General features: G+C 39.2%; 396 protein-coding genes, 6 tRNA genes, 6 rRNA genes, 6 pseudogenes and 1 riboswitch (2 of these 415 only partly in view). Of the genes and pseudogenes, 196 read left to right on the forward strand and 218 right to left on the reverse strand.

The genetic code is table 11. The features are described from left to right. Positions 1-314, forward strand: the 3' portion of a protein-coding gene (locus F1325_RS16910; RefSeq protein WP_109373236.1) for a hypothetical protein. The gene continues 118 nt to the left of window position 1, outside the view; only the last 314 of its 432 coding nucleotides appear in the window; its start codon lies beyond the left edge, outside the window; its stop codon occupies positions 312-314. A 6-nt stretch (positions 315-320) separates the two neighbouring features. On the opposite strand, the gene soxR is transcribed toward F1325_RS16910, so the two are convergent. Further along, a complete protein-coding gene (gene soxR, locus F1325_RS16915; protein ID WP_109373235.1) occupies positions 321-770 on the reverse strand; it encodes a redox-sensitive transcriptional activator SoxR in 450 nt (149 codons plus the stop codon). A gap of 209 nt (positions 771-979) precedes the next feature. Between soxR and F1325_RS16920 the strand changes: the two genes are divergently transcribed. Further along, positions 980-2,080, forward strand: coding sequence for an efflux RND transporter periplasmic adaptor subunit (locus F1325_RS16920; RefSeq protein ID WP_160230748.1), 1,101 nt, complete (start codon positions 980-982; stop codon positions 2,078-2,080). A 12-nt stretch (positions 2,081-2,092) separates the two neighbouring features. Beyond that, the gene (locus tag F1325_RS16925) at positions 2,093-5,170 is read left to right on the forward strand and encodes a MexW/MexI family multidrug efflux RND transporter permease subunit (RefSeq protein WP_160230749.1); all 3,078 of its coding nucleotides are present in this window, start codon (positions 2,093-2,095) and stop codon (positions 5,168-5,170) included. 88 nt (positions 5,171-5,258) lie between these two features. Here the strand turns inward: F1325_RS16925 and F1325_RS16930 are convergent, their stop codons facing one another. From F1325_RS16930 to yddG, 20 genes are all read right to left on the reverse strand, one after another. Further along, positions 5,259-6,668 (reverse strand): protein-tyrosine phosphatase family protein, encoded by a 1,410-nt coding sequence (locus F1325_RS16930; protein ID WP_244313531.1) that lies wholly within the window; start codon positions 6,666-6,668, stop codon positions 5,259-5,261. A gap of 172 nt (positions 6,669-6,840) precedes the next feature. Next, positions 6,841-7,167, reverse strand: coding sequence for a DMT family transporter (locus tag F1325_RS16935; protein WP_004245856.1), 327 nt, complete (start codon positions 7,165-7,167; stop codon positions 6,841-6,843). Between the two features lie 67 nt (positions 7,168-7,234). Further along, on the reverse strand, positions 7,235-7,651 hold the full coding sequence (locus F1325_RS16940) for a DMT family transporter (protein WP_109373232.1): 417 nt from the start codon (positions 7,649-7,651) through the stop codon (positions 7,235-7,237). 35 nt (positions 7,652-7,686) lie between these two features. Beyond that, positions 7,687-8,391, reverse strand: coding sequence for a hypothetical protein (locus F1325_RS16945; protein ID WP_109373231.1), 705 nt, complete (start codon positions 8,389-8,391; stop codon positions 7,687-7,689). A 17-nt stretch (positions 8,392-8,408) separates the two neighbouring features. After that, positions 8,409-9,053 (reverse strand): phosphate propanoyltransferase, encoded by a 645-nt coding sequence (locus F1325_RS16950; RefSeq protein ID WP_109373230.1) that lies wholly within the window; start codon positions 9,051-9,053, stop codon positions 8,409-8,411. Then, positions 9,053-9,568: a BMC domain-containing protein gene (locus tag F1325_RS16955; protein WP_109373229.1), complete on the reverse strand. Its 516-nt coding sequence runs from the start codon at positions 9,566-9,568 to the stop codon at positions 9,053-9,055. The genes F1325_RS16950 and F1325_RS16955 overlap by 1 nt, the downstream gene beginning before the upstream one ends. 13 nt (positions 9,569-9,581) lie before the next feature. Further along, the gene (gene cutD, locus F1325_RS16960; protein WP_160230750.1) at positions 9,582-10,532 is read right to left on the reverse strand and encodes a choline TMA-lyase-activating enzyme; all 951 of its coding nucleotides are present in this window, start codon (positions 10,530-10,532) and stop codon (positions 9,582-9,584) included. Between the two features lie 100 nt (positions 10,533-10,632). Further along, positions 10,633-14,061: a choline trimethylamine-lyase gene (gene cutC / locus F1325_RS16965; protein ID WP_160230751.1), complete on the reverse strand. Its 3,429-nt coding sequence runs from the start codon at positions 14,059-14,061 to the stop codon at positions 10,633-10,635. A gap of 56 nt (positions 14,062-14,117) precedes the next feature. After that, complete coding sequence (locus F1325_RS16970; protein ID WP_109373226.1) at positions 14,118-15,266, reverse strand: 1-propanol dehydrogenase PduQ; 1,149 nt, start codon at positions 15,264-15,266, stop codon at positions 14,118-14,120. 7 nt (positions 15,267-15,273) lie between these two features. Continuing rightward, on the reverse strand, positions 15,274-15,537 hold the full coding sequence (locus tag F1325_RS16975; RefSeq protein WP_064721253.1) for a EutN/CcmL family microcompartment protein: 264 nt from the start codon (positions 15,535-15,537) through the stop codon (positions 15,274-15,276). A 26-nt stretch (positions 15,538-15,563) separates the two neighbouring features. Beyond that, entirely contained in the window at positions 15,564-17,231 is a 1,668-nt protein-coding gene (locus F1325_RS16980) for an acetaldehyde dehydrogenase (acetylating) (RefSeq protein ID WP_109373225.1), read from the reverse strand. 73 nt (positions 17,232-17,304) lie between these two features. Next, on the reverse strand, positions 17,305-17,583 hold the full coding sequence (locus tag F1325_RS16985; protein ID WP_006536328.1) for a BMC domain-containing protein: 279 nt from the start codon (positions 17,581-17,583) through the stop codon (positions 17,305-17,307). A 14-nt stretch (positions 17,584-17,597) separates the two neighbouring features. After that, the gene (locus F1325_RS16990; RefSeq protein ID WP_006536329.1) at positions 17,598-17,882 is read right to left on the reverse strand and encodes a BMC domain-containing protein; all 285 of its coding nucleotides are present in this window, start codon (positions 17,880-17,882) and stop codon (positions 17,598-17,600) included. A 20-nt stretch (positions 17,883-17,902) separates the two neighbouring features. Next, on the reverse strand, positions 17,903-18,181 hold the full coding sequence (locus F1325_RS16995) for a BMC domain-containing protein (protein WP_004249182.1): 279 nt from the start codon (positions 18,179-18,181) through the stop codon (positions 17,903-17,905). Positions 18,182-18,844: 663 nt separating this feature from the next. Next, positions 18,845-19,363 (reverse strand): FidL-like protein, encoded by a 519-nt coding sequence (locus F1325_RS17000; RefSeq protein WP_006536331.1) that lies wholly within the window; start codon positions 19,361-19,363, stop codon positions 18,845-18,847. Continuing rightward, a complete protein-coding gene (locus tag F1325_RS17005; protein WP_109373224.1) occupies positions 19,363-20,223 on the reverse strand; it encodes a transcriptional regulator in 861 nt (286 codons plus the stop codon). Before F1325_RS17005 ends, F1325_RS17000 begins: the two co-directional genes overlap by 1 nt. A 26-nt stretch (positions 20,224-20,249) precedes the next feature. Further along, positions 20,250-20,837, reverse strand: coding sequence for a TetR/AcrR family transcriptional regulator (locus F1325_RS17010; protein ID WP_109373223.1), 588 nt, complete (start codon positions 20,835-20,837; stop codon positions 20,250-20,252). 260 nt (positions 20,838-21,097) lie between these two features. After that, complete coding sequence (locus F1325_RS17015) at positions 21,098-21,712, reverse strand: hypothetical protein (RefSeq protein ID WP_109373222.1); 615 nt, start codon at positions 21,710-21,712, stop codon at positions 21,098-21,100. A gap of 112 nt (positions 21,713-21,824) precedes the next feature. Further along, complete coding sequence (locus F1325_RS17020; protein ID WP_160230752.1) at positions 21,825-23,099, reverse strand: bifunctional O-acetylhomoserine aminocarboxypropyltransferase/cysteine synthase; 1,275 nt, start codon at positions 23,097-23,099, stop codon at positions 21,825-21,827. A gap of 207 nt (positions 23,100-23,306) precedes the next feature. Then, a complete protein-coding gene (gene yddG / locus F1325_RS17025) occupies positions 23,307-24,221 on the reverse strand; it encodes an aromatic amino acid DMT transporter YddG (protein ID WP_160230753.1) in 915 nt (304 codons plus the stop codon). A gap of 875 nt (positions 24,222-25,096) precedes the next feature. Here yddG and F1325_RS17030 point away from each other — a divergent pair. The 6 genes from F1325_RS17030 to F1325_RS17055 all read left to right on the forward strand — a co-directional run bounded on the left by F1325_RS17030 (position 25,097) and on the right by F1325_RS17055 (position 30,891). After that, entirely contained in the window at positions 25,097-25,636 is a 540-nt protein-coding gene (locus F1325_RS17030) for a fimbrial protein (protein WP_109373220.1), read from the forward strand. A 98-nt stretch (positions 25,637-25,734) separates the two neighbouring features. After that, complete coding sequence (locus tag F1325_RS17035; RefSeq protein WP_160230754.1) at positions 25,735-26,415, forward strand: fimbrial biogenesis chaperone; 681 nt, start codon at positions 25,735-25,737, stop codon at positions 26,413-26,415. Between the two features lie 36 nt (positions 26,416-26,451). Next, a complete protein-coding gene (locus F1325_RS17040; protein ID WP_160230755.1) occupies positions 26,452-28,971 on the forward strand; it encodes a fimbria/pilus outer membrane usher protein in 2,520 nt (839 codons plus the stop codon). Continuing rightward, positions 28,971-29,489, forward strand: coding sequence for a fimbrial protein (locus F1325_RS17045; RefSeq protein WP_109373217.1), 519 nt, complete (start codon positions 28,971-28,973; stop codon positions 29,487-29,489). The genes F1325_RS17040 and F1325_RS17045 overlap by 1 nt, the downstream gene beginning before the upstream one ends. Then, positions 29,489-30,562 (forward strand): fimbrial protein, encoded by a 1,074-nt coding sequence (locus tag F1325_RS17050; RefSeq protein WP_160230756.1) that lies wholly within the window; start codon positions 29,489-29,491, stop codon positions 30,560-30,562. Before F1325_RS17045 ends, F1325_RS17050 begins: the two co-directional genes overlap by 1 nt. A gap of 26 nt (positions 30,563-30,588) precedes the next feature. Further along, positions 30,589-30,891 (forward strand): helix-turn-helix domain-containing protein, encoded by a 303-nt coding sequence (locus tag F1325_RS17055; protein ID WP_023583055.1) that lies wholly within the window; start codon positions 30,589-30,591, stop codon positions 30,889-30,891. Positions 30,892-31,040: 149 nt separating this feature from the next. Here the strand turns inward: F1325_RS17055 and potD are convergent, their stop codons facing one another. The 6 genes from potD to F1325_RS19595 form a co-directional block, all read right to left on the reverse strand. Further along, positions 31,041-32,084, reverse strand: a complete 1,044-nt coding sequence (potD, locus tag F1325_RS17060) for a spermidine/putrescine ABC transporter substrate-binding protein PotD (RefSeq protein WP_109373215.1) — start codon at positions 32,082-32,084, stop codon at positions 31,041-31,043. Positions 32,085-32,196: 112 nt separating this feature from the next. Then, positions 32,197-32,976 carry a spermidine/putrescine ABC transporter permease PotC gene (gene potC, locus F1325_RS17065; RefSeq protein WP_036934543.1) on the reverse strand — a complete coding sequence of 260 codons (780 nt, stop codon included), beginning with the start codon at positions 32,974-32,976 and terminating at the stop codon, positions 32,197-32,199. Then, positions 32,973-33,833, reverse strand: coding sequence for a spermidine/putrescine ABC transporter permease PotB (gene potB / locus F1325_RS17070; protein ID WP_109373214.1), 861 nt, complete (start codon positions 33,831-33,833; stop codon positions 32,973-32,975). Before potB ends, potC begins: the two co-directional genes overlap by 4 nt. Next, a complete protein-coding gene (gene potA, locus F1325_RS17075; RefSeq protein WP_098941766.1) occupies positions 33,817-34,932 on the reverse strand; it encodes a spermidine/putrescine ABC transporter ATP-binding protein PotA in 1,116 nt (371 codons plus the stop codon). Before potA ends, potB begins: the two co-directional genes overlap by 17 nt. Before the next feature lie 546 nt (positions 34,933-35,478). Continuing rightward, on the reverse strand, positions 35,479-36,765 hold the full coding sequence (locus tag F1325_RS17080) for a S8 family peptidase (protein WP_109373213.1): 1,287 nt from the start codon (positions 36,763-36,765) through the stop codon (positions 35,479-35,481). A 161-nt stretch (positions 36,766-36,926) separates the two neighbouring features. Further along, positions 36,927-37,031 (reverse strand): CbrC family protein, encoded by a 105-nt coding sequence (locus F1325_RS19595; protein WP_109373310.1) that lies wholly within the window; start codon positions 37,029-37,031, stop codon positions 36,927-36,929. Positions 37,032-37,235: 204 nt separating this feature from the next. On the opposite strand from F1325_RS19595, the gene dusA reads away from it, so the two are divergent. Next, complete coding sequence (gene dusA, locus F1325_RS17090; RefSeq protein WP_160230757.1) at positions 37,236-38,270, forward strand: tRNA dihydrouridine(20/20a) synthase DusA; 1,035 nt, start codon at positions 37,236-37,238, stop codon at positions 38,268-38,270. A 46-nt stretch (positions 38,271-38,316) separates the two neighbouring features. On the opposite strand, the gene F1325_RS17095 is transcribed toward dusA, so the two are convergent. Both F1325_RS17095 and F1325_RS17100 read right to left on the reverse strand, forming a co-directional pair. Continuing rightward, positions 38,317-38,631 carry a hypothetical protein gene (locus F1325_RS17095; RefSeq protein WP_167514946.1) on the reverse strand — a complete coding sequence of 105 codons (315 nt, stop codon included), beginning with the start codon at positions 38,629-38,631 and terminating at the stop codon, positions 38,317-38,319. A gap of 190 nt (positions 38,632-38,821) precedes the next feature. Beyond that, a complete protein-coding gene (locus F1325_RS17100; protein ID WP_109373165.1) occupies positions 38,822-39,805 on the reverse strand; it encodes a quinone oxidoreductase in 984 nt (327 codons plus the stop codon). Positions 39,806-39,960: 155 nt separating this feature from the next. Between F1325_RS17100 and dnaB the strand changes: the two genes are divergently transcribed. Genes dnaB through F1325_RS17115 form a run of 3 tightly spaced genes read left to right on the forward strand, consistent with a single transcriptional unit; the run spans position 39,961 to position 43,752 of the window. Further along, entirely contained in the window at positions 39,961-41,370 is a 1,410-nt protein-coding gene (gene dnaB / locus F1325_RS17105) for a replicative DNA helicase (RefSeq protein WP_023583065.1), read from the forward strand. Positions 41,371-41,410: 40 nt separating this feature from the next. Next, complete coding sequence (gene alr / locus F1325_RS17110) at positions 41,411-42,502, forward strand: alanine racemase (RefSeq protein ID WP_160230758.1); 1,092 nt, start codon at positions 41,411-41,413, stop codon at positions 42,500-42,502. A gap of 53 nt (positions 42,503-42,555) precedes the next feature. Continuing rightward, entirely contained in the window at positions 42,556-43,752 is a 1,197-nt protein-coding gene (locus tag F1325_RS17115) for an aromatic amino acid transaminase (RefSeq protein ID WP_109373162.1), read from the forward strand. A 106-nt stretch (positions 43,753-43,858) separates the two neighbouring features. On the opposite strand, the gene F1325_RS17120 is transcribed toward F1325_RS17115, so the two are convergent. The 3 genes from F1325_RS17120 to uvrA form a co-directional block, all read right to left on the reverse strand. Beyond that, the gene (locus tag F1325_RS17120; protein WP_109373161.1) at positions 43,859-45,208 is read right to left on the reverse strand and encodes a serine dehydratase subunit alpha family protein; all 1,350 of its coding nucleotides are present in this window, start codon (positions 45,206-45,208) and stop codon (positions 43,859-43,861) included. Between the two features lie 64 nt (positions 45,209-45,272). Continuing rightward, on the reverse strand, positions 45,273-46,604 hold the full coding sequence (locus tag F1325_RS17125; RefSeq protein ID WP_109373160.1) for an amino acid permease: 1,332 nt from the start codon (positions 46,602-46,604) through the stop codon (positions 45,273-45,275). Between the two features lie 668 nt (positions 46,605-47,272). Beyond that, positions 47,273-50,107 carry an excinuclease ABC subunit UvrA gene (gene uvrA, locus F1325_RS17130; protein WP_109373159.1) on the reverse strand — a complete coding sequence of 945 codons (2,835 nt, stop codon included), beginning with the start codon at positions 50,105-50,107 and terminating at the stop codon, positions 47,273-47,275. Between the two features lie 252 nt (positions 50,108-50,359). Between uvrA and ssb1 the strand changes: the two genes are divergently transcribed. Both ssb1 and zur read left to right on the forward strand, forming a co-directional pair. After that, positions 50,360-50,887 (forward strand): single-stranded DNA-binding protein SSB1, encoded by a 528-nt coding sequence (gene ssb1 / locus F1325_RS17135; protein ID WP_088494417.1) that lies wholly within the window; start codon positions 50,360-50,362, stop codon positions 50,885-50,887. 191 nt (positions 50,888-51,078) lie between these two features. Further along, positions 51,079-51,609: a zinc uptake transcriptional repressor Zur gene (gene zur / locus F1325_RS17140; protein WP_109373158.1), complete on the forward strand. Its 531-nt coding sequence runs from the start codon at positions 51,079-51,081 to the stop codon at positions 51,607-51,609. 46 nt (positions 51,610-51,655) lie between these two features. Here the strand turns inward: zur and F1325_RS19600 are convergent, their stop codons facing one another. The 4 genes from F1325_RS19600 to F1325_RS17160 form a co-directional block, all read right to left on the reverse strand. After that, complete coding sequence (locus F1325_RS19600; protein WP_348271746.1) at positions 51,656-51,763, reverse strand: type II toxin-antitoxin system RelE family toxin; 108 nt, start codon at positions 51,761-51,763, stop codon at positions 51,656-51,658. Positions 51,764-51,840: 77 nt separating this feature from the next. Continuing rightward, entirely contained in the window at positions 51,841-52,095 is a 255-nt protein-coding gene (locus F1325_RS17150; protein ID WP_023583073.1) for a type II toxin-antitoxin system RelB/DinJ family antitoxin, read from the reverse strand. A gap of 161 nt (positions 52,096-52,256) precedes the next feature. Further along, positions 52,257-52,868 (reverse strand): transcriptional repressor LexA, encoded by a 612-nt coding sequence (gene lexA, locus F1325_RS17155; protein ID WP_160230759.1) that lies wholly within the window; start codon positions 52,866-52,868, stop codon positions 52,257-52,259. Between the two features lie 127 nt (positions 52,869-52,995). After that, positions 52,996-53,367, reverse strand: a complete 372-nt coding sequence (locus F1325_RS17160) for a diacylglycerol kinase (RefSeq protein WP_006536373.1) — start codon at positions 53,365-53,367, stop codon at positions 52,996-52,998. Positions 53,368-53,497: 130 nt separating this feature from the next. On the opposite strand from F1325_RS17160, the gene plsB reads away from it, so the two are divergent. Then, positions 53,498-55,981 (forward strand): glycerol-3-phosphate 1-O-acyltransferase PlsB, encoded by a 2,484-nt coding sequence (gene plsB / locus F1325_RS17165; RefSeq protein ID WP_160230760.1) that lies wholly within the window; start codon positions 53,498-53,500, stop codon positions 55,979-55,981. Positions 55,982-56,102: 121 nt separating this feature from the next. Further along, a protein-coding gene (locus F1325_RS17170; RefSeq protein WP_160229872.1) for an IS3 family transposase occupies positions 56,103-57,313 on the forward strand; the annotation gives its coding sequence in 2 pieces (ribosomal slippage) (positions 56,103-56,445 and positions 56,445-57,313; 1,212 coding nt in all). 68 nt (positions 57,314-57,381) lie between these two features. Here the strand turns inward: F1325_RS17170 and ubiA are convergent. From ubiA to pgi, 3 genes are all read right to left on the reverse strand, one after another. After that, entirely contained in the window at positions 57,382-58,236 is an 855-nt protein-coding gene (gene ubiA, locus F1325_RS17175) for a 4-hydroxybenzoate octaprenyltransferase (protein WP_100159029.1), read from the reverse strand. Between the two features lie 28 nt (positions 58,237-58,264). Further along, on the reverse strand, positions 58,265-58,774 hold the full coding sequence (gene ubiC, locus F1325_RS17180) for a chorismate lyase (protein ID WP_109373155.1): 510 nt from the start codon (positions 58,772-58,774) through the stop codon (positions 58,265-58,267). Between the two features lie 221 nt (positions 58,775-58,995). Next, complete coding sequence (pgi, locus tag F1325_RS17185) at positions 58,996-60,642, reverse strand: glucose-6-phosphate isomerase (protein WP_109373154.1); 1,647 nt, start codon at positions 60,640-60,642, stop codon at positions 58,996-58,998. Positions 60,643-60,907: 265 nt separating this feature from the next. Here pgi and lysC point away from each other — a divergent pair, with 265 nt between their 5' ends. Together lysC and F1325_RS17195 are read left to right on the forward strand one after the other, a co-directional pair. Next, positions 60,908-62,287 carry a lysine-sensitive aspartokinase 3 gene (gene lysC / locus F1325_RS17190; protein ID WP_160230761.1) on the forward strand — a complete coding sequence of 460 codons (1,380 nt, stop codon included), beginning with the start codon at positions 60,908-60,910 and terminating at the stop codon, positions 62,285-62,287. A 133-nt stretch (positions 62,288-62,420) separates the two neighbouring features. Beyond that, positions 62,421-63,200: a hypothetical protein gene (locus F1325_RS17195; protein ID WP_109373152.1), complete on the forward strand. Its 780-nt coding sequence runs from the start codon at positions 62,421-62,423 to the stop codon at positions 63,198-63,200. Positions 63,201-63,245: 45 nt separating this feature from the next. On the opposite strand, the gene F1325_RS17200 is transcribed toward F1325_RS17195, so the two are convergent. After that, positions 63,246-63,824, reverse strand: coding sequence for a hypothetical protein (locus tag F1325_RS17200; RefSeq protein ID WP_244185049.1), 579 nt, complete (start codon positions 63,822-63,824; stop codon positions 63,246-63,248). A 133-nt stretch (positions 63,825-63,957) separates the two neighbouring features. Continuing rightward, positions 63,958-67,635, reverse strand: coding sequence for a methionine synthase (metH, locus tag F1325_RS17205; protein WP_160230762.1), 3,678 nt, complete (start codon positions 67,633-67,635; stop codon positions 63,958-63,960). A 255-nt stretch (positions 67,636-67,890) separates the two neighbouring features. On the opposite strand from metH, the gene iclR reads away from it, so the two are divergent. From iclR to F1325_RS17220, 3 genes are all read left to right on the forward strand, one after another. Then, positions 67,891-68,727, forward strand: a complete 837-nt coding sequence (iclR, locus tag F1325_RS17210; RefSeq protein ID WP_075673076.1) for a glyoxylate bypass operon transcriptional repressor IclR — start codon at positions 67,891-67,893, stop codon at positions 68,725-68,727. A 308-nt stretch (positions 68,728-69,035) separates the two neighbouring features. Next, complete coding sequence (gene edd, locus F1325_RS17215; RefSeq protein ID WP_109373149.1) at positions 69,036-70,892, forward strand: phosphogluconate dehydratase; 1,857 nt, start codon at positions 69,036-69,038, stop codon at positions 70,890-70,892. Positions 70,893-70,969: 77 nt separating this feature from the next. Beyond that, entirely contained in the window at positions 70,970-71,611 is a 642-nt protein-coding gene (locus tag F1325_RS17220) for a bifunctional 4-hydroxy-2-oxoglutarate aldolase/2-dehydro-3-deoxy-phosphogluconate aldolase (protein ID WP_109373148.1), read from the forward strand. Positions 71,612-71,700: 89 nt separating this feature from the next. Here F1325_RS17220 and aceK read toward each other — a convergent pair whose 3' ends face one another. The 3 genes from aceK to aceB all read right to left on the reverse strand — a co-directional run bounded on the left by aceK (position 71,701) and on the right by aceB (position 76,467). Further along, positions 71,701-73,410 carry a bifunctional isocitrate dehydrogenase kinase/phosphatase gene (aceK, locus tag F1325_RS17225; protein ID WP_406588826.1) on the reverse strand — a complete coding sequence of 570 codons (1,710 nt, stop codon included), beginning with the start codon at positions 73,408-73,410 and terminating at the stop codon, positions 71,701-71,703. An 87-nt stretch (positions 73,411-73,497) separates the two neighbouring features. After that, on the reverse strand, positions 73,498-74,805 hold the full coding sequence (gene aceA / locus F1325_RS17230) for an isocitrate lyase (protein ID WP_109373146.1): 1,308 nt from the start codon (positions 74,803-74,805) through the stop codon (positions 73,498-73,500). A 69-nt stretch (positions 74,806-74,874) separates the two neighbouring features. Next, positions 74,875-76,467 (reverse strand): malate synthase A, encoded by a 1,593-nt coding sequence (gene aceB, locus F1325_RS17235; protein WP_109373145.1) that lies wholly within the window; start codon positions 76,465-76,467, stop codon positions 74,875-74,877. Positions 76,468-76,806: 339 nt separating this feature from the next. Here aceB and metA point away from each other — a divergent pair, with 339 nt between their 5' ends. Beyond that, the gene (gene metA, locus F1325_RS17240; RefSeq protein WP_109373144.1) at positions 76,807-77,736 is read left to right on the forward strand and encodes a homoserine O-acetyltransferase MetA; all 930 of its coding nucleotides are present in this window, start codon (positions 76,807-76,809) and stop codon (positions 77,734-77,736) included. Between the two features lie 55 nt (positions 77,737-77,791). Here the strand turns inward: metA and F1325_RS17245 are convergent, their stop codons facing one another. Beyond that, complete coding sequence (locus F1325_RS17245; RefSeq protein ID WP_109373143.1) at positions 77,792-78,895, reverse strand: glycerol dehydrogenase; 1,104 nt, start codon at positions 78,893-78,895, stop codon at positions 77,792-77,794. Positions 78,896-79,217: 322 nt separating this feature from the next. Between F1325_RS17245 and idi the strand changes: the two genes are divergently transcribed. Then, a complete protein-coding gene (gene idi, locus F1325_RS17250; protein WP_109373142.1) occupies positions 79,218-79,754 on the forward strand; it encodes an isopentenyl-diphosphate Delta-isomerase in 537 nt (178 codons plus the stop codon). 116 nt (positions 79,755-79,870) lie between these two features. Here idi and rrf (F1325_RS17255) read toward each other — a convergent pair. The 5 genes from rrf (F1325_RS17255) to F1325_RS17275 form a co-directional block, all read right to left on the reverse strand. Beyond that, positions 79,871-79,986: ribosomal RNA gene (rrf, locus tag F1325_RS17255) — 5S ribosomal RNA — on the reverse strand. Between the two features lie 118 nt (positions 79,987-80,104). Further along, a 23S ribosomal RNA gene (locus F1325_RS17260) occupies positions 80,105-83,008 on the reverse strand. 338 nt (positions 83,009-83,346) lie between these two features. Further along, positions 83,347-83,422: transfer RNA gene (locus F1325_RS17265), tRNA-Ala, on the reverse strand. Positions 83,423-83,557: 135 nt separating this feature from the next. Beyond that, positions 83,558-83,634: transfer RNA gene (locus F1325_RS17270), tRNA-Ile, on the reverse strand. Between the two features lie 71 nt (positions 83,635-83,705). After that, positions 83,706-85,248, reverse strand: a 16S ribosomal RNA gene (locus F1325_RS17275). The 16S, 23S and 5S rRNA genes sit together here with 2 tRNA genes alongside, the layout of an rRNA operon. A gap of 617 nt (positions 85,249-85,865) precedes the next feature. Between F1325_RS17275 and purH the strand changes: the two genes are divergently transcribed. Further along, positions 85,866-87,455 carry a bifunctional phosphoribosylaminoimidazolecarboxamide formyltransferase/IMP cyclohydrolase gene (gene purH, locus F1325_RS17280; RefSeq protein ID WP_109374355.1) on the forward strand — a complete coding sequence of 530 codons (1,590 nt, stop codon included), beginning with the start codon at positions 85,866-85,868 and terminating at the stop codon, positions 87,453-87,455. Between the two features lie 12 nt (positions 87,456-87,467). Next, complete coding sequence (gene purD, locus F1325_RS17285) at positions 87,468-88,757, forward strand: phosphoribosylamine--glycine ligase (protein WP_109374354.1); 1,290 nt, start codon at positions 87,468-87,470, stop codon at positions 88,755-88,757. Between the two features lie 24 nt (positions 88,758-88,781). Here purD and F1325_RS17290 read toward each other — a convergent pair whose 3' ends face one another. The 6 genes from F1325_RS17290 to nudC all read right to left on the reverse strand — a co-directional run bounded on the left by F1325_RS17290 (position 88,782) and on the right by nudC (position 93,225). Then, on the reverse strand, positions 88,782-89,444 hold the full coding sequence (locus F1325_RS17290) for a DUF1481 domain-containing protein (RefSeq protein ID WP_244313532.1): 663 nt from the start codon (positions 89,442-89,444) through the stop codon (positions 88,782-88,784). 44 nt (positions 89,445-89,488) lie between these two features. Continuing rightward, complete coding sequence (locus F1325_RS17295) at positions 89,489-89,761, reverse strand: HU family DNA-binding protein (protein ID WP_004246922.1); 273 nt, start codon at positions 89,759-89,761, stop codon at positions 89,489-89,491. A 190-nt stretch (positions 89,762-89,951) separates the two neighbouring features. Further along, the gene (locus tag F1325_RS17300) at positions 89,952-90,542 is read right to left on the reverse strand and encodes a YjaG family protein (protein WP_023583105.1); all 591 of its coding nucleotides are present in this window, start codon (positions 90,540-90,542) and stop codon (positions 89,952-89,954) included. Between the two features lie 74 nt (positions 90,543-90,616). Then, positions 90,617-91,285 (reverse strand): deoxyribonuclease V, encoded by a 669-nt coding sequence (gene nfi, locus F1325_RS17305; protein WP_109374352.1) that lies wholly within the window; start codon positions 91,283-91,285, stop codon positions 90,617-90,619. Beyond that, positions 91,278-92,351 (reverse strand): uroporphyrinogen decarboxylase, encoded by a 1,074-nt coding sequence (gene hemE, locus F1325_RS17310; protein WP_109374351.1) that lies wholly within the window; start codon positions 92,349-92,351, stop codon positions 91,278-91,280. Before hemE ends, nfi begins: the two co-directional genes overlap by 8 nt. An 88-nt stretch (positions 92,352-92,439) precedes the next feature. Continuing rightward, positions 92,440-93,225, reverse strand: a complete 786-nt coding sequence (gene nudC / locus F1325_RS17315; RefSeq protein ID WP_109374356.1) for an NAD(+) diphosphatase — start codon at positions 93,223-93,225, stop codon at positions 92,440-92,442. Between the two features lie 250 nt (positions 93,226-93,475). After that, positions 93,476-93,598, forward strand: a riboswitch (TPP riboswitch). Positions 93,599-93,739: 141 nt separating this feature from the next. Between nudC and thiC the strand changes: the two genes are divergently transcribed. The 6 genes from thiC to thiH are packed head-to-tail and all read left to right on the forward strand — an operon-like array spanning position 93,740 to position 99,162. Then, positions 93,740-95,692, forward strand: a complete 1,953-nt coding sequence (gene thiC / locus F1325_RS17320; protein ID WP_109374350.1) for a phosphomethylpyrimidine synthase ThiC — start codon at positions 93,740-93,742, stop codon at positions 95,690-95,692. Further along, positions 95,676-96,323: a thiamine phosphate synthase gene (gene thiE / locus F1325_RS17325; protein WP_109374349.1), complete on the forward strand. Its 648-nt coding sequence runs from the start codon at positions 95,676-95,678 to the stop codon at positions 96,321-96,323. Before thiC ends, thiE begins: the two co-directional genes overlap by 17 nt. Beyond that, on the forward strand, positions 96,317-97,066 hold the full coding sequence (locus F1325_RS17330) for a HesA/MoeB/ThiF family protein (protein ID WP_109374348.1): 750 nt from the start codon (positions 96,317-96,319) through the stop codon (positions 97,064-97,066). Before thiE ends, F1325_RS17330 begins: the two co-directional genes overlap by 7 nt. Continuing rightward, positions 97,063-97,263 carry a sulfur carrier protein ThiS gene (gene thiS, locus F1325_RS17335; RefSeq protein ID WP_109374347.1) on the forward strand — a complete coding sequence of 67 codons (201 nt, stop codon included), beginning with the start codon at positions 97,063-97,065 and terminating at the stop codon, positions 97,261-97,263. Before F1325_RS17330 ends, thiS begins: the two co-directional genes overlap by 4 nt. Before the next feature lies 1 nt (position 97,264). After that, entirely contained in the window at positions 97,265-98,044 is a 780-nt protein-coding gene (locus F1325_RS17340) for a thiazole synthase (RefSeq protein ID WP_160230764.1), read from the forward strand. Next, a complete protein-coding gene (thiH, locus tag F1325_RS17345) occupies positions 98,044-99,162 on the forward strand; it encodes a 2-iminoacetate synthase ThiH (protein WP_109374345.1) in 1,119 nt (372 codons plus the stop codon). The genes F1325_RS17340 and thiH overlap by 1 nt, the downstream gene beginning before the upstream one ends. Positions 99,163-99,350: 188 nt before the next feature. On the opposite strand, the gene F1325_RS17350 is transcribed toward thiH, so the two are convergent. The 18 genes from F1325_RS17350 to F1325_RS17435 all read right to left on the reverse strand — a co-directional run bounded on the left by F1325_RS17350 (position 99,351) and on the right by F1325_RS17435 (position 120,702). Next, on the reverse strand, positions 99,351-100,292 hold the full coding sequence (locus F1325_RS17350; protein WP_109374344.1) for an Rpn family recombination-promoting nuclease/putative transposase: 942 nt from the start codon (positions 100,290-100,292) through the stop codon (positions 99,351-99,353). 190 nt (positions 100,293-100,482) lie between these two features. Then, on the reverse strand, positions 100,483-101,838 hold the full coding sequence (locus tag F1325_RS17355) for a polysaccharide deacetylase family protein (protein ID WP_160230891.1): 1,356 nt from the start codon (positions 101,836-101,838) through the stop codon (positions 100,483-100,485). A gap of 79 nt (positions 101,839-101,917) precedes the next feature. Then, the gene (gene rpoC / locus F1325_RS17360; RefSeq protein ID WP_109374342.1) at positions 101,918-106,144 is read right to left on the reverse strand and encodes a DNA-directed RNA polymerase subunit beta'; all 4,227 of its coding nucleotides are present in this window, start codon (positions 106,142-106,144) and stop codon (positions 101,918-101,920) included. 122 nt (positions 106,145-106,266) lie between these two features. Continuing rightward, positions 106,267-110,295 (reverse strand): DNA-directed RNA polymerase subunit beta, encoded by a 4,029-nt coding sequence (gene rpoB, locus F1325_RS17365; protein ID WP_109374341.1) that lies wholly within the window; start codon positions 110,293-110,295, stop codon positions 106,267-106,269. A 349-nt stretch (positions 110,296-110,644) separates the two neighbouring features. Beyond that, a complete protein-coding gene (rplL, locus tag F1325_RS17370) occupies positions 110,645-111,010 on the reverse strand; it encodes a 50S ribosomal protein L7/L12 (protein WP_023583093.1) in 366 nt (121 codons plus the stop codon). A gap of 63 nt (positions 111,011-111,073) precedes the next feature. After that, the gene (gene rplJ, locus F1325_RS17375) at positions 111,074-111,571 is read right to left on the reverse strand and encodes a 50S ribosomal protein L10 (protein ID WP_006534706.1); all 498 of its coding nucleotides are present in this window, start codon (positions 111,569-111,571) and stop codon (positions 111,074-111,076) included. Between the two features lie 326 nt (positions 111,572-111,897). Beyond that, a complete protein-coding gene (gene rplA, locus F1325_RS17380) occupies positions 111,898-112,599 on the reverse strand; it encodes a 50S ribosomal protein L1 (RefSeq protein WP_023583092.1) in 702 nt (233 codons plus the stop codon). Between the two features lie 4 nt (positions 112,600-112,603). Beyond that, entirely contained in the window at positions 112,604-113,032 is a 429-nt protein-coding gene (gene rplK, locus F1325_RS17385; protein WP_006534703.1) for a 50S ribosomal protein L11, read from the reverse strand. Between the two features lie 146 nt (positions 113,033-113,178). Then, entirely contained in the window at positions 113,179-113,724 is a 546-nt protein-coding gene (gene nusG / locus F1325_RS17390) for a transcription termination/antitermination protein NusG (RefSeq protein WP_004246900.1), read from the reverse strand. A 7-nt stretch (positions 113,725-113,731) separates the two neighbouring features. After that, positions 113,732-114,109 carry a preprotein translocase subunit SecE gene (gene secE / locus F1325_RS17395; RefSeq protein ID WP_023583091.1) on the reverse strand — a complete coding sequence of 126 codons (378 nt, stop codon included), beginning with the start codon at positions 114,107-114,109 and terminating at the stop codon, positions 113,732-113,734. Positions 114,110-114,382: 273 nt separating this feature from the next. Next, positions 114,383-115,567 (reverse strand): elongation factor Tu, encoded by a 1,185-nt coding sequence (gene tuf, locus F1325_RS17400; RefSeq protein WP_160229880.1) that lies wholly within the window; start codon positions 115,565-115,567, stop codon positions 114,383-114,385. A gap of 67 nt (positions 115,568-115,634) precedes the next feature. Then, entirely contained in the window at positions 115,635-117,749 is a 2,115-nt protein-coding gene (gene fusA, locus F1325_RS17405) for an elongation factor G (protein ID WP_109374255.1), read from the reverse strand. Between the two features lie 78 nt (positions 117,750-117,827). Continuing rightward, entirely contained in the window at positions 117,828-118,298 is a 471-nt protein-coding gene (gene rpsG / locus F1325_RS17410; protein WP_004246897.1) for a 30S ribosomal protein S7, read from the reverse strand. Between the two features lie 99 nt (positions 118,299-118,397). Further along, positions 118,398-118,772 (reverse strand): 30S ribosomal protein S12, encoded by a 375-nt coding sequence (rpsL, locus tag F1325_RS17415; RefSeq protein WP_004236497.1) that lies wholly within the window; start codon positions 118,770-118,772, stop codon positions 118,398-118,400. A 127-nt stretch (positions 118,773-118,899) separates the two neighbouring features. Beyond that, complete coding sequence (tusB, locus tag F1325_RS17420) at positions 118,900-119,193, reverse strand: sulfurtransferase complex subunit TusB (protein ID WP_160230765.1); 294 nt, start codon at positions 119,191-119,193, stop codon at positions 118,900-118,902. A gap of 31 nt (positions 119,194-119,224) precedes the next feature. Next, entirely contained in the window at positions 119,225-119,593 is a 369-nt protein-coding gene (tusC, locus tag F1325_RS17425; protein WP_109374253.1) for a sulfurtransferase complex subunit TusC, read from the reverse strand. Then, positions 119,593-119,988 carry a sulfurtransferase complex subunit TusD gene (gene tusD / locus F1325_RS17430; protein WP_109374252.1) on the reverse strand — a complete coding sequence of 132 codons (396 nt, stop codon included), beginning with the start codon at positions 119,986-119,988 and terminating at the stop codon, positions 119,593-119,595. The genes tusC and tusD overlap by 1 nt, the downstream gene beginning before the upstream one ends. A gap of 9 nt (positions 119,989-119,997) precedes the next feature. Then, positions 119,998-120,702, reverse strand: a complete 705-nt coding sequence (locus F1325_RS17435; protein WP_109374251.1) for a helix-turn-helix transcriptional regulator — start codon at positions 120,700-120,702, stop codon at positions 119,998-120,000. Positions 120,703-121,049: 347 nt separating this feature from the next. On the opposite strand from F1325_RS17435, the gene F1325_RS17440 reads away from it, so the two are divergent. Continuing rightward, the gene (locus F1325_RS17440; RefSeq protein ID WP_160230766.1) at positions 121,050-121,208 is read left to right on the forward strand and encodes a hypothetical protein; all 159 of its coding nucleotides are present in this window, start codon (positions 121,050-121,052) and stop codon (positions 121,206-121,208) included. Positions 121,209-121,274: 66 nt separating this feature from the next. Continuing rightward, positions 121,275-122,156 (forward strand): DMT family transporter, encoded by an 882-nt coding sequence (locus tag F1325_RS17445; RefSeq protein WP_109374250.1) that lies wholly within the window; start codon positions 121,275-121,277, stop codon positions 122,154-122,156. 103 nt (positions 122,157-122,259) lie between these two features. Here F1325_RS17445 and fkpA read toward each other — a convergent pair whose 3' ends face one another. After that, complete coding sequence (gene fkpA / locus F1325_RS17450) at positions 122,260-123,015, reverse strand: FKBP-type peptidyl-prolyl cis-trans isomerase (RefSeq protein ID WP_109374249.1); 756 nt, start codon at positions 123,013-123,015, stop codon at positions 122,260-122,262. 333 nt (positions 123,016-123,348) lie between these two features. Here fkpA and F1325_RS17455 point away from each other — a divergent pair, with 333 nt between their 5' ends. Further along, positions 123,349-123,567 carry a SlyX family protein gene (locus tag F1325_RS17455; RefSeq protein ID WP_023583298.1) on the forward strand — a complete coding sequence of 73 codons (219 nt, stop codon included), beginning with the start codon at positions 123,349-123,351 and terminating at the stop codon, positions 123,565-123,567. Between the two features lie 59 nt (positions 123,568-123,626). Here the strand turns inward: F1325_RS17455 and F1325_RS17460 are convergent. From F1325_RS17460 to kefG, 5 genes are all read right to left on the reverse strand, one after another. Continuing rightward, positions 123,627-124,837, reverse strand: a protein-coding gene (locus F1325_RS17460) for an IS3 family transposase (RefSeq protein WP_160229872.1) whose coding sequence is annotated in 2 segments (ribosomal slippage) — positions 123,627-124,495 and positions 124,495-124,837 — 1,212 coding nt in all. Because the reading frame shifts where the segments join, the coding sequence is not laid out codon by codon here. Positions 124,838-124,944: 107 nt separating this feature from the next. Further along, positions 124,945-125,589 carry a peptidylprolyl isomerase gene (gene slyD, locus F1325_RS17465; protein ID WP_098941721.1) on the reverse strand — a complete coding sequence of 215 codons (645 nt, stop codon included), beginning with the start codon at positions 125,587-125,589 and terminating at the stop codon, positions 124,945-124,947. A gap of 88 nt (positions 125,590-125,677) precedes the next feature. Next, entirely contained in the window at positions 125,678-125,881 is a 204-nt protein-coding gene (locus tag F1325_RS17470) for a YheV family putative zinc ribbon protein (RefSeq protein ID WP_109374248.1), read from the reverse strand. 13 nt (positions 125,882-125,894) lie between these two features. Next, positions 125,895-127,748, reverse strand: coding sequence for a glutathione-regulated potassium-efflux system protein KefB (kefB, locus tag F1325_RS17475; protein ID WP_100159728.1), 1,854 nt, complete (start codon positions 127,746-127,748; stop codon positions 125,895-125,897). Next, positions 127,748-128,299 (reverse strand): glutathione-regulated potassium-efflux system ancillary protein KefG, encoded by a 552-nt coding sequence (gene kefG, locus F1325_RS17480; RefSeq protein ID WP_109374247.1) that lies wholly within the window; start codon positions 128,297-128,299, stop codon positions 127,748-127,750. Before kefG ends, kefB begins: the two co-directional genes overlap by 1 nt. A 121-nt stretch (positions 128,300-128,420) precedes the next feature. On the opposite strand from kefG, the gene F1325_RS17485 reads away from it, so the two are divergent. From F1325_RS17485 to F1325_RS17495, 3 genes are all read left to right on the forward strand, one after another. Continuing rightward, positions 128,421-130,355 (forward strand): ABC transporter ATP-binding protein, encoded by a 1,935-nt coding sequence (locus F1325_RS17485; protein WP_160230767.1) that lies wholly within the window; start codon positions 128,421-128,423, stop codon positions 130,353-130,355. A 331-nt stretch (positions 130,356-130,686) separates the two neighbouring features. After that, positions 130,687-132,375, forward strand: coding sequence for a methyl-accepting chemotaxis protein (locus F1325_RS17490; protein ID WP_109374245.1), 1,689 nt, complete (start codon positions 130,687-130,689; stop codon positions 132,373-132,375). Between the two features lie 540 nt (positions 132,376-132,915). Continuing rightward, the gene (locus F1325_RS17495) at positions 132,916-134,667 is read left to right on the forward strand and encodes a methyl-accepting chemotaxis protein (protein WP_160230768.1); all 1,752 of its coding nucleotides are present in this window, start codon (positions 132,916-132,918) and stop codon (positions 134,665-134,667) included. A gap of 99 nt (positions 134,668-134,766) precedes the next feature. Here F1325_RS17495 and F1325_RS17500 read toward each other — a convergent pair whose 3' ends face one another. The 3 genes from F1325_RS17500 to F1325_RS17510 form a co-directional block, all read right to left on the reverse strand. Next, a complete protein-coding gene (locus F1325_RS17500; protein ID WP_160230769.1) occupies positions 134,767-136,311 on the reverse strand; it encodes a methyl-accepting chemotaxis protein in 1,545 nt (514 codons plus the stop codon). A 149-nt stretch (positions 136,312-136,460) separates the two neighbouring features. Then, on the reverse strand, positions 136,461-137,321 hold the full coding sequence (locus F1325_RS17505) for an SIS domain-containing protein (RefSeq protein WP_160230770.1): 861 nt from the start codon (positions 137,319-137,321) through the stop codon (positions 136,461-136,463). Positions 137,322-138,040: 719 nt separating this feature from the next. Beyond that, positions 138,041-138,646, reverse strand: coding sequence for a LysE family translocator (locus tag F1325_RS17510; RefSeq protein ID WP_160230771.1), 606 nt, complete (start codon positions 138,644-138,646; stop codon positions 138,041-138,043). Between the two features lie 99 nt (positions 138,647-138,745). On the opposite strand from F1325_RS17510, the gene F1325_RS17515 reads away from it, so the two are divergent. The 3 genes from F1325_RS17515 (at position 138,746) to F1325_RS17525 (ending at position 140,879) form a co-directional block, all read left to right on the forward strand. Next, positions 138,746-139,726 carry a hydrolase gene (locus F1325_RS17515; RefSeq protein ID WP_109374240.1) on the forward strand — a complete coding sequence of 327 codons (981 nt, stop codon included), beginning with the start codon at positions 138,746-138,748 and terminating at the stop codon, positions 139,724-139,726. Then, positions 139,723-139,944 carry a YheU family protein gene (locus F1325_RS17520; protein WP_023583288.1) on the forward strand — a complete coding sequence of 74 codons (222 nt, stop codon included), beginning with the start codon at positions 139,723-139,725 and terminating at the stop codon, positions 139,942-139,944. The genes F1325_RS17515 and F1325_RS17520 overlap by 4 nt, the downstream gene beginning before the upstream one ends. 65 nt (positions 139,945-140,009) lie before the next feature. Further along, positions 140,010-140,879, forward strand: coding sequence for a phosphoribulokinase (locus F1325_RS17525; RefSeq protein ID WP_109374239.1), 870 nt, complete (start codon positions 140,010-140,012; stop codon positions 140,877-140,879). Positions 140,880-140,968: 89 nt separating this feature from the next. Here F1325_RS17525 and F1325_RS17530 read toward each other — a convergent pair whose 3' ends face one another. Further along, entirely contained in the window at positions 140,969-141,376 is a 408-nt protein-coding gene (locus F1325_RS17530) for an OsmC family protein (RefSeq protein WP_023583286.1), read from the reverse strand. 312 nt (positions 141,377-141,688) lie between these two features. On the opposite strand from F1325_RS17530, the gene crp reads away from it, so the two are divergent. Further along, on the forward strand, positions 141,689-142,321 hold the full coding sequence (gene crp, locus F1325_RS17535) for a cAMP-activated global transcriptional regulator CRP (protein ID WP_004246872.1): 633 nt from the start codon (positions 141,689-141,691) through the stop codon (positions 142,319-142,321). Positions 142,322-142,418: 97 nt separating this feature from the next. Here crp and argD read toward each other — a convergent pair whose 3' ends face one another. The 3 genes from argD to ppiA all read right to left on the reverse strand — a co-directional run bounded on the left by argD (position 142,419) and on the right by ppiA (position 145,269). Beyond that, complete coding sequence (gene argD, locus F1325_RS17540) at positions 142,419-143,633, reverse strand: bifunctional acetylornithine/succinyldiaminopimelate transaminase (RefSeq protein ID WP_160230772.1); 1,215 nt, start codon at positions 143,631-143,633, stop codon at positions 142,419-142,421. 117 nt (positions 143,634-143,750) lie between these two features. Continuing rightward, entirely contained in the window at positions 143,751-144,326 is a 576-nt protein-coding gene (locus F1325_RS17545; RefSeq protein ID WP_100159719.1) for an aminodeoxychorismate synthase component II, read from the reverse strand. Between the two features lie 373 nt (positions 144,327-144,699). Then, positions 144,700-145,269, reverse strand: coding sequence for a peptidylprolyl isomerase A (ppiA, locus tag F1325_RS17550; protein WP_069369599.1), 570 nt, complete (start codon positions 145,267-145,269; stop codon positions 144,700-144,702). A gap of 270 nt (positions 145,270-145,539) precedes the next feature. Between ppiA and yihA the strand changes: the two genes are divergently transcribed. The 3 genes from yihA to F1325_RS17565 all read left to right on the forward strand — a co-directional run bounded on the left by yihA (position 145,540) and on the right by F1325_RS17565 (position 147,804). Beyond that, positions 145,540-146,172, forward strand: coding sequence for a ribosome biogenesis GTP-binding protein YihA/YsxC (gene yihA, locus F1325_RS17555; RefSeq protein WP_160230773.1), 633 nt, complete (start codon positions 145,540-145,542; stop codon positions 146,170-146,172). A gap of 485 nt (positions 146,173-146,657) precedes the next feature. Further along, positions 146,658-147,176 carry a peptide deformylase gene (def, locus tag F1325_RS17560; RefSeq protein ID WP_109374236.1) on the forward strand — a complete coding sequence of 173 codons (519 nt, stop codon included), beginning with the start codon at positions 146,658-146,660 and terminating at the stop codon, positions 147,174-147,176. Positions 147,177-147,345: 169 nt separating this feature from the next. Then, a complete protein-coding gene (locus F1325_RS17565; protein WP_109374235.1) occupies positions 147,346-147,804 on the forward strand; it encodes a hypothetical protein in 459 nt (152 codons plus the stop codon). Between the two features lie 53 nt (positions 147,805-147,857). Here F1325_RS17565 and polA read toward each other — a convergent pair whose 3' ends face one another. The 4 genes from polA to F1325_RS17585 form a co-directional block, all read right to left on the reverse strand. Beyond that, positions 147,858-150,656 carry a DNA polymerase I gene (polA, locus tag F1325_RS17570; protein WP_160230774.1) on the reverse strand — a complete coding sequence of 933 codons (2,799 nt, stop codon included), beginning with the start codon at positions 150,654-150,656 and terminating at the stop codon, positions 147,858-147,860. Between the two features lie 637 nt (positions 150,657-151,293). Beyond that, on the reverse strand, positions 151,294-151,917 hold the full coding sequence (gene dsbA / locus F1325_RS17575; protein ID WP_109374234.1) for a thiol:disulfide interchange protein DsbA: 624 nt from the start codon (positions 151,915-151,917) through the stop codon (positions 151,294-151,296). 20 nt (positions 151,918-151,937) lie between these two features. Further along, positions 151,938-152,933: a serine/threonine protein kinase gene (locus F1325_RS17580; RefSeq protein WP_109374233.1), complete on the reverse strand. Its 996-nt coding sequence runs from the start codon at positions 152,931-152,933 to the stop codon at positions 151,938-151,940. Positions 152,934-152,947: 14 nt separating this feature from the next. Next, a complete protein-coding gene (locus tag F1325_RS17585; protein ID WP_023583277.1) occupies positions 152,948-153,217 on the reverse strand; it encodes a YihD family protein in 270 nt (89 codons plus the stop codon). A gap of 220 nt (positions 153,218-153,437) precedes the next feature. On the opposite strand from F1325_RS17585, the gene mobA reads away from it, so the two are divergent. Together mobA and mobB are read left to right on the forward strand one after the other, a co-directional pair. After that, complete coding sequence (gene mobA / locus F1325_RS17590) at positions 153,438-154,022, forward strand: molybdenum cofactor guanylyltransferase MobA (RefSeq protein ID WP_109374232.1); 585 nt, start codon at positions 153,438-153,440, stop codon at positions 154,020-154,022. Positions 154,023-154,033: 11 nt separating this feature from the next. Next, the gene (mobB, locus tag F1325_RS17595; protein WP_109374231.1) at positions 154,034-154,552 is read left to right on the forward strand and encodes a molybdopterin-guanine dinucleotide biosynthesis protein MobB; all 519 of its coding nucleotides are present in this window, start codon (positions 154,034-154,036) and stop codon (positions 154,550-154,552) included. A gap of 64 nt (positions 154,553-154,616) precedes the next feature. On the opposite strand, the gene F1325_RS17600 is transcribed toward mobB, so the two are convergent. Beyond that, the gene (locus tag F1325_RS17600; protein ID WP_109374230.1) at positions 154,617-156,275 is read right to left on the reverse strand and encodes an alpha-glucosidase; all 1,659 of its coding nucleotides are present in this window, start codon (positions 156,273-156,275) and stop codon (positions 154,617-154,619) included. Positions 156,276-156,491: 216 nt separating this feature from the next. Here F1325_RS17600 and F1325_RS17605 point away from each other — a divergent pair, with 216 nt between their 5' ends. Next, positions 156,492-157,472, forward strand: a complete 981-nt coding sequence (locus F1325_RS17605; protein ID WP_109374229.1) for a LacI family DNA-binding transcriptional regulator — start codon at positions 156,492-156,494, stop codon at positions 157,470-157,472. A 63-nt stretch (positions 157,473-157,535) separates the two neighbouring features. Here the strand turns inward: F1325_RS17605 and fic are convergent, their stop codons facing one another. The 5 genes from fic to F1325_RS17630 all read right to left on the reverse strand — a co-directional run bounded on the left by fic (position 157,536) and on the right by F1325_RS17630 (position 163,743). After that, positions 157,536-158,612, reverse strand: coding sequence for a protein adenylyltransferase Fic (gene fic / locus F1325_RS17610; protein WP_160230775.1), 1,077 nt, complete (start codon positions 158,610-158,612; stop codon positions 157,536-157,538). Between the two features lie 206 nt (positions 158,613-158,818). After that, positions 158,819-159,313 carry a RidA family protein gene (locus F1325_RS17615; protein WP_006534642.1) on the reverse strand — a complete coding sequence of 165 codons (495 nt, stop codon included), beginning with the start codon at positions 159,311-159,313 and terminating at the stop codon, positions 158,819-158,821. A gap of 45 nt (positions 159,314-159,358) precedes the next feature. Then, positions 159,359-160,780 carry an NAD(P)/FAD-dependent oxidoreductase gene (locus F1325_RS17620; protein WP_160230776.1) on the reverse strand — a complete coding sequence of 474 codons (1,422 nt, stop codon included), beginning with the start codon at positions 160,778-160,780 and terminating at the stop codon, positions 159,359-159,361. Positions 160,781-161,400: 620 nt separating this feature from the next. Then, entirely contained in the window at positions 161,401-162,756 is a 1,356-nt protein-coding gene (gene gorA, locus F1325_RS17625; RefSeq protein ID WP_099075969.1) for a glutathione-disulfide reductase, read from the reverse strand. A gap of 144 nt (positions 162,757-162,900) precedes the next feature. Next, positions 162,901-163,743, reverse strand: a complete 843-nt coding sequence (locus tag F1325_RS17630) for a 23S rRNA (adenine(2030)-N(6))-methyltransferase RlmJ (protein WP_109374314.1) — start codon at positions 163,741-163,743, stop codon at positions 162,901-162,903. Between the two features lie 180 nt (positions 163,744-163,923). Between F1325_RS17630 and F1325_RS17635 the strand changes: the two genes are divergently transcribed. From F1325_RS17635 to F1325_RS17650, 4 genes are all read left to right on the forward strand, one after another. Next, on the forward strand, positions 163,924-164,313 hold the full coding sequence (locus tag F1325_RS17635; RefSeq protein ID WP_109374315.1) for a DUF1090 domain-containing protein: 390 nt from the start codon (positions 163,924-163,926) through the stop codon (positions 164,311-164,313). A 330-nt stretch (positions 164,314-164,643) separates the two neighbouring features. Then, positions 164,644-165,663, forward strand: coding sequence for an inner membrane protein YhjD (yhjD, locus tag F1325_RS17640; protein ID WP_160230777.1), 1,020 nt, complete (start codon positions 164,644-164,646; stop codon positions 165,661-165,663). Between the two features lie 69 nt (positions 165,664-165,732). Continuing rightward, positions 165,733-165,942 (forward strand): 2-hydroxymuconate tautomerase family protein, encoded by a 210-nt coding sequence (locus tag F1325_RS17645; RefSeq protein WP_006534633.1) that lies wholly within the window; start codon positions 165,733-165,735, stop codon positions 165,940-165,942. A gap of 80 nt (positions 165,943-166,022) precedes the next feature. Next, a complete protein-coding gene (locus F1325_RS17650) occupies positions 166,023-167,033 on the forward strand; it encodes a serine hydrolase domain-containing protein (protein WP_109374317.1) in 1,011 nt (336 codons plus the stop codon). Positions 167,034-167,125: 92 nt separating this feature from the next. Here the strand turns inward: F1325_RS17650 and F1325_RS17655 are convergent, their stop codons facing one another. The 8 genes from F1325_RS17655 to F1325_RS17690 all read right to left on the reverse strand — a co-directional run bounded on the left by F1325_RS17655 (position 167,126) and on the right by F1325_RS17690 (position 176,643). Next, positions 167,126-168,649 (reverse strand): insulinase family protein, encoded by a 1,524-nt coding sequence (locus tag F1325_RS17655; RefSeq protein ID WP_244313534.1) that lies wholly within the window; start codon positions 168,647-168,649, stop codon positions 167,126-167,128. Positions 168,650-168,834: 185 nt separating this feature from the next. Beyond that, complete coding sequence (locus tag F1325_RS17660) at positions 168,835-169,545, reverse strand: HAMP domain-containing protein (protein ID WP_109374318.1); 711 nt, start codon at positions 169,543-169,545, stop codon at positions 168,835-168,837. A gap of 528 nt (positions 169,546-170,073) precedes the next feature. Beyond that, positions 170,074-171,075 (reverse strand): dipeptide ABC transporter ATP-binding subunit DppF, encoded by a 1,002-nt coding sequence (dppF, locus tag F1325_RS17665; RefSeq protein ID WP_109374319.1) that lies wholly within the window; start codon positions 171,073-171,075, stop codon positions 170,074-170,076. Next, positions 171,068-172,051 (reverse strand): dipeptide ABC transporter ATP-binding protein, encoded by a 984-nt coding sequence (dppD, locus tag F1325_RS17670; protein WP_109374320.1) that lies wholly within the window; start codon positions 172,049-172,051, stop codon positions 171,068-171,070. Before dppD ends, dppF begins: the two co-directional genes overlap by 8 nt. Before the next feature lie 12 nt (positions 172,052-172,063). Beyond that, positions 172,064-172,966, reverse strand: coding sequence for a dipeptide ABC transporter permease DppC (gene dppC, locus F1325_RS17675; RefSeq protein ID WP_160230778.1), 903 nt, complete (start codon positions 172,964-172,966; stop codon positions 172,064-172,066). A 10-nt stretch (positions 172,967-172,976) separates the two neighbouring features. Beyond that, a complete protein-coding gene (dppB, locus tag F1325_RS17680; RefSeq protein ID WP_109374322.1) occupies positions 172,977-173,996 on the reverse strand; it encodes a dipeptide ABC transporter permease DppB in 1,020 nt (339 codons plus the stop codon). A gap of 167 nt (positions 173,997-174,163) precedes the next feature. Next, positions 174,164-175,771 carry a dipeptide ABC transporter periplasmic-binding protein DppA gene (dppA, locus tag F1325_RS17685; protein WP_160230892.1) on the reverse strand — a complete coding sequence of 536 codons (1,608 nt, stop codon included), beginning with the start codon at positions 175,769-175,771 and terminating at the stop codon, positions 174,164-174,166. Between the two features lie 795 nt (positions 175,772-176,566). Then, a tRNA-Pro gene (locus tag F1325_RS17690) sits at positions 176,567-176,643 on the reverse strand. 299 nt (positions 176,644-176,942) lie between these two features. Here F1325_RS17690 and F1325_RS17695 point away from each other — a divergent pair. Continuing rightward, a complete protein-coding gene (locus tag F1325_RS17695; RefSeq protein ID WP_109374324.1) occupies positions 176,943-177,248 on the forward strand; it encodes a DUF5339 family protein in 306 nt (101 codons plus the stop codon). Positions 177,249-177,310: 62 nt separating this feature from the next. Here the strand turns inward: F1325_RS17695 and F1325_RS17700 are convergent, their stop codons facing one another. Further along, positions 177,311-177,646 carry a YceK/YidQ family lipoprotein gene (locus F1325_RS17700; RefSeq protein WP_109374325.1) on the reverse strand — a complete coding sequence of 112 codons (336 nt, stop codon included), beginning with the start codon at positions 177,644-177,646 and terminating at the stop codon, positions 177,311-177,313. A 390-nt stretch (positions 177,647-178,036) separates the two neighbouring features. Between F1325_RS17700 and F1325_RS17705 the strand changes: the two genes are divergently transcribed. After that, a complete protein-coding gene (locus F1325_RS17705; protein ID WP_109374326.1) occupies positions 178,037-179,695 on the forward strand; it encodes a putative transporter in 1,659 nt (552 codons plus the stop codon). 265 nt (positions 179,696-179,960) lie between these two features. Here F1325_RS17705 and F1325_RS17710 read toward each other — a convergent pair whose 3' ends face one another. Next, on the reverse strand, positions 179,961-181,220 hold the full coding sequence (locus F1325_RS17710; protein WP_109374327.1) for a valine--pyruvate transaminase: 1,260 nt from the start codon (positions 181,218-181,220) through the stop codon (positions 179,961-179,963). A 170-nt stretch (positions 181,221-181,390) separates the two neighbouring features. Further along, positions 181,391-181,975 (reverse strand): DNA-3-methyladenine glycosylase I, encoded by a 585-nt coding sequence (locus F1325_RS17715; RefSeq protein ID WP_109374328.1) that lies wholly within the window; start codon positions 181,973-181,975, stop codon positions 181,391-181,393. Between the two features lie 237 nt (positions 181,976-182,212). Here F1325_RS17715 and glyQ point away from each other — a divergent pair, with 237 nt between their 5' ends. After that, a complete protein-coding gene (glyQ, locus tag F1325_RS17720; RefSeq protein ID WP_004246832.1) occupies positions 182,213-183,118 on the forward strand; it encodes a glycine--tRNA ligase subunit alpha in 906 nt (301 codons plus the stop codon). A 9-nt stretch (positions 183,119-183,127) separates the two neighbouring features. Continuing rightward, positions 183,128-185,200, forward strand: a complete 2,073-nt coding sequence (glyS, locus tag F1325_RS17725) for a glycine--tRNA ligase subunit beta (RefSeq protein ID WP_160230779.1) — start codon at positions 183,128-183,130, stop codon at positions 185,198-185,200. Between the two features lie 56 nt (positions 185,201-185,256). Here the strand turns inward: glyS and F1325_RS17730 are convergent, their stop codons facing one another. The 3 genes from F1325_RS17730 to F1325_RS17740 all read right to left on the reverse strand — a co-directional run bounded on the left by F1325_RS17730 (position 185,257) and on the right by F1325_RS17740 (position 188,077). Further along, a complete protein-coding gene (locus tag F1325_RS17730; RefSeq protein WP_109374330.1) occupies positions 185,257-185,697 on the reverse strand; it encodes a hypothetical protein in 441 nt (146 codons plus the stop codon). Beyond that, positions 185,687-186,574 (reverse strand): endonuclease/exonuclease/phosphatase family protein, encoded by an 888-nt coding sequence (locus F1325_RS17735; protein ID WP_109374331.1) that lies wholly within the window; start codon positions 186,572-186,574, stop codon positions 185,687-185,689. Before F1325_RS17735 ends, F1325_RS17730 begins: the two co-directional genes overlap by 11 nt. Before the next feature lie 216 nt (positions 186,575-186,790). Beyond that, complete coding sequence (locus tag F1325_RS17740; protein WP_109374332.1) at positions 186,791-188,077, reverse strand: DUF3748 domain-containing protein; 1,287 nt, start codon at positions 188,075-188,077, stop codon at positions 186,791-186,793. 136 nt (positions 188,078-188,213) lie between these two features. On the opposite strand from F1325_RS17740, the gene F1325_RS17745 reads away from it, so the two are divergent. The 6 genes from F1325_RS17745 (at position 188,214) to recG (ending at position 195,062) form a co-directional block, all read left to right on the forward strand. Beyond that, a complete protein-coding gene (locus tag F1325_RS17745; RefSeq protein ID WP_088494339.1) occupies positions 188,214-188,831 on the forward strand; it encodes a trimeric intracellular cation channel family protein in 618 nt (205 codons plus the stop codon). 304 nt (positions 188,832-189,135) lie between these two features. After that, a complete protein-coding gene (gene gmk / locus F1325_RS17750; protein WP_006534608.1) occupies positions 189,136-189,759 on the forward strand; it encodes a guanylate kinase in 624 nt (207 codons plus the stop codon). Positions 189,760-189,813: 54 nt separating this feature from the next. Beyond that, complete coding sequence (rpoZ, locus tag F1325_RS17755) at positions 189,814-190,089, forward strand: DNA-directed RNA polymerase subunit omega (protein ID WP_006534607.1); 276 nt, start codon at positions 189,814-189,816, stop codon at positions 190,087-190,089. A 29-nt stretch (positions 190,090-190,118) separates the two neighbouring features. Then, a complete protein-coding gene (gene spoT / locus F1325_RS17760; RefSeq protein ID WP_109374333.1) occupies positions 190,119-192,245 on the forward strand; it encodes a bifunctional GTP diphosphokinase/guanosine-3',5'-bis pyrophosphate 3'-pyrophosphohydrolase in 2,127 nt (708 codons plus the stop codon). 2 nt (positions 192,246-192,247) lie between these two features. Beyond that, on the forward strand, positions 192,248-192,970 hold the full coding sequence (gene trmH / locus F1325_RS17765; RefSeq protein WP_109374334.1) for a tRNA (guanosine(18)-2'-O)-methyltransferase TrmH: 723 nt from the start codon (positions 192,248-192,250) through the stop codon (positions 192,968-192,970). Between the two features lie 4 nt (positions 192,971-192,974). Beyond that, positions 192,975-195,062 carry an ATP-dependent DNA helicase RecG gene (gene recG, locus F1325_RS17770; protein ID WP_160230780.1) on the forward strand — a complete coding sequence of 696 codons (2,088 nt, stop codon included), beginning with the start codon at positions 192,975-192,977 and terminating at the stop codon, positions 195,060-195,062. Positions 195,063-195,223: 161 nt separating this feature from the next. Here recG and gltS (F1325_RS17775) read toward each other — a convergent pair whose 3' ends face one another. Next, positions 195,224-196,441: a sodium/glutamate symporter gene (gltS, locus tag F1325_RS17775; RefSeq protein WP_109374336.1), complete on the reverse strand. Its 1,218-nt coding sequence runs from the start codon at positions 196,439-196,441 to the stop codon at positions 195,224-195,226. Between the two features lie 241 nt (positions 196,442-196,682). On the opposite strand from gltS (F1325_RS17775), the gene F1325_RS17780 reads away from it, so the two are divergent. The 4 genes from F1325_RS17780 (at position 196,683) to F1325_RS17795 (ending at position 200,887) form a co-directional block, all read left to right on the forward strand. Continuing rightward, on the forward strand, positions 196,683-198,074 hold the full coding sequence (locus tag F1325_RS17780) for a uracil-xanthine permease family protein (RefSeq protein WP_160230781.1): 1,392 nt from the start codon (positions 196,683-196,685) through the stop codon (positions 198,072-198,074). Between the two features lie 154 nt (positions 198,075-198,228). After that, positions 198,229-198,777, forward strand: a complete 549-nt coding sequence (locus tag F1325_RS17785) for a hypothetical protein (protein ID WP_109374338.1) — start codon at positions 198,229-198,231, stop codon at positions 198,775-198,777. Positions 198,778-198,883: 106 nt separating this feature from the next. After that, entirely contained in the window at positions 198,884-200,560 is a 1,677-nt protein-coding gene (locus F1325_RS17790; RefSeq protein ID WP_109374339.1) for an AsmA family protein, read from the forward strand. An 87-nt stretch (positions 200,561-200,647) separates the two neighbouring features. After that, positions 200,648-200,887, forward strand: coding sequence for a hypothetical protein (locus F1325_RS17795; protein ID WP_109373673.1), 240 nt, complete (start codon positions 200,648-200,650; stop codon positions 200,885-200,887). 92 nt (positions 200,888-200,979) lie between these two features. Here F1325_RS17795 and rluF read toward each other — a convergent pair whose 3' ends face one another. The 5 genes from rluF to typA form a co-directional block, all read right to left on the reverse strand. Next, positions 200,980-201,861: a 23S rRNA pseudouridine(2604) synthase RluF gene (gene rluF, locus F1325_RS17800; protein WP_109373674.1), complete on the reverse strand. Its 882-nt coding sequence runs from the start codon at positions 201,859-201,861 to the stop codon at positions 200,980-200,982. Positions 201,862-202,044: 183 nt separating this feature from the next. Further along, on the reverse strand, positions 202,045-202,959 hold the full coding sequence (fabY, locus tag F1325_RS17805; RefSeq protein ID WP_100159682.1) for a fatty acid biosynthesis protein FabY: 915 nt from the start codon (positions 202,957-202,959) through the stop codon (positions 202,045-202,047). Between the two features lie 36 nt (positions 202,960-202,995). After that, positions 202,996-203,433, reverse strand: coding sequence for a D-aminoacyl-tRNA deacylase (gene dtd, locus F1325_RS17810; RefSeq protein WP_160230782.1), 438 nt, complete (start codon positions 203,431-203,433; stop codon positions 202,996-202,998). A gap of 67 nt (positions 203,434-203,500) precedes the next feature. Further along, positions 203,501-204,118 (reverse strand): glucose-1-phosphatase, encoded by a 618-nt coding sequence (gene yihX / locus F1325_RS17815; RefSeq protein WP_109373676.1) that lies wholly within the window; start codon positions 204,116-204,118, stop codon positions 203,501-203,503. Positions 204,119-204,568: 450 nt separating this feature from the next. Continuing rightward, the gene (gene typA / locus F1325_RS17820) at positions 204,569-206,404 is read right to left on the reverse strand and encodes a ribosome-dependent GTPase TypA (RefSeq protein WP_109373677.1); all 1,836 of its coding nucleotides are present in this window, start codon (positions 206,402-206,404) and stop codon (positions 204,569-204,571) included. 360 nt (positions 206,405-206,764) lie between these two features. Here typA and glnA point away from each other — a divergent pair, with 360 nt between their 5' ends. The 3 genes from glnA to glnG all read left to right on the forward strand — a co-directional run bounded on the left by glnA (position 206,765) and on the right by glnG (position 210,840). Beyond that, entirely contained in the window at positions 206,765-208,174 is a 1,410-nt protein-coding gene (glnA, locus tag F1325_RS17825) for a glutamate--ammonia ligase (RefSeq protein ID WP_160230783.1), read from the forward strand. Between the two features lie 184 nt (positions 208,175-208,358). After that, positions 208,359-209,405 carry a nitrogen regulation protein NR(II) gene (glnL, locus tag F1325_RS17830; RefSeq protein WP_109373678.1) on the forward strand — a complete coding sequence of 349 codons (1,047 nt, stop codon included), beginning with the start codon at positions 208,359-208,361 and terminating at the stop codon, positions 209,403-209,405. A gap of 10 nt (positions 209,406-209,415) precedes the next feature. Beyond that, positions 209,416-210,840, forward strand: a complete 1,425-nt coding sequence (glnG, locus tag F1325_RS17835; protein ID WP_109373679.1) for a nitrogen regulation protein NR(I) — start codon at positions 209,416-209,418, stop codon at positions 210,838-210,840. Positions 210,841-210,938: 98 nt separating this feature from the next. Here glnG and hemN read toward each other — a convergent pair whose 3' ends face one another. The 5 genes from hemN to F1325_RS17860 form a co-directional block, all read right to left on the reverse strand. Then, positions 210,939-212,312 (reverse strand): oxygen-independent coproporphyrinogen III oxidase, encoded by a 1,374-nt coding sequence (hemN, locus tag F1325_RS17840; protein WP_109373680.1) that lies wholly within the window; start codon positions 212,310-212,312, stop codon positions 210,939-210,941. A gap of 871 nt (positions 212,313-213,183) precedes the next feature. Next, positions 213,184-213,840 carry a DUF799 domain-containing protein gene (locus tag F1325_RS17845; protein ID WP_109373681.1) on the reverse strand — a complete coding sequence of 219 codons (657 nt, stop codon included), beginning with the start codon at positions 213,838-213,840 and terminating at the stop codon, positions 213,184-213,186. Further along, positions 213,837-214,190, reverse strand: coding sequence for a DUF4810 domain-containing protein (locus F1325_RS17850; RefSeq protein WP_160230784.1), 354 nt, complete (start codon positions 214,188-214,190; stop codon positions 213,837-213,839). Before F1325_RS17850 ends, F1325_RS17845 begins: the two co-directional genes overlap by 4 nt. A 23-nt stretch (positions 214,191-214,213) precedes the next feature. Further along, entirely contained in the window at positions 214,214-214,888 is a 675-nt protein-coding gene (locus F1325_RS17855) for a CsgG/HfaB family protein (RefSeq protein WP_100159734.1), read from the reverse strand. A 487-nt stretch (positions 214,889-215,375) separates the two neighbouring features. Then, positions 215,376-217,715, reverse strand: a complete 2,340-nt coding sequence (locus tag F1325_RS17860; RefSeq protein ID WP_160230785.1) for a Tex family protein — start codon at positions 217,713-217,715, stop codon at positions 215,376-215,378. A 181-nt stretch (positions 217,716-217,896) separates the two neighbouring features. Between F1325_RS17860 and greB the strand changes: the two genes are divergently transcribed. The 11 genes and pseudogenes from greB (at position 217,897) to F1325_RS17915 (ending at position 227,988) form a co-directional block, all read left to right on the forward strand. Further along, entirely contained in the window at positions 217,897-218,376 is a 480-nt protein-coding gene (greB, locus tag F1325_RS17865) for a transcription elongation factor GreB (RefSeq protein WP_109373684.1), read from the forward strand. 149 nt (positions 218,377-218,525) lie between these two features. Continuing rightward, entirely contained in the window at positions 218,526-219,248 is a 723-nt protein-coding gene (gene ompR, locus F1325_RS17870; RefSeq protein ID WP_023583230.1) for an osmolarity response regulator transcription factor OmpR, read from the forward strand. Beyond that, positions 219,245-220,585: pseudogene (envZ, locus tag F1325_RS17875) on the forward strand (two-component system sensor histidine kinase EnvZ). Before ompR ends, envZ begins: the two are co-directional and overlap by 4 nt. A 213-nt stretch (positions 220,586-220,798) precedes the next feature. After that, a complete protein-coding gene (gene pstS / locus F1325_RS17880; RefSeq protein WP_160230786.1) occupies positions 220,799-221,839 on the forward strand; it encodes a phosphate ABC transporter substrate-binding protein PstS in 1,041 nt (346 codons plus the stop codon). A gap of 76 nt (positions 221,840-221,915) precedes the next feature. After that, the gene (pstC, locus tag F1325_RS17885) at positions 221,916-222,875 is read left to right on the forward strand and encodes a phosphate ABC transporter permease PstC (protein ID WP_109373687.1); all 960 of its coding nucleotides are present in this window, start codon (positions 221,916-221,918) and stop codon (positions 222,873-222,875) included. Between the two features lies 1 nt (position 222,876). Beyond that, positions 222,877-223,779: a phosphate ABC transporter permease PstA gene (gene pstA, locus F1325_RS17890; RefSeq protein WP_109373688.1), complete on the forward strand. Its 903-nt coding sequence runs from the start codon at positions 222,877-222,879 to the stop codon at positions 223,777-223,779. Positions 223,780-223,808: 29 nt separating this feature from the next. After that, the gene (gene pstB / locus F1325_RS17895; protein ID WP_006534565.1) at positions 223,809-224,585 is read left to right on the forward strand and encodes a phosphate ABC transporter ATP-binding protein PstB; all 777 of its coding nucleotides are present in this window, start codon (positions 223,809-223,811) and stop codon (positions 224,583-224,585) included. A 14-nt stretch (positions 224,586-224,599) separates the two neighbouring features. Continuing rightward, positions 224,600-225,334: a phosphate signaling complex protein PhoU gene (gene phoU, locus F1325_RS17900; protein ID WP_109373689.1), complete on the forward strand. Its 735-nt coding sequence runs from the start codon at positions 224,600-224,602 to the stop codon at positions 225,332-225,334. A gap of 214 nt (positions 225,335-225,548) precedes the next feature. After that, positions 225,549-226,388: an ABC transporter substrate-binding protein gene (locus F1325_RS17905; RefSeq protein ID WP_109373690.1), complete on the forward strand. Its 840-nt coding sequence runs from the start codon at positions 225,549-225,551 to the stop codon at positions 226,386-226,388. 107 nt (positions 226,389-226,495) lie between these two features. Further along, positions 226,496-227,233: an amino acid ABC transporter permease gene (locus F1325_RS17910; RefSeq protein WP_109373691.1), complete on the forward strand. Its 738-nt coding sequence runs from the start codon at positions 226,496-226,498 to the stop codon at positions 227,231-227,233. Positions 227,234-227,235: 2 nt separating this feature from the next. After that, positions 227,236-227,988: an amino acid ABC transporter permease gene (locus F1325_RS17915; protein ID WP_109373692.1), complete on the forward strand. Its 753-nt coding sequence runs from the start codon at positions 227,236-227,238 to the stop codon at positions 227,986-227,988. A gap of 40 nt (positions 227,989-228,028) precedes the next feature. Here F1325_RS17915 and F1325_RS17920 read toward each other — a convergent pair whose 3' ends face one another. Then, on the reverse strand, positions 228,029-228,430 hold the full coding sequence (locus tag F1325_RS17920) for a DUF1240 domain-containing protein (protein ID WP_109373693.1): 402 nt from the start codon (positions 228,428-228,430) through the stop codon (positions 228,029-228,031). 2 nt (positions 228,431-228,432) lie between these two features. Then, complete coding sequence (locus tag F1325_RS19605) at positions 228,433-228,837, reverse strand: DUF1240 domain-containing protein (RefSeq protein ID WP_160230787.1); 405 nt, start codon at positions 228,835-228,837, stop codon at positions 228,433-228,435. A gap of 235 nt (positions 228,838-229,072) precedes the next feature. Between F1325_RS19605 and F1325_RS17930 the strand changes: the two genes are divergently transcribed. Both F1325_RS17930 and F1325_RS17935 read left to right on the forward strand, forming a co-directional pair. After that, complete coding sequence (locus tag F1325_RS17930; RefSeq protein ID WP_099076019.1) at positions 229,073-230,431, forward strand: NCS2 family permease; 1,359 nt, start codon at positions 229,073-229,075, stop codon at positions 230,429-230,431. An 80-nt stretch (positions 230,432-230,511) separates the two neighbouring features. Then, positions 230,512-230,823, forward strand: coding sequence for a monooxygenase (locus F1325_RS17935; protein ID WP_109373695.1), 312 nt, complete (start codon positions 230,512-230,514; stop codon positions 230,821-230,823). Between the two features lie 49 nt (positions 230,824-230,872). On the opposite strand, the gene F1325_RS17940 is transcribed toward F1325_RS17935, so the two are convergent. Both F1325_RS17940 and F1325_RS17945 read right to left on the reverse strand, forming a co-directional pair. Continuing rightward, a complete protein-coding gene (locus F1325_RS17940) occupies positions 230,873-231,421 on the reverse strand; it encodes a GNAT family N-acetyltransferase (protein WP_160230788.1) in 549 nt (182 codons plus the stop codon). Positions 231,422-231,423: 2 nt separating this feature from the next. After that, the gene (locus F1325_RS17945) at positions 231,424-232,896 is read right to left on the reverse strand and encodes a glycosyltransferase family 39 protein (RefSeq protein ID WP_109373697.1); all 1,473 of its coding nucleotides are present in this window, start codon (positions 232,894-232,896) and stop codon (positions 231,424-231,426) included. Between the two features lie 188 nt (positions 232,897-233,084). Between F1325_RS17945 and yihI the strand changes: the two genes are divergently transcribed. The 6 genes from yihI (at position 233,085) to F1325_RS17975 (ending at position 238,850) form a co-directional block, all read left to right on the forward strand. Next, on the forward strand, positions 233,085-233,582 hold the full coding sequence (gene yihI, locus F1325_RS17950) for a Der GTPase-activating protein YihI (RefSeq protein ID WP_109373698.1): 498 nt from the start codon (positions 233,085-233,087) through the stop codon (positions 233,580-233,582). Positions 233,583-233,807: 225 nt separating this feature from the next. Continuing rightward, positions 233,808-235,247 carry a DUF4026 domain-containing protein gene (locus tag F1325_RS17955; protein WP_109373699.1) on the forward strand — a complete coding sequence of 480 codons (1,440 nt, stop codon included), beginning with the start codon at positions 233,808-233,810 and terminating at the stop codon, positions 235,245-235,247. Between the two features lie 410 nt (positions 235,248-235,657). Further along, complete coding sequence (gene feoA, locus F1325_RS17960) at positions 235,658-235,894, forward strand: ferrous iron transporter A (protein ID WP_036914344.1); 237 nt, start codon at positions 235,658-235,660, stop codon at positions 235,892-235,894. A gap of 48 nt (positions 235,895-235,942) precedes the next feature. Beyond that, entirely contained in the window at positions 235,943-238,270 is a 2,328-nt protein-coding gene (gene feoB / locus F1325_RS17965) for a Fe(2+) transporter permease subunit FeoB (RefSeq protein ID WP_160230789.1), read from the forward strand. Positions 238,271-238,289: 19 nt separating this feature from the next. Further along, positions 238,290-238,520, forward strand: coding sequence for a FeoC-like transcriptional regulator (locus F1325_RS17970; protein ID WP_100159654.1), 231 nt, complete (start codon positions 238,290-238,292; stop codon positions 238,518-238,520). A gap of 69 nt (positions 238,521-238,589) precedes the next feature. Continuing rightward, entirely contained in the window at positions 238,590-238,850 is a 261-nt protein-coding gene (locus tag F1325_RS17975) for an OsmC family protein (RefSeq protein WP_244313535.1), read from the forward strand. 46 nt (positions 238,851-238,896) lie between these two features. Here F1325_RS17975 and bioH read toward each other — a convergent pair whose 3' ends face one another. Continuing rightward, positions 238,897-239,667, reverse strand: a complete 771-nt coding sequence (gene bioH, locus F1325_RS17980; RefSeq protein ID WP_109373702.1) for a pimeloyl-ACP methyl ester esterase BioH — start codon at positions 239,665-239,667, stop codon at positions 238,897-238,899. 36 nt (positions 239,668-239,703) lie between these two features. Between bioH and gntX the strand changes: the two genes are divergently transcribed. The 6 genes from gntX to glpD all read left to right on the forward strand — a co-directional run bounded on the left by gntX (position 239,704) and on the right by glpD (position 244,977). Next, positions 239,704-240,396: a DNA utilization protein GntX gene (gntX, locus tag F1325_RS17985; protein ID WP_160230790.1), complete on the forward strand. Its 693-nt coding sequence runs from the start codon at positions 239,704-239,706 to the stop codon at positions 240,394-240,396. Positions 240,397-240,456: 60 nt separating this feature from the next. Further along, positions 240,457-241,035, forward strand: a complete 579-nt coding sequence (nfuA, locus tag F1325_RS17990; protein WP_109373704.1) for a Fe-S biogenesis protein NfuA — start codon at positions 240,457-240,459, stop codon at positions 241,033-241,035. Positions 241,036-241,212: 177 nt separating this feature from the next. Continuing rightward, positions 241,213-241,539: a thiosulfate sulfurtransferase GlpE gene (gene glpE, locus F1325_RS17995; protein ID WP_109373705.1), complete on the forward strand. Its 327-nt coding sequence runs from the start codon at positions 241,213-241,215 to the stop codon at positions 241,537-241,539. A gap of 19 nt (positions 241,540-241,558) precedes the next feature. Then, positions 241,559-242,398 carry a rhomboid family intramembrane serine protease GlpG gene (gene glpG, locus F1325_RS18000; protein WP_160230791.1) on the forward strand — a complete coding sequence of 280 codons (840 nt, stop codon included), beginning with the start codon at positions 241,559-241,561 and terminating at the stop codon, positions 242,396-242,398. 38 nt (positions 242,399-242,436) lie between these two features. Then, positions 242,437-243,195, forward strand: coding sequence for a DeoR/GlpR family transcriptional regulator (locus tag F1325_RS18005; protein WP_006534541.1), 759 nt, complete (start codon positions 242,437-242,439; stop codon positions 243,193-243,195). 288 nt (positions 243,196-243,483) lie between these two features. Next, a complete protein-coding gene (glpD, locus tag F1325_RS18010) occupies positions 243,484-244,977 on the forward strand; it encodes a glycerol-3-phosphate dehydrogenase (RefSeq protein WP_109373707.1) in 1,494 nt (497 codons plus the stop codon). 127 nt (positions 244,978-245,104) lie between these two features. Here the strand turns inward: glpD and F1325_RS18015 are convergent, their stop codons facing one another. Beyond that, entirely contained in the window at positions 245,105-245,458 is a 354-nt protein-coding gene (locus tag F1325_RS18015) for a DUF488 domain-containing protein (RefSeq protein ID WP_109373708.1), read from the reverse strand. Between the two features lie 278 nt (positions 245,459-245,736). Between F1325_RS18015 and metF the strand changes: the two genes are divergently transcribed. Beyond that, positions 245,737-246,636 (forward strand): methylenetetrahydrofolate reductase, encoded by a 900-nt coding sequence (gene metF, locus F1325_RS18020; protein WP_109373709.1) that lies wholly within the window; start codon positions 245,737-245,739, stop codon positions 246,634-246,636. 50 nt (positions 246,637-246,686) lie between these two features. On the opposite strand, the gene F1325_RS18025 is transcribed toward metF, so the two are convergent. The 10 genes from F1325_RS18025 to F1325_RS18070 all read right to left on the reverse strand — a co-directional run bounded on the left by F1325_RS18025 (position 246,687) and on the right by F1325_RS18070 (position 258,085). Continuing rightward, complete coding sequence (locus tag F1325_RS18025) at positions 246,687-247,277, reverse strand: DUF4291 domain-containing protein (RefSeq protein WP_109373710.1); 591 nt, start codon at positions 247,275-247,277, stop codon at positions 246,687-246,689. A 196-nt stretch (positions 247,278-247,473) separates the two neighbouring features. Then, positions 247,474-248,571, reverse strand: a complete 1,098-nt coding sequence (locus F1325_RS18030; RefSeq protein ID WP_160230792.1) for a Fic family protein — start codon at positions 248,569-248,571, stop codon at positions 247,474-247,476. 108 nt (positions 248,572-248,679) lie between these two features. Next, positions 248,680-249,681 (reverse strand): LacI family DNA-binding transcriptional regulator, encoded by a 1,002-nt coding sequence (locus F1325_RS18035; RefSeq protein WP_109373712.1) that lies wholly within the window; start codon positions 249,679-249,681, stop codon positions 248,680-248,682. A gap of 54 nt (positions 249,682-249,735) precedes the next feature. Beyond that, complete coding sequence (locus tag F1325_RS18040; RefSeq protein WP_109373713.1) at positions 249,736-251,253, reverse strand: tripartite tricarboxylate transporter permease; 1,518 nt, start codon at positions 251,251-251,253, stop codon at positions 249,736-249,738. Positions 251,254-251,272: 19 nt separating this feature from the next. Beyond that, positions 251,273-251,734 carry a tripartite tricarboxylate transporter TctB family protein gene (locus tag F1325_RS18045; protein ID WP_109373714.1) on the reverse strand — a complete coding sequence of 154 codons (462 nt, stop codon included), beginning with the start codon at positions 251,732-251,734 and terminating at the stop codon, positions 251,273-251,275. Positions 251,735-251,791: 57 nt separating this feature from the next. Continuing rightward, on the reverse strand, positions 251,792-252,766 hold the full coding sequence (locus F1325_RS18050) for a tripartite tricarboxylate transporter substrate binding protein (RefSeq protein WP_232797607.1): 975 nt from the start codon (positions 252,764-252,766) through the stop codon (positions 251,792-251,794). Positions 252,767-252,786: 20 nt separating this feature from the next. Continuing rightward, a complete protein-coding gene (locus F1325_RS18055) occupies positions 252,787-253,839 on the reverse strand; it encodes a sialidase family protein (RefSeq protein WP_109373716.1) in 1,053 nt (350 codons plus the stop codon). Between the two features lie 22 nt (positions 253,840-253,861). Next, a complete protein-coding gene (locus F1325_RS18060; protein ID WP_109373717.1) occupies positions 253,862-254,791 on the reverse strand; it encodes a dihydrodipicolinate synthase family protein in 930 nt (309 codons plus the stop codon). Between the two features lie 10 nt (positions 254,792-254,801). Further along, entirely contained in the window at positions 254,802-256,448 is a 1,647-nt protein-coding gene (locus tag F1325_RS18065; RefSeq protein WP_109373718.1) for a signal transduction protein, read from the reverse strand. A gap of 50 nt (positions 256,449-256,498) precedes the next feature. Further along, positions 256,499-258,085: an FGGY-family carbohydrate kinase gene (locus tag F1325_RS18070; RefSeq protein ID WP_160230793.1), complete on the reverse strand. Its 1,587-nt coding sequence runs from the start codon at positions 258,083-258,085 to the stop codon at positions 256,499-256,501. A 440-nt stretch (positions 258,086-258,525) separates the two neighbouring features. Between F1325_RS18070 and F1325_RS18075 the strand changes: the two genes are divergently transcribed. Continuing rightward, positions 258,526-258,954, forward strand: a complete 429-nt coding sequence (locus F1325_RS18075; protein WP_109373720.1) for a hypothetical protein — start codon at positions 258,526-258,528, stop codon at positions 258,952-258,954. A gap of 56 nt (positions 258,955-259,010) precedes the next feature. Here F1325_RS18075 and F1325_RS18080 read toward each other — a convergent pair whose 3' ends face one another. The 6 genes from F1325_RS18080 to F1325_RS18105 all read right to left on the reverse strand — a co-directional run bounded on the left by F1325_RS18080 (position 259,011) and on the right by F1325_RS18105 (position 264,821). After that, positions 259,011-259,763 (reverse strand): ABC transporter ATP-binding protein, encoded by a 753-nt coding sequence (locus tag F1325_RS18080; RefSeq protein ID WP_109373721.1) that lies wholly within the window; start codon positions 259,761-259,763, stop codon positions 259,011-259,013. 29 nt (positions 259,764-259,792) lie between these two features. Continuing rightward, positions 259,793-260,602, reverse strand: coding sequence for an ABC transporter ATP-binding protein (locus tag F1325_RS18085; protein WP_109373722.1), 810 nt, complete (start codon positions 260,600-260,602; stop codon positions 259,793-259,795). Beyond that, a complete protein-coding gene (gene opp1C / locus F1325_RS18090) occupies positions 260,580-261,449 on the reverse strand; it encodes a nickel/cobalt ABC transporter permease (RefSeq protein ID WP_109373723.1) in 870 nt (289 codons plus the stop codon). The genes F1325_RS18085 and opp1C overlap by 23 nt, the downstream gene beginning before the upstream one ends. A gap of 2 nt (positions 261,450-261,451) precedes the next feature. After that, positions 261,452-262,378: a nickel/cobalt ABC transporter permease gene (gene opp1B / locus F1325_RS18095; RefSeq protein WP_109373724.1), complete on the reverse strand. Its 927-nt coding sequence runs from the start codon at positions 262,376-262,378 to the stop codon at positions 261,452-261,454. A gap of 71 nt (positions 262,379-262,449) precedes the next feature. Then, a complete protein-coding gene (nikA, locus tag F1325_RS18100) occupies positions 262,450-264,024 on the reverse strand; it encodes a nickel ABC transporter substrate-binding protein (protein ID WP_160230794.1) in 1,575 nt (524 codons plus the stop codon). 11 nt (positions 264,025-264,035) lie between these two features. Next, positions 264,036-264,821 carry a class I SAM-dependent methyltransferase gene (locus tag F1325_RS18105; RefSeq protein WP_160230795.1) on the reverse strand — a complete coding sequence of 262 codons (786 nt, stop codon included), beginning with the start codon at positions 264,819-264,821 and terminating at the stop codon, positions 264,036-264,038. 411 nt (positions 264,822-265,232) lie between these two features. Between F1325_RS18105 and F1325_RS18110 the strand changes: the two genes are divergently transcribed. The 12 genes from F1325_RS18110 (at position 265,233) to F1325_RS18165 (ending at position 283,004) form a co-directional block, all read left to right on the forward strand. Further along, positions 265,233-266,738 carry a vWA domain-containing protein gene (locus tag F1325_RS18110; RefSeq protein ID WP_160230796.1) on the forward strand — a complete coding sequence of 502 codons (1,506 nt, stop codon included), beginning with the start codon at positions 265,233-265,235 and terminating at the stop codon, positions 266,736-266,738. Between the two features lie 581 nt (positions 266,739-267,319). Next, complete coding sequence (locus tag F1325_RS18115; protein WP_160230797.1) at positions 267,320-268,795, forward strand: SrfA family protein; 1,476 nt, start codon at positions 267,320-267,322, stop codon at positions 268,793-268,795. Positions 268,796-268,798: 3 nt separating this feature from the next. After that, positions 268,799-271,783 carry a virulence factor SrfB gene (locus F1325_RS18120; RefSeq protein WP_160230798.1) on the forward strand — a complete coding sequence of 995 codons (2,985 nt, stop codon included), beginning with the start codon at positions 268,799-268,801 and terminating at the stop codon, positions 271,781-271,783. Between the two features lie 2 nt (positions 271,784-271,785). Continuing rightward, entirely contained in the window at positions 271,786-274,494 is a 2,709-nt protein-coding gene (locus F1325_RS18125) for a putative virulence factor (RefSeq protein WP_244313537.1), read from the forward strand. 3 nt (positions 274,495-274,497) lie between these two features. Continuing rightward, positions 274,498-275,514 (forward strand): hypothetical protein, encoded by a 1,017-nt coding sequence (locus F1325_RS18130; RefSeq protein WP_109373731.1) that lies wholly within the window; start codon positions 274,498-274,500, stop codon positions 275,512-275,514. Positions 275,515-275,523: 9 nt separating this feature from the next. Then, on the forward strand, positions 275,524-277,527 hold the full coding sequence (locus F1325_RS18135; RefSeq protein ID WP_160230800.1) for a vWA domain-containing protein: 2,004 nt from the start codon (positions 275,524-275,526) through the stop codon (positions 277,525-277,527). Next, positions 277,527-278,219 (forward strand): ABC transporter ATP-binding protein, encoded by a 693-nt coding sequence (locus F1325_RS18140; RefSeq protein WP_109373733.1) that lies wholly within the window; start codon positions 277,527-277,529, stop codon positions 278,217-278,219. Before F1325_RS18135 ends, F1325_RS18140 begins: the two co-directional genes overlap by 1 nt. Further along, positions 278,200-279,435, forward strand: a complete 1,236-nt coding sequence (locus F1325_RS18145; protein ID WP_109373734.1) for an ABC transporter permease — start codon at positions 278,200-278,202, stop codon at positions 279,433-279,435. Before F1325_RS18140 ends, F1325_RS18145 begins: the two co-directional genes overlap by 20 nt. Continuing rightward, positions 279,425-280,981, forward strand: a complete 1,557-nt coding sequence (locus F1325_RS18150) for a formylglycine-generating enzyme family protein (protein WP_196564282.1) — start codon at positions 279,425-279,427, stop codon at positions 280,979-280,981. Before F1325_RS18145 ends, F1325_RS18150 begins: the two co-directional genes overlap by 11 nt. A 26-nt stretch (positions 280,982-281,007) precedes the next feature. Then, complete coding sequence (locus tag F1325_RS18155) at positions 281,008-281,691, forward strand: hypothetical protein (RefSeq protein WP_109373735.1); 684 nt, start codon at positions 281,008-281,010, stop codon at positions 281,689-281,691. A 17-nt stretch (positions 281,692-281,708) separates the two neighbouring features. Further along, positions 281,709-282,197, forward strand: coding sequence for a hypothetical protein (locus tag F1325_RS18160; protein ID WP_244185073.1), 489 nt, complete (start codon positions 281,709-281,711; stop codon positions 282,195-282,197). A 255-nt stretch (positions 282,198-282,452) separates the two neighbouring features. After that, a complete protein-coding gene (locus tag F1325_RS18165; protein WP_109373736.1) occupies positions 282,453-283,004 on the forward strand; it encodes an Ail/Lom family outer membrane beta-barrel protein in 552 nt (183 codons plus the stop codon). A gap of 84 nt (positions 283,005-283,088) precedes the next feature. Here F1325_RS18165 and F1325_RS18170 read toward each other — a convergent pair whose 3' ends face one another. Next, positions 283,089-283,547 carry a GNAT family N-acetyltransferase gene (locus F1325_RS18170; RefSeq protein ID WP_160230801.1) on the reverse strand — a complete coding sequence of 153 codons (459 nt, stop codon included), beginning with the start codon at positions 283,545-283,547 and terminating at the stop codon, positions 283,089-283,091. A gap of 106 nt (positions 283,548-283,653) precedes the next feature. Between F1325_RS18170 and F1325_RS18175 the strand changes: the two genes are divergently transcribed. Then, positions 283,654-284,862 (forward strand): IS4-like element ISVsa5 family transposase, encoded by a 1,209-nt coding sequence (locus F1325_RS18175; protein ID WP_001339175.1) that lies wholly within the window; start codon positions 283,654-283,656, stop codon positions 284,860-284,862. Between the two features lie 15 nt (positions 284,863-284,877). Here the strand turns inward: F1325_RS18175 and F1325_RS18180 are convergent. After that, positions 284,878-284,997: pseudogene (locus F1325_RS18180) on the reverse strand (LysR family transcriptional regulator); the annotation flags it as partial. Between the two features lie 230 nt (positions 284,998-285,227). Next, entirely contained in the window at positions 285,228-286,433 is a 1,206-nt protein-coding gene (gene gltS, locus F1325_RS18185) for a sodium/glutamate symporter (RefSeq protein WP_000599533.1), read from the reverse strand. A 443-nt stretch (positions 286,434-286,876) separates the two neighbouring features. Between gltS (F1325_RS18185) and F1325_RS18190 the strand changes: the two genes are divergently transcribed. From F1325_RS18190 to F1325_RS18200, 3 genes are read left to right on the forward strand one after another with little or no spacing between them, the layout of a single operon-like run. Next, positions 286,877-287,197: an antibiotic biosynthesis monooxygenase family protein gene (locus tag F1325_RS18190; RefSeq protein WP_000562370.1), complete on the forward strand. Its 321-nt coding sequence runs from the start codon at positions 286,877-286,879 to the stop codon at positions 287,195-287,197. After that, a complete protein-coding gene (locus F1325_RS18195) occupies positions 287,190-287,576 on the forward strand; it encodes a hypothetical protein (RefSeq protein WP_000460651.1) in 387 nt (128 codons plus the stop codon). Before F1325_RS18190 ends, F1325_RS18195 begins: the two co-directional genes overlap by 8 nt. A gap of 7 nt (positions 287,577-287,583) precedes the next feature. Then, on the forward strand, positions 287,584-288,270 hold the full coding sequence (locus F1325_RS18200; protein ID WP_001284954.1) for an ArsR/SmtB family transcription factor: 687 nt from the start codon (positions 287,584-287,586) through the stop codon (positions 288,268-288,270). Here F1325_RS18200 and tetR(B) read toward each other — a convergent pair. Further along, on the reverse strand, positions 288,248-288,871 hold the full coding sequence (tetR(B), locus tag F1325_RS18205) for a tetracycline resistance transcriptional repressor TetR(B) (RefSeq protein WP_000088605.1): 624 nt from the start codon (positions 288,869-288,871) through the stop codon (positions 288,248-288,250). The genes F1325_RS18200 and tetR(B) overlap by 23 nt on opposite strands. Before the next feature lie 81 nt (positions 288,872-288,952). On the opposite strand from tetR(B), the gene tet(B) reads away from it, so the two are divergent. Continuing rightward, positions 288,953-290,158, forward strand: a complete 1,206-nt coding sequence (tet(B), locus tag F1325_RS18210) for a tetracycline efflux MFS transporter Tet(B) (protein WP_001089068.1) — start codon at positions 288,953-288,955, stop codon at positions 290,156-290,158. Positions 290,159-290,270: 112 nt separating this feature from the next. Here the strand turns inward: tet(B) and tetC are convergent, their stop codons facing one another. After that, positions 290,271-290,864, reverse strand: coding sequence for a tetracyline resistance-associated transcriptional repressor TetC (gene tetC, locus F1325_RS18215; protein ID WP_000428546.1), 594 nt, complete (start codon positions 290,862-290,864; stop codon positions 290,271-290,273). A gap of 87 nt (positions 290,865-290,951) precedes the next feature. Between tetC and F1325_RS18220 the strand changes: the two are divergent. Next, positions 290,952-291,347: pseudogene (locus F1325_RS18220) on the forward strand (helix-turn-helix domain-containing protein); the annotation flags it as partial. Positions 291,348-291,377: 30 nt separating this feature from the next. On the opposite strand, the gene F1325_RS18225 reads toward F1325_RS18220, so the two are convergent. Together F1325_RS18225 and F1325_RS18230 are read right to left on the reverse strand one after the other, a co-directional pair. Next, complete coding sequence (locus F1325_RS18225; protein WP_001339197.1) at positions 291,378-292,586, reverse strand: IS4-like element ISVsa5 family transposase; 1,209 nt, start codon at positions 292,584-292,586, stop codon at positions 291,378-291,380. A 689-nt stretch (positions 292,587-293,275) separates the two neighbouring features. Continuing rightward, positions 293,276-293,773: a hypothetical protein gene (locus F1325_RS18230; RefSeq protein WP_109373738.1), complete on the reverse strand. Its 498-nt coding sequence runs from the start codon at positions 293,771-293,773 to the stop codon at positions 293,276-293,278. A gap of 21 nt (positions 293,774-293,794) precedes the next feature. Between F1325_RS18230 and F1325_RS18235 the strand changes: the two genes are divergently transcribed. Continuing rightward, positions 293,795-294,211, forward strand: coding sequence for a hypothetical protein (locus F1325_RS18235; protein WP_160230802.1), 417 nt, complete (start codon positions 293,795-293,797; stop codon positions 294,209-294,211). An 87-nt stretch (positions 294,212-294,298) separates the two neighbouring features. Here F1325_RS18235 and chbG read toward each other — a convergent pair whose 3' ends face one another. From chbG to F1325_RS18265, 6 genes are all read right to left on the reverse strand, one after another. Further along, positions 294,299-295,063, reverse strand: a complete 765-nt coding sequence (gene chbG, locus F1325_RS18240; RefSeq protein ID WP_109373740.1) for a chitin disaccharide deacetylase — start codon at positions 295,061-295,063, stop codon at positions 294,299-294,301. Positions 295,064-295,099: 36 nt separating this feature from the next. After that, the gene (locus F1325_RS18245) at positions 295,100-296,455 is read right to left on the reverse strand and encodes a 6-phospho-beta-glucosidase (protein WP_109373741.1); all 1,356 of its coding nucleotides are present in this window, start codon (positions 296,453-296,455) and stop codon (positions 295,100-295,102) included. A 160-nt stretch (positions 296,456-296,615) separates the two neighbouring features. Beyond that, entirely contained in the window at positions 296,616-297,473 is an 858-nt protein-coding gene (gene chbR / locus F1325_RS18250; RefSeq protein WP_160230803.1) for a transcriptional regulator ChbR, read from the reverse strand. A 1-nt stretch (position 297,474) separates the two neighbouring features. Further along, complete coding sequence (gene chbA, locus F1325_RS18255) at positions 297,475-297,822, reverse strand: PTS N,N'-diacetylchitobiose transporter subunit IIA (protein WP_088494268.1); 348 nt, start codon at positions 297,820-297,822, stop codon at positions 297,475-297,477. Positions 297,823-297,882: 60 nt separating this feature from the next. After that, positions 297,883-299,241, reverse strand: a complete 1,359-nt coding sequence (gene chbC, locus F1325_RS18260; RefSeq protein WP_023583173.1) for a PTS N,N'-diacetylchitobiose transporter subunit IIC — start codon at positions 299,239-299,241, stop codon at positions 297,883-297,885. 94 nt (positions 299,242-299,335) lie between these two features. Beyond that, the gene (locus tag F1325_RS18265; protein ID WP_069369489.1) at positions 299,336-299,662 is read right to left on the reverse strand and encodes a PTS sugar transporter subunit IIB; all 327 of its coding nucleotides are present in this window, start codon (positions 299,660-299,662) and stop codon (positions 299,336-299,338) included. A gap of 453 nt (positions 299,663-300,115) precedes the next feature. Between F1325_RS18265 and F1325_RS18270 the strand changes: the two genes are divergently transcribed. The 4 genes from F1325_RS18270 to F1325_RS18285 are packed head-to-tail and all read left to right on the forward strand — an operon-like array spanning position 300,116 to position 303,798. Then, complete coding sequence (locus F1325_RS18270) at positions 300,116-301,075, forward strand: siderophore ABC transporter substrate-binding protein (RefSeq protein ID WP_109373743.1); 960 nt, start codon at positions 300,116-300,118, stop codon at positions 301,073-301,075. Between the two features lie 9 nt (positions 301,076-301,084). Continuing rightward, positions 301,085-302,047 carry an ABC transporter permease gene (locus F1325_RS18275; protein WP_160230804.1) on the forward strand — a complete coding sequence of 321 codons (963 nt, stop codon included), beginning with the start codon at positions 301,085-301,087 and terminating at the stop codon, positions 302,045-302,047. Further along, complete coding sequence (locus F1325_RS18280) at positions 302,034-303,041, forward strand: iron chelate uptake ABC transporter family permease subunit (protein ID WP_109373745.1); 1,008 nt, start codon at positions 302,034-302,036, stop codon at positions 303,039-303,041. The genes F1325_RS18275 and F1325_RS18280 overlap by 14 nt, the downstream gene beginning before the upstream one ends. Position 303,042: 1 nt before the next feature. Further along, entirely contained in the window at positions 303,043-303,798 is a 756-nt protein-coding gene (locus F1325_RS18285) for an iron ABC transporter ATP-binding protein (RefSeq protein ID WP_109373746.1), read from the forward strand. A 64-nt stretch (positions 303,799-303,862) separates the two neighbouring features. Here the strand turns inward: F1325_RS18285 and F1325_RS18290 are convergent, their stop codons facing one another. Then, a complete protein-coding gene (locus F1325_RS18290) occupies positions 303,863-304,417 on the reverse strand; it encodes a TetR/AcrR family transcriptional regulator (RefSeq protein WP_109373747.1) in 555 nt (184 codons plus the stop codon). An 84-nt stretch (positions 304,418-304,501) separates the two neighbouring features. Between F1325_RS18290 and F1325_RS18295 the strand changes: the two genes are divergently transcribed. Then, the gene (locus F1325_RS18295; RefSeq protein ID WP_160230805.1) at positions 304,502-305,992 is read left to right on the forward strand and encodes an MFS transporter; all 1,491 of its coding nucleotides are present in this window, start codon (positions 304,502-304,504) and stop codon (positions 305,990-305,992) included. A gap of 267 nt (positions 305,993-306,259) precedes the next feature. Here F1325_RS18295 and F1325_RS18300 read toward each other — a convergent pair. Further along, positions 306,260-307,015, reverse strand: a pseudogene (locus F1325_RS18300) (hypothetical protein). A 212-nt stretch (positions 307,016-307,227) separates the two neighbouring features. Further along, positions 307,228-308,013, reverse strand: a complete 786-nt coding sequence (locus F1325_RS18305) for an AraC family transcriptional regulator (RefSeq protein WP_109373769.1) — start codon at positions 308,011-308,013, stop codon at positions 307,228-307,230. Positions 308,014-308,459: 446 nt separating this feature from the next. On the opposite strand from F1325_RS18305, the gene F1325_RS18310 reads away from it, so the two are divergent. The 4 genes from F1325_RS18310 (at position 308,460) to F1325_RS18325 (ending at position 313,063) form a co-directional block, all read left to right on the forward strand. Continuing rightward, entirely contained in the window at positions 308,460-310,880 is a 2,421-nt protein-coding gene (locus tag F1325_RS18310) for a DMSO/selenate family reductase complex A subunit (RefSeq protein ID WP_160230806.1), read from the forward strand. Further along, positions 310,877-311,518, forward strand: coding sequence for a DMSO/selenate family reductase complex B subunit (locus tag F1325_RS18315; protein WP_109406736.1), 642 nt, complete (start codon positions 310,877-310,879; stop codon positions 311,516-311,518). The genes F1325_RS18310 and F1325_RS18315 overlap by 4 nt, the downstream gene beginning before the upstream one ends. After that, on the forward strand, positions 311,515-312,414 hold the full coding sequence (locus F1325_RS18320) for a dimethyl sulfoxide reductase anchor subunit family protein (protein ID WP_160230807.1): 900 nt from the start codon (positions 311,515-311,517) through the stop codon (positions 312,412-312,414). The genes F1325_RS18315 and F1325_RS18320 overlap by 4 nt, the downstream gene beginning before the upstream one ends. Positions 312,415-312,493: 79 nt before the next feature. Beyond that, positions 312,494-313,063 carry a molecular chaperone TorD family protein gene (locus tag F1325_RS18325; RefSeq protein ID WP_109373751.1) on the forward strand — a complete coding sequence of 190 codons (570 nt, stop codon included), beginning with the start codon at positions 312,494-312,496 and terminating at the stop codon, positions 313,061-313,063. Between the two features lie 98 nt (positions 313,064-313,161). On the opposite strand, the gene norR is transcribed toward F1325_RS18325, so the two are convergent. Further along, positions 313,162-314,679: a nitric oxide reductase transcriptional regulator NorR gene (norR, locus tag F1325_RS18330; RefSeq protein ID WP_109373752.1), complete on the reverse strand. Its 1,518-nt coding sequence runs from the start codon at positions 314,677-314,679 to the stop codon at positions 313,162-313,164. A gap of 190 nt (positions 314,680-314,869) precedes the next feature. On the opposite strand from norR, the gene norV reads away from it, so the two are divergent. Further along, positions 314,870-316,318, forward strand: coding sequence for an anaerobic nitric oxide reductase flavorubredoxin (gene norV / locus F1325_RS18335; RefSeq protein WP_109373753.1), 1,449 nt, complete (start codon positions 314,870-314,872; stop codon positions 316,316-316,318). Continuing rightward, positions 316,315-317,469: an NADH:flavorubredoxin reductase NorW gene (gene norW, locus F1325_RS18340; protein ID WP_160230808.1), complete on the forward strand. Its 1,155-nt coding sequence runs from the start codon at positions 316,315-316,317 to the stop codon at positions 317,467-317,469. Before norV ends, norW begins: the two co-directional genes overlap by 4 nt. Before the next feature lie 313 nt (positions 317,470-317,782). Here norW and F1325_RS18345 read toward each other — a convergent pair whose 3' ends face one another. Further along, positions 317,783-319,990, reverse strand: a complete 2,208-nt coding sequence (locus F1325_RS18345) for an extracellular solute-binding protein (protein WP_109373755.1) — start codon at positions 319,988-319,990, stop codon at positions 317,783-317,785. A gap of 346 nt (positions 319,991-320,336) precedes the next feature. Here F1325_RS18345 and F1325_RS18350 point away from each other — a divergent pair, with 346 nt between their 5' ends. From F1325_RS18350 to F1325_RS18360, 3 genes are read left to right on the forward strand one after another with little or no spacing between them, the layout of a single operon-like run. Continuing rightward, complete coding sequence (locus F1325_RS18350) at positions 320,337-321,158, forward strand: MBL fold metallo-hydrolase (RefSeq protein WP_160230809.1); 822 nt, start codon at positions 320,337-320,339, stop codon at positions 321,156-321,158. A 13-nt stretch (positions 321,159-321,171) separates the two neighbouring features. Further along, complete coding sequence (locus F1325_RS18355; RefSeq protein WP_160230893.1) at positions 321,172-322,419, forward strand: MFS transporter; 1,248 nt, start codon at positions 321,172-321,174, stop codon at positions 322,417-322,419. 39 nt (positions 322,420-322,458) lie between these two features. Further along, positions 322,459-323,172, forward strand: coding sequence for an MgtC/SapB family protein (locus tag F1325_RS18360; protein WP_109373757.1), 714 nt, complete (start codon positions 322,459-322,461; stop codon positions 323,170-323,172). Between the two features lie 81 nt (positions 323,173-323,253). Here F1325_RS18360 and F1325_RS18365 read toward each other — a convergent pair whose 3' ends face one another. Then, positions 323,254-325,236 (reverse strand): acyltransferase family protein, encoded by a 1,983-nt coding sequence (locus F1325_RS18365; protein ID WP_160230810.1) that lies wholly within the window; start codon positions 325,234-325,236, stop codon positions 323,254-323,256. 287 nt (positions 325,237-325,523) lie between these two features. Here F1325_RS18365 and F1325_RS18370 point away from each other — a divergent pair, with 287 nt between their 5' ends. Next, positions 325,524-326,030: a hypothetical protein gene (locus tag F1325_RS18370; protein WP_196573599.1), complete on the forward strand. Its 507-nt coding sequence runs from the start codon at positions 325,524-325,526 to the stop codon at positions 326,028-326,030. Positions 326,031-326,063: 33 nt separating this feature from the next. Here the strand turns inward: F1325_RS18370 and F1325_RS18375 are convergent, their stop codons facing one another. The 9 genes from F1325_RS18375 to F1325_RS18415 form a co-directional block, all read right to left on the reverse strand. Beyond that, positions 326,064-326,759, reverse strand: a complete 696-nt coding sequence (locus tag F1325_RS18375) for a hypothetical protein (RefSeq protein WP_109373759.1) — start codon at positions 326,757-326,759, stop codon at positions 326,064-326,066. Between the two features lie 175 nt (positions 326,760-326,934). Next, a complete protein-coding gene (locus F1325_RS18380) occupies positions 326,935-327,825 on the reverse strand; it encodes a dihydrodipicolinate synthase family protein (RefSeq protein ID WP_100158564.1) in 891 nt (296 codons plus the stop codon). Positions 327,826-327,997: 172 nt separating this feature from the next. Beyond that, positions 327,998-328,885, reverse strand: a complete 888-nt coding sequence (locus F1325_RS18385; protein ID WP_109373760.1) for a MurR/RpiR family transcriptional regulator — start codon at positions 328,883-328,885, stop codon at positions 327,998-328,000. Positions 328,886-329,072: 187 nt separating this feature from the next. Beyond that, positions 329,073-329,546: an N-acetylneuraminate anomerase gene (nanQ, locus tag F1325_RS18390; protein WP_109373761.1), complete on the reverse strand. Its 474-nt coding sequence runs from the start codon at positions 329,544-329,546 to the stop codon at positions 329,073-329,075. A gap of 13 nt (positions 329,547-329,559) precedes the next feature. Continuing rightward, the gene (locus tag F1325_RS18395) at positions 329,560-331,050 is read right to left on the reverse strand and encodes a sodium:solute symporter (protein ID WP_109373762.1); all 1,491 of its coding nucleotides are present in this window, start codon (positions 331,048-331,050) and stop codon (positions 329,560-329,562) included. Positions 331,051-331,100: 50 nt separating this feature from the next. Continuing rightward, positions 331,101-331,970, reverse strand: coding sequence for an N-acetylmannosamine kinase (nanK, locus tag F1325_RS18400; RefSeq protein WP_109373763.1), 870 nt, complete (start codon positions 331,968-331,970; stop codon positions 331,101-331,103). Continuing rightward, positions 331,967-332,665, reverse strand: coding sequence for an N-acetylmannosamine-6-phosphate 2-epimerase (locus tag F1325_RS18405; RefSeq protein ID WP_109373764.1), 699 nt, complete (start codon positions 332,663-332,665; stop codon positions 331,967-331,969). Before F1325_RS18405 ends, nanK begins: the two co-directional genes overlap by 4 nt. Positions 332,666-332,876: 211 nt before the next feature. After that, positions 332,877-333,572: an oligogalacturonate-specific porin KdgM family protein gene (locus tag F1325_RS18410; RefSeq protein ID WP_109373765.1), complete on the reverse strand. Its 696-nt coding sequence runs from the start codon at positions 333,570-333,572 to the stop codon at positions 332,877-332,879. An 80-nt stretch (positions 333,573-333,652) separates the two neighbouring features. Further along, entirely contained in the window at positions 333,653-334,810 is a 1,158-nt protein-coding gene (locus F1325_RS18415) for an N-acetylneuraminate epimerase (RefSeq protein ID WP_160230811.1), read from the reverse strand. Between the two features lie 619 nt (positions 334,811-335,429). Between F1325_RS18415 and fdnG the strand changes: the two genes are divergently transcribed. The 3 genes from fdnG to fdoI are packed head-to-tail and all read left to right on the forward strand — an operon-like array spanning position 335,430 to position 340,070. Further along, positions 335,430-338,474, forward strand: a complete 3,045-nt coding sequence (gene fdnG / locus F1325_RS18420; RefSeq protein ID WP_160230812.1) for a formate dehydrogenase-N subunit alpha — start codon at positions 335,430-335,432, stop codon at positions 338,472-338,474. 10 nt (positions 338,475-338,484) lie between these two features. After that, positions 338,485-339,414, forward strand: a complete 930-nt coding sequence (gene fdxH / locus F1325_RS18425) for a formate dehydrogenase subunit beta (protein ID WP_109374188.1) — start codon at positions 338,485-338,487, stop codon at positions 339,412-339,414. Beyond that, complete coding sequence (gene fdoI, locus F1325_RS18430; protein ID WP_109374187.1) at positions 339,411-340,070, forward strand: formate dehydrogenase cytochrome b556 subunit; 660 nt, start codon at positions 339,411-339,413, stop codon at positions 340,068-340,070. Before fdxH ends, fdoI begins: the two co-directional genes overlap by 4 nt. A gap of 89 nt (positions 340,071-340,159) precedes the next feature. Here the strand turns inward: fdoI and fdhF are convergent, their stop codons facing one another. After that, positions 340,160-342,328: a formate dehydrogenase subunit alpha gene (gene fdhF / locus F1325_RS18435; protein WP_109374186.1), complete on the reverse strand. Its 2,169-nt coding sequence runs from the start codon at positions 342,326-342,328 to the stop codon at positions 340,160-340,162. 619 nt (positions 342,329-342,947) lie between these two features. On the opposite strand from fdhF, the gene F1325_RS18440 reads away from it, so the two are divergent. Continuing rightward, positions 342,948-344,264 carry a sodium-dependent transporter gene (locus F1325_RS18440; RefSeq protein ID WP_109374185.1) on the forward strand — a complete coding sequence of 439 codons (1,317 nt, stop codon included), beginning with the start codon at positions 342,948-342,950 and terminating at the stop codon, positions 344,262-344,264. A gap of 87 nt (positions 344,265-344,351) precedes the next feature. On the opposite strand, the gene F1325_RS18445 is transcribed toward F1325_RS18440, so the two are convergent. The 4 genes from F1325_RS18445 to F1325_RS18460 form a co-directional block, all read right to left on the reverse strand. Further along, a complete protein-coding gene (locus F1325_RS18445) occupies positions 344,352-345,722 on the reverse strand; it encodes a class-II fumarase/aspartase family protein (RefSeq protein ID WP_160230894.1) in 1,371 nt (456 codons plus the stop codon). 11 nt (positions 345,723-345,733) lie between these two features. Next, complete coding sequence (locus tag F1325_RS18450; protein ID WP_109374183.1) at positions 345,734-347,290, reverse strand: PTS transporter subunit EIIC; 1,557 nt, start codon at positions 347,288-347,290, stop codon at positions 345,734-345,736. A 334-nt stretch (positions 347,291-347,624) separates the two neighbouring features. Then, positions 347,625-348,365: a MurR/RpiR family transcriptional regulator gene (locus F1325_RS18455; RefSeq protein ID WP_109374182.1), complete on the reverse strand. Its 741-nt coding sequence runs from the start codon at positions 348,363-348,365 to the stop codon at positions 347,625-347,627. 197 nt (positions 348,366-348,562) lie between these two features. After that, entirely contained in the window at positions 348,563-348,808 is a 246-nt protein-coding gene (locus F1325_RS18460) for a DUF2543 family protein (protein WP_036914285.1), read from the reverse strand. A 125-nt stretch (positions 348,809-348,933) separates the two neighbouring features. On the opposite strand from F1325_RS18460, the gene F1325_RS18465 reads away from it, so the two are divergent. Continuing rightward, a complete protein-coding gene (locus tag F1325_RS18465; RefSeq protein ID WP_109374181.1) occupies positions 348,934-349,650 on the forward strand; it encodes an RluA family pseudouridine synthase in 717 nt (238 codons plus the stop codon). A gap of 10 nt (positions 349,651-349,660) precedes the next feature. Here the strand turns inward: F1325_RS18465 and F1325_RS18470 are convergent, their stop codons facing one another. Both F1325_RS18470 and F1325_RS18475 read right to left on the reverse strand, forming a co-directional pair. Then, positions 349,661-350,143 carry a cold-shock protein gene (locus F1325_RS18470; protein ID WP_160230813.1) on the reverse strand — a complete coding sequence of 161 codons (483 nt, stop codon included), beginning with the start codon at positions 350,141-350,143 and terminating at the stop codon, positions 349,661-349,663. A gap of 101 nt (positions 350,144-350,244) precedes the next feature. Further along, entirely contained in the window at positions 350,245-350,778 is a 534-nt protein-coding gene (locus F1325_RS18475) for a DUF2058 domain-containing protein (protein ID WP_109374179.1), read from the reverse strand. Positions 350,779-350,960: 182 nt separating this feature from the next. On the opposite strand from F1325_RS18475, the gene yajD reads away from it, so the two are divergent. Both yajD and F1325_RS18485 read left to right on the forward strand, forming a co-directional pair. Continuing rightward, positions 350,961-351,308: an HNH nuclease YajD gene (gene yajD, locus F1325_RS18480; protein WP_006534437.1), complete on the forward strand. Its 348-nt coding sequence runs from the start codon at positions 350,961-350,963 to the stop codon at positions 351,306-351,308. 97 nt (positions 351,309-351,405) lie between these two features. Then, entirely contained in the window at positions 351,406-351,768 is a 363-nt protein-coding gene (locus F1325_RS18485) for a YibL family ribosome-associated protein (protein WP_109374178.1), read from the forward strand. Between the two features lie 299 nt (positions 351,769-352,067). Here the strand turns inward: F1325_RS18485 and F1325_RS18490 are convergent, their stop codons facing one another. The 5 genes from F1325_RS18490 to F1325_RS18510 all read right to left on the reverse strand — a co-directional run bounded on the left by F1325_RS18490 (position 352,068) and on the right by F1325_RS18510 (position 355,913). Continuing rightward, a complete protein-coding gene (locus F1325_RS18490) occupies positions 352,068-352,985 on the reverse strand; it encodes an Abi family protein (RefSeq protein ID WP_160230814.1) in 918 nt (305 codons plus the stop codon). A gap of 424 nt (positions 352,986-353,409) precedes the next feature. Further along, positions 353,410-353,691, reverse strand: a complete 282-nt coding sequence (locus F1325_RS18495) for an Arm DNA-binding domain-containing protein (RefSeq protein WP_348272623.1) — start codon at positions 353,689-353,691, stop codon at positions 353,410-353,412. A gap of 371 nt (positions 353,692-354,062) precedes the next feature. Next, entirely contained in the window at positions 354,063-354,539 is a 477-nt protein-coding gene (locus tag F1325_RS18500) for a hypothetical protein (protein ID WP_160230815.1), read from the reverse strand. A 72-nt stretch (positions 354,540-354,611) separates the two neighbouring features. Next, a complete protein-coding gene (locus tag F1325_RS18505; protein WP_160230816.1) occupies positions 354,612-355,646 on the reverse strand; it encodes a virulence RhuM family protein in 1,035 nt (344 codons plus the stop codon). Between the two features lie 172 nt (positions 355,647-355,818). Next, positions 355,819-355,913: transfer RNA gene (locus F1325_RS18510), tRNA-Sec, on the reverse strand. A gap of 241 nt (positions 355,914-356,154) precedes the next feature. Between F1325_RS18510 and prlC the strand changes: the two genes are divergently transcribed. After that, positions 356,155-358,197, forward strand: a complete 2,043-nt coding sequence (gene prlC, locus F1325_RS18515) for an oligopeptidase A (RefSeq protein WP_160230817.1) — start codon at positions 356,155-356,157, stop codon at positions 358,195-358,197. Between the two features lie 3 nt (positions 358,198-358,200). Continuing rightward, entirely contained in the window at positions 358,201-358,947 is a 747-nt protein-coding gene (gene rsmJ / locus F1325_RS18520; RefSeq protein WP_160230818.1) for a 16S rRNA (guanine(1516)-N(2))-methyltransferase RsmJ, read from the forward strand. Between the two features lie 76 nt (positions 358,948-359,023). Here the strand turns inward: rsmJ and gdhA are convergent, their stop codons facing one another. After that, a complete protein-coding gene (gene gdhA, locus F1325_RS18525; protein WP_109374174.1) occupies positions 359,024-360,364 on the reverse strand; it encodes an NADP-specific glutamate dehydrogenase in 1,341 nt (446 codons plus the stop codon). A 254-nt stretch (positions 360,365-360,618) separates the two neighbouring features. Then, positions 360,619-361,050, reverse strand: a complete 432-nt coding sequence (uspA, locus tag F1325_RS18530) for a universal stress protein UspA (RefSeq protein WP_023583131.1) — start codon at positions 361,048-361,050, stop codon at positions 360,619-360,621. Positions 361,051-361,456: 406 nt separating this feature from the next. Between uspA and uspB the strand changes: the two genes are divergently transcribed. Then, complete coding sequence (gene uspB, locus F1325_RS18535) at positions 361,457-361,789, forward strand: universal stress protein UspB (RefSeq protein ID WP_160230819.1); 333 nt, start codon at positions 361,457-361,459, stop codon at positions 361,787-361,789. Positions 361,790-361,856: 67 nt separating this feature from the next. Here the strand turns inward: uspB and pitA are convergent, their stop codons facing one another. Next, positions 361,857-363,356 carry an inorganic phosphate transporter PitA gene (gene pitA, locus F1325_RS18540; protein ID WP_109374172.1) on the reverse strand — a complete coding sequence of 500 codons (1,500 nt, stop codon included), beginning with the start codon at positions 363,354-363,356 and terminating at the stop codon, positions 361,857-361,859. A 309-nt stretch (positions 363,357-363,665) separates the two neighbouring features. Here pitA and F1325_RS18545 point away from each other — a divergent pair, with 309 nt between their 5' ends. Both F1325_RS18545 and F1325_RS18550 read left to right on the forward strand, forming a co-directional pair. Next, entirely contained in the window at positions 363,666-364,874 is a 1,209-nt protein-coding gene (locus F1325_RS18545) for an NAD(P)/FAD-dependent oxidoreductase (protein WP_160230820.1), read from the forward strand. A 542-nt stretch (positions 364,875-365,416) separates the two neighbouring features. Beyond that, positions 365,417-366,118 carry a pirin family protein gene (locus F1325_RS18550; protein ID WP_109374170.1) on the forward strand — a complete coding sequence of 234 codons (702 nt, stop codon included), beginning with the start codon at positions 365,417-365,419 and terminating at the stop codon, positions 366,116-366,118. Between the two features lie 172 nt (positions 366,119-366,290). Here the strand turns inward: F1325_RS18550 and pckA are convergent, their stop codons facing one another. The 4 genes from pckA to umoB form a co-directional block, all read right to left on the reverse strand. Continuing rightward, positions 366,291-367,910, reverse strand: a complete 1,620-nt coding sequence (gene pckA / locus F1325_RS18555) for a phosphoenolpyruvate carboxykinase (ATP) (RefSeq protein ID WP_100158537.1) — start codon at positions 367,908-367,910, stop codon at positions 366,291-366,293. Positions 367,911-368,114: 204 nt separating this feature from the next. Next, entirely contained in the window at positions 368,115-368,999 is an 885-nt protein-coding gene (hslO, locus tag F1325_RS18560) for an Hsp33 family molecular chaperone HslO (protein WP_160230821.1), read from the reverse strand. Between the two features lie 26 nt (positions 369,000-369,025). After that, positions 369,026-369,439, reverse strand: a complete 414-nt coding sequence (gene hslR, locus F1325_RS18565; protein ID WP_100158535.1) for a ribosome-associated heat shock protein Hsp15 — start codon at positions 369,437-369,439, stop codon at positions 369,026-369,028. A 71-nt stretch (positions 369,440-369,510) separates the two neighbouring features. Beyond that, positions 369,511-371,619 carry a flagellar biogenesis regulator UmoB gene (umoB, locus tag F1325_RS18570; RefSeq protein ID WP_109374168.1) on the reverse strand — a complete coding sequence of 703 codons (2,109 nt, stop codon included), beginning with the start codon at positions 371,617-371,619 and terminating at the stop codon, positions 369,511-369,513. A 353-nt stretch (positions 371,620-371,972) separates the two neighbouring features. Here umoB and nudE point away from each other — a divergent pair, with 353 nt between their 5' ends. Continuing rightward, on the forward strand, positions 371,973-372,521 hold the full coding sequence (gene nudE, locus F1325_RS18575; protein ID WP_109374167.1) for an ADP compounds hydrolase NudE: 549 nt from the start codon (positions 371,973-371,975) through the stop codon (positions 372,519-372,521). Positions 372,522-372,571: 50 nt separating this feature from the next. Here nudE and mrcA read toward each other — a convergent pair whose 3' ends face one another. Further along, on the reverse strand, positions 372,572-375,106 hold the full coding sequence (gene mrcA / locus F1325_RS18580; protein ID WP_109374166.1) for a peptidoglycan glycosyltransferase/peptidoglycan DD-transpeptidase MrcA: 2,535 nt from the start codon (positions 375,104-375,106) through the stop codon (positions 372,572-372,574). 115 nt (positions 375,107-375,221) lie between these two features. On the opposite strand from mrcA, the gene F1325_RS18585 reads away from it, so the two are divergent. The 11 genes from F1325_RS18585 (at position 375,222) to trpS (ending at position 384,945) form a co-directional block, all read left to right on the forward strand. Next, on the forward strand, positions 375,222-376,046 hold the full coding sequence (locus tag F1325_RS18585) for a hypothetical protein (RefSeq protein WP_109374165.1): 825 nt from the start codon (positions 375,222-375,224) through the stop codon (positions 376,044-376,046). Next, on the forward strand, positions 376,034-376,603 hold the full coding sequence (locus F1325_RS18590) for a fimbrial assembly protein (protein ID WP_160230822.1): 570 nt from the start codon (positions 376,034-376,036) through the stop codon (positions 376,601-376,603). Before F1325_RS18585 ends, F1325_RS18590 begins: the two co-directional genes overlap by 13 nt. Beyond that, a complete protein-coding gene (locus F1325_RS18595) occupies positions 376,600-377,130 on the forward strand; it encodes a hypothetical protein (RefSeq protein WP_160230823.1) in 531 nt (176 codons plus the stop codon). The genes F1325_RS18590 and F1325_RS18595 overlap by 4 nt, the downstream gene beginning before the upstream one ends. Beyond that, the gene (gene pilQ, locus F1325_RS18600; RefSeq protein ID WP_109374162.1) at positions 377,127-378,230 is read left to right on the forward strand and encodes a type IV pilus secretin PilQ; all 1,104 of its coding nucleotides are present in this window, start codon (positions 377,127-377,129) and stop codon (positions 378,228-378,230) included. Before F1325_RS18595 ends, pilQ begins: the two co-directional genes overlap by 4 nt. A gap of 579 nt (positions 378,231-378,809) precedes the next feature. After that, positions 378,810-379,331, forward strand: a complete 522-nt coding sequence (aroK, locus tag F1325_RS18605; protein WP_129586866.1) for a shikimate kinase AroK — start codon at positions 378,810-378,812, stop codon at positions 379,329-379,331. A 54-nt stretch (positions 379,332-379,385) separates the two neighbouring features. Further along, the gene (aroB, locus tag F1325_RS18610) at positions 379,386-380,480 is read left to right on the forward strand and encodes a 3-dehydroquinate synthase (RefSeq protein WP_109374161.1); all 1,095 of its coding nucleotides are present in this window, start codon (positions 379,386-379,388) and stop codon (positions 380,478-380,480) included. Positions 380,481-380,650: 170 nt separating this feature from the next. Beyond that, on the forward strand, positions 380,651-381,592 hold the full coding sequence (locus F1325_RS18615; protein WP_109374160.1) for an SPOR domain-containing protein: 942 nt from the start codon (positions 380,651-380,653) through the stop codon (positions 381,590-381,592). Between the two features lie 82 nt (positions 381,593-381,674). Further along, complete coding sequence (gene dam / locus F1325_RS18620; protein ID WP_160230824.1) at positions 381,675-382,490, forward strand: adenine-specific DNA-methyltransferase; 816 nt, start codon at positions 381,675-381,677, stop codon at positions 382,488-382,490. A 44-nt stretch (positions 382,491-382,534) separates the two neighbouring features. Beyond that, positions 382,535-383,206, forward strand: coding sequence for a ribulose-phosphate 3-epimerase (rpe, locus tag F1325_RS18625; RefSeq protein ID WP_109374158.1), 672 nt, complete (start codon positions 382,535-382,537; stop codon positions 383,204-383,206). After that, positions 383,206-383,895 carry a phosphoglycolate phosphatase gene (locus F1325_RS18630; protein ID WP_109374157.1) on the forward strand — a complete coding sequence of 230 codons (690 nt, stop codon included), beginning with the start codon at positions 383,206-383,208 and terminating at the stop codon, positions 383,893-383,895. The genes rpe and F1325_RS18630 overlap by 1 nt, the downstream gene beginning before the upstream one ends. Before the next feature lie 21 nt (positions 383,896-383,916). Further along, the gene (gene trpS / locus F1325_RS18635; RefSeq protein ID WP_109374156.1) at positions 383,917-384,945 is read left to right on the forward strand and encodes a tryptophan--tRNA ligase; all 1,029 of its coding nucleotides are present in this window, start codon (positions 383,917-383,919) and stop codon (positions 384,943-384,945) included. An 81-nt stretch (positions 384,946-385,026) separates the two neighbouring features. Here the strand turns inward: trpS and F1325_RS18640 are convergent, their stop codons facing one another. The 4 genes from F1325_RS18640 to sodA form a co-directional block, all read right to left on the reverse strand. Continuing rightward, entirely contained in the window at positions 385,027-385,308 is a 282-nt protein-coding gene (locus F1325_RS18640) for a helix-turn-helix domain-containing protein (protein WP_109374155.1), read from the reverse strand. Continuing rightward, the gene (locus F1325_RS18645) at positions 385,289-385,618 is read right to left on the reverse strand and encodes a type II toxin-antitoxin system RelE/ParE family toxin (protein WP_109374154.1); all 330 of its coding nucleotides are present in this window, start codon (positions 385,616-385,618) and stop codon (positions 385,289-385,291) included. The genes F1325_RS18640 and F1325_RS18645 overlap by 20 nt, the downstream gene beginning before the upstream one ends. A gap of 145 nt (positions 385,619-385,763) precedes the next feature. Next, positions 385,764-386,438 (reverse strand): 6-hydroxyaminopurine reductase, encoded by a 675-nt coding sequence (gene yiiM, locus F1325_RS18650; RefSeq protein ID WP_160230825.1) that lies wholly within the window; start codon positions 386,436-386,438, stop codon positions 385,764-385,766. 115 nt (positions 386,439-386,553) lie between these two features. Further along, positions 386,554-387,177 carry a superoxide dismutase [Mn] gene (gene sodA, locus F1325_RS18655; RefSeq protein WP_075672604.1) on the reverse strand — a complete coding sequence of 208 codons (624 nt, stop codon included), beginning with the start codon at positions 387,175-387,177 and terminating at the stop codon, positions 386,554-386,556. A 372-nt stretch (positions 387,178-387,549) separates the two neighbouring features. On the opposite strand from sodA, the gene acs reads away from it, so the two are divergent. The 4 genes from acs to F1325_RS18675 all read left to right on the forward strand — a co-directional run bounded on the left by acs (position 387,550) and on the right by F1325_RS18675 (position 393,648). Continuing rightward, complete coding sequence (gene acs / locus F1325_RS18660; protein ID WP_109374152.1) at positions 387,550-389,508, forward strand: acetate--CoA ligase; 1,959 nt, start codon at positions 387,550-387,552, stop codon at positions 389,506-389,508. A gap of 158 nt (positions 389,509-389,666) precedes the next feature. Further along, positions 389,667-389,978 carry a DUF485 domain-containing protein gene (locus F1325_RS18665; RefSeq protein WP_109374151.1) on the forward strand — a complete coding sequence of 104 codons (312 nt, stop codon included), beginning with the start codon at positions 389,667-389,669 and terminating at the stop codon, positions 389,976-389,978. After that, the gene (locus F1325_RS18670) at positions 389,975-391,630 is read left to right on the forward strand and encodes a cation acetate symporter (RefSeq protein WP_160230826.1); all 1,656 of its coding nucleotides are present in this window, start codon (positions 389,975-389,977) and stop codon (positions 391,628-391,630) included. The genes F1325_RS18665 and F1325_RS18670 overlap by 4 nt, the downstream gene beginning before the upstream one ends. A 434-nt stretch (positions 391,631-392,064) precedes the next feature. Then, entirely contained in the window at positions 392,065-393,648 is a 1,584-nt protein-coding gene (locus F1325_RS18675) for a phosphoethanolamine transferase (RefSeq protein WP_109374149.1), read from the forward strand. 340 nt (positions 393,649-393,988) lie between these two features. Here the strand turns inward: F1325_RS18675 and rrf (F1325_RS18680) are convergent. The 5 genes from rrf (F1325_RS18680) to F1325_RS18700 all read right to left on the reverse strand — a co-directional run bounded on the left by rrf (F1325_RS18680) (position 393,989) and on the right by F1325_RS18700 (position 399,366). Then, positions 393,989-394,104: ribosomal RNA gene (gene rrf, locus F1325_RS18680) — 5S ribosomal RNA — on the reverse strand. 118 nt (positions 394,105-394,222) lie between these two features. Then, positions 394,223-397,126, reverse strand: a 23S ribosomal RNA gene (locus F1325_RS18685). Between the two features lie 338 nt (positions 397,127-397,464). Then, positions 397,465-397,540, reverse strand: a tRNA-Ala gene (locus tag F1325_RS18690). Positions 397,541-397,675: 135 nt separating this feature from the next. Next, positions 397,676-397,752: transfer RNA gene (locus F1325_RS18695), tRNA-Ile, on the reverse strand. Between the two features lie 71 nt (positions 397,753-397,823). After that, positions 397,824-399,366 (reverse strand): 16S ribosomal RNA (locus F1325_RS18700). Between the two features lie 495 nt (positions 399,367-399,861). On the opposite strand from F1325_RS18700, the gene F1325_RS18705 reads away from it, so the two are divergent. Next, positions 399,862-400,548: a FadR/GntR family transcriptional regulator gene (locus F1325_RS18705; protein WP_160230827.1), complete on the forward strand. Its 687-nt coding sequence runs from the start codon at positions 399,862-399,864 to the stop codon at positions 400,546-400,548. An 82-nt stretch (positions 400,549-400,630) separates the two neighbouring features. Beyond that, the gene (gene mdtD / locus F1325_RS18710) at positions 400,631-402,025 is read left to right on the forward strand and encodes a multidrug transporter subunit MdtD (RefSeq protein ID WP_160230828.1); all 1,395 of its coding nucleotides are present in this window, start codon (positions 400,631-400,633) and stop codon (positions 402,023-402,025) included. 67 nt (positions 402,026-402,092) lie between these two features. Here the strand turns inward: mdtD and rbsK are convergent, their stop codons facing one another. Next, positions 402,093-403,022 carry a ribokinase gene (gene rbsK / locus F1325_RS18715; RefSeq protein ID WP_160230829.1) on the reverse strand — a complete coding sequence of 310 codons (930 nt, stop codon included), beginning with the start codon at positions 403,020-403,022 and terminating at the stop codon, positions 402,093-402,095. A gap of 281 nt (positions 403,023-403,303) precedes the next feature. On the opposite strand from rbsK, the gene ravA reads away from it, so the two are divergent. Both ravA and viaA read left to right on the forward strand, forming a co-directional pair. Beyond that, on the forward strand, positions 403,304-404,803 hold the full coding sequence (gene ravA / locus F1325_RS18720; RefSeq protein ID WP_160230830.1) for an ATPase RavA: 1,500 nt from the start codon (positions 403,304-403,306) through the stop codon (positions 404,801-404,803). A 7-nt stretch (positions 404,804-404,810) separates the two neighbouring features. Then, positions 404,811-406,268, forward strand: coding sequence for an ATPase RavA stimulator ViaA (viaA, locus tag F1325_RS18725; RefSeq protein ID WP_160230831.1), 1,458 nt, complete (start codon positions 404,811-404,813; stop codon positions 406,266-406,268). Here the strand turns inward: viaA and asnA are convergent, their stop codons facing one another. Then, on the reverse strand, positions 406,269-407,261 hold the full coding sequence (gene asnA / locus F1325_RS18730) for an aspartate--ammonia ligase (protein WP_160230832.1): 993 nt from the start codon (positions 407,259-407,261) through the stop codon (positions 406,269-406,271). Between the two features lie 159 nt (positions 407,262-407,420). On the opposite strand from asnA, the gene asnC reads away from it, so the two are divergent. The 20 genes from asnC to F1325_RS18830 all read left to right on the forward strand — a co-directional run bounded on the left by asnC (position 407,421) and on the right by F1325_RS18830 (position 430,263). Beyond that, the gene (gene asnC / locus F1325_RS18735) at positions 407,421-407,882 is read left to right on the forward strand and encodes a transcriptional regulator AsnC (RefSeq protein ID WP_023583317.1); all 462 of its coding nucleotides are present in this window, start codon (positions 407,421-407,423) and stop codon (positions 407,880-407,882) included. 100 nt (positions 407,883-407,982) lie between these two features. After that, positions 407,983-408,423, forward strand: a complete 441-nt coding sequence (gene mioC / locus F1325_RS18740) for an FMN-binding protein MioC (RefSeq protein WP_109373319.1) — start codon at positions 407,983-407,985, stop codon at positions 408,421-408,423. A 376-nt stretch (positions 408,424-408,799) separates the two neighbouring features. Continuing rightward, positions 408,800-410,698 (forward strand): tRNA uridine-5-carboxymethylaminomethyl(34) synthesis enzyme MnmG, encoded by a 1,899-nt coding sequence (gene mnmG / locus F1325_RS18745; RefSeq protein WP_160230833.1) that lies wholly within the window; start codon positions 408,800-408,802, stop codon positions 410,696-410,698. Then, on the forward strand, positions 410,695-411,321 hold the full coding sequence (gene rsmG / locus F1325_RS18750; protein WP_109373321.1) for a 16S rRNA (guanine(527)-N(7))-methyltransferase RsmG: 627 nt from the start codon (positions 410,695-410,697) through the stop codon (positions 411,319-411,321). The genes mnmG and rsmG overlap by 4 nt, the downstream gene beginning before the upstream one ends. Before the next feature lie 613 nt (positions 411,322-411,934). Then, complete coding sequence (gene atpI, locus F1325_RS18755; protein WP_109373322.1) at positions 411,935-412,312, forward strand: F0F1 ATP synthase subunit I; 378 nt, start codon at positions 411,935-411,937, stop codon at positions 412,310-412,312. Positions 412,313-412,343: 31 nt separating this feature from the next. Next, positions 412,344-413,168, forward strand: coding sequence for a F0F1 ATP synthase subunit A (gene atpB / locus F1325_RS18760; RefSeq protein WP_072071088.1), 825 nt, complete (start codon positions 412,344-412,346; stop codon positions 413,166-413,168). A 45-nt stretch (positions 413,169-413,213) separates the two neighbouring features. Further along, a complete protein-coding gene (atpE, locus tag F1325_RS18765; protein ID WP_004246596.1) occupies positions 413,214-413,453 on the forward strand; it encodes a F0F1 ATP synthase subunit C in 240 nt (79 codons plus the stop codon). 61 nt (positions 413,454-413,514) lie between these two features. Further along, positions 413,515-413,985: a F0F1 ATP synthase subunit B gene (gene atpF, locus F1325_RS18770; RefSeq protein WP_109373323.1), complete on the forward strand. Its 471-nt coding sequence runs from the start codon at positions 413,515-413,517 to the stop codon at positions 413,983-413,985. Between the two features lie 12 nt (positions 413,986-413,997). Beyond that, positions 413,998-414,531, forward strand: a complete 534-nt coding sequence (atpH, locus tag F1325_RS18775) for a F0F1 ATP synthase subunit delta (protein ID WP_006534344.1) — start codon at positions 413,998-414,000, stop codon at positions 414,529-414,531. Between the two features lie 14 nt (positions 414,532-414,545). After that, positions 414,546-416,087, forward strand: a complete 1,542-nt coding sequence (atpA, locus tag F1325_RS18780) for a F0F1 ATP synthase subunit alpha (protein ID WP_006534343.1) — start codon at positions 414,546-414,548, stop codon at positions 416,085-416,087. Between the two features lie 58 nt (positions 416,088-416,145). Next, positions 416,146-417,009 (forward strand): F0F1 ATP synthase subunit gamma, encoded by an 864-nt coding sequence (atpG, locus tag F1325_RS18785; RefSeq protein WP_006534342.1) that lies wholly within the window; start codon positions 416,146-416,148, stop codon positions 417,007-417,009. A 34-nt stretch (positions 417,010-417,043) separates the two neighbouring features. After that, on the forward strand, positions 417,044-418,426 hold the full coding sequence (gene atpD, locus F1325_RS18790) for a F0F1 ATP synthase subunit beta (protein ID WP_023583323.1): 1,383 nt from the start codon (positions 417,044-417,046) through the stop codon (positions 418,424-418,426). A 21-nt stretch (positions 418,427-418,447) separates the two neighbouring features. After that, on the forward strand, positions 418,448-418,864 hold the full coding sequence (locus F1325_RS18795; RefSeq protein WP_109373324.1) for a F0F1 ATP synthase subunit epsilon: 417 nt from the start codon (positions 418,448-418,450) through the stop codon (positions 418,862-418,864). 152 nt (positions 418,865-419,016) lie between these two features. Then, a complete protein-coding gene (gene glmU / locus F1325_RS18800; protein ID WP_109373325.1) occupies positions 419,017-420,390 on the forward strand; it encodes a bifunctional UDP-N-acetylglucosamine diphosphorylase/glucosamine-1-phosphate N-acetyltransferase GlmU in 1,374 nt (457 codons plus the stop codon). A gap of 160 nt (positions 420,391-420,550) precedes the next feature. Continuing rightward, positions 420,551-422,377, forward strand: a complete 1,827-nt coding sequence (gene glmS, locus F1325_RS18805; protein ID WP_109373326.1) for a glutamine--fructose-6-phosphate transaminase (isomerizing) — start codon at positions 420,551-420,553, stop codon at positions 422,375-422,377. Between the two features lie 159 nt (positions 422,378-422,536). Beyond that, entirely contained in the window at positions 422,537-423,358 is an 822-nt protein-coding gene (locus F1325_RS18810; RefSeq protein WP_001029679.1) for a TnsA endonuclease N-terminal domain-containing protein, read from the forward strand. Continuing rightward, entirely contained in the window at positions 423,345-425,453 is a 2,109-nt protein-coding gene (locus tag F1325_RS18815; RefSeq protein ID WP_000267723.1) for a DDE-type integrase/transposase/recombinase, read from the forward strand. Before F1325_RS18810 ends, F1325_RS18815 begins: the two co-directional genes overlap by 14 nt. Then, positions 425,450-427,117: an AAA family ATPase gene (locus tag F1325_RS18820; protein WP_001276994.1), complete on the forward strand. Its 1,668-nt coding sequence runs from the start codon at positions 425,450-425,452 to the stop codon at positions 427,115-427,117. Before F1325_RS18815 ends, F1325_RS18820 begins: the two co-directional genes overlap by 4 nt. A 2-nt stretch (positions 427,118-427,119) precedes the next feature. Next, a complete protein-coding gene (locus F1325_RS18825) occupies positions 427,120-428,646 on the forward strand; it encodes a TnsD family Tn7-like transposition protein (protein WP_001243518.1) in 1,527 nt (508 codons plus the stop codon). Further along, positions 428,647-430,263, forward strand: a complete 1,617-nt coding sequence (locus F1325_RS18830) for a Tn7-like element transposition protein TnsE (protein WP_000251879.1) — start codon at positions 428,647-428,649, stop codon at positions 430,261-430,263. Between the two features lie 55 nt (positions 430,264-430,318). On the opposite strand, the pseudogene F1325_RS18835 reads toward F1325_RS18830, so the two are convergent. The 6 genes and pseudogenes from F1325_RS18835 to dfrA1 form a co-directional block, all read right to left on the reverse strand. Next, positions 430,319-430,471, reverse strand: a pseudogene (locus F1325_RS18835) (IS256 family transposase); the annotation flags it as partial. Positions 430,472-430,493: 22 nt separating this feature from the next. After that, complete coding sequence (locus F1325_RS18840; protein WP_001271300.1) at positions 430,494-430,871, reverse strand: hypothetical protein; 378 nt, start codon at positions 430,869-430,871, stop codon at positions 430,494-430,496. Between the two features lie 409 nt (positions 430,872-431,280). Further along, complete coding sequence (locus F1325_RS18845; protein WP_000119696.1) at positions 431,281-431,652, reverse strand: hypothetical protein; 372 nt, start codon at positions 431,650-431,652, stop codon at positions 431,281-431,283. A gap of 60 nt (positions 431,653-431,712) precedes the next feature. Next, a complete protein-coding gene (locus F1325_RS18850) occupies positions 431,713-432,210 on the reverse strand; it encodes a hypothetical protein (RefSeq protein WP_001444089.1) in 498 nt (165 codons plus the stop codon). Positions 432,211-432,278: 68 nt separating this feature from the next. Further along, on the reverse strand, positions 432,279-432,803 hold the full coding sequence (sat2, locus tag F1325_RS18855; protein WP_000704156.1) for a streptothricin N-acetyltransferase Sat2: 525 nt from the start codon (positions 432,801-432,803) through the stop codon (positions 432,279-432,281). Between the two features lie 94 nt (positions 432,804-432,897). After that, positions 432,898-433,371: a trimethoprim-resistant dihydrofolate reductase DfrA1 gene (gene dfrA1, locus F1325_RS18860; protein ID WP_000777554.1), complete on the reverse strand. Its 474-nt coding sequence runs from the start codon at positions 433,369-433,371 to the stop codon at positions 432,898-432,900. Between the two features lie 331 nt (positions 433,372-433,702). Between dfrA1 and intI2 the strand changes: the two are divergent. After that, positions 433,703-434,680, forward strand: a pseudogene (intI2, locus tag F1325_RS19455) (class 2 integron integrase IntI2). 187 nt (positions 434,681-434,867) lie between these two features. Here intI2 and F1325_RS18875 read toward each other — a convergent pair. The 3 genes from F1325_RS18875 to F1325_RS18885 all read right to left on the reverse strand — a co-directional run bounded on the left by F1325_RS18875 (position 434,868) and on the right by F1325_RS18885 (position 437,121). Beyond that, positions 434,868-435,107, reverse strand: coding sequence for a BrxA family protein (locus F1325_RS18875; RefSeq protein WP_001353740.1), 240 nt, complete (start codon positions 435,105-435,107; stop codon positions 434,868-434,870). Positions 435,108-435,768: 661 nt separating this feature from the next. Next, entirely contained in the window at positions 435,769-436,218 is a 450-nt protein-coding gene (locus F1325_RS18880) for a DUF411 domain-containing protein (protein WP_109373327.1), read from the reverse strand. Between the two features lie 498 nt (positions 436,219-436,716). Then, positions 436,717-437,121, reverse strand: a complete 405-nt coding sequence (locus tag F1325_RS18885) for a YgiW/YdeI family stress tolerance OB fold protein (protein WP_109373328.1) — start codon at positions 437,119-437,121, stop codon at positions 436,717-436,719. A 359-nt stretch (positions 437,122-437,480) separates the two neighbouring features. Between F1325_RS18885 and satP the strand changes: the two genes are divergently transcribed. Continuing rightward, positions 437,481-438,044, forward strand: coding sequence for an acetate uptake transporter (satP, locus tag F1325_RS18890; protein WP_072065220.1), 564 nt, complete (start codon positions 437,481-437,483; stop codon positions 438,042-438,044). A 19-nt stretch (positions 438,045-438,063) separates the two neighbouring features. Here satP and F1325_RS18895 read toward each other — a convergent pair whose 3' ends face one another. From F1325_RS18895 to F1325_RS18905, 3 genes are all read right to left on the reverse strand, one after another. Beyond that, positions 438,064-438,648 (reverse strand): rhomboid family intramembrane serine protease, encoded by a 585-nt coding sequence (locus F1325_RS18895; protein WP_109373329.1) that lies wholly within the window; start codon positions 438,646-438,648, stop codon positions 438,064-438,066. 88 nt (positions 438,649-438,736) lie between these two features. Next, positions 438,737-439,648, reverse strand: coding sequence for an N-acetylglucosamine kinase (gene nagK, locus F1325_RS18900; RefSeq protein ID WP_109373330.1), 912 nt, complete (start codon positions 439,646-439,648; stop codon positions 438,737-438,739). Between the two features lie 158 nt (positions 439,649-439,806). Next, the gene (locus F1325_RS18905) at positions 439,807-440,358 is read right to left on the reverse strand and encodes an NADAR family protein (RefSeq protein ID WP_100157808.1); all 552 of its coding nucleotides are present in this window, start codon (positions 440,356-440,358) and stop codon (positions 439,807-439,809) included. A gap of 1,367 nt (positions 440,359-441,725) precedes the next feature. Between F1325_RS18905 and F1325_RS18910 the strand changes: the two genes are divergently transcribed. The 12 genes from F1325_RS18910 to F1325_RS18965 all read left to right on the forward strand — a co-directional run bounded on the left by F1325_RS18910 (position 441,726) and on the right by F1325_RS18965 (position 457,086). Continuing rightward, entirely contained in the window at positions 441,726-442,124 is a 399-nt protein-coding gene (locus F1325_RS18910) for a hypothetical protein (protein ID WP_109373331.1), read from the forward strand. A 171-nt stretch (positions 442,125-442,295) separates the two neighbouring features. Beyond that, the gene (bcsA, locus tag F1325_RS18915) at positions 442,296-444,416 is read left to right on the forward strand and encodes a UDP-forming cellulose synthase catalytic subunit (protein ID WP_109373332.1); all 2,121 of its coding nucleotides are present in this window, start codon (positions 442,296-442,298) and stop codon (positions 444,414-444,416) included. Positions 444,417-444,418: 2 nt separating this feature from the next. Further along, entirely contained in the window at positions 444,419-446,770 is a 2,352-nt protein-coding gene (gene bcsB, locus F1325_RS18920; protein ID WP_160230834.1) for a cellulose biosynthesis cyclic di-GMP-binding regulatory protein BcsB, read from the forward strand. 14 nt (positions 446,771-446,784) lie between these two features. Next, complete coding sequence (locus F1325_RS18925; protein ID WP_160230835.1) at positions 446,785-450,486, forward strand: cellulose biosynthesis protein BcsC; 3,702 nt, start codon at positions 446,785-446,787, stop codon at positions 450,484-450,486. A 15-nt stretch (positions 450,487-450,501) separates the two neighbouring features. Then, positions 450,502-450,972 carry a cellulose biosynthesis protein BcsD gene (gene bcsD, locus F1325_RS18930; protein WP_109373335.1) on the forward strand — a complete coding sequence of 157 codons (471 nt, stop codon included), beginning with the start codon at positions 450,502-450,504 and terminating at the stop codon, positions 450,970-450,972. A gap of 39 nt (positions 450,973-451,011) precedes the next feature. Beyond that, complete coding sequence (locus F1325_RS18935; protein WP_160230836.1) at positions 451,012-451,923, forward strand: sensor domain-containing diguanylate cyclase; 912 nt, start codon at positions 451,012-451,014, stop codon at positions 451,921-451,923. Between the two features lie 183 nt (positions 451,924-452,106). Beyond that, positions 452,107-453,066, forward strand: a complete 960-nt coding sequence (gene galU, locus F1325_RS18940) for a UTP--glucose-1-phosphate uridylyltransferase GalU (protein ID WP_234980142.1) — start codon at positions 452,107-452,109, stop codon at positions 453,064-453,066. Between the two features lie 73 nt (positions 453,067-453,139). Continuing rightward, the gene (locus F1325_RS18945; protein WP_160230837.1) at positions 453,140-454,171 is read left to right on the forward strand and encodes a glycosyl hydrolase family 8; all 1,032 of its coding nucleotides are present in this window, start codon (positions 453,140-453,142) and stop codon (positions 454,169-454,171) included. A 144-nt stretch (positions 454,172-454,315) separates the two neighbouring features. Then, positions 454,316-454,744 (forward strand): HD domain-containing protein, encoded by a 429-nt coding sequence (locus F1325_RS19460; RefSeq protein ID WP_160230838.1) that lies wholly within the window; start codon positions 454,316-454,318, stop codon positions 454,742-454,744. A 32-nt stretch (positions 454,745-454,776) separates the two neighbouring features. Further along, positions 454,777-455,847, forward strand: coding sequence for a hypothetical protein (locus tag F1325_RS18955; protein ID WP_160230839.1), 1,071 nt, complete (start codon positions 454,777-454,779; stop codon positions 455,845-455,847). Positions 455,848-455,882: 35 nt separating this feature from the next. Further along, the gene (locus F1325_RS18960; protein ID WP_160230840.1) at positions 455,883-456,644 is read left to right on the forward strand and encodes a hypothetical protein; all 762 of its coding nucleotides are present in this window, start codon (positions 455,883-455,885) and stop codon (positions 456,642-456,644) included. Between the two features lie 13 nt (positions 456,645-456,657). Continuing rightward, on the forward strand, positions 456,658-457,086 hold the full coding sequence (locus tag F1325_RS18965) for a TOBE domain-containing protein (RefSeq protein WP_160230841.1): 429 nt from the start codon (positions 456,658-456,660) through the stop codon (positions 457,084-457,086). A 126-nt stretch (positions 457,087-457,212) separates the two neighbouring features. Here the strand turns inward: F1325_RS18965 and F1325_RS18970 are convergent, their stop codons facing one another. The 3 genes from F1325_RS18970 to selA form a co-directional block, all read right to left on the reverse strand. Next, positions 457,213-458,862, reverse strand: a complete 1,650-nt coding sequence (locus tag F1325_RS18970) for an LTA synthase family protein (protein WP_160230842.1) — start codon at positions 458,860-458,862, stop codon at positions 457,213-457,215. Positions 458,863-458,972: 110 nt separating this feature from the next. Beyond that, positions 458,973-460,835 carry a selenocysteine-specific translation elongation factor gene (gene selB, locus F1325_RS18975; protein ID WP_160230843.1) on the reverse strand — a complete coding sequence of 621 codons (1,863 nt, stop codon included), beginning with the start codon at positions 460,833-460,835 and terminating at the stop codon, positions 458,973-458,975. 2 nt (positions 460,836-460,837) lie between these two features. Continuing rightward, a protein-coding gene (gene selA, locus F1325_RS18980) for an L-seryl-tRNA(Sec) selenium transferase (RefSeq protein ID WP_160230844.1) crosses the window boundary here: on the reverse strand, positions 460,838-461,373 show its 3' end. 850 nt of this gene lie beyond the right edge of the window; the window shows 536 of its 1,386 coding nt (coding positions 851-1,386); the start codon falls outside the window, past its right edge — the gene reads right to left on this strand; it ends in the stop codon at positions 460,838-460,840.

A 461,373-nucleotide genomic window follows, 5' to 3' on the forward strand; every position in this document is an offset into this window, starting at 1 on the left:
TTTACCAAAATTTAAAAACAACCAACGTGAATACAGTCAAAGATATCTTAGCGTTATTAAATAAATTTGATGTTAAAAATGAAGGCAATCAAACCTTAAAAGAAAAACGTCAAGTTGCGCTATTAATGTATGCTCACCAAGAAAGTGAATTAGAAAATAGTGATAATAAAGAGGTCATTAATCAGGCGTTAATTTCACTTCTTTCTTACCAAGGTTTTTATCACCAATTTACACTCGACTTATTAGGTATGAACGATAATCAAGATGATTATGAGGGCTTCTTTAAACCTGATAGCGCTTCGTTTTCATTTTAACATTTATTATAAGATCTGTGCTCCAGCACCTTTCTCACCTAAAATATCGTCTGGATTACGTAATGGGCAATCACTTAACGATAAACAACCACAGCCAATACAGTGGTCAAGCCCGTTACGTAGTCGTTTAAGACGATGAATTCTTTCATCTAACCGAACTTTCCAATCCGTTGATATTTCGTGCCATTGTTCTGCGGTTAATTTACTATTTGGTGGATATTTTCCTAGTATTTCCTGAATTTCTTTTAGTGGGATACCGGTACTCTGCGCCGCTTTGATAATTGCCACATAACGCAATACAACCGGAGGGTAACGACGCTGATTACCTGCACTTCGATAGCTTTCTATCAACCCTTTTTCTTCATAAAAATGTAACGTTGAAATTGCAACACCACTTCGTTTTGCTACCTCACCGACAGTAAGCGCCCTATTGGGATCTATTTTTTCTTTTTTCATTTTTTATTTTTTCCTCTTGACCTCAACTTAACTTGAGGTTTTATAGTCCTCTCCTCAAATTAAGTCAAGCCAGTGAAATGCTGACTTCTGTGTTTAAGATCGTTGAGAAATGATTTATAGCAACGGCAAATAGCCGTTATTTCAAAGTACTGTGGCAACAATTCAATCAATAAAAATAGAAAAACGCTCATCATGGGATAGGCAATAATATGAATAAAAAACTCACTTTTACCGTCTGTGCCTCGCTCTTTTTGCTCAGTGCAGGTGCGATGGTCTATGCGACAACTTCATCGAATGATGAGGAAACTCAGCAATTTGCTTACCCTCCAACAAAAGTGGCATTAGCAACCGTACAATCATCAAAATTACCAAACAATATGCAAGGGGTTGGAGAATTAGAAGCTGCACGCCAAGTTTATTTAGCCGCTGAAACCAATGGTCAGATTGCTGTGATTAACTTTGAGTCGGGGCAAACGGTTAAAGCGGGTCAAGTTTTAGCGAAATTAAATGATGAACCTGAACAAGCCGAATTATTACGTTTACAAGCGCAATTAACCAACGCAGAAAAACTCTATTCTCGAACCAGACAACTTTATAGTAAAAATATGGTGGCAACAGCGCAATTAGATAGCACGTTATCAGAACGCGATATGATTGTGGCCTCCATTCGTGAAGTGAAAGCGCGGATTGCACAAAAGGCAATTAAAGCGCCCTTTGACGGTATTGTTGGGATAAAACTTGTCCATGAAGGGCAATATCTTAATGCGGGTGAACGTGTTGCTTCACTCGTTGATGCAAGCCATTTAAAGCTCAATTTCTCCCTTGATGAACAAGCTGCACCGAAAATTTCAACAAAACAGCCAATTAATATCGAAGTCGATGCTTACCCAGATATCATTTTTACTGGTTCAATAAATGCGATTGATCCTCTTATTGGCCCTTCTCGTACAGTGCAAATACAGGCTGTTTTACCGAATACTGACAATAAATTAAAAGCGGGCATGTTTGCTCGTGTTCAAGTTACTTCTCCTGATAGTCCGATGGTATTAACCGTACCAGAAACGGCAGTCACTTATACTGCCTATGGAGATACCGTGTTTGTAGCGCAATCTGACAATCAAAAAAACCTTATCGCTAAGCGTGTCTCTGTGAAAGTTGGATTGCGCTACAACGGCCTTATTGAGATCAAAGAAGGATTATCCCTTGGTGATCATGTGGTCTCATCCGGTCAAATAAAACTTAGTGATGGCATCACTATTGAGCCTATTGAACAAGATACACTGGCTCAATTAGTCAGCACCAAGTCATAACAGGGGCTAATAATGAAATTTACCGATATTTTTGTTCGTCGCCCTGTTTTGGCATTAGTTGTTAGCACACTCATCTTTTTACTGGGTGCATTTGCATTCAGTAAACTGCCAATTCGCCAATATCCGATGTTGCAAAATTCAACCATAACGATTGCAACAGACTACCCAGGTGCATCATCTGAACTGATGCAAGGATTTGTGACACAACCAATCACACAAGCCGTTTCCTCCGTAGAGGGTGTGGATTATATTTCGTCTTCTTCTGTACAAGGAAAAAGCTTAGTCACCGTCAGAATGGAATTAAACCGTGACCCTACCCAAGCCTTAACACAGGTAATGGCGAAGGTAAATCAAGTGCGCTATAAGTTACCTAAGCAAGCTTATGATCCTGTTATCGAGCTTTCATCTGGCGAATCGACTGCGGTGGCTTATGTCGGATTCTCAAGTGAGCAGCTTTCTATCCCTGAACTCACCGACTACCTTTCTCGCGTTGTTGAACCGATGTTCTCATCCATCAATGGCGTTGCCAAAGTACAAGTTTTTGGTGGACAACAATTAGCAATGCGTCTGTGGTTAGATGCAGACAAACTGGCAGGTCGTAATTTAACAGCAAGTGATGTCGCAGAAGCTGTACGCCGTAATAACTATCAAGCCGCGCCCGGGAAAGTCGAAGGTGAGTTTGTGATTGCCAACGTTTATGTCAATACTGACCTCACTAATGTCGAAGAATTTAAAGATATGGTGATTAGTAATGATGGCAATAGTCTGGTGCGTTTACGTGATATTGGTACTGTTGAGCTAGGTGCTGCTGCCACTGAAACCAGTGGTATTATGAATGGTAAAAAAGCCGTCTTCTTAGGTCTATTTCCCACACCGACAGGTAATCCGTTGGTAATTGTTGATGGTATTCGCGAACATCTTGTTGATATTCAAAAAACCTTACCGCCAAGTGTCGATGTAGAATTGGCATTTGAAACTTCACGTTTTATCAAAGCCTCTATTAACCAAGTAGTGCAAACATTAATTGAAGCGATTTTAATTGTTATCGCTGTTATTTATCTCTGTTTGGGATCGTTTCGCTCTGTTCTTATTCCTGTACTTGCCATTCCCTTATCAATGTTAGGTGCAGCAGGATTAATGCTTGCCTTTGGTTTTAGTATTAATTTGCTCACCTTGCTGGCAATGGTTTTAGCTATTGGATTAGTTGTGGATGATGCGATAGTGGTTGTTGAAAACGTGCATCGCCATATTGAAGAGGGATTATCGCCTGTTGAAGCAGCATTAGTGGGCGCAAGAGAAGTGGCAGGTCCTGTTATTGCAATGACCATCACTTTAGCGGCTGTTTATGCACCGATTGGTTTAATGGCTGGATTAACAGGCGCATTATTTAAAGAATTTGCCATAACATTGGCAGGTAGTGTGATTATATCAGGTATTGTGGCATTAACCTTATCACCGGTGATGAGTTCATTAATGTTAAAGCCCAAAGAAAATGAAGGCAAAATGGCTAAAATGGCCGAGTATTTCTTTGATAAGTTGGCTCATTACTATAGTTACGTCCTCCATTTTTCTTTAGCTAATCGCTGGTTAACCCTCGTTTTCGCTTTAGTTGTGTTTGTCAGTTTGCCGTTTTTATATAGCCAGGCAAAACAAGAATTGGCACCTTCAGAAGATCAGGCGAGTGTCTTAACCGCGGTCAAAGCACCACAACATGCAAATTTAGCCTATGCGGAACGTTTTAATCAGAAGCTTGATGAAATTTATATGAGTCTGCCTGAAACAGATAGCACATGGATAATTAATGGCACAGATGGCCCTTCGGCAAGCTTTGGCGGGATCAACTTTGATGGTTGGGATTTACGTGACCGCAATGCAGATCAAATCCAAGCTGACTTGCAAAACCGCGTAATTCATGTTGAAGGAACCAGTATTTTTGCTTTCCAATTAGCTTCTTTGCCCGGCTCCGTGGGGGGATTACCTGTGCAAATGGTATTACGCAGCCCATTAGGTTATCCCGTTTTATTTGAAACAATGGAACAAATCAAACAACAAGCCAGAGAAAGCGGTCTGTTTGTCGTGGTGGATAGCGATTTAGACTACAACAACCCTGTCATTCAAGTTGCAATAGATAGAGCAAAAGCCAATAGCCTAGGTATTCGTATGCAAGATATTGGTGAATCACTGTCTCTGTTAGTGGGTGAACATTATATCAACCGCTTTGGTATGGATGGTCGCTCTTATGATGTGATCCCGCAAAGTGTACGTCACCAACGTTTAACGCCAGCAGCACTTGCTGGGCACTATATTCGTACTCAAGATAATGTGTTAATTCCATTATCGACAGTGGTAAATATTACGACACAAGTTGAGCCTAATAAGCTCACGCAATTTAATCAACAAAATGCTGCGATTTTCCAAGCGATCCCTGCATCAGGTGTCACCATGGGACAAGCGGTCGCGTTTCTTGAAAATGTGGCAGATTCATTACCAGCCGGCTTTAGTCATGATTGGCAATCAGATTCTCGCCAATTTACTCAAGAAGGAAATACCTTAGTTTTTGCGTTTATTGCCGCGCTTATCATTATCTATTTAGTGTTAGCCGCACAGTATGAAAGCTTGGTTGATCCATTGATTATTTTGATTACTGTACCGCTCTCTATTTGTGGCGCTCTTGTGCCATTAGCGTTAGGTATGGTGACATTAAATATCTACACTCAAATTGGTTTAGTCACCCTGATTGGGCTTATCAGTAAGCACGGTATTTTAATGGTGGAATTTGCTAATGAATTGCAAGTTCATAAAAACCTAAACCGACGTGATGCGATTATTGAAGCAGCAAAAATCCGCTTACGCCCTGTGTTAATGACCACGGCGGCAATGGTGATTGGACTTATCCCACTGTTATTCGCTAGTGGTGCTGGGGCAAATAGCCGCTATGGATTAGGACTAATTATCGTCTCAGGAATGTTAGTTGGCACATTGTTTACCTTGTTTGTATTGCCAACAATGTACAGCTTTTTAGCGCGAAACCATCAAATCAGCGCCCAAACTGAGCGTCAAAAACAGTTACAGCAAGTGAGTGAGTTATAAGTCAGATAAATAACAAGAAGTCATATGTCGTAAAATCAATCCCCATTGTGAATGCAATGGGGATCTTTTATAGCCATTTAAACAAATGTTATTTTATTTTAATATCATCATTAAGTAGTGATATATTGTTATCTATTGCATATTTAAAGAGTTCAGCAATTTGCTCAGGCTGATAAAGCGCTCGGAAACTGCGTTTTTCTCTTAAATCAGAGATAATGCTTTCTAAACTTTTTCCTTCTTTATTCCCTGATTGTTCTGCTTTCATCATTTCCATTAGAGCAATAAATTCCCCTGTTCTTCCTAATCCAGCAAGGCAATGAACCGCTATATTTTCTTTTGTTGGGTTTATTTTTAATTTATCGCCAATAACATTAATTGTATTTTTTAATTTTGTCGCATCTATTCCTGTATGATCTTTCCAATCAAAAATATGTACAAAGTTTATTTTTTTCTTTTCATTACTACCTTTTTTAGTCAAGAACCTAGAGTATGCTTTGCAATCTAAATGTCTTTCATTTCCTGAAAATTCATTTTCTCCATTTTTATTTTCTACAACTTTAACCATTCCATTTTTATCTTTTATTTTAAACTTACTGAAATCCCACTTTTGAATGTGGCGAGAATTTATATTATCCAAATCCAAATCTTCTCTAAAATATTTAAACCCTTCCTTCTCAAAATTGCTTTTATTATATTCAGCACCAAGTTTTGAAAGATCTTTTTTAATATCATCCTTCGAGGCTAAAACATAAACTGTATTTATGTCATTATCAAATAACATATTAAAATAATTTTTTAAACTTTCTTTATTATTCAAAGGGTATTGGGATGCAATAGTCATATTAGGAGAATTATAAGAACTAACATCATTCGCTGGCAATGATACATCGCCTGATTTTATTAAAGTATCTGTACGATACGTTAATTGCTTACTGTATCTTGAATTTTCAACCGATTGATAATCGGCTGAACTATATTTTAAACCATTTAAGTTATTAAATAATATTTTAGCTTTTTCATTATACTTATCTGTGCCAGTACATTTTTTAACCGCGACTAAAAAATTATCTCTGGCATTATGCAACCTTACTTCTTTATTAGAGTGAGAAAAATTAAAATTTGATATATTTGTATTATTAATTTGTCGTCTAGAAAGTAAGCTATTATTTTCTGTGTTTATTCTCTGGGGCTGTAATAAATGAGGCTTATTATTTACTATTCGTCTTTTAGATGGAAAGTCAGTAGGAGGACTATAAGTTGTATTTGATAATTTATATATTGGTGAATTTGCTGACGGTTTAGGCGGTAATGGTAGAGGATTATCAATACGTGTCGATGATTTATATATTGGTGAACCTGCTGGTAGTTTAGGAAGCATTTCATTATGGCTATTTTTAATACTTGTTATATTGTTCCAAGTACTATTTTTTACCTCTCCACTTGATCCGAATGAATTTGTAATAGGTGTACATCTAAAATTAGCTGGTGATAATAACATATCTATGCCCTTAAATATAAAACTGTATTATCTTATTAGAGAACGATTTGATATATAAAAAAAACACCTTTATAAACTTTATAAAAAACAAATTAAAATACCGATACTTTTTAATAAAATATCGGCATTTAAGTTAAAAAGGTAAAATCACCATCTAATTTATAAAGTTAGCTTACATCGTAGAGAATGTATTCATAATTATTCCGCCAGAGATAATTAATGCCATTGAAAATATAGCGGGTAAGTCTGGTTTTTGTTTATATAGGATCATAGCAACTAATGTTACACCCACAATACCAAATCCACACCACAGTGAATACGCTACACCAACAGGGATATATCCCATTGCACGCGTTAAGGCAAAATAACAAATACAGTAAGCAGCAATAACTAAAACAGAAGGTGCTAATTTACTAAAGCCATTGGTCTTTTTTATCATAGACGTGCCGGTGATTTCAGAACCAATAGACAGCGCCAGCCATAAGAATCCAGTAAACATAATTGTTATCCTTATTTATTTTAATAAAGTTGTTTTTTATTAAAAATCTATTTATTAATAAATAGATTTATTTATTCACTGACGATGCAGCTTGTTTAATATTTTGAGGTTCTGTGTTTTCTTCTTCCCCTTCTTCTGAGCCCATTTTGGAGAAGAGATTCATAATCACAATACCGCTAGCAATCACTGCCATACCTATTATTGCCGCAGTATCAGGATGTTGACCATAAAACAACATACCTAAAGAAGAAACCACTAAAATACCTGTACCAGACCATGTTGCATAAGCTAAACCAACTGGAATATTTTTTACTGCACGCGATAACGAGTAATAACAAATAACATAAAGAACAACAATTAAGCCTAATAATAATGTTTTAGTTGTACCTTCACTATTATCAAACATTTTTAAGGTAGAGGTTGCTGAGGTTTCTGAAATAATAACCGCCAGCATCCAAAGCCATGATTTAGCTTTTGGTGACATAATAAGACTCCTGAGTTATCAGATATAATTTAAGATTAATTTTTCAAACTTTTTAAATATTCAATAGCAGAATCCGTCAATTTATCTTGCGATAAATGATATTTTCCAGGCTTATTCATTACTTCATTTAAAGTAATATAGCGATTATTATTCTCTTGTTTAATTTCAGGATTATATTCAGGTTTAGCTAGATGGTTAATATCATGGTTTATTAAATTAGCTTCAACATCATTTATAGGATGAAAAATAATACCCATTGATTTTAATCGACTAATATTTTCCTGAATAAGCAGGTTGTACTCTTTATTTTTATTTAAACCTAAAATCTCATTTAATTCACTTTCTGGTTGGCAAAAATAAGGTAATGCCATAACAGGAATATTTTGAGCGAGTGCAGAATGAATTAACTTCCCTTCTTCACTGATAAATAGCCCATTAATAATTTCACCCACCAGCTTTTTATCAAAATAAGGAACAAACAGTGCGTGATAAGTCGATAACTGCTGGCAATCAAACTCACTCGCGTTATACATTTCTCCTAGATGACGCCATTTCGACAAATCATGACTGACTTGTGCCTGTGTTGTAACAAAAAGAGAAAATCGAATATGAGAAAACATGTTGATACGTTGACAGATTTCATCTTGGTATCCCGGTGCTGGGGTAAGTGCTAACAACACCGATTTTTTCATTCTTTTTTCTATTTCAGCAACAATCCTTTCAATTAACTGATTGTCCATTACGTCACCTCATTGCCTTAACTGACAATAAATACGCTATCGTTGTTACGAAGTCCTGCCGCATTCGCCTCATCAGTATCTATATGAAATTCTAAAGAAAATTTCTCACTAACTCGAACAACGACCTCATCAAAAATCAGACTACGCTCGCCTTCTGTCTTAACATGCACTTTTTGTCCATTGGTGACATTTAACATTCTGGCGTCAATTTCACTCATATGAATATGGCGTTGAGCGCAAATCACTTGCTCTTTTAATTCAACATGACCCGCAGATCCCATTAAAACAGCATTGCCAGAACCGACTAAATCACCCGACTCACGTACTGGCGCTTTTATACCTAATGCAAAACAATCCGCTTTTGAAATTTCTAATTGGCTTTGTGGTCGAACAGGCCCTAAAACACGAACTTTACTGATCGAGCCTTTAGATCCCACAACAATCACACACTCTTTTGCTGCAAACTGCCCCGGTTGTTTAAGATCTTTAAACGGAGTAAGTTGATAACCTTTGCCGAATAATGCTTCTACATCTTGCTGTGAAAGATGCACATGACGATTAGAAATACCAACAGGGATAGCCATTCCTTGCGCCTCTCCCAACATTACGCCATGTGCGGGTAAGCGAGAGAGAATTTTTCCCATGAGTTGTTGATTAATCATTATTTTTTACCTTTGCGGCTTTCTGGTTTGATCTCTTTTTTACTGCTTTGAGTTTTATCTGTCGCGGTCTTAGTTTCAGAGGCAATATTTGGAGCTTGTAAATCTGCAACTGCTTTTGTGGCTTCAGCGTTTTCAACGTCGTTTTTAACAGGGGCTTCAATTATTGTTTCAACGACCGTTTCAACGATGTTTTCAATAGCAGTCTCTTGCACTTTTTCAGCAACAGCGGGCGCTTTTTTCTTACTTTTTACTGTCAGTAATTTAGTAATAACACTTAGCTCTGGTCTTGCGATCACTAATGATCCGATAACCAACTCTTTTTGGCTCACGACATCAACACCATGATCAATCGCTGTTTTAACAGCACTGATCTCACCTTGAAAACAGACTGATACCAACCCAGAACCCACTTTTCGGTACCCGATAATTTCCACGTTTGCTGCTTTACAAGCGGCATCAGCTGCCTGAATGGCTGCAGTCAACCCTCGTGTTTCAATCACACCTAAACTGTTCATCTTTCTCTCCTACTTAGTGGCGGACAAGACAGATATCGAAATCAAATTTCTTAAAGAAGGCTTCTAAGCTGTCAAGCTCTTCAGGCGTATAACTTGGATCAGTTTTCATTGGGTAAATCATTTCCAATTTTTCGTATTTATTACGTCCAAATTGGTGATAAGGAAGAATATCGATGCGCTGAAGATTACCGCGTTTTGAAAGTTCCATTGCGTAGTTAATCGCGCCAGTGATCGCATCATAAGAGTCGTTATAACCTCGCACTAAAGGCATACGAACAACCACATTTGCACCGAGATCCATTAAACGCTCTAGATTACGACGGACATTCTCATTACCAACACCAAACAACGCTTTATGCTGAGTGGTATCAATGTGTTTGATATCAATAAGAAATTGATCAACGACTTCCGCTAATTTTTCATAATTCGCCACATTAGTGGTTGCTTGTGTTTCCACGGCGGTATTGATCATCATCTTTTTACATTCTCGTAAAAGCGCAACCGCAAAATCAGTTTGTAAACTCATTTCACCGCCACCGATTGTGACACCACCTCCTGAAGAGATGTAAAAGTCATAATCTTGCATGATGATTTTCATTAACTCAGAGACAGAAACATCTTTGCCCATAATATCAAGCGCATCAGAGATACAGACTTCTTCACATTTGCGACAACCAATACAATCAACAGCGCGATCAACACGATGAACTTGTTTACCCTTTTCATTGGTTGTCATGTAATGAACACCCGCCGGACAAACATCAACACATTTACCGCAATCTACACATTTGTCGTGAGAGTACATCACCTGAAATTCACTGCTAAGACCTTCTGGATTTGAACACCAAGGGCAGCGGATATTACAGCCTTTTAAAAAAACGAGAGTACGAATACCATCACCGTCATAAATAGAGTATTTCTGGATATTAAATATCCGACCTCTTGTTTCTGCCGCCGTCTCCATCTTTACGCCTCCAAATCTGCATCAAACATCCCTGTTCGATAAATTTAAATCTTGTCTTGTCGATTAAAAGGGATAGCCTGTGCCATCCCTATGGCTATGATTAGAACTTCTCAATCACAGTACGACTGATGATTTCATCCTGAACTTCTTTACATAATTCAACGAAGTAAGCACTGTAGCCAGCAACACGGACGATTAAGTCACGGTATTTTTCAGGCTCTAATTGCGCTTTTTTCAGTACTTCATTATCAACATAGCTAAATTGCATCTGGCCGTTACCCAGAATTGAAGCTGTTCTTAATAAGGTAATTAAACCTTGGCGTCCTTCATTGGTATCTAATAAACCTTTCAGGAATTTGAAGTTATGAACCATACCGATATTCATGGTTTCAACATTCATCTTACTGATTGATTTGATAATCGCTGTTGGGCCATGTTTATCAGCGCCTTGTGTTGGGCTGATACCATCTGACAATGGTTTCCATGCGAAACGACCATTTGGAGTCGCTGCGGTTAACTCACCAATTGGCGTGTTATTAGAGATAGACAGCGTACCGTGGCTTAGAGTGGAGTAGAGCATTTTGTATTTACGACATTCACGCTCAGTCCATTCCGTAATATCCAGCGCATATTGGTCAACAACATCGTCATCATTACCAAATTTCGGTGCATTTAAGCAGTCACGTAACAACTCATCATGACCTTCAAAGTTAGCTAATAGCGCATCACGGATTTGCTCTAAGGTGTATTTCTTATCTTCATAAACAAGTTTGCGAATAGCCGCCATGGAGTCAACGTAAGTTGCTAAACCAGAGAAAATCAACCCTGGGCCATGGTTAACCATTGCTCCACCCGCAGTAACGTCTTTACCTTGTTCCATACAGCCTTCAACCAGTAGAGACATTAATGGTTTCGGTGCAACATCACGGTGAACACGTTGGCTGATCACAGTACCAATTGCTGATAAACGAACGATATGTGCCACTTGCTCTTTTACAGCGCGGTCGAAATCTTCATAAGTACGCAGGTCGCGTAAATCGCCTGTATCTAAACCTTGATAGCTATCAAACAGCACCATACGGCCACGGTTTAATACAAATTCAATTGCGATAGGCCATTGGGTATAACCTGTTGATGTCCACTGATAAATACGACCTGATTTTTGTGGCTCAACACAACCCATCAAGCAATAGTCACGCGCATCTTCAAAGTCGAAGCCTTTACGTAGCATCATCTTGATATGAGAATCATCGAAGTGACACGCAGGGAAGCCCATACCGGCTTTTACTACATCAACGATTTTTTCCATATATTGCTGTGGAGATTGGTTATGAATACGACATGCTAATGATGGTTGATACACTTTCACAAAGCGTACCGCATCCATAATCAGGTAAGTTAAGTCGTTACACGCATCGCCACCAGAGCGTTTTTGTCCACCAATGGTTAAGTTGATAAATGGCTGATAACCCGCGAAATATTTCGCCCCCAGTTCACTCGACATCCACATTAACTCAGCACATTTGATGATAAAGGCTTGCATCATTTCCAGTGCTTGTTCACGCGTTAAACGACCTGATTTGATGTCGTTTTCATACATTGGGAAGCAGTATTGGTCTAAACGACCTAAAGAAAGACCTGTTTGGTTTTCTTCTACTTCAAACAGTGACTCTACAGTCCAAATACTTTGCAATGCTTCTTGCAGTGTTTTTGGTGGATTAGCGGGTACATTTTCGTTGACTTGAGCAATCGTCAGTAACTCTTCACGACGTTGTGGATTGCTCTCTTTTGATGCTAATTCACGCGCATGTTCTGCAATGCGATGTGCGTAAGCAATCACACCTTCACAGCTTTCAATAGACGCTTTGTAGAAGTAGATACGGTCGATATCAGCAGGGTTTTCCATGCTTAATTCAGCCAGTTTGGCTTGTGCATCGGCTTTAATGCCGTTCATACCCTTAGTGAAAAGCAGGACGTCATAACCTGGGCAAGTATCGCCACCACCATTGATTTGGTGATAAGAAAGATCACTGACAAAGGTTTCACCACTAAATTCCCACACACCCGCTTCGCGATATTGTGCTTCACAGATCTCATCTAAAGAACGACCTTCCCAGAATGGAACAATCTCTTCACGAATGACTTTTTTGTCTTCTTCTGAAATTTGGAATGGATCTTGTGGACGAGTGCTCATGGTATCGAGTTCATCACGAACCCAGCGCCATGCGATATCAGGAGAGAAAGCACCAGCACGCGCTTTTCCACAAGGATGTCCAACAATCAGCTCTTCATCTTGAATTAAGATAGGTGCGGTTTCACATGCGCGACGGAAAGCTTTAGCGCGCAGTAAAATTGGTGGTAAACCTGGGTTATTACGAACAATTTCAGTAAATGCTAATGCTCTATAAATAGAGACACTTGGACGTGCTTCTAAATAGCGATTACGTAAGCGTTGTAAGCGAGGCGTTAAACCTTCCATCACTTTAAGTTCGCCCGCATCAGTGCTTGGCGCTACAAAATTTGCAGAAGGTGCAGCGTATTGAGGTTGTGAATTCGCACGACCATTGTATAAACGCACTTGCAGTGAACTGTGTAAGGTTGACAGGTTAGCGCGCGCGGATAATAGCATCTCTGACAATTCGTTAATGCTGACGCGTGGATCGTTTATATCCACACCCTGTGTCATTGCATCAAACATTGGATAACCATCAACTTCTTTGGTTGCGCGTACTTCTGAAAGCTCAGCCAATTTCAACCATACGCTTTCAACAATTTCATAGGCTTGTGCTTGTGTTAAACGACCTTGGTCGATATCACGTTGATAGAATGGATATAACGCTTTATCAAATCCCATTGGGTTAATGGCGTAGCTACCATTTTCCAGATGTAAGACTAATTGCAATAAATAGAATACTTGAACCGCTTCTTTAAAAGTTTCTGCGGGTTTTGCTGGCACTTTACGTAATACTGCAGCGCTGTCTAATAGCTCTGCTTTACGGTATGGGTTACCTTCCATTGCTGCTAAATTCTCTGCTTTTGCAGACAGAATTTGTGCGAAATACAGTGCTGCATCGCATGCATAAATAGCAGATTTACAGAAATTGGCTTCATCCATACTGCTGCGGTTTACTGCACTACCAATGCTTCTAATTCTGTCTTCAAGCTGTGCTTTAATTGCTAAGAAACCTTGGTTTACCACCAGCATATAATCAGGTGATGCAACGCTATTGTTAATACTTAAGAAACGGTAGATAGAGTCGCTACGTACTTCTTCTTCAGTGTGAAAAATCGCACCGCGTGGTGTTGATGACTGGCTGCCGATAATCAGTTCATCTTGTGCAATATAGCTTGGAAAATGGCGGATAAACTCATAAAAACGCTGCGCAGGTTTAATCGCTTGAGGAACACCTGCAATGCTGTTGTCTAATGAATCAAAAATTGTCGCACGCTCTGTACTGATTGAGCTATTACGTGAAACTAAACGTTCTGCCAGCATTTTTACGCGTGGCGTCAAAGAATATTTGGCCATGTGAGGCTCTCCTGATGTTCTTTACTTGACCTAATCGGTATTCATTCGGTTGAGCATTAACTGTGTGATACACCGGCAAATGCCTGACGATACAATGTTTCTAATTGGTGTGTGTTCACGTCACGCGGATTTGTCGGCGTACAGCTATCTCGTAAAGCCTGTCCGACCATTTCCATTAAACGGGCATAAAAGTCCGCTTCACTGACACCGGTATCGCGAATACTCTTCGGCATACCCATTTCATCTTTCAATACATTAATGGCGACGATTAAACTGGTTACCCCTTCTCTTACGGTGCTAGCTGGAAGTCCTAAGCTTTGAGCAAGATAGGCGTAACGTTTTGCTGCTTCACTATTACAATCACCATGAAGATTGGCGTTAAAGGCGACAACATGTGTCATCAATAACGCATTTGCACGACCGTGAGGAACGTGGAATACACCGCCTAATGCGTGGGCAAGACTGTGAGTAATACCCAGCGAAGCGTTAGTAAATGCCATGCCTGCAATACAAGATGCGTTATGCATTTTTTCACGAGCCATCAAGTTGTCACCTTGATGGTGGCAATCAATAAGATGACTAAAGACTAACTTGACGGCTTTCTCTGCCATCGCATCAGAGAAATCAGATGCAGCTTTAGAAACATAAGCTTCTAGTGCATGACAAAGGACATCCATACCTGTATCAGCGGTAATGGCAGGTGGCACAGATTTCACCAACTCAGGATCGAGAATGGCGACATCAGGCAACATAAACTCATCAACCAAGACCAGTTTTTCACTACGTGATTTAATCACTGAAAAAGAGGTCACTTCAGAGCCAGTGCCACTTGTGGTTGGGATCGCAATAAATTGTGGTTTTGTTCTGTTGCTCTCTTTACGGGTATGCCAGAGGGAGTACATAACGGCTTTCGCGGCATCAATCACTGATCCACCACCGAGTGCGATAACCAAGTCTGGATAATGAGCATCCATGATCTTCATACCACTCACGATGGCTGAAATATCTGGATCTGAAGCAACATCATCGTAGACTTGAAACTCGATACCTCGTTGCATTAACTTATCAGTGACTTTATTTGCAAAGCCAAACTTCACCATTGCTTTATCTGTCACCACAAATGCGCGGCGGGCAGTTAACCCAGAGAGAAAATCCAGTGCATTGGCGCCAAACTGAATTTTGGGTTTTATCAGAAACTCACTCATGTCGTTATTACTCCTTACTGTCCCGATAAACCTTCTCAACAATGGCAACCACTGACATCGCCTTGTAACGATCTTTGTTCAGTGCAAAGTATTCTTCAGCCAACACAACATCGTTGATACCTGCACCTACACTGTCCACTGCAACATAAGTTTTGTTTTTCAGTGGTTTAAGCTCATCATCCAAGGTGGCTATCATTAATAAATTGCTACCTTTAAGTTCTGGGCTTTTTTGTGTCGCTACTACGTGTCCGATTACCTTTGCGAGGATCATGGTTTATATCGCCTTATATCAATGAGTTATTTACTCAGACGTCCGAGAACTTCCTTGATAATGCGTTCCACGTTTTCTTCGGTAATATCACCTTGTTCAATCACTTGCTGCGCACAAGCACTGACCGTCGTTGCATAAGGAGATGCACCAAAGCGATCATCACCTTGAGTTTGACGTTGTGCAGTGGCACATTCAGCATGAACAGGGCTTAAAGAAGGTGAACGAAAACGGTCATCATCAAGAATGCTGGTCTGATGATTTGCGCTAGAAACAGCACAAGCAGAAACAGCAGGTTGAGCAGCTTCTTGTGCTAAAGGACAAGGTTGTTTCAACTCTTCAACGGTACGCACGCCATAACCTACTTTACGAATATTCAGTAGATTCATAGGGCCAACGTTGTCAGAGCTAGAACCGCCACCAACAGCACCGCAACCTAAAGTAAGTGCAGGAGTAATATTGGTTGTTGCTCCGATACCGCCTAATGCCGCAGGGGTATTAATCAGAATACGGTTAACAGGTTTTTCTAAAGAGAACTGACGAATAACATCTTCATTTTTAGTATGAATAACTAAGGTATGACCTAAACCTTCGTTAGTCAGTAATTGCACCACACGATCGCACGCTGATTTCCAATCTTCTTCGATATACATCCCTAAGATTGGGCATAGTTTTTCGCGTGAATACGGATTTTTTGGTGAAACAGTATCTTGTAATGCGATTAATACACGCGTATTTGCGGGTACGCTAAAGCCTGCACGTTGGCTTAAATAAATCGCATCTTTACCCACAACGGCTGGGTTAATCGTACCGTTAGCACGCAGTAACATTGAAGCCACTTTTGTTGCTTCTTCGTCATTCATAAAGTAAGCACCTTGCGCTAATAACTCGCGGTGAACTTCGTTATAAATGCAACGTTCTACGATAATGGATTGCTCTGATGCGCAGATAACGCCGTTATCGAATGTTTTACTGGTGATGATATCGCTCACTGCTTTTTTGATATCAGCACTACGTTCGATAAATGCAGGACCATTACCTGGGCCGCCACTGATTGTTGGTGTGCCTGATGCATAAGCTGCACGCACCATACCTTCACCACCAGTCGCTAAAATCAATGACACATCTTTGCTGTGCATTAATTCTTTTGTCGCTTCCAGAGTCAATAATGTCACACCATCAACAATACCTGCTGGCGCACCAGCTTCTAGCGCCGCTTTTTTAACAATTTCTAACGCACGGAAACTACACTGTTTTGCATTTGGATGCGGAGAGAAAATAATCGCATTACCCGCTTTCAGTGCAATTAGGGTTTTATAGATAATGGTTGATGTTGGGTTAGTTGAAGGGACTAACGCCGTGATAACACCTAAAGGCACGCCAACATCCATGACTTTTTTCACTTTATCGTCATTGATAATGCCAACGGTCTTCATGTCTTTCATATGTTCATACACACGCAATGACGCGAAGGTATTCTTCAGCACTTTGTCTTCCCACTTACCAAAGCCTGTTTCTTCGTTCGCCATTTTCGCCAACTCTTCTGCATGACGAGCGGCTTCAAATGCAATGTGTTTTACAATACTGTCGATTTTTTCCTGCGAAAACTTAGCATAAACAAGTTGTGCATTTTTCGCGTTACGAACTAGCTCACGAGCCAGTTGTCTGGATTGCAAATCTTTATCTAATGCAACCATGTCTTCCCCCATACAGGAGTTAAAAAATTTAGCTGAATAACTTATTTCTTTGCTTTACAGCACGCCTGAGTAATCAGGCTTTGTGCTGTTGTGCGATTTTCTCGATATCGTTATGCGGTCTTGCAATAACACGAGAAGTCACGACGGTGCCGATACGTTTTGCCGCTTCAACACCTGACTCAACCGCTGCATTGACTGCACCGACATCGCCTTTCACCATCGCTGTCACTAAACCTGAACCGACGTTTTCATAACCAATCAGTTCAACATTGGCTGCTTTACACATTGCATCAGCAGCTTCAATGCAAGCGACAAGACCTTTGGTTTCAACTAGACCTAGTGCTTCTTTCATATTTATTTCCTTCGTTATTCAGTCACTTTGTACTGGGCAACGATTTTTTGAATATCGTTATGTGGACGAGCGATGACTAATGAAGTCACAACCGTACCAACACGTTGAGCAGCTTCTAAGCCAGATTCCACAGCGGCTTTAACGGCACCTACATCACCTTTCACCATTGCAGTTACTAAACCTGAACCCACATTTTCGTAGCCGATTAACTCAACATTTGCCGCTTTACACATCGCGTCAGCTGCTTCGATACAAGCAACCAGCCCTTGAGTTTCAATAAGTCCTAATGCATCACCCATACGTTCTCCTAAGGCAGAAACTATGCCTTGTGTTTGATAACAATCTTGTTGATGTCATTGTGAGGACGAGCAATCACGAGCGATGTAACAACTTCACCCACGCGTTGTGCTGACTCCACACCAGAATCCACTGCAGCTTTCACTGCGCCTACGTCGCCTTTCACCATCGCAGTCACGAGACCTGAACCTACATTTTCATAGCCAATAAGTTCAACGTTCGCGGCTTTACACATAGCGTCAGCGGCTTCAATACATGCCACCAGACCTTTGGTTTCGATCAGACCTAATGCATCACCCATTTTCATTTCCTCCGAGAAGCCGTTTAACGGTTTACGTTTGCCCATTGTGTCTGCGTGGTGATTTTTTAAACGCAGACGTTGGTTTCAAAATCACTATAACGCGCAAAAAAGAAAACAAAATATAAATCCATAATATGAATACATATAGAATTTAACTCTGATATTTAGCGTTATTTATGCCTCTATTTATCTTTTCATACTGTTAATTTAATTTTTTCATCGTTATAAATTTATTGAACTTTATAAAAAATAGATTAAAAAATAGGCAAATTAACTTTGTTAGAAGGATGTTGAAAAGGTGCAAAAAGGTAGTACATATCGACGGGAAAGATGTGCGGAATATCACTGATATTTGAACGTGAGATCAATAATTGAAAAAGGCTAAATCGAGTCTATATACAAATCGTGCTATTTTTTTGTCGATAACGTATTTATCAAAGTTAAACCTTTACTACGGTGTATAAAAAATAAAGATGGAGACTCTTTACTATAAATGTCATGCAGACAATCGGTTCAAATTAAGGAATAGGCAAAAGAGCTAAAATCAGGAATGTGTGAGAAAGAATATTAATTAAAGGGATGGGATATATTGAGTTTTAGATAAACAAAAAGGCGGCTATATAGAGGCCACCTTGCAAAAGTAATATCAGATAATCAGGGCAATTAATCGAATTTACTACCCGGCTTTAAGGTACAAATATAGAGTGGTGAATTGAGCGAACTTAAAAGTAATGTTTTCTCATTTAGCTTCTGGGCATTAATAAATAACCCATCATGACTGTCTGACATTTCACGCATAAAATAGTCAAAAATCACATCAGGAGATTCATCAATTGATGATGCACTAGCATCCCATTGGCTAACAAAATAGTGACGTTCAGTCGGTGAAACACGCTTAGTTGTATAATCAAATTTCACATAGCGTTGTAAATACAACCACCCTGCTTTTGAGGTGGTATAACCTTCAACGACAATTGACCCTTTACCATTGGCACCAAATGAAAAATGAATATTACCATTTACATTTTCATCTTCCATATTTTCAAAACGCATAATACCTTTGGTTGAGCAAACCATGACACCTTCGTTTTTAATGGTTAATAATCTTGTTGCTGCATAAGTGGCGACCAAGATAAAAATCAGGGCCGATAAAAAACATAAAAGTTTCCCTGAGATTTTCATTAGTATTTCCAAGAATAGTAAAAGTAATTGTCACAATAACTAAATGGATTATCTTCGTTCTTAGCGCAGTGCGCTAAAAATACTCGCCCCAACCCATTTGTTTGTAATTTATCACCATAAAAGAAAACAAATCGCTCACCTTTCGCACACTGTAAATTAAGCTTCTTTCTTACAGCGTCAAAATTGCGAACATAATTATCACTTACCGCAGAATTAATCATGGCTTCATTAGAAAGTAACTCACAATCATTATGCGTTAATGGTGTCAGTGAAATTGGCTTTGATTGATGTTGATTAAAAAAGATGATCACCGCGAGAAATACTGCACCTAATAAAAAACCGATGCTGGCTAAATACCAACAAATTTCGGGTTTCTGTGTTTTTTCGGGCGCTTCTTCTTGTGTAGACTCTAAAGGTGTTTGAGTTTGCGTTAAAGATAAAGGTGTTGTTGTTTCAACCGCTATTTGATTTTCATCTTTAACTAAAATAGGTGCTTCTTCATTTGTTTGAGTTGAAGGTAATAGCGTTGAATCATCAATCAGTTCAACTGAAATATCGGGATTAAACTCTAACCGCCCTTTCGCAATGGTAACAATGATATTTTCAATGCCATAATGGCGAAATGTTTTTCGTAATAAACTCAAATATTGGTTTAAATTACTGTTTGATGAAACTAATCCGTTATCATCCCAAACCCGTTTTAATACTTCATCACGATTAACAACTCCAGGGTGCTGAATAAAATAAAAGAGTAACGCATTTGCGGTAATAGAAAGATGTGTATCAACACTCTCTTTTTCTAACGATATCGCGCCATCCGTTGCGTCGTAATAAATTAAGGCATTTATTTTGTATTTCATTGTGCCCTCATTCATCCTGATTAAAATTACTGATTTGCTGTGTTTGCCATATAGTCAAATGTCATCTCAGATAATCTTTCAACTAATGCGCTACGCTCTTCTTGTGAAATCGTAGGACCTTCAGTTAATTCAGATAACCAAAGACCATCTGCGGCATAACGAATTAATGTCCCTAAATAACTATTATCTAATTTATCGCCTTTGGCTAAATGCTCTAACATCCAATCACGCCAGCATTTACGCATAATAGGCTCGTTTGGCATGGCTAAAGACAATATAGCTAATTGGCGACTTTCGTCTGACTGTTTTAAATCAGAAATATAAGTTAAATATGCGCGAGAAAAACGCCCCGCTTCAATAGGATCATTTTCCATAATAACTGCAATGCGACTATCCATAATGCCTAATAGACGCTTAAAGACTGCATGCACCAATTCTAGTTTTCCAGGGAAATGATGAAGTAATCCACCTTTACTTACACCCGCTTCTTTTGCGACGGCATTTAAAGATAGAGACGCTATTCCTTCATTAGCCACAATAATGCTTGCCGCTTCCAATAATTGTTCTTGAACTCGGATAGGATCTTTTTTTCGGTGATGCGCAGTTGTATTCATGCATAGGATGATACCGACCAGTCGGTATGTTCCTTATTGATCGAAATCAATCCCTTTTAGACTCGTACTTATTATATGTAAATAATGTAGTTGACTTCACATTCCTTTATTTATTTAACTAAATTATTATTGAAAATATAAAATAAAACAGTAAAGATTGATTAAAATAATATAACGAAAAAATGAGATTTAATTGGGTATTGATTATTATCAATAAATCCGATCAATTAGAAATAATAATATATTTTTTATCAATTTTATCACTTGGTAAAAATAGAAATAAACTTATCCAAAATATTGTTTAATTTCTCTCCGATTTTATTGATCATTTTTTTAGCCGATTTTTTTTCATCACCAAAAGTGTCATAAATATTATTTTCTATTTCTTCATCATTTTTTTCATATTGAAATAAAGTTTCATATTGGTTTATTTGGTTATCATCAATATTTAAAGCTGTATCTTCAATTTTTTTATATGGTTCAATTTCTTCGTATAGATGGATTTCTTCGTATAGATGATCATTACAAGTTTCCATCGTCTCTCTATTAAGTGACTCGTATTCTCCTGTGTTAGCGTCTAAATTCCTATATGGTTTACTATAGGCATAGTCGTAATCTATATTGAGGCTATCAAACGGTTGTGCATAGTCACTCTCCTGATTATGAATACAGATTATATTCTTATCGATTAATATATTATTTTTATTTGAAACACGCGTATTAGCAAAGGTAATATGATTATTATTCACATCACATTTTTCATCACGATTTTTAGATAAAAAATTAAATTTATTTTCTAACTCAATATCTTTAGGTATTTCTGGTAATGGACGATTTACATTAGGATTTCCATTACGTTGAATTAATGTTGCCATATACATTCCCTTATATAATAAACACGTATTTTTATCTTTATCAAAATCAAAAAATATAAAAAAACCTCCTTAACATAAAGGAGGTTAGCAATTGATAAATTAATGATTTAAATTAAATACTGGCTTTTAATGCTTGTTCTAAATCTTCTAAAATATCGTCAATATGCTCAATACCAATAGATAAACGAATTAAATCTCGTGAAACACCTGCTCGTTCTAATTCTTCATCATTTAATTGGCGATGTGTCGTTGATGCTGGGTGACAAGCTAATGACTTTGCATCACCAATATTCACAAGACGTACAATTAATTGTAACGCGTCGATAAATTTAGCACCCGATTCTGCCCCCCCTTTAATACCAAAAGAGAGAATACCCGCAGGTTTACCCGACATATAACGTACCGCTAAATCATGCTCTGGGTGATCACTTAAACCCGCATATTTAACCCATGCAACTTGAGGATGATTTTGCAGATATTCTGCCACTTTTTGCGCATTTTCAGTATGTCTGTCCATACGTAGCGCCAGCGTTTCTAACCCTTGTAGAATTAAAAAAGCATTAAATGGCGACAGTGCAGCACCTGTTCCACGCAAAGGTGCAACACGACATCTTGCTATATAAGCAGCGGCACCAAAATGCTCAACATAATTTACCCCGTGATAAGAAACATCGGGTGTATTTAATATTTCAAAACGATCTTTATGCTCAGCCCAAGGGAATTTACCAGAATCAACAACAATGCCGCCAATCGAATTACCGTGACCACCAATATATTTAGTTAAAGAGTGAATAATAATATCCGCGCCATGTTCAAAAGGACGGCATAAATAAGGTGTTGCAACGGTATTATCAACAATCAAAGGCACACCGTGACGATGAGCAACATCAGCCAATGCTTGAATATCGACAATATTTCCGCTTGGATTTGTGATGGTTTCACAAAATACTGCTTTTGTTTTGTCGTCAATTAACGCTTCAAGAGCAGCAATATCATCATGAGGAGCAAAACGCGCTTCAATACCAATACGAGGAAATGTGTGCGCCATTAAGTTATAGGTACCGCCATAAAGCTTCGCGACAGAAACTATATTGTCACCCACTTGTGCAATAGTTTGAATTGCATAAGTAATAGCAGCCATACCCGATGCTACAGCAACTGCCGCGATCCCACCTTCTAATGCTGCAACACGTTTTTCTAATACATCATTGGTTGGATTCATTATACGGGTATAGATATTGCCGGGTACTTTTAAGTCAAAAAGATCCGCACCATGCTGCGTATCATCAAATGCATAAGACGTCGTTTGGTAAATAGGCACAGCAACAGCTTTTGTGGTTGGATCAGGTGAATAACCGGCGTGAACAGAAAGTGTCTCAAGTTTCATAGCAATCCCTTTTTATTGCATTTGTTCTTATCGTATTACTTAGATACTAAATCGAAGTAGGATCTTTTAGTCTATAACTAATATAGATAAGCTGATATTTCACCTATCGCATAGTGAAATAATTTCAACTTCGATTAATTAACTGGAAGACGAAATTCACTTCTCAATAAATACGCAATTTGGTTTATATTGAAGCTAATTTTCGTGCTATTTAGCCATTTTAAGTGGTTTTATCGTTTTTTGACGAGTTGCTAACCAGCAAATTAAAGAGCCACCAGTCACCATCATTACGCCTTGCCAAAATGAGAAAAAGAGTGCGGTAGACAATAATATTGATGAGAATGCAGTAGAAATAACGGGAGTAAAATAAGAGAGTGTGGCTAATAAGGTCACATTTCCTCTGATCATGCCGATTGTCCAAGCCGCATTTGCAAGCCCAATAGCCGCACCCGTTATTAATAGTAGCGTGATACTTTTTGTATTCACGATCCACTCTACTGGTGCTGAAAATAGGTATTGCCCCCACAATGCAAGTGATGTTAATAAAAAGAAAGGTACAATGCCGTTATTCCCGCCAGACATAAGGCGAGTTAAATTGCTATAAAACGCCCATAGAATGGCACCTGAAAACGCCAATATATAGCTTAATGGATTGCTTTGAATATTCTTCCATAAACCGTCAATTGTCAGCGGATTATCGCCACTCACAACCCAGACTAATCCACTAAATGCACATAATAATCCGACAATCAGTAAAATAGAGAATCGCTGCTTATTAAGTATTACGGCAAGCGCTAGTGTAAAACTAGGCCATAAATAATTCACCATTCCTAGCTCTATGGCTTGTGTTCTGTCTGTTGCAAATCCCAAAGCTAAAGATAAACAGACTTCATAAGTAACAAATAATAACCCTCCCCAGAAAAGATAGCGTTTAGGAAAGCGTGATAACTTAGGTACACCTAAAATCAAAATAAGAAAGAGTGTACCTGTGGTATAAATCAGTGCGGCACCCCCTACAGCACCAAAATACTCACTAATATTACGAATTAAGCCAACAATGGTGCTCCAAAGTAGAATGGCAACAATGCCATATAATGTCCCTTTTGATGAGCTAGATATCATTTTTTTGCCTTCGGGTTCAAGATCCTGTCATTAAAGCCGATATTAAAACAGAATCAATGTAATTGCTTTAATTACTATCATGCAAAAAATGAAAAACGAATAGGCAAAAATAAAAATGAAATCTTGAGTAATGAAACATTTTGTTACAATTTATATTAAAAATAAAATATATTGATCCACTCCCCTTGGTTGTAAAAAAAGAGAGAAGAATTATGAATCGCAAAATTATGACATCTAATTTCAAAAAAAAATGAATTAATATTACTTCTATTTTTTTTATAAAAAACAAATTTAAATCTTTTATTTCTGTAAAAAAACATTCTATTTCGTTTCTTTTCCCCTCAATACGTGTAAATTTTTGTTTCACCATGTGAATATTTTTATCATAAAATATATATTATGAAACATAATGTTATACGTATAAACACCTCATCCATTTTGGATGATCATTATTTGACCGCAAAAAACACAATAAATATCAATCAGATAAATTCAAAATTAACATACATTATATAAACTTATGTATTTTTCTATTTGTTAACATTAATTTTCACCTATAGTTAACAGATTATCAGTAGTTTTTAACTATCAAATCCCTCAAAAATGATCGTTTTAAACGATTTCTATAATTTTTCTAGCCCATCTATAATTTTCGTAAATTTGACTTAAGTGCAATATGCATTTTATTCCTGTTTAATTAAATTTTGATCTATCTACTCTTATTTTAATAAGTGTATTAATAATTCTATTTACGCTTCTCAAACCTATTTTAATCACTGTTTCTTCATTTATATAGAAATGATAAGCAGAGTTAAATATAGCTTATTTTATTAAGCTAAAAACAAAGATATATATTGAAAATATAGGAACAATGAATGAAAAAGTTATTATTATCTGCAATTATTACTTCAACAATGGCAGTCATGGCTGCACCTGCACTAGCAGCAACTACCACCACTGTAAATGGCGGTTCTGTTAACTTCGAAGGTTCTGTTGTTAATGCAGCTTGTGGTGTTGATAGTAGCTCATCAAACCAAACTGTTCGCTTAGGTCAATTCCGTGTTGCTGAATTTGCAGCGAAAGGTGATGAAACAGGCCGTATTCCTTTTAGTATCAAATTAAATAATTGTGATACTACAGTATCAACTAATGCTGCAATTACCTTCAACGGTACGGCTTCTAGTGGTGATGCAAATGCGTTTGCATTACAAGGTGCTGATGCGGCAGAAAATATTGCCTTAAAAATCACTGATTCTACTAGTGCAATTGTTGCGCCAAACCAAGCTTCTACAACTCAAAAACTAATTGATGGTGAAAACCAATTAAATTATAACGCCTCCCTTATTTCGACTGAAGATGCGGTTAAGGCAGGTAGCGCAAACGTTACCACAAACTTTATGGTGACTTACTCTTAATTGCTTTATGACTTTTGATTGATGTCTTATTGCCAAGGACGGCATATTTTTCTATCAAAATATTATTGCGATATCTTCATTACTTGATAATTTTTATTATGAAAAAGACACTTATTTTCCTTATTACGTTTTTATTTCCGTTATTTTCTTATTCTAATGGCGTTTCATTAGGTGCAACACGTATTGTTTATAATTCCAATATTAAACAAACGAATCTTGTAGTAACGAACTCAGATAAAGAAAATAGTTTTTTAATTCAATCTTGGGTTTCAGATATCGAAGGAAATAAAACAGCTGACTTTATTGTTACACCTCCTTTATATATTCTTGATGCTAATAAAGAAAATGCATTAAGAATTATGTATGTCGGTAAATCATTACCAAAAGATAAAGAAAGTTTATTTTGGATGAATGTAAAAGTTATACCTTCATTACAAGAAGGGCTTGATAAAGAAAATACCATGCAAATTGCAATACAAAGTCGAATTAAATTATTTTATCGCCCAAGTATTTTACCAGCTTATAGTGAAAAATTTGCTAATGAAATTAAGTTTTCTTATCAAAATGGTGAGCTTATTGCTACTAATCCAACACCTTATTATATTACGATGGTGAATCTAGCCGCGGCTGGTAGTCAACTTCCATCAAGTATCATGCTCAATCCTTTATCCCAATTAACATTGGGAAAAATAAATAAAAATGAAAATACAATTTCATTCCAAACAATTAATGATTACGGCGCACAGACCCCAGTATTAAAAAAAGAAATTACTCATTAATAATTACATCTGCTTTTAGCTTGTTGGTTAAAAATCATGGTTAATAAAAATACAGTTTGTTTTCTTTTTTCTGGCATCATCACGATTTCATTAATATTGCCATTTCCTTCATATAGTGCAAACCGATTTAATCCTGCATTTTTATCTGATTCACCTGAAGCAGTCACTGATTTAAGCTATTTTGAAGCAGGAAACAGTATTAAACCCGGTGATTACCCTCTGGATATTATTTTTAATAATGAATATCTACGAAATGAAAGCATTCATTTTATTAGCAATAATAAAAATGTGATCCCTTGTTTAAATAAAGCTTTTTTACAGTCACTAGGGATTAACATTAAGTTAATTACTGATTTTGATTTAAAATCAGAAAAAGAATGTATTGATATTTCGAATTCTATTCCTGATACCAGCGTTAATTATGATATTGAAAAACAAGCATTAAAAATTCAAGTACCTCAAGCCGCATTAAATCTCCAAGCACGAGGTTATATTCCACCGGAAAAATGGGATAACGGAATTACCGCAGGTTTATTAAATTACAGTTTTAGTGGTGCCAATAACTGGGGAAATTCTCATAATAATAGCTATTACCTTAATCTACGTAGCGGGATCAATATTGGCGCTTGGCGATTGAGAGATTATTCCACATGGAATTCATCAAATGGAAAGCATCAATGGGATCACATCAATACCTATCTTCAACGAAATATTGTGTCATTAAGAAGTCAGTTAAAAGTTGGCGATAGTTATACCTCATCAACATTATTCGACAGCGTTAATTTCCGAGGTGTTTCTTTAGAAAGTGATGACACCATGTTGCCAGATAGCCAACGAGGATTTGCACCCGTTGTAAGAGGTATTGCAAGTGGCAATGCCAAAGTTGTTATTCGACAAAATGGCTATGTTATTTATCAGACTTTTGTCTCTCCTGGTGCATTTGAAATTCGCGATCTTTATCCCACTTCAAATAGTGGTGATTTATATGTCTCGGTTGAAGAGAACGATGGAAGTAAGCACGACTATATTGTGCCTTATTCTGCTGTGCCTATTTTACAACGAGAAGGTCAAAAAAAGTTTGTTATTCAAGCGGGTGAAGTTCGCCAAGATAACCAAAATAAAAAGCCTCGCTTTATCCAAGGTCATCTTATTTATGGTCTGCCTTATGACAGCACCGCTTACGGTGGTGCATTAATTACCTCTGATTATCAATCTTATGCACTAGGTGTAGGTCGGAATATGGGAACTTTAGGTGCATTCTCAACGGATATCACCTTTGCCCATAGTAAATTACCTGATAATTCGACTTCTGAAGGGTATTCCCTGCGCTTTCTCTATGCCAAATCATTAAACCAATTTGGAACAAATTTTCAATTATTAGGATATCGCTATTCCACTTCGGGTTTTTATACGCTAGATGAAACACTTAATACTCGAATGTCAGGCTATCTCTATGAAAATAATAAAGAAGAACCATTACGCTATTTTAATTTATACAATAGAAAAAAAGGCAGTCTTCAAGTGAATTTATCACAGCAACTTGGAGATTATGGTTCTGTTTTTATGACAACCAATTGGCAAAATTATTGGGAAACTAATGAAAAAAATGTTCTGTTTCAAGCTGGTTATAACGGCAATGTAAAAGGCCTCTCTTACAATATTATTTATGGATACAACCGCATGATGAATAGCGGTCAGCGCGATCAAACGCTCTCTTTGGGTATTTCGATTCCATTGCAATTATTAATGCCTTCAAGCTATCAATCCGTAAATAGCGCTTATCTCACTTATAACTATAGTCATACTGATAATGGTTATTCAGCACATAATGCCGGTGTAGCAGGCACATTATTTGAAGATAACACGCTCAATTACAGTGTTCAGCAAGGATATAGCAACCAAGGCGGAAGTTATACGGGTAACGCGGCATTAGGCTATCAAAGTTGCTATGGCAACCTTAACGTGGGCTATAACTATAATAAAGAGGCTCAACAACTGAATTATAGCGTTGCTGGAGGGATGTTACTTCACAGCGAAGGTTTAACATTAAGCCAGCCTTTAAGCTCAAATGCCATTCTCGTTGATGCTCGCAAAACCGCAGATGTTCCTATCGATAATGCAACAGGTATTTATACCGACTGGCGTGGATTTGCCGTTATTCCTTACGCAACCGCTTATCGCCAAAATAAAGTCGCGCTTGATACCACAGCACTTCCTGATAATGTCGAAATTGAACAGAATATTCAGCAAGTTATTCCGACCCAAGGCGCTGTTATCAAAGTCAATTTTGATGCTAAAACAGGATATCGTCTACTCCTAACACTGCAACGACAAGGGCGCCCACTTCCTTTTGGTGCCATAGCATCTGACAAGCAAAATCATCTCTCTGGCATTATTGGCGATGATGGCTTGCTTTACCTTTCTGGTGTACCTGAATCAGGTGTATTAGATATTCGTTGGGGAAATCGTGCGTCTGAGCAGTGCCAAGTAAATTATAAATTACCAGAAAATCAACATGATGAACCTTTTGTAAAAATGACACAGGAGTGCCAATAATGCATAAACTCACGCTTATTTTGGCTCTATCACTCCTTTTTATGACTAAAGGATATGCCTATGACACCTTAGTGCAAATTCATGCACGAGTGACAGGCAACACCTGTACCGTTGAGACAAACTCAGAAAATATTACAGTGAAACTTGGCGACATTGCGACGAAAGACTTTACATCAACGGCGATGAGCCAACAACGAACACCTGTTATTCCTTTTAGTATTAAATTAGTGGACTGTCAGCCAGAGGCTAGTGCGGTGAAAGTCAGTTTTAACGGTACGGGTGATCTCTCTGATAATACATTACTGGCGATTAATGATAATGGCGCAAAAGGTGTCGCTATTTCAATTATGGATAAAAATAGAACATCAATCGCAGTTAATGATAAAAGCCAATCTTATCCCCTGTTACCTAATCAAGATAATACCCTGCAATTTTACGCTCGCTATGTCGCCACTCAGGTACCAGTCAGTGCAGGACAAGCCAATGCAACCACCACATTTTTATTGGAGTACCAATAATGAAACGTATTTTATTCCCCCTTACATTACTGGTTTCCCTTGTTTTTCTTCCCACAGAAATGGCATGGGCGGTGGCAGATCCTCTTGTAGTTTCACCGCCTCCAATGAATTTTGATGGCGCTGCGGATGGCACACCCGCAGGCACTCCCATTACCTCAACATGGATAGGTGAAACTTCCGTTCATAATGGCTTTAAATGTGAAAATAAGTTCTTACAAAAATGTTGGGTAGAAACACTGTATGCCAATGCGTTAGGCTCAAAAATTAGTGGTATTTACTATTACGAAGGGGGAAATCGTTATCCAGTTTATTCACTGCCTGGAGTCAAAGGCATTGGCTATGCTTTCGGCCTAAAAGATAACAATGACAGTGTTTCTTATGTACCAATTGATGTTAATAATGGTTCTGGTGCAACCATCATTTATCCAGCAGCAGGCTCTACTGTTAACCATAATGTTGACCGCGTTTCGTTAAAAGGCAAAGTGGTGTTTGTTGTCACAGATGAACACTTAGAAACGGGTATTTATAATATTCCTTATACCGTTATCGCCAATACTTGGTCTGAATATGGTGGTGCACATAAAGGTAATAACACCTCTCTCGTTGCTATTAATCCAGTGACAATCACCATTAAAGCCAGAGGTTGTACGATCAATACGAAAAATCTCACCTATGAATTAGGCGATATCTCAATGCGAGATATGGCAACCATTGGTTCAACGTCAAAAACACAAAGTAAGCCCATTTCTGTCACTTGTGATACCAACGTTCACCTATATGCCAGCATGACCGATCAATCTACCTATTCTAATAATACAGATGTACTCACACTAACATCAGACTCTGATGCTTCGGGTATTGGGATACAGTTTCTTTTTAATGATAATCCAACCCCCGTCGTTTATGGGCCTGATATCAGCGCGACTGGACAACCTAATCAACGTTTACTTCATATAACAACTTCTAATAACGAAAACTACACATTAAACCTGTCAACTCGCTATATCACGACTGGAACACTAAAACCTGGTAAAGCAAACGGGTTAGCCAGTCTGACTTTTTCTTATCAATAATGATTTGAATTTTTAAGGCTGATTAAATGATTGATAACAGCAAAACCATTAATTTTCGTATAGGGCAACGAATACGTCATTTACGAAAGAAATTAAAATACTCAGGAACCCTTTTTGCTCAAGAGTTAGGAATAAGCCAACAACAACTTTCTCGTTATGAACGGGGAACAAATAGGATAAGTATTGAATTTATTTATCTGATTTCTGAAAAATTTGATGTTCATATTAGTTATTTTCTACAGAGCAATTATTTAATTAATATTGAACAACAACGCAAAACGCAAGAAAAAAACAGTCGACTTGTTGCTGAATGTTGTATAAAAAAATAATACAAGTCACGCTTATTTTCTTTAATTATCTTTGGCTTACACAACCTCTCTCATTTATTTTTATTATTAACTTAATGGAAACCTTATGCCTTTTTCGACATAAAAAAAGCCACCTTTATAAAGGTGGCTTTTTAGCAAATAAGATGCGATTAGCGTCCCGCTTTTAATTTTTGATAATAGCTTTCATACAACACTGTCGCATCACCCACATCATTTTGCCATTCGCCTTTATTGATAATCTCTTCTGTTGGATAAAGAGAATTATCTTTAGTGATCACATTTGGCAGTAGCTTTTGTGCGGCGAGATTAGGTGTTGGGTAACCAATGTTTTCAGCCACTTTTGCTGCAATTTCAGGGCGTAATAAGAAGTCGATAAGTTTATGAGCACCTTCGACATTTTTGGCATTAGCAGGAATAGCTAAGCTATCCATCCAGAAAATACCCCCCTCTTTTGGCCACACCATTTCAATAGGTGCACCAGCTTCGCGAGCAATAAATGCAGAGCCATTCCAAATCATCCCTAAATTGACTTCCCCTTGCATATAAGGGTTAGCAGGATTATCTGAATTAAAGGCCAATACGTTTGGCATCAGCTTTTGTAGCTCTTTATAGGCTTCTTCAATCTCTTTAGGATCGGTTGTATTCCCCGAATAGCCTAATTTTAATAATGCCATTTGGAAAACTTCACGGGCATCATCGGTTAATAACAGGCTATCTTTATATTCAGGTTTCCATAAATCTGCCCATGAAGTAATGCTACTCACATCAACTTCATCGCTATTAATACCAATAGCGGTCGCACCCCAAATGTAAGGAATGGAGTAATCGTTTTCTGGATCAAATGATTTATGTAAGAGGCTAGGATCGAGATTATCAAAATTGGTTAATTTTGATTTATCGATTTTTTGTAGCATACCTTCATGACTCATTTTAGAAATAAAATAAGTAGAAGGAACCACCAAGTCATAAGCACCTTCTTTATAGGTCTTTAACTTGGTATACATGCTTTCATTGGATTCATAGGTGGAATAAATCACCTTAATCCCAGTTTCTTTCGTAAACTGTTCAAGCAGACCAGGCGGCACATACTCCGTCCAGTTGTAGAAATATAATGTCTTACCATCATCAGCCGATGCTGTGCCGATACTTAATGCCATTACGCTGGCAGCAAGTACTGAGGACCACTTTTTCATTTATGTTTCCTTCAGTGGTTGATGCGTTAATATCAAATAGGCAGCGAGCCTACCTCCAACAGATTGGTCTTCAAGACCCCAAAAAGTACGAGAAACTCGCACTAATGCATGTTTACGCTTTGCCAGTTCTGTCTCTTAAAATCAACTGACTAATTAATACTAATACTAAAGATAGACCTAAAAGGATGGTTGCAAGCGCATTCACTTCTGGCGAAACGCCCACTTTTACCATTGAGTAAATTTTCAGTGGTAAAATTTCATAGCTTGGCCCTGTCACAAAAGAGGAAACGACAACGTCATCCATAGATAACGTAAAGCTTAATAACCAACCTGAAGCTACTGCTGGCATTGCCAGAGGCATAATGATTTTACGTAAAATAGTAAATTCACCTGCCCCTAAATCTTTAGCAGCTTCCAGCATTTTTACATCAAACCCACTTAATCGTGAATACACAGTCACCACAACAAAAGGCAGGCAAAATGTAATATGTGAAAATAGAAGCGACCAAAATCCTAATGAAACACCTAGGATCATAAACAGTACAAGTAACGAAATCGCCATCACAATATCCGGCGACATCATGACAACAAACAACATACCACCGACAAATTTTTTGCCACGAAAACGGTAGCGATAAAGTGCAACCGCCGCTAATGAGCCGATTAATGTGGCGAATGTCGCAGAGGTGACCGCCATTGTTAATGAATGTCCTGCCGCTTGAAGCAGACTGTCATTATTAAATAAAATGGCGTACCAATCTGTGGTAAAGCCTTTCCAGTTGATCCCGAAACGTGATGAGTTAAAAGAGTTAACTATCAGAATGATGATCGGGATATAAAGATACGCGTAAATAATGGACATAAATCCACCACGCAATAACCGTCCTATCATTCTATTTCTACCTTCTTATGCAGTAGCTTCACGGCTCGGTAATACACAAACAGCATTAATCCCATCACCAATGTTAAACAAATACTTGTGGCTGCACCGAAAGGCCAGTCACGAATATTTAAGAATTGGCTCTTAATTACGTTACCAATTAATAAGTTTTTCGCGCCACCCATTAAATCAGCAACAAAGAATAAGCCCATCGCAGGTAACATCACGAGTAAACAACCCGCAATAATGCCCGGCATTGTTAATGGAATAATAATACGAATAAAGGTTTGAAATTTATTAGCACCTAAATCGCGCGCTGCTTCTAAACAAGGTTTATCTAACTTTTCAATGCTGGAATATAACGGTAATACCATGAAAGGTAATAAAATATAAACCAGCCCCAGCACAACGGCTTCTGGGGTATAAATAATTCTGAGTGGCTTATCAATAAGTCCAATCCACAACAGGAATTCGTTAAAATAACCTTTCGTACTTAGGAATATTTTTAATCCATAAATACGAATAAGCGAGTTTGTCCAAAAAGGTACAATCAATAAAAACAACATTAATGGCTGTATTTTCTTAGGCATTTTTGCGAGGAAATAAGCAAAAGGATAACCTAATAATAAACAAGCTAATGTTGCGACTACCGCCATATTAATAGAATGCAGTAACACTTCTGCATACATCGGATCAAATAAGCGATAGTAGTTATCGAGTGTAAAGACCATCTCGACAAGGTTGGCATCATTACGCGTTAAAAAACTGGTCGCAATGATCATGATATTCGGCAAGAAGACGAACAGCATCAACCAACCCACAACACCAGTAATAACGATGTTTTGAAATAGTTTACGTGTTTTCTTCATCTGCCAGTACGACCTCCCAGCTTTCAACCCAAGTTACTGCAATTTTTTGGTCTAACGAGTGATCAACATCTGGATCATCTTCATTAAAGAATTCACTGACCATCACCACCTTGCCATTTTCCATTTCAACAACAGAATCTAGCGTCATGCCTTTATAGTTACGTTCACGAACATAACCAATTAGCCCAGGAAGGTTTTCAAGATCGTGAATTTCTTCAACACGGAGATCTTCAGGTCGAAGTAATACTTTGAGTTGCTGATTTTGTGTCACCGGTAATGTGGTATAAATATCACATTCATGACCTTCAACATCAGCACGAATACGTGTTTCATCAATACGATGGAGCACACGCGCATCAAAGATATTAATTTCACCTATAAATTGCGCAACAAACAGATTTGTTGGCTCTTCATAAATTTCACGCGGAGTACCATCTTGCTCAATACGCCCTTCACGCATCACCACGATCCGGTCTGACATGGTCAGCGCCTCTTCTTGGTCATGAGTCACGAAAATAAAGGTGATCCCTAATTTACGTTGTAAGGCTTTTAATTCATTTTGCATCTGCTTACGTAATTTGTAATCCAGTGCAGATAATGATTCATCAAGCAATAAGACCTTTGGTTTATTCACAACAGCGCGCGCAATCGCAACACGTTGTTGTTGTCCACCAGAAAGGTGTGCTGGGCGACGTTGTGCGAAATCTTCAAGTTGCACCATACGCAATGCTTCTTCAACGCGAATATTAATCTCATCAGCAGGTGTTTTCTGCATGCGAAGACCAAATGCGACGTTTTCAAAAACAGTCATATGTGGGAAAAGCGCGTAACTTTGAAAAACCGTATTTACAAAACGTTGTTCCGCTGGGATATCCGTAATATCTTGTCCATCAAGGATAATTTGCCCATCGTCAACGTCTTCTAAACCCGCAATTAAACGCAAAACCGTCGTCTTACCACAGCCCGAAGGACCGAGGATGGTTAAAAACTCGCCATGGTTGATAGTGAGATCGAGGCGGGAAATAATTTGTTTTCCGTCGAAACCTTTACTTAAGGATTTTAATTCGACAACTGGTGTCAGAGATGTTTTCTCAGTCATTTAAGGTAATACTCTATCCCGAAGAATAATGCAGATAGAACCGCCACTGGAAAAGACTGTGTGAGCTGCCGGAGCATTATGCTCCACAGAAGCCCAAAACCAGCGACGCCGTATGTATAGTACAAGCGGAAAATGATAAACGCAGTGACGTGAAATTGAAAGCAAAAAGGTGCATAAACAATGAAAAACTATTCATATTTAAGTTTTTCATCATAAACCATGCCCTTTAGGGTTTAGGCTAAAAACACAATAAAATCATAATGCTATTAATTTATATAAATCGTAAAAATCGATTAAGTTTATAATTAAATAAATTTTCTCTTAGAAGTTGTCTAATCGCCTTATTTTCCTATAAAAACTTATTAGCTCGTTTATTTGCAACGCAATTTTATGGTCGTTGTTTATACAAGAAAAGTTTATTAAATTACACTTCTTTTTATATTCTCATCTTATTATGATGATAAAAACTTTATATATCATATAGATGAAATTTAAATAACACCTCCTAATATTTAGGAGGTGTTAAGGGAATTAATACTATTGTGCTTAATGACGTTTTATTAATTTTTTTAAATACAAAATTGCGTTATTCGCATTCGGTAAAGGACCAATTTTGTCATTTAACAGTGGAAAAGTGCCTGTTCTAATTAATAAGTCACGCATTTGTATCGGCGTTAACACACTGTTTGTACGGTCTTTATACCAAGATTGGATCACAGCAGCGGCTCCCGCAACTAAAGCACTGGCTGACGATGTTCCACTAAAATTAGCGGTATAAGTATGGTTATCATCACTTCGAAACAGATCACCATAACCCGCTGTTGCAACATCCTCTCCCCACGCTTGTACATGAATAGGTGAACCATGCGTTGAGAAAGGTAATCGATTTAATGTATAAGGCGAACCTGCACCAACACGTATTGAGTTATTATCATGGCGTTGTCGGTAACTTTCATAAGCAGGTAAATCCAGATCTACGCCCCCATTACCTGCTGCCATAATCACAATGATCCCAGCATCTGTTAATGCGCGAGTCGCTTCCCAAATATGCATTTCATAATCCGCAGGTACATAAGCTTGATGTTCACAAATTGTCTGCATTTCATATAAAACAATATCACCAGCATGTAATATGCGTTTACTCGCAATAATCGCATCAATACGCCCACAAGTTAATTCAGAGATGGCATAAAACATATCTAATTTATAAGCGAGTCCAGTGATCCCTTTACCATCATTTTTTCCCATTATTAATCCCGCAACCGCTGTACCATGATCTGCCTGACTGGTTTTTTCATTAAATGGTAATAACGACGTAATATTATCCGTTGATAAATCATGATGAGAAAGATTGAAATCCCACTCAATATCAGCGACTTGTATTCCTTGCCCATATGCTTCTTGCTTCCATGCCTCACAAATTCCTAACCCTTTAATTTTATTAATATTCACTGTTTTTTCTGGCGTATTTAAGTATTGCTGATATTGAGTAAAATCAGGCGTAATATTAGGAGGTTCAATAGGTTGTATCGGTACCGTTTGTACATATTCAATATCAGGGTGTTGTTGTAATATTTTAATCACTTCATCTAAAGAATAATGATTATTCTCTGGTAAATTAAGGTAATAATATTTATTTAGATCATTAAAGTTTATTGAAATAGAATCAATATAATTTTTGGGTGGTAATTGATGAACAGATGATATTATCGGAACTAAAGGCATATTAGTTAAAAGGGAATGATGCATTTCATGGGAAGTAGAAAATGACAGTTTTTTATTATCATAATCAAGATTATTTAATTTTATAAGGATCTTTCTTTTAATGTTCATATTCAATGCTCCTCTTTTTATTTTTTCGCTTTATAGCGTAAAACCTTGAGCAGTGACTATTTCCATTTTTAATAGAGATAATATAAATAGGCTATTTTATAAAAATAAATATCAAGCCTATGTTCTAAAAAATAGACTTAATATTATTTGAATGATGTTCATTAACTAAAATCAATATATAGGCGTAGCTTTCCACAACAATCACATATAACGGTATCATCTGTGATAAAAGCTCCTGTTTTTATCGGTTCAGGATGATATTTAATTTAAAATAAGGCAATGCTCTTTTTTCTGTTGGCATATAAGTTCCTATTTTGCTGTTTCTGACGACTCTTCTTGAGTTCATTAAAACAATTCTAACATCAGATCCACCATGCGTTAGTTATTCTCTATGCTATAATGCGCCCTCATTTTCTACCCTCACAAAAAAATAAGGGTAGCAACGCCTAAATAGACGAAAGAATTACAGCATGTCAGAAAATACAGAACTCAATAAACCAACAGAAAATCATCATGTTAATAGCCATTCAAATACATATAATTTGAACCGTTTCTCTGTTGCGCCGATGCTCGATTGGACTGATCGTCATTGTCGTTATTTCTTTCGTCAGCTCAGTAAAAATACACTGCTTTATACTGAAATGGTCACAACTGGTGCCATCATTCACGGTAAAGGCGACTATCTAAAATACAGTGAAGAAGAACATCCAGTCTCTTTGCAGTTAGGCGGAAGCGATCCTCAAGCTTTAGCGCAATGTGCAAAATTGGCACAAGAGCGTGGCTATGATGAAATCAATTTAAATGTGGGCTGCCCTTCAGATCGCGTACAAAATGGGCGCTTTGGTGCTTGTTTAATGGGAGATGCACAACTCGTTGCAGATTGTGTGAAAGCCATGCGTGATGTCGTTGATATTCCTGTGACGGTAAAAACTCGCATTGGTATTGACGAGCTAGATAGCTACGAATTTCTATGTGATTTTATTGATACTGTTAGCCGTGATAATAACTGCGATACCTTTATTATTCATGCCCGTAAAGCATGGTTATCGGGTTTAAGTCCAAAAGAGAACCGTGAAGTTCCACCTTTAGATTATCCTCGTGTTTATCAATTAAAACGCGATTTCTCGCATCTCACTATGGCAATTAACGGTGGTATTAAGTCACTAGAAGAAGCCAAAGAGCACTTAAAATATATGGATGGCGTTATGGTAGGTCGTGAGGCTTATCAAAACCCGTCAATTCTAACGCATGTTGATCATGAGCTTTTTGACAACCAGCTACCTATTGTCGATGCAGTCACTGCGGTAAGAGCAATGTATCCTTATATTGAGAAAGAGCTCTCACAAGGTACTTATTTAGGTCATGTTACACGTCATATGTTGGGGATTTTCCAAGGTATTCCAGGTGCTAGACAATGGCGACGTCATTTAAGTGAAAATGCCCATAAACAGGGCGCTGATTTATCTGTTTTAGAAAATGCACTTAAATTTGTAACTGAAAAATAACGATATTAAAAATAAAACCAGCCACATTGGGCTGGTTTTACTTTCATTAAAGTAATGAGAAGAAGCGATTATAGTTTGCAACTAAATAAGCAATTTGAAATTCAAATGCTTCTTTAACTTCACGTTTACCTTCTTCTGTTCCTTCTTTCTTTTTAATATCAAAAAAAGCATTTTGCATTAATTGAACTGATACATCCATTGATTTTTGGAATGCAGATAAATTATTATTTTCACCAAGGCGTTTAAATAATTCTTCTGTTTTTTCATCTGCGACATCACGAATAAATTGTAATTCAACATTACTGACTTTATTATCTTCATAAATAAAATCAATAAAATCCTTTAATTCATCTTTTTGCATAAACACTCCATATTCTATTAATAAAAATCACGAAAACGTAAATTAAAAGAGATAGAGTTAAAAATAAATCTAAAATAAAAATAAGGCTTTTTTTGATAATCAAACTTGAAATTATTTATATTTATTAATAATAAATATTCAAAACCTATTTAATTTATTTTAAATAGGTTTTAGTTTTTACAAATAATAATTAAGGAATAAGTAAACTTGATCCTTGAGATTGTCTACTTTCAAGATAACGATGAGCATCTTTCGCATCTGCTAAAGCAAATTTCTGATTATCTGGCACACTTACATCAATTTTACTGCTACCAATTAATGCAAATAGCGCTTCACTTGCAGCATCTAGCTCTTCACGCGTTGTGATATAACCCGAAATAGATGGGCGCGTCACATATAGAGAACCTTTTTTATTAAGAATACCTAAATCGACACCTGTTACGGCACCTGATGCATTACCAAAACTCACCATTAAGCCACGGCGTTGCAAGCAGTCTAACGAATCTAACCACGTTGCTTTACCAACAGAGTCATAAACAACAGGCACTTTTTGGTTATTAGTTAGCGCCAAGACACGTTCCACAATCGACTCAGTCTGGTAATTAATCACTTCCCATGCACCTGCGGCTTTTGCTTTGGCAACTTTTTCATCGCTACCTGCTGTACCAATCATTTTTGCACCAATGGCCTTAGCCCATTGGCTGGCAATTAAACCAACGCCACCAGCAGCTGCGTGGAATAAGAAGGTTTCGCCCGCTTGTAATTTATAAGTTTCATTGAAGAGATAATAAACTGTTAATCCTTTTAAGAAAGAAGCTGCGGCTTGTTCAAAAGAGATATTATCAGGCAGACGTGCTACTTTATTTTCTGGTACATTATGCGTATCGCTATAAGCCCCTAGCGGAGATTGCGCATACACAACTCTGTCCCCTTCTTTTAGTGAAGTCACTTTAGCGCCTGTTTTGATAATAATGCCCGCAGCTTCAGTGCCTAATCCACTTGGGAATTGGCTTACAGGATATAATCCGCTACGTACATAAGTATCAATATAGTTAATACCAATTGCCTTATTGGCAACTTGAACTTCATGATCGCCAAGAGGAGCTGGTGTAAATGTTGCTAACTCAAGAATATCTGCATCGCCATGAGTTGCAAATTGAATACGATTAGCCATTACTATCTCCTTTGTAGGATGAGAGGTTAAATAAGCGAGCGCAAAAAGACCTTTGGAGATAATGACAAAGGATAGCTATTTCTACAAGGCACAGATAATTGGGTTAGCGTATACTAATACGCTGACTGATACTTTTTCGATTTTATGCAGGATTTATGGCCAGAAACAAGACCACTGACAAGCTGATGTCTGATATTAAAGACCGACAAATGGAGGGATTAAAGCTACCTCCCCATTCGCTGGAAGCAGAGCAGTCCGTGTTAGGCGGTCTGATGATAGATAATGAACGTTGGGATAATGTTTCTGAACGCGTTACCGCCGAAGATTTTTATAGCCGACCTCATCGTACTATTTTCTCGCAAATGCAACGTTTGTTGGAATTAGGCAAGCCTATCGACCTTATTACGCTATCCGAAGCATTAGAACAAAATGCGGAGTTAGACAGTGTAGGAGGTTTTGCTTATTTAGCCGAACTTTCAAAAAATACGCCAAGTGCGGCGAACATCAACGCTTATGCGGATATCGTCCGAGAGCGTGCGGTTGTTCGCGATATGATAAAAGTTGCCAACGAAATTGCAGATGCAGGTTTTGATCCTCAAGGACGCACCAGTGAAGATCTACTCGACTTTGCTGAATCAAGAGTGTTCCAAATTGCTGAAACAAGAGCCAATAAAGATGAAGGCCCTAAAGCAATAGACGCTATTTTAGAAGAGACGGTTGAAAAGATAGAACAGCTCTATCAAAAGCCTCATGATGGTGTCACAGGGGTTTCCAGTGGTTATCAAGATCTGGATAAAAAAACCGCAGGATTACAAAAGTCAGATTTAATTATTGTTGCTGCACGTCCTTCTATGGGTAAAACCACATTTGCCATGAACTTATGTGAAAATGCGGCAATGACGGAAGAAAAACCCGTACTTATCTTCAGTTTAGAGATGCCCGGCAACCAAATCATGATGCGTATGTTGGCATCATTATCTCGTGTCGATCAGACAAGAATTCGTACAGGGCAGCTTGATGATGAGGATTGGGCGCGCATTTCAAGCACCATGGGTATTTTGCTTGAAAAACGCAATATGTATATCGATGACTCATCGGGTTTAACACCAACAGAAGTTCGCTCTCGCGCTCGTCGTATTTATCGTGAACATGGCGGTTTAAGCCTTATCATGATTGACTACTTGCAGCTAATGAGAGTACCTTCATTATCTGAAAATAGAACATTAGAAATTGCTGAAATTTCTCGTTCTTTAAAAGCGTTAGCTAAAGAATTACAAGTTCCTGTGGTTGCTTTATCACAGTTAAACCGTAGTTTGGAACAACGTGCTGATAAACGCCCTGTTAACTCCGACTTACGTGAATCAGGCTCTATTGAGCAAGATGCTGACCTTATCATGTTTATTTATCGTGATGAGGTTTACCACGAAAGTAGTGATTTAAAAGGGGTTGCAGAAATCATCATCGGTAAACAACGTAACGGCCCAATTGGTACAGTAAGGCTGACCTTTAACGGTCAATGGTCACGTTTTGATAACTATGCTGGTCCTGCTTACGATGATGAATAATCACTAACCTTGACTTAATGAAAGGAAGTATTGGAATAATATGAAAGCGGCAACCGCAGTGATAGATCGCCGCGCTCTGCGTCACAATTTTCAGCATGTGAGAGACTATGCCCCACATAGCCACCTGATAGCTGTCGTGAAAGCAAACGCTTATGGTCATGGGTTATTAGAAACAGCATATACCTTAATGGACAATGCTGATTGTTTTGGTGTTGCGCGTATTGGTGAAGCATTAACCTTACGAAGTGGGGGAATTGTAAAACCCATTCTTCTGTTAGAGGGCTTTTTTGATGTCGCTGACCTACCTATTTTAGTCGTCAATCACATTGAAACGGTTGTTCATAGCCAAGAGCAATTAGAAGCATTAGAACAGGCAAACTTAGATGAACCGGTCAAAGTATGGATGAAAATTGATACGGGGATGCACCGTTTAGGAGTGCGGCCTGAAGATGCACAAGCCTTCTATTTACGACTTTCTGCCTGCAAAAATGTACAACAACCTGTCAATATTGTAAGCCATTTTAGTCGCGCTGATGAGCCAGATGTTCCTGAAGTAACACAAAAACAAATCTCACTATTTCAAGATTTTATTCAAGATAAAGCCGGTGATAAATCTATCGCCGCTTCTGCTGGTATTTTATTTTGGCCTCAAGTCCATTATCAGTGGGTTCGCCCCGGTATTATTACTTATGGTATCTCTCCTACTGGTGATGAAAGAACAGGTAAAGATTTTGGCTTAACTCCTGCAATGACACTGAAAACAAGCCTGATTGCCGTTCGTAAACATAAAGCGGGTGAGCCTGTTGGTTATGGTGGTACATGGATAAGTGAAAAAGACACTTATCTTGGTGTGATCGCGATTGGTTATGGCGATGGCTATCCTCGTAGCGCACCTTCAGGTACGCCTGTGTGGATCAATGGTCGAAAAGTACCTATTGTTGGTCGAGTCTCAATGGATATGATCAGCGTCGATTTGGGGACAGAACTGGTTGATAGTGTTGGTGATGAAGCAATTTTATGGGGAGATGTATTGCCCGTAGAAGAAATTGCCAAATATAGTGGTATTAGCGCCTATGAGTTGATTACGAAATTAACCTCGCGCGTCATCATGGAATACCTAGACGAACAATAATACAGACGATATTGTATCCCTATGACACACTAAAAGTGATTGGAGAAGAAGCCGTGTTTCAACAGGTTGAAGCGTTTCCGGGAGATCCGATTCTCTCATTGATGGATGTTTATAACAAAGACCCACGTCAGGATAAAATTAATTTAAGCATTGGTCTTTATTATGACGAAGAAGGCAAGACCCCTATTTTAGGAACAGTTTCTGTTGCGCGTCAGCAACTTAATGCCATGACCCCCACCGCAACACTTTATTTACCAATGGAAGGGCTGGCGCCTTATCGCAGCGAAATTCAAGATCTCCTTTTCGGTGCAGATAATCCTCTAATTGCAGAAAAGAAAATTGCCACAATCCAAACATTAGGTGGATCAGGCGCATTAAAAGTAGGTGCTGATTTTCTGCATCGCTATTTCCCAAGATCAGAAGTGTGGATAAGTGATCCGACTTGGGATAATCATGCTTCTATTTTTGCGGGCTCGGGTTTCAAGGTAAATTATTACCCATACTTTGATCCTGAAACCAAAGGCGTAAAATTTGAAGCTCTACTCGATTGCTTTAAAAAGCTGCCTGAAAAAAGCATCGTATTGATGCACCCATGTTGCCACAACCCAACAGGTTCTGATCTGACTAAAGATCAATGGGATCAAGTCACTGAAGTATTAAAAGCTCGCCAAGCAATTCCATTCTTAGATATTGCTTATCAAGGCTTTGCTGAAAATCTAGATGAAGATGCTTACGCTATTCGTACTATGGCAAAAGCAGGATTACCGATACTTATCAGTAACTCTTTTTCAAAAATATTTGGGATCTACGGTGAACGTGCTGGCGGCTTATCAATTGTGTGTGAAAATGCCACTGAATGCGAACATGTATTAGGTCAGTTGAAAGCAGGTGTACGTCGTATCTACTCAAGCCCTGCAAACTATGGTGCGCAAATTGTCAATAAAGTGCTATCAGACCAAGTTTTAACTGCACAATGGCAAAAAGAAGTCGCGCATATGCGTGATCGCATTAAAGAGATGCGCGTTACTTTAGTCGAAGCTTTAAAAGTTGCTCTGCCTGAAAAGAATTTTGATCATCTATTAACTCAACGCGGTATGTTCAGCTATACCGGCTTTACACAAGCGCAAGTTGATAGATTACGTGACGAATTTGGTATTTATCTTGTCGGTACTGGCCGTGTTTGTATGGCAGGTGTTAATACAAGTAATGTTCAGCGCATTGCGCAAGCCTTTGCGGCTGTGAGTATTTAATCTAATCAACGCAATTCCATGATAAAAAAATACCTGCCTATTTTTTATAAGCAGGTATTTCTTTTTACTGCATCACAACATCACTGTCGCTTTAGGTTTTCGCCTTTTATATATTGACAGCTTGCTTCTTTTCCCCAGCATTACGACGCGCTTTTTCTTCCATAATCTCAATGATTTGAATATCTGTATGTTGCATTGCACGACTGGCTAATGCACAGAGATTCGCTATTGAACTATCGACATCGTCACTGACAATACCATCAGTACCCGCAACACTTTGATTTTGCATCGCCATTAATACTGCTTTATAGGCACTCGCTGCACTACTTGATACTTTCATTGCACAGCTATTCGATGCACCATCACAGATAATGCCACTGATATCACCAATCATACTGTTGATAGACATACTGACAGTGGTGAAATCTTTTGTGAGTAACCATGCCATTCCTGCGGCTGCTCCCATTGAAGCGGTTGTTGCAGCACAAAGAGCGGAAAGTGGTGGAAAATGGCTATGAACATAAATTGCCATTAAGTGAGATAAAACCAATGCACGCAGTAAGGTTTCATCATCGGCTTTAATAAATTCAGCAACCACCATTACAGGCAATGTTGCGGCAATACCCTGATTACCTGAGCCTGAATTACTCATTGCAGGTAATACCGCCCCCCCCATACGAGCATCAGATGCAGCTGATGCTCTGATCATGATTTCATTAAGTAAGTCTTTACCTAACAAACCTTTCTCTTGTTGCAGAATTAAAGTACGACCAATGGCTAATCCATAGGTGTTTTGTAGTCCCTCTTCTGATAAAGCGCCATTTAAACGAGCAGCATTGAGCATAAACTCAATTTCACTCACTGGCACGTTAAGTGCGAAATTATAGATATCTTCAGCACAAACATCAGTAAAAGGTTTTTCATCAGTACATTCACAATTATTGGTAAGCGCTGATTTATCTTCCTCAAAAACAACGTTACCGTTACATTCACAACGAACAACATGTGTATGCTCCCTTGCGATACTGACGATGGCATAACCAGATTGGCTATACACTTTCGCTTCAGAGTAAAGAACATCTTCACAAGGTGCTTTTACACCCACTGTGACTTTACCTTGAGCAACCAGTGTTTTAGCTTGAGCAACTGCATCAGCGGATGCTTTTAACAAGACCTCCAACCCAGCCTCAGGATCTCCTCCTGTCGCACCTAATGCTGCTGCAATAGGTAGCCCAGCCATTCCCGTTCCCGGCACTGTTACGCCCATTCCGTTTTTCATCAAGTTTGGTGAAACCCAAGCTTCGACACGAACAACAGGCTCGCCTAAAAGCGCAGTTGCTTTCGCTGCTGCCAATGCCAATGAAATTGGCTCAGTACAACCTACTGCTGGCTTAACACCTTCACGTAACTGACGAACAAACTGTGACCATAAATGAGAATTTTTGTTCTGGCTCATAATCTAACACCTTGGATTAATTTAGTTTTTAAAAACAACGCCTAACTAGAACCGAAGTTGGCGACTATGAGAATGCCAAGAACGGAGAGATAACGAGCAGTAAACCGGTAAAAATAATCAGGTAGAGCGACGCACCTTTGTATTTGTGTAACATTGGTACTTTGTACACTAAGTATGCAGGGATAAGACAACCCACCATACCGAAGATTGGGCTACAAATTGAGGTAAAACTCAGTACTGGCGCATTCAGGATGATTGCTCCCCATGCTAAAAGCACGGCGAAAATCATGATGCCGTTTTGTACCCATTTTTGGTTGATTTTTTCTGCTGGAATATAGCGTTGCAGAATATTCATAACGATCCCTTGTGTCGCTTCACGGAAACCTAGGTAAACACCAAAGAATGCAGTCATTACGGCGAAGATATTTAGCATAACGCTTACAACAGTTACCCAACCACCAGGGAAGAATTTTGCAGCAATCGCTAATGCAGAGATATTTTGTTCATACGCTTTAACTGCTTCATCATGACCCATTGCTAATGTGAATGAGATTGCATAGAAGAAAACAGTACAGAACAACACACCGAACGCGATGTTCATTGCACGTAACGCTTTGTGGCGAGCAACTTCACGGTTTTTATTACGACCACGGTAAGAGATAACCATTGGACTTAATGTTTGGATAAACAGAATTGAAGTCAGGGTAAAAGGTAATGTAATGATTGCTTCTTTGATTAAACGTCCAGCGGGTGGTAATGCACCCACGTTATAAAGATGCCACATACCAATCATGGAGATCCCTAACGCGGCAACAACAAACAGTTTAGTTAGTACCATAAAGCTTGATACTTTAAACAGTAATTGTTCACCACGAGAAGAGATAGCGACTAAAGCACAAATCAAGATCAAACCATAGAATGGGTTTTCTGACAGTAAACCTTCCGTAACACCAAATGTTTGTAAGTAAGAAGCACTGTCATTGGTGATTGCCGTTGAGTAAACAAACATCCAAATGACTAACATCACAAAGTAGAGTGCTCCTAATAAAATACCCCAGTTTTTACCGAGATAACCGGTGATAACGCTTGGGTAGTCTTTACACTCTGGAGATTCAGCCAACGTATTAATAAATAGGCGTTGGAAAAGGTACATCGCAGGATAACCAATGATCGAGGATAGTAGGAAAACCCATAATCCCATCAGACCTACCTGTACAGGTAAAAACACAATACCTGCACCGATAGCCATACCGATACTCATGATAACCCAGCCCACATCATTGCCGTCGAATTTAATTGCAGCACGCCATTCTTGTTCTGTCATACCTGCGCGGCGAGCGCCAGCACTAGTTGCGGGATAGCTTGTTGTCTCTATTTTTGAGGAAGCCGTTTCCATATTAGTACTCACTTTTTATATTGTAATTGTTAATAGCAAAACGAATTTTTGGGGGTAAAAAAAGTCTATCTAACATTGCGATGTCGAAATAGCCTTACTCTTTGCAGGTATTATTTATTATGGGTAAATGATAGGGAATATTACGGAGAAAAAAGTTGTTATAAATCGTGATAGCCCGAAATGATTTGGAAAAAAATTCTATCGTAAGGAGAAAAATAGGATTATCTGTTCAAAGAGCATAGTAAATAATAACCTTCCCTCTATTGTAACCTTTATAAACAAATAAATAATTGATTAATAATGAAAAATACCTATTGTTATACAATAATAGTCAAGTATAACAATTGAAACAAATCACCAAATAAACTGTGCTGTCTATCACGATATACTATGATAATCCTTTCTATTTAGCTTTGTTATCTCGTATTTGGTTAAAATACTGTTACTAAACAGCATAATTAACCATTTGATCTGTTTTTTATAAAAATAGGCGGCTAATAAGATAAAAATAGATAAGGAAGTGTATAACCCAAAGAGAATACTTTTTTCGATAGAATTAAATTCTATCATATCCCATGGATTTACTTTTCTTGAAGAAAGTGCGCTACAAACCGTAAAGAGTTTATTGTTCGTAGCGCTTAGATCATAAGGGAATAAGCGGTGTGATCTTAATAACCGCGCTCTAAGATTGGTTTTAAGAATCTTGCAGTATGTGAGCCTTCAAACTCTGCGACTTGCTCTGGTGTGCCTGACACTAAAATTTGACCGCCACCACTTCCGCCTTCAGGACCAAGATCCACAATCCAGTCCGCTGTTTTGATCACATCAAGATTGTGCTCAATAACAACAATGGTATTACCTTGATCACGTAATTGATGAAGTACTTCAAGTAACAACTCAATATCAGCAAAGTGAAGCCCTGTTGTAGGCTCATCAAGAATATAAAGAGTCTGTCCCGTACCACGTTTTGACAACTCTTTTGCTAACTTAACTCGCTGTGCTTCACCACCCGATAAAGTCGTTGCTGATTGCCCCAAGCGAATATAAGAAAGACCAACATCAATCAATGTTTGTAACTTACGAGCCAGCGCTGGCACAGCATCAAAGAACTCCCTTGCCTCTTCAATGGTCATATCTAACGCTTCGTGAATGTTTTTTCCTTTATATTTTATTTCAAGGGTTTCACGGTTATAACGCTGACCTTTACATTGATCGCAAGGTACATAAACATCAGGCAAAAAGTGCATCTCAACTTTTATTACGCCATCACCTTGGCAAGCCTCACAACGACCACCTTTTACGTTGAAACTGAAACGACCTGGCGTATAACCACGAGTACGCGATTCAGGTACACCCGCAAATAACTCACGAATAGGTGTAAATACCCCTGTATAAGTTGCTGGATTTGAACGAGGTGTTCGACCAATCGGGCTTTGGTTAATATCAATGACTTTATCGAAATGCTCTAAACCTTCAACGTCTAAATAAGGTGCAGGAACACTATTTGTAGCACCATTTAATTGGCGTTGTGCAATAGGGAATAGCGTATCGTTAATTAACGTTGACTTACCTGATCCTGAAACGCCCGTAATGCAGGTAAATAAACCCACAGGTAATTTCAGATTTACGTTTCTTAGGTTATTACCTTTAGCACCTAAAATCGTCAGCATTTTCTCACGATCAATCGGAACGCGTTGCTCTGGAATAGCAATACGGCGTTCACCGCTTAAGAATTTGCCTGTTAATGAATTCGGATTATTGATGATATCTTCAAGCGTACCTTGAGCAACAATTTCACCACCGTGAACGCCCGCGCCTGGGCCAATATCGATAACATGATCTGCTGCACGAATAGCATCTTCATCATGTTCAACAACAATCACCGTGTTACCCAAATTACGTAAGTGGATCAATGTTTCAAGTAGACGATCGTTATCTCGTTGATGTAACCCAATTGAAGGTTCATCCAAGACATACATTACGCCAACTAATCCAGCACCAATCTGGCTGGCTAAACGGATACGTTGCGCTTCACCGCCTGACAAGGTTTCAGCCGAGCGAGAAAGTGTGAGGTAATTTAAGCCTACATTGACCAAAAATTTTAGTCGATCACCAATCTCTTTTAAGACTTTTTCTGCGATCTTTGCTCGTTGACCACTGAGCTTGAGATTTTGGAAAAAGGTCATCGCATGACCAATGCTGTAATCTGCAATTTCAGGTAATGTAGTATTTTCAACATACACATGGCGCGCTTCACGGCGTAAACGCGTACCACCACATGAAGCACAAGGACGATTACTAATATACTTAGAAAGTTCTTCACGTACCGCGCTTGATTCTGTCTCGCGGTAACGGCGTTCCATATTATTTAATACGCCTTCAAAAGGATGATGACGAACAACGACATCACCACGATCGTTTGTGTATTTAAATTCAATATTCTCTTTGCCTGAACCCGTTAAAATAACTTTTTGAATATTATCTGGTAACGAATCAAACGGCGCTTCAACATCAAAATGGTAATGTTCACCCAATGAGCGAAGCATTTGGAAATAATAGAAGTTACGGCGATCCCATCCCTTAATTGCACCACCAGCAAGAGAAATCTCTCTATTTTGGATCACTAATTCAGGATCAAAAAATTGCTGAACACCTAAGCCATCACAAGTTGGGCAAGCCCCAGCAGGGTTATTAAAAGAGAATAAACGAGGCTCTAGCTCGCTCATGCTATAACCACAAACAGGACAGGCAAAGTTTGCAGAAAAAATAATATCGTCTGCATTGCTATCATCCATATCAGAGATAACAGCAGTGCCACCAGAAAGTTCTAATGCAGTTTCAAAAGATTCTGCTAAACGTTGGGCAAGATCGTCACGCACTTTAAAACGGTCAATCACCACCTCAATGGTATGTTTTTTCTGTAATTCTAATGTCGGCGGATCAGAAAGATCACACACTTCACCATCAATACGCGCACGAATATAACCTTGGGCAGCAAGATTATTGAGTAACTTAATATGCTCGCCTTTACGCTCTTTCACTACAGGCGCTAACAGCATTAAGCGCTTGCCTTCTGGCTGCTCAAGTACATTATCAACCATTTGGCTAACTGTTTGAGCGGCTAATGGAATATCGTGATCAGGACAGCGAGGTTCACCAACGCGCGCAAATAAGAGCCGTAGGTAGTCGTGAATTTCTGTAATCGTTCCCACAGTCGAACGCGGGTTATGCGACGTAGATTTCTGCTCAATCGAAATAGCGGGAGACAAACCTTCGATGTGATCAACGTCAGGCTTTTCCATTAACGAAAGAAACTGACGAGCATAGGCAGAAAGCGATTCGACATAGCGTCGCTGTCCTTCTGCATAAAGCGTATCAAAGGCTAAAGAGGATTTACCAGAGCCAGAAAGTCCCGTAATAACAATAAGTTTATCGCGGGGAATGACCAAATTGATATTTTTTAGATTATGGGTGCGAGCGCCCCGTACTTCGATTTTATCCATGAACATATCCCGGATTGAGAGAGTCGCCGAAAAAGAAAGAATCGGATAATTATGACACAAAGTTAACTGAATGGATATACAGTATATATAGTGAAATTGAATGACGATGAAAACCTGTCATTTTGAGACAAAAAAATTTCGACAATGTTCACAAATGAGAAATTCATCACGCGTCATATTCAAATTTTAGCGTACGTGATAAACTTATTCGCTTATGATTTCAAAAAATTTACTTTCGCAGGAGTACCGCACATGGCGAGCAGAGGCGTAAACAAAGTTATTCTTATCGGTAATTTAGGGCAGGATCCAGAAATCCGTTATATGCCAAGTGGTGGTGCAGTTGCAAACCTGACACTGGCAACATCAGAAAGCTGGCGCGATAAACAAACCGGTGAAATGAAAGAAAAAACCGAGTGGCACCGTGTGGTAATTTTCGGCAAACTGGCAGAAATTGCAGGCGAATATCTGCGTAAAGGTTCACAAGTTTATATCGAAGGTCAATTACAAACACGTAAATGGCAAGACCAAAGCGGTCAAGACAGATATAGCACTGAAGTTGTGGTCAATATCGGTGGCTCAATGCAGATGTTAGGTGGCCGTGGTGGTCAAGATGGCGCACCTTCACAAGGCGGCCAAGGCGGTTGGGGTCAACCACAACAGCCACAAGCATCACAACAATTTAGCGGTGGCGCACAATCTCGTCCTGCACAACAACCCGCAGCAGCACCAGCACCAAACAATGAACCACCAATGGATTTTGATGACGATATTCCGTTCTGATCATATTTCAGAAAAAATTATCTAAAACCATCTAAAAAATTAACCCAGCTTAGGCTGGGTTTTTTGTTGATGATCATGATAGATCACCATGAAAAGTTATTTTCACAAAACCCCACTTTACACAAAGGTTTGCTTTCAAAAAATATGGTAAGATCTGCGCCATTAACAACGTCTGAGAGCATCTGATCCCCATGAATGAAGAGAAATTGCTCGCTCAGGCAGAAAAGATCTGCCAGAAACGAGGTGTTCGCCTGACTTCACAACGTCTGGCAGTATTGCGTCTGATAGTGCAGCAACCTTCTGCTATCAGCGCATACGACTTATTGGATTTACTACGCCAAGTTGAACCACAAGCAAAACCGCCAACGGTTTATCGTGGGTTAGAGTTTTTACTTGAGCAAGGATTTATCCATAAAATAGAATCCACCAACAGTTATGTACTTTGTCATCATTTTGATGATGTTGAACACACATCAGTAATGCTAATTTGTGACCGTTGTTTATCTGTCACTGAAAAAAATAGCCATAAAATCGAAAATTCGATTTCATTACTGGCACAAGAGAGTGGATTTCATTTACGACATAGCGTCATCGAAATTCATGGCTTATGTTCACAATGCCACGAAGCACAAGAGTGTACCCATCCTGAAGGTTGTCATCATGATCACAGTATGGATGATAATCTTAAGCAGAAAAAAACCGGTGACTATAAGCCTCGTTAAGCTTATAAAATACAAAAAGCCAGCTAAATGCTGGCTAATACGTGTTCTACTTTTGAATTCTCATTTCAGCTAATGAATACGCTTTACTTTCTTCACGCTTACCAATAGCAATAACTAAAATAACGACTTCTGAATCAATTATTTGGTAAACCAATCGAAAACCAGATGCTCGTAATTTAATCTTATAGCAACCCGTGCCATTCTTTTAATGCACGCTTATCAAACTCAATATTAAAGATCATCAATATTTACTCTTATACGTTTACATGGTTTCTTCAAACGCTCACGTACAACAGCTAAAATATCCTCATCTTCATCTTGTTCACCAACAACGACAGAAACTTCAGAGAAAGGTAACTTTTCATTTTCAGAAACATAACGTAGAAACAATCTTATAGCATCTGAAGGAGATAGATTCATTTTTTCAAATACTTGATAAGCTTCTTTTTTTAGCTCATCGTCTACTCTAACTTGTATTGTTGTCATAAACACCTCCATAATTAAAACTCATCATATTGTAATTACATTTGTAGTGCAATGGTGTTTTTTTATACAAATTAAAAAATAAAAAATGCAGATGATTTTGTGCTTTTACACATCATCTGCATCTTTATAAAATAAGTTGTGTTGACTTACTTTGGTACAAATTACAGCCATTCACCGTTACGAATAACCCCAACTGCTAAACCTTCCACAGTAAAGTTTTGTTCGCGTAAATCGACGATAATAGGTGAAAATTCTGGGTTTTCTGCATGAAGTTCAATTTTATTACCGCTTTTCTTAAGGCGCTTTACTGTCACTTCATCTTCAATACGAGCCACAATAACTTGCCCGTTGTGAACATCTTGCGTTTTATGCACGGCAAGTAAATCGCCATCCATAATACCGATATCTTTCATTGACATACCATTAACACGCAATAAAAAATCTGCACTTGGTTTAAATAGCATTGGGTCAACTTGATAATGGCTTTCAATATGCTCTTGCGCTAAAAGTGGTTCACCAGCTGCGACTCGCCCAATTAATGGCAATCCTTCTGCCTCTTCTTCCATTAGCAAACGGATACCTCTGGATGCACCAGAGACAATTTCTATCACACCTTTACGAGCAAGAGCTTTTAAGTGCTCTTCTGCCGCATTTGGTGAGCGAAACCCAAGTTGGGAAGCTATTTCAGCCCGTGTTGGTGGCATACCCGTTTGCGAAATGTGATCACGAACCAAATCGTAAACCTGCTGCTGCCTTGCAGTTAATGCTTTCATTCCGCCCCCTGTTTGTTTATACAGTCAGACTGTGAGTATATACAGGTATATGACGATTTGAAACCTCAAATGAATATAAAACACGCATCTTTGGATTATTTTTCGACAAAAATCGAATTTTTTAACTTTATGCGAAGAAATGCCCCCAAAGAATGGTTACCCAAGTAAATAATCCCAATATAATAGCAATCAGAACGGCGGCAGAACCCATATCTTTTGCACGTCCAGATAATTCGTGGTATTCAGATCCAATTCGATCGACAACGGCTTCTATTGCACTATTTACCAGTTCCAAGATCACAACCAATACAACGGAACCAATGAGTAAAATGCGCTCTAGACCACTGACATCGATGAAAAATGAAAGGATAATTGCAACCAAGGTCACAATGGCTTCTTGTCTAAAAGCGGCTTCATTAATCCAAGCGGCACGAATGCCTTTGTATGAATAGCCACCAGCTTTAATGATTCGGGTAAGACCTTTATTTTGATTAGCCATAATAAACTCTATCGAAAACAAACGATTATTTTGCCACTTTTCTCTATTAATATTGTCACAGCACCACAGATCTACGAAAGACTTTCTGTTATGCTTTCAAAGTATTGCTAATAAGAGGCTACAACTATTTATGTCAGCTTGGCGTAAACTATATTATAACACATTGAATTTACCACTAAAATTACTGGTAAAAAGCAAACGAGTTCCGACTAATCCTATCACAGAATTAGGGTTAGATACGTCGCGATCTTTTCTTTATGTTCTGCCTTATCATTCCAAGGCGGACTTACTGACTTTAAGACAGCAATGTCTATCATTAGGATTGCCAGATCCACTGCAACCTATTGAAATAGGCGGAACAAAACTCCCTGCATACGTCTTTATTGATGACGGCCCAAGAGTATTTCGTTACTACTCGCCCGATCCTCGAAAAGATTCCGTGAAGACATTCCACGCTTATCTTGATGCACATCGTAATAACCCACATCTTGATATCGAGATGTTGCCAGTTTCTGTGATGTTTGGACGCTCTCCAGGTCGTGAAGGTCATAATGGTGTTCCACATTTACGTGTGCTTAACGGTATCCAAAAATTTATCGCTATCCTCTGGTTAGGTCGTGATAGTTTTGTTCGTTTTTCACCCACTGTATCAATGCGTGAAATGGCGAACGAACACGGCACTGACACCAGTATAGCTCGAAAACTCGCTCGCGTTGCGCGTATCCACTTTTCACGTCAGCGTTTAGCGGCAGTTGGCCCTAAATTGCCAGCACGCCAAGATCTCTTCAATAAATTGCTTTCATCGAAAGCCATTGAAAAAGCAATTGAAGATGAATCAAAAGCGAAGAAAATCTCACTTGATAAAGCACGTAAAAATGCCACTGATATCATGGAGGAAATTGCAGCTAATTTCTCATATGAAGCAGTGCGTATTAGTGATCGCGTATTAAGTTGGACATGGAATAAGCTCTACCAAGGTATTAACGTTTATAATGCCGAACGCGTGCGTAAACTCGCGCAAGATGGGCATGAAATCGTTTATGTTCCTTGTCACCGTAGCCACATGGACTACTTGCTGCTTTCTTATGTGCTTTATCACCAAGGTTTAGTACCCCCACATATTGCGGCAGGTATTAACCTCAACTTCTGGCCAGCAGGTCCGATTTTCCGCCGTTTAGGGGCATTCTTTATCCGAAGAACCTTTAAAGGTAACAAACTTTACTCCACCATTTTCCGCGAATATTTAGGTGAGCTATTTACACGAGGCTACTCCATTGAATATTTTGTTGAAGGTGGACGCTCTCGTACAGGTCGATTGTTAGATCCTAAAACAGGGACACTTTCAATGACGGTACAAGCTATGTTACGTGGTGAAACACGCCCTATCTCTGTTGTTCCAATTTACATTGGGTATGAGCACGTAATGGAAGTGGCAACCTATGCCAAAGAGTTACGTGGAGCAACAAAAGAGAAAGAAGGTTTTATGCAGATGGTCAGAGGATTACGTAAATTACGTAACCTTGGTCAAGGCTATGTGAACTTTGGTGAGCCGATTTCTGTTGTACAATACTTAAATCAAGCTGTACCACAATGGCGTGATGATATTGATCCCATTGAGCCACAGCGTCCAAGTTGGTTGAACCCAGCAGTAAGCGCACTAGCTGATAACATTATGGTTCATATCAATAATGCAGCATCGATTAATGCGATCAACCTTGTTTCAACAGCCTTGCTGGCATCACGTCAGCGCGCACTCACAAGAGAGCAACTGTTAGAGCAGGTCGATTGTTATCTGCAATTATTACGCAATGTGCCTTATTCGACAGATATGATTGTGTCTGATAAAAATGCTGAAACCTTATTAGAACACGCTCTACAATCAGATAAGTTCCAAGTCGAAAAAGACAGTCTGGGTGATATTGTGGTACTTCCTCGTGAAAGCGCGGTATTAATGACTTATTACCGTAATAACACAATCCACTTAATGGTCACTCCGTCATTAATTGCCAGCATCATCTTACATCATGAAAAAATTCATCGTGATGATTTAATGAAACAAGTTGAGCTAATCTTCCCTCTTATTAAAGCGGAACTATTTATTCGTTATGAGAAAGAAGAACTCCCTGAAGTCATTAATACTTTGATTGCAGAATTGTGCCGTCAACGCCTAATTTGTTCTGATAATGATGGCTTACTACGTATCAACCCTGCGCGTATTCGTCCATTACAGCTTTTAGCCGCCAGCGTCAGAGAAACATTACAACGCTATGGTATTACGCTGTCTTTACTCAATTTTGCCCCTGAAATTAGCCGTGCATTATTGGAAAAAGAGAGCCGTATCTTGGCACAACGTCTTTCAGTCTTGCATGGTATCAACGCACCTGAGTTCTTTGATAAAGCGGTATTCTCTACTTTAGTTTCAACGCTACGTGAGGAAGGGTATCTCAATGATAATGAAGATATTCTCAAAGCAGATGCATCTGCCCTTTACCAAGTGATTGCAAAATTAATGTCACCAGAAATTCGCTTAACCATTGAAAGCGTGGGGATCACTGAAGATAACAATTCAGTACAAACTATTGACGAAAAAAGTGAGCCTAAAGCTGATGAATAATCAGCAAATAGTGCCATGACCGAAATAGAAAAGGGATAAGCTCATTGCTTATCCCTTTTTATTTCTACTGACCCGTCCTGAATAAGGTTGACACTTTTCCAATCTGAAATTGGAGAGTGTAATGAAACCAATCACTAAACGAACTCAACGCGATTATTCTCTCGCTTTTAAATTACAGCTTGTTGACCAAGTTGAAAAAGGCGAAATAACCTATAAACAAGCCCAAGATCGCTATGGTATACAAGGATGCTCTACTGTTTTAGTTTGGCTTCGTAAGCATGGTAGGTTAGATTGGTCAAACGGTACCCCTGATACTTTTTATAGAGGTTCAGCTATGACCCAATCTTCTGAACAACAAACGCCGGAACAACGCATTAAGATCCTTGAAAAGGAACTTGAAGAGGCTCGGCTTAAATCCGATTTCTTCGAAGCAGTGGTTAAAGTCATGGATAGAGACTTTGGAGTTCGTTTGTCAAAAAAGCGCAAAGCCGAGTTATTAAAGAAAAAACGGTTAAAAACCTCACCGTAACAATTGCTTGCCGTTTTATGCAGATCAGCCGACAGGCTTATTACAAGAGACTGGATAGAACTGAGGAACGAAAGAAAGCCGATTCGGCCATCATTGATGCTGTTAAATCTGAACGAGTCTTACAACCTCGACTGGGTGGGCGTAAATTACATTTTATTTTAAAGCAAAAACAGATGGTTATTGGTCGTGATCGGCTATTTTCTTTATTGAAGGAACATCAGTTACTGGTGCCTAATAAACGGGCTTATCATCGAACAACCTTAAGCCATCATCGTTTTTATCGGCATCCAAATTTAATTAAGTCAGGGTTTATCCCCACACAACCAGAACAGCTTTGGGTAGCAGATATTACCTATTTATCGACGCATGAAGGTGATACTTATTTAAGTTTAATTACGGATGCGTATTCACGAAAAATCGTGGGATATCATTTAGATAACAATATGAAAACAAGTTCAGTGAAGAAATCGTTGGTTCAGGCGTTAAAAAAACGGACTTCGACAACTTCGTTAATCCATCATTCAGATCGAGGGATACAGTATTGTTCTTCGGAATATCAGGAGATACATAAAGAGCATAATATTCAATGTTCTATGACTGATGGGTATGATTGTTATCAAAATGCCTTAGCAGAACGAATTAATGGAATATTAAAAATGGAGTATCTACTGATAAAACCGAGTAATCTGGAACAAGCAAGAAAATTAGTAGAAGAATCAATCCAACTCTATAATGAAAAACGGCCACACTTATCGTTAAACTATAAAACGCCCGATGAAGTACATCGAGCGTTTTATGCCTGAAAAGTTGTCAACCTATATCAGGACTAGTCATACTCAATCGTAGATAATCATTTAGCACTTACGATACGTTAAAAATAACTAAATAAAATGCCCGCAAATAAAACAAAACCAACATAGTTATTATTCATAAAAGCTTGGAAACACGGTGCTCTTTCACGCTCTGCAATAAGCTTCTGTTGATAAATAAACAGAGCTGTTACTAACAATAACGACCAGTAGTAGATACCTTTCAGATTCAGCAAAATACCGATACCCACTAATAATGCCAACATCACCAGCTGTAAAATACCGATAATAATTTTGTCATAACGACCGAATAAAATGGCGGTAGATTTAACCCCAATTTTTATATCATCATTACGATCAACCATTGCATATTGTGTATCGTAAACCACAGACCAGATAATATTGACAAGGAATAATAACCAACACACTAATGGCAAACTTTCAGAAACGGCAGCAAATCCCATGGGGATTGACCAGCCAAAAGCCATACCTAAAATAAGCTGGGGCAGATTACTAAACCGTTTAACGAAAGGATAAAACCACGCCAGTGCAAGCCCTGCCACAGAGAGCCAAATAGTCATAGTATTAAGTGTTAAAACTAATGCAAAAGACAAGAGTACCAAAACGATAAATAAAATTTTGCTCTCTTTTTCTGTCACAGCCCCACTAGGTAATGGTCGATTTTTAGTTCGTTCAACACTGCCATCAATTTTCCGGTCAGCAAAGTCGTTTATTACACACCCAGCGGCACGCATAGAGAACACGCCAATAGTAAAGACAATCAGAATATGCCAATCAGGAAAGCCTTTAGCGGCAATCCATAAAGCCCAATAAGTTGGCCAAAGTAATAATAGCGCTCCGATAGGTTTATCTATACGCATTAAACGGCTATATGCTTGCCATTTACTTTGCGTCATACTTCCCTCCAATTTTAGCTCCCCCTAATTACTTCTCATACACTGGTGATGCAGGTAGAAACATCTCGGTTAATAATAAAGGTTTATCTGAAAGCTGGAAACGAGAACGGCGTAGCCAATACCCATTTTGTTGCCCGATATGAATAAAATCTCGACTTAAGGTTGTTTCCTGAAACAGATAACGCCCAAGTGGAACGGTTCTTAGATTGACCAGTTTTCTGTCTTCGCCTGTCAATGTCTCTTCTGGTACTAACGTCCGCCCTAATAACCAAGGAATATCGTCACCACACAATACCACTTCTCTTAACCAATAACGCTGACTTTTGGGTAAACATGCTCTTTCGTCAGCGGGCTCAATAATGTCAATAAACCCTTCTTGATAAGGCATTACGGTGACTTTTTGGCAATATTGTTCAAATCGCCTTGTCATTGAGCCTAATTCTATTAACCAACTTAATGTACTTTCTTGAATACTTGCATGTTCCTCACTGGGTAGCCAATGGATAGGTGCAGGGGTAATTATTGATTTTTTGAACATTTATTCATCATCACGCTTTGATGATCCTAGCTTGTGTGAGTCATGATGCATAAGGATATCATGATGTGACTAATGGAAGTTAAAAGCTGATAACATTTCGCATAAATAATCTAAAAAAGCGTTAAAAGAAAATCAGATTGAGTACTAAATAACCAAAAAACAAAGGAGGTTATAAAAACCTCCTTTCTATCTAACCAACTACTTATATTCAGTTTATTCGATTAACGCCATGCTTTATAACGATTAATCAGATTATTTGTTGAGCTATCATGGCTGTTAACACTTTCCTTACCTTTTAATTCAGGAAGAATACGATTAGCCAGTTGTTTGCCTAACTCAACACCCCATTGGTCAAAGGTGAAGATATTGAAAATAACACCTTGTACAAAGATCTTATGTTCATACATTGCAATCAATGCACCTAATGAATAAGGCGTAATTTCTTTTAACAAAATAGAGTTAGTTGGGCGGTTACCTTCGAACACTTTGAAAGGTGCAACATATCCCATAGTCTTAGGATCTTTTCCTGCTGCGGCAAATTCCGCATCAACTTGCTCACGCGTTTTACCAAAAGCGAGAGCTTCGGTTTGAGCAAAAAAGTTAGACATCAATTTTGCATGATGATCGGATAGTGGGTTATGGCTAATTGCAGGCGCAATAAAATCACAAGGAATGATTTTTGTACCTTGGTGGATCAGTTGGTAAAACGCATGTTGTCCGTTTGTACCTGGTTCACCCCAAATGATAGGACCCGTTTGATAATTAACTTTGTTTCCATCACGATCAATATACTTACCATTAGATTCCATATTGCCTTGTTGGAAGTAAGCAGCAAAACGATGCATGTATTGATCGTATGGCAGAATCGCTTCAGTTTCTGTGCCAAAAAAATTGTTATACCAAATGCCAATCAGAGCGAGGATCATTGGGATGTTATTTTCAGCATCTGTTGTTCTAAAGTGATTATCCATTGCATGAGCACCTTCCAGCAATTGCTCAAAGTTGTCATAACCAACAGATAATGCGATAGATAAACCAATTGCTGACCATAATGAATAACGGCCACCAACCCAATCCCAGAATTCAAACATATTGGCAGTATCAATACCAAATTTTGCCACTTCTGTACTGTTTGTGGATAACGCCACAAAGTGTTTAGCAACAAATGCACTCTCTTTAGCAGTGGCTAAAAACCAATCTCTTGCTGAATGCGCATTTGTCATGGTTTCTTGTGTAGTAAATGTTTTTGATGCGATGAGGAATAGCGTCGTTTCAGGATCACATTTTTTCAGTGTTTCTGCGATATGGGTACCATCAACATTAGAAACAAAATGCATAGTAAGATGGTTTTTATACGGACGTAATGCTTCTGTCACCATATAAGGACCAAGATCAGAACCACCGATACCAATATTTACAACATCAGTAATCGCCTTGCCTGTATAACCTTTCCATTCACCACTAATAATACGCTCACTGAAGTTTTTCATTTTATTCAGTACAGCATTCACTTCAGGCATAACATCTTTGCCATCAACGATGACGGGAGCATTGCTACGATTACGTAATGCAGTATGCAATACAGCACGATCTTCAGTACGGTTGATTTTTTCACCCGTAAACATGCTATTTATCGCACCTTCAACGTCACATTCCTTAGCCAAAGCCTGCAATTTCTCTAATGTTTCTTTCGTAATACGATTTTTTGAAAAATCCACTAGAATTTGGTCTGAAAACGTTTTTGAAAACTGCTCAAAGCGTGATGTTTCCTGAGCAAACAGTGTTTTCATCTCGGTATCTTTGATCACCGAAAAATGGTTTTCTAATGCCTTCCAGGCTAAGGTTTGGGTTGGGTTTACATTTTTCATTCACAATACTCTCTTAAGATTACAATCCAATATTCTCAGATTGTAGCCTGACATTTAATAGTTACAGTCAATTCTTTCTCATTTGATGATATTGGTCAAAACCATTCGACAAATCTAGTACTAATTACTTACATAGGTAAAACCGATAATGCGGAGCTGATTATTAATTAAATTGATTATTCTTCACTCTGCATTGACTCTCTACTTAATAACCGATATTCCTAAGTGTGTCCAACATCTCATTTTTGCCTAAAGGAATACGACAATGACTGATAATACTGCTACGCCTTCATCATCTTCTTCTCCATACACTATCGCTAAATTTGGCGGCACCAGTGTTGCTAACTTTTCAGCAATGGAAAAGTGTGCAGATATTATCCTGAAACAAAAGTCAGTTCGTGTCGTCGTTCTTTCGGCATCTGCTGGGATTACTAATTTGTTAATTGAACTTGCAGCAGGTACTGAACCTTCACAACGAGAAGCTTTACTCTCACAAGTTCGTGATATTGAATATGCCATTATTAATCAGCTTTCTCAGCCTGAAATTATTTCTCAAGAAATAAACCGCCTGCTTGAAAATATTGAGATGTTATCTGAAGCGGCTTCACTTGCCACATCTGATGCATTGACAGACGAATTAGTCAGTCACGGCGAATTAATGTCAACATTGCTATTTGTTGAATTATTGCGTGAAAAAGGCATACAGGCAGATTGGTTTGATGTCAGAAAAGTGATGAAAACGAATGATCTATTTTGTCATGCAGAGCCCGATATGGTGCAGTTAACAGCACTGACACAAAGCCTTATTCAGCCTCGTTTAGAAGAAACTGTCATCGTCACACAAGGTTTTATTGGTCAAGAGCCTAAAGGGAGAACCACAACGTTAGGTCGTGGTGGTAGCGACTATACGGCTGCACTTATTGGTGAAGCACTCGAAATGTCTCGTGTGGATATTTGGACGGATGTACCCGGCATTTACAGTACCGATCCAAGAATAGTGCCAGAGGCACATCGTATTGATCAAATCGCCTTTAATGAAGCGGCTGAAATGGCCACCTTTGGGGCTAAAATATTACACCCAGCGACATTATTACCTGCTGTTCGTAGTGGCATTCCAGTGTTTGTTGGCTCAAGCAAAGCCCCCGAAGAAGGCGGCACTTTAGTTTGTGCTCAAACAGAAAATCCACCTGTATTCCGCGCGATTGCACTACGTAGAAAACAAACGTTGCTCACATTACATAGCCTAAAAATGCTTCATGCGCGTGGCTTCTTGGCTGAAATTTTCACCATTTTATCACGCCACCATATTTCGGTTGATGTGATAACAACATCTGAAGTCAGCATTGCTTTAACCCTTGATACAACAGGTACAACAAATTCATCAGGCAGTTTATTAACGAATGCCTTATTAACAGAGCTATCTGCATTATGCCGTGTTGAAGTAGAAGAAGATCTAGCATTAGTTGCCGTGATTGGTAACTCACTTTCACAAGTGAATGGTTTAGGTATTAAAATTTTCGGTACATTAGAAAATTACAATATTCGTATGATAAGCCACGGAGCAAGTACCCATAATTTATGTTTATTAGTTGATGGCAAAGATGCGGATAATATTGTGCGTAAATTGCATGATACATTGTTTTAATTAAACGATTTTGAGAGAGATATTTTTTCTCTCTCAAAATTCAGCCTTTATTATTGAAAAGGTGTAAGCTTTAAAGAACTTCATTAAATAGCAATTAGAATTAAAATCTAATTTTATTAATGGAGTAATAAAAATGAAAATATTTATAAATAACAGTATGAACATTAGTGAAACAATCAGTAATAAAATCAACACCAACAATCCTCATATTCTTACTGATATAAAAAAAGAAATTAATTATTTGCACAATAAATCAGTTGCGCTGAATACTCCTATCGATACTACGCTCTATCTTTTAAAACATATAGAAGAAAAGCGTCCTATCTCTAAAAATATAGAATCCATATATAATCTAGAATTAGTAAATAAGGATAGCCTTAAATCTATGATTGATATTCATCATAGAGAAAAGAAAAAAGATTATTTAGCAATTGCTTGTTATTCGGATATATTAAAAAAAATAGACATAAAAGCTACAAATATAGAAATTCAGCTTACAAAGGAGTTTATGAAACTATCTGATCAAATAATAAAAAATCACACCATAATAAAAGATACAATAAAAATTCTAGATAGTTATTTTCAAAACCTTAAAGATCGACTGGATGAAACACCAGAACTCGAAAATAAAATAAATGAATACGATAACCAGAATAAAATTATCTCAAGCTTAATTAAATACAACACATCTCAAAAAAACATAGTGACAGATATTGAAGAAAAAACAAATAAAGCCAATAAATATAATAAAAATTTAAATGGAGCCATTGATGAGCTATGTAAAATTACTTCAAATTACATATCCATATTAGAAGATAGCGACCAATCAAAATATCATAATAAAATATTAGAAGTAATAACAAAACATATAGAAGGAATAGAAAAAATAAATACTACCTATCTTAATATTTAATATTCAAACTAGGCTTCTTTTTCTAGAAGCCTACTTTTTAATAATTTAATATACCCGATAACCGCCATATTTTTTCGCAAATTGATTAAATTTACCGAAATCAATTAAGGCAATCTCTAAAGTCTTATGCGAAAGATGAGACATCTTTGCAATCTTTTCAACAAAAACATGGTTATCTTCTAGTAGTTTAGCAGTAAGTGTAGCAGAAATTATTTCACACTCTTTCGGTGTGACAATCCAGCCATCATTGGTGGCAAATTTATGGATAGGGATATTCCCTTCTTTTTTACTCTCTTGAGCTAGCAACGCTTCTTCTTCTTTCATTGCCTGTTTAAATAATTCTATTTCTTCTTCAACAGGCTCTGGAGAAGTAGGAATTTTATGATAAATATAGTCTCCCACTTCTTCAATGCGGGCAGGAGTCATTTCGGCTTTCAGCCAAATTTTATCAAATGCTTTTTCATCTAAAATAGCATCAGTATCTAAGCTTCCTGTTAGTTGCATCAGATTTAAAAAAGCATTAATTAAAACTTCACTTAATGGATAATTTCCTTTTGCTAAAGAAGGAAACGGCACCTCAGCGCCAGCAGGTGGTGTTTTCTGAAGGTACAAAGTATAGCTCATTGTAATGTCCTTTTTTCTGATACAGGTTCACAGCTTAAACATCTTTAATGGGAGTGGCTAGTGAGAATAACAAGGGGATATTGCTATCCCCTCACTATTTATTACATTATTGAGATCTGAAAACAAAAATAAACTAAGACTCATACCCTAAATTAGGCGCTAACCAACGTTCAACTTCACTCACGCTCATTTCTCGACGTTTTGCATAATCTTCAACCTGATCTTTTTGAATTTGAGCAACTGCGAAATATTTACTGTCAGGATGACTAAAATACCAACCCGATACTGAAGCCCCAGGCCACATGGCATACGCATCGGTCAGTTTCATCCCAATGCGATTTTCAACATCAAGTAATTGCCAAATTTTGGCTTTTTCTGTGTGCTCAGGACAGGCAGGATACCCCGGCGCAGGTCGCGTTCCTTGATATTTTTCTCGAATAAGTTCGTCATTGGAGAGGTTTTCATCAGCGCTATAACCCCAAATTTGAGTTCTAACCCGTTGATGAAGATATTCAGCAAAAGCCTCTGCTAATCTATCTGACAGCGCTTTTACCATGATTTTATTGTAGTCATCATGGGCATTATCATAAGCATTCGCGAGAGTATCTTCTTCTAATCCTCCCGTGACTGCGAAAGTACCAAAATAGTCAGCAACACCACTTTCAACAGGAGCAATAAAATCAGCTAAACAGTAATTAGGAAAATCATTTTTCTCCGTTTGTTGACGCAAATGACAGCTTTTCAAAAGTGCTTGTTGGCGACTTTCATCTTGATAAATCACAATATCATCACCCAGACGATTAGCGGGGAATATCCCGACAATTCCTTTAGGTGTTAATAATTTTTCACGACTTAGTTTATCTAGCATCGCATTTGCATCGGCAAATACACGCTTTGCCTCTTCACCGACTACATCATCTTCTAAAATACGCGGATATTTCCCTGCTAAAGACCACGTCATAAAGAAAGGCGTCCAATCGATATATTCACGCAAGGTTTCAATACTTGCCGTGATCTCTTGCACTCCTAATTGATTAGGCTTTGGTGGTGTGTAATTTTGCCAATCAATTTGTAGCGCATTTTTTCGCGCAACCTCTAAAGAAACAGGCGGTGTACGCGGTTTTTTTCTGGCGTATTGCTGACGTACAACTTCATATTCACGACGCGTTCTAGCAACAAAATCGGCTTTTTGTGTTTCAGATAATAGAGCAGCAACAACACCTACGGTTCTCGATGCATTTTGTACATAAACAGTAGGATGACTATAATTTGGTTCTATTTTTACTGCGGTATGCGCTTTAGACGTTGTTGCTCCACCAATCATTAATGGTAAGGAAAAACCTCGCCTTTCCATCTCTTTAGCAACATTCACCATCTCATCAAGTGAAGGCGTGATCAGCCCTGAAAGACCAATAATATCGACTTTTTCATCGATCGCTGTTTGCAAAATTTTATCGCAAGGCACCATTACACCTAAGTCGATAATTTCATAGTTATTGCACTGCAAAACCACACCGACAATATTTTTACCAATATCGTGAACATCACCTTTCACTGTGGCGAGTAAAATTTTACCTGCGGAAGTTCCTGCCTGTTTTGTCGCTTGGATATAAGGCTCAAGATAAGCAACGGCTTGTTTCATCACTCTTGCTGATTTCACAACTTGAGGTAAAAACATTTTGCCTTCACCGAATAAATCACCGACGGTATTCATACCATTCATCAATGGCCCTTCAATCACTTCAATAGGGCTTGATGCTTGTTGGCGACAAGCTTCTGTATCTTCAACAATAAACTCGGTGATCCCTTTAATTAAGGCGTATTCTAAACGTTTCTCAACATTCCACTGTCTCCATTCGGCAAGCTGATGATTTTGCTCATCACTTTTAGTGCCACGATAACGTTCTGCCAATGCTAATAAATTATCTGTGCTCTCTTCATGACGATTTAAAATGACATCTTCAACTGCGTTACGCAGTTCATCAGGTAGTGAGTCATAAATGGCGAGTTGTCCCGCATTGACAATCCCCATATCCATACCATTTTTTACTGCGTAATAGAGAAAAACAGAGTGAATAGCTTCACGAACAGGATCGTTACCTCTAAATGAGAATGAAACGTTAGATACCCCACCAGAAATTAAGGCATAAGGCAGTTGAGATTTAATATCCGCACAGACTTCAATAAAATCAACGGCATAATTATTATGTTCTGCAATACCTGTTGCGACGGCGAATATATTAGGATCAAAAATAATATCTTCAGGAGGAAAACCCGCTTGCTCGGTCAATAACTGATAAGCTCGACGACAAATTTCAATTTTGCGTTCTCGGGTATCCGCTTGCCCTACTTCATCAAACGCCATAACGACAACAGCAGCACCATATTTACGCACCAATCTAGCATGCTCAAGAAAAGGAATTTCACCCTCTTTCATCGAAATTGAGTTAACAATACCTTTGCCTTGAATACACTTTAGGCCTTCTTCGATCACTTCCCATTTGGAGGAGTCAATCATCACAGGCACTTTGGCAATATCAGGCTCACCCGCAATGAGATTGAGAAAACGTGTCATCGCTTCGACGGCATCTAACATGCCTTCATCCATGTTGATATCAATGATTTGAGCACCGTTTTCAACTTGATGACGTGCCACATCTAACGCTTCTTGGTAATTACCTTCTTTTATCAAGCGTTTAAATTTGGCAGAACCTGTAACGTTGGTTCTTTCGCCCACATTCACAAACAGTGAATTTTCATCAATAACTAATGGTTCAAGACCTGAAAGACGACATGCTTTTTTCAAGGAAGGTAATACTCTTGGTGCAATGCCTTCTACCGCTTGTGAAATGGCGAGAATATGCGCAGGAGTGGTTCCACAACAACCACCTACAATATTGAGAAAACCAGCTTGTGCCCACTCTTTAATTTGCTCAGCCATCTCTTGGGCATCTAAATCATAGCCTCCAAATGCGTTAGGCAAACCAGCATTAGGGTGAGCACTGACATAGGTTTCAGAAATTTGCGAAAGTGTTTGAATATATTGGCGTAATTCTCTAGGGCCTAAAGCACAATTTAAGCCAAATGAAAGCGCATCCGCATGGCGTAAAGAGTGATAGAACGCTTCTGTTGTTTGACCTGTTAATGTTCTTCCTGATGCATCCGTAATGGTACCGGAGATCATTACAGGTAACTCAATATTGAGTGATTCAAATTCACATTTAATGGCGAAAATAGCCGCTTTCGCATTTAGTGTGTCGAAAATAGTTTCGACCATAATTAGATCAACACCGCCTGTAATTAATCCGCGCGTTGCTTCTCGATAAGCTTCCACCAGCTTATCAAATGAAACGTTACGAAAAGCCGGATCGTTAACATCTGGGGATATTGAGGCAGTTCTATTGGTTGGCCCCAAAACACCCGCGACATAGCGAGGTTTATCTGGTGTTAAGGCACTCCATTTATCTGCACAGGCTTTAGCTAATTTTGCCGCTTCTTCATTAAGTTCGAAACAAAGCGACTCCATCTGATAATCCGCCATCGCAATAGATGTCGAGTTAAAGGTGTTGGTTTCAACAATATCAGCGCCTGCTTGAAAATAAGCATTATGAATATCGGCAATAATTTGCGGTTGAGTTAAAACTAAAAGATCATTATTCCCTTTGACATCACAGCGCCAATCAGCAAAACGCTCACCTCGATAATCGGCTTCTGTCAGTTGATATTGTTGGATCATTGTACCCATTGCACCATCAAGTACTAAGATACGTTTTGCTAATGCTTCCGTCAGTTGTTGCTTTATGTTTGCCACGTTGTTCCCTCTTAATAGAGAATGTTTTTGTTCTTGTTTTCTTTATTGTTATTTCGTTGTTTTTTTATCCTACCATATCTTTTTATAAAGATTTCTAAGACGAAGATGAGAGATTTTCACTTAGCGATAAATCCCATTACAGTAATATTTCTTATCACACATTTTGTTTTGAAAAATGCGGTGATCGGAGGAGTTTTATTACACGAGATAGTTCATAATAGATATTAATATGGATAGCATTTCTGGAGTGTATGCATGACAGTTTCCCCTACAAATAAAAAAGTGCGTAAGACGAAAACAACTGCCACTCAAAGCACCGCACAAGGAGGCCCTGTTCAGTCATTAAGTCGTGGACTGACATTATTGGAATATATTTCCGAATCTCCGGGTGGTATCGCCCTAACTGATTTAGCCTTTCAAGCTGGGTTACCCAATTCCACAACACACCGCCTACTCACTACACTTCAACAACATGGTTTTGTTCGCCAAGTCGGAGATTTAGGCTTATGGGTTGTAGGTACACACGCCTTTATTGTCGGCAGTAGTTTTCTGCAAACCCGTAACTTACTTGTTATGGTTCACCCCATCTTACGTCAATTAATGGAAGACTCAGGTGAAACGGTAAATTTGGCAATTCTTGACCAAATTGAATTTGATGCGGTGATTGTCGATCAAGTGCAATGTAATGCGTTAATGCGAATGTCTGCACCTATTGGCGGTAAATTACCCATGCACGCATCGGGTGCGGGTAAAGCGTTTCTTTCCACTTTACCAGAAAATAAATTACTGCCTTTGCTCCAGAAAAAAGGCCTAATGGCTTATACCCCTCATACACGAACACTTCCTTCATCCTTAAAAGAAAATTTAGAACAAGCCCGCAAACAAGGCTTCTCTTTCGATGATGAAGAGCATGCTTTAGGTTTACGCTGTATTGGTGCCTGTATTTATGATGAACACCACCAGCCTTTTGCCGCAATTTCGCTTTCAGGTCCTGTGTCTAGAATGACGGATTCTCGTATCACTGAATTGGGTGCGATGGTGATAAAAGCAGCAAAACAAATTAGCCGTGAATACGGTGGCGTAAAAAGTTAATCCGCCCTCTTTCACCTTCCTCATTGCAAAGTAATGAGGAAGGCATCTCCGCAATTAAACCGATTCAGCTTTTTAAAATGACCGCTTTTACACTTTATTTCCGTTAAATATTAAAAAACTGTTATTTCTCCCCTTAAAAAATTGATGCCGATCACAGATGTTGTTTAAGGTGCATTAAGAGTATTGCAACTCTGCTTGTTACCCGTAACAATGTTACCGGTAACAAATACTATAGCTAATACATATATTCTCTTTTTATAGCCAATAGTAACGCTCATCACCCTTGTGTGAATAAAGGAAGCATCATTATGAACCCTAAAAATCATGACCATTTTCAGAACGACTTTGCACCTCTAAATGAAACAGTAAAACAGGTTACAGAGCGTATTGTTGCTCGTTCACAATCGACTCGTCGTGCTTATCTGAAAAAAATTGAAGCCGCAAAAAGCCAAACAGTACATCGTGCTCAACTTGCTTGTGGTAATTTGGCTCATGGTTTCGCTGCTTGTCAGGCTGATGATAAAAATCGCCTGAAAAATATGGTTCATAATGATATTGCCATTATCACTGCTTACAATGATATGTTGTCAGCTCATCAGCCGTATGAAGATTATCCTCAAAAAATTAAAAAAGCATTACATGCTGTTGGTGCCGTAGGACAAGTGGCAGGTGGTGTTCCTGCAATGTGCGATGGTGTCACTCAGGGTCAAGATGGCATGGAGCTATCACTCCTTAGTCGTGATGTGATTGCAATGTCAGCAGCAGTGGGTTTATCCCATAATATGTTTGATGGTGCGCTGTATTTAGGGATCTGCGATAAAATCGTTCCCGGATTAGCGATGGCTGCACTCTCTTTTGGTCATCTTCCTGCTATTTTTGTTCCTGCGGGTCCTATGACTAGCGGCTTACCCAATAAAGAAAAAGTCCGTATTCGCCAGCTTTATGCTGAAGGTAAAGTAGATCGTAATGCCTTGTTAGAAGCGGAAGCTGCTTCTTATCATAGTATTGGGACTTGTACCTTTTATGGCACAGCAAATTCCAACCAAATGGTGATGGAAATAATGGGGTTACATTTACCTGGTGCTTCTTTTGTGCATCCTAATACGCCATTGCGTGATGCATTAACTGACGCAGCCGCCAGCCAAATTGTGCGTCTCACTGAAAACTCGGGTAACTATCTTCCTATCGGGCAATTAGTTGATGAGAAAGTGATTGTAAATGGCATTATTGCTCTGTTAACAACAGGCGGTTCCACTAATCTCACTATGCACTTAGTCGCAATGGCCCGTGCAGCAGGTATTATTATTAATTGGGATGATTTCTCTGAACTTTCGCAAGTTGTTCCACTTATTGCTCGTATTTATCCTAATGGTCCAGCCGATATTAACCAATTTCAAGCGGCTGGAGGAATTGCTCTCATTATTCGTGAATTACTGAAAAAAGGCTTAATTCATCGTGATGTAAACACGGTGGCTGGATTTGGTATTGAACGCTATACCTTAGAGCCTTGGTTAAATGACGGCAAACTTGATTGGCGTGAAGGTGCGATAAGCTCTTTAGATAAAGATGTGATTGCTGATATAAATACGCCATTCTCATCACATGGTGGTACACAAGTGATGCAAGGTAATTTAGGTAGAGCGGTAATGAAAACCTCTGCGGTACCCGATGAGAATAAAATTATCGAAGCGCCAGCTGTTGTTTTTAATAGCCAACATGATATTGCCGCTAAATTTGAAGCTGGTGAGTTAAATAAAGATTGTGTGGTCGTTGTGCGTTATCAAGGACCACAAGCCAATGGGATGCCTGAATTACACAAATTAATGCCGCCGTTAGGGGTGTTAATGGATAAAGGCTACAAAGTCGCATTAGTTACAGATGGCAGACTTTCAGGCGCATCAGGTAAAGTTCCCGCCGCAATTCATGTTACACCAGAAGCGGTAAATGGTGGTTTATTATCCAAAGTACGTGATGGTGATATCATTCGTGTTAATGGTAAAACAGGTGAGTTAACGTTACTTGTCGATGAGCAAACAATAAATGCTCGCCAAGATGAAATCCCTGATTTAAGTGCCAACAATACAGGCTGTGGTCGTGAGTTATTCATTAATTTACGCCGTCATTTATCAGGTGCTGAACAAGGTGCTTGTTGCATTGATTTTTAATGTAGACAAGTTTTGAGGCTTAACGAGGAGCAAATTAAATTTATTTGCTCACCACTTTCTGATTAGGAAATACAATCATGGATCATTGGAATACAAGTGCAGAGTCTGTACTAAAATCAGGGCCTGTTGTTCCGGTTATTGTTATCAACCATATTGATGATGCAGTCCCTATTGCAAAAGCTTTAGTCGCCGGTGGTGTAAAAGTCTTAGAAGTGACATTACGTACAGAATGTGCAATTGAAGCTATCCGCCGTATTGCAAAAGAAGTTCCTGAAGCTATTGTAGGCGCGGGGACGGTAATTAATCCTCAACAATTAGCGCAAGTTACTGAAGCAGGTGCTCAATTTGCTATTAGCCCAGGATTAACAGAAGCATTACTCAAAGCGGCTGTTGCGGGAACTATTCCTTTAATTCCAGGGATTTCAACAGTTTCCGAATTAATGCTGGGAATGAGCTACGGTTTAAATGAATTTAAGTTTTTCCCAGCTGAAGCTAATGGTGGTGTAAAGGCATTAAAAGCAATTTCAGGGCCATTCTCAACAATTCGCTTCTGCCCAACTGGCGGTATTTCACCAGAAAACTACCGTAACTACCTTGCACTTGAGAGTGTACTTTGTATTGGTGGTTCTTGGTTAGTGCCTAATGATGCAGTGAAAGCAGGTGATTTCCAACGCATTACTGAATTAGCTAAAGAAGCTGTTGCGGGTACTCAGCGTTAATTATCTCTGTACAAAAATAGGTTTTATCCAATAAAGGTAGGTATCCCCTTATACCTATCTTTATTTTTATCTTTTCCTAGGGCAATTTATTAAGTAAATCGCTTAGTTTGGGAATAGGCATAAACATCTTCGATATACCCTTCTTTAATTTTTTGCTGTTGCTGTTGCCAATATTCTGGTGATAAAAGCTCACGATGTTGAGCTTCAAAATAGTGGCAAACTCGCTTATCACTACATAAAAAATAGCGAAATTCTTCAGGAAATACATCATTGAGTGCAACGCTATACCAAGGCTCGCTCGCTAATTCATCTTCAGGGTAACGAGCAGGAGGGATCGCCCGAAAATTCATATCTGTCATATAACTAATTTCATCATAGTCATAGAAAATCACACGATGATGCCGAGTTACACCAAAGTTTTTAAACAGCATATCACCGGGAAAAATATTCGCTGCAATAAGCTCTTTCAACGCTTGCCCATAATCTTCAACAACAGCTTTAAGTTGATTGACATCGCACTGTTCCATATAGATATTGAGCGGTATCATTCTCCGTTCCATATAAAGGTGACGGATCAGTATTTTATCACCTAGATCTTCTAGTTTATTTGGGATCTCTTGTTCAAAAACAGCCATTAATTCAGGGCTAATTCTTTTCTTATCGATCATAAAATTCTCAAACTCTTGGGTATCTGCCATTCGTCCAACACGATCATGTTCTTTAACCAATTGATAGCACTCTTTTACACGCTCCGCAGTGATCGTTTTTTGTGGTGCAAACTTGTCTTTGATTACTTTAAAAACTCGATCATAAGTTGGTAATGTAAATACTAACATCACCATACCTTTTACACCGGGTGCTTCAATAAATTGCTCTGATGAAAAATTCATAAAGGCGAGGTATTCACGATAGTATTCTGTTTTACCGTGTTTTTGGCATCCTATAGACATATAAAGCTCAGCGATAGATTTGCTTGGTAATATATCTCTTAACCATGCGACTAATGCCGCAGGAAATGGGGCATAAACCATAAAATAAGAACGGGCAAAACCAAAGACAATACTAGCTTCATCTGCTGAGATAAGGCAGGTATCAATCAGTAATTGCTGCTCAACATTATGAATAGGCAATAAGAATGGAATATATTGATTATTAATCACTATTTTTCCAATCAACCAAGCCGCTTTATTACGATAAAAGAGTTCGTTTGCAATATGAAATACCGCACTCTGCAATTGTTCAGAAGAGAATTGAGCGGTAAGTACACTACAAATAGAGTGAATGTCGCGTTGTTTATTTTGCCACGGTAATCGCAAAGGTAAGCGTGATAAAACGTCTTGCAGTAATGTGGGTAAATCACTCTGAATAACAAACTGCTTTGATAACGGTCGAGGTGCTTGTGTAAAGCGATAAGCTGGTTGGGATGAAAAAACAAATAGGTTTTTTTTATTCAATTCACGATGGTAAAACAGACGACAATAAACAGAATTAAAAAAGCTCTCTGCGATCTCAAACCGAGGGTAATTGGGCAATAATTGCGTATAGTTTTCTTTCACCCTTTGTAGAAAAAGACTTTCTTTATCAATATCATGCCGAATACACTTAAGTTGTTCAACCACTAATCCAACATGATTATCGTATAAACGGATGCGCTCTTTCATCGCGATTTGAACACCATGCCAATCCGCCTGCTCAAAACGATATTGTGCCCCCGAGGTTATCTCAAGGAAGCGACCATATTGGGCATCAAAGCCTTGTAAAATTGTTTGAGCAATTAAATCTTCTGGCGTCATTAACAACCTCACGAAAAAGAGGAGCATCCTGCTCCTGAATTATCACCACAAAAATAGATAATGATATTTTTAAAACTTGTGGCTCGCTGAAATCTAAAACTGTTGTTCTTCTGTTGAGCCCGTTAGTGCCGTCACTGAAGACATACCACCTTGAATAATCGTGGTCACTTTATCGAAATATCCTGTTCCCACTTCTTGCTGATGCGAGGAGAAGGTGTAACCTTGATTAAGTGCAGCAAACTCTTTTTCTTGCACCTTCTCAACGTAATGTTTCATACCTTCACCCTTAGCATAATCATGTGCCAGATCGAACATGTTAAACCACATGCTGTGAATACCCGCTAAAGTAATAAACTGGAATTTATATCCCATTGCGGAAAGCTCATCTTGGAAATGTGCGATCGTGCGATCATCAAGGTTCTTTTTCCAGTTAAAAGAAGGCGAGCAGTTATAAGCCAGCATTTTCCCGGGATATTTATCGTGAATAGCTTCTGCAAACTTAGCTGCCATTTTCAGATCAGGGAGTGATGTTTCACACCACACCAGATCGGCGTAAGGTGCATAAGCAAGCCCACGACTAATGGCTTGATCAATACCCGCATGAGTACAGAAGAAACCTTCAGGAGTACGTTTTCCTGTTAAGAATGGACTATCGTAAGGATCACAATCTGAAGTTAAGAGATCGGCAGCATCAGCATCTGTTCTGGCAACAAGTAATGTTGGCACATCAGACACATCAGCGGCCAAACGTGCAGCAACAAGCTTTTGTACAGCCTCTTGAGTCGGAACTAATACTTTTCCTCCCATATGACCGCATTTTTTCACTGCTGCTAACTGATCTTCAAAGTGAACACCTGCCGCTCCAGCTTCAATCATTGCTTTCATTAATTCAAAGGCATTTAATACCCCACCAAAACCTGCTTCCGCATCAGCCACAATAGGAAGGAAAAAATCAATATAATCTTTATGTTGAGGACCAATACCATTTGACCACTGAATTTGATCAGCTCGTCTAAACGTATTATTAATACGTTGAACAACATTAGGAACAGAATCAACTGGATATAGCGACTGATCAGGGTACATGCTTGCTGCGGTGTTAGCATCAGCAGCCACTTGCCATCCTGAAAGGTAAACAGCTTCTAACCCTGCTTTTGCTTGTTGCAACGCTTGCCCACCAGTTAAAGCACCTAATGCATTAACATAACCCTTTTTCGATTTTCCATTTAATGATGACCAAAGCCTTTGAGCGCCACGTCTTGCTAAGGTATGTTCTGGGTTAACCGAACCTCTTAATTTAATGACATCTTCAGCGCTATAAGGACGGGTAATGCCTTTCCAGCGAGGTTGTTCCCACTCTTTCTCTAATTGGGCGATTTGCTCTGATCTACTAATAGTCATAAAAACAGCTCCTATAAATACGGTAGTGATGATGTTTGCAGTTTATAAATACGTTTTGACGTATCTTTTTTAATTTAAAAGTTGGTAACCCGGTAAAGTCAGAAAATCGACTAATTCATCTTGGGTTGTAATCTTATCCATCAAAGAAGCCGCTTCTTTAAAACGCCCTTCTTTAAAACGAGTATCACCGACTTCTTGGTGTATCACTTCAAGCTCTTCTTTCAGCATTTTACGAAAGAGATCTTTAGTCACGACTTGCCCATCAGACAGTGTTTTTTGATGGCGGATCCATTGCCAAATAGAGGTACGCGATATTTCCGCTGTTGCTGCATCTTCCATTAATCCATAGATAGGTACGCAACCATTACCAGAAATCCACGCTTCGATATATTGCACAGCAACACGAATATTCGCTCTCATGCCCTTTTCTGTACGTTCACCTGTACAAGGTGCTAATAACATTTCTGCCGTTATTTTTTCATTGCGTTGTACATCGAGCTGATTGGAGCGAGTCCCCAATACCGCATCAAAAGCAGACAATACTGTTTCAGCAAGGCCAGGGTGAGCAATCCAGGTACCATCATGGCCATTTGTTGCTTCAAACTCTTTATCGTCAAATACCTTTTTCAAAATAATGCCATTTTGCTCAGGATCTCTACTTGGGATAAATGCAGACATTCCGCCCATCGCAAAAGCACCCCGTTTATGGCAAGTCTGGATCAGTAAACGTGAATAAGCACTTAAGAAAGGTTGAGTCATCGTGATCCCTTGTCTATCAGGTAATACACGATCTGGGTAATTTTTTAATGTCTTGATATAGCTAAAAATATAATCCCAACGACCACAATTAAGTCCAACGATATGCTCTTTCATATGAAAAAGAATTTCTTCCATTTGAAAAACAGCGGGTAAGGTTTCAATTAATACTGTGGCTTTAATGGTTCCTGTTGCTAAACCAAAGCGCTTTTCAGTGAAATGAAAAACATCACTCCACCATTTAGCCTCTTGCCATGTTTGCAATTTAGGAATGTAAAAATAAGGGCCACTCCCTTTTTCTAATAAGGCTTTGTGGTTATGGTAAAAATACAAAGCAAAATCAAATAATCCCCCTGCAATAGGCTTCCCTTGCCATAGCACATGCTTCTCAGGAAGGTGGAGTCCTCTTACTCTTGCAATCAATACCGCAGGTGACGCTTTAAGTTGATAACATTTACCTTTTTCATTGGTATAAGAAATAGTGCCTTTGACGGCATCACGCAAATTGATCTGGCCATCAATTACTTTGTCCCATGTAGGCGCTAAGGAGTCTTCAAAGTCCGCCATAAAGACTTTCACATTAGCATTTAGTGCATTGATAACCATTTTGCGATCAACAGGCCCTGTTATTTCCACTCGACGGTCTTGAAGATCTTTAGGTATTGGATTAACTTTCCATTCTGATTTTATAATGGAATCTGATTCCGAAATAAAATCAGGAAGTTCACCATTATCAACTCTGTGTTTCCAGTTATCTCTTTCAACTAATAAAGCATGGCGTCTATCTGAGAAATGATTTACTAAATCAGTTAAAAAACACTTAACATCATGATTTAATATATTCTTTTCCTGTTCACCAAAAGATTGCGTAAAATTTAATTCTTCTGTAGTTAACGATTGTGACATTCTGCATTCCCCTAAAAGCGTTTACACACCTGATTAAGATTAATGCAGTTTTCACAAAAATCAAAAATGAATTCCATTTTTATTTAAATAATTTTTAACAATGTGATTACATCGGTGTTTTTTTATTGTACAAAAATCAGAATTTCAAAATAATTCGAGGGATCTGGAAGAGATCGGTAATAGACGGAGAAAAAGAATGTTAATGTCTGATGATTTTAGCTATATAGCTTTTTCTTATATGAATATTCTTCATACACCACATGAAGACCTCGACATTTAAAAAGTTATTAGATAAATTCAGGCTTCTAGATGTCTAGATGTATTTTAGAGGTTATTGAAATGCCAATTAGAGTGCCCGATGAGCTACCCGCAGTCCGCTGTTTACAAAAAGAGAATGTCTTTGTTATGACATCCAGTAGAGCGAGTATTCAAGATATTCGCCCATTAAAAGTGCTTATCCTTAATTTAATGCCAAAGAAAATAGAAACAGAAAATCAATTTCTGCGATTGCTTTCTAATAGTCCTCTTCAAATTGATATTCAATTATTGCGTATTGACTCTCGTGTTCCTAAAAATACTCCGGTAGAGCATCTCGATACTTTCTATTGTGATTTTGACCAAATTAAAGAACAAAATTTCGATGGACTTATTGTCACAGGTGCACCATTAGGGCTAGTTGAATTTGAAGATGTGGCTTATTGGGATGAAATAAAAGAAGTTATTACATGGGCTAAAGAGCATGTGACTTCTACACTCTTTATTTGTTGGGCGGCTCAAGCTGGATTGAATATCTTATACGACCTACCTAAATACACGCTAGAACAAAAAATTTCAGGCGTATATAGTCATAATACTTGCTCACCATTTTCACTGTTAACACGCGGATTTGATGAGACTTTCTTTGCTCCGCATTCTCGTTATGCTGGTTTTCCTATCGACTTTATTCAAAACAATACTGATTTAGAGATCCTTGCAACATCAGAAGAAGCTGGCGCTTATTTATTTGCATCAAAAGATAAAAGAGTTGTTTTTGCAACTGGGCATCCAGAATACGATCCCAATACACTAGCAGATGAATATCATCGTGATGTTAAAGCAGGGCTAGATCCTAAATTACCCGAAAACTATTTTCCTAGTAATGATCCGAGTAAAAAACCTATCGCTTCTTGGCGTAGTCATGGACATTTATTGTTTGCTAATTGGTTGAACTACTATGTTTATCAGATAACACCGTTCGATCTTACCCAAATGAATCCAACATTAGATTAAAGAAAAACCCCAAAATCAATTTGGGGTTTTAAGATAATCATTACTAAACTAAGAATTATTTATAACGATGAGCCAATGCGTTAGCTGCGATCATTGCATTATAAACATCTTCCTCAGTCACTTTCATTGGCATATTACCCATCGTGTCGCCTTCAGCACAGGCGATTTTAGCAACAGTGCGCCATTCGCTTTCAATGAATTCTTTCATGCCCATATCTTCAAGTGTCAGTGGTAATTCTGCCGCTTTAATAATACGGATCACTTCATCAATTTCTTCTTGTGGTGCATTTTCTAACACTAATTGAGTTAATAAACCGAATACCACTTTTTCACCATGTTGAACTCGGTGTAAAGACTCAACAGCAGACATACCATTATTTACTGCGTGAGCAGCTGCTAAACCACCGGCTTCAGCACCAACACCACTTAGGTAGATTGTTGCTTCAATAGTTTGCTCTAATGCAGGAGTGGTAATTTTGTGGCGAATAGCATCCATTGCTTTATCAATGTTTTCACTTAACATTTCAAAACAAAGTTGTGCTAAACCAAGGCCTGTACGTGATGGACGTTGATTGACTAAATTTAAGCCGTCTGCTTGATAACAAGCTCGTGCTTCAAAGTAAGTTGCTAAGGCGTCGCCAACACCTGCTGAGAAAAAGCGTTGTGGGGCTGATGCAATAATAGCGGTATCAGCAATAACAACATCTGGATTTTGTGGTAAGAATAAGTATTTATCAAACTCACCATTTTCTTTGTATAAAACAGATAATGCAGTACAAGGTGCATCAGTTGAAGCGATAGTTGGGAATAAAATAACAGGAATGTGTTGATAATAAGCAACGGCTTTAGACACATCTAATGTCTTACCTCCTCCAATTCCAATAATAACGTTTGCTTTATTTTCAACCGCAATTTTACCAAGGCGATTAACTTCTGCCTCAGTACATTCGTAATTAAATTTTTCAACCAGTGAAACAATACCATTTTCTTTTAGAGAAGGAGCCGCTTCTTTAGTTACTTTTTCTAAAAAAAACTCATCACTAATAATAAATGCATTATCACCAAAATCTTTTACATATTTACCGACAGAAGACAGTAATTGGCTACCAATAAAGAATTTTTTTGGCGAGGTTACAGAGCGAGGTAATATAGATGACATAACTAAATTCCTTTATTTTAGATTTTGCTACAAACAGTAGCAGAATTAGTATTTCATCTTACCTCTCATCATAATATGAATCTAGTAAACTCTCTGATAGTCATTACCTAAATCATTTAAATTCATTATTTTTAATTTATATAAAACAAATAGTTATTTTTAGATGATTTTAAAAAAGCAGATTACCTACGTATTTATTACTATAATAAAGGCATCATCACTGTGATGCCATAAAAAGGACAACACAATAAATCGTTATTTGATATACAGTCATGTTATATTCACGCTATAACAATATATTATTTTATTAAGGTGATTTCTTGTGGAAGACGCTGTTATTCTCGTAGATAAAAATGATAATGAGCTAGGAACAATGCCAAAGCTTGAAGCTCATATTGTAGGCGCCTTACATCGAGCCTTTTCAATATTTATTTTTAATTCAAAACAGCAATTACTTATTCAACAACGTGCAATATCTAAATATCACTCTGGTGGTTTATGGGCAAATACATGTTGTAGCCACCCGCTTCCAAACGAATTACTTTCAGATGCTATTCATCGTCGTTTAGATGAAGAATTAGGCATGAAATGTGATATGCAACCTATTGGAACTATTCTGTATAACGAAAAAGTGACAAATGATCTGATAGAGCATGAATTTGATCATCTATTTCTTGGGTTTAGTAATGAATTACCACATAGCAACCCAGATGAAGTGATGAATTATCGTTGGATTTCTTTAGATACACTCTATCAAGATACCGAAGAAAACCCACAAAATTACAGTGTTTGGTTTCGTTATATATTAAATAGGATGGGAATTGAGCAATTTTCTCGTTGGAGCCAAGGCATTATTTAGCAATTATCTTATTAACAACCTAAATACAAAATCAATTGCTTATTCTTTTGATCTTTTTAAAAGCCCCAAACGCAAAAAAGCCAACCCATTGGGTTGGCTTTCTCGTCTTATTTAATGCCTGGCAGTTCCCTACTCTCACATGGGGAGACCCCACACTACCATCGGCGCTACAACGTTTCACTTCTGAGTTCGGCATGGATTCAGGTGGGTCCGCTGCGCTATGGCCGCCAAGCAAATTCGGTATCATTACCCGTTACTGTTGTTTCTTTCTCAGTAACCAGCAATATTCAATCTTAAACAAGCTTACTTCATCGATGTTCGTCTCTCAGACAAAACACCTTCGGTGTTGTCAGGTTAAGCCTCACGGTTCATTAGTACTGGTTAGCTCAACGTATCGCTACGCTTACACACCCAGCCTATCAACGTCTTAGTCTTAAACGTTCCTTTAGGTCACTCTAGGTGACAGGGAAGACTCATCTCGAGGCAAGTTTCCCGCTTAGATGCTTTCAGCGGTTATCTCTTCCGCACTTAGCTACCGGGCAATGCCATTGGCATGACAACCCGAACACCAGTGGTGCGTTCACTCCGGTCCTCTCGTACTAGGAGCAACCCCTCTCAATCTTCCAACGCCCACGGCAGATAGGGACCGAACTGTCTCACGACGTTCTAAACCCAGCTCGCGTACCACTTTAAATGGCGAACAGCCATACCCTTGGGACCTACTTCAGCCCCAGGATGTGATGAGCCGACATCGAGGTGCCAAACACCGCCGTCGATATGAACTCTTGGGCGGTATCAGCCTGTTATCCCCGGAGTACCTTTTATCCGTTGAGCGATGGCCCTTCCATTCAGAACCACCGGATCACTAAGACCTACTTTCGTACCTGCTCGAGCCGTCACTCTCACAGTCAAGCTGGCTTATGCCTTTGCACTAACCGCATGATGTCCGACCATGCTTAGCCAACCTTCGTGCTCCTCCGTTACTCTTTAGGAGGAGACCGCCCCAGTCAAACTACCCACCAGACACGGTCCCCGACCCAGATTATGGGCCTAGGTTAGAACATCAAACGTTAAAGGGTGGTATTTCAAGGTTGACTCCATGCAGACTGGCGTCCACACTTCTAAGTCTCCCACCTATCCTACACATCAAGGCTCAATGTTCAGTGTCAAGCTATAGTAAAGGTTCACGGGGTCTTTCCGTCTTGCCGCGGGTACACTGCATCTTCACAGCGAGTTCAATTTCACTGAGTCTCGGGTGGAGACAGCCTGGCCATCATTACGCCATTCGTGCAGGTCGGAACTTACCCGACAAGGAATTTCGCTACCTTAGGACCGTTATAGTTACGGCCGCCGTTTACTGGGGCTTCGATCAAGAGCTTCTCCTTACGGATAACCCCATCAATTAACCTTCCAGCACCGGGCAGGCGTCACACCGTATACGTCCACTTTCGTGTTTGCACAGTGCTGTGTTTTTAATAAACAGTTGCAGCCAGCTGGTATCTTCGACTGGCTTCGGCTCCGTCCGCAAGGGACTTCACTTACCGCCAGCGTGCCTTCTCCCGAAGTTACGGCACCATTTTGCCTAGTTCCTTCACCCGAGTTCTCTCAAGCGCCTGAGTATTCTCTACCTGACCACCTGTGTCGGTTTGGGGTACGATTGTTGGTAACCTGAAGCTTAGAGGCTTTTCCTGGAAGCAGGGCATCAATTGCTTCACCACCTTAGTGGCTCGTCATCACACCTCAGCATTAAGTGACCGGATTTGCCTAATCACTCTGCCTACATGCTTGAACCGGGACGACCGTCGCCCGGACAACCTAGCCTTCTCCGTTCCCCCATCGCAGTTACCACCAGTACGGGAATATTAACCCGTTTCCCATCGACTACGCTTTTCAGCCTCGCCTTAGGGGTCGACTCACCCTGCCCCGATTAACGTTGGACAGGAACCCTTGGTCTTCCGGCGTGCGGGTTTTTCACCCGCATTATCGTTACTTATGTCAGCATTCGCACTTCTGATACCTCCAGCATGCCTCACAGCACACCTTCACAGGCTTACAGAACGCTCCCCTACCCAACAATATTTACATATCGCTGCCGCAGCTTCGGTGCATAGTTTAGCCCCGTTACATCTTCCGCGCAGGCCGACTCGACCAGTGAGCTATTACGCTTTCTTTAAATGATGGCTGCTTCTAAGCCAACATCCTGGCTGTCTGAGCCTTCCCACTTCGTTTCCCACTTAACTATGACTTTGGGACCTTAGCTGGCGGTCTGGGTTGTTTCCCTCTTCACGACGAACGTTAGCACCCGCCGTGTGTCTCCCGTGATAACATTCTTCGGTATTCGTAGTTTGCATCGAGTTGGTAAGTCGGGATGACCCCCTAGTCGAAACAGTGCTCTACCCCCGAAGATGAGTTCACGAGGCGCTACCTAAATAGCTTTCGGGGAGAACCAGCTATCTCCCGGTTTGATTGGCCTTTCACCCCCATCCACAAGTCATCCGCTAATTTTTCAACATTAGTCGGTTCGGTCCTCCAGTTAGTGTTACCCAACCTTCAACCTGCCCATGGATAGATCACCGGGTTTCGGGTCTATACCCTGCAACTCATTCGCCCAGTTAAGACTCGGTTTCCCTACGGCTCCCCTATTCGGTTAACCTTGCTACAGAATATAAGTCGCTGACCCATTATACAAAAGGTACGCAGTCACCTCACGAAGAGGCTCCTACTGCTTGTACGTACACGGTTTCAGGTTCTTTTTCACTCCCCTCGCCGGGGTTCTTTTCGCCTTTCCCTCACGGTACTGGTTCACTATCGGTCAATCAGGAGTATTTAGCCTTGGAGGATGGTCCCCCCATATTCAGACAGGATAACACGTGTCCCGCCCTACTCGTCGAGTTCACAATAACAGCATCTTCAGATACGGGGCTATCACCCTTTACTGCCGGACTTTCCAGACCGTTCTCCTGATGCTGCTATTGATTAAGACTCTGGGCTGTTCCCCGTTCGCTCGCCGCTACTAGGGGAATCTCGGTTGATTTCTTTTCCTCGGGGTACTGAGATGTTTCAGTTCTCCCGGTTCGCTTCATTAACCTATGTATTCAGTTAATGATAATATCCATTGGATATTGGGTTTCCCCATTCGGAAATCGTCGGGTATAACGGTTCATATCACCTTACCGACGCTTATCGCAGATTAGCACGTCCTTCATCGCCTCTGATTGCCTAGGCATCCACCGTGTACGCTTATTCGCTTAACCTCACAACCCGAAGGTGTTTCTCTCGAAGACGACTTTAAAGGTCATGGCTACACAAGCATCAATTCGTTGTTGGGCAGTGCTCGTAATGCTCACATACTTATGTATGCTGCGCTTACTGCGCGCTGTCCGCCTAGAATTGCTGTTGCTCGCTCATGACACTCGCCTTGGAGTATCACACATTCAAGGTCTGAGATTTTGAGAGACTCATCAATATACCTCGGTGATATATTGATTTGTTTTCAATTTTTCAGCTTGTTCCAGATTGTTAAAGAGCAAAATAATTCGCAGTATACTATTGCTAATATACTCTGAATTATTGTTTTATATTCAAGAAATTATGGTGGAGCTAAGCGGGATCGAACCGCTGACCTCCTGCGTGCAAGGCAGGCGCTCTCCCAGCTGAGCTATAGCCCCATAATGCATTCTTAATACCTGTATAACCACTCCTTTTCTTCTTTATAAAAGAAGCTTTTTCTTTAGGCAAGGCATGGAGTAACGAAGTTTACTTAAAGTAAACGAGTTGCTTCACAACACAGCATAAAGGAAAAGTGGTAGGCCTGAGTGGACTTGAACCACCGACCTCACCCTTATCAGGGGTGCGCTCTAACCACCTGAGCTACAAGCCTATACCGGTATTTCTGCTCGTTCTTCATCAGACAATCTGTGTGAGCACTGCACATAACACGTATCTCTTAGGTAAGGAGGTGATCCAACCGCAGGTTCCCCTACGGTTACCTTGTTACGACTTCACCCCAGTCATGAATCACAAAGTGGTAAGCGCCCTCCCGAAGGTTAAGCTACCTACTTCTTTTGCAACCCACTCCCATGGTGTGACGGGCGGTGTGTACAAGGCCCGGGAACGTATTCACCGTAGCATTCTGATCTACGATTACTAGCGATTCCGACTTCATGGAGTCGAGTTGCAGACTCCAATCCGGACTACGACAGACTTTATGAGTTCCGCTTGCTCTCGCGAGGTCGCTTCTCTTTGTATCTGCCATTGTAGCACGTGTGTAGCCCTACTCGTAAGGGCCATGATGACTTGACGTCATCCCCACCTTCCTCCGGTTTATCACCGGCAGTCTCCTTTGAGTTCCCGCCATCACGCGCTGGCAACAAAGGATAAGGGTTGCGCTCGTTGCGGGACTTAACCCAACATTTCACAACACGAGCTGACGACAGCCATGCAGCACCTGTCTCAGCGTTCCCGAAGGCACTCCTCTATCTCTAAAGGATTCGCTGGATGTCAAGAGTAGGTAAGGTTCTTCGCGTTGCATCGAATTAAACCACATGCTCCACCGCTTGTGCGGGCCCCCGTCAATTCATTTGAGTTTTAACCTTGCGGCCGTACTCCCCAGGCGGTCGATTTAACGCGTTAGCTCCGGAAGCCACTCCTCAAGGGAACAACCTCCAAATCGACATCGTTTACAGCGTGGACTACCAGGGTATCTAATCCTGTTTGCTCCCCACGCTTTCGCACCTGAGCGTCAGTCTTTGTCCAGGGGGCCGCCTTCGCCACCGGTATTCCTCCACATCTCTACGCATTTCACCGCTACACATGGAATTCTACCCCCCTCTACAAGACTCTAGCTGACCAGTCTTAGATGCCATTCCCAGGTTAAGCCCGGGGATTTCACATCTAACTTAATCAACCGCCTGCGTGCGCTTTACGCCCAGTAATTCCGATTAACGCTTGCACCCTCCGTATTACCGCGGCTGCTGGCACGGAGTTAGCCGGTGCTTCTTCTGTTGGTAACGTCAATCGCTGATGATATTAGCATCAACGCCTTCCTCCCAACTGAAAGTACTTTACAACCCTAAGGCCTTCTTCATACACGCGGCATGGCTGCATCAGGCTTGCGCCCATTGTGCAATATTCCCCACTGCTGCCTCCCGTAGGAGTCTGGGCCGTGTCTCAGTCCCAGTGTGGCTGATCATCCTCTCAGACCAGCTAGAGATCGTCGCCTAGGTGAGCCATTACCTCACCTACTAGCTAATCCCATATGGGTTCATCCGATAGCGCAAGGTCCGAAGAGCCCCTGCTTTGGTCCGTAGACGTCATGCGGTATTAGCTACCGTTTCCAGTAGTTATCCCCCTCTATCGGGCAGATCCCCATACATTACTCACCCGTCCGCCGCTCGTCAGCAAGAAAGCAAGCTTTCTCCTGTTACCGCTCGACTTGCATGTGTTAGGCCTGCCGCCAGCGTTCAATCTGAGCCATGATCAAACTCTTCAATTAAAAGTGTTTGATGCTCAAAGAAATCGAAAACTTAGCTATTCATAAATGAATTTACTTTTGTTGTTCACTCTTCAAGACTTGATACATCTAATATTTTAGAAGATATCGTCTCTGCGAGTGCCCACACAGATTGTCTGATAATTTGTTAAAGAGCAGTGCAACATTCGCTGCCGTTTCCGGTCTTCTGCGTTGTTGCGAGGAGGTGCATTCTACATCTTCCTCATTCAGTGTCAAGCGTTTATTTTCAAGGCTTTTTCACTTTTTTCTTCGTTCTCTCGGCTAACTCACTTAGCGTGGTTTGCCGTGACAACGAGGACGCATTATAGGGAGTTTTCCGAGGCTGGCAATAGTTTTTTTTAGAAAAAAAATCGTTTGCTTAATTCCACAGCAAAACCCCCACTTATACGCACTTATCAACAATTTTATCCACAGATTGTCTTTTTACATAAAATTAGCATGTCAAACGCAAACGTTTGCGTTATTATAATGACCGATTAAGTAAGATTGATTTTGTGTCCATCTTCTGAAATGTTAGTTAAGCAAACACAATTTCACTGTATTAATGTGATTTAACTTCACCATTACTACCGTTATACCAACCCCAAGGGATAAAACTCATGCAACATCTTCGTCCTATCCGCCGTGCACTTTTAAGTGTGTCTGATAAAGCAGGTATTTTAGAATTTGCTAAAGCACTTGTTGAAAGAGAAGTAGAACTCTTATCGACAGGTGGAACCGCACGTCTATTAGCAGAAGCTGGCTTACCGGTTATTGAAGTCTCCGATTACACAGGTTTCCCAGAAATGATGGATGGCAGAGTGAAAACGCTGCACCCTAAAGTACATGGTGGAATTTTAGGTCGTCGTGGACAAGACGATGCGATTATGGAAGAACATGAAATTCGACCTATCGATATGGTCGTCGTAAATCTTTATCCTTTCGCTAAGACGGTAGCTCGCCCAGATTGCTCATTAGCAGATGCAGTGGAGAATATCGATATTGGTGGACCAACAATGGTTCGCTCCGCAGCAAAAAATCATAAAGACGTTACGATTGTAGTAAATAGTAATGACTATGAAAGAGTGATTGAAGAAATGGATAATCACGAAAATAGTCTTACTTTAGACACACGCTTTGATTTGGCGATTAAAGCCTTTGAACATACAGCTGCTTACGACGGAATGATTGCTAACTACTTTGGTCAGAAGGTTGCACCTTATTATGGTGATACTTCACAACCATCAGGTACTTTCCCTCGAACCTTAAATCTGAACTATATAAAGAAACAAGATATGCGTTATGGTGAAAATGCTCATCAGCAAGCAGCTTTCTATATAGAAGAGAATATAGAGGAAGCATCTATTGCCACTGCAAACCAATTACAAGGCAAAGCACTTTCTTATAACAACATCGCTGATACTGATGCCGCGTTAGAATGTGTGAAATCATTCTCCGAGCCTGCATGTGTTATTGTGAAACATGCAAACCCTTGTGGAGTTGCAATTGCGAACACTCTCACACAAGCATATGACAATGCATTTAAAACCGATCCAACTTCTGCATTTGGCGGTATTATCGCATTCAATCGTCCATTAGATGCAAAAACAGCAAGTGCAATCATCGAACGCCAGTTTGTTGAAGTGATCATTGCTCCTTCTATTAATGAAGATGCGCTACCGATTTTAGAAACAAAACCAAATGTTCGTGTATTAGCTTGTGGTCAATGGCATGAAGCCAAACCAGCGTTAGATTTCAAACGTGTTAATGGTGGACTGTTAGTTCAAGATCGTGACTTGGGTATGGTAAAAGAAGAAAACTTAAGAGTAGTCACTCAACGTCAACCAAGTGAACGTGAACTTAAAGATGCACTCTTCTGCTGGAAAGTCGCAAAATTTGTAAAATCAAATGCCATTGTTTACGCAAAAAACGATATGACTGTCGGTATTGGTGCAGGACAAATGAGCCGTGTGTATTCTGCAAAAATTGCGGGGATTAAAGCCGCTGATGAAGGCTTAGAAGTTGCAGGTTGTGCAATGGCATCAGATGCATTCTTCCCATTTAGAGATGGTATTGATGCAGCAGCACTTGCCGGTGTGACTTGTGTTATTCAGCCTGGTGGTTCAATTCGTGATGATGAAGTGATTGCAGCTGCAAATGAACATAACATCGCGATGATTTTCACCAATATGCGCCACTTCCGTCATTAATAAGGTATTGATATGAAGATTTTGATTATTGGTAATGGTGGTCGTGAGCATGCTTTAGCTTGGAAAGCCGTTCAATCACCGCTTACTACACAAGTCTTTGTTGCGCCGGGTAATGCTGGAACAGCGTTAGAGCAAGGCGTACAAAACGTTGCAATCAGTGCAACGGATATTCCTGCATTAATTGCCTTTGCTCTAGAGAATAATATTGATTTAACAATTGTTGGCCCTGAAGCCCCACTTGTTATTGGTGTTGTTGATGCCTTTAAAGCAGCGGGACTGACCATCTTTGGTCCAACAAAAGGAGCCGCTCAATTAGAGGGTTCTAAAGCTTTTACAAAAGATTTTTTAGCTCGACATAAAATTCCAACTGCGGATTATCAAAATTTTACAGAGATAGCGCCTGCACTTGAGTACCTCAATAAAGTAGGCGCGCCGATTGTTATCAAAGCAGATGGTTTAGCAGCAGGTAAAGGCGTTATTGTTGCAATGACACAAGCTGAGGCTGAAGCTGCAATTAAAGATATGCTGGCTGGCAATGTTTTTGGTGATGCAGGGCACCGTATTGTTATCGAAGAATATCTTGATGGTGAAGAAGCTAGCTTTATTGTCATAGTTGATGGTGAACACGTTATTCCAATGGCAACAAGCCAAGATCATAAGCGTGTCGGCGATGGCGATACAGGTCCTAATACTGGGGGAATGGGTGCATATTCGCCAGCACCTGTTGTTACACCAGAAATCCACCAGCAAGTAATGGAAAGGATCATTTATCCAACAGTAAAAGGAATGGCTTCTGAAGGACATCGCTACCAAGGTTTCCTTTATGCTGGACTGATGATTGATAAACAAGGTGTTGCTAAGGTTATTGAGTTTAACTGTCGTTTTGGTGATCCAGAAACTCAACCTATTATGATGCGTATGCAATCTGACTTAGTTGAACTCTGTTTAGCTGGAGCAAAAGGTAATTTAAAAGATAAAGATCCCCATTGGGATCCTCGCCCAGCTTTAGGGATTGTGATTGCAGCAGGCGGCTACCCTGCGGATTATCGTCAAGGTGATGTTATCGAAGGCTTAACACCAACATCGTCAACAACGGCAAAGGTATTTCAAGCTGGAACAACACTCAATGACAAAGGCGAAGTTATCACTGCTGGCGGGCGAGTATTATGTGTGACTGCATTAGGTGATGATATCGAGCAAGCTCAAAAAAATGCTTATGCTTTAGCGAAAGGTATTCATTGGGATGGTAGTTTTTATCGTCATGATATCGGCTATCGAGCGATTGCACGCTTAAAGAAATAATTTAACAACGGCAAAAGGGAGTGATCACAAGCTCTCTTTTGTTGGTTCCCATTTACAAAAATCGTGTTCTGCAACCATAAGTAATTGCTTACCTTCTGGTGAATCAAGCCAAGCAACATAAGAAGGCTTATTTGGATTGCGCGCTCTCGTTTTTAACCAGCGTTGTTCCGGACCTTCAAATGAAACACTCACCTTCTCGCCAGCACATGTTGTCATTGTATTTTGATACCAGACACCCTGTACTAAATTTACTTTCCCAATAGTAAGCGCTTCGCTGATTTCACGCTCTTTACTTGCAGCAAACACCATTCTTAAACGTTCATCTTCTGTTAATGCTCGTTTTTGCTTTTGGCTTTCTTGTTGCATGAAAATAACTTCACCACGTTTATTTAAACGAAGGTGCCAAGATGAGGGCTCGGTAGGATTGATAACTTCAGAGCGGACTTGCCAAAGCTTATTTTGGCGATACTCATAGAATGTGATGACAGTTTCTGGCTTTTTATAAAAGCTATAAACACTCATGATCACTTGAGGTTCTGACGCTGTATTATTTAAACGCCATAATCGCACAATGCCTTCGTCCGCAATATAACCTGTTGCAGAAAATTCAGGTAGCTGCACAGTAGAGGAGCAGGCGCTGAGCAAAAAAGCAGATCCTATTGCTAACAGCCCCTGTCGTTTCAACAAAAGGGGAGTAAATCCCCCTCTATTGTTCATTCCGTTCAAAGGAATTATTTTACTGCGTCTTTCAGTGCTTTACCGGCAGTAAATGCAGGAACGTTAGCTGCTGCAATTTTAATTTCTTTACCAGTTTGAGGGTTACGACCAGTACGCTCTGCACGGTGATTCACCTTGAATGTACCGAAACCAACTAACTGTACAGAATCGCCTTCTTTCAGAGCACCTGTTACTGAATCGATAAACGCTTCAATAGCAGCTTTTGCTTGAGTTTTTGTCAGATCCGCTTTTTCAGCAACTGATTCGGTTAATTCAGCTTTGTTCATAAAATAGTCCTTAAAGTATGTTTTATCGTTTGAAAAACATCTGGTGAAAAAACTTAACTTATCTTTTTAAGAGGATAAATTAAGTAAAACACCTGAGCCACTTCTTTTCGTACCCAATGTAGAACATACACGGGGGTGATGTGAAGTCTTTAAACGTCGCTTTTCAAGCACTAAATCACGTTTTTCTGATTTAGTGCGTTAATTCTATACCGATATTGCTCATTCCAGCTTCACGAAGGTCTGCACGTAGACCTTTGATCAGTTCGACATCTCTTTCTTCACATTCTACAAGTAGACGGTAAATTTCCCATTGGATATCGAATTCTTCAATAACAGCAGGTAGAGATCTAAGCTCTTCTTCACTCATTTCTCTTTCTGCTTGTGTCATTTCAAGTGAAGCAACTGTCCCTACTGATAATTTACTCACTTCAATAGCGTGACTTAATGATTCACCGCTTAAACGAGAGTGAACAATTTCACTAAGTGCAACACAGGCATCAATCGCAGGATAGACACCATAAATCTCGAACTGAGATGCATCAGGAATTGCTTCTTCTAATTTCTCTAATTGAGAATCAAAATTAACCTTTGCATCTTTCACCGTTAAAGTTTCCCAAACCAGATCGAGAATACGGCGATAAAGCATTGGATCGGTAAAACCTGTTTCACGACAAAATACCTGATAATTTGGGTACATTCTCTCACACAGGCATGCCATAAACGTCAGGTGTTGCCAAGCTTCTAGCTTTTCTAAACGTAAATGGATTGGGTTCTTCAACATTCGTGATTACTCATTTTCTTAACTTAGGCGCAGTTTACCTGAAAATTAAAAATATCCACATATTTCCCGATCATTTAGAGCTTATTCTTATTCAACTGCTCAAATAATCGCCTATTTGAAGCAATACCATCAGCCCAACGCGTTGGTTCTGGCAATCGATATCCTTTCATACACAGCTCAACCCACTGCAAAGCACCTTCCATACTCACTTTATGACCCGGAGAAACATACAGGGGTTTACATTTTTTCTTACTGCGATAAATCCACCCTATTTGTTCATTCTTATCCATTAACGGCTCATGGCTTCCCACCTCTTCGTTAACTGCTTTATCAATGCCACATAAACGACTTTTTGCCACGCCAATAGTCGGTGTATCCACTAATAAACCAAAATGACTTGCAACACCAAGCCTTCTAGGATGAGCAATACCTTGTCCATCGACAAAAATAAGAGAAGGCTTCTGTTTGATTAATTGCCAAGCAGCTAGTAACGCTGGACACTCTCTAAATGAAAGCAAACCAGGGATATAAGGGAGAGTCGTAGGAATTCGCGCGATTTGGTATTCAAGAATTTCGAAAGAAGGATAATGCATTATCACGATGGCGGCGCGAGTGACCGCGCCGCCGTCTTCAAAACCAACATCAGCACCAGCTATATAAGTTGGTGCTGTGAATTGGTCTGTTAGAATAATCTGTTGAGCTTTTTCTGTCTGCTCCTGACGTAATTGTTGGGTATTAATCATTATCCTGATGATAAGGCTTCGATAAACGGTGAACCGCATCAATAAATGCACCAGCATGTTCAGGTGGAACATCTTGATGAATACCGTGCCCAAGATTAAAGACATGACCGTTGCCTTTACCAAACCCAGCAAGAATAGTTTCGACTTCTTGTTCTATTCTGGCAGGTGGTGCATACAGCATAGAAGGATCCATATTACCTTGTAGCGCAACTTTATCCCCAACTCGACGGCGTGCATCTTCAATATCAATCGTCCAATCAAGTCCTAATGCATCGCAACCTGTCGCAGCCATAGCTTCTAGCCAGCGACCACCACCTTTGGTAAATAAAGTGACTGGTACTTTTCTTCCATCATATTCACGGATAAGACCATCAACAATCTTATGCATATAGTGTAATGAGAAGAGTTGGTAATCACGCCCTGTTAGCACACCACCCCATGTATCAAAGATCATGATAGATTGTGCGCCCGCTTTAATTTGAGCATTCAGATACAGAATAACGCTATCTGCCAGTTTATCCAGTAATAGATGTAGAGCTTGAGGCTCTGAATACATCATTTTTTTAATTTTTGTGAAGGCCTTACTACTTCCACCCTCAACCATATAGGTTGCCAGTGTCCAAGGGCTTCCTGAAAAACCAATTAATGGCACACTACCTTGCAATGCATGACGAATGGCACGTACTGCATTCATCACATATCCTAGTTCATCTTCAGGATCAGGAATAGGCAGTTTTTGAATATCAGCAAGGCTGTTGATAGGTGATTTAAAACGAGGGCCTTCACCTGTTTCAAAGTAAAGACCTAGCCCCATTGCATCTGGAATAGTTAAAATATCAGAAAATAAAATAGCGGCATCTAAAGGGAAGCGTCTTAAAGGCTGTAATGTCACTTCACATGCTAATTCTGTATTTTTGCACAATGAGATGAAATCTCCCGCCTGTGCCCGTGTTTCCTTGTATTCAGGAAGATATCTGCCTGCCTGACGCATCATCCAAACTGGGGTGACATCAACAGGTTGGCGCAACAGCGCACGTAAATAGCGGTCGTTTTTCAACTCACTCATGACTAACTCCATTAACAGTAATAGGGCCGCAAAATAGCATGCATTGTAACATGCTGGAGAAATAACTGTTGGCAGACAGCGCCTTTATTTAGCTCTTTTCTTTATCTTGTCTGATATTCGCTATCGTATCTTCTATCAAGCGTCGAGCAATTGTATCTGGTGGTGGGATCTGGGGTAATTGATCGTAACGATACCAACCCGCACTCATTAATTCAGAAGGATCATGTTGTAGTTCGCCACCATCATAATCGGCCAAAAATCCCATCATTAAAGAATGAGGAAACGGCCAAGGCTGAGATGATACATAGCGAATATTGCGAATACGAATATTGCTCTCTTCAAACACTTCACGAGCCACTGCTTCTTCTAATGTTTCACCAACCTCAACAAAACCAGCGAGTACAGTGTAAAGAGGTGAATGTTTATGCCTAACATGATGTGCTAATAAGATCTTATCTTCATGTCGAATACCCACAATAATGCAAGGGGCAATTTGCGGATAATAACGTTCATGGCAGTTATCGCATAAACACGCCCATTCACTCTCACTATGACGCATTTTAGAACCACAATAACCACAAAAACGGTGAGAACGATAAAACTCAGCCAGTTGAACACCACGACCGACTAATTTAAATAAGTTTTCATCTTGTGAGGCGATAAGTCTTGGTGAGCACATGTCGTTATCCATTTTTCCATGAATAAGCCAAACTGTTTCACCTTGCCATTCACCCACAATTTTGGCGTGCTGACCAATGAGATCCCAATCTTTAGCTAAGCCAAACGGAAGTTCACCTTTAGGTAACCACACTCGCCCACCAAGACTGACTGTCCACCAGCCCTTTTCTGAGCCTGTTAATGTATATAAATGCATAACGACCATTCTATCCAAAATAATGATATAGAATAGAGGATACTCTCTTTAGCAAGAACCTCTCAATGTATTATCTCTGTCTTCTATGATTCATTAACATCCACTCACTAAAAACATAAATTATATTAATGTTATTGAGTGTAACCATTATTCAAATTTCACAAATGAAAGGTTGGGAACAACAATATTGGGATTTAAATAAATAACCCATATCGGACTTGTAGTTTTTAAAATCTTTCATATACTGGACTTCTTCTTGTCGGAGTGCCTAGTGTTTATAAGGCTATTATAAACACAGGCTGAGACCGTTAATTCGGGATCCGCGGAACCTGATCGGGTTAATACCCGCGAAGGGAACAAGAGTGATTCGACCTTTTGATAGCTTCATTGCGTATATTTTTCACACATCTATATACACCTATCTGTCGATACTCCCTGCGACCTCCAGACAAGCATTTTTCTCAATATTCACCCGACAGGCTAATAGCCTGCATGATATTTATTAGGAAATGCTATGTCCCAAAATCAAACTATATCCGTTAAAGATATTTCACCAACGATCAACAAACAGCGTCCACGAAAAGAGCAACGTGATGCTGCTCAAGAGTTTATCAGCACCATTCAAGGCGTAAGCTTCCCCAATTCAAAACGCATTTATCTCGAAGGCTCACGCACTGACATTCAAGTACCCATGCGTGAGATCCAGCTTGATAAAACGCTAGTAGGAGGATCAAAAGATTCCCCTGTTTTTGAAGATAATGAACCTGTACCGGTATATGACACATCAGGCCCTTATGGTGATCCTGATTCTCAACTTGACGTTAACCTTGGCTTAAAAAAAATACGCCAACCTTGGATTGATGAGCGCAATGATACCGAAACGCTTTCACTTTTAAGTTCTGATTTCACCCAACAGCGCCTTTCTGATGCTGGATTAGAGCATCTGCGTTTTCCCTTAAAACCAAGCCCTAAAAAAGCGCTAAATGGCAAAAGTGTGACCCAATTGCATTATGCTCGCCAAGGCATTATTACGCCTGAAATGGAGTTTATTGCTATTCGTGAAAATATGGGGCGAGAGAGAATTCGTAGCGAAGTTTTACGCCAACAGCACGCAGGGTTTAGCTTTGGTGCTCATCTCCCTGACAATATTACCCCTGAGTTTGTACGCCAAGAAGTTGCAGCTGGTCGAGCAATCATTCCAGCCAATATCAATCACCCAGAATCAGAGCCAATGATTATTGGTCGTAATTTCTTAGTGAAAGTGAATGCCAATATCGGGAACTCTTCGGTCACCTCCTCAATTGAAGAAGAAGTTGAAAAGCTAATTTGGTCTACACGCTGGGGAGCGGATACCGTAATGGATCTCTCAACAGGCCGTTATATTCATGAAACGCGTGAGTGGATCATTCGCAATAGCCCTGTTCCTATTGGTACAGTTCCAATTTATCAAGCTCTCGAGAAAGTTAACGGTATTGCTGAAGATCTCACTTGGGAAATGTTCCGAGATACCTTGCTTGAACAAGCAGAACAAGGGGTTGATTATTTTACTATTCATGCTGGTGTATTGTTACGTTATGTGCCAATGACAGCAAAACGACTAACGGGCATAGTGTCTCGTGGCGGTTCGATAATGGCAAAATGGTGTTTATCACATCATAAAGAGAATTTCCTCTACGAACATTTCCGTGAAATCTGTGAAATTTGTACCGCTTATGACGTCTCCCTCTCACTGGGCGATGGATTAAGACCAGGTTCGATTCAAGATGCCAATGACGAAGCACAATTTTCTGAATTACATACTCTAGGTGAGCTGACAAAAATTGCATGGGAGTATGACGTTCAAGTCATGATAGAAGGCCCTGGCCACGTTCCAATGCAGATGATCCGCCGCAATATGACAGAGGAATTGGAACATTGTCATGAAGCACCATTTTATACATTAGGCCCTCTCACTACAGATATTGCGCCGGGTTACGATCACTTCACATCAGGTATTGGTGCAGCAATGATTGGCTGGTTTGGTTGCGCAATGCTCTGTTATGTTACACCAAAAGAACACCTTGGTTTACCTAATAAAGAAGATGTGAAACAAGGTCTTATCACTTATAAAATCGCCGCTCATGCAGCCGATTTAGCAAAAGGACACCCCGGCGCTCAAATTCGTGATAATGCAATGTCGAAAGCGCGCTTTGAGTTTAGATGGGAAGACCAATTTAACTTGGCTCTTGATCCTGAAACTGCACGTCAATATCACGATGAAACGCTACCTCAGGCTTCAGGAAAAGTCGCTCATTTCTGTTCAATGTGTGGTCCTAAATTCTGCTCAATGAAGATAACACAAGAAGTACGCGATTATGCGGCAGGTATGGAGAAAATGTCTCAAGCCTTTAAAGAGCATGGAAGTGAGTTATACCACAGTGCAGAAATCGCCAGTGTTGAGGTGCCTGAAAATGAACAGATCCTCTAATACACCTTTTGCATTAACAGAAAAAAAGCTTGGGCTTTATCCTGTTGTTGATTCTGTTGAATGGATCGCACGCCTATTAAAAATAGGCGTTACCACCCTGCAATTACGAATAAAAGATAAACAGCCAGACGACGTTGAACAAGAGATCATCGAAGCAATAAAACTGGGCAAACAGTATCACGCAAGACTGTTTATCAACGATTACTGGCAACTCGCCATTAAACATCACGCTTACGGTGTTCATCTTGGTCAAGAAGATCTCGATATTGCCGACCTTAATGCCATTAAACAATCAGGATTACGCCTTGGTATTTCCACTCATGACGAAGTTGAATTACAAAGAGCGAAAATATTACGTCCATCTTACATCGCATTAGGGCATATATTTCCAACCACCACAAAAGATATGCCATCTAAACCTCAAGGTTTAAAGGCACTCAGACATCAAGTAGAGCAGACACCCGATTTTCCAACGGTTGCTATTGGTGGGATCTCACTAGAAAGAGTACCTGATGTTGTTGCAACTGGGGTGGGGAGCGTTGCCTTGGTTAGTGCAATAACAAAAGCACCAGATTGGCAACAAGTGACTCGTAAATTATTAGAATTAGTGGAAGGAAAACCATCATGCTAAATGATAATGATTTTATGCGTTATAGCCGACAAGTGATGTTAGAAGATATTGGCTTAGAGGGTCAAAACAAACTTCAACAAGCAAAGGTATTGATTATTGGACTTGGCGGATTAGGCTCTCCCGCATCACTTTATCTTGCTGGTGCAGGTATTGGTGAGCTTATTTTAGTTGATGATGATGAGTTACATGTTTCTAATCTACAGCGTCAAATTCTTTATCGCACTCAAGATATTCCCGATGCCAAATCAGAAGTCGCAAAGCAGTCTCTACTTGCACTAAATCCGGATATAAAAATTACTTCTTATAAACAACGTATTAATGATGATTCATTATCTAAATTAGTTAAAGAGGTCGATTTAGTTTTAGATTGCACAGATAACATGCTCACTCGTCAAGCGATTAACCGTGCTTGTGTCGCACAGCAAACTCCACTTATTAGTGGTAGTGCCGTGGGCTTTAGTGGTCAGCTTATGGTATTTGAACCTCCTTTTACTCAAGGTTGCTATCACTGTCTTTATCCTGATGAAACTGAGCCACAAAGAAACTGCAAAACAGCAGGTATATTAGGACCTGTTGTTGGGGTTATTGGCACACTTCAAGCCCTTGAAGCAATCAAATTACTCTCAGGCTTACCTTGTTCTCTAAGTGGAAAACTTCGCCTTTTCGATGGTAGAAAACAAAATTGGAGTACTTTGCATTTAACACCATCAAAAACATGTCCTGTTTGTCGAGGGGTAGCATGAACATTACCGTAAATGACGAACAATATTCTCTGGATATGCCTGTCACTATCTGTCAGCTCCTTATTCAGTTAGAACAGCCACACATCGGTGTGGCGCTTGCTGTCAATGAAACCATTGTTCCCCGTGAAAATTGGGAAACACATTTTATTAATGATGGCGATACTATTCTTCTCTTCCAAGCAATTGCAGGGGGCTGATATGTTAAAAATTGCTGATACAACATTCACATCTAGACTTTTTACAGGCACAGGAAAATTTGCAACACCAACGCTTATGACAGAAGCCATTAAGGCTTCGGGTAGCCAATTAGTCACGATGGCAATGAAGCGTGTGGATTTAAAGAATGGTAATGATGATTTAATCGCACCACTTAAATCATTAAGGGTAAAATTATTACCTAATACATCCGGTGCAAAAACAGCACAAGAAGCTGTTTTTGCGGCTCGTTTAGCCAAAGAAGCCTTTGGCACCCATTGGGTAAAATTAGAAATTCATCCTGACACTAAATATTTATTACCCGATCCTATTGAAACACTTAAAGCCGCTGAAATCCTCGTTAAAGAAGGTTTTGTTGTGTTACCTTATTGCAGTGCTGATCCTGTTTTATGTCGTCGTTTAGAAGAGGTTGGCTGTGCAGCTGTAATGCCTTTAGGTTCTCCTATTGGCTCAAATCAAGGTTTACAGACTCGTGATTTCCTACGAATTATCATTGAACAAGCCTCAATTCCTGTTGTTGTTGATGCTGGTATTGGTGCACCAAGTCATGCACTCGAAGCTTTAGAGTTAGGTGCTGATGCAGTATTAGTTAATACCGCAATTGCTGTTGCCAAAAATCCTATTCTAATGGCACAAGCATTTAAAGCAGCGCTTGATGCTGGTGAACTTGCTCGACAATCAGGACTTGCGACACCTGCTTCAATTGTGAATATGCAAGCGAAAGCTTCTAGTCCATTAACCCAATATTTAGGGGCATACTAATGGACACATTTTCTGATTATTGGCAACAACTCGACTGGGATGACATTACATTAAAACTCAATAGTAAAACCAATGCGGATGTTGAAGCCGCATTAAATCGCCATTCCCTTACACTTGATGATTTTATGGCGCTAATTTCGCCTGCGGGTCGCCATTATTTAGAGCCTATGGCACAACGTGCTCAACAACTCACTCGACAACGTTTTGGTAATATTGTGGGATTATATGTTCCACTTTATCTTTCTAATCTATGTGCGAATGATTGTACTTATTGTGGTTTTTCAATGAGTAATGCCATTAAACGTAAAACATTAAATGAAAATGAAATCATCGCTGAATGCAGTAGCATCAGGCAGTTAGGTTTTGATAGCTTGTTATTAGTGACTGGAGAGCACCAAAGAAAAGTGGGTATGGATTATTTTCGCCAATATATCCCTCTTATTCGAGAAAATTTCAGTTCATTAATGATGGAAGTACAACCTCTTGCAACAGAAGAGTATGCAGAATTAAAAACACTAGGTATTGATGGCGTGATGGTTTATCAAGAAACCTATCATGAACCAACTTATCAGCTTCATCATCTAAAAGGTAAAAAACAAGATTTCCATTGGCGACTACAAACACCTGATAGATTAGGGCAAGCAGGAATTGATAAAATTGGTTTAGGTGCGTTGATTGGCCTTTCAAGTCAGTGGCGTAGCGATTGTTATATGGTGGCAGAACATCTCTTGTTCTTACAAAAACGCTATTGGAAAAGCCGTTACTCTATCTCTTTTCCTCGTTTACGTCCTTGCGCTGGTGGGCTTAGCCCTGCATCGGTAATGAGTGAAGCTGAATTAGTTCAATTGATCTGTGCTTTTCGCATTTTGGCACCAGACGTTGAGCTTTCACTTTCAACACGAGAATCTCCTTATTTTCGCGATAACACAGTGCCGTTAGCAATTAATAATATTAGCGCAGGATCTAAAACCCAACCCGGTGGATATTCTGATAGTCATGAAGAGCTAGAACAGTTTTCACCTAATGATAATCGCCATGTAAATGATGTTATTAACGTATTAAAAGAGCGAGGATTACAACCTGTATGGAAAGATTGGGATAATTACTTGGGTCGTTAATTAAAATTTGAATAATATAAAACCGCTTTTAATTAATTTAATTACAAATAATAAAGGCGGTTTTTATTAAATAACTCAATAAAAATAACATGTAATAAACTTAAAATAATTAAAGAAAAATAAAAGATTATAAATAATGTCTTAGGATATTTTTAATTTAATATTATATAAAATAATTAACTTAATTCTTATACTGCTAATTCTTCAAGTTCTTGCATACTCAAACCTGATATTTTTTCGATCAATGAAAGATCAAAATTCTCTTTTAATAAATTTTGAGCTAATTCTATTTGTACTATTTTTTTACCAATCTCAATACCTTCCGTTTTACCTAATTTAATACCCTCATTTTTACCTAATTCAAACCCTTTATTTTCTAATCTCCACGCTATATTCATAATCACCTCTCTGTGGCTATCTACCTGTTCAACTATTTTATTGATAACAAATTCAAAGTCTGATGCATCCAGAATTGAGAATAAATATTCTACGACAATAATCGTGTCCTCATCTCTGCAGTTTTTCTGATTTATTGCTTTTGATAGAAGCATTGCAATCTTATTAAGATCATGACAACTATTAACATACTTCATTGCAATTTCCATTACCGCTGCTTTTTTATGTGTCAGCAAAATATCATCATCAATTGAAGTCAAATCAATTAAAGAGAAATTATTAGAATAAAGCTTATTAGCAAGTGAAGTAAGTGGAAAGCATGACATCCAATTAACAGGAAAAGGATAAGGTTTTTTCTTGCCATGATAAAACAAAATAGGAACAACGAGAGGCAACGATTTATAACCTTGCTGTAAATGTTGATTCATAGTGGAAAATGCATAATTCATCATGCGCCAAGCTATCATTTTATCTGGCCTAGATTGATGCTCTATCAGTAAATAAATAGGAATATCACCCTCTTTAGTTCTCACTAAATACAAAATATCAGACATACGAGAACGTAATTTAATATCGATGAAAGAAGAATTTTGCAATTGTAACGTCGAAAAATCACAATGACTTTTTAATTCCTCTGGTAAATGAACAAAGAAGAAATCTTTCGCATTACTGACATTCATCATAAAGCGTTTAAATGCAGAATCATAAGAAGATATAGATATAGGCTTTTTCATAACTGGCTCCATACTGAATTTGGATTGCCAGCTTACAGAAAAAAATAAATTTTTATCACTAAAAAATCATCATAATTATCTGAAAAATATAAGTTATTTATTGATCTTAACTGAATTAGTAATAGAGGAATAAAAAATACCTTCAATAAATATCAAAGGTATTTTTTAAGATTATAAATTTTATTTTTAATTATTTATCAACAACGATATTTTTATTAACGACTTCATATTCATCATTACCCACCATTCTCGCAAATTTCTCAATAGGGTCTGTACTCAAAGCATAGAGCCGTTTTAGTGCAAAAGGAGGATCACCTAAACGAACTTTTCCTTGTTGAGTTGTCACCGCCAATGTCATACCAGACGCTTTAACTGCAGTAATTGCCCTTTGATTATATCCACCGAAAGGATATGCAAAGGCATATTGATGTGGATTTAATAATCGCAATACACGTTGTGAGCGTTGTAAGTCTAATATAATTGTGTGGGACTGACGGCTAAAAATAATAGGTTTTTTATTATTATCTAAACGATGTAAAAAATGGGAATGTGACTGAATATCAAAAACATCACGACTCGATTTGAGTGATTGCCAACTCATAAATTGTAATGAATTAGGTGCCCACTTAGGTGTTTTGGATTTTATTCGTGATGAGATAACAAATAGTGTTGCTCGTTGACCATTTTCTTTTAAAAGAGGATAAGCATAACGATAAACGGATTGCAAACCATCATCAAATGTTAATGCAACAGCTTTGCCTGGTAAATTAACACTCTTATTTAAATAGCCAGCAACTTGATTGAGCGAAAGCGTTTCATATCCAGCTTCTTTTAAATAATTCATCTGCTCTGTAAATGCAGTTAATGATGTTGTTGTTGATGTATGGCGAAAATTATGGTTTTCCGTAACTTTAAGAATATGGTGATAAGTAAGTACTGGTATCCCTAAGTCAGGCTTTACATCCCTTGATGAAATATAACCTAAGCGATCACCTAAAGAGATTTCAAACCAATTGATTTTACTTCCATTAGTATCTTCTTTTATTGTGCGAGATAACACGGGGTAACGTAAATTGGGTAAGAGTGTCGCTATTTGTGGGCTAGCAATATCTTTATCACTATAGATAGGAGTATTTTTTGTCGTAATTAAATATTCGTAGATAGGATAATCTGCTTTCTTCGTGCTATCTGATAAGAAACGTATTTTCTTATCTGGTTTCATTGAAGCTATATCTTCAAAATAGCCATCTTCTAGATAGCCCGCTTCAAGATAACCTTGAGCATTCCCAAATTGTATTTTGTGGTAATCACCCTCTGTAACTGATGCATAAAAACTTTGGTTAGGAAAAAGTTCTGCAACAGGCTGCAATTTATCCCCTACAAATGCATATAACGTTTTTTGTTGGCGAAGTTGCATCAATGTTGTAATGGGCATTTTTAAATCCCATTGAGCTTCTGTTGGAATACCTCTTTCATAAGACACTGCTGAAGCAAATCCAGTAAAAATAAAACATAGAATAATCAAAATATTCGCTATTATTCTCATCATTTCGCCTACTTATGTAGAACAGAAACAAAAAATGCCCTCACAATGGAGGGCATTTCAATCTAATCTAAATTAGATTTTAGTCTTTTAATCCACCAAAACCAGCATTCAGTAATTCTGCTAAGTTAGCAGATGCTTCATCAGCACTGATTGTTGTTTCAGTTTCATCTGTCGGCAGTTGTGATTGACGACGCTTCATACGATCTTGGTGATACGCATATCCAGTACCAGCTGGGATCAAGCGACCAACAATAACGTTTTCTTTCAAGCCACGTAATTCATCACGTTTACCCGCTACCGCAGCTTCCGTCAGAACACGAGTTGTTTCTTGGAACGATGCAGCAGAGATGAAGGATTCAGTTGCCAGAGATGCTTTCGTGATACCTAACAGGTCACGAGCATACGTTGCTGGTACTTTACCATCATCTTCCAGAACACGGTTTGAAACTTTAACGCGAGCGTATTCAACCTGTTCGCCTTCGAGGAACTCAGAGCTTCCTGCGTTCTCAATGGTAACTTTACGTAGCATCTGACGAACGATAACTTCGATGTGTTTATCGTTAATCTTAACGCCTTGTAAACGGTAAACTTCCTGTACTTCGTTAGTGATATAGCGAGTAACCGCATGAACACCACGTAAGCGCAGAATGTCGTGTGGTGATTCTGGCCCATCGGAAATAACATCACCGCGTTCCACAACCTCACCCTCGAATACGTTAAGTTGACGCCATTTAGGGATCATCTCTTCGTATGCATCGCTACCGTCTAATGGAGAAATAACTAGACGACGTTTACCTTTAGTCTCTTTACCGAACGAAACAATACCGCTGATTTCAGCAAGGATTGCAGGCTCTTTCGGACGACGAGCTTCAAACAAGTCAGCAACGCGTGGCAGACCACCGGTGATATCTTTAGTACCGCCAGATTCTTGTGGAATACGCGCTAAAGTGTCACCAGCGTTAATTGTAATGCCATCGTCTAACTGAACAATCGCTTTACCTGGCAGGAAGTACTGTGCTGGCATATCAGTATTCGGGATTAATACGTCATTACCTTGTGCATCAGTGATGCGTAATGCTGGACGTAAATCTTTACCGCTACCTGTACGCTCTGCTGAATCCAAAACAACCAGTGAAGAAAGACCTGTTAATTCATCTGTTTGACGTGTGATAGTTTGACCATCAACCATGTCTGCAAAACGGATGATACCAGATACTTCACTCACAACTGGCATTGTATGTGGATCCCAGTTAGCAACAGTTTCGCCACCGTTAACCGCTTCGCCATCACCCTTCGCTAATTGAGCACCGTAAGGTACTTTATAGCTCTCTTTCGTACGACCGAATTCGTCAATTAAACGTAATTCAGTGTTACGAGAAGTGATAACTAATTTACCAGCAGTATTAGTAATGAACTTCGCATTGAATAGCTTCAGAGTACCTTTGTTACGTACTTGAATGCTAGATTCTGCTGCCGCACGAGATGCCGCACCACCGATGTGGAACGTACGCATCGTTAACTGTGTACCTGGTTCACCGATTGACTGTGCTGCGATAACACCGATAGCTTCACCTTTGTTAATGATATGACCACGAGCAAGGTCACGACCATAACAATTAGCACACACACCGAAGTCTGTGTTACAGGTTACAACTGAACGTACTTTCACGCTGTCAACTGAGTTTTCTTCTAACAAGTCACACAGTTTTTCGTTTAACAGGGTGTTACGTGGAACAAGAATATCGGCAGTACCTGGTTTCAGAATATCTTCTGCAGCCACACGACCTAATACACGTTCACGCAGTGGTTCTTTAACATCACCACCTTCGATAACCGGAGTCATCATAACACCTTCGGTTGTACCACAGTCGTCTTCTGTTACGACTAAGTCTTGTGCAACGTCAACTAAACGACGAGTCAAGTAACCGGAGTTTGCTGTTTTCAGTGCGGTATCCGCAAGACCTTTACGAGCACCGTGAGTTGAGATGAAGTACTGGAGTACGTTCAGACCTTCACGGAAGTTTGCTGTAATAGGTGTTTCGATGATTGAGCCATCTGGCTTAGCCATCAGACCACGCATACCTGCTAACTGACGGATCTGAGCTGCAGAACCACGAGCACCGGAGTCAGCCATCATAAAGATGCTGTTGAAAGATACTTGTTGTTCTTCTTCACCATTACGGTTAATAACGGTTTCAGTAGACAGGTTTTCCATCATCGCTTTTGCTACGCGCTCATTCGCCGCAGCCCAAATATCGATAACTTTGTTGTAACGTTCGCCCGCTGTTACCAGACCGGATTGGAACTGTTCCTGAATTTCTGCAACTTCTGCTTCTGCTTCTGCAATGATCTCTGCTTTTTTCGCAGGGATAACCATGTCATCGATACCTACTGAAGCACCTGAACGTGCTGCGTAAGCAAAACCGGTATACATGATTTGGTCAGCAAAAATAACGGTTGGCTTCAAGCCCAATACGCGATAACAGGTATTCAGCATTTTAGAAATTGCTTTCTTACCTAATGGTTGGTTAACCAGCGCGTAAGGTAGGCCTTTTGGTACGATCATCCATAAAATAGCTCGGCCAACAGTTGTGTCTTTTAAACTAGTTTCAGTGGTGATATTACCTTCGCCATCTTTGATCTCTTCAGTGATACGTACTTTAACGCGTGCGTGTAAAGAGGCTAAACCTGCGCGATAAACGCGTTCAGCTTCTTTAGGACCACTTAACACCATGCCTTCACCTTTGGCATTGATGCAGTCACGAGTCATGTAGTACAGACCTAATACAACGTCCTGTGAAGGAACGATGATTGGGTCACCACTTGCTGGAGACAGAATGTTGTTTGTTGACATCATCAGCGCACGAGCTTCTAACTGTGCTTCTAATGTCAGTGGTACGTGAACCGCCATTTGGTCACCATCGAAGTCGGCGTTATATGCCGCACAAACGAGTGGGTGTAACTGAATAGCTTTACCTTCGATAAGGATTGGTTCAAATGCCTGAATACCTAAACGGTGAAGTGTTGGTGCACGGTTCAGCATCACTGGGTGTTCGCGGATAACTTCATCTAAGATATCCCAAACAACCGCTTCTTCACGCTCAACCATTTTTTTAGCGGCTTTGATTGTTGTCGCTAAACCACGGGTTTCCAGTTTTCCGTAAATAAATGGTTTGAATAACTCAAGAGCCATTTTCTTCGGTAGACCACACTGATGCAGACGCAGGTATGGGCCAACGGTGATTACAGAACGACCAGAATAGTCAACACGTTTACCTAACAGGTTTTGACGGAAACGACCTTGTTTACCTTTGATCATATCAGCCAAAGATTTCAGAGGACGTTTGTTAGAACCTGTGATCGCACGACCACGACGACCGTTATCTAATAACGCATCCACAGACTCTTGTAACATACGTTTTTCGTTACGTACGATAATGTCTGGTGCTGCTAAATCAAGCAGGCGTTTTAAACGGTTGTTACGGTTGATCACACGACGATATAAATCGTTCAGGTCTGAAGTCGCAAAACGACCGCCATCTAGTGGAACCAGTGGACGTAAGTCTGGTGGTAACACAGGCAGTACAGTTAAGATCATCCACTCAGGTTTATTGCCTGATTGCATGAATGCTTCAAGTAACTTGATACGTTTAGTCAGTTTCTTACGTTTAGTTTCAGAGTTAGTTTCATTTAACTCTTCACGCAGCGTTTCACACTCTTGTTCCAGATCCATGCTCTGTAACAAGTTCTGAACAGCTTCTGCACCCATCTTCGCATCGAATTCGTCACCGAATTCTTCTAATGCATCAAGATATTGCTCTTCTGTTAAGATTTGTCCGCGCTCAAGGCTAGTCATTCCGCCTTCAACAACAACATAAGATTCGAAATACAGTACACGTTCAATATCGCGCAGTGGCATATCCAGCAGCAGACCGATACGGGACGGTAGTGATTTCAAGAACCAAATGTGAGCAACTGGAGAAGCTAATTCGATGTGACCCATACGTTCACGACGAACTTTAGTTTGTGTAACTTCAACGCCACACTTCTCACAGATAACACCACGGTGTTTTAAACGTTTGTATTTACCACACAAACATTCGTAATCTTTTACTGGTCCGAAAATACGGGCACAGAAAAGACCGTCACGCTCTGGTTTGAACGTACGGTAGTTAATTGTTTCTGGCTTTTTAACTTCACCAAATGACCATGAACGGATCATATCAGGTGATGCCAGAGCAATTTTGATCGCATCAAACTCTTCGGTCTTGGTTTGCGCTTTCAGAAACTTTAATAAGTCTTTCACGAAATGGCTCCTGTCGGAGTTAGACCTGCCAGGCAAATGACCCCTGTCATTCACCCCTTTAAACCAGTGTAGTCACTGTTTGACAGACTGCCATTTCTAGCAGTCTGTCTATATGGAATCCGTTATTCGTCTTCCAATTCGATGTTGATACCCAGTGAACGGATCTCTTTCAACAATACGTTGAACGACTCTGGCATACCTGGTTCCATCTGATGGTTACCATCAACGATGTTTTTGTACATTTTGGTACGACCGTTAACGTCATCCGACTTAACAGTAAGCATTTCTTGAAGAGTATAAGCTGCACCGTATGCTTCCAGTGCCCACACTTCCATCTCCCCGAAACGCTGTCCACCAAACTGTGCTTTACCACCAAGAGGTTGCTGAGTAACCAAGCTGTACGAACCAGTAGAACGGGCGTGCATCTTGTCATCAACTAAGTGGTTCAGTTTCAGCATGTACATGTAACCAACAGTTACTGGACGCTCAAATTGTTCACCTGTACGACCATCGAAAAGTGTAATCTGACCAGAAGTTGGAAGATCAGCTAATTTCAGCATCTCTTTAATTTCCATTTCTTCTGCACCATCGAACACTGGTGTTGCGGTTGGCATACCTTTTTTCAGGTTTTCAGCCAGACGTAACACTTCTTCATCGCTGAAGGTGTCCAGATCAACTTTCTGACGAGGTGCCATACCCAGATCGTAAGCTTTCTGGATAAATTCACGTAATTTAGCAACTTCTTGTTGCTGTTTCAGCATCGCGTTGATCTTATCACCGATACCTTTAGCAGCCATACCCAAGTGAGTTTCAAGGATCTGACCGATGTTCATACGTGATGGTACACCCAGTGGGTTCAATACGAGGTCTACTGGATTGCCGTTTTCATCGTATGGCATGTCTTCAATTGGGTTAATCTTAGAGATAACACCCTTGTTACCATGACGACCCGCCATCTTATCACCAGGTTGGATCTGACGTTTAACAGCCAGGTAAACCTTAACGATTTTCAGCACGCCTGGTGCTAAATCATCACCTTGAGTGATTTTACGACGTTTAGCTTCCAGTTTCTTCGCGAACTCAGCTTTCAGTTCATCATACTGTTCTGCTAATTGTTCTAACTGGTTTTGCTTTTCTTCATCCGCAATACCCAGCTCTAACCAACGTTCACGAGGTAATTTATCTAATTTCTCAGCTTCAATACCGCCAGCAATCAGAACACCACGGATACGAGCGAATAGACCAGCTTCAAAGATACGCAGTTCTTCAGTTAAGTCTTTCTTAACTTCACGTAACTGTGATTCTTCGATTTCTAATGCACGTTTATCTTTTTCTACGCCATCACGGGTGAAGACTTGTACGTCGATAACTGTACCAGACACGCCATTAGGAACACGCAGAGAAGAATCTTTAACATCAGACGCTTTTTCACCGAAGATAGCACGCAGCAATTTCTCTTCTGGAGTCAGTTGAGTTTCACCTTTAGGTGTTACTTTACCAACCAGAATGTCACCACCTTTCACTTCAGCACCGATATAAACGATACCTGATTCATCCAGTTTAGATAACGCTGCTTCACCGACGTTCGGGATATCAGCTGTGATCTCTTCAGGCCCTAACTTAGTATCACGAGAGACACAAGCAAGTTCTTGAATATGGATAGTAGTGAAACGATCTTCTTGAACAACACGTTCAGATACAAGGATGGAGTCCTCGTAGTTATAACCATTCCATGGCATAAATGCCACGCGCATGTTTTGACCTAATGCTAACTCACCAAGGTCTGTTGAAGGACCATCGGCTAACACGTCACCACGATCAACAGGTTCACCTAAAGATACGCAAGGAGTTTGGTTAATACATGTGTTCTGGTTAGAACGAGTGTATTTGGTCAAGCTGTAGATATCGATGCCCGCTTCACCAGCGTAAGTCTCTTCTTCGTTAACTTTGATAACGATACGAGAAGCATCAACATACTGAACAACACCACCACGTTTAGCAACCGCAGTAACACCGGAGTCAACCGCTACCGCACGTTCCATACCTGTACCTACCAGTGGTTTATCACCACGAAGTGTAGGAACAGCCTGACGTTGCATGTTCGCACCCATCAATGCACGGTTGGCGTCATCGTGTTCAAGGAATGGGATCAGTGAAGCACCGACAGAAACAACCTGTTGGGTTGAAACGTCCATGTACTGAACTTGGTCACGACTAAATAAGCTTGACTCACCTTTATGACGGCAAGTAACTAATTCTTCAACGAAGTGATTGTCATCGTCTAATACGGAGTTAGCCTGAGCAATGATGAAGTTACCTTCTTCGATTGCAGACAGATAGTGAATTTCATCTGTTACGGCATTGTTTTCAACAACACGGTAAGGCGTTTCTAAGAAACCGTACTCATTAGTCTGTGCATAAACAGATAATGAGTTGATAAGACCGATGTTTGGACCTTCAGGTGTTTCGATTGGGCACACACGACCGTAGTGAGTTGGGTGTACGTCTCGAACTTCGAAGCCTGCACGTTCACGGGTCAAACCACCTGGGCCTAATGCAGAAATACGACGTTTGTGCGTAATTTCTGATAGCGGGTTATTCTGATCCATAAACTGTGATAACTGGCTAGAACCAAAGAATTCTTTGACAGCAGCAGAAATCGGTTTTGCGTTGATCATATCTTGTGGCATTAATGCATCAAGATCGCCTAAAGATAGACGCTCTTTAACTGCACGTTCAACACGCACCAGACCAACACGGAATTGGTTTTCAGCCATTTCGCCAACAGAACGAATACGACGGTTACCTAAGTGGTCAATATCATCCACTTCACCTTTACCATTACGGATATCAATCAGTTTTCTCATTACTTCAATGATATCTTCTTGGCTTAGGATGCCAGAACCCTCAACTTCGTCACGGCCTAAAGAACGGTTGAACTTCATACGACCAACAGCAGACAGATCATAACGATCTTCAGAGAAGAATAAGTTCTCAAATAAATTTTCTGCTGCTTCGCGTGTAGGTGGTTCACCAGGACGCATCATGCGATAGATTTCAACTAATGCGCTTAAACGATCGTTTGTAGGATCGACGCGAACAGTTTCTGAAATATAAGCACCATGATCTAAGTCATTGGTAAACAGTGTTTCAATCGTTTTATGACCAGCTTGACTTAAGCGAGCTAACACATCTAAAGAGATTTCCATGTTAGCAGCACAAATCAGTTCACCTGTCGCTTCATCAATATAGTCACGAGCAACCACTTTACCTGCAATGTATTCAACAGGTACTTCAATGCGGTCAACTTGCTCTTTTTCTAATTGACGAATATGGCGAGCGGTAATGCGACGGCCTTTTTCGACATACACTTTGCCGTTTGCTTCAATATCAAATGAAGCAGTTTCACCACGCAGACGTTCAGGCACTAATGTCATCATCAGCTTGTTGTTGCTAATTTCAAACAATGTTTTTTCGAAGAATAATCCTAAGATTTCTTCAGTGCTGTAGTTCATTGCGCGTAAAATGATAGTCGCAGGTAATTTACGGCGACGGTCAATACGGACAAAAAGGTTATCTTTAGGGTCGAATTCGAAGTCTAACCATGAGCCACGATAAGGGATAATACGTGCGTTATACAGTACCTTACCTGAAGAGTGTGTTTTACCTTTGTCACTATCAAAGAACACACCAGGGCTACGGTGTAACTGGGAAACGATAACACGCTCAGTACCATTGATAACAAAGGTACCATTATCGGTCATTAATGGGATCTCACCCATATAGACTTCTTGTTCTTTGATGTCTTTAACGGTGCCTTCTGGGGCTTCACGTTCATAAATGACCAGACGCAGTTTTACACGCAGAGGTGCTGAATAAGTTACACCGCGGATCTGACATTCTTTAACATCAAAAACAGGCTCGCCTAAGCGGTAGCTGACATATTGTAATTCAGCATTACCACTGTAGCTTTGGATAGGAAATACGGAGCGGAAAGCTGCTTCCAGACCGTTTTGACCATCAGGATCTTGCTCGATAAACTTCTGGAACGAGTCAAGTTGGATAGAAAGGAGATAGGGAACATCCAGAACTTGTGGACGTTTACCAAAATCCTTACGAATACGTTTTTTCTCGGTATAGGAGTAAACCATAGGGTTCCTCAGCTCGCTGAAAAGTGACCCACTCTGCCTGTCCTTAACTTTAAGGATGGCTCGACATTCTGCAAACACTGTTTTTTTGTAGGTAGGAAAACAACTATTTTCCGAATATTCATTGCTATTACTCTTAAATCATTTCATTGTGCCAAGATCACTACCGAGCTTTCGAGAACGTGGATCGTAGTGACTAACACAGTATATTAAGTCGTCAATAGCAAAAAATATTGAAGTAATGAGACACCAAAAAAGTGTGAAAAAGTGACTCTTACCTTACAGCGCAAAAAGGCTGGTGACCAAAAAATCACCAGCCATCAGCCGTTAGGCTGCACTCTGGGAAGTTAAATTATTTAACTTCAACCTCAGCGCCTGCTTCTTCCAGAGCTTTCTTCAGAGCTTCAGCATCATCTTTGCTTACGCCTTCTTTCAGAGCTGCTGGTGCAGATTCTACTAAGTCTTTAGCTTCTTTCAGGCCAAGACCGGTAGCGCCACGTACTGCTTTGATTACTGCTACTTTGTTACCGCCGATAGCTTTCAGGATAACGTCAAATTCAGTTTTCTCTTCAGCAGCTTCTGCTGGACCCGCAGCAACAGCAACAGCTGCAGCAGCAGATACACCGAATTTTTCTTCCATCATAGAGATCAGTTCAACAACGTCCATTACAGACATTTCAGCAACTGCGTTTAAGATATCGTCTTTAGAAATAGACATAACAAGTGTTCCTAAAATTCAGAAAAAGTTTATACGTAAATAAAGCAACGAAGAAATTGGCTATTAAGCAGCTTCTTTCTGATCGCGCAGAGCAGCCAGAGTGCGAACCAATTTGCCTGCAGAGGCTTCTTTCATGGTTGCCATCAGGCGTGCGATTGCTTCATCGTAAGTTGGGAGTGTAGCCAGACGATCGATGTTCGAACCTGGGATAAACTCACCTTCAAAGGCAGCCGCTTTAATCTCGAATGCTGGGTTCGCTTTCGCGAAATCTTTGAACAGACGAGCAGCAGCGCCCGGATGTTCAGCAGAAAATGCAATCAAGGTTGGACCAACAAATGCATCTTTCAGTACTTCATAAGAAGTACCTTCAACAGCACGACGCAGAAGTGTGTTACGTACTACACGTACAGTAACGCCAGCTTCACGACATGCTTTACGCAGTTCGGTCATTTTAGCTACAGTAACGCCACGGGAATCCGCAACAACTGCAGAAAGCGCACCTTTGGCAACTTCGCTGACTTCAGCAACAATCGCTTGTTTGTCTTGAAGATTTAGTGCCATTAGCTTCTTGCTCCTGGATTAACCGAGTAAAAACTCGGGACTCACATCACTTATTACCACAATGGTATAAGCGCTAAAACACGGTGAGTAGAATCCAGAATATATAATTCTTTATTGGCTCTCTCACCGTCTACGCAGGAAAATTAAGTAATTACTTACACCTGCGGTCTTGGACGGGGTCTGGATAGGCCAGACTCCAACCGAAATTCAGAGAATTTAGTTATGTCGACTTGAATAAAATACAACATAGCTAAACTCAAGGCGTCAAATTCTATACAAATTTGACGCCAAGGTAAAGTCTTTTATGACTTTAGTCTAATCTAAGATTAAACTGTCGCGCTTAAGCTAGCTTGATCAATCGCAACACCTGCACCCATAGTGGTAGACAGGCTTACTTTCTTGATATAAACGCCTTTCGCTGCTGATGGTTTTGCTTTTTTCAGAGCAACCAGCAGAGCTTCTAAGTTTTCTTTCAACTGAGCTTCGTTGAAATCAACTTTACCGATAGTGGTATGGATAATACCATTTTTGTCGTTACGGTAACGAACCTGACCAGCTTTAGCATTTTTAACTGCTTCAGCAACGTTAGGAGTTACAGTACCCACTTTCGGGTTTGGCATTAAGCCACGTGGGCCAAGGATTTGACCTAATTGACCTACAACGCGCATTGCATCTGGAGATGCGATAACAACGTCAAAGTCCATTTCGCCAGCTTTAACTTTAGCAGCTAAGTCGTCCATACCGACTAATTCAGCGCCTGCTTCTTTAGCAGCTTCTGCATTTGCACCTTGTGCGAATACAGCAACGCGAACTGAACGGCCAGTACCGTGTGGAAGTACAGTTGCACCACGAACGTTTTGATCTGATTTACGTGCATCGATGCCAAGGTTAACAGCAACGTCAACGCTTTCAACGAATTTAGCAGTAGCCAGTTCTTTCAGTAAAGCAACAGCTTCAGCAATTTCGTACTGTTTAGTTACTTCAACTTTCTCACGGATATTGCGCATGCGCTTGGTTAGTTTAGCCATCAGATTAATCCTCCACTACCAGGCCCATGGAACGAGCAGTACCAGCAATTGAACGCATCATAGCTTCAACGTCAGCACCAGTCAGGTCCGCAGCTTTAGTTTCTGCGATTTCACGAACTTGAGCAGAAGTAATTTTACCTACTTTCTCTTTGTTCGGTTTGCCAGAACCTGATTTCACGCCCGCAGCTTTCTTCAGCAGAACTGCTGCTGGAGGAGTTTTGGTAACGAAAGTGAAAGAACGGTCAGCGTAAACTGTAATAACAACAGGAATTGGTAAACCTTTTTCTACGCTCTCAGTTTTAGCGTTGAATGCTTTACAGAATTCCATGATGTTAACACCTTGTTGACCCAGAGCTGGACCAACTGGTGGACTTGGATTAGCCATACCTGCAGAAACTTGCAGTTTGATATAGGCTTGGACTTTCTTAGCCATTAATTAATTCCTCAATTTGGGTATATCGCCCGGCTAGGGCTCCCCGATTTTACTTTGTTCTGTCTTATGACAAAACAACTCAAAACGAAAGGTGGAAAATTGTAGATAACTTTTCCACCTTTTGCAAGAAAGCAGCGTAAAAAGGTTTAACCTTTTTCAACCTGACTAAAGTCTAATTCAACTGGTGTTGCACGACCAAAGATTGATACAGAGACTTTTAAGCGGCTTTTTTCGTAATCAACTTCTTCAACAACACCATTAAAGTCAGCGAATGGACCATCGCTAACACGAACCATTTCACCTGGTTCAAACAGTGTTTTAGGACGCGGTTTATCACCAACTTGTTGTAAGCGATTCATAATCGCATCAACTTCTTTATCGCTAATTGGTGCAGGTCTGTCTGACGTTCCGCCAATGAATCCCATAACACGAGGTACATTACGTACTAAGTGCCAAGTTGCATCGTTCATGACCATTTGGACAAGAACATACCCTGGGAAAAATTTACGCTCACTTTTGCGACGTTGACCGCTACGGATCTCAACCACTTCTTCGGTTGGAACCATAACTTCGCCGAATGAGTCTTCCATTTCGTTTAATTTGATATGTTCACGCAGAGACTGTGCAACACGGCCTTCAAAGCCTGAAAATGCCTGAATGACATACCAGCGTTTTTTTGGAGAATCAGTCATGAACACCTCACAGGCCAGTAATAAATGAAACAAAACGAACCAGAATGCCATCCAGTCCCCAAAGAACTAATGACACAATAGCCGTCACCGCAGCAACAATCAGGGTTGTCTGCAATGTTTCTTGACGTGTTGGCCATACTACTTTACGCATTTCAATACGCGCTTCACGAGCAAATGCTAACGTTGCTTTACCTTGTGTTGTCCACAACGCGATCCCACCTGCTGCTACGAACAAAGCAACAACAGCTAAAGCTCGCAACGCTAGGTTAAATTCACGGTAAAGATAGTTGCCACCCACTGCTACTGCCAGCAATAAAACGGTAATGATCCACTTAGCGATATCACCACCGCGCTTGCTATCTTGAGCTCCGCTATTCGCACTCATAAATTAACCTGTCACTATGATGTAAATAAATAGCCAGCTTGCCTCGCAAGAGCAAAACAAATCAGACTAACCATAAAATCAACTATGATTGCATCTGACACAGTGTCATATCTCTATGACATTCGTATCTGCAAGATACTGGACTCGATTCGTTGTATCAGAGCCTATCTCACCAATAATTTACAACAAACTAGTGATGAGATAGGTTCTTTTTCAAACAACGCATAAAAAGGGCATCAATTGATGCCCTTTTTTAGGAAATTACGCGAGTAATTAACCTAATACTTTAGCAACAACGCCCGCACCTACTGTACGGCCACCTTCACGGATAGCGAAACGTAAACCGTCGTCCATCGCGATTGGGTGAATCAGTTCAACGATCATGTTGATGTTGTCACCTGGCATTACCATTTCTACGCCTTCTGGTAATTCGATAGTACCAGTTACGTCAGTTGTACGGAAGTAGAACTGTGGACGGTAGCCTTTGAAGAATGGAGTGTGACGACCACCTTCATCTTTGCTCAGAATATAAACTTCTGATTCGAATTTAGTGTGTGGCTTGATTGAACCTGGTTTAGCCAGAACTTGTCCACGTTCGATTTCTTCACGTTTAGTACCACGCAGAAGAACACCAACGTTCTCACCTGCACGACCTTCGTCAAGTAATTTACGGAACATTTCAACGCCAGTACAAGTTGTTTTAGTTGTTGGTTTGATACCAACGATTTCAACTTCTTCACCAACTTTGATAACACCACGCTCAACACGACCTGTTACTACTGTACCACGGCCTGAGATTGAGAATACGTCTTCGATTGGTAACAGGAATGGTTTGTCAATTGCACGCTCTGGTTCTGGGATGTATGAATCCAGTGCTTCTGCTAATTCAACAATTTTCGCTTCCCACTCAGCTTCGCCTTCCAGTGCTTTCAGCGCTGAACCACGGATTACTGGAGTGTCGTCACCTGGGAAATCGTACTGAGACAGAAGTTCACGAACTTCCATTTCTACTAATTCCAGTAACTCTTCATCATCTACCATGTCACATTTGTTCAGGAATACGATGATGTAAGGAACACCAACCTGACGACCTAACAGGATGTGCTCACGAGTTTGTGGCATTGGGCCATCAGTCGCAGCAACAACCAGGATAGCTCCGTCCATTTGCGCAGCACCTGTGATCATGTTTTTAACATAGTCGGCGTGACCTGGGCAGTCTACGTGTGCGTAGTGACGGCTTGGAGTGTCATATTCTACGTGTGAAGTAGAGATGGTGATACCACGAGCTTTTTCTTCTGGTGCGTTATCGATTTGATCGAATGCACGAGCAGAACCACCATAAGTTTTAGCTAAAACTGTAGTGATTGCAGCAGTCAGAGTTGTTTTACCGTGGTCAACGTGGCCGATAGTACCAACGTTAACGTGCGGTTTTGAACGTTCAAATTTTTCTTTAGACACGACTATATTCCTTAATATCGCTCCCTCAAATAGAGGGAGCGTAAACTAAATTGAACTCGAAAGGATCTTATTTCGCTTTACGAGCTTCGATAATAGCCTGAGCGACGTTGCTAGGCGCTTCGTTGTACTTCAAGAACTCCATAGAGTAAGAAGCACGACCCTGAGTTTGTGAACGCAGGTCAGTTGCATAACCGAACATCTCAGCCAGTGGTACTTGAGCACGGATGATCTTACCGGTAGGCAGATCGTCCATACCTTCAACCATACCACGACGACGGTTTAAGTCACCGATAACGTCGCCCATGTAATCTTCTGGCGTTTCAATCTCAACTTTCATGACTGGCTCAAGCAGAATTGGCTTAGCTTTCATGAAGCCGTCTTTAAATGCCATTGATGCGGCAATTTTAAACGCGATTTCTGAGGAGTCAACATCATGGTAAGAACCATAATGTAAACGAGCCTGAATATCCACAACAGGGTAACCTGCTAATGGACCAGATTTCAGCTGTTCTTGAATACCTTTATCAACAGCTGGGATGAATTCTTTAGGAATTACACCACCAACGATATCGTTGATAAATACGTAGTTCTCTTCACCACCTGCTGGTAATGGAGACAGGTCGATAACAACATGACCATACTGACCACGACCACCAGATTGTTTCGCGTGCTTACCTTCGATATCAGTTACTGTATCACGAATAGTTTCACGGTAAGCAACCTGTGGTTTACCTACGTTCGCTTCAACTTTAAATTCACGACGCATACGGTCAACTAACACGTCTAAGTGCAGTTCACCCATACCAGCAATGATAGTTTGACCAGTTTCTTCGTCGCTTGATACGCGGAAAGATGGATCTTCTTGAGCCAGACGGTTCAGAGCGATACCCATTTTTTCTTGGTCAACTTTAGTCTTAGGTTCGATAGCAACAGAGATTACTGGCTCTGGGAATTCCATACGTTCTAAGATGATTGGTGCATCAATCGCACACAGAGTATCACCAGTAGTTACGTCTTTCAGACCGATAGCAGCAGCGATGTCGCCCGCACGAACTTCTTTAATTTCTTCACGCTTATTAGCATGCATCTGAACAATACGGCCAAAACGTTCTTTTTTGTCTTTAACCGGGTTCAGAACTGTGTCACCTGAGTTAATCACACCAGAGTACACACGGAAGAATGTTAAGTTACCAACAAATGGGTCAGTTGCGATTTTGAATGCCAGAGATGAGAATGGCTCTTCGTCGCTTGAATGACGTTCTGCTGGAGTATCTTTACCATCTGGTAAAATACCCTTGATTGCAGGTACATCTGTTGGTGCTGGCAGGTATTCAATTACCGCATCCAGCATTGCCTGAACACCTTTGTTCTTAAATGCAGAACCACAGGTAACCAGGATAATTTCGTTATCTAGAACGCGTTTACGCAGAGCAGCTTTAATTTCTGCTTCTGTTAGTTCTTCACCGCCCAGATATTTGTCCATCAGGTCTTCTGATGCTTCAGCAGCAGATTCAACCAGGTTGTTGTGCCATTCTTCAGCTAAATCTTGCAGATTTGCAGGAATGTCTTCGTATTCGAAAGTAACACCTTGGTCTTCTTCATTCCAACGGATTGCTTTCATTTTAATTAAGTCAACAACACCGGTGAAATCTTCTTCAGCGCCTACTGGGATTTGCAGTGGAACTGGGTTTGCTGCCAGACGTGTTTTGATTTGTTCAACAACACGCAGGAAGTTTGCACCCATACGGTCCATTTTGTTAACGAACGCGATACGTGGTACATGATATTTGTTAGCCTGGCGCCATACTGTTTCTGACTGAGGCTGAACACCACCAACTGCACAGTAAACCATAACCGCGCCATCAAGAACACGCATAGAACGTTCTACTTCGATTGTGAAGTCAACGTGACCTGGGGTGTCGATGATGTTTACACGGTGAGGCTCGAACTGTTTAGCCATACCAGACCAGAATGCAGTAGTTGCTGCGGATGTGATAGTAATACCACGTTCCTGCTCCTGCTCCATCCAGTCCATTGTTGCTGAACCTTCGTGAGTTTCACCAATTTTATGGTTTACACCGGTATAAAACAGAATACGTTCACTTGTAGTGGTTTTACCGGCATCGATGTGCGCACTGATACCGATATTACGGTAGCGTGCTATGGGGGTTTGACGAGCCATTTTTTCCTCTCTCGTGGGCGTTCAATTCAGGTAAAGGACAGCAGAGCTGTCCTGAAAAGAGTTGCAATACTCCGTGGATTACCAACGGTAGTGTGCGAACGCCTTGTTTGCATCTGCCATACGGTGAACGTCTTCACGTTTCTTAACAGCAGCGCCTTTGTTTTCAGCCGCATCAGATAATTCATTTGCCAGGCGAAGAGCCATGGATTTATCACCGCGTTTACGAGCAGCTTCAACAATCCAACGCATTGCTAATGCATTACGACGAACTGGGCGTACTTCAACTGGAACTTGGTAAGTTGAACCACCAACACGGCGGGATTTAACTTCCACAGTAGGACGTACGTTATCTAATGCGATTTCGAACGCTTCCAGTTCAGTTTTGCCTGAACGCTGAGCCAGGGTCTCAAGCGCATTATATACGATAGACTCTGCAGTAGATTTTTTACCGTCTACCATCAGAATGTTTACAAATTTAGCCAGCAGTTCTGATCCGAACTTAGGATCTGGCAGAATTTTACGTTGACCAATTACACGACGACGTGGCATGGAAATACTCCGTTTAAAATTCAGGGTTGTCCAAAACTCAATGAGTTTATTTTGACATTATTTGTGAAAAAATGTTTGGCCTTACTTAACGGAGAACCATTAAGCCTTTGGCTTCTTCACACCGTACTTAGAACGAGCTTGTTTACGGTCTTTAACACCAGAACAGTCCAGCGCGCCGCGAACAGTGTGGTAACGCACACCTGGTAAGTCTTTAACACGACCACCACGGATTAAGATTACGGAGTGCTCCTGCAAGTTGTGGCCTTCACCACCGATGTAGGAAGAAACTTCGAAACCGTTAGTCAAACGCACACGGCATACTTTACGCAGTGCTGAGTTTGGTTTTTTTGGAGTGGTAGTATATACACGAGTACATACGCCACGTTTTTGCGGGCAAGCTTCCAGAGCTGGAACGTTGCTTTTAACAACTTTCGAGCTACGAGATTTGCGTACCAGCTGATTAATAGTTGCCATTTAAAAAAAGCTCCTGGTTTTTGCTTCGTAAACACGGATTTGAACTCTGTCTTGTCAACAAGACAAAACATGAGGACGCAGAATTTTATTGCTGACGGGCTCATGTGTCAAGAATTATACAGCAATTCTACGCTCCCCAATGAATTTGTTGGGGGTGTTTTACCGTTAAATCGACAAAATCACTATAATTGATGAGTTTAATATGATGAGATACTTGATGTTTTAAGCCTCTTGCCAAAACATCATCAATTAATGCGTAAACTGAAATTTGCTGTTGAAGACAATGTTTTAATAAGGGATTGTCTTCAAGGACTGCCAGTACACCATCTTGTATTAACAAAACATCATCTTCTTTTGTCAATAAAGATAAAAAAGCCTCTAAATCACTTTGATAAATAGAGACAGAATAAGTATACAACATAACCGTTCAACCTTCCTGACTAACTTCTGTATTAAAAGCGCAATACCACATCATATTCACTCAATTTTTGAGTAATATCTTGTTGGGATATCACCTGTGCATCCAATACAAAAGAAGTTTGAGAGGATAATCCACGATGAGCTATGTCTTTCTGTGATATATAGACGTTTGTCACATCATACAAGGGTAGCACTTTAAATGTTGCAGCATGATGACGTGACAAAACCCCTTCAGGTTGTTGATTTTCAACGAGTTGAAACACACCATCAGAGATAAAAAAAACACCAATATCTTCTGTTAATGCCGAGGTTGCGAGTAATGCATCTAAACCTTCTCGCCCTGCACTATTACCATGAGGTGCTTGAGTAAAAAGGAATGCGATCGAATTCATTTTCTTCATTAAAATTGCACCACACGGGAACAGGTCAACATCGCTTGAGCCAGTGAACCCAAACCACTTAACTCAAATTCGGGCGCCATGTTATAGCTATCCATTTCCTGCTCTTTGGCCTGCTGCTCATCGATAATTCCTCTACGTAATGCGGCAGCAACACAAACATGCAAGGGGATTTGATGTTTTTTCGCCAAGGTAACCCACGCTTTAGGAAGATCAAATTCATCATTTGCAGGCGATACCAATTTATTAGCGTTCACAACACCTTCCCGATAGAAGAAGATTTGTGCAATCTGATGCCCTTTTTCAATAAGGGCATTTGCGAATAAATAGGCACTTGAAGCTTGTTCAGTTCCGTAATGAGGCCCCGTAACCACTAAACAATATGTCAAGGAACTCATAATGTTGCCTTATTCTCCGTTTTTAAACTGGCGAATATAGAGATACACAGTATGTTTTGAGATATTTAAGCGGTCTGCAACCTGATTAATAGCATCTTTAATATCAAAAATACCTTTCTCATAAAGGCTTAACACAACTTGTTTATTCTTAGCATTATTCGCAACTTCACGATCATTATTTACTTCTTCAATCGTGAACTCTAACGTTTGAGCCACTAAATCATCAACAGATGAGGCAAAGTTAACATCAGATGCAACGTCATGTGTTTCTTCAGGAATAAAGGTTTTGATTATTTCAGAGAATGGAACATCAAGGTTCATATTAATACACAATAAACCAATGACACGACGTTCACGATTACGAATGGCAATCGTGATTGACTTCATCAATGCACCACTTTTTGCTCTGGTAAAATAAGCCTTTGAAAAACTTGAATCTTCATCTGTGATGTCATGTAACATTTGTAATGCCAAATCGGTAATTGGAGAACCAATCTTACGACCAGTATGTTCTCCATTCGCGATTTTAACCGCTGAACATTTCAAATCTTCCAGAGAGTGCAATACAATTTCGCAATGATTGCCGATGAGCATTGCCAAACCATCCACGGCAGCTTCATAGGACTTTAGTATTTCGTGATCAGTTTGAGTAAAAGGTCGGCTATCTAATTTTTCAAACTCGCTGCTGTCACCATTAAATAACGGGCTAGACATTTGATTATATAATCCTTAAAGGCTTTAATTATGATAATGACTTGAGGTTCTATTTTTTATAACGATTCGTCATTGCGGATCAATTCAATATTAAAAAAATTTAAATATAAAAACAGAATTAAGAACGATCCTGACGTTAGATCGCCAGAAGATCTACGTCAAGTGACTTAGAATAATAGCTTTGTGATAGGTCACAGCTTTTTTCATTTTTCTTTATATTTTGTACTCATTTCCAGCTTTTATTGTTGCAAACTTCCCTTTTTAGGTGTGGTTATAATAAGAATTGACACTATTGAATAGATTACCTATATTCCAAGTCATTGTTATTTTAACGAGTGATTAATCCTATGAATTTACTGATGATATGCCAATCTCAGCAAACTTCATCAATAATAGGATTAATTTCTGTTGCTTCTATACCTATTGAGATCCTCGCTTCACCGCCTCCGCCAGTGAAAGTGGTTGTAGTCAATACAACGGTTGTTGTTGCAACTCACGTTGCTTAATTAATTCGCTAATAATCATTAAAAATAATCAAGCTCTCTTATTGCTTGTTTTACAGGTATATCATCATGTACTTAGGTCAATATTGGGCAAAATTCGGCCCGACGACATTATTCGTTTTATTATGGAGCAGTGGTGCTATTTTTTCTCGCTGGGGATTAGATAATGGTAGCTCATTTGCTATTTTAACTTGGCGCTTTATTATCGCTTTAGCATTTCTCTCTTTTTTGTGTATTCAACGCCATCGCTTTTTGCCCCCAAAAGGAAGTCGTTTAAAAACGGCATGGGTCGGCTTATTGATTATTGGTGGTTATTCCATCTGTTATCTTTTAGCACTCGCTAATAGCATTACACCAGGAATGTTAGCCACAATTATGGGCGTTCAGCCGATTATTACACTATGGATAATAGAACGTAATTTTACCGCGACACGGCTATTAGGGCTTTTAATCGCCTTGGCAGGATTAGTGTTAGTGGTTGCTCAAAGCCTATTTAATACAGCCCTTTCATTAACGGGAATGATTTACGCGTTAGTTGCACTACTTTGTATGAGCTTCGGTGCAATCTCACAGAAAAAATTGCAATTAGCGCCAATGGATGCTCTACCGCTACAATATGTTGTTAGCCTTATGTTGTGCTTGTTATTTGTGCCATTCCAGCCTTTTCACGCCTCATTCGACATTGGCTTTGTCATTCCTGTACTTTGGCTTGCTGTTATTATTTCTGTTGTTGCTCAATTACTGCTATACCGCTTACTCACAGCAGGTAATTTAGTTAACGTCACGAGCTTATTTTATTTAGTACCTGGCGTGACAGCATTAATGGATTACATCTTCTTAGGTAATAAAATGTCTTGGCTAAGTTTAGCGGGAATGGGTGCAATCATTGTGGGCTTATTGTTTGTTTTTAAAAAGCCCAAAGCCATTATTGTAGAAGAGGCGATAGACTAACACTATGTTCACTATGCGTTAATAAATGATGAGCTCGACATTAGAAATAAAAATGCTGACATTGACGTCAGCATTTTTTTAGTGATATTTAGAGATAAGTGAATTACTTATCGCTTTCAACACTCAGTAATTCAACTTCAAAGACTAATGTTGAGTTAGCTGGAATACCACTTGTCGCACGTTGTCCGTAGCCTAATTCTGGTGGAATAACTAACTTGATTTTACCGCCTTCTTTGATGTACTTCATACCTTCAGTCCAGCCAGGAATAACGCTTTTCAGGCTAATTGTCAGAGGTTCGTTACGATCATAAGAGCTATCAAATTGTTTACCATCAATCAGCATGCCTTTGTAGTTTACAGTAACGCGATCAGCATCTGTTGGTGTCTTACCTTTACCAGGATTTTCAACTAAATACAGTAAACCTGATTTGGTTTTTACCACACCTTTTTCCGCTGCAAACTCTGTACGGAATTTATCACCCGCAGTTTTATTCTCAGTCGCTTCTTTTTCCATTTTTGCTGTTGCAGCAGTACGGACTTGATCTTCAAAAGCAGCTAACGTTAATTCAATTTCAGAGTCTGATAATTTTGATTTACTATTAAATGCATCCTGAACACCTGCTAACAGTTGTTTAGAATCTAAAGTAATACCAATATTTTTTTGTTCTTGTAATGCAGCTTCCATATAGCGACCCATCGACGCGCCTAACGCATAGGCATTTTGCTCATTTTGAGTTTTAAATGCGCTATTTAGTGTTGGCACTTTAGCTACTGCTGTTTCTTCAGCGAATGCATGAGGTGCACTGAATGCGAAAGCTAAACTGGTTGCCAGCAACGTCGTTTTTAATAAAGATTTCATCCCATTCTCCAGTATATGTTAGTGAGTCGCTACGTTTTGCAAACGATCATCATAGATCTTCGCCAAAACATTTTGCATCACTTCTTGCTGTCGTTGCGGTATATACTCATCCGCGGGTAGCAATTTTATATGAATTTAAAAAATTTGCCGACACTCTTAACAGTTAATGTTAGGATTTTTGTCAGCACAGAGTGCTATCACATTAGCAAAATAGTCTTTTATCTCAAACCAGATTTATGTCTTCCTGTGTATATATCAGTAAATAAGATTAAATTTCGCGAGTTTGTTAATCATATTCGTCGTAATAGGACTTTTTAAAGGAGGAAAAACACAATGGATATTAAGGAAGTAGAGCGATTGCTCATTCAATTAGAAAGCAAAGTTGCTTTCCAAGACGCGACTATTGAAGAATTAAATCAGGTGGTCACACAGCAGCAAATTGAAATCAGCCGCTTTAAAGAAGCCTTAAAAATTGTTTCTGAGCGCCTAAAAAATTCTCAAACCTCAATACTTGCTAGACCCGAGGATGAAACGCCCCCACCTCACTATTAAGTCGCCATTCGCTGTTAATATCAAAAATGTGACTAGTCCTGATATAGGTTGACAACTTTTCAGGCATAAAACGCTCGATGTACTTCATCGGGCGTTTTATAGTTTAACGATAAGTGTGGCCGTTTTTCATTATAGAGTTGGATTGATTCTTCTACTAATTTTCTTGCTTGTTCCAGATTACTCGGTTTTATCAGTAGATACTCCATTTTTAATATTCCATTAATTCGTTCTGCTAAGGCATTTTGATAACAATCATACCCATCAGTCATAGAGCATTGAATATTATGCTCTTTATGTATCTCCTGATATTCTGAAGAACAATACTGTATTCCTCGATCTGAATGATGGATTAACGAAGTTGTCGAAGTCCGTTTTTTTAACGCCTGAACCAACGATTTCTTCACTGAACTTGTTTTCATATTGTTATCTAAATGATATCCCACGATTTTTCGTGAATACGCATCCGTAATTAAACTTAAATAAGTATCACCTTCATGCGTCGATAAATAGGTAATATCTGCTACCCAAAGCTGTTCTGGTTGTGTGGGGATAAACCCTGACTTAATTAAATTTGGATGCCGATAAAAACGATGATGGCTTAAGGTTGTTCGATGATAAGCCCGTTTATTAGGCACCAGTAACTGATGTTCCTTCAATAAAGAAAATAGCCGATCACGACCAATAACCATCTGTTTTTGCTTTAAAATAAAATGTAATTTACGCCCACCCAGTCGAGGTTGTAAGACTCGTTCAGATTTAACAGCATCAATGATGGCCGAATCGGCTTTCTTTCGTTCCTCAGTTCTATCCAGTCTCTTGTAATAAGCCTGTCGGCTGATCTGCATAAAACGGCAAGCAATTGTTACGGTGAGGTTTTTAACCGTTTTTTCTTTAATAACTCGGCTTTGCGCTTTTTTGACAAACGAACTCCAAAGTCTCTATCCATGACTTTAACCACTGCTTCGAAGAAATCGGATTTAAGCCGAGCCTCTTCAAGTTCCTTTTCAAGGATCTTAATGCGTTGTTCCGGCGTTTGTTGTTCAGAAGATTGGGTCATAGCTGAACCTCTATAAAAAGTATCAGGGGTACCGTTTGACCAATCTAACCTACCATGCTTACGAAGCCAAACTAAAACAGTAGAGCATCCTTGTATACCATAGCGATCTTGGGCTTGTTTATAGGTTATTTCGCCTTTTTCAACTTGGTCAACAAGCTGTAATTTAAAAGCGAGAGAATAATCGCGTTGAGTTCGTTTAGTGATTGGTTTCATTACACTCTCCAATTTCAGATTGGAAAAGTGTCAACCTTATTCAGGACGGGTCAATGAAAACAAAAAAGGAGCGCTTAAACGCTCCTTTTGATCTTTTCAAAAAAAGATTAGTGCTGGCAACCACAACCGCCATTGCCGTGGCCGTGACCACCGTGACCATGACCGCCGCCACCGCAGCATCCACCTTCTTCACCGTGTGAATGACCATGACCATGACCGTGACCGCCGCCACAGCATCCGCCTTCTTCACCGTGACCGTGGCCACCACAACATTCGTGCTCTTCTTCTTCACCGTGTACGTGACCGTGAGCTAATTCTTCTTCAGTCGCTTCACGAATTGCAACGATTTCAACATGAAACTTCAGGTTTTGACCTGCTAACATGTGGTTACCATCAACGATAACTTCGTCACCTTCAATACCTGTGATTTCTACTGGTACTGGACCTTGATCGGTATCAGCAAGAAAACGCATACCAACTTCTAACTCATCAACACCCACAAAAACATCTTTCGGTACGCGTTGAACTAAGTTTTCGTCGTATTGACCATATGCATCATCAGAAGCAACTTCTACGTCGAATTTTTCACCGACTTCGCGACCTGTTAATGCATTTTCTAAACCACTGATTAAAGAACCACGGCCATGCAGATAGTCTAACGGTGCGCTCACCGTGGACTCATCAACTAAAACACCGTCTTCTGATCTTACTTGATAAGCCAGACTAACTACCAAGTCGTTTGCTACTTTCATGACATCTCCTACATACCCGTGGGCAAAATTTTCCCGATTGTAACGAAAAATAAATCTTCTGTATCGGGTTATATCAAAAAACCTACAATTATTGTGGTGTAAAGATCCCAATGACTTGTTCATTTTCACGAACAAGTGAGTTAACTTCACCCTCTGTTTGCCGTTGCTGGTGGCCACATTTTGCACATTCCACAATATCTACTTTATCTTCACGCCACATTTTGAGTGTATCTTGAGCTTTACAGTGTGGACACACGGCTCCTGCGATAAAGCGTTTACGGGTTGCAGACATGGGGTCAGTTCTCCTATTTATCAATAGATTTTTTTTCTTTATGTATTTGAGGAATGTCTTCTGTTAAAGATTCATCCCAAATATCAGGCTGATGGTGCTCTTGACGAATTTCTTCACTAAAGAGCTCCTCAAGTTCTCGTCTCGCTTCTTTCACTCGTGAAACGTTAGAGACTTCTTCAGGAGATTCATCCACCAGCTTTCTCAATAAGTTAATATCCAGACGACGGAAATGCTGTTGTGCCCGATAAGCTTGATGAGGATGCATGCCTAATTCAATTAACGTTTTACGTCCTAATTCTAAGGCGCTAGAAAATGTTTCACGGCTAAAATCTGTCACACCTGCTTTGAGCAACTCATGAGCTTCAACACGCCCTCTTGCCCTTGCAATAATATGCAAATTAGGAAAATGGTGTTGGCAAAGATGAACGATTTCCATCGTAGCTTCAGGCTCATTGCAGGTGATAACAATAGTTTTAGCATGCTCAGCACCAGCTGCGCGCAATAGATTGAGATCGGTTGCATCACCGTAATAAACTTTATAGCCATATTTACGCATGGTGCTTATGCTTCCGACATCATGCTCTAATACCGTGACATTAATCTTATTCGCCATTAATAAGCGCCCTACAACCTGCCCCATTCGACCAAATCCAACAAGAATGACCTCTGGGTGGTTATTTTCAACAAAGGGCTGTTCGTCCGTTTTAGCTTCATTATAACGACGAGCAAACACAGCGTCTGTCATTTGCATCACAAGAGGTGTTGTCATCATAGAAAGTGTGACAACAACCAACAATAACGCCATTTGCTGACTATCTAATACGCCCATTGCCATAGATGTTGAGAAAACAACAAACGCAAATTCCCCACCTTGGCTTAACACCGCTGAGAATTGTAAACGCGTGGAAAAGCGCAATCTAGCTAACCAAGCAATACTATAAAGTATCAACGCTTTCACAATAACCAGAACTAAGACGCCCAATAATACTTGTGGAAGATAACGCCATAAAATGCCGATATCTAAAGACATACCAACAGAGATAAAAAAGAGTCCTAAAAGTAGACCTTTAAAAGGTTCAATGGAGATCTCTAATTCATGTCGATATTCTGAATCTGCCAATAACACTCCCGCGATAAAGGTTCCCATAGCCATTGAAAAGCCTAGGGTTTCCATAAAAATAGCAGCACCCAATACCACAAGTAGCGCAGCAGCTGTAAAAACTTCTCTTACTCCTGATTTCACAACTAAGCGTAAGAGTGGACGTAATAAATAACGACCACAAATCAGTAAACCAGCAAAAGCGGCCACTTTCACGCCAATACGATACCAATCACTGCTTGCCGTTTCTCCGGCTAACAAAGGAATAACGGCAAGGATAGGAATAACCGCCATATCTTGGAAAAGTAAAACAGCAAAACCTAATTGCCCGCCTTCATTATGGTTCATTCCTTTCTCGTTCATAAGTTGCAATGCCATCGCAGTAGAAGACATCGCAATACCTAATCCACCAATAACGGCTGCCTGCCACGAGAAAGAAGTGAAAACGAGAATGAGTCCTGAAAAAATAGAGGCGGTTAATACCACCTGCATTGAACCAACACCAAAAATGGCACGCCTCAATTCCCATAATTTGGCTGGATTTAATTCCAAACCAATAAGGAACATTAAAAAGACCACACCTAATTCAGCAAAATGTAAGATGTTATCGACATCTTTAAACAGCCCTAAACCCCAAGGACCAATGGCAATACCAGCAATTAAATAACCGAGTACCGCACCAATTTTAAGGCGCTGTGCAATAGGCACCATAACCACGGCCGCACACAGGAAAAAGAGCACAGCTTTAATCATCCAATTATCTTCCATTAAGCTTGCTCCCCTTCAAGTGGCGCACTTAACCAATGGCGATAAGCTTCACTGATATGAGTCAGTGTTGTTTTAGATTGTTGTCTTGCTGAATACACAATCATTGGTGATAACCAGCGCATACCACACATTTCTGCCATTAATTCAAAGGGGCGTAATAATTCTGTGAGTGTGTAGTGATTTTTCCCATCATGTTGATAAGCCTGCTCAGGCTCTCCCGTTGTAATAACACAACGAAATGACTTACCCTTTAATTGTGCTCTACCTGCTTTGTTAGCAAATGGACGAGTTAGCACTCTATCTTGCCACTCTTTTAATAACGCAGGGCAACTATATGTTTGCAATGGAAATTGAAAAACGATCACTTGATGTTTACACAGCAAAGATTGTTCATGGTGTATATCAATAAAAAAATCAGGATAAATAGCATATAAATCATGGATAGTTATATTCTCTAAATCCCTCACCGCATTTAATAACGCTTTATTGGCGATTGATTGGCGCGGTTCGGGATGAACATACACCAGTAATACATTTGATGCGTTTGACATCATTCCTCCTTACAAAACGTGTCAGAAACCATTTTTTCCGTTACCATGCACGCATTGTGACCAACAGTTACGAACAACTTACTCTATATATTAATTTACATACTCTTAATAGACGATATTTATGATTGTTTTTTCTTCTTTGCAAATTCGCCGTGGTGTCAGAGTGTTACTGGACAATGCCAGTGCAACCATTAATCCAGGGCAAAAAATTGGTCTAGTCGGTAAAAATGGCTGTGGCAAAACCACATTACTTTCTTTATTGAAAGGTGAACTTCAAGCTGAAGCAGGCAATGTCACCTATCCTAGTACATGGTCAATGGCATGGGTTAACCAAGAAACACCTGCACTTGATGTACCTGCTATTGATTATGTTATTGATGGTGATAGAGAATACCGTCAGTTAGAACAACGATTACAAAAAGCTAACGAAATAAACGATGGTCACGCTATTGCACTGATACATGGGCAATTAGATGCAATTAATGCATGGACAATACAATCTCGTGCAGCGACCTTACTGAATGGTTTAGGTTTTAGCCAACAGCAACTTAATGAACCTGTAAAATCATTTTCAGGTGGCTGGAGAATGCGTTTAAACTTAGCACAAGCGCTGATTTGTCGATCTGATTTACTACTACTCGATGAACCCACCAACCACTTAGATTTAGATGCTGTAATTTGGCTAGAAAAATGGCTAAAAAGCTACACAGGCACACTTATTTTAATTTCCCATGACCGTGATTTTCTTGATCCGATCGTGGATAAAATCTTGCATATTGAGCAAGAAAGAATCTTTGAATATTCAGGTAACTACTCTTCATTTGAAATGCAGCGTGCAACCAAACTCGCGCAACAACAAGCTTTGTTTGAGAATCAACAAGCCAAAATTGCACACTTACAGAGTTTTATAGATAGATTTAAAGCGAAAGCGACAAAAGCAAAACAAGCTCAAAGCCGTGTAAAAATGCTTGAACGAATGGAACGTGTTGCTCCTGCACATTCAGATAACCCATTCCAATTTAGTTTCCGCCAACCTGAAAGCTTACCTAATCCTCTTTTATCAATGGAGAAAGTCAGCGCGGGCTATGGTGAAAAAGTTATTCTTAATGACATCAAACTCAATTTAGTTCCCGGCTCACGTATTGGATTATTAGGGCGCAATGGTGCAGGTAAATCGACACTGATAAAATTACTTGCAGGCGAAATTCAACCGTTACAGGGGAAATTGGCTCTTTCTAAAGGTATTAAACTTGGTTATTTTGCCCAGCATCAATTGGAGTTTTTACGCTCTGATGAATCGGCACTACAGCATTTAACTCGTTTGGCGCCCAAAGAAACTGAACAAAAACTACGTGATTACTTGGGCGGTTTCGGTTTTCATGGCGATAAAGTCACGGATGCTTGTGGTCAATTTTCTGGAGGTGAAAAGGCACGTTTAGTCTTATCACTTTTAGTTTGGCAACGTCCTAACTTGCTATTAATGGATGAACCAACAAACCACCTTGATTTAGATATGCGCCAAGCACTAACCCAAGCTCTAATTAGCTTTGAAGGGGCAATTGTTGTTGTATCGCATGATAGGCATTTATTACGCTCTACCACTGACGATCTCTATCTTGTACACGATGGTCAAGTTGAGCCATTTGATGGTGATCTTGATGATTACCAACAATGGTTAGTTGATCAAAATCGTCAAGAGACACAGGCAAATAAAAGCCAACAAGATAACGACAACACTACGACAACCACCAATTTAAGTGCTCAAGATAAAAAAGAGCAAAAACGTAAAGAAGCTGAGTTTAGACAACAAACCCAGCCTTTACGCAAGAAACTCACAACATTAGAAAGCAAGATGGATAAATTAAGCCAAGAGCTTAGTGATATCGAAACTGCTCTTTCTGATAGTGGTATTTATGATACTAGCCGTAAAAATGAGCTTTCTGATTGCTTAAGCCGACAAGGTGTTGCGAAATCTGCACTAGAAGAAGTGGAAATGGAGTGGATGGAGTTACAAGAAACACTGGAAGAAATGACAAACACATTTGAAGCCCAGTAATACAACCCGATTCATTAAAAAAGGAACTATTTTAAGCGAAATAGTTCCTTTCTTTTTGCCCTTCAATTCATTCTGAAAATTTATACAATTCATTTCACTTACGGTATTTATATCATTTTACAATAGCACGATTTACACAAAACATAATCTCACTCTATCTAAAAATAACCCAATAAAAATAATCATCTAACGTTTATTTTCTACCTGTTTATATTAAGTAAGGGAAATAAATTCTTTCACGCTAAAGTTTTTAACATTCCAGCCGAATTAATCATTCTGCTAAGTGGACCTCCCACTTACCAACGAAAAGGCAAAGCTAATAGGTAGGGTTATGTTAAAACGAATTAAAATCTCTCAAGGTTTAATGTGTGTCCTGACTCTGTTTTGTATTATTCAGATCATTTCTGGAGTACAAAGCATTCACGATGCCTACCAGACTCAAAATACTCTTAAAAGAATTTCATACAGTTTCGATCAACTACGTACCATGGATAATACCTATGCGGAGTTGAATACATTACGTACTGATATTATTGCACAAGCATTTAGTTATATTTCAAACCCTCAAGCCGAGGATGCGAACATCACTGCATTTATGCAAACTATGCCTGCGCGTAAAGCGCAAGTTGATGCATTGATGAATGAATATGTTGAGCTATCTGCGCAAACAGGTTTCGATCAGCAGCGTATGGCGCAAATCAAACAGCTCTATCAAAAAAGCCGAGCTGATCTTGATTTACTGGCGCAGTATTTAAGTGAACGTAACACTAACGCGGTTCGTTTAATTTTAAAAAGCCCAGCAAACACTAACTTCACGAATTCCCTGTATGAAGCCACAGACTTTATTACCGATGAAGTTGTTAACCCTTCAGTCATTGAAGCAGAAGATAATTACCACAGCATGTTGTGGGTAGCATCACTCTTTATGGGTATCTTCCTCATCTTTACCACCTTAGTTCTTATTTGGATCCGCAAATACATTATTATGCGCATTAACCAAATGATCACCTATCAAGAAGCGATTGCTAAAGGTGATTTAGTCAGTCGCATTGATAGCGATATTTCAGGTAAGACTGAAATCGATCAGCTCATGCTTGGCTTACAGCAAATGCGTGCTCAATTAAAAGAGATGGTAAGCTCTATTCGCAATACGAGTGCAACTATTTACACTGGCGTACAAGAGATTGCTGCGGGTAATAATGACTTATCAAGCCGAACTGAAGAGCAAGCCAGCGCATTAGAAGAAACGGCATCCAGCATGGAGCAAATGACTGCAACTATTCGTAATAATACGGAAAGCGCTCGTGAAGTAACAGAACTCGTTATGAGCACTGCTGATATTGCCGTGCAAGGCGGTGAGCATAGTAATAAGATGGTTATGACAATGACCGACATTGCCGATCGCTCACAAAAAATTGGTGAAATCACTGCGGTTATTGATGATATTGCTTTCCAAACCAATATATTAGCCCTTAACGCTGCTGTTGAAGCGGCAAGAGCGGGCGAACAAGGTCGTGGTTTCTCTGTTGTTGCCAGTGAAGTTCGCAACTTAGCACAGCGTAGTGCAGAAGCGGCGAAAGAGATCAAAGAGCTTATTGAATCGACAATATTACGTGTTAGACAAGGTAATGATCTCGTCGAACAAGTTAGTTTATCAATGGGTGAGATTGTTACATCTGTTAATCATGTCTCGGGTTCGATGAAGGAAATTTTATCTGCATCAGAAGAGCAAACCCGTGGTATTGCACAAATCAGCCTTGCTGTTAATGAGATGGATAAAGCAACTCAGCAAAATGCGGCGATGGTTGAACAATCAACGGCTGCTTCTGCCACATTAAGTGAACAAGCAAGTATGTTGGATACGATTGTGAATACATTTAAAGTTGAACATGAAAAAATCGCACCAGCTAAAGCTAAATTACCCGCATTTTCAGCTAAGTCACAAGACACTGAAACACTTAAAACACCAACAATCAAAACCAATAATCATGAAATAGACGATAATTGGGAAAGCTTTTAATTATCTCTCTCACGTAACATCGTAAGAAAGAGCGGTGTAGAAAATAGTCCAGAACATATAACAAAACCTCTCCCTACCATACTCCCAGTAATTTTTCTGGGAGTATTTCTGATCCCACCGCACATAAACACAAAAAAACAGATCGTTTTTTATACGAAACAAAATGGTTTTTTTAGAAACATTAAGAGTATTTATGAAAGCGATAATTTTATTTTACTTATCATAAGATAAAAAGATAAATAAAAATAAAATACTGCTTATTATCATTTTAATATTCAAAAAAACATTATTAATATTTATATTTTAACAATTAACACAAAAAATAAGTAAGATAATATACTTATAGATTTTTCTATTAATCATTAGAAAATTTTAGCCATTAGCTGATAATTAAAGCTAAAAAAAGAAATATAAGTCGTCTTTACCATTAAACAAAGTAGAAAAGGTAAAGTTTTTAAACATTGAGCCGAATAAGTTTAATTGATAAATAGTTATCGCTCCTTGCTGTGTGTCCTACAAACCAATTAAATAGGTAAGGCTATGCTGAAACGAATAAAAATATCTAATGGCTTAATGTTTATCTTAATACTGTTTTGCGCCATTCAACTTTTTTCTGGTGCAATGAGTATCCGTGACGCGAGTTTAACAAATAAGCGGATCTCACAATTAGCAAATGGCTTTGAACAGATAAAAACGATGGATTATGGTTATGCTGAGTTAAATAAATTACGTGAAGATATGCTAAATGTTATGTTTGACGCTCATCTCACACCCGATATTGCAGAAAATAAAATCTCTGACTTCCTTTCCTCTTATCCAAAAAGAAAACAAGAAGTTATACGTATTATTACCGCATACTTCACTGCTACTGAAGAAGCTAATTTTGATCCCGAAAAAATAGAGAGTATGAAAAAGCTCTTTAATCGTGTGCTTTACGATCTTGACCAACTTGCATCATGTCTAGAGATACGCGATTACTACGGTTTTCAATCTCTTTATGCACATAATACCAATGAACGCTTCACTCAATCCCTTTATGAAGCAACAGATTACCTCAGTAATAACGTTGTTACTCACGCAATAAAAGCAGCTCAAGGTAATTATGAACGTACCTTGGTGTTAGCTTTTGTCTTTATGTTTGTTTTTATTCTTTTCACTGTCCTTGTTGTACTTTGGATACGTCGAAATATTGTTTTACGTATCAATCAAATTGTCGATTATATGTCGGAAATTTCACAAGGAAATTTATTAGAAAATAAAGATGTCACTGCAAAAGGAAATAATGAAATCGACCAATTAATTACAGGTATTCAATATATGCGTACCGAACTGTCATTAATTGTGAATGCGATCCGAGGAACAAGTCATCATATTTATACTGGTGTTCAAGAGTTATCCGCAGGGAATACCGATCTTTCTTGTCGTACCGAAGAGCAAGCGAGCGCATTAGAAGAAACAGCATCAAGTATGGAACAACTCACAGCAACAGTGAGAAATAATACAGAAAGTGCTCGTGAAGTTTCACACCTTATCAGCCAAACTTCCAATATTGCCAGTAAAGGGGGCGATGTCACCAATAGAATGGTGAAAACGATGACTGACATTGCTGATAGCTCACAAAAAATTGGTGAAATCACTGCTGTTATCAATAGCATCGCTTTTCAAACCAATATTTTATCATTAAATGCTGCGGTTGAAGCCGCCAGAGCAGGTGAACAAGGTCGGGGATTCTCCGTAGTTGCAACAGAAGTCAGAGAATTGGCACAACGCAGTGCCGAAGCTGCAAAAGAAATTAAAGAGTTAATTGATGCCTCTATTAGCCGTGTTCGCCATGGTAATGATCTTGTTGAGCAAGTCAGCATTTCTATGTGCGAAATACTGACTTCCGTAAAACATGTTGAAGATTCAATGACTGAAATTTTATCTGCATCAGAAGAACAAACTCGAGGCATTACTCAAGTCTCTCTTGCAGTCACTGAAATGGATAAGGCAACACAGCAAAATGCGGCGATGGTTGAGCAATCTTCCTCTGTTGCCAGCTTATTGACTGAAGAAGCAGGTAATCTTGAACAAATCGTTGAACAGTTTAAAACGGCTGAAAGTGAACAGTTCAATAAAAAGGCACAACACAAAGTAATAGAAAAACCGTTCTCATCTGAAACATCACTACATACAAAAAATGAGAAGATAAAAAATACAGTCAAAGATGAAGTGAAAGAGAAAAAATCGGCAAAAGGAACCGCAACTGTAAATGACGATGAAGATGAAGATGATGATTGGACAAGCTTTTAATCCATTGATTTGATCATGATAAAAACGTGATTTAGATAAACACAAAGACACCTATTTTTAGTAGGTGTCTTTTTCTTTTACTTCTTAAATAATGACAAATTAATGGAATACATTGATTGCACTAACTAAGTAGTTAGTTTGTACTTTCATTTCACCTGAAATCATTGAAGCTTTCGAAACATAATTCGCATTTTCATGCGTAATCGATTCCAATTTTTCAACAGCACGGCCAAGCTCTTTTAAACCCGCACTCTGCTCTGTGGATGCGAGACTGATTTCACCAATTAAATCGGTCACATTTTTAACATGTACCACAATATCTTCCATTGTTCCGACAGTTTCATTGACCTGCTTTGAACCCACTTTGATATTGCTACTTGAAGCATTGATCAATGCTTTGATCTCTTTCGCTGCTTCAGCACTGCGCTGTGCCAATTCTCTTACTTCTGTTGCAACTACGGAGAAACCTCGACCCTGTTCACCCGCTCTAGCCGCTTCTACGGATGCATTAAGTGCAAGGATATTCGTTTGGAAGGCAATGCTATCAATAACACCAATGATATTACTAATACGATCAGAGCTTTTCGCAATATCATTCATGGTAGTAACGATATTATCCATTGCACTACCTCCTTTTATCGCTGCCTCACAAGTGATATTAGAGAGATTATTTGCCTGCCCTGCCGTTTCACTATTACTGCTTACTGCTGTTGTTAATTCATTCATCGTTGAAGCAGTTGCTTCAACATTGCTGGCGGTTTGCTCTGTTCTCACATACAGATCGCGATTACCTGCGGCTAATTGATCACAAGAAATATCGACTTGATGAATTTGATGACTCACATCACTTACCAACCAACGGAACATGCGTCCTAATTGATTAACGGAACGCTGTGTCATGCCCACTTCATCGATGCGATTGATATACGTAACGTTATGTTCATCGCCAGTTGCAACTCGATTCGCTTGCTCATTAAGTAGCCTAATTGGCTTAACAAGCTGAAAATAGAGAATACGTTCATTTGCCATCAGTAATACCAGCAAAATCACGATATGCATAAAAAGAGCATAACCCGATAAACCAGCAAACCATGCACTTAACAACATAAAAGGTAAAGGTAAGAGGATAAAGAGACGGAGTCGTTTTTTTAATGAAATTGTTTGATTCCATGAGCGCCAACGTTGCCATCCTTTATAAACAAAAGCGCCTTTTAAAAACGTGTGTGAAGGGTATTTACCTTGATTAAAAGCGGCGTAAAGTGCTGAGGCTTGTGCTATTTCTTCTTTTTTTGCCGCCGTCCTTACCGACATAAAACTTTGAATTTTACCCTGACGTATAATAGGAGTGACATTCGCTCTTACCCAATAGTGATCCCCATTTTTACGCCGATTTTTAACGATCCCAGTCCAAACCTCACCTTGCTTTAAAGTTCTCCACATATCCTTAAAGACTTCTGAAGGTATATCTGGATGCCGGACAAGATTATGGGGTTTCCCCACCAACTCTTCGACTGAAAACCCACTGGCTTCGACGAAATCCTCGTTGGCATAAATAATATTGCCATCAAGATCTGTCGTCGACATCAGTGTTGCGTTTTCAGATACCGGGTATTCTCGCTGTGTCACCGGTTGATTGTTACGCATTAGTTACTCTCCTCGACATTGAAATTAAAACATCTCAACAAAAAAAGACTGCCTAAATAACTATCGTTTCGGCCGTTAGGAGAATAACTTTAGTAATAAGTGTAAATACCTACATTTAAATATTAGTTTTTTGAATCAGTTCAAAATTTTTAATTATCTAGGCTATTAATTAATGCCTGTGAACTTAGCACTAATGTCTTCGCACACTCATCACGTTTCTTTAATAATGCCATAAAAATAAGGTCAGTGATCGTATTTTGTGCTGTACGTGAAGAGATTGAAGCGCTTCGCCACTCACCTTCATCCGCAATTGTTTCTAATATATAATCAGAAATTCTTCCTAATGGAGAGTGTTTTTCGCCTGTAATAGCAATGTTTTTTGCTCCCTGTTTTTTAGCCACAGAGGCCGCAACTAACATATCTTTTCTTTTGCCACTATAAGAAATAACTATCTGCAAATCCTTTGAACTTAACATTTGAGCAACAGATATCTGAACATGATGATCTGTTTCAATCAGAGTGGTTATTCCTATTTTCTGTAATTTATAACTTAAGTCTCTTGCGACTAACCCTGAACCACCAATACCAATAATCTGAACTCGCTGAGCTTCATCAATAAGCTGGATCACCTTTTCAAAATGAAGGTAATTAATTTGGCGAGTGGTATCACTGATAGAATTATTCTTCTCTTGAGCAAGTTTTTGAGCTATTACAACTAAGCTATCTTCAGAGCCAATCTGATTATGTAATATGCTAGGATCCTGCCCAGTATTTGCATTTTTTCGCCCAAGATCTTCACTAATTGCAAGCTTCAAAGAAGGAAAACCTTTGAATCCAATTTTTTGGCTAAATTTAACAATAGCTGATTGACTCACACCCATTGTTTCAGCAAGTTGCTGTGATGAAAGAGTGACCGTTTTTTCTGGGTTCTCTAAAATATAATCCGCTATTTTACGTTGATTTGTCGCCATACCAGGCTTGATCCACGCAATTTTCGTTAATGTTGGCATAATGACAATATCCACTTCGAGTACAATATAGTTATATATGGAATAATTTTGATAAAACGTTTAATACCTAAAGTAATTAAGTTTTTAGAATAAAATCAATTAGAAACAAAATATGAGATACAATAAATCATAAAAAAAGTAATATTATTATCGAAATACTTGTTCTTATAATAACGTTATATTGACTCTTTTTATTCAATCTCTCACACATTAACCTCTATATTTTATAATACTTAATTTAATTTTTTCCAATTTTAAATAATAATTTATTCTTCTTAGTCAACAACACGATATAAACTGAATATACTTATATTCAGCAAAATTGCGTTTTTAAACATAATAATTAACTAAATGACAATATAAAACACATTTTAAAAACATTAACACAATAAAAAACCTTTAATTACAAACAGTAATAAGGAATAAATAATTCCTTCATAGGGGAATTATTTTTAATGATACAAAAATAGATTAAACAACATATTTAAATAAAAAGACGGATATTAAAAAGAGTAAAAACCCAAAACCAATAAGCATTTTATATGATTGACACTGTAACATACATAATAAAGATGACAGATGATCGCAGATCTCTCTTTTGATAGATTAATGCTCTTTTTTTGATACACATTCAGAAAGATCATTTTAACCAAACTTAAAAAAACATCACTTTAATCAAGAAAGTTAATTTATCTATTGATTTATAAATGTTTTTTAATTTACCCTATCCAAATCAAAGGTACACAAAGTGCCGTTAATAATCCCATCGAGATATTAAAAATAAACCAAGACTGTCTGCTTTGTAAAAATAGACTAATTAATGTTCCGCCTAATATCCAAACAATACCGGCAACGAAATTAACAATAACCATAACAATACTAATAGCAATAACAGAGCTAAAATAAGCATCGCCCGATAAACTGAAGCTTCCTACTGCACCTAATCCCATCATCCACGCTTTTGGATTTAGAAATTGCAATAATCCGCCCTGAAACCAGCTTACTGCTTGGGGCGTTTTTGCTGGAATATCTAAACGCTGATAAGATGATGTTGCTGTTTTCCAAGCAAGCCAAAGCAGATACGCACTCCCGACTACCTTCAATCCAATATGCAGTGCAGGATAAATTATCAATAATGCGGCAACACCAAATGCAGAACTCAGCAAAACACATTGCATACCTAGCATAATGCCAGCCATCAGCTTTAATGAGCTTTTAAAACCTACATTAGCACCTGATGAAGTAAGCAATAAGTTGTTGGGTCCAGGCGTGATAGCAGCAATAAATAGGAAAATTGCTAACGATGAAATCAGACTAATTGTCATTATAAGTGCTCAAAGATGTGACAGATGTTTTATTTTCACCGAAAATAGCAGTATGTTATTTAGCAAACAAGTGTTAATTCATTTTGATAGACGGAAAATATGTCTCAATACTTTAATCCAATGCGTTGGGCTAAAAATCCACATTTACAAACGCTCTTACCAAGAATTGTACGTAGGACACCACAACTTACGCCACATTGGCAACGACTCAATCTCCCAGACAACGATTTTGTCGATTTAGCGTGGAGTGAAGATCCGACAACAGCACTCAATAAACCGCGCTTAGTCATTTTTCATGGCTTAGAAGGTGGATTTAGTAGCCCTTATGCTCACGGCATGTTAGCCGCAGCAAAAGAGAGAGGCTGGCTAAGCGTTGTGATGCACTTTAGAGGATGTAGTGGTGAACCCAATAGACAAAAGCGCATTTATCACTCTGGTGAAACGGAAGATGCTCGCTACTTCTTAAATTGGTTGAAAAAGGAATTTGGTGAGCAACCAACAGCCGCCGTTGGCTACTCTCTTGGTGGAAATATGCTTGCCTATTATCTCGCAGAAAGCGGTGAAAATGCGGTTGTAGATGCTGCCGTTATTGTCTCTGCGCCATTAATGCTAGAACCATGCTCAACAAAAATTGAACATGGCTTTTCTCGTTTTTATCAATGGTATCTGTTAAAAGAGCTGAAAAATAACGCGACACGCAAGCTTATTCGCTATCCTGAATCATTACCAATCAGCTTATTGACGATAAAATCCATTAAAAAACTACGTCAATTTGACGATCTTATCACGTCTAAAATTCACGGATTTAAAGATGCGTTAGATTATTATCGCCAATGCAGTGCATTACCTTTATTAAATAAAATAAAGAAAACAACACTGATTATTCACGCGAAAGATGATCCTTTTATGTCTGCGGATGTTATTCCTGATATCACAACCTTACCAAACAACATTGAATATCAACTCACCGAGTTTGGTGGGCATGTCGGTTTTGTAAGTGGAAAACTTTCTAAACCCGTGATGTGGCTTGAAAGCCGAATACCTGACTGGTTATCCGCTTATTTGGAGAAAACCAAATGATAATTCCTTGGAATGAGCTTTCCACAGAGACACTTGATAATCTTATTGAAAGTTTTGTTTTACGAGAAGGCACTGATTATGGTATCCAAGAGAAAACGCTTGAACAAAAAGTCGCCGACGTAAAAAAACAACTTAAATCCGGTGAAGCCGTATTGGTTTGGTCAGAACTTCATGAGAGCGTCAATATTATGCCGGCATCGCAGTTTCGCTCTGGTTAGTTATTCAAAGCAAGCGATGTATCGCCGTCAATAAGGGCCAACCTTATTTAGCAAAAGGATAACCTATGTCAATCAAGCATCCGATCATCGCAGTGACTGGCTCAAGTGGTGCAGGAACTACCACAACAAGCCAAGCTTTTCGTAAGATATTCCAACAACTCAATGCAAATGCTGCATTGATTGATGGAGATAGTTTCCATCGCTATACCCGTCCTGAAATGGATATGGCGATAAGAAAAGCCAGAGAACAAGGTAGACATATCAGTTATTTTGGCCCTGAAGCAAATGATTTTAGCTTACTGAGTAAGACCTTAAGTCAGTATAGTGATACAGGACAAGGTCAATCTCGCAAGTATCTACACTCTTATGATGAAGCCACTCCCTACAACCAATTACCAGGTACATTTACACCTTGGGAGCCTTTGCCAAACAATACCGATGTTCTCTTTTATGAAGGGTTACACGGGGGCGTTGTCACCAATGAGCACGATGTCGCACAACATGTTGATTTACTAGTGGGTGTTGTCCCTATCGTAAACCTAGAGTGGATACAAAAGCTTATTCGAGACACCACAGAAAGAGGACACTCACAAGAGGCGGTAAGAGATTCGGTTGTACGCTCAATGGATGATTATATTAGCTATATTATTCCTCAATTCTCACGCACTCACATTAACTTCCAACGAGTTCCAACGGTTGATACTTCAAACCCTTTTTCTGCCAAAGCAATCCCCACTCTCGATGAAAGCTTTATTGTTATTCGTTTTCGAGGCTTAACCGATATTGATTTTCCCTATTTACTTGCGATGTTGCATGGCTCATTTATGTCAACAATAAATACTATTGTTGTACCGGGCGGGAAATTAGGATTAGCGATGGAATTAATTATGGCGCCATTAGTCAAAAAATTATTAAATGGCGAAAAGATAAGTTAACCAAAATAAAATTTATCTCTATAAAAATAATATCCCATTAATTAAGGGATATTATTTTTCGAATTAAACTTTATTTTAAAATATCAAAATTAGTCGGCATCTTTTATTTCAAATGAATGCGTAATATTGGCTGCTTTTCCTAGCATTAAAGAAACAGAACAATATTTTTCTGCGGATAATTGAACAGCTCGTTCTACGATTTTATCCGTTAATTCTTTACCTGAAACAATAAAATGTAAATTGATATCAGTAAATAGACGAGGGGCTTCTTCGCGTCTTTCTGATGTTAATTTCACTTCACAATCAGTCACTTGGTGACGACCTTTACGTAAGATGCTCACAACATCAATAGCGCTACACCCACCTGCAGCAATTAATACCATTTCCATTGGACTTGGTGCTTTATCACCCGAATTTCCATCCATCATGATTTGATGACCAGAAGAAGACTCACCGACAAAAGATAAATCTTCTACCCACTTAACTCTCGCTTCCATTTATTTTCCCCTAAAGATGACAGAAACTAAAAGAGTACATTCTCATAATTCAACTAGCAATTAGCAAATAGGTTTATTATGCTGACTGCGTAAAACGAGACTTAATGCACTAATTGTGTTAAAAACAATATCTGCTTGATGATAGTGGTTAAGATCAATGCATTATTTTCTCATTTATTATAATCTACTCCATATTAACTTACCGTGTTCTCAGGAAGTTAATAGGTAAAGATAGGATTTTTAAGCACGCTGTATCAAAAGGGAACCTATCCGTTTTGAAAGGCTGCATTTAACGTACAGAGGATAACGCGAATGGTTCTCGGCAAGCCGCAAACAGACCCGACTCTTGAATGGTTTTTGTCACACTGCCATATTCACAAATATCCATCCAAGAGCACGCTGATCCACCAAGGTGAGAAAGCGGAAACACTTTATTATATTGTTAAAGGTTCCGTGGCTGTTCTTATTAAAGATGAAGAAGGAAAAGAAATGATCCTCTCCTACCTAAATCAGGGGGATTTCATCGGTGAACTTGGATTATTTGAAGAAGATCAAGAACGTAGTGCATGGGTTAGAGCAAAAACAGCCTGTGAAGTAGCAGAAATTTCCTATAAAAAATTCCGTCAATTAATTCAGGTTAACCCTGATATTCTGATGCGCCTTTCTGCTCAAATGGCGAACAGATTACAAACAACATCAGAAAAAGTAGGTAACCTTGCTTTCCTTGATGTTACAGGCCGTATTGCACAGACCTTACTAAACTTAGCAAAACAACCCGATGCCATGACGCATCCTGATGGCATGCAAATTAAAATTACACGTCAGGAAATTGGTCAAATCGTTGGTTGTTCACGCGAAACTGTAGGCCGTATTCTCAAAATGCTAGAAGATCAAAACCTGATCTCAGCACACGGTAAAACTATCGTCGTTTACGGGACTCGCTAAGTTTCCCCACCCCGAACAAACAATAGCCCAATAAAAGGGCTATTGATGATACAATCTGTATAAACCCCATCCTTATAGATGGGGTTTTTAGTCCGCACTACCCTTTTACAAATTCCGCAATAGCCACTTTTAATGCCACCATTCCTTCTTGTAATTCTTCTTGGGTAATAATTAACGATGGTGTAAAACGCATTACATCGGCTCCTGCGTTTAACATCATTAAGCCATGTTTGGCAGCAAGACCGAGTAACTCTTTGGCTTTACCTTTATATTGTGGTGCCAATTGCGCACCGATCAATAAACCTTGTCCACGGATTTGCGAAAAGACATCGTACGTTTGATTAATTGCCACCAGTTCATCCACAATCCATTGATAGCGCTTTTCTACACCCTCAAGTACCTCAGGTGTATTAATTAAATCAAATGCGACATTACCCACTGCACAAGCTAATGGATTGCCACCATAAGTTGTACCATGAGTCCCTACGCCCATTACAGAAGCTATTTCATGTGTTGTTAACATCGCACTGAGTGGAAAACCACCTCCTAGCGCTTTTGCAGTTGTAATAATGTCTGGTGTCACATCATAGTTCATATAGGCAAAAAGCTTGCCTGTACGTCCCATACCTGTTTGTACTTCATCAAGAACAAGCAGAGCTTGATGCTTATCACACAATTCACGTAGCCCCCTCATAAACTCAGGTGTTGCTACCGTGACACCACCTTCACCTTGCACAGGTTCCAATACGACAGCACAAGTATGGTCGTCAATAACAGCTTTAACCGCCTCTAAATCATTGAAAGGAATATGCACGATATCTGCAGGCTTAGGGCCAAAACCATCTGCATATTTAGGTTGCCCACCAACAGATACTGTAAACAGTGTTCTGCCGTGGAATGCATGGTGAAAAGCAATAATTTTAGTTTTATAAGGACTATGGCGAGTGATGGCATAATGGCGAGCCAACTTAAATGCTGCCTCATTCGCTTCTGCGCCTGAATTGGCAAAAAAGACACGTTCTGCAAATGTGTTATTTATTAATTTTTGTGCTAAACGCAATGCTGGTTCATTAGTAAAAATATTACTAACATGCCAAAGTTGTTCGCTTTGTTCTTTCAAGGCTTGATTAAGAGCAGGATGAGCATGCCCCAGTGCTAAAACAGCAATACCACCAGCAAAATCAATATACGATTTTCCCTGCTGATCCCAAACACGGCTACCCATCCCTTTGACAGGAATAAATTCTGCGGGTGAATAAATTGGCAACATTACTTGATCGTAAGTTGCCCGGTTGATGCTTTGCTTTGTCATTACCCCACCTGATCGTTATTCATATTCAATATGAAAATATAATCACTAAATATGAATAAAAAATCAAATGTGGTTTTGTATAAAAAGGCGTTATTTCGCTATTTAAATGCTATCCATTTAATATTTAAGGAAATTATTTAATAGCTCATGCCCTTGTTCACTTAAAATACTTTCTGGGTGAAATTGAACCCCTTCAATTGGCAGAGTACGATGGCGAATTCCCATAATTTCATCAACATTTCCATCATGTTGGCTCCATGCCGTCACTTCAAAAGGTACGGGTAATGTCGTCGCATCAATCACTAAAGAGTGGTAACGCGTCACATTTAAAGGCCGATTAAGTCCCTTAAAAACACCTTGTTGATTATGATGTATTAATGAATTTTTACCATGCATCACTTCTCGTGCTCTGATAACTGATGCACCAAAAGCTTGTCCTATCGCTTGATGTCCAAGACAAACGCCAAGAATAGGAATTTCACCGGCAAACCGCTGTATAGCCTCAAGAGAGATCCCTGCTTCATCAGGAGTACAAGGTCCTGGCGAGATAACAAGATGTGCTGGCATCATCTTTTCTATCTCTTTAAGTCCGATCTCATCGTTACGCTTAACAACAACCTCAGCACCCAATTCACAGAAATACTGATAGAGGTTGTAGGTAAACGAGTCGTAATTATCAATAAGTAACAGCATATTAGCCTATCCGACTGATTTTCTTATCATTATCTATTTTATTACTATTTTAAAGCGAGTGTAGATTTGCCAAAATAGCTCGTTGTTTAACCGACTTGGGTACAACAAAGCCGATTATCATAGCACAGGTGTAAAATATGAATAGTAAGCAAGAAAACCTGCTGATTTATTGCGCAATAACAAGAATGACGGTAATTGATGATGAATAGAGTGATTAATAGCGTAGTGAATACTTATTGCAGGAGATCACACGAAAAAAGGAAGGATCAAAAAGATTTTTTTGTACTAAAAATCCCGGAATGAAAATATTCATTCCGGTTTATATGCATTTTATCTTATTAGAATAAGTAAATATCCTATCCTAATAATGCGTTTATTGTTTTACGACTTCCGCAGATAAAATAGTGACCGTTTTTACTGGCACATTTTGGTAAGGTCCAATATTACGAGTTGGAGCTTGTGAAATTTTATCAACTACATCCATTCCTTTCACAACTTTACCAAATACGGCATAGCCAAAATCACGTTGACCGTGATCTAAAAATGCATTGTCAGCCACATTAATAAAGAATTGGCTGGTTGCGCTGTCTTTATCTGATGTGCGAGCCATGGCAATAGAACCTTTTACATTGCGTAATCCATTGTCGGCTTCATTTTTAATTGGCGCTCTGGTTTGTTTTTGCTGTAAATCAGCAGTAAAACCACCGCCTTGAACCATAAAGCCAGGAATAACACGATGAAAAGTGGTGCCGTTATAGTACCCATCTTCGACATACTGAATAAAATTTTTCGTTGTAATTGGGGCTTTTTTATTATCCAGTGATATTTCAATATTGCCTTCAGAGGTGACTAATTTAACGAAGGTTTCTCCCGTTGCCATTGCAAAAGTCGCTGTTGTTAAAGTGCAAGCGGTAACGAAGGTGACAAGAAAACGTTTTAACATGCAGGGATCCTTTACTTTAATAGTCTACAACTTACTTTATATGCAGCGATTCTAATTCGCTGAGGTAAATAGTGCCAATCATTTACCTTTATTTACGCTCAATAAGTCTAATTACGTTATAACAGGGTAAATTTTAATTTTTAAGCACTGTTATAAGTCATTAAATTGCGCCAAAATAGAGCAAATAAATATTTTAGATATTCATTTTCATGCAAAATTGAAATGAGTATGCATGAAAAGCCGCATTATTTCAGAGAGGTTTATACCATAATGACCCAATTTAATTACCAAAAAGCACATTTCATCATCAGTGCGCCTGATATCCGTCATTTACCACCAGATACAGGAATTGAAATTGCCTTTGCGGGTCGCTCTAATGCCGGTAAATCCAGTGCTTTAAATGCGTTAACCCAACAAAATGGATTAGCCAGAACCAGTAAAACCCCAGGCCGTACGCAATTAATCAACCTTTTTCAAATTGAAGAAGGCTTACGCTTAGTCGATTTGCCAGGCTACGGCTATGCCCAAGTTCCTGAAGAAATGAAGCGTAAATGGCAACGCTCTTTAGGTGAATACCTACAAAAAAGAGAGTGCTTAAAAGGTGTGGTTATTTTAATGGATATTCGTCATCCATTAAAAGATCTCGATATGCAAATGATTGACTGGGCTGTGGGCTCAGAGCTTCCTACTCTCGTTTTACTGACTAAAGCGGATAAACTCGCATCAGGCGCGCGTAAAAAGCAGTTAATGAGCGTACGTGAAGAGCTGGCAAATAAAGTAGGCGATATCCGCGTAGAATACTTTTCATCATTGAAAAAAATTGGCATTGATAAGCTACGTAACACACTTAATGAATGGTTTTCAGGCTCAGAAGAACAGCCTAAAAATGATGACAACGCTTAATTATCTTCTTTTTTCTCAACGATAGCGTTCTGATCTTCTATTGATAAAAGGGAAATCACTTTTCCCTTTCACTTCTCGCACAAACCACTTCAGTGAATTTTAGATAAAAAAATGCCCCAGTCGAAATAAAGTCGACTGGGGCAGCTAATATTCAGCTAAATCCGATTACGTGAAGTAAAAGGTCTGAAAGATAGAACATCTTACCTCTGTACCCTACGAGAGATAATGTACTCTATTTTATTGGTTAATAAAAGCCCTTTTGTAATTTTTTTTCACATGCAGACACGATTCAGCTATGTGTTTATGTATTCAAACCATAAATAAATGTAGTTTAATTACATAATTATGAGACTTTAATCACTTACGTGAATATGATTAAAAATAGAACAAATCACACAAAAGGTGCGGTTTATCCTTAATGATTTTGTGATACGCTTATTGCGAGACCGTAGTAAATATGTAATTAGCGATAAAATGAGGTATCCATGGCTGTATTAACGCTCCTGCGTTTTCCAGATGAGCGTCTGCGCAGAGTCGCAGTACCAGTGGAAAAAGTAGATGACGAAATACGCACATTAATCGATGACATGATTGAAACCATGTACGCAGAACGAGGTATTGGCTTAGCAGCACCTCAGGTTAATGTATCTAAACGCATTGTTGTAATTGATGTTTCTGAAAACCGAGATCAACCGATTGCACTTATCAATCCTGAAATTATCAGCACTGAAGATGAAGTGATGGATATGATGGATGGGTGTCTATCTATTCCAGATTCTTTTGCCCCAACAGAGCGTTACCGCTTCTTAAAGGTTAAGGCATTGGATAGAAATGGTAATGAAATTGAACTTGAAGCCTCTGATTTGTTTGCAGGCTGCATTCAGCATGAGTTAGACCATCTTGATGGCAAACTCTTTATTGACCATTTATCTCCGTTAAAACGCCAACGGATTGAGAAAAAACAGAAAAAATTAAGCAAGCTGATAGACTCGCAAGTTGCTTAATTATTCACTTATCTCTTTTTCACATGTTGATAAGTTTTGACATAAAAAAGCTCGGTAATTAACCGAGCTTTTCTTTTTTCTGCCCTAATATAGATAGACTCCCACTATTTTTCTCTCTATTCCTTATACAATGGATTTAAAACTCATTAGCACATCAATTGAGGTAAAAATGGAAAATAGTCGATTTAAGGATTTATATGAACAACTCAAAGCAGCCGGTGCAACAAACCCAAAATCATGGGCAAATAGTGAATTACAAGAAAACATTCCGCAGTTCGCACGATTCCTTGTACTAAAAGGACTCACCGATATCTATCGTGATATTGAGGAAAATATCAGTGAAATGGATATTTACTCTGATGAAGCAACCGAAGTATATCAAAAGCTTACTTCCCAACTTGATAATCAAGAACTTAAGGTATTGCTGCATTTCTATGGTAAATCAATTATTGGCAAGGTGATTGATATGCTTGATCAAAACTATCTTTATGACGTGAATGACAAGGTAGGTTGGTCTTTGATGGAACTCGATGGCAAAGGCACAACAACGGATAGATTAATCCAAGGTTTGCATGAAGACTTTCTTGAATTTGAAGAGTCAGAGCTTGCGCCAAACACTAAAGCATAAACAAAAAGGGCACAATCCTGCGCCCTTTTCTAATTAAACATAGTATTTAAAAACTAGTGTGCTTCATCCCAGTTATTACCAATACCCACTTCCACTTTCAACGGAATAGCTAATTCCATACTGCTTTCCATCAATTTATGGATCATGATATTTGCGTTCTCTAGGTAAGACTCTCGCACTTCAAACACTAACTCATCGTGTACTTGCATAATCATATGCACATCAGCAGGACATTCATTGCAAATCCAATTATCCACAGCAATCATAGCTTTTTTGATAATATCCGCAGCTGTACCCTGCATTGGCGCATTAATCGCCTCACGCTCTGAAGCTTTACGACGAATTGCATTCTTTGAATTAATTTCTGGTAAATAGAGGCGACGACCATCTAACGTTTCAACATAGCCTTGTTCAGAAGCTTGTTTACGTGTGCGCTCCATATAGTCCAAGACACCTGGATAACGTTCAAAATAGAGATCCATATAACGCTGAGCTTCTCTTCTCTCAACACCAATCTGTTGCGATAAGCCAAATGCGCTCATGCCATAAATAAGACCAAAGTTGATCGCTTTCGCACTACGACGTTGCTCAGAGGTGACGTCTTCTAAAGGTATACCAAACACTTCAGATGCAGTTGCACGGTGAATATCTTTACCTTGAGCAAAGGCATCTAACAAACCTTTATCTTGCGATAAATGTGCCATGATCCGTAATTCAATTTGTGAATAGTCGGCAGCAACAATTTTAAAACCTTCACGCGCAATAAATGCTTGGCGAATTCGACGCCCTTCTTCATTTCTCACTGGAATATTTTGAAGATTCGGATCACGAGAAGATAAACGCCCCGTTGCCGTCACTGCTTGATGATATGAAGTATGTACACGCTTCGTCTTACTATTTACCATTAATGGTAATTTATCAGTATAGGTAGATTTCAGTTTCGCAAGACCACGATGCTCTAAGATTAAGCGAGGTAATTCATGGCTATGTGCTAATTCTTCTAATACTTCTTCATTGGTAGATGGCGCCCCTTTCGGGGTTTTCTTGATAACTGGCAATTGCAATTTATCAAATAAAATTTCTTGTAACTGCTTAGGTGAAGAGAGATTAAACTCTTGTCCAGCTAACGCAAACGTCTCTTTTTCAATTTCAGCCAAACGTTGTGTAATTTCTTGAGATTGAACAGCTAACACTTGAGCATCAATTAATACTCCCTTGCGTTCCATTCTAGAAAGCACAGGAACTAATGGCATTTCGATATCGCGGTAAACATGCTTAAGAGGCTCAATAGCGTCTATTTGAGGATATAGCGCTTGATGGAGTAATAAAGTGATATCGGCATCTTCAGCCGCATATAACGTCGCTTGCTCAACCTCAATTTGGTTAAAGGTGAGTTGACCTTTACCTTTACCCGCGATCTCTTCAAATGTCGTGGTTTTATGGTTTAAATGTTTTTCAGCCAAAGTATCCATATCATGTCGATTACTCACGCTATTTAATACGTAAGACTCCAACATCGTATCAAAATGAATACCGTTTAATTCGATACCTTCATTTTCCATAATGCCACGATCAAACTTCAAGTTTTGCCCAATTTTTAAAATATTTTTATCTTCTAAAATGGGTTTTAATGCCGCTAGCACTTCATTAACAGGAAGTTGGTCTGGCGCATCTAAATACTCATGACGTAGTGGAATATAAGCAGCTTTACCCGGCTCAATAGCAAATGATAATCCCACCAAACGAGCATCAATATTATTTAAGCTATCCGTTTCTGTATCGAATGCAAATGCAGGTGCTTTTTTGAGAAGCTCAACCCATCGCGCCAGACTTTCATGCGTTAAGACAGCTTCATAATTCTCTTGTGTAATAACAGGAAAATTAGCTGATACAGGTGCTTCTTTGGGGTTAACGGCTTCTGAGGTGTAAGGCACTGCAACTTTGTGTGTACTGCGTTGTGCTAACCAGCCACCATTTTGAAGATCACTTATCCAGCGTTTAAATTCATAACGCGTGAACATCTCTAATAATTGATCTAAATTTGGCTCATTAACCACTAAATCATCAAACGTTTTATCGAGTTCAACATCGGTTTTAATCGTTGCCAACTTATAAGAAAGTTTTGCCACTTTCTCATGCTCTGCCATTTTAGCGCCAAGTGTTTTAGCACCACGGAAACTCAATGTTGCAATATTATCAAGCTGTTGATAGATATCATCTAAACTACCAAGCCCTTGTAAAAGACCTAGTGCGGTTTTTTCACCAACACCAGGGACACCAGGGATGTTATCCGATGAATCGCCCATCAATGCGAGGAAATCAATAATCAGTTCAGGAGGAACGCCATATTTTTCTTTAACTTCATCAGGACCCAAAATAACGTTGGTCATGGTGTTAATCAGCGTGATCTTTGGCGTCACTAATTGCGCCATATCTTTATCGCCGGTGCTTATTAGGACATCACGCCCATCAGCCGCTGCTTTTAGTGCCAATGTTCCAATAACATCATCCGCTTCCACACCTGAAATAGATAACAAGGGTAAACCCATTGCTTGCACCATCTCATGTAAAGGCGCTATTTGTTCACGCAGATCATCTGGCATTGGAGGACGATTAGATTTGTATTCCTCATACAACTCATCACGGAATGTTTTACCTTTAGCGTCAAACACAACCGCAACATGGCTTGGCTTATACTGTATTATCAAGCTACGCAGCATGTTCAACACACCATACATCGCACCCGTTGGCTCACCTTGGCTATTAGTTAGCGGTGGAAAGGCATGATAGGCACGATAAAGGTATGAAGAGCCATCTACAAGGATAAAGGGGTTTTCTGCTATCTGGACCATAATCTGTTCATCATTGTTCTGAGGTTCGTTGATATGACTAGAATGCCACATCACAGCCCAATAGACGAATTTTACCTGTTCTTAAATGCAGAAATTCGGCTTAAATACTCAATTATTTATTATTAACCGAACTTAACAGAAAGAATAAGTATGAATGATAACTTAATATTAATTAAAGTACTTTTTTATCAGAAGCCATATCCATTAATCTGATTTCAATTAAAAACAAAGACTAAAAAGTAAACTTACTGTGTAATTTAGAAAGTATTTAAGATAGAGCTATTTATTCATCATAAATATTAACGTTCATATTAGTACCATCTTTTTTTTATTAAGGATTTATTTTTTAGACAACATCAGAAAACCTGTGGATAACTCTGTGAGTAGTTTTGTAACTCTCTCTATATTAATAAGTTAGCTTCCTTTTAAATTTATTAACACAATTAAAAAATCAATCACTTAGCGAAATCATTAAGATATTATAAATTAATCTCAATATTTTTTATTAATGTGGATAGTTATATTATGACAAAAATATGAAAGTAAAAAAAATAGCGCTCCTATTTCTTGAGTGCTATTTTCATATAAGAATCTATATACTTTTACTTAGTCTATATAGGAAAAAATTAAGCCTATATTATTTTTTCAGCAATAATTGATTCACAATATCAGAATATGTTTTTGCATACTCTTCTGGTGATTTTGCGCTGATACCATCATTTTTCATTTTATATTTACCACCAATGATCATGGCAGGAACACCATTGATTTGGAAATCAGCGACAGCATTTTGTTGTTGGCTAACTAAAGAATTCACCACAAAACTATTCATTGCTGCATCATAATCTTCGCCTTTAACGCCAGCCTTAATAAAGGCATTACGGATATCGTCAACAGAGCGAATAGATTGAGTTTCTTGAATACCTTTAAATAAAACTGGAGAAACTTGATCTTCAACACCTAAGGCCATTGCTACAGCCCAAGAACGTGTTAAGTCTTTACCTAAAGGTCCTAAGAAATCAACGTGGTAGCGGACAATATTAGTATTTTCTGGGACATTCTTTTCAACAGTACTATTGACTTTATACACTTCAGAAAATTGATAACAATGTGGGCAATAAAAAGAGAAAAACTCAACAACATCAGGCGCTGATGCAACAGGTTTAGAAAGATTCGTATACTGTTTTCCTTCAGAAAAATCAGCAGCAGAAACACTGAATGCTAACACCATACTTGCTAACGCCAGCCAAATCTTTTTCATTTCTCATCGTCTCCTAAGAATTAATACATTGGGCTAAGTTGTAAAGGAGGCTCATTTAACTGCTCCACTTGTCCCTTGAATAAGGCTAATTGTTTAAACCAAAAATCTTGCTCTTGAAACCAAATAAAAGCACGAGGGAAAGCAGGATCATTCCAGCGTTTTAATACCCACGCGAGATAATGCACCATTCTCATTGCTCTTAGTGGTTCAATTAATGACAATTCACGTAAATCAAAATCTTGGTATTCATAATAAGACTCAAGGATCGTATCTAACTGTATAACCTGTTCTTGCCGTGAGCCATTTAATAACATCCAAAAGTCTTGTACCGCAGATCCCATTCGGGAATCATCAAAATCAACCATTACAACTTCATCACGCCACAATATATTACCGGGATGGCAATCACCATGTAGCCGTAATATTTGCCATGCAGAGTCCTCTATTCTAGGACGCACATCATGAATAAGTTTATCTATAACCTCTATAAATTGAGGTTTGAGGTTATTAGGAATTAACGCACTACTTTCAAATTCTAATTTTGGCGCTATCAGATATTCTGCAATAGAAACTGTCGGTCGGTACTCATAACTCTTTTTTCTGCCTATTTGATGAATGCGCCCTAATGTGCGTCCTACTTCTTCTAGCTGAAATAAATTATCAGTTTCATATGCTCTTCCCCCTATGCTAGGGAATATTGCAAAATAAAAGCCATTATCAGAAAAATGAACTGTCTCACTATTAATCATTAAAGGGGCAGCAACGGATACCTCGGCCTCCTTTAATGCTAAAACAAATTCATGTTCTTCTTTTATTTGTTCATACGACCAGCGTTGAGGACGATAAAATTTCACCACATAACGTTGTCGATGCTCATCCATAAATTGAAAAACACGATTTTCATAGCTATTTAATTCCGTTAACCCTGACTCAGGATAAAAACCGATTTTAACTAACGCGTCCCAAATGTTATCAGGTGAAAGTCCCTGAAAATTAAATGAGGCAGACATTTCCATTTTCTATCCTGAATTTAATCTTTAATCACGCCACGAGCACGTAAAATGGCGGTTTTAAAATCTTCTTCGTAATCTTTTTTCAGTCCTGGTATCACATCTGTTGGCGCTGAACCGCGCATTTTCAGATGGTAAATCAAAATATCATCAGTCAGATCAGATAATTGACCTTTAAAACCCGCTTCATCAGCCAGTTTCTGCAATAATTGAATTAAGTTTAAATCAGAATTTTCTTCCCAAACTGGGTGCAATAATTCCATAACTTCATTAAGACGGTGACATTTCATACAAAAAATCCTTATTATTAATTACAACAACAAAGTACCAATTATTATCCGATAGAAAAAGGAAACCTCTGTCAATATGCGTAAAGATTACGCTTTTTTGATAAAAATTGCTGTCGCTTTACATGAAATCTCATTAAGTCGATATTTTTTATTAGTATATCGTCTTTCCTTGATAAAAATCGTTCGGAAAATTTAGCCAATTTATTCACAAATATTGAATATGAAAATGAAGAATATTACAGGCGGTATACTTGCGGGTGGCCAAGCAACACGAATGGGAGGGGCTGATAAAGGGCTTCAAATTCTACATGGACAGCCTTTATACCGCCATATTGCCCAAAAACTAGCACCGCAAGTTGATAGCATACTGATTAGTGCTAACCGAAATTTAGAACAATATCGCCAAAGCCAATATCCTGTTATTACAGATGAAATAGAAGGATTTTCAGGGCCTTTAGCTGGCATGCTCACGTTATTAAAGCAAGCTTCAACACCTTGGGTTGCCTTTGTACCTTGCGATGTCCCTTATTTTCCTCTTAATTTAGTTGAAAAACTCTATGAGCAAAGAGGCGAAGCATTAGCCGTTTATGTTGATGATGGTGAAAGAGAACATCCAACCTTAGCACTGCTAAATCGTCGTATTATTCCTATGCTAGAAACTTATTTAGCACAAGGTGATCGAAAATTAATGTTGTTTATGAAACAGATAAATGCGCACTCTGTTTTATTCGCGGATCAAGCAAGTGCTTTTATTAATTTAAATACCCCTGACGATATTGAAAAAGCCAACAAATTAAAAAAATAGGAATGAAAAATATGGCACAAGTAGATTTACCCCTTTTAGGGATCACGGCGTGGAGTGGAACGGGTAAAACGACACTACTAAAACAGCTTATTCCAGAATTACGCAAAAGAGAAATTCGTGTAGGCATGATCAAGCACACTCATCATGATATGGATGTGGATAAGCCCGGAAAAGACAGTTACGAACTCAGAAAAGCAGGAGCAGATCAGACATTAGTCGCAAGCCAACAACGTTGGGCATTAATGACAGAGACTCCAGAACTACCAGAATTAGATTTGTATTACCTCGCATCTCGTTTTGATACGAGTAAGCTAGATTTAATCTTAGTCGAAGGCTTTAAAGGTGAAGCTATTCCTAAAATTGCGCTCTATCGCCATATCAACGAACGTGATTTTAATGACTTACTTGATGAGCACGTTATTGCCGTCGCCAGTGATTGTGATTTAAGTGTGGATTTTCCACTACTAGATATCAACGCACCCGAGGCTATTGCAGAATTTATTGCAGATTGGCTGAAACAGACGAAATAAAGGTCGCAAATCATAAAGCGCCTTATAAAAGCAAGGCGCTTTAGTTTCAATTAAATAGAGGAAATTAAGCAAAAATAATTGCTTGATAAGGTTGAAGAATAAGGCCACCTTGTGCATCTTCCACTATTGGGCTGTTATGCAAATAAATATCTTTAGCTTTAATGGTAAGTGCTTTTTCTTCACCACTAAAATTACAGTAAATATTGACTGAGTTACCATCATCAGTACGCTTAAAAGCAATCACATTTTCTGGTGAAACCAACGGCGAGAATTCACCATAGACCAAAATATCACTGATCTTTGAATGTCGTCTTAATGCAATTAATTGTTGATAATAAGCGAAAAGAGAATGTTTATCTTGTGTCTCTTGCTCTGCATTAATATCCACATAATTAGGGTTAACTTTTAGCCATGGCTTTCCTGTGCTAAAACCACCATTTATTTCACGATCCCATTGAAAAGGTGTTCTTGAATTATCACGGCTGCGGTCATTAAAGTATTCAATTATTTGCTCGTCGCTATAACCTAATTTTTTGCCCCACTCATGTAATTTAAAAACATGCAAATCATCATGTTCTTCTAATGTCATTGGGCAATTAGTCATGCCAATTTCTTGCCCTTGATAAATAAAAGGTGTTCCTCGTTGAGTTAATAAAAATGTCGCTAACATTTTGGCACTAGTTACATTAATCGCTCCTTTAGGAAGAAATTTATTTAATGAACGAGGCTGATCATGATTTTCTAAATAAGGTGCTCCCCAACCTACGCGTTGAGTATCTAGCTGACTTTTAATAAATACAGGTTTTAATCTTTCACCTGTGATTGGATTAATGGTAAATGGTTTCTCATTACGAATATCTAAATCAGCGATACTAAAATCAAATACCATGGAAAAATAACCATTCTCGCCAACATAAGCGCGTAAATCTTTTTCAGGTACATCAATTTCTGCAACCGTCATACTATTTGCAGGCTTAAAAGTATTCTCGACTAATTCAGTTAAAAACTTATCAATACCAGGTTGATTTAATACCCAAGGCACTAAAGACGCTGAACCATCATCTTTATCAGGTTCAAATTGATATTCAGATAAAGCTTCAGGTGATTTTTTTAAATTACCAATCGCATCAATACGAAATCCTGCAACACCTTTTTTGATCCAGACATTTATCATGTTGATAATATCTTTACGTAATTGTGGGTTTTCCCAGTTTAAATCCGGTTGTTCAGGGCCAAAGGAATTGAAATACCAACGATTAGTTTCTCCAACACGACTCCAAACGGAGCAATCAAAATAAGTGCGTAAATTATTAGGAGGAGTCGGCTTATCCCATTGTTTAAAAATATAATAATCGCTATATGGGCTATTAGGATCTTCAATTGCCGCTTTAAACCAAGGATGCTCATCAGAAGAGTGATTTAATACTAAATCTAATAGAATTTTAATATCACGTTTTTTAGCTTCGCTAATAAGTTTATCTAATGCGTTATTATCGCCAAAGATAGGATCGACAACAGAATAATCAGCAATATCATAACCATTGTCTTTCATTGGTGATTTAAAAATCGGACATAACCAAATAACGTTTGTACCAAGTGACTGAATATAATCTAATTTCTCCGTGATCCCAGCTAAATCGCCGACACCATCCCCGTTACTATCATAATAACTCTTGGGATAAATTTGATAGACCACGGCATCTTTCCACCAAGTATTAGACATATTCACCTCACTAAGGTAATTAGCAAATATGGAACTGTTCCATAATTAATATAAGATACTATAGGCACTAAAAGAGAGGGTAAGGTAATTAACATACTAAAATGTGAAATAGCTCATACTAAAAAAACACAATTACCTCAATAAAGATGGGTTTGTCATAATCATATTAAGATATATTAGGTCATCAACTAATTGAAAGGAGCAACAGCATATTCAATGGCCGGGATCCGTGATGTCGCAAAAAAAGCCAATGTCGCAGCAAGCACTGTTTCCAGAGCATTAAATAACAGTGGCTATGTGTCTCAAGCTGCACGAGAAAAAATAAAAAAAGCGGTTGAGGAATTAGATTATATTCCAGATACTTGGCTAAGAAATTTATATCAACAAAAGAGTGCTGTTGTTGGTGTCATTATTAATAGCCTTGAATACCCTTATTTTGCGACAGTGACACGTTTTATTGAAAATAAACTCGCTGAAAATGGCTATAGCATGATGTTATGTGCAACACAAAATAGCAAAGTACGTGAACGTATATTTTTTGATATGCTTAAACGCGGTCAGATCGACGGTATTATTGCAGAATATCTGTTATTGGATGATAGTGAATATCAGCATATTCAAAGACCGGTGGTAACGCTAGACCGTCATCTTCGTGATATTCCATTAGTGTGTTCCGATCACCATACTGGTGGTCGATTAGCAGCAGAACACCTTATTCAAAAAGGTTGCCAAAAAATCCTCTATATTGAAGATAATTCAAGTTATTTATCATCAACCCCTTCATATCAAAGCTGTTTAGCTTTTAAAGAAACGCTCATTCAGGCAGGTATTAAACCTATTCCTTGTAAAGTAAATTGGAAAGAAGAAGAGAAAGACTATTTTCACTCTTTTGCAACAAAAATACTTTCTTTGCATTCAGAGATCGATGCTATTTTTGCTGCTGATATTCCCGCCATGGCATTATTTAATGAAGCAACAAGACGAAATATTGCCATTCCAGAACAATTAAAAATAGTTGCTTACGATGGTAGTCCTTGGTTAAACCAAACACTGAGCCAATTAACCTGTATTGAGCAACCCTTTGAAAAACTGGCTGAAAAAAGCGTAGAAGTGATTAGTGCATTAATTGAGAATAAAACAATCACAGATAACATCTCTGTTATTCCAGTGAAGTTTATTCAAGGTGAAAGTAGTTAAAACATATATTATGAAGTCAATTATTCCTTTATTGCCTCTAAGTTATCGAGGCAATAAAAAACGTTATTGATTCAACTCTTGTAATAATTTGGTATTGAGATACAGTTTTTCACGACCAATACTCATTTCTTCCAATACTCCAATCTCAACCAATTGCTTGAGATATATTGATGCAGTTTGCCGTTTAGCTATACCCTGTTGAACAAGATTATCAATTCGACAATATGGCTGCGTAAAAAGGACATGGATTAGCTCATGAGTGTATATTTTAGGAAGGTTTTCACGTACATAATCTGTTGTTTCTTCCATTAGTTGACGTATAGATAATATTTTACTTGTTGTCCATTGAGATGTGTTTTCAATAGCCTCTAACATAAATAATATCCAAGATCCCCAATCACCTTCTTCTGTCACTTTACGTAAAAGCATGTAGTAATCATCACGCTTCTCCAAAATAAAACGAGATAAATAAAGAATGGGTAATGTAAGTAATCCGCTTTGAATTAAATACAAAATATTAAGTATTCGCCCTGTTCTACCGTTCCCGTCAGGGAATGGATGAATGCATTCAAACTGATAATGTGCAATAGCCATTTTTACTAATGGGTCTAAATCATCTTCATTGTGTATAAAACGCTCCCAATTTGACAGTAAATTACGAATAGATTCTTCACCCTCTGGTGGCGTATACACCACATGATTATTCTGATCACGTAATACGGTACCAGGAGTTTTTCTTATATCAGTTTGTATTGCGCGTAATTTGGTGCAGATTGCTATCGCCGTGTTGGTACAAAGTGGATAAGTTTCAAGATGAGTATAACCATCATAAAGGGCAGTACGATAACGAAGTGCTTCTTTAGTTGCAGGATCAGCACCGACTTGGTGATCAATATACTGAAAAAGCTGATCACTGGTTGTTACAATGTTTTCAATACGTGAAGAGTCTTTTGCTTCCAATATTGGAAGGATATTTATCAATAATTCCTGATCAGGAATTAATTCTCCTGCTGTTTTTAATTCAGCAATTGCTGAGCGCGCATTGATGCACGCTTTCAATATTTCACGTGTTTCAATGAGTTCCAGAGCTGGTGGTAATAATGGCAGATCGTTATAGAGTATTTTAGGAGGCCAGCTCATATGTTTATAAAACTCATTTATATCGACATATAGCTATAATATGTCGATACCATAAACATGTCTCGCTATTATGTTTATAAAAACGCATTTTATCGACATATCGCCATAATATGTCGATACCATAAAAAAACGCCAAAGAAAGTTACCCTTCTCTAGCGTTTTCTTTGATTATGTTTTACTTCAAAATTGAGTAAAAGCTATCGTTCTTATTTTGCAGGACGAACTGCAATAACTTCAATTTCTACACGCCATGCTGGATTAGCCAGTTTTGCGATTTGGAAAGTTGAACGAGCTGGTAGTTGGTCAGTTTTAGAAGCATCAAAGTACTTAGAATAACCGTCCATAAAGCCTTTAAAGTCCATCTCACCTTTAGTTTCTTCGCCACCAACTAGGAAGACTTGCATTTTCACAACGTCTTTCATATCTAGGCCAAGTTCATTTAAGTGAGTTTTGATTTGTTCTAATACACTGATAGTTTGTTCTTCAGTATTACCATAAGACGCTAATACGCCTTCTGGTGCATCTGCTGATTTCTTAGCCGGTACTTTACCGCTTAAGAAAACAAGGTTGTTACCTGCACTTACTTCAACAGACTCAGAAATAGGCATACCGTTTAATTTATGGTGTACAACACCTTCCGCATTCGCGCTTGCTACACCAAAAATAAAAGGCAAGGCAACAAGTAAACTTTTATAACGCATGAAAACTCCTTAACATGTTTAATTTACAGTAAAACAAGGGGTTATTTACTTTTTAAAGCGATCCATACTAAATGGTGTTGGATCAATAACAGGTTTCTTACCTGTAACGATATCAGCAGTCACTTCACCAGCTGCAGGGCCTTCGGTCATACCCCATACGGTTGCAGTATTGATAACTAGGCCAGGGTATTCTTTGACTTCAGAAATAATAGGTAATTCATCAAATGTTGGACTAACTACTGCGCCCCAACGTTCAACAACTTGTGATTTTTCAAATACTGGGAATTCAGCTTTCATTCTTTGGAATACAGCATCCAAGTGCTCAGTATTTTGCGTTGCTGTTGCAACACGATATTGTTCAAACGGTGTTTTTTCATCTAATTTCCAAGATGTTGCCATCTTGAATGAGTTGAATAAATCTTCACCGATAGAGAATTCTAATGGCAGCTCACCACCACCTAATAGGTGCATGAACTTAGGCCCTAACAAGAAGCTATCTTTCACGATAGAGCTTGTGAAAATACGAGGTGCGACAGCATAAGTACCATCGGCTTGCTCACGGAAATGGATACCGTTTGGTAAATGCACGTTACCACGAGGTGCACCCGGAACACCTGATACACGTTGCTGTGATAAGTAAACATTCAGCGTTGGAATATCAATGCCCATGTTACCCATAAATAAACGTGACCAAATACCACCAGCAAGAACAACGTGAGATGTTCTAATTGCACCTTTTTCTGTTACAACATCAGAAATTTTACCACCAGCAGTTTCGATGCCTCTTACCGCGCAGTTGGTATAGATTTTTACGCCAATTTGTTTAGCGTAGCGTGCTAATGCAGGCGTACCTGTTTCTGGATCAACAGAACCTGAGTCTTCTTCAAAAGCGGCCACAGTCCATGGTGTTTGAGCTCCAACAAGGCGGTTTGATAACTCTTCACCTTTAATAATGCGCGTATTTAATGGTGTATCAAATCCAGCCGTTTCTTTTGCTGTTTTGATCCACTCTTGCGCTTTATCAAATGCTTTTTCATCTGCAAGGGCTTCTACTCGACCTTGTGTACGATAACTGGTATCAGCACCAATCTTTTCGTTCATTCCACGCCATAAGATTTTCCCGTAATGGTGTAATGGGAAAATTTCTGGTGATGTTTGATAACTAATAATTTGGCTGTATGCTCGGCCTGATTGTTCACCGCCAATCTCGCCTTTTTCTAAAATAGTGACACTCATGCCTCGTTCTGCAAGGTTGATAGCAGTCATGATACCTTGGATACCACCACCAATAATCACTGCATCAGACGCTTTAGGCAGCGCACCCTCTGTACCTTCAACAAATGATGCTCTAGATTTAGCTTCAACGAATTTGCCATCACGGCGAACCATTGGAACTAACGCAGCACCACCGGCTAAAACACCCGCAGCACCAACACCTAAAAGCAGCTTTCTCCTTGAAATTTTCATCTTCTACCTCAGTAATGGATTTACTATTTATATTTATAATGTTGTTCATTTATTTCTTTAAAACTGAATAATACCATAGTTCATTATATTGTTAATAATTATAATTATTTGTTAATCATTTCTTAAGATAACAATATCCATAGATACAACATGGTTACTTTAACCATTTTTTTCATAGAAATTCATCATTTAATGAGCTAGCGATGAAATCCTTGCGTTTATTATCAATTGATAAATAAGAAGATATTAAGAATGGAATAAATTTTTAATAGAAAAAGAAATTGTTTAAATAATTAACATTTTGATACAAATGACAAGGAGGGGCTGTAAAGCATTGTTTACAAAACAAGCAAAATCTATCGCACAATTGCATAAAATAAAAAGATGATCTGACTATCTAATAGCCTTATTTTTACAAAATAAGTAATTTTACCTAGTAACTGGTTTATGGGTCAGTAAGTAGACGAATATACTTTTTGGAAAATACGTAGAAAAGAGGATATTCGAGTTCGAAATAAAACTGGGGTAAGTACAAATTCTCAATAAAAAAAGCCAGAGGGTTAACTCTAGCTTTTTACATAATAATAAAAATAAGCTTAAGCGATATAAATGAAAATAGCTTATCTCATCGTAACAAATTCTTCTGCTGCAGTTGGGTGGATTGCCACAGTATCATCAAAGTCTTTTTTCGTTGCGCCCATTTTCAGAGCCACAGCAAAACCTTGTAGCATTTCATCCATACCAAACCCAATACCATGAATACCAACAATTTTTTCGTCTGCACCAACACAAACCAACTTCATACGACATGGTTGACGATGACGAGTCACAGCACTATACATTGCTGTGAAAGACGATTTGTACACTTTGACTTGATCAGCACCGTACTGCTCAACCGCTTGAGGCTCTGTTAAACCAACAGTACCAATAGCTGGATGACTAAATACCACTGTTGGGATATTTGAATAGTCTAAGTGTTCGTTAGGTTTGTTGTTAAATAAACGCTCTGACAAACGACGCCCTGCGGCAACAGCAACCGGTGTTAATTCAACTGCACCTGTATTATCGCCAACAGCATAAATTCCTTTTACATTGGTATTTTGGAATTTATCGACTTTGATATAGCCTTTTTCATTTAACTCGACACCCGTTACCGCCAGATTCAGGTTATCCGTTGCTGGCTCACGACCAATTGCCCAGATTAATGTATCAACTGTCTGCTCTGTGCCGTTTTCCAGTTGTAGCGTTAAACTTCCGTCTGCATTCTTAATCACGGCTTTAGGAATAGCGTGTGTATGTAACTTAGGCCCTTCGGTTTCCATCACTTCTAACAGTGTTTCAACGATTAATGGATCAAAATTACGCAGTGGCGCATGTTTACGCACAAATAGGTGCGTTTCACTACCTAAAGCATTTAACACACCGGCAAGTTCAACAGCGATATAACCTGCGCCAACAACAGCAACACGTTTTGGTAAAGCTTTTAATTCAAAGAAGCCATCAGAATTAATACCATACTCAGCACCTGGAATATTAGGTTGAACAGGACGACCGCCTGTTGCAATCAGAATATTATCAGCCGTGATCTTTTCGCCATTAACTTCAATCGTATTGGCATCAACAAAACGAGCAAACCCTTGGATAACATCAACTTTGTTATTACCTAAGACACGGTCATAAGATTGATGAATACGGTCAATATAAGCAGAACGACTACTAATTAGTGTATCCCAATCAAAACGGTTCACTGTGGTATCAAAACCATAATCAGGGCCGTATTGATGAATAGCTTCAGCAATTTGTGCTGCATGCCACATCACTTTTTTAGGTACACAACCCACGTTAACACAAGTGCCACCTAACGCTTTCGCTTCAATTAATGCACATTTTTGGCCATACATTGCCGCTCTATTAATTGATGCAATACCGCCACTACCGCCACCGATGGCGATGTAATCGTAATGTTTGCTCGTCATTTCTCTGATCCATTTATCTGTAGAAAAATAGGTAACTCACAGGCTAAGTCTGTCATATCATGATGTCTATTATGACAAAATTTAAAACATAGCACGTCAGATTTTAGCTTTTACAGTAATAGGCAAAAACAATAATAAAGATGCTTATTCTGGTACAACCCACTCAACTAATGTATGTCCAATACCCTCAGGAACTAAGGTTTTATGTAACCAAGGGAGTATTGATTTCATTTGTGATTCTAATTTCCAAGGCGGATTAATCACAATCATGCCTGATGCAGTCATCCCTAGTTGATCACTATCGGGTTTTACTGCTAATTCAATTTGTAAAATCTTACGGATCCCTGTTGCTTCAAGCTCTTTTAACATGCGTTTGATTTGCTGACGGTGAACAACAGGATACCAAATCGCATAAGTTCCTGTCGCAAAGCGCTTATGGCCTTCAACAACACCTTTAACAACAGCAGAATAGTCTTGTTTGAGTTCATAAGGTGGATCAATTAATGCGAATCCACGACGACTTGGCGGAGGTAACTTAGATTTTAATTGGCCAAAACCATCTTCACGAGAAACTCTAACTCGCTCGTCACGAGAGAATTCGGTACGTAATAAAGGAAAATCCGTTGGATGTAATTCTGTTAGCGCTAAGGAATCTTGTTCTCTTAGTAATTTGCTCGCTAATAGAGGTGATCCCGGATAATAACGCAGTTCCCCACTTGCGTTTAATTCTCCAACCGCTTCAAGGTAAGGCAAAATAAGCTCAGGCACTTCTTCTTGCTGCCATAAGCGTGCGATCCCTTCTAAATATTCGCCAGTGCGAGTCGCATGAGCATTGGTTAATTGATAACGTCCAGCGCCAGCATGAGTATCAAGATAAAGAAAAGGTTTCTCTTTCTCTTTTAAAGACTCAATGATGAGTGTTTGAACAATATGTTTTAAAACATCGGCGTGGTTGCCAGCATGGAAACTATGGCGATAGCTCAGCATTCTTTATCTTCCGTTAGAAATAAGTATAGCTTAGTAATTAATTTACTCAGAAATAGTGATTAAACTCAGTGTATCAGAAAAAGCCGAACTTCTTCATTGAAAGCGAAAGAAACGTTGTGTCTTAGTATTCAGCCGTTATGATAAGCCCATATTTCACTTAAGTTTAAATAGGATAGAAAGATGAAAAAATTACTTTTTACTGCCATAACCTTAAGCTTACTCGCAAGTAATGCTTATGCCGATAAATCAACCAATGGTTGTGAAATAAAAAAACAGAATATCCAAAAGCAGATGGAATATGCAAAAGCACATGGTAATCAATATCGCATCCAAGGCTTGGAGCGAGCATTACAAAATGTTGAACGCTATTGCACACCTGAAAAAGTGGTTGAAAACACACGCCTTGAATTACGTGAAAAACAACTTGACGTTAAAGAGCGTGAGCTTGAATTAAAAGAAGCACAACTTAAAGGTGATGCAGATAAAATTGCTAAACAAGAAAGAAAACTAGCTGAAGAAAAAGCTGATTTAAAAGCAATTGAAGAAGAATTAAATCTACTGACAAAGTAGTTATCATCAATAATTAATGCCTACTCCTTATTTGACTGTGAAATACAGAATAAAACAATAAGTGAGTAGCCATTCTCTTATTAAACTAAACTTAATTTCAGAATTGCTGTATTGGTTTTTTATCCTTTATTAAGTACAAGATTATCTACACCTTTTAATAGAGCATCATCTACACTTAAGCCAGAACAAACAAATACATCTCCTAAATCAGCGGCTAATTACAATAAGCATAAGGTGTGTAATAGAAATTAAGCTATGATATTTTTGAGTGAAAACTATAGTAGTAACATTAATTTATTGAAAATGGACTGATCTAATTAAAGAGGATATATGTCAGAAGAGCAGCAACAAAAAACAGTAAGTGAAAAAACTCAACTGACTCAGCCACTAAAAAAAGGGCTGGAAAAAGGGCTTCATGGTGGAAAAAAAGCCATTGGGATTGGGATAAAAATCAGTAACTTCGTCACCAATATCCCTTTTATTGCACACCTTATTCGTGCAGCAGAACGTTTCACTGACAGAATGGGAAATCAGTTCGGCGCAGCTATTACTTACTTTTCATTTTTATCATTAATCCCAGTATTAATGCTTTCTTTTGCCTGTGCGGGTTTTGTTTTGGCCTCAAATCCAGATTTACTCGCTAAATTAATTACAGGTGTCGCAAATAGCATTGACGATCCAACGCTTGCATCCACAGTTCAACAAAGTATTGATACCGCAGTTCGCCAGCGTACAACCGTTGGTTTAACTGGTTTAGCAATTGCACTTTATTCTGGTGTTAATTGGGTGGGTAATTTACGCCAAGCCATTTTGGCTCAATCACGCCCCGTTTGGGAAAGAAATAAAGAAGAGCAAGAGAAAATCTATTTCCGCTACTTTCGCGACTTTTTAGCGCTAATTGGCTTACTTTTTGCGTTAATTGTCACTATTACGCTAACTTCTGTGGCAGGTTCAGCCCAAAGAATGATTGTTCACACATTGGGGTTAGACGGTATTGAATGGCTAACACCAGCATGGACAACAATTGGCTTAACTATTTCCATTACTGCAAACTATTTACTCTTTTTATGGATATTGTGGATCTTACCTCGCCATCAACCAAAACGAATTTCGCTTATTAAAGGTACACTTATCGCTGCCATTGGTTTTGAAATATTGAAATCTGTTATGACATGGATGCTACCAAAAATTGCAAGCTCGCCTTCAGGTGCCGCATTTGGTTCAGTGATAGGTTTAATGGCTTTCTTCTACTTTTTTGCCCGATTAACACTCTTTTGTGCCGCGTGGATCGCCACTGATGGCCCGAATATGCGCAAAGAACAGTTGTCTGAAACGCAATCAACATCTTAACTTTATGATAAAACTATATGGTTAATTCCCTGCATTAACCGCCTATAAATAACGTAATAAGGAAAAACAATGCCATACGTTAATATTAAAATTACACGCGAAGGTGCAACCGCAGAGCAAAAAGAACAACTCATTGCGGGAGCAACACAACTTTTGGTTGATGTATTAGGCAAAAACCCAGCAACTACCGTTGTAGTAATTGATGAAGTTGAAACGGATAACTGGGGAATAGGCGGTAAAACAGTAACAGAATTACGAGCAGCAACAAAAAGTAAATAGAGAATTTCTGCAATATAAATAAAGGGTGCCAAGTACACCCTTTTTGCTGATTTATTTTCCTGACAGATAAGGAAGTAACTATGGTTCAATCAATGACTGATGCTTTTCATGCCTTACCTTCAGCAAGTGCTATCTATATTACAGGTGCAGGTATTCCATACCCTTTTGGTATGGCGCACGGATTTGCAGATGAAAGTACCCAGAAAAAATTAACTGTAGATACGCCTTTTCGAATCGCTAGTAATACAAAAACCTTTCTCGCAGCCGCTTTTTTACGTTTATGGGAACAAGATGCTCTATCCCTTGATGATGATATAACTAAATATTTAAGTGCTAATTATCAACAGACATTATTAGAGCTAGGGTATGATCTTAAAACTATTACACTACGCCATTTATTAAGCCATAGCAGTGGGTTATTCGATCATGCAAATGAAGCTTATCTTGAAGATGTGATTAAAGATCCCTCTCATAAATGGACACGAGAAGAACAAATAGCGCGCTATGCTCAACAAGGCTTTCCCATCATTCCAGCTGGAAAACGTTTCATTTATTCGGACACAGGATATATTTTATTAGGTGATATTCTTTCTCAGTTTATGAGAAAAAATATGGCAACCGCCGTTCGTGATCTATTGCATTTTCAAGACTTAGATCTACCACAAACGTGGTGGGAAGATTTAGAACTACAACCTAAGCATCCTAAAGCGCGTGCTAGACAGTTTACAGGAGAACATGAAGGTACTCATATTGATGCTTCAATGGATACTTTTGGCGGTGGCGGGCTTGTGATGACAACCCTTGAGTTAGCTAAATTTACAGCTGACCTCTTCGAAGATAGAGTTTACTTGCATCCATCAACCTTAAAAGAGATGAAATGGCAAGGTTCACATACAGGTGCTGAAAATTATCGTTTAGGTTTAATGGCCGAAGAAACTGACCTAGGCACACTTTACTATCATCTTGGTTATTGGGGTTCGGTAGCTTATTATTTACCTGAAAAACAAATCGCTATTGCTGGCTTTACAACCCAAAAAAATAACCGTGAAGATCTGATAACCATTGTTAAAGAAGCATTTAAACGCCTTTAAAATCAAAAAGCCAAAAATGTATCAATAACACTTTTGGCTTTTTGTTTATTTTACGGCTGATAAATTTTTAATATCAGCCTATCTCTGTTTTATTACGGTTTCCTCGTCGGTGTTGTGGCTACCGCTGGAGTTGTTAAAGCTGGAGTTTCAACTGCTTTATTTGGTGTAGTATTAGTTGCAACAGGCGCAGGTGTATTTGCCGTTTCTGGATGAACTTGCTTTTCAAATTGAATACGCAATTCACCTAAATTCACCGTTGGTGTTTCACCACTTTGCGTTAATACAAAAGTAATATCTTCAGATAAAACTCTTGAAAGCTCCTGATTTAATGTCTCTTTTGTTAAACCAGCTAAAAATGCTTGGCGTAAACGCTGATATTGTTCAGGTGGAATATCAATAATATTGCTTTGTTGTGATAACAGACGCTGATTAATTAAAATCGCCGTACTGGTTTTTGCATAACGGGCAAACAACTGAGTTAATTGAAGTTGTTTTTCTTGTTGAAGCTCTTGGTATAACTCATCGCTGATACCTTGGTTACGCAAGCGCCCCAATTCTTCTCCCACCCATGATGCTAATGCAGGAATATGAGCCGTTGCGGTATCAATATTTAAAGAACAACTTGCACGCTGATATTGTACCCGGCAATCAATGTTAATTTGAGTACTGTCGTTTTCCTTACGTTGTTCAAGGCTACGACCCAAATGCACAAAAATTACTTCACGAGCTAAATCACTTAACCAATATTTATTTAATGTGTCAGAGTCTTTTACTGGCGACCAGTCTAAATCCCAAATTAAAGAAATTTGGTCTTTTGCACGCATAGGCTCTTGCACATATAACGTTTCAGGTTTCATATCGGCAAGAACAGGCACTGGAACTGGTGTTACACGCTTTCCTGATAGAGTTGAAAATGCCTGATTAATACTTTCAGTCAATACTCGATTATCAACATTACCTGCAACATAAAGTGTCATCATATCTGGGGTATACCAACGTTGTTGGTAATCTGACAGCTCTTTAGTATTTACAGATTGATTAACCGGTTTTCCTGGATTGTGGCCTTTTAGATTTGAGCCTTCAAGGCGTGAGCGCCAAATAGGATCTTCAATATTGAGAGGAAATGTTGCAATAGGAAGCGGTGATTGAACCGCATTACGAACCGCATCTTCGGTATATTCAGCAGGTTTAGCAATACCTGCTAATAATGCAAAAGCATCCTTTAATAGCTCAGGCTGGTTGTTCGGTAAACTTAGATTATAAACAGTAAAATCGTATGAAACGATCATTGGAGGTAACGGATAGTCAGGATCTAACGCATTTTTCCATAGATTATCGCGTTTCTCTGGCGTTAAGCCTGTATTTTCCAAAACGTTGAGTTTGGACACCAAGGATGAAAAACCCGTTTCACTGCTTTTTTCTGATAAAGAACCTGTATTGACTAATAAACGGATCTGTATTCTATCATTTGGGCGTTGCGGTGTTTGTAAGATTTGCCACTGAAAACCATTTGCTAGTCGCCCTTCTTGCCAAGCTGGATCAGGCTGCAAAGCTTCCGCTTGAACTTGGCAAATAACAGCGCCGAACATAACGCTTCCCAATAAAATTCGTGTCATTACACCCTGCATGTGAACCTCTGTTGTATTAATCCTTGGTATTAAACCACTTATGAGGTTTAACAATAAGTGCCAAAAGACATGTTAGATGTTGGATGTCTATTTTTTGTATTATCATCTTTATCACCACAGAAACATGAAATGAAATCACTATAGTGATTAGACTCATTATGGCGTAAGAAGGTTCAGACCTTCGGCAATTTTTGATCAGATTTTTGATGATTATATCCTTTAACCAGCAAACCAATCTCATCATCACAATGTGATTTTGGACAAGATAACGCTGAAACTTGGCTATCTTTATTGAGGCTGACGGCGATTTGGCGTAAAGGTTTTACAACAATACGATTAATACACCAGCTAATAGCAACCGTCAGAATAAGCCCCATCAACAGATATGTTGTTAGCATCAAGGCAACAGTATTACTGGCAAAACGATAAAAACGATTTGTGTCAGCCTGTAAAATGAGATGACCACTATAGGACTTATCATCTGTTGAAGTAATACCTAATGGCTGTAAAGGAATAACAGCTTCAACGGGAATACCAAAAAGCCAACTTGAGAATTCAGAGACTTCTTTCTTAGGTGCGAAATCTAAACTCATCACTTGTACATTTTCGGGTTGCATGACAATCGCTTTACCCAAAATACCCGTCGCTTTTAGTGTAACAATCTGTTGTTTAGCATCGTTCAAATCTGATCGTAACAATGCATCAGCGAGTGGTTGCTGGATACTTACACCAGCATTAAAAAGCTGATTTTGATAATCTTCACGGCGTTGATCTATCAAATAAACAAGTTGAATACTGATAAAAATAGCAATAGTCACCAACGTAACGCCCGCAACAGCGGCCATCTGTTTTATTGTTAATGAATGTTTAAGATGAGGTTTCATCGTTGCTATTTCCAATATACATGTCTGATCAGAGTGATTATACTGTATTTTTGTGATTATGTATCACTCTCAATAAAGAAAATAACGTTATAAAAAGCGATTATCCATTAAAATGAAAGTAGATAAATATATAATTATTATTATTTGAGTATAGTTATAAGATAAAAATAGTAAAATAAAAATTAAATATTATTTTTTCTTGGTTATTTACAATAAATCTACTTTATTTTAATAAAAAGATACGATTCACTAAAAAACACTAGAACATATAAAATAAAATGCCATTAAAACCTTAACTTCAAGTTAAAGTGCAATGCTAACCGCAGTATATTTCTTAGTGAAAAATATTATTTTCCTTTAATATCATTGAAGTTTATATTTTAAAAAACTCATATAAATATAATATTTGATATCTATAAAATCATTATTAGATTATTTAGTTAAGATTAATTAAATATTATTAATAAAAAAATAAGAACAATATAAATCAGTATATTGTTCTTATTTTATGAGATAAATTTATTTTATTTAAACTATCGCGTTATCTTGCTCCACCGCAAAACAAGCAATAAGCTGACCATTATACTCTTTTAATGTTGGCTGTAATTGACTACATGGCCCAAATGCGCGACGGCAACGAGCAGCGAAAGCACAACCCGGTGGCGGATTTAATGGGCTCGGTAATTCTCCCGTTAATTTAATACGCTCTCGTCTTAATTCAGGCGTCAATCTTGGTGTGGCTGATAATAATGCCTGTGTATAAGGATGTTGTGGATTTTCAAAAATTTGAGCTTTTGTTCCTTTTTCTACACAACGCCCTAAATACATTACAATAACTTCATCTGCAATATGCTCAACAACCGAGAGATCATGAGAAATAAAAACATAAGAGAGCCCCATATCTTGTTGTAGATCCATCATCAAATTCAGTACTTGAGCACGAACGGATACATCCAGCGCAGAAACAGGCTCATCGGCTACCACAATGTCTGGATCAAGCATCAAGCCTCGTGCAATAGCGATACGCTGACGTTGACCACCAGAAAACATATGAGGATATCGGCTATAGTGCTCTGTTTTTAACCCCACTTTTGCCATCATTGATAATACTTTTTCTTTACGCTCAGAGGCATTCAGTGTTGTATTAATCAATAAAGGCTCTTCTAAAATTTGCCCTACTTTTTTACGCGGATTCAATGATCCATAAGGATTTTGAAACACAATTTGGATCTTTTGGCGACGTAGCTTCTCAGCCGATTTATCTTTAATTAACAGATTTTGCCCACGATAAGCAAGCTCGCCTGAAGTAGGAACCTCAATCATCGTGAGTAATCGACCTAATGTGGATTTACCACATCCTGATTCACCAACAACAGCCAAAGTCTTACCGCGTTCTAATTCAAAAGAAACACCATCAAGGGCTTTAACTGTTCTCTCTTTTGAAAAAAGCCCACCTTTTACGCTGTAATACTTCGCTAAATTAACCGCTTTTAATAAAGGAGTTGATACATTTGGATTAACTTCAACCATGGGTAGGTTCCCCTGCATTATCTAACGGTGTATGACACTTCACACGATGCGTTCCTAATTCTTTTAATTCAGGCTCAACCTTATAACATTCATCATGAGCATATGGACAACGAGGATTGAGTAAGCAACCTGTTGGTCGATCATAGCGTCCTGGTACAACACCCGATAGCGATGCTAATCGCGCTTTATTACTCGCGAACTCAGGAAGTGCTCTTAATAATGCTTGAGTATAAGGATGACGAGGCGCTTTAAAAATTTCTGATGATTTTCCAGATTCCACCACTTGCCCCGCATACATCACAATAATGGTGTCTGCGGCTTCTGCCACTAATGCTAGATCATGGGTGATCAACACTAGCGCCATATTTTCTTGTTTTTGTAAATCGAGCAAAAGCTCTATGATTTGAGCCTGAATAGTCACATCCAGTGCTGTGGTAGGTTCATCTGCAATCAATAATTTAGGGCGACAAGCGATCGCCATTGCGATCATCACACGCTGGCTCATTCCCCCTGAAAGCTGGTGTGGATAGACATCTAAGCGAGAAGCGGGATCAGGAATACCCACCAGCGTTAAGAGATCGATAGCACGTTGTTTACGTGTTTTACGACTTCCTCCTTGATGGACTTTTAACGCTTCCATAATTTGATAGCCAACCGTAAAACAAGGATTCAAGCTTGTCATCGGATCTTGGAAAATCATTGCAACCTCTGCACCCACCAAATTTCGTCGCTCTGATTCAGAGATTTTCATCAGATCTCTGCCATCAAAATAAAGCTCTTGTGCCGTCACTCGTCCCGGAAAATCAATAAGCCCCATAATTGCCAATGAACTGACTGATTTACCAGAGCCAGACTCACCGACAATACCCACAACTTGCCCTTCTTCAACCTGATAGCTTATTCGGTCTACCGCTTTAAACGGAGTATCTTCATCACCAAAGTGAACAGATAATTGATTAATATTTAGTAATGCCATGTTCTTACTCCGTTACTGCTTTAATTTCGGATCAAGTGCATCTCGTAAACCATCACCCATTAAGTTAAAGGCTAATACGGTAAACAAAATAGCAAGACCAGGAAACGTCACAACCCACCACGCACTCTGTGTAAACTGCAATACATCAGATAACATGGTTCCCCATTCAGGTGTCGGTGGCTGCGCGCCCATTCCTAAAAAGCCTAATGCCGCCATATCTAAGATGGCATTAGAAAAACCTAAAGAGGCTTGAACAATTAAAGGGGCAAGACAGTTAGGTAAGATATTGATAAACATTTGACGCATTGAGCCCGCCCCCGCAACACGAGAAGCAATAACGTAATCGCGGTTAACTTCAATTAAAACAGCGGCTCGCGTTAATCGAACATAGTGAGGTAAAGCAACAAAGGTCAGTGCGATAGAAGCATTAACAATAGAAGGACCAAAAATAGCTACCAACACTAATGCCAATAATAAACTTGGTAATGCCAACATGATATCGACGACACGCATAATGCCGATATCTACAAGACCACCGAAATAACCCGCGGCCAATCCTAGAATAATTCCTAAGATAAGTGATAGCACGACAACAATACAGCCCACCAATAATGAAAGTCGAGCACCAAACATTAAGCGAGAAAGAATATCGCGACCAACATCATCAGTACCGAGAATAAATTGCCAGCTTCCCCCTTCTTGCCAAACAGGAGGCACTAATAAGAAATCACGAAATTGCTCATTAGGGGCATGAGGTGCAAGAAAGCCCGCCAGTAATGCAATAAGCAACATAATTACAATATAGATTAACCCAACAACAGCACCTTTATTTTGTTTAAAGTAGTGCCAAAATTCTTGGAAGGGCGTCATGGGAGCCGGTGCACTGATGACCGGTGTTACTTTATTTTCAGTCATTATGCATTCCTTATTTTTTATGGCGAATACGAGGATTCACAATGCCATAAAGAACATCAACCAGCAGATTGACAAAGATAATCATCGTTGCAATTAAGAGCACACCACCCTGAACAACGGGATAATCGCGTCGCTGTAAGGCATCAATCAACCAGCGTCCTAATCCCGGCCATGAGAAAATAGTTTCTGTTAAAATTGCACCAGCCAGCATAGTTCCAACTTGTAATCCAATAACGGTGACAACAGGCAACATCGCATTACGTAATGCGTGGATAAGAATGACGCGAGCACGACTCAAACCTTTTGCTCTAGCAGTACGAATATAATCTTCGCCTAATACTTCAAGCATCGAAGAACGCGTCATACGCACGATAACAGCTAAAGGAATGGTTCCTAATACAATGGCAGGTAAAATGATGTGGTGAACTGCATCTAAGAAATCCCCTTCCTCACCCCACACAAAGGTATCAATCAGCATAAATCCAGTGAGTGGATTACTGTCATCTAAAAAGACACTATCAGCCAGACGCCCAGAGACTGGGGTTAGGTCTAATTTTACAGACACTAGCATGATTAACATGATCCCCCACCAGAAGATTGGCATGGAGTAACCCGCTAATGACACACTAATCGCGGTGTGATCAAAGATAGAACCACGTTTTACCGCGGCCAAAACGCCAACAGGGATCCCAACCGAAACTGCAAAAATCATGGCGCAAACGCCAAGTTCTAAAGTAGCTTTAAAGCGAGGTAAAAATTCATCCCATACAGGAATGCGGCTTTTTAATGAGATACCTAAATCACCGTGGAGAATACCATTTAGATAATTGAGATATTGTTGCCATAAAGGCTTATCCAGTCCCAATTCAGCCATTAAATAAGCATGTCGTTCTGGAGAAAGTCCACGCTCACCCGCCATAATCATTACCGGATCACCGGGAATAAGATGAACGAAAATAAACGTCAATAATGTAATTCCGATAAACGTAGGGATCACAAGTCCCAAACGTTGAAGGATAAATTGCAGCATATCCTAATTCTCTTTTCAAACATCAGCTAAAAGATAGCGCTGATAAATCAGAGGAGAAAGTCCCCTGCGCTCACAGTGTACTGAATGTATTCGTTATTATTGAATAACGGTGTCTTTCATAAAGAAAGACACCGTACTTAAAGCAACCCAACGATTAGGTATTGCTATTATTTAAGAGAGACATTCTCGAAGTGATGTTTGCCTAATGGATCAACCACATAGTTTTCTACTTTTTTACTCACTGGCTCATAAACAGTCGAGTGAGCAATAATCAGAGCAGGTGCTTGATCATGCATAACAACTTGAGCTTGTTTGTAGAGTTCAACACGTTTTTCGTGATCGGCGGCTACTCGTGCAGGCTGGATCAGATCTTCAAATGGCTTATAGCACCATTTTGAATAGTTCGATCCTTGCTCTTTTGCCGCACAACTAAATAGCGTAGCGAAGAAGTTATCAGGATCCCCGTTATCACCAGTCCAACCCATCATGACTGCTTGGTGTTCGCCAGATTTAGCACGCTTGAGATATTCGCCCCACTCGTAACTTACAATTTTGGTTTTAACGCCAATTTTTTCCCAATCCGCTTGTACCATTTCAGCCATACGGCGGGCATTTGGGTTATAAGGGCGCTGTACTGGCATTGCCCATAAATCGATAGTAAAACCATCTGCAAGACCAGCTTCTTTTAGCAGTGCTTTCGCTTTTTCAGGGTTATATTCGTAATCAACGATGTCATCGTTATAACCCCACATTGTAGGAGGAATGAGGTTTTTCGCCTTCTGGCCTGCACCTTGATAAACCGCTTCAATAATGGCGTCTTTATTCACCGCCATACTTAATGCTTGGCGAACTTTTTGGTTATCCAATGGTTTTTTCTCAACGTTAAAAGAGATATAACCCACGTTTAAGCCTGGTTGTTCTAATAGATTGATATCGCTATTTTGTTTCATCTTCGCAATATCAGCAGGATTTGGGAAAGGCATTGCCTGACACTCACCTTTTTGCAGTTTTGCATATCGTACAGAGGCATCAGGTGTGATAGAGAAGACTAAACGGTCAATATCTGGTTTTTTACCCCAATATTGGTCATTGGCTTTATAAAGAATACGAGAATCTTTTTGATATTGCTGTAATTGAAAAGGCCCTGTACCGATAGGATCTAGATCCACTTTCTCAGGTGTACCTGCTTTCATCATATTATCCGCATATTCAGCAGATAATATGGATGCAAAGTCCATTGCCATATCAGCAATAAAAGGTGCCTCTGAACGAGTTAAAACAAAACGAACGGTATGATCATCAACTTTCTCGATTTTCTCGATCATGTTGTTCATATCCATGCCGGAGAAGTATTCATAACTTCCGCCAGAGACTTTATGGTAAGGATGTTTTGGATCCATTTGACGCATAAACGTGTGCATCACGTCATCCGCATTAAATTCACGCGTTGGCTTAAAGGTTTTACTACTATGCCAATTCACGCCTTTACGCAAATGGAAGGTATACACTTTTCCATCATCGCTTACATCCCAGCTTTCAGCTAAGCCCGGAATAATTTCTGTTGTACCCAGTTTAAATTCAACTAAACGGTCATAGATAGGCACTGAACTTGCGTCATAGGTTGTTCCAGAGGTAAATAACTGAGGGTTAAATCCTTCAGGTGAACCTTCAGAGCAATACACCAATGTTTTGGCCTGCACACCCGCAGAAACAGCTAATGCGAGCAATCCGATTGTAGCGGTCAAAATTCCTGTCTGTCTTTTGGAGCTTTTCATCATTACTCTCCGAAATTGTTCTGTTGTGTTTTGGTTTCCTGTTTAAAAACGGAATACCTTTTTATTTTGTCATTGTTCAATTAACCAACTGTATTCCCTTACGTCAATAAGGTGTTAGAAGGTAAAAAGAACAAGTTATAAACACAAATGAAACGAATATCGAACAAACTCAGAATAAAAAAATAAGTCTCTGGCTAATATCTAGTCAATAAAACCACACATTAAGAAATCCTTAAGTGAAATGACTATTTTAAAAAAAGCCATAATTTGTGATTAACCGCTTAAATATTGAACGAATATTTTGAAATGAAACAAAGAACTTGGTGCTTTATTCTGTTATGGAAGAAAAATAATCACCTTGCTAGACGATCCTGATTTTAGTTTTAATCAGGCAAATAGAGTGAAAAATATCAATTTTTGGCTCTTAACAAACCACTTAACTAGATAAGACTATGAAATTTAGTCTGTTATTAATGGTTTTCATGCTTTCATAGTGAAAAATTTATGTTCTTTCAACATTCTTAGGCGTTTCTAAAACAATTTAAGGGCGAAACAACGTTATTGGATCGGCTAAATCCAAAATCATTTCCAGCCAATATTTCTCTTAATTTGGAAAATATTTCCACGGTTCTCTGCTTCTGAGCAGAATGCGTGTTTGGAATGCAAGATAGAGATGAGATAGAAGTGAGATGATCGAGAGAAAACACCATTTATGGCGAAATCAAAAATAAGAGCAAGGTATTTTGGTAAGACTAAAACGACAAAACCCCGCTTTAAAAGCGGGGTTTCTTAATATGGTCGGCGAGAGAGGATTCGAACCTCCGACCCACTGGTCCCAAACCAGTTGCGCTACCAGGCTGCGCTACTCGCCGAAAACGAGGTGCATCTTACTGCCAGAAACCCACTCCGTCAATACTTTTTTAGTATCTCCTGACTGTTCGTATGGTTTTCAACCAAAACGGTTGATTTTTAACTTTTTTATCATAAAAACGAGGTGAGTTTTAGCTTTATTGTAACAAGCTCACCTTTCTTTCCTCGTTTTACTATGGCTTTCTTTACGTTGTCCATAAAACATGAAAAAAAATAACAAATTTATTCTTAATTATTATCGTCTAATTAGTGTGCTTTTTATATAATTACCTTATGTCAAATAAGGTAGGTAGTTTAGAGAATGAAACAATGTTGGTGGGGTGTCGCACTACTTTTATTGTCAACCACACTTCCAGCTCAAGCATCTACAGCTCATGCTTGCCGAGTGTACTTTAAAGAAGCGGATAAATTTATTCAGTACATTTCTCAAAGAGAAGATCTAAAACATAATATGCCGGAGATTAAGGCTAACTTCGAGCAAAGCAAAAAGCAGATAATGACAGCGCCTTTGGCAGACCAAAAAGTAATATGTGACAAGGAAATGCAAGAGCTTAATAGTTTGAATAAGATGTTTGGCCCTAAAGAAGAAACAGTGCTAAATAAATAATCAAATAAACAGATAATGACTAAATATAATTACTTATTTATTATTTAGTCATTAACTTGATATTAATTCTTATTTTCATGACTATTATTCACAGTTGTGCTTTCCAATCTTTTTATGCGCTCTTTAGGTGAATTATCACTTTTATCATCACCCTGAGTATAATAATCATAAGGTAATAATAAAGTATCTAATACGGCACTAAAAGGGAGATCGAGAATAACTAATGGTTTCATTGCCCATCCAGTTTCATCATCTTTTAGCATTGTCATGTTATTTTTTGTCCCTGAATAAAGTTCTTTATTCGGGCCTGCATGAGTCATAACACTTGAGCAACCTGTCAGTAATGTCGTCAAAAATGTGACTAATGTTAAATTTTTACTTGTCGTTCTGAATATCATAGGGCACCTATAAAACGAGATCTGTAGTCAACGCTTTTTATCATATAGTTAAACCTGTTTTCTCTTATAGGACAAGAGAAAGATGATATAAAAAAGCTTAATTTTTTAGTCATTAAATAAATAATTCTAGTATAAGAAAGTTTCACTTTATCCAATAAAAAAAAGCATAATAATATTATTAATTATTATGTTTCGATGATATTAAAATTCAACCTTCATTATTTTAAATAAATACTTTCACTCTATATTTATCTTTCTTGTTTTTTTGATCTCTATATATGTTGAATCTGTGCGATAAGACACAGCGACTTTCATCGTTTTTTGCCAAAATAGGTTTATCGTTTTAGCTCAAATTTTCTCATTTTTGTTTTTGGGTACAGGATCTTTTTTATGAGTGATATTGCATTAACAATGGTGATGTTGTCATTAGCAGGCGCTCTAGGTCTTTGGATTGGCAATATCAAAATTTATCGGGTCAGCCTAGGGATAGGTGGTGTTCTTTTCGGTGGAATTATTATTGGCCACTTTGCTCAACACTATAACTTATCTCTTAATGCACAAACCCTTCATTTTATTCAAGAATTTGGGCTTATTCTTTTCGTTTATACTATTGGTATCCAAGTCGGCCCTGGTTTTTTTTCCTCACTACGTGTTTCGGGCTTAAAACTAAACGCCTTTGCCATATTAATTATTCTTCTTGGCTCAATCATAACCGCGTCTATTTACCGTCTATTTGACGTTCCTTTGCCTATTATTTTGGGTATTTTCTCGGGTGCTGTTACCAACACCCCTTCTTTAGGTGCAGGACAACAAATACTGACAGATCTACATGTTGACCCAACATCTGTGGGGCAAATGGGGATGGGCTATGCCATGGCTTATCCTATGGGGATCTGTGGCATTCTGCTAGTAATGTGGCTTATTCGTGTGTTCTTTAAAATCAACATTGATGAAGAAGCAAAAGCTTTTAGCAACCAACAACACAGCACTAAAGATGCACTACATACCATTAATATTGCGATTAAAAATCCCAATTTAGATGGCTTATTAATGCAAGATATTCCTCTGCTCAATGAGGACGCCATCGTCTGCTCCCGTTTAAAGCGTGGAGATAACATTATGGTACCTATGCCATCAACGATTATTCAGTTGGGAGATTTACTGCATATTGTGGGTTCAAAAGAAGATCTCAATAAAGTACGCCTAGTACTTGGTGAAGAGGTCGATGCTTCACTTTCAACATCAACAAATTTACTGCAATCAGTGCGGGTCGTTGTAACGAATGATTCTGTACTCAGTAAGCGTTTAAAAGATCTGGATCTGAAAAGAAAATACGATGTTGTAGTGACTCGATTGAACCGCGCAGGTATCGAACTTATTCCAAGCAATAATAGTATGTTGCAATTCGGGGATATTCTTAATGTCGTTGGACGTCCTGAATCTATTGAAGCTATTACAGTCCTGTTAGGTAACGCTCGTCAGAAATTAGAACAAGTTCAAATGCTCCCTGTCTTTATTGGTATCGGCTTAGGGGTTTTACTTGGCTCTATTCCTATTTTTATTCCCGGCATTCCTGTGGCGCTTAAACTGGGATTAGCTGGTGGTCCCCTTGTCGTTGCCTTAATTTTAGGGCGTATTGGTACATTTGGTAAGCTCTATTGGTTTATGCCTCCAAGTGCAAACTTGGCATTGCGAGAACTGGGTATTGTCATGTTTCTTGCGGTGGTAGGGCTAAACTCTGGCGGTGAATTTGTTGAAACACTCATTAATGGTCAAGGCTTGAGTTGGATTGGCTACGGTATTTTGATTACGTTATTACCGTTATTAATTGTTGGTGTGATCGCCAGAGTCTTCTTTAAGCTTAATTATTTAAGTCTCTGCGGAATGTTAGCAGGCTCAATGACCGATCCCCCTGCATTAGCCTTCGCAAACTCAATTCATAGCTCAAGTGGAGCTGCCGCGCTTTCCTATGCCACAGTCTACCCTTTAGCAATGTTTTTACGCATCATAACACCACAATTGATGGCACTTATCATATGGACTTTGTAGTAAAAATAATAAATATATTAAATAGTTGAGCCAAGTTTGTTATCAAAATCCACATTTGGCTTAGCAGGGGGATAATTAAGGCAATGAATGGCTCTTATTTAAGCCATAGATTTTATAAATATCTGTTTTAATAGCTCTCGTGCTAAGAAATTTAGATTGAGACGGATTGCTAAATTTTTAGTAATCAATTTCTTTCCGTCAAACTTATGCTCAAAAGTCCTCGTTATTGTCTTTGCCCCTTCTTCTCGCTGAAGGGGCATTTTTATTAGATATTCACTGGCTGATAGATATTCTCGATTTCTTCAGCCAGAATTTTTATTCCTTTCTCAATCAATTCAGGCTCAGGTACGTAATTCATTCGCATACATTGATGAGCGTGATCCCATGAATCTTCTAATCCCGGAAAGAAGTAATGTCCCGGCACCATTAATACGCCACGTTTTTTCAAACGACGATAAAGCTCTTCACAAGAAACAGGTAAGTCTTTAAACCAAAGCCATAAAAAGATTGCACCTTCAGGCTTATGAATAAGACAACGTTCTTCAGGTAAATAGCGGCGAATAATATGAATAGTTTCAAGTACTCGTTGATGATAAAAAGGCCCTATCACGTCTTGGGATAACCGCATTAAATCATCGCGTTTTAGCATTTCTAATGCCATTGCAGGCCCAATTCCACCGGGTGCGAGGCTAATAATGCCGTTAACATTTGTAATGGCTGAAATCAGCTCTTCACTGGCGATAATAATGCCACAACGCGCTCCTGGTAAGCCTAACTTAGATAGACTCATACAAAGGATAGTGTTGTCATTCCAACGAGGTGTTGCTTGAGTAAAAATAATACCCGGAAAAGGGACACCATAAGCATTATCTATAATCAGAGGGATATTGTGCCGTTTAGCTAAAGCCTCTAGCTTTTCAACTTCGTCATCTGTAATAACATTACCCGTTGGGTTTGTTGGTCTTGAAACACAAATAGCCGCAATATCATCACTGATTTCAAGATGAGCAAAATCAACATGATATTTAAATTGCCCATTCGGTAACATTTCTATTGTTGGCTTATTCGCAACAAACAGATCTTCTTCTAATCCAGAATCAGTATAACCAATGTATTCAGGGGCGATTGGAAAAAGAATTTTACGTTTTTTCCCATCCTTGGTTGTACCACCTAATAAATTAAACAGATAGAAAAAAGCACTTTGGCTGCCATTAGTTAGTGCAATATTTTTCGCCGAAATATTCCAGCCTAGCTTCTCTTTTAAACATGCCGCCAGCGCTTGTAACATGGCATCTTTACCTTGTGGGCCATCATAGTTACAAACCGCATCACTTAATGAGCCATTTTCTGTCATCTCTTTAAGTAATTGACGAAAATAATTATCCATTTCAGGAATATGAGCAGGATTTCCCCCCCCGAGCATCACTGCGCCAGGTGTGCGAATACCTTCATTTAAGTCTTGCATCAAGCGAGCAATGCCTGAATGCTGAGCAAACTTTTGCCCAAATTGTGATAGTTGAGTCATCTTTGCAGGTATCTTCTATGTTGTTTTCTCGTTAAGAAACACCATACCGCGAGCTTTAATCTGCATCAATAGTTATAATCGAAATCATAAAACAACAATATTAATACAGATAAAAATATTGAAATATAAATCCAATTACATCTCAAATTAAAGATAACTCAACTCATATTTTACTTTTTATTGGTGTTTTTATTCTCTTCTTGGCGACAAAAACAAGAGAGAATATGGTCATTTACCATACCAACGGCTTGCATAAAAGCGTAGCAAGTTGTTGTGCCAACAAATTTGAAGCCTTTTTTCTTTAAGGCTTTAGCCATTTTATCTGAGATGTCAGTTGATGCGGGTACCTGAGAAATATCGTTCCACTGATTAATAATGGGTTTATTATCAATAAATTGCCAAATAAACTGACTAAAGTCTTCACCTTGTTCTTCCATTGCCATAAAAATACGTGCGTTATTAATAATGGCGTTAATTTTTCCTTGATGACGAATAATTGCGGGATTTTGCAATAAGGCCTCAACATCCTTATCTGTCATTTTGGCAATTTTTTCAGGTGAAAAATCAAAAAAACAACGACGAAAACCTTCTCTTTTCTTAAGCACGGTATACCAAGATAGCCCTGCTTGTTGACCTTCAAGGCAGATCATTTCAAAAAGTTTGTACTTATCTCGTTCAGGTTTACCCCATTCTTCATCATGATATGCCAAATATTCAGGATCACTGGTTACCCAATCGCAACGCCGCTTATTCATTTTTTCATTCCTTGTTACCAATAACTTTTAATAGCACCATTTATATACTGTATAAATATACATGTAAATAGGTGAAAAAAAATTCAATCTAATTCTTTGAGCATAGTCATAAACTCAATTAAGGGATTATTTTTTTGATCGAGGGAAAATTGCCCGCATTCCTTGCTGTATATCTTTCGTCTAGAAGGTATACTGAAACCTTTCTTTTTATTCTATGTATCGCCATGCGGATATAACATGCAAAAGTTTGATACCAAAACCTTTCAAGGTCTTATCCTGACACTGCAGGATTACTGGGCTCGCCAGGGCTGTACCATTGTCCAACCATTAGATATGGAAGTGGGCGCAGGCACATCGCACCCAATGACTTGTTTACGAGCATTAGGTCCAGAGCCTATTGCTGCGGCTTATGTACAGCCTTCTCGTCGTCCAACAGATGGACGTTACGGTGAAAACCCTAACCGCTTACAGCACTATTACCAATTCCAAGTTATCATTAAGCCATCACCTGATAATATTCAGGAACTTTATCTTGGCTCATTAAGAGAATTAGGTTTAGACCCAACAATTCATGATATTCGTTTTGTTGAAGATAACTGGGAAAACCCAACTTTAGGTGCTTGGGGCTTAGGCTGGGAAGTTTGGCTCAACGGCATGGAAGTAACGCAGTTTACCTATTTCCAACAAGTTGGTGGATTAGAGTGCAAACCTGTTACGGGTGAAATCACTTACGGTTTAGAACGTCTTGCCATGTATATTCAAGGTGTTGATAGCGTTTATGACTTAGTTTGGTGTGATGGCCCATTAGGTAAAACCACTTATGGTGATATCTATCATCAAAACGAAGTTGAGCAATCAACCTATAACTTTGAATACGCAGACGTAGACTTCCTGTTTTCTTGCTTTGAGCAATATGAAAAAGAAGCTCGTGAGTTGTTAGAGTTAGAAAAACCTCTGCCTTTACCCGCCTATGAACGTATTTTAAAAGCAGGACACACCTTTAACTTATTGGATGCACGTAAAGCTATCTCTGTGACAGAACGCCAGCGTTATATTTTACGTATCCGTACTTTAACCAAAGCAGTTGCTGAAGCATATTATGCTTCTCGTGAAGCGCTTGGTTTCCCTATGTGTAAAAAGTAAGAGGCTATCATGACAACTGAGACTTTCCTCGTGGAAATCGGCACAGAAGAATTACCGCCGAAAGCGCTTCGTTCTTTAGCCGAATCTTTTGCTGCTAATTTTACTGCTGAACTGGATAACGCAAATATCACTCATGGTGATGTATCTTGGTTTGCAGCTCCTCGCCGTTTAGCCATTAAAGTGGCCAATATGGCAAAATCACAAGCAGATAGAACCATTGAAAAACGTGGTCCTGCGATTGCTCAAGCATTTGATGCTGATGGTAAACCAACAAAAGCAGCTGAAGGTTGGGCAAGAGGTAATGGCATTACTGTTGATCAAGCAGAGCGCTTATCAACAGATAAAGGCGAATGGTTATTTTATCGTGCAGAAGTAAAAGGTGAAGCGGTTAACCAATTACTGATTGGCATGGTAAGCAATGCGTTATCAAAATTACCAATTCCAAAATTAATGCGCTGGGGCGATAAAGAAACTCACTTTGTACGCCCTGTTCATACTGTCACCTTATTATTAGGTGATACTGTTATTGATGGTGAAATTTTAGGTATCCAAAGCGATCGCGTTATTCGTGGTCACCGCTTTATGGGTGAAGCTGAATTCACTATTGATAATGCGGATCAATATCCTGAAATTCTGTATGAGCGCGGAAAAGTGATTGCTGATTACGAAACGCGTAAATCAATTATTCTTCATGACGCTCGCCTTGCGGCTGAAAAACTTGGCGGTATTGCAGATTTAAGCGATAGCTTAGTCGAAGAAGTCACTTCATTGGTTGAATGGCCGGTTGTGTTAACAGCAAAATTTGAGGAAAAATTCCTTGAAGTCCCTGCTGAAGCACTGGTTTATACCATGAAAGGTGACCAAAAATACTTCCCTGTTTATGACAAACAAGGTGGATTATTACCAAACTTTATTTTCGTCACTAATATTGAATCTTCTGATCCACAGCAGATCATTAGCGGTAACGAAAAAGTGGTACGTCCTCGCTTAGCTGATGCCGAGTTCTTCTTTAAAACTGACCGTAAACAACGTTTAGAAGATAACTTACCACGCCTTGAAACCGTATTATTCCAAAAAGATTTAGGCACACTGCGTGATAAAACTGACCGTATTCAAGCATTAGCTGGCTTTATTGCGGGCAAAATGGGTGCTGATGTTAATAAAGCAACCCGTGCAGGTTTACTGTCAAAATGTGACTTAATGACCAATATGGTGTTCGAATTCACAGATACCCAAGGTGTTATGGGTATGCATTATGCGCGTCATGATGGTGAAGCCGAAGAAGTCGCAGTTGCATTGAAAGAACAATATCAGCCTCGTTTCGCGGGTGATGAATTACCTTCTAATCCTGTTGCTAGCACCCTCGCTATTGCAGAGAAGATGGATACACTTGCGGGTATTTTCGGTATTGGTCAACATCCTAAAGGGGATAAAGACCCATTTGCTCTGCGTCGTGCATCACTGGGTGTTTTACGTATTATCGTTGAGCAAGATTTACCATTAGATATTGAAGAGCTGACTCAAGAAGCGGTTCGCCTTTACGGTGACAAACTGACTAATAAAAATGTGGTCAGTGATGTGGTCGAATTTATGTTAGGTCGTTTCCGTTCTTGGTATCAAGAACTGGGTTACAGCATTGACACTATTCAAGCAGTATTAGCACGTCGTCCAACACAACCTGCTGACTTCAATGCTCGTGTTAAAGCAGTAACTTATTTCCGCACATTAGAGGAAGCCTCTGCATTAGCAGAAGCCAATAAACGTGTTTCTAATATCCTAGCTAAATCAGCTGATGTAAAACTGAATGACACCGTTTTAGCTTCCGTCTTAAAAGCACCAGAAGAAGTTCAATTAGCGGCTAATCTTTCTGTATTACAAGATAAATTGGCACCTTTATTTGCAGAACGCAAATATCAAGAAGCATTAGTTGAACTGGCCTCATTACGTGATGTGGTCAATAACTTCTTTGATAAAGTCATGGTAATGGATGAAGACGAGGCTATTCGTATCAACCGTTTAACCATGTTAAGTCAATTGCGTGAACTGTTCTTAAAAGTCGCAGATATTTCTGTTTTACAATAAGTTGTAAAGCTCAAAATACGTAAACCGGCATTGTGAAAACAATGCCGGTTTTTTTATCAAATCACATTATTTTTACTTGAATTATCTTTTAGGGGATGATGAACAAGCTCCATAATTCTTATCGATTCTCTATCAATGATATTCACAATAATATGTAATAAATCATCGATATCTTCCGCATGAAAAGATTCCATTTCAGTTTCTATTTCAATAGGAAAACCATTAATTTTACTAAAACTATAACCAAATAGTATAAAACCAGACTCATCACTTACATTTACTTTATCGATATAAATAAGCCTTTCACTATTAATAAATTTAGGGCAATAATGATGATTATCTTTAAATAATATTTTAATTTTATTATTAGTGATCATTTCTAGTTTTTCGATAACTATGCTCATTTTATTTTCTATTTGTTTTTTTATATCAATGATAGATGATGCCCTATCCAATGAAGCCTTTATCTTTTCAAAAAAATTATTTTCATCGTTCATGTGAAATCCTACAAAATATTGGATAATGATCAAACTTTTTAAAGAAAATATCATCAAGGCAGTGATTGTCATCATTGAGTATCCGATAAAAATCAATCTGCTCGAGATCTAACTTAAAACAATCTTCTTTTCCATATAAAAATGATGAAGAGAAGATCATTTGATCAAAAACATACCATCGACTCATTGAAGCTGAATTATAATAATACGTACCTAAATTATTTGTTTTCTTATCAGACAAAAGATACCAAAATGGATTAAATAATAACTCTCTTTTCTTTTTTATTATGTGGTAATCTCTCGTTGCATATAATGTATTAATCATCGAATCAGAATAAGGCTCTGTATTATAATCTCCCATACAAATAATTTGAGCCTCTTTCCCTTGGTTTTCAAATAGCTTATCAATACTATTCCTCAACTCTTGGGCGGCTATACGTCTGATTTTATCATCAGCACTGAGTACTGATGGCCAGTGAGATAAAAAGAATGTGATTATTTTTTGATTTTCAATCTCTTTAAATACAACACTTACACCGACTCTTATTGTTCTATTATCAGGTTGAAGCTTAGTTAAAAATTTACTTGAGATAAACTCTAATTTACTCATCTTATACATTATAGATATATCAATAAATATACGCCCTATTCTTCCTGATAAATCAATGTATTCCATATTTAATTCACATGCTAATTGTTTAAAATCTAGGTTTTCTTTTTTAGAAATCTCACAAAGTGCAACTATATCCAGTGCTCTTTTTTTTATCATTTTCCCAAGATATTGTTTTGCTAATCCAATATCTTCTATATTTATTTTCTTACTTGATCTTATTGGTGGAGATAATCCCATATTCCACCAGCATAAATTCAATTCCATTGTATATATCATTCCATTAATAATAAATTACTTTTAAATATTACTAGTTATTATCTCACTAAAGTTTATTAACTTAGCACAACAAATAAAAATAGGAAAAACAATAAAATAAATCAAAACAAATAAATATTTTAATTCATGTTTAAATTATTAGTTTTTTATTAAATACGAAGGTATCTTATTATTTAAGATACCTTCTCAATATATTGTAAAGTTTTACAACCCAGTCTCTACTGTAAATATCTGACGATAACTGTCAACATCACGCATAAATGCAATATAGTGGTCATTTGGAGAGAATACGACAGCGTCACTACTCGGTGCTTGTGCTGTTTTTTCTGTTAATCGAGTTAACTCACCCGTTTTCGCATTACATAGCATCACGCTATTATCACAAATAAAGGTGAGATATTGTCCGTTACTATTCCACGTAAAGGCAGACTGAATATCCCATGGTTGTGAGGTGATTTGTTTCACTTCCTTAGTACTTGGCGAAACAGTATATAACTGCACAATACCGTTATCATCTTTCATTAAAAAAGCAATCGCATCGCCTTGTGGCGAGCTTCTTAACCAGTGACGAGGCTGATTTAAAACACCTGCATATTTTCTATTTGCTGTATTTGTTAGGCGAACTTGGTAAATATCTTTAGCCACTGCTGGCATTGTTGTGTCGGTTCCTGCTAGTGGTTTATCACCTTCAATACTAAAAGCATGATTATCATCAGGTAAATCCACTAAGAAAATATCAGAAACTTTATCACCATTTTCACTCACGGTATCGCCGATAAATGCAATAGCCCAACGTTGTTGTGAACCATCCGCTTTTGTATAACCTTGAGTACCAATCCAACACTCTTCATAAGCTTTATTAATTTCGTCGCTTCCCTTTTGTGGATGCGCCACGGTTTGGCTTATCACTGTACAGAAGTATTCACCATCATATTCACGAGGGTGTTTCTTGGTGACATTAACCGCTTTGAGAGGTACAGCGACAGCCACATTACGTTGATCATATTCGCCACCAAGTTCGTGCATAATATGATCATTGTAAGTAAAACTTAAACGAGTGCCATCAGGGCTAAAAACATGAACATGCGTACCGCCACGCAATGCACCCGCTTGATAAGGTGAAGTCAATGAACACGCATCAATATTAAATGCACGATTATTTTCTGACTCATCAACAATCACACCACGACGATGATGAAAGTCATAATGCCATTCATTATCTGGATTTTCTGGCCCATGAATAAAAGCATAACGTACGGGTTCTGTTGGGCTTACTGTCGCAACCCCTGCATGTGCCCCTTGTGTTGCTGTGTAAATGATCTGTTGCTGTTTTGTTTTCGCATGAATTTTTTCTATGGTTAGACCTGTAAAAGATCCCCCATTGGGACGTACATCATAGACTAACCACTGGCTATCTGGCGTCCAAACATTTATATTAGTTAGCTGATGATGACGGCTATCAAACGTAATCTGATGTTCCTGAAAAGACATATTTATCCTTATCGGGAAATAAATTTCCACATTATAAAAACTAATTAATTTTACCTGGCACTAAAAAAATTCAGTCGAGACTTTTTCGCAAGGTAATTATTCTATCCTCACTAAATAGTCAGAAAATTAGAAAATCATGTTACTTAGTGTTCTCTATATTATTGGTATTACAGCAGAAGCCATGACGGGTGCACTCGCTGCTGGTCGTCGTAAAATGGATGTTTTTGGCGTAATTATTATTGCCTCTGCAACTGCTATTGGTGGTGGATCTGTCAGAGACATTCTACTCGGCCATTACCCGCTGGGTTGGGTAAAACACCCCGAATATATCGTCACTGTTGCATGTGCTGCTGTTATCACCATGTGGGTTGCACCTATGATGAAACACTTACAGCGACTCTTTCTTATCTTAGATGCCATTGGCCTAATGGTTTTCTCTATTATCGGCGCACAAATCGCACTCGATATGGACTATGGTCCAATTATTGCTGCTATTGCCGCGGTGATTACAGGTGCTTTTGGTGGTGTATTAAGAGATATGCTTTGTAATACCATTCCTCTGGTTTTCCAAAAAGAGATTTATGCCGGTATCGCTTTTGGTGCTGCGTGGCTTTATATGGGATTACTGTTTTATACACCGTTACCAAGAGACGTCATTATCATCATTACCCTAATTGCTGGGTTAACAGCTCGACTTCTCGCTATTCGTTATAAATTGGGCTTACCTGTCTTTAATTACGAGAATCAAGATTAACGAATCGCTGTTTTAACGACAGCGGTTCTTTTTGATTCTGTGGGGTATCTCAAAATATAATCTCTTTTCGCTATTGTGATAAAAGGTAATTCCTATCACTGAGCCTTTAATTGTATGTTAATATTGACATAGTTTAATTTTTCTCTTGTTTCTATATAAGAAAATAGAATGTAATAAGAAAAAAATGGCCCTGTATTAAACATGGGCACTGTATGTCATTCATTGTATGTGTATACTATATAGGGGATTTGCTCCCTAAACATGTATTTATACTTAATTCTCCAGTCAAATTCAGAAAGTCATCATGATCCAAGGAACACTTTATATTGTTTCCGCTCCAAGCGGTGCGGGTAAATCAAGTCTTATTCAAGCGCTGTTAAAAACACAGCCTTTATATGACACGCAGGTTTCTGTCTCTCATACAACCCGCCCAATGCGACCGGGAGAGAGCCATGGTGAACATTACTTCTTTGTTACTGAAGAAGAATTTAAAAGCATGATAGACAGCGGGGATTTCCTCGAACATGCTTGTGTTTTTGGTAATTATTACGGAACTTCCGGCAAAGTTATCAAAGAAATCTTAGCCAGTGGTGTCGATGTCTTTTTAGATATTGACTGGCAAGGCGCACAGCAAGTGCGTAAAGCGATGCCTGAAGCTCGCAGTATTTTTATTCTGCCACCGTCAAAAGAAGAGCTTTACCGCCGACTTCGTGGACGTGGGCAAGATAGCGAAGAAGTGATTACAAAACGTATGTCACAAGCTGTATCGGAAATGGAACATTTTAATGAGTATGATTATTTGCTGATTAATGATGATTTCAATACCGCGCTTGCTGATTTACAATCAATTATTCGTTCAGAAAAATTACGCCTTGATCGTCAAACGCTACGACATGGTGATTTAATCAGCAAATTATTGGCAGACTGAGTTAACTTTCAGTATTATGCCCAGTCATTTCGTTAATGGTGGAGTAACACAAATATGGCACGCGTAACCGTTCAAGACGCTGTAGAGAAAATTGGTAACCGTTTTGACCTCGTTCTGGTCGCAGCACGTCGTGCGCGTCAGTTACAAGTTGGCGCTAAAGATCCTTTAGTTCCAGAAGAAAATGATAAAATGACTGTTGTCGCGCTACGTGAAATCGAAGAAGGCCTGATTAACGGTAAAATTCTTGATGCTCGTGAACGTCAAGAGCAGCAAGAGCAAGAAGCAGCAGAATTACAAGCTGTTTCAGCGATTGCGGAAGGTCGTCGTTAATCGTTTTATAAAATAGGGGTAGGTCTGCCTTGTACCTGTTTGAAAGCCTGAATCAAATCGTTCAAAAATACTTGCCATCGGAGCAAGTCGAACAACTTAAAAAAGCCTTTATCGTCGCCCGAAATGCCCACGAGGGGCAAACTCGTTCAAGTGGTGAGCCTTATATTACTCACCCTGTTGCGGTTGCGTGTATTCTTGCAGATATGCGATTAGACCACCAAACGCTGATGGCGGCGCTGTTGCATGATGTTATCGAAGATACACCTGCAACCTTCCAAGATATCGAAAGCCTCTTTGGTAGTACGGTCGCCGATCTTGTTGAAGGAGTCTCTAAACTTGATAAATTGAAGTTTAGAGATAAAAAAGAGGCTCAGGCTGAAAACTTCCGTAAGATGATTATGGCGATGGTAAAAGATATCCGCGTCATTTTGATCAAGCTGGCAGACCGAACTCACAATATGCGCACACTGGGATCATTACGCCCAGATAAACGTCGCCGTATTGCTCGAGAAACACTCGAAATTTACAGCCCTCTTGCACACCGTTTAGGTATACACCATATCAAAACAGAGCTTGAAGAGCTGGGTTTCGAGGCGCTACATCCTAATCGCTACCGTGTAATCAAAGAAGTCGTTAAAGCAGCTCGAGGCAACCGTAAAGAGATGATTAATAAAATCCTCTCTGAAATTGAAGGTCGCCTGACAGAAGCGCATATCGAATGCAAAGTTAACGGTCGCGAAAAACACCTTTACTCTATCTATCGGAAAATGTTGTTAAAAGAGCAACGTTTTCACTCGATCATGGATATTTACGCCTTTCGCGTTATCGTGAAAGAAGTCGATACCTGTTATCGCGTTTTAGGTCAAATGCACAGTCTTTATAAGCCTCGTCCCGGTCGAGTTAAAGACTATATTGCAATCCCAAAAGCCAACGGCTATCAATCTCTTCATACCTCACTAATTGGTCCTCATGGAGTGCCAGTTGAAGTACAAATTCGTACTGAAGATATGGATCAAATGGCAGAAATGGGGGTTGCAGCACATTGGGCTTATAAAGAGCAAGGTGAACAACCGGGCACAACTGCACAAGTTAGAGCCCAACGCTGGATGCAAAGTTTACTTGAATTGCAACAAAGCGCAGGTAGCTCATTTGAATTTATTGAGAACGTAAAATCAGATCTCTTTCCTGATGAAATCTACGTTTTCACGCCAGAAGGTCGCATTGTTGAATTACCAACAAGTGCAACTCCTGTCGATTTTGCTTATGCCGTACACACAGATATCGGTCATGCCTGTGTGGGTGCTAGGGTTGATAGACAACCTTATCCACTTTCACAATCGCTACGTACTGGACAAACGGTTGAAATTATTACCGCACCAGGTGCAAGACCAAATGCAGCGTGGCTAAACTTTGTCGTCAGTTCAAGAGCTCGCTCTAAAATCCGACAACTTCTGAAAAACCTAAAACGTGAAGACTCTATTAATTTAGGTCGTCGTTTACTCAATCACGCATTAGGTGAGCACAAGCTTACTGATATTTCAGCTGAAAATATTGAGCGCGAGTTGAAGCGTATGAAGCTTCATTCAATCGACGACTTAATGGCTGAAATTGGTTTAGGTAATACTATGAGCGTTGTTGTTGCGCGTAATTTATTGATTGATAGTCAAAATCAAGATGAAAACGCACCAACAGAAACATCTAATGATGAAACACCTAAACTCCCAATTAAAGGTGCTGATGGTGTATTGATCTCTTTCGCTAAGTGTTGTCGCCCTATTCCGGGTGATCCTATCATTGCACATATTAGCCCAGGTAAAGGTTTGGTTATTCACCATGAATCTTGTCGTAATATTCGTGGTTACCAAAAAGAGCCTGAAAAATTCATGCCTGTCGAGTGGGATAAAGAGATCAACAGTGATTTCATCACTGAAATTAAAGTTGATATGATTAACCACCAAGGCGCTTTAGCAAACTTAACCGCAGCTATTAATGATGCAAACTCGAGTATTCAAAGTATGAATACAGAAGAGAAAGATGGTCGCGTGTATTGTGCTTTTATTCGCTTAACCGCGAAAGACAGAATTCAATTAGCCAATATCATGCGTAAACTTCGCATCATGCCAGACGTTCTGCGCGTTAGCCGTAATAAAAACTAGTCATGAATTCAATTCGATATGCCCGCATCTGCCAAATGATGGCGATGCGGCAACCTGATCTTACCGTTTGCCTTGAAGAAGTGCATAAATCCCATAATGTTGCTGCTGTTATAAGAACAGCTGATGCTGTGGGTATTCCTAAAATTCATGCTATTTGGCCTGAAGAAAAAATGCGGATGTTAGTTTCACCTGCGGCTGGGAGTAACAGTTGGGTCAATGTAGAAACTCATCCTACTATTACAGATGCAGTTAGCGCCTTTCGCGCCCAAGGTATGCAAGTTCTTGCGACTCATCTCTCAGATAAAGCGGTTGATTTCCGCGAGATTGATTACACACGCCCAACTTGTATTATTATGGGGCAAGAAAAAACGGGCATCTCACAAGATGCTATCGCGCTTGCAGATCAAGATATTATTGTGCCGATGATGGGAATGGTACAATCCCTAAATGTTTCTGTCGCCAGTGCGCTAATTTTATATGAAGCACAACGCCAACGTCAGGCTGCGGGTATGTATAATCGAACAGAAAGCACCTTAACAGAAGAAGAACAACAAATTCTTCTCTTTGAAGGCGGATACCCAGTATTGGCAGAAGTTTCTCGTCGAAAAGGACTGCCTCGCCCTTATATTAATGGTAGCGGTGAGATTGAAGCACCTGAGTCATGGTGGGCAGAAATGCAAATGACGCAAAAACAACTTAGGAAATTAAAAAAGACGGAGTATTGATCCCATGAAAGGAAAACTGCTTGATGCAATCCCCTTAACCACTCTTCACGGCGTAGGTGCAAGTCAGGCAGACAAGCTGGCAAAAATAGGGCTTGTGACTATTGAGGATTTGTTACTCCACCTTCCTTTACGTTATGAAGATCAAACACACCTCTATGCTATCAGCGATCTGCTTCCCGGCATTCCAGCCACTGTTTCAGGTGAAATTCTAAGAACCGAAGTCACTTTTGGTCGACGAAAAATGATGACCTGCCAAATTTCTGATGGCTCTGGCATTTTAACCCTTCGCTTTTTTAACTTTACTGCCGCAATGAAAAATAACCTTGCTCAAGGTAAACAAGTCACTGCTTATGGAGAAGTTAAACGGGGAAGCCGTGGCCCAGAAATTATTCACCCTGAATACAAAATCAAAGTTGCAGGTTCGGAAGTTAAACTGCAAGAAACGCTCACTCCCATCTATTCAACAACAGAAGGCTTACGCCAAACATCACTACGCAAATTAATAGAGCAAGCCTTAGAATTACTCGATACCTGTACTATTAACGAATTATTGCCCGAACAATTTATTCATGGTTTACCTCCGTTAGCCACGGCATTACGTACTCTGCATAATCCTCCACCTGATATCGCTTTTGCGGAGCTTGAGAAAGGACAGCACCCTGCGCAAAAAAGGCTAATTATTGAAGAATTACTCGCCCACAATCTAGGTATGCTCAATGCAAGAGCTGGCGCACAATCTTATCGCGCAGAGCCATTGTTTATGCCAAGTACCTCTACGTTACGCCAACAATTTCTATCGTCACTCCCCTTTACCCCTACGAATGCACAACAACGTGTCGTCCATGAAATAGAAACAGATTTAGAAAAAGACTATCCGATGATGCGATTGATCCAAGGAGATGTAGGTTCAGGTAAGACTTTAGTTGCTGCACTAAGTGCATTGCGTGCTGTTGCTAATGGCAAACAAGTGGCTTTAATGGCACCAACAGAATTGTTGGCAGAGCAACACGCATTAACCTTTAAAAAATGGTTTGAGCCTTTTGGTATTCAAGTGGGTTGGTTAGCAGGAAAACAGAAAGGAAAAGCGCGTGAAACACAGCAAAACGCCATTGCTAATGGTGACGTTTCCATCATTATTGGAACGCATGCTATTTTCCAAGAACAAGTTAAATTTCACTCTCTAGCCTTAGTGATTATTGATGAACAACACCGATTTGGTGTACATCAACGCCTCGCCTTATGGAAAAAGGGTGAAGAGCAAGGCTTTCATCCTCATCAATTGGTGATGACAGCAACGCCGATCCCTCGAACATTAGCGATGACAGCCTACGCTGATATGGACACGTCTATCATCGACGAATTACCGCCTGGGCGCACACCTGTTACCACTGTCGCTATCCCTGATACTCGCCGTAATGACATTATTGAACGCATCAGGCTATCTTGCACAGAAGAAAATCGACAAGCCTATTGGGTATGTACCTTAATTGAAGATTCTGATGTTCTGGAAGCGCAAGCGGCTCAAGTTATCTATGATGAACTTACAATTGCACTGCCTGAAATCAAAGTGGGATTGGTACACGGGCGAATGAAACCCGTAGAAAAACAGGCAGTAATGGCTGCATTTAAAGAAAATGAGCTTCAACTTTTAGTTGCGACAACAGTGATTGAAGTCGGTGTTGATGTACCTAATGCAAGTTTAATGATCATTGATAATCCAGAACGACTGGGACTCGCACAGTTACATCAATTACGTGGACGGGTAGGCCGAGGCGCTGTCGCCTCTCATTGTGTCTTGTTATATAAAACACCACTCACACAAACAGCACGTTTGCGATTGCAAGTATTAAGAGATAGCAATGACGGTTTTGTGATTGCACAAAAAGATCTCGAAATCCGTGGCCCCGGTGAGCTTTTAGGCACTAAGCAAACGGGTAATGCACAATTTAAAGTCGCTGATTTGTTACGCGACCAAGGACTTATTCCTGAAGTTCAGCGTATCGCTCGTTATCTACATCAACACTACCCTAAGCATTCTCAAGCCTTAATCGAACGCTGGCTGCCTGCCAAGACACAATATAGCCAAGCTTAAGGTTACTTTTTTGCATGGTTTAGCGTGCGTTTAATCTCGCTTTGGGTTGATCTTGAAATATTCGTAAGTTAAATACATATAGAAAAACACCTCAATGTCGATATTCAACATTGAGGTGCTCTTTAACGTTTTTGAAACTCTTTTAATTTATAGCAACCAAACTACCCTGCAACTATAGGCGTAAAAAACGGTAGCATCAGATACAGTTTAATCACTATTGCATTCACAATATCAATAAAGAATGCACCGACCATAGGTACGACCAAGAACGCAAGATGAGACGGTCCAAAACGGTCTGTTACAGCTTGCATATTTGCAATCGCCGTTGGTGTAGCACCTAAACCAAAACCACAGTGACCTGCTGCTAAAATCGCCGCATCGTAGTTTTTACCCATGACACGGAAAGTGACAAAAATGGCATACAGTGCCATTACACCTGCTTGAACACCAAGGATAACCAACATTGGTATCGCCAGTGATGCAAGCTCCCATAATTTCAAGCTCATTAATGCCATCGCTAAGAATAACGATAAACTCACGTTACCTAAGACTGATACCGCTCTATCAAAAACACGGTAGAACCCAAGCATTGAAAGGCTATTACTTAAAATAACGCCAATAAACAGAACGCACACAAAGGTCGGTAATGAGAATGCTGTACCTTCTAACAGTTGAGAAAGGAACGTACCTGCCATTAAACAGATAGAGATCATCGCAATAGTTTCTAATAAAACCATTGAAGTGATCATTCGGCCTGTTGTCGGCTTCTCAAACGCTGTTGGCATTTCATGGTCGTCGGCGCCTAATCCTGGCGTTGGGATATTTTTGATTAAGTAGCGTGCAACTGGGCCACCAATCAATCCACCTAACACTAAACCAAAAGTAGCACAAGCCATCGCCACTTCAGACGCGCTCATAAAACCATAATTTTCAACAAAGGTTTTACCCCAAGCAGCCCCTGTACCATGACCACCCGATAATGTAATCGAGCCAGCAAGTAATCCCATTAATGGATCAAGACCTAACATTTCTGCTAATGCAATACCGACTGTGTTTTGTACTAACAACAGTCCAACAACAACAAAGATGAAAATAAAAAGCGCTTTTCCTCCCGCTTTTAAGCTTGCGAGGTTTGCGTTTAAACCAATTGTTGCAAAGAATGCCAGCATTAATGGATCTTTTAATGAGAGGTCAAAACTTACTTCCCAATCCATAAAAGATTTGAATGCTAATAGAAGAACTGCAACAAGTAGCCCACCTGCAACGGGTTCTGGGATCGTATACCGTTCTAAAAAAGGAACAGATTTCACTAACTTACGTCCGATCAAGAGAACCAAAGTGGCCGCAACCAGCGTGCCATAAACATCAAGATGATACATTTATGTACCCCGTCTTATTTGTTAATTTTATATAAAAATACTACGACGCTAAGTTCATCCATAAACAACGCCAAAAGCAGGTATCCCCGATTAGAAAAAAAAACGGAGACAAACACAAGTTAAAACATATAAAAATGTGAGCGCCTCTTATGCATTTTGATAACATCATTTTTACGCAAACGATTGCTTTTGTGGCGCAGATCATTAAAATACCGTTTTTGTCGAATAAGAAATTCACACCATGGTTACTTCAGAAAATCAAAATTTGCCTAAAAATAGTGACGTTTCAATTAAAAAAAATAGCGAACTTCTTTTTGCTTTAGAAGAGAAACCGCCATTACCACAAACACTTTTTGCTGCTTGCCAACATCTCTTAGCCATGTTTGTTGCGGTTATCACACCTGCGATCCTCATTTGCCAAGCATTAGGATTACCTGCACACGATACTCAACGCATTATCAGCATGTCTTTATTTGCATCAGGCATTGCCTCTCTTATTCAAATTCGGGCATGGGGACCAATAGGTTCAGGATTGTTATCAATTCAAGGTACTAGCTTTAATTTTGTCGCACCTTTGATTATGGGCGGATTAGCGCTAAAAAATGGAGGGGCGGATATTCCAACGATGATGGCGGCACTTTTTGGTACATTAATGGTCGCCTCATTAACCGAAATCATCCTTTCTCGTGTACTTCATTTAGCAAGGCGCATCATTACACCTTTAGTTTCTGGTGTCGTAGTGATGATAATCGGTCTCTCTTTAATTCAAGTTGGATTAACCTCTATTGGTGGTGGTTATGCAGCCATTGAAAATAATACCTTCGGTGCACCACAAAACCTGTTATTAGCAGGCTCTGTACTTATTGTTATTATTTTACTTAATCGACAAAAAAATCCTTATTTACGCGTTGCTTCTTTGGTCATTGCAATGGCTGTGGGTTATGTTCTTGCTTGGGCTTTAGATATGTTGCCCACACCAGCAGAACATCAAGAAACACCTTTTATGACTATTCCTGAACCCTTTTATTATGGGTTGTCATTTGACTGGCATTTACTTATTCCTTTAATGCTGGTGTTTATGATCACATCACTAGAAACCATTGGGGATATTACAGCAACTTCAGATGTTTCAGAGCAACCCGTTAGTGGTCCTTTGTATATGAAACGTATTAAAGGGGGCGTATTGGCTAATGGAATTAACTCTATGGTTTCGGCATTTTTCAATACCTTCCCAAATTCTTGTTTTGGTCAAAATAATGGCGTTATTCAATTAACAGGCGTTGCAAGTCGCTATGTAGGTTATGTTGTTGCCGCAATGCTCGTTATCTTAGGCTTATTTCCATTCGTTGCAGAATTTGTGCAAAGAATTCCTGAACCCGTATTAGGTGGAGCCACATTAGTTATGTTCGGTACGATAGCTGCATCTGGTGTACGTATTGTTTCCAAAGAAGCACTAAACCGCCGAGCCATCATGATCCTTGCGATTTCACTTGCAGTAGGATTGGGCGTTTCACAGCAACCTCAAATCTTGCAGTTTGCACCTGATTGGCTAAAAACATTGCTGTCCTCAGGTATTGCTGCTGGTGGTTTAACTGCCATTATTTTAAATCTTATTTTTCCACCAGAAAAATAATCATTAATTAGCAACATAATAATAAAGCGCTATCTTCATAATAAAAAATAGCGCTTTATTTTTACGCTAAAACAGGGTCTTTTTACACAAGCATTCCTCTTCAAATTGCGATAATTAATATGTTTACTCATGTTATCTACAAAAGAGAGCGACTATGCCAACGCCACTTAATATTGTTAATAATAAAGCACTTCAATATCTTAAAAATCATCCATCAACTGAAAGTTATCATATAAAAACAATAGGACAATTTTTAACTTATTTAAAAGATTCTATTTTATCGTTATTTAATACAAATCATAAGTTTACATATTTAGGAAATAAGTCTATTCCTGAGTTTAACTTAGAACATATTAAAGAAGACTTAGTGACATTTTTACAAAATCCTTGCCTTAATAATCAGCAAGATAAAGATAAAGAGGGATTTCTAACGTATCAGTTTCAATATTTACCAACGCAAGCGGGTATTCTCCCTAATTTTTACGATACTTATCATTCCGGCAGCCTTGAACCTAATGAACTTATTTCTCAACTTATTAACTATGGCAATAAGTTAATAAAAGAAGAATTAAATGATAAAAAACAATTGGATAAGAATTATATAAACGATATATTGAGTAATATTGAAACCTATTTACAAAAGCAAAATACTCAACCCACTATCGAATTGAGGAACAAGATATCCACTATAATAAATGCATAAGCAGTTAAATAATCTTGCTTTATATAGTGACGAATACTTGAGCATCGCTTAGTTTTCAGGCATAACTGTATACTGTTTTGATGGAGTATAAAACAGGAGAAAGGTTATGCGCTGGCTGATGAAAAGTTTGGTATCTCTGATACTTATCGTTATTTTATTTATTATTATAATTTACGCTTTTATTCAGACTCAGTGGGGCGCGCAAAAAACCAGTGAATGGCTGACACAATACACTGACTATGATATTCGCTTCTCAGGTATTGAGCATGATCTTATGCAACCCGAACAAGTCATTGTTCATGATCTCCTCGTTAATCCTAAACAAGATAAAGCCACAGTATCGGCAAAATCAGCGCAAATTAGATTGAATTGGCAATTTTTTACCACACCTTCTCATCTACAAAAAATCACCTTAGAAAACGGTTCGATTAAGCTCACTGGTAAATCGCCAGCCATGCCACTAAGTGCTGATATTTTACAATTTAAAAATATGGCATTGAGCAACAATACTGTGGATATCACGTTTAATGCTGACAAAATAACAGGTGGTATTACACCTTGGAAACCAACACTAAATGATGTTATTGGTGCGGGTCATTTCCAATTTTCGATTGCAGAAGGCTCAATAAACAACAATCATTTTAGTAACTTTATTATTTCAGGTGAATACCAACCCGATAATATTCAAATAGAGAAACTAGGCACCCGCCTACTCAGTGGTTCACTTTCATTAAGTGGTCAATATCAAGATAATCAATGGAAATTTGATGAAGTTTATATGAATGGCTTGCGCTGGCAGTCCTCACAAACCTTTAACGAATTAATTCAGTCTCTCTCTGAATATCCCCGTATTAGCATAAGAGCACTCAATATTGTTGATTTTACAGCTGAAGGAAAACAGTGGGCAATCAGTGGTTTTGATGGGCAATTTTCTCAGTTTAGTTGGGATAACGCTCTTTCATTTACAACTGGTGAACTCAATACAAATGATGTTGTTTTTCAAGATGAACACTTCACTGATCTTATCGCAAAACTCAACCAGCAAAACAATCAACTTAATCTAGATAACCTCAGTCTACGCTATGAAAAAGGTCTAATTAAGCTTGCTGGTCATTGGAATAAAGACAATAAAACCATCACTATCCAAGATGCCACACTATCAGGCATTTTATATACGCTACCTGAAAATTGGCTCAACTTTTTAGCTAAACCAATAGATAACAAGAGTAATATTCAAAATATCACTATCGAACAGTTATCTATCAATCAATCTATCTTGATTGATATCACACCAGAATTTCCATTCCAATTCACAAACTTAACAGGAAAACTGCGAAATTTAGTGGTTGCAAAAGAAGGTGAATGGGGATTATGGCAAGGTTCAGCCGTATTAAATGCCGATAGTGGTACGTTAAATCGCATTGAATTACGTCGCCCTGATTTAAAAATTGTCACTCAACAAGATAACGCTATTGTTGAGCAATATTCAGCATTTATTGGTGATGGCATTGTTCGAGGTTCAGCAGGTTTAGTGCAATCTAACCAACAGCGCCAATTTTCACTTATTGCTAATGGCCTAAATGTACCTTTATCAACGCCTTATACATTAGGTTTAAAAACAACCTACTCTGACGAAATAGGCCAATTCACACTAAAATTGAAAGGTGATTTACGTTCAAGCCCAGTGGCATCAACACTTAATGGCACATTAACGGGAAGTAAAGATGAGCAACAAATACTCAACTCAGTGATACAAAATGGCGAGATAATTAATCACCTATAATATTGATCTTTCGCAGGAGCACGGATTGCTCCCTTTATAAAAAGCGTTACAATGCGCTAATGCCTTTTTCTTTATTGTGGAGTTTTCATGTCTGACGAAGATTTTTCCCCTGAAAAAATATCTTTAAATATGTTTCAACAATCTCCTTTAACTGCACTTGAAGACAACAGCACACTGCTTGTGTGTGATGACAATAAAACTCCGTTGTTCTATTGCCTTTCTAAAGAAGACTATGATGTATTAATTGAGCGAGTTATGGATGCAGAACTTGCAGCGATCGTACTTGAACGTCGCCAAAATAAATTAGATGAGCTTGATTTAGACTAATTTTATCGATGCAATAATTTGTCTTAAATAGAACAAACAAAAAACACCCTTTCAGGTGTTTTTTTGTCTTTATCACATTTTTATAGATGATATTAACGTTTTTTCTTTTTACGACCAGGCTGAACAAAACGCTTACGGGAATTATTTTCCGTTTCTTTGGTTTTTGTTTGAGGAATATGAATACCCAATGCTTTCGCATTACTACTAATTTGTTTTTTCGGCTTATTTTGCTTTGGTTTTGGTGGCGCTTCAGAAGTCGATTTTTCAATCGATTCAAATAAGGTAATGAGTTCATCATCGGTCAGATCACGCCATTCGCCAATAGGTAATCCCGATAAGCTCACATTCATAATGCGAATGCGTTCAAGCTTAGTGACTTCATAACCAAAATATTCACACATACGGCGAATTTGGCGATTTAATCCTTGAACTAAGGTAATACGAAACACCATCGGCGCTTCTTTCTTGACCTTACATTTCTTGGTTTTTTGTCCCATGATAGGAACACCCGCACCCATTCCATGAATAAATTCATCTGTGATCGGTTTATTCACTGTCACAAGGTACTCTTTTTCGTGATCATTACCTGCACGTAGGATTTTATTGACTAAATCACCGTGGTTGGTCAGAAAAATCAATCCTTGTGAATCTTTATCTAAACGCCCAATTGGGAAAATACGGGTACTGTGGTTAACATAGTCAACAATATTATCTTTTTCGCCATCATCTGTGGTACTCACAATGCCCACAGGCTTATTCAGCGCAATCAAAACCAGCTCAGAGTTATCCTGTGCTTCAATCAATCGACCATTGACTTTGACTTCATCGCCAGCAAATACTTGATCGCCAATACCAGCGCGTTTGCCATTAATAAGGACAAGTCCTTGCTCAATATAACGGTCAGCCTCACGACGTGAGCAGATCCCGCTTTCACTGATATATTTATTAAGACGAGTAGATAAATTGGTGTCCATGCTTCCCTCCGTAAACTGCGAAATATACATCAATTGGATAGCGATAGAAACTCTATAACACCAGCATTCAAGAATAGATTTTTTATACTCTGTTTTTTTAATAAAAAACGCAGAAAATAGAAAAGGTAACTCAAAAGAAAATAGTGATTTCCCTTTAAGTTACTCTAAAGATAGATAGCTGAATTAGCACTGCTTATTTTGTGAAGGTAAAACAATATAAGTGCCGCTAAAAACAGCACCGACACCTTCATCACCACAAATATCGACGTCCAACTTAATACGTGCCTTGCTTCCCTTCGCTAGTCGCCCTAAATCCCCACTTAAATTTTCCATATCAGCAACGGCAGCAGGACGCCCTGATACAGGTTTGCGGTAACGAATATGTGCATCCACCAGCACAATATCACCTTGCAACTTATGTTCTTGCATTAATAGCCAAATCAATCCCCAACCTGTTAATGTTGCGAGTGAAAATTGGCTACCTGCAAAAATAGTGTGATGAGGATTTTGATTTCCTGCTTCAGGGATAGTGGTATAAAAACGGGTTCCTGTGTATTGAGTAATACGTAATCCCATTTTTTCACTTAAAGGAATATGTTGATGCCATTGTTTTTGTAATTCTGCACACCAATCTGGTCGATGAAGAATATCATCCAAAGACTCAATACTTTTTTTCATAAAAAAGTGCTTAATGGGTGTCGTTTGAGGACCTGTCACTAAACCACAATTTTCATAACCTAACTTTTCAAAGAAGCTTACAGACTCTTCTCGTGCACTACACACGATCCGTTTTATACCTTCTTGGCGAGCAAGCGACTCTAGCGCCATAGCCACTAATGTGCCTAAACCTTTACCTTGTGCATCTGTACGCACCGCCATAAAGCGAATAGCACCTTCATTGTCGGCATTAATATAGAGTCGCCCAATCGCAACGGGTTGTCCTGTTTCATCAACAACCATTTGATGATGAGCAAGAGTGTCATAACCGTCTTTTTCAGAGCCTTCAGGTTGATGTAGAGGTTTACGAAGCATTTCCCAGCGAAAAGCATAATAGGCATCAAATTCTGCCTCTGTCTTTGGGGTCCGTAAATGGTACATATCTGAGCTCCTTTTAACACGACTGTACGTTCGACGTTATACTTGCAGCCAAAAGGTGACTGGGCCGTCATTAGTCAGTGTGATTTGCATATCAGCAGCAAATTGACCTGTTTGCGTTTCTAAGCCTTGTTGCTGACATTGTTCAATAAAGTAGTGATAGAGATTTTTCGCTAATTCTGGGGGCGCACCGTTCGAAAAACCTGGACGCATTCCTTTTTGTGTTTCCGCGGCAAGTGTGAATTGAGATACAACTAACAGACTACCACCTGCTTGTTGCACATTTAGGTTCATTTTGTCGTTTTCATCACTAAATATACGATAGCCGCATACTTTCTCACATAATCTTTTGGCTTTCTGTTCGTTGTCGTCTTTCTCTACACCTAATAAAACCAATAAACCTTGATTAATAGCGCCGACAGTTTCACCTGCAATATCCACTTTTGCCCGTGTCACTCGTTGAATTAACGCGATCATGCTCTCTCCAAAATAAATCAATAAAAAAGGATAACAAATTCAATCCATTGTTATCCTTACAATAGCATTATTCTTCTACTGGGAGAGAAAAATCATAATCTTTGAAGTAGTCAATGATGGTCTGTTTATCAATGACATGTACACCCTTTATACCCACAGCAATAGCTGCATCAACATTGGCTTTTACATCATCAAAGAAAACAGCATCTTGTGCTTCAACATCTTCAGATTCTAAAACATACTTAAAGAGTTCAGGATCGGGCTTTCTCATGCCAAGATCTTGCGACAAGTAGAGAAAATCAGCAGAAGCCGCGATTTCAGGATAGTGTTCTGGCCAGTAATCTTGGTGTAAACGGTTAGTATTTGATAACACCACAACCCGATGTCCTTGTTCTCTTAATTTGTTCATTATATCAATGACTTCAGGTCGTACTGCGATAAAAATAGCCTGCCATCCTTCAGCGAATTGCTCAAAGCTTAAGCTCATGCCAAGTTCTGAGTTAATTTCTTCAGCAAATTCGATATCTGTAATATTACCGCGCTCATGTAATTTAAAAACTTCACCGGCGGTGAAATCCTTTTTTATGCTTGCTAATGGAACACCACTCAGCTTACTCCATACTGCGAATACTCGGTTAAAATCGATATCAATAATCACATTACCCATATCAAAGATATAAAGCATAAATCCTCTCCATAATAGAAAACTCATTTTACTTTAATCATAAATCGCTTTACTGAACAGGCTTAAACGTCAAAAAAGTACAATAATCACACTTAATTTTTTTGTAAAACAGAAAACCAGAAGAGGGAGAGAAGCAAAATGAGACAAAAGGAGTTTAACTTTAAGATGTAGTTCACTGAAAGATAGGAAGGAGGCGTAAAACTTATGCGGTGGCAAATTTCCCACCGCATTCGTCTTATAGTACTACTATCTTATAGCACGACTAGTAGTACCAGATACTCTAAATAATTTAAGTTACAGGTAGGCGACAATAAAGATAGACGGGGAACGTAGATAAACTATGTGACTCGACTAATTGAACGTAGCCAACACCTCTATAACTTGAAGTATGACGAGTATAAACTCAGGGCGCTAAACGCGCCCTAAGAATTATGTTATCAGAATAACGAATTAGTCTTTGCTACGGTAAGCACGACGACGATCGTTTTCTGACAGATAACGCTTACGCAGACGAATAGACTGCGGAGTTACTTCAACTAACTCATCGTCATCAATAAATTCTAATGCTTGTTCTAATGTTTGTTTCAGGTGTGGAGTCAGCGTTGTCGCCTCATCAGTACCAGAAGCACGCATGTTAGTCAGCTTTTTACCAGTTAAGCAGTTTACTGTTAAGTCATTAGAGCGAGTATGAATACCAATCACTTGGCCTTCATAAACTTCTGCACCATGAGTAACGAATAATTTACCGCGGTCTTGTAAGCTATACAGTGCGTAAGCAACGGCTTTACCTTGGCCATTAGAGATCATAACACCGTTATTACGGCGACCGATTTCACCTGGACGAACATCATCATAGTGACTGAATGTTGCATACAGTAAACCAGTACCTGATGTCATGGTCATAAATTCAGTACGGAAACCAATCAGACCACGGCTAGGGATAATGTAGTCTAAACGTACACGTCCTTTACCATCTGGTTGCATATCACGCATTTCGCCTTTACGTTCACCCATCGCTTGCATCACATCACCTTGGTGCTGTTCTTCAATATCGATAGTGACTTGTTCGAAAGGCTCTTGTTTACGGCCGTCAATATCACGGAAGATAACTTTAGGACGAGATACACCTAATTCGTAACCTTCACGACGCATATTTTCGATCAGAACTGACAGGTGAAGCTCACCACGACCTGATACACGGAATGCATCTGGATCTTCAGTTTCTTCTACACGTAATGCTACGTTATGGACTAACTCTTTTTTCAGACGATCTAAAATCTGACGAGAAGTCACAAACTTACCTTCACGACCACAGAAAGGTGAAGTATTAACACAGAAATACATGCTAACAGTTGGTTCATCAACAGCTAATGCAGGTAATGCTTCAACAGCACCTGTTTCGCAGATCGTATCAGAAATATTCAGTTCGCCTAAGCCTGTAATTGCGATGATATCGCCAGCTTCTGCTACTTCAACTTCAATACGTTCTAAGCCTAAGTGACCTAACACTTTACCGACTTTACCGTTACGAGTATTACCTTCGCTATCGATGATAGTCACTTGCTGGTTAGGTTTAACCTTACCACGCTTGATACGACCGATACCGATAACACCTAGGTAGTTGTTGTAGTCCAACTGAGAAATTTGCATCTGGAATGTGCCGTCCAGATCAACTTTTGGTGGCTCTACATATTTGACAATAGCTTCATATAACGGAGTCATATCTTCAGCCATGTCATTGTAATCTGTTCCCGCAATACCGTTTAATGCAGATGCATAGATAATTGGGAAATCAAGTTGTTCGTCAGTTGCACCTAAGTTTACGAACAGGTCAAATACCTGATCAACAACCCAGTCTGGACGCGCACCAGGGCGGTCAACTTTATTGATAACAACGATTGGTTTTAAGTTGTTAGCAAATGCTTTTTGTGTCACAAAACGAGTTTGTGGCATTGGGCCATCCATCGCGTCAACCAGCAATAGAACGCTGTCTACCATAGACATAACGCGTTCTACCTCACCACCGAAGTCGGCGTGTCCTGGGGTATCTACGATATTGATACGATAGTCATTCCATTTAATCGCTGTATTTTTCGCAAGAATAGTAATTCCGCGCTCTCTTTCGAGATCATTTGAGTCCATCACGCGCTCAGCAACGGTTTCACGTTCGCCGAACGTACCAGATTGCTGTAGTAATTTATCGACGATAGTTGTTTTACCATGGTCAACGTGGGCGATGATGGCGATATTACGCAAGTTTTCGATCACAAAATTTGCCTCAGGCATTGTAGAAATAAGCGCAGTATTGTACACGCTTTAGACGAGAGACTAAACAAGATCACAATAATGATTGCTTAACAATATGCAATTAATTGAATTGTGATCCTTTTCACGCCTCAGAATTTAGTAGCATCCGTTCGTTTGCACCAAAACAGTGCAACTAATTAGGCTTAATTTGCACCAACTTTGTGCAATAATTAAAAAATCACAGGAGATATTCTACACTAAACTTCATCAATACAGTATATATCCCTTTTTAGATAAGTTGGCATGCTTTTCGCAATAGAATTTAGGTGAGCAAAAAATTCACCGAAAAAATGTGTAAGGCCACTGTACTCAATAAAACCATTCGCCAGGAGAGTTCCTATGTCCCTTGAACATGTATTATCCATGATTGAAGAACATAAAGTTAGATATATTGACTTACGTTTCACTGATACCCGCGGTAAAGAACAACATCTTACTATTCCGGCTCATCAGGTTAACGATGATTTCTTTGAAGAAGGAAAAATGTTCGATGGCTCTTCTATTGGTGGCTGGAAAGGCATTAACGAATCAGACATGGTGCTGATGCCAGATGCAACAACCACAATGCTTGATCCATTTTTCCAAGATCCAACTCTGATTATTCGTTGTGACGTTTTAGAACCTGGCACAATGCAAGGCTATGATCGCGACCCACGTTCTATCTCAAAACGTGCTGAAGACTATTTAAAATCAAGTGGTATCGCAGACACAGTACTGTTTGGGCCAGAGCCAGAGTTCTTCCTATTTGATGATATTCGTTTCAAAAACGATATTTCCGGCGCATCTTACGCTATCAACGATATTGAAGCGGCATGGAACACCAATACCAAATATGAAGACGGCAACAAAGGCCACCGCCCGATGGTTAAAGGTGGTTATTTCCCACTGCCACCCGTCGATTCATCACAAGATATTCGTTCTACTATGTGTAACATCATGGAAGAAATGGGCTTAGTCGTTGAAGCTCATCACCATGAAGTAGCAACTGCGGGTCAAAATGAAGTGGCTACTCGCTTTAATACCATGACCAAAAAAGCAGATGAAACCCAAATTTATAAATACGTGGTACAAAACGTAGCTCACGTATTTGGTAAAACAGCGACCTTTATGCCAAAACCATTAGTGGGTGATAACGGCTCAGGTATGCACTGCCATATGTCACTGTCTAAAAACGGTGTAAACCTATTTGCAGGTGACAAATACGGCGGATTATCTGAAATGGCGCTGTATTACATCGGCGGTATTATCAAACACGCTCGTGCGCTAAATGCATTTACTAACCCAACGACTAACTCTTACAAACGTTTAGTCCCAGGTTTTGAAGCCCCTGTAATGCTCGCTTACTCTGCACGTAACCGCTCAGCGTCAATTCGTATTCCTGTGGTTGCCAGCATGAAAGCGCGCCGTATAGAAGTACGTTTCCCAGATCCTTTAGCAAACCCTTATTTAGCGTTTGCGGCTCAGTTAATGGCTGGTCTCGATGGCATTATCAATAAAATTCACCCAGGTGATGCTATGGATAAAAACCTCTATGACTTACCACCAGAAGAAGCAAAAGAGATCCCAACTGTCGCAGGTTCATTAGAAGAAGCATTAAATACATTAAATGCAGATCGTGAATTCTTAACCCGCGGTGGTGTATTTACTGATGATGCTATTGATGCTTATTTAGAATTATTACGTGCTGATGTTCAACGTGTACGTATGGCTCCGCATCCTCTTGAATTTGAAATGTATTACAGCGCTTAAGACCTTTTATTGATAAAAACTTAAGCCTAGATGTAAAACTGTTTTTTTTTGCCGTGAAGCTATTTTGCCCATCTTCGGATGGGCACTTTTCTCCCATTTAAGGAGTCAGTCTTTTCACTTACGCATTGGTTCATTAATGTAATAAAGGTAAGATGCACTAAAATGGTGCAATGGGGTATTCAATATGGAAACGGCAGACTTACCTGACAACACATTAATTTTAGACTCATTGATACACTCTGTATTGGTTATCAACAAAGAGTTTATTATTTGCTACGCAAATCATTCTGCGTTACAGGTTTTAGCACAAAGCCGTCGAAAATTATTTGAAACGCCTTTCACTGCCCTTTTCAGCTATTACTCTTTTGATGCTGATTTAATGCGTGAAACATTAGCGAATGGACAAAGCTTTACCGACAATGAAGTGATATTGGTTGTAAATAATCAATCACACACAATGTCGCTCAGTGCCCAACCTATTTCCGAGCAACACATTTTGCTGGAGCTGGCGCCTATGGATAGTCAACGCCGGTTAAGCCAAGAGCAGATACAACAAGCACAGCAAATGGCAGCGAGGGAATTGGTTAGGGGGCTGGCACATGAAATTAAAAATCCGTTGGGAGGATTACGGGGCGCGGCTCAATTGCTAGCAAAATCCTTACCTGATCCAGCTTTAACGGAATATACACAAGTCATTATTGAACAAGCTGATCGCCTACGTGTGCTGGTAGACAGATTACTCGGCCCCCAACATCCAGGGACAAAAATACATCAGAGTATTCACCATGTTGTTGAGCGTGTTGCTCAGCTTATTTCGCTCGAATGCCCTGAAAATGTCACCTTGCTAAAAGATTACGATCCCAGCTTACCTGAGTTATCACATTACCCAGATCAAATAGAACAAGTACTCCTAAATATTACACGCAACGCCTTACAAGCCGTCGAAAAAACAGGGGGAACGATTATTTTGCGTACCCGTACGGCTTTTCAAATCACACTTCATGGCGAACGTCACCGCCTTGCTGCGCGTATAGATGTGATTGATACCGGTGATGGCATTCCTCCTCATCTACAAGATACGCTTTTTTACCCCATGGTGAGTGGTAGAGAAGGTGGTAATGGATTAGGGCTCTCTATTGCGCGTAATTTAGTGGATCAACATGCAGGTAAAATTGAATTTACCAGTTGGCCCGGAAATACTGAATTTTCTATTTATTTACCAATTAAGTAGGAGATAACCAATGCAAAAAGGAAATGTATGGGTTGTTGATGATGACAGCTCCATTCGCTGGGTACTTGAACGTGCCATTTCTCGTGAAGGTATGTCTTGTAAAGCCTTTGAACATGCGAATGATGTGCTTAATGCACTCAATACAGAACAACCTGATGTATTGTTATCAGACATTCGTATGCCTGATATCGACGGTTTATCTCTTTTAAAAATAATTAAAGAACAATATCCAACTCTGCCCGTTATTATTATGACGGCACATTCTGATCTCGACGCTGCCGTTAATGCCTATCAACAAGGGGCATTTGATTACTTACCAAAGCCATTCGATATCGACGAAACATTGGCATTAATTGACCGCGCCATTACTCATTATCGCGAACAAAAACAACCGAATACCGATGAAACCTTGCTACAATCAGTTACAGATATGATTGGTGAAGCACCTGCAATGCAAGAGGTTTACCGTATTATTGGTCGGCTTTCTCGCTCCTCAATTAGTGTGCTCATTAATGGGGAATCGGGGACAGGAAAAGAGTTAGTGGCACATGCATTACATCGCCACAGTCCAAGAGCGTCCTCTCCTTTTATCGCCTTAAATATGGCGGCAATTCCTAAAGACTTGATTGAATCAGAGCTTTTTGGTCACGAAAAAGGGGCATTTACAGGCGCCTCTCAAGTACGCCAAGGTCGATTTGAACAAGCAAATGGCGGTTCACTGTTTCTTGATGAAATTGGTGATATGCCTCTTGATATTCAAACACGTTTACTGCGAGTCCTTGCTGAAGGGCAATTTTATCGAGTAGGCGGTTATGCCCCTGTAAAAGTCGATGTGCGTATTATTGCCGCTACTCATCAAGACTTAGAAAGGCGAGTTCAAGCCGGTGATTTTCGTGAAGATCTCTATCATCGCCTCAATGTCATACGCATTCAGTTACCACCATTACGCGATAGAACCGAAGATATTCCTAGCTTAGCGCGCTATTTTCTGCAAAAAACAGCAAAAGAATTGGGTGTCGAAGCCAAAGTTCTTCATCAGCAAAGTTTACAAATAATGATGGAATACAACTGGTCAGGTAACGTCAGACAATTAGAAAATGTGTGTCGCTGGTTAACGGTAATGACGGCAAGCCAAGAGATTATGCCTCAAGATTTACCACAAGAAATTCGCCAACATGATGAAAAAGCAAAAAATATCAGTCGAATTTCTGCTTCTCAACATTGGTCACAGCATCTTTCATTATGGGCAGATGAAGCATTAGGAGAAGGGAAAGAAAACATCTTAACAGATGCATTACCTCAATTTGAGCGTACTCTTTTACTAAGCGCCTTAGCATATACGCAAGGGCATAAACAAGATGCAGCACGATTATTAGGTTGGGGCAGAAATACATTAACCCGAAAATTAAAAGAGTTAGGAATAGAGGAATATTAGAGCGTGTTAATCTTTGCTGCTTATTTTATTCTGCGTTGAGAGACTCTAGCCTAGTTCACTAGGCGGCGAGCCTCTCGCCTTGCCTAAATCTGTTGTATTTAAATTACACGCGAGAATTGACGTTGGCGCATTTGATTTCGTAAATACGTATCGAAACACATACAAATATTACGAATAAGCAGGCGCCCTCTTGGTGTTACTTGAATACCGTCTTTTGTTATTTCAACTAAACCGTCATTCTTCATTGGCACAAGTAATTCTAAATCTTCTTTAAAATAGTCATGGAAGACAATATTGTGCATTTTTTCAATATCAGAAAAACGCAGACTAAAATTACAAATTAAGGTTTTAATCACATCGCGGCGAATACAATCATCATTAGTCAGAGATAAACCTCGCCATAGTGCATTTCCTTCACTATTAACGCGCGCATAATACTCTTTCAATACTTTTTCATTTTGCGCATAGTTATCACCTAACATACTTATTGCAGAAACTCCCATGCCTAATAAATCACACTCTTCATGAGTGGTATAGCCTTGGAAATTACGGTGTAAAATACCTTTACGCTGAGCAACCGCTAATTCATCGTCCGGTTTAGCAAAGTGATCCATACCAATAAACTGATAGCCGTTTGTTGTCAGCGTAGAAATTGTCTCTTGTAATATTTCTAACTTCTCTTCTGCTAAAGGGAGATCTTCATCTTTAATTTTACGCTGAGCCGCGAATAAATTAGGTAAGTGCGCATAATTGAAAACACTCAATCTATCTGGTGATAGTTCAATAACGCGTTTTAATGTAAAGGCAAAACTCTCTTTGGTTTGCTTAGGTAAACCATAAATTAAGTCAATGCTGGTAGAGTGAAAACCCACTTCACGCGCACGCTCTACCAATGCAAAAATAAATGCTTCGTCTTGCTCACGATTTACTTTTTGTTGCACTTCTTTATTGAAATCTTGCACCCCCATACTCAGGCGATTAAATCCTTCATGACGTAGATGGTCGATAACATCTAGCTCAATTTCACGAGGATCAATCTCAATAGAGAGTTCTGCATTATCAACAAAATGAAAATGGTGACGTAATAGCGAAACCAATCGGCTAATTTGTTGCTTATCCAGAAAAGTAGGTGTACCCCCGCCCCAATGCATTTGAGTCACTTTTCTGTCTTTAAAATAGCGTGCTCTGTTAATAATTTCTTTTTCTAAAACATCAAGATATTCATCTGCTTTATGTTTATGGCGCGTAATAATTTTATTACAGCCGCAGAAATAGCACAGCTTATGGCAGAAAGGAATATGAATATAAAGCGATAAAGGGCGCTCAAGATAGCGCTGAGACGCTTTGATAAAATCATCATCGCCATATTGCTGATTAAATTCTAATGCTGTTGGGTATGATGTATAGCGAGGACCTGAATAGTTATACTTATGGATCAGGTCAAGATCCCAAATAATTGTTTGTTCTGACATGCCTCTACCTTCCAAAAGTGAACCGCTGATATCTCATACCAGCAAACAGATATTATGAATATCTGAAAGAATAGTGTAACCAATAAATCGGGAACTGAATATGATCGAAAGAGGTATCGTATAAATCCCTATCTTCTTATTGATAGGTGATAACACTCAAATATATGACGTGATGCAAATCACATTATGTAAAAATAATCTTATCCATTAAAGATATTCATAAATAAATTAAGTTTATTCAATATGTTAGTGGCTTTAATTCATCGTGAAATATCAGAGGAGAACTTTTACGCCGAGTTTAAAACGATATATTACTCAAAATACGATTTAAATTAATTAAATATCTCGTTATATTAGTTTTATTATTCTTTTATTCCCTCTTAATTCGATGATTATAATAATAGTAACAATTATATCTTTACCTAAATTATAATATTACATATCCTAGAGACAAACATTGATTAATATCCAACTAGGTCGTGTTTTGATTTAAATTTGAGGACTATTTAAAGAATAAAGGTCGCTATATTACAAGGAAAGATAGCATCCCCCATACCTTATCTTATTCTCTTTGACGTTTCTCTTATTTAATCAGTCTCTTTTATATACCCGAATTATGGATTATTAACCACGGAAGGAAACGGACTGGCAACCAAGGATGGTTTATCCTTTCAATAACAACTCCTCTTTTTTATTCACTCTCTATTTCATACTTATTCTGTGATAAATATAGGTAGTATTACCCAACATCAAATAAGAATAATTATTATTTCGAAAATAAAATAAGGCTCTGCTTATTTTAAATTAATTAAACAGAGCCTTTTCATTATTATGCTTATTTTATTGCATTTGCTTATTTTATTGCATTTGCTTATTCTGCTTCTTTACCATAACTAGGAGAGCGAGGACCATATAGAATACCGTTCGCCTTTCCTGCTGAAAGTAAACGTACACTGGTTATGCCTGCAATTTGGTAGCTTTTGTCTGATACTGTATTCACAATTTGATTCACAACAGCTGAGACTAACATCCCTACTAAACTACCTGATGAACCTTCTGTTTCGGTACTTGATGCCGTTGCAGAACTACTCCACAACACGCCACCATTACGAAGGTCAACAAGCTTAGCAGTAACGGTAACTCGCGTATCACTAGAAATAATTTGATATGTCGTTCCGAACTCTGTGATATCTAAGTATAAAACAGCATCAGCACCAAAGATTTCACGTAGTTTATTAGGACTTACTGCATGAATATCCCCAGCCATGGATAAACCATTTTGCTTAAATGTCTCTTCAACGACAGCAACAGGAAAAACATAATATCCCGCTTCTGCCAAAGGATATGTCACTTGAGATAAGAAACTGTGCCCCGCTCCAACTTCCGTTGTATGGTTTTGAGGTACTAATACAAGAATACTTTTTGGCTTACTCTGTTTAAAAGCAGTGTAATCTGTTTTAACAGGTTGGGCGCACCCCGTTAATACCAACGCAAAAGCCAAGCACATTAAAGCGAATAAGCGACTCATTTTTGCATTCCTTTGTTTTTCATCAGACGATCCATAAATTCTGCTGATTCAGGGTAAAGTACTTTTTCTTCATTAAATTCTGCCATTGCTAAATCTAATGCGCCCGTCGCACCGTATAACATCCCTAAATGCGCATGTAATCCTGGAGGAATACCTAATGATTTAGCACGAGAAAGCTCAATGCTTTTCTTCAATGCATCGATTTGTGCTTGAGGGTCACTTTCACTTTGTTGATAGTGCTGATATACCACTTGTTGATAACTGTCCCAGTTATAAAGTGGTTTAGGGCCACTTGCACAGCCCGTCAGTAATAATGCCCCTAAAATAAGGCTTATTAATGATTTAGACATCGTTATATCCTTATAAAAGCGTATTATTTTGAAGGCTGCCAAGCATTGCTCTCAATACCAGCAACTAAGTTATTAACTGCTTCACGAATAGCTAAATCAAGTACTTTACCGTTCAGTGTTGAGTCATAGCTTGCTGTTCCACCAAACCCAATGATTTCACGGTTAGAAAGCTCGTATTCACCCGCACCTTGAGATGAGAATACAACTTCTGATGTATTCACATTCACAACGTTTAAATTCACTTTTGCGTAAGCAACCTGTGTTTTACCGCGACCTAAAATACCGAATAATTGACGATCACCGACTTCTTTACGACCAAATTCTGTCACATCACCAGTGATCACATAAGTAGCGCCTTTCAATTGTTGGCTTTGCCCTTTAATGCCGGCTTCTTCTTTTAATTCAGATAAATTGGCTCTGTCTAATACATTAAAACGCCCTGTTTGTTGTAAGTGCGTCATTAAAATAGTTTTGGATTGATTTCCTAATCTATCAACTCCATCAGAGAAGATCCCATTCATATAACTAGAACGGTTATCAAACTTACCGATAGAAATCGCGCTTTTTGCACCTGTGTAAGTCGTGTTATAGGTTGCTACTTTAGCCACTTCTAAAGAGCGTGAAGATTCTGATGCACACCCTGCTAGTAATGAAGCAGAAATCATGATCAAACCAAACGATAATTTATTTAAATTCATATTAATAACCCAATAAAGGTGAAATAAACCCATAGATATTCATTCTATTAATTGAAGTAGAGTTGATATAAACGGAAATAATACTTTTCAGTTTTAGCTCAAGGAGTCACCCTTAAAAACCCCAGTAATAATAAGGTTAAAAGGTTATCAACCCTTATTTGATAATATAAAGGCAATCGGCGATGGGGAGAATAGAAGATGGATGATAAAAATAATAACAAATAAATATAGAGATAAAACAGAGAATGCTTTATCTATTATTTTTTCAATATCCCTTAAGTCAGTTTAAAATTAAACCTATAAAAAAATGGAAGAGAATTTATATTACTTTTCTATTTAATTAGTTCTTATAAATATTTTCATCTAAAGAAAACATCTAAATCATATGTAATAAAAAGCGCGATATAACCAATATTGATTATATCACGCTCATTATTTTCGTTCTTTTTACTCACTAATGCGATAGCAATAAATGCACTATTAGCGATTAGCGTTTTTTCCCAAAAGCTGCTGCTAAAGCATCACCCATTGCACTATTTCCTGCATTATTACCATTATTCATTGGCTGACGGTTATTACGAGCTGGTTTTTGCCCTTTGTTATTTCTAACAGAATTCGTGGTATTTGATGATGATGGTTTTTTATCACTATCACCCGCGACTTCATCTAAACGCATAGTCAGTGCGATGCGCTTACGAGCTAAATCAACCTCTAGAACTTTAACTTTAACAATATCTCCAGTTTTCACCACAGTATGTGGATCTTCAATAAATCGATCTGCTAAAGAAGAGATATGAACCAAGCCATCTTGGTGTACACCGATATCAACGAATGCACCGAAATTAGTCACGTTGGTCACAGTTCCTTCAAGGATCATACCACTAACTAAGTCGTTCATCGTTTCGACACCTTCAGCGAAAGTCGCCGTTTTAAACTCTGGACGTGGGTCGCGCCCTGGTTTTGCTAACTCTTTTAAAATGTCATTAATCGTTGGCAGACCAAACTGCTCTGTAATAAATGCTCTTGCATCTACTTGTGAAATTAAAGCGCTATTACCCATTAAATCATCAATTTTTTGATGGGTAGATTGCAGAATATTTTCAACAACAGGATACGCTTCAGGGTGAACCGTTGAAGCATCAAGCGGGTTTTTACCATCTCGAATACGTAGGAAACCGGCACATTGTTCAAAGGCTTTCGGCCCTAAACGTGCCACTTTGAGTAACTGTTTTCTATCAACAAAACGACCGTTTTCATCGCGCCAGCTAATAATATTTTGAGCAATAGATTGGCTAAGCCCTGCAACACGCGTTAGTAACGGTACTGATGCTGTATTTAAATCAACACCAACACCATTCACACAGTCTTCAACGACAGTATCAAGTTTTCTCGCTAATAATGTTTGGCTAACATCATGCTGATATTGACCCACACCAATTGATTTAGGATCAATTTTTACAAGTTCAGCCAGAGGATCTTGTAAGCGACGCGCGATAGAAACCGCACCACGGATAGAAACATCTAAATCAGGGAATTCATTAGCAGCAAGCTCTGACGCTGAATATACCGATGCGCCCGCTTCACTAACAATCACTTTTTGCGCTTTCACTTCTGGATAGCGTTTTACTGTTTCAGCAAAAAATCGCTCTGTTTCACGAGAAGCCGTACCATTACCAATCGCCACTAATTCAACATTATGCTTAATACATAACGCAGCTACACTTGCCGCCGCTTTATCCGCTTGTCCTGTATGTGGATAAATTGTATCTGTAGCAATTAATTTGCCGGTGCTATCAACAACTGCAACTTTAACACCAGTACGTAAACCTGGATCAAGCCCCATTGTGGCACGCATGCCAGCAGGTGCCGCCATCAACAAATCATTAAGATTACGTGCAAAAACATTAATTGCTTCTTCTTCCGCTTTTTCGCGTAGTTGGCTCATTAATTCGGTTTCAATGTGCATTAAAACTTTTATGCGCCAAGTCCAGCTTACGACAGCTTTACGCCAACTATCCGCAGGTTGATTATTTAAACGTAACCCTAAATGCTCTGTAACCAGTTGTTCACCGTAGCTTTCTTTGGGTGCTTCTTCAAATTGCGGATCTGGATTAAGTGATAATTGAAGAATACCTTCGTTACGACCACGAAACATAGCTAATGCGCGGTGAGAGGGAACATTAGCGATAGGCTCATGGTGATCAAAATAATCACTAAACTTCGCCCCTTCAGCTTCTTTACCCTCAATCACTTTGGCAACAAGATGCGCATTTTTCCATAAATATTGGCGAACTTTTGCTAATAATCCCGCATCTTCTGAAAAACGTTCCATCAAAATATAACGTGCGCCATCTAAAGCTGATTTGGTGTCATCAACACCTTTTTCTGCGTTGATATAAGCGGTTGCCGCTTCTTCTGGATTATTTTGTGGTTCATTCCACAGTAAATCCGCTAAGGGTTCTAATCCATTTTCAATCGCTATCTGGCCACGAGTACGGCGCTTAGGCTTATAAGGAAGATAGAGATCTTCTAGTTCTGTTTTACTTTGAGTTTCATTAATTGAAGAGCGCAGTTCTGGTGTCAGTTTTCCTTGTTCTTCAATTGATTTTAAAATTGTTTGGCGGCGATCGTTGAGTTCCCGTAAGTAACCGAGGCGAGTTTCTAATTGACGTAATTGCGTATCATCTAATCCGCCAGTGACCTCTTTACGATAACGGGCAACAAATGGCACCGTATTCCCTTCATCCAGTAACGTTATAGCCGAAAGGACTTGCTGGGGCTTAACAGAGAGCTCATCTGCAATAATTCGGCTTAATGATTCATTCATAAAATATTTACCTACCGAGAGGAATAGTTAAAAAAGATGGCTATTATACACGCAGAGCATTAAAAAAATTTGGCAAATTTCCTATCTAGCTCGACAATTATGAGGAAATTAACAGATTATTTTAACATTCACGCTATAGTACCTTTATGAAATTCAATGTTGATGATAGTTTTTATTCGTAATGGCAAAAAGTAACTATATTACTCGTGATGGCTGGTATGCCTTAGACAAAGAGCTAAAATATCTTTGGAAAGAAGAGCGCCCGCGTGTCACACAATCGGTTTCAGAAGCAGCGGCACAAGGTGACCGTTCAGAAAATGCTGAATATATTTATGGAAAGAAGCGATTACGTGAAATTGATAGGCGTGTTCGTTTTTTATCAAAGCGTCTTGATGAACTAAAAATCGTTGACCCAGATCCTCGCCAAGAAGGAAAAGTCTATTTCGGTGCTTGGGTCACGCTTGAAGATAATGACGAAAATGTCAAAACCTTTAGGCTTGTGGGTCCCGATGAATTTGATCCAGCAAAACAGTGGATTTCTATTGATTCCCCTGTTGCCAGAGCGCTTATTGGTAAGCAAGTTGATGATGAAATTAGCGTGCAGACACCAGGTGGTGAAGTTAATTACTGCGTATTATCTATCAAATATCATTCAGAATAAGACAAATAAATAGTTTTATCCCCTTTACTAGGGCTAATGAACAAGTTTTATCTATAAATTATTAACATTTATTCTTTGGTTTTGGTTTAATATTCTTATCAATGATAGAATTCGCTAATAAAAGCATTTGCACTTCGGGAGCTTAAAAAATGCAAGAAAGTTATAAAGTGCTAATCGTGGATGATGATTTACGTCTGCGTTCACTCTTAGAGCGCTATTTGACAGAGCAGGGTTTTCAAATCCGTACTGCTGCAAACGCCGATCAGATGGATCGTCTGCTCACTCGCGAATCTATTCATCTTATTGTGCTCGATTTAATGCTTCCTGGTGAAGATGGCCTATCTATTTGCCGCCGCTTAAGAAGCCAAAACAACCCTATCCCTATTATTATGGTTACTGCGAAAGGGGAAGAGGTTGATAGAATTGTTGGACTTGAAATCGGGGCTGATGATTACATCTCAAAACCCTTTAATCCAAGAGAACTACTAGCACGTATTCGCGCAGTTCTTCGTCGTCAAGCAAATGAATTGCCTGGCGCACCTTCACAAGATAACGCCATTATCTCTTTTGGTAAGTTCAAGCTAAACCTTGGTACGCGTGAAATGTTCCACGAAGAAGAGCATATGCCTCTAACAAGTGGTGAATTCGCCGTATTGAAAGTACTGGTATCTCACCCTCGTGAACCACTTTCTCGTGATAAATTAATGAGCCTTGCTCGTGGTCGTGAATACAGTGCGATGGAGCGTTCAATCGATGTCCAAATTTCACGTTTACGTCGCATGATTGAAGAAGACCCAACGCATCCTCGCTATATTCAAACAGTTTGGGGACTCGGCTACGTATTCGTTCCTGATGGAACCAGCGTTCAATGAGAAGGCTGAGGCTTTCACCCCACAATAAACTGACACGCTCGTTATTTCTGGTTATCTCGCTACTTTTTTTTAGCTTGATAGCCAGTTATATCATTGTGCAACACCTTATTGTTGGGCCAAGCCTTCAGCAATTTAATAAAGTTTTAGCGTATGAAATACGCACTTTAATGCCTGAAGAACTGATCCTAGTAGACGGCACTCCGCTAAAAATTTCCCCTGCTTTACGCAATAAAATCTATACCGAACTCGGTATCTCTTTCTTTGATAAAGAAGCCGCGCTTGAGGAAGGACTCTATTGGGCCAAAATCGATGATGAATTAAGTGAACAGATGTTTGAATATCTGGGAGGGAAAACAGAGATCTGGGTTGAAAACACGCTAGAATACCCTGTTTTATGGGTTAATACGCATATGTCCCCCTCACTTTGAATCCGTGTTCCACTCACTGAATTAGGGCAAAACTTCTTACTGCCTGTTTACCGACAAGCGATTATTTTCATTATTATCGTTGTCGCTTTTTTCTGGCTTTATAATCGTTTTCAAAACCGCCCACTTAATGAAGTAGAGTACGCTGCGCGCCGTATCGGAAAAGGCGTTATTCCTCCTCCTATTCCTGAATCTGGCTCTTCTGAAATGCGCTCAATTATTCGTGCCTTTAACCAGATGTCATCAGGTATTCGCTCGCTGGATAATGATAGAACGCTTGTTATGGCAGGTGTTAGCCATGACTTACGTACACCACTGACTCGAATTCGTCTAGCAACTGAAATGATGAGTCCCGAAGATAGTTACCTCGCAGACTCTATCAATAAAGATATCGAAGATTGTGATGCCATTATTGGGCAATTCTTAGACTATATGCGCACAGGTGAAGAGATGTCTTTAGAACTGTGTGATATGAATAATCTATTACAAGAAGTCATTTCAGCTGAATCTAATTTAGGAAAAATCAGTGAAGAACATCTTCATTCTGAACCCATTAATATCACCGCCAACCCTATTGCAGTAAAACGCGCCCTTGCCAATATGATTGTCAATGCCAATCGCTATGGTAATGGTTGGGTCAGTGTTTCAAGTGGGAAAAATGAAGAATATGCATGGTTTCAAGTAGAAGATGATGGCCCTGGTATTCCACAAGAAGATAGACAACGTCTTTTCCAACCTTTTGTTCAGGGCGAACAAGCTCGAAGCTCAACAGGTGCGGGTTTAGGATTATCCATTATTCGCCGTATCATGGATGCCCACGGCGGCTATGTTGAACTTGATGATAGCGTTAAGGGCGGATTATTAATTCGAGCTAACTTCCCATTAAAAGAACGTGAAGACGAGAATGATTAGCCCACTCTATTTCAAATATTGAAGTGCATTTTATTACACCATTTCCATTCTAATTTCTCTCCTCCTATAAATATTTCATCATTTTTTCACTTTGTCATAAAACTGTCACAATTAAGACATTTAATTGTCATCAAACTGACCTATTGTCTGTGCGTACCGTAACCGAAGTTGATAGATGTCGAAAATTATTCTACCTATCCCACAGGAGGGATTATGAAACTGATGCGTACCACCCTGACTAGTGTCATTGCCGCTGCGTTTTCAATGACCGCTCTTTCTGCACAGGCAACGACCTCACTGACTGGTGCTGGCGCAACGTTCCCTGCCCCAGTTTATGCTAAATGGGCAGATTCCTATCAGAAAGAAACGGGTAACAAAATTAACTACCAAGGCATTGGCTCTTCTGGTGGTGTTAAACAAATCATTGCAAATACTGTTGATTTTGGTGCTTCTGATGCGCCATTAGCAGACGACAAATTACAAGCTGACGGTTTATTCCAATTCCCTACCGTGATTGGTGGCGTTGTTATGGCAGTAAATATTCCTGGTATCAAATCAGGTGAACTGACCTTAGATGGCGACACTATTGGTAATATCTATCTAGGCAAGATCCAGAAATGGAATGACCCTGCCATTACAAAACTCAATCCAGGCGTAAAATTACCAGACCAAAATATCGCGGTTATTCGCCGTGCTGATGGTTCAGGTACATCATTCGTTTTCACTAGCTACTTATCAAAAGTAAATAGTACATGGAAAGATGAAGTAGGCGCAGGCTCTACCGTAAAATGGCCGACAGGCTTAGGTGGAAAAGGGAATGATGGTATCGCGGCATTCGTTCAACGTGTACCAGGTTCAATTGGTTATGTTGAATATGCTTACGCGAAACAAAACAATCTTGCTTATACTAAATTAGTCACAGCTGATGGCGAGGCAATCGCACCAACAGCTGACAGTTTTAGTGCCGCAGCAAGAAAAATTGATTGGAGCAAAAGCTTTGCACAAGACCTGACTAACCAGAAAGGTGAAAACGCATGGCCGATTACTTCAACCACCTTTATCTTAGTGCATCAAACACAAAAAGATGCCGTAAAAGGTAAAGAAGTACTGAATTTCTTCAACTGGGCTTACGACAAAGGTAATCAGGAAGCGAAAAACCTAGATTACGCAGTATTGCCAACCGAAGTTGTAGAGCAAATTCGTGCAGCATGGAAAACAAGTATCAAAGACAGTAATGGTAAACCGATTTACTAATAAAACGGCAACCATTAAGAGATAAGTTAACGTTCACCCCCTGACAAACAGGGGGTAATAAATTAAAAGAGGCTTTATGGCCGAGCACACAACGGTAATAAAGGCCCCTAGTAAACGAGGGGACGTTATTTTCAGCGCACTAGTTCGCCTAGCTGCGTTGATTACGCTTTTGCTTTTGACGGGTATCATTGTTTCACTGATTTTCGCCTCATGGCCAAGTATTCAACAATTCGGCCTTTCATTCTTATGGTCGAAAGAGTGGGATCCTCCTGCACAGGAATTTGGTGCATTAGTGCCTATTTACGGTACCATTGTGACCTCGATAATCGCATTGGTTATTGCGGTGCCTGTCAGTTTTGGTATCGCCCTTTTCTTAACCGAATTAGCGCCTAACTGGTTAAAACGCCCATTAGGTATTGCTATCGAGTTACTCGCCGCTATTCCTAGTATTGTTTATGGTATGTGGGGGCTGTTTGTCTTCGCACCACTCTTTGCAACCTATTTCCAAGAGCCTGTAGGTAATGTGATGTCCTCCATTCCTATCGTTGGCGAGCTTTTCTCTGGCCCTGCTTTTGGTATTGGTATCTTAGCTGCGGGTGTTATCCTCGCTATCATGATCATTCCTTATATTGCTTCTGTGATGCGTGATGTGTTTGAACAGACTCCCGTTATGATGAAAGAGTCTGCCTACGGCATTGGTTGTACAACATGGGAAGTGATTTGGAATATCGTTCTGCCTTATACCCGTAATGGGGTGATTGGTGGTGTCATGTTGGGATTAGGTCGCGCCTTAGGTGAAACCATGGCGGTAACCTTTATCATCGGTAATACCTACCAATTAGATTCAGCCTCACTGTTTATGCCAGGTAACAGTATTACCTCTGCATTAGCCAACGAATTTGCGGAAGCCGAAACGGGGTTACATACTGCGGCATTGATGGAATTAGGGCTTATCTTGTTTGTCATCACCTTTATCGTCCTTGCGATTTCTAAGTTTATGACATTACGTTTATCTAAGAATGAAGGAGCGCGTTAATATGTCCAAAACATCCTCTTCTTCATTACAAGTTCAAACAGAAAGTGAATTGCGTGTACGCCATAAACGCCAACTTTGGCGCCGTCAAAAAAACCGTATCGCGCTGTTTTTATCAGTCTCTACCATGGCATTTGGTCTTTTTTGGTTAACGTGGATTTTATTCTCTACGTTCACAAAAGGCTTTGATGGCATGTCGTTAGCCCTTTTTACTGAAATGACGCCTCCGCCAAATACTGATGGTGGTGGATTGGCGAACGCCATTGTCGGTAGTGGATTACTAATTTTATGGGCGACAGTTATTGGAACACCGTTAGGTATTCTGGCAGGGATTTATCTTGCTGAATATGGTCGTCGTTCATGGCTTGCTGAAACTACCCGTTTTATTAACGATATTTTGCTGTCAGCACCATCAATCGTTGTTGGGCTCTTTGTCTACACCATTGTTGTTGCACAGATGCAGCACTTTTCAGGATGGGCTGGAATTATCGCATTAGCGTTACTGCAAATTCCTATTGTTATTCGTACCACTGAAAATATGTTGAAGTTAGTGCCAGATAGCTTGCGTGAAGCCGCTTACGCATTAGGCACACCAAAGTGGAAGATGATCTCTAAAATCACCTTAAAAGCCTCGGTATCAGGCATTATCACAGGTGTGTTATTAGCGATTGCACGTATTGCAGGTGAAACTGCACCACTGTTATTTACTTCACTATCAAATCAATTCTGGAGCACAGACTTAAACGAACCGATAGCTAACTTACCTGTGACTATCTTTAAGTTCGCCATGAGTCCTTTCGCACAATGGCAAGAGCTTGCTTGGGCTGGCGTATTACTTATCACCCTCTGTGTTCTATTTATCAATATTATTGCGCGCGTGCTGTTTGCTAAACGCAAGCACGGTTAACGCAGAAAGTTAAGCAAGAGAGACGTTGAATGATTATGGCTAATGATAACGCAGGAAATAAAATTCAAGTTCGTGATTTGAACTTCTACTACGGTAAATTCCATGCGCTGAAAAATATCTCTTTAGATATTGCCAAAAATAAGGTGACGGCATTTATCGGCCCTTCTGGCTGTGGTAAATCGACCTTACTGCGTACTTTTAATAAAATGTATGAGCTTTATGGTGAACAACGTGCTGAAGGTGAAATTCTGTTAGATGGCAACAATATCCTGACAGATAAGCAAGATATCGCACTATTACGCGCCAAAGTTGGGATGGTATTCCAAAAACCAACACCATTCCCGATGTCGATTTATGACAATATTGCCTTTGGTGTCCGCTTATTTGAAAAGCTCTCTCGTGCTGATATGGATGAGCGCGTTCAATGGGCATTGACCAAAGCCGCATTATGGAACGAAACCAAAGATAAATTACACCAGAGTGGATATAGTCTCTCTGGTGGTCAGCAACAGCGTTTATGCATCGCTCGTGGTATCGCAATCCGTCCTGAAGTTTTATTACTGGATGAACCTTGTTCTGCTCTCGACCCTATCTCTACTGGTCGTATTGAGGAGCTGATTAGTGAACTCAAATCAGAATATACCGTGGTTATCGTGACACATAATATGCAACAAGCCGCACGTTGTTCTGATTACACTGCATTTATGTATTTAGGCGAATTAATCGAGTTTAGCGATACGGATACGTTATTTACGCGTCCTGCGAAAAAACAAACTGAAGATTACATCACTGGGCGTTATGGCTGATAACGAGGCAATTAATGGATAATTTAAATCACAATAAGCATATTTCTGGTCAATTTAATGCTGAGTTAGAGCATATCCGCACTGAGCTTATGGTTATGGGGGGGCTTGTCGAAGAGCAACTGAAAAAAGCCATTATGGCAATGCATAACCAAGACCAAGCCTTGGCAAATGAAGTGATCCAAGGTGACCATAACGTTAATATGATGGAAGTCGCCATTGATGATGCGTGTATGCGAATTATTGCTAAGCGTCAGCCAACAGCGAGTGACCTACGTTTAATTATGGCAATATCAAAAACGATCGCTGAATTAGAACGTATTGGTGATGTTGCTGAAAAAATCTGTAAAACTGCGCTTGAAAAATTTTCACACCAGCATCAACCTCTGCTTGTGAGCTTAGAATCGTTAGGTCAACACGCCATACAAATGCTGCACGATGTTCTTGATGCTTTTGCCCGTATGGATGTCGATGAAGCAGTGCGTATCTATCGTGAAGATGAAAAAATTGATAATGAGTATGAAGGTATCGTCCGCCAGTTAATGACTTATATGATGGAAGATCCTCGCACCATTCCAAGTGTGCTAACCGCTTTATTTTGTGCTCGTTCTATTGAGCGTATTGGCGATCGTTGCCAGAACATTTGTGAATTTATTTTCTATTACGTGAAAGGTCATGATTTCCGCCATCTTGGTGGTGATCAAGTAGAAAGAATGCTGACAAAAAACGACGACAACAACGCCACTAAATAAATTTCTCTCTCTTTTTCTTCTCTTCAAAACAGCGACATAAATGTCGCTGTTTTTTTATTCTCTCATAAATTAATACCATTCTATCTCAACGCTTTTTTTCAACTTATTCCTTAAAAGCATATCGATATCAACTTTTATTATTTTATGAACTTAGAACAACTTGATAGCGTGATATCCAACATAACGATGATAATTCTTTTTCTTTGGGGTGAATATGAAATTACGTGTTTTGGCAACCGCATTAATTGCAGGCTCTGTGCTTTTCTCTGGTATTGCAAAAGCAGATAAACTCGATGATATAAAAAAAGCAGGTGTAGTACGTATCGCGATTTTTGATAGCAATCCTCCTTTTGGCTTTATTGATCCTCAAACCAAAAAACTCGCAGGTTATGATGCTGATATTGCCAACGAGATCGCTAAAGATTTAGGTGTAAAACTGGAACTACGTCCAACTAATCCAGCAAACCGTATTCCACTGTTAAGCTCAAAAAAAGTCGATTTGATCGCGGCTAACTTCACCATCACGGATGAACGCGCTAAACAAGTCGATTTCTCTGTACCTTACTTTGCAACAGGGCAAAAATTTATTGCACGCAAAGGTGTTTTAACCAAACCTGAACAAATCCACTCACTACGTATTGGTGCTGATAAAGGTACCGTACAAGAAATCACTTTACGTGAACGCTATCCTGACACCAAAGTTATCTCTTATGACGATACACCACTCGCTTTCGCTGCATTACGCAATGGTAACGTACAAGCTATCACGCAAGATGATGCAAAACTCGTGGGTTTATTAGCAAATTTACCTGATGCTGTAAAAGCTGACTTTGAAATCTCACCGTTTAGCATTACGCGTGAATACCAAGCGGTAGCCGCCGCTAAAGGCGAAGATCGCTTAATCAACGAAATCAACAACACGCTATTAAGATTAGAAAAAGAAGGCAAAGCAGGCGAAATCTACAATCGTTGGTTTGGCCCTGAAACAAAATCAGCGCAACCTCGTGGCGATTTCAAATTTGCTCCATTATCAGAGCAAACACCACAATCTTGATCCTTAAAGCGTAATAACTTTCTTCTCTCATTAAAAACAAAGTTATTCCTTTATTAAAACACCTACCCCGCTTCTGCGGGGTTTGGTGTCTGCAATAGGTCTATTATATGTTTGAGCAATTTCTTTCACATTACCTTCTGGAGCCACACTATTTAAGCTGGCTTTGGAACGGTTTTCTAATCACCTTGCTTATCTCTTTTTGGACTATTGTCATTGCAACATTAATGAGCTTCGCCCTTAGTGCTGCAAGAGATAGCGCTTTTGCACCATTACGCTGGTTGGCCACTGCTTATACTTCACTGTTCCGTAATACACCACTGTTAGTGCAATTGTTCTTCTGGTATTTCGCATCGGGAGAAATTCTGCCGCAAAGTGCCATGATGTGGCTAAATACACCTCATGAAATTTCCTTTCTAGGATTAACGCTTGCTTGGCCTTCTTTTGAGTTTTTAGCTGGCATTGTAGGTCTGACATTTTACTCAACCCCATTTATTGCCGAAGAGCTAAGAGCTGGTATTCAAGGTGTTAAACAAGGGCAAAAATATGCTTCTTTAGCACTAGGGTTAACACAGTGGCAATCTATGCGTTATGTGATTTTACCTCAAGCCTTTCGTATTGCTCTGCCTCCTTTGCTGGGTCAATACATGAATGTGATAAAAAACTCATCACTGACTATGGCTATTGGTGTTGCGGAGCTTTCTTACGCATCAAGACAAGTTGAAACCGAATCATTACGTACCTTTGAAGCCTTTGGTGTCGCAACCATTCTTTATATTGCAGCAATAGCCTTGATGGAAGCGTGGGGACAATGGCATCAGCAACGTAAATTAGTACAAGGGTATTAAATATGGACTTTACTGTTATTGCTGATAACTGGCAGTATTTACTCTTTGGTGCTTATCCTGACGGGCCTTTAGAAGGCGCAGCGCTGACCGTCTTTATCAGTATCATTGCGGGTATTGCATCTATTATTTTGGGTACATTGGGTGGTATTGCACTGGCTATGCTCAGAGGTGTATGGGTTAACCTTTTTGCAGCTTTTTTAGGCTTTTTCCGTGCTATTCCTGTGATTATGTTGATATTTTGGGTCTATTTTCTATTGCCCATTGTATTGGGAATGGAAATTCCTGAAATCACGACCGTGATTTGTGCTCTCGCGTTGATTACATCGTCTTATATTGCGCATGGTGTCAAAGCGGGTATTTTGGCAATAGGGAAAGGGCAATGGCAGGCAGGATTATCTTTAGGTTTTAATCGTTGGCAAGTCCTATGGCATATCGTATTACCTCAAGCATTGCGAATGATGGTGCCTTCATTTATAAATCAGTGGATAGCCTTAATCAAAGATACTTCATTAGCCTATGTGGTGGGTGTGGGTGAACTTTCTTTCTTAGCGACACAGGTCAATAACCGCAGTATGGTTTATCCAATGGAAGTCTTTTTATTTGTGGCCTTCGTCTATTTTGTTCTCTGTTTCTCATTAGAAATTATTGCCAATAGAGTGGCTAAATTATTCTCGACACAAAAAGAGAAACGTCCTTTTTGGCAAATAATCTTTCCTGTTAAAAAACAGAAATTCATTGAGAAACGTTTAGGTTAATCACTCAAAAGCACTCATTTTCTAAGTAAAAGTTATGCTGTTAACGGCATAACTTTGGCGATATCACATAAGTATTTGATTTAGATGAGGGGCCTTCTTTACAAATAAAATATCCTTGCGAGACAAGTTCATATCTTACATATAAATTAAAAAAAATGCCGAATACAATACCCAAAAGAAATATCATTACAGTTGCTATAAAGAGTTTGTTATTAATTTTTATTAACTTATCTTTTATTGCAGATATCAATAACAAAGAAAAAAGATAACAAACAAAAGGCAGCGTAAAAGGTATGCTTGCGGTGACAACAGAAAATTTTATTTTTTCTGCTAAAAAGAAATAGTCCGCATAAACCATAATTGACGCATAGATAACAAAAACGATTGGAGGGAGAACAATTAATAAGATTAAATAAATTTTATCTTTAACTTCAGTATCCATAATTAATTACACATCATGAATGATTTAACATAGAGATTAGATTCTGTAAAATCGTCTGTTTCACAAATAAAATAGCCTTTAGAAAGAAGATCTTTTTCAACATAATTGGAAAAGAAAAAGCTAAAGATATAGCCAAAAAGAAAGAGCATGAGAAAAAACATCATTAATTTTTTACTTTTTTCTATGGTTCTCTTTTTTGATGATGGAAAGACCAATAAATAAATAAGATAAAAAACAGCAGGTACAGTAAATAAGAAAATAGATGTTTTAAATGAAAACTGAAACTTTTCAACAAGAAGAAAATAATTGATATAGCTCTCTATTGAGAGATATAACTCTATAGAGAAAATAACAAATAAAATACCTGATACTAGATATATTATTCCCATTAAACGCCTACCCGACATTCCCTATCTCCTTTTCTATCCTTAAGGAATAAAATATACGGAAAAAACTTATAATCAATACTGTATAAAAATTTAATATTTTTAAGATAATACGACTATTATTAATAACAAGACATTTCCCTAGCTTATCTAAATTTCATCCCTTACAGACGCAATCGATTACTTTTTTAGGTGCAGTTCTGGTTTTATTTGTGTAGGATAAAGCGAAAAACATTTTTTTTGGGATCTTTTGTCTATGAGCATGTCATCACCAAATTCTGGTTCACAGGGTTTGCTCCAACGTGTGTTTAAGCTACAAGAACACGGTACAAACGCTCGCACTGAACTAATTGCGGGTATCACGACTTTCTTAACGATGGTTTATATTATCTTCGTTAACCCTCAAATCCTCGCTGCTGCGAATATGGATATCAAAGCCGTCTTCGTGACGACCTGCTTAATTGCAGCTTTCGGCAGTATTTTAATGGGACTCGTTGCAAATTTACCTATTGCGGTTGCCCCTGCAATGGGTCTAAACGCCTTCTTTGCCTTTGTCGTTGTTGGCGCAATGGGTTATTCATGGGAAGTCGCGATGGGTGCGATTTTCTGGGGTGCAGTAGGACTATTTTTACTGACTCTTTTTCGTATTCGTTATTGGATAATTGCCCATATCCCATTGAGTTTACGTGTTGGTATTACGAGCGGTATCGGACTGTTTATCGCCATGATGGGACTAAAAAACTCCGGTATTATTATTCCGAATAATGACACCATCGTCACTATTGGTAACTTTGCCTCTCATAACGTGTTATTAGGTGCCTTAGGCTTTTTTATTATCGCCATTCTTGCCGCGCGTAATATTCACGCCGCAATTCTTATCTCAATTGTTATCACCACTGTTATTGGTCTTCTCTTAGGGGATGTTCAATATCAAGGTATCTTTGCTATGCCGCCTTCTATCACCACTGTTGTTGGTAAAGTGGATATTGTCGGCGCGTTAGATATTGGTCTTTCTGGTGTTATTTTTGCCTTTATGTTGGTTAACTTATTTGACTCATCAGGCACATTAATTGGTGTAACAGATAAAGCTGGTTTAACCGATGACAAAGGCAAGTTTCCACGAATGAAACAAGCGTTATATGTCGATAGCTTAAGTTCTGTTGCAGGCTCTGCAATGGGTACATCTTCTGTCACTGCCTTTATCGAAAGCACTTCAGGGGTTTCTGTTGGTGGTCGTACAGGCTTAACCGCAGTTGTTGTTGGTATTCTTTTCCTACTCGCTATCTTCCTATCACCACTTGCAGGCATGGTGCCAAGTTACGCAACAGCTGGCGCATTAATTTATGTTGGTGTATTAATGACATCAAGTTTAACGCGCGTGAAATGGGATGACTTAACAGAATCAGTGCCCGCGTTTATCACTGCGGTAATGATGCCATTTAGCTTCTCAATCACCGAAGGTATCGCACTTGGTTTTATTGCCTATTGTGTAATGAAAGTGGGTACATTCCGCTGGAAAGAAATTAACCTGTGTGTTGTGATTGTTTCACTGCTGTTTATTTTAAAAATATTACTAATTGATACTCATGTTATTGATTTGAATAATTTATTCTAATATTCAATAAATTAAGATCATTATGATACAGACAAAACGGCACCAATAAAGTGCCGTTTTTTATAAGAAAAGAGGTGATTATGCACGTGCTTCTACAAGTAGATTTCCCGTATCATGGCCCTTTCGGTGATGAAATGACACAAGCCATGGATGTATTATCTGCATCAATCAACCAAGAGCCTGGCTTTATTTGGAAGATTTGGACTGAAAATAAAGAAACACAAAAAGCGGGAGGTATTTATCTTTTTGATTCAAAAGAAAACGCTCAAGCTTATTTAGATAAACACAGTGCTCGATTAAAATCTTTTGGTATTCCAGAAGTACGTGGTGATATTTTTTCAGTAAATCAGGCGTTAAGCTTAAAAAATCAAGCCTCTTTTTTGGCTAAGTAGCGACAAGCACAAGTGTTATATCTCACTTGTGCCTATCTATTTTCTGCAATTACTCTACTTTGGTGGGCAATAACAACCCAAAAATAGCAGAATCAGACACTTCATCCCCCACAATCCAACGCTGTTTAAGATACCCTTCTTGTTCAAAACCTAATTTCGCTAACAACGCAGCTGATGCTTTATTATCTGGGTGGATATCCGCTTCTAAACGGCGAACAGATAGATGTGTATAGAGATACTCAATAAACGCCACCATAGCTTCTTTCATCATGCCTTTTCCTCGATAAATTGTATCAAGGCAATACCCTATTTCGCCACGTCGTGAATTAGGATAATGGTTAAAGAAAACACACATTCCCATTAATGTATGTGTTGCCTTATCAATTACCGCTAAGCGCAGATACTCTTTTCTTTCCATATGAGTGATATCTTGAATAATATCTTCCTGTGCTTCTTGCCGTGATTGCCAAGGGAGATGGCTCCAGTAGCGCGTCACTTCAGGTGAACTCATGATCTTAAACCAATCTTCAGCATCCCCCATTTCAAAGGGACGCAATATCAATCTTTCTGTTTCGACCCGAATATCAGCGTAACGCATCTCTACTTTTCCTTATGTGTTTTTGGAGCCACAAAAGCAATACAAACTGGCTCAGTAATGGCATCTGGTTCAGCACGGAACATTATCTCTTGAGTATCGGCTATTTTTAAACTCGGCCAGTGCTTTAATCCTTCATCAAAATGTGCTTTTTCACAGTAATAACCAACTTCACTTACCAATACGACACCTTTTTCTTCTAATTGTTGAAGTGTAATATGCCGATTATAAATGTTAGGAGGTTGCACATTCTCTTCTAACACCCAAGGCTGTGAAGATAATGGTCTATCTTTACCATAAAAAGTTACCCATTCATGCATATATTCACCTCCCACATACGCAAGTGGCGTGTGATAATGTTGATGCCAAGCTTGTTCAACATCTTGCACAAAGGTTTTTACACCAATAAATTTTTGTCCTGCATTACGTACATTAGCGGCTTGAACGACTGTATAACCAGAAACAACCAACATACCAAAAACACCTAAACCATACAGTGCGCCACGTAATGAACGTTTAGGCATTACACTAATTGAGCCCACAAAAAGTGCAGTCGCAATCGACATAAAGGGTTGTAACCACTCGCTGATACGCCCCCCTTCATGAAAACTAAACCAGATAAAAATAATCGTTAATGGAAACAGAAAAATAAAATTGAGTAATTGGCTATCTTTAGAAGCAGACCAACTTACACGTCCACCATAAAAACGTAAAATTCCCCACATTAAAACCACAGGATAAAAAACGGTCAGTGCCGCGCGCGTTGTACGTAAATTAAAACGGTTTTCAATTTGTGAATCGACCCACTTAAACGCTGCAAAGTCGGTTTGCCATAACCAAATAAAATTCGGAATAACAAAAGCAAACCAAATAGCTAATGCTAAATAGAAATAAGGAGAACAATAGCTTGCTCGGACTTTAGGTACAAAAAGGCTTGATAAAAACACAGAACCAATAAAAGCTAATGATGAATACTTCCCCATTGTGGCAATTCCCATAGCGATAGCGAAACCAATCCAATACTTTTGATTATCATTAATCGCACAAAGGAAAAAATAGAACGCCCATGCCCAACAACCAACTAGAATATAGTTATCGTTATAAGGGATAATATCAAAGTTGATAACGCCAGATAAATTAAGCGCCAACATAGCAAACCAAGCTAGGTTAGTATTTTGTGTCAACTTGTAGGCTAAGTTCCAAACGCCTAGTAGCCCAACAGCAATGACAATAAAGTGGATAAAATACCAATAAAAGCTAAAATCGATACCGCCGTAAATAGCGGGTGTCATTATAAAACCCACAAACCAAGGATTTTTGGGGGAGCCCCACCCTCCGTTAGTGCCCCAATTGACAGCCTCAACGGCATCATAAGGCACAGTAGGGTCAAAGAGATAACTCACTAAGATCCAAAGAGTCGCATAACCAATAACCCACCAATATACTGGTTTACGTAATTGTGCAGATGATAATGTCATAATAAATAGAAATTTAAGTTAATTAATTTAATTTAGTCGTTAATTGACGTCACAACACAGTAAAGTATAGTGAAATGAACCGCACATTGTACGTGAGCAAAAATTAAATTGTCTTAAATTTGCGCTTTTATTGAAATTTTGTTTCTGATAGATTGCGCAACCAAGAAGATCACTATCGAGTTACCATTATGAATATGATTAAAAGAAAGCCCGCAGCTAAAGCACGTAAGAAATCGCGTGAAGAGCTGAACGCGGAAGGACGTGAACGTAAACGTCAAAAGAAACACCGTGGCAATCCTGCCGGTAACCGTCAGCAGGAAGCGGAAAATAAACAGCAAGCGAACAATACAGCGCCGAAAGATCCACGTATTGGTAGCAAAAAACCGATCCCTCTGATTGTGGGCGATGCACCAAAAGTTGCGAAGAAAAAACCTGCGCCAGTTAAAGTAGAGCCCGTTCGTTTAACACCTGAGCAAGAGTTAGACCTATTAGAAAACGATGCACGCTTAGATGAATTACTGTCTCGTCTTGAAAACGGTGAAAAACTCAACGCAGAAGAGCAGGCTTATACTGAGAAAACCCTTGATCGCATTGATGAATTAATGGTTGAGCTAGGTATTGAGTTTGAAGATGATGACGATGAAGAAAAAACTGAAGACATCATGCAATTATTGAAAGGTAAATAATCAAAAGGCTAATCATTTTCCTTGATTACCTTACATCTAACGGATATCAATAACTTATTGATATCCGTTATTTTTTATAGCTCGCTCTCTCTTTTACTTTTCATTAATACTCATTATTAACAATAGATTAAATAACCCTCTCAAGCTCAGATAACTCCATCTATTCCTCTCTTGTTATCCCTGATATCCTATTTTTCTATCTTTAATATACGAGTGATAAAAAATATGGATAACAGACAGCAGTACTTAGATATCGCAGCCGGGCAAGGAGAAAAAGTGCCCTCTCGTATAGTGGCCTTCCCTGCACAGCCACTAAACTATGCGCTTATTGAACAACGCTTAGAAGAACAGACCGATTACACTGATGGTGAGATAAATTATCTAAGTGAAAATATTGACGATGGTTTTTTCTATCGCTGCCAACATGGTGATGACGAGTTACATTTTTTTGTCTGTCTTTACCCTCGTGATAAAGATTACGAAATACGTCCAATGTATTCGACTGATGAACTTACACCACAACTACTCGCGCATGCGAATTCGACAACTCAAGACTTATTATTAGAAACACTTTTTACTGAAACTTTGCATCCTTTAGCAAGCTATCGCCATCAACTGAATTTTCTTAATATCATCGCACCTGAAATGGTCTTAGCATTAGATGAATCAGCGGCAGGTAAAGCATTAACACCTGAGTGGATACGCTTTCAATTAGAAACGCCCGATCTCTATCCTGAAGTAGAAAGCTTATATGTTATTCATGCTGTCTATGACACAGAAAATGATCCACCAACTATGTTTTGGTTCCATACGCATGGATTAGCGCGTTGCGGCTTAACAGAAGTCGATTTAGTTATTCCAAGTATGCTTGAATCTTACTATGGTATTCCTGATCTCTTCCGCTGCTTTGTTAACAACAGTATTAATCATCGCCAAATTGAATTTGGTGAACCGATGCTGTGTGGTCAAACATCATCAGGTTTGGAGTATCTTGTCGCATTACCTTTTGAAGAAGGTATTCGTCATATTAATCAATCAACACCTCTTGGTAGCCTTAGACCTTTAGAAGAGATGCGTTATGACACTGAAGGCGCACCAAATGGCGTTTTCTTGGGTGATTTGGCTGATCGTGATGAATATCATCAACACCCTTCTTCTATGCTATTTAGAACCAATGAAGAAAATCCTGTTTTAGAAACCTTCTTTAAAGGTTATGAAGAGCAACAAGCGATGATGCTACTGCGTAGCAATGAAGAAACCTATGAGATGTCTGAAAAAGCCAAGCGACGCTGGGAATACTTCGTTTCTATGTTTGATAACTACAATCAACCGCCTGTTGAGAAAAAAAGTGGTTTTCTCTCCAAATTATTAGGAAAAGACAAACCCGAAGAGACTGAAAACCCGTGGCAGTTTATGATCAAGTTCGGCATTCCTTATGGTGAAGAGGAAGAGCTAGAGCATATGTGGTTTGTGCCACAGTCTCGTGATGGAGACACCGTTTATGCAAAATTACTCAACGTGCCATTTTATGTTGAGGATATGCAAGAAGGTGAAATCTATCCTATCAACACCGCATTAATAACTGATTGGGTCGTTTCATACGAAGACGATAGTTATACCCCGAACAATATTTACCAACTTTTTAGCCACCAGCAAACTCACTAATTAGCGGGTATTTACAATAACAACGCGAGCTTTTCATTTAAAAAACGATGAAGAGCTCGCCATGCTAATCGCCTTAAAATCTGCTGTCATATTGTGACCCGTTAATATCATTAATTAATTGTTATTTTATTGCTACATTGACACTTCAACTCTTCACATTCTGTTTTTGTCTAGTAACAGATAAGGTAAACAGCCTATTTTCATCTCAATATCTTTTCTCTGGTTGATTTAAATCAAGTGCAGATATGCATAGACTAGGCTAAATTATACCCAATAAGGATAATTATAATTCTCATTAGCATTAAAAATATTTATTATAATTAACCTTAATATTATTATGTGAATTCTCATACACATTAATAATTATCAGTATCATTATTCTTTGTATCAATATTCGTGGAAGGACAATCATGTCTCTGATCCCAAATCACAGTTATAAAATCTTGAGCTACTCACCTCAGATTAGCCCTGCATACAGACAGAAATTATTATCTTTAGGTATGTTACCTGGCGCTGTGTTTAACGTTATTCGTATCGCACCACTGGGTGATCCTATTCAAATAGAAACGCACCGAGTATCCCTAATTTTGAGAAAAAAAGATCTCGCACTCATTAATCTTAGCGAAGTGGTTCATAACGAAAAATAATCGTTATTTCTCATTCAACCAGGCAAGACAACTATTGGCATCACTATTATGACTCCTCTCACTATAGGCCTTATCGGTAATCCCAATGCTGGTAAAACAACACTCTTTAATCAGTTAACAGGCTCTCGCCAGCGTGTGGGTAACTGGGCGGGTGTAACGGTCGAACGCAAAGTTGGTCGTTTCACAACTGCAAATCATAAAATTGAGCTCGTCGATTTACCCGGCACTTACTCTTTAACGACAATCTCAGAACAGACATCGCTTGATGAGCAAATTGCCTGCCATTTCATTTTAAGTAATGAAGCAGACATGCTGATTAACGTGGTTGATGCATCAAATCTTGAGCGTAACCTCTATTTGACATTGCAACTACTTGAGCTTGGTATTCCGTGCATCGTGGCATTAAATATGCTCGACATTGCAGAACACCAAGATATGCAAATTGATATCAAGGCACTTTCAGAGCAACTGGGTTGCCCTGTTATTCCAATGGTTTCAACCAAAGCATCGGGAATTGATAAGCTCAAAGAAGCCATTGATACCTTCCCTGCTGAAAAGAAAAAACCACAAGAATTACTGACGTCTTATCCGATATGGTTACTTAATGAAGTCGAGGCACTTGCTGAAAAAATTAATCACGATGAGTTTAATTTACAGCAACGTCGTTGGATGGCATTACAGTGTTTAGAAGGGGATATCTATACCCATCAACGCGCCCAAATCACGACAGAAGATATCAAAACGATCCGTCAACGCATTCAGGACGAGCATAACAATGAACCTGAATTAGTCATTGCAGATGCCCGTTATCAAAATATTGAGCGTATCTGTCATACCGTGATTAATATGGAAGCCATTAAGCCGAATATTCTGACGCAAAATATCGATAAAGTGATATTAAACCGTTGGTTAGGTGTTCCTATCTTCCTGTTTATTATGTATTTAATGTTCGTTCTAGCAATTAACATTGGTGGTGCTTTACAGCCTGCTTTTGAAGGTGGCTCTGAAGCTATCTTTATCCATGGTATTCAATGGATTGGTGCAACCTTTAACTTCCCTGAATGGCTGACCATTTTCCTTGCTCAAGGTATCGGTGGTGGTATCAATACCGTTCTGCCATTAGTGCCACAAATCGGGATGATGTACCTGTTCTTATCTATTCTTGAAGATTCAGGTTATATGGCGCGAGCTGCTTTTGTGATGGATAGATTGATGCAGGCTCTGGGTTTACCTGGTAAATCATTTGTACCACTTATTGTCGGTTTTGGCTGTAACGTACCTTCCATTATGGGTGCGCGTACACTAGATGCACCAAGAGAACGTCTGATCACCGTATTGATGGCACCGTTTATGTCTTGTGGTGCGCGTTTAGCTATTTTTGCTGTGTTTGCTGCTGCTTTCTTTGGTAAAAATGGCGCAAGTGTTGTTTTCTCACTTTATCTTCTGGGTATTGTGGTTGCTATCCTCACAGGCTTACTGCTAAAACACACCATTATGCGTGGTGAAGCCTCACCTTTCGTGATGGAGCTGCCGGTTTATCACGTTCCTCACCTAAAAACGTTACTGATGCAAACATGGCAACGTCTAAAAGGCTTCGTGGTACGTGCAGGTAAAGTCATTATTATTGCCAGTATGTTTATTGGTGCGCTAAACAGCTTTACCTTCTCAGGTAAACCTGCGGATAACATCAATGATTCAGCGCTAGCTTCTGTCAGTAAAGTGATCACACCATTACTGCAACCTATTGGTGTTCACAACGATAACTGGCAAGCAACGGTTGGTTTAGTCACTGGTGCAATGGCAAAAGAAGTGGTAGTAGGAACATTAAATACCCTCTATACCGCAGAAAGTATTGTTAATGAGCCTTTTGATCCTGAAGAATTCGACCTGTGGGGCGAAATTGGTGACGCCTTTGGTGAAACATGGGATAGCTTAAAAGAAACCTTCACGCTAGCTGCGCTTTCTAACCCAATTGAAGCCAGTAAAGGTGATGGCGAAATGGATACAGGCACCATGGGCACCATGGGCGCTAAATTTGGTTCAGGCATTGCGGCATACAGCTACTTAATCTTTGTTTTACTGTATGTACCTTGCGTTTCAGTCATGGGTGCTATTGCCCGTGAAACAAGCCGTGGTTGGATGACTTTCTCTATTCTTTGGGGATTAAATATTGCTTACTCATTGGCAGCCCTGTTCTATCAAGTGGCAACCTTCAGTGAACATCCACAAAGCAGTGGCATAACGATTGCTGCTGTGGTTATCTTCAACTTAATTTTATTTATCTTGTTGCGTAATGCGCGTAGTCGCCTAACAATTAACTTAAGCAATAAACCTTCATTGTCTAAACAATGTTGTTCAAAAGGTAGTTGTCACTAAGTGACAAAGGAAAAGTAAGATGGCAAGTCTGATAGAAGTACGTGATTGTATCGCCCTTAATGGTCGAGCCGATGCCCGTCTTATCAGCCATCAACTCAATATGCCTGAACCTTTGGTGCAAGCAATGTTAGAGCGGCTCACATTGATGGGTAAGCTTGAAGAGGTGGATGTAGAAGATTGTCTTACGGGCAGTTGTAAAAGTTGTCCTGAAGCCACCGCATGTCAGACAAAGCTTTATCAATTACGCTAACTATTTGTTAAATATCGCTTAAACACAAAATCCCTTACCTTGGTAAGGGATTTTTTTATCTTATCGTTAATGATGACATTTTTTAAGCTCGAAAATATTCGTATTGAAGTCAGAGGTAAATTAGATACCGATGGTTTTATGGGGAAAAATAAACAAGCCAAAATAGGTTTTAGTAAAATTTCCACTCACTTCTTTATTCAGGCAGACAATAGCGAAGAAGAAATTGCTGAATTTATCGCCTTTATTGAGCGAACTTGTCCTGTCTTTGACACAATCAAAAATCCACCGATTTGTGAAACTTTATACAGTATTGAAAATGTAATGGCGTAAGAAAAATACGACTGCCCCCTATTTGGGGCAGTTATTGATAAATTGATTACTTAAGAGAACAAGCATTAATTAACGCTTGCGTAAATTCATCAGGGTGCGAAATAAACGGAGCATGTGCAGCATTACGGAAAATAACAGAAGGTGATTGAGGATAAATAGCATCTAATAATCCAGCCACTTTTCGAGGCACTAACCCATCTAAATAACCATAAAAACGAATAAAAGGACAACGCAAAGCTTTCAACTCTTCTCGTAAATCTTCAGTTCTCAAAATTTCTAATCCGCCATTAAGCACTTCAACAGAAGGCAATGGTTGTTCTAATACCACGGATTTTAACGCTTTCATATCCTCACGCGCACTCTGGGTGCCTAATGTTTGTAGTGCTAAAAAGCGTTCAACGGTGCGATGAAAATTTTCATTTAATTGCTGCTCAAACCCTTTTAGCACCTCAGGTTTGATACCTGGCCAATCATCATGAGCGCCAAAACAAGGCGAAGATGCCACCGTAACCAAGGCTTGTACATGATTGGGATTATCTAAAACCACACGGCTCGCCACTAATCCACCTAAAGACCAACCTAACCAAATTGCATTTTCAGGGGCTTTGGCAAAAACAATCTCTGCCATCTCTTTTAATGTAAGAGCAGGAAAACCTTGGCTACGACCATATCCAGGGAGATCAACGAGATGCAGTGTAAAATGCGAGCTTAATCGCGGTATTAATGATTGCCAAACCTGTGCATTCAATCCCCATCCGTGTAATAGCACAAGATGCGTTTTTCCTTCACCTATTGTCTGCCAATACAATTTATTCATTGTTATGCTCTCTTTTCTTTTACAAGGATGTTCATTATGTGGATAACAATAGCAGGATATTGTTGGTTATGTCGTCAACCCTTACATTATGATACTAAAGGTATTTGCTCGAGTTGTATTCGTTATTTACCTAAACAGCATAATCGTTGCCCAGGCTGTTTATATCCCTCATCCCACTCTATAATGCTATGTGGACGCTGCTTACAATCGCCTCCACCATGGAAACAGATGTTGACAATCACTGACTATAAACCACCATTAAATAAATTATTACACCTTTATAAATACCAACCTCGCCCTCAAATAGCGTTATGTCTTGCACGACTTTTTCTATTGCGATGGCTTTCACATCGGCGAGAAAATTTGGTGCAGAAACCCGATAGAATTATTAGCGTTCCTTCACATCGTCAACGCCGTTGGTCTAGGGGCTTTGAGCAAGTAGAAGCTATCGCTAAGCCTTTGGCAAGGTGGCTAAATTGTGCTTATCAACCGGATACCCTGATAAGAACTCGTGCTACACTGGTGCAAACGCATCTTAATGCCAAGCAAAGGCAACAAAATTTAAAGAATGCATTTGTATTAAATAACACAGTGTCGGTATCAGGGAAAAATCTGGCACTAATTGATGATGTTATCACTACAGGTGCGACATTAAAGAGCATTATACCCTTGTTATTTCGTGCGGGAGCACGCTCTATTGAGGTATGGGCGATTTGTCGCACCTTGTAGTTAACCGCCAATTGGGCGTATGATAACCAACCAGAACAGTCAACTATTGAGCAAGACGATATGATTATTATTACTGATGCCGCACAGGCGCATTTTGCCAAACTACTGGCTAACCAAGAACCCAACACCCAAATTCGTGTATTCGTTATCAATCCAGGCACACCTAATGCTGAATGTGGCGTTTCATATTGCCCACCTGATGCCGTAGAGCCAAACGACACTGAAATTAAATTCGAAAAACTTTCTGCGTATGTTGATAACATCAGCGCACCTTTCTTAGAAGATGCGGAAATTGACTTTGTCACTGACCAACTGGGCTCACAATTAACCCTAAAAGCACCTAACGCAAAAATGCGTAAAGTCGATGCTGATGCACCGTTAATTGAACGCGTAGAATACGTACTACAATCACAAATTAACCCACAATTAGCGGGTCATGGTGGTCGTGTTAGTCTGATGGAAATCACTGAAGACGGCTATGCTATCTTACAATTCGGTGGTGGTTGTAACGGTTGTTCAATGATTGATGTCACCTTAAAAGATGGTATCGAAAAAGAACTGTTAAACCTGTTCCCAGAAGAGCTAAAAGGTGTGAAAGATTTAACTGAACACCAACGTGGTGAACACTCCTACTACTGATCCCTCAGTATCAAATCCCCTATGATAATCACCTACACTGATATCATCGGGGATTTGTGTGTTAAAAAATAATCATTTACAAAGAGTAACGTCATCTTTACCGATTTGACGCTATGATAAATGTATCGTTCTCTCGCTCAGAACAAATAAATTAACAACATAATAAATAAGACAATTATGGATAAGTTTCAATTTCTCAGCATTGAACAAGCTTATCAATTCTGGGTATCTCAATCGGCAATTTTAGTCGATGTGAGAGATCCTCAGAGTTATCGCTTTGGTCATGCTACCGGCGCATTTCATCTCACTAATGATACGCTAAACCAATTTTTACAAGATGCTGACTTTGATGTGCCTGTTATGGTGATGTGTTATCACGGTCATAGCAGCCAAGGTGCGGCTCAATATCTGGTCAATATGGGCTTTGAAACCGTTTATAGTATTAATGGTGGTTTTGAAGCATGGCTAAGAGAGTTTCCACAAGCGATAACTTCTCTGCAATAACTACAGATGAGTTTTATTAATGATCCACATTCTTACGCTTTCTAACCCTCAATCGGCTGATTTATTTGTCAATTATATGGCAACGAAAGGTGTGCGAATTCACGCAAAAAATGAAAATCAGCAAATCTCACTTTGGTTAGAAGACCAACATCAGTTGGATATGGTTGAAAAAGAACTAAACACTTTTCTACGTGAGCCTTTTCACCCACGCTATCAAGCTGCAAGTTGGCAAGCTGGTGATCCGCAAAAAACAGGCATAAAATATCGTCCTGCATTTTCGATAAAAAATATGGTGCAACGATCAGGCCCTTTAACGGTACTGGTAATTATTTTATGTATCCTCGTTTTTATCTGGCAACAAGTGGTGGGTGACTATAATGTTATGCTCCACCTCGCATGGCCTTATGAAGAGAGTCTAGACTTTGAAGTCTGGCGCTATATCACGCCAGCTTTTGTTCATTTTTCATTGATGCATATCGCCTTTAATCTCGCCATGTGGTGGTATCTCGCCAGCCAAACAGAACAGCAACTCGGCACCAGTAAATTATTTGTGATTATGCTCGTTTCTGCGCTATTTAGTAATTGGGCACAATCACTGTTTACAGACTCCAACTTCGGTGGACTTTCTGGTGTTGTGTACGCATTAATCGGCTATGTAGGCTTAACGGGCATACGTAATCCAGAAAAAGGTATTGGTGCGCCAACAGGCTTAATCGCCTTTTCGATTTTGTGGATTGTGGCGGGTTATATGGGCGTTTTAGGTGACTCTATCGGAAATGCCGCACATTTTGCAGGCTTCCTTATCGGCTTATTGATGGCTTTGTGGGATAATCGACATCAATTATCTCGTGGATCATAATAAAATTAACATGATATTTTTAACATTAGGGGACACCTGTGAAGCAAACGCAACGACATGATGCCATCATTGAACTGGTACGCCTACAGGGCTATGTCAGCACTGAAGAATTGGTGGAGCATTTTGAAGTCAGCCCACAGACAATCCGACGTGATTTAAATGAATTAGCGGAAAAGAACAAAATCCAACGTCATCACGGTGGTGCAGCATTACCTTCAAGCTCCGTGAATACGGCTTATCATGATCGTAAAATTATGTGGTCTGATGAAAAATCACGTATCGCACAACGAGTAGCAAGCTTAATTCCAGATGGTGCAACACTGTTTATTGATATCGGCACAACACCTGAAGCTGTCGCACATGCATTAATTAACCACAAAAACCTACGTATCGTGACCAACAACCTCAATGTGGCAACGTTACTGATGGGCAAAGAAGACTTTCGCTTAATTCTTGCGGGTGGTGAAGTGCGTACACGAGATGGTGGTATTGTCGGTGAAGCTACGCTTGATTTTATCTCTCAATTCCGTCTTGATTACGGTATTTTGGGGATAAGCGGTATTGATATGGATGGTTCTCTACTTGAGTTTGATTACCATGAAGTTCGCACTAAACGCGCAATTATCGAAAACTCACGCTGTGTAATGTTGGTGACTGACCATTCTAAGTTTGGTCGTAATGCGATGGTTAATTTAGGTAATATGAATCTGATCGATTACTTATTTACCGATCAAGAACCACCAGCAGGGATCCAAAAAATTGTTGAGCAGCACAACGTTCAACTCGAATTATGTTAATTTAGCAATTCTCCTAAAAAGTACCTCTCGAGGTACTTTTTTTTCGTCTATTCTCAATAAAAACCTGATTAACTTATTCTATTTTCTCTCTTTTTTGTTAACACATTAACAATGTTGTTTATTTCTAATAAACACACAGTTTATGTGGATATGATAATAAATTGTTATCCATATCACGCGGTTATGTTTTTTATCAGTTATATAGTTGGCATTTTCATCAAACTTCATTACAATTATGAGCGAAAACGAACATTAAAGAATTGTTTCGCGCATTCGTAGGAGGATGTTATGAAAACTCAAGACTTGATTGTCATCGGCGGCGGAATAAACGGCGCTGGAATTGCGGCGGATGCAGCTGGCCGAGGCCTTTCAGTACTTATGCTGGAAGCTCAAGACTTAGCAAGTGCGACATCTTCCGCAAGCTCTAAACTTATTCATGGTGGTTTACGTTATCTCGAACACTACGAGTTTCGCTTAGTGAGCGAAGCACTGGCAGAGCGTGAAGTATTATTACGCTTAGCGCCACATATCGCATTTCCAATGCGCTTTCGTCTGCCACACCAACCCCATTTACGTCCAGCTTGGATGATCCGCATTGGTTTATTCCTTTATGATCATTTAGGAAAACGCGTGAGCTTACCAAGCAGTAAAGGCATTAAATTCGGCGCAAACTCTGTTTTAAAACCTGAACTAACACGCGGTTTTGAATATTCAGACTGTTGGGTTGATGATGCACGTTTAGTGGTACTCAACGCACAAGAAATCGTTCGTCGTGGCGGTGAAGTACGCACACGAACTAAAGTCACTCGAGCTTGGCGTGAAAATAATTTATGGATGGTAGAAGCACAGGATTTACGCACTGGTGAAACATCGCTCTATCAAGCAAAAGCACTTGTCAACGCAGCTGGCCCTTGGGTTAAAACACTGTTTGATGAAGGCTTAAAACTGAAATCACCTTATGGTATCCGTTTAATTAAAGGTAGCCATATTGTTATTCCTCGTGCTCATAACGAACCACAAGCGTACATCTTACAAAATGAAGATAATCGTATTGTCTTTGTTATTCCTTGGATGGATGAGTTCTCCATCATCGGTACTACGGATGTTGAATATAAAGGCGATCCTAAAGATGTGGCGATTGATGACAATGAAGTTCAGTACTTACTGAAAGTCTACAATGATCACTTCAAAAAACAACTGACCAAAGAAGACGTTGTTTGGGATTACTCTGGTGTGCGTCCATTATGTGATGATGAATCTGATTCACCACAAGCAATCACGCGTGACTATACCTTAGATGTTCACGATGATAATGGCCAAACTCCTCTGCTATCGGTATTTGGTGGTAAATTAACCACTTATCGTAAATTGGGTGAACACGCCGTAGATAAACTCATTGCTTACTTCCCTAACATGGGTAAAGCATGGACTAAAAATGGTCAATTACCGGGTGGTAATTTAGAAGGCTGTGATCGTGATGGTTATTCACGTTTAATTCGCCAACGTCACCCTTGGTTACCAGAAGCGCTGGCATTACGTTTTGCACGTACTTATGGTAGCAACACTGAATTACTGCTCGAAGGCATTACTGATTTAGCGGGTATGGGCGAAAACTTCGGTCATAACCTGTATGAAGCAGAATTACGTTATTTAGTGAAACATGAGTGGGTTATCGAAGTTGATGATGCAATTTGGCGTCGTACTAAACTCGGCATGTGGCTAAATGACGAACAAAAACAACGTATTGCCCAATGGTTAGTAGCAAATACTCAAAATTCATAAGAGTAGTCATACTATTCTCTGACTCTGTTCGATGTTTTTATTAGCAATTTTTGTGGCGCCTAATACCGCGCCACTTTTTTTTTTGCTTTTTTTATATCAAAATCATCAAAATACCCTAAATTAACCGCTATTTAAGCTGTTTTTCTAGAAAGGCTTTTAACACGGTAGCATTGTTTTGTTGCTCATCTTTTCCTGAATAAAGTAATACCAAAGGCTTCTCTTTTGCTATCGCAACAAGCGATTGCCAATGTTCTGGTGCCGCCATTAATTCTTGGAGATAACGTTGTGTGAATTCAGCAAAATCACCACCGCCTCCATGAAACCATTTTCGCAATTCGGTCGAAGGTGCGACGCCTTTATTCCACTCGTCATAATGAAAATCGGTCTTTTTCACACCTCTCGGCCACAGCCTATCGACTAATACGCGATAACCTTCATGCATTCCGTCTTTATCACCATAAACACGTTTACAAGTGATCATTTCGCCTCCCATCAATCAGTTATTTCGCTTTATTGTAGAAGAAAAATCACCCAACTTATCAGGTGATATACTCACTTTTCTCACAAATACGTCTTACAACATGAATTTTTCTCTTATTGTGACTGAATTATCCTCATCAAAAATAGGGTGAATAGTTGTTGACTAAATAACCTAATTAAGAGAATCTACATCTAGACGTCTAAATGGTTAGATGGGCAAATAAGTAGTGATACTTAATAAAAATAACAACACAGTGACACGATTGATGAGGTACAGGTATGAGCTTTTATCACGCAAGCCAACATGAAGCGCTAAACCAAAATCTTGCTGAACTTGATGGCCAGATCCAAGTTTCCTTTGAATTTTTTCCACCTCAAACTGAGGAGATGGAAAACACCCTTTGGCAATCTCTTGCGCGCTTAAATACCTTAAAACCGAGCTTTGTCTCTGTCACTTATGGCGCAAATTCAGGTGAACGTGATAGAACACACTCCATTATTAAAGGCATTAAAGAACGTACAGGACTAGAAGCGGCTCCTCATTTGACCTGTATTGATGCCAGCCGTGAAGAGTTACAGCATATCGCACAAGATTATTGGCAAAGTGGTATTCGCCACATTGTGGCATTACGGGGCGATTTACCTGATAACACTCAAAAACCTGATATGTACGCCACCGATTTAGTGCATTTACTTAAAGGGGTGGGCGATTTTGATATTTCTGTGGCGGCTTATCCTGAAGTGCATCCTGAAGCAAAAAGTGCGCAAGCAGATTTAATCAATTTAAAAAGAAAAGTCGATGCCGGAGCCAACCGTGCGATCACCCAATTTTTCTTTGATGTCGAAAGCTATTTACGTTTTCGTGACCGCTGCGTTTCAACAGGTATTGATGTTGAAATTGTGCCAGGAATTTTACCTGTCACTAATTTTAAACAGCTAAAACGCTTTGCTGGTTTAACCAATGTGAAAATTCCAGGTTGGATGCATAAAATGTTTGATGGGTTAGATAACGATCCTGAAACCCGTAGTCTAGTAGGTGCTTCTATTGCCATTGATATGGTGAAGATTTTAAGCCGTGAAGGGGTAAAAGATTTTCACTTTTATACACTTAATCGTTCAGAATTAACATATGCTATTTGCCATACGCTGGGTGTTCGCCCTGAACTTATCAAAGCATGATCCTATGACACAATTACCCCGCCAATTAAGCGGGGTGACATTTTGATGAATTACTCACCAAAGTGATAAGGTTTTTCTACAGGTAATAGGCTGTATGCGGTGTCTAAATCACCATTAGCAATACAAGTATCTATTTTACGTACCTTATCGGTAATATCTGTAATATTCACTATCCACTCTTTGCAGTATTTTTCAACGGCTTGATTACGCAGACCAATTTGAATGGTGCGATAGTTGAGTCGATTAAGATAAATATCACGTTCAGGATCCCACTGAATGCGGATATTACTGGTTTCTGATGCCTCTTTCCACGCGTCTGCACTGGTGTAACGGTCTGGATCAAAATGACTCACAACACCTTGTGTCAGCATCTCTTGAAAACCTTCATGCGTAATATCAACCGCAAGAATAGACGCTTGATTAGCATCTTTGCGTCCCCAGCCAGAACGGTACATCATCCAAAGAAAGGAAGGTTTTACCCACGTCATGCGGGTCATACTAAAAGGGGGCGAAACAAAAGTTCCGTTTGCGACTGCGCTCTGAGCAATAGTATTAGAATAGGCTTGGTAAACACGAACAAAATCATCCGTATAATATGCCCTTACTTCGCACTCAGGACATCGGTCAACATCATCGTTCATCTTTCTTTAATATCCTTTTATATTAATAAAATGGAACTATACGCTTAAATTATGAGCCTCTGATCACAGATAATCAAGAGCCCCTATTTTTGTTAAGACTCGATAAATAGAGTAACGCGCGTTCACAAAGATAAAAAAAAGAATAACAATAAAACAAATAGACTAATGTCGCGATTGTGGTTTAATAATAACAAACCTAGTCTTGCAAAATATATCTCACACTCCGTCCACCAGCACCGCTATCCGCTAAAAAGCCGTGTTCAACCAGAAATGCTAAATGCCTTGTCGCACTGGCTCGGCTGACTTTTGCTACACTTTTATATTGGCTATTATTAATTCCATCAACAAAATCCCCACCAAGCATTCTATTAATCACTTTTGATTGCTCTGATGATAACAACGCTTGATCGTGGGTTTGCCAATATTTTGTTGCCCTTACTGTATTATCAATTTCATGGGTTGCATCCAAAATCGATAATTGAAGCATTTGTAAAAACCATTGAAGCCATAATGTAATATCGCCATCACCTTTTTGCATATTTTCGATGACGTCATAATATTCTTGGCGATGCTCATTAATCGTTTTTGACATTGCATATAGCCTTACTGTTTTATTCTCAGCTTGAGCCAATGCTAAATCCATAATTAATCTGCCTATCCGACCATTTCCATCTTCAAATGGATGAATAGTTAAAAACCAAAGATGTGCAATAGCCGCTCGAATAATTAAATCAGGTTCATAATGCGTTCTCGTTTCATTAAACCAGTCTAAAAATAAAGCCATTTCCGTTTCTATTGATTTTGGTGGTGGTGCTTCAAAATGAACAATGGGCTTATCAATTCTTTTACCCGAAACAACCTGAACAATACCTGTTCGATATTGCCCTGAAGTAATCGGATTTAAAATAGAGTGTCCCTGAGGAAATAAGAGGTTATGCCACTGAAATAATCGCTCATGCGTTAATGGCTCATCTAAATTATTAATCGCATCTAATGCCGCTTGAACAAAACCTTCTGATTTTTCATCAGTAGGATATGTTTTTTCCTCTACAATACCTAATCGAGTTGCTAATGAAGAGCGAACAGAAAAAGCATTTAACTTTTCACCTTCAATATCACTCGAATAAATAATATTCGCCAAAATAGAATCTAATGCTGAAGTGCTATTTTCAGGCAACATTTGGCTTTGCCCATAAAGCATCCCTTGAATAAAACGGGTATCAATAAGCAAAGGTATGATTGTATTGCTTTTAAATCTGAAATGAGTCCAGTTTGAATGTTGCCAAATCCACATAAATCACCCCATGAGTCAAATACAAACTCTATTTTACTCACAAAGTGAGGCAAATAGAAAGCTTAATCTACTCACAAAGTGAGGCGAATAAGTTTGCTAATTGACTCATTAGGCTGGAATGAGACGTTCAATAAGCTGTGTTTTGATAAGTGCAGGCGCTTTCACAACAGTGCCTGAAATTTTTGCCGTCATGATTTCAAAGGCTTTTTCGACCAATAACGCTTCGTCCTGCTTCATGGACCACACATTATTCGGTAAAAAGCTGAGCATCACATGATCATCGAATGTACCAATATGAAGATGAGCAGGGATACTCCCTTCACGTTGACGGATAACACTCAATAAACCTTCAAGAATAGGCAACGATGAAGCAATAAAATGAGAAGGTATTTGCTGATGTTGTTCCAAATACTGTTTCATCATCCGCTCACCATCTTTGGTCGTATTATGTTCAGCATAAGAGACAGTGACGCGGTTATCATCACCATAATGCCCTTTTATGGCTTGCACATAACCGCGCAAACGAGCGGCAATAGTTGGTAATAATGCATCACCCGCAAAAAAGTGGATTGGCGCATCTTGCTTTATCATCGCTCTTGTCAGCTGAGCACCACTGTCACAGTTATCTGAAGCGACACAAATAGCTTCACTAACAGAGAAATCTCTATCTAAAAAAACCAATGGTTTTTGACGATGCTTAACATGATGTAGCTGATTTTTGCGGCTAGACGAAACAATAAAAATGCCATCAACATTGCGCTCGTCCATTGATTTAACGAGCTTATTTTCATTTTTGATATCACCATAAGTACAGCTAATCGTTAGCTGACAACCAATTTGGTGACAATGCATCTCTAATTTTTCGGCTAAAGCGGCAAAGAATGGGTTAGAAAGACGAGGAATAACCAATCCGTAGGTATCTGTTTTATTAAGCTTTAAGCTTCTAGCCGCATGATTGACGGTATAACCAAACACCTCAACATAGTCTGCTATCTTCTTTTGCGTTTTTGCACTGATCCGGTATTGATCACCTTTGCCATTTAATACCAATCTGACTGTGGTAATAGACAAATTCAGGTCATTTGCAATCTGTTCAACTGTTTTTGCCATTAATATTCCATCATTGATATAGCCCTCATCTTAATGATGAGGGCTGATTAACCTTTATTGAGCAGGCTTAGCTCGGTATTTCTTCCACATCGCTTTTAACGAAGGTCCAATAATGGGCAGGATCAACGTCAGTATCGCAATACCTAAGAATGTCGCTGTAATTGGGCGTGTATACAGGATAGATAAATCACCCTGAGACATCATTAAAGCACGGCGTAAGTTTGATTCTGCCATCGGCCCTAAGATAATCCCGATAACCACAGGAGACATGGAGAAATCAAGCTTAATCATAATGTAAGCGAGTAACCCTGCCCCCATCATCACAAACACATCGATGATGCTATGGTTCACAGAATAAGCACCTACACTACATAATACAAAGATAATTGGTACTAATACGCGACGCGGAACATCCATCACTCGAACGAAGAGTTTCATACATAAGAAACCTAAGATACCGAGGAAAATATTCGCCATCATCAAACCAATAAAGATACTGTTAACTTCAACTGGATTGTCAGTAAAAAGCTGAGGCCCTAACGCCAATCCTTGAACCATAAATGCACCCATGATAATAGCAGTTGCACCATCACCTGGAATACCTAAGGTCATTAAAGGCACCATGGTTCCGCCTGTCACTGAGTTTGCACCGGCTTCTGGTGCAGACACACCTTCTGGTGAACCATGACCAAACTCTTCAGGGTGTTTAGACCAACGTTTTGCTTCGTTATAAGAGATAAATGATGAGATATCTCCGCCCGTACCCGGAATAGCTCCAATCGTTGTACCAATAGCAGAAGAGCGTAAATATGTTGGTAATACGCGTTTAAAATCTGCCCACGTTGGTAATACACGGTGAATACGTGCATTAATTTTTTCGTTTTTCTTCTGCTTACGCTCACGGTACTCTTCTTCGAAGCTAATAAGTCCTTGAGAGAAAGCAAACAGGCCAACCAGGATAGGAATAAATGAAACACCCCCCATTAAATACACAGTATCAAAGGTAAAACGAGGTCCTGATGTCATCGGATCAAGTCCAATGGTTGCGATTGCTAAACCAATTGCCCCGCCCATTAATCCTTTCACAATCGATTGCGATGATACACTGGTAATAATACTTATGCCAAATACAGCGAGTGCAAAATACTCAGCAGCAGAGAAACCCGTCGCTACTTTTGCCAATTGAGGCGCAATAACAATCAGGGCAATCGTACTAAAGATCCCCCCAAACATAGAGCCCATCGTAGATAAACCCAGTGCTCTTCCTGCTTCACCTTTTTTCGCCATTGGATAACCATCCAATACCGTTGCAGCAGAAGCGGGTGTTCCTGGTGTACTTATTAGTATTGCGGTAATTGAGCCACCATATACGGCACCACAATACATCCCCAATAATAATAAGATCCCTGTCATTCCTTGGAAGGAGTAAGTTAACGGGAGAAGCAGTGCGATCCCCATATTCACTGTTAGGCCTGGTAATGCACCGATAATAATACCCGCGAATACCCCCAACAGGATCATCGTTATCGTTTCCAGACTGAAAACGACCATTAAAGCGTCTAGTATTTCCATCTCAAAGCTCCTTTACCGCTTACTCAAAAAAGACGGAGGTTGGCAGAGGTGAATTAAAGATAATGTCAAAGAAGACATAAACGGCGGCAACCATTACGACTGGAATAATAACCAGCGCAATAGGCTTTCTTTCATTCATCAACCACATAATGATTGGGATGAGAAGCAATGACGGAATAATAAAACCAAAAAAATACAAGCCAGTTGCATATAGCAGCATAAAAATGCCTAAGCCATAAGCACGCTTAACCGCAGTCGAACTTAAGTCAACAGATTGGTGAACGTGTTTTACTTTTTGCACAATCACACCTATCCATTGAAAAATCCCCAGTAAAACAAATAAGATGGCTAAACCATAAGGCCAGAAACGCTCTCCTGGTACACCATATTCATCAAACATACTCATATCACGGGAGAGATAGATAATAAGTAGCCCAAAAGCTACTGAAATCGCACCGATGATTGTATTGATTTTAGTCATGTCGGGATCTCCCCGACCCTATCCAGCTTGCGGATAGGGTGGTTTATCATAGAAAGGTTATTTTTTCAGAGTTGCTGAAATTAACTCAGCATACATTTCGTGGTCTTCTTTCATCATTTGGTAAGCATCGTCACCTGTGATGTAAACAGGCATAATACCTTGTTTTTTCAGTGCTTCTTGATATTCAGGTTTTTGAACCACTTCAGAGAATGCACCGACTAACTCTTTCTTCACGTTATCAGGGACATTAGCTGTTGTTGCTAATACAGCCCAAGCACGCATTTTCACGTTAGTGTCTAATTTCAATGCTTCTTTGAAAGTAGGTACGGCTGGGAATAATGGGAAGCGACGCTCATCCATTACACCAAGAACACGTAGAATACCAGCATCAACTTGAGATTTAACTGCACCCGGAGTTGTTAATACGCCATCAAGGTGGTTACCCACTAAAGCTGCGATTGAAGGGCCTGTACCTTCGTTATAAGGGATATGGTTAAATTTAGCCCCCGTGGTACGTTCGATATTAACGCCAGCTAAGTGATAAATAGCACCCATCCCTGAGTTACCCACTTTCAGTTTACCTGGGTTCGCTTTCGCGCCATCGATAAACTCTTGTAACGTGGTGTAAGGTGATTCTGCATTAACAACTAACACCACTGGATCAGCGATAGTTGTTGCGATTGGGGTGAAGTCTTTATAAGTAACTGGTGATTTTCCTTGGTGTGGGAACATCGCAAGTTCAACGGTTGTCATTACTAATTTAGTGCCATCTGGACGCGCATTAGCAACTTCAATCAGACCCGTTAAACCATTACCCGCAGGCTTATTCACAGGAACGAAAATACGTCCAGCCGGCATCACATCTTTTGCAAATTCAATGATAGTACGTGCAGAAGTATCAGTACCACCGCCTGGATTTTTCGGGATGACAACATCAATATTTTTTGTAGGATACGTTAACTGTTGGGCAACTGCGTTCCCCATGCCCAGTGTCATCGTAATCGCCAACGCTGCGAGTAGACTCTTTTTCATAAAACCCTTTCTCCACATTTTTATTGAGTAGCCATTAACTGCTGATAAACAATGTTTTTTCGGTTCCAAGTAAAGGTAACGTGTAGGGTATTGTTTTCAGCAATAATAGCCGGATATGAAAATTCGCCTTCCCCATCGAGTAAATCGAATGGTTCAGACCAAGTACTGCCATTATCGGATGAAAGACTGACAGAGATGGGATAACGACGACTCCAGTTACCTGAATTCGGGTTATACACCAATGCCAGTTGACCATCTGCGAAGGAGACGACATCAATGCCGCTATTATTATTTGGTAATATTGTTGCATAAGCTGGACACCAACTGCGCCCATAATCCGTTGAATCGCTACGATAAATCGTACCGCGCGTACTCCGCATCATGGCATGCACATGCCCAAGCCGGGATTCCCATAGTGTTGGCTGTATCACGCCATCCCATTGAAAAACGCGTTGTAGATCAGTCTCCCATAAGGCATCGTCCTTTAAACCCTGCCAGATTTCATGTTCCGCCTGTTCACCTTTATGATGTTCAATTGGAATATCTACTCGCAACCAGTGTTGACCGTTGTCACTCGAAATATCGACAAACGCATCCCAGAATTGGTCATCCTCAACCGATCCTGGTGCCAACCACTCGCCATTCGACATCACTAACACTTTATTTTTCACAGGACCTCTAGGTGCTACATCACCAGAAACCAATTCACTCGGTAAACTCCAGCTATTTCCGCCATCCTTCGAGATAACGTATTGGGTCGTCCAACTATGTACATCGGGACCCGTTTTATAAAACAGCCAGATATTACCTGTTGATGGGTCAACATGTAAAACTGGATTCCAGTGCGCAACACCCGGATTTTTAACAACAGGCTGAGCGTGTTGCCAATGATCACCCTCTTTCATCACTAGCCAGATAGCGGTATTACCGCTACCTTCTTTATCACCAGCGAAAAAAGCGGTTAACAAACGCTCAGAGTTAGGCACACGCACAATCGTTGAAGCATGGCAGTGATTAAAAAGTGAATGTGCATTATCAAGCACAAACTGGGTTTCCTTCATCACGAAAGGCATATTCCTACTCCTGTGTCCTAAATTAATCTAACGAAAGCCACTTCTTCATATTTTCACCCAATGCAGTCATGCTATTGACGGCAGAAGGGAAAAATGAGTTTTCAAACTGACTGCTGTTACGGGAACGGCAGACCAGTGTGCTGAAGTTACCAATCAGGCGCTGATGATATTTAGCGCACGCTGGATAATCCAGTGTTTCGGTCATCGCTGCTGTTGATAAATAATCTGCTAACACCGCAGCCTGCTCTGGTTTATCTTTCCAATTCTCATAAAGCCAAACATAAAGCTCTGGATGGAAGTTTGCCATAACACCGCTATATGCCTGACATCCAGCTTGGAATGAAGCTAATAGCGTTTGACTGTTAGCGTTTGCAAGATGCAAACGAGTTCCTTTTGATAATGCCAAACGACGTTCTATCATCGGAAGAGAACAGCACGTATCTTTGATAAAGGTAAAGCGATTACTTTGTGCACACCACTCTACAATCTCTTCAGATAACAAGCGTTTGTAAGGATAAGGGCATTCATAGATACCCAAATCAATCTCTTTTGGTACCACATTGGTTAAGACTTGCAGTGTTTCCATCGCTTTATCATCTGACTCCCCGACTAGAGCCAAGCGATTACTGATCATAATGACGCCATCGACGCCAGTACCCGCCATTGCCTGCAATTGTTCTTTTTGTTGACTTAATGCGGTTGCAGTATGACCAGAAGCAACTACAGGTACTCTTCCATCTGCTTTTTCAACGATAAAACGGGTAAGTGCTTGAGTTTCCTCATCACTTAAATAAAACATTTCGCTTGATTGGCAGGCGGCAAATAGTCCATGTACACCAGAATCGATATACCAGTCTACAAGGCGCTCTAATGACGCCCAATCAATCTCCCCTTTGGCATCAAAAGGGGTTAGCATAACAGGCCAAACACCGACGTATTTTTGCTGACTCATCATCAATTCCTTACAGTAAGTTAATGGCATCGCCTGCCACTTTCACTTGGATACCTTGAGTCAGTGCTTGAGCAACGAATGCTTTTAGCACAAACGCCAATTTATCTTCATCAACATAAGCCACAGTAATGTGGTTACTTTGATGTCCCGCCATAAGGTCATCACGAGTTACGCCATCTAACGTACAGTTCAATAATGGCCATTCGTAGTTAGTTGCTCTACGGCGACGTTCAAATTCTGCTTCAGGTAATTCTACCGCCACACCTGTACCGATATGCATAATCACATCAGTACCTTCATAGTGTGCACGGCTCCATAACAAGCGTCCTGCCTTGCCTTGACCAGCGATAGTTGAACCCCCTTTAGGGAAGAACATCGGAGGCTGGCGATAACCTGTTGCACCTTTTAGGCCACCTTTGAGGTGTTCAAAAGGAACAGAGCCTGAAATTTCCATATCCCAGTAGAATGTTCCTTCATACTCACTACCCCAACGAATATCATGTAGTGTGGTTTCAGCCGGTAATCCTAATGATGTTAATAAACGCCATAACATCGTTTGAGGAATAGCCGTACCCATATCCACTTCGTTGATACAAGGAATTGGCGTGTTAGGACAGATAATCTCGCCGTTTTCATCTGGTAGTGGGAAACGCGCGGTCGAACCAATTGCACCTTCAGCAAAGTCAGACGCAGGGCAACAATCTTTTAAACCCTGCTGATATTGCACACCCACCGCAGTTAAACCAAAACGTTTTACGAAACGCGCCATTGCAATCATCATGGCGCACTGCTCCATCACTTGTTCACGAGTGAGTTCAGTTTTGTCATCTTGACCAAACATAAACGTCATCCCGTTATCTTCGTACCACTGTAAACATGCCTCTCTTAATTCTGTCGGTACTTTCGCCATTTCGACCAGTAACGCAGACTGAGAAAGGGATTCAATTGGCATACCAATATTGATCATTGCCTGTTGTGGGAAGACCCCGTTAATCATTCCCATACAGAATGTATCGAACAAACCGATTATTTCTTTATTTTTAATTATATATTCACCGACTTTACGACCCACTTCGCCGGCTTCTGACGCCATTACCCTGTGTGTTGGCGCAATATCTGTAAGATAGCTAAGTTTATGATTTACATAACCATATTTTAACCAAGTTGCTAAGCCATCTACAAAGAATTCATCATCAAACTCTTCTGACCATAAACGTGAATAATTTTTACCTAAACTGGTCATCGTACCCGCTAAACACAACATGCCCACCAGACCCGGCCATGTACCATCAAAGTTAGCCAGCAGTAAAATAGGGCCACGATGGTGTGCTAAAGAAGAGGCAATATGGTGTGAATATTGCCATGCGGTTAATAACACGATAACAGGAGCATCAGGATCGATTGCAGCAAACATATCGCAACCTTCACGCTGACTGCTGATAAAGCCATGACCGCGAGCTTCATTGATCTCATGAGCACGCTTCATTTTGTAACCTTGAGCTTCTAATGCTGTGGCCAGTTTATCTTCAAATTTTTTCTGTACAGGCCAGCACGTTACGTTTGCAGGCTCACGTAAGTCTGCGTTGGTGACCATCAGGATCTCTTTAGAACCTGCTGTAATGGTCGTTGGTAATTTTGGTAGATTTAAGTTCAACATAAGGTATCCCTGGTAAGGTAAACTCGGTTCATAATCGGAAAAATTAGTGGTCAACAATCTGACATCATTTCGTTATAACGCTGCTGATCTTGATACATCTGCAAATAAACTTGATATTTGGCCTGATGGAAGGCAAACGTGTCGCTATCTGGTGCGATAATGCCACCTTCTCGTACCATTGCGCTGGCAGCTTTAGAGAAATCATCAAAGGCTTTACACGCTACGGCACCTAATAATGCAGCCCCTAAATTCACTGCATCTTCTTCTTGTGCTAAATGAATTTCACGGCCTGTCGCATTAGCATATTCGCGTAGCCACAATGGATTTTTCGTTGCACCACCACACATCACGATGCGATTAATTTGATGTCCAGCATCTTCAAGTGTGTCGATAATATGGCGTGTGCCATAAGCAATAGATTGCAGTGTTGCAAGATAATAACGAGCCAATGCAACACGACCACTTTCCAACGTTAATCCGCTTACCATACCTTTTGCGGCAGGATTAGCGCGCGGAGAGCGATTACCATGGTGATCAGCTAAAACATGAAACTGTGCGGTTGGATATTGTTCTGTTTCTTCCAATTCAGCGACAGCTTCATTTAATAAGGCGTAGTAATTCACCCCTTTTTCATTCGCTTCTTGTTCTAATTCAACCCATGACTCATGACGACGAATAGACCACTCGACTAACGCACCAGCAGCACTTTGACCGCCTTCATTTAGCCATAAGTCTGGTAACATCGCGCCAAAATAAGGTCCCCAAACACCGGGCACCATAATGGGATATTGACTTACGATCATATGGCAGTTAGACGTACCACTGATAATTGCCAAACTACCTTCAGGTTGTGATGCCGTTAATGCTAAACCACCTGCATGTGCGTCAATAATGCCTGAAGCAACAATGACCCCCGTGTGCAAGCCAAACGCATTGGCAACCGACTCATCTAAACAACCCGCTTGTTCACCTAACGCAAGGATGGTTTGTGGTACTTTTTCTAATAATTCATCCAAACCTACATCGGCTAACAAGCTCTCACTAAATTGTCCCTGATGTGCTAAATAGTTCCATTTACAGGTTAATGTACAGGTACTTGCTACATCCCCTGATGTTGCTTTCCAAACTAAAAAGTCAGCTAAATCAAAGAATCGCCATACGTTTTGATAACGCTCTGGATAATGATTTTTTAACCAGAGAATTTTTGGCAACTCCATTTCAATACTCACTTCACCACCGACATATCGCAGTGAAGGATCATTGGTCAGATTAATGGTAACCGTTTCTTGTACAGCACGGTGATCCATCCACATGATGATATCTTGTTCCGCTTTGCCGCTCGGTGAAACAGAAAGCCCTTTGCCATCCTTATCCACAGCAACTAAAGAACAAGTGGCATCAAAGCCAATAGATTTCACATGGATAGGATCAATAGCAGATAACGCCACCGACTCTTTTACAGTCGTGCAAACCTGCTGCCAAATATCGGTAGACGATTGCTCAACGAAATCCGTTTTTGGGCGGAATTGAGCAATAGGGCGGACAGAAAAGCCCAAACGCTTTCCATTGCTATCGAATACCGCTGCACGGACACTGGCTGAGCCAACATCAACGCCAATAAAATATTGTTGTTCCATGCGAACCCTCATCATTTGCTAACGCTATGCTAATTTTTGCTACTTCGAGTTAGCAAGTTAATTCGAGCATGCTGAAAAAACAATCACAATAAGATTAGTTTGTGATGCAGATCTACATAGATAATTTAATATCATGATTTTATTGATAATTTATTTATTTGGCTTTATGCGTTATTGAGATGACGTACTGAATCGATTATGTTCGTTATGAAGCTAACGAACATTTAATTAATAAGGTAAGTAAAAACACTTATAAAAATAGCAATATTTCGACAATAAATACCCTTTTATAAAAAGATATCTCTCTAATAATAGGAGATATTATTCAAAAAATAATAAAATAAACAAAAACAATAATATTCCTATTGCTATAACGCTCTATTACTTTACTTTTAATAAGTTAATTTAAATTTATATATTCTTTTTTGGAGCATTTAATTATGTTGAAAAATATTGCTATTAGTCTTTCTCTACTGCTTATTTCCTCTTCTACCTTTGCAGCGACATTAGCTGAAAAAGAATTACAACAAAAATTCGAGGAGAATATTCAATCTCGTGTTGTCGATTTAAATAAAAGCTGTGATGCCAATATAAAAGTCATGTTTGATTGGTCTGCATTTACTGCTGATGATTTAAAAACAACAGGTGTTGATAGTTATTGTAGCGAAGGATTAAAAGGCGTAATTAATACTTGTGAGAGCTCAAAAATAGCACAAGAAACGGTAAAAGAAAAAATACAGAATATTACCTGCTCTAAAGCAACACCACGTAGTATTGAGCTAAAAGAAGGCACGCTGAATTTTGGTATTGATTTCAATGCTGCAAACGATGCAAAAGCAGTTCAAGAACATTTAATGAATAATCTTTAATTTTTGCCAATAAAAAACAGCAGTATTTTACTGCTGTTTTTATTACTATTTATCGATTAAATAACAGATTGAATTAATTTTTTTGAATAATCCTGCGTGACTTTACCTAGGTTATTTATCTCACACAATTCAATATTTTTACCTTGTAAAAAGAACATCACTTTATCGCAGAAATAAGCCACAGTTTGAATATCATGACTAATAAAAAGATAAGAGAGTGTAAATTCTTCTTTTAACTGTTTTAATAAATCTAATATTTGAACTTGAGTGGGAATATCTAAAGAGCTAAGCGCTTCATCTAATACAATAAGTTTTGGATAAGATGCTAATGCACGACATAAACATACCCGTTGAGCCTGCCCTCCAGAAAGTTCAAATATATAACGTGTATAGCAGCTTTTAGGTAATTCTACTTTATCTAAAAAAGCAAAAATAAGTGTTTTCAGTGCTTGAGTGCTAATACTTGGATTAATGATTTTAATCGGCTCAGCAATAATTTCGCCTACCGTTAATGTTGGATTAACAGAAGTCATATAATCTTGAAAAACGATACTAATTATACCTTGGCGATGAAGTCGTTTTGTAACGGGCTTATTATTTAAAAAGATAGCACCACTATCAGGTAACTCTAATCCACAAATTAAACGCGCTAATGTACTTTTACCACTGCCACTTTCACCCACTAAACCAAAAGCTTCACTCGAATTAATATTAAAAGAGAGTGAGTCGATAACCTTCACTTTTTCACCAAATAGTGTGTTATTTTTTTGAGTATAGTACTTACTAATATTCTCAACGCTTAATAACATAAACCCTCTTTTATTTGGATAATATTAATCTATTTTTTATTAATCAATTGTTCGAAACGTAATGAAAGCTGTCGGCGTGCATTAATTAAATAACGCGTATATTCTTGTGTTGGATGCGATAAAACGGTTATTTTCTCACCGCATTCAACCATTTTTCCTTTTTGCATCACTAATATATCGTCAGCAATTTCATTGACTATCCCTAAGTCATGAGAAATAAAAATCAGTGTTGAATGATGAGTTGTGACGACATGCTGGAGTAGTTTTAAAATATCTTGGCGAAGAGGTGCATCAAGCGCTGTTGTCGGTTCATCTGCAATTAATAACGTCGGTGATAAGGCAAGTGCAATCGCAATCATCACACGTTGTAATTGTCCACCACTTAATTGATGAGGAAATGCTTGCATAATAGATTGAAACTGATGAGGAAATACATGAGATAATGCCAACTCAGTTTCTTCTATGGCTTGCTTTTTAGAATAGGAAAAATGGTAGATTAAAGTTTGGCAAAATTGCTTTCCTATTCTCATTAGAGGATCAAAGGCACTCATGCCATTTTGCACAATCACACCTAAAGATGTCCCCAATAAAGCTCGACGTTGAGAAAGCGCCTCATGACTAATTTTCTTTCCATTCAAGAAAATCTCCCCTGACATGACTAATTGTTCAGGTAGTAATCCCATAATAGCTTTACTAATCAGACTCTTGCCACTCCCACTTTCGCCTACAATCGCTAATGTACGCCCTTGCTTTATCGAGAAAGAGATATCATCAATCAGTTTTTTTCCGCTTTCTTGATGAGTAATAGAAACGTGCTCAAGCGTCAGTAAGTTGTTCATGCTTTTCTCCTACTGACTGACGATTATCCGGATCAAACACATCACGTAAGAAATCACCCCAAAAATTAAATGCAGTGACAACAAGGGTAATTGCAATGCCTGCGGGTAACATTTGCTCTGGGTGTAATACCATGACATTTTTTGCTTCACTAAGCATATTTCCCCATTCTGGCGTTGGTGGTTGTACACCTAACCCTAAAAAGGAGAGCGCCGAGATCATTAAAACAACACTACCAATATCCGTTGATGCTAAGACAATAGTTTCAGCAAAGGTGACGGGTAATAAATGACGTCGTAAAATATGACTAGAAGGTGCACCAATCACCTGTGCATATGCAATGTAATTACGATGGGAATATTGGCGAACAACGCCTCTGATCATTCTGGCATACCATGCCCATTTCACTAAAATAACGGCAATTAAGATATTACCAATACCCGGCCCCATTATTCCCACTAACGCTAAGATCATAATTTCTGCTGGGAATGACAAAACCACATCACATAGTCGCATAATCAAGGTATCTGTCTTGCCATGAAAAAATCCGGCTAACATTCCCATTAACCAACCAATCATTAATGTCACACTCATGGCTAATAAGGCATAAAATACCGTCGTTCTTACACCAAACAATAACCTTGAAAAGATACAGCGCCCTAAATTATCCGTACCCAGCGGGTAATCAAAGCTTATAGGCTTAAATTTCAAACGTATTGAGGTTAATGTGGGATCATGCGGAGCTAACCAAGGGGCGAATATTCCTGCAATAACCACAATCATAATCACCAATAAACACAGTTGCGCACTTTTATCTTTTCCGAGTCGTTGCCAAAAAATCCGCCACATCATTATCTCCTTAGCCTTGGATCTGCCATCATTTGAATGACGTCCATCAGAAAATTAAAAAAGAGAAATAACAGTGACATCAATAAAATATAAGCTTGTATCATCGGATAATCACGACCAAATATAGCGCTGATACATAGTCGCCCTATTCCCGGCCAAGCAAAAATATTCTCAATCACCACCGTACCAGCAATAAGCTTTGGAATACTCATCCCTAAAGCCGTTAAACTGGAATACAGCGAATTACGTAAAATATGGCGACGCAAAATAAGATTATCAGGTAATCCACGCGCTTTGGCATAAAAGACATAAGGCTGATGCCATTGATTTAACATCGCACCGCGTAATAACCGTAAATAAGTGCCGATATACCCTAAAGAGAGCGCCAGAGCAGGCAAAATAACAGACTGAGGCGATAGCATCCCGCTGACAGGCAACCAATCCAAATAAACAGCGACTCCCCAAATTAATAGCAATCCTAACCAATAATTAGGAATAGCCGTTAAAATAAACACAATGAAACGGATACATTTATCCGTAAAACTTTGAGGTTTAGCCACACACCATAATGCTAAAGGGAGTGTCAGAATAATCGTAAAGAATAGCGCGGTTGAAGCTAACCAAAGTGTTGGAGGTAACGCCCTTAACATCTCTTGAATAACAGGGGTTCTTGTAAGAAAAGAGGTACCAAAATCGAGTTGCAAACCCGCCATTAACCACAAAAAGTAACGCGTAAAAAAAGGCTTATCTAACCCTAATTCATGGCGCATGCCTTCAATGGCTTCGGGTGTGGGGACTATTTCATTGACGCGTAGCGCGACTTCCGCAGGATCAGACGGAGCTAATTCCAACAGAATAAAGGCAATAAATGAAATGATCAGTGCCAGTGGGAAGATAGCCAGCACTCTCCAGAATATATAACGTAGCATAAGATTTGATCAGTGAAGCACGTTGATATTACGTGCCTCACTTATTTTGGTTAATCTCATTGATGCATTAATTAAGGCTTAAAGCGCATCTTTTCAAACGGTATTTCATATTGAGATGGATTAAATCCCACATTTTCTAATTCACTACGATGGATAGCCTTAGTACGTGAATAGGTTAACGGAATATAGACCGCTTGCTCGGCTAATGACGTAAATAAGTTTTTATAGAGTTCCTGACGGCGCGCTTCATTAGGTGTAATTAATAACTCGCCAATCATTGCATCCAATTGGACTTTATTTGCCAACCCTTTTTGCCCTTGATAATCTGCGTGAGCCGGTATTCTAAATGATGAAACAAAAGAAGCGGGATCGTAAGGCGTTCCCCATGACAGTGAATATTGTAAATCAAAATCACCATTTTTTTGTCTATCTAAATAGGCTTGTTTCTCTTCACCTAAAATCGTTAAACCGACACCAATCTTTTTAAAATCATCTTGAATAAGTTCAGCTATCTCTTTCTCAACGGCATTATTCACATTATAAGAGAGCAACAGCTGTAATTTCTCACCTTGTTTCTCACGAATAGCTTTACCTTTTGGTAATACCCAGCCTTCGGCTTCTAATAGTTCAATCGCTTTTGTTGGTTGATAAGCATAAGTTGGAGAGTCAAAATCACAGTAAGGCACACTGCGCGCCATTAAAGTATCAGCGATTTTTTCGCTACCCGCTAAAATACCTTGTGCAATCCCTTCTTTATCAACCGCATATTGTAATGCTTGGCGGACTTTTTGGCTGGATGTCATTGCACGACTACTATTGAGCACAATTGCGCGAGAAGCGATCGGTGCGCTCATTTCAGTTTTGAATTTATCTGACGCCATAAGAGCTTCAAATGAATCCATATCTAACATGTCGCCATCTGCACCAAAAATAAGCTGAATATCCCCTTTTTGCAGAGAAAGTAACATGGTTTGTCTATCGGGGATCACTCGCCACATCACGCCATTTAATACCGGCTTCTCTCCCCAATAATTTGGGTTAACTTTAAACTCAGCATATTGGTCTTTTTTATGCTCAGTTAATACCCAAGGCCCTGTACCAATATAGTTCGCAACACCCGTTTTTGTTTTGCCATTAATAAAAGAATTTGGCGAAATAAAGCGGAATGGGCGAGTTAAACCTAATTCGGTTAATGTTGGGTAGTAAGGGTTTTTTAGATTTAATTTAACCGTGAATTCATCAACAATTTCAACACTATCAATCTGACGAACTAACTCTAACCACGCATGTCGTTCATAGTTGTCTAGCACAGCTTCAATATTTAATTTTACTGCTTTAGCATTAAAAGGTTCACCATCGCTAAAAGTCACATCATGACGTAAAAAGAAGGTGTAGCTCTTTCCATCAGGAGAAATATCCCAACGCTCCGCTAAATAAGGTGCAACACCTTTTTCGGTATTTAATACAAGGGATTCAAATACCATGTTTTGAGCTGCCATCTCACCAGAGTAGAGATGCGGGTTAATATCACGAATGTCTTTTGTGCTGGCATAATCCAACATATTATTACTTTTATCTGCTAACGCAGGAAAAGCACATGCAAGTGTTAATAATAGTGTTGGGAACACTGAAAATAAGGGCTTCACGTTATTCTCCTTTAATTATCTATTCTTTGTTTTTGTGCGTGGATCATAAACATCGGTGTGGAGCCATAATTAATCTTTTCTTCTTCGTTCCACACAAAATCACCAATGCGAGTATCTATCATATATCGACTAAAACCGACTTCTAACAGGGTATTAATATCCCATTGTGGGCGTTTAATTTGACTTAATGGTAATTGGCGGGCAATTCGTTCCATCTCTTTGGTATCTGTATTGACGTAGTGATCTTCAACTTGCTTTTCAATTGAACGCTCTCTATCTGCCACAAAACCTTGCCAGTAATTTTCATCAAAAAGATGTAAATACCAATTAGCATCAAAATTAATCAAACTACCGCCTGGTTTTAATACACGAAACCACTCCGAATACGCTTTTTGAGGCGCTTTTAAATTCCATGTCACGTTGCGACTAACCACTAAATCGAATTGTTCACTGGCAAAAGGCAGTTGGTGTACATCACCGCGAATAAATTGAATATTTGCCTGATGCGTTTGCGCATTTTGTTTGGCTTCCAGCAACATGCCCTCAGTTGCATCAATTGCCGTGACATCATGACCTGATAACGCTAATAAAATGGCAAAAAAACCCGGACCCGTACCAATATCAAGCACTTTTAAGGTTCCACCTTCTTTGATATGCCCCAATAACAGATGACGCCATTTCTGTTGTTTCTCGCTCAGCAATTCCTGTTGATTAGACTCACTATAACTTTCAGCTCTGATATTCCAGTAGCGAGTTACATCATTAAGTAATTGGTTATTATTTATTTTATTTGTCATCAGAAACCTGCTGTTATATCAACGTAAAAAGAGGAATAAATTCCCCTAAAAGCGAATGATTTGGCTATTTTTTAGTGTAGGTAACATACCTTGTAACGCCTTGATGCTCTATGTGCTATATCAATATTCGCCAGTACTCAATAAGAGAGATCGGCCAATTTGCGATCTTTATCTTTAACATAAACGCGCATCCTAATGGGAGTGAAGATAAATAAGCAAATGAATTATTTCCCCTGTTAAAATAGAGAAATAAATTGAGCGGATTTAGAAATGAAATTTAATTTTGTCTGATATTAAAAAAGTGAGCGCTTTAATTTCACCTTTTTTATAAAACCGTTATAGTCAATAATATTGTTATCTTAAATTGCTTTCTTTAACCACATATAGCCGTCACATAAGGCTCTCTAAAATATGAATCGAATCTCACGATTAACGGCTGATATTACCCGTGCCGATTTTGCCTTAACGCACCAACAGCAATTACTTCAATTGCTAACTCAACACTTTCCGACTAAGTATCGTTCTCTATTTGCGACGCCAGAGAAAAAGTCGGATGACGTGATTGAGTGGTATTCGCCTGTTTCTGGTAATCCTGTCGCCTTAACGTCGCTACAAGGGCAAGAACAGCAAGAAATAAGACGTATTTTAGATGAACGCCTTAACGATATTAAAACGCAAGCGGCGCTATTAGCATCGCAAAATAGAATTACGGATGAAGAGCGCCATCTTTTAGATACAGCATCGACGCTACCTGATAGCGAAAGTGTCTATATTATTAATGGGCAACCCGTTATTACATGGTGGCCACGCACAACACCATTGCCGCCACCTATTGCACAAGTCACCGCAGGCGCAAGTGCGGCGGCTGCGGGTGCCGCGCTTGCTGATGTACCCGCCAAAACACGCAATCGCTGGCTACGTTGGCTATTACTCTTCTTATTCTTGCTATTTTTAATTTTATTGGCGTCTTGGTTAAAAGGCTGTTTTGATCCGAAAGCGGTTCCTCCTGTGGTTGAAGAGAAACCTGCCGCTGTCATACCGCCAAAACCAGAGCCTGTTCCTGAGCCAGAGCCAATCCCTGAACCCGTTCCAGAACCTATACCAGAGCCTATTCCTGAGCCTGTACCAGAACCAGCACCAGTGCCCAAGCCTGTGCCAGTGAAAAAACTCACTCCATTAGAAGCTTGTGTACAAGATGAATTGAAAAAAGCGGGTGTGACCGAGAAAGCCGCAAATACAACCTGTGAAAATCGCTTAGCCAGTAAAATTAAACAAATGTGCCCCGCAGATCGCCCAGCGGAACTTGCACCTCAAGTGATCCTTATCTTTGATGCCTCTGGTTCTATGGCGCTGAGCATGAATTTAACGGAGAGTGATTTAGACTATATCGCTTCAACTGGACAACTTTTCCCAGGTTATGATGCCGAACCTCGACGGATCACAACCGCAAGAAACGCAGCAATAAAAATCATTAATAACATTCCGTCAGATATGAAAATTACCACCGTTGTGGCATCTGACTGTGGTGTTGTGAAATCAAGCCCTGCTTATGGTGGTAATGAGAGATCAAAATTACTCAGTTACATTAAACGTATTGAGCCCGATAGTGGCACACCATTAGCCGAGTCTATCAAACGTGCAGGTAATTTAATTAAAGGCAATAATCGTGACACCATTATTGTGTTGTTATCAGACGGTTTAGAGTCTTGCGATCAAGACCCTTGTGCCGCAGCCAGAACCTTAAAACGCGCTCACCCTCGCGCCGTCATTAATGTGGTGGATATTTTAGGTACTGGTGCAGGTAACTGTGTGGCAAATGCCACTGGCGGTAAAGTCTTCACGGCGCGTAATGCGAATGAAGTCAGTTTAATGACTCGAAAAGCGATTGAAGATTATATTCCAAAGAACTGTAAATAATGATTGATTACTGTTTCTAATATTTAACTCACCCTCTTTGGTTTCACATTGAGGGTGAATTTTTTCACGTATTACGTGTATTTTATTATTATATTGAAGTTCACAAGCTCTATATCTTATCTATTTAAGAGCATTCCTTAATTAGGTATTTTTTTCCTTTTTTTATTTCCTCATTATTCAGAATAAACCTATTTTGTGATTATTATCACAACAGTTAGATGATCATTAATAGTTTATTCTTTTATATTTTGTCTTTTTTTTCTTCTATTTCATTATTTTTTAATGTAAAACTCAATATCTCGGTGATTTAATCCATATATTTAAGAAAATATAGCGCAACCTGTAACATCATTATTTAATTATCATAATCGTTATCTTAATATTCCCTCTTTCACTCAAGAAAAATAAAAAAGCCTTTAATAATAATCAGTTAATTAACCCTAAATAATCCGCTAGATAGACACCCAATTTCTGATAATATAAAATGTATATCAATTTTATATCTTTATTTTTAGCCTTAAAGCCTATTTACGGATAAGCCAACTTACCCATAGATAATCTTGCCTAGCGGAATGATCGTCGTGAATAAAGCATTCTTACGAAGTGGTAAATTAGAAAATTACCTCCCTATGGGAGAAAATGGACAGGCTGTTTATATCTCGGCACTGCAGCTACGTGAAACTCTACGTTTAAGAGGAAAGGCACATATTTCTCAATGTCTTGCTATTCCTCAGCCAAATGAAACAGGCGAGCGTATTGACTGGTATTCACCGATTGACGGCTCTGTTATTCCTTGGTCTGCGGCTTCAGAAGAAGAGCGCACTGCCGCTTATGCTCTACTGAAAAAGAATCAAGATGATTTAATCGCCTTTAGTGAACAAGAGCAGCAAAGAGCTGGAAATAAAGAAAGCCAGCTTTTTGGCGCCCTGCTCAGTAAAACTATCCAATTTCCTGACGAAAACCATATTTTTATTGTTGATGGACAACCGATTATTACCTTTTGGGGGTTTGTCAGCGCCAATCAGCAACTTAGAGTTGACCCTGTTGCTTGCTTAAAGCCAGCGGTTGCGCCAATCGCACCAACATCAACAGCGGTTCCACCAGCACAAGAAAATGTTATCATTACTGACACTAAGCGTCCTTGGTGGCGTTTCTTATGGTGGCTGTTACCTTTATTATTACTTCTACTCGCTATTTTCTTCTTAAGAGGCTGTTTTTCAACGCCAGCATTACCTACGGTCGATATTAAAACGCCAGATATTGAAGCGCCTAAATTGTCAGATCCTACGCTTGAAAAACCGAAAGTCCCCACAGTGGTAACTAACGGTCACAGCGTCGGTGTGCCAACAGGCACTGTTCACACTGGAACATTAGGCACTGTAGATGCTAATGGAAATGTGATTAATGGCACTGACGGTAACGGTGCAGTGGTTGATCCTAATACGGGTTTACCTGTGGTTGATCCTCAAATAGACAATAACCAAGGTGCCTTACCTGAAGGAACATTGCCAGAAGATGCGCAACAACCGAATGTACCACCCGTTGATCCTGCGGCACAAAATGAGCAACCGAAAACAGATAACAACCCAAATACAGGGAATGAGAGCAACACGCCTAACCCTCCTGTTGATCCCAATGCTCCACCCGATGTTACACCGCCTACGACAGTTGATAACACAACACCTCTGACCATTCCTGCGAATGCATTAGCGAATGGCTCAACCCAATTCCTAAATGGTCAATGGAAAGCAGGGGCGGGAATTCAAGATCAAAAAACAGGTAAGCCACTGAGCCTAAATTACCAACTCGATAATGGCAAAGGACAAGTCGTAATGACTCGCAGTGATGGCGTGACCTGCAAAGCACCTGTCAACGCAGCCGTTAATCAAGGCGGATTAAATATTAATAACCAAGGTCAGGCTCTGTGTAGTGATGGCTCAAACTATTTGATGCCAAACATTATTTGCCAGCCAGGAAGCCAAAATATTGCTGATTGCCAAGGAAAATATGAGAACAGTCAGCCATTCCCATTATCAATGAAGCGGGAGAATAACTAATTCATGTTAGCGCCACTGACCGATTATAAAGATAAAATTACCCTTATCCGAGACAGTAATATTCAGTTTCTGGATTTCGGTTTTAAGCTACCACAGCGCAAAGAGTACGGTGAGTTTGTTAAAAAAGGCGAAAACGGCCCGTTAATGCGACTCATCTATAATGAACGAGATGATAACTATCTTTATCCTGCACCTAAAAATCAGCCTCAAACACCGAGAGAAGCTGAATTTAGTTTCTCCCTTGATGAGTCATTAACGCTATTAAATGACACATGGTTGCCAGTGCCATTTTTCCGTTTTAATCCGCCACGCGCATTCTCTCAAGGCCCTGATAACTGGGTAAGAATGATGTTCCATCAACTGCCAGAGCCCGATGAAGATGGACATACACACCGTGTTGTTGTGGCATTTGATACCCGTATTGAGCCTAATCGCGCCAATACCGCTTATCTTGCACCAAACGAAGAAGATGTCCGCTCTGGTGTTGCTTTTGCTCTGGCCTATTTAGGCTATGAAGTTGAGAACTTCCTTGAAACACCATGGATTGATGGTTGGTTAAAGGAAGTCTTTAGCGAAAGAGCGCTGGCTGTAACCAAAATGTACCATGATGAACTCGAAGAGGCGCTCAAAGAGTTTCAACATCAGGCTCATTATCTCAATTTACTCAATATATTAGGTGAGAAACTCCGCTTACCTGAAATCAAAATTAACGAAACCAAACCGCAAGAGCCCGCAATTGAAGTTGATCTTATTCTTGATGTAGGTAACTCACGTACTTGTGGGATATTAATTGAAGATCATATCAATGATAACAAAGGGTTGACGCAACTCTATGAAATGACACTGCGTGATTTAAGCCACCCTTATCAAATCTATAATGAGCCCTTTGAAAGCCGTGTTGAGTTTGCGCAAGCTGAATTTGGTAAACAAGATTTTTCAGTTAATAGTGGTCGTAATAATGCCTTTATGTGGCCCACCATTGGTCGCGTTGGCCCAGAAGCCAATCGCATGGCAGCGCAACGCTTAGGTACTGAAGGTTCAACAGGTATTTCAAGCCCTAAACGCTATTTATGGGATGATTCGCCTTATTCGCCGGGTTGGCGCTTTAGTCGCTCTTTTGGTCAAACAGACAGAGAGCCACTGGCGACTGCTGTGCCGATGACTTATCTTCTAAACGATCACGGTGAACCGTTATTCCGTTTAGAGCCTGATGATCGCATGCCAGTATTTACGCCAAACTATACTCGCAGTTCATTAATGACCATGATGTTAACCGAAGTGTTGGCGCAGGCATTAACACAAATGAACAGCCCAGCTCAACGCCTTAAAATGAGTCACGCAAGTGCGCCTCGTCAATTGCGCAATATCATTTTGACTATTCCACCTGCGATGCCAAAACCAGAGCGCGCTATTTTTGAGACGTGCATGGAAAACGCATTAGGGCTAATTTGGAAAGCCATGAATTGGGACCCGACTGACGAAAAACTGCGTTTTGACGGTAAAGACGAACAATGTCGTATACCGATGCCAAACATCCATGTGAAATGGGATGAAGCCACTTGTGGTCAGTTAGTTTATCTCTACAACGAAACACAAATTAAATTTGGTGAGCGTACTGAAGCCTTTTTTGCCAGCCAAGTGCGTGAAGATAACCGCGCATTAACGGGTGATAGTACATTAAAGATTGCTTCAATTGATATTGGTGGCGGAACAACCGATCTCGTTATCACACGCTATAAATTGGATACGGGTACAGGTAGCAACGTCAAAATTATTCCAACACAGTTATTCCGTGAAGGATTCAAAATTGCAGGTGATGATATTTTATTAGATATCATCCAAATTTGTGTGTTGCCTGCATTACGCACAGCATTAACGGATGCGGGTATTTCTGATGCTGATGCTCTGATGTCTTCTCTTTTTGGCAGTGAAGGTTTAGATGCAGGGCAACAAGTGTTACGCCAACAGCTTACCCTACAAATCTTTAATCCGATTGGGTTAAAGATTTTAAGCCAATACGAAAACTACGATCCCTTAGTTCCTCATGAAGGCATTAACAGTACTTTTGGTGAATTACTTAACGTTCTACCGACAGAACATGTACGTCGTTATATTGATGACGCAACCAATAAAGAGCTCGGTGGTGGAGAAAGTTTCTCCATTTTAAATGTGCCTGTACAAATTAACTTTGCGCAATTGCACGCTGAATTTATTTCAGGTGAACGTATTAATATCACACGTAGTTTAAAAGCACTGTGTGAAGTACTTTATTACTACTCCTGTGATGTTTTACTGCTGACAGGTCGCCCTTCTCGTTTACCGGGAATTCAAGCGCTATTAAAAGTATTACAGCCTGTACCGCCTTCTCGTATTCTGCCATTACACGGCTACAAAACAGGGGGTTGGTATCCATTCAACAAAAAAGGCCGTATTGACGATCCAAAATCAACAGCGGCAGTCGGTGCAATGTTGTGTTTAATGGCTGAAAATGCACGTTTACTCAACTTCTACTTCTCGACAGGTAACTTTAAAACTTACTCAACAGTACGTTATTTAGGGATGTTGGATAACAACAACACTATTTCCGATAATGACGTTTACTATCGTGATATTCAGGATAAATTTGAGCCTGATCCTGATACCTATTTTGAAGTCAGAGGCGGAATACGCTTAGGTTTCCGTCAATTGGATAATGCCCGTTGGCCTGCGTCTCCACTTTATACCTTACGCATTAAAAATCCGAAATTGGCACAGCAACTTAGCCAAGAAGACAGCGTATTGCATATCAAGTTGGGAGAAGAAAGAGGTGCCTCCGGCCATAATGATGACAATAAATCTGAAAAATTACGTATTGAAGAGATGGAGCTTATTAATGGCAAAGGTGGCGTTAATAAGAACGGTTTAAGCTTCAAACTCAATACGTTAGCAGATAGTGGTATTGGTGAAACATCCTATTGGCTGGATAGCGGGAGTGTATTAGGTAAATGAATATGATGGATGAAAAACAGTTAACAGCCAAATGGGATGCCATTTATCAAGGCGCAGGTAAAGCCATTGATTGGGTAACGGCCGTAAGAGGTAATGCACCTCGTTTAAATACCGAAGCCGATAGCCTTATCTATCGTCTGCGCCGTAGCCGTAATATGGCGAAAAATCTCAGTTTAGCGACACAACGACCAATGTCTGTGGGCTTTTTTGGTCTGTCTCAGGCAGGAAAATCGTACCTGATTTCAGCACTTGCCGCAGGACAAGAAGGCCGATTAAGAACGAGCATGTCAGGTAAAACCCTTGATTTTATCGACCACATCAACCCACCAGGTGGCGGTAAAGAAGCCACAGGCTTAGTGACTCGCTTTAGTCGCAATGCTACAAAAGGTACTCAAGAGTTTCCTGTCGAGCTACATCTTTTCAGCGAAATTGAGATTGTTAAAATTCTCGCCAATGCTTATCTGTATGACTTTAATCAGGAAAAAATTGAATTTGAATTAGATGATGAGAAAATTTCTCGTTTAATCAAATCATTAAGCACACAATGCAGTGCGACACCTGTTGCTGGTATTACTCATGATGATGTTGTTTCATTATGGGATTATCTGCAACGCCATGCGGAAAAAAGCCAGAAAAAACTGGCGACAACCTATTGGCCTAAAGCGATCGAATTAGCGCCTTATCTCAGCATTGCGCAACGCGCTAAACTCTTTTCTGTGTTATGGGGCGATATTGCAGAGCTGACATCTGCTTATCAACGTTTTAGCACCACACTTGCTTCTTTAGGTAATGCATCTCTTGTTTTGGCTCCGCTCTCTTCTTTAGTCAAAGAGCAAGATGGCGTATTAGTACAAGCAGACAGTATTATGAATGTGGATATGTTAGAGCGTCTCAATACTGCCAATGATAGCCAGATCAGTATTTGTCCTGTTCATGGTGATCGTATTGATGCCCCTGTCACATTGTCATTAGCCGAATTAACTGCACTGACGGTTGAATTAGTCGTCCCATTATTAGATGCACCGAGTAAGGCTCTATTTGAACACGTTGAACTACTCGATTTTCCAGGCTATCGCGGTCGCTTAGGTGTTGAAACCATGGCGGATGTACGTCGTCAGGTTAACGATGACAGCGCTAACCCACTCGCTCAGCTTATCTTACGGGGCAAAGTTGCCTATCTGTTTGAACGTTATACCGATAACCAAGAGATGAATGTGCTGGTGGTATGTACCGCATCAAACAAGCAATCAGACGTAAAAGAAGTCGGTGCAGTTCTCACAGAGTGGATCAATAACACGCAAGGTAAAGATGCACAAACCCGCGCTAAACGCCCTTCTGGTTTAATTTGGGCAATGACCATGTTTGATATGCGTATTACCAACTCTTTAACCCTGAATGAAGCGTTATTACGCCAATCATGGGGTAAAGGTGGCATGATCAAAATGGCCATGTTAGAGCGCTTTGGTCAATATGAATGGATGTCATCAGATTGGATCAATGGTGAAGCCTTCAATAACACCTTCTTAGTGCGTAAACCGGGTGTACCTACCCCATTTATTCAAATCAGTAATGGCAAAGAGACTGTCTTAAACGAGGACAGTGTTTCACAGTTACATCTGATGAAAAAAACCTTTGCTGAAGACGAAACTGTCCAACGCTATATTCGTGAGCCAGACCAAGCATGGGATGCTATGTTGTCGCTTAACGATGGCGGCATGCAACGCCTTGCCGACTACCTTGAAACCGTTGCGTTAAAATCACTGAAACTTGAACGTATTAGTGAGCAATTGCAAGAAATTCAACGTGATTTAATCGGTCATCATCTTGAAAAATGGTATCAATCAGGTGGTGAAGAAGAGCTCCAAGTCAAACGCCGTAATGCAGCCACTATTTTACGCTTTATGCAAAGTCGCCCTTATTTGCAAGGTGCTTTACTGGATTACCTGCTGCCTTCTCGCAAATCACTCTACGATCTGTATATGCAGGAAAAAGAGGTTATCGATACGCTTTCAGATAACAAAAAAGCGACTCAAGCGCCAGTTTCTGCCTTTGCAGCTATAGAGCAACCGACTTTTGATCTCTTTAGCGATGCCCCGATTTCTCTAGAGCCTGAAGAAGATGAAGCCCCTAAAGGTCACGGCAATGAGGTTACCTATCCTAAAAAAGTGATGGCATTATGGATAAATCATCTGCGTAGCCTGCCTGATAACAGTACCTTGTTAACCTATTTAGGCATTGACCAAGAAATTATGGTGTTGCTAGTTGATGAGCTTATCACGGCTATTAATCGCCTAGGTGTTGAACAACGCATGTTGAAAACCCTTGCAGGGACAGAAGCCATTGCCCGTCGTGATGACTTAGCCGAACAGCAGTCATCCCGTGTTTATAATGTACTGGGTGATTTTATTACTTGGTTTAATTTCAAAGATAACGGTGTTGAGAAGCCAGATAGCAAAATCAATGTCGGTCATAAAATCTTTGAAAAACCCGATAACACTAGCGTGCAATGGGGTGATGATGAGCGCTTAGTTCGCTTACCTACCAACCCTGTTAACTACACCCTTTTATTTGTAATTGATTGGCTTATCGCTTTATCAGCGATTATTACTGAGAATGCGGGGCATTCTGCGGGAAGAGAGATCAGTGCTGAACAAAACGCACTATTAGGCCAAATAATTCAAACTATGAAATCATCCGTCGTGGAGTCATAATTCGTGTTTAATCCAGAATTAAAACCCGTACAACCTGCTCGTCCCGGCTTTGCGGTATTAAGTATTCGTAATTGGGAAGGTGACGCTTCCCCTGTTTATTTAAGCATTCAGCGTAACCAAGATCGCTATTTCTTAAATGATAAAGGGGAATGGGTAGGCAATGCCTTTTTCCACCAGCTTTCACTTGAAGATGCTGATGACGGTTATCAAATCGTTCTTGATAAAACGTTGGTTGATCCCCTCGTTAGCAACTTACAAATGGCGTATCAATTTACGTTGAAAGACGATAATGAAACACAAGATATCGGGCGATTACGTATTCGTGATGGCGTATTAGCCTCGCAAGCGCAAGGTCAAAGTGAAGCATTAAAATCAACAGCAACATTAGATAATCAGCCTGTTCCACCTGCTCCTATTGTTGAAGAAGCGCTACAGGAGCCAGAGCCAGAACCTATCAAAATTGGCTCTGAGGAACCAGAGCCAATTATCCCTGAAATCAAAGTAGATGAACCGCCACAGCGCCCAATACCACCCGCGCCGAAAAAATCAAAAATTGGCTTAATTTTAGCCATTATCTTGATTTTAATTTTAGCAGGTGTCTTAACATGGTTCTTCTTACTAAGAGGTAATCCTGCTGGCGAGCCTGCGCCACAGCCGACACCAGAACCCACAACCCCAAGTGTGTGTAGTGTTGAAAATATGAAATCTGGTACTGCATTAGCCTTTGTACAAAGCTGCATACAGAGCCAACCAGATAGCAAAACTATCCTTGCAACGATTGAACAAGCAAAACAGAACAATCAATGTGATGTTGCTCAACGTTTATATGCTTACAAAGCACAATCAGGTGATGTTGATATCGCACTGAATTACGCTCGTGAATACGATCCAGAAACCGCATCAGCACAAGGTTGCTTTAGTGCAGACAAAGAAACGGCCATTTATTGGTACGAAGCGGTTCTAAATCATGACTCACAAAACAGTGACGCAAAAGCGCGTCTTGAAGCTTTGAAAAAATAGGAAAGTCGCATGAAAAAGGCGCATTGGCTTACTCTTATTCTCAGCGGTTTAATTCTAACAGCACCAGCAAGTGCTGAAGAGAAAAAGCCGCTATTACAAGAGGGTAAAAAGACCCTCTATCAACGTGTATTAACTTATCCAGGTTGCCAAGTTGCTGACAAGATTGGCGCAACAGGAAAAGAGCAACCTGCATTCAGCCGTTTTTATGTTTATCAGCGTCAAAAACAAGGCGCCAATGAGTGGCTACAAGTTGGCCCTGATAGCTTAGGTCATATTAGCGGTTGGATGAATGCAAGTTGTACATCAGAGTGGAAAATGCAGTTAACTCTCGCATTTACTAACCCTGCGGGTCGTAACCCAATGCTGTTTTTCAAAGATAAGCAAACGGTTGAAAGCTTACTTGAAAGCCCAACCCCTGAAAAACAGTACAAGCCCTTTTTAGCAGATATCAAAAACCAAAAAGTGAATCCGGCTGTTTTAGCAAAAGAGCCCGATTATATGATTGATCAGAAAAGTAATTTCTATCTACTGCCGGTATTAGGTTCAGATGAAGTCTTTACTGATGCTGGCTATAAAGTACGAGTGCTCAATGTGGCTTCTGTCTCTTCACAAACCAAAGACAGCAAAGACGCACAGAATGCGAATGCTACTGCAAACAGTACAAAACCAGCAACACCTAACAGCAAAGATGCTGACAATATGATGCAAGGTTTTTCTGCCGCAGTGGTGTTTGTTATCGACTCAACAATATCAATGGATCCTTACATTGATAGAACCAAAGAAGCGATTCAAAAGGTTTACGCACAAGTCGAAAAAGACAATATGTTGGATAAGGTCAAATTTGGTTTAGTGGCATTTCGCTCTAATATCAAAGCCGTACCTGCTTTGGAATACGACAGCAAAATGTTTGTTAATCCCAATGATGTCAAAGACGGCCCTGACTTCCTCAATAAAGTAAAAGAGTTACGCCAAGCGAAAGTCTCAAGCAGTCGTTTCGATGAAGATGCTTATGCGGGTGTAATGCAAGCCCTTGATGATGTTGATTGGACACGCTTTGGTGCGCGTTACGTTATTTTAATCACCGATGCAGGCGCATTAACGGGAGATGATCCTCTTTCATCAACTAAGCTCGATGCTGAACAAATTCGCCAAGAAGCCGCTTATCGCGGTGTTGCTCTTTATACACTGCATTTAAAAACGCCATCAGGTGCAAAAAATCACGCTTCTGCACAAGCACAATATGAGGCGCTAACGCTCAATCCTTTCTTACACAAATCGCTTTACTACCCAATTAATTCAGGGGATATCAATAACTTTGGTCGGATGGTCGATAGCCTAGCAACCGCTGTAACCACTCAAATTCAAACGGCTTATCGTGGTGAAGCGGCTGTGGGTAGCGCACTAAATGCTGATCCTGCTTATAGCAAAGACAAAGAAACAAACACCTTACTTAACGATGCGCACGATTTAGGCTATGCCATGCGTTTAGCCTATTTAGGTGAAAAACAAGGCACTAAAGCACCACCTGTGTTTAAAGCATGGATAAGCGACCGTGATTTATTGCAGCAAAATATCCCAACTACAGAAGTACAGGTCTTATTGACTAAAAGTGAGTTGAGTGATTTAAGCGATGTCATGAAAAAAATCGTTAATGCTGCTAATGAAGGTTTGATCTCTCCAGACAATATGTTTGCGGATTTGCGTTCGATTGCCGCCACAATGGGTAACGATCCAAACCAAATCAAACAAGGTTCAGCAACCAAATTAGGCGAAATGGGCTTACTCGGTGAATACGTCGAAAACCTCCCTTACTTAAGTGAGGTGCTTGGTTTAGATGAAGAAACGTGGAAAAGCTGGGATGGCCTTGAGCAAGAGAAATTTATCCGCCGACTCAATACGAAGTTGCAATATTATCAACGCTATAACGAAGATGTTGATCGTTGGATATCCCTTGCACCACAAAGCGATCCTCGCGATCACGTTTATCCTGTTCCACTGGAAAACCTGCCTTAATGATCCAGATTGAAGGCATGGCAATTACGCGTGGTGATACGCAACACGGCTTTCGTGTTGCGCTTCCTTCATTGACCCTTGAGAAAGGGGAAATCGGCGCGCTAACTGGCTTAAGCGGTTGCGGTAAAAGCACCTTATTGGAAATGTTCGGGCTGATTTTACGTCCCGATGAATTAACCCATTTTCAACTCGGTGATGATTTAATTATCACGCAAGCGGTGTTGAGTAATGAACAAGCGCAACTCTCATCATTACGTGCTGAAAAATTGGGTTTTATGCTCCAAAGTGGCGGGTTACTTCCCTTTTTAACCGTCATGCAAAATATCCAATTACCTCGCAAAATGCTGGGATTAACACTGCACTCTTCTTGGCTTGATCACGCTATTGATCATTTGCAACTACGCCCCTTGCTTAATCGCCTTCCTCGTCAGCTCTCCATTGGTGAACGTCAACGCGCTGCTTTTATTCGTGCCATTGCTCATGAACCCGCGTTATTGCTTGCCGATGAGCCCACTGCCGCTCTCGATCCCCATAATGCACAAGCGCTATATGCATTGATTGTGGAGATGGTAAAACAACTCGATATCTCTGCGCTGGTTGTTAGTCACGATTGGTCTTTAGTCGAGCGTTTTGGCTTCAGCCACTATCATGCACAACTAGAAGGAGGCGGTAGTGTCTTTATCAAACAATAGCGCCAATCCTAATCGCCTTGGCTTACTCAGTTCACTCGCTTGGCGAGACTTAATTTATGATCGCAAAGTCGCTCTCTGTATTGTGTTCTCTTTAGTCTCTGTTATTGCACCACTGTTACTGCTATTTGGACTAAAAAACGGCATTGTGACGCAGCTTCACAACCAACTGCTAAATGATCCTCGTAACCTTGAAATACGTATGTTAGGCAATGGTAATTATCCACAAAGTTGGTTTAATGAGATTGCACACAAAGAAGAGGTTCGTTTTGTTATCCCATTAACTCGTAGCTTAAACACACAAGCCGATATTGTGATTGATGGGCAACATTTTATTGATAATGCGGAAATTATTCCGACAGCAGAAAACGATCCGTTATTAGAGGATGTGGCTATTCCCCAAAATGCAGACACCTTAGTACTTTCGGCCAATGCCGCTCAAAAACTACAAGCAAATGTCGGCGATAGTGTGCGCTTATTTATCAGCCGTAAACTTAATGGCGTTAATGAGCGCGCCAAACGTACCTTTACTGTTGGCGCCATTATCAGCGATAGCAAATTTCCAAGAGCGGCAGCTTTTGTTTCTCTTGATGTTTTAGTGGCAATGGAAGATTACCGAGATGGTTATCAAACGCCGCTTTTTGGCATAACACAAGGCACTGAAGCGAAACCAAGAACTCAATTTGCTAAAGCTCGCCTTTATGCAAAAAATTTAGATGCCATTGCACCACTAGATGATTGGTTTAGACAACAACACATTGATGTGATGACACAAAAAAGCCAAATAGATTCTGTAAAAGCAATCAGCTACGTTCTTAACGTTATTTTTTCCGTGATTGCTTGGGTATCACTATTAGGCTGTATTGCCTCATTAATTGGCGCCTTCCTTGCCAATATTGATCGCAAACGTAAAGACATGGCAGTACTACGCCTATTGGGTTTTCGTCAATTTGCAGTTTCTTTATATATTGTGTTGCAAGCGCTGTTATTAACGAGTGTTGCCTTTATTTTAGCCCTTGGGCTTTATGGTATCGGTAGCACCTTATTTACCACATTATTAGGCACACATTTACCTGAACAATCCTTTGTCTGTCAGTTAACATTTTGGGATTTATTGATTGCCATGTGCAGTGCCTTACTTGTGGCTTTAGTGGTGGCAAGTATTGGTGCATTACGTGCCGTTTCGATTGAACCTGCGGAGAGCTTACGTGAAATTTAATTTATCGCTTCTAACTTTATCATTCGCGCTGTTATCTAGCAGTTTTACCGCATCTGCCAAATGGGACGATAAATTCGTTAACCCAAAAGCTTTGCCTGATGATGTGATCTTGCCCTTCCCTTGTGAAGGTTCAATGGTCTTTCGCCAAGTCACTATTCCATTAAGCCAACCGCTACAAGACTACAGCGTGACATTAGGGCAAGAAGGCGATGAATGGGGTTATTTAGAACAATCACGAGCAGAACATATTGCGGGTAGCTTTCCATTAAAAGGTAAAGAGAAAGGCCGTTACTACCTTATGGCAAAATACCCCGTTACCGATCTGCAATATAACGCCATGCAGAGCGTGATTAACGGTAAAGAGTGCCCTGTTGCTTCAAATAAATTACGTTTACCAAAAGTGAATATCAGTTGGTATGAAGCAATGCAATTTGCAGACCAATATAACCAATGGTTAAGAAGCAAACATCCCGAAGCACTCCCTGTTGAAGATGGCGCAAAAGGTTTTGCAAGATTACCGACAGAAACGGAGTGGGAATTCGCGGCGCGTGGTGGCTTAAAAGTGTCTGCCTCAGAATTTCGTGATATGCGCTTCCCGATGCCAGAAGGTACCAAAAACTATATTTGGTCTGCGGGCAGTCAATCTGCGAATGGCTCTTTACAGTTAACCGGTTTGTTATCGCCTAATCCACTAGGCTTACATGACATGCTCGGTAATGTCGCTGAAATGATGTTTGAACCCTTTAGATTAAACAAACTCGACCGCTTACATGGACAAGCTGGTGGCTTTATTGTGCGTGGTGGTAGTTATCTCACCCCAGAAAGCGATATGCGCAGTTCATGGCGTCAAGAAGAGCCTTATTACACCAATACCGGTGCAAATAAAAACAAATACACGGGCTTTCGTTTAGCGATTGTCGCGCCAGCATTGACATCGAGAGACAAAATCAAAGAGATCGAAAAAGAGTGGCAACAACTGGGCAATGAGAAGCCCGCTAACGATAAATCAAAAACCAATAGCGATAACTCGATTAATAGCCTAAATACGCTCTCAACCCAGGTGCAAGATGAAGCACTGAAAAAGCAGTTAGCTGAATTGAAAAATACATTACGCGCAAATGCCCAACTGCGTGATGAGCAACGAGATCAAGCTATCCGCACATCACTGCAATTGGGCGCATTTTTATGTACCAAATTAAAAGATGATGGCGAGTTCTACGACAGATTAATTGCATTACATGAAAAAAATTGTCCTGCGGGCACAAAAGATGCCACTTGCGAACGACGCCAAGAGCAAGTTAACGAACATAAGAAAACCCTCGACTTTGTCGTGAGTTATTACGCAGACACATTAGTGGATATGGCAACAACTTATGATGCCTCTTTGGTGAAACCACAAATTGACGTTGTACACCAATTGATGGAAGCCAGAGGAAAATCAAATTTAAATACGTACCTTTCAACGTATATGCAGGGACTCCAAGGATATTGGGCTAACGGTAAAGTTTCACGGAACGAATGGCTTGAAGCGTGCAAAAAACAATAACAGAGACTTGGGATAATAGGTGTGGTATGAACAAACAACTTATGGCAGTACTTGGCATTAGTGCTGTGCTTGCCCTATCAGGATGTCAAAGTAATAGCGGTACTGACCCTCGTTTGAAAAATAACAGTGATATGGAGTTTTTCAGCAAATCAGGCATTACGGCTTGTGCGGGTGGTGCGGCGATTGGTGCATTAGGCTGTTTAGTCTCAAACTCCAGCAATAAAGGCGCATGTATGCTCATTGCTGCTGTCGCTGGCTGCGGGGTAGGTATTGGTGCAAATGCCTATTTAGACAATAAACGCCAAAACTATGCGACGAAAGAAGAGATGCTCAATTCAATGATTGCTGATATTCGAAATGAAAATCAGCGTTTACAGAGTGCCTCTAACACAGCGAAAGCGGTTATTGCTGATGATAAAAAAGCCATTGCAAAAATTCAGCAAGAAATGAAACAACAACGTTTAAATAAAGAAGCTGCAGAGAAACAACTGAAAGGTATTGATGCCAATATTGCAGCACTGCGTTCTCGTTTAGCAGATATGAAAAAACGTGAAGGTGAGTGGCGAGATATTGCAGCGCAGAGTCGTCAAGATGGCTTAAAAACAGCGCAACTTGATAAACAAATCGATGGGATGAAGAAGCAAGTGACCTCTTTACAAGAAGAACTTGATAGCCTTTATACTCAACGGACAGCAATAAAGCTTAGTTAACGTTAAAAAGGATGATAATGAAATTTTTACCTCTTTCCCTTGTTGGCATGACCTTACTATTAAGCGGTTGTGTCACCAATCCCGCTGATTGTGATCCAACAACGGGTGACGTCAGTATAATTACTAAGTTTAACTGTAATTATTCAGGGACTTACGACAATCGCGTCGAGCAAAAAAAAGCTATTCTCGCTAATGAGAAAGCATTAAATACAGAGTTTAAAGCCGTTCTTGCTGCCATTGAGAAAGAAAAGCAACAAACCAATGCCTCTCTCAAAAGTAAGCAAGCTAGCCAACAAGCATTAAACCAATCAATGAATAATCTGTTAAATCAAATTCGCCAAAAAACGAAAGGGCAAAATGATATTCAAAAACAGATCAATGAAATTGATAAACAAATGAAAGCGGCACAAAACAATCCATCAAAATCAGTGATGGAAAAACAACTTGAATTAGAGAACTTACAAAATCAAGTCATTAACCTACAAAGTGATTTAGGTCTTAAATAAGCCTAAAAAGGCTCTCTATTATTATTTAGAGAGCCTTTTTATTTAATTCCATTCTTATTTTTTATTTATTTTCATCGTGATTTATATTATCAAAATATTATTTATATAATATTAATAACAACTAACAGACCTCTTTAATAAAACAACCTTATTTAAGCTAACGTGTTATTTTTTATTCCATTAAAAATGGACTCATCATTATAATTCCATCGCTTAATAATGCATTCTTATTATTTAAATTATGGGATATAACTAATGAAAACAAAATTACTATCAACTTTATTTATTACTGGTTTATTGGCGACGTCTTCTGTCTATGCACAAAACGATTTTAAATTAGATAAAACCACACTTTCAGCAGGTTATGCTCAAGTCAAAATGGCAGGTCAAAACCCAATTCATGGTGGTGTTTTCTCTATTCGTCAAGAAATTAATTCACAATTTGGTATTTTAGCAACAACGACTTACGCCCAAAATGAATATGATTTAAACAAATCTGTTAATACTTTCTTTAAAGATGTTCATGCACGTTATTACTCTGTTATGGCTGGCCCGACAATCCGTTTAAATGATTTTATTAGTGTTTATGGCACCGCAGGTATGAGCCAAATTCAATTTAAATCTGAAAATTCAGAATTAAAAAAATTAAAGAAAAATGCATTTAGTTGGGGCGCAGGTTTAATCATTAATCCAGCAGAAATGATTTCTATTTCTCTTGGTTATGAAAATAGCCGTTTTAAATTTAAAGATACCGATAATCGCATTGTTTTAGATGGCTTCGTGGCCAATATTGGTTATCGTTTTTAATTAAATTGAAGCACATATTATTTTATAGTATGTGCTTGCTTTATCATTATATTAGAAAAAATAAGTACTTTTAATCTCCAATTTCTATCTTAAATTAAAAAACAATTCTGTACTTTCTGGTCTATACATTCCTTTAATTGACGCAGTACAAACAAAACCTTTTGATTTTAAAATAGGTGCTAATTCTATCAACTTTTCTTGTGCAACCGTAATAAGTACATCTGGTGAATCAAAGTATTGCAATGATAAATCGACCAATTGGCTACCTATCCCTTGCCCTTGATGAAATGGTGAAGTGTAAAGGGTGCAAATTTTATTCTCATAGGTACTTTTTTTCAGTAAAGCGATACCTAAGAGCGCAGTGCCATTATGGGCAATAATAATTTTTCGCTGATTTTCATAAGATGGCTGATAAAATTTATATTGGAGCCAGTAATTAAAATTAGGATATAACGCAGATATGTCACTTAAAAAGTGGCTTATCTGTAACAGAGAGGCTTGGTGATCATACGAAAATAGAGAAGCATAATTGATACTTCGCACTGATGAATCCCCTAATGATTTTTATCAAAATCATTAAGTTAAGGTAGATACACATCTTGTCATATGATCAAATGGTTTCGCCAAAAATCAATAATCAGACAACAAAATGTGCGAACTCGATATTTTACACGACTCTCTTTACCAATTCTGCCCCGAATTACACTTAAAACGACTCAACAGCTTAACGTTGGCTTGCCACGCCTTACTTGACTGTAAAACTCTCACTCTTACCGAACTTGGCCGTAACCTGCCAACCAAAGCGAGAACAAAACATAACATCAAACGAATCGACCGATTGTTAGGTAATCGTCACCTCCACAAAGAGCGACTCGCTGTATACCGTTGGCATGCTAGCTTTATCTGTTCGGGCAATACGATGCCCATTGTACTTGTTGACTGGTCTGATATCCGTGAGCAAAAACGGCTTATGGTATTGCGAGCTTCAGTCGCACTACACGGTCGTTCTGTTACTCTTTATGAGAAAGCGTTCCCGCTTTCAGAGCAATGTTCAAAGAAAGCTCATGACCAATTTCTAGCCGACCTTGCGAGCATTCTACCGAGTAACACCACACCGCTCATTGTCAGTGATGCTGGCTTTAAAGTGCCATGGTATAAATCCGTTGAGAAGCTGGGTTGGTACTGGTTAAGTCGAGTAAGAGGAAAAGTACAATATGCAGACCTAGGAGCGGAAAACTGGAAACCTATCAGCAACTTACATGATATGTCATCTAGTCACTCAAAGACTTTAGGCTATAAGAGGCTGACTAAAAGCAATCCAATCTCATGCCAAATTCTATTGTATAAATCTCGCTCTAAAGGCCGAAAAAATCAGCGCTCGACACGGACTCATTGTCACCACCCGTCACCTAAAATCTACTCAGCGTCGGCAAAGGAGCCATGGGTTCTAGCAACTAACTTACCTGTTGAAATTCGAACACCCAAACAACTTGTTAATATCTATTCGAAGCGAATGCAGATTGAAGAAACCTTCCGAGACTTGAAAAGTCCTGCCTACGGACTAGGCCTACGCCATAGCCGAACGAGCAGCTCAGAGCGTTTTGATATCATGCTGCTAATCGCCCTGATGCTTCAACTAACATGTTGGCTTGCGGGCGTTCATGCTCAGAAACAAGGTTGGGACAAGCACTTCCAGGCTAACACAGTCAGAAATCGAAACGTACTCTCAACAGTTCGCTTAGGCATGGAAGTTTTGCGGCATTCTGGCTACACAATAACAAGGGAAGACTCACTCGTGGCTGCAACCCTGCTTACTCAAAATCTATTCACACATGGTTACGTTTTGGGGAAATTATGAGGGGATCTCTCAGTGCTCAGCATGTTTGAGTGCTTTACTCGCCGCGGGTTGAGAAATATGTAAAACTTCAGCCGCACGCGTTAAGGAACCACAAGTCATTACAGCATAAAAGATATCGAGATGTCTTAATTTCATTCCATGTAGCCTACTGATTATTTATTTCTACGGACTATTCTAACGAATAAAGTATAAATAATCAGATATACTCGTCATAATTCAAATTTTGGTTTAGTTGTCACGAGAATTAATTCGTAAACGTGCAAGCTAAATAGATTGACTAGGGGAATATACGGGGTAAGAAAGCGGCTCGGCATACTGCCCTATAATAAATTGTTAGGAGAAGTACGCCGAGTAGTGTGTAGCTATTAGGTAAAGTATGTACCAATTTCAATAAATATTTTAATTAAGATACTGTTTGAAATATCAACAATAAAGGCACCGACCATAGGAACGACAAGGAAAGCTTTATGTGATGGTCCAAATGCTTTTGTGACTGTTTGCATATTCGCAATTGCTGTTGGTGTTGCTCCCATACCAAAGCCACAGTGACCCGCGCTGATCACGACAGCATCATAATCTTTGCCCATCATTTTGAAGGTGACAAAGCAGGCAAATAGCACCATGACAACAGTTTGTACAGCAATGATAATTAATACTGGCCCTGCCATGCTTGCCAATTGACCAAATTTTAATGACATTAACGCCATTGCCAAGAAAAGCGATAAAGCAACGCTACCTAATACATCGACGGTCGGCTCAAACACTTCGTGTTTAAATACATGAGTCAGTGTATTACGGATAATAATACCGACAAATAAACACCAGACAAAAGTAGGCAGTTGCAGAAAAGTATCTTTAAACAATGCACTGATATAGCCACCAACAACAATACAGATAATCAGCATTGAAATGGTTTCAATAACGTTATTTGCATTGATTTTTCTTTTGACGCTTGGTTGCTCAAAAGCTTCAACGATAGTGTCGCGCTCTTGCTCGGTTGTTTTAGGAATAGAGACCTTTTTCAAAAGATGACGGGCAACAGGGCCGCCAACTAAACCACCCAACACTAATCCAAGTGTTGCACAAGCCATCGCTAATTCAACGGCGCCTGTTACACCATATTTATCAGCGAGAATAGGGCCCCATGCTCCGGCATTACCATGACCACCTGTTAGAGTAATTGAACCTGCAATTAAGCCAATAAATGGACTTTCATTCATCATGACAGCCATACTCATGCCGACAGTATTTTGAATGGCGATTAGGATCGTTACTGCAATAGTTAATAGAACTAACGGCTTTCCTCCTTTAATCAGTCGAGAAAAGTCAGAACTTAGCCCGATAGAGGAAAAGAATGTGAGCATTAATAAACTTTGCAATGAAGCATCAAAAGTAAACGAATAACCTGATGTTTTATCAATAATTAACAGAACAATTGCAACAATAAAGCCACCAACGACGGCTTCTGGTATGTGGTTTTTTTGTAGGAACGGGGTAAATTTTACGACAAACATTCCTATGAGTAGCGCGATACATGCGACTAATAATGTATAACTGGCATCTAGGATCATTTTTTTACCTCTATTAGTTTACCAGAATTTTCACTATAACAATTTAACAATAGTGAAAAATGAAGTTACTTTGGTTAACTAATCTTTAACAATGAGTTTTATTAGGGTATCCATAACTTTTAGTTAATAGGGTCATAATTTTAGTGTGATCTTAATCATGAAATATTAAAAAGATTAAAATAACAACAATGGTATTTAATGATGGGTAAACCTAAATACCATGCGGGATCCGCACTATTTTCGGTGATAGCAAAAAATAAAAAAGTATAAATAATAAACAAAATTATAAGAGAAGGAGAACATGATAAGCGCAGGCCGAGCAATTTAAAGAAGTGTGATATACAACATAAAACAGCAGCATGACCTTTCTATATTTCGTTGCTTATCGAAGTGTTAATTTTCGGGTGGATTACTCTGTTTGTTGATTAATAACGGAGAAAAATATGATTGCTGTAATATTTGAGGTGCAAATACAACCCGACCAACAAACTCGCTATTTGACTTTAGCTGAGGAGTTAAGACCACTATTAAGTCATGTAGCTGGTTTTATTTCAATTGAACGTTTTCAAAGTCTAGCTACAGAAGGAAAAATGTTATCGCTATCTTGGTGGGAAAACGAATACGCAGTTCTGCAATGGAAAAATCATGTTTTACATGCGAAAGCTCAACAAGAAGGGCGAGAGTCAATATTTGATTTTTACAAAATTAGTATTGCTCATATTACTCGCGAATATTCATTTAAAAAGGACAAGGATAATGTTTGATGTTCACGTTGTTTTAGATAATCAAATAGGACAATTAGCATTACTAGGAAAAACATTAGGTAATAAAGGTATTGGATTGGAAGGGGGAGGGATATTTACGGTTGGTGATGAATGCCATGCTCATTTTCTTGTTGAACAAGGAAAGGAAGCTAAAATAGCGCTAGAGCAAGCTGGACTGTTAGTACTTGCGATCCGGACACCATTAATTCGTAAGTTAAAACAGGAAAAACCGGGGGAACTTGGCGAAATAGCACGAGTATTGGCGGAGAATAACATTAATATTTTAGTGCAATACAGTGACCATGCTAACCAACTGATATTAATAACGGACAATGATAGTATGGCTGCATCTGTTACGCTCCCTTGGGCAATAAAGTGAACTTGCGATGGCTAATTTAATACGAAAAGAGGTTACCTTTGAGTCCTCAATAGCCGCGATAGGGGCGGCTATGTCTGACATTTCACGAGTTAAAATACTCAGTGCTTTGATGGATGGGCGAGCTTGGACGGCCACTGAGCTAAGTTCTGTGGCGAATATATCAGCTTCAACGGCGAGCAGTCATTTATCTAAATTATTAGATTGCCAGCTAATCACAGTAGTAGCTCAAGGCAAGCATCGTTATTTTCGGCTAGCAGGAAAAGATATTGCTGAATTGATGGAAAGTATGATGGGGATCTCCTTAAACCATGGCGTACATGCCAAAGTTTCCACGCCAGTGCATTTACGAAAAGCACGTACTTGCTATGATCATTTAGCTGGCGAAGTTGCCGTTAAGATCTATGATTCCCTTTGTCAACAGCAATGGATCACTGAAAATGGTTCAATGATCACATTAAGTGGTATTCAATATTTTCATGAAATGGGAATTGACGTTCCTTCCAAACATTCACGTAAAATCTGTTGTGCGTGTTTAGATTGGAGTGAACGCCGTTTCCATTTAGGTGGGTACGTTGGAGCCGCATTATTTTCGCTTTATGAATCTAAAGGGTGGTTAACTCGACATCTTGGTTACCGTGAAGTTACCATCACGGAAAAAGGTTATGCTGCTTTTAAGACCCACTTTCACATTTAAGTTGTTTTTCTAATCCGCATATGATCAATTCAAGGCCGAATAAGAAGGCTGGCTCTGCACCTTGGTGATCAAATAATTCGATAGCTTGTCGTAATAATGGCGGCATACTATCAGTAGTAGGTGTTTCCCTTTCTTCTTTAGCGACTTGATGCTCTTGATCTTCCAATACGCAACCTAAAGTAAAATGCCCCACAGCGCTGAGTGCATATAATGCATTCTCTAGTGAAAAACCTTGTTGGCATAAAAAGGCTAATTGATTTTCGAGAGTTTCATACTGTTTTTCTGTAGGCCGTGTACCTAAATGTACTTTTGCTCCATCGCGATGACTTAGTAAAGCACATCTAAAACTTTTAGCGTTATTACGTAAAAAATCTTGCCAGCTTTCCCCTTCTAAAGGGCAAAAGTGAGTATGGTGCCTATCTAACATCTCAATGGCTAAGGCGTCGAGCAAAGCCCGCTTATTTTTTACATGCCAATACAATGTAGGCTGCTCTACACCTAGCTTCTGGGCGAGTTTACGGGTTGTTAAACCTTCGATTCCGACCTCATTAAGCAGCTCTAATGCGCTGTTAATCACTTTACTTTTATCTAATCTAGACATCATTAATTCCTAATTTTTGTTGACACTCTATCATTGATAGAGTTATTTTACCACTCCCTATCAGTGATAGAGAAAAGTGAAATGAATAGTTCGACAAAGATCGCATTGGTAATTACGTTACTCGATGCCATGGGGATTGGCCTTATCATGCCAGTCTTGCCAACGTTATTACGTGAATTTATTGCTTCGGAAGATATCGCTAACCACTTTGGCGTATTGCTTGCACTTTATGCGTTAATGCAGGTTATCTTTGCTCCTTGGCTTGGAAAAATGTCTGACCGATTTGGTCGGCGCCCAGTGCTGTTGTTGTCATTAATAGGCGCATCGCTGGATTACTTATTGCTGGCTTTTTCAAGTGCGCTTTGGATGCTGTATTTAGGCCGTTTGCTTTCAGGGATCACAGGAGCTACTGGGGCTGTCGCGGCATCGGTCATTGCCGATACCACCTCAGCTTCTCAACGCGTGAAGTGGTTCGGTTGGTTAGGGGCAAGTTTTGGGCTTGGTTTAATAGCGGGGCCTATTATTGGTGGTTTTGCAGGAGAGATTTCACCGCATAGTCCCTTTTTTATCGCTGCGTTGCTAAATATTGTCGCTTTCCTTGTGGTTATGTTTTGGTTCCGTGAAACCAAAAATACACGTGATAATACAGATACCGAAGTAGGGGTTGAGACGCAATCGAATTCGGTATACATCACTTTATTTAAAACGATGCCCATTTTGTTGATTATTTATTTTTCAGCGCAATTGATAGGCCAAATTCCCGCAACGGTGTGGGTGCTATTTACCGAAAATCGTTTTGGATGGAATAGCATGATGGTTGGCTTTTCATTAGCGGGTCTTGGTCTTTTACACTCAGTATTCCAAGCCTTTGTGGCAGGAAGAATAGCCACTAAATGGGGCGAAAAAACGGCAGTACTGCTCGGATTTATTGCAGATAGTAGTGCATTTGCCTTTTTAGCGTTTATATCTGAAGGTTGGTTAGTTTTCCCTGTTTTAATTTTATTGGCTGGTGGTGGGATCGCTTTACCTGCATTACAGGGAGTGATGTCTATCCAAACAAAGAGTCATCAGCAAGGTGCTTTACAGGGATTATTGGTGAGCCTTACCAATGCAACCGGTGTTATTGGCCCATTACTGTTTGCTGTTATTTATAATCATTCACTACCAATTTGGGATGGCTGGATTTGGATTATTGGTTTAGCGTTTTACTGTATTATTATCCTGCTATCGATGACCTTCATGTTAACCCCTCAAGCTCAGGGGAGTAAACAGGAGACAAGTGCTTAGTTATTTCGTCACCAAATGATGTTATTCCGCGAAATATAATGACCCTCTTGATAACCCAAGAGGGCATTTTTTACGATAAAGAAGATTTAGCTTCAAATAAAACCTATCTATTTTATTTATCTTTCAAGCTCAATAAAAAGCCGCGGTAAATAGCAATAAATTGGCCTTTTTTATCGGCAAGCTCTTTTAGGTTTTTCGCATGTATTGCGATATGCATAAACCAGCCATTGAGTAAGTTTTTAAGCACATCATCATCATAAGCTTTAAGTTGGTTCTCTTGGATCAATTTGCTGACAATGGCGTTTACCTTACCAGTAATGTATTCAAGGCTAATTTTTTCAAGTTCATTCCAACCAATGATAGGCATCACTTCTTGGATAGGGATAAGGTTTTTATTATTATCAATAATATAATCAAGATAATGTTCAAATATACTTTCTAAGGCAGACCAACCATTTGTTAAATCAGTTTTTGTTGTGATGTAGGCATCAATCATAATTAATTGCTGCTTATAACAGGCACTGAGTAATTGTTTTTTATTTTTAAAGTGATGATAAAAGGCACCTTTGGTCACCAACGCTTTTCCCGAGATCTCATCTATTGAAACAGCTTGATAGCCTTTTTCAACAAACAATATTCGTGCTGAGTTAACCAGTGATTGATAGGTACTCTTAAAATTTTCTTGTTGATGATTTTTATTTTCCATGATAGATTTAAAATAACATACCGTCAGTATGTTTATGGTATCATGATGATGTGGTCGTGACAATCTTAAGAACATTTAGGTTATTTTATGTATATTGAACAGCATTCTCGCTATCAAAATAAAGCTAATAACATCCAATTAAGATATGATGATAAGCAGTTTCATACAACGGTTATCAAAGATGTTCTATTATGGATTGAACATAATTTAGATCAGTCTTTACTGCTTGATGATGTGGCGAATAAAGCGGGTTATACCAAGTGGTATTTTCAGCGGCTGTTCAAAAAAGTAACAGGGGTCACACTGGCTAGCTATATTCGTGCTCGTCGTTTGACGAAAGCGGCTGTTGAGTTGAGGTTGACGAAAAAAACTATCCTTGAGATCGCATTAAAATATCAATTTGATTCCCAACAATCTTTTACACGTCGATTTAAGTACATTTTTAAGGTTACACCAAGTTATTATCGGCGTAATAAATTATGGGAATTGGAGGCAATGCACTGAGAGATCCCCTCATAATTTCCCCAAAGCGTAACCATGTGTGAATAAATTTTGAGCTAGTAGGGTTGCAGCCACGAGTAAGTCTTCCCTTGTTATTGTGTAGCCAGAATGCCGCAAAACTTCCATGCCTAAGCGAACTGTTGAGAGTACGTTTCGATTTCTGACTGTGTTAGCCTGGAAGTGCTTGTCCCAACCTTGTTTCTGAGCATGAACGCCCGCAAGCCAACATGTTAGTTGAAGCATCAGGGCGATTAGCAGCATGATATCAAAACGCTCTGAGCTGCTCGTTCGGCTATGGCGTAGGCCTAGTCCGTAGGCAGGACTTTTCAAGTCTCGGAAGGTTTCTTCAATCTGCATTCGCTTCGAATAGATATTAACAAGTTGTTTGGGTGTTCGAATTTCAACAGGTAAGTTAGTTGCTAGAACCCATGGCTCCTTTGCCGACGCTGAGTAGATTTTAGGTGACGGGTGGTGACAATGAGTCCGTGTCGAGCGCTGATTTTTTCGGCCTTTAGAGCGAGATTTATACAATAGAATTTGGCATGAGATTGGATTGCTTTTAGTCAGCCTCTTATAGCCTAAAGTCTTTGAGTGACTAGATGACATATCATGTAAGTTGCTGATAGGTTTCCAGTTTTCCGCTCCTAGGTCTGCATATTGTACTTTTCCTCTTACTCGACTTAACCAGTACCAACCCAGCTTCTCAACGGATTTATACCATGGCACTTTAAAGCCAGCATCACTGACAATGAGCGGTGTGGTGTTACTCGGTAGAATGCTCGCAAGGTCGGCTAGAAATTGGTCATGAGCTTTCTTTGAACATTGCTCTGAAAGCGGGAACGCTTTCTCATAAAGAGTAACAGAACGACCGTGTAGTGCGACTGAAGCTCGCAATACCATAAGTCGTTTTTGCTCACGAATATCAGACCAGTCAACAAGTACAATGGGCATCGTATTGCCCGAACAGATAAAGCTAGCATGCCAACGGTATACAGCGAGTCGCTCTTTGTGGAGGTGACGATTACCTAACAATCGGTCGATTCGTTTGATGTTATGTTTTGTTCTCGCTTTGGTTGGCAGGTTACGGCCAAGTTCGGTAAGAGTGAGAGTTTTACAGTCAAGTAATGCGTGGCAAGCCAACGTTAAGCTGTTGAGTCGTTTTAAGTGTAATTCGGGGCAGAATTGGTAAAGAGAGTCGTGTAAAATATCGAGTTCGCACATCTTGTTGTCTGATTATTGATTTTTCGCGAAACCATTTGATCATATGACAAGATGTGTATCCACCTTAACTTAATGATTTTTACCAAAATCATTAGGGGATTCATCAGTACTTCGCATATAACTCTCCTTCTTCATATAAAAACCTATTATTAATGGATTAATTTTAATTATATATTAACTTACAAAAAATCAAGTAATAATATTCGTTAATACTGTTGCAAGTAAACTAGAAATAGTACCTAGAACTAGAATACATAATATAACAAACATAACTTCTTTTAATCCCACTTTTCGAGTCATAAACCTAGCAAAAGCTGAAAAATACTCTATGTTTTTCTCTGATTTTGTCTTCCAATGATAGATCAACATTTTTGTTTTGACCTGTGTATCTTTATTATAACAAAGATATGAATCCCACAGTTTATCTTCTAATATTCGACAGCGATCATAGGTTGTATGTCCTATTTTAAATTCTGAGGATTCATTTCTAATGAGGAAAAAATGAACTTTATTAATCTCTCTGCATGTCGCGACTTTTTCTCTAATTGTTTTCGGTAAATTACGAGATTCATTAACTCTAAAATCTACAACTTCGCTTTTTTCAAAATAATACGTTATTAATGAATCTTTTGATTTATACTCTCTTGAAATATTATCAATATCTTCTTTTTCTAGAATATACCTAAATCTTAAATACCAATTTTTTCTTTATACTCTTCTGAACAATTGAATATTTTATTGGAGAATTTAATAATTGTTCCAACTTCGTCATCTTCACTATACTCTTCAATTAACACTCTACCTTCTGATGTTCCATGTGATAAATTAGTAAAAAATACAATACCTTCGCTATCTTTTTGTTCTGAAAAAACAATGTATTTAGCACTACATTCTCTTATTGGTTTTATATTACTTACATCATTATTAAAAACAGCCGAGATTAATTTTTCACTTTCAACAACTTTATCCCCTAAAGTCGGAATATAGCTTTTTATATTATACTTAAAAGGTAAGTAAACATTGATTGAATCGAAACATTTATTTTTCCCACTAATTAATACACCTATATCTAAATAATTTATTTTATCATCAGGAAGGTGCCAATAATTAAAATGTAGCTCTAAACCCAGAGTGTTAAACGCATTTTCACTTGAGTTTTCAACCCAAAAAGCTAAACTTTGTGTCATTTATAATCATTCCTGATCAAGATGAAAAAAATTATTATCAGTATCAAACCTAAGTATGTTCAAAAAATCTATGATGGCAATAAAGTTATAGAACTTCGTAAATCTATTGGATTAAGTTTTAAACAAAACAATAAAATGTATATTTATAGCTCTTCTCCTAAAAAAGCGATCACAGGCCATGCTTATATCGATAAAATAGAACAAGTTAGTAAGGATGAGATAAAACAATATTATTTAGATAAAATTGCTATATCAAACGAAGAATTAGAAAACTACCTTATTGATGGCAAAAAAGGAATGATGATTTGGTTAAAAAATATAGTTGAGTACAAAAAACCGATCACGCTCGCAAAATTAAAAGAAACGGGTTTCACAGCACCACAATCTTATTGTTATGTTTCAGATGCACTTAATTTATTACTTGATGAAAATACTTAAAAACAAAAAGCCTCTGCTTTATAAAAACAGAGGCAAATTAACTCAAAGACCCACACTAGGGAATAACACAGACACCGATTGTCTAAATCATTTTATTAAATCTTGGTAAGTGCCTAGCTGATAACCTCGTTCCACAATTGCTTGTTTTAACGTGATATCTGTTAATACTTCAAGCTCCGTTAAGCGCTGAAAGCAATAACCACTTGCACGTAACGAATTGTCAATAAAAGCAGGATGTGTCATCACTTCAAGAGAGTGCTCACGACGTGCTTTTGATTCATCAAGCACCTTTAAAAATAAAGCCTGTGTGATTTCATCACCATAAAACTGGCTATCGAAACCCTCACTACTGATCACACCTTGAGTATCAATGCCTTCTTTTTGCGCTAAAGGTCTATCAACTCGCATCGGTAACGATTTTTCTTTGGCAAATTCCGCCACAATAGGAAAAATTTGCTTGAACATATGCACATGATGATGGCTATCAATATGGTCTGGTTCACAACCAAAGATCTCAATAAAACGCTGATATTGCGCTCTAAGCTCAACACGTATTTCATCAAGTGGCAAATTGCCCTCTTCTGCCATTTGCCAGACCCATTTCCCTAGCACACCTTCACGCGTTAAAGAAGATAAAGGAGACAGCGGTTTACCCATCGTCAACGTAAAATGAAGCCCAACACCTAATCCAGGCAACTCATGACGCAATTGTGCTGCATGTTTAATTCCTTCAGCATTGACAAGTGCCGTTGTTGAGCTAACCACGCCATGACGAAAACACTCTGCAATACCGTAGTTTTGACCTTTACTTAGCCCGAAATCATCCGCATTCACAATTAATAAACCAGCCATTCTGTCTCCTTATTACTTATTTTTATCTACTGACAATTAATGAGAGGCTTTTTCTAACTCAGCAATTGCTTTGGCAAAATTAGGTAGATGTGCTTTATGTGCTAATAACATTTCACGCGTAAGTACTTCTGCATCTTTATCTGAAAGTACTAACGGTGTTAAGTTCATCGCTAATAAAGCATCATTTAATTCGCCACTAATAGCCGCTTTGCTGGCCGCGATTTCAAAGGCTTTGATGGTATGAATTAATCCCATCACTTTTTCATCAAAATATGTTAAACGAGGATGAGGTTTAGCGCCATCACGCCCTAAAATAGCAGTCACTTCAATTGACCAATCTGCTGGAATATTATCGATATGACCATGATGTGGAATATTCACATAATGCTCAGCTTGTTTATCATTATAAATAGCATTAATCACTTCACAGGCTGCATCAGAATAATAAGCACCACCACGTAATTCCAACTCTTTCGGTTTGATATTTAAATCAGGATCTTTATACAATTCAAACAATTGTTTTTCGACTTTTTGTACTACTTTAGCGCGAGCACCGCCTTTATAGTATTCACCCATTTCAATAGCTAACATCTCTTTTTGCTTGAAGTAATACAGCAAATAAGAGCACGGCAGCATATTAAGAGAGCGGATCAAGCCTTCACTAAATGGTAGGTCAAAAATATTTTTCACAGAGCCCGCGGTTAATGTTCCTGAAGCCACGCCATCTAATAATTCAGGGAAGCGAGACTGACCATTTACAATAACGTCTTTAATAAACACCATATGATTTAAGCCAAATAAATCAATGGAGAGTTCATCTTTATCCGTCAGGTTAAGAACATCTGTAATAAACATCTTCATACCGATTGGAATATTACAAACCCCAATAAACTTCTTAAAATTGGTATGGCGATAAACGGCTTCTGTCACCATACCAGCTGGATTCGTAAAGTTGATGATCCACGCATTAGGGCAAATCTCTTCAACATCCTTAATAATATCGAAAATAACAGGGATAGTGCGTAAACCTTTAAATAGCCCACCAGCACCATTGGTTTCTTGCCCTAAATAACCATGACTTAAAGGAATTGATTCATCAAGCTCTCTTGCTTTCAATTGACCAACACGCAATTGTGTCGTGACAAAATCAGCGTCTTTTAATGCTTCACGGCGATTAAGTGTTTTATAAATGGTTAAAGGAATATCCGCCTTTTTTACCATGCGTTGGCAAAGCTCAAAAATAATATCAAGCTTCTCTTGCCCTTCTTCAACATCCACTAACCATAATTCAGTGATTGGTAGTTCATGATAACGCTTAATAAAACCTTCTAATAATTCAGGCGTATAACTGCTTCCACCACCAATGGTAACTACTTTTAATTTATGACTCATAAAATACTCCCATACAGCGTAATAGTGCTGTTATTTGTGTATTAATGGCGAAATTAAGGCGTAAAGAGCCATGAAGAAAATAAGCTTATTTTCTTCTTTCTCTCTATTTTCGATAAAATTAATCTTTATTGTTGATTAATTTCTTACGCTTAATAATGAATTAGTTTGTTTCTTTAATGCTGTATAAATTTTTTCGATAACTATTTGGAGTCAGCGAAGTTATTTTCTTAAATGTCTTAATAAATAAACTTGGGCTGCTGTAACCTGCATCAAAAGCAATATCTGTTATCGAATAGTTTGTAATTTCCAATTGTTTTTTCGCAAAATTAATTCGAATATCATGAATAATTTGCATGGGTGTTTTATCGTAATAACGCCGAGTTGCTCGGGTTAAATATTCTTGTGATTTCCCTGATAACATCACCATATTCACCAATGCATTTTCACCAAATTTTTGTTTGTCATGCATCTCGCTTACAGTGTCTTTTAGCCATAAGGGAATATCGCCTTGTGTTCTATTTTCTCGATGGTGTCGTAATCTATTCACCACATTAAAGGTGATAATTTCAATAAACTCATTAAATTCGGTATGGCGGAAATTCAGTGAGCCAACAACCGATTCAATATAGGAAAGAAACTCATTTTTTAATTCATAAACTTGTGAGGCAACAAAATAAGAAGGCAGTAACGAGAGATAATGTTTATCAAAAAAGGCTTTGCTAATACCCACATTGAGAATACGAGTTACACCAAATTCATAAAAACTTTGATGATGAGAACCAATGGGAATAAAAACAAAATCACCACGTTCGAGTAAAATCTTTTTACCATTTATCTCTTGATAATAGCGCCCTGTTAATACAATGGTGAATTCATAATAGTCATGCTGATGCAATCCACTAACACTTTCTGTTTTATTATAAATAAAGACATGAAAGTTTTTGCCATTAAATAGCTGATCTTCATAGACCATGCGTATTTCGCTTTGCGCTCTCAATGACTCCACCACGGTATTCATCTTATTTTATCTTCTCATGTAACTCGATTAATTCTGTCACCAACTCTCTGGCTAACATTGATGTCATTAAATGATCTTGCGCGTGAACTAATACCAAGCTGACTTTCGTTTTTCCTACACCTTGGTCATCACCAATTAAACGAGTCTGTATTTTATGTGCTTCATTTAATGCTTCGCGAGATTGTTCCATTAATTTTCTAGCGCCATCAAAATCACCTTCTTTGGCTTTTTTTAACGCGCCATAAGCCACACTACGAGCTTGGCCTGAGTTAATAATAAGCCCCATAATGATCTCTTCAAATTCATCATCGGTTGCACTGCTATCAACAGCATTTTCAATATCTAACATCATATTTCCTCTTTGACACTGCAAGTGCAGAGAAGCCTCTGCACTTGTGTTTTCTATCACTTAAAATTTCAACGCATTGGCAATATCTTCTTCACTTTCTTCTTTTTCAATTTCAGTTTGCGCTTTATTTGAAATAATCACGAAAGGAAGATAAATCAGTGTGGCAACACCCAAGTTAAACAGTGCTAATAACAGTGCCGCAATACTACCGTTGGTATTAAAGAAAGCACCTAGTCCGGTTGGCATTGTCCACGGCGCAATATTTGTCACTGGTGGGATTATCCCTAAGTAATAAGCCGTCACCGTAATCGCAGCAAGAATAGGCTGAATAAGAATAAATGGAATAAACATCACTGGGTTCATAATCACAGGCAAACCAAAAATAATCGGTTCGTTAATTTGGAATAAACCTGCTGGTAATGCCAGTTTTGCCACTTGGCGATGATCGGCACGACGAGATGCGATAAAGATAGCCAGAATAAGTCCCAGTGTTGCCCCTGTACCGCCTAAGAAGATAAAGGAGTCTAACATTGGTTTTGCCCAGAGGTGGAACGTCTTACCCGCTGCCAGTGCCGCTTCCACTGAACCGTATTCGGTGTAAATTGACACGTTCTCTAACGCCCAAGGCGTCATAATGCCACTATCAAGTGCAGCAAGAGCGAGTGATCCATGAATACCAAAGAACCACAGTAGAGAAGTAAAGATAACGTAAGCCCAACCAACCACAGAGCCCATTGATGCTAATGGTGTGGAGATAGAATCTAAAATAATTTGATGGAAGTTCGTTTCATACGTCGCTAATCCCCACGAAACAATCCCCATGACTGATAAAATAATAAAGCCTGGAATTAATGCGGAGAATGAACGTGAAACAGACGCGGGTACGCTATCTGGTAAACGGATTACCCAGTTACGACGCACAATAAAGGTAAACATTTCAGCCACAACAAGACCAATAATGATACCTGAAATAATATTTGCCCCACCTAACCAATTAGCGCCGACTGCATAAGCACCACCTGCGTTATAAGGTGTTACTGTCATAAAGGCTGCAATGGAAAGTAAACCTGCTGCAATCGGGTCAACTTTACGCTCTTCTGCTAATGCCATTCCGATAAAGAACGGTGCCATCAACGACATTATACCCAATGTACCATTATAGACATTCCCACCTATGGCTTTAAAACCATTGAGTGTTTCTATTGTTGATGCATCAAGGCGGATACCTAAAGAATAAAAGAAGGAGCCATCACCAAAACTAAGAAAAACGTTATTGATAAGTACAAACATTGCCCCTGCAAGGGTTAATGGCATTAAACGAATAAAGCCATTTTTAATCGCATTAACGTGAGGTTGCTTTCCAATTTTAACCGCAAAAGGAAGGAGTACCTTTTCAAGTGAACCAATAAACTTACTCATAGAAAAATACCCTTAAAATGCCGCTAATTGCTCGGCTTGCTGAAAAATTCGCTCTTTGACTGGAATAGAAATAATAAAAAAATAAAAAATAGAATTAATTTGTTGTTGCAGATGCTTTTTTAATAGAGGCGACAGCGGCTTTTAACACACCTAAGCCATCTACTTTTCCGTATAACAAAGAATCGATCACTTCGACCGGTTTATTAGGGAGTAATTTTTGGATATCAGGCAGCATCCAGCTAATTTGTGGACCAAGTAAAATCAGATCCGCATCCTGTCCTTTTTGTGCTGCTAAGGTTTCAGGAAATGCTTCAATGACCACAGGCACCTCATATTTTTCTGCTTGTGCTCGCATTTTGGTCACGAGAAGAGATGTTGACATGCCAGCAGAACAAAATAAGTAAATATATTTCTTTTGCATAAAACCCTCTTGAGTTGGCAACGATTTACCCTAGAGATAACAAGGCTTTCTCTTGTGCATTCATTACTGTGTCAGTACAGAAACCGAAGTAAGATTAAAATAAGGATTGTTTCTGCTTGAATGAAGTATACGCAATGATACTGGATAACGATATTTCTTATAGGTTCAGAATTGTCTCTCCTTGACCTACTCTTTTGACACTCTTCACAAATTGAGCAAATAATCTTAAGAGTTCTTTCACGTCACGAAATTTGTCTTTCTGATTAACACCTATGACTACCCGTAAAATTTCGCCATTTTAGTCAAGTTAATTCTTTATTATTATGAGAATGTGAATTAGTATCATTACTCTTTATATTTTTGATGGTATTATCGTCTTCTTTGTGGATCAATATTTAGGCCACTGCTGTAAAGATCCGTGTTATTTCGTGTTGCAACAATATGGGAAAGAGAATGTTTAAAAAGTCATTAAGCCCACTGTTCTTACTGCTTTCTTCACTTGTTATCGCAGGTTGTGATAACGCTCAAGACACATCAACAACACAATCAGCAGAGAAACAAACTCTCACGATTGAACATTTCCAAGGGACAACTGAAATCCCTGCACACCCACAAAAAGTGGTTGTGATGAATATGGAAACCCTCGATATTATTGATGCATTAGGTGTTTCTATTGTTGGTCTTCCACAAACGAATGTTCATTTACCAAAATTCTTAGAGAAGTACACCAATCCGAACGATTACATCAATGAAGGTGCCTTATTTGAGCCAAACTATGAAAAGCTCAGCACAACAGCGCCTGATTTGATTTTAAGTGGTAGCCGTGCGCGTGATGCATATCCTAAATTAAGTGAAATTGCACCTGCGATTTCAATGGATATCGATCCTAAGCGTTTCGTTGAAAGCCTTGCTGAACGCACAACCACATTAGGCCAGATTTTTGGTAAAGAAGAGCAAGCTAAAAAATTATTGGCTGATTTCAATAGCAAAATTGCTACCGTAAAATCAAAAACCCCAGATGCGGGTAAAGCAATGGTGGTTTTAGTCAGTGGCGGTAAAATTTCAGCTTATGGGCCAGGCTCTCGCTTTGGCTTTATCTATGATGTATTAGGTTTTGAACCCGCTTATGTTTTTGATAGCCCAGGCTCACACGGCAACATCGTTAACTCTGAATTACTGTTAAAACTTAACCCAGATTGGCTGTTTGTCATTGACCGTGATGCAGCAATTGGTCGTGAAGATTCACAACCCGCTCAACAAGTTCTCGATAACGCACTGGTAAGAAAAGTAAATGCTTGGAACAAAGACCAAGTTATCTATCTTGATTCAAGCTCTATTTACATTTCAGGCGGGATCCAAACTTACTCTCGCTTAATGGATACCATTAATCAGGCGTTGGATCAGAAAAAATAAAATAATCGAATGAAAACGTTCCATTTATCATTGGGGATAGGGATTGTTGCTATCCTCTCAATGATCAGTCTATTTATCGGCGCAGGAGATATTACTCCTGCTTCGCTTTTTTCTGATCCCGATATGCGCGATATCTTCTTTATCAGCCGTGTACCAAGAACCCTATCATTATTACTCGCCGGTGGTGCCATTAGTGTTGCAGGTTTAATCATGCAACTACTCACTCAAAACCGCTTTGTTGAACCTTCTCTCGCAGGAACAACACAATCTGCAAGTCTTGGCTTATTAGTTGTCATGTTGCTCTTTCCAGCCGCTGGCATCTTTACCAAAATGATGGTTGCAACTGTTTTTGCCCTTCTTGGTACTTTGTTATTTATGTTGCTTTTGCAAAGGATCACCTTAAAAACAACACTAATAGTACCTTTAGTGGGCATTATGCTCAGTGCAGTTATTGGCGCACTCACTATCTTCTTAGCGGTATATTTCGATTTACTGCAATCATTAGATGCATGGACAAGTGGCGATTTCTCAAGTGTGTTACAAGGCCGTTATGAGCTGTTATGGCTTGTCGGTGCGCTAGCAATCATGGCGTGTTGGGTGGCTGATAGCTTTACTGTTGCCGGAATGGGGCGTGAATTTTCCATTAACGTGGGACTCAATTACCGCAAAGTGATGATCATTGGGTTATCCATTATTGCACTGATTAGTGGTGTTGTGGTTTCCGTTGTCGGCGCATTACCTTTCCTCGGCTTAATTGTGCCCAATCTGGTAAGCTTAGTAATGGGCGATAACATCCGCAAAACCATTCCTTGGGTTTGCTTGAGTGGTGGTGCAATTGTTTTACTGTGTGATGTGATTGGTCGCCTTATTCGCTACCCATTTGAAATTCCTGCCAGCGTTATTTTAGGCGCAGTGGGTGCCATTATTTTCCTTTTCTTAATATTAAAGCAGCAACGTTATGCAAAAAGTTAATTCATCCATAATTAGCAAATGTACTGGCGCTGTCGAACATAAGAAAACGCGCCTCTCACCTATGTCTCGTATTTGGTTATTATTAGGGGCATCGTTATTATCCATTGTGTTATTTATGACGATAAACCTAAACGGCAATATCTCTTATATTCTGACTCACCGTGCTTATATTGTACTTACAATGATTGTGGTAGCGTTTGCCGCTGGTGTTTCCACGATATTGTTTCAAACCATCGCGAATAACCGTATTTTGACACCCTCACTTATGGGGTTAGAAGCTCTGTTTGTATTACTACAAACTGTGTTTATTTTCTTTGAAGGGGATATGCCTGCCTCGTGGATGTTGAACCTATCAAAGTTCTTCTTAGAATCGACATTGCTGGTGCTATTTTCTGTTGTGCTCTATCGTTGGTTGTTTAGTTCGGTACGCTTTAACATTAACTTAGTCCTGATGATCGGGATTATTTTAGGCACTTTATTTCGTAGTTCAGCTACGCTATTACAACGTTTGATGGATCCCAATGAATTTTCCGTCTTACAAAGTCGTATGTTTGCCACTTTCACCCGTGCAACGCCTGATCTTATCTTTTGTGCTTTAGCCATGATTGTGGTTGTCGGTGTTTTACTTTGGCGTATGCGTTATAGCTTTGATGTCATGGCATTAGGACAAGCCAATGCCATTAACCTCGGTATTAATTACCGCAAACAAACCACTTATATTCTGTTACTGATTTCTGTTCTAGTGGCCGTATCAACGGCGTTAGTGGGTCCGTTAACCTTCTTAGGGTTAATTGTCGCTAACCTCGCTTATCATATCAGTGGCAGTAGCCAGCACCGTTTCTTGATGCCCGTAGCCTTCCTACTGGGTACTATTGCCTTAATCGGTGGGCAACTGGTTTTAGAATATGGCTTAAAAATGACAGGAACACTTTCTGTTGTGATTGAGTTTGTTGGTGGGATGTTCTTTATCTATTTGGTGTTAAGAAGACTTTAATATGATTGAAATCAGCAAAATATCAAAACGTTATCAAGACACAACCGTTCTCGATAATATTACAACAACAATTCAACGTGGCGGTATTACTTCGATCATAGGCCCTAATGGCGCAGGTAAATCCACACTACTTTCTGTTATTGGACGTCTATTACTTCCTGAAAGTGGCATGGTGAGCGTTAATGGTATGGATGTTGCTGCAACTGATAGTGATGTTCTTGCTAGAAATCTTTCAATACTGCGCCAAGAAAACCAGTTTGTTAGCCGTTTAACCGTAGAAGAATTAGTTGGCTTTGGTCGCTATCCTTACAGCAAAGGTCGTTTAACGCTCGATGATAAAAAAGTCATTGATGAGTCATTAGACTTTTTAAATTTGACTGAATTTCGTCACCGTTATCTAGATGAATTATCGGGTGGGCAACGTCAACGTACCTATGTTGCGATGGTGCTATGCCAAGACACAGAATATGTCATGCTTGATGAACCACTGAATAATCTTGATATGAAGCATGCGGTAATCATGATGAAACTTCTGCGAAAAGCAGCAGATGAGTTAGGAAAAACCATTATTATCGTTATTCATGATATCAATTTTGCTTCTGTTTATTCTGACTATATTTTAGCCATGCGTAACGGACAACTGTATTATCACGGCTCACCAAAAGAGATCATGAAAGCAGAGATTATCGAAGATATTTTCGATACACCCGTTAACGTTAAAGAGCTAGATAATAAGCTAATTGCTATGTATTACTAATTCCATTTAGCCCTATTATCTTCAATAAAAAGCATGTTGTTCTTCTTATTAACAACATGCTTTTTTATTGCCTTTTCCCTTGCTGAAGTAACTCTGAATCAATATCTTCAAAGATAGATTGCCATTCGTTATCATCAATATCCATTAATCCAAAATAGCGCAGTAAAAAAGCGCCTTCTGTCGCTAAAAATGCCAATCTTGCCCGTTTTCCAGCTTCTGTTGTCATATCTACACCTGCTAATCGTTGCTGATACCACTCTTTTGTACTTTGTAGATATTCAGGCGTTTGCAGCAATGCTGCCATCAAACTCGCTCCTTTAGCAAAAGAGACTTTGTCATGATTATGAGTGGCATGAATATGTGCAGTGACTCGATTTTCAGGTGAGTTATCGTTTTCAACGATCTCTTTAAATTTAGTTTCGTAGCTTCCTTCCCAATGCTCAAACATCGCATCAATCATTGCTTCTTTGCTGCTAAAACAGTATTGAACGCCCCCTTTTGAGATCCCCATTTTTTTGGCAACAGTATCAATCGTTAATGCTGCCGCTCCTTGCTCCATGACAATGTCGAAGATAGCTTCTAACAGTTTTTCTCTATCAATGGTTCTTTGACGTCCCATAAAAAACCTCTTTTCAATACGGTTGTATGGATTTATATTATAGCCGCTAGTAAAAATAATACTCATAAAATAACCGAGATTTATATGCTCAAAGATTATAAACGTTGGATAGTATTACTTTTGGTATCTAGCATGCTGTTTCTCATTGTTGTTGATGTAACGGTGCTTTATACCGCATTACCGCGTTTAACTTATGATTTAAACGCGAGTGCTTCAGAAAAACTTTGGATAATGAATGCTTATCCATTAATTGTTGCTGGATTATTACCCGCAGCAGGTATGCTAACCGATAGAATTGGTCATAAGACGCTGTTTATCTGTGGTCTTCCTCTTTTTGCGATTGCCTCTCTATGTGCTGCTTTCTCACCGACAGCAACCACTTTAATTGCTTCTCGAGGTTTTTTAGCCGTGGGTGCCGCAATGAGTATGCCTGCAACACTATCAATCGTACGCCAAGTTTTTAGCGATCCACAAGAGCGAGCTATTGCGATTGGCATTTGGTCTGCAGTTGCTTCTGGCGGAGCTGCTTTAGGGCCTTTAATTGGTGGCATGTTACTTGAACATTTTTGGTGGGGTTCTGTCTTTTTAATTAACGTCCCTATTGTGCTTATTGTCTTGCCGTTCTCTATGTGGCTTATTCCTAAGTTTTCGGGATATGGTGATCATAAAATTGATTATTTAAGTTCAGTACTCATTTTAGTGGGGTTGATCAGTGCTATTTATGCCTTAAAAGAGATAGGAAAACCTTATACACAGTGGAATGAAGCGACGATTGTCGCCATTATTGCCGTAGTTTTCCTCACTCTATTTACTCTACGCCAACGTAAACAGATTCACCCGATGATTGACTTTAGGTTATTTAAAAACCGCTTTTTTAGTATCGGTATTTTAATGGCCGTACTTTCTATGGTGATCATTGTAGGCATTGAATTATTGCTTAGCCAGCGTTTACAGCTTGTTGCGGGGTTTACTCCACTGAATGCAGCGCTAGTCATTTTACCTATTCCTATTGGCTCTGTACTTGCTTCTCCCTTGGCAGGTTATTTCTTGGTTCGTTTAGGTGAAGTTCGCTTAATTATTGCCGGATTTATGCTTACTTTGGTGGGAAATCTGTGGTTAATTGCTGTTTATCAAACAACATCTCCAATGGTGTTAATCGGTAGCTTATTCTTAATCGGCTTTGGTTTAGGCATTATCTTTACCACGGCATCTACGTCAATTATGTTGAGTGTTGCAGATAGGCAAGCGGGAATGGCGGCATCAATTGAAGATGTAGCTTATGAGCTCGGTAGTGTAATTGGTGTGACATTTATGGGCAGTTTGATGAGTACAGTGTACACCTTAAAACTGATATTACCTGACTCATTAACAATTGATAATGCGGTATATGACAGTTTAGATGAAGCTCTTATTGTGGCAGAAAAATTGCCAAATGACATGGCTTCTCTCGTGATATCTCAAGCAAATACCGCCTTTGAAAATGCCTTTTTTGTCGTGCTAACCGCGACCGCAATTATTACGGCACTTAGCTTAGTGGTTCTACCTTATTGTTTACGGAATGAGGTGCGAAAGTAAAATTGTTTTGATAATAGCTATTTGCACATTTTTGTAGAAATTAAAAAAACAAAAGGAGAGCTTAAGCTCTCCTTTTTGGTATTTATCTACGACAACAATATGTTGAAGGATTAGCCACTGCCTAATCGACTGATATTTGCTCTTTACAAGCTGACCTCAGCCAGGTGCTTACGCGGATCCCATCTGGATTTTAAGAGCGAGAAGACTTAAGCACACTCTGTAACATTTTTATATCTTTTTATCTTGATATTATCAAGACTTTTGATTTTATCGTCTCATTGAGCTAAATAGGCAAATAGCATGTATGACTGCATTAGGATATTGTAGTGCCATAATCTTTCTTGCTGTAGTTAATGTTGTTCCTGTAGCCATAAGATCATCAACAAGTAGTATTCTTATTCGCTCAGGGGATGATGATACTTGCTCATTTAAAATAAATGGTGGAAATATATCTCGAAATTTAGTCGGAATTCCTTTTAGTGAAAAATCACCATTAATTCCAACTTCTCTTGCTTGTATTTTAATTTTAAAATCAAGACTCTTAGTTTCTTTAACACTAATATTCGCGTTATCAAGAAGTTGGAAAGCATTATTAACTGTTATTTTTCTTAGAATATTAGATAAATGTAACGCATTAAATTTTTTTGCCGACCGTTTTGCTATGATATAACTAATATTATGAGCTGATGGCATTGATATTATTAATTGATACCCTTGAGATTCGAGCTCCATAAATTTTGCGCAAATAATTTTAAAACTATTATTAAGTTTTTTTATACTCGAAATATTTGTATATAAGCCATTTTTTCTTTTTAATGCATAAATTAAAGGACAGTTATCTCCTAGGTGACGTTATTTTCTGTCACGACTTTGTTTACCTGAAAGAAATTGTCGTTTAAAAATTGCATAAATTTTTAAACCATTCGAATATTCAATAGTTGGATTTCCTTTAGATTGAGTTGTTAACCAATCAGAGCAATCATGATCCACAATAACACATTGTTCTTTAAGAATTAATCCCACTAACATATCTCTATACCAAAAGAGAGCAAAGTATAACAGAGATAAAATAATAGGACTATCTTCTAAAGAAGATATTTATTAAGAAGACTATCTCTACTTATTTAAATAAAATTAACATCTAACTTAAAATAAGAGTATATCTATTTTTAAACTCAAAAATTATCTAAATTATCCATATTTAATTTAATTAGAGAATTATTTTATTATTCATATTAAAACCGATCAATATCCAGTGCATCCATACTAAAATGCGAAGGTGATTGTCCCATCTGCTTTTTAAACATGGTTGAGAATGAACCAGCACTGTTATAGCCCAAATCAAAGGCAATTTCAGTAATTCCCCGTCCTGATAAGATTTGTGTTAATGAATTTAATAAGCAGACTTGTTGTCGCCATTGTGAAAATGACATTCCTGTTTGCTGACGAAAAAATCGGCTAAAAGAGCGCTCACTTTTATGTAATTTATCTGCCCACTGTTGCGGTAAAGAATCTATTTTAGGATTACGGATAAAATCACGGCATAATTTAGCTAATTTACTGTTTTGTGGAATAGGCGCAAAAAACGGTAATGGTTTTGCTTTCGCTAATTCACATAGGATTAACTGCATTAAAAGACCATCTCGCCCTTTTTTGTCATATTCCGCAGGTACATCAACAGCTTCAAGTAACAACTGACGAAAGAGAGGAGAAACACTTAACACTTCACACTGTTTACTGTGACGAGGAGCAGCTGAAGGCTCGATATACAAGCTTCGTGTACTCACATCTAACATACGAGTTTCATGCCCTGTTTCTGGCGGTATCCATACGCCACAAGACGGTGGAATAACCCACTCACCATCATCGGTACTCACTTCAATTAAGCCTGTGGCAGGATATAAAAATTGAGCTCGACGATGTTGATGCGTTTCTAACAACGTATTAGGCAGATAGTCTGTACCTAGCGCAATAACATCTCGGTCAAGTGAATCAACGCTTTTTAAAGGTACATTTCTCACAATTTGAACCACTCTCTTTTTATTTTCGTCCTTTTAATATAGCAGTTATCCCACACTCTACACACTGGCAAATAATAACCTATATAATTAAAAACGTTATATATTTAAATATATAACTAAAATACCTTATGCGAAATTTCAACCTTCTTGATATCTATTTAACAAACCCTATTAACAATCAAAAAACGAGCTTTTAACACCTCTCGTAAATAGGCTGAAATTCAAATGTCATTGTCTGGTTTTAGAATGTTGGCAAAAGATTAATCAACTACTATCCCTCTCGCAGAGGTTGTTTCGAGCATTCTGCAATTATCTATGCATTCAATAATAATGCAGCGGATACCAGACATTCCCTTTATTCATAGCCTAGAAAAATCACGCACATTCTTTATATCAAGTATCGGGTATATCGGGATCCGCCTATTATGTTTAAGGTAGAGTTCATTATGAGCAATCAGTCCGATCACGATAGTGATACAAAGAGCATTCTCAACGATGTTAGCCGCCGTCACTTTATTCAAGCGAGCTCAGCATTAGTCACCCTTCCTTTTCTCGCATCAAACTCTTTTGCTGCGACAACAGATAACGCTATCCCAGTAAAATCAATAACAACCGAAGATGGAGAGCGTGTTGTTTCAACCTGTAGTAGCTTTGACTGTGGAGGTAAATGTGACATTCGTGCTCATGTAAAAGATGGTAAAGTCACCCGTATTAGCACACGCCCAGATGCTGATTTAGATGAAGAGATGCCCATTATGCGCGCCTGTGTGCGAGGTCGTGGTTATCGTAAATTTGTCTATCACCCAGACCGTTTAAAATACCCAATGAAACGCGTTGGAAAACGTGGCGAAGGCAAATTTGAGCGCATCAGTTGGGAAGAAGCCACCACGCTTATCGCACAAAATATGCAACGCATTAACCAGCAATATGGTCCAGCGTCTCGCTTTGTGAGTTTAAGTACAGGCGTTACTGGCGGTATTTTCTCAGGTGCGAATATGTTACGTCGCCTGTTTAATATCACTGGCGGTTTTCTGGAAAACTATCACTCTGTCAGTAACGGTAATACCCTTGCGGTCACGCCTTATACATACGGTACCGCAGCCAGTGGCAGTACATTAGATACGTTAGAAAATACCCCTCTCGTGATTTTATGGGGTCATAATCCTAACGAAACTATTTTTGGTCATTCAAACCATTTTTTCCAAAAAATGAAGAAAAACGGCACTAAATTTATTGTCGTTGACCCTCGTTATTCTGATACCGCCTCTTCTTTAGCTGATCAGTGGATCCCTTTATTACCCACGACAGATAACGCGATGATGGATGCGATGATGTATGTCATCGTCAGCGAAAACCTGCATGACCAAGCCTTTATTGATAAATACACAATCGGCTTTGATGAGCACCAAATGCCAGAAGGTGTGGGTGAAAATGAGTCTTTAGTTGCCTATTTAATGGGTAAAAAAGATGGCATTAAGAAAACCCCTGAATGGGCTGAAACCATCACTAAAGTACCTGCCGATACTATTAAACAATTAGCTCGTGAATACGCATCGACAAAACCGGCTGCATTAATGCAAGGCTGGGGTCCTCAACGTCATATTTGTGGTGAACGGACGGCGCGTGGCGCTACTTTACTCGCTACTATCACGGGGAATGTGGGAGTGCGAGGTGGTTGGGCTGCGGGTTATGGCATGGCATTAAATTCTGAACTGCGTAAAACCATCGCAGGACCAAGCCTATTAACCAACCCAGTAAAAGCGAAAATCAATATCACCAACTGGGTGCAAGCGTGTGAAGATAAAAGTTTAGTCACACCACAAAATGGGTTACTGAATGCAGAGAAACTTGATACTGAAATCAAGATGATTTTCTCAATGGCCGGTAACTACATGACAAATCAAAATACCGATATTCTTCATGCTGCGAAAGTACTTGAAGATGAATCGAAAGTCGAGTTTATCGTCTGTAGTGATCTCTATCTTACGCCAAGTGCAAAATACGCCGATATTTTACTACCAGAAACCAGCTTCCTAGAACGTTGGAACATCGGTGGTACATGGAGTTATGGCGACTACATTATTCTTTCTGAAAAAGTGATTGAACCTGAGTTTGAGCGTCGTACTGACTACGATTGGTTACGTGAAGTTGCCGATAAATTGGGCGTGGGCGAACAATTTAGCGAAGGTAAAGAGACCGATCGCGATTGGATTGAATATTTAGTCAATGATGCAAGTGCTAAACGTCCTGAAGACGGTATTCCAACCTTTAAAGAGCTATTGGTTAAACGTCGTCATCTATTAAAACATCGTCCTCATACTCAAAATGTGGCGTTTGAGAAAAATATCCAAGATATCGAGAATAATCCATTCCCAACGCCATCAGGCAAAATTGAGATTTTCTCTAAGCGTTTATATGACATGAATAATGTCGATATTCCTGCACTCTCTCATTATGTACCCGCAATTGAAGGTCCCGAAGATACGCTAACGGATAAATTCCCTCTGCAACTTATCACATGGAAAGGGCGTAACCGCGCAAACTCAACGCAATTTGCCAATCCTTGGTTGCAAGAAGTCCAACGCCAAGAACTGTGGATTAATCCGTTAGATGCCCAAGATAGAAACATCAAAGAGGGCGAGAAAGTCAAAGTGTATAACGATCGTGGGGTAACGATGATTCCCGTCAAGTTAACACAACGAATTATGCCTGGTGTTGTCGCCTTGCAAGCAGGTGCTTGGTGGCAACCTGATGCAAAAGGCATAGATCAAGGTGGATGTGCCAACGTATTAACATCATCTCGTAGCACCGCAATGGCACACGGCAATGCTCACCAAACATTATTGGTCGAGGTAGCAAAAGCATGAGTAAATTTATCGTTTATCCCGCAGTGAGTAGTAAACAGTTAGGATTTTATATCGACAGCGCTCGCTGTTCAGGTTGTAAAGCGTGTCAGGTTGCGTGCAAAGATAAAAATAACCTCGATGTCGGACGCAAATTTCGTCGTGTCTATGAAATTACGGGTGGCGGGTATACCCGAAATCCTAAAGGCGCACTGATTAATAATGTCTTTGCTTACACCTTATCTATCTCTTGTAACCATTGTGACGATCCTATTTGTGTTAAAAATTGCCCAACCACAGCAATGCATAAGCGTGAAGGTGATGGCATTGTGATGGTAGATACAGACAAATGTGTCGGTTGTGGTGCTTGTGCGTGGTCTTGCCCTTATGGCGCACCACAAATGAACCCAGAAACCAAACAGATGTCAAAATGCGATTTTTGCATCGATTTACAGCAAAAAGGTGAACAACCAGTTTGTGTCGCTACTTGTCCGTTAGGTGCAATCCAATTTGGCCCTATTGATGAACTACGTGAACGCTATGGCGATTTAGATTATGTCACGGGTTTACCTTCCCCTGAAATAACGCATCCAAACCTTGTTATTAACCCACATCAGGGTGCCAATAATGACGGAATTAATAATAAGGGAGAAAGAAAATGAATGAATGGTCATTATTAATCTTCACATTTATGATGAATGCGGCCATTGGTCTTGCGCTAATAACAGGGCTTTTTACTCGCCGCCTTTCTCATTATCTCAATGCAGAAAGCTACTATCGCTTTATGCTATTGGCCTTATTTGTTATTTGTGGACTAGCAGGTTTAGGCTCTATTGCCTCAATCACTCACTTAGGTGTGCTATTAAATGCCCCAAATGCGATTAGAAATGTTTTTTCCGCTTGGCTAAGTCGTGAAGTTGCTATCACAGCTATTTTTGTCGGTTGTCTAGGCTTAACCTTTTTATGGCTCTGGCGCACTCGCAAACTCTCAATGCTGTTATTAAGTACCAGTATTCTGATTGGGTTATTTGATATTTATTGCATGGCATCAATTTATCGCCACACCTCCATTTTGACATGGATGGATAACAATACGTATGTGATGTTCTTCGGGGCAATGTTAACGCTAGGTGCTGCAATTTTCTTTTTATTGTTCAAAATAGTGCAACGTGTCGGAAATAAGCTAGGTATTGAAATACCACAAACCTCTTTCCCAATGCGTTGGAAATGGCAACTATGGGGAATAATGGCAGTTAGCTTAATGGGTCGATTATTGTATCAACCTTTTTATGAGCAATATTTAACTAGCACTCTATATAGCCAAAAATCGGTGACATTCCCGTTATCACCTATTCAAGTCTATTACTCCATTGGTTCGTTACGGACTACATGCTGGATCTTAGCAACCTTTGCAGTATTGGCTTGTGGTTATAGTTTAGTGAAATTCCTAACCCCTAAAAATCAAGAGAAATCCACTGAGTCTATTTTTGCACTTGGCTGTGTTATCGCAATTATCGCTGACTTTATGTTGCGCTATGTTTTCTACTCAATTCACTAATTGCCATTGAGTATGTCGTTTAAATAATAAAAAAAACAAACCTCATTAATCGGGGTTTGTTTAAGGAAATATCAAAATTATGAGCAGACTCTCTTATTATGCGGCTGCATTTAATTTATTGGGAATTTGTTATTTGTTCCCACCTGATGATGACACCAATAAAACTGCACTCAACTTTTTTAAAACTGGGGATTTTGTAGCACAGTGGCCTTGTAAAATTGAAAACCGCCTGTGTGAACGTTTAATTGATTCTGTGTCTATCGATACAGAGCAATTAAAAAACCAATGGCAAAATCTTTTTGTTGGCCCTAATGCGTTGCCTGCACCCCCTTGGGGTTCGGTCTATTTAGATCCTGAAGGCTTATTACAAGGGGATTCTACCCTTGCGCTGAGTGAATTTTTAAAACGGGAACGCTTAAAAGTAAACACGCCTTTTCCAGAGCCTGTTGATCATATCGGTTTGATGTTATTTCAAGCGGCAGTATTGGCATCAGAAAAAAGAGAAGACGCGGTTAATGAATTATTTTCCCTTCATTTAACGACATGGCTACCTCACTATTTAAATAAATTAAAAATGAGTGGGTATAGCCAATTTTATAGCACATTAACAGAACTGGTAACCATCACGGTGAACGCATTCAGAAAATAGAAATTTATTAACAATTTATCATCCTAACATAATTATTTAAGGTAATTTGGACCACGCACCCAAATTACCTTTTTTCATTTAGAACATCCCTTTTAAAATTATGATAATTTTAATCCCAAGCGTTTTGTTAAACGACGTAGGTTAGCTGGATCAAGTGATAATTCTCGCGCGGTTGCCGCCCAATTTTGGTTATTACGTAGCAATGCTTGTTTGATTAAGTCTCGCTGAAATTCGTCCGTTGCTTCTTTTAGATTTTTTTCTTCTGAAGGTAACGTTTGAGAACCAGAGTGAACTGGATTTTCAGCCCCTAAAGCAAAATGGCTCACTTGTAAAATAAGGCTATCAGTTTTATTTCCCGCTCTGGCTAAAACAATCGCTCGATGAATGGTGTGTTCTAATTCTCGCACATTACCTGGCCAAGAATAGTGTAATAAATAAAGGCGTAATTCTGGGCTAATAATCACTTGAGTAAGATTAAAACGTTGACGATATTGTTCACAAAAATAACCTACTAATAGCAGAATATCTTCGTCTCTTTCTCGTAATGGAGGCACATGCAGAGGGAAAATACTTAAACGATGAAATAAATCAGCACGGAAATTCCCCGCTAATACTTCTTCCCATAAATCACGATTTGTTGCTGCTAATACACGCACATTAACGCGTAAATTACGATCATCACCAATACGTTGAATATCACCATATTGTAAGACACGCAGTAATTTGGCTTGCAGTGATAATGATAACTCCCCTATTTCATCAAGAAATAACGTTCCGTTATCTGCCATTTCAAATTTACCACTACGATGACTAATTGCTCCTGTAAAAGCCCCTTTCACATGACCAAATAATTCACTTTCCGCCACGCTCTCAGGCAGTGCGGCGCAATTTAAATAGACTAACGGATTATCTGCACGATTAGACATTTCATGAATGGCTTTTACCACCAGCTCTTTACCCGTTCCCGTTTCGCCACTCACTAAAATATTCATATCTGCGGGTGCAACAATTTCTATCTCTTTTTTCAGTTGCATCATTGAAGGCGATAAACCAATAATTTCTGTTTTTACTGTGGGCTTAAACGTATTGGTTGGCGTAAATAACATATTTTGATTTTCAAGTTGCTCAATCAATAATGCATTATTTAATGCCCCTGCGGTTAATGCAGCAATTAAACGTAATTCTTCATCACTAAAGGTATCAAACTGATGAGGATCCATTCCATCAAGCGTTAACGTACCAATTAAGTCTTGTCCCGCAAATAACGGCAATCCCACACAAGCATGCACTTTTAAATGCTCTCTATCCGGAATAAGCCCATCATAAGGATCGGGTAAATCACTATCCGCAGGAAAACGAACAACATCCCCAGCACGCGCAATAGTTTCAAGGCGTGGATGCCCTTCAAGTAAAAAGCGCCGCCCTAATACATCAGGCACAAGACCATCTATCGCCAATGGAATAAACTGATGAGGCTCATAACGAAGCAGAGCGGCCGCATCGCAATTTAGCACTTGCCGAAGCGTGGTCACAAGGCGTTGAAACCTATCTTGATGACCCACATCTTTTTGTAATTCAATGGCAATTTTAGCCAGCACATCAACAGAAAAGCCCATAAAAACACCTCATAGTCATTATGACTGTTATTATGGTCATTTTGACATGATAAAGATAGTCATATTGACAATATATAAATAGCCAATAAAACAAAAGACGTTATAAAACAACAAATTAAAAACTGGCACGCTTCTTGATTATATCAATACATATCCCTATGAAAAGATTAATGAGAAGGAACAATACAAAATGGCTATTCATGTTAAAAATAATGTTAATTGGGTTGGACAACGTGACTGGGAAGTTCGTGATTTTCATGGCACTGAATACAAAACATTATTAGGCAGTAGCTACAACAGTTACCTAATACGTGAAGAAAAGAATGTGCTTATTGATACGGTCGATCATAAATTTAGCCGTGAATTTGTGCAAAATTTACGCACGCAAATTGATCTGGAAGAGATTGATTACATTATTATTAATCATGCAGAAGAAGATCACGCAGGCGCACTCACTGAGCTGATGTCTTTTATACCTAATACCCCGATTTATTGCACAGCAAATGCGATTGATTCAATCAATGGTCATCACCATCACCCTGAGTGGAATTTTAATATCGTTAAAACAGGCGACAGCTTAAATATTGGTAATGGCAAACAACTGATTTTTGTTGAGACACCCATGCTTCATTGGCCTGACAGCATGATGACCTATTTAACGGGAGATGCGATTTTATTTAGTAATGATGCCTTTGGTCAGCACTATTGTGATGAACGGTTATTTAACGATGAAGTTGACCAAACTGAATTATTTGAACAATGCCAACGCTATTATGCCAATATTCTGACGCCGTTTAGTCGCCTTGTAACACCCAAAATTAATGAAATTTTAGGCTTTAATTTACCTGTCGATATGATTGCAACCTCTCACGGTGTGGTATGGCGTGATAATCCAACACAAATCGTTGAATTATATCTAAAATGGGCAGCAGACTATCAAGAAGATCGCATCACTATTTTCTATGACACCATGTCAAACAATACACGAATGATGGCAGATGCGATTGCACAAGGTATTAACGAAATTGACCCTAACGTGTTTGTAAAAAGCTATAACGTCGCCAAAAGTGATAAAAATGACATCATCACTAGTGCTTTTCGTTCTAAGGGTGTGCTAGTCGGTTCATCGACAATGAACAATGTCATGATGCCAAAAATTGCCGCCATGCTGGAAGAGATGACTGGCTTACGTTTTCGTAATAAAAAAGCCGCTGCTTTTGGCAGTTATGGTTGGAATGGCGGTGCCGTAGATCGCATTCAAACCCGTTTAATGGATGCCGGATTTGAAACCGCATTAGCGCTAAAAACCAAATGGCGCCCAGATATGCAAGCACAAGAAATTTGTCGTGAATATGGTCGTGAAATTGCACGCCAATGGGCTTTAGCGCCACTTCCTGCAACCCAATCTTGTTGTACAGTCTCATCACAACCTGAAGTTGCCACAAATATTGAAGCTGTCGATTTAGGTCCTTGTATGCAATGCAGTGTGTGTCAATGGATTTACGATCCTGCAATTGGTGAACCGATACAAAATGTTCAACCTAATACGCCGTGGAGTGAAGTACCTGATAATTTCTTATGCCCTGAATGTTCATTAGGAAAAGATGTCTTTGATGCACTTGCCAAGGAGGCAAAATGAGTAAAGACCTTCTCAGTAATGGGATTGTCATTATTGGCGCTGGCTTTGCTGCGCGCCAATTAGTGAAAAATATTCGCAAATTTAATGCAGATATTCCTATTACCCTAATTGCATCAGACAGTATTGATGAATATAACAAACCCGATTTAAGCCATGTAATCAGTCAGGCACAAAGTGCCGATGATTTAACGAAACAAACAGCTCAAGACTTTGCACTACAATATCAATTAGCAATTCATCCTTATACGCAAATTACGGATATTAATACGGATGAAAAACGTATTCAGAGCATGCAAGGCGAACAATGGTATTACGATAAATTAATATTAGCCACTGGTGCCAAAACCTATTGTCCGCCAATTTCAGGGCATGAGTTAATGTTGACGCTCAATAGCCAACAAGAGTACCGAGCTTATGAAACGCAAATTCATCACGCTAAACGTATATTAATTTTAGGTGCTGGGTTAATTGGTACTGAATTAGCGATGGATTTTAGTCGCGCAGGTAAAGAAGTGATCCTTGCTGATATTTCTGGCCAATTATTATCGTCGCTGATCCCAGCTGATCTCAGTGGTCGTTTACAATCAAGCCTAACAGAAATTGGTGTGCGTTTAATGCTCAAATCACCGTTACAGTCATTAACACAAACCGATAACGGAATTTTAGCGACATTTAATCAACATCATCAATTAACCGTTGATTGTGTTATTGCCGCGACTGGGCTTACACCAAATATAGAGCTTGCTCATCTTGCAGGTTTACATACTGACCGTGGGATTATTGTGAATGAATATCTGCAAAGTAGTGATAAAGATATTTATGCCTTAGGTGACTGTGCACAAATCAACGGTAGCTTATTGCCTTTTTTACAGCCAATACAATTGAGTGCAATGCATTTAGCAAAATCACTTGTAGGTGAAAATAATGCACCACTTAATCTACCGCCAATGATTATTCGGGTAAAAACACCTTTAATGCCACTGCACCTTGCCGGTGAAACCGCACGTAAAGATTTAACGTGGAATATTAGTACAACACAATCGGGCATTATCGCTAAGGGCTTTGATGAAAATGATGAATTACGTGCCTTTGTGGTAACAGAAGAGCAGGTAAAAGAAGCGTTTGCTTTGCTAAGAACACTGTCCGCTTAATTTAAATAAATAGACTCTAAAAAGTATCTCTTCCCTAAGTTTGGCCTCTTAAATGACAAAAAGCACCTCAAGAGGTGCTTTTTGATCCTTACGATCTGACCATATATCAGGGTGCAGCGCAGGCGACGTTCGATAATTTATAGAGCAGGGCCGCTCATACCAGCTCTAGCGCAAATAATATACTGATAATAATGAGCATGATCAACAGTAACTAAATTATTATATATATCAATAACAAATCCCACAAAAACTCCCTAAAAGAAAACACCTTTTTAATCTCGTACCTTTGTTATCTCTATTAATAAAAACTGATTCACCGCTCACCTTGAGTATCTATCAACAAACGCTGATTTATATAATCGATAGTCTCATCTATCGTCATAATATTATTAACGACATTCGTAATACCTTGTCCGATAATAATTTCGGCTTGGCGTAAATTAAATAACTTGCCATTAGGTACCGAAGATTCTCGTATTCCCTTATTAATTTCTTGATAAGCCAATGTCATCCATGGGTAACGATGGCTAATTTCTTGGTTATGGCTGAAATTTTGATGATTACTGTTTCCACCTAATAAAATAAGGTGATCCATCACCATTGGGGAATAAAGCCAACGATAAAATTGCTCTGCATATTGTGATTTTTGGCTATAACGTGAAACGCCTAATACGCCACCGCCTAATTGTGGAATACTTCCGGGCACAGGTGCAAAACCTGTTTTAGGTAAAATATTGCTATGAGCGACATCGTTAAATAAATTCATATAAGCGATAAGCATAGCAAGATGACCTTGCTCAAATTGTCTAACTGATTCACTCCACCATTTATTATCAATATTTTCGGTGATCGACAATTGCTGTAGATATTCTTCTAATATTTCACCCGCTAACGGCATTGCTAATCTAGGAATATTATTACGTCCTATTAAACGCCCACCTTTTGCGTAGTAACGTAATAAATATTCTGTTGCAATGAGCCCTGCACTCCCTAATGTTGTTGAAGCGCCCATTGGACGATTTAATTGCCCTTCTTCATGCTGTTCAGTAAAAAACTGCGTTACATTATCGTATTCTTCGAACGTCGCAGGCACCGTTAATTCATTACCGGTTTTTTCGTAATACATTCTTTTTAGAATAGGATCTTCAAACAAGTCTTTTCGATAAAACAGAAGTTGCGCACTGGCATCAAAAGGCATGGCATAAGCAACATTATTGACTAAACTAAATTTCTGTTGAGTGGGCAATGAGAAATTATTTAATAAATCCGTTAGTCCATTACCGATCTTATCTAATGGCTGCAATATTCTTTCCGCAAACCAAGGAAAACACGCCATATCAATACGCAGCAAATCATAATATGGATGTAAATGTAGCTGACTCAATATTTGATAAACTTCATCATAAGGGTGTATCGCCAAATTAACTTTAATTCCTGTCTGGCGATAAAAATGGGGCAATAGTTTTTTTAATGCACTGGTTGAAGGACTAGGCAGAATAAGCAAATTAAGATTTATATCTGCTTTATCCTCACATATAACCGTAGCGGTTTGCGTATAAAGATGATCACTTTGATTACGCACATAAATGGCATTATTTGCTGTTATCTCTCCCTCATCGGCATCTTGCATTAGCGCATCAATTACTTCTAACCCAAGTTGGGCATAGTTCATTGGAAAGTAATACAACCCTTTTAATACAGGTGGAATATTATCGCTCAATGCAAAAATAGGCGGGCAATCATTATGGCTACCGAAATAACTGGCTTGTGTTAAATAACGTGCTTTTTCTATATCTTGAGCAATAAATATGTCTGGAATTTGCTCCATAGAAAAGAAATCAAACGCAATTTTATAGCTCTCTTCATCTGACGCACAAAGTACCACATTTTTTTTATTTGGTGCGTACTTCAAAAGTCGATTTTGTAATTCATTAACAAAAATCTGATTATTTAAATAATCACTGTTGCCAATAAAAATGCCGACCAATTTACCGACAGTTTTTGCTACCTGTTGGCAAATAGCCTCTGCCGCTTGAGCAAAATCGAGTGTAAAAAAACGTTGTGTATTGAGTGGTTGGCGATAAATAAATGCAATTTGAGAAGGGGATAATTTTAACGTGTCAAAATAGATATTCGCATCATTAAGGCAACTCACAGTGATCACTTGCTTATAACCACCTGCTGCAATTTTCTGTAATAGCTCTAACTCTGTGGTTTCAAGGTCATCCGTTAAAAAAAGATCGTAAGTAACCTCAGGAAAATGAGCGATAGATTGTCTTAAAGAATTAAAGAAAACAGCATATTTTTCAGAAACTAATTGAGGTAAAAGTATCGCAATTTTATGGCTTTTATTGGTTCTTAACAATTGAGCCTGTGTATTTAATTGATAACCCATTTGTTTGGCGGCTTGATACACAGCTTCAATTTTCTCAACGCTTACATTTCCACGCTTGTTCAATACGTTAGAAACCGTACCATGAGAAACACCTGCTAATTTTGCAATATCTTTTATCGTTGCCATAGACCTTTTTCCATCTCAATTTCCGCTTTCACTAGCATACCTGAATTATTTATCTCGACTACCGATAATTAATTTGAACGTTCCATTTAATAATTGTTTATAAAACAATCTTTTATTACTTGTCTCAAATAAATAATTATCAATATCAATTAAAAAGTCATATTCATATTAATCAATAAGATAATAAAATTAATTTGAATAAGATCACTGATCTGATCTTCATTTATTGGCAAAGACTCTTCATCATTTTATTATTGGAACGTTCAAATTTATCTATGTCTTATAGATAGCCAACACCAGATAATTAATAAAATCATAATAAAACAATAGGATAAGGGGATTTCTTATGAAACTTCATTTTTTAGGGACGGCTGCCTCAGAAGGCATACCCAATCCCTTCTGCCGTTGTGAACACTGTCTAAAAGCAAGAGAACTTGGTGGGAAAGATATCCGAACTCACTCGTCTGCCATTGTCGATGACATTATGTTAATCGACGTATCACCTACATTTAGCTACCAGTTAATGCGTGATGGAATGGATGCTACCCATTTTGAAAGTCTTCTATTCACTCACACGCATCCTGATCATTTCAATGTTGGCGATCTGTTTAGCCGAATGGAAGGTTATGGTTTTGAAATTAACCATCCCCTTCATATTTTTGGCAATGATCGCGCCATTAATGGTTGTATCGAAGTTTTACCTGGTTACAGCAAAGAGCGTTTCGCTTTTCACTGCTTAATTCCTTTTGTTACTGTCGAAAGAAACGGTTATAAAATTACGCCATTACTTGCTAATCATGCGAAATGGGAACTTTGCTATGTTTATCATATTGAGAAGGATGGCAAGGTGATTTTCTATGGTCATGATTCTGGTTGGTTCCCTGAATTAACGTGGAAATGGTTAGAAAACAAACCACTTGATATCATTGTTTTTGAATGTACTTATGGACTCAATGGTAAAGATCGTACTGATAATCATATGAGCTTAGAAACCGTATTTGCAGCAAAAGAAAAACTGCAACAACAAGGTTGTTTACATCAAGATACACAAATTGCCGTTTCGCATATTTCACATAGCGGTAAATTGCTTCACCACGAATTAGAAGCTGTTTGTGCTCCTCATAATATCCGCGTTGCCTACGACGGATTAACGTTAGAAACAAATTAAGAGGAGAACGATGATGGATATGAAAATAACCTCTCGCTTACTAATTATGATGTTTGTGCAATATTTCATGCAAGGTGCGTGGAATATGACTATGGGGCTAGTATTAAGTACCTACGGTATGGCAAGCATTATTGGTAATGCCTATGCTTTATTAGGTGTAGCAACAATTATCTCCCCATTATTTATTGGTATGGTGGCTGACCGTTTCTTTGCTTCACAAAAAGTGATGGGCATCCTTCATTTAATTAATGCCGCAGTCATTATTTGCGTTCCTCAATTTATTGAAGCACAAAACAGTGGTATGACTTTATTCTTAATTTTCATTATTGGATTATTGTTTTATCCAACCACTGCGCTTTCAAATAGTATTAGTTTCTCCCACATTAATGGTGTGAAATATTTCCCTATTATTCGTGTATTCGGTACGTTCGGTTTTATGGCTATCGGATTTATATTAGGAGAAATGGGCTTCTCTGGTAGCACAATGACTTGGTATATTGCTTCTGCTGTGGGCGTATTACTGGGTTTCTATTGCTTTACATTGCCTAATACACCACCGAAAGCGAAAGGCAAACCGTTCTCTGCTCGTGATATTTTATGTTTGGATGCACTGTCATTATTTAAAGATCGCTATTTCGCTATCTTAATGTTTAGTATCTTTATTTTAATGATCCCTAAAACAGCTTACTCAGCTTATATTCCCGTATTTATTAAAGCATTAGGTTTTAATAATGCAGCGTCTATTATGCAAATAGGGATCGCCTGTGAAGTGCTATTTATGTTTGTCTTGTCATTCTTCTTAATGAAATTTGGCTTCAAAATTACACTTCTTTTAGGTGCTGTTAGCTGGATTATTCGCTCAATATTCTTCTCTTATGCTGCGGTAAATACAGAATTCTATTTTATCGTCATCGGATTAATGTTGCAGGGATTATGTTGGGACTTCTTCTTTACTGCTGGTGATATCTATGTTGACCGCAAAGCAAAACCTGAAATCCGCGCTCAAGCACAAGGTTTACGTTTTATTGTCTCTAATGGTTTCGGCTTATTATTTGCTTCCACTATTTGTGGTCAAATCTTTAATTCAACCGTAACAGAAACAGGTGATGCAGCCTTACCACAATGGTCTACATTCTGGATATATCCAGCGATTGTTGCCGCCGTTGTGACGATGTTCTTTATCTTCTTCTTTAAAGATGATATGAGCAAAAAGAAAAATAACGAAGATAAAAAAGCACAAGAAAGTATTGCAACACCGTAGTTTTAAAATAAAGGAATAAGCCAACGTTAGGAGCAAACCATGGACGCATTAATACAGTTTGTTGACAGCATTGGCCCTTTATCACTTTCAAGTATCGCTAAATTACTGGCCGCCTTTATTTTAGGCGGCCTTATTGGCTTAGAGCGTGAATCAAAGGGAAAGCCTGTCGGTTTTAAAACCTGTGTCATTATTGCTGTTGCCAGTTGTTTATTAACCATTGTCTCTATTCAATCCGCAGAATATTACGCCAATATCTCTGATAATATTCGTAGTGATCCCATGAGATTAGCAGCACAAATTATCAGTGGTGTCGGTTTTTTGGGTGCAGGAGTCATATTACATCGGCGTGATGACGCAATTTCAGGTTTGACAACCGCGGCGATAGTATGGGCTTCAGCGGGTGTGGGGATTGCTTGTGGTTCAGGGTTTTATTGGCATGCAATGATTGTGACTGTTCTCTTTTTTATGGCTATTCAACTTAGCCCACAAGTGGTGCTATTTCAGATGAAAAACCAACGTCTAGGTAAGATAAAAGTGCGTATGCTATTTACTCATGAAAGCGGTGTTCCTCTTTTAATTGAGTATTTAAAAAACCATAAAGACGTGATTGAAAATCTGACTATTCGCGATATTAAAAAAGAACGCGTTGAAGTGAATTTGAAACTGTTAGTACGGCAAAAAATTACCTTACCTGAATTTTATTGCTCATTAAAACAGCTTGAACATGTTCATTCTGTTTCTTTGGATCATTAATATATTTAAAAATAAAAAGTGCGCTTTATCTTAGATAACCGCGCACTTTTCTATTATTTTGATGACCGATTGATGGTCATATTAAGGATTTTCTATAACTAACGGATTACCAAAACGTTCTAGATACATCATGCCAAATATTGTTGAAGCATAATCTGTAATATGCCCTACATCACGATAAACTGGTACACCATCTATATCGGTTAAGCAGACATTTTTATCACACTGTACATCTTTAGGGTCGATGATAATTAAAGTTGGATAGTCCTTTTTTAATTTAATAAATAACTGATCCATCCATGTATTCCCCTCACCTTTATAGTTTTTGGGATTACAGTTATTATCTGCAAAGTCTTTTCTTAATTTTGCATTTTCATAAAAACAGGTCATAAAACCACTTGGCATAGAATTAACTGTTTTAATAAAAACAGGTTTAGCGCCTGTGGTAATAATAAGATCAAGCGCTTCACGCATCGCTTTTTCAACGCGTTTACGAGACTCTTCGACGGTTCTAACATCACCTAGCTTATTAATGACATGATTTGATGCATAGTTATTCCAAACTTGCCCAAATATCACATAATCAAAGTGATTGTTCTTGATGAGTTGGTAATATTTCGCTGTTTGATCGTAACAACGCTGATAAACCGCATTTTTATGATTAGACCAATCATAAAGGTAAATATTAGGAAGAGTAATGCATGATGATGTTGCTTGTGCATACACATCAAGCTTCGCATCTTTACCTAAAATATCCATAAAGCCCCAATAATGATTTGCATGAGAATCGCCAAATAAAAACGCTTTTCTCTGGCTTCCCACTTCACCAATATGGCACATTTTATCTGGATCAGAGGCTTCAAAATTCATACATTTAGTTCGATTAGGATAATCAAACTGATTCAACTTAGCTTCTAAATTAACGTAATTTTGCCCAAGCCTTGCGCCAACACCTTGATATTTTTCATTTAGTGCATTTAGCCCTAAAGTGCATAAGATAGGAATAATTAACAAAAGTGTGATGGAATATTTAAAGGCTAAACGCTTTCTTCTAAGCGGTTTTTCAATAAACAAATAAGAGGTTATTGAGAGCAATAAGGTTAATGCTAACAGTGATCCTTTTTGTAGTTCTGTATTAAACACACCAATATAACGTGCAACTGCAAATAATGGCCAATGCCATAAATAGAGAGAGTAAGATAATAATCCAACGATCACAATTGGCTTTAATGAAAGTATTTTTTTAATAATACTTCCATGCTGTCCAGTATAAATAATGAGTGCGGCACCAAGACAAACATATAACGTATTAATATTCGGATAACCTGCAATAATATCATTTTGAAATGCAACCCAAACAATAACACCTAGCGCAATTAAGCTAATAACATCATTTATTCTTCGATTGAGTTTCATTTTCGTGGGCAAATAAGCCACACAAGCACCTAACATAAACTCAAATATACGCGAGCTAAAATAATAATAGTTCTTAGGCTGATCTTTCTGATAAAAAAACACAAAAGAAAAAGACACTATTGCAATAAATACAATAGGATAGAAATGACTTATTTTTTCTTTATGATTAATTTTATGTAGAAAATAAAGTGCAAAAGGTAAGAAAAGATACCATTGCCACTCTATCGCTAAAGACCATGTATGCAATAACGGTAAAAAAAGTGCATCTTGCGCTGCATAGCTAGTTGTTGCCCTTGCAAAATATTTATTAGAGAGAAAGGCTGAGGCGTATTTTTCGCTATTTGTAATATCTAAGTAATCGCTAGGAAGGTAAAAAAGCCCTGAAATCACTAAAACAGCGATTAATACAACTAAATAAAGTGGCTGTAATCGCCATAATCGACGATTATAAAAATCACAAAATGAAAAATTACCGGGTGATAATGAGGTTTTAATTATCAATGAGATCAAAAAACCAGAGATCACAAAGAAGATATCGACACCAATAAACCCTGAAGGGATTAAGCGATTATCCAAATGGAAAAGAATAACCAGAATAACAGCAATAGCTCTTAAACCATCAATATCAGCGCGATATTTTACATTCATAATTCAAGTACATTATCCAGATAAAAAGAATTGCCGGATTATATACCAATTAACCATATCGCTTTAGTCACAAAGGGAATGATTTGTTATTTTATGCCCGAATACACTGAAAATATTATTTTTTATCAGTTGTACTCGTTAATTAATATTGACCTTCACAAACTCACGATGAGCATACTGAACAGCTTCCAACACAACTCAATCTGAAATTTCAATTACTTTATTTATTTTAAAAAGATAATACTGTCCCTAGCCCAGGGACAAGGGACGCATTAATAGGAGGAAAGATGAAAAGCCGAGATATTTTATTATTGCTAAAACTAATATCACTGCAACACCATGAAAATCAATTAAATGGAATTAAAAACTTAAGCTCACAGCCTGAGTTATGGCAAAGTAGGAACATGCCAGAAGGAGAAGTATTGAAGCAACAAGGGAGCATTACTATTAAACGATGTACTGATATTGGTCTAGCCAAGAAAGATCGTAAATATGGTGTGCCAAAAACGAATAAGAAATCCTTACTTGAATTTATTATATACGGAATAAAATATGTATTCCCCGCCAGAATGGGCGAATTAACACGAGGAATTGCCACCTCATTCTCAGCTCCTATGCTAAATGACAAGCTATTTAGTTCGGGGGAATTAATCCCTGTCTGGCCTGATGAAAGAGCAAAAAGTAAAGGATTAAATCGCGATGATGTTAGCATACTTAAAATTATGCCAAGTAATTCTGACCTCAGTTTCACTGTCAATTCTGATTGTGACAATATTTTTTTCATTGCTCAATAAACACACATAAACAATTGAAATTATTAAGTATAGTTACTGATTAAATTCTGAAGTAGTTCCCATCATCACTTCAGATGAAAGAGAACCTTTACTCACCACAAATTTTGGATGTCGAATAACGATAGAGGTATTAATATCATAGAACATTAATGATGATCGGCTCAGTTCTAACTCATCATAAAGCGTCTTCATTTCTGCTGATGACGTATTTTCACATAATCGCCCAAGCGTGATATGAATAATATTTTTATGAAGAGTGTTATCAATGGGGATCTGCTGATAAACCTTTTGTCTAAATTGTTCTAATTCCTTTGAAACGCCCGTTAATATCACACTACCATTAGACGTTAGTACAACGTTATTAAATGAAATTTCAATTCGTTTTGTTTGATTAAAGATTTGGGCAATCTCATGGCACCACGCCAATAATACGGGTCGTTGCAGTTTAAACTGTTCATTTTGTTGATTAAAAATCGTTAATAATGTGGAATGAAATTCTTGTGGCTGAACAAATTCAATAAATGGAAACTTAAGTGCAAGCGGTTCACAATAAGCCATTAGCTTCTGGCTAAAGGAAATAAAGCTTTCCTCAATTTCAGGCTGACAAATCATTAATTGCCCCGCATTTAAGCTGACATCAAAAATACTTTCATCATTGATTTGTCGTTGCCAAATTTCACCTGTTGACAATTTTTTGAGTGTTGCTTGTGTCAGGAATTCGCATGCCATAAATGCACCTAAGTAAAAAATATAATTATTGCTATTACTTTGGTTGGAGTGAAATTTAAAATCAAGTTGCAGAGTGAATAATAAAAAGTGGCTTTCATCTAAAAGCCACTGTCACATCAATGGGGGAGATGTTAAAAATGGGCTATCTATAAATACTCAATCAAAATCAAATCAATTACAGAAAATTAGCAGCTTTAAACTTCGCGAGAGCATCTGCTGTTTGCTCTGCGGTCATTGGACGTAATGGTCGACGAGGAGAGCCCACATCAATACCATGCAGTTGCATTGCCACTTTTCCTGCCGCAACGCCGCCGTATTCGACTAACACACGAATAATCGCAATCACTTTATCCATGCAAGCGGTCACACCTTCATGATCACCCGCTTTGAATTTTTCAATAATTTCAAGGTATAAGGGAGCTGCATAGTTATAAGTACTGCCGACTGCACTTAATGCACCGCAGGCTAATCCAGCAGGAATAAATTCATCAACCCCAAATGGGATGTCATATTTTCCACCATCTACACGTAAGCAACGCTGGAATTCATACATATCAGGAGAGTTAAATTTCATACCTGATAGATTTGGGATAGCTTTACCCGCAGCTTGTAAGAATTTTTCCATATCAATGCTTAAGCCTGACATCGTGGAATGATAATAATAAAAACCTTTTGATGGCGCACTGGCGGCGGCTAAACGGCAATATTCAACCAAATCATCAACATTGCCTGGCTTAAAGAAACAAGGACCAATCACTGATGTTGCTTTGATATCTAATGTCTCAGCATGGCGAGCAAGTTCTAGTGTATCCGCAATGCTTAATGCACCCGTGTGAATAATAAGGTCTAGTTTACCCTGACTGGCATCAACCCAGCGTTCAGCTACCTTCTTACGTTCTTCAACAGAGCAATGAATACCTTCACCCGTTGTTCCTAATACATAAGCACCCGTCACACCGCTTGCTATAAGATGTTTTGCTATCTCATCAATGACAGGATAATTAACGCTACCGTCAGTCGCAAATGGGGTATGAGGCGCGGCAATCAGTCCAGAGAGTTTGTTCATGATCACTTCCTTTGGAGGTTAATTTCTTTATTGTTTAATTTATGGAGTTTGACTCTATATTAGAGAGCTACACTTCAGAACGCAATAACGAAATGAGCGTTAAAGGAAGAGAAAAATGAAAGTGTGATCTTTCGCCAATTTTCGCAAAAAATCACACAATGCAGAAATGAGCTTACGCGGAATGAGTCTGTTTTAACGCATTCAGTGTTCGTAGTTTTTGCTCCTTGACCATTTCTGGTTGAGCTTGAACTAACAAGGTATAGAGGAGATCCAACACAAAGAGTTGTGCTGTTTTTGTGCCAATAGAGTCGCCTTGCAATTTCCCTTGTCGATTACCATTAATCAAATGGTAGTCCGCATGTTCCATAATCTGTGAACCCAAATTATGAGTCAGTGCAATGGTATGGGCTCCCGCTTCTTTTGCCAATTTAAGGGAATGAACCGTTTCTGGTGAATTACCTGAGTGGCTAATACCAATAGCAACATCACCCGGTTTTAATAACGAGGCTTGCATATACATAAAATGGTTATTTGTCACCGCATCAACACGATAACCAATTCGCATTAATTTATTTTTTAGATCTTCCGCCGTTATACCTGAAGAACCAACACCACAGATAAAAATATAATTTGCTGACAATAAAGCATCTACAGCGCCTTGAACTTGCTTCATATCGAGCAGATTCAATGTCTCTGATAGTACGTTATTAATCGTTGCTTGAAGTTTTAAACCAATGGTATGGATATCGTCTTGATGAGTGACTTCTGCATCAAGAATAGGTGACTCTTCATTATCAGAGGTCGCCATTTCAATCGCCAAATCCATTTTAAAATCTTGAAACCCTTTATAACCCAAAGTACGACAAAAACGCACAACCGTCGCTTCACCCGCTTTTGTCGCTTGTGAAAGTTGAGCAATAGAGAGCTGAGTAACTTCTGTAGGATGGAACAGGATATAGTCTGCAATACGCTGTGATACTCGCGTTAGACTATTTTTCATTGCGCCTAGCGTATCAAGTATTTTACCCGGCTTTAATCGGGTCGTTGCCTGTTCTGTCATGGAGATTATCCTTGGTTGCAGAAGATACACGGAAAAAATTCTGCTAACAAGAGTACCAATTCCAACAGGTTAAAAAAAGCCTTGCTCATACAATAATATGATAATAAAAAACGCTTTATTCCTTATGTCATCAGAATACAACTTACTGATACATCAGAAATAAAGCGCTTAATAAAAACAGTAATTTTTAGTCAGTCAATGTGGCGACATCCAACTTAACGACCACTTTCTTCAGTGTATTTGCACCCTTTTCAGCCGAAATTCCCGGTTTATGAGGTTCATAAGGCATAAAAACAGCAAACATGCTTGGTGTAAGCGTTAAGGTCTGTTGACCTATTATTGTATCGGTTAGTTGATAATCATCAGCTTCATTATAAGGTGTCGCATCTTGAGCTGAGCCTTGTATACCAAAATCAATAATTTCCTCACCAGATAGCAATATCTGAATATCAATATAACGCTGATGTAACTCTGCACGTTTTTGCTCACGAGGCTGCGTGTCAAACGTCATCACATTCATAAACAACGTTTCACCGTCAATTTTATAACTACCCGGTGCGAGAGATGCAGGATCAAGTGCGAGTGCTTTTTCCATCGCGTTACGCAGTGCTGAATTCATTTCTGGCATCAAAGCCAAATCTGATATGTGTCCAAATAACATAGGTTATCCCCTATTAATTCCCTGATGTTTCATTGTCATCTAATGAAATTTGTTTTGCTGAGGCGAAAAGAGGCGCTGTGATTGTTCCTGCTATTACCACAGACATTGCACCAATCACTCCGTAGAAAAAGAAGTTAAGATCACTGCCATAACGAGCTGCTAATACCGCAATAATACTGACGATAATACCCACTACGGCACTGCCTGCATTGGCACGTTTAACAAAAATACCCAGCATAAACAGACCTGTCATTGGGCCACCCATTAAACCAATCAGGCTGTTAAAAGCATCCCAAATTTCAGACTCATCAGATAAAACTAACCAAATGGCTGCAAGGCTGCTGAATACACCCGCTACGATAATCACTAATCTCGCGACTTTCATTTTTTGTTCAGCACGGCGTTCAGATTTACTTAAACGTGTGTAAATATCAGAGTTAAAACAGCTTGAGATACTGTTTAAGCTACTCGAAATACTCGATTGAGCCGCAGCAAAAATAGCCGCAATAATTAATCCAGCAATACCGACTGGCATTTCGGTCACAATAAATAGAGGGAGAATACCACCTGTATTAAAGCCTTCAGGTAAGAAGCTAGGATTCTGTTTGTAATACACAAACAAGGCCGAGCCGATAGCGAAGAAGAAAATAGGAATAATGGCAACTAATTTAGCGTTTGTTATCAATGTACGCTTAGTTTCTTCAATGGAATCCGTCACAATATAACGCTGTACGACATCCTGACTTGCGGTAAATTGCTGAATGTTCGCGAATAAAAATCCGATCATCAAAACAGGAATGGTGCTATCAGTCCAACTCCAACGTAATTGTGTCGCAGGGAAGAATTTATCTGCCTGTGATGTTGCTGTGAAAATTTCACTAATTCCGCCATCAACTTTAAAGCAGATCATAATAAAGATAAGCACTGCGCCACCTGATAGTAATAACCCTTGAATAACGTCAGTCCAAATAACGCCTTCAATGCCACCCATCCAAGTATAAACAATACATAGCAAGCTAATCAGCACAATTAATACTACGGGATCGATACCCATAAAAGGACGCAAAGCAAGTACAGTTAAATAAGTAATAATTGCCACTCGACCAATATGGAATAACATAAATGAAAGGCTGGCAAATAAACGGCTGCGTATATCAAAACGCGCTTCTAAATATTCATAAGCCGAGGTGATTTTTAATTTTCTAAAAAACGGAATATAGAAATAAAAGACTAATGGCAAAATAGCGATAGCTAAATATTGCCCAATAATGAAAGTCCAGTCTGAGGTATAAGCCTTTGCAGGAATAGACATAAACGTAATCGAGCTTAATGTGGTTGCAAAGACGGAAACACCCGCAGCCCAACCTGGAACGCGACCTCCGCCACGGAAATAATCATCCGCGGTTTTTTGACGTTTAGAGAAATAAACACCAACGAGTAGCATTGCTGCTAAATAACCAAACAGCACTGCATAATTAATGAAACCAAAATCATGTAATTGCATTTTTTAGTCCTGCCATATGTAGGGTAAAAGGTAAGTTTTACGACAGTTTTTTATTGCTCTCTAGCCCACAGGACAGCGCCCCAGAGCCCGGCATCATGATGGTAGTGAGCCGATAATATCGGCACTTGTAATGCTAATGGCTGTTGTGTCATGGCTGCTTGAACGAGTTCTATATACCCTTTCGCTAGCCCAACACTACCGCCAAGAACGACACAATCGGCATCGGTTGTTGCTTTGATATCTGTCACCAAATTTGCAATTGTGTTTGCTGAGTGCTCAATAATTGATTTTGCTTGTGAATTTCCCTGATGAAAGGCAGCAAAAATCGCTTTAGCATCTTTTCCTGCAAGCTCTCCAGTTGCCTGTGCGGCAATCGCACGACCTGAAGCGATAGCTTCAACGCAACCATAGCGACCACAGCCACAACGTGGGCCATGAGGATCTGCTAAGGTGTGACCTAAATGGCCTGCAATACCTCGTTTCCCTGTAAAAAGTTGTCCTTGTTGAATAACGCCACCGCCAACACCTGTCGATACAGTGATAAACGCCATATCAGAAATAGTTTCTCGACGATAATCATATTCAGCCCATGTTGCAGCTTGAGCATCATTCAGTAACCAACATGGCAACCCCGTGATCGCAGATAACGTTTCTTTTAAAGGAAAATCCTTTAATCCGCCTAAATTATCTGGATTCAGAGCCGTTAAAATGCCATTACAAATAATGCCTGTTGATGCAACGGCAACACTATCAGCATGGTTTTTTAGTGGTGTCGTAATAGCAACGAGTGCTTCATAAAGTTGTGTTGGTGATGCACTTGCGGGTGTGGTGATCTGCGTATGTTGTGTCAATTGGTTATCTCGGCTAATTAATGCTGCCGAAATTTTTGTTCCTCCAATATCAATGGCTAATGTATTCATTTATCTAACTCCTGCTGCCACTTTAATGCTTGAGTGAACCAATCACAGACATGCTCAAGACGTGTTAATGCAGAGCCTACAGTGACAGCCCAAGCACCCGCGTGCATACCTCTTGCTGCCATCATCGGTGTGTTATAACGCCCTTCAGCAATCACTCGGCATCCTTTTTCAGCCAATGCAGTGACCAGCTGTAAATCAGGCAGCTTTGGTATTTCGCCACCGGTATAGCCCGACATCGTTGAACCAATAAATTCAGTGCCCAACTCTTGGCAATACATGCCTTCGTCAAAGGTGGCGCAATCCGCCATCGCCAATTTTCCTAAACGATGAATATGAGCTAATAACGTTTTCACGGGTACAGGACGCACACGATCAGTACCATCAAAAGCAATAATATCTGCACCTGCGGTGGCTAATTCTTCAATATCACTGAGCCACGGTGTGATCCTTACAGGACTATCAGGCAAATCACGCTTCACAATGCCAATAATCGGCACATCAATAAGAGGACGCGTTGCTTTTAAATTATCAATTCCCTCAATACGTACTGCGATTGCACCTGCATTTACTGCGGCTTGAGCCATAGCAGCGACAATTTCGGGCTTATCCATTGGACTATTATCAACGGGCTGGCAAGACACGATTAATCCGCCCTTTTGCTGAATATCCTTAGTCATTTTTTCAATTAGCGCCATTTTGAACTCACTGTTCTCTTCTTTTGAAATACAACTCCAAATTATAATATTTTACGGAGTTTAATTTCTCAATCAAAAAAATAACAATTTGTGAAGAAGATCAAACAATAACCACAGCCATATAACCAACTGATAAATAAACAAAATAAAAAGGAAGAATGATGTCTCCACCACTCTTCCTGTTTTTTTACTTTGTTTTCATTAAGTAAAATCAGAAATGGAACTGCAACCCAACACGATAACGCGTCTGACGAGCATCACTAAGTGGGCTTACTGCCATGTTGCCAATTTCAATATAAGGCGTGAATGTACTGTTGATTTGATAAGAGAAAGCGACGTTATGCTCATAATTACGTTTTTTATTATCGTATTTTATGGCATCGCTATACATTTGCGTGTAGTCATATTCCACTTTAAATTTGTTATATTTATAACCAATAAAACCATCAAAACGATTTGTCTTTTCGTCATCAACACCTTGTTTTGTTTTACGGGCATAATCAAAACGATAACGCCCTGCAATATATAAACCACTATCAAAATTATATTGTGCTTTTAAATAAGGTTTATATATAGAAGTATCGGTAACTGTTTCGAAAATAAGACCGGGCTGTAATGTGACATTATTATTTAATTTATGATTGTAGCTTAATCCCATTTCAATGGCATTATTAACAACATCACTAAATAATTTATCTTTTTCACCATCAACACCACCTGATTTGACACTCGCATCAATATAAAAACCAATGCCATTTGAAAAAGAATGAATAAATGCAATTCTATCTTTATTAATTCGTGTCGAATCTGCATATTCATGACGGAAGTCTAATGTAGTCGCATATAATTGAGATGACATTAATAAAGTACAGCATGCCAATAAAAGTTTTTTCTTTTTATTTGCCATAATATTTACCTAAATAGGTAAGACTCCCTGAATAAATCAGGGGCCTTAATGGGTTATTTTAATTTATATGTAGGGAGAGATTATTCAATAATTAATTGTTTATCTTTCATCGTTAAAGTAATAACTGAATTAACAGCTTCACCTTTATTTGTTTCACCTCCAATTAAATAAAGTGAATTATCATGTGAGATAGTGACACCATAGCCAAGAGGAAGAGGTAATTCGCCAATGACTTTCCATTGATTATTAATAAAGCCATAAATTTCTTTATGCCACGTTTTTTCTAGTCCTTGATGCGCAAAATAATGTTGCTGTGCATAGTTTGCCTGAGAACCCGGAAAATTTGCCCCTCCAGCAACCAGCAAGGTGTGCATGCTGTAACCCGCAAATGCACCTGCTAAGCCGTCTTGTTGCTGATCAGGTGTAGGATTTGGTAGCTTTTGTGCTACCGTGTTCCATTGTAATTGATTGTTTTTAAATATCGCTATTTGCACTTCACTGGTTCGTAATCCCGGTTTTATTTCACCATTTATTAAGGTGATTTTATTACCATCATAAGCTAATGCCGAACCCGCCGTTCCATTAAATGGCATAACACCTAATAATCGCCATTGATTACTTTCAGCGTTATATTCCATTATATTTCGATTAAAGAAGTAACCTTCCGCAGGTTTATTAAAATAATCACTGATGACTTTTTTATTTTCAGATCCATTCTCTTTGGTACGGTTTAAATCAACAAAGTAACCATCAAAAATTTGTTGATTAACACCACCAAGAATAATAGCTTCATGGTTGTTAATATTAATACCAGCATGCCCAACTAATCCGTAAGGCGCCCGCGTATTCACTTTTTCCCATTTATTTTCTTTAGGTAAATAACGATAAACTTCTGTGAGTGCACTAATAGTTTCACTCTCTTTATTTTCTTTTCCCGCACCACCAAATACATAAATATCGTTATTTAATGCTAGTGCAATGGCCTGATCTCTTTGTGTACCAGGAAAGTCTGCTATTTTTTCCCATTGTTTTGTTTGATTATTAAGATCAAGCTTATACCAAGATTTTCCTGCTGTGCCTAAACCAATATAAATAACATTTTTGTTGATTGTTCCTGCCCCACTTTTAAATGTGACAGGTAAGTTAGGAAGTTTTTCTGCAAAGCTAGTAGAGGTGAATATTGCTGACACTAGCATTACAGAGAGACAGGCGTAAGATATTTTCTTTATTCTGTTCATACTTATTAGCTCTTATTATTGTCATCAAGTAGGGTGTTTTTTGTATATTGAAGATCACTCCAATATATAATTATTTTCGGAGTTAAACTTCAAATCGATCTTTTCTGAATTGTGAAGACGATCAAAATGTCTATTTTTTAGCCTTATATTTTTATAACTTTCCTTAAATCAAATTTAAGAATAAAAATCTGATATTGGAATAAAAGATAGTCACAATAATTTATTGTTGAGATTTTATGCAGAATATAATGTTACTTCTTTTACAGTAAAATTTTTTATAAAAGAGATAAAAATGGAGTTTTATTTCAAGAGCCTTTTTAATCGATTTAATACCCATTTTCACCTTGTGGGCTAATTGAAAAATTAGTTATTTAACATGATGGAAATTAAACTAAATTGTTATTTTTTAATATAATTTGTATCCGCATTGTTAGTATGGATTTATTTTTTTTCCTCGTTATAATCACCAACGTCATTTTAAGTAGTAGTTCATCACATTGAGTTCACAAAACGATACTCAGGTCTGTCTTGAATGATTGAAAAATGAAATCGTATCTTTACTGGACGTTTTTTAAACGCCCGGTACGGGTGTTATTTATCAATTAACAAGGAGACTCTGATGCAAATCAGTCGGAGGTCGTTCTTTAAGATCTGTGCTGGCGGTATGGCTGGCACTTCTGCTGCATTACTTGGTTTTTCGCCAGAAGTTGCGGCAAGCTCTCGCCAATATAAACTGTTACGTTCCGTTGAAACCCGTAATAACTGTACTTATTGCTCTGTGGGTTGCGGTATTTTGATGTATAGCCTTGGGGATGGCGCGAAAAATGTGGATAAAAGTATTTATCACATTGAAGGTGACCCTGATCATCCTGTTAGCCGTGGCTCTTTATGTCCGAAAGGAGCAGGTCTTGTTGATTATATCCATAGTGAAAATCGCCTGAAATATCCTGAATATCGTAGACCTGGCTCTGATAAGTGGGAACGCATCTCATGGAATGAAGCGATTGATAAAATTGCCCGTTTAATGAAAAAAGACCGTGATGAAAACTTTGTCACCCATAATGAAAAAGGGCAAGAAGTTAACCGTTGGCTAACAACCGGTATGCTTTGTTCATCTGCCGCCAGTAATGAAACAGGTATTTTAGATAATAAATTTTCTCGCTCATTAGGCATGATTGCTATCGATTGTCAGGCAAGACTTTGCCATGCGCCAACAGTCGCCGCATTAGCACCAACCTTTGGTCGTGGTGCAATGACCAATAACTGGGTTGATATTAAAAATGCTAACGTTGTGCTGATCATGGGCGGTAACCCTGCTGAAGCACATCCTGTGGGTTTTAAATGGGTTATCGAAGCTAAAATTAAGAATAATGCGAAGGTTATCGTTGTCGATCCCCGTTTTAACCGTAGTGCTGCGGTTGCCGATCTCTATTCCCCTATTCGTGCTGGCTCTGATACCGCCTTTTTATTAGGTGTAATTAATTACCTAATTAAACACAATAAAATTCAGCATGAATATGTCAAAGCCTATACGAATGCACCTCTCATTGTACGTGAAGATTACAGCTTTGATGACGGTCTTTTCAGTGGCTTTGATAAAGAAAACCAAAGCTATGATAAAACCTCATGGCATTATGAACTCGATGAAAATGGCTTGGCATTAAGAGATGATTCGCTGCAACATCCTCGTTGTGTGTGGGATCTTTTAAAACAGCACGTCTCACGTTATACCCCTGAAATTGTCACCACGCTTTGTGGTACACCATTAGAAGACTTTGTTTATATCTGTGAAGCACTTGCGTCTACCAGCGTAAAAGACAGAACCTCTACCATTCTTTATGCCCTAGGTTGGACTCACCATACTGGCGGTGCACAAACTATTCGTGCAGCAGGTATGATCCAGTTATTACTCGGTAACGTGGGTATGCCGGGTGGTGGCGTCAATGCGTTACGTGGGCACTCTAATATCCAAGGCTATAGCGATCTGGGTTTATTATCATTAAACCTACCAGGTTATATGCCTCTGCCTAATGAAAAGCAGACTTCATTAGAGACTTACTTATCCCAAGTAACACCAAAAACGGTTGTTGCAGACCAAGTTAATTACTGGAAAAGAACCCCTGATTTCTTTATTAGTTTACTAAAAAGCTTCTGGGGAGATAGCGCGACAGAAAGTAATGAGTGGGGTTATCACTGGTTACCAAAATGGGATAAAAGCTACGATATCATGGCTCAAACCCAGTTGATGATCGATGGCAAAATGAATGGTTATATCGTTCAAGGTTTTAATCCATTAGCTGCATTTGCGGATAAAAATAAATGCAGTGCCGCATTAGCTAAGCTGAAATATATGGTTGTCATTGATCCGTTAGTGACTGAATCCTCTAATTTTTGGCAAAACCACGGCGAGATGAATGAAGTCTCACCAAAAGATATTCAAACTGAAATTTTCCGTTTACCTTCATCGTGTTTTGCGGAAGAAAATGGCTCGATTGCAAACTCAGGTCGCTGGTTACAATGGCACTGGTCTGGCGCTAAACCACCTGCACAAGCATGGCATGATGGCAAAATTTTAGGGCATTTGTTAATGCGTCTGCGCGAGCTTTATCGTGAAGAAGGCGGTGTTTTCCCAGAGCCTGTAATGAACCTGTCTTGGAATTACGTTGACCCTTACGATCCACAGCCTGAAGAAGTGGCGAAAGAAGCGAATGGTCAAGCAATGCGTGATATTTACGATGATGCAGGCAAATTGTTGTTTAAAAAAGGACAACAACTTGACGGTTTCCACCAGCTTAAATCCGACGGTTCAACCGCCAGTTTCTGTTGGGTCTATTCTGGTTGCTGGACTGAAAAAGGCAACCAAATGGCGAACCGCGATAATGCCGATCCTTCAGGCTTAGGCTGTACACCAGGTTGGGCATTTGCATGGCCGCAAAACCGTCGTGTGTTATATAACCGCGCATCTGTTGATCCACAAGGTCAACCGTGGGATGAAAAACGCCAATTGATCAAATGGAATGGCAATCAATGGGTTGGTCCTGACGTACCAGACTATAACAATGCAGCACCAAATAGCGGTGTAGGTCCATTCATTATGCAACCCGAAGGTATGGGACGCTTATTTGCTGTTGATAAAATGGCAGATGGCCCATTCCCTGAATTCTACGAGCCGTTTGAATCACCAACAGAAGAGAATATTCTGCACCCGAACGTCTCTCGTAACCCTGTCGCGCGTTTATACAGTTATGATGCAGAACATTTAGGTAAAGCTGATGAATTCCCTTATGTCGCTACAACCTATTCGATTACTGAATTATTCCGTCATTGGACAAAACATTCATTAATCAATGCCATTGCACAGCCTGATCAGTTTATCGAAATTGGCGAGCATCTTGCTTCTCGTAAAGGCATTGTGGCAGGTGATGAAGTTAAAGTCAGTGCTAAACGAGGCTATATCAAAGCCAAAGCCGTTGTTACTAAGCGTATTAGACCGCTGACGATTAATGGCAAAGTTGTCGATACTATCGGTATTCCTTGTCACTGGGGCTTTGAGGGCGCGACTCGCAAAGGTTTCCTTGCCAATACATTAACGCCATCTGTGGGTGATGCAAACTCATTCACACCTGAATATAAAGCGTTTTTAGTTAATATCGAAAAGGCATAAGGGGAAACTGATGTCATTACAATCTCAAGATATTATTCGTCGTTCTGCAACCAATTCCCTGACGCCAGCACCTCAGGTACGTGACTTTAAGGAAGAGGTGGCAAAACTTATCGATGTGACAACGTGTATTGGCTGTAAAGCCTGTCAGGTTGCCTGTTCTGAATGGAACGACATTCGCGATAAAGTTGGTCTTAACGTTGGTGTTTACGATAACCCAATGGATTTAACGGCTAAGTCGTGGACAGTGATGCGTTTTTCTGAAGTAGAAGAAAATGGCAAGCTGGAATGGTTAATTCGTAAAGATGGCTGTATGCACTGTGCTGATCCGGGCTGTTTAAAAGCATGCCCATCGGAAGGAGCTATTGTGCAATACGCTAACGGTATTGTCGATTTCCAATCAGAACACTGTATTGGTTGTGGCTACTGTATTGCGGGTTGCCCTTTCGATGTCCCTCGTATTAATGAAGAAGATAATCGCGCTTACAAATGCACACTTTGTGTTGATCGTGTTGAAGTCGGTCAAGAGCCTGCTTGTGTAAAAACCTGTCCTACTGGTGCCATTCATTTTGGCTCTAAAGAGGCAATGACGCATCTTGCAAATGAACGTGTTGCTGAACTCAATACACGAGGTTATGACAAAGCGGGTTTATACGATCCTCAAGGTGTTGGCGGTACGCACGTCATGTATGTCCTTCATCATGCGGATAGACCTAACTTGTATCATGGCTTACCAGAAAACCCAGAAATTAGCTCAACAGTGAAATTCTGGAAAGGCATTTGGAAGCCATTAGCCGCGGTGGGTTTTGCTGCCACCTTTGCGGGGGCAATATTCCATTATTTAGGTATTGGTCCTAACCACACTACCGAAGAAGATGAAGAAGAGGCACAAAAAGAGATGGAAGCATCACAAAATTCAGTGAACAAAGAGGAGCAGAAATAATGAAGAAGAAGAGTGATAAAATCCTTCGTCATACGGCCTCAGAGCGAATCAATCACTGGGTTGTGGCGATTTTCTTTGTCTTTACCGCCTTTAGTGGGCTGGGCTTTTTCTTCCCATCTCTAAATTGGTTTATGAATATTTTAGGTACACCGCAACTTTCGCGTTTACTGCATCCATTTACGGGTGTTGCGATGGTGTTTTTCTTTATCTTTATGTTTTTTAGATACTTCAAGTATAACGCTGTTGATAAAGATGATTTAGTGTGGGCAAAAAATATCCATAAAGTGCTGCAAAATGAAGAAGCCGGCGATATTGGGCATTACAACTTAGGTCAAAAAGGAATTTATTGGACTTTAAGTCTCAGCCTTATTGTTTTGACCATTAGTGGGATAATTATTTGGCGACCTTATTTTGCCGATTATTTCTCTATTCCTGTTATTCGCATTGCTTTGCTGGCTCACTCACTGTCCGCCATCTTACTGATCATTACGGTGATTGTTCATGCTTACGCCGCGTTTTGGGTAAAAGGTTCAATTCGTAGCATGATTGAAGGCTGGGTAACGCGTGGTTGGGCGAAAAAACATCACCCGCGTTGGTATCGTGAGATTTTAGAAGAAGAAAAAAAAGAAGCTGAAAGCCAATTAAACCAAAAATAATAAACTGCTTTTATTTCTATAACATAAATGTGAGAAAAAAATGGAGGCTTAATGGCCTCCATTTCTATTGTTAATATACGTTCAACTTATTAATGCGTCACTGTCTTTGCTTGCTCTACTAAGTTAATTAAACGGCTTCTCATGGTGTGATAATGTTGAGAAACTTGGCTTTCTGCCCATTTTTGATCATCAATTTTAATCACTTTAGCCGCACAATATTTGGTTTCAGGGGTTTTTGAAACAGGATCAAGATTATCTTGAGTCAGTTCATTACATGCCCCTATCCACCATTGATAAGTCATATAAATCGCTTGCTTGTTGATTGTCTCATTCACATTACAGCGAGACATCACTTTACCGCGGCGAGATTCAACCCAGACAATTTCCTGATCACGGATCCCAGCCTCTTTAGCAATTTCTGGGTGAACTTGAACATAACCCGGTTCATCGGCTAATGATGCCAATGCTTTACAGTTACCTGTCATGGAGCGACATGAGTAATGCCCAACTTCACGCACGGTTGATAGGATCATCGGATAATCCGCATCAGGTAATTCAGCTGGTGCGCGCCACGGTGTCGCAAATAACTTACCTTTACCTGATGGTGTGGTGAAGTGGTTACCAGAATACAAATAAGGCGTTCCCTTATCTTCAATATCGGTACAAGGCCATTGAATATGCGCTAAGCCTGCCAATTTTTCATAAGTGACACCAAAAAACAGTGGGCATAATGCTCTAACTTCATTCCAGATCTCTTCGTTATTTTCATAAGACATCGGATAGCCCATTTCAGTGGCGAGTAAACTGATGATCTCCCAATCTCGTTTTACATTGCCCTTAGGTTCAATGGCTTTTTCAAAACGTTGGAAGCCTCTATCGGCACACGTAAAGATCCCCGCATGTTCACCCCAGCTAGTTGATGGTAAAATCACATCCGCTTGCTCTGCTGTTTTGGTCATAAAGATATCTTGAACTACCACAAAATCGAGCGCTTCAAAGCCCTTTCTCACTAAGCCTAAATCTGCCTCTGTTTGGAGTGGATCTTCACCCATGATGTAATAGGCTTTCACCTTACCTTCAATGGCTAAATGAGGGACTTCGGTAATGCGATATCCCACATCTGGATCGAGTTGTTCAACAGGAATATTCCATGCTTGTGCAAATTTTTTACGGGTTTCTTCGTCAGTGACATACTGGTATCCCGGAAACATATTCGGTAAAACGCCCATATCACAGGCACCTTGAACATTATTTTGCCCACGAACGGGTGCAACACCCACATGCGGTTTACCTAAATTTCCTGTTAATAAAGCAAGACCTGATAACCCTTTTACCACATCAACCGCTTGGCCAAACTGTGTGACGCCCATTCCCCACATAATAGTGGCCGTTTTAGCGCCCGCATAAGTGCGCATTGCTTTACGAATTTCAATAGCAGGAATGCCTACAATATCTTGCACAGCTTCAGGGCTATAGTCTGCGAGTTGTTTTTTATATTCTTCAAAGCCTTCTGTGTATTGGCTCACATAGTCTTTATCATAAAGATCTTCATCAATTAGCGTGTATGCGAAGGCATTGACTAACGCCATATTAGTACCATTTTTTAATGGTAAATATTGGTTAGCAATTTTAGCGGTTTCGATTTTACGAGGATCACAAACGATAATTTTGGCACCCTTTTGTTTCGCTTTAACCACACGACGCGCCACAATAGGATGAGAATCTGCACAGTTATAGCCAAACACTAATAAGCAATCTGAGTCTTCAATATCCGCAATAGAGTTGCTCATGGCACCATTACCTAATGTTTCTTGCAAACCGGCAACAGAAGGTCCATGGCAAACACGCGCACAACAATCGACATTATTATTACCTAATACTGCACGCACAAATTTCTGCATCACAAAGTTGGTTTCATTCCCTGTACCACGAGAAGATCCCGTACACATGATGGATTTCGCACCGTATTTTTCTTTTATTTCCAGTAATTTTTTTGCCGTAAATTGAATAGCTTCATTCCAACTCACAATTTCAAAACCAGCCCCTTTTTGTCGGCGGATCATCGGCTCATGAATTCTGGCTGTCAGCAATTTGTTGTCATTAAGGAAATCCCAACCATATAGCCCTTTTAAGCAAAGTTCGCCTTGATTGGTGACACCATTAGCACCTTCGGCTTTGATTATGCGACCATTTTCGACACAGAGATTGATTTTGCAGCCAGCGCCACAATAAGGACAGACGGAGTTGATTTTGTTCATTTGATATCCTTTCCCCTAACTAGGGAGTAAAAGAGTCATAAAGAACTTTCAACTAAGCAGGAATTATGCCAATTAATTTTTTAAATATAATCAATAAGATATAAAAAAACAAAATAATGTTTAATAACCGTTTCGACATTTTTGCCGATGTTCACCTTACACAAAGAAGGTTAATTCCATAACTTATTACGATATTTAGCCATTGGCATCAGAAAAACATTTAAAAATAAAAATTAACACTGAATTCTAATAAATTTTATTTATTTAGTTTGAATTTATGATATAAATAACAAATACGCATTTTGAAAAACAATATTTCATATTGCATTGCGATGATATCCATTTCAATAAAGAGCAAAAAGATGAACATGAACACTAATAACCGACTTTTAGGCCTAAACCTACTACTACTTCGTTAGGTGGCCGCGCTTATTCATCTTTTGCAAAAGCCACCAGTAAGGTGGTTTTTTTGTTTGTAACCTACTGGTGGAACTGATTTTTTTTAGGGGAGTTCTATGATGTTTAGTTTCACCACAAAGGTTATGAATTACAACGTCTTATCTGCAATTCGTTGTTTGCCAGCTACCTCCATCACTAAAATAATTAAATCGGAGGCAAAATGAGCCAGCAATGGACATCACGAGTCGGCCATATCTTAGCAGCCGCAGGCTCTGCAATCGGTATTGGCGCAATCTGGAAGTTTTCTTATGTCGCTGCCAATAATGGTGGTGGTGCATTCTTAATCGTCTTCTTATTATTTAGTTTTATTATCGGGCTTGCGGTATTACTGGCTGAAAATATATTAGGCAGTAGCACACACGCCGAAGCAGTTAATGCATTTAAGAAAATGATGGGGCGCAATTGGGTCATCATTGGCGTTATTGGTGTATTCAGTTCATGGTGTATTTATAGCTTCTATAGTGTTGTCGGTGGTTGGACAATTGGCTATACCGTTATGGCGGCAACAGGTCAGTTGAATATTACAGATAGCGCTGAATTAACGGGTATTTTTACCCGCTTTATTAGTGATCCTTTATGGCCTATTTTGGCTCACCTTACTTTTGCTGGATTAACCTGTTTTGTGGTTTTAGCAGGTGTACAACGCGGATTAGAAAAAGCCGTTAAAATCATGATGCCAATGTTATTTATCATTATGATTTTATTGATTATTGTTGGTATTAGCTTACCTGGTTCGTCTGAAGGTTTAAAATTATTTTTATACCCTGATTTCAGCAAATTAACCCCTCAAGGCGTATTAGATGCGTTAGGGTTAGCCTTCTTCTCACTGTCTATCGGTTTAGGTATTCACATCACTTACAGTGCTTATTTAGCGGATAATAAAGGTATTGCTAACTCAAGTATGTGGGTGGTTATTCTGTCTTGTATGGTGTGTGTACTTGCCGGATTAATGATTTTCCCTGCATTATCTGCCGCAGGCTTAGAACCTAATGCGGGTCCTGGCTTAACCTTTATGACCATGCCAGTTTATTTTGCCAACTTACCCGGTGGCAATATTTTAGCCGTGACGTTCTTTGTCTTGTTATTAATGGCAGCGTTAACTTCTGCAATTTCATTACTGGAACATATCGTCGCTTATGTACAGATGCGTTTTCAGTGGACACGCCGTCGTGCAGGGTTAGTCGTAACCGCATCGATTATGTTGATGGGTATTCCTGTGTCATTATCTTTTGGACCGATGAGTGATGTGACGCTGGGGGGCAAAACAGTCTTCGATTTATTGGATTACCTGACTTCTAATATTTTGATGCCACTGTTTGGTATTGCAATGTGTTTAATCTTTGGTTGGTCACGTAGAGCGAATGCTTTTATTCCTGAAAATATCACAGGATTAAAACGTCAAAGCTTATTATTAGTATGGCGTTATATTGGGCCAATTTGTATCGGGATTATTTTAGTGCATGGTTTGATTGGTTAGTCATCAGCAAAAAGAGCCACTCAAAATGAGTGGCTCTCGACTTAACTGATAATGATTTATTGATGGATACTTGATAGCTTTTACTGCTTATTTATAGCTTTGCTTAATTTCTTGAGAAATCGCTAACCCACGTTTTGCTTCTTTTTCAGCAAGTTCAACAGATAAACCGATATAAGAACGAGGATCAAGCATTGCCTTAATTTCATCTGCATTAAATGCCGCTGTAATGGTTTCATTCTTCATCAGGTTAGTGTAAAAATCTTCACCATCTGCCGCCGTTTTAATGGCTTCTTCATATAACAGTGAATGCGCTTTATCTTTGCCTAATTTTTCTGCCATTTTCATCATAACGTATTCGGTATTATCTAAACCCTTATTTCTCATCACGTTATGTAGCATTCTCTCTTCATGAGGAACGATGGTTCTTGAAAGCTCTTCCGTTCTTAGCAAAATTTCTGTTGTTAATTCTAATGCTTCTTCAATTAAGCCATCGAATAACATATAAGAGCTGCTATCGCCCTCGTATGGTCTTACTGCGGAATACATGCCCACATTCGGTAATGAGTAAAGTTTTTGTGAGTTAGCGATAATTCCTTTGGCTAATTTTGGATTAATTTTATGAGGCATCGTGCTACTACCCACAGTGCCTTTTGTAAATCCTTCAGAAACCTCAGCAATTTCTTCTAACGTGGTGCTATATACTTCTTCACCCATTTTATGGCAGATATTTGCCATCAATGCCAAGTTCATCATGTACTCTAATTTATGCGTACTTAGGTTACGTGATGGCACTTCCATTGCTTGCATACCCACTAATTCTGCAACGCGTTTTTGTACTTTCATCCCCACTTCAGGCATGGAGTTAAAAGCACCTACTGCGCCCCCCATCATGATAGTGAATACACGCTTTTCGCACTCTTTCATACGCTGGTAGCAATCAATAAAATCACTGATCCAAACAGACACTTTATAGCCATAAGTAATTGGAATAGCATGGCGACCGTGTGTTCTACCTGCCATCACCATATGTTTGGTTCTTTCAGCGAGATTTGATAAGTTTTCGATGATCTCACTTAACAACAACATAAATTTGTTGTGTACCGTTTTCATCATATACAGCTGTGAACTTTGCTGTATATTTTGAGTGGTAATGCCGTAGTGCACATATTTACCACTCTCTTCAGAGCATGCATTCACCAGTACTTTTAAGAAAGGCACAAAGCCATGACCTATTTTTTGATAAATACGGTTCATCTCTTCGAAATCGATATTCTCAATAATCGCCTTTTCTTTAATTTCATCTGCGGCAGACTGTGGAATAAAACCGTATTCAGCTTGTGCTTGCGCTAACATGGCTTCAAACATCAACCAAGTTGAATATTTCGCTTCATTGGACAGTAGATTTTTTATACCGCGATCGTCGATTGTTTTACTTTTAGAATCGTATAACGCTCTCATCATGTATCCTTTTATTTCTTCATTGCTTCATCAACAGCATTGCGAACAAATTCGACTTTAGGGCCATAAACGACATGGACATGGTTTGCTGCCGGAAAGAAGAATGCTGTACAGCCAGACTCTAACATTAACTCTTTATCTATTTGATTAACTTCATTAATATCGATACGTAATCGTGTAATACAGTTATCAACATTACGAATATTTTGTTTGCCACCTAACGCTTGAATAAGAATTTCTGCAATTTCGCCATAACGTTTTTCTTTGATTAACGTATTTTTCATATTGCTTGATTCTTCTCTACCTGGTGTTTTGATATCAAATTTGACGATAGCCCAGTAGAAAATAAAGTAGGTCACAACAGCCAGTGCGCTACCAATCAACACTAAGAAGATCCAGTTAGTATGTTCGTACAGCAAACCAAAGATGGTGAAGTCAAAGACTGTGCCTCGAATATAACCAATCGCAACTCCCGCAAAAGAGAGCAGAACAGCGCCAATACCGACGATAATCGCGTAAATTAAGTAGAGTAACGGCGCGATAAAGACGAAAGTAAATTCAAGTGGCTCAGTAACGTTACCTAACATTGCCGTTAAGACCATCGTCACCAGCATCGATTTAACTTCAGCGCGATTTTCTTTCTTCGAGGTTTTATAAATTGCTAATGCAATCGCAGGGAATAGGAACAACGTAACCAACATTTGTTGTTGAGCCATAAAGCGCGTTAGGCTTGGCATCATTGCCCAATATTCACTACTTGGTCCTTGATTAAACAATACTTCGGTCATTGCTGGTACAACACCCACATAGGTTTGACCTTCAATAACATAAGAGCCACCAGCTTCGGTAAATCTAAACAGAACGTTCCAAACATGGTGTAAACCAAATGGAATAAATAGACGTTCACCACCCGCGGTAAAGAAAGGCCCGACAGGACTTAAGAAGACAGCCGAGAGCTTAGTTAAGCCCATGACTAATACTTCCCAAATAAATGGCAATAATGCGCCTACGCCTATCATCAATCCGACCATAATAATGGCGACAGATTTTTTCCCTGAGAAGAAAGCAAATGCAGTTGGTAATTCCAGGTTATAGAATTTATCCGTTGCCCATGCGGCGATTAATCCCGTGATAATCCCCCCTGCTGCACTGATATTCATGGTTTGGATACCAAGCACCTTGATTTGCCCCACTTGCGTCATAATCGCAGGATCAGCAAGTTTTCCTGTCAATACCAGCCAGATATTGATAGTACTTATCAAGGTTAAATAGCCGACAACAGAGGCAAAGACCGCTATCCCCTTATCTTTGTGGCTCATACCATATGCCACACCCATTGCAAATAAGAGAGGGATATTGTCAAACACAACGCCCGCAATAGAACGGATACTCACTAACAATGCGTTGACGGTTTCATTTCCTAAGAAAGGAAAGCGTGCAATCATATAAGACTGAACTAAAGCACCACTGATCCCCAATATCATACCGATTGGTGCCAATACGCCGATAGGTAGAAGTAGGGTTCTACCAAAGCGCTGAATAGATTCGCTGAACTTTTTCCTGGCCATATTTTTTTCCTTATGACTTCTCGAATATAAAAGAATTACAGAGGTACTCTATCTTAGGGATTATAGGAAATGAATGACGCGCTGGTTTTAAATATTATCTCAGGTCATATTTTATGACTTAGGTCTTTTTGTTAATTATCGATGTAATAAAGAACAATGAATAAATTATTTTATTCTATTAAATAATATTTATTTTAGGGCTGAGAAGTAAGATTGAAAAGAAAAGCCATTTTAGAATAAATAACGATTAATCTAACAAGATATATTAATATTATTCACGTTTTAATAATTAAAAAGAGTATTTAATAAATCATATAAGCTCTATTATCCCTTTTTAAAGCAGATTTTCTAACTCATTAATCAGTAAATCCACCAGCATAAAAAATCCAATTCGTGATTTGGTATCATCTTTTTTAGTATCATGATTATCAGCAAAACAAAATAGAGCATGAGTTGCATAAGTGGTTAATTCATTGGTATTAAATGCTGTCATACTAATGATGTTAGCATCTTTTAGCTGCACGATTTTTGCTGTCTCGATGATTTTCTTAGTGCCACCAGAAAGAGAGATAAAGATAACCGTGTCGTCTTCATTAACAAGACGTGTAAACGAATCAGATAAGTTGTAATCATTAATAAAAAAGCAATGCAGACCTAATGCAAACAATAGGTGTTCAAGATAATACCCTACGGCTTTGCTTGTACCTCTTGCAACAATAAAAATATTCCTAGAATGGCGTAAGGTTTTTGCACACTCCTGAATTTGTTCTTCATTAATTAAGGTAAATGTTTTATGAATGTTTTTTTCTAATTGTTTTTTATAAGATGCCGCATTCGTTTTTTCGACTTTATTTTTCGTCAAAATATAATTATTAATTTGGAACTTAAGCTCTTTAAATCCACTAAATCCTAATTTTTGCGATAAATTAATGATAACCGTTTTTGATACAAAGGTTTTGGCGACTAAATCATTAATATTTAAATACGGAATATCCGCAATATTATCGGTGAGATATTTTAATACTTTCTTTTCGCTGATCGTCAAATTGTCATAATTTTTTAAAAAATCCAGCATATCTCACCCAATAAATTAATCTAAAATATCTAATGAAAACAGCAAACATCAAAAAAGCAGTTCGGTTATTTTTACGAGTTTATGTGAAATAAAGTGCATAACGAGTATACGTTAAATCATACAGTTATGTAGGATCAGAGTGACATTTTGTGAATTAGGATAATATTGAGCCCATTTTTTAATGAGCCCAATACGTATTATTCGTTACCCCAGCGATTAAGAAACATGGCGATATCATCAATGCGTTTTTTATCAATACCCGCTTCTTTTGCCATCTCTTGCTGTGCGTTTTCGCTAATTTCTTCGTTATTCATTAATCGTGTAAGTAGTAACTGGAAGTAGAGAGCCAGCGCATCTTCTTCCGCCTCAGCAACAGGCTCTATCGATTCCATCGCATACTCTTCTACCATGTCATAATATTTAAAATGAATGTCATTGTTCATCGGTTGTCCTCAGGGATTAACATTTATACTCGTCATATTCAAGTTACTAAGAGTATATCTCTACATTCGCCTGTTAACCTAAAATTCGCTATCATCCACTTCCTTCTTTTTCTACGGATAAGCTGATGTCTACGATTATCGATACTTTTATTGCCCCACCTTGCCATGATGAAATCGAGATCCTTTATCAAGACGAGCACTTAGTGCTTATCAATAAGCCAACAGGGCTACTCAGTCTGTCAGGAAAGAATCCACAAAATTTAGATTCAGTGCATTATCGATTAGTGAAGCTATTTCCGGGATGTACTCTTGTTCATCGGCTTGATTTTGGCACATCTGGGCTGATGGTTGTCGCACGCAATAAAGCAATTAATGCTCTTTTGTGTCAGCAATTTAGCCAGCGCAGTGTAACCAAAGTATACAGCTCGCTACTGTGCGGGCATTTAGATGATAATGAAGGAATAATCGATGCGCCGATTGCAAAAGATCCGGCTCTGTTCCCACGTATGTCGATTAGCCCCATTAATGGCAAACCAGCGCGCTCTCGCTACCACGTTATTGAGCGTTTTTATCATACGTTAGAAGATGGAACGTTATTGCCTTTAACGCGAGTACAATTTATGCCTGAAACAGGGAGAACTCATCAACTTCGTATTCACAGCCAGTTTATAGGGCATCCTATTTTAGGTTGTGATTTATATGGTGGGTGCGGCGGAGATTTAATTGAAGGAATAGAAGGAACTGAACGGACTCCGCGACTTATGCTTCATGCGAGTGAACTTCATTTTGTTCATCCCATTAGCCAAGCACCAATAAAAGCGCGCTGCGAGAGCCCGTTTTAAATATCGATATTTACAGTTTAAGTGCTTTCACGGTTTCATCGATATTAAGTTCATCTTCAGTAAAAACAATTTCTGTTCCATGCATAGTGGTGATCGCAAGCTTTCTCAACGTGCGCATATTATTGGCGTCATCCGCTGATTTTGGTCTGATGCTATTCATTAAAGTACCGACAGAAAGTACGGTGTTTTCTTTATTGATATGCGTATCTGCGGGCACATCTTCACTATAAATTCGAAATGATTTAATGGATGTCAGTTTAACTCGCTCACCTGCAATATAGACATATTTGCTGTCTGGGATCACTTTCACAGCGTAAGCAGATAGACCTTTAGTATTTGTGGTTGGTTCAAACGTGACATTTGCATCTGTTTTTATCAAAGCAGGGTTGGCAACTTTAATCACATGAAAATAACGGTTATCACCGTTTTCATCTTTAATAAATCCAAAACCTTTATCTTCAAACCACTTTGTGATTATTCCGTTCATTGCCATTATCGCCTACTTAATCGTTTATCTACAAAAATTTCCAGATGCAGTATAAAGCACAATGCTTATACAGACTATGTCTTTGAGGTAATAAGCTACTTTGCTTATTACCACATCAAATCATCTGGGATTTTAAAATCAGCATAAGGATCGTCTTCATCTTGTTCTGTTTCGCTAAGTGCGTTATTTAACAAGATACAGTCCACATCTCTTTGTGTAATTTTATCCGCAACACTTGCTGGAATAATCGCATATTCAGTTTTATCTGCACTATCCAGACGAGCAATGGCGAGACGTCCATTAATCAATTGAGATTGTGTCAGTTTATCCACTACGATATTTTTAATCACATTATTGTCAGTGAAGTTAAAATCAATATCGCCTTTTGCTGGCGTAATTCTATTCATCTCAATAAGTTGCTTAACTTGCGCTTTATACTCTTTAGATAAAGTTGCTTGTTTTTGTTGCTCACTAAGCAGTTTATCGCGTTCAAGTTGGGCTTTTTTATTTTCTTCCACGGCTTCTCTTGCTTCTCGTGCCTGAACGCGTGATTTTTTCGCCGTTCTTTGAACTTTCGCCATTTTTTTACTGGTCACAAGCCCTGCTTTTAACATTTGTTCTTGTAAGGTAAGTTTTGCCATTTTTATGCCTAAGTCTGCTCAATAAGTTATGAAATTATACCTGTAATTTCCAAGAGTGCATCAGATTGTGAGAGTGGTAGTTTATTAGAGGAAATAGGCCTTGTGAGATTTGAACCAATGAGTGCATTCAGAGTATATTGGAAAAACTATCGTCAAACTTTCTCTTATAACAGGTAATAACAATGGCTCTGATCCCCAAAAACTATGCACGGTTGGAAAGTGGCTACCGTGAAAAAGCGCTGAAAATCTATCCGTGGGTATGTGGGCGCTGTGCTCGTGAGTTCGTTTATTCCAATCTACGTGAATTAACCGTTCATCATATTGATCACGACCATACCAATAACCCAGAAGATGGCAGTAACTGGGAGTTATTGTGTCTGTTTTGCCATGATCATGAACACTCTAAATATACAGAAGCAGACCAATACGGTACAACCGTTGTCGCGGGTGAAGATGCACAAGACGATGTAGGCGCTGCAACCTATAACCCGTTTGCTGATTTAAAGTCGATGCTGAACAAAAAAAAATAATGAATGTGATGTCTGCTTTAATCCGTCCCCCTTTTCATGCTCCTATGCAGAATGGTGTATACTTGCCAACAAGAAATTTGTTCACGGTTAATTAATAATGAAAGAAATCGAAAAAGCAAAAATCAAACTCCTTAGCGACCGTTTAGACCTTATTCGCCACAAGATGGCAAATATCTCGCTGACAGATGAAGCGGAAAAATACGCAGAGTTTGAGAAAGAAAAAGTAGAACTGGAAACTGAAATCGTTCGTTTGAAAGAAGTACGTAGCAATAAACTAAGTAAAGAAGCACAGAAATTAGAAGATATGCCATTCAAACGCTCCATTACTAAGAAAGAACAAGCTGATATTGGCAAGCTGAAGAAAGCCGTACGAGGCTTGATCATTGTCCATCCAATGACAGCATTAGGCCGAGAAATGGGGCTAGATAGTATGACTGGTTTTTCTAAGACTGATTTCTAGTTAGAAAATTACTCCGACTAAAACCTGCAAAGACCGACTAATACTGGCTGGTTCTTAATATACTTTTCGTTGTTATGAACCGTCAGTTATCCTTAGCTTTCTTATTAACCCTGCCTGATTACCCTATTGGTGAAACTGAGTACCGCGAACTGAGCGGACGCATTATAGCTGAATAGATAAACGAGGCTAGCTATCAGATAAAAGCTACTAAAGCATGGGATAAAGATATCTATTCAGAGTGGAAGCATCACAAAGGTATTGCTGCAAAGATGGTGACAAATACAGAAAAAAGTTGATAGTTATATTGATTCTTTTTCAAGCAATGATATTAGGCCAGTAATGTCATTATTATTGAATCCCATAGCATTGAAAGAGATAATTTCTGTATGGGCTTCTATATGGTCACTCATACTTTTTAACCATAATGAATTACAGCTTATACGTTTTGTTAAGCTCCATATTAAGTATATGATCCCAGCCATACGTGATAATTCAGGACTTTTATCGGTAAGTTGTGTTGCTCTGTGATCAATGTTATCAAGTATATCGATAGAAATTTTTGACCCTGAAAAATCAGTATTCCAAAGTCTTGAGTGATGCGCGCATCTGTTCCTAACGATATTTAAATGTTCAAGTGCTGTCTTTAATCCTAATTTAACTCCGGAAGAATTAGGCTTATCAAACCCTAAAGACTTACAAATTTGATACTTATATTTATCATCCAGCATTCCATATAACTTAGACATCGTACCAAAATCCCAGATATCAACAATTGCCCATATAGGAATTTCGCCATATTTTTCTAAGTTCCAACGAATACAGTCTTTGTCCTTATTTCTATCTATGAGCGTATCAAGTTTATCTAACCACACATCATGATTATTGGAATGTTGGTGTTGGATAATATCTTTACTTTGATGAATGGTAGGAGCTATTTTACCTAGTTCATAAGCTAGTTTAGCTTTAATAAAGGTCTCAATGCGCTCAATACCGTAAAAAATAATAGTTCTTAGTTTTACGTCAAATAGGTAACTTTTATATACTTTGATAAAAGTTGTTCCCTCATTGAAATTTTCTTCTCGTCTAGCTTCAAGAGGTGATTCTGGTGGAATTATTTTAAGTTTTCTGAATGGATACCAGTACCCAGAGAGTCGGTAATAACCAATATTCGTTATTTTCTTTACTACCTGTTCATGTGATAAGCCATCGAAACTCATACCTCGCTTTTCTAGCTTTACTATTTGGTCGGTATACGTTAGGTGAGGTTTTAGAGGAAACATGATGTTAAGATGATTTATCCGGTAGCAGATAAAAGAAAGCCCCAAGTGTATCGCAAACCAGATTTCTCCGTTCTGCGTAGGGACTATGAGGGGCACTGTTGGCACTAATAATACCCGATATCTTTATGTTGTCTAGGTCGATAAACAACAGACATTCATAAATCTTTATTTGGTTTTGAACGAAAACACAAGATATATAGCTATAACTATGTGTACCGTTCGCATATATAGTGCTTTAGCAATTTGTGCTATTTGTATGATTTTCTGCGCGTATTTAAATAAAATTGTAGGAAAATTTAGGATTGAGGTATTAGAAATAAATTAGGATTTGTTAATCTTTAACATCTATATTTATCACTACTTAATGATAACATAATAACCAGTGATCCTTTTTAGAGGTGTGCCATTCACGAGCTACTGCTTCAAAAGTACTTTTCGAGGCTAAGTGCTTTTCTAAACGTGCTAATTGCTTTTGCTCACTTGGATCTTTATGTTGAACTAACAATTTTTTCGCATCATCACGTTGATTTCTTGCTTCCGCTAATGTCACTTGCGGGTAAACACCAATGGAAAGAATTTTTTCTTTACCCACAAAATGATACTTCATTCTCCAATATTTAGAACCATTGCGATTAACGCTCAGATATAACCCAACTGAATCAGAAAGTTTGTAGGGCTACTTATCGAGCGACTTCACTGTTTTAATTTTTATATTACTCAGAGCCATAACAAAAACTCTGTAAGCTCTACCTGTTACAAAGAAAATGATAATTTTGGGGTACAAGATATACTATACTTAAATACCCCCCCAATTTAGAAGCGAATGTGAGGTAACCAGTTGAACTGAGTTGACTATAGATTTAATTAGCTTCATTGGAGATGTATTGAACTTGAGTGGCGATCACAGGAGTCGTATTTGATGGGTAATGACATTGATATTAAATAAATTTACTGCATTGGATAAATATCAGCGCCCCCATTAATGCCCCAGATTGGTTTTTGAGTGGTAGGCTTTTAGAAAAAATCATTTCCTTCCTCTATTCTTTTGTGCATCACTATTCTTTTTTTAGTTAAGAAATCGCTCCTTTTAGGAAGTCCTGAGTTGAGGCAATCAATAACAAATTTGGCATATTCTACAAAATACTCAACCTCATACTTTTCGATAAACTTACCTGTATGCGCTATTTTATTCCTTATTTTCCAGAGTGATTTTGGACCGACAAATATTGCATTATATGCATCAATATTTATTCCTTTAATATGCTTCAAAGGCCTCCAATTAGCGTGGATAAATGATAAGTTATCAGGCCAAGGATCTTGAATTTTGTCATAATATTTATTTAATCGGAGAAGTACCTCAATGTTGCACCATAACAAAAACACTGCCAAACTTGGTTCACAATTGAAAATATGAGTTGCCCTTGTTTCATATTTTTGTTCTTCCAGCAACTTGAAAGATTCATAAGCTTGTGTGTGTAGTAACTTACCCATTTCAACCCCTTAGTTATCCTAATAGAAGATTAGGGAGCAAAACATTGTCCAAAAACTAGCAAGCGGCTTCTTTTATTTACTTGTTTTCAGTAAGTCTTTCAGCACCGCAATATTTGCCCTCGCCCCTTCGGCTTCTTTTAACTGTCGACGTTTTTGAGCAAAAATATCAAATATCTCTTTAGCTTTTTCGTCAGCTGCTTTCTTACTAACCCCACCAGCACCTTGCAATACATCACGGTCATTGAAACTTAAAAACTGATCCAGCTTAGTATCCCAATCCTGTAAGAAAACCTGCTTACGGCGCAGTGCTTGGTCTTCAGCAAAGTCGAGCCACATATTGACGATACGGTTTAATTCTTTGAGTTCATTTTCACGTAGATAATTTTTCGCAATCGTCACATCCGTTTTACGCACTTCGCCGGACTTATAACTTGTTAAGCCCATATCTGGCTGACTGGCATCTGCGCGACTGGCTATAAGCTCGGCGGCAGTCATTCCCGTACAAGCAAAATGCAGTTTGTTTTGAATGGATTGGAAGAAACGAATTGTTTCTTTATTGGAAGGCTCATAGTCCGCTGCCATGGTGAAGATCTCTTTCACCCGTAAATATACCCGTCGCTCACTGGCTCGAATATCACGAATGCGTTCGAGCATCTCATCAAAATAATCCGGCACGACTGATTGACCGATAGGCGGATTCTTCAGACGTTCATCATCCATCACAAACCCTTTGATCAGATACTGTTCTAAAGTTTGCGTTGCCCACTGGCGAAACTGAGTACCGCGAACTGAGCGGACGCGGTAGCCAATGGCGAGGATCATTGAAAGGTTGTAATGCAGCGTATTGCGATTAACCTGCCGATTGCCTTCTTGTCGAACTTGTAAGAAAGACTTACAAGTTGAATTTTGTACAAGTTCGCCTTCTTCGTAGACAGCTTTAATATGTTGAGTTATTGCCTGCGGTGTTACCTGATAAAGATTGGCAATTTCAGCCTGAGATAACCACAGCGTATCAGATTCAAAGCGGCATTCGACGCGAGTTTGACCATCTTCGCTGCGGAACAAAACAAATTCACCCAGTGGCGCTTCAGGAAGATTTTCGCTCATCAAATTGTCTCCACTCTCTATACGTTATGCATAAACTATGAACAACAATATACCATGTTTAACAAAAAGATAAGGGCGCTTATAAATAGATAACAAACGTACTATTTTTCTGAAAAACAATATGATAAAGGCGCAAAAAACGATTTTATAAGAAGGTTAATTGAATAAGAATTGGCGGAAGATCACAGGAGTCGAACCTGCCAAGGACCGCTGGCGGCCCCATCTGGATTTGAAGTCCAGCCGCCCCACCGGGGACGATGATCTTCCATTTTTGAATGGGTCAAAAGGAAATAACGGGATGATTATACGCTGAATTATTTTTAATCCCAAGTGCATCAAATCAATAAAAGCTCTTTCAAATAAAATAATCCCATTTTTGAGTAAAACCTCGGATAATTACCGCGATACTATTGAACTTATGCGGTTTCATCCTCATCTTACTCTCTATAACGAATAAACTCAGTGGCGTGTTTTACGCCACTGTAAACCCAAATACAGGATGTTTTTTATGTCAAATCCATTACTTAGCACAACGGGATTACCTGCATTTTCCCTTATCAAACCAGAACACGTTGTTCCCGCTCTTAAAGAAGTCTTAGCAACTTACCGTGAAACAGTTGAAAAATTATTGGCTGATAATACTCAATTTAACTGGGATAACCTTTGCCAACCGTTAGCAGAAGCTGGCGATAAACTGTCTCGAGTTTGGTCTCCTGTTAGCCATTTAAACTCAGTTAAAAATAGTGCAGAACTGCGTGAAGCCTATGAACAAAGCTTACCGCTATTGTCTGAATTTAGTACTTGGATGGGGCAACACGAAGGTTTATATCAAGCTTATAAATCAATTAAAGAGAGTGCAGATTTCAACACATTAACTCAACCTCAGAAAAAAGCGGTTGAAAATGCACTGCGTGATTTTGAATTATCAGGCATCGGTTTACCAAAAGAGAAACAACAGCGTTTTGGTGAAATAAGTGCGCGTATGTCAGAATTAGGTGCGAAATACGGCAATAACGTATTAGATGCCACAATGGGTTGGTCTAAATTAATTACCAATGTAGACGATCTATCTGGTATGCCACAAAGTGCGATTGATGCAGCAAAAGCAATTGCGCAAGCTAAAGAGCAAGAAGGCTATCTGTTAACACTTGATATGCCAAGCTATCTACCAGTTATGACTTACGCAGATAACCGTGAACTGCGAAAAGAGATGAGCATTGCTTATAGTACTCGCGCCTCTGATCAAGGTCCAAATGCAGGTCAGTGGGATAACAGTGAAATTATGGCGGAAATCTTAGCGTTACGTCATGAACTCGCTCAACTGCTAGGCTTTAAAAATTATGCTGAAAAATCTCTTGCTACTAAAATGGCAGAGTCTCCTGAGCAAGTAATTAGCTTCTTAACTGATTTAGCCCAACGCGCTCATCCACAAGGTGAAGAAGAATTAGCAGAACTCACTCAATTTGCAAAAGAACACTATGGTGTTGATAAACTCGAATCGTGGGATCTGGCTTATTACAGCGAAAAGCAAAAACAACACCTATTCTCAATCGATGATGAACAGTTACGCCCTTATTTCCCTGAACAACGTGCTTTAAGTGGTTTATTTGAAGTCGTTCATCGTATCTATGGTTTAACAGCCAAAGAACGTAACGACATCGAAACTTGGCATGATGACGTCCGTTTCTTTGAGCTCTATGATGAAAGCAACACTTTACGTGGTAGCTTCTATCTTGATTTATATGCACGCGAGCACAAACGTGGTGGCGCGTGGATGGATGATTGCGTAGGAAGAATGCGTCATGCTGACGGCTCACTACAAAACCCCGTTGCTTACCTCACTTGTAACTTCAATAAGCCAGTAGGCGATAAACCAGCACTGTTTACTCATAATGAAGTAACCACTCTATTCCATGAGTTTGGTCACGGCTTACATCACATGTTAACTCAGATTGATACGGCAGATGTTGCAGGCATTAATGGCGTGCCTTGGGATGCTGTTGAATTACCAAGCCAATTTATGGAAAATTGGTGTTGGGAGCCAGAAGCGTTAGCCTTTATTTCGGGTCATTATGAAACTGGTGAACCATTACCACAGGCAATGCTTGATAATATGCTTAAAGCAAAAAATTATCAGTCAGCGATGTTTGTGTTACGTCAACTGGAATTTGGTCTGTTTGATTTCCGTTTACACGCTGAATATGATCCATCTAAAGGAGCGCGTATTATGGAAATCTTAAACAGTGTGAAAGAGAAAGTTTCCGTGGTTCCTTCTACACCTTGGGCGCGTTTTCCTCACGCCTTTAGCCATATCTTTGCAGGTGGATATGCAGCAGGCTATTACAGCTATTTATGGGCTGATGTACTGGCAGCAGATGCATTCTCTCGTTTCTCTGAAGAAGGCATTTTTAACCGCGAAACGGGTCAATCATTCCTTGATAATATTTTAACTCGTGGTGGTTCAGAAGAGCCAATGGAGCTGTTCAAACGCTTCCGTGGTCGTGAGCCGAAACTTGATGCTATGCTCAAAGGCTACGGCATTAAAGGATGATATGTGAATATCTGTTTACTTTGTGAAGAAGGCGCTGATAACAGCGCCTTATCTGATTTAGCGCAACGTTGGGGCTTAGTTCACGATGAAACGCAAATTATGGCATTAGTGTTAACACCTACTCACCTTGAATTACGCAAACAAGATGAACCTAAATTGGGTGGTATTTATGTCGATTTTGTGGAAGGCACCATGGCGCATCGTCGTAAATTTGGCGGTGGTCGAGGTGAAGCAGTGGCAAAAGCGGTCGGCATTAAAAAAGACTATCTACCTGATGTAGTTGATGCAACAGCGGGACTTGGTCGTGATGCGTTTGTATTGGCCTCTATTGGTTGTAAGGTGAGAATGGTTGAACGCCATCCTGTTGTCGCAGCGTTGCTTGAAGACGGCTTAAAACGAGCTTATCTTGATCCTGATATTGGTGAATGGATGCAAGAACGTATGACACTGATCCACGCCTCTTCAGCTCAAGCACTGACAGAAATCACACCAGCACCCGATGTAGTTTATCTTGATCCTATGTATCCACATAAAGCGAAAAGCGCATTAGTGAAAAAAGAGATGCGAGTATTTCAGTCTTTAGTAGGTGCCGATGAAGATGCAGATGCACTATTAGAACCAGCAATTACGTTAGCTAAAAAAAGGGTTGTGGTAAAACGCCCTGATTATGCAAAACCATTAAATAATCAGCCCGCACACGCCAATGTAACTACAAAAAATCACCGTTTTGATATTTATCCTTGTGTGTAATCACTTACACATTAGGAAAAAATAAATAAATTTTAAATCTGACGGGTGTTAAACACCCGTTCAGAATAGATAAAATTTACAGAACGCCTTGTGCCAGCATTGCATCAGCGACTTTAACAAAGCCTGCAATATTCGCGCCTTGGATATAATTAGTTTGCTTACCTTCACCACCGTAATTCACGCAAGCATGGTGAATATCTAACATAATGTGATGTAAGCGAGCATCCACTTTCTCCGCTTTCCAGCTTAAACGTGCCGCATTCTGTGCCATCTCTAAACCAGAGGTTGCAACACCACCAGCATTAGCAGCTTTACCTGGCGCAAACAGGACACCCGCTTCAGTAAAGGCATCTGTTGCAGCAATGGTTGTTGGCATATTCGCGCCTTCAGCAACGGCTTTCACACCATTTTTGATAAGTATTTTAGCCGCTTCCAAATCTAACTCATTTTGTGTTGCACAAGGCAAAGCAATATCAACAGGAACAGCCCAAGGTTGTTGCCCTTCAAGATACGTTAAGCTAAATTCTTTTGCGTACTCTTCAACACGACCATAATTATTTTTAATTTCAGTGAGTCGAGCGAGTTTTTCAGTAGTAAATCCAGCTTCATCAACCACAGTACCACCTGAATCTGATGCTGTTATTACTTTAGCGCCTAACTCTAAACATTTTTCGATAGTGAACTGTGCGACGTTACCCGCGCCAGAAACCGCTACACGCATTCCCTCAAGAGACATACCATGACGTTTAAGCATCGCATTAGTAAAGTAAACTAAACCATACCCAGTAGCTTCTGGACGGATTAAACTGCCACCGAATGAAAGACCTTTACCTGTAAATACACATTCATTGCTATTAGACAGCTTTTTCATCATGCCTGCCATAAAGCCGACTTCTCGTGCACCCACACCAATGTCACCAGCAGGAACATCCGTATTAGCGCCTAAATGGCGATAGAGTTCCGTCATCAGTGCCTGACAAAAACGCATTACTTCCCCATGACTTTTACCTTTAGGATTAAAATCGGAACCGCCTTTGGCTCCTCCCATCGGCAATGTAGTTAATGCATTTTTAAATGTTTGCTCAAAACCTAAGAATTTTAGGATAGAAAGATTTACTGATGGATGAAAACGCATACCACCTTTGTAAGGTCCAATGGCTGAGTTAAATTGGATACGCCATGCACGGTTAACTTGTACTTGCCCTTTATCATCTAACCAACAGACGCGAAACTGGATAATACGTTCAGGCTCAACTAAGCGCTCAAGTAATGATTGTTCACGATATTGTGGGTTTTTCTCTAAAAAAGGCCACAAAGTGGTAAAAACTTCACGAACCGCCTGATGATACTCAGGTTGATGAGCGTTATATTTTTCTACCCCTTCTAAAAACGAAGATAATGAGCCAGATATATTCATTCAGCTATTCCTTTTTTGTGTAATGTGATGTTGGCATAACCTCATTTATTCGGAATATTTTTGGGTTTTGTGAGGTTGATGTTGTTTTGCTTCTTGAATATATCATTAAAATACATTCACACTTCAAGACATTTTTTTCATAATTAGACAAAAAAAAAAGGTTGACTCAGTTTAAAAGCAGGAAAAATAGGAATTTTAGGTAAAAAAATACCTGCATAAGCAGGCATTTTTTTGCTTAAACAAGCAAGCGATTATTATTCATCATCTTTCAGAGGAACAATTAGCATATCAACATGCACAGTATTAATTAGTTGGCGTGCTGATGACATCAATTTGCTCCAAAAGTCTTGGTGATGACCACAAACGACTAAATCCATATCGTATTTCTTAATCGCATCAACCAGAACTTGGCCTAAATCACCACTACCACTCAGGGTTTCCTGAATTTCATAACCTGATTTATCAGAGAGGTCTTTTAACGCATTACGGGTTTCATCAGTAATACGTTGCTGCATATCACCGAGGTTGACATCAATTAGACCGGTATAAAGATCAGAGTAGTTAACATCAACGTGAATTAAGGAAACTTTGGCATTATAGGGTTTTGCCATAGATACAGCTTTCTGTACTAAGACGTTACTCTCAGGGGATAAATCAACTGCCACTAGAATATGCTTATAAGCCATCGTGAACTCCTTCCATAAGCTGATTAATCGGTTGGAAAGGCTGTTAAGCCTAAATCCTATGTATTAAATATAACGTTTTAAGATGAAAATTAGATGTCGCCTTGATCACAACTTATGTCAAATTCATCAAGAAAGCATCTATCGATAAATAACAATATACACCATTTTACATTAGCACGATGTCATTCACCGACAATATCATCATAATAATGAGAATTGAGTATAAAAAACAACAAAAACACCCTTTTAGAGTTATTTTTTATCTTTTTTTCTGAAAAAGGAAACAACTTGAAAAAGTCACTTTTGTTTATTGCTTAATTTCACCTAAACTTAAATTAGAGAAAAAAGTAACCTTTATTGGTAAAGGTTTTCTCATCTCAGAATCTATTATTCTAGGGAGGGGATTATGTTTAATGTCATTGTTGTCTTTTGGGCGCTATGTATTCTTTGCCTGATTAATATGATGCGTTATTTTTCATCTATTAGGGTATTGCTCACGATATTGCGCCAATCTGATCCTTTGCTCTACCAATCTGTCGATGGCAATGGATTTTTTACTATGCACGGACAATTTTCAAAACAACTAAGACTAATTCGCTATATCAACCAACGCCAATACGTCAGTCATCATAATCCTGAAGTCATTATGCGTTGTGAGCGAATTTATCGGCAATTTTATCTTGTTAGCCGTTTTTGTATTTTGGCTGTCGCAAGTTTAATTGCCATGCTTTTTTGGTAAGTGACAAAAACAAAAAACGGTGACTAAAAAGTCACCGTTTATAAACAAACTTAGGTAATTATTGTTATCAGCTATTCACAATAAATGTAAGTGATATCCAATAAAGTAAACCTGATAAACCAATGCTAACTGGTAATGTTAAGATCCAAGCCAGTGCAATATTTTTCACCGTCTTCGATTGAACACCACCACCATCAACAATCATCGTACCTGCAACTGCAGATGACAGAACTTGTGTTGTTGATACAGGCATACCCGTATAACTTGCTACACCAATGGATACCGCTGCTGTTACTTGCGCAGAAACCCCTTGAGCATAAGTCATACCTTTCTTACCAATCTTCTCACCAATCGTTACTGCAACGCGTTTCCAACCTACCATTGTCCCGATAGAGAGCGCTAATGCCACTGCGATAATGATCCAAATCGGAGCATATTCCACGGTGTTTAGCAGGTCACGACTCAATGTTTTTAAGAACCGTGCATCTTGGGCGCTAGTTTCTGGTAATTTAGCCACTTCTGTTGCGGTATCAGCGATACACATAAGTAATCGACGCATTTGAGCACGTTGGTCTGCAGTTAGCTCATCATAAGAGCTAATATTTGCAAGCATCTGTTCTGTTTGATTCAGAACAATTGGCGTTCTTGCGCTATTACAATGGAAATCTGTATCACTAGCATCAGCTTGTGCTGGTACTACTGGTGTATTATCAATAGCATGCTGTAGTGCTGGCTGATGCTTCTCATAATATTGTTGTAAGTGCACAACTGCATCATGAGTTTTGGTGATATCGTATCCGCTTGCACTCATATTGACGACAAAGCCCGCAGGCGCAACGCCAATTAATACCAACATGATAAGACCGATACCTTTCTGCCCATCATTTGCACCATGAGAGAAACTCACCCCAACTGCAGATAAAATCAGTGCAGTACGGGTCCAAAATGGCGGCTTACGCTTACCATCTTGCTTCTCACGTTCAGCAGGTGTCAGGTGAATACGACGACGTTTTTTCGTACCACTCCAGTAACGGCGCAGTAAGAAAATCATCGCACCTGCAATAACCAAGCCGATAATTGGTGAAAGAATGAGTGATAGGAAGATACTGATCATTTTTGGTATGTTTAATGCGTCAACGATAGACGAATCTGTCACGATAGCATTTGTTAAACCAATACCAATGATAGCACCTATCAGCGTATGTGAACTTGATGCTGGAATGCCGAAATACCATGTACCTAAGTTCCAGATAATGGCGGCTAACAGCAACGAGAAGACCATGGCAAGGCCATGAGCTGAGCTCACATTCAGCAGAAGATCTGTCGGTAACAAGTGAACGATAGCATAAGCTACGCTCAATCCACCGAGCAAAACTCCAAGGAAGTTAAATACACCCGCCATCACGACCGCAAATTGCGCACGCATAGCACGAGTATAGATAACAGTTGCTACCGCATTTGCGGTATCATGGAAGCCGTTAATAGCTTCATAAAATAGCACAAATAACAGTGCTAAAACCAACATCAAACCTGTGTGAAATTCTAGGTCAGTAAACAAATGTAGCATAGACGTTAAGCCAGTTAGTTGGACATGAACGCGGCGCATTATCAGCGACAAATGCGAACGGTGGAAGCGAAATTTAACCTTTTTTTGATTTGATAACCAAGAAAATTAGAACCTTTTTAAGATAATTCCTTATATATCATTTAATTAATAAAAATAAAAAAAAAGTAAATTTCTGACAATTTTTTTCCTTGCTAATAAGAATTTAGGTGAAAAATGCAGATTTCTCCATATAATTTTACAAAAATACTCTGATCTTACGCGAAAATCATTGATTAAGTTGTCAGAGAAAACCAAGAACGAGACATCATTGTGGGATCATACGATACAGTAATTATAGGTGCAGGTGCCGCGGGGCTTTTTTGTGCGTCTTTAGTAGGACAAGCAGGATTATCTGTTTTAGTCCTCGATAATGGCAAAAAAGCGGGCCGTAAAATTCTAATGTCAGGTGGTGGCCGTTGTAATTTCACCAATATGTATATCGAACCTTCAGCGTACTTATCAGAGAATCCTCATTTCTGTAAGTCAGCACTTGCTCGCTATACACAATGGGATTTTATTGAATTAGTGCAAAAACATAACATTGCCTACCATGAAAAAACGCTAGGACAGCTATTTTGTGATGATTCAGCACAGCAAATTGTTGATTTATTACTCACTGAATGTCAAAAAGGGAAAGTAAGTGTTCGCTTACGTAGTGAAGTCACGCAAATAGAGAAAACGGATGTGGGCTTTACTATTTTTGTTGATGGAAAAACTATCACAACACCTTCGGTGGTCATTGCCAGTGGTGGTCTTTCTATGCCTGGTTTAGGAGCTACTCCTTTTGGCTATAAAGTTGCAGAACAATTTGGACTTTCTGTTTTACCCACTCGCGCAGGTTTAGTGCCTTTTACTCTGCATAAACCCCAACTTGAGCAATTAAGCCAACTATCTGGCGTAGCTGTACCTGCCATTGTGACGGCAAAAAATGGGACAAGCTTTAAAGAAAATATTCTTTTTACACACCGTGGTCTTTCAGGTCCCGCGATTTTACAAATTTCTAGTTATTGGCAAGCTGGAGAGTATGTAAGTATTAACTTACTTCCAAGCATTGATCTTGAAAGTCTTCTCCAAGAAAAACGTCAAGAGCATCCGAATCAATTATTAAAAAATACACTTTCCCGCTTATTACCAAAGCGTTTTATTGAAATAATGATAGAAAATAAACAGTTACCTGATGTTTCCCTGACCCAACTTAGTAATGAACGTATTACGCAAATTGCAACGTTATTACAAGAATGGCAAGTTCAACCTAATGGTACTGAGGGATATCGCACCGCAGAAGTCACACTAGGTGGCGTAGATACCCGTGCCCTTTCCTCTAAAACAATGGAAGCCACAAAAGTAAAAGGACTCTATTTTATTGGGGAAGTGGTTGATGTCACAGGTTGGTTAGGTGGATATAACTTCCAATGGGCGTGGAGTTCGGCTTATGCCTGTGCGCAGAGCCTTATTTCAACACCAAAATCAACAAACTGATAAATTACACATAATAAAAGCCAGCCATCATCAATCAGTGATGGCTTTTTCTTCTTGTATTTCTCGATAGAGATTCAAAATACCTTATATCCCTTCCTTTCCTCTGGTTCTATACCACATTTTTTCTTCTTTTTCCTATAAATGACCCCATAAAGAATATTGTTAACTATTTGGTTATATTACTGTTTTAAAAAATTATTAAAATAAAACAACTCTTTAATCAGTGAGTTAAAACTTTTTTAGCGCTTTTTTCTAATTTGCTTAAAAAAAGGGCTTTACAAATGATACTGAGAACTATTATCATCAATAACACTTTCAGATGCACCACCTTCAGGGTCATATGAAAGAACGACATTGCTCACATTGCTTCCAGTGTTTTATTTTAGCCAGCCGGGTGCTGGCTTTTTCTTTTCTAGAACTTATTCGATGTTTTTGTTTTCTCTTATTCAAATTATTTGGATCTTCAGGTTAAATTCCTCCGCTTTTTTACTTTGCGCTATTGAGTAAACTGTGTTCAACAACTTCAGAGAAGGAAACACATTATGATTTATCTACGCAAAGCAAATGAAAGAGGACACGCTAATCATGGTTGGCTAGATAGCTGGCATACCTTCTCTTTCGCAAATTACTACGATCGTGATTTTATGGGATTTTCTGCACTACGAGTGATTAATGAAGATCGCGTAATACCCGGTGAAGGTTTTGGTACTCACCCACATAAAGACATGGAAATTTTAACCTATGTGCTTGAAGGTAATATCGAGCATAAAGACAGCATGGGTAATAAAGAAAATGTTCCCGCTGGTGAGTTTCAAATAATGAGTGCAGGTACAGGTATTACTCACTCAGAATATAATCCAAATAGTGATAAAGGACTGCATTTTTACCAAATTTGGATTATGCCAAACACTGTCGGTATCACACCACGTTACGATCAACGTCGTTTTGATACAACAGTGAGCAAACAGCTTATTTTATCGCCAGATGCCCGTGATGGTTCTTTAAAAGTCTTTCAAGATATGACGTTATGGCGCTGGAACCTGAAAAAAGGTGAAGAAGCACAATATCAGGCAGAAACAGGACGCAATGTTTGGCTACAAGTTGTGAAAGGCAAAATAACGATTAATGACATAATTGCGACCACCAGTGATGGTGTGGCTATCGCAAATGAAGATATGATCCGTTTCGTTGGTGATGAGGACAGTGAAATTTTACTGTTTGATTTACCTCCAGTAACAGCATAGTTGGGTTATCACCCTCTAAAGTCACTTTTTCTCTAATAAACAATTTCACTTTATTTTCTTTCTATTCCCTGAAATCTTCTCGCATTTCAGGGATTTTTTTTATCTCAAAGATCTCAAATAAAAAACACCAAACATCCTATGAGTTTGGTGTTTTTATTCATGCTAATAAAAATTAACGTTTTGGCCCAACTTTAGTCAACGCTTGACCCGCTGGGGTGTCCGTATATTTATCAAAGTTTTTCACAAAGCGATCGGCAAGATCGTCTGCTTTGGTATCCCATTGCGTTTTATCAGCATAAGTATCTCGAGGATCTAATATTTCACTGTTAACGCCTGGCAGTGCGGTTGGGATCTCTAAATCAAATACTGGCAGTGTTTTCATTGGTGCTTTATCAATATCACCATTTAAGATGGCATCAATAATAGCGCGTGTATCTTTAATAGAGATACGCTTACCTGTCCCGTTCCAACCTGTATTAACCAAGTAGGCTTTTGCACCTGATGCTTGCATACGTTTTACCAATACTTCAGCGTATTGTGTTGGGTGCAGAGATAAGAATGCCGCACCAAAACAAGCCGAGAATGTTGGCGTTGGCTCAGTCACACCACGTTCAGTTCCCGCAAGTTTAGCGGTGAAACCTGATAAAAAGTGGTATTGCGTCTGTTCTGGTGTTAAACGTGAAACAGGAGGTAACACACCAAAAGCATCCGCTGTTAAGAAAATAACTTTCTTAGCGTGACCTGCTTTGGAAACGGGTTTAACGATATTATCAATATGATAAATAGGGTAAGAAACACGGGTATTTTCTGTTTTCGAACCATCGTCGAAATCAACAGAGCCATCAGATAACACAACCACGTTTTCTAACAGTGCATCACGTTTAATTGCACCATAGATATCAGGTTCGGCTTCTTTTGATAAGTGGATTGTTTTCGCATAACAACCGCCTTCAAAGTTAAACACACCGTCATCATCCCAACCATGTTCATCATCACCAATTAGCTTACGCTTAGGATCGGTTGAAAGAGTTGTTTTACCTGTACCTGATAGACCAAAGAAAATAGCAACATCACCACTTTCGCCAACGTTTGCGGAGCAGTGCATAGAAGCCATGCCTTTAAGAGGAAGGAAGTAGTTCATCATAGAGAACATACCTTTCTTCATCTCGCCACCGTACCAAGTACCACCAATTAACTGAATGCGTTCAGTTAAATTGAAAGCAACGAAGTTTTCTGAATTCAGACCTTGCGCCTTCCAATTTGGATTTGTACATTTCGCTCCGTTCATCACAATGAAGTCTGGTGTGAAATTCTCCAGCTCTTCTTGTTCAGGACGAATAAACATATTTTTAACAAAATGCGCTTGCCAAGCAACTTCTGTGATAAAACGAACTTTCAAACGTGTATCCGCATTCGCACCACAAAATGCATCGACAACAAACAAACGTTTGCCTGATAGCTGATTGGTTACTAATGATTTTAAGTCAGTCCACACTTCTTGTGAAAGTGGCTTATTATCGTTCTTACCTTTACCCTGATCAGCCCACCATACGGTGTCACGAGTAACATCATCACGAACAATGTATTTATCTTTCGGAGAACGTCCAGTAAATATACCTGTATCAACGGCAATAGCGCCTAACGAGGTTTGTGTGCCTCGCTCGTAACCTGTTAATCCAGGCTTGGTTTCTTCATTAAATAACAGCTCATAACTTGGGTTATAAATGATTTCACTCGTGTCCTTAATACCGTACTGCTGGAGATCCTTAGGGGTAAGACCTTTAACGCTCATAGTTTCGCTCCTGATAAATAGACCTTTCTACGAATAATATTAAGGTGTTACGAGTAATTAACAGCGATTGTTATCAATATTTTGAAAATTTATAATTTTTTTATGTTAAGAACGAGAGCTAATGCACAAAACTACAGAAAAATTGTTGAATAAAAAAGGACGCAAAATGGCGTCCTTTTGATAAAACTGACTTGCTAAATCGAATCAGTGCAATTCAGCGTCGTTCAACTTATTGATATTATTAATATCTTCCTCATTGAAGATATAATGAGTTCCACAATATTCACATTCCATATCAATATTTCCCTGTTCTTGCAACAGGTGAGTTACATCTTCTTTCGACAATGTTACTAATGTATTTTCACAGCGTTCACGTGAACAAGTGCAATGAAATTCAACAGGTTGAGGATCATAAAGAGTGACATCTTCCTCGTGATATAAGCGATGTAAGATCTCTTTAGTATCTAGCGTAAATAGCTCTTCAGCTTTAATTGTGTGCGTTAACTGTGTGAGCAATTCAAAATGTTCAGCAGTATGTTCTGCTGTGAACTCTTCTGATGCAGGCAATATTTGTAATAGCATACCCGCTGCGGCTGGTTTGCCCGCTTGCATACCACTACGAATAAATACGCGTGTAGGTAACTGTTCTGATTGCTTAAAGTAGTTATCAATACATGCTTCAATAGTTTCACCATCAAGAGCAACAATACCTTGATAACGTTCACCTTTTTCAGGCGTTACCGTGATGACCATAAAACCATTACCGATCATCTCTTTTAATGTACTTCCAGCCTTAACATCATCACCTACACGCGCAACACCACGCATTTGTTGATTATTGTTGCCATTAATAACCGCCAATCGTACTGGACCATCGCCTTGTATTTGAACTGTAATATCTCCTTCAAATTTAAGCGTTGCTGTTAACAAACTCGTTGCCACCAACAAATCACCCAAAAGGCATTGAACTGGCTCAGGATAATGGTGATTTTCAAGCATTGATTGATAGGTTTCAGTCACATTGACCAATTCACCACGTACCGCGTTTTTTTCAAATAAAAAACGTGATAAAGCGTCTTTTTTAGACATAACTTTCTCTCATTTCAGGGAATCGGTTAATCCGATTCTTGTAAATTTGTCTGTTTGAAGCGAAGTAAGGTGCGTCTTTCCTTTTTATCAGGGCGACGCTCAGGATGAGGCATAGTTAACGCATTCATTTTTCTTGCTAGAGCAATCTTTTCTCTTTTAGCGATACTCTCTGGTGTTTCACAATAGAGTGTCTGCGCTTGTGTAGCACCTTGTCGCTGTGCACTCACCATGAGAATGGTTACCGTCCGTTCATCATTACCTTGTCGCAGGCGTATTTCTGCGCCTTCTTCAACGATTTTACTTGGCTTGCCTCTCACACCGTTGTAATGGACTTTACCACCTTCAATCATTGTGCGAGCAATGGCACGCGTTTTATAAAAACGAGCAGCCCAAAGCCATTTATCTAAGCGGACACCACTTTCTTGTGATGGTTGACTCATCCCTTTCTCCTTAACTTCAACTTCTTTACGAAGGCGATAGTGTAAACGCATAGCCTTCCACAACAAGGGACTTACTGAGGAGGGCGATAAAAACAGTGCTCATAATAGAGACTGATTTTATTCATGCGTTGGTTATTTTGTCGCCGGCGCCGGATGATAAGAAATAGGTTCAATATTAAGAACCCGATAGCAAGAAACAATAATAACGTATTACCGATGTAATATAACATTGTCATCGAGTCTGGCAGGCTATGTAAAAATATCTGTAACGTACCATTTGCATCGATAACCATGCCTGTTATGACACCTCCGGTATCAAAAGGCGTGTGTAATAAAATATCAGATAAACGTTGTAGTTCTCGCCACTGTTCTAACGGAGTCGGTTCAAACACCGAATTTGAACTTGAAGCGTAATCAACAAGTTGTTTTCTCTCATCACTGATTAACAGCACACCACCCGGTGGAGGACTGTTTAACAGTATTGCGGCTTTATCTATTTCTCGGTAGATAAAAGAAGATGTGGTGGTGTCGATAAGCTTTTCCAAGGCCTCAGCACTCACTGCACGCAATAAAACATTAGTTCCGGTTAATTTTCCACTTTCAGCTCGTTGAACTAATGCAGTCCAATCATTGACGTTACTTAAGTTAACTAGCGCCATTTTTAGCCGAATACATTCATTTTCTCGTGGACATAAATCCTGTGTTTTCAACACAATGCCATCAAAATTATCTAACAAGTTCATCCCAGATTTAGTAATCGCTTGGCCTAAACTTGGGTTAACTCGGTTATTAGAAACAGGGTGTAATTGCTCTTCAACCATATGCAATAAAGCAGCCGCTTTTTCTATCGTGCTCGATTCAGGCATTGGCATTGGATTACTGTTATTCCAATAAATCCCTGAGCAATCAAAAGGTGCAAAAATCGTTTTATTATTCTTACTTGATAAATTAGGTGGCATGTAGCACATCCCAACCCCTTTAGCTTGAATAATATCTCCGACATGCAAATCGGTTGTTTCCAACTCGGTAAAGTTGGTGACTAAATGAGGTTCAGTATCTTTAAGCCATGAAAAGCTGAGTTTCATAGAAAGAGAAAGTGGCTGATAAAGATACAACATTCCAATAATAAACAAACTCCAAAAAACGAAAATAATATTTTTAATATATCGTTTATAAGGATAATTTTTCTCTTCATCATGCAATGAAAGGTAATTTCCTTGCTTTACAACATGATGGTTTGGATACATTTCTAAATAGGTCACCTTATCAATATCGTTTTGGATATAAGGCTCCCAATGAGGCGGGTAAACAAGATCAATCCCCCCTAAAGAAACATTTTTTACCTGCCCATGATCAAAATTACCAAAAAGCCCCCAGCGCTTTAAGCGCCCTTTAAAACAGTGGATTTCTTGTTTACGTGGTTTGATTAAAGGGTTGTGGATCAGAAAAATACCAACAGCAAGAAAAGCACCACCAGTCGCTAGGATCCAAGGAAGAAAAACTTGAGGCATCATTAAGGCTGTTAGACACAACGTAAGCCCTATACAAATAAAAGAGCCATCCCAAAAACCAGATGAGTTATGTAATCGGTATTCTTCGTTGGTTTCTTCTCGGATTTGTAATAAGTGAGCCGCATCACCTTCGTTCTTTTGGATAGTTGATGAACCATTTGCCAATATCGGCTCAGACAGTTGTTTTAAACTTAGCGCAGAAAAATGAATTTTTTCATCTTTTAAGAAATGTCCATTCACACCAACAACGATGGGGATCGAAGGGGTACAGACAACATCGAGAACGTTTTCTTGCTGAAGATAAGGAACGAGCAACGGGGGAATATGAATTTCTACAGCATCAATATAGTAACGCCAATGATTTAATCCTTCACTAGAACCTGCAAAGCGATTAACGATATTTCTTAATGTAGTAACGACTTCGCCTTTAATTGGCATTTCGGGGAAGTTTTGTAATGAATAGCCAGAAGAGAAGTTTGATGTACCAAAATAAGATAAATAATCACTAATAAGCCCATAGTCATCAGAAGTGAGCTTGCGATAAGTAGGTTTAGCGAGAGATGGGAGATGATGTGAGCCATCAAGCCGCCTTCTTTTAAAGAATAGAAAGGCGGCCATTATAAATAGGCTTATCATCAAGATAGCCAATATAATGACTGATAATCTCATTTTTTCCCCATGCTTATACTGATGCTGCGTAGTAACAATAACAAATTTAAAACCCTGCCTAACATAAGGCAATTCCTATTCTTTTGTTCTATTTTTTATTTAAATACAATAGATTATATTTTTGCAGTCGCGTTATAATTTATATCTATAATCAAGTTTATATCCGCTAACAATGCTATCTTCGGGTAAAATAGCGAATCAATAAATAATAATATTCTCAAAAAATCAATAAATAACTAGATTTGATAGCGGAGTGTACTCAATTTTCCTTTAAAAGCTAAATCTAATTGTTAGATTTATTTTGTCATTAATGTGTTAAATTCAGGTTAATCTCTATTCTGCCAGGGACTGTTATGAAAGAACTAAAAAAACCCAATATATTAAACATTGATAACATCGCCCGTTCTCGATTATTTCAGATCCAATCCGTTAATCTGGAGTTTAGCAACGGAGAAAAGCGCACTTATGAGCGAATGAAACCCGCTAATCGTGAAGCTGTTATGATTGTTCCTATTATTGATGACAATCTTATTCTTATTCGTGAATACGCCGTAGGTATCGAAAATTACGACTTTGGTTTTCCCAAAGGCGCCATTGATCCTGGTGAAAATGCCCTACAAGCCGCAAACCGCGAACTAAAAGAAGAAATTGGTTATGGTGCCCACTCATTAATAGAACTCGCAAAGCTTTCTATGGCGCCATCTTACTTTTCTAGCAAAATGAACATTGTCATTGCGCATGACCTTTATCCAGAGCAACTCGAAGGTGATGAGCCTGAGCCACTAATCCAAATACGTTGGCCTATCGCCAAAATGATGGATTTACTCGACCACCCAGATTTTACAGAAGCTCGTAGTGTCAGTGCTCTCTTCTTAGCTCACCGCTATCTATTACAAAAATAAATAGATAATAAAAAACCGGACTTTAACATCCGGTTTTTATTTTCGATTAATTAGAATAACTCGTTAGATTCGCCATTATCCTCAAAAATCTGTGTTCCTACTTCATTTTTTGCTCTTTCTGTCGGTTGAGTCCCATCAATAAAATATTCTTTCATTGAAGGACCATCACCTGCCAATTTTCCTGTTCTTCTATCAATTTGAACCGCCACAACACCTTTTGGTACAGGCATCATATTAACAGGGACACCATCCAGAGCCACTTTCATAAAGTCATTCCAAATAGGTTGCGCTGTTTTAGCACCCGCTTCACCACCACTCGCGGCAGTTCGACCTAAATTGCGGCTACTGTCATCAAAGCCAATCCAAGCTGTGGCAACAATATTGGCACCATACCCAGAGAACCATGCATCTTTAGAACTGTTTGTTGTTCCGGTCTTACCACCAATATCTTGGCGTTTAAGATCACGAACAGCACGCCAACCTGTGCCAGACCATCCCGGTTCACCCACAAGGTTTGTCCTTAATGCATCATGCATTAAGTAAGCCAATGGTGTGCTGATAACGTGTGGTGCATAAGGGCTTTCTTTTACAGTTTCAGCTAACGGTGCTTGTTCTAATTCAATTTCAGGCGTAGCAGCTGCTGGCTGAGATTTATTAGATTGAGCAACGTTTTCCATATAGTCATCAGATAACGCAATAGAACGCATGGTATCGCCGTAAATAACAGGGATATCAGTACAATCCGGGCAAGCTATCTTTGGTTTTGCAGTAAACAGCTCTTCACCATCAGCATTTTCAATACGTTGGATATAGTAAGGCTCAATGAGATATCCGCCGTTTGCCATAACAGCAAACCCTCGTACCATTTGCATTGGTGTAAATGATGGTGATCCTAATGCTAAAGATTCTGTTCTATCGATATTTTGATTAGGGAAACCAAAACGTAATAGATAATCAGCAGCATAATCCACGCCCATCGCGCGCATTGCACGTACCATCACCACGTTTTTAGACTGGCCTAAACCTTGACGTAAACGAATAGGACCGGCATAAGTTGGCGGTGAGTTTTTAGGGCGCCAATCTGTTCCTGCACCAGCATCCCAGCGGCTAATAGGTAAATCATTAAGCAGTGTCGATAACGTCAATCCTTTATCTAATGCAGCAGCATATAAGAAAGGTTTAATGTTTGAACCGACTTGGCGTAAAGATTGAGAAACTCGGTTAAATTTACTGATCTCAAAATCAAAACCACCAACAAGCGCAATAATCCCGCCATTGATAGGATCTAATGCAACAAATGCTGCATTAACACCCGGAAGTTGCGCTAGCACCCAACTTTTTTCGTTATTTTGACGTACCCAAATTTGCTCACCAACATGCACAACGGCATCAACTTTTGTTGGTGTTGCGCCTTGAGAGGTGTCAGAAATAAATTTACGTGCCCAACGAACCGCTTTTAAATCTAGCGTAATGTTGTCGCCCGTTTTTAAAATGACTTTGGCTTCTTTCGCATCAGCGGATAACACAACAGCTGGAATTAAAGGGCCATAAGTTTGGATCCCTTTTAATTTCTTGTTGATAGCTTCGTTATCCCATGGTGTTTGCCCTTCACTCCACAAAACTTCTTGAGCACCACGGTAACCATGACGCATGTCGTAGTCGATAACATTATCACGCAAGGCTTTTTCTGCCGCTAATTGATCTTTACGAACCACAGTGGTGTAAATTTTATAGCCATCAGTGTAGGCATTTTCACCATAACGCTCGTACATCTCCATACGCACCATTTCGGTTAGATAAGGCGCTGAGAAATCAATTTGAGGTGCGTGGTATTTTGCAACAATAGGCTCTGCTCTTGCACTTTCATATTGTGCGCGAGTGATATAGTTCTCTTCATACATACGCTGTAAAACGATATTACGACGTTTTAAGGCACGATCATAAGAATAAAGTGGGTTAAGTGTAGAAGGCGCTTTAGGTAAGCCAGCAATCACAGCCATTTCATTAAGGCTCAGATCGTGAACACTTTTACCAAAGTAAACATAAGCAGCGGCACCCACACCATAAGCACGATTACCCAGATAAATTTTATTTAAATACAGCGCTAAAATTTCATCTTTAGTGAGCTCTTTCTCAATGCGGATCGCCAAAAAGGCTTCTTTTATTTTGCGCATTAATTTCTTTTCAGGTGTTAAAAAGAAATTTCGAGCTAATTGTTGCGTAATGGTACTAGCGCCTTGAGAAGCTTGTCCTGATGTTAATGCCACTACAACAGCACGCGAGATCCCAATAGGGTCAATACCGTGGTGTTCACGAAAACGTGTATCTTCTGTTGCGATAAAAGCATTAATAAGTTGAGGAGGCATCTCCTCCAATGTTAGCGGTAAACGACGTTTCTCGCCGTATTGCGCAATCAACTCTCCGTCTGCACTAAATACCTGCATAGGGGTTTGTAAACGAACATCTTTTAATGTCGCGACATCGGGTAACTGAGGCTCAACATACTTATACATACCGTATATCGAGGCTGCTCCCAAAATTATGCAAGCAAAAACGAAGATGAAAAAATATTTTAAGAACTTCACCTTAAATTTCCCATGTATTGTGAATTGGGCGGTTTATAAACAAACAGTGCGTAGTATAAAGGTAACGCCTCTTTGAAAATAGGCAATTACTCATCAATAGATATGGATATCATTTATGGAAACACACAATTACCAGATTGGTATTGAAATTAACACTCATCATATCAATGCAGTTTTGGTATTTCAGCAGAATAAACAATGGAAGATCAGTGCATTTTGGCAATTCCCTTTACCTCTTAATGACGATTTAAATGATATAAAATTAAGAAAAATCCTAATAGATTGGCGTAAAAAATTACCTTCTATTAATAATGTTACGCTTTCTCTACCGGATATTTATGAAAACTATCAAATTATCCCTCTGCCTAATGCAGTTTCCCTTACATCAGCAGCATGTTATCGGTTAGCGCAACTACGAGCCACATCTTACACACAAAATACGAAAATCCCTGTTAATTTTGATTATCGGCAAAATAAGGGGAAACTCGCTATTCACCTGTGCCATAAAACGATTTTAGATAAGTATATTGACTTATTTTCTCGAATAAACTTAACAATAACTGCGATTGATACCCCAGCGTGTGCACTACGCTATTTAGCAACTTACCTTGGCATCTCACCTCAGAATCCCCTTTTGTACTGTAAAAACAAAACGCTACTTTGGGTATCATCTGATGAAAATATGCCCCACTACGGCACTCTCACCTATGAAAACCAACAAGAGCAACAAGCTTATATTTATCAGTTAATAGAAAAATACCATTGGCCATTAAAACAGTGTTACTTAACGGGTGATAATGAAGAATATTTTAGCCAGTTGATGCCTATTTGGCCCTATCTTTCCCTCGACTTATTTAAAACAACGTCAGATAAAGATCTCATTCCATTTGTTGCATTAGGTTTGGCATTACGCCCTGAAGAGGTGTTATGTATCAAGTAAATTACCTACCTTGGCGCTACAGCTTATTTAGACAAAAAGCATTGTTATGGCTTTCTCAAACGCTATCATTGGTCACGATCACTTTCGTTATTTGTAGCTATTACACCTACCATTTGGCACAGAAACGATCACTCATAACAGATCAACAACGCCAAACTCAACAACAAGAAGATTTATTACTAAAACAGATCGATATATATCAAACACAGAAAAAACAGACACTTTTACACTATCAGCACTATTCACTCTATTATCAAAACTGGTTGCGCTATTTACATTACATTCGCTTCTTTCGAGCTATCGAAACCCATCTTCCCTCAACTGGTTGGATTAACCACTATGGTGAGGCAGATAATCAACGCTCACTGCATCTCACACTCCCCAATACACAATCACTCTCCTTTATTAGCAACCTTAAAAGTCATCCTGTTTTAGCCTCTTTAACGTTGAGTTATTTACAACAAAGCAAAACTGATCCGTCTTACACAGAAGTGCATTTAAACGGAAAATCAGAAGAACAAGAGCGATGGAATGAAGAAGATGAGGGAAACCAATGAAAATAAATGCACAATGGTTGTTACTTATTGCGTTTCTACCTAAGTGGAAACTCACTTTACTGAGCTTAACGATACCTTTTATTACCCTGCTATTTTATTACCTCTTTATCTACACCGACTACCAGCAAGAGATAGCCCAACAACACCTAGAAATAGCACAAAGACTAAAGCGCATTAATCACTACCAAAGCACATTAGACACAATGCCATCTATTAATTCACTAATCACACAACAAATAGATTATGACATTCTATTCGATAACCCACCGGTTAGTGAGCAATTACAACGCTTTCTAATGACTTATCATTTTATACCAGAGATTTGGGAAAACACGCCTAACTCTTTATATAAACTCACTTTTACATTGTCTTACCCACAGTTTTTAACACTATTGGAATACCTCAGTCAAACAAGTTTAGCGCTGATCTCTCTGAATATTGTTCCAATAAAACCCCATCTAATTTCAGTACAAATGAGCTTTACAGAGCTAAGTTATCCTAGTGCAATACAGGGTGATATATCATGAAGATAGGAATTTTAATCGTCATATTATATATGATGACAACCACCATTTGGGCTCACACTCGAGACCCCTTCTTTCCTGAGAATAGCGATGATGAAAAGATATCATCTACCTTTATTGAAGAGCGAACATCTACTACAGAACAACCTGAAGAATTACATCACCAACTTTATCCTTTAAATTATGCTGATGCTGAGAGACTAGGCGAACAACTAAGTGATCACACTATTCCATTACTAAGTCAGCAGGGGCGAGTTATTATTGATAGAGAAGCGAATAGTCTTTCAATAGTTGATAATAGTAAAGCACTATCTGAAATTGGGGATTGGCTAAAATTACGGGACACCCCACAACAACAAGTTCATATCACAGCACATATTGTGAGTAGCAGTCAGGATGCTCTAAATGAATTAGGTACTCAATGGGGATTACAAGCATTAAAAACACAAACCGAAGCCGCATCTACAATACCTAATGCTATTTCAACAACCTCCTCGCTTAATTCAGCGCTATCAACTCCTTCACTTTCTGCATTATCACTCCATCAAAACACCAAAAACCCTCTTCACTATATTGCATTTAATATTGCCAGAATTAATGGGCGCCTATTAGAGCTTGAATTAAGTGCGTTAGAACAAGAGAAACAGTTATCTATTATTGCCAGTCCGCGGCTAACAACCGCTCATGAAAAAACAGCCTCCATCAAACAAGGAACGGAGATCCCCTATGTCAGTCGAGATAATGAAATCACACGAGTTCAATTTAAAGAAGCCGTCTTGGGTATGGAAGTAACGCCCATTATTCAAAGAAATAAAAAGATAAGGTTAATACTTAAAATTAGTCAAAACACACCAGGTATTGCACTTGTTCAAGGCGGAAGTGAACATCTTTCTATTGATAAACAAGAGATCAGCACAGAAGTGACTATTCACGATGGAGAAACCATTATGTTAGGAGGTATATTTCAGCAAAAGCAACAAGAACACACAGCAAAGATCCCCTTCTTATCCTCTATTCCATTACTAGGCGTACTTTTCAGTCATAAAAGAGATCAACACAGTCGCCATGAATTGGTTATTTTTATTACACCCAAATTAATATAATTTTTTATGTGATAAATAGTTTTATTATAAAATACAAAGCACTACATGTTTTTCACTAGAGTAAAACTGAGAGTTATTCATTGTTTTTTCTTATAATCAGTATTTATAGATTTGACGATGAGGACGATTTAGCTTACAAGGGTTAGCTAATTTGAGTGAGCCTGAAACATCACAATAAAAATACGGATACATTTTATGCACTTCCTCTATTCTTGGAGGTAGGGCTTTTTATATGTAATATTGATCGATTGATGACGAAAAAGACAATATTATCAGATGCGGTTTTCCGACTAAATTGTGTTAGAATCTCCGCGTTGCCAACAAAGATAATTACTTTTTTAGTAGTTTTTGTTATGTACTGTGGGCAAAGGGATTTTTATCCTATGTTGTCGCTTATGACAGCATGTGGTTATTTTATAGCGATCTACTGAAAGAACTCAGTCTTATTATGAGAGTAGATAACAAATGTTATCAGGTGTGAATTAGATAAACACTCATAAATTTCAGTTTAGGTCCCGTCGCTGAATGAATTTGGCGGGGCGGGTTATCATTAACGAATATCTTAGTAATACCAAAAACATGGCAGAGAAACGTAATATCTTTCTGGTTGGGCCTATGGGTGCCGGCAAAAGCACTATTGGTCGTCAGTTAGCTCAACAACTTAGTATGGAGTTTTATGATTCCGATCAGGAAATTGAGCGGCGTACAGGTGCAGATGTAGGTTGGGTATTTGATGTTGAAGGCGAAGAAGGCTTCCGTCAACGAGAAGAAAAAATAATCAACGAACTCACTGAAAAGCAAGGCATTGTGTTAGCAACAGGTGGTGGTTCGGTGATATCGCGAGAAACCCGTAACAGATTATCTGCACGCGGTGTGGTTGTTTATTTAGAAACCAACATCGAAAAGCAGCTCGCGCGTACCCAACGTGATAAAAAACGTCCTTTATTGCAAGGTGTTGAACCTGTGCGCGATGTCTTAGAGACATTAGCTGAAGAACGTAATCCTCTTTATGAAGAAATTGCTGACATCACTATTCATACTGATGATCAGAGTGCAAAAATTGTAGCCAATCAAATAATTGAATTATTAGAACAAAACTAATAAATTCAGCTATTTATAAGGTTAAGTAAAGACAATAAGAAGAAGGCCACTGTTATGGAAAAAATCACTGTCACATTAGGTGAAAGAAGCTATCCCATTACCATTGCTTCTGGCCTTTTTCATCAAGAAGATACCTTTTTACCTTTAAAATCAGGGCAGCAAGTTATGATAGTCACAAACGTGACACTTGCTCCACTCTATTTAGAAAAGGTAACGGACACCTTAAAAAAACAGGGTGTTTTGGTTGATAGCGTAATTTTGCCTGATGGCGAACAATATAAATCGCTTGAAATCATGAATGATGTCTTTACTGCATTATTAGAAAAAAATCACAATCGAGATACAACACTTATCGCATTAGGCGGTGGTGTTATTGGTGATCTAACTGGTTTTGCCGCAGCAAGCTATCAACGTGGCGTTCGCTTTATCCAAGTACCAACAACACTATTGTCACAAGTCGATTCTTCTGTTGGTGGAAAAACCGCAGTTAATCATCCTCTTGGCAAAAATATGATTGGTGCGTTTTATCAGCCCGCTTCTGTTGTTATCGATCTCGATTGTCTTGCCACATTACCGCCTCGTGAACTTTCATCAGGTTTAGCTGAAGTTATTAAATATGGCATCATTTTAGATAAAGACTTTTTTATCTGGCTTGAAAATAATATTGATAAACTCTTGGCTCTTGATCCTAAAGCCATGGCATTTTGTATCCGTCGTTGCTGTGAGCTAAAAGCTGACGTCGTTGCTGCTGATGAAAAAGAAACAAGTGGCTTACGCGCACTACTCAACCTTGGCCATACCTATGGACATGCCATTGAAGCCCATATGGGATATGGTGTTTGGTTGCATGGTGAAGCCGTTGCCGCAGGTATGGTAATGGCGGCAAGAACATCTCAAGCACTTGGTCAATTCACTGAAGAAGAGACTCAACGTGTTATTCAATTGCTTGAGAGAGCCAATCTCCCCGTCAATGGTCCTATTGAAATGACACCTGATGACTATTTACCTCATATGATGAGAGATAAAAAAGTATCTGGTGGCAAATTACACCTTGTTTTGCCAAAAGGTATCGGTCAATCCGAATTACGTGCCGATATTACTCGCGAACAAGTCCACAAAGCGATAACATCTTGCATTAATGCAAATTAAGCTCCCCATTACCTGACAAGCAATAAACTAGAATATTCATTTAAGGAAAATTCTGGTTAATATTGTCAAATGCAACGTTTCAGAAAAAGCGTTTCATCCTTATACTATGAGGTAATGGCTAAGGCTGAATAGAATATTTTTCGCTTTTTGACGCTCTGACGGAGGGCATAATGGACGAGTTCAAACCTGATAATGAAACCAAGGGTGATAATTCACTCAAACCTGATACTTCGGATAGACCTGAACGTCGAACCAACCGACCTCGTAACAATCCATTAAAAAACGCACGATTCTCTGTATCCCGTCAACAGATGATGATTGGTGCAGGTGTTTTAGTCCTTATTCTGCTAATTATCGCAATAAGTTCAGCATTAAAATCACCAGAAACAACTGAACCTGCGCCTTCGACCAATACGGAAAGAAATATCGACCTATCTCAACAACCGTCATCCGTTACGCCTTCAGAAAATGGTCAGCCATCAACACCTCAATCTATTTCTGGGCAAGAGATACAGCCTGCAACACCACCTTCACAAAATTTACCTCCAATGATTGATTCGCAAGGTCAACGTGTTGAGATCCCTGGAGATATCGTTGATTCTTTAAATCAACAACAAGCAGGTATTAATCAAGCCACTAATCAGCAGCAATTAAATGCGCAACAGCCACAACCCGTGCAGCCTGTCACACAACCACCTGCAACTAAGCCAGTGCAACCCGTACAAAAACCGGCTGAAGTAAAAACACCACCGACAAAACCTGTAACACCACCAGCAACAACGCAGCCTAAACCTGCAACGACTAAACCTGTTGTTTCAGGCTCATTATCAGCAAGTAATTTAAGCACTATCCCTGCCACTAACTATACTTTGCAATTAAGTGGTGCAAGTCGCCAAGATACCTTAGAGGCTTTCGCTAAAAAGAACCTCAATGGAAACTACACTATTTACAAAACACAGCGTAATGGTAATCCATGGTATGTACTCATCTATGGAAATTATCGTAATATAAGTGAAGCCAAGCAGGCTGTTTCTTCATTACCTGCGCCAGTACAAGCAAAACAACCTTGGGTTAGACCGATGAAACATGTTCATCAGGATCTAAAAAAATAATTAAGACGAAGTTCACCGCTGATATGCTGTCTGAAACAGAGTACAATCGGCGACTCTGAAACGATTGAGAAATTTGGACGGCATGAAAAAAAAACGCGCATTCCTAAAATGGGCTGGTGGTAAATATCCTTTGGTAGATGACATTAAACGTCATCTGCCTGAGGGTAATTGTTTAATTGAACCTTTTATGGGTGCCGGTTCTGTTTTTTTAAATACAGAATACGATTCATATATTCTTGCCGATATAAATAGTGATCTAATTCATCTCTATAATACGGTAAAGCAACATCCTGAAAAATTTATGAAGGATGCTCGCTTATTATTTACCCCTCAAATGAATATCGCAGAAGAGTTCTATCAACTACGACAAGAATTTAATCGTTCAACGGACGCTTATCAGCGTAGTGTATTATTTCTCTATCTTAACCGTCATTGCTACAATGGGCTGTGTCGTTATAATTCAAAAGGTGAATACAATGTCCCTTTTGGTCGTTATAAAAAACCTTATTTTCCTGAAGCAGAGCTAATTTGGTTTTCTGAAAAAGCACAAAAAGCCGAATTTGTTTGCCAAAGCTATTCATCAACGATGACAAATGCAAAAAAAGGTGCCGTTGTTTATTGCGATCCTCCTTATGCACCGTTATCACCGACTGCAAATTTTACGTCATACCATACAAATAGCTTTAGTTTTCAAGAGCAGGAACATCTGGCTCAACTGGCCTCAATGCTGGCTTACGAGAGACAGATACCCGTGTTAATATCAAATCATGAGACTGCGTTAACAAAAGAGTGGTATGTAGACGCAAAAGAGCTACACAGTGTGAAAGTCAGAAGAACAATCAGTAGCAACACACTTGGTCGTAGCAAAGTGAACGAATTACTTGCCTTATATAAATAATCGTTAACACCTCCCGACAATGGGAGTGTTGTCTGGAGAATGCGATGAAAGATTTTCTGATTGCCCCTTCTATTTTATCCGCTGATTTTGCTCGCCTTGGCGAAGACACTGAAAAAGTGCTCGCAGCTGGCGCAGATGTTGTCCACTTTGATGTTATGGATAACCACTATGTACCGAACCTAACGTTTGGTGCACCAATTTGTAAGGCTCTGCGCAACTACGGTATTACAGCGCCCATTGATGTTCACCTAATGGTTAAACCCGTTGATCGCATCATCCCTGATTTTGCAGAAGCTGGCGCAACGTATATCTCATTTCACGCTGAAGCCAGTGACCACGTTGACCGTACAATTCAACTAATAAAAGATTGTGGTTGTAAAGCAGGCTTAGTGCTTAACCCAGCAACCCCATTAAATTATCTCGATTATGTAATGGATAAATTAGATCTTATTCTGCTGATGTCTGTTAACCCAGGCTTTGGTGGTCAATCATTTATTCCTAACACCCTCGATAAATTACGCCAAGTTCGTAAAATGATCGATGATGGTGGTTATGACATTCGTTTAGAAATTGATGGTGGTGTTAAAGTCGATAATATCGCTGAAATTGCCCAAGCAGGTGCAGATATGTTCGTTGCTGGCTCAGCTATTTTCAATCAACCAGATTATAAGCATGTTATTGACAATATGCGTCGCGAATTAGAAAAGGTATCGTAATGACAGACAAAAAACTCAAAGGCATTCGTGCTATCGCCTTTGATCTTGATGGCACACTCACTGACAGCGCTGTTGGACTAACAGAAGCAACAGATTACGCATTAACATCAAAAGGTTTTGCACCTGCTGGTAAACATAATGTCACAATTTGGGTGGGTAATGGCGTTGATATGCTACTTACACGCGCTTTGCATAACGCTGGCGTAGAAGATGTCACAGAAACCTTATTAAAAGAGATGCGTGACCTTTTTGATGAACATTATGCAACATCGGTCAAAACAGGCAGTGATTTATTCCCACACGTCAAAGAAACGCTTGAAGTATTAGCTTCACATAACATTCCATTAGGTATCGTCACCAATAAGCCTTCACCCTTTATTGCGCCACTATTACAGCAACTGAAAATTGATAAATATTTTTCCTTAGTACTAGGGGGAGATGATGTCAAAGAAAAAAAACCACATCCAGCACCATTATATTTAACAATGGGTACATTTGGTGTTAAAAAGGAAGAACTCCTTTTTGTTGGGGATTCTCGCAACGACATTATTGCAGCACAAGCGGCTGAGTGCCCTTGCGTAGGTTTAACCTATGGCTATAACTATGGCGTCTCTATTGCAGACAGCAAACCTGATTATACACTCGATAATTTTGCTGACTTGCTATCAATCCTCGACATCACGCAATGACAACTGTGGAACAGAATTAAGATGACGACTTCAGTAGAAAAAACGGCACAAAAGCCAATTGTATTCAGTGGTGCACAACCTTCTGGTGAACTCACTATTGGTAACTACATGGGTGCATTACGTCAATGGGTACAAATGCAAGATGACTATGATTGCATTTACTGTATCGTTGACCAACACGCCATTACAGTTCGTCAAGATCCAAAAGAACTTAGAAAAAGAACCTTAGATACGCTGGCTCTTTATCTTGCTTGCGGTATTGATCCAGAAAAAAGCACTATTTTTGTTCAGTCACATGTTCCACAACATGCACAATTAAGCTGGGCACTTAACTGCTATACCTATTTTGGTGAATTGAGCCGAATGACTCAATTTAAAGATAAATCAGCGCGCCACGCCGAAAATATCAATGCAGGGCTATTCGACTATCCTGTATTAATGGCGGCAGATATTCTTATCTATCAAACAAACCAAGTCCCTGTTGGTATCGACCAAAAACAACATCTTGAATTAAGCCGTGATATTGCTCAGCGCTTTAATGCTATTTATGGCGATATATTCACCGTACCAGATCCTTTTATTCCAAAAGGCGGCGCTCGTGTGATGGCATTACAAGATCCGACTAAAAAAATGTCTAAATCTGATGATAACCGTAATAACGTTATCGCATTGCTTGAAGATCCAAAAGCAGCAGCGAAAAAGATCAAACGAGCAATGACTGACTCAGAAGAGCCACCTCGTGTTATTTACGATCTTGAAAATAAAGCAGGTGTGTCTAACTTACTCGATATCTTAGCGGGTGTTACAGGTAAAACTATTCCTGAATTAGAAGCTGAATTTGAAGGCCAAATGTACGGTCATCTAAAAGGTGCTGTCGCTGATGCGGTATCTGAAATGCTAACCAACATTCAAGAACGTTTTAACACATTCCGTAATGATGAAGCATTGCTTAATAAAATCATGAAAGAAGGTGCTGATAAAGCCAAAACTCGCGCTCAAGCAACCTTAGACAAGGTTTATGATGCGATTGGATTTATCGCACATCCGTAATTTTTCGTTAATACATAAAAAAACACCCCAAAGTTGGTGTCCAACTTTTGGGGTGCAGTTCATGTTTAGGGAGGTGTTTTTTTAGTAAAGAGGAATTATTGGGTTCTTAATACCACAAGCGTAGGCATATCTCGCTAAGGTATCTATACTCGCTTTAGTAATATTATTTTCTATTCTAGTAATTACTGGCGGTGTTACACCCATTCGCTCAGCAACTTGCGCTTTTGTCAAATTATCGCGTTTACGCCATTGGGCCAGTGTATCTCTCAATTTTTCCTTACGCGTTTCGTCATCCCAAGCCACTCGATATTCTTCATCTTCCATCATCTCATTATGTAATTCTTTATGACTTCTCAATTTCATTGAGCACCTCCATCAATCGTTTTTGGGCGATCTCAATCTCTTTCTTCGATATTTTTTGCGTTTTCTTAATAAAAATACGAAGCATAACAACAGTGTTTCTTTTATGGTATATCCATATACCTCTAGCAATATCAGTCCCCATAGTACGGATCTCGAAAAGACCATTTCCTAAATATTTTGTATCAGGCTCTCTTAATAAACGAGCATCGTGCTCTATCTTAGTAATAAGTTTATCGTATTTAACTCGTATTTGAATAGGTAACTCTAATACTTCATCCCAAGCGTTTGGGTGATATAAAATTTCAAACACGAGCTTTTCCTTAACGTAAAAATTAGCCTATAAGCTAATTTTATGCAAGGTTAAATTAGCCCACAAGCTAATTTTATGCAAGGTTAAATTAGCCCACAAGCTAATTTTTATTGATAATACTGTTAATTATCAATTAGATAATTATTTATCTCTTAAACAGCCGTCTATCAAAGCTCTCAATAGTTTGATTTTGCAGTCTTAACTGCATAGTCTTACTCCAACTCGCTGATAATCCTGCCGCACTTAATAAACGATGATAAAGCTCTTCATCAAAAGGCATATGAAAAGCAATAGAAATAGCTTCTTTAACAGAGACATCACTGTTTCTTGAAACTAACACAAGAGGATGATGACTCCCTGTTTCTCCCGCACTCACAACACGATATAACCAACCACAATAACCACTATCTTGTATAATTTGCGAAAAATTACTGACTTCTGTCACTGTGTTAAGTTTGTAGCAAGGAGAGCGAGGTTGAGTCACTTGAATTAATGCAGTTCCCCATTGATAAATATCCCCAATAAAGACATTCTCTTCTGTCATGCCTGTTGTTGAGATATTTTCCCCAAATGCAGGGGCATGGAAAAAATCGACTAATTGTGGAAATTGCTCTGACCAATAGAGGTAGTGCTCTCGAGGATAATGACAAAGTGCGCGATCAGGACCACCGTGAAAACTCTTTTCTGCTTGCTCATCATCTTCTAATCCCAGTGATGTCAATTTGATATGGCCATCCACCAGCCTTTTGGTGATCGCACTGGTAAATCCATTAGATGTTGTTGTGATATTACCGATAAAAACACTAGGAAAATAACGCATAGCTCACTACCTAAACAGAAAAAGATAACTCATAGTAAAGATAGTGTTCAAAAGAAACAATGCCGACAAATGTCGGCATTGAAAATATAAAAAAGAAAGGATGTTATCTACTCAATTATGCTTTGCTCTGAAAACGTTTTTGCGCTTCGTCCCAGTTAACGACGGACCAGAACGCTTTAATATAATCAGGGCGGCGATTTTGATATTTCAAGTAGTAAGCATGTTCCCACACATCTAACCCTACAATTGGGTAACCTGATGCGCCAGCTAACTCTTCACCCATTAATGGGCTATCTTGGTTTGCAGTAGAAACTACCGCAAGTTTGCCATCGTCTTTTAATACCAGCCAAGCCCAACCTGAACCAAAACGGCTCGCAGCCGCTTTTTCAAATAACTCTTTAAAGGCATCAACGCTACCAAAGTCGCGCTCAATCGCATCTTTTAGTGAACCTTGTAATTGAGTACCTAGCTTCAAACCTTTCCAGAATAATGAGTGGTTAGAGTGACCACCAGCGTTATTACGTAAAAAAGTACGTTGATCAGCAGGCACTTTATGAAGATTTTTAACTAATTCATCAATCTCTAAGCCAGCAAGCTCAGGTAATTTTTCTAATGCTGTATTGGTATTATTCACATAAGTTTGATGATGCTTAGTATGGTGAATTTCCATTGTACGCTCATCAAAGTGAGGCTCTAATGCATCATAAGCATAAGGCAGTGCAGGTAATGTATAGCTCATATTAATCTCCAGTGCTGTTTTATCTTGGATCACATCATGTGATTTATCTTTTCATTTCATTATAGTGAAAAAAACGTTAATGAAAATCATTATCATATCCATATTATTTTTGTGGTTTTTTTATCCAACACGGTTAAATTAATTTTCACAGTATATTATTTTAATTTAAAAGCGTTCTATTAAACGATGATCCTATTAAACAAGAAAATAGTAGATAAATAATGCCCTGCTGGCTTTAGCACTAATTGAACATTCCATGAAAAGCATTTCCATTAATTCGTGATCTTCTGCGCAAAAAAGAAACAATCTTTATTTGCCCTCTTTTGTTAACGACTTTTTGACATAGTATTAACAATAGTGAGGAGAACTATTATGACAAAAATAAACCAACATCATATTCCTGCAAGCATTGCAGAACACGCCCTGATCAATAAAGAGCAATACCAAAAAGATTATGAATTATCCATCAAAAACCCTGAGGCCTTTTGGGCAGATAAAGGGAAAATCATTGACTGGATAAAACCATATACTGTGGTAAAAAATACTTCTTTTGACCCAGGCCATGTACGCATTCGCTGGTTTGAAGATGGTCAGCTAAATATCAGTCAAAACTGTCTTGATCGCCACCTTAAAACACGAGGTGATCAAACCGCCATTATTTGGGAAGGCGACTCACCTAATGAGTCGAAAAAAATCACTTACCGACAACTCCACCAAAATGTTTGCCAATTCGCTAACGTATTAAAAAATTTAGGTATTAAAAAAGGCGATGTTGTGGCGATTTATATGCCGATGGTACCAGAAGCGGCAGTCGCTATGCTCGCTTGTACTCGTATTGGTGCTATCCATTCTGTTATTTTTGGTGGTTTCTCTCCTGAAGCTGTTGCAGGCAGGATCATTGATTCAAAAGCTAAATTAGTGATTACTGCTGATGAAGGATTACGTGCAGGTCGCGCTATTCCTTTAAAGAAAAATGTTGATGATGCTTTAAATCACGCTGATATCCCCCCTATTAATCATGTAGTGGTATTTCGTCGAACAGGGCATACCGAACAATGGATTGAAGGGCGTGATGTTTGGTGGGATGAAATCATCCAAGGTGTCAGCACTGAATGTGATGTTGAAGTGATGGATGCAGAAGATCCTCTCTTTATTCTGTATACCTCAGGTTCAACAGGCAAACCCAAAGGTGTACTGCACACAACGGGAGGTTATCTCGTTTATGCTTCAATGACCTTCAAATACACCTTTGATTATCATGAAGGTGATATTTATTGGTGTACTGCTGATGTGGGTTGGGTAACAGGGCATAGCTACTTACTGTATGGCCCTCTGTCAAATGGTGCGACTACTGTTATGTTTGAAGGTGTCCCTAATTACCCATCTGTTAACCGCATGGCTCAAATTGTTGATAAGCACCAAATCAATATCTTATATACTGCACCGACTGCAATCCGTGCATTAATGGCTGAAGGCGATAAAGCGATTGAAGGCACTCAACGCACCTCTCTGCGCATTTTAGGCTCCGTAGGTGAACCTATTAATCCAGAAGCATGGGAATGGTTCTATCAGAAAATGGGACGTAGCCAATGTCCTATCGTTGATACATGGTGGCAAACAGAAACTGGTGGTTTCATGATAACCCCATTACCGGGTGCTATGGATCTAAAACCTGGCTCAGCAACACGTCCTTTCTTCGGTGTTCAGCCTGCAATTGTCGATAATATGGGCGAAGTACAGCAAGGGGCTTGCGAAGGAAACTTAGTGATTACTGATTCTTGGCCGGGTCAAGCAAGAACACTTTTTGGTGATCACGAGCGTTTTGAGCAAACTTACTTTTCAACCTTTAAAGGGATGTATTTCTCTGGTGACGGAGCTCGCCGAGATGAAGATGGTGACTATTGGATAACAGGGCGTGTTGATGATGTCTTGAATATTTCAGGTCATCGCTTAGGAACAGCAGAGATTGAATCCGCTCTTGTTGCACATCCTAAGATTGCAGAAGCCGCAGTAGTTGGTATTCCTCATAATCTTAAAGGACAAGCTATTTATGCTTATGTCACTTTAAATCACGGTGAAGAGCCAACTCCTGAACTTTATACAGAAGTTCGCAACTGGGTACGTAAAGAAATTGGGCCAATAGCCACACCAGATATCCTACATTGGACAGATTCCTTACCTAAAACACGATCAGGGAAAATTATGCGCCGTATCTTGCGTAAAATTGCCTCTGGCGACACAACTAACCTCGGGGATACCTCAACACTCGCTGATCCGGGTGTTGTAGAAAAACTGTTAGAAGAAAAACAGTCTCTATCACTCACTGCTTAATACACAACAAATAACTGTCATTTAAAAAACGTAATACGACAAAGCAAAGGCATGAAAATGCCTTTGCTGGGCTCTCTTACCTGAAAATCATGGAATGCGGGGGATTTAAGCCTCTAAATCAAGTGATAAACCAAACAATTATATAGAGGAGAACTCTGATGAATTCCAATATTTATCAAGAGATAGAAAACAACCCTCGCTTTAAAGAACTGGTTAATAAACGTAGTCGTTTTTCATGGACACTTTCAATTATTACGCTCGTTATGTACGTCTCATTTATCTTACTTATTGCGTTCTATCCACAATGGTTAGGTACACCATTATATGAGGGCAGCTACATTACACGAGGTATTCCTATTGGTATAGGTTTAATCATCGCCTCATTTTTATTAACGGGCGTTTACGTTATTAAAGCCAATACAGAGTTCGACAAACTTACCACTGAAATTATTGAAGAGGTAGAAAAATGAGAAAGTTACTTTATGCAATAAGCTTATTTTTCCTCTCCTCAACGGCTGCTTACGCTACCGCAATAACTGAAGGAGGTGAGAAACAACCTATGAATATTCAGGCCATCATCATGTTCCTAATATTTGTAGGATTGACACTTTACATCACTTATTGGGCTTCTAAACGTACCCGCTCTCGTGCTGATTACTATACTGCAGGAGGGAAAATTACTGGCTTCCAAAACGGAATGGCAATCGCCGGTGATTTTATGTCTGCCGCATCCTTTTTAGGGATCTCCGCACTGGTTTATACCTCGGGTTATGATGGACTTATCTATTCAATTGGATTTCTGATTGGTTGGCCTATCATTCTTTTTATCATTGCTGAACGCTTACGTAATTTAGGGCGCTATACCTTTGCTGATGTTGTCTCCTATCGCTTAAGCCCTAAACCAGTGAGAACACTCTCCGCTATTGGATCACTGGTTGTTGTCGCTCTTTATCTGATTGCACAAATGGTTGGTGCCGGTAAATTAATCGAACTCCTTTTCGGCTTAAACTACCATATTGCCGTTGTGCTCGTCGGTATTCTAATGGTGCTATATGTTTTATTTGGAGGCATGTTAGCCACCACTTGGGTTCAAATCATTAAAGCTATTTTATTACTTGCAGGTGCAAGTTTTATGGCTGTTATGGTGATGAAAGCTGTCGATTTTAATTTCAATACCTTATTTAAAGAAGCCGTTAGTGTTCACTCAAAAGGGTTCTCTATCATGAGTCCTGGTGGATTGGTTTCTGATCCTATATCTGCTCTCTCTTTAGGTCTTGCACTAATGTTTGGTACGGCGGGACTTCCTCATATCATCATGCGCTTCTTTACTGTTAGCGATGCAAAAGAAGCCCGTAAGAGTGTTTTCTATGCAACAGGTTTTATCGGTTATTTCTATATTCTTACTTTTATCATTGGTTTCGGCGCTATCTTACTCGTTAGCCCTAATCCTATGTTCAAAGATGCCGCTGGCGCTTTGATTGGTGGAACCAATATGGCGGCTGTTCACTTGGCGGATGCCGTTGGCGGTAACTTCTTCTTAGGCTTCATTTCAGCCGTTGCCTTCGCTACTATTTTAGCCGTTGTTGCAGGACTAACTTTAGCGGGCGCATCTGCGGTATCACATGATCTCTACGCGAATGTAATTAAAAATGGCCACGCAGATGAAAGACAAGAGCTAAAAGTATCCAAAATTACAGTGGTTATCTTAGGTATCGTCGCTATCGGTTTAGGTATTTTATTTGAAAAACAAAATATTGCCTTTATGGTGGGGCTAGCTTTCTCAATTGCAGCAAGCTGTAACTTCCCAATCATATTGCTATCAATGTATTGGAAAGGGCTGACAACACGAGGTGCAGTCACAGGAGGATGGTCTGGTTTATTAGTTGCTGTCACGTTGATGATCTTAGGGCCAACAATTTGGGTAAGTATTTTAGGTCATGAAAAACCCATCTATCCTTATGAATATCCAGCATTATTCTCAATAATCATTGCTTTTGTTGTCTCATGGCTTTTCTCTGTTACTGATAAATCATCTTTAGGTGAGCAAGAAAAAGCAAAATTCCAAGCACAGTTTATTCGTTCTCAAATTGGCTTAGGTATTGAACAAGGTAAACAGCACTAACAACCTGAAATAATGTTATCTTTCTAAATAAAAATAACCCCAAAGTGAATTCCAACTTTGGGGTTATTCATTTTCAATGATTTTTATCCATTATCATAAAAATCTTGATCCTATTTCTATTATTTACTTATTTAGAATACTTTTAAGCTTTAACTACATATCTATACGATTATTTAAATAACTTATTATTAGTTATTCTACTGTTATAAAAATAAAAACAAATTAAATTGAAATCAATTAATTACAAATAAAAAGAAACATAACTTATTTTCTACAAGGCTTATTAATAAAGCCAAACAGCTCAAAATAGTGAGGAAGAAACATAGTAATATCAATTTCAGACACACTTCAGCTAAACAAGGCTTGTATTGTCAAAAGGTAAATGGTTAACTTTTTATTCTACATAAAAAGAGGTGGTAGTTTTTAAATAGATTATGTCTCAATTAACTCATTACGCACTTTTATTTTTCTTATCTATGGCACCTGCAATATTGGGTGGTTCAACGCTACATATAGGACAAAAAATCTATATTGTTCTTATTGGTTGGCTACTTATACTGATATGTAGTGGCATTTATCGTTCTGTTTTAGGAAAAATAATAACCTTTATTACTAGTGCGCTATGGTCTTTAAACCTGTCTATTTCTCTATTTTTCTATCGTGAACACGATATTGCTTTTTCATCATCCATTGCTGAAACTTTTATTAATACCAATGGCAGCGAAACTGTCGGTATGCTCTCTTATAATAAGTACTATGTATTATTCTATCTATGTGCTTTTGTCATTTACTATTTTTTCATCCATAAAGCAGCTCAAGTATCTGATCTAAAAACGACAAAAAAAAGTGTGATTACTTTTGTTATCTTAATAGCCATTATTCCAATTTATAAAAGCTTCGCATTAAGAAACGATAACAACAGTAAATTACTGACAGAATATGCACTTCTCAATACACCTTTTTATAATGCAGCGGCACTTGTCCGAACCTTCCATGAAAATCGCCAAATTAGAAGAATTGCCTCTCAAAAAGTTGAGTTTCAATATAATAAACATAATGATAATACAGAAATTTATATCCTTATTCTTGGAGAATCCGTTCGCAGAGATCATCTAGGAATTTATGGCTATCAGTACGATACAACACCTAATCTAATGAAAGAAAAGAGTAATCTTATCCTATTCAATCAAGTTTATTCTCCGGCACCAGTAACTATTCTTTCTGTACCAATTTCACTCTCAAATATAGGATTGGAACAGTTACAAGATAAAAGTCATTACGCTGATAATATTGTTTCTCTTGCCAATCATGCTGGGTTTAAAACATATTGGTTAAGTAATCAAGGTGAAGGTAATCAGAAAACCAGTGTTATTTCTGTCATTGCTAATATGGCTCAAAATAAAAAGTGGAATGAATTTATCGGTTATGATGAAGAGTTGCTTCCTTATTTAGACAGAGCTCTCAATGAGCCATCTGAAGAGAAAAAATTAATCATCTTACATACATATGGTAGCCATGAGCCGGCCTGTAATCGATTTCCAAGTCAGTATTTAAAGAAATTCACGCAAGAAGATGATGATAACTGCTATGACAGCTCTATCGCTTATACAGATAAATTAATTAATGACATCATCGAGAGAGTCAAAGATAAACCAGCTTCTATTCTCTACTTTGCAGATCACGCTTTACAGCGTCTCGATAAAAATAGAGAGGTTCGTTATCATCATGGTGTAAATACGCCACGAAAAGAAGCTTATGATATACCTTTGTTTATTTGGTATAGCCCATCATCTATTAAACCCATTATCAATAATGATGCATTGAATAAGCCTTATTCAACGGTAAATAACTATTGGCTACTAAGTAGTTGGCTTGGAATAGAACATAACTCCCCCCAACAGTGTCACTCACCATTAAATGAGTGCTATCAGCCTAAATCACCAATCACCGTTATTGATGGTAATAAAAATATCTTAAACTATGATTTACTGCGTTCAGAAGAGCAGGAGCCTCAATAACATCCTCATTAAAGATATCTAAATAAAAATAGACTCAGTAATAAAGAGTGTGTTTTTACATTTACACCATCTGCTTTTAATAAGATCCATCAGAGATAACAAGAAATAAAAGATCAGAACACTAGGCATTAAATTAATGTGATATTAGATGCTTGATACGGGGATCATTTTACTAATGAGTTGCCATAAATAGTGTTTAGCGGCATGAAGATTGGCTATTTTATTGAGGAATGTAACCATAGTTTCTAATTAACGACTAACATATAAGCTGTTGATCTTTTTAAAAGCCCCAAACGCAAAAAAGCCAACCCATTGGGTTGGCTTTCTCGTCTTATTTAATGCCTGGCAGTTCCCTACTCTCACATGGGGAGACCCCACACTACCATCGGCGCTACAACGTTTCACTTCTGAGTTCGGCATGGATTCAGGTGGGTCCGCTGCGCTATGGCCGCCAAGCAAATTCGGTATCATTACCCGTTACTGTTGTTTCTTTCTCAGTAACCAGCAATATTCAATCTTAAACAAGCTTACTTCATCGATGTTCGTCTCTCAGACAAAACACCTTCGGTGTTGTCAGGTTAAGCCTCACGGTTCATTAGTACTGGTTAGCTCAACGTATCGCTACGCTTACACACCCAGCCTATCAACGTCTTAGTCTTAAACGTTCCTTTAGGTCACTCTAGGTGACAGGGAAGACTCATCTCGAGGCAAGTTTCCCGCTTAGATGCTTTCAGCGGTTATCTCTTCCGCACTTAGCTACCGGGCAATGCCATTGGCATGACAACCCGAACACCAGTGGTGCGTTCACTCCGGTCCTCTCGTACTAGGAGCAACCCCTCTCAATCTTCCAACGCCCACGGCAGATAGGGACCGAACTGTCTCACGACGTTCTAAACCCAGCTCGCGTACCACTTTAAATGGCGAACAGCCATACCCTTGGGACCTACTTCAGCCCCAGGATGTGATGAGCCGACATCGAGGTGCCAAACACCGCCGTCGATATGAACTCTTGGGCGGTATCAGCCTGTTATCCCCGGAGTACCTTTTATCCGTTGAGCGATGGCCCTTCCATTCAGAACCACCGGATCACTAAGACCTACTTTCGTACCTGCTCGAGCCGTCACTCTCACAGTCAAGCTGGCTTATGCCTTTGCACTAACCGCATGATGTCCGACCATGCTTAGCCAACCTTCGTGCTCCTCCGTTACTCTTTAGGAGGAGACCGCCCCAGTCAAACTACCCACCAGACACGGTCCCCGACCCAGATTATGGGCCTAGGTTAGAACATCAAACGTTAAAGGGTGGTATTTCAAGGTTGACTCCATGCAGACTGGCGTCCACACTTCTAAGTCTCCCACCTATCCTACACATCAAGGCTCAATGTTCAGTGTCAAGCTATAGTAAAGGTTCACGGGGTCTTTCCGTCTTGCCGCGGGTACACTGCATCTTCACAGCGAGTTCAATTTCACTGAGTCTCGGGTGGAGACAGCCTGGCCATCATTACGCCATTCGTGCAGGTCGGAACTTACCCGACAAGGAATTTCGCTACCTTAGGACCGTTATAGTTACGGCCGCCGTTTACTGGGGCTTCGATCAAGAGCTTCTCCTTACGGATAACCCCATCAATTAACCTTCCAGCACCGGGCAGGCGTCACACCGTATACGTCCACTTTCGTGTTTGCACAGTGCTGTGTTTTTAATAAACAGTTGCAGCCAGCTGGTATCTTCGACTGGCTTCGGCTCCGTCCGCAAGGGACTTCACTTACCGCCAGCGTGCCTTCTCCCGAAGTTACGGCACCATTTTGCCTAGTTCCTTCACCCGAGTTCTCTCAAGCGCCTGAGTATTCTCTACCTGACCACCTGTGTCGGTTTGGGGTACGATTGTTGGTAACCTGAAGCTTAGAGGCTTTTCCTGGAAGCAGGGCATCAATTGCTTCACCACCTTAGTGGCTCGTCATCACACCTCAGCATTAAGTGACCGGATTTGCCTAATCACTCTGCCTACATGCTTGAACCGGGACGACCGTCGCCCGGACAACCTAGCCTTCTCCGTTCCCCCATCGCAGTTACCACCAGTACGGGAATATTAACCCGTTTCCCATCGACTACGCTTTTCAGCCTCGCCTTAGGGGTCGACTCACCCTGCCCCGATTAACGTTGGACAGGAACCCTTGGTCTTCCGGCGTGCGGGTTTTTCACCCGCATTATCGTTACTTATGTCAGCATTCGCACTTCTGATACCTCCAGCATGCCTCACAGCACACCTTCACAGGCTTACAGAACGCTCCCCTACCCAACAATATTTACATATCGCTGCCGCAGCTTCGGTGCATAGTTTAGCCCCGTTACATCTTCCGCGCAGGCCGACTCGACCAGTGAGCTATTACGCTTTCTTTAAATGATGGCTGCTTCTAAGCCAACATCCTGGCTGTCTGAGCCTTCCCACTTCGTTTCCCACTTAACCATGACTTTGGGACCTTAGCTGGCGGTCTGGGTTGTTTCCCTCTTCACGACGAACGTTAGCACCCGCCGTGTGTCTCCCGTGATAACATTCTTCGGTATTCGCAGTTTGCATCGAGTTGGTAAGTCGGGATGACCCCCTAGTCGAAACAGTGCTCTACCCCCGAAGATGAGTTCACGAGGCGCTACCTAAATAGCTTTCGGGGAGAACCAGCTATCTCCCGGTTTGATTGGCCTTTCACCCCCATCCACAAGTCATCCGCTAATTTTTCAACATTAGTCGGTTCGGTCCTCCAGTTAGTGTTACCCAACCTTCAACCTGCCCATGGATAGATCACCGGGTTTCGGGTCTATACCCTGCAACTCATTCGCCCAGTTAAGACTCGGTTTCCCTACGGCTCCCCTATTCGGTTAACCTTGCTACAGAATATAAGTCGCTGACCCATTATACAAAAGGTACGCAGTCACCCCATAAAGAGGCTCCTACTGCTTGTACGTACACGGTTTCAGGTTCTTTTTCACTCCCCTCGCCGGGGTTCTTTTCGCCTTTCCCTCACGGTACTGGTTCACTATCGGTCAATCAGGAGTATTTAGCCTTGGAGGATGGTCCCCCCATATTCAGACAGGATAACACGTGTCCCGCCCTACTCGTCGAGTTCACAATAACAGCATCTTCAGATACGGGGCTATCACCCTTTACTGCCGGACTTTCCAGACCGTTCTCCTGATGCTGCTATTGATTAAGACTCTGGGCTGTTCCCCGTTCGCTCGCCGCTACTAGGGGAATCTCGGTTGATTTCTTTTCCTCGGGGTACTGAGATGTTTCAGTTCTCCCGGTTCGCTTCATTAACCTATGTATTCAGTTAATGATAATATCCATTGGATATTGGGTTTCCCCATTCGGAAATCGTCGGGTATAACGGTTCATATCACCTTACCGACGCTTATCGCAGATTAGCACGTCCTTCATCGCCTCTGATTGCCTAGGCATCCACCGTGTACGCTTATTCGCTTAACCTCACAACCCGAAGGTGTTTCTCTCGAAGACGACTTTAAAGGTCATGGCTACACAAGCATCAATTCGTTGTTGGGCAGTGCTCGTAATGCTCACATACTTATGTATGCTGCGCTTACTGCGCGCTGTCCGCCTAGAATTGCTGTTGCTCGCTCATGACACTCGCCTTGGAGTATCACACATTCAAGGTCTGAGATTTTGAGAGACTCATCAATATACCTCGGTGATATATTGATTTGTTTTCAATTTTTCAGCTTGTTCCAGATTGTTAAAGAGCAAAATAATTCGCAGTATACTATTGCTAATATACTCTGAATTATTGTTTTATATTCAAGAAATTATGGTGGAGCTAAGCGGGATCGAACCGCTGACCTCCTGCGTGCAAGGCAGGCGCTCTCCCAGCTGAGCTATAGCCCCATAATGCATTCTTAATACCTGTATAACCACTCCTTTTCTTCTTTATAAAAGAAGCTTTTTCTTTAGGCAAGGCATGGAGTAACGAAGTTTACTTAAAGTAAACGAGTTGCTTCACAACACAGCATAAAGGAAAAGTGGTAGGCCTGAGTGGACTTGAACCACCGACCTCACCCTTATCAGGGGTGCGCTCTAACCACCTGAGCTACAAGCCTATACCGGTATTTCTGCTCGTTCTTCATCAGACAATCTGTGTGAGCACTGCACATAACACGTATCTCTTAGGTAAGGAGGTGATCCAACCGCAGGTTCCCCTACGGTTACCTTGTTACGACTTCACCCCAGTCATGAATCACAAAGTGGTAAGCGCCCTCCCGAAGGTTAAGCTACCTACTTCTTTTGCAACCCACTCCCATGGTGTGACGGGCGGTGTGTACAAGGCCCGGGAACGTATTCACCGTAGCATTCTGATCTACGATTACTAGCGATTCCGACTTCATGGAGTCGAGTTGCAGACTCCAATCCGGACTACGACAGACTTTATGAGTTCCGCTTGCTCTCGCGAGGTCGCTTCTCTTTGTATCTGCCATTGTAGCACGTGTGTAGCCCTACTCGTAAGGGCCATGATGACTTGACGTCATCCCCACCTTCCTCCGGTTTATCACCGGCAGTCTCCTTTGAGTTCCCGCCATCACGCGCTGGCAACAAAGGATAAGGGTTGCGCTCGTTGCGGGACTTAACCCAACATTTCACAACACGAGCTGACGACAGCCATGCAGCACCTGTCTCAGCGTTCCCGAAGGCACTCCTCTATCTCTAAAGGATTCGCTGGATGTCAAGAGTAGGTAAGGTTCTTCGCGTTGCATCGAATTAAACCACATGCTCCACCGCTTGTGCGGGCCCCCGTCAATTCATTTGAGTTTTAACCTTGCGGCCGTACTCCCCAGGCGGTCGATTTAACGCGTTAGCTCCGGAAGCCACTCCTCAAGGGAACAACCTCCAAATCGACATCGTTTACAGCGTGGACTACCAGGGTATCTAATCCTGTTTGCTCCCCACGCTTTCGCACCTGAGCGTCAGTCTTTGTCCAGGGGGCCGCCTTCGCCACCGGTATTCCTCCACATCTCTACGCATTTCACCGCTACACATGGAATTCTACCCCCCTCTACAAGACTCTAGCTGACCAGTCTTAGATGCCATTCCCAGGTTAAGCCCGGGGATTTCACATCTAACTTAATCAACCGCCTGCGTGCGCTTTACGCCCAGTAATTCCGATTAACGCTTGCACCCTCCGTATTACCGCGGCTGCTGGCACGGAGTTAGCCGGTGCTTCTTCTGTTGGTAACGTCAATCGCTGATGATATTAGCATCAACGCCTTCCTCCCAACTGAAAGTACTTTACAACCCTAAGGCCTTCTTCATACACGCGGCATGGCTGCATCAGGCTTGCGCCCATTGTGCAATATTCCCCACTGCTGCCTCCCGTAGGAGTCTGGGCCGTGTCTCAGTCCCAGTGTGGCTGATCATCCTCTCAGACCAGCTAGAGATCGTCGCCTAGGTGAGCCATTACCTCACCTACTAGCTAATCCCATATGGGTTCATCCGATAGCGCAAGGTCCGAAGAGCCCCTGCTTTGGTCCGTAGACGTCATGCGGTATTAGCTACCGTTTCCAGTAGTTATCCCCCTCTATCGGGCAGATCCCCATACATTACTCACCCGTCCGCCGCTCGTCAGCAAGAAAGCAAGCTTTCTCCTGTTACCGCTCGACTTGCATGTGTTAGGCCTGCCGCCAGCGTTCAATCTGAGCCATGATCAAACTCTTCAATTAAAAGTGTTTGATGCTCAAAGAAATCGAAAACTTAGCTATTCATAAATGAATTTACTTTTGTTGTTCACTCTTCAAGACTTGATACATCTAATATTTTAGAAGATATCGTCTCTGCGAGTGCCCACACAGATTGTCTGATAATTTGTTAAAGAGCAGTGCAACATTCGCTGCCGTTTCCGGTCTTCTGCGCTGTTGCGAGGAGGCGTATATTACGTTATTCCTCTGAAGAGTCAAGAGTTTTTTCAAACTTTTTTCTTTTCTCTTCACCGTCCTGCGTGGCTTGTTGTTTGCTCATCGCCGGTCAGTGGATGCGCATTATAGGGAGATCTCGGATTAGCGCAAGTGTTTATTTCAATTTTTTTTCTGTTCGCTTTTTTTTTCAACAAAACAAAGAAAAACGCTCTATTTTTACGCTGATAGAGTGAAATCCGAACAGCTTTATCCAGCTGACTCACGTAAGATAGAAGATAAATTATGGTATAGGTAATCTTTATTATGCAATTTAACGAGCAACGTTCAGCTTCTCAAAAAAATCTTTCTTATATAGTTGCTGAAAAACTAGGTAAACAAATCCTTTCGGGACATTATGAACCTGAATCTTTACTACCTGGAGAAATAGAACTAGCAGAAATACTCTCCGTCAGCAGAACAGTTATCCGTGAAGCAATCAAAATGCTCGCTGCAAAAGGTATGCTTTTACCTCGACCAAGAATAGGTACTCGTGTTACTCCAATGCAAAATTGGAATCTATTAGATAATGATCTTCTTAATTGGTGGATAGACAGCGGTGAATTTAATAAGGTCAGCCATTATTTCCATCACGTTCGTCTAGCAATAGAACCTCAGGCATGTTATTTAGCTGCATTTAATGCAACCGAAAGCCAAAAACAGTCTCTTGCTTTATTTGGTAGAGAAATGCAATTGCTTGATGAGAATTTCGATAGACAACATTGGCTAGATATCGACACTCAATTTCACTATCTCATTTATCAAGCAAGTGGCAATCCATTCTTTGCCTCATTCGGCTCATTATTTCTTTCTGCTTATAAAAAGTATTTCGATCTTATTGTGGGTAATGAAACCGTTCAACCGGAAACACATAACCAAATTGTTCAGGCAATTATTGATAAGGATGGAAATAAAGCGCGTGATCTCTGTTTAATCTTATTAACGAGTGATTGAATAGTTTTAATACAAATTTTGTAGGTTTTCTGTTTATAATGAAGCGATAATCAAAATATAGAACAAAGACGGTATATGCTTCATGTTGAAATCCGCCAAAAATATGTCTGGGTTGCCTTGGATTGCTGCAATGGCTTTTTTTATGCAGGCTCTCGATGCAACCATTCTTAATACGGCATTACCAGACATAGCAAAAAGCCTTAATCATTCTCCTCTCGCCATGCAATCGGCTGTTATCAGCTATACCTTAACTGTTGCATTATTAATCCCCGTCAGTGGATGGCTAGCTGATAGATTTGGAACGCGTAAAATTTTTATTATTGCGGTTTCTTTATTTTCAGGTGGCTCTTTATTATGTGCACTTTCTCCTAACCTTACTTTTCTTGTTATTTCACGGATTATACAAGGTATAGGTGGCGCAATGATGATGCCGGTTGCACGCCTTGCTTTACTAAGAGCTTATCCGCGCAGCGAATTACTACCCATTCTCAATTTTGTCACAATGCCGGGATTAGTCGGCCCCATAGCAGGACCTCTTTTAGGTGGGGTATTGGTTACTTATGCATCTTGGCATTGGATATTTATTATAAATATTCCTATTGGCCTATTAGGTATTTTCTATGCCATAAAACATATGCCTAATTTCACTATGCCAAAACGTAAATTTGATTTACTTGGTTTTATTTTCTTTGGTTTTGGCTTAGTTATGCTTTCTGTCAGCCTTGATCTTTTTGGTGATAAAAATATCTCTCGATATATTCCTATTGCCATTATTTTAGGTGGATTTTCTTTACTGGGGTTATACGTCAATCATGCAAGACGCCACCAGCAACCACTTATCCCTCTCAATATATTTAAAACACGAACTTTTTCTGTCGGTATTGCGGGAAATATTGCAACAAGATTGGGAACTGGCTGTATCCCTTTCTTAATGCCACTGATGTTACAGGTTGGGTTTGGTTATCCTGCTATTATTTCTGGGATGATGATGGCGCCTATGGCATTGGGTTCTATTTTAGCAAAATCATTTGTCACAAAGATCTTAGTGAAATTTAGCTATCGCCGAACACTCTTTACTATCACTATTATCATTGGTTTGATGATCGCTCAGTTTTCACTTCAATCCCCTGATATGTCTATTTACTATCTTATCATTCCACTCTTTTTATTAGGTGTGGTCATGTCCATACAATTTACATCAATGAATACAATTTCATTGGCCGATTTAACAGACAACAATGCTAGCTCAGGAAATAGTGTTTTGGCTGTCACCCAACAATTGGCAATTAGTTTTGGTATTGCAGTGAGTGCATCTATTTTAGGATATTTTGATACAGAGAATGTGGGCACTACGGTTGATAACTTTCATTATACTTTTATTACTGTTGGTATCATTACATTACTTTCTTCCTTTGTATTTTTACTCCTTGATAAACATGATGGCGATAATCTAACTAATAAAAAGAAAAAAGCCTGATAATGTTATTCAAACTAAAAAAGAGAGCCTAGGCTCTCTTTTTCTTTATATAAGATAGAAAAATACATTATAAAGATGAAGTTAAAAAAGTATCTACCTCATGACGCCATGGTACTGATGGTTGAGCGCCTGCTCGAGTAACAGCAATGGCAGCTGCCGCATGAGCAAATTTAATCGCAGGCATCATAGATTGCCCTTCTAATAAAGCAGTGATTAGCGCGCCATTAAATGTATCGCCTGCTGCGATAGTATCAACAGCTTTCACTTTAAATGCAGGGACAATACAACCTTGACTATTTTTCTCACTTATCCAAACTCCGCGGCTTCCTAATGTAATAATAACCGTTTTAATACCTTTATGATGCAGAACATCCGCTGCTTGCTGAGCACTTTCATCATCTATCACTTTAATTCCAGTCAGATATTCAGTCTCTGTTTCGTTTGGAGTAATAATATCGACAAGTGATAACAGCTCATCAGGTAATGCTTGAGCAGGTGCGGGGTTTAGTATTACTTGCACATTTTCTTGTTTAGCGATTTCAGCCGCTTTCAATACAGAATCAAGTGGTGATTCTAATTGCATTAACAGAGCATCAGCTTCTTTTATAATATTTCCATGGCGCTGAACATAATTTGTATCTAATCGCCCATTAGCACCAGCATGAATACCAATAACATTTTCACCCTGTTGATTAACGAAAATCAGCGCAACACCTGTTGCCACATCATCAATTAACTCAATACTATTGGTATCAATGTTATCTGTTATTAATTGAGCTTTAGCTTTTTTACCAATATCGTCATTCCCTAAACAAGCAAGAAACGAAATATTAGCACCACAACGCCCAGCAGCAACCGCCTGATTAGCACCTTTACCGCCAAATACCATTTGAAATTGGTTGCCTGAAATGGTTTCACCAGGAAGCGGAAAATGGGCAACATTAAGAATATGATCAGCATTAACACTACCTAAAATCACAAGTTTCTTCGCTTCCATGATTTTTCCTTACTTTCAGTAATAAATTCTAGATGTATTGCATAAATGACATTCAATATTTTAAACCGATCATCTCAGCAACATTAATGAAAAAACGTGATCACCATCGAAACGTTTCGCTAGTAAAACAAAAAAGAACCAAAAATAAGCAGTAGGAAGCTGAATCGATTTTTGCTATAAACAATTTGTGTGCTAATAGAATGTTTGACTATATGCCAGCAATCCTTTTCTGATATTTTCGGAGGGATGACGAAAATAAGTACCCATTATTAGGAGTGTTTATGCAACTTGCAGAGCGGATTTCACAACTTAGCCAATATCTTGAAACTGGGCTTTATGAGCGACAGTCAGCTATCCGTCTTTGTCTGCTTGCAGCACTGAGTGGTGAGAGTGTTTTCTTACTTGGCCCTCCAGGTATTGCCAAGAGCTTAATAGCCAGAAGAATGAAAGAAGCTTTTAAAGAGGCTAAAGCATTTGAATACCTAATGACGCGTTTTTCAACACCCGAAGAAATTTTTGGCCCTTTATCTATTCAAGCCTTAAAAGATGAAGGTAAATATCAGCGTTTGGTTGAAGGATATTTACCTGATGCTGAAGTTGTCTTTCTTGATGAAATATGGAAAGCAGGACCCGCTATTCTTAATACGTTATTAACAGCGATTAATGAGCGTAAATTTAGAAATGGAGAAGCTGAAGTTGCTATTCCAATGCGTTTGTTAGTATCCGCCTCTAATGAGTTACCTGATTCAGACAGTAGTCTTGAAGCGCTATATGACCGAATGCTTATTCGTATTTGGTTAACAAAAGTTCAGGATAAGAAAAACTTTCGCGCATTACTTATTAATAAAGAAGTAGGCTCTTTTCATATTCCAGAACATATCCAAATTACCGCAGAAGAGTTTTCACGTTGGCAATCAGAATTAGAAAAGATCACTTTAGATGACCACTTATTTGATTTAATTTATCAACTTCGTGAGTCTTTAGATAAAAGTGATGCTGCACCTTATGTTTCAGATAGACGTTGGAAAAAAGCGGTACGCCTTTTACAAGCCAGTGCCTTTTTTAATGGTCGTAGTGCTATTTCACCATTAGATCTTATTTTATTAAAAGATTGCCTATGGCATGACCAAGCATCATTTGCATTATTAGATAAGTTATTACAAAACCTTTTAACAGAACAAGCCTACCACCAGCTAGAGTTGATTAGAAAAATAGAAAGTTTATGGGCTGAGTGGATGCAATCGACAAGAAGTAAGCAAGATCAACAGGCTTTTCGTTTTGAAAAACAAAGTGGAATGTTTGGACGAAACGCACATTTTAGCCTATCAGATAAAATGCAGGCTGATAAATTCACCCTGTTTTTACACATCCCTCTTCATATCCATAGTATTCAGGTTAACTTTATTACTATCGAACAAAAAGCATTAGAAAACTTTTTGGCAAAAGGGGATGAGTTATTAGCACGTTTAAATGGTATTGGTTTCCCACAATCAATTAATGCACAAATACGCCAAGATGGCGTATTAGAAATTTTGGATGTGAGTCGTCGAACAACATCTCTTTATCAACAAAAAGAGACAGCACCCGCTGTTCCTATTGAAGATAACAAAGAGTGGAAAGATAAGTTAAAAGATCTGACTCAAGAAATTTATGGTGAGCAGGAAAAATTTAATCGTCATCAACCAAATTTATTTATTGATAATGATTGGCTTATTTCCATAGAACAAAGTTTTGTTCAGCTTAATGACAAATTGTCGCAATTAAAAAGCCAAATAAAGTAATGATATTATGCTGACACTTTCAACATTAGATATGCTTTTAGCCATAAATGAAGGACAGCTAATTGAGGAAGTTATTATTGCTGTACTTGCATCTCCTCAATTAGCGGTATTTTTTGAAAAGCATCCTAGACTCAAAAAAGCCTTATTGAAAGATATCCATCAATGGAAAAAAAGCTTACAGCAAAGAGTAAAAGAGACATTAGTCCCGACAATGATTGCAGATGAGTTTGCACTTTATCAACAAACGCAGTCATTTGGTAATGCGATGTTTAATCAGCAAGTAGATAAAATACTGGCTGAATTAAACAAGCTAGACTCCTCTTTTACTGACGAAGCATCACAACTGATTAAAACCAATAAGCCTTTTTCACCAGCTCAACAAGCTTTGTTTATTCAACACTGGCGGATAAGTTTAATTTTCCAAGTCACTGCATTACACAAAGCCCTATTTGACCAAGAACAAGAGCAGCTCCTTGCTGAGCTTCAGGAACGTTTGGCACTAAGTGGAAGCTTAAGTAATACATTCTCAGAAAATGAGCGTGCAGCAGGGCGTTTATGGGATATGAGTAAAGGTGTTTTAACAAAAACGCCTTTCGATGAGAAAATTATTCAACGTTATAGCGACTTTCTCGATCAACAACCTGAATTGCATAAACTCGCAAGTTTGCTAGGTCGTAGCAAAACAGCGAAATCACTTCCTGAAGAGAGTGTGATTTTTGAGCCAGTCACTATTGTTGAGAAAGCACCAGATACAACACCAGAGCAAGTCAATGGTATAGGGCTCAGTGATGATATCTTACGCTTACTCCCTACAGAGCTCGCCTTGCTAGGTATTAATGAAATCGAATATGAGTTTTATCGAAAGCTGGTGGAAAAACAGCTCAATACCTATCGATTACAAGGAGATAATTGGCAAGAGCGTACTGTATTGCGTCCAGTAACTCATCATCATGATGAAGAAAGACCAAGAGGACCTTTTATTGTATGTATTGATACATCCGGTTCGATGGGGGGATTTAACGAACAGTGTGCTAAAGCTTTTGGGCTTGCATTGATGAAAATAGCACTAGCTGATAATCGTTCATGTCATGTGATGTTATTTTCTACTGAAACAGTACATTACCAATTGTCATCGTCTAATGGTCTGCAAGATCTTATCAAGTTTTTGAATCAGTCATTTAGAGGGGGCACGGACTTAAGTGCTTGTTTAGATAATGTAGCAGAAAAACTAAATAACCCAGCATGGAAAGATGCTGATGCTGTTGTTATTTCTGACTTTGTCGCCCAAAGGTTACCCGAAAACCTAATCAACAAAATCAAAAAAAGCCAACAGCAACAGCACAATCGCTTCCATGCGGTTACCCTATCCAATTACGGTAAACCCAGTATCATGAAAATCTTTGACCATATATGGCGTTTTGATACTGGATTAAAAAGTCGTTTACTTCGACGCTGGCGCCAATAATTACAGCATATCGGCGAAAGCTAAACGGGTATCTTTTTCCCATACACCGCATTGTACTTGTCCAATGTGCTCTTTTTGTAGCAGTAGCATCACTAAACGAGACTGGCCAATACCGCCACCGATAGTTTGTGGCATATCACCATGCATTAATGCTTTGTGCCAATCCAGCTCAAGACGCTTAGTATCGTCTGTTAATGTTAACTGACGCATTAATGTTTCAGGGTCGACACGGATACCCATTGATGACAATTCAAACGCATCTTGTAGAACAGGGTTCCAGACAAGAATGTCACCGTTTAAACCTTCAAATCCATCTTCGTTTGGTGTTGTCCAATCATCGTAGTCTGGCGCTCTTACATCATGAGCTTCGCCACTTGATAATTTACCACCAATACCAATTAAGAAAACAGCACCATATTCTTTTGCAATCGCTTTTTCACGGCCTTTAGCATCAAGGTCAGGATAACGACGCAGTAACTCTTCAGTGTGGATAAATTGAATTTGATCTGGCAGGAACGGTACCAGACCAAACTCTTCGCTGACGGCTTTTTCAGTTTCTTTTATTGCCTGATAAATTTTACCCACTGTCTGCTTAAGATAAGGAACTGTACGCTCTTTATCTTCCATCACTTTTTCCCAATCCCACTGATCAACATAAACAGAGTGGATCTGAGTTAAGCGATCTTCGTCTGGTCGCAAAGCTTTCATATGAGTATAAAGACCTTGACCAGAACTAAATCCAAAACGAGCTAATGTTTTACGTTTCCATTTAGCTAATGAATGGACAACCTCAAAAGTAGAATCTGGTAAAGATTTGACTTTAACTTGTACTGCCTTCTCATGACCAGATAAGTTATCTTGAGTTCCATCACCAAGGCGACTTAAGATCGGTCCTTGAACTTCAATCAGTCCTAATTCTTTTTCCAGCAGTCGTGAAAAATAAGATTTAACAAAGCTAATTTGCTGTTGAGTCTGGATGAATGATTTTTCCATTTTTGTATTCCTAGTGGTGATGTCGTGTTTCGCTGATATAGATTAAGCAACAAAATGGGTACTAAATTCAATATACTTCATTAAAAATAGCCTTGCTTGTTTTAAATCGTTAAAAATAACGCTATAAAAATGTATTATCGTTAAAAACAGAGGGGATTTATGGACAATATTTATCAGATCGATAATCTCGATCGTGACATACTTCACGCATTAATGGCGAATGCGAGAACACCTTACGCTGAATTAGCCAAAAAATTCGAAGTAAGCCCTGGCACAATTCATGTTCGAGTTGAGAAAATGAAGCAGGCTGGAATTATTACGGGAACGCGAGTTGATATTAGTGAAAAGCAACTCGGTTTTGATGTCTGCTGCTTTATTGGCATTATTCTTAAGAGTGCAAAAGACTATCACACTGCATTAGATAAATTAGATAAGTTAGATGAAGTTGTAGAAGTGTACTATACAACAGGGCAATACAGTATTTTTACGAAGGTTATGTGTAAAAGTATAGAAGCCTTACAAGACGTACTTATCAACAAAATCCAGACAATCGATGAAATTCAATCAACAGAAACCCTGATCTCACTGCAAAACCCGATAATAAGGACGATCAAGCCATAAGGGTAAATTCTTATTTTTTTTTATAACCACATTATCCACAGGTAGATCCCAAGTGATTCACAGCGTACAATAGCGCGTCTTAAACATAAGGAGATCATTAATGAAAAAAGTCACTCTTATTAGTGGCAGTACCATGGGTAGTGCTGAATATGTCGCAGAACACCTTGCAGAGATCTTATCTAATGAAGGGTTTGAGACGGACCTGCACCATGGGCCTTCTCTTAATGATCTTCCAAATGAAGGGATCTGGCTGGTGGTCACATCAACGCATGGTGCTGGTGATCTTCCTGACAACCTACAGCCTTTTGCTAATGAAATATCGGCTGACTCCGTTGATCTTAGTAATGTCACTTTTGGTGCGATCGGCATAGGAAGTAGTGAATATGACACTTTCTGCGGTGCGATCAGAACATTGGATCAAAAATTGGTGGAAAAAGGGGCTACTCGCCTTGGCGATCGTCTCGAAATTGATATTCAAAAGTACGACATTCCGGAAGATCCAGCAGAAGAATGGATAGCTTCTTGGAAAAATTTACTTTAAATTACACAAAAAAACAGCAAACGAATGTGGATAACTCTGCTTAAAAGCAGGGGGTAACCCGTAGTTATCCATGTATAAGGCAATATCAAGAAATGACCTGTGCATAAGTCGTCATTTTGATCCCAGCTTATCAGCAGATAGATCACGGATCATTCACAGTATATGATCCTTTACACTTTTATGATCTTTAAATAGAAAATCCACTTATCCACAGAGGATCGCTTCCTTAATAAAAGATCTAATAAAGAGATCTTTAAATAAAAAGATCTTTAAATAATTACCTGCGGATCTGCTCGCTTGTATCTGTCAAAAAGTTGAGTAGAATTCGTTTTCCCAATGCAACACATTCAGCATTCGTAACATTTAAGGTTCACACATGTTTTATCCAGAACACTTTGACGTCATTGTCATCGGTGGTGGTCACGCCGGTACAGAAGCCGCTATGGCTGCAGCTCGTATGGGGCGTCAAACCCTATTACTGACCCACAATATTGATACTTTGGGCCAAATGTCTTGTAACCCAGCTATTGGTGGGATTGGTAAAGGGCATCTGGTAAAAGAGATCGATGCCATGGGTGGATTAATGGCAACCGCTATTGACCATGCAGGGATCCAATTCAGAACCCTTAACGCAAGTAAGGGACCAGCTGTAAGAGCAACAAGAGCACAAGCTGACCGTGTTCTTTATCGCCAAGCTGTTCGTACTACTCTTGAAAATCAACCTAATTTAATGATCTTCCAACAACCAGTTGAAGATCTCATTGTTGAAAACGACCAAGTAACAGGTGCTGTTACTCGCATGGGCTTAAAATTCCGTGCTAAGTCTGTTGTTCTAACCGTAGGTACTTTCCTGGATGGAAAAATCCATATTGGTTTAGAAAATTACAGTGGGGGTCGTGCAGGTGATCCACCATCAGTTTCGTTATCACACAGACTACGCGAACTACCTTTACGTGTAGGTCGTTTAAAAACAGGCACGCCACCTCGTATTGATGCTAGAACTATTGATTTTAGCCAATTAGCCGTTCAGTTGGGTGATACTCCAATGCCTGTTTTCTCGTTTTTAGGTAATGTGGATCAGCATCCTGAACAAATGCCTTGCCATATCACATACACAAACGAAAAAACGCACGATGTTATTCGTAATAACCTCGATCGTAGCCCAATGTACGCTGGAGTCATCGAAGGAATAGGTCCTCGTTATTGCCCATCTATTGAAGATAAGGTGATGAGATTTGCTGATCGTAATTCACATCAGATCTTTTTAGAGCCTGAAGGTTTAACAAGTAACGAAATTTACCCAAATGGTATTTCAACAAGCTTACCTTTTGATGTTCAAATGCAAATCGTAAATTCCATGAAAGGTATGGAAAACGCGAAGATCATTAGACCTGGTTATGCAATTGAATATGACTTCTTCGATCCTAGAGATCTAAAACAAACCCTAGAAAGCAAATTTATCAATGGGTTATTCTTTGCTGGGCAAATTAACGGTACAACCGGTTATGAAGAAGCTGCGGCTCAAGGTATGCTTGCTGGGCTTAATGCGGCACGTTACGCCTTTGAACAAGAAGGTTGGTTCCCACGTCGTGATCAAGCATACATTGGTGTATTAGTTGACGATCTTTGCACACTAGGCACAAAAGAACCGTACCGTATGTTTACCTCTCGTGCAGAATATCGCTTGATGTTACGTGAAGATAATGCAGATTTACGTCTGACTGAAATTGGACGTGAATTAGGCATGGTTGATGATAACCGTTGGGCACAATTTAGCGAAAAAGTTGAGTTAGTTGAAAAAGAGCGCCAACGTTTAAGAGATATCTGGGTTCATCCTAAAGCAGATAATATTACTGAAATTAACGAGTTACTTAATACACCACTATCTAAAGAAGCTAATGGTGAAGATTTATTACGTCGCCCTGAAATGACGTATGACATTTTGAAAAAAATCCCTCGTTTTGCACCAGGTATTGATGATTCAAAACCACAAGCTGCTGAACAAGTTGAGATCCAAGTTAAGTACGAAGGTTATATTAGTCGCCAGCAAGAAGAGATCGAAAAACAACTGCGCAATGAAAATGCAGCGCTACCTATAGATCTGGACTATAAGCGAGTTAGCGGATTATCTAACGAAGTTATTGCGAAACTTAACGATCACAAACCAACATCGATCGGACAAGCATCGCGGATCTCAGGTGTTACACCTGCGGCTATTTCCATTTTATTAGTTTGGTTGAAAAAACAAGGCCTATTACGCAGGAGCGCATCATGAGTGACTTACTTAATCGGCTAAAAAAGCTGGCTAAGCAAGCCAATATTGAGCTTACAGATATTCAAGCTGAAAAACTCACTGGCTATGTTGCTATGCTTGATAAATGGAATAAAGCATACAACCTCACATCAGTGAGAGATCCACAACAAATGCTTATCCGTCATATTTTGGATAGCATTATTGTGAGCCAATATCTTGAAGGTGAAAGATTTATTGATGTGGGTACAGGGCCTGGTTTACCGGGGATCCCTTTAGCAATAATGCGTCCCGATCACCACTTTGTATTATTAGATAGCTTAGGCAAGCGGGTTCGCTTTATGAAACAAGTTCAGCACGAGCTAGGACTTAATAATATCGAGCCAGTTCAATACCGTGTTGAAGAGTACCAAACAGAGAAGCCTTTTGATGGTGTTATCAGCCGAGCATTTGCCTCTATGAACGATATGCTCTCTTGGTGCTCTCATTTAGTGACGGAAGAACACGGTCGTTTCTATGCACTGAAAGGACAAATTCATCAAGAAGAGTTGGATGAACTTGCTGATAATGGATTAAAAATGCCTGAAAAAGTGATTAGCTTATCCATACCTGAATTGAATGAACAAAGACATTTGGTGATTATTTAATCAAATATTTAGTGTTTCACTGATCCTTTTTTCATTTTTTGTGCTCTGGCGATAACATTTACAATGTTATCGCCATTTGCTTTAGGGGGAATTATACGAAGTATTAAAATTCACTTTAATGGAACAATAATTTAACAATATATTATCTTTTGCTTTAATTCCCTTTGTTGCCTGCGTTTTTCTCTTTTTATTTCCAAAATAAATTAATAATTCTGTGCATTATAAAAATATTGAATTTATTTAATTGAAAATTGATTAATTATTTTTCAATTGCCACTAAATTGTTCATAAAAGGGAAGTTATTTGTTAACTCTGTTATATATTTTATGAAATAAGCTTTATTTATACTTTTGTATTTGTGATATATATCACGCTATTTATTTTATTCAGCTCTATTATTTTTACTCTTTTTGTTCTTAATCATTTTTCATAAATGGAACCTTGGTAAGAAATTTAAATTAATCTTCACTTTTTCGCTACTTATTGATTGAATTCATTGCCACGCCCCGTATAATTTGCTCGTTTTTGTCACTTGACACTTTATAGCAAAGACAGTTTGATACATCATTCAGTAATACCTTTTACGATAGCTAGTCTGGAGAATACAAACGTCATGTCTGTCTCCCTCTACAGCGGGAAAGTTGCACTGAAACTGTTATTTTTGCAGTTTATGACTTTTGTTATTCTCAGTGCGGGTTTCTACTTAAAGAGTACAGACTGGAGTTTTTCGGCTTTTTTAGGCGGGTTGGCATGTTGGTTACCCAATATTGCTTTTCTTTTGTTAATGCGCTTACAAAAAGTCAACGAAGAAGAAGCTCCAGTTCGCATAAACTGGCTTTTTGCTTTCAGTGAAGGGTTGAAGGTTATATTATCAATAGCCTTGCTGATTGTTGCTTTAGGAGTGTTTAAAGCGGCATTTGCACCACTGGTCATGACCTACTTAGCGGTGCTTGTTATGCAGGTCGTTGCACCAGCCGTCATTAACGGTTAGCGTTTTTAACAACAAAAGGGTAATTGGCATCATGTCTGCATCAGGAGAAGCATTAACCACTAGAGACTACATAGGTCACCACCTGAATAACCTTCAGTTGGACCTGCGTACTTTCGAGTTGGTCAATCCCCATGCTGAAAATGCGCCATCATTCTGGGTGTTAAATATTGACTCACTTTTCTTTTCAGTACTGATGGGAGCACTATTCCTATGGCTGTTTAGAAAAGTAGCAGTAAGAGCAACCAGTGGCGTACCGGGAAAATTCCAGACTGCAGTAGAAATGATCATTGGTTTCGTTGATAGCAGCGTCCGTGATATGTATCACGGAAAGAGCAAGGTCATTGCACCTTTGGCATTGACTGTGTTCGTTTGGGTGCTGTTAATGAATGCCCTGGATTTATTACCAATCGACTTCATCCCTTATATCGGTGAACACATCTTAGGGTTACCTGCGTTACGCATAGTTCCGACTGCGGACGTGAGTATTACTCTATCGATGGCAATTGGTGTATTTATCCTGATCCTTTTCTATAGCATTAAGATGAAAGGCATAAAAGGGTTTACAAAAGAGCTGACTTTACAGCCTTTTAATCACCCAATTTTTATTCCTGTCAACTTAATCTTAGAAGGGGTAAGCCTGCTATCAAAACCTGTTTCCCTCGGTCTTCGACTGTTTGGTAACATGTATGCAGGTGAACTGATCTTTATTCTTATTGCTGGTCTGTTACCGTGGTGGTCACAGTGGTTATTAAGCCTTCCTTGGGCGATATTCCACATACTGATTATTACGTTACAAGCATTTATTTTCATGGTTCTAACGATTGTCTATCTGTCGATGGCATCTGAAGAACATTAATTATTAACTCTTTGAAGAAATAACTGAAACAAACTGGAGACTGTCATGGAAAACCTGAGTATGGATCTGCTGTACATGGCTGCCGCTATTATGATGGGTTTAGCTGCAATCGGTGCTGCAATCGGTATCGGAATCCTCGGAGGCAAATTTTTAGAAGGTGCTGCTCGTCAGCCTGATCTGATCCCTCTTCTGCGTACACAGTTCTTTATCGTTATGGGTCTGGTTGACGCCATCCCAATGATTGCTGTGGGTCTGGGCCTTTACGTGATGTTTGCTGTTGCCTAATGATGGCAATGAGCAGTAAAAGCATCAAGTTAGTTAATAACCAAGAAAGAGGTATTGTGCTGTGAATTTAAATGCAACAATCCTCGGCCAGGCCATCGCATTTGTCCTGTTTGTTTTGTTCTGTATGAAATTCGTATGGCCACCAATTATGGCGGCCATTGAAAAACGTCAAAAAGAAATTGCTGACGGTTTATCATCTGCAGAACGTGCTAAAAAGGACTTAGATTTAGCGAAAGCCGATGCAGGCGATCAGCTAGCAAAAGCAAAAGCAGAAGCTCAAGCAATCATTGAATCAGCGAATAAACAACGCACTCAAATGATTGAAGATGCTAAAGCAGAAGCAGAGCAAGAACGTAGTAAGATCGTTGCACAAGCTCAATCCGAACTGGATGCAGAGCGTAAACGTGCTCGTGAAGAACTTCGTAAACAAGTCGCAATGCTGGCTATTGCAGGTGCCGAGAAAATTATTGAACGTTCCGTGGATGAAGCTGCTAATAGCGACATCGTTGATAAACTGGTCGCTGAACTGTAAGGAGGGAGGGGCATGTCTGAAATAGCAACGGTAGCTCGCCCCTACGCCAAAGCAGCTTTTGACTTTGCTGTGGAAAACCAGGCTGTCGATAAATGGCAGGTTATGCTGGCGTTCACCGCTGAAGTAGCACGCAATGAGCAGGTAACCGAATTACTTTCTGGTTCTTTAGCATCAGAAAAACTGGCTGACATCTTTGTCGACCTTTGTGGCGAACAATTAGATGGTCATGCTCAGAATTTAATTCGTGTTATGGCTGATAATGGCCGTTTATCAACGTTGCCTGAAGTATTGAGCCAATTTATTCAATTGCGCGCAGTACTAGAGTCAACGGTTGACGTTGAAGTAACTTCTGCCATTGAGCTAACTAAACAGCAGCTAGCTAACATTTCTGCAGCGATGGAAAAACGTCTATCACGCAAAGTGAAGCTGAATTGCAAAATTGATAAGTCTGTTATCGCAGGCATGATTATACGCGCCGGTGACCTCGTCATCGATGGCAGTATTCGTGGCCGTTTAGAGCGATTAACAGACGTCTTGCAGTCTTAAGGGGACTGGAGCATATGCAACTGAATTCCACTGAAATCAGCGAACTGATCAAGCAGCGCATTGCTCAGTTCAATGTAGTGAGTGAAGCTCACAATGAAGGTACGATTGTATCCGTTAGTGACGGTATCATTCGTATCCACGGTTTAGCCGAAGTTATGCAGGGTGAGATGATCGCACTGCCGGGTAACCGTTTCGCTATCGCACTGAACTTAGAGCGCGACTCTGTTGGTGCGGTTGTGATGGGTCCTTATGCTGACTTAGCAGAAGGCATGAAAGTTAAATGTACAGGTCGTATTCTGGAAGTACCTGTTGGGCGTGGTCTGCTTGGCCGTGTGGTAAACACACTGGGTGAGCCGATTGATGGTAAAGGTGCAGTAGAGCATGATGGATTCTCACCTGTTGAGATGATTGCTCCTGGTGTTATCGACCGTCAATCAGTTGATCAGCCTGTACAAACAGGTTACAAATCCGTCGATGCCATGATCCCAATTGGTCGTGGTCAGCGTGAATTGATCATCGGTGACCGTCAAACAGGTAAAACTGCTCTGGCTGTCGATGCGATCATCAACCAACGCGACTCTGGCATTAAATGTATCTATGTCGCTATTGGTCAGAAAGCCTCTACTATTTCGAACGTTGTTCGTAAATTAGAAGAACATGGCGCGTTAGAAAACACCATTGTTGTTGTTGCTTCTGCATCAGAATCAGCAGCGCTGCAATACTTAGCTCCTTATTCAGGTTGCGCAATGGGTGAATACTTCCGTGACCGTGGTGAAGATGCCCTGATTATTTATGATGACCTGTCTAAACAGGCTGTCGCATATCGTCAAATTTCACTGTTACTTCGTCGTCCACCTGGACGTGAAGCATACCCTGGTGACGTTTTCTATCTGCACTCCCGTTTACTTGAGCGTGCTGCTCGCGTTAATGCTGAGTACGTAGAAGCATTCACTAATGGTGAAGTTAAAGGTAAAACCGGCTCTCTAACTGCGTTACCAATTATCGAAACGCAAGCAGGGGACGTTTCTGCATTCGTTCCTACGAACGTAATCTCTATTACCGATGGTCAGATCTTCTTAGAATCTAACCTGTTTAACGCAGGTATCCGTCCAGCTGTTAACCCAGGGATCTCCGTATCTCGTGTTGGTGGTGCAGCTCAGACTAAGATCATGAAGAAACTTTCTGGTGGTATCCGTACTGCTCTTGCGCAGTATCGTGAGCTGGCAGCATTCTCACAGTTCGCTTCCGATCTGGACGATGCTACCCGTAAACAATTAAACCACGGTCAGAAAGTGACTGAATTGCTGAAACAGAAACAGTACGAACCAATGTCTGTCGCACAACAGTCTTTATCACTGTTTGCAGCAGAACGTGGTTATCTGGAAGATGTTGAAATTTCAAAAGTTGTGCCATTTGAAGCGGCTTTATTAGCTTATGCCTCTCGTGAACATGCTGATTTATTGAAAGAAATCAACCAGACTGGTACTTATAACGAAGAAATCGAAGCGAAGCTGAAAGGCGTGCTAGAAAACTTCAAAGCGACTCAGTCCTGGTAATAACTATTCGGCCTAATAGTTAAACATTAGGCCGTCTGGTTCATGAGGAGAAGCAGAAATGGCCGGCGCAAAAGAGATACGTTCGAAGATCGCCAGTGTGCAAAACACACAGAAGATCACTAAAGCGATGGAGATGGTCGCCGCGTCGAAAATGCGTAAAACGCAGGAACGCATGGCAGCCAGCCGTCCTTATGCAGAAACCATGCGCAGTGTGATTGGTCACCTTGCGTTAGGGAATCTGGAATATAAACATCCATACCTCGAAGAGCGTGAAGTTAAACGTGTCGGGTACCTGGTTGTTTCGACCGACCGTGGTTTGTGTGGTGGTTTGAACATTAACTTGTTCAAAAAACTGCTGGCAGACATGAAAGAGTGGTCTGAAAAAGGTGTGCAGGTAGATTTAGCACTAATCGGTTCTAAAGCCGCTTCATTCTTTGGCTCAGTAGGCGGGAATGTTGTTGGTCAAGTAACTGGTATGGGTGATGATCCAAAACTGTCAGACCTTATCGGTCCAGTCAATATCATGTTGCAGGCTTATGACGAAGGTCGTTTAGATAAACTGTATGTGGTGGCAAATAAGTTCATCAATACCATGGCTCAAGAGCCTAAAATTCTTCAGGTTTTACCATTACCACCAGGTGATGATGAAGAGCTGAAAGAAAAATCTTGGGATTATCTGTACGAACCTGATCCTAAGGCGTTACTGGATACTTTACTGCGTCGTTATATCGAATCGCAAGTTTACCAGAGCGTCGTAGAGAACTTAGCGAGTGAGCAGGCCGCCCGAATGGTCGCGATGAAAGCCGCTACAGATAACGGTGGTAACCTGATTAAAGAACTGCAATTGGTGTACAACAAAGCACGCCAAGCAAGCATTACTCAGGAACTTACAGAAATTGTGTCTGGTGCAGCCGCGGTATAACAGCTAGGTTTACGAATTACGTAGAGGATTCAAGATGGCTACTGGAAAGATTGTCCAGGTAATTGGCGCCGTAGTGGACGCCGAGTTCCCTCAGGATAGCGTCCCTAAAGTATACGACGCTCTTGAGGTTATGAATGGTAAAGAAAAACTGGTGCTAGAAGTTCAGCAACAGTTAGGCGGTGGTATCGTTCGTTGTATCGCAATGGGTACATCAGACGGTTTAAGCCGTGGCTTAAAAGTTGAAAACTTAGGCCACCCAATTGAAGTACCAGTAGGTAAAGCAACACTGGGACGTATCATGAACGTTCTGGGTACACCTATCGATATGAAAGGTGATATTGCAACTGAAGAACGTTGGTCTATCCACCGTGAAGCGCCAACCTACGAAGAGTTATCAAACTCACAAGAACTGCTTGAAACCGGTATCAAAGTAATGGACTTAATCTGTCCGTTCGCTAAAGGTGGTAAAGTAGGTCTGTTCGGTGGTGCGGGTGTTGGTAAAACAGTTAACATGATGGAATTGATCCGTAATATCGCGATCGAGCACTCAGGTTACTCTGTATTTGCTGGTGTAGGTGAACGTACTCGTGAGGGTAACGACTTCTATCATGAAATGACAGATTCTAACGTTCTTGACAAAGTATCGTTAGTTTATGGTCAGATGAATGAGCCACCAGGAAACCGTCTGCGTGTTGCACTGACTGGTCTGACTATGGCTGAGAAATTCCGTGACGAAGGTCGTGACGTACTGTTATTCGTAGATAACATCTATCGTTACACCTTAGCCGGTACTGAAGTATCAGCACTGTTAGGTCGTATGCCATCAGCGGTAGGTTACCAACCAACATTGGCTGAAGAGATGGGGGTTCTGCAAGAACGTATCACTTCAACCAAAACAGGTTCAATCACCTCTGTACAAGCTGTATACGTACCTGCGGATGACTTAACTGACCCATCACCAGCAACAACGTTTGCTCACTTAGATGCGACAGTTGTATTGAGCCGTCAAATTGCTTCATTAGGTATCTACCCTGCGGTTGACCCACTGGATTCTACCAGTCGTCAATTAGACCCACTGGTAGTTGGCCAAGAGCACTATGATGTGGCTCGTGGTGTTCAGTCTATCCTGCAACGTTATCAGGAACTGAAAGACATCATCGCTATCTTAGGTATGGATGAACTGTCAGAAGAAGATAAACTGGTTGTTGCGCGTGCGCGTAAGATCCAGCGCTTCCTGTCTCAGCCATTCTTCGTTGCTGAAGTATTTACCGGATCACCAGGTAAGTTCGTTTCCCTGAAAGACACTATCCGTGGCTTTAAAGGTATTCTGAACGGTGATTATGACCACCTGCCAGAGCAGGCGTTCTACATGGTTGGTACTATCGAAGAAGCAGTAGAAAAAGCTAAGAAGCTTTAATACGGCTGACGGGAGGTTGATATGGCTGATACATCGTTCTACCTGAAAGTTGTCAGCGCTGAAAAGCAGTTATATGACGGCGAAGTCAAACGAATTCAGGTAACTGGTAGCGAAGGTGAGCTCGGTATTTATCCGCAGCATACCCCGTTATTAACTGCCATAAAACCGGGCATGGTACGTGTCGTAAAAACATCGGGTGAAGAAGAGGTTATCTACCTTTCTGGTGGTATTCTCGAAGTTCAACCGACAGGCGTCATTGTACTGGCAGATACAGCTATCCGTGGTCGTGATTTGGATGAAGCGAAAGCGTTGGAATCTAAGCGTAAAGCTGAAGAACACATTCAATCCTCTCATGGTGATGTTGATTATGCTCAAGCATCAGCAGAATTAGCCAAAGCGATTGCAAAACTACGTGTAATCGAATTGACTCGACGTTGATGTAAATAGGCAGTCTATGAATAAAAAAGCCAGTTGGTTCTTCACTAACTGGCTTTTTTGCATCATGAAATATTTTGTGTGACGAAATATGTAGTATTATTTGGCATAAACAGGTTTACTTGCCATTCTTTACGGGAGTTATCGGGTTAATTATGTCTAATTCAGCTAAAAGCGTTGTTATTCTTGCTGCGGGAAAAGGCACCCGCATGTATTCACAGTTACCTAAAGTTCTTCATAAACTTGCAGGTAAATCCATGGTTCAACATGTGATTGATACTGCCAAGTCATTAGGCGCTCAACAAACACACCTTGTCTATGGGCATGGTGGTGAACTAATGAAAGAAAAATTAGGTTCACAACCTGTTAATTGGGTACTACAAGCAGAGCAACTAGGAACAGGTCACGCAATGCAACAAGCTGCGCCTTTCTTTGCTGATGATGAAGATATCCTGATGCTTTACGGTGATGTTCCACTTATCACTAAAGAAACGTTAGAACGTTTAATTGAAGTCAAACCAGAAGGCGGTATTGGTTTATTAACAGTTATTTTAGATAACCCAACTGGCTATGGTCGTATTGTTCGTGAAAATGGCGAAGTGACGGGTATTATCGAACAAAAAGATGCGTCTGAAGAACAACTCAAAATTACTGAAATCAACACGGGTATTTTGGTCGCTAATGGTGGTGATTTAAAACGTTGGTTAGGTAAACTCAATAATAATAATGCACAAAAAGAGTATTACATTACTGATATTATCGCGTTAGCGTATAAAGAAGGTCGTAAAATTGAAACGGCTCATCCTCGTCGTCATAGTGAAATGGAAGGCGTGAATAACCGTTTACAACTGGCTACATTAGAACGTATTTACCAAACAGAACAGGCTGAACGCTTATTATTAGAAGGCGTCATGTTGCTTGATCCTGCTCGTTTTGATTTACGTGGTACGTTAACTCACGGTAAAGACGTCGTCATTGACACTAACGTGATTATTGAAGGCGATGTCACTTTAGGCAATAACGTTGAAATTGGTACGGGGTGTGTCCTGAAAAACTGTGTGATTGGTGATAATTCTATTATCAGCCCCTATACGGTGATCGAGGATGCAAACTTAGCTCAAGAGTGTACTGTTGGACCATTTGCACGCCTTCGTCCGGGTAGTGAATTAGCGGATAAAGCTCACGTTGGTAACTTTGTTGAGATGAAAAAAGCAAGCTTAGGTATTGGCTCTAAAGCGGGTCATCTGACTTACTTAGGCGATACTGAAGTAGGCGCTAATGTTAATATCGGCGCAGGTACTATTACTTGTAACTACGATGGTGCGAATAAATTCAAAACAGTTATTGGTGATGACGTCTTTATTGGTTCAGATACCCAATTAGTCGCGCCAGTTACGGTTGCTAATGGTGCAACAATTGGTGCAGGAACAACACTCACTAAAAACGTGAATGAAAACGAATTAGTGATCAGTCGAGTTAAGCAAACTCATATCAGTGGATGGAAACGTCCAGTGAAGAAAAAACAATAATTTTAAGAAAAGGGCGTATATTTCATTAGCGCCCTTTTCTTGTACGCTATTATTCTAAAAACAAAAAAATATCCTCGCTTTCTACAATGGCTTGGGGAACAAACTAATCAGGTATAAGACATCCAAGTGCGAATAAACGCACAGTTTTAGGAATAACACAATGTGTGGAATAGTAGGTGCAGTTGCACAACGCGATATCGCTGAAATCTTAATTGAAGGCTTACGTCGTTTAGAATACCGCGGTTATGACTCTGCGGGTTTAGCGGTTGTGGATAATGACTGTAAAATGACACGTCTGCGTGAAGCTGGCAAAGTACAAATGCTGGCGGAAGAAGCAGAAAAAACACAAGTGATTGGTGGTACAGGTATTGCTCATACTCGCTGGGCAACACATGGTGAACCTTGTGAAGATAATGCGCATCCTCATGTATCAGGTACGATTGCAGTTGTACATAATGGCATTATCGAAAACTATCAAGAACTGAAAGCAGAATTAATTAAAAAAGGGTATCAGTTTGCTTCTCAAACTGACACTGAAGTGATTGCTCACCTTGTTAACTGGGAACAGCGCCAAGGTGGTACATTACGTGAAGTTGTACAACGTGTTATTCCTCAATTACGTGGTGCTTACGGTACCGTTATTATGGATAGCCGTACACCTGAGTTATTAGTCGCTGCTCGCTCTGGTAGCCCGCTGGTGGTAGGTCTTGGCGTGGGTGAAAACTTCCTTGCTTCTGACCAATTGGCTCTATTACCCGTTACCCGCCGCTTTATCTATCTTGAAGAAGGGGATATTGTCGAGGTCACTCGTCGCCATGTTCATATTTTTGATGTGAATGGCGAAGAAGTTGTTCGTGATACGATTGAATCAAATGTTCAATACGATGCGGGTGATAAAGGTGTTTACCGTCACTACATGCAAAAAGAGATCTATGAACAGCCTCTGGCGATTAAAAACACGCTTGAAGGTCGTTTAAAATCAGAAACGATTGATCTAAGTGAACTAGGATCTAAAGCTGAAGATATCTTATCTAAAGTTGAACATATTCAAATTGTAGCTTGTGGTACTTCTTATAACGCAGGTATGGTTTCACGTTATTGGTTTGAGTCCTTAGCGGGTATTCCTTGTGATGTCGAAATTGCATCAGAATATCGCTACCGTAAACCAGCAACTCGCCGTAACAGTTTGCTGATTACATTATCTCAATCAGGTGAAACAGCAGATACATTAGCTGCATTGCGTTTATCTAAAGAGTTAGGTTATTTATCTTCTTTAGCTATTTGTAACGTTGCAGGCTCTTCTTTGGTTCGTGAGTCTGAATTTGTTTTAATGACTAAAGCGGGTGCTGAAATTGGTGTTGCATCAACCAAAGCATTTACCACACAGTTAACCGTTCTATTAATGCTGGTGGCATATATGGGACGAATTAAAGGTGTCGCGACATTAGAGCAAGAAGTTTCAACTGCATTACATGCATTACCAAGCCGTATTGAAAGCATGCTATCGAAAGATAAAGTAATTGAAGCGTTAGCTGAAGACTTCTCAGAAAAAAGCCATGCTTTATTCTTAGGTCGTGGCGACCAATACCCGATTGCGGTAGAAGGTGCATTAAAGCTAAAAGAGATCTCTTATATTCATGCTGAAGCTTATGCTGCTGGTGAATTAAAACATGGTCCATTAGCATTAATTGATGCGGATATGCCTGTTATCATCATTGCGCCAAACAATGAGCTATTAGAGAAATTAAAATCTAATATTGAAGAAGTACGTGCGCGTGGTGGCTTACTGTATGTATTTGCGGATCAAGATGCAGGCTTTGAAGAAAACGAAACGATGAAGTTAATTTCTTTACCTCATGTTGAAGAGCTTATCGCACCTATTTTCTATACTGTACCATTACAGTTGTTATCTTATCATGTTGCTTTAATTAAAGGCACAGATGTAGACCAACCTCGTAACTTAGCAAAATCGGTTACAGTTGAATAAATAAAGTCAAAGTTAACTTTATTCTTGTGGGCGGACAATAAAGTCTTAAACTGAACAAAATAGATCTAAACTATGACAATAAAGTCTTAAACTAGACAGAATAGTTGTAAACTGAAATCAGTCCAGTTATGCTGTGAAAAAGCATACTGGACTTTTGTTATGGCTAAAGCAAACTCTTCATTTTCTGAAGTGCAAATTGCCCGTCGTATTAAAGAGGGGCGTGGCCAAGGGCATGGTAAAGACTATATTCCATGGCTAACAGTACAAGAAGTTCCTTCTTCAGGTCGTTCCCACCGTATTTATTCTCATAAGACGGGACGAGTCCATCATTTGCTATCTGACTTAGAGCTTGCTGTTTTTCTCAGTCTTGAGTGGGAGAGCAGCGTGCTAGATATACGCGAGCAGTTCCCCTTATTACCTAGTGATACCAGGCAGATTGCAATAGATAGTGGTATTAAGCATCCTGTTATTCGTGGTGTAGATCAGGTTATGTCTACTGATTTTTTAGTGGACTGCAAAGATGGTCCTTTTGAGCAGTTTGCTATTCAAGTCAAACCTGCAGCAGCCTTACAAGACGAGCGTACCTTAGAAAAACTAGAACTAGAGCGTCGCTATTGGCAGCAAAAGCAAATTCCTTGGTTCATTTTTACTGATAAAGAAATAAATCCCGTAGTAAAAGAAAATATTGAATGGCTTTATTCAGTGAAAACAGAAGAAGTTTCTGCGGAGCTTTTAGCACAACTATCCCCATTGGCCCATATCCTGCAAGAAAAAGGAGATGAAAACATTATCAATGTCTGTAAGCAGGTTGATATTGCTTATGATTTGGAGTTAGGCAAAACATTGAGTGAGATACGAGCCTTAACCGCAAATGGTTTTATTAAGTTCAATATTTATAAGTCTTTCAGGGCAAATAAGTGTGCAGATCTCTGTATTAGCCAAGTAGTGAATATGGAGGAGTTGCGCTATGTGGCAAATTAATGAGGTTGTGCTATTTGATAATGATCCGTATCGCATTTTGGCTATAGAGGATGGCCAAGTTGTCTGGATGCAAATAAGCGCTGATAAAGGAGTTCCACAAGCTAGGGCTGAGTTGTTGCTAATGCAGTATTTAGATGAAGGCCGCTTAGTTAGAACTGATGACCCTTATGTACATCTTGATTTAGAAGAGCCGTCTGTAGATTCTGTCAGCTTCCAGAAGCGCGAGGAGGATTATCGAAAAATTCTTCCTATTATTAATAGTAAGGATCGTTTCGACCCTAAAGTCAGAAGCGAACTCGTTGAGCATGTGGTCCAAGAACATAAGGTTACTAAGGCTACAGTTTATAAGTTGTTACGCCGTTACTGGCAGCGTGGTCAAACGCCTAATGCATTAATTCCTGACTACAAAAACAGCGGTGCACCAGGGGAAAGACGTTCAGCGACAGGAACAGCAAAGATTGGCCGAGCCAGAGAATATGGTAAGGGTGAAGGAACCAAGGTAACGCCCGAGATTGAACGCCTTTTTAGGTTGACCATAGAAAAGCACCTGTTAAATCAAAAAGGTACAAAGACCACCGTTGCCTATAGACGATTTGTGGACTTGTTTGCTCAGTATTTTCCTCGCATTCCCCAAGAGGATTACCCAACACTACGTCAGTTTCGTTATTTTTATGATCGAGAATACCCTAAAGCTCAGCGCTTAAAGTCTAGAGTTAAAGCAGGGGTATATAAAAAAGACGTACGACCCTTAAGTAGTACAGCCACTTCTCAGGCGTTAGGCCCTGGGAGTCGTTATGAGATTGATGCCACGATTGCTGATATTTATTTAGTGGATCATCATGATCGCCAAAAAATCATAGGAAGACCAACGCTTTACATTGTGATTGATGTGTTTAGTCGGATGATCACGGGCTTTTATATCGGCTTTGAAAATCCGTCTTATGTGGTGGCGATGCAGGCTTTTGTAAATGCTTGCTCTGACAAAACGGCCATTTGTGCCCAGCATGATATTGAGATTAGTAGCTCAGACTGGCCGTGTGTAGGTTTGCCAGATGTGTTGCTAGCGGACCGTGGCGAATTAATGAGTCATCAGGTCGAAGCCTTAGTTTCTAGTTTTAATGTGCGAGTGGAAAGTGCTCCACCTAGACGTGGCGATGCTAAAGGCATAGTGGAAAGCACTTTTAGAACACTACAAGCCGAGTTTAAGTCCTTTGCACCTGGCATTGTAGAGGGCAGTCGGATCAAAAGCCATGGTGAAACAGACTATAGGTTAGATGCATCTCTGTCGGTATTTGAGTTCACACAAATTATTTTGCGTACGATCTTATTCAGAAATAACCATCTGGTGATGGATAAATACGATCGAGATGCTGATTTTCCTACAGATTTACCGTCTATTCCTGTCCAGCTATGGCAATGGGGTATGCAGCATCGTACAGGTAGTTTAAGGGCTGTGGAGCAAGAGCAGTTGCGAGTAGCGTTACTGCCTCGCCGAAAGGTCTCTATTTCTTCATTTGGCGTTAATTTGTGGGGTTTGTATTACTCGGGGTCAGAGATTCTGCGTGAGGGTTGGTTGCAGCGGAGCACTGATATAGCTAGACCTCAACATTTAGAAGCGGCTTATGACCCAGTGCTGGTTGATACGATTTATTTGTTTCCGCAAGTTGGCAGCCGTGTATTTTGGCGCTGTAATCTGACGGAACGTAGTCGGCAGTTTAAAGGTCTCTCATTTTGGGAGGTTTGGGATATACAAGCACAAGAAAAACACAATAAAGCCAATGCGAAGCAGGATGAGTTAACTAAACGCAGGGAGCTTGAGGCGTTTATTCAGCAAACCATTCAGAAAGCGAATAAGTTAACGCCCAGTACTACTGAGCCCAAATCAACACGCATTAAGCAGATTAAAACTAATAAAAAAGAAGCCGTGACCTCGGAGCGTAAAAAACGTGCGGAGCATTTGAAGCCAAGCTCTTCAGGTGATGAGGCTAAAGTTATTCCTTTCAACGCAGTGGAAGCGGATGATCAAGAAGATTACAGCCTACCCACATACGTGCCTGAATTATTTCAGGATCCACCAGAAAAGGATGAGTCATGAGTGCTACCCGGATTCAAGCAGTTTATCGTGATACGGGGGTAGAGGCTTATCGTGATAATCCTTTTATCGAGGCCTTACCACCATTACAAGAGTCAGTGAATAGTGCTGCATCACTGAAATCCTCTTTACAGCTTACTTCCTCTGACTTGCAAAAGTCCCGTGTTATCAGAGCTCATACCATTTGTCGTATTCCAGATGACTATTTTCAGCCATTAGGTACGCATTTGCTACTAAGTGAGCGTATTTCGGTCATGATTCGAGGTGGCTACGTAGGCAGAAATCCTAAAACAGGAGATTTACAAAAGCATTTACAAAATGGTTATGAGCGTGTTCAAACGGGAGAGTTGGAGACATTTCGCTTTGAGGAGGCACGATCTACGGCACAAAGCTTATTGTTAATTGGTTGTTCTGGTAGTGGGAAGACGACCTCTCTTCATCGTATTCTAGCCACGTATCCTCAGGTGATTTACCATCGTGAACTCAATGTAGAGCAGGTGGTGTATTTGAAAATAGACTGCTCGCATAATGGTTCGCTAAAAGAAATCTGCTTGAATTTTTTCAGAGCGTTGGATCGAGCCTTGGGCTCGAACTATGAGCGTCGTTATGGCTTAAAACGTCATGGTATAGAAACCATGTTGGCTTTGATGTCGCAAATAGCCAATGCACATGCTTTAGGGTTGTTGGTTATTGATGAAATTCAGCATTTAAGCCGCTCTCGTTCGGGTGGATCTCAAGAGATGCTGAACTTTTTTGTGACGATGGTGAATATTATTGGCGTACCAGTGATGTTGATTGGTACCCCTAAAGCACGAGAGATTTTTGAGGCTGATTTGCGGTCTGCACGTAGAGGGGCAGGGTTTGGAGCTATATTCTGGGATCCTATACAACAAACGCAACGTGGAAAGCCCAATCAAGAGTGGATCGCTTTTACGGATAATCTTTGGCAATTACAGCTTTTACAACGCAAAGATGCGCTGTTATCGGATGAGGTCCGTGATGTGTGGTATGAGCTAAGCCAAGGAGTGATGGACATTGTAGTAAAACTTTTTGTACTCGCTCAGCTCCGTGCGCTAGCTTTAGGCAATGAGCGTATTACCGCTGGTTTATTGCGGCAAGTGTATCAAGATGAGTTAAAGCCTGTGCACCCCATGCTAGAGGCATTACGCTCGGGTATCCCAGAACGCATTGCTCGTTATTCTGATCTAGTCGTTCCCGAGATTGATAAACGGTTAATCCAACTTCAGCTAGATATCGCAGCGATACAAGAACAAACACCAGAAGAAAAAGCCCTTCAAGAGTTAGATACCGAAGATCAGCGTCATTTATATCTGATGCTGAAAGAGGATTACGATTCAAGCCTGTTAATTCCCACTATTAAAAAAGCGTTTAGCCAGAATCCAACGATGACAAGACAAAAGTTACTGCCTCTTGTTTTGCAGTGGTTGATGGAAGGCGAAACGGTAGTGTCAGAACTAGAAAAGCCCTCCAAGAGTAAAAAGGTTTCGGCTATAAAGGTAGTCAAGCCCAGCGACTGGGATAGCTTGCCTGATACGGATTTACGTTATATCTATTCACAACGCCAACCTGAAAAAACCATGCATGAACGGTTAAAAGGGAAAGGGGTAATAGTGGATATGGCGAGCTTATTTAAACAAGCAGGTTAGCCATGAGAAACTTTCCTGTTCCGTACTCGAATGAGCTGATTTATAGCACTATTGCACGGGCAGGCGTTTATCAAGGGATTGTTAGTCCTAAGCAGCTGTTGGATGAGGTGTATGGCAACCGCAAGGTGGTCGCTACCTTAGGTCTGCCCTCGCATTTAGGTGTGATAGCAAGACATCTACATCAAACAGGACGTTACGCTGTTCAGCAGCTTATTTATGAGCATACCTTATTCCCTTTATATGCTCCGTTTGTAGGCAAGGAGCGCCGAGACGAAGCTATTCGGTTAATGGAGTACCAAGCGCAAGGTGCGGTGCATTTAATGCTAGGAGTCGCTGCTTCTAGAGTTAAGAGCGATAACCGCTTTAGATACTGCCCTGATTGCGTTGCTCTTCAGCTAAATAGGTATGGGGAAGCCTTTTGGCAACGAGATTGGTATTTGCCCGCTTTGCCATATTGTCCAAAACACGGTGCTTTAGTCTTCTTTGATAGAGCTGTAGATGATCACCGACATCAATTTTGGGCTTTGGGTCATACTGAGCTGCTTTCAGACTACCCCAAAGACTCCCTATCTCAATTAACAGCACTAGCTGCTTATATAGCCCCTCTGTTAGATGCTCCACGAGCGCAAGAGCTTTCCCCAAGCCTTGAGCAGTGGACGCTGTTTTATCAGCGCTTAGCGCAGGATCTAGGGCTAACCAAAAGCAAGCACATTCGTCATGACTTGGTGGCGGAGAGAGTGAGGCAGACTTTTAGTGATGAGGCACTAGAGAAACTGGATTTAAAGTTGGCAGAGAACAAGGACACGTGTTGGCTGAAAAGTATATTCCGTAAGCATAGAAAAGCCTTTAGTTATTTACAGCATAGTATTGTGTGGCAAGCCTTATTGCCAAAACTAACGGTTATAGAAGCGCTACAGCAGGCAAGTGCTCTTACTGAGCACTCTATAACGACAAGACCTGTTAGCCAGTCTGTGCAACCTAACTCTGAAGATTTATCTGTTAAGCATAAAGACTGGCAGCAACTAGTGCATAAATACCAAGGAATTAAGGCGGCAAGACAGTCTTTAGAGGGTGGGGTGCTATACGCTTGGCTTTACCGACATGACAGGGATTGGCTAGTTCACTGGAATCAACAGCATCAACAAGAGCGTCTGGCACCCGCCCCTAGAGTTGATTGGAACCAAAGAGATCGAATTGCTGTACGACAACTATTAAGAATCATAAAGCGTCTAGATAGTAGCCTTGATCACCCAAGAGCGACATCGAGCTGGCTGTTAAAGCAAACTCCTAACGGAACCTCTCTTGCAAAAAATCTACAGAAACTGCCTTTGGTAGCGCTTTGCTTAAAGCGTTACTCAGAGAGTGTGGAAGATTATCAAATTAGACGGATTAGCCAAGCTTTTATTAAGCTTAAACAGGAAGATGTTGAGCTTAGGCGCTGGCGATTATTAAGAAGTGCAACGTTATCTAAAGAGCGGATAACTGAGGAAGCACAAAGATTCTTGGAAATGGTTTATGGGGAAGAGTGAGTGGTTAGGCTAGCTACATTTAATGACAATGTGCAGGTTGTACATATTGGTCATTTATTCCGTAACTCGGGTCATAAGGAGTGGCGTATTTTTGTTTGGTTTAATCCAATGCAAGAACGGAAATGGACTCGATTTACTCATTTGCCTTTATTAAGTCGAGCTAAGGTGGTTAACAGTACAACAAAGCAAATAAATAAGGCGGATCGTGTGATTGAGTTTGAAGCATCGGATCTTCAACGAGCCAAAATAATCGATTTTCCTAATCTCTCGTCCTTTGCTTCCGTACGCAACAAGGATGGAGCGCAGAGTTCATTTATTTACGAAGCTGAAACACCATATAGCAAGACTCGTTATCACATCCCACAGTTAGAGCTAGCTCGGTCATTATTTTTAATTAACTCCTATTTCTGTCGAAGCTGTTTGAGCAGTACCGCTTTACAGCAAGAGTTCGACGTTCAGTATGAGGTTGAGCGAGATCATTTAGAGATAAGGATCTTACCCAGTTCATCGTTTCCTAAAGGGGCGTTAGAGCAGTCGGCCGTAGTGCAGCTTTTGGTTTGGTTGTTTTCGGATCAAGATGTTATGGATTCGTATGAAAGTATTTTTAGGCACTATCAACAAAATAGAGAAATTAAGAACGGCGTTGAAAGCTGGTGCTTTAGCTTTGACCCTCCGCCCATGCAGGGTTGGAAATTACATGTAAAAGGACGTTCTTCTAACGAGGATAAGGATTATTTAGTTGAGGAAATAGTAGGTTTAGAAATCAACGCTATGCTTCCTAGCACAACAGCTATTAGCCATGCCTCTTTTCAGGAAAAGGAGGCAGGTGATGGTAGTACGCAGCACATAGCGGTTTCAACAGAGTCAGTTGTTGATGATGAGCATCTACAGTTGGACGATGAGGAAACAGCCAATATAGACACAGACACACGAGTCATAGAGGCTGAGCCGACATGGATAAGTTTTAGTAGACCTAGTCGAATTGAAAAATCTCGCAGGGCAAGAAAAAGTAGCCAAACTATTTTAGAAAAAGAAGAAGCAACAACAAGTGAAAATAGTAATTTGGTTAGTACTGATGAGCCACACTTAGGTGGTGTCCTAGCAGCGGCAGATGTGGGTGGGAAGCAGGATGCAACCAATTACAACTCTATTTTTGCTAATCGATTTGCTGCTTTTGATGAGCTACTTTCAATTCTAAAAACTAAATTTGCATGTCGGGTGCTTTTTGAAGAAACCTTGGTTTTGCCAAAAGTTGGGCGTAGCCGATTACATCTGTGTAAAGATGGCTCACCAAGAGTGATTAAAGCCGTTGGGGTGCAACGTAATGGCAGTGAATTTGTATTGCTAGAGGTGGATGCATCGGATGGGGTGAAAATGCTTTCTACCAAAGTGTTGAGTGGCGTTGATAGCGAAACATGGCGGAATGATTTTGAAAAGATACGGCGTGGAGTGGTGAAGAGCTCATTGAATTGGCCAAATAGTTTGTTTGATCAATTATATGGACAAGACGGGCATAGAGGGGTGAATCATCCAAAGGGGTTGGGGGAGCTGCAAGTATCGAGAGAGGATATGGAAGGGTGGGCTGAGAGAGTGGTTAGAGAGCAATTTACGCATTAAAGGAATGACTGAAAGAGCCTGTAAACCCTTTTGTGTAAGTGCTTTTGCCGGTCAGTTAAAGGTGGCCATTTAAACGGTCACCAAATTCGATCATAAAACGGTTCATGGCCGGCTTCCAGTTGCGGATCGGCATCGTCCATTTCTTGGTCGCCGCCTGGATAGCCAGGTACACCACCTTCATCGCTGATTCGTCCGTAGGGAACACCTTGAGTTCATATTAATGGAATTTTCTACAAATAGCCTCCGTGGTTTTGAGGGGGGATTACAGACGATCCATAGTAGTAATCCAATGAGTTCTTGAGCGCGGCGACATGTTTGGACGCCTTGGCAAAAATTAGAGCCTGCTTGAAGTGCAGGCGAGCACGTGCTTGGACGATTGATCCATTCGCGGTCAAAAACTCAATCTTGGATGACAGCGTGTCAGGAAATCCAATATCGAAGTCCCGCCCCGTGTCAAAGTAGGGCATTTCATGATCAAAGGACGAAGCTTCCCAGGCCACTTCCCTAATATTCCAGCCGCTAGAAACAAGATTTCGTACGACTTCATCAACTTTTTTGCTTTCCAACTTGTCACAAAGTGCATAGGCAAGAGCTTTGGCGGCAGACACGTGCGTTTCCTCTTAAACATAGGTCGAACGGATACCCGAGGCAAAGCGGAGCATTAGTCCCAAAGCATCTCCGGTAGATCCGGAGGCTCCATACTGAAGGCATGGCATCTTGGGCATTGATATTTGAAACTTCTCTCTAGATAGCAGGGATTTCTTGGCCTTGCCTCATGCTGATAGCTTGTAAATATCACACGATCCTTAGCCCCACAAAGTGAGCATACTCCGTAGCTTTCATTTATAGAAATCGTCGTTAGATTGTCGCAGCATGTGCACGTTCCGACTATTTGCTCAGGAAGCATCGCCATACCTTGGCCTAGGTAAAGAAGATCAGACTCGTAGCCACATCGGTGGCAACTGAGCTTGTACGCAATGCCCATCTGGTTGTCTCACCTGAATCGTAACGTCAGAGCTATTCATCCATCCATTCGGCATCAATGTATGCCACTAAGCCGACCAGCTGACCGTTTGGACTGAAGTATGTTGCCTGCACCCCACTTGACATCTCATCAATACCACCGCACTGCGCTAGGCGCCGGTCCCACTTGCCCACAGAAGCGTCAGGATCGGCTGAGTTCCCCAAGACCCTTGTGAGCCATGCCTCCTTTAACTCAACCTCTCGAATGATTGCGTCGGCCAGCTCCTCCGCGTTATCTAGTTCGACATAGTCTGGAATTCGGACGTACGTTCTGAACACAGCTGGATACTTACTTGGGCGATTGTCATACATGACATCAACAATGTACCCGTTTGTGTAACCGTCTCTTGGAGGTTCGTATGACACTAGTGGTTCCCCTCAGCTTGCGACTAGATGTTGAGGCCTAACATTTTATTAGAGAGCAGGCTAGTTGCTTAGATACATGATCTTCAGGCCGTTATCTGTCAGGGCAAGCGAAAATTGGCCATTTATGACGACCAATGCCCCGCAGAAGCTCCCATCTTTGCCGCCATAGACGCCGCGCCCCCCTTTTGGGGTGTAGAACATCCTTTTGCCAGATGTGGAAAAGAAGTTCGTTGTCCCATTGTTGGCAATGACGTAGTAGCCGGCGAAAGTGCGAGACCCATTTGCGCTATATATAAGCCTACGATTTCCGTTGCGACTATTGTCGTAATTGGATGAACTATTATCGTAGTTGCTCTCAGAGTTGTCGTAATTTGATGGACTATTGTCGTAATTGCTTATGGAGTTGTCGTAGTTGCTTGGAGAAATGTCGTAGTTGGATGGGGAGTAGTCATAGGGAAGACGAGCTTCATCCACTAAAACAATTGGCAGGTCAGCAAGTGCCTGCCCCGATGCCATCGCAAGTACGAGGCTTAGAACCACCTTCAACAGATCGCGCATAGTCTTCCCCAGCTCTCTAACTCCTGAATTAAGCCGCGCCGCGAAGCGGTGTCGGCTTGAATGAATTGTTAGGCGTCATCCTGTGCTCCCGAGAACCAGTACCAGTACATCGCTGTTTCGTTCGAGACTTGAGGTCTAGTTTTATACGTGAACAGGTCAATGCCGCCGAGAGTAAAGCCACATTTTGCGTACAAATTGCAGGCAGGTACATTGTTCGTTTGTGTCTCTAATCGTATGCCAAGGAGCTGTCTGCTTAGTGCCCACTTTTTCGCAAATTCGATGAGACTGTGCGCGACTCCTTTGCCTCGGTGCGTGTGCGACACAACAATGTGTTCGATAGAGGCTAGATCGTTCCATGTTGAGTTGAGTTCAATCTTCCCGACAAGCTCTTGGTCGATGAATGCGCCATAGCAAGCAGAGTCTTCATCAGAGTCATCATCCGAGATGTAATCCTTCCGGTAGGGGCTCACACTTCTGGTAGATAGTTCAAAGCCTTGGTCGGATAGGTGCACATCGAACACTTCACGAACAATGAAATGGTTCTCAGCATCCAATGTTTCCGCCACCTGCTCAGGGATCACCGAAATCTTCATATGACGCCTAACGCCTGGCACAGCGGATCGCAAACCTGGCGCGGCTTTTGGTACAAAAGGCGTGACAGGTTTGCGAATCCGTTGCTGCCACTTGTTAACCCTTTTGCCAGATTTGGTAACTATAATTTATGTTAGAGGCGAAGTCTTGGGTAAAAACTGGCCTAAAATTGCTGGGGATTTCAGGAAAGTAAACATCACCTTCCGGCTCGATGTCTATTGTAGATATATGTAGTGTATCTACTTGATCGATCAGGCTTTTGTATATCTCCCCACCACCTGAAACAATGACATGATCCGTTATTTTCTTTAGGTTGGTTAAAGCATCTTTAATTGATGGAAAGATCAATACGTTCTCATTGTCAGATGTAAAACTTGAACGTGTTACGACCGCATACTTTCGGTTGGGTAATGCTCCCATTGATTCAAAAGTCTTGCGTCCAACCAACAGCCATTGGTTATAGGTAATAGCTTTAAACAGGAGCTGTTCACCTTTGGCACTCCATGGAATATCAGGGCCATTCCCGATAACTCCATTCTTCGATATAGCTACCATTAGTGATAGTTTCACAATTCTTCCTCAGAGGTTAACATTTTATTAGTAAGCATGCTCGTTTTGTCACCCGCTGATGCTTACCGTTAATTAATATAATCACTTGTATTAAATAGACTTTCTTTAAAAATACAAGACACTCTGTTATTACAAATCGTGCATGCCGTCTATCCTGCTTGCACGATGCACATTATCTCACCCAAAGAACTCATAACATTTTAATTTATTTAGCATTAAATTAAAACTCTACCGGTAAACAAGCATCTCTAGGCGTAAAAAACAGGCACTTTTTTAAATCCCAGCTAGAATAGGCTGTATAGGCAGACAGTTGCAAGACAAGGAGCGTTTTATGTCTAACAGTCCATTTTTAAATTCTATACGCACGGATATGCGACAAAAAGGTTATGCGCTGAAAACTGAAAAAACTTACCTGCACTGGATTAAGCGTTTTATTCTGTTTCACAAAAAACGTCATCCTCAGACCATGGGCAGTGAAGAGGTCAGGCTGTTTTTATCCAGCTTAGCAAACAGCAGACATGTAGCCATAAACACGCAGAAAATCGCTTTAAATGCCCTAGCTTTTTTGTACAACAGGTTTTTACAACAGCCGTTGGGCGATATTGATTATATCCCTGCAAGCAAGCCTAGACGGCTACCCTCTGTTATCTCTGCAAATGAAGTGCAACGCATTTTGCAGGTTATGGATACTCGCAACCAAGTTATTTTTACGCTGCTGTATGGTGCAGGTTTGCGCATTAATGAATGCTTGCGTTTGCGGGTTAAAGATTTTGATTTTGATAATGGCTGCATCACTGTGCATGACGGTAAGGGTGGGAAAAGCAGAAACAGCCTACTGCCCACGCGCCTAATCCCAGCAATAAAATAACTCATTGAGCAAGCGCGGCTTATTCAGCAAGACGACAACTTACAAGGCGTAGGGCCATCGCTGCCTTTTGCTTTAGATCACAAATACCCTTCTGCTTATCGACAAGCGGCGTGGATGTTTGTCTTTCCCTCCAGCACGCTCTGCAACCACCCGTATAACGGCAAATTATGCCGCCATCATCTGCATGACTCCGTTGCGCGAAAGGCATTGAAGGCAGCCGTACAAAAAGCAGGCATCGTTAGCAAGCGTGTCACTTGTCATACATTTCGTCACTCGTTTGCTACGCATCTATTACAAGCGGGGCGTGATATTCGCACTGTGCAAGAACTCTTAGGGCATAACGATGTTAAGACCACGCAAATCTATACGCATGTGTTGGGTCAGCATTTTGCCGGCACCACCAGTCCTGCGGATGGACTGATGCTACTTATCAATCAGTAAAAGTAGATAAATATCTTTATGTAGCCCTGAGTAGCCCCTGATACTTTTTATGGTGAAAAAGATAAACAATCATAGAGGGGATAAATATGAGCCAGTTCTACCATTGTTCAGATAAGTTTAAGCAAGATACTGTCAATCACAGTGACCATTCATGGTCATTACACTTCCTCCAGTTGCCAGACAATGCCTAACATAAAAACGCAAAAGCCCAAAAGTCAGAGCTTAGGTGTTCTAGGCGTTTTCTAAGCGCTGAAGAAATACGTCTTACCGTAGATTGCGTGCGTTTCTGAAGCACATTTTCCTTATACATGGCTTTATCCCAGGCAGCTTCATCAAGCTCTTGGAGTAACAAGCCAGTAATAATGCGACACTCTCGGGTTTGTAGCGAGCCGCTGGTGAGATCGGAGTTATAGCGGAAAGGGGTCATTTGTAATTATTTGTGGGTGGAGGATAGTTAACTTATTATTGTAGTTGGAAGAGGCTGCTTTCCAAACATTAGCACCTCGTAATGCTTGTTACTGTATATTAATTTATGCTCTTAGCGCATGTTAATGGGCTATTACAATGCATAATGTCCACATCAAGATAACTGTGGCTTAACACCTGTACAAGCGAAAAAAATCAATCACCTGTCCGGAAATACGGGATCACTGTAAAGTGTTGGTGAGGCAGTCTAGGAGGGGGATTTAATTTGGGATACTGATGAAAGGATTATGATCAGTTGGATATAGGATCGTACTAAGCTGAGCGGCAGGTTAGCTAGATTAGTTAACCAGATAAGTGAAATCTAGTTCCAAACTATTTTGTCATTTTTAATTTTCGTATTAGCTTACGACGCTACACCCAGTTCCCATCTATTTTGTCACTCTTCCCTAAATAATCCTTAAAAACTCCATTTCCACCCCTCCCAGTTCCCAACTATTTTGTCCGCCCACAATTCTAAAAGAACCAGTCATGCTGTAAAAAGCAGGCTGGTTTTTTTATACCTAGAAAATAAAACTCTGCCCGCAAATCGATAACAGACAGAGGAAAATAGCACAATCGGAGAGATATATTGCTATTAAAACAACACTACAGTAAGAACAAAACTAGTTGTAAGACTTAAACAGGGATTGGTTACCTGATTTATCAAAGGCAATCACTTGGTAAGGCTCTTTGTAATCACCTGCATACATACCTAAACTTCCCGCTGGCATACCTGCAACGGCAATACCTGATTTAGATTTATCTACTAAGTCGATATTTTTTAAACTATCAACGGGGATATGTCCTACTAAATCTTTACCTTGGTAAGTCGCAAAGTGGCAACTTAATAAATTATTGGGTACACCGGCTTGTTGATATTTCTGCATTAACTCTGTCTCTGAAACAATATTCACTTTAACATTGAAGCCTGCTTCTTTTACGCCATCAGCCCATAACGTACAGCATCCACAACTGTCAGTTTTATAAACCTCAACAACATTATGATTAGATGCATAAGCCGTGCTTGTAAAAGCGGAGATTGCAATAATAGAAGGCAGTAATAATTTTTTCATTGTTTATTCCTTTCACTAAATTGATAGATGAAACAATAATCTTTACCCTTACTGGAAGGTCAATTTAATTAAGGTATAAACGCGTAGAGTTTTGTAAAAAAATATTTATAGAAAACAAAGATATAAATAATACTTTGCTTATCCTTTTTTGATGTTTTTCGAGAATATGACTTGATATAAGAAGAAAAAAAGCCTGCATAGCAGGCTTAAAATGGAGAAAACAGGGTAAACGTAGAGTAGTTAGGATGTAAACGACTATGAGGGTATCTCATAAGTTAAATCACCTCTTGCGAAGAGTGTTTGTGCTTTAACTTGGAATAACTATAAACCTAAACTTAACTTGAGGTTAAAGCGGAGAAATTTGTATAAAAGATCCAATTTTATTGATGAAAATAAAATATAGAGAATATAAAAATAAAAAAGCCAATATTTTTCAATATATTGGCTTTAAAATAAATAGGTGTATTTTAAATTTAAAAACAAATTATTTGATGGCGATTATTTGATAATAGTAATTTGTTTTACGTCGATCTCGGTACTTGTCCATTCTTTATCAACTTTACCTTCAATTCTGACGGTATTATCTGGTGTAACTGTTTGTCCACGCCATCTTTTATTGTCGATATCTACATTGATACCGCCTGTGCTGTCTTCAAAAACGTATAGCTCATCACCAATTTTTTTGGTAATTTTACCCGTTAAAATAACCCAAGTGTCATCAGAAAGATCTTTTGCTTTTGCAACAGAGGTTTCGCTAATTGAAGGACCTTTAAATCCTCCTTGATCTGCACTTGATTGAATAGTGCCTTGAGGAGAAACAAAACCACCATTATGAGATGTTGTATTGGCTTGAGATGCAAAGGCCAACGTACTACCAATTAATAATACAAGAATTTTTTTCATATCAAGCTCGCTTTTTGTTTAAAATATAGCTAAGTATAGTACTTATTTTATTTCAACTTCATGTATAAAACAGCATATAAAGGTAAATCTAGGTATTAATATATCAAATGATTGATATTACTATTTTAAAACTAGAGTTATATTTTATAGTGTTGTTTTTTTCAATATAAGCATCTATCACTAAATACATCTTTTCTTTAAGTTAAATCCTCTAGTTATTTCCCCTTTGGATCAGTGTAGACCGTTATTCAAAAATATACCTTGTAGGATCATTGTTTTTAGATGTATTACCTCTTATCATCCAGCGCCTTCAAATTTTTTTTAATTTTCCCCTGTTATTTTTAGAGGTTTTAGGTTTTATGACTAACGAACGCATTGCCAATCCGGGTCCATTAGGTTTAATGGGTTTTGGTATGACAACGATTTTGTTGAACATACATAATGCCGGTTTTTTCCCAGTAGTCTCAGTTATTATGAGTATGGGAATTTTTTATGGTGGGATCGCACAAGTTATTGCTGGAATTTTTGAGTTCAAAAAAGGCAATACTTTTGGAGCCACTGCATTTACCTCTTACGGCTTCTTTTGGGTAACATTAGTAGGTATTTGGTTATTACCCGTGATGGGCTTAAGTGAACCCACAACACCTCTCTTTTTGGGTGTGTTTTTAGCGTTATGGGGAATTTTTACTTTTTTCATGTTTATTGGCACGTTAAAAGCCAATAGAGCACTCCAGTTTGTCTTTTTAAGTCTGACTATTTTATTTGCATTACTGGCGATAGGAAATATCACAGGTAATGCACTGATTTTAAAAATTGCAGGTTTTGAAGGTATTATTTGTGGTGCCAGTGCTTTTTATCTTGCAATGGCTGAAGTATTAAATGAGATGTATGGCAGAACAATACTGCCAATTGGTCACAAGTAACCGCTTTATACAGAAGTGGCTATTTAGCCACTTCTACTACTTGGCTTTTACGGCGTATTAATTTTCTTGCACACCATGCGTAAAGTAACCCTGCAACGACACCTGAAATATGTGATTCTGTTGATACACCTAATTGTCCCGGAATTAAGCCATAGGCCATTGATCCATAATAGAATAGAACAAAGAGTGCAATTACAATATCGATAATTTTATGTCGAGTAAAAGCGTGAGCAATAAGTAAAGACCATAACCCAAAAATCCACCCACTTGCACCAACGTGAATAGCATTTCGTCCAAAAATCCAAACTAATAAACCACTTACGATAATAATAAATATACTGGATAGCACATATTCTCGTAGAGATTGTGTCATGGATAAAAAGCTAAGAATAAGAAGCGGGAGTAGATTACTAAATAGATGGGACCAAGATCCATGAATGAAAGGTGCGATAAAAATACCAATTAAACCTTCACCCGTTCTTGGAACAATACCCCATTGAAAAAGAGATATGGGTAATAGTGAGTTAATAAGTTGAAGTAAGACTAATATGAGAGTTAACCCACCAAGAAAGGTGAGCCTTTTTTTAAACCAAACCTTATCCATAACGTAGCCTTAATAATGTAATGACGTTGATAAAACGCTATAAATAGAAGAGCCTCTAATAAAAAGAAGAAAGGCTCTTTTTTATTTATTAGTCTAATAAATTAAGGCAAGCAGCTCCGCGAGCGCCACCTGCATCACCATGACGTGCTTTTTCTATTGCTGGAATTTGTGCATTTCCATAGACACAGTGTGAGAGATATTCAGGTAATTGGTCATACAGTGCATTAAATTGCGATAATCCACCACCAATAACAATTAAATGTGGATCAAGTACAGTAAGAATATTACTTAGATAAATCGCTAACACTTTCATATAACGATCAACGTGCTCTTCTGTTTTCTTATCTCCAGCATAGTATTGCTCAACAATATCAACGGCTCTTTTGGGAGTATGATTGAATGCCTTATACATACGTTCAAAACCACGACCAGATAAATAAGTTTCAAAACACGCTTTTTTACCACAACCGCAGATGATTTTTGGCATTGTTTCGCCAATCACGTTATCTGCATCCACATTCAGATTCATATGACCGATTTCACCAGCAATCCCATTCTTGCCAGATAATACTTTGCCATCAATAACAAAACCGCCACCAACACCTGTGCCTAAAATAAGTCCAAGTACAGAAGGATGATGACGAAATTCGGGATCCCATGCTTCCGATAAGGCAAAGCAGTTAGCATCATTTTCAACTTTAACCGGTCTATTGAGTATATGTGCAAGATCATGAACCATTGGCTTGTATTTAGCAGCTGGAACATTAGTGGTAAATACCGTTCCTTCTTTTGCATTCACAATACCAGGAACACCAACTCCTACTTTTCCTTTACACCCTAATTCAATGTCAGCTTCTAAGGTCAGTTCCTTAAAAACATTCAATAACGCCTGATAATCATTTTTAGGTGTAGGAACACGTTTTTGCCATACTTGAGTCAGCTCTTTATCAAAAACGGCAAGCTCAATTTTTGTGCCGCCCATATCAAAACCATAATACATATCAGTCTCTTAATTATTCTGTAAATATTATTTATAGCAACGACAAGGTTGTCGTTACGTGGCCATTTCTATTTCAGTCAATACTTAAGTTATCTCTACTGCTTATATACACTAGGTTAAAGAAGCACAGTGATTGGTGACAGTTGAGTTTTCTTTATCTATTGATTACTACTTTCAATCAAAACACTACGTACTTTCATTAGAGCAAAGCCTAATAAATTTAATCCATTCCAAAGAAGAGGATTGTTAATCTCATTGTCTTGCTCACTTAAACCGACTCCCCATATTTTATCAACGGGGCTTGCCTCAACAAGCACACGATTGCCTGTTGAAATCAGAAATTTACCGAGTTCTTCATTTTGGGAAAACTTAGCGATATTGGCACGAATAACAATATCCATACGGTGTTGTTCCCAAATACCTTGGTCAAATCCTTTGACTTCTCTGCCTAATGCTTTTGCAGAGCCTGGGTTAGATGCAGTAATAATGCGCTTTCTGACTTCTATATCATTAAATAGCTTTGCTTTTTCAGCCATCATATAGTGCTCAGCGCTGGCATAACGCACATCATCTAATATAAAAGGTGCTGGATACCATTGGCTAAAGCAACTTTTTGCGATGTCATTACCTTTACTTTTGTGTCCCCAAAAGTAGATGTACTTTATTTTCTTTCCTGCACGAAATTCTTTTTTTAATTGTTCTAAATCCATCTTTTTTCCCGTTATGTTGAATACTCCTAATTCACTTAATAAAGATAGCATAGAAGTAAAGAAGGATAGAGAGCCTTTTTGCTATTCTGCTTATAGGTGAAGCGATTCCGCTATTTTCAAATTATTCTTATTAAATTAATCTTAATTAGATTTGTTTTTACTGAATGATAAAAAAAATAGCGCTTAGATTACTAGGATTACTCTTAAAAAAATAGAAATAAAGAGTTTCTTTATTTCTATAATCACACAAAAAGATAATCTTAAAACGATACTACTTACTTGGTATAAAGATGTAGTTAATTAAGTATTTTTAATATAAAAAAGTACATTTATCGGTATTTATACTAATTGTTGGTATTTGTAACTAATAAAATAGATATTATGTAATTAATTTAATAACTTAGGTTAGTTGAGATACTTGTTTTCATTGTTACATTTATTATTTGAACTAAATCACGCTTGTGTATTTGTTAAGCTAAATTAACAATATCATTTTATAGATAAAATATTACTTAAGTTAATTATTCTGGAGTACAGGTTATTCTTAGCGGTATTTACTATAAGTAAATAATAAAACTAATCATAGATTGATAATCTACTTTTGTCTTTTATTTTGATGTTTTTTTCTAAAACTTAACCAATACTGATGTGTTTTATTTTTTATTAATAAAATAGAACGATCGTAATATGATAAAAAGCAATAAACACACTTTTTAGGTGTAAAAAAGGAGCCTATTTTGATGATGATCAATATGAATAAATAATCATTTCTATTTTTATTTATTATTTTTTTAGTCTTTTTTGGAATAGAAAAAAGAGGATTTATTAAAATTGATCTTGATTGGCTCTTTGCTTTTTAGAAGAAATAATATCAATAAATAATTATTTTAGAATTTTATTTTTATAAAATTTATACAAATTGTTATTAATTAACTCTAGTTATTATCTGGTTTTTAAACCTGTTTTTTTAGGTAAAAAAGACGCTATTTTTGATAGTAATAATAAATATGAAATTAAGTAAAAGTACCCATTTTTATAAAGTGAAAATGAGTGGCGTTTTACTTTTTACACTTTTTTTGATGTTGTCTTTTTCATTAAAATAATTATACAATTTAATTTAAATAATCATTACTCCTAATTGGATGATGCTTATTTGTAATTAAATAAATTAGTATTTATAAGATTATTTTACCCTACATAGTTGATGTTCATTAATTGATGATTTAATGAGAGTTTAAATATGAATTTATAGAGATATATTTTTAACTTATTGTGAAAATTATCTATAAGGTTCTCTCCTCCTTATTTTGGATGAGCATCAAATTATTGAACAAGGTTTAGAGTACTGTTATTAAAGGGGCCACACTATGTATGATGATATTAGTAACCTAAAAGATAAGTTTCAGGAAGATGCCTTTGCTTTTCAAGAGTTTTCTTCCTCTAAAATACAAGATGTTGATAATAAAATAGAACCAGTAGTTATAAATAAAGAAGATAATAATAAAATTAGTAATTTAAGTAATAATACGTTTTCTGAAACTTCACTTATAGTGAAAAACGAACCAAAACAGCCTGTTACTTCATCGTCTATCCCTTCTTATCACCAGGATGCTTTAGTTGTTAAAGCAAAGAAAGACAATTTAATTAAGAGTAAGCAAAATTTGTTAGCAGATAATAAAATATTTGATAGCAAAGAAACTGATAGAGTTCATGCTCATGAAAATATATCACTAAAAGATATATTGTCATTTATTGCCTCTATCTAATCTGAATAAGCAAAACTCTTTGTGTAAATAAATAATATTGACTGGTGTCAATCTTTAGCCATTGTTATTTTATTTTTTAAGATAGGTTTATTTCTTTTCGATATTTATTAATGTCGATAGGGTGCCTTTGTCTTAAGAAAAGATCTATGGCGATGACAAAGGTATGGGTTTATGAATAAAATATTTAAAACATTAATTACGGCTTTTTTATTGATAACAATGTTTTCACTCATTGTTATGCCAATGAGCGCCGAACAACAATATATATTCGGTCTTATCAATATATTGCTGTTATTTGTTATCGGTTTTAAAAAATCAAAAAAACGATTATTAACAATGGTTTTTATTTCATTGTTGATGTCAACGCGTTATCTCTACTGGCGTGCAACAAATACCTTAAATTTTAATACAACTATCGAGGCTGTTTTAGGTAGTGGTTTATTTATGGCTGAAATTTACTCTTGGATAATATTAGTCCTAGGTTATTTCCAAACGTCATGGCCATTAAATAGAAAAATAGCACCTTTACCTAAAGATATTTCTCAATGGCCTACTGTTGATATTTATATTCCAACATATAACGAAAGCTTGGATGTTGTACGTGATACAGTCCTTGCTGCACAAGCTATCGATTATCCACAAGATAAAATGAAAGTTTATATATTGGATGATGGTAGTCGTGAAGAATTTAAACAATTCGCTGGTGATGTTGGTGTAACTTACATTGAACGTGAAGTTCATGATCACGCTAAAGCAGGTAACTTAAATCATGCGATGGGATTAACAGACGGTGAGCTAATCTGCGTTTTTGACTGTGACCATATTTCCACGCGTATTTTCTTGCAAGCAACAGTAGGAAGCTTCCTTGAAGATCCAAAATTAGCGTTGATCCAAACACCACACTATTTCTACTCGCCAGACCCATTTGAACGAAATTTAAGTGCGGCTAAAGATGCACCGCATGAAGGCGCACTTTTCTATGGTCCTGTTCAACGTGGTAATGATAACTGGAATGCGACATTCTTCTGTGGTTCATGTGCTGTTATGCGTCGCAGTGCTCTTGAAGAAATTGGTGGTATTGCTGTTGAAACGGTAACCGAAGATGCACACACTGCGCTTAAATTACAACGCTTAGGTTGGAATTCTGCATTTATTGATATTCCTTTAGCCGCAGGTCTTGCAACAGAACGTTTAGCATTACACGTTAACCAGCGTATTCGTTGGGCTAGAGGAATGACACAGATATTCCGTGTTGATAATCCAATGTTGGGTCGTGGTTTAACATTTCCTCAGCGTTTATGTTATCTCAATGCCATGCTCCACTTTCAGTACGGTTTGCCTCGTATCATCTTCTTGACTGCGCCGTTACTGTTTATGTTATTTAACCTTAATATTATCGCTTCATCCGCAAGCATGATATTTGCCTATGCATTACCACACTTAATCATGTCGGTTTATGTAAACTCGAAAAATATCGGTAAATACCGTTACTCTTTTTGGGGTGAAATTTATGAAACCGTCATGGCATTTAGTTTGGTACTCCCTACTTTACTGAGTTTAGTTTCACCAAAATTAGGTAAATTTAACGTAACAGATAAAGGTGACTTGCTTGATAAAAGCTATATGGATTACCTCACTGTACGTCCATTAATTATCACTGCACTTCTTCTTATCATCGGGATTTCATGGGTTGTTGTCCGTTACCTATTAAATGACTTCCAAGGTATTGACCCGCTGGTTATTGTTTTAAACCTTGCTTGGGCGACATACAGTTTATTTATCATTCTTGCCTCTATCGCAGTAGGTAAAGAGACGCGACAAATTCGTAAAAATACTCGAATCAATGCATCTTTACCGATTACGTTACATTTTGATGATGGCGCTGAATTAACAACTACCACAGAAGATATTTCAATGGGTGGCGTTCGCATTGCTGTAAATAAAATGTCTGAATTTCGCCAACGTAATGTCACTTCAATCACCCTGAATGTACAACGAGATGAAGTTACCGTTCCTGTTGATATGGTGAGTTTAGAAAGCAATCAACTACGTCTTGAATTCTTACCTATTGATTTAAATCTTCGTCGTAAATTGGTGCGCATTGTCTTTGGCCGTGCTGATGCATGGATCCATCAAGCAGATTATAAAGACAAGCCATTTAAAGAATTGGCCGGTATTACACGTTGTATTTTCGAACTGTTCTTTGGTCGTCGCCAAAAAGTGAAAGCGCCAGCAATAAGAACGAAAGCAAAAGCTTCACTCTCTGTGCAATCTATTAACGGGGATGACTAAGCATGAAAAAGAAACTGACATTAATGCTAAGCCTGACGGCGATAGCGATCGCAAGTATTAATCTTTCTCAAGCAGATACTGGAATGTTAGAGCTAGGAGGGGAGCTTTTACCTGATCCGACTGCTTATACACATTCGCCAGTGCAACAAAATACGAATAACCCGATCCAACTTGAAGATGGCGTATTGTCTGAAGCGCGTAATATTGAAGAGCAATTAACTTTGGCACAAATGGGAAGTCCATCGCCTATCGTGCTATCAGGAAGAAGATTACTTTCTGGTGTGACTTTTAATATGGCGAACGATTTATTTATTGATAACGCCACATTAACGATGAAAGTGAAAGCGTCTCAAGGATTAATTCAATCTGATCAAACACTTCACTTAATGCTAAATGGTCAACCTATGGGATTTTTACCTTTAGAAGAAGGTGGGCAAGAGCATGAATATGTTTTAGAAATTCCTGAAATGATGTTGACGAATGTGAATAATCTCAGCTTTCGTTTAGCCAATCGTGATGCATTGGATGAAAGCCAATGTATTCCTCCACTGGCTGAAGGATTAAGTCTGGTTATTTCACCAGATTCATCATTAGATTATCGAGGTCGCTGGATTAATGGCGGGTATAGTCTGGAACGATTGCCCCTACCGTTCTTTGATCCTGACAGAATGACAGCGACCTCGTTACCTATCATATTGTCAGATAAACCTGACCATGCAGAGGTAACAACAGCAGCCATTGCTGCATCATGGTTTGGCAGTTTTAGCCATGATATTAAGCAAGTTGATTTACCGGTTTTAATGAATCAGTTACCTGAAAGTGATGGTATTTTAGTTGGCTATTCAGGGCAGACTATTGCGGGTATTACATTACCTTCAGGAAATAGTGGGCAATTAACCATTGTTGATAATCCAGTCGATCCTGTTTTCAAATTATTACTGATCAGCGGTGATAATGAGAAATCTCTTCGCCAAGCTGTATGGGCATTAAACAACGGTAAATTGCCACAAAACGATCATTTAGTGGTGCCTTCTCAAACGCTTGCAATGAGTGCGGATTACGATGCACCTCGTTGGTTAAATACCAATAAACCTGTTTCGTTAAGTCAAATTGCCAATGGTAGTGATGATTTCTCACGCCAAGGCATTAACCATGCACCAAATCAGTTTTCGTTTCGTGTCTCTCCCGATCTCTTTTGGTGGGATGGTGATGCACTGCCTTTAGATTTGAAATATGTTTTCCCTCATTCGGATAAACTAAATAGTCGTCGTTCTTCATTAATTGTCTCTTTGAATAACCAATTCTTAGGTGCATTGTATCCGGCGCGTTCAGAACCTTTAGGTATGTTAAGACAATGGCTGGGAATGGAGAGCGAACAGCAAAATAGCACGCTCTATTTAAACCCTCGTCAAATTTATAGTCAGAATCAATTACAGTTTTATTTTGATTTACGTGAGCCTGATGATTCTCCGTGTATTTTAACGGATGGCAGTAGCTTAATTAGCCAAATTGATCCGCAATCAACACTGCAATTTAAAAATACTTGGCACTACTCAAGAATGCCGAACTTGGCTTATTTTTCAGGAGCGTCATTCCCATTTAGTCGCCGTGCGGATTTTTCACAAACCACACTGCTATTACCTGAAAATCCAACAATAGAAGAGCTTTATACCTTAGTGAACTTAATGGCGAGATCAGGTTATGCCACAGGTACACCAGTTTCTCATGCTTCGGTTTTCTTAGGTGCTAAAGAGCTCGAGAAAAATAACCTCTCTCAACACGATGTGCTAGCGATTGGCTCATTAAATAGTGAGGGATTTTTACCCGCTCGTTTTTCACAACAAACGTTCTCATTTTTAAATAAAAACGTCGAAATAAAACCTCAATCATTGATTGATAAGGCAAAAGGTTGGATTGCTGGCGATTATTTCTCTCAAAGTGGTGATGCTGCAAGTTACTTATCTTCAGTGAAAGATTGGCGTGGCATGATGAGTTTTATCTCACCTTGGGCAAGCGACAGAGTAGTCGTATTGGTTACAGCTAAAGGAAATGATTCGATAAAAACCATTATCAATGACTTAAATTTAGCCCAAATAAATGCGGCTATTAAAGGCGACATTACTCTTATTAGTGGTAAAGACACCGTAAAAAGTTTCCATTTAGGTGAACACTTTTCGCAAGGCGACTTACCTTTCTTACAACAATTCCTTTGGTATAGCTCTAGACACGTATATTTGCTGGGTCTTTTAGCTGTTGGTTTTTGTGCGTTGACGGGCTTCGTGACTTATTACTGGTTACAACGTCGTTCAACTCGTCGTTTACATCAGATATCACAGCATCGTTCAGACAAATAAAGGGGGGATATAAGATGAAAAATCACGCACTTAATATCATCGTTAAAGTCATCTATGCAGGTTGTATTCTAGGGGCATCAAGCCAAGTACAAGCAACCGCAGTTGAGGCAAATACAACAGCAATTGATCCAAATATTGTTAGTTCTCTTATTGAGCAAGCTAATTATTGGCACGGTAGAGCACACGATGAACGTGCAGTAGAAGCACTGCAAAAAGTACTGATTATGGAAAGCAATAATCAGGACGCGCTGTATTTAATGGCATTCTTTACTGCGCAACAAGGTAATGAAAAACAAGCAACATATTGGCGAGAAAAACTTGCGCAAATTGCACCGCAAGATCCACGAATTGAAGGATTAAAAAATATCCGATCATCACAATTTAGTGAACAACAATTAGGATATGCCAGAGAGTTAGCGAAAAAAGGGCAACATGAAGAAGCAATAAAAGCGTATCAACGTTTATTTGTTAGTAGTGAGCCACCTGAAACACTAGCGTTAGAATATTATCAAACCATGGCGGGTGTACCCGCAATGTTGCCTCAAGCTATTACGGGATTAAAACAACGTGCTGCATTAATGCCTGATAATAAAGAAACGCAAAAAGCATTAGGATTAACGCTAACTTATAACGAAGAGACTCGCCGTGAAGGTATAACTATTTTAGGTAATATCTCGGGTGATGAATCAGCCAAAAAAGGTATGCGTCAAGCACTGTTATGGCTGAATGTTCGTCCTGATGATGAAGTGTTATATAAGACTTATTTGCAAGCAAACCCGAACGATAAAGCGGTTGCAGAGCATTTCCAAGGTGCTATTCAAGGTAATGCACGCCAAGCAGGTTATACCGCATTAAATAAAGGTAAATTGAAAGAAGCCGAAGGTTATTTCAAACAAGCTTTAGTGGCAGATAACAATGATGCGCAAGCCTTAGCGGGGTTAGGTTATATCGCATTACGCTCAGGTGATTTAACCACAGGTCAGCGTTTATTAAACCAAGCTGCACAATCAGGTGGAGAACAAGGCAGTAAATGGAAGCAACAAGCGGAAGATGCGGGTTTTTATGCGCAATTACGCAGTGCACAACAACGCGCTAAACAAGGGAATATTCAACAAGCTCTCGATCAATTAGCCCCATTAGCGGGTGCTTCAGGTGAAAAAGGGTTGTCTGCCAACTTATTACAAGCTGACTTATTACGTAAGCAAGGTAATTTACCCGCTGCTCACCAATTGCTGTCAGGGCTTTATCAGCAAAATAGCCATAATGAGAAAGTGATTTCTGCTTATTACTATTTATTAGTTCAGGAAGGGCAGAATACAAAAGCAGAACAATTACTGGCTCAACAATCAGCCTCTTTGCGTCAAAAACTTACTGCGAATACAGATCCTTCTGAGAAATTACGCCGTGACGCGCAAAAAGCGTTAGAAAATGGTGATCGTGTCCAAGCAAGACAATTGCTTTTACAAGCTCAGCGTAAAAACCCGCAAAATAACTGGGTTTACCTCGATTTAGCACGCTTAATGGCCGCTGATGGTGACAGTGCTGGCGCAAAAAATATTATCTCACAGCTACAAAACCGTAGAACAAGAGACTCTGATTATGTGATATCTCTGTTTTATGTTGAGCAAAAAGAGTGGGATAAAGTTTTTAACTTACTCAGTAGCCATAATCAACAAACTGAAGCTGAAAAAGAGTTATTACAGCGTGCTCGTTTTCATCGCCAGCTTGCGCAAGCTGATCATTATCGTCAGGCAGGAAACCTTGTTGCAATGCGTAATATTTTACGTCCATTAATTAATCAAGTGGCTGATTATCCAAATGATGTGGGTGAATTGGCTGAAAAATTAGTTAATAGTGGATTAAATGATGAAGCGTTGAAATTGGTTGAAAGTGATATTGCAAAAGGCACTAAAGGTTCAGTAGGTAACTACGCTGGTCATATCAACGTTCTCAATGAGTTAGGTCATTATACACAGGCATCTAGCTTGATTAATGATCCTGCTTTACAGCAAGAAACACCGATTGTTGAGAAGAAACGTTTAGAAGTTGCCACTAAAGTTGCGCAAGCAGATAGCCTACGTGAAAAAGGCGAAATTAAAGCCGCTTACGACACGTTAGTGGTTGCTTTAAAAACATCACCGAATGATCCCGATTTATTAATGGCATTAAGTCGTGTTTATTTAGCGCAATCAATGCCTGAACAATCAAACAGAATTCTTTCTTATTTAGAAAAAGAGCAAGGAAAAGATAGCAAATTAATTCAAGCTCAAATCGAAGTGGCATTAGCACAAAAAGATGGAAGAAAAGCACAACAATTATTGCAGCAAATTCCTTCATCTTCACAACCTGCTTATTTATTACAAGCTGCGCAAATTGCGCAATTAAATGGTGAGAATCGCAAAGCATTAACGTTACTACGTAGCGCGCAATGGCAAAACAGTGATAGCACATTAAAAACCTCTGCGGGTCAATTAAACGCATTAGGAGGAAGTGATAATCCTGTTATTACGGGTTCTATCTATGAACGTAAAGAGATGGCATCGATTCAACGTTCTATTCGTGAACTTGAAGAAAAAGTTTCACCTTGGGTACAAGGTGGTGTTTCTGTTCGTCATCGTAATGGTGATAAAGGGTTATCTAACGTCACTGAAATTTCAGCGCCAATCAGTATTTCGAGTGTGCCTGGTGAAGAGTTCCGTTGGGAATTTAGTGTTAACCCTGTTTCGATGACAAGTGGTTCGGTTTCAGGAGAAAGAGCTAACCGCTTTGGTTCTGGTCAGCTTCAACATGCTGAACGCTTTGCTAAAAATAGTGATAACCATGATGAGAAAAACAAAATTAATGCCGATGAAGCCGGTAGTCAACGTGCTTCTGGTGTTGAATTAGGGCTGCGTTTATCGGACAAGGATGTCAGCTTTGATGTGGGCTCAACACCATTAGGTAAAGATACGGCAACGGTTGTCGGTGGTATCACATATTCACCTCAAATTAGCCAAAATGGGCAATTAACACTGACAGCAGAGCGCAGAGCCATAAAAGATAGTCTACTTTCTTATATGGGGCGTACTGATCCAATGACAGGCGAAAGTTGGGGCCGTGTAACACGTAACGGCGCTAAAGTTCAATATGCTTGGGATGATGGAAAAATTGGGGCTTATGCTGGTGGTGGTTTCTATAACTACGAAGGTAAGAGTGTTGCGAGTAATGATGAAGTGAAAGCGTGGATTGGCTCTTATGCTAAGTTCTATAAAGATGATCAACAAGAAGTAAAAGCAGGTGTGCATGTTGATTATATGAACTTCAGAAATAACCAAAACTACTTCTCATTAGGGCACGGTGGTTACTTTAGTCCACAAGATTATGTGTCTGTTTCATTACCTGTTGCTTATACCCGTCGTTTTGAAAAAGGTGAAGTTTCATTAAATGGTGCTATAGGGATACAAAGTTACAAACAAAAAGGCAGTGATTACTTCCCAACGCATGGTTATATGCAAAATGCATTAAATAAACAGAATGCGAGCGATCCTCGTATTAAATCTCAGTACGAAGAACAAGACGAAACGAATATTACTTATAGATTAGGTTTAGACGCGAAATATTATTTAAACAAAGAAACCGAGTTAGGTGTCAGCTTATCGCATGATACATCGGGTGATTATGCTGAAGATAATATGTGGTTATACTTAAAATATACCCCAGACTTCCTGTCTAAATAATTAAGGAGACAAATAATGAATAAGCATGACAGTGATATCTTACAATTACCTTTTGAAAGTGGCTGGCAAGATCTAACTCAATTATTATTTTTTCAAATTTTAAATGACAATGATATTTCTACTGCTGGAAATAAATTAAGGAATATAGGTAAAGATATTGCCTTACGTTATCCTTTACCTGAAAGCGAAAATATTCAATTACTTGAATCACATATTAATCGCGTATTAACACTATTTAAATGGGGGTTTGTCACTATATCTCCTGCAATGAGCGAACTTTTACTGGTTCATTGTGCATGGCCTCATTTTACGCAAAGCCAAGATGATGCTCAGTGGCGTGTTGCAAGTGCGGGTGTTTTAGAAGGATTATATGAAGGTTGGTTAACGAATCAAGGTGGTAATGCCAAAATGCAAGTGCATCGCCAACCTACTGATGCAAAAGATGTCTTTATTTTCCGCTATGCGCATAACTCATCAGCCGAATAATAATATATATGCTTTATTGATGAGCATAGGAGGTCAAAAATGAATGAAATGATATTTAATGATGATAATTCTAAATGCTTATTAATAAAGCAATTTACTAATAATGTTTTCATGATGTTAGTAACAGATATTAATGGCATTATTATTTATGCAAATGAAAAATATTGTGAATTCAATAATGTTCACTTTGAAAATATAAAAGGTAAAAAATATAGCTTATTTAACTTAATTGACGAGAATCAAATCAATTGTTGTGTAAATGGTAATAATGATAATAAAGGAGTATATCGATTAGAAGCCAAAAGAAATAACGATACCCAGCAAGATATATGGGAAGATATTAGTATTATTCCTGTGTTTGATGAAAGTAATTTAATTTCTCATTATGTATTTATTAGCTTGGATATTACTGATAAGGTAGAGCTAAGAAATGAGTTATTTAATAAAAGCTATATTGATTCATTAACTGGAATATCTAATCGACTAAGTATTGTCGAAAAAATTGAAAATGAACGATTAAATGTTTTACAGCCTTCTTCATTTTGCCTTGGTATTATAGATTGCGATAAATTCAAATCTATTAATGATCAATTCGGGCATCATGCAGGCGATAAGGTATTGTGTGAAATATCTAAACGGTTGTCAAAATTAGAAAATAATGAAGTCTATTGTGGGCGACTTGGTGGCGATGAGTTTGCTGTGCTTTTCCCTAAAGGATTACGTTCTTGTTCTGTGATTTTGCTAGAAATAATAGAATCACTTTGGAAATCAATGGAAAAGCCCATCAATATTAATTCGGATTTTATGTTAATTCCTTCAATTAGTTTAGGTATTGCTGAATATCCTAAAGATGGAAAAACATTATCTGAATTATTAAAATCTGCAGATGAAACACTTTATTCTATAAAAGAAATGGGTGGTAATAAATATGGGTTTTATTCCGGATTTTAAATAAAAGGTTTTAAATAGAAAGTTTTTTAGTAAAGATATATTAAAAATAACGTTATCTCTTTTTAACGAAGAGGGGGGTAACTGTTTTTTAAATATATCTAGCATTCCTGATGAAATATAAGAGTAAATTTAAAATAATACTAAATATTAGTTTTAGATAAATATCTATTAGAGGATTTTATTATGATGAAAGCGGTTATCCCTGTTGCTGGATTAGGTACTCGTATGTTACCTGCAACGAAATCAATTCCTAAAGAAATGCTGCCTATTGTTGATCGCCCTTTAATTCAATATATTGTTGAAGAGTGTGCTCAGGCAGGCGTTGAGGAAATTATTTTAGTTACTCACTCTTCTAAAAATTCAATTGCGGATCACTTTGATACCAGTTTTGAATTAGAAAATATGCTGGAACAGCGGATTAAAAATAAATTATTAGAAGAAGTACGTTCAATTTGTCCTAACAATGTAAAGATTGTTCAAATTCGCCAAGGCCATGCTTTAGGTTTAGGTCATGCAATTTGTTGTGCACGCCCAGTTATTGGCAATAATCCATTTATTGTTTTACTGCCTGATGTTTTATTAAATTCACATTATTGCGATCCTCAACATGATAATTTATCAGCAATGATAAAACGTTTTGAAAAAACAGAACGTAGCCAAATTATGGTTGAACCTGTGCCAATGAGCCAAGTGCAACAATATGGTGTTGTAGATTGTGAAGGTGTTTTCTGTCCTCAAGGTAATTGGGCGCCTATTCGTCGTATCGTGGAAAAACCAAATCCTGAAGATGCACCTTCTAACCTTTCTGTTGTTGGACGTTATGTTTTCTCTGAAGCTATCTGGGAATTATTAGATGGTCTACCTGCTGGTGTTGGTGGTGAAATTCAATTAACAGATGCGATTGATTTATTATTGAAAAAAGAAGTCGCTGAAGCATATACCTTAGTAGGTAAATCACATGACTGTGGTAATAAGCTAGGATATATGAAAGCCTTTGTTGAATATGGCCTCCATAATTCTGCGTTAAAAGAAGAATTTTCTTCTTGGATGCGGGACTTTTGTGAAAAAACATTGTTACCCAAAACAGAAGTCATAGAAGAAGATGAAGTAAGTGAAGCACAAAAGATAGTTGCTATCTTTTGAGTTTATATTGAAATAATATGCAATATGCCGACCGAGATAAGATGGCGGTCGGCAATAGCAGGAGAGAAAGGCAATGTCTTTTTGGCACTTATCTCGTTGTCATTATCTATTTTCTACCTTTTTTTTAGGTTTGTTGCTTATGGTTTCTCCCTCAATACAGGCAGCAGATACTCAAGTAGGATGGCAACAGTTTAAAGAGCGCTATATTCAGGATGATGGGCGAGTTATAGACAGCGCTAACAAAAATATTTCACACTCTGAAGGTCAAGGCTATGGCATGTTAATGGCTGTGATGAGTGATGATCATGAAACATTTAATAAGTTATGGCACTGGACAGCGGCTTCTCTTTATCGTGGCGATTTAGGCTTATTTAAATGGCGTTATGAACCCGAAAATAGTGAACATACCCCTGATCCTAATAATGCAACAGATGGTGATATCTTAATTGCGTGGGCATTATTAAAAGCGGGTGAGAAATGGAATGATGAAAGTTATCTTTCAGCTTCTGATTCTATTCAACACGCTATTTTGGAACATACTTTAGTTAAGATAAAAAATTATACTGTACTTTTACCCGGTATTAATGGCTTCAAAACCCCAGAAGAAATTATTATTAACCCATCCTATTTTATTTTCCCTGCATGGAAAGATTTTTACCGCACGAGCAAAGATGTTCGTTGGAAAGAGTTAATTAATGATAGCCAGTCTTTACTTAGAAATATGCGGTTTGGTGAATATCAATTACCAACAGACTGGGTAAGTTTGTTTCCAGATGGAAAGATAGAGCCTAGTGAAAAATGGCCTGCACGATTTAGCTTTGATGCAATACGTATTCCGCTTTATTTAGCTTGGGCACATGATGAATTAGCGTTACAACCTTTTGTGCAGTATTGGCAGCAATTTGATCGTTATAAGACGCCTGCTTGGGTAAGTATTGATGCTCAAGAGCGCGCTGAATACAACCTTACTCCCGGTATGATGGCAGTGAGAGATTTAACGATGAAAACACCTATTGAAGATGTTGATTTAAGTAAAGATACAGATTATTACTCTTCGGCTTTACACTTATTAGCGGCATTTGCTCAAAATAATAATAGTGAATAATTGTTATTATTCTATTGTGTTAATAATATTTTCGAGTTATCTCACAAGTTTTATTTAATTATATGAAATAAACACAATCTATATTGTGTTTATTTTTTTATAATTTAACTTAAATTTATTCAACGTGATTGAGGTTAAATAAATATGGAATGGGTAAAGTTACTTAATGAGAATCGAAGAAAAGATAAACATAAAAATAAAATAAAAAACAATTATGAAACACGCTATGAATTAGAAAGGGACTATGATCGAATTCTTTTTTGTGCACCAACAAGACGGCTAGCAGATAAAACACAAGTATTTCCATTAGAAAAAAATGATAGTGTTAGAACTCGTTTAACACACTCATATGAAGTTTCTAATTTAGCCAGAAGTATCGGAACTAAACTTGCTTATAATAATGAAATAGATATTTTTAATGATTATAAAAAAGAAGAGGGGGATAATTTAAAGCGGAATTTACCTGCTTTACTCGCTGCTATTGGGCTAGCTCATGACTTAGGTAATCCACCTTTTGGTCATAAAGGTGAAAAAGCGATGTCATTATGGTTTGAAAAAAATATAAAGAAATAGCAGAAAATATAAATAAAAGTACCTATTCAAATGTGAAAAAGAGAGAAGAGTTAGATAAATCCAAATATTTTATTGGTGATTTTACTCATTTTGATGGTAATTCACAAACATTTCAGTTAGTTACACAATTACAAATAATTAATGATAGATTTGGGTTAAACCTTACTTATGCTACTTTGGCTGCATTAATAAAATATCCTCGACCATCATATTGTAATAAAGAAAAAAATGTTTGGTCCAAACATGGTTTCTTTTATTCTGAAGCTGATATTGTTAAGGAAGTTTGGAAAGAAACAGGATTGAGTGAAAATATTCGTCATCCTTTGACTTATATAATGGAAGCTTGTGATGATATTGCCTACACCATTTTAGACGCTGAAGATACAATAAAAAAAGGATTAGCATCTATTAATGATTTGTTCTATATTCTTGAAAAATTTGAGAGAGATTATCACCCTGAATTTAAACGTAGGGATGAAGTTAGCTTAATTCATAGTCTGGTATTTACCTGTAAGGAAAAACATAAAGAATACTCTGATTATGATGATAAATTAACACCTTATGAAGTAAATGATATTAGTATGCAAATGTTTAGAGTAGAAGCAATGAGGTGTATGATTAATGAAGTTTCTTCTACGTTTGTAAAATATCATAATGATATTCTAAATGGTAAGTTTCATTTAAAACATAAGGATATCGTATCATTAAGTAAGGTTAATTTATTAAGTGAAGCGTTAAGAGAATTTGATTTTATTTTTGGATATAAAAATAAAGAAGTGCTTAAGCTTGAATTAGAAGGATACCATTATATAAATAACTTAATGGATATGTTGTGGGTTGGTATTTATGGTAATGGTAACAAGGAAAATCCTCAATATTCTAAAACATTTTTTGGTGATTATGCTTATAAGCGATTATCTGAAAATTATCGTCGTGTATTTGAAAATAAAGATAATAATCTTCCTATATTATATAAAGAGTTTCAATTGCTTGCAGATGCAATTTCTGGAATGACCGATAGTTATTTGATTTCATTGCATAATGAACTTAAACCACTTTACGATGAGCAATTTGAAAAAAAAACGGCTTTAGTTATATACTAAACCATTAACTATCATCAATTTGATAAGATAATAATATGAGTATATCACGCCAGTTCACAACCAATAGAGAGTACTTAAGTGATAAGGTTTTTCGTTTTTTTTATGAGGAATCGTTAAACAATAAAGCACTTTCTTTAATTATGAATAAAGTAATTTCATTTGATTCATCAAATGTTTACGCTTTTGGTGGCGTTGTGCGTGATATAGAATTAAAAAATACCCCCTCAGATATCGATCTTGTATTTAGCGGTGATAGGAACGAATTTAACCTTCTTTTAGAAGATTTAAATGGTGAAAGATTAACTAAGAATAAATTTGGTGGTTTTCGTATACAAACCAATAGGTTAGATATAGATTTTTGGCATATTGAAGATACGTGGGCATTTTCTAATAATAAGGTGGATAATGCTAACAATAGTACTAATAATATACTAAAGACAACATTTTTTAATTGGGATGCAATATTATTTAATTTAAAAGAAAGAACACTTATTTCTAATGAATATTATTATTATGATTTATACAATAGATATTTAGATATAAATTTAGCTGATAATCCTAATACTATAGGTTCTTTTTCTAGAATTATTAAAAATGTTTTTTATAATCATGTTAAATATTTGTCTAAAGATGTTGTGGGTTATTTAGATAAATCATTTTCTGATTTTAATGTTATTGAAATTAGAGATTTTTATTTAGAAAAAAATAGAAAACATGATTTGCAAATACGTCAACTTATAGCCCTCTATGATAAAGTAAGTTTTATTGTTGAACATAATCAGCGTTTAAAAAACTAATAGAGGTGGATAAATGAAAGTTTCAGCACGTAATCAGTTAGTCGGTAAAGTTGTTGATATTATTGACGGTGCAGTTAATAGTGAAGTGATTTTATCTTTAGCACACGGTGAGAAACTGGCTACAATCATCACTAAAGAAAGCTGTGAAAGCTTAAAGATTAAAAAAGACGGTGAAGCTATTGCGATTATTAAAGCGCCGTGGGTTGTATTAGCACTGCCTGATTGCGGTTTAAATTTCTCTGCACGTAACCAATTTGCAGGAAAAGTGACTCAAATCGTACAGGGTGCGGTGAACTCAACTGTTCATTTAGAAACGGCGAAAGGTTTAGAACTGACTGCGGTTATCACCAATGAAAGCTTACAAGAGATGAAACTGGCAAAAGGCAGTGATGTTTTAGCGCTAGTGAAAGCATCAAGTGTGATTGTGGCAACACGCAAATAATCGAGACGCTATTCTCTTAAAATATAAAAAGAGGCTAAACATCTAGCCTCTTTCTTTTTTCTTTTTGATATTACTTATCTTTTTAGATTTATAATCCCGATCACCTTTTATACAAGGTTACTAAAATTATTTATCAGTATCACCAGCGACTTTCAGTTTGTCGTAGATATAATTTTTATAACTGTTAACTAATTTCTCGTCTTCACAGTCATTTAATTTACCTTCACATAAATGGCGCATTTGAATGTTTGCTTTGTAGAAAGGGGATAATGGTAAACGAGCGCGCTCTAAGATCATGCCACCTAAGAAGCTAATATCAGTTAACTCACCCGTTGTTATTGGCGCACCTTGCGATAGATTATCTCTTAAGGTGAACTGAGTAATATACGCAGGGTTATTAAAAGGTGACTGATAATTTTTTAGCTCAATATTGGGTTGGTGATCACCAAAATAGAGGAACATCGTCGGTTTTTCTCTTTGTGCAACAAAATTAGAGAAATCTTTAATGGCTGGATCACTGGTGATGATCTTTTCCATATAGTGGCTAAATTTACCCGGTGCATTACTGCTTTCTGTATGACCTGTAATTTTGTACATATCTCTGTGTGATTCATCATAAGGACCATGTTCATACATGGTTAATGAGAATATAAACAGTGGCTTGTCAGTACGTTTTTTCAATACCTCTTCAACGTAACCTAGCATATCTACCGTCGATATTTTCCAGAGATTTTCTTCTAATATTCCAGGGTAGCCAAGCTCTTGAGGTTGAATGATTTCATCAATTCCCATTTTTTCATAAGCGTAACCTGCATGGTAAGCACTACGATTAAACGGAGTGAGTAAAACCGTGTAATAACCTTCTGCTTTGAGTTGGCGGAATAAACTCTCATTAAGATTATCGACAACAAAATAGAATACGGAGTTTTTACGCGCACCAAAGTCATCCGTATTTAACCCTGTTAATACTGAAAATTCAGAAAGCCAAGTACCACCACCAAAGGTTTGTACACGTAAAGGGCTTTGTGCACTGACATTTTCATCTTTTTGAAACATAAATAAATCAGGCAGTGCAACATCTGTATCAAATTGATAAATATGAGGATTAACCGTCGACTCTTGTAATAAAACAATAATATCGGGTTTTATGTCAGTTTGCGTTTCTGGCAATACGGTTTTGTTCGCTTGTTCAAGGAAATAATCTGCATTTTCCTTGAAATAAGGAGGGTGATAAGCCGTTTGGTAACCAGACATGATTAAATTAGTGACAGTACCTCGTCCTCCTGGAAGTGTGCCTTCCCATTCAGCTTGCCATTTTTCTACGGTGAAATGGATAGTAGCAAAGCCAATAACCATTAAGAGTAAGCTACTTACACGCAAGACTGGGCGTGATTTTTTGGAAAAATGCCACGCAATAGACATATTGATAATCAGCCATATTAGCATCGCAATCAATGCAACGCCGGCTTCCCAATAATGGCCCAATGTCCCTAAATTAGAGCTATCAAAAGCCAAATCAAAATCAGAGAACATTAATGTTTCTTTGTAATAATGAACTTTGAGTTGATTAATAAACTTAGTTATCAGGAAAAGTGTACCGGTGGTAATAGCCGAAAATAAGACACGAGCTGATAAAAGAAAACAAAGAGAAAAAAGAATAAAATAAGCACCTACTGAAAGAAGTGCAGTATAAACAAACGTTGCTTTCTCAAAAACAATAAAGAGTGAGGCAATAAGAATAAGTGCAAGATAAGCACATCCTAATATTTTTTTCATATCTCTTCCGAGTATAGCGATAAATAATCAAGGGGATATTTTACAAATATTGTAGGCGATAACCTTAAATAGGCTAAATAATTTTACTTAGCCTAAGTTAATATTTGGATTTAGAATAATCCTTTGTCTCGTAAAATATGAAGATCTTTTTTGCGGCGAGTAAATCCAGTGCGGTCAAAATACTCTAAGATTTGTACCGCTAATTTACGCCCAACAGATAACTCATCACGGAAGTCCGCTGCGGTGACACTGCCATTACTTTCATTATATTTCACAATGATAGAGGCAAATTTTTCTATTGATTGGTGTGTATAGTAGCGGTCAGCAATAATTGGAATAATTAAACCTAATTGTGCTGCTTTACGTAATAATGAGCGGATCACTTTCTCATCATTTTTCATTTCATTGGCTAGATCACGTACCCACCAAGGTTCGGATTGCTCAAAATAGATTTTAGCATTTTGCCATAGCGCATCTTGTTCTGGAGAGAAAGCAAGACCATGGGTTGGAAGATGAAGCCAACCACGACTTTGGTTAATAGCACCTTCTTTACGTAACTGATCAATTAAGTAATAGACCAATTCATCATGATAAGTAGGTAATGCCATCCGTTTTAAACGAGAACGACCCACACCCATTTGATCATTATGTTGTTGATGATATTCCTCAAGTGTATCGAGTAATTTCTGTTTTGCGTTATCAGCATTCTCTTTAGAAAGAATAACGCCAGCAACGCTCACTAGGTCAAAGGTTTCTAATAACTGAGTCAGCGCACTTTCAGTTAATTGTTGAGCCCAAGAAAACTGACTTAGAGAGAGTTCACCTTTTGGTAAATATAACGCTAAATTGGCACTGATGCTGTTTGCATTATCAAGTTGGTGTAACCAAGTTAAGAATTCAGCTTGTCGTTTGCCTCTACGTGGCGAGTGTAAAGATAAGACTTTCGCTGCGGCTAAGGTGCGTTGAGCACTGATATCACGCAAGATAAGTCTGTCGTTATCCACCAGCCAAAGGGGTTCATCTAGAATAAGCTCCGCTAACTGTGGTGTTTCATTAGCATCATTTAAAAGAGCAACACGACCCGTAATATGACGTGTACCGTGGTGAATATGTACAGGCTGCCAATGCTTTAAAGGTTCATCCGCAATTAAACTGACTAATATTTTATGAGATTGATAATTAGGCGCTTGAGAAAGCAACCAGTCACCACGAGAAACGTTTTCTTTACTGACATCACCTGCGATGTTAATTGCAATACGATGACCTGCACCCGCACGTTCTACGGGCTGGTTTTGTGCATGTAAGGCTCTTATTCTTACTGGTTTATCTGCACCAGTCAGCCAAAAGGTATCGCCAACAGAAATTTGTCCCGCAAGCGCAGTTCCTGTGACAACTAATCCCGCTCCTTTAATGCTAAAAACACGGTCTATGGCTAAACGAAAACGCTTATGCCATTGAGGGTGTTGTTGTTCTTGCTGATGCAGATCAACAAGATAGTGGCGAAGCTCTGAAATTCCCTTCCCTGATGGGGCTGAGGTGGCAAAAATTTGAGGATCGCACCAACCTAAATTAGCTAACATCTCGGTTGTTTGTGAGCGAACGTCTTCTATTCGTTCTGGGGTAACACGATCTGCTTTGGTGAGAATAACGGTAACTTGAGGACAGCCAGCAAGACGTAAAATAGAAATATGTTCGATGGTTTGTGCCATAACGCCATCGTCACAAGCCACAATTAATAGCGCATGAGAGATCCCTCCAACGCCAGCAAGCATATTTGAAAGGAATTTCTCATGACCGGGAACATCCACAAAACCAATTGAAGTTCCATCGTCTTGACGCCAATAGGCATAACCTAAATCAATGGTCATGCCTCGTTTTTTCTCTTCAGGTAAATGGGTAGTATCTACTCCAGTAATTGCCTGTATAAGTGTGGTTTTTCCGTGGTCTACGTGACCTGCCGTCGCAAAAATCATAGTTAAAGTGCCTGTATTAATGCATTTTCATCCTCAAGACAGCGCAGATCAAGCCACAGGCGACCATCAGTAATTCGACCAATAATCGGCTTTTCTAAATTGCGCCAATGCGCGGCTAACGCATCTAACTGGCTACCTTTTCCATCTTTGGCTTCAAAGGTAAGTGCTGCACTCGGTAAGCTTTCAATAGGTAACGAACCACTGCCTATTTGAGAAGCACATGAGGATATCGTGATATGGTAATTATCCCCATAATATGCCTGAAAATGAGGCAATAACCGTTGCGCCATGTCATTAATTTCTGTTTGTGTCCGAGTTAACAAACGTAATGTCGGAATTTCAACAGCCATTTTTTCAGGTTGCTGATAAAGGCGTAATGTGGCGTCTAAAGCAGCTAATGTCATTTTATCAACGCGTAATGCACGCTTTAAAGGATGGCGTTGAATAGCCTCAATCCATACTTTTTTACCTAAGATTATCCCCGCTTGTGGGCCACCTAATAATTTATCACCCGAGAAGGTAACAAGGTCGATACCTT

The sequence above is a fragment of the Proteus columbae genome (assembly GCF_009914335.1).
Taxonomy (GTDB): domain Bacteria; phylum Pseudomonadota; class Gammaproteobacteria; order Enterobacterales; family Enterobacteriaceae; genus Proteus.

What these genes read in the sequence shown, in the direction of transcription:
- soxR (WP_109373235.1), bottom strand. Translation starts at nt 770, where the DNA reads ATGAAAAAAGAAAAAATAGATCCCAATAGGGCGCTTACTGTCGGTGAG.
- F1325_RS16920 (WP_160230748.1), top strand. Translation starts at nt 980, where the DNA reads ATGAATAAAAAACTCACTTTTACCGTCTGTGCCTCGCTCTTTTTGCTC.
- F1325_RS16925 (WP_160230749.1), top strand. Translation starts at nt 2,093, where the DNA reads ATGAAATTTACCGATATTTTTGTTCGTCGCCCTGTTTTGGCATTAGTT.
- F1325_RS16930 (WP_244313531.1), bottom strand. Translation starts at nt 6,668, where the DNA reads ATGTTATTATCACCAGCTAATTTTAGATGTACACCTATTACAAATTCA.
- F1325_RS16935 (WP_004245856.1), bottom strand. Translation starts at nt 7,167, where the DNA reads ATGTTTACTGGATTCTTATGGCTGGCGCTGTCTATTGGTTCTGAAATC.
- F1325_RS16940 (WP_109373232.1), bottom strand. Translation starts at nt 7,651, where the DNA reads ATGTCACCAAAAGCTAAATCATGGCTTTGGATGCTGGCGGTTATTATT.
- F1325_RS16945 (WP_109373231.1), bottom strand. Translation starts at nt 8,391, where the DNA reads ATGGACAATCAGTTAATTGAAAGGATTGTTGCTGAAATAGAAAAAAGA.
- F1325_RS16950 (WP_109373230.1), bottom strand. Translation starts at nt 9,053, where the DNA reads ATGATTAATCAACAACTCATGGGAAAAATTCTCTCTCGCTTACCCGCA.
- F1325_RS16955 (WP_109373229.1), bottom strand. Translation starts at nt 9,568, where the DNA reads ATGAACAGTTTAGGTGTGATTGAAACACGAGGGTTGACTGCAGCCATT.
- cutD (WP_160230750.1), bottom strand. Translation starts at nt 10,532, where the DNA reads ATGGAGACGGCGGCAGAAACAAGAGGTCGGATATTTAATATCCAGAAA.
- cutC (WP_160230751.1), bottom strand. Translation starts at nt 14,061, where the DNA reads ATGGCCAAATATTCTTTGACGCCACGCGTAAAAATGCTGGCAGAACGT.
- F1325_RS16970 (WP_109373226.1), bottom strand. Translation starts at nt 15,266, where the DNA reads ATGAGTGAGTTTCTGATAAAACCCAAAATTCAGTTTGGCGCCAATGCA.
- F1325_RS16975 (WP_064721253.1), bottom strand. Translation starts at nt 15,537, where the DNA reads ATGATCCTCGCAAAGGTAATCGGACACGTAGTAGCGACACAAAAAAGC.
- F1325_RS16980 (WP_109373225.1), bottom strand. Translation starts at nt 17,231, where the DNA reads ATGGTTGCATTAGATAAAGATTTGCAATCCAGACAACTGGCTCGTGAG.
- F1325_RS16985 (WP_006536328.1), bottom strand. Translation starts at nt 17,583, where the DNA reads ATGAAAGAAGCACTAGGTCTAGTTGAAACCAAAGGTCTTGTCGCTTGC.
- F1325_RS16990 (WP_006536329.1), bottom strand. Translation starts at nt 17,882, where the DNA reads ATGGGTGATGCATTAGGACTTATTGAAACTCAAGGGCTGGTTGCTTGT.
- F1325_RS16995 (WP_004249182.1), bottom strand. Translation starts at nt 18,181, where the DNA reads ATGGGTGATGCATTAGGTCTGATCGAAACCAAAGGTCTGGTGGCATGT.
- F1325_RS17000 (WP_006536331.1), bottom strand. Translation starts at nt 19,363, where the DNA reads ATGAAAATCTCAGGGAAACTTTTATGTTTTTTATCGGCCCTGATTTTT.
- F1325_RS17005 (WP_109373224.1), bottom strand. Translation starts at nt 20,223, where the DNA reads ATGAAATACAAAATAAATGCCTTAATTTATTACGACGCAACGGATGGC.
- F1325_RS17010 (WP_109373223.1), bottom strand. Translation starts at nt 20,837, where the DNA reads ATGAATACAACTGCGCATCACCGAAAAAAAGATCCTATCCGAGTTCAA.
- F1325_RS17015 (WP_109373222.1), bottom strand. Translation starts at nt 21,712, where the DNA reads ATGGCAACATTAATTCAACGTAATGGAAATCCTAATGTAAATCGTCCA.
- F1325_RS17020 (WP_160230752.1), bottom strand. Translation starts at nt 23,099, where the DNA reads ATGAAACTTGAGACACTTTCTGTTCACGCCGGTTATTCACCTGATCCA.
- yddG (WP_160230753.1), bottom strand. Translation starts at nt 24,221, where the DNA reads ATGATATCTAGCTCATCAAAAGGGACATTATATGGCATTGTTGCCATT.
- F1325_RS17030 (WP_109373220.1), top strand. Translation starts at nt 25,097, where the DNA reads ATGAAAAAGTTATTATTATCTGCAATTATTACTTCAACAATGGCAGTC.
- F1325_RS17035 (WP_160230754.1), top strand. Translation starts at nt 25,735, where the DNA reads ATGAAAAAGACACTTATTTTCCTTATTACGTTTTTATTTCCGTTATTT.
- F1325_RS17040 (WP_160230755.1), top strand. Translation starts at nt 26,452, where the DNA reads ATGGTTAATAAAAATACAGTTTGTTTTCTTTTTTCTGGCATCATCACG.
- F1325_RS17045 (WP_109373217.1), top strand. Translation starts at nt 28,971, where the DNA reads ATGCATAAACTCACGCTTATTTTGGCTCTATCACTCCTTTTTATGACT.
- F1325_RS17050 (WP_160230756.1), top strand. Translation starts at nt 29,489, where the DNA reads ATGAAACGTATTTTATTCCCCCTTACATTACTGGTTTCCCTTGTTTTT.
- F1325_RS17055 (WP_023583055.1), top strand. Translation starts at nt 30,589, where the DNA reads ATGATTGATAACAGCAAAACCATTAATTTTCGTATAGGGCAACGAATA.
- potD (WP_109373215.1), bottom strand. Translation starts at nt 32,084, where the DNA reads ATGAAAAAGTGGTCCTCAGTACTTGCTGCCAGCGTAATGGCATTAAGT.
- potC (WP_036934543.1), bottom strand. Translation starts at nt 32,976, where the DNA reads ATGATAGGACGGTTATTGCGTGGTGGATTTATGTCCATTATTTACGCG.
- potB (WP_109373214.1), bottom strand. Translation starts at nt 33,833, where the DNA reads ATGAAGAAAACACGTAAACTATTTCAAAACATCGTTATTACTGGTGTT.
- potA (WP_098941766.1), bottom strand. Translation starts at nt 34,932, where the DNA reads ATGACTGAGAAAACATCTCTGACACCAGTTGTCGAATTAAAATCCTTA.
- F1325_RS17080 (WP_109373213.1), bottom strand. Translation starts at nt 36,765, where the DNA reads ATGAACATTAAAAGAAAGATCCTTATAAAATTAAATAATCTTGATTAT.
- dusA (WP_160230757.1), top strand. Translation starts at nt 37,236, where the DNA reads ATGTCAGAAAATACAGAACTCAATAAACCAACAGAAAATCATCATGTT.
- F1325_RS17095 (WP_167514946.1), bottom strand. Translation starts at nt 38,631, where the DNA reads ATGCAAAAAGATGAATTAAAGGATTTTATTGATTTTATTTATGAAGAT.
- F1325_RS17100 (WP_109373165.1), bottom strand. Translation starts at nt 39,805, where the DNA reads ATGGCTAATCGTATTCAATTTGCAACTCATGGCGATGCAGATATTCTT.
- dnaB (WP_023583065.1), top strand. Translation starts at nt 39,961, where the DNA reads ATGGCCAGAAACAAGACCACTGACAAGCTGATGTCTGATATTAAAGAC.
- alr (WP_160230758.1), top strand. Translation starts at nt 41,411, where the DNA reads ATGAAAGCGGCAACCGCAGTGATAGATCGCCGCGCTCTGCGTCACAAT.
- F1325_RS17120 (WP_109373161.1), bottom strand. Translation starts at nt 45,208, where the DNA reads ATGAGCCAGAACAAAAATTCTCATTTATGGTCACAGTTTGTTCGTCAG.
- F1325_RS17125 (WP_109373160.1), bottom strand. Translation starts at nt 46,604, where the DNA reads ATGGAAACGGCTTCCTCAAAAATAGAGACAACAAGCTATCCCGCAACT.
- uvrA (WP_109373159.1), bottom strand. Translation starts at nt 50,107, where the DNA reads ATGGATAAAATCGAAGTACGGGGCGCTCGCACCCATAATCTAAAAAAT.
- ssb1 (WP_088494417.1), top strand. Translation starts at nt 50,360, where the DNA reads ATGGCGAGCAGAGGCGTAAACAAAGTTATTCTTATCGGTAATTTAGGG.
- zur (WP_109373158.1), top strand. Translation starts at nt 51,079, where the DNA reads ATGAATGAAGAGAAATTGCTCGCTCAGGCAGAAAAGATCTGCCAGAAA.
- F1325_RS17150 (WP_023583073.1), bottom strand. Translation starts at nt 52,095, where the DNA reads ATGACAACAATACAAGTTAGAGTAGACGATGAGCTAAAAAAAGAAGCT.
- lexA (WP_160230759.1), bottom strand. Translation starts at nt 52,868, where the DNA reads ATGAAAGCATTAACTGCAAGGCAGCAGCAGGTTTACGATTTGGTTCGT.
- F1325_RS17160 (WP_006536373.1), bottom strand. Translation starts at nt 53,367, where the DNA reads ATGGCTAATCAAAATAAAGGTCTTACCCGAATCATTAAAGCTGGTGGC.
- plsB (WP_160230760.1), top strand. Translation starts at nt 53,498, where the DNA reads ATGTCAGCTTGGCGTAAACTATATTATAACACATTGAATTTACCACTA.
- ubiA (WP_100159029.1), bottom strand. Translation starts at nt 58,236, where the DNA reads ATGACGCAAAGTAAATGGCAAGCATATAGCCGTTTAATGCGTATAGAT.
- ubiC (WP_109373155.1), bottom strand. Translation starts at nt 58,774, where the DNA reads ATGTTCAAAAAATCAATAATTACCCCTGCACCTATCCATTGGCTACCC.
- pgi (WP_109373154.1), bottom strand. Translation starts at nt 60,642, where the DNA reads ATGAAAAATGTAAACCCAACCCAAACCTTAGCCTGGAAGGCATTAGAA.
- lysC (WP_160230761.1), top strand. Translation starts at nt 60,908, where the DNA reads ATGACTGATAATACTGCTACGCCTTCATCATCTTCTTCTCCATACACT.
- F1325_RS17195 (WP_109373152.1), top strand. Translation starts at nt 62,421, where the DNA reads ATGAAAATATTTATAAATAACAGTATGAACATTAGTGAAACAATCAGT.
- F1325_RS17200 (WP_244185049.1), bottom strand. Translation starts at nt 63,824, where the DNA reads ATGAGCTATACTTTGTACCTTCAGAAAACACCACCTGCTGGCGCTGAG.
- iclR (WP_075673076.1), top strand. Translation starts at nt 67,891, where the DNA reads ATGACAGTTTCCCCTACAAATAAAAAAGTGCGTAAGACGAAAACAACT.
- edd (WP_109373149.1), top strand. Translation starts at nt 69,036, where the DNA reads ATGAACCCTAAAAATCATGACCATTTTCAGAACGACTTTGCACCTCTA.
- F1325_RS17220 (WP_109373148.1), top strand. Translation starts at nt 70,970, where the DNA reads ATGGATCATTGGAATACAAGTGCAGAGTCTGTACTAAAATCAGGGCCT.
- aceA (WP_109373146.1), bottom strand. Translation starts at nt 74,805, where the DNA reads ATGACTATTAGTAGATCAGAGCAAATCGCCCAATTAGAGAAAGAGTGG.
- aceB (WP_109373145.1), bottom strand. Translation starts at nt 76,467, where the DNA reads ATGTCACAATCGTTAACTACAGAAGAATTAAATTTTACGCAATCTTTT.
- metA (WP_109373144.1), top strand. Translation starts at nt 76,807, where the DNA reads ATGCCAATTAGAGTGCCCGATGAGCTACCCGCAGTCCGCTGTTTACAA.
- F1325_RS17245 (WP_109373143.1), bottom strand. Translation starts at nt 78,895, where the DNA reads ATGTCATCTATATTACCTCGCTCTGTAACCTCGCCAAAAAAATTCTTT.
- purH (WP_109374355.1), top strand. Translation starts at nt 85,866, where the DNA reads ATGCAACATCTTCGTCCTATCCGCCGTGCACTTTTAAGTGTGTCTGAT.
- purD (WP_109374354.1), top strand. Translation starts at nt 87,468, where the DNA reads ATGAAGATTTTGATTATTGGTAATGGTGGTCGTGAGCATGCTTTAGCT.
- F1325_RS17295 (WP_004246922.1), bottom strand. Translation starts at nt 89,761, where the DNA reads ATGAACAAAGCTGAATTAACCGAATCAGTTGCTGAAAAAGCGGATCTG.
- F1325_RS17300 (WP_023583105.1), bottom strand. Translation starts at nt 90,542, where the DNA reads ATGTTGAAGAACCCAATCCATTTACGTTTAGAAAAGCTAGAAGCTTGG.
- nfi (WP_109374352.1), bottom strand. Translation starts at nt 91,285, where the DNA reads ATGATTAATACCCAACAATTACGTCAGGAGCAGACAGAAAAAGCTCAA.
- hemE (WP_109374351.1), bottom strand. Translation starts at nt 92,351, where the DNA reads ATGAGTGAGTTGAAAAACGACCGCTATTTACGTGCGCTGTTGCGCCAA.
- nudC (WP_109374356.1), bottom strand. Translation starts at nt 93,225, where the DNA reads ATGCATTTATATACATTAACAGGCTCAGAAAAGGGCTGGTGGACAGTC.
- thiC (WP_109374350.1), top strand. Translation starts at nt 93,740, where the DNA reads ATGTCCCAAAATCAAACTATATCCGTTAAAGATATTTCACCAACGATC.
- thiE (WP_109374349.1), top strand. Translation starts at nt 95,676, where the DNA reads ATGAACAGATCCTCTAATACACCTTTTGCATTAACAGAAAAAAAGCTT.
- F1325_RS17330 (WP_109374348.1), top strand. Translation starts at nt 96,317, where the DNA reads ATGCTAAATGATAATGATTTTATGCGTTATAGCCGACAAGTGATGTTA.
- thiS (WP_109374347.1), top strand. Translation starts at nt 97,063, where the DNA reads ATGAACATTACCGTAAATGACGAACAATATTCTCTGGATATGCCTGTC.
- F1325_RS17340 (WP_160230764.1), top strand. Translation starts at nt 97,265, where the DNA reads ATGTTAAAAATTGCTGATACAACATTCACATCTAGACTTTTTACAGGC.
- thiH (WP_109374345.1), top strand. Translation starts at nt 98,044, where the DNA reads ATGGACACATTTTCTGATTATTGGCAACAACTCGACTGGGATGACATT.
- F1325_RS17350 (WP_109374344.1), bottom strand. Translation starts at nt 100,292, where the DNA reads ATGAAAAAGCCTATATCTATATCTTCTTATGATTCTGCATTTAAACGC.
- F1325_RS17355 (WP_160230891.1), bottom strand. Translation starts at nt 101,838, where the DNA reads ATGAGAATAATAGCGAATATTTTGATTATTCTATGTTTTATTTTTACT.
- rpoB (WP_109374341.1), bottom strand. Translation starts at nt 110,295, where the DNA reads ATGGTTTACTCCTATACCGAGAAAAAACGTATTCGTAAGGATTTTGGT.
- rplL (WP_023583093.1), bottom strand. Translation starts at nt 111,010, where the DNA reads ATGTCTATTTCTAAAGACGATATCTTAAACGCAGTTGCTGAAATGTCT.
- rplJ (WP_006534706.1), bottom strand. Translation starts at nt 111,571, where the DNA reads ATGGCACTAAATCTTCAAGACAAACAAGCGATTGTTGCTGAAGTCAGC.
- rplA (WP_023583092.1), bottom strand. Translation starts at nt 112,599, where the DNA reads ATGGCTAAACTAACCAAGCGCATGCGCAATATCCGTGAGAAAGTTGAA.
- rplK (WP_006534703.1), bottom strand. Translation starts at nt 113,032, where the DNA reads ATGGCTAAGAAAGTCCAAGCCTATATCAAACTGCAAGTTTCTGCAGGT.
- nusG (WP_004246900.1), bottom strand. Translation starts at nt 113,724, where the DNA reads ATGACTGATTCTCCAAAAAAACGCTGGTATGTCATTCAGGCATTTTCA.
- secE (WP_023583091.1), bottom strand. Translation starts at nt 114,109, where the DNA reads ATGAGTGCGAATAGCGGAGCTCAAGATAGCAAGCGCGGTGGTGATATC.
- fusA (WP_109374255.1), bottom strand. Translation starts at nt 117,749, where the DNA reads ATGGCTCGTCAAACCCCCATAGCACGCTACCGTAATATCGGTATCAGT.
- rpsG (WP_004246897.1), bottom strand. Translation starts at nt 118,298, where the DNA reads ATGCCACGTCGTCGTGTAATTGGTCAACGTAAAATTCTGCCAGATCCT.
- rpsL (WP_004236497.1), bottom strand. Translation starts at nt 118,772, where the DNA reads ATGGCAACTATTAATCAGCTGGTACGCAAATCTCGTAGCTCGAAAGTT.
- tusB (WP_160230765.1), bottom strand. Translation starts at nt 119,193, where the DNA reads ATGTTGTATACTTATTCTGTCTCTATTTATCAAAGTGATTTAGAGGCT.
- tusC (WP_109374253.1), bottom strand. Translation starts at nt 119,593, where the DNA reads ATGAAGAAAATGAATTCGATCGCATTCCTTTTTACTCAAGCACCTCAT.
- tusD (WP_109374252.1), bottom strand. Translation starts at nt 119,988, where the DNA reads ATGAGTTCCTTGACATATTGTTTAGTGGTTACGGGGCCTCATTACGGA.
- F1325_RS17435 (WP_109374251.1), bottom strand. Translation starts at nt 120,702, where the DNA reads ATGTCTAGCCCGTTATTTAATGGTGACAGCAGCGAGTTTGAAAAATTA.
- F1325_RS17440 (WP_160230766.1), top strand. Translation starts at nt 121,050, where the DNA reads ATGAATTTACTGATGATATGCCAATCTCAGCAAACTTCATCAATAATA.
- F1325_RS17445 (WP_109374250.1), top strand. Translation starts at nt 121,275, where the DNA reads ATGTACTTAGGTCAATATTGGGCAAAATTCGGCCCGACGACATTATTC.
- fkpA (WP_109374249.1), bottom strand. Translation starts at nt 123,015, where the DNA reads ATGAAATCTTTATTAAAAACGACGTTGCTGGCAACCAGTTTAGCTTTC.
- F1325_RS17455 (WP_023583298.1), top strand. Translation starts at nt 123,349, where the DNA reads ATGGATATTAAGGAAGTAGAGCGATTGCTCATTCAATTAGAAAGCAAA.
- slyD (WP_098941721.1), bottom strand. Translation starts at nt 125,589, where the DNA reads ATGAAAGTAGCAAACGACTTGGTAGTTAGTCTGGCTTATCAAGTAAGA.
- F1325_RS17470 (WP_109374248.1), bottom strand. Translation starts at nt 125,881, where the DNA reads ATGTCTGCAACCCGTAAACGCTTTATCGCAGGAGCCGTGTGTCCACAC.
- kefB (WP_100159728.1), bottom strand. Translation starts at nt 127,748, where the DNA reads ATGGAAGATAATTGGATGATTAAAGCTGTGCTCTTTTTCCTGTGTGCG.
- kefG (WP_109374247.1), bottom strand. Translation starts at nt 128,299, where the DNA reads ATGTCAAACGCATCAAATGTATTACTGGTGTATGTTCATCCCGAACCG.
- F1325_RS17485 (WP_160230767.1), top strand. Translation starts at nt 128,421, where the DNA reads ATGATTGTTTTTTCTTCTTTGCAAATTCGCCGTGGTGTCAGAGTGTTA.
- F1325_RS17490 (WP_109374245.1), top strand. Translation starts at nt 130,687, where the DNA reads ATGTTAAAACGAATTAAAATCTCTCAAGGTTTAATGTGTGTCCTGACT.
- F1325_RS17495 (WP_160230768.1), top strand. Translation starts at nt 132,916, where the DNA reads ATGCTGAAACGAATAAAAATATCTAATGGCTTAATGTTTATCTTAATA.
- F1325_RS17500 (WP_160230769.1), bottom strand. Translation starts at nt 136,311, where the DNA reads ATGCGTAACAATCAACCGGTGACACAGCGAGAATACCCGGTATCTGAA.
- F1325_RS17505 (WP_160230770.1), bottom strand. Translation starts at nt 137,321, where the DNA reads ATGCCAACATTAACGAAAATTGCGTGGATCAAGCCTGGTATGGCGACA.
- F1325_RS17510 (WP_160230771.1), bottom strand. Translation starts at nt 138,646, where the DNA reads ATGACAATTAGTCTGATTTCATCGTTAGCAATTTTCCTATTTATTGCT.
- F1325_RS17515 (WP_109374240.1), top strand. Translation starts at nt 138,746, where the DNA reads ATGTCTCAATACTTTAATCCAATGCGTTGGGCTAAAAATCCACATTTA.
- F1325_RS17520 (WP_023583288.1), top strand. Translation starts at nt 139,723, where the DNA reads ATGATAATTCCTTGGAATGAGCTTTCCACAGAGACACTTGATAATCTT.
- F1325_RS17525 (WP_109374239.1), top strand. Translation starts at nt 140,010, where the DNA reads ATGTCAATCAAGCATCCGATCATCGCAGTGACTGGCTCAAGTGGTGCA.
- F1325_RS17530 (WP_023583286.1), bottom strand. Translation starts at nt 141,376, where the DNA reads ATGGAAGCGAGAGTTAAGTGGGTAGAAGATTTATCTTTTGTCGGTGAG.
- crp (WP_004246872.1), top strand. Translation starts at nt 141,689, where the DNA reads ATGGTTCTCGGCAAGCCGCAAACAGACCCGACTCTTGAATGGTTTTTG.
- argD (WP_160230772.1), bottom strand. Translation starts at nt 143,633, where the DNA reads ATGACAAAGCAAAGCATCAACCGGGCAACTTACGATCAAGTAATGTTG.
- F1325_RS17545 (WP_100159719.1), bottom strand. Translation starts at nt 144,326, where the DNA reads ATGCTGTTACTTATTGATAATTACGACTCGTTTACCTACAACCTCTAT.
- ppiA (WP_069369599.1), bottom strand. Translation starts at nt 145,269, where the DNA reads ATGTTAAAACGTTTTCTTGTCACCTTCGTTACCGCTTGCACTTTAACA.
- yihA (WP_160230773.1), top strand. Translation starts at nt 145,540, where the DNA reads ATGACCCAATTTAATTACCAAAAAGCACATTTCATCATCAGTGCGCCT.
- def (WP_109374236.1), top strand. Translation starts at nt 146,658, where the DNA reads ATGGCTGTATTAACGCTCCTGCGTTTTCCAGATGAGCGTCTGCGCAGA.
- F1325_RS17565 (WP_109374235.1), top strand. Translation starts at nt 147,346, where the DNA reads ATGGAAAATAGTCGATTTAAGGATTTATATGAACAACTCAAAGCAGCC.
- polA (WP_160230774.1), bottom strand. Translation starts at nt 150,656, where the DNA reads ATGGTCCAGATAGCAGAAAACCCCTTTATCCTTGTAGATGGCTCTTCA.
- dsbA (WP_109374234.1), bottom strand. Translation starts at nt 151,917, where the DNA reads ATGAAAAAGATTTGGCTGGCGTTAGCAAGTATGGTGTTAGCATTCAGT.
- F1325_RS17580 (WP_109374233.1), bottom strand. Translation starts at nt 152,933, where the DNA reads ATGGAAATGTCTGCCTCATTTAATTTTCAGGGACTTTCACCTGATAAC.
- F1325_RS17585 (WP_023583277.1), bottom strand. Translation starts at nt 153,217, where the DNA reads ATGAAATGTCACCGTCTTAATGAAGTTATGGAATTATTGCACCCAGTT.
- mobA (WP_109374232.1), top strand. Translation starts at nt 153,438, where the DNA reads ATGAAAATGAAGAATATTACAGGCGGTATACTTGCGGGTGGCCAAGCA.
- mobB (WP_109374231.1), top strand. Translation starts at nt 154,034, where the DNA reads ATGGCACAAGTAGATTTACCCCTTTTAGGGATCACGGCGTGGAGTGGA.
- F1325_RS17600 (WP_109374230.1), bottom strand. Translation starts at nt 156,275, where the DNA reads ATGTCTAATACTTGGTGGAAAGATGCCGTGGTCTATCAAATTTATCCC.
- F1325_RS17605 (WP_109374229.1), top strand. Translation starts at nt 156,492, where the DNA reads ATGGCCGGGATCCGTGATGTCGCAAAAAAAGCCAATGTCGCAGCAAGC.
- fic (WP_160230775.1), bottom strand. Translation starts at nt 158,612, where the DNA reads ATGAGCTGGCCTCCTAAAATACTCTATAACGATCTGCCATTATTACCA.
- F1325_RS17615 (WP_006534642.1), bottom strand. Translation starts at nt 159,313, where the DNA reads ATGCGTTATAAAAGTTTACTTGTTGCCTTGCCTTTTATTTTTGGTGTA.
- F1325_RS17620 (WP_160230776.1), bottom strand. Translation starts at nt 160,780, where the DNA reads ATGAAAATTTCAAGGAGAAAGCTGCTTTTAGGTGTTGGTGCTGCGGGT.
- gorA (WP_099075969.1), bottom strand. Translation starts at nt 162,756, where the DNA reads ATGACGAGCAAACATTACGATTACATCGCCATCGGTGGCGGTAGTGGC.
- F1325_RS17630 (WP_109374314.1), bottom strand. Translation starts at nt 163,743, where the DNA reads ATGCTGAGCTATCGCCATAGTTTCCATGCTGGCAACCACGCCGATGTT.
- F1325_RS17635 (WP_109374315.1), top strand. Translation starts at nt 163,924, where the DNA reads ATGAAAAAATTACTTTTTACTGCCATAACCTTAAGCTTACTCGCAAGT.
- yhjD (WP_160230777.1), top strand. Translation starts at nt 164,644, where the DNA reads ATGTCAGAAGAGCAGCAACAAAAAACAGTAAGTGAAAAAACTCAACTG.
- F1325_RS17645 (WP_006534633.1), top strand. Translation starts at nt 165,733, where the DNA reads ATGCCATACGTTAATATTAAAATTACACGCGAAGGTGCAACCGCAGAG.
- F1325_RS17650 (WP_109374317.1), top strand. Translation starts at nt 166,023, where the DNA reads ATGGTTCAATCAATGACTGATGCTTTTCATGCCTTACCTTCAGCAAGT.
- F1325_RS17655 (WP_244313534.1), bottom strand. Translation starts at nt 168,649, where the DNA reads ATGACACGAATTTTATTGGGAAGCGTTATGTTCGGCGCTGTTATTTGC.
- F1325_RS17660 (WP_109374318.1), bottom strand. Translation starts at nt 169,545, where the DNA reads ATGAAACCTCATCTTAAACATTCATTAACAATAAAACAGATGGCCGCT.
- dppF (WP_109374319.1), bottom strand. Translation starts at nt 171,075, where the DNA reads ATGGTTGAAGTTAATCCAAATGTATCAACTCCTTTATTAAAAGCGGTT.
- dppD (WP_109374320.1), bottom strand. Translation starts at nt 172,051, where the DNA reads ATGGCATTACTAAATATTAATCAATTATCTGTTCACTTTGGTGATGAA.
- dppC (WP_160230778.1), bottom strand. Translation starts at nt 172,966, where the DNA reads ATGACTGAAAATAAAGTAACACCGGTCATCAGTGCACCGGCTCCCATG.
- dppB (WP_109374322.1), bottom strand. Translation starts at nt 173,996, where the DNA reads ATGCTGCAATTTATCCTTCAACGTTTGGGACTTGTGATCCCTACGTTT.
- dppA (WP_160230892.1), bottom strand. Translation starts at nt 175,771, where the DNA reads ATGAAAAGCTCCAAAAGACAGACAGGAATTTTGACCGCTACAATCGGA.
- F1325_RS17695 (WP_109374324.1), top strand. Translation starts at nt 176,943, where the DNA reads ATGAAACAATGTTGGTGGGGTGTCGCACTACTTTTATTGTCAACCACA.
- F1325_RS17700 (WP_109374325.1), bottom strand. Translation starts at nt 177,646, where the DNA reads ATGATATTCAGAACGACAAGTAAAAATTTAACATTAGTCACATTTTTG.
- F1325_RS17705 (WP_109374326.1), top strand. Translation starts at nt 178,037, where the DNA reads ATGAGTGATATTGCATTAACAATGGTGATGTTGTCATTAGCAGGCGCT.
- F1325_RS17710 (WP_109374327.1), bottom strand. Translation starts at nt 181,220, where the DNA reads ATGACTCAACTATCACAATTTGGGCAAAAGTTTGCTCAGCATTCAGGC.
- F1325_RS17715 (WP_109374328.1), bottom strand. Translation starts at nt 181,975, where the DNA reads ATGAATAAGCGGCGTTGCGATTGGGTAACCAGTGATCCTGAATATTTG.
- glyQ (WP_004246832.1), top strand. Translation starts at nt 182,213, where the DNA reads ATGCAAAAGTTTGATACCAAAACCTTTCAAGGTCTTATCCTGACACTG.
- glyS (WP_160230779.1), top strand. Translation starts at nt 183,128, where the DNA reads ATGACAACTGAGACTTTCCTCGTGGAAATCGGCACAGAAGAATTACCG.
- F1325_RS17730 (WP_109374330.1), bottom strand. Translation starts at nt 185,697, where the DNA reads ATGAACGATGAAAATAATTTTTTTGAAAAGATAAAGGCTTCATTGGAT.
- F1325_RS17735 (WP_109374331.1), bottom strand. Translation starts at nt 186,574, where the DNA reads ATGGAATTGAATTTATGCTGGTGGAATATGGGATTATCTCCACCAATA.
- F1325_RS17740 (WP_109374332.1), bottom strand. Translation starts at nt 188,077, where the DNA reads ATGTCTTTTCAGGAACATCAGATTACGTTTGATAGCCGTCATCATCAG.
- F1325_RS17745 (WP_088494339.1), top strand. Translation starts at nt 188,214, where the DNA reads ATGTTACTTAGTGTTCTCTATATTATTGGTATTACAGCAGAAGCCATG.
- gmk (WP_006534608.1), top strand. Translation starts at nt 189,136, where the DNA reads ATGATCCAAGGAACACTTTATATTGTTTCCGCTCCAAGCGGTGCGGGT.
- rpoZ (WP_006534607.1), top strand. Translation starts at nt 189,814, where the DNA reads ATGGCACGCGTAACCGTTCAAGACGCTGTAGAGAAAATTGGTAACCGT.
- trmH (WP_109374334.1), top strand. Translation starts at nt 192,248, where the DNA reads ATGAATTCAATTCGATATGCCCGCATCTGCCAAATGATGGCGATGCGG.
- recG (WP_160230780.1), top strand. Translation starts at nt 192,975, where the DNA reads ATGAAAGGAAAACTGCTTGATGCAATCCCCTTAACCACTCTTCACGGC.
- gltS (WP_109374336.1), bottom strand. Translation starts at nt 196,441, where the DNA reads ATGTATCATCTTGATGTTTATGGCACGCTGGTTGCGGCCACTTTGGTT.
- F1325_RS17780 (WP_160230781.1), top strand. Translation starts at nt 196,683, where the DNA reads ATGGTTACTTCAGAAAATCAAAATTTGCCTAAAAATAGTGACGTTTCA.
- F1325_RS17785 (WP_109374338.1), top strand. Translation starts at nt 198,229, where the DNA reads ATGCCAACGCCACTTAATATTGTTAATAATAAAGCACTTCAATATCTT.
- F1325_RS17790 (WP_109374339.1), top strand. Translation starts at nt 198,884, where the DNA reads ATGCGCTGGCTGATGAAAAGTTTGGTATCTCTGATACTTATCGTTATT.
- F1325_RS17795 (WP_109373673.1), top strand. Translation starts at nt 200,648, where the DNA reads ATGTCTGACGAAGATTTTTCCCCTGAAAAAATATCTTTAAATATGTTT.
- rluF (WP_109373674.1), bottom strand. Translation starts at nt 201,861, where the DNA reads ATGGACACCAATTTATCTACTCGTCTTAATAAATATATCAGTGAAAGC.
- fabY (WP_100159682.1), bottom strand. Translation starts at nt 202,959, where the DNA reads ATGTACCATTTACGGACCCCAAAGACAGAGGCAGAATTTGATGCCTAT.
- dtd (WP_160230782.1), bottom strand. Translation starts at nt 203,433, where the DNA reads ATGATCGCGTTAATTCAACGAGTGACACGGGCAAAAGTGGATATTGCA.
- yihX (WP_109373676.1), bottom strand. Translation starts at nt 204,118, where the DNA reads ATGCTTTATATCTTTGATATGGGTAATGTGATTATTGATATCGATTTT.
- typA (WP_109373677.1), bottom strand. Translation starts at nt 206,404, where the DNA reads ATGCCTGAGGCAAATTTTGTGATCGAAAACTTGCGTAATATCGCCATC.
- glnA (WP_160230783.1), top strand. Translation starts at nt 206,765, where the DNA reads ATGTCCCTTGAACATGTATTATCCATGATTGAAGAACATAAAGTTAGA.
- glnL (WP_109373678.1), top strand. Translation starts at nt 208,359, where the DNA reads ATGGAAACGGCAGACTTACCTGACAACACATTAATTTTAGACTCATTG.
- glnG (WP_109373679.1), top strand. Translation starts at nt 209,416, where the DNA reads ATGCAAAAAGGAAATGTATGGGTTGTTGATGATGACAGCTCCATTCGC.
- hemN (WP_109373680.1), bottom strand. Translation starts at nt 212,312, where the DNA reads ATGTCAGAACAAACAATTATTTGGGATCTTGACCTGATCCATAAGTAT.
- F1325_RS17845 (WP_109373681.1), bottom strand. Translation starts at nt 213,840, where the DNA reads ATGAGTCGCTTATTCGCTTTAATGTGCTTGGCTTTTGCGTTGGTATTA.
- F1325_RS17850 (WP_160230784.1), bottom strand. Translation starts at nt 214,190, where the DNA reads ATGTCTAAATCATTAATAAGCCTTATTTTAGGGGCATTATTACTGACG.
- F1325_RS17855 (WP_100159734.1), bottom strand. Translation starts at nt 214,888, where the DNA reads ATGAATTTAAATAAATTATCGTTTGGTTTGATCATGATTTCTGCTTCA.
- F1325_RS17860 (WP_160230785.1), bottom strand. Translation starts at nt 217,715, where the DNA reads ATGAATGAATCATTAAGCCGAATTATTGCAGATGAGCTCTCTGTTAAG.
- greB (WP_109373684.1), top strand. Translation starts at nt 217,897, where the DNA reads ATGGCAAAAAGTAACTATATTACTCGTGATGGCTGGTATGCCTTAGAC.
- ompR (WP_023583230.1), top strand. Translation starts at nt 218,526, where the DNA reads ATGCAAGAAAGTTATAAAGTGCTAATCGTGGATGATGATTTACGTCTG.
- pstS (WP_160230786.1), top strand. Translation starts at nt 220,799, where the DNA reads ATGAAACTGATGCGTACCACCCTGACTAGTGTCATTGCCGCTGCGTTT.
- pstC (WP_109373687.1), top strand. Translation starts at nt 221,916, where the DNA reads ATGGCCGAGCACACAACGGTAATAAAGGCCCCTAGTAAACGAGGGGAC.
- pstA (WP_109373688.1), top strand. Translation starts at nt 222,877, where the DNA reads ATGTCCAAAACATCCTCTTCTTCATTACAAGTTCAAACAGAAAGTGAA.
- pstB (WP_006534565.1), top strand. Translation starts at nt 223,809, where the DNA reads ATGATTATGGCTAATGATAACGCAGGAAATAAAATTCAAGTTCGTGAT.
- phoU (WP_109373689.1), top strand. Translation starts at nt 224,600, where the DNA reads ATGGATAATTTAAATCACAATAAGCATATTTCTGGTCAATTTAATGCT.
- F1325_RS17905 (WP_109373690.1), top strand. Translation starts at nt 225,549, where the DNA reads ATGAAATTACGTGTTTTGGCAACCGCATTAATTGCAGGCTCTGTGCTT.
- F1325_RS17910 (WP_109373691.1), top strand. Translation starts at nt 226,496, where the DNA reads ATGTTTGAGCAATTTCTTTCACATTACCTTCTGGAGCCACACTATTTA.
- F1325_RS17915 (WP_109373692.1), top strand. Translation starts at nt 227,236, where the DNA reads ATGGACTTTACTGTTATTGCTGATAACTGGCAGTATTTACTCTTTGGT.
- F1325_RS17920 (WP_109373693.1), bottom strand. Translation starts at nt 228,430, where the DNA reads ATGGATACTGAAGTTAAAGATAAAATTTATTTAATCTTATTAATTGTT.
- F1325_RS19605 (WP_160230787.1), bottom strand. Translation starts at nt 228,837, where the DNA reads ATGTCGGGTAGGCGTTTAATGGGAATAATATATCTAGTATCAGGTATT.
- F1325_RS17930 (WP_099076019.1), top strand. Translation starts at nt 229,073, where the DNA reads ATGAGCATGTCATCACCAAATTCTGGTTCACAGGGTTTGCTCCAACGT.
- F1325_RS17935 (WP_109373695.1), top strand. Translation starts at nt 230,512, where the DNA reads ATGCACGTGCTTCTACAAGTAGATTTCCCGTATCATGGCCCTTTCGGT.
- F1325_RS17940 (WP_160230788.1), bottom strand. Translation starts at nt 231,421, where the DNA reads ATGCGTTACGCTGATATTCGGGTCGAAACAGAAAGATTGATATTGCGT.
- F1325_RS17945 (WP_109373697.1), bottom strand. Translation starts at nt 232,896, where the DNA reads ATGACATTATCATCTGCACAATTACGTAAACCAGTATATTGGTGGGTT.
- yihI (WP_109373698.1), top strand. Translation starts at nt 233,085, where the DNA reads ATGAATATGATTAAAAGAAAGCCCGCAGCTAAAGCACGTAAGAAATCG.
- F1325_RS17955 (WP_109373699.1), top strand. Translation starts at nt 233,808, where the DNA reads ATGGATAACAGACAGCAGTACTTAGATATCGCAGCCGGGCAAGGAGAA.
- feoA (WP_036914344.1), top strand. Translation starts at nt 235,658, where the DNA reads ATGTCTCTGATCCCAAATCACAGTTATAAAATCTTGAGCTACTCACCT.
- feoB (WP_160230789.1), top strand. Translation starts at nt 235,943, where the DNA reads ATGACTCCTCTCACTATAGGCCTTATCGGTAATCCCAATGCTGGTAAA.
- F1325_RS17970 (WP_100159654.1), top strand. Translation starts at nt 238,290, where the DNA reads ATGGCAAGTCTGATAGAAGTACGTGATTGTATCGCCCTTAATGGTCGA.
- F1325_RS17975 (WP_244313535.1), top strand. Translation starts at nt 238,590, where the DNA reads ATGATGACATTTTTTAAGCTCGAAAATATTCGTATTGAAGTCAGAGGT.
- bioH (WP_109373702.1), bottom strand. Translation starts at nt 239,667, where the DNA reads ATGAATAAATTGTATTGGCAGACAATAGGTGAAGGAAAAACGCATCTT.
- gntX (WP_160230790.1), top strand. Translation starts at nt 239,704, where the DNA reads ATGTGGATAACAATAGCAGGATATTGTTGGTTATGTCGTCAACCCTTA.
- nfuA (WP_109373704.1), top strand. Translation starts at nt 240,457, where the DNA reads ATGATTATTATTACTGATGCCGCACAGGCGCATTTTGCCAAACTACTG.
- glpE (WP_109373705.1), top strand. Translation starts at nt 241,213, where the DNA reads ATGGATAAGTTTCAATTTCTCAGCATTGAACAAGCTTATCAATTCTGG.
- glpG (WP_160230791.1), top strand. Translation starts at nt 241,559, where the DNA reads ATGATCCACATTCTTACGCTTTCTAACCCTCAATCGGCTGATTTATTT.
- glpD (WP_109373707.1), top strand. Translation starts at nt 243,484, where the DNA reads ATGAAAACTCAAGACTTGATTGTCATCGGCGGCGGAATAAACGGCGCT.
- F1325_RS18015 (WP_109373708.1), bottom strand. Translation starts at nt 245,458, where the DNA reads ATGATCACTTGTAAACGTGTTTATGGTGATAAAGACGGAATGCATGAA.
- metF (WP_109373709.1), top strand. Translation starts at nt 245,737, where the DNA reads ATGAGCTTTTATCACGCAAGCCAACATGAAGCGCTAAACCAAAATCTT.
- F1325_RS18025 (WP_109373710.1), bottom strand. Translation starts at nt 247,277, where the DNA reads ATGAACGATGATGTTGACCGATGTCCTGAGTGCGAAGTAAGGGCATAT.
- F1325_RS18030 (WP_160230792.1), bottom strand. Translation starts at nt 248,571, where the DNA reads ATGTGGATTTGGCAACATTCAAACTGGACTCATTTCAGATTTAAAAGC.
- F1325_RS18035 (WP_109373712.1), bottom strand. Translation starts at nt 249,681, where the DNA reads ATGGCAAAAACAGTTGAACAGATTGCAAATGACCTGAATTTGTCTATT.
- F1325_RS18040 (WP_109373713.1), bottom strand. Translation starts at nt 251,253, where the DNA reads ATGGAAATACTAGACGCTTTAATGGTCGTTTTCAGTCTGGAAACGATA.
- F1325_RS18045 (WP_109373714.1), bottom strand. Translation starts at nt 251,734, where the DNA reads ATGACTAAAATCAATACAATCATCGGTGCGATTTCAGTAGCTTTTGGG.
- F1325_RS18050 (WP_232797607.1), bottom strand. Translation starts at nt 252,766, where the DNA reads ATGAAAAAGAGTCTACTCGCAGCGTTGGCGATTACGATGACACTGGGC.
- F1325_RS18055 (WP_109373716.1), bottom strand. Translation starts at nt 253,839, where the DNA reads ATGCCTTTCGTGATGAAGGAAACCCAGTTTGTGCTTGATAATGCACAT.
- F1325_RS18060 (WP_109373717.1), bottom strand. Translation starts at nt 254,791, where the DNA reads ATGAGTCAGCAAAAATACGTCGGTGTTTGGCCTGTTATGCTAACCCCT.
- F1325_RS18065 (WP_109373718.1), bottom strand. Translation starts at nt 256,448, where the DNA reads ATGTTGAACTTAAATCTACCAAAATTACCAACGACCATTACAGCAGGT.
- F1325_RS18070 (WP_160230793.1), bottom strand. Translation starts at nt 258,085, where the DNA reads ATGGAACAACAATATTTTATTGGCGTTGATGTTGGCTCAGCCAGTGTC.
- F1325_RS18075 (WP_109373720.1), top strand. Translation starts at nt 258,526, where the DNA reads ATGTTGAAAAATATTGCTATTAGTCTTTCTCTACTGCTTATTTCCTCT.
- F1325_RS18080 (WP_109373721.1), bottom strand. Translation starts at nt 259,763, where the DNA reads ATGTTATTAAGCGTTGAGAATATTAGTAAGTACTATACTCAAAAAAAT.
- F1325_RS18085 (WP_109373722.1), bottom strand. Translation starts at nt 260,602, where the DNA reads ATGAACAACTTACTGACGCTTGAGCACGTTTCTATTACTCATCAAGAA.
- opp1C (WP_109373723.1), bottom strand. Translation starts at nt 261,449, where the DNA reads ATGTGGCGGATTTTTTGGCAACGACTCGGAAAAGATAAAAGTGCGCAA.
- opp1B (WP_109373724.1), bottom strand. Translation starts at nt 262,378, where the DNA reads ATGCTACGTTATATATTCTGGAGAGTGCTGGCTATCTTCCCACTGGCA.
- F1325_RS18105 (WP_160230795.1), bottom strand. Translation starts at nt 264,821, where the DNA reads ATGACAAATAAAATAAATAATAACCAATTACTTAATGATGTAACTCGC.
- F1325_RS18110 (WP_160230796.1), top strand. Translation starts at nt 265,233, where the DNA reads ATGAATCGAATCTCACGATTAACGGCTGATATTACCCGTGCCGATTTT.
- F1325_RS18120 (WP_160230798.1), top strand. Translation starts at nt 268,799, where the DNA reads ATGTTAGCGCCACTGACCGATTATAAAGATAAAATTACCCTTATCCGA.
- F1325_RS18125 (WP_244313537.1), top strand. Translation starts at nt 271,786, where the DNA reads ATGATGGATGAAAAACAGTTAACAGCCAAATGGGATGCCATTTATCAA.
- F1325_RS18135 (WP_160230800.1), top strand. Translation starts at nt 275,524, where the DNA reads ATGAAAAAGGCGCATTGGCTTACTCTTATTCTCAGCGGTTTAATTCTA.
- F1325_RS18140 (WP_109373733.1), top strand. Translation starts at nt 277,527, where the DNA reads ATGATCCAGATTGAAGGCATGGCAATTACGCGTGGTGATACGCAACAC.
- F1325_RS18155 (WP_109373735.1), top strand. Translation starts at nt 281,008, where the DNA reads ATGAACAAACAACTTATGGCAGTACTTGGCATTAGTGCTGTGCTTGCC.
- F1325_RS18160 (WP_244185073.1), top strand. Translation starts at nt 281,709, where the DNA reads ATGAAATTTTTACCTCTTTCCCTTGTTGGCATGACCTTACTATTAAGC.
- F1325_RS18165 (WP_109373736.1), top strand. Translation starts at nt 282,453, where the DNA reads ATGAAAACAAAATTACTATCAACTTTATTTATTACTGGTTTATTGGCG.
- F1325_RS18175 (WP_001339175.1), top strand. Translation starts at nt 283,654, where the DNA reads ATGTGCGAACTCGATATTTTACACGACTCTCTTTACCAATTCTGCCCC.
- gltS (WP_000599533.1), bottom strand. Translation starts at nt 286,433, where the DNA reads ATGATCCTAGATGCCAGTTATACATTATTAGTCGCATGTATCGCGCTA.
- F1325_RS18190 (WP_000562370.1), top strand. Translation starts at nt 286,877, where the DNA reads ATGATTGCTGTAATATTTGAGGTGCAAATACAACCCGACCAACAAACT.
- F1325_RS18195 (WP_000460651.1), top strand. Translation starts at nt 287,190, where the DNA reads ATGTTTGATGTTCACGTTGTTTTAGATAATCAAATAGGACAATTAGCA.
- F1325_RS18200 (WP_001284954.1), top strand. Translation starts at nt 287,584, where the DNA reads ATGGCTAATTTAATACGAAAAGAGGTTACCTTTGAGTCCTCAATAGCC.
- tetC (WP_000428546.1), bottom strand. Translation starts at nt 290,864, where the DNA reads ATGGAAAATAAAAATCATCAACAAGAAAATTTTAAGAGTACCTATCAA.
- F1325_RS18225 (WP_001339197.1), bottom strand. Translation starts at nt 292,586, where the DNA reads ATGTGCGAACTCGATATTTTACACGACTCTCTTTACCAATTCTGCCCC.
- F1325_RS18230 (WP_109373738.1), bottom strand. Translation starts at nt 293,773, where the DNA reads ATGACACAAAGTTTAGCTTTTTGGGTTGAAAACTCAAGTGAAAATGCG.
- F1325_RS18235 (WP_160230802.1), top strand. Translation starts at nt 293,795, where the DNA reads ATGAAAAAAATTATTATCAGTATCAAACCTAAGTATGTTCAAAAAATC.
- chbG (WP_109373740.1), bottom strand. Translation starts at nt 295,063, where the DNA reads ATGGCTGGTTTATTAATTGTGAATGCGGATGATTTCGGGCTAAGTAAA.
- F1325_RS18245 (WP_109373741.1), bottom strand. Translation starts at nt 296,455, where the DNA reads ATGAGTCATAAATTAAAAGTAGTTACCATTGGTGGTGGAAGCAGTTAT.
- chbR (WP_160230803.1), bottom strand. Translation starts at nt 297,473, where the DNA reads ATGAATACCGTGGTGGAGTCATTGAGAGCGCAAAGCGAAATACGCATG.
- chbA (WP_088494268.1), bottom strand. Translation starts at nt 297,822, where the DNA reads ATGTTAGATATTGAAAATGCTGTTGATAGCAGTGCAACCGATGATGAA.
- chbC (WP_023583173.1), bottom strand. Translation starts at nt 299,241, where the DNA reads ATGAGTAAGTTTATTGGTTCACTTGAAAAGGTACTCCTTCCTTTTGCG.
- F1325_RS18265 (WP_069369489.1), bottom strand. Translation starts at nt 299,662, where the DNA reads ATGCAAAAGAAATATATTTACTTATTTTGTTCTGCTGGCATGTCAACA.
- F1325_RS18270 (WP_109373743.1), top strand. Translation starts at nt 300,116, where the DNA reads ATGTTTAAAAAGTCATTAAGCCCACTGTTCTTACTGCTTTCTTCACTT.
- F1325_RS18275 (WP_160230804.1), top strand. Translation starts at nt 301,085, where the DNA reads ATGAAAACGTTCCATTTATCATTGGGGATAGGGATTGTTGCTATCCTC.
- F1325_RS18280 (WP_109373745.1), top strand. Translation starts at nt 302,034, where the DNA reads ATGCAAAAAGTTAATTCATCCATAATTAGCAAATGTACTGGCGCTGTC.
- F1325_RS18285 (WP_109373746.1), top strand. Translation starts at nt 303,043, where the DNA reads ATGATTGAAATCAGCAAAATATCAAAACGTTATCAAGACACAACCGTT.
- F1325_RS18290 (WP_109373747.1), bottom strand. Translation starts at nt 304,417, where the DNA reads ATGGGACGTCAAAGAACCATTGATAGAGAAAAACTGTTAGAAGCTATC.
- F1325_RS18295 (WP_160230805.1), top strand. Translation starts at nt 304,502, where the DNA reads ATGCTCAAAGATTATAAACGTTGGATAGTATTACTTTTGGTATCTAGC.
- F1325_RS18310 (WP_160230806.1), top strand. Translation starts at nt 308,460, where the DNA reads ATGAGCAATCAGTCCGATCACGATAGTGATACAAAGAGCATTCTCAAC.
- F1325_RS18315 (WP_109406736.1), top strand. Translation starts at nt 310,877, where the DNA reads ATGAGTAAATTTATCGTTTATCCCGCAGTGAGTAGTAAACAGTTAGGA.
- F1325_RS18320 (WP_160230807.1), top strand. Translation starts at nt 311,515, where the DNA reads ATGAATGAATGGTCATTATTAATCTTCACATTTATGATGAATGCGGCC.
- F1325_RS18325 (WP_109373751.1), top strand. Translation starts at nt 312,494, where the DNA reads ATGAGCAGACTCTCTTATTATGCGGCTGCATTTAATTTATTGGGAATT.
- norR (WP_109373752.1), bottom strand. Translation starts at nt 314,679, where the DNA reads ATGGGCTTTTCTGTTGATGTGCTGGCTAAAATTGCCATTGAATTACAA.
- norV (WP_109373753.1), top strand. Translation starts at nt 314,870, where the DNA reads ATGGCTATTCATGTTAAAAATAATGTTAATTGGGTTGGACAACGTGAC.
- norW (WP_160230808.1), top strand. Translation starts at nt 316,315, where the DNA reads ATGAGTAAAGACCTTCTCAGTAATGGGATTGTCATTATTGGCGCTGGC.
- F1325_RS18345 (WP_109373755.1), bottom strand. Translation starts at nt 319,990, where the DNA reads ATGGCAACGATAAAAGATATTGCAAAATTAGCAGGTGTTTCTCATGGT.
- F1325_RS18350 (WP_160230809.1), top strand. Translation starts at nt 320,337, where the DNA reads ATGAAACTTCATTTTTTAGGGACGGCTGCCTCAGAAGGCATACCCAAT.
- F1325_RS18355 (WP_160230893.1), top strand. Translation starts at nt 321,172, where the DNA reads ATGGATATGAAAATAACCTCTCGCTTACTAATTATGATGTTTGTGCAA.
- F1325_RS18360 (WP_109373757.1), top strand. Translation starts at nt 322,459, where the DNA reads ATGGACGCATTAATACAGTTTGTTGACAGCATTGGCCCTTTATCACTT.
- F1325_RS18365 (WP_160230810.1), bottom strand. Translation starts at nt 325,236, where the DNA reads ATGAATGTAAAATATCGCGCTGATATTGATGGTTTAAGAGCTATTGCT.
- F1325_RS18370 (WP_196573599.1), top strand. Translation starts at nt 325,524, where the DNA reads ATGAAAAGCCGAGATATTTTATTATTGCTAAAACTAATATCACTGCAA.
- F1325_RS18375 (WP_109373759.1), bottom strand. Translation starts at nt 326,759, where the DNA reads ATGGCATGCGAATTCCTGACACAAGCAACACTCAAAAAATTGTCAACA.
- F1325_RS18380 (WP_100158564.1), bottom strand. Translation starts at nt 327,825, where the DNA reads ATGAACAAACTCTCTGGACTGATTGCCGCGCCTCATACCCCATTTGCG.
- F1325_RS18385 (WP_109373760.1), bottom strand. Translation starts at nt 328,885, where the DNA reads ATGACAGAACAGGCAACGACCCGATTAAAGCCGGGTAAAATACTTGAT.
- nanQ (WP_109373761.1), bottom strand. Translation starts at nt 329,546, where the DNA reads ATGTTATTTGGACACATATCAGATTTGGCTTTGATGCCAGAAATGAAT.
- F1325_RS18395 (WP_109373762.1), bottom strand. Translation starts at nt 331,050, where the DNA reads ATGCAATTACATGATTTTGGTTTCATTAATTATGCAGTGCTGTTTGGT.
- nanK (WP_109373763.1), bottom strand. Translation starts at nt 331,970, where the DNA reads ATGAATACATTAGCCATTGATATTGGAGGAACAAAAATTTCGGCAGCA.
- F1325_RS18405 (WP_109373764.1), bottom strand. Translation starts at nt 332,665, where the DNA reads ATGGCGCTAATTGAAAAAATGACTAAGGATATTCAGCAAAAGGGCGGA.
- F1325_RS18410 (WP_109373765.1), bottom strand. Translation starts at nt 333,572, where the DNA reads ATGGCAAATAAAAAGAAAAAACTTTTATTGGCATGCTGTACTTTATTA.
- F1325_RS18415 (WP_160230811.1), bottom strand. Translation starts at nt 334,810, where the DNA reads ATGAACAGAATAAAGAAAATATCTTACGCCTGTCTCTCTGTAATGCTA.
- fdnG (WP_160230812.1), top strand. Translation starts at nt 335,430, where the DNA reads ATGCAAATCAGTCGGAGGTCGTTCTTTAAGATCTGTGCTGGCGGTATG.
- fdxH (WP_109374188.1), top strand. Translation starts at nt 338,485, where the DNA reads ATGTCATTACAATCTCAAGATATTATTCGTCGTTCTGCAACCAATTCC.
- fdhF (WP_109374186.1), bottom strand. Translation starts at nt 342,328, where the DNA reads ATGAACAAAATCAACTCCGTCTGTCCTTATTGTGGCGCTGGCTGCAAA.
- F1325_RS18440 (WP_109374185.1), top strand. Translation starts at nt 342,948, where the DNA reads ATGAGCCAGCAATGGACATCACGAGTCGGCCATATCTTAGCAGCCGCA.
- F1325_RS18445 (WP_160230894.1), bottom strand. Translation starts at nt 345,722, where the DNA reads ATGAGAGCGTTATACGATTCTAAAAGTAAAACAATCGACGATCGCGGT.
- F1325_RS18450 (WP_109374183.1), bottom strand. Translation starts at nt 347,290, where the DNA reads ATGGCCAGGAAAAAGTTCAGCGAATCTATTCAGCGCTTTGGTAGAACC.
- F1325_RS18455 (WP_109374182.1), bottom strand. Translation starts at nt 348,365, where the DNA reads ATGCTGGATTTTTTAAAAAATTATGACAATTTGACGATCAGCGAAAAG.
- F1325_RS18460 (WP_036914285.1), bottom strand. Translation starts at nt 348,808, where the DNA reads ATGAACAATGACATTCATTTTAAATATTATGACATGGTAGAAGAGTAT.
- F1325_RS18465 (WP_109374181.1), top strand. Translation starts at nt 348,934, where the DNA reads ATGTCTACGATTATCGATACTTTTATTGCCCCACCTTGCCATGATGAA.
- F1325_RS18470 (WP_160230813.1), bottom strand. Translation starts at nt 350,143, where the DNA reads ATGGCAATGAACGGAATAATCACAAAGTGGTTTGAAGATAAAGGTTTT.
- F1325_RS18475 (WP_109374179.1), bottom strand. Translation starts at nt 350,778, where the DNA reads ATGGCAAAACTTACCTTACAAGAACAAATGTTAAAAGCAGGGCTTGTG.
- yajD (WP_006534437.1), top strand. Translation starts at nt 350,961, where the DNA reads ATGGCTCTGATCCCCAAAAACTATGCACGGTTGGAAAGTGGCTACCGT.
- F1325_RS18485 (WP_109374178.1), top strand. Translation starts at nt 351,406, where the DNA reads ATGAAAGAAATCGAAAAAGCAAAAATCAAACTCCTTAGCGACCGTTTA.
- F1325_RS18490 (WP_160230814.1), bottom strand. Translation starts at nt 352,985, where the DNA reads ATGAGTTTCGATGGCTTATCACATGAACAGGTAGTAAAGAAAATAACG.
- F1325_RS18500 (WP_160230815.1), bottom strand. Translation starts at nt 354,539, where the DNA reads ATGGGTAAGTTACTACACACACAAGCTTATGAATCTTTCAAGTTGCTG.
- F1325_RS18505 (WP_160230816.1), bottom strand. Translation starts at nt 355,646, where the DNA reads ATGAGCGAAAATCTTCCTGAAGCGCCACTGGGTGAATTTGTTTTGTTC.
- prlC (WP_160230817.1), top strand. Translation starts at nt 356,155, where the DNA reads ATGTCAAATCCATTACTTAGCACAACGGGATTACCTGCATTTTCCCTT.
- gdhA (WP_109374174.1), bottom strand. Translation starts at nt 360,364, where the DNA reads ATGAATATATCTGGCTCATTATCTTCGTTTTTAGAAGGGGTAGAAAAA.
- uspA (WP_023583131.1), bottom strand. Translation starts at nt 361,050, where the DNA reads ATGGCTTATAAGCATATTCTAGTGGCAGTTGATTTATCCCCTGAGAGT.
- uspB (WP_160230819.1), top strand. Translation starts at nt 361,457, where the DNA reads ATGTTTAATGTCATTGTTGTCTTTTGGGCGCTATGTATTCTTTGCCTG.
- pitA (WP_109374172.1), bottom strand. Translation starts at nt 363,356, where the DNA reads ATGCTACATTTGTTTACTGACCTAGAATTTCACACAGGTTTGATGTTG.
- F1325_RS18550 (WP_109374170.1), top strand. Translation starts at nt 365,417, where the DNA reads ATGATTTATCTACGCAAAGCAAATGAAAGAGGACACGCTAATCATGGT.
- pckA (WP_100158537.1), bottom strand. Translation starts at nt 367,910, where the DNA reads ATGAGCGTTAAAGGTCTTACCCCTAAGGATCTCCAGCAGTACGGTATT.
- hslO (WP_160230821.1), bottom strand. Translation starts at nt 368,999, where the DNA reads ATGTCTAAAAAAGACGCTTTATCACGTTTTTTATTTGAAAAAAACGCG.
- hslR (WP_100158535.1), bottom strand. Translation starts at nt 369,439, where the DNA reads ATGAGTCAACCATCACAAGAAAGTGGTGTCCGCTTAGATAAATGGCTT.
- umoB (WP_109374168.1), bottom strand. Translation starts at nt 371,619, where the DNA reads ATGAGATTATCAGTCATTATATTGGCTATCTTGATGATAAGCCTATTT.
- nudE (WP_109374167.1), top strand. Translation starts at nt 371,973, where the DNA reads ATGAAAGAACTAAAAAAACCCAATATATTAAACATTGATAACATCGCC.
- F1325_RS18585 (WP_109374165.1), top strand. Translation starts at nt 375,222, where the DNA reads ATGGAAACACACAATTACCAGATTGGTATTGAAATTAACACTCATCAT.
- F1325_RS18590 (WP_160230822.1), top strand. Translation starts at nt 376,034, where the DNA reads ATGTATCAAGTAAATTACCTACCTTGGCGCTACAGCTTATTTAGACAA.
- F1325_RS18595 (WP_160230823.1), top strand. Translation starts at nt 376,600, where the DNA reads ATGAAAATAAATGCACAATGGTTGTTACTTATTGCGTTTCTACCTAAG.
- pilQ (WP_109374162.1), top strand. Translation starts at nt 377,127, where the DNA reads ATGAAGATAGGAATTTTAATCGTCATATTATATATGATGACAACCACC.
- aroK (WP_129586866.1), top strand. Translation starts at nt 378,810, where the DNA reads ATGGCAGAGAAACGTAATATCTTTCTGGTTGGGCCTATGGGTGCCGGC.
- aroB (WP_109374161.1), top strand. Translation starts at nt 379,386, where the DNA reads ATGGAAAAAATCACTGTCACATTAGGTGAAAGAAGCTATCCCATTACC.
- F1325_RS18615 (WP_109374160.1), top strand. Translation starts at nt 380,651, where the DNA reads ATGGACGAGTTCAAACCTGATAATGAAACCAAGGGTGATAATTCACTC.
- dam (WP_160230824.1), top strand. Translation starts at nt 381,675, where the DNA reads ATGAAAAAAAAACGCGCATTCCTAAAATGGGCTGGTGGTAAATATCCT.
- rpe (WP_109374158.1), top strand. Translation starts at nt 382,535, where the DNA reads ATGAAAGATTTTCTGATTGCCCCTTCTATTTTATCCGCTGATTTTGCT.
- F1325_RS18630 (WP_109374157.1), top strand. Translation starts at nt 383,206, where the DNA reads ATGACAGACAAAAAACTCAAAGGCATTCGTGCTATCGCCTTTGATCTT.
- trpS (WP_109374156.1), top strand. Translation starts at nt 383,917, where the DNA reads ATGACGACTTCAGTAGAAAAAACGGCACAAAAGCCAATTGTATTCAGT.
- F1325_RS18640 (WP_109374155.1), bottom strand. Translation starts at nt 385,308, where the DNA reads ATGAAATTGAGAAGTCATAAAGAATTACATAATGAGATGATGGAAGAT.
- yiiM (WP_160230825.1), bottom strand. Translation starts at nt 386,438, where the DNA reads ATGCGTTATTTTCCTAGTGTTTTTATCGGTAATATCACAACAACATCT.
- sodA (WP_075672604.1), bottom strand. Translation starts at nt 387,177, where the DNA reads ATGAGCTATACATTACCTGCACTGCCTTATGCTTATGATGCATTAGAG.
- acs (WP_109374152.1), top strand. Translation starts at nt 387,550, where the DNA reads ATGACAAAAATAAACCAACATCATATTCCTGCAAGCATTGCAGAACAC.
- F1325_RS18665 (WP_109374151.1), top strand. Translation starts at nt 389,667, where the DNA reads ATGAATTCCAATATTTATCAAGAGATAGAAAACAACCCTCGCTTTAAA.
- F1325_RS18670 (WP_160230826.1), top strand. Translation starts at nt 389,975, where the DNA reads ATGAGAAAGTTACTTTATGCAATAAGCTTATTTTTCCTCTCCTCAACG.
- F1325_RS18675 (WP_109374149.1), top strand. Translation starts at nt 392,065, where the DNA reads ATGTCTCAATTAACTCATTACGCACTTTTATTTTTCTTATCTATGGCA.
- F1325_RS18705 (WP_160230827.1), top strand. Translation starts at nt 399,862, where the DNA reads ATGCAATTTAACGAGCAACGTTCAGCTTCTCAAAAAAATCTTTCTTAT.
- mdtD (WP_160230828.1), top strand. Translation starts at nt 400,631, where the DNA reads ATGTTGAAATCCGCCAAAAATATGTCTGGGTTGCCTTGGATTGCTGCA.
- rbsK (WP_160230829.1), bottom strand. Translation starts at nt 403,022, where the DNA reads ATGGAAGCGAAGAAACTTGTGATTTTAGGTAGTGTTAATGCTGATCAT.
- ravA (WP_160230830.1), top strand. Translation starts at nt 403,304, where the DNA reads ATGCAACTTGCAGAGCGGATTTCACAACTTAGCCAATATCTTGAAACT.
- viaA (WP_160230831.1), top strand. Translation starts at nt 404,811, where the DNA reads ATGCTGACACTTTCAACATTAGATATGCTTTTAGCCATAAATGAAGGA.
- asnA (WP_160230832.1), bottom strand. Translation starts at nt 407,261, where the DNA reads ATGGAAAAATCATTCATCCAGACTCAACAGCAAATTAGCTTTGTTAAA.
- asnC (WP_023583317.1), top strand. Translation starts at nt 407,421, where the DNA reads ATGGACAATATTTATCAGATCGATAATCTCGATCGTGACATACTTCAC.
- mioC (WP_109373319.1), top strand. Translation starts at nt 407,983, where the DNA reads ATGAAAAAAGTCACTCTTATTAGTGGCAGTACCATGGGTAGTGCTGAA.
- mnmG (WP_160230833.1), top strand. Translation starts at nt 408,800, where the DNA reads ATGTTTTATCCAGAACACTTTGACGTCATTGTCATCGGTGGTGGTCAC.
- rsmG (WP_109373321.1), top strand. Translation starts at nt 410,695, where the DNA reads ATGAGTGACTTACTTAATCGGCTAAAAAAGCTGGCTAAGCAAGCCAAT.
- atpI (WP_109373322.1), top strand. Translation starts at nt 411,935, where the DNA reads ATGTCTGTCTCCCTCTACAGCGGGAAAGTTGCACTGAAACTGTTATTT.
- atpB (WP_072071088.1), top strand. Translation starts at nt 412,344, where the DNA reads ATGTCTGCATCAGGAGAAGCATTAACCACTAGAGACTACATAGGTCAC.
- atpE (WP_004246596.1), top strand. Translation starts at nt 413,214, where the DNA reads ATGGAAAACCTGAGTATGGATCTGCTGTACATGGCTGCCGCTATTATG.
- atpH (WP_006534344.1), top strand. Translation starts at nt 413,998, where the DNA reads ATGTCTGAAATAGCAACGGTAGCTCGCCCCTACGCCAAAGCAGCTTTT.
- atpA (WP_006534343.1), top strand. Translation starts at nt 414,546, where the DNA reads ATGCAACTGAATTCCACTGAAATCAGCGAACTGATCAAGCAGCGCATT.
- atpG (WP_006534342.1), top strand. Translation starts at nt 416,146, where the DNA reads ATGGCCGGCGCAAAAGAGATACGTTCGAAGATCGCCAGTGTGCAAAAC.
- atpD (WP_023583323.1), top strand. Translation starts at nt 417,044, where the DNA reads ATGGCTACTGGAAAGATTGTCCAGGTAATTGGCGCCGTAGTGGACGCC.
- F1325_RS18795 (WP_109373324.1), top strand. Translation starts at nt 418,448, where the DNA reads ATGGCTGATACATCGTTCTACCTGAAAGTTGTCAGCGCTGAAAAGCAG.
- glmU (WP_109373325.1), top strand. Translation starts at nt 419,017, where the DNA reads ATGTCTAATTCAGCTAAAAGCGTTGTTATTCTTGCTGCGGGAAAAGGC.
- glmS (WP_109373326.1), top strand. Translation starts at nt 420,551, where the DNA reads ATGTGTGGAATAGTAGGTGCAGTTGCACAACGCGATATCGCTGAAATC.
- F1325_RS18810 (WP_001029679.1), top strand. Translation starts at nt 422,537, where the DNA reads ATGGCTAAAGCAAACTCTTCATTTTCTGAAGTGCAAATTGCCCGTCGT.
- F1325_RS18815 (WP_000267723.1), top strand. Translation starts at nt 423,345, where the DNA reads ATGTGGCAAATTAATGAGGTTGTGCTATTTGATAATGATCCGTATCGC.
- F1325_RS18820 (WP_001276994.1), top strand. Translation starts at nt 425,450, where the DNA reads ATGAGTGCTACCCGGATTCAAGCAGTTTATCGTGATACGGGGGTAGAG.
- F1325_RS18825 (WP_001243518.1), top strand. Translation starts at nt 427,120, where the DNA reads ATGAGAAACTTTCCTGTTCCGTACTCGAATGAGCTGATTTATAGCACT.
- F1325_RS18850 (WP_001444089.1), bottom strand. Translation starts at nt 432,210, where the DNA reads ATGCGCGATCTGTTGAAGGTGGTTCTAAGCCTCGTACTTGCGATGGCA.
- sat2 (WP_000704156.1), bottom strand. Translation starts at nt 432,803, where the DNA reads ATGAAGATTTCGGTGATCCCTGAGCAGGTGGCGGAAACATTGGATGCT.
- F1325_RS18875 (WP_001353740.1), bottom strand. Translation starts at nt 435,107, where the DNA reads ATGACCCCTTTCCGCTATAACTCCGATCTCACCAGCGGCTCGCTACAA.
- F1325_RS18880 (WP_109373327.1), bottom strand. Translation starts at nt 436,218, where the DNA reads ATGAAAAAATTATTACTGCCTTCTATTATTGCAATCTCCGCTTTTACA.
- F1325_RS18885 (WP_109373328.1), bottom strand. Translation starts at nt 437,121, where the DNA reads ATGAAAAAAATTCTTGTATTATTAATTGGTAGTACGTTGGCCTTTGCA.
- satP (WP_072065220.1), top strand. Translation starts at nt 437,481, where the DNA reads ATGACTAACGAACGCATTGCCAATCCGGGTCCATTAGGTTTAATGGGT.
- F1325_RS18895 (WP_109373329.1), bottom strand. Translation starts at nt 438,648, where the DNA reads ATGGATAAGGTTTGGTTTAAAAAAAGGCTCACCTTTCTTGGTGGGTTA.
- nagK (WP_109373330.1), bottom strand. Translation starts at nt 439,648, where the DNA reads ATGTATTATGGTTTTGATATGGGCGGCACAAAAATTGAGCTTGCCGTT.
- F1325_RS18905 (WP_100157808.1), bottom strand. Translation starts at nt 440,358, where the DNA reads ATGGATTTAGAACAATTAAAAAAAGAATTTCGTGCAGGAAAGAAAATA.
- F1325_RS18910 (WP_109373331.1), top strand. Translation starts at nt 441,726, where the DNA reads ATGTATGATGATATTAGTAACCTAAAAGATAAGTTTCAGGAAGATGCC.
- bcsA (WP_109373332.1), top strand. Translation starts at nt 442,296, where the DNA reads ATGAATAAAATATTTAAAACATTAATTACGGCTTTTTTATTGATAACA.
- bcsB (WP_160230834.1), top strand. Translation starts at nt 444,419, where the DNA reads ATGAAAAAGAAACTGACATTAATGCTAAGCCTGACGGCGATAGCGATC.
- F1325_RS18925 (WP_160230835.1), top strand. Translation starts at nt 446,785, where the DNA reads ATGAAAAATCACGCACTTAATATCATCGTTAAAGTCATCTATGCAGGT.
- bcsD (WP_109373335.1), top strand. Translation starts at nt 450,502, where the DNA reads ATGAATAAGCATGACAGTGATATCTTACAATTACCTTTTGAAAGTGGC.
- F1325_RS18935 (WP_160230836.1), top strand. Translation starts at nt 451,012, where the DNA reads ATGAATGAAATGATATTTAATGATGATAATTCTAAATGCTTATTAATA.
- galU (WP_234980142.1), top strand. Translation starts at nt 452,107, where the DNA reads ATGATGAAAGCGGTTATCCCTGTTGCTGGATTAGGTACTCGTATGTTA.
- F1325_RS18945 (WP_160230837.1), top strand. Translation starts at nt 453,140, where the DNA reads ATGTCTTTTTGGCACTTATCTCGTTGTCATTATCTATTTTCTACCTTT.
- F1325_RS19460 (WP_160230838.1), top strand. Translation starts at nt 454,316, where the DNA reads ATGGAATGGGTAAAGTTACTTAATGAGAATCGAAGAAAAGATAAACAT.
- F1325_RS18960 (WP_160230840.1), top strand. Translation starts at nt 455,883, where the DNA reads ATGAGTATATCACGCCAGTTCACAACCAATAGAGAGTACTTAAGTGAT.
- F1325_RS18965 (WP_160230841.1), top strand. Translation starts at nt 456,658, where the DNA reads ATGAAAGTTTCAGCACGTAATCAGTTAGTCGGTAAAGTTGTTGATATT.
- F1325_RS18970 (WP_160230842.1), bottom strand. Translation starts at nt 458,862, where the DNA reads ATGAAAAAAATATTAGGATGTGCTTATCTTGCACTTATTCTTATTGCC.
- selB (WP_160230843.1), bottom strand. Translation starts at nt 460,835, where the DNA reads ATGATTTTTGCGACGGCAGGTCACGTAGACCACGGAAAAACCACACTT.